The 454,088-nt window shown below is 68.3% G+C and carries 406 protein-coding genes, 14 tRNA genes, 3 rRNA genes, 3 pseudogenes and 1 riboswitch (2 of these 427 running past the window's edge); of the genes and pseudogenes, 122 read left to right on the forward strand and 304 right to left on the reverse strand.

The window, feature by feature from the left end; translation table 11 throughout:
• The 7 genes in view from ACZ5PP_RS06220 to fliR are tightly spaced (at most 34 nt apart) and all read left to right on the forward strand, a layout consistent with a single transcriptional unit that may run on beyond the window.
• Positions 1-451: the 3' portion of a flagellar basal body-associated FliL family protein gene (locus ACZ5PP_RS06220; RefSeq protein WP_004305560.1), read on the forward strand. 122 nt of this gene lie to the left of the window's left edge; 451 of the gene's 573 nt are visible here — the last part of the coding sequence; the start codon falls outside the window, past its left edge; the stop codon is at positions 449-451.
• 12 nt (positions 452-463) lie between these two features.
• The gene (fliM, locus tag ACZ5PP_RS06225; protein WP_004305559.1) at positions 464-1,474 is read left to right on the forward strand and encodes a flagellar motor switch protein FliM; all 1,011 of its coding nucleotides are present in this window, start codon (positions 464-466) and stop codon (positions 1,472-1,474) included.
• Positions 1,467-1,934, forward strand: coding sequence for a flagellar motor switch protein FliN (gene fliN, locus ACZ5PP_RS06230; RefSeq protein WP_004305558.1), 468 nt, complete (start codon positions 1,467-1,469; stop codon positions 1,932-1,934). The genes fliM and fliN overlap by 8 nt, the downstream gene beginning before the upstream one ends.
• Before the next feature lie 8 nt (positions 1,935-1,942).
• Positions 1,943-2,305, forward strand: a complete 363-nt coding sequence (gene fliO, locus ACZ5PP_RS06235) for a flagellar biosynthetic protein FliO (protein WP_004305555.1) — start codon at positions 1,943-1,945, stop codon at positions 2,303-2,305.
• Positions 2,295-3,068, forward strand: coding sequence for a flagellar type III secretion system pore protein FliP (gene fliP / locus ACZ5PP_RS06240; RefSeq protein WP_004305553.1), 774 nt, complete (start codon positions 2,295-2,297; stop codon positions 3,066-3,068). The genes fliO and fliP overlap by 11 nt, the downstream gene beginning before the upstream one ends.
• A 25-nt stretch (positions 3,069-3,093) precedes the next feature.
• On the forward strand, positions 3,094-3,363 hold the full coding sequence (gene fliQ, locus ACZ5PP_RS06245) for a flagellar biosynthesis protein FliQ (RefSeq protein WP_004305551.1): 270 nt from the start codon (positions 3,094-3,096) through the stop codon (positions 3,361-3,363).
• 34 nt (positions 3,364-3,397) lie between these two features.
• Positions 3,398-4,195 carry a flagellar biosynthetic protein FliR gene (gene fliR / locus ACZ5PP_RS06250; protein WP_004305547.1) on the forward strand — a complete coding sequence of 266 codons (798 nt, stop codon included), beginning with the start codon at positions 3,398-3,400 and terminating at the stop codon, positions 4,193-4,195.
• An 11-nt stretch (positions 4,196-4,206) separates the two neighbouring features.
• On the opposite strand, the gene ACZ5PP_RS06255 is transcribed toward fliR, so the two are convergent.
• The 12 genes from ACZ5PP_RS06255 to flgB all read right to left on the reverse strand — a co-directional run bounded on the left by ACZ5PP_RS06255 (position 4,207) and on the right by flgB (position 15,283).
• Entirely contained in the window at positions 4,207-4,683 is a 477-nt protein-coding gene (locus tag ACZ5PP_RS06255) for a hypothetical protein (RefSeq protein ID WP_012585742.1), read from the reverse strand.
• Positions 4,684-4,688: 5 nt separating this feature from the next.
• Positions 4,689-5,597 carry a flagellar hook-associated protein FlgL gene (gene flgL, locus ACZ5PP_RS06260; protein WP_004305545.1) on the reverse strand — a complete coding sequence of 303 codons (909 nt, stop codon included), beginning with the start codon at positions 5,595-5,597 and terminating at the stop codon, positions 4,689-4,691.
• A gap of 14 nt (positions 5,598-5,611) precedes the next feature.
• A complete protein-coding gene (gene flgK / locus ACZ5PP_RS06265; protein WP_004305542.1) occupies positions 5,612-7,594 on the reverse strand; it encodes a flagellar hook-associated protein FlgK in 1,983 nt (660 codons plus the stop codon).
• 81 nt (positions 7,595-7,675) lie between these two features.
• A complete protein-coding gene (gene flgJ, locus ACZ5PP_RS06270) occupies positions 7,676-8,734 on the reverse strand; it encodes a flagellar assembly peptidoglycan hydrolase FlgJ (protein WP_464826898.1) in 1,059 nt (352 codons plus the stop codon).
• 10 nt (positions 8,735-8,744) lie between these two features.
• Positions 8,745-9,869, reverse strand: a complete 1,125-nt coding sequence (locus ACZ5PP_RS06275) for a flagellar basal body P-ring protein FlgI (RefSeq protein WP_004305536.1) — start codon at positions 9,867-9,869, stop codon at positions 8,745-8,747.
• Positions 9,870-9,879: 10 nt separating this feature from the next.
• The gene (locus ACZ5PP_RS06280) at positions 9,880-10,557 is read right to left on the reverse strand and encodes a flagellar basal body L-ring protein FlgH (RefSeq protein WP_043746467.1); all 678 of its coding nucleotides are present in this window, start codon (positions 10,555-10,557) and stop codon (positions 9,880-9,882) included.
• Positions 10,558-10,565: 8 nt separating this feature from the next.
• Entirely contained in the window at positions 10,566-11,348 is a 783-nt protein-coding gene (gene flgG, locus ACZ5PP_RS06285; RefSeq protein WP_464826899.1) for a flagellar basal-body rod protein FlgG, read from the reverse strand.
• 248 nt (positions 11,349-11,596) lie between these two features.
• The gene (gene flgF / locus ACZ5PP_RS06290; RefSeq protein WP_004305532.1) at positions 11,597-12,337 is read right to left on the reverse strand and encodes a flagellar basal-body rod protein FlgF; all 741 of its coding nucleotides are present in this window, start codon (positions 12,335-12,337) and stop codon (positions 11,597-11,599) included.
• Between the two features lie 32 nt (positions 12,338-12,369).
• Positions 12,370-13,722: a flagellar hook protein FlgE gene (flgE, locus tag ACZ5PP_RS06295; protein ID WP_004305529.1), complete on the reverse strand. Its 1,353-nt coding sequence runs from the start codon at positions 13,720-13,722 to the stop codon at positions 12,370-12,372.
• A gap of 15 nt (positions 13,723-13,737) precedes the next feature.
• Positions 13,738-14,412 carry a flagellar hook assembly protein FlgD gene (locus ACZ5PP_RS06300; protein WP_004305526.1) on the reverse strand — a complete coding sequence of 225 codons (675 nt, stop codon included), beginning with the start codon at positions 14,410-14,412 and terminating at the stop codon, positions 13,738-13,740.
• A 50-nt stretch (positions 14,413-14,462) separates the two neighbouring features.
• Complete coding sequence (flgC, locus tag ACZ5PP_RS06305) at positions 14,463-14,867, reverse strand: flagellar basal body rod protein FlgC (protein ID WP_004361025.1); 405 nt, start codon at positions 14,865-14,867, stop codon at positions 14,463-14,465.
• A gap of 11 nt (positions 14,868-14,878) precedes the next feature.
• Positions 14,879-15,283 carry a flagellar basal body rod protein FlgB gene (gene flgB / locus ACZ5PP_RS06310; RefSeq protein ID WP_004305521.1) on the reverse strand — a complete coding sequence of 135 codons (405 nt, stop codon included), beginning with the start codon at positions 15,281-15,283 and terminating at the stop codon, positions 14,879-14,881.
• A 196-nt stretch (positions 15,284-15,479) separates the two neighbouring features.
• On the opposite strand from flgB, the gene flgA reads away from it, so the two are divergent.
• The 7 genes from flgA (at position 15,480) to parC (ending at position 22,429) form a co-directional block, all read left to right on the forward strand.
• Entirely contained in the window at positions 15,480-16,208 is a 729-nt protein-coding gene (flgA, locus tag ACZ5PP_RS06315; RefSeq protein WP_012585746.1) for a flagellar basal body P-ring formation chaperone FlgA, read from the forward strand.
• Positions 16,209-16,340: 132 nt separating this feature from the next.
• The gene (flgM, locus tag ACZ5PP_RS06320) at positions 16,341-16,640 is read left to right on the forward strand and encodes a flagellar biosynthesis anti-sigma factor FlgM (RefSeq protein WP_004305515.1); all 300 of its coding nucleotides are present in this window, start codon (positions 16,341-16,343) and stop codon (positions 16,638-16,640) included.
• A 14-nt stretch (positions 16,641-16,654) separates the two neighbouring features.
• Positions 16,655-17,146, forward strand: a complete 492-nt coding sequence (locus ACZ5PP_RS06325; protein WP_004305513.1) for a flagella synthesis protein FlgN — start codon at positions 16,655-16,657, stop codon at positions 17,144-17,146.
• A 64-nt stretch (positions 17,147-17,210) separates the two neighbouring features.
• Positions 17,211-19,199, forward strand: a complete 1,989-nt coding sequence (locus tag ACZ5PP_RS06330; RefSeq protein WP_004305510.1) for a DNA topoisomerase IV subunit B — start codon at positions 17,211-17,213, stop codon at positions 19,197-19,199.
• Between the two features lie 88 nt (positions 19,200-19,287).
• On the forward strand, positions 19,288-19,539 hold the full coding sequence (locus ACZ5PP_RS06335) for a type II toxin-antitoxin system Phd/YefM family antitoxin (protein ID WP_004305508.1): 252 nt from the start codon (positions 19,288-19,290) through the stop codon (positions 19,537-19,539).
• Positions 19,536-19,988 (forward strand): PIN domain-containing protein, encoded by a 453-nt coding sequence (locus tag ACZ5PP_RS06340; RefSeq protein WP_012585747.1) that lies wholly within the window; start codon positions 19,536-19,538, stop codon positions 19,986-19,988. The genes ACZ5PP_RS06335 and ACZ5PP_RS06340 overlap by 4 nt, the downstream gene beginning before the upstream one ends.
• Positions 19,985-22,429 (forward strand): DNA topoisomerase IV subunit A, encoded by a 2,445-nt coding sequence (gene parC, locus ACZ5PP_RS06345; RefSeq protein WP_464826900.1) that lies wholly within the window; start codon positions 19,985-19,987, stop codon positions 22,427-22,429. Before ACZ5PP_RS06340 ends, parC begins: the two co-directional genes overlap by 4 nt.
• 271 nt (positions 22,430-22,700) lie before the next feature.
• On the opposite strand, the gene motD is transcribed toward parC, so the two are convergent.
• The 23 genes from motD to had form a co-directional block, all read right to left on the reverse strand.
• The gene (gene motD, locus ACZ5PP_RS06350; RefSeq protein WP_004305503.1) at positions 22,701-23,540 is read right to left on the reverse strand and encodes a flagellar motor protein MotD; all 840 of its coding nucleotides are present in this window, start codon (positions 23,538-23,540) and stop codon (positions 22,701-22,703) included.
• Positions 23,541-23,555: 15 nt separating this feature from the next.
• The gene (locus ACZ5PP_RS06355; RefSeq protein ID WP_004305500.1) at positions 23,556-24,296 is read right to left on the reverse strand and encodes a flagellar motor protein; all 741 of its coding nucleotides are present in this window, start codon (positions 24,294-24,296) and stop codon (positions 23,556-23,558) included.
• A gap of 30 nt (positions 24,297-24,326) precedes the next feature.
• Positions 24,327-25,100 carry an RNA polymerase sigma factor FliA gene (locus ACZ5PP_RS06360; protein ID WP_004305488.1) on the reverse strand — a complete coding sequence of 258 codons (774 nt, stop codon included), beginning with the start codon at positions 25,098-25,100 and terminating at the stop codon, positions 24,327-24,329.
• Positions 25,101-25,224: 124 nt separating this feature from the next.
• Positions 25,225-26,010 (reverse strand): MinD/ParA family ATP-binding protein, encoded by a 786-nt coding sequence (locus ACZ5PP_RS06365; protein WP_012585749.1) that lies wholly within the window; start codon positions 26,008-26,010, stop codon positions 25,225-25,227.
• Between the two features lie 2 nt (positions 26,011-26,012).
• Positions 26,013-27,482, reverse strand: a complete 1,470-nt coding sequence (gene flhF / locus ACZ5PP_RS06370; protein WP_464826901.1) for a flagellar biosynthesis protein FlhF — start codon at positions 27,480-27,482, stop codon at positions 26,013-26,015.
• A 405-nt stretch (positions 27,483-27,887) separates the two neighbouring features.
• Positions 27,888-29,990 carry a flagellar biosynthesis protein FlhA gene (gene flhA, locus ACZ5PP_RS06375; RefSeq protein ID WP_004303043.1) on the reverse strand — a complete coding sequence of 701 codons (2,103 nt, stop codon included), beginning with the start codon at positions 29,988-29,990 and terminating at the stop codon, positions 27,888-27,890.
• Between the two features lie 10 nt (positions 29,991-30,000).
• Positions 30,001-31,143, reverse strand: a complete 1,143-nt coding sequence (gene flhB / locus ACZ5PP_RS06380) for a flagellar biosynthesis protein FlhB (protein ID WP_004303041.1) — start codon at positions 31,141-31,143, stop codon at positions 30,001-30,003.
• A 207-nt stretch (positions 31,144-31,350) separates the two neighbouring features.
• Positions 31,351-31,818, reverse strand: coding sequence for a DUF192 domain-containing protein (locus ACZ5PP_RS06385; RefSeq protein ID WP_040828669.1), 468 nt, complete (start codon positions 31,816-31,818; stop codon positions 31,351-31,353).
• Between the two features lie 155 nt (positions 31,819-31,973).
• A complete protein-coding gene (locus tag ACZ5PP_RS06390) occupies positions 31,974-32,741 on the reverse strand; it encodes an ABC transporter ATP-binding protein (protein ID WP_004303038.1) in 768 nt (255 codons plus the stop codon).
• Positions 32,741-34,555 (reverse strand): branched-chain amino acid ABC transporter ATP-binding protein/permease, encoded by a 1,815-nt coding sequence (locus ACZ5PP_RS06395; protein ID WP_004303036.1) that lies wholly within the window; start codon positions 34,553-34,555, stop codon positions 32,741-32,743. Before ACZ5PP_RS06395 ends, ACZ5PP_RS06390 begins: the two co-directional genes overlap by 1 nt.
• Positions 34,552-35,589, reverse strand: a complete 1,038-nt coding sequence (locus ACZ5PP_RS06400; RefSeq protein WP_004303035.1) for a branched-chain amino acid ABC transporter permease — start codon at positions 35,587-35,589, stop codon at positions 34,552-34,554. Before ACZ5PP_RS06400 ends, ACZ5PP_RS06395 begins: the two co-directional genes overlap by 4 nt.
• Positions 35,590-35,703: 114 nt before the next feature.
• Positions 35,704-36,852, reverse strand: coding sequence for an ABC transporter substrate-binding protein (locus ACZ5PP_RS06405; RefSeq protein WP_004303034.1), 1,149 nt, complete (start codon positions 36,850-36,852; stop codon positions 35,704-35,706).
• A gap of 186 nt (positions 36,853-37,038) precedes the next feature.
• Complete coding sequence (gene fabG / locus ACZ5PP_RS06410; protein ID WP_012585753.1) at positions 37,039-37,749, reverse strand: 3-oxoacyl-ACP reductase FabG; 711 nt, start codon at positions 37,747-37,749, stop codon at positions 37,039-37,041.
• Positions 37,750-37,824: 75 nt separating this feature from the next.
• On the reverse strand, positions 37,825-38,370 hold the full coding sequence (locus ACZ5PP_RS06415) for a GNAT family N-acetyltransferase (protein WP_004303032.1): 546 nt from the start codon (positions 38,368-38,370) through the stop codon (positions 37,825-37,827).
• A gap of 35 nt (positions 38,371-38,405) precedes the next feature.
• Positions 38,406-38,870 carry a GNAT family N-acetyltransferase gene (locus tag ACZ5PP_RS06420; RefSeq protein ID WP_004303031.1) on the reverse strand — a complete coding sequence of 155 codons (465 nt, stop codon included), beginning with the start codon at positions 38,868-38,870 and terminating at the stop codon, positions 38,406-38,408.
• Positions 38,871-38,928: 58 nt separating this feature from the next.
• Positions 38,929-39,171 carry a YfhL family 4Fe-4S dicluster ferredoxin gene (locus ACZ5PP_RS06425; protein WP_004303030.1) on the reverse strand — a complete coding sequence of 81 codons (243 nt, stop codon included), beginning with the start codon at positions 39,169-39,171 and terminating at the stop codon, positions 38,929-38,931.
• Between the two features lie 25 nt (positions 39,172-39,196).
• The gene (gene bcrD / locus ACZ5PP_RS06430; protein WP_004303029.1) at positions 39,197-40,045 is read right to left on the reverse strand and encodes a benzoyl-CoA reductase subunit D; all 849 of its coding nucleotides are present in this window, start codon (positions 40,043-40,045) and stop codon (positions 39,197-39,199) included.
• A gap of 2 nt (positions 40,046-40,047) precedes the next feature.
• Positions 40,048-41,364: a benzoyl-CoA reductase subunit A gene (bcrA, locus tag ACZ5PP_RS06435; protein WP_004303028.1), complete on the reverse strand. Its 1,317-nt coding sequence runs from the start codon at positions 41,362-41,364 to the stop codon at positions 40,048-40,050.
• Between the two features lie 10 nt (positions 41,365-41,374).
• Positions 41,375-42,673 (reverse strand): benzoyl-CoA reductase subunit B, encoded by a 1,299-nt coding sequence (gene bcrB, locus ACZ5PP_RS06440; RefSeq protein WP_004303027.1) that lies wholly within the window; start codon positions 42,671-42,673, stop codon positions 41,375-41,377.
• Between the two features lie 2 nt (positions 42,674-42,675).
• Positions 42,676-43,836, reverse strand: coding sequence for a benzoyl-CoA reductase subunit C (gene bcrC, locus ACZ5PP_RS06445; protein WP_004303026.1), 1,161 nt, complete (start codon positions 43,834-43,836; stop codon positions 42,676-42,678).
• 2 nt (positions 43,837-43,838) lie between these two features.
• Entirely contained in the window at positions 43,839-44,615 is a 777-nt protein-coding gene (locus tag ACZ5PP_RS06450; protein WP_004303025.1) for a cyclohexa-1,5-dienecarbonyl-CoA hydratase, read from the reverse strand.
• Positions 44,615-45,748, reverse strand: coding sequence for a 6-oxocyclohex-1-ene-1-carbonyl-CoA hydratase (gene oah / locus ACZ5PP_RS06455; RefSeq protein WP_004303024.1), 1,134 nt, complete (start codon positions 45,746-45,748; stop codon positions 44,615-44,617). Before oah ends, ACZ5PP_RS06450 begins: the two co-directional genes overlap by 1 nt.
• A 52-nt stretch (positions 45,749-45,800) precedes the next feature.
• The gene (gene had, locus ACZ5PP_RS06460; RefSeq protein WP_464826902.1) at positions 45,801-46,868 is read right to left on the reverse strand and encodes a 6-hydroxycyclohex-1-ene-1-carbonyl-CoA dehydrogenase; all 1,068 of its coding nucleotides are present in this window, start codon (positions 46,866-46,868) and stop codon (positions 45,801-45,803) included.
• 318 nt (positions 46,869-47,186) lie between these two features.
• Here had and ACZ5PP_RS06465 point away from each other — a divergent pair, with 318 nt between their 5' ends.
• Genes ACZ5PP_RS06465 through ACZ5PP_RS06475 form a run of 3 tightly spaced genes read left to right on the forward strand, consistent with a single transcriptional unit; the run spans position 47,187 to position 50,283 of the window.
• Positions 47,187-48,905: a 2-oxoacid:acceptor oxidoreductase subunit alpha gene (locus ACZ5PP_RS06465; protein WP_012585756.1), complete on the forward strand. Its 1,719-nt coding sequence runs from the start codon at positions 47,187-47,189 to the stop codon at positions 48,903-48,905.
• Between the two features lie 2 nt (positions 48,906-48,907).
• Entirely contained in the window at positions 48,908-49,747 is an 840-nt protein-coding gene (locus ACZ5PP_RS06470) for a 2-oxoacid:ferredoxin oxidoreductase subunit beta (protein ID WP_004303021.1), read from the forward strand.
• Entirely contained in the window at positions 49,744-50,283 is a 540-nt protein-coding gene (locus ACZ5PP_RS06475; RefSeq protein ID WP_004303020.1) for a ferritin-like domain-containing protein, read from the forward strand. Before ACZ5PP_RS06470 ends, ACZ5PP_RS06475 begins: the two co-directional genes overlap by 4 nt.
• Before the next feature lie 239 nt (positions 50,284-50,522).
• Here ACZ5PP_RS06475 and ACZ5PP_RS06480 read toward each other — a convergent pair whose 3' ends face one another.
• Positions 50,523-51,176 (reverse strand): CBS and ACT domain-containing protein, encoded by a 654-nt coding sequence (locus ACZ5PP_RS06480; RefSeq protein WP_004303019.1) that lies wholly within the window; start codon positions 51,174-51,176, stop codon positions 50,523-50,525.
• Positions 51,177-51,521: 345 nt separating this feature from the next.
• Here ACZ5PP_RS06480 and ACZ5PP_RS06485 point away from each other — a divergent pair, with 345 nt between their 5' ends.
• The 11 genes from ACZ5PP_RS06485 to ACZ5PP_RS06535 all read left to right on the forward strand — a co-directional run bounded on the left by ACZ5PP_RS06485 (position 51,522) and on the right by ACZ5PP_RS06535 (position 64,547).
• Entirely contained in the window at positions 51,522-54,263 is a 2,742-nt protein-coding gene (locus ACZ5PP_RS06485; protein ID WP_004303018.1) for a molybdopterin-dependent oxidoreductase, read from the forward strand.
• Positions 54,260-54,910 (forward strand): 4Fe-4S dicluster domain-containing protein, encoded by a 651-nt coding sequence (locus tag ACZ5PP_RS06490; protein ID WP_004303017.1) that lies wholly within the window; start codon positions 54,260-54,262, stop codon positions 54,908-54,910. Before ACZ5PP_RS06485 ends, ACZ5PP_RS06490 begins: the two co-directional genes overlap by 4 nt.
• Positions 54,907-55,788: a DmsC/YnfH family molybdoenzyme membrane anchor subunit gene (locus tag ACZ5PP_RS06495; protein ID WP_012585758.1), complete on the forward strand. Its 882-nt coding sequence runs from the start codon at positions 54,907-54,909 to the stop codon at positions 55,786-55,788. The genes ACZ5PP_RS06490 and ACZ5PP_RS06495 overlap by 4 nt, the downstream gene beginning before the upstream one ends.
• Before the next feature lie 65 nt (positions 55,789-55,853).
• Positions 55,854-56,426, forward strand: a complete 573-nt coding sequence (gene padE, locus ACZ5PP_RS06500) for an NADH-dependent phenylglyoxylate dehydrogenase subunit gamma (RefSeq protein ID WP_004303015.1) — start codon at positions 55,854-55,856, stop codon at positions 56,424-56,426.
• A complete protein-coding gene (padF, locus tag ACZ5PP_RS06505; RefSeq protein WP_004303014.1) occupies positions 56,423-56,725 on the forward strand; it encodes an NADH-dependent phenylglyoxylate dehydrogenase subunit delta in 303 nt (100 codons plus the stop codon). Before padE ends, padF begins: the two co-directional genes overlap by 4 nt.
• On the forward strand, positions 56,722-57,978 hold the full coding sequence (gene padG / locus ACZ5PP_RS06510; protein ID WP_012585759.1) for an NADH-dependent phenylglyoxylate dehydrogenase subunit alpha: 1,257 nt from the start codon (positions 56,722-56,724) through the stop codon (positions 57,976-57,978). Before padF ends, padG begins: the two co-directional genes overlap by 4 nt.
• Positions 57,979-58,002: 24 nt before the next feature.
• Positions 58,003-59,259: an NADH-dependent phenylglyoxylate dehydrogenase subunit epsilon gene (gene padH / locus ACZ5PP_RS06515; RefSeq protein WP_004303012.1), complete on the forward strand. Its 1,257-nt coding sequence runs from the start codon at positions 58,003-58,005 to the stop codon at positions 59,257-59,259.
• A 10-nt stretch (positions 59,260-59,269) separates the two neighbouring features.
• The gene (gene padI / locus ACZ5PP_RS06520) at positions 59,270-60,625 is read left to right on the forward strand and encodes an NADH-dependent phenylglyoxylate dehydrogenase subunit beta (RefSeq protein ID WP_004303011.1); all 1,356 of its coding nucleotides are present in this window, start codon (positions 59,270-59,272) and stop codon (positions 60,623-60,625) included.
• Positions 60,615-61,934: a phenylacetate--CoA ligase PaaK gene (gene paaK / locus ACZ5PP_RS06525; protein ID WP_004303010.1), complete on the forward strand. Its 1,320-nt coding sequence runs from the start codon at positions 60,615-60,617 to the stop codon at positions 61,932-61,934. The genes padI and paaK overlap by 11 nt, the downstream gene beginning before the upstream one ends.
• Before the next feature lie 50 nt (positions 61,935-61,984).
• Positions 61,985-64,075, forward strand: a complete 2,091-nt coding sequence (locus ACZ5PP_RS06530) for a CoA-binding protein (protein ID WP_012585762.1) — start codon at positions 61,985-61,987, stop codon at positions 64,073-64,075.
• 64 nt (positions 64,076-64,139) lie between these two features.
• The gene (locus tag ACZ5PP_RS06535; protein WP_004303224.1) at positions 64,140-64,547 is read left to right on the forward strand and encodes a thioesterase family protein; all 408 of its coding nucleotides are present in this window, start codon (positions 64,140-64,142) and stop codon (positions 64,545-64,547) included.
• A 211-nt stretch (positions 64,548-64,758) separates the two neighbouring features.
• On the opposite strand, the gene ACZ5PP_RS06540 is transcribed toward ACZ5PP_RS06535, so the two are convergent.
• From ACZ5PP_RS06540 to ACZ5PP_RS06570, 7 genes are all read right to left on the reverse strand, one after another.
• Complete coding sequence (locus ACZ5PP_RS06540) at positions 64,759-65,772, reverse strand: WD40/YVTN/BNR-like repeat-containing protein (protein ID WP_004303219.1); 1,014 nt, start codon at positions 65,770-65,772, stop codon at positions 64,759-64,761.
• A gap of 13 nt (positions 65,773-65,785) precedes the next feature.
• Positions 65,786-68,179 (reverse strand): efflux RND transporter permease subunit, encoded by a 2,394-nt coding sequence (locus ACZ5PP_RS06545; RefSeq protein ID WP_004303217.1) that lies wholly within the window; start codon positions 68,177-68,179, stop codon positions 65,786-65,788.
• Between the two features lie 75 nt (positions 68,180-68,254).
• Positions 68,255-69,982 (reverse strand): DUF1302 domain-containing protein, encoded by a 1,728-nt coding sequence (locus ACZ5PP_RS06550; RefSeq protein WP_004303214.1) that lies wholly within the window; start codon positions 69,980-69,982, stop codon positions 68,255-68,257.
• Between the two features lie 92 nt (positions 69,983-70,074).
• Positions 70,075-71,442, reverse strand: a complete 1,368-nt coding sequence (locus tag ACZ5PP_RS06555) for a DUF1329 domain-containing protein (protein ID WP_004303212.1) — start codon at positions 71,440-71,442, stop codon at positions 70,075-70,077.
• Positions 71,443-71,665: 223 nt separating this feature from the next.
• The gene (locus ACZ5PP_RS06560) at positions 71,666-72,040 is read right to left on the reverse strand and encodes a c-type cytochrome (RefSeq protein WP_157277021.1); all 375 of its coding nucleotides are present in this window, start codon (positions 72,038-72,040) and stop codon (positions 71,666-71,668) included.
• Between the two features lie 14 nt (positions 72,041-72,054).
• The gene (locus ACZ5PP_RS06565; RefSeq protein WP_464826903.1) at positions 72,055-73,497 is read right to left on the reverse strand and encodes a flavin monoamine oxidase family protein; all 1,443 of its coding nucleotides are present in this window, start codon (positions 73,495-73,497) and stop codon (positions 72,055-72,057) included.
• A 165-nt stretch (positions 73,498-73,662) separates the two neighbouring features.
• Positions 73,663-74,700 carry a helix-turn-helix domain-containing protein gene (locus ACZ5PP_RS06570; RefSeq protein WP_012585768.1) on the reverse strand — a complete coding sequence of 346 codons (1,038 nt, stop codon included), beginning with the start codon at positions 74,698-74,700 and terminating at the stop codon, positions 73,663-73,665.
• A 198-nt stretch (positions 74,701-74,898) separates the two neighbouring features.
• On the opposite strand from ACZ5PP_RS06570, the gene ACZ5PP_RS06575 reads away from it, so the two are divergent.
• Complete coding sequence (locus ACZ5PP_RS06575; RefSeq protein WP_004303204.1) at positions 74,899-75,375, forward strand: MarR family winged helix-turn-helix transcriptional regulator; 477 nt, start codon at positions 74,899-74,901, stop codon at positions 75,373-75,375.
• Between the two features lie 23 nt (positions 75,376-75,398).
• Here ACZ5PP_RS06575 and ACZ5PP_RS06580 read toward each other — a convergent pair whose 3' ends face one another.
• The 5 genes from ACZ5PP_RS06580 to peaA all read right to left on the reverse strand — a co-directional run bounded on the left by ACZ5PP_RS06580 (position 75,399) and on the right by peaA (position 81,080).
• Positions 75,399-76,433, reverse strand: a complete 1,035-nt coding sequence (locus ACZ5PP_RS06580) for a M12 family metallopeptidase (RefSeq protein ID WP_004303202.1) — start codon at positions 76,431-76,433, stop codon at positions 75,399-75,401.
• A gap of 135 nt (positions 76,434-76,568) precedes the next feature.
• Positions 76,569-77,699, reverse strand: a complete 1,131-nt coding sequence (gene peaD, locus ACZ5PP_RS06585) for a quinohemoprotein amine dehydrogenase subunit beta (RefSeq protein WP_012585769.1) — start codon at positions 77,697-77,699, stop codon at positions 76,569-76,571.
• Positions 77,700-77,714: 15 nt separating this feature from the next.
• Entirely contained in the window at positions 77,715-78,041 is a 327-nt protein-coding gene (gene qhpC / locus ACZ5PP_RS06590; RefSeq protein WP_004303198.1) for a quinohemoprotein amine dehydrogenase subunit gamma, read from the reverse strand.
• On the reverse strand, positions 78,038-79,471 hold the full coding sequence (gene peaB, locus ACZ5PP_RS06595) for a quinohemoprotein amine dehydrogenase maturation protein (RefSeq protein ID WP_004303196.1): 1,434 nt from the start codon (positions 79,469-79,471) through the stop codon (positions 78,038-78,040). The genes qhpC and peaB overlap by 4 nt, the downstream gene beginning before the upstream one ends.
• A gap of 16 nt (positions 79,472-79,487) precedes the next feature.
• Complete coding sequence (gene peaA, locus ACZ5PP_RS06600) at positions 79,488-81,080, reverse strand: quinohemoprotein amine dehydrogenase subunit alpha (protein ID WP_012585770.1); 1,593 nt, start codon at positions 81,078-81,080, stop codon at positions 79,488-79,490.
• Positions 81,081-81,332: 252 nt separating this feature from the next.
• Between peaA and torR the strand changes: the two genes are divergently transcribed.
• From torR to ACZ5PP_RS06625, 5 genes are all read left to right on the forward strand, one after another.
• Positions 81,333-82,061: a two-component system response regulator TorR gene (torR, locus tag ACZ5PP_RS06605; RefSeq protein ID WP_004303192.1), complete on the forward strand. Its 729-nt coding sequence runs from the start codon at positions 81,333-81,335 to the stop codon at positions 82,059-82,061.
• Positions 82,062-82,080: 19 nt separating this feature from the next.
• Positions 82,081-88,410, forward strand: a complete 6,330-nt coding sequence (locus tag ACZ5PP_RS06610; RefSeq protein ID WP_464826904.1) for an AAA family ATPase — start codon at positions 82,081-82,083, stop codon at positions 88,408-88,410.
• Between the two features lie 168 nt (positions 88,411-88,578).
• On the forward strand, positions 88,579-90,000 hold the full coding sequence (locus ACZ5PP_RS06615; protein ID WP_043746529.1) for an aldehyde dehydrogenase family protein: 1,422 nt from the start codon (positions 88,579-88,581) through the stop codon (positions 89,998-90,000).
• Positions 90,001-90,975 (forward strand): hypothetical protein, encoded by a 975-nt coding sequence (locus tag ACZ5PP_RS06620; protein ID WP_052484473.1) that lies wholly within the window; start codon positions 90,001-90,003, stop codon positions 90,973-90,975.
• A 10-nt stretch (positions 90,976-90,985) separates the two neighbouring features.
• On the forward strand, positions 90,986-92,041 hold the full coding sequence (locus ACZ5PP_RS06625; RefSeq protein ID WP_004303184.1) for a U32 family peptidase: 1,056 nt from the start codon (positions 90,986-90,988) through the stop codon (positions 92,039-92,041).
• Here ACZ5PP_RS06625 and ACZ5PP_RS06630 read toward each other — a convergent pair.
• Complete coding sequence (locus ACZ5PP_RS06630) at positions 92,035-92,643, reverse strand: NifU family protein (RefSeq protein WP_004303183.1); 609 nt, start codon at positions 92,641-92,643, stop codon at positions 92,035-92,037. The genes ACZ5PP_RS06625 and ACZ5PP_RS06630 overlap by 7 nt on opposite strands.
• 186 nt (positions 92,644-92,829) lie before the next feature.
• On the opposite strand from ACZ5PP_RS06630, the gene rsxA (ACZ5PP_RS06635) reads away from it, so the two are divergent.
• The 7 genes from rsxA (ACZ5PP_RS06635) to ACZ5PP_RS06665 are packed head-to-tail and all read left to right on the forward strand — an operon-like array spanning position 92,830 to position 98,217.
• Positions 92,830-93,411 (forward strand): electron transport complex subunit RsxA, encoded by a 582-nt coding sequence (gene rsxA / locus ACZ5PP_RS06635; RefSeq protein ID WP_004303181.1) that lies wholly within the window; start codon positions 92,830-92,832, stop codon positions 93,409-93,411.
• A 32-nt stretch (positions 93,412-93,443) separates the two neighbouring features.
• Positions 93,444-93,983, forward strand: a complete 540-nt coding sequence (locus tag ACZ5PP_RS06640) for an RnfABCDGE type electron transport complex subunit B (protein WP_004303179.1) — start codon at positions 93,444-93,446, stop codon at positions 93,981-93,983.
• Positions 93,984-94,018: 35 nt separating this feature from the next.
• Positions 94,019-95,464, forward strand: coding sequence for an electron transport complex subunit RsxC (gene rsxC / locus ACZ5PP_RS06645; protein ID WP_004303177.1), 1,446 nt, complete (start codon positions 94,019-94,021; stop codon positions 95,462-95,464).
• Complete coding sequence (locus ACZ5PP_RS06650) at positions 95,461-96,534, forward strand: RnfABCDGE type electron transport complex subunit D (RefSeq protein ID WP_012585773.1); 1,074 nt, start codon at positions 95,461-95,463, stop codon at positions 96,532-96,534. The genes rsxC (ACZ5PP_RS06645) and ACZ5PP_RS06650 overlap by 4 nt, the downstream gene beginning before the upstream one ends.
• Positions 96,531-97,187: an RnfABCDGE type electron transport complex subunit G gene (locus ACZ5PP_RS06655; protein WP_464826905.1), complete on the forward strand. Its 657-nt coding sequence runs from the start codon at positions 96,531-96,533 to the stop codon at positions 97,185-97,187. Before ACZ5PP_RS06650 ends, ACZ5PP_RS06655 begins: the two co-directional genes overlap by 4 nt.
• Positions 97,184-97,864, forward strand: a complete 681-nt coding sequence (locus ACZ5PP_RS06660) for an electron transport complex subunit E (protein WP_004314920.1) — start codon at positions 97,184-97,186, stop codon at positions 97,862-97,864. The genes ACZ5PP_RS06655 and ACZ5PP_RS06660 overlap by 4 nt, the downstream gene beginning before the upstream one ends.
• Before the next feature lie 38 nt (positions 97,865-97,902).
• On the forward strand, positions 97,903-98,217 hold the full coding sequence (locus ACZ5PP_RS06665; protein WP_004314921.1) for an RnfH family protein: 315 nt from the start codon (positions 97,903-97,905) through the stop codon (positions 98,215-98,217).
• A 29-nt stretch (positions 98,218-98,246) separates the two neighbouring features.
• Here the strand turns inward: ACZ5PP_RS06665 and ACZ5PP_RS06670 are convergent, their stop codons facing one another.
• Both ACZ5PP_RS06670 and ACZ5PP_RS06675 read right to left on the reverse strand, forming a co-directional pair.
• Positions 98,247-98,705 (reverse strand): MerR family transcriptional regulator, encoded by a 459-nt coding sequence (locus tag ACZ5PP_RS06670; RefSeq protein WP_004314923.1) that lies wholly within the window; start codon positions 98,703-98,705, stop codon positions 98,247-98,249.
• A 212-nt stretch (positions 98,706-98,917) separates the two neighbouring features.
• Positions 98,918-99,559 carry a TetR/AcrR family transcriptional regulator gene (locus ACZ5PP_RS06675; RefSeq protein WP_004314925.1) on the reverse strand — a complete coding sequence of 214 codons (642 nt, stop codon included), beginning with the start codon at positions 99,557-99,559 and terminating at the stop codon, positions 98,918-98,920.
• Between the two features lie 455 nt (positions 99,560-100,014).
• Here ACZ5PP_RS06675 and paaY point away from each other — a divergent pair, with 455 nt between their 5' ends.
• Positions 100,015-100,623: a phenylacetic acid degradation protein PaaY gene (gene paaY, locus ACZ5PP_RS06680; protein WP_004314927.1), complete on the forward strand. Its 609-nt coding sequence runs from the start codon at positions 100,015-100,017 to the stop codon at positions 100,621-100,623.
• Positions 100,624-100,650: 27 nt separating this feature from the next.
• Here paaY and ACZ5PP_RS06685 read toward each other — a convergent pair whose 3' ends face one another.
• Complete coding sequence (locus ACZ5PP_RS06685; protein ID WP_083768703.1) at positions 100,651-101,589, reverse strand: LysR family transcriptional regulator; 939 nt, start codon at positions 101,587-101,589, stop codon at positions 100,651-100,653.
• 210 nt (positions 101,590-101,799) lie between these two features.
• Between ACZ5PP_RS06685 and ACZ5PP_RS06690 the strand changes: the two genes are divergently transcribed.
• The gene (locus ACZ5PP_RS06690) at positions 101,800-103,233 is read left to right on the forward strand and encodes an AMP-binding protein (RefSeq protein WP_464826906.1); all 1,434 of its coding nucleotides are present in this window, start codon (positions 101,800-101,802) and stop codon (positions 103,231-103,233) included.
• A 33-nt stretch (positions 103,234-103,266) separates the two neighbouring features.
• On the opposite strand, the gene ACZ5PP_RS06695 is transcribed toward ACZ5PP_RS06690, so the two are convergent.
• Positions 103,267-103,590 carry an MTH1187 family thiamine-binding protein gene (locus ACZ5PP_RS06695; RefSeq protein ID WP_004314933.1) on the reverse strand — a complete coding sequence of 108 codons (324 nt, stop codon included), beginning with the start codon at positions 103,588-103,590 and terminating at the stop codon, positions 103,267-103,269.
• A gap of 36 nt (positions 103,591-103,626) precedes the next feature.
• Positions 103,627-104,223, reverse strand: coding sequence for a pseudouridine synthase (locus ACZ5PP_RS06700; protein WP_464826907.1), 597 nt, complete (start codon positions 104,221-104,223; stop codon positions 103,627-103,629).
• Positions 104,224-104,431: 208 nt separating this feature from the next.
• Here ACZ5PP_RS06700 and ACZ5PP_RS06705 point away from each other — a divergent pair, with 208 nt between their 5' ends.
• On the forward strand, positions 104,432-104,884 hold the full coding sequence (locus ACZ5PP_RS06705; RefSeq protein WP_464827049.1) for an IS66 family transposase: 453 nt from the start codon (positions 104,432-104,434) through the stop codon (positions 104,882-104,884).
• Positions 104,885-104,963: 79 nt separating this feature from the next.
• Here ACZ5PP_RS06705 and ACZ5PP_RS06710 read toward each other — a convergent pair.
• Both ACZ5PP_RS06710 and rlmD read right to left on the reverse strand, forming a co-directional pair.
• A tRNA-Ser gene (locus ACZ5PP_RS06710) sits at positions 104,964-105,051 on the reverse strand.
• A 117-nt stretch (positions 105,052-105,168) separates the two neighbouring features.
• Entirely contained in the window at positions 105,169-106,494 is a 1,326-nt protein-coding gene (rlmD, locus tag ACZ5PP_RS06715) for a 23S rRNA (uracil(1939)-C(5))-methyltransferase RlmD (protein WP_012585781.1), read from the reverse strand.
• A gap of 243 nt (positions 106,495-106,737) precedes the next feature.
• Between rlmD and ACZ5PP_RS06720 the strand changes: the two genes are divergently transcribed.
• Positions 106,738-107,163 carry a hypothetical protein gene (locus ACZ5PP_RS06720; RefSeq protein WP_004314941.1) on the forward strand — a complete coding sequence of 142 codons (426 nt, stop codon included), beginning with the start codon at positions 106,738-106,740 and terminating at the stop codon, positions 107,161-107,163.
• 134 nt (positions 107,164-107,297) lie between these two features.
• Here the strand turns inward: ACZ5PP_RS06720 and bamC are convergent, their stop codons facing one another.
• The 3 genes and pseudogenes from bamC to ACZ5PP_RS06735 form a co-directional block, all read right to left on the reverse strand.
• Complete coding sequence (bamC, locus tag ACZ5PP_RS06725) at positions 107,298-108,440, reverse strand: outer membrane protein assembly factor BamC (protein ID WP_043746578.1); 1,143 nt, start codon at positions 108,438-108,440, stop codon at positions 107,298-107,300.
• A gap of 26 nt (positions 108,441-108,466) precedes the next feature.
• Positions 108,467-109,345 (reverse strand): 4-hydroxy-tetrahydrodipicolinate synthase, encoded by an 879-nt coding sequence (dapA, locus tag ACZ5PP_RS06730; protein ID WP_043746581.1) that lies wholly within the window; start codon positions 109,343-109,345, stop codon positions 108,467-108,469.
• 142 nt (positions 109,346-109,487) lie between these two features.
• Positions 109,488-110,421: pseudogene (locus ACZ5PP_RS06735) on the reverse strand (histone deacetylase family protein).
• 153 nt (positions 110,422-110,574) lie between these two features.
• Between ACZ5PP_RS06735 and ACZ5PP_RS06740 the strand changes: the two are divergent.
• From ACZ5PP_RS06740 to ACZ5PP_RS06760, 5 genes are read left to right on the forward strand one after another with little or no spacing between them, the layout of a single operon-like run.
• Positions 110,575-111,492 (forward strand): AAA family ATPase, encoded by a 918-nt coding sequence (locus ACZ5PP_RS06740; protein WP_043746961.1) that lies wholly within the window; start codon positions 110,575-110,577, stop codon positions 111,490-111,492.
• Positions 111,492-112,493, forward strand: a complete 1,002-nt coding sequence (locus ACZ5PP_RS06745) for a DUF58 domain-containing protein (protein ID WP_464826908.1) — start codon at positions 111,492-111,494, stop codon at positions 112,491-112,493. Before ACZ5PP_RS06740 ends, ACZ5PP_RS06745 begins: the two co-directional genes overlap by 1 nt.
• Entirely contained in the window at positions 112,490-114,508 is a 2,019-nt protein-coding gene (locus ACZ5PP_RS06750) for a transglutaminase TgpA family protein (RefSeq protein ID WP_464826909.1), read from the forward strand. The genes ACZ5PP_RS06745 and ACZ5PP_RS06750 overlap by 4 nt, the downstream gene beginning before the upstream one ends.
• Positions 114,505-115,587: a lytic murein transglycosylase B gene (gene mltB / locus ACZ5PP_RS06755; RefSeq protein ID WP_273422877.1), complete on the forward strand. Its 1,083-nt coding sequence runs from the start codon at positions 114,505-114,507 to the stop codon at positions 115,585-115,587. Before ACZ5PP_RS06750 ends, mltB begins: the two co-directional genes overlap by 4 nt.
• A gap of 11 nt (positions 115,588-115,598) precedes the next feature.
• Complete coding sequence (locus ACZ5PP_RS06760; protein WP_004299109.1) at positions 115,599-116,384, forward strand: DUF2189 domain-containing protein; 786 nt, start codon at positions 115,599-115,601, stop codon at positions 116,382-116,384.
• Between the two features lie 34 nt (positions 116,385-116,418).
• Here the strand turns inward: ACZ5PP_RS06760 and rpoS are convergent, their stop codons facing one another.
• The 30 genes from rpoS to gyrA form a co-directional block, all read right to left on the reverse strand.
• Entirely contained in the window at positions 116,419-117,357 is a 939-nt protein-coding gene (gene rpoS, locus ACZ5PP_RS06765) for an RNA polymerase sigma factor RpoS (protein WP_043746590.1), read from the reverse strand.
• A gap of 11 nt (positions 117,358-117,368) precedes the next feature.
• Complete coding sequence (locus ACZ5PP_RS06770) at positions 117,369-118,193, reverse strand: peptidoglycan DD-metalloendopeptidase family protein (RefSeq protein ID WP_004299104.1); 825 nt, start codon at positions 118,191-118,193, stop codon at positions 117,369-117,371.
• 16 nt (positions 118,194-118,209) lie between these two features.
• A complete protein-coding gene (locus ACZ5PP_RS06775) occupies positions 118,210-118,863 on the reverse strand; it encodes a protein-L-isoaspartate(D-aspartate) O-methyltransferase (protein ID WP_004299102.1) in 654 nt (217 codons plus the stop codon).
• On the reverse strand, positions 118,860-119,603 hold the full coding sequence (gene surE / locus ACZ5PP_RS06780) for a 5'/3'-nucleotidase SurE (RefSeq protein WP_004299100.1): 744 nt from the start codon (positions 119,601-119,603) through the stop codon (positions 118,860-118,862). Before surE ends, ACZ5PP_RS06775 begins: the two co-directional genes overlap by 4 nt.
• A 151-nt stretch (positions 119,604-119,754) precedes the next feature.
• Positions 119,755-119,831: transfer RNA gene (locus tag ACZ5PP_RS06785), tRNA-Pro, on the reverse strand.
• An 84-nt stretch (positions 119,832-119,915) separates the two neighbouring features.
• The gene (locus ACZ5PP_RS06790; protein WP_004299098.1) at positions 119,916-120,296 is read right to left on the reverse strand and encodes a MerR family transcriptional regulator; all 381 of its coding nucleotides are present in this window, start codon (positions 120,294-120,296) and stop codon (positions 119,916-119,918) included.
• The gene (locus ACZ5PP_RS06795; protein WP_004299096.1) at positions 120,277-120,582 is read right to left on the reverse strand and encodes an integration host factor subunit alpha; all 306 of its coding nucleotides are present in this window, start codon (positions 120,580-120,582) and stop codon (positions 120,277-120,279) included. Before ACZ5PP_RS06795 ends, ACZ5PP_RS06790 begins: the two co-directional genes overlap by 20 nt.
• 1 nt (position 120,583) lies before the next feature.
• Complete coding sequence (gene pheT, locus ACZ5PP_RS06800; protein ID WP_464826910.1) at positions 120,584-122,974, reverse strand: phenylalanine--tRNA ligase subunit beta; 2,391 nt, start codon at positions 122,972-122,974, stop codon at positions 120,584-120,586.
• Positions 122,975-123,023: 49 nt separating this feature from the next.
• Complete coding sequence (gene pheS, locus ACZ5PP_RS06805) at positions 123,024-124,055, reverse strand: phenylalanine--tRNA ligase subunit alpha (protein WP_004299092.1); 1,032 nt, start codon at positions 124,053-124,055, stop codon at positions 123,024-123,026.
• A gap of 155 nt (positions 124,056-124,210) precedes the next feature.
• Positions 124,211-124,570: a 50S ribosomal protein L20 gene (gene rplT / locus ACZ5PP_RS06810; protein WP_004299089.1), complete on the reverse strand. Its 360-nt coding sequence runs from the start codon at positions 124,568-124,570 to the stop codon at positions 124,211-124,213.
• 12 nt (positions 124,571-124,582) lie between these two features.
• Positions 124,583-124,780, reverse strand: a complete 198-nt coding sequence (rpmI, locus tag ACZ5PP_RS06815) for a 50S ribosomal protein L35 (protein WP_004299086.1) — start codon at positions 124,778-124,780, stop codon at positions 124,583-124,585.
• Positions 124,781-124,925: 145 nt separating this feature from the next.
• The gene (gene infC, locus ACZ5PP_RS06820) at positions 124,926-125,447 is read right to left on the reverse strand and encodes a translation initiation factor IF-3 (protein ID WP_082047932.1); all 522 of its coding nucleotides are present in this window, start codon (positions 125,445-125,447) and stop codon (positions 124,926-124,928) included.
• 26 nt (positions 125,448-125,473) lie between these two features.
• Complete coding sequence (gene thrS, locus ACZ5PP_RS06825) at positions 125,474-127,390, reverse strand: threonine--tRNA ligase (RefSeq protein ID WP_464826911.1); 1,917 nt, start codon at positions 127,388-127,390, stop codon at positions 125,474-125,476.
• Between the two features lie 186 nt (positions 127,391-127,576).
• Positions 127,577-127,653 (reverse strand) — tRNA-Val (locus tag ACZ5PP_RS06830).
• 69 nt (positions 127,654-127,722) lie between these two features.
• Positions 127,723-127,965: a GlsB/YeaQ/YmgE family stress response membrane protein gene (locus tag ACZ5PP_RS06835; protein WP_464826912.1), complete on the reverse strand. Its 243-nt coding sequence runs from the start codon at positions 127,963-127,965 to the stop codon at positions 127,723-127,725.
• Positions 127,966-128,011: 46 nt separating this feature from the next.
• Positions 128,012-128,803: a 3'-5' exonuclease gene (locus ACZ5PP_RS06840; protein WP_041589681.1), complete on the reverse strand. Its 792-nt coding sequence runs from the start codon at positions 128,801-128,803 to the stop codon at positions 128,012-128,014.
• A complete protein-coding gene (locus ACZ5PP_RS06845) occupies positions 128,800-129,240 on the reverse strand; it encodes a DUF1318 domain-containing protein (protein WP_004299072.1) in 441 nt (146 codons plus the stop codon). Before ACZ5PP_RS06845 ends, ACZ5PP_RS06840 begins: the two co-directional genes overlap by 4 nt.
• Positions 129,237-129,431, reverse strand: a complete 195-nt coding sequence (locus ACZ5PP_RS06850; RefSeq protein WP_043746603.1) for a hypothetical protein — start codon at positions 129,429-129,431, stop codon at positions 129,237-129,239. Before ACZ5PP_RS06850 ends, ACZ5PP_RS06845 begins: the two co-directional genes overlap by 4 nt.
• Positions 129,432-129,455: 24 nt before the next feature.
• Positions 129,456-131,537: a translocation/assembly module TamB domain-containing protein gene (locus tag ACZ5PP_RS06855; protein WP_464826913.1), complete on the reverse strand. Its 2,082-nt coding sequence runs from the start codon at positions 131,535-131,537 to the stop codon at positions 129,456-129,458.
• Positions 131,538-131,637: 100 nt separating this feature from the next.
• Positions 131,638-132,528, reverse strand: coding sequence for a cysteine synthase CysM (gene cysM, locus ACZ5PP_RS06860; protein WP_004299063.1), 891 nt, complete (start codon positions 132,526-132,528; stop codon positions 131,638-131,640).
• Between the two features lie 80 nt (positions 132,529-132,608).
• Positions 132,609-133,784, reverse strand: a complete 1,176-nt coding sequence (lapB, locus tag ACZ5PP_RS06865; protein ID WP_004299059.1) for a lipopolysaccharide assembly protein LapB — start codon at positions 133,782-133,784, stop codon at positions 132,609-132,611.
• 6 nt (positions 133,785-133,790) lie between these two features.
• On the reverse strand, positions 133,791-134,108 hold the full coding sequence (locus ACZ5PP_RS06870; protein ID WP_004299057.1) for a LapA family protein: 318 nt from the start codon (positions 134,106-134,108) through the stop codon (positions 133,791-133,793).
• A gap of 76 nt (positions 134,109-134,184) precedes the next feature.
• A complete protein-coding gene (locus tag ACZ5PP_RS06875; protein WP_004299053.1) occupies positions 134,185-134,472 on the reverse strand; it encodes an integration host factor subunit beta in 288 nt (95 codons plus the stop codon).
• Positions 134,473-134,483: 11 nt separating this feature from the next.
• Positions 134,484-136,187 carry a 30S ribosomal protein S1 gene (gene rpsA, locus ACZ5PP_RS06880; RefSeq protein ID WP_004299050.1) on the reverse strand — a complete coding sequence of 568 codons (1,704 nt, stop codon included), beginning with the start codon at positions 136,185-136,187 and terminating at the stop codon, positions 134,484-134,486.
• Between the two features lie 90 nt (positions 136,188-136,277).
• Positions 136,278-138,239, reverse strand: coding sequence for a bifunctional 3-phosphoshikimate 1-carboxyvinyltransferase/cytidylate kinase (locus ACZ5PP_RS06885; protein ID WP_273422850.1), 1,962 nt, complete (start codon positions 138,237-138,239; stop codon positions 136,278-136,280).
• A 51-nt stretch (positions 138,240-138,290) separates the two neighbouring features.
• Positions 138,291-139,178: a prephenate dehydrogenase gene (locus ACZ5PP_RS06890; RefSeq protein WP_043746609.1), complete on the reverse strand. Its 888-nt coding sequence runs from the start codon at positions 139,176-139,178 to the stop codon at positions 138,291-138,293.
• 14 nt (positions 139,179-139,192) lie between these two features.
• The gene (hisC, locus tag ACZ5PP_RS06895) at positions 139,193-140,290 is read right to left on the reverse strand and encodes a histidinol-phosphate transaminase (protein ID WP_464826914.1); all 1,098 of its coding nucleotides are present in this window, start codon (positions 140,288-140,290) and stop codon (positions 139,193-139,195) included.
• A 62-nt stretch (positions 140,291-140,352) separates the two neighbouring features.
• Positions 140,353-141,420 carry a prephenate dehydratase gene (gene pheA, locus ACZ5PP_RS06900; protein ID WP_012585794.1) on the reverse strand — a complete coding sequence of 356 codons (1,068 nt, stop codon included), beginning with the start codon at positions 141,418-141,420 and terminating at the stop codon, positions 140,353-140,355.
• 79 nt (positions 141,421-141,499) lie between these two features.
• Positions 141,500-142,597 carry a 3-phosphoserine/phosphohydroxythreonine transaminase gene (gene serC, locus ACZ5PP_RS06905; protein WP_043746612.1) on the reverse strand — a complete coding sequence of 366 codons (1,098 nt, stop codon included), beginning with the start codon at positions 142,595-142,597 and terminating at the stop codon, positions 141,500-141,502.
• A complete protein-coding gene (gyrA, locus tag ACZ5PP_RS06910; RefSeq protein WP_464826915.1) occupies positions 142,597-145,248 on the reverse strand; it encodes a DNA gyrase subunit A in 2,652 nt (883 codons plus the stop codon). Before gyrA ends, serC begins: the two co-directional genes overlap by 1 nt.
• Before the next feature lie 191 nt (positions 145,249-145,439).
• Here gyrA and grpE point away from each other — a divergent pair, with 191 nt between their 5' ends.
• The 3 genes from grpE (at position 145,440) to dnaJ (ending at position 149,335) form a co-directional block, all read left to right on the forward strand.
• Entirely contained in the window at positions 145,440-146,063 is a 624-nt protein-coding gene (grpE, locus tag ACZ5PP_RS06915) for a nucleotide exchange factor GrpE (protein ID WP_004298995.1), read from the forward strand.
• 116 nt (positions 146,064-146,179) lie between these two features.
• The gene (dnaK, locus tag ACZ5PP_RS06920) at positions 146,180-148,114 is read left to right on the forward strand and encodes a molecular chaperone DnaK (RefSeq protein WP_004298992.1); all 1,935 of its coding nucleotides are present in this window, start codon (positions 146,180-146,182) and stop codon (positions 148,112-148,114) included.
• A 96-nt stretch (positions 148,115-148,210) separates the two neighbouring features.
• Positions 148,211-149,335 (forward strand): molecular chaperone DnaJ, encoded by a 1,125-nt coding sequence (gene dnaJ / locus ACZ5PP_RS06925; protein WP_004298989.1) that lies wholly within the window; start codon positions 148,211-148,213, stop codon positions 149,333-149,335.
• A gap of 402 nt (positions 149,336-149,737) precedes the next feature.
• Here dnaJ and ACZ5PP_RS06930 read toward each other — a convergent pair whose 3' ends face one another.
• Together ACZ5PP_RS06930 and cysS are read right to left on the reverse strand one after the other, a co-directional pair.
• Positions 149,738-150,163, reverse strand: coding sequence for a hypothetical protein (locus tag ACZ5PP_RS06930; RefSeq protein WP_004328313.1), 426 nt, complete (start codon positions 150,161-150,163; stop codon positions 149,738-149,740).
• 141 nt (positions 150,164-150,304) lie between these two features.
• Positions 150,305-151,690, reverse strand: a complete 1,386-nt coding sequence (cysS, locus tag ACZ5PP_RS06935) for a cysteine--tRNA ligase (protein WP_012585797.1) — start codon at positions 151,688-151,690, stop codon at positions 150,305-150,307.
• A gap of 292 nt (positions 151,691-151,982) precedes the next feature.
• On the opposite strand from cysS, the gene ACZ5PP_RS06940 reads away from it, so the two are divergent.
• From ACZ5PP_RS06940 to ACZ5PP_RS06960, 5 genes are all read left to right on the forward strand, one after another.
• Complete coding sequence (locus tag ACZ5PP_RS06940; RefSeq protein ID WP_004322221.1) at positions 151,983-152,570, forward strand: peptidylprolyl isomerase; 588 nt, start codon at positions 151,983-151,985, stop codon at positions 152,568-152,570.
• Between the two features lie 80 nt (positions 152,571-152,650).
• Complete coding sequence (locus tag ACZ5PP_RS06945) at positions 152,651-153,145, forward strand: peptidylprolyl isomerase (protein WP_004322220.1); 495 nt, start codon at positions 152,651-152,653, stop codon at positions 153,143-153,145.
• Between the two features lie 68 nt (positions 153,146-153,213).
• Positions 153,214-153,996, forward strand: coding sequence for a UDP-2,3-diacylglucosamine diphosphatase (locus tag ACZ5PP_RS06950; RefSeq protein WP_004322219.1), 783 nt, complete (start codon positions 153,214-153,216; stop codon positions 153,994-153,996).
• A gap of 112 nt (positions 153,997-154,108) precedes the next feature.
• On the forward strand, positions 154,109-155,260 hold the full coding sequence (locus ACZ5PP_RS06955) for a beta propeller repeat protein (protein WP_273422837.1): 1,152 nt from the start codon (positions 154,109-154,111) through the stop codon (positions 155,258-155,260).
• A complete protein-coding gene (locus ACZ5PP_RS06960) occupies positions 155,257-155,514 on the forward strand; it encodes a MoaD/ThiS family protein (protein ID WP_004322216.1) in 258 nt (85 codons plus the stop codon). The genes ACZ5PP_RS06955 and ACZ5PP_RS06960 overlap by 4 nt, the downstream gene beginning before the upstream one ends.
• 25 nt (positions 155,515-155,539) lie before the next feature.
• Here the strand turns inward: ACZ5PP_RS06960 and ACZ5PP_RS06965 are convergent, their stop codons facing one another.
• Together ACZ5PP_RS06965 and ACZ5PP_RS06970 are read right to left on the reverse strand one after the other, a co-directional pair.
• The gene (locus tag ACZ5PP_RS06965) at positions 155,540-156,394 is read right to left on the reverse strand and encodes a hypothetical protein (protein ID WP_004322215.1); all 855 of its coding nucleotides are present in this window, start codon (positions 156,392-156,394) and stop codon (positions 155,540-155,542) included.
• Positions 156,395-156,602: 208 nt separating this feature from the next.
• The gene (locus ACZ5PP_RS06970; protein ID WP_012585798.1) at positions 156,603-157,322 is read right to left on the reverse strand and encodes an aspartate/glutamate racemase family protein; all 720 of its coding nucleotides are present in this window, start codon (positions 157,320-157,322) and stop codon (positions 156,603-156,605) included.
• A 151-nt stretch (positions 157,323-157,473) separates the two neighbouring features.
• On the opposite strand from ACZ5PP_RS06970, the gene ACZ5PP_RS06975 reads away from it, so the two are divergent.
• Complete coding sequence (locus ACZ5PP_RS06975) at positions 157,474-158,043, forward strand: Uma2 family endonuclease (RefSeq protein ID WP_012585799.1); 570 nt, start codon at positions 157,474-157,476, stop codon at positions 158,041-158,043.
• 312 nt (positions 158,044-158,355) lie between these two features.
• Here the strand turns inward: ACZ5PP_RS06975 and ACZ5PP_RS06980 are convergent, their stop codons facing one another.
• The 25 genes from ACZ5PP_RS06980 to fdxA form a co-directional block, all read right to left on the reverse strand.
• Positions 158,356-159,540: an O-succinylhomoserine sulfhydrylase gene (locus tag ACZ5PP_RS06980; RefSeq protein ID WP_012585800.1), complete on the reverse strand. Its 1,185-nt coding sequence runs from the start codon at positions 159,538-159,540 to the stop codon at positions 158,356-158,358.
• A gap of 33 nt (positions 159,541-159,573) precedes the next feature.
• Complete coding sequence (gene purF, locus ACZ5PP_RS06985; protein WP_004322209.1) at positions 159,574-161,109, reverse strand: amidophosphoribosyltransferase; 1,536 nt, start codon at positions 161,107-161,109, stop codon at positions 159,574-159,576.
• Between the two features lie 10 nt (positions 161,110-161,119).
• Entirely contained in the window at positions 161,120-161,611 is a 492-nt protein-coding gene (locus ACZ5PP_RS06990; protein WP_004322207.1) for a CvpA family protein, read from the reverse strand.
• 11 nt (positions 161,612-161,622) lie between these two features.
• Entirely contained in the window at positions 161,623-162,315 is a 693-nt protein-coding gene (locus tag ACZ5PP_RS06995; RefSeq protein ID WP_012585801.1) for an SPOR domain-containing protein, read from the reverse strand.
• A 9-nt stretch (positions 162,316-162,324) separates the two neighbouring features.
• Positions 162,325-163,638 (reverse strand): bifunctional tetrahydrofolate synthase/dihydrofolate synthase, encoded by a 1,314-nt coding sequence (folC, locus tag ACZ5PP_RS07000; RefSeq protein ID WP_004323345.1) that lies wholly within the window; start codon positions 163,636-163,638, stop codon positions 162,325-162,327.
• Positions 163,638-164,513 (reverse strand): acetyl-CoA carboxylase, carboxyltransferase subunit beta, encoded by an 876-nt coding sequence (gene accD, locus ACZ5PP_RS07005; protein WP_004323343.1) that lies wholly within the window; start codon positions 164,511-164,513, stop codon positions 163,638-163,640. Before accD ends, folC begins: the two co-directional genes overlap by 1 nt.
• Positions 164,510-165,331, reverse strand: a complete 822-nt coding sequence (gene trpA, locus ACZ5PP_RS07010) for a tryptophan synthase subunit alpha (protein WP_004323341.1) — start codon at positions 165,329-165,331, stop codon at positions 164,510-164,512. Before trpA ends, accD begins: the two co-directional genes overlap by 4 nt.
• A 55-nt stretch (positions 165,332-165,386) precedes the next feature.
• Entirely contained in the window at positions 165,387-166,598 is a 1,212-nt protein-coding gene (gene trpB, locus ACZ5PP_RS07015) for a tryptophan synthase subunit beta (protein ID WP_004323339.1), read from the reverse strand.
• Entirely contained in the window at positions 166,585-167,208 is a 624-nt protein-coding gene (locus ACZ5PP_RS07020) for a phosphoribosylanthranilate isomerase (RefSeq protein ID WP_004323337.1), read from the reverse strand. The genes trpB and ACZ5PP_RS07020 overlap by 14 nt, the downstream gene beginning before the upstream one ends.
• Positions 167,209-168,006: a tRNA pseudouridine(38-40) synthase TruA gene (gene truA / locus ACZ5PP_RS07025; protein ID WP_004323335.1), complete on the reverse strand. Its 798-nt coding sequence runs from the start codon at positions 168,004-168,006 to the stop codon at positions 167,209-167,211. It abuts the gene before it with no gap.
• Positions 168,003-168,620 carry a CbiQ family ECF transporter T component gene (locus tag ACZ5PP_RS07030; RefSeq protein WP_043746647.1) on the reverse strand — a complete coding sequence of 206 codons (618 nt, stop codon included), beginning with the start codon at positions 168,618-168,620 and terminating at the stop codon, positions 168,003-168,005. The genes truA and ACZ5PP_RS07030 overlap by 4 nt, the downstream gene beginning before the upstream one ends.
• A gap of 59 nt (positions 168,621-168,679) precedes the next feature.
• The gene (locus tag ACZ5PP_RS07035) at positions 168,680-171,751 is read right to left on the reverse strand and encodes a motility hub landmark protein FimV (RefSeq protein WP_464826916.1); all 3,072 of its coding nucleotides are present in this window, start codon (positions 171,749-171,751) and stop codon (positions 168,680-168,682) included.
• A gap of 206 nt (positions 171,752-171,957) precedes the next feature.
• Positions 171,958-173,091: an aspartate-semialdehyde dehydrogenase gene (asd, locus tag ACZ5PP_RS07040; RefSeq protein WP_004265800.1), complete on the reverse strand. Its 1,134-nt coding sequence runs from the start codon at positions 173,089-173,091 to the stop codon at positions 171,958-171,960.
• A 54-nt stretch (positions 173,092-173,145) separates the two neighbouring features.
• Positions 173,146-174,210 (reverse strand): 3-isopropylmalate dehydrogenase, encoded by a 1,065-nt coding sequence (gene leuB, locus ACZ5PP_RS07045; protein WP_004265802.1) that lies wholly within the window; start codon positions 174,208-174,210, stop codon positions 173,146-173,148.
• 36 nt (positions 174,211-174,246) lie between these two features.
• A complete protein-coding gene (leuD, locus tag ACZ5PP_RS07050) occupies positions 174,247-174,885 on the reverse strand; it encodes a 3-isopropylmalate dehydratase small subunit (RefSeq protein ID WP_004265805.1) in 639 nt (212 codons plus the stop codon).
• On the reverse strand, positions 174,885-175,013 hold the full coding sequence (locus ACZ5PP_RS07055) for an entericidin A/B family lipoprotein (RefSeq protein WP_004265808.1): 129 nt from the start codon (positions 175,011-175,013) through the stop codon (positions 174,885-174,887). Before ACZ5PP_RS07055 ends, leuD begins: the two co-directional genes overlap by 1 nt.
• Before the next feature lie 28 nt (positions 175,014-175,041).
• Positions 175,042-176,448: a 3-isopropylmalate dehydratase large subunit gene (gene leuC / locus ACZ5PP_RS07060; protein ID WP_464826917.1), complete on the reverse strand. Its 1,407-nt coding sequence runs from the start codon at positions 176,446-176,448 to the stop codon at positions 175,042-175,044.
• A 76-nt stretch (positions 176,449-176,524) separates the two neighbouring features.
• Positions 176,525-177,340, reverse strand: a complete 816-nt coding sequence (locus tag ACZ5PP_RS07065) for a M48 family metallopeptidase (RefSeq protein WP_004265813.1) — start codon at positions 177,338-177,340, stop codon at positions 176,525-176,527.
• Between the two features lie 7 nt (positions 177,341-177,347).
• The gene (locus tag ACZ5PP_RS07070) at positions 177,348-178,517 is read right to left on the reverse strand and encodes an MFS transporter (RefSeq protein WP_004265815.1); all 1,170 of its coding nucleotides are present in this window, start codon (positions 178,515-178,517) and stop codon (positions 177,348-177,350) included.
• 87 nt (positions 178,518-178,604) lie between these two features.
• A complete protein-coding gene (gene aroC, locus ACZ5PP_RS07075) occupies positions 178,605-179,735 on the reverse strand; it encodes a chorismate synthase (protein WP_004265816.1) in 1,131 nt (376 codons plus the stop codon).
• A 95-nt stretch (positions 179,736-179,830) separates the two neighbouring features.
• Positions 179,831-180,148: an acetolactate synthase small subunit gene (gene ilvN / locus ACZ5PP_RS07080; RefSeq protein ID WP_004265834.1), complete on the reverse strand. Its 318-nt coding sequence runs from the start codon at positions 180,146-180,148 to the stop codon at positions 179,831-179,833.
• Complete coding sequence (gene ilvB, locus ACZ5PP_RS07085; RefSeq protein ID WP_012585806.1) at positions 180,148-181,815, reverse strand: acetolactate synthase large subunit; 1,668 nt, start codon at positions 181,813-181,815, stop codon at positions 180,148-180,150. The genes ilvN and ilvB overlap by 1 nt, the downstream gene beginning before the upstream one ends.
• Before the next feature lie 299 nt (positions 181,816-182,114).
• Entirely contained in the window at positions 182,115-183,776 is a 1,662-nt protein-coding gene (locus ACZ5PP_RS07090; protein WP_273422497.1) for a long-chain-fatty-acid--CoA ligase, read from the reverse strand.
• A gap of 213 nt (positions 183,777-183,989) precedes the next feature.
• On the reverse strand, positions 183,990-184,439 hold the full coding sequence (locus tag ACZ5PP_RS07095; RefSeq protein WP_004265841.1) for a CBS domain-containing protein: 450 nt from the start codon (positions 184,437-184,439) through the stop codon (positions 183,990-183,992).
• A gap of 92 nt (positions 184,440-184,531) precedes the next feature.
• Positions 184,532-184,855 (reverse strand): ferredoxin FdxA, encoded by a 324-nt coding sequence (gene fdxA / locus ACZ5PP_RS07100; protein ID WP_004265844.1) that lies wholly within the window; start codon positions 184,853-184,855, stop codon positions 184,532-184,534.
• A 374-nt stretch (positions 184,856-185,229) separates the two neighbouring features.
• Between fdxA and trxA the strand changes: the two genes are divergently transcribed.
• Together trxA and rho are read left to right on the forward strand one after the other, a co-directional pair.
• Entirely contained in the window at positions 185,230-185,556 is a 327-nt protein-coding gene (trxA, locus tag ACZ5PP_RS07105) for a thioredoxin TrxA (protein WP_004265846.1), read from the forward strand.
• 220 nt (positions 185,557-185,776) lie between these two features.
• On the forward strand, positions 185,777-186,994 hold the full coding sequence (gene rho / locus ACZ5PP_RS07110) for a transcription termination factor Rho (protein WP_049766944.1): 1,218 nt from the start codon (positions 185,777-185,779) through the stop codon (positions 186,992-186,994).
• Between the two features lie 76 nt (positions 186,995-187,070).
• On the opposite strand, the gene ACZ5PP_RS07115 is transcribed toward rho, so the two are convergent.
• The gene (locus ACZ5PP_RS07115; protein WP_004265849.1) at positions 187,071-187,922 is read right to left on the reverse strand and encodes a 3-hydroxybutyryl-CoA dehydrogenase; all 852 of its coding nucleotides are present in this window, start codon (positions 187,920-187,922) and stop codon (positions 187,071-187,073) included.
• 301 nt (positions 187,923-188,223) lie between these two features.
• On the opposite strand from ACZ5PP_RS07115, the gene ACZ5PP_RS07120 reads away from it, so the two are divergent.
• Positions 188,224-188,937, forward strand: a complete 714-nt coding sequence (locus ACZ5PP_RS07120; RefSeq protein ID WP_004265851.1) for a GntR family transcriptional regulator — start codon at positions 188,224-188,226, stop codon at positions 188,935-188,937.
• A gap of 111 nt (positions 188,938-189,048) precedes the next feature.
• Here the strand turns inward: ACZ5PP_RS07120 and ltrA (ACZ5PP_RS07125) are convergent, their stop codons facing one another.
• The 13 genes from ltrA (ACZ5PP_RS07125) to ACZ5PP_RS07185 all read right to left on the reverse strand — a co-directional run bounded on the left by ltrA (ACZ5PP_RS07125) (position 189,049) and on the right by ACZ5PP_RS07185 (position 204,525).
• Positions 189,049-190,305, reverse strand: coding sequence for a group II intron reverse transcriptase/maturase (gene ltrA, locus ACZ5PP_RS07125; RefSeq protein WP_464826108.1), 1,257 nt, complete (start codon positions 190,303-190,305; stop codon positions 189,049-189,051).
• A gap of 721 nt (positions 190,306-191,026) precedes the next feature.
• Positions 191,027-191,602 (reverse strand): hemerythrin domain-containing protein, encoded by a 576-nt coding sequence (locus ACZ5PP_RS07130; protein WP_004265854.1) that lies wholly within the window; start codon positions 191,600-191,602, stop codon positions 191,027-191,029.
• 20 nt (positions 191,603-191,622) lie between these two features.
• Positions 191,623-192,336: an ABC transporter ATP-binding protein gene (locus tag ACZ5PP_RS07135; RefSeq protein WP_004265867.1), complete on the reverse strand. Its 714-nt coding sequence runs from the start codon at positions 192,334-192,336 to the stop codon at positions 191,623-191,625.
• Positions 192,329-193,105, reverse strand: coding sequence for an ABC transporter ATP-binding protein (locus ACZ5PP_RS07140; RefSeq protein ID WP_004265868.1), 777 nt, complete (start codon positions 193,103-193,105; stop codon positions 192,329-192,331). The genes ACZ5PP_RS07135 and ACZ5PP_RS07140 overlap by 8 nt, the downstream gene beginning before the upstream one ends.
• The gene (locus ACZ5PP_RS07145; protein ID WP_004265870.1) at positions 193,102-194,067 is read right to left on the reverse strand and encodes a branched-chain amino acid ABC transporter permease; all 966 of its coding nucleotides are present in this window, start codon (positions 194,065-194,067) and stop codon (positions 193,102-193,104) included. The genes ACZ5PP_RS07140 and ACZ5PP_RS07145 overlap by 4 nt, the downstream gene beginning before the upstream one ends.
• A 4-nt stretch (positions 194,068-194,071) precedes the next feature.
• Complete coding sequence (locus ACZ5PP_RS07150; RefSeq protein WP_004265873.1) at positions 194,072-194,938, reverse strand: branched-chain amino acid ABC transporter permease; 867 nt, start codon at positions 194,936-194,938, stop codon at positions 194,072-194,074.
• A gap of 107 nt (positions 194,939-195,045) precedes the next feature.
• Positions 195,046-196,218: an ABC transporter substrate-binding protein gene (locus tag ACZ5PP_RS07155; protein ID WP_276662022.1), complete on the reverse strand. Its 1,173-nt coding sequence runs from the start codon at positions 196,216-196,218 to the stop codon at positions 195,046-195,048.
• 155 nt (positions 196,219-196,373) lie between these two features.
• Positions 196,374-197,162: a 2-oxo-3-hexenedioate decarboxylase gene (gene dmpH / locus ACZ5PP_RS07160; protein ID WP_004265878.1), complete on the reverse strand. Its 789-nt coding sequence runs from the start codon at positions 197,160-197,162 to the stop codon at positions 196,374-196,376.
• Positions 197,163-197,191: 29 nt separating this feature from the next.
• Positions 197,192-197,974, reverse strand: coding sequence for a 2-oxopent-4-enoate hydratase (gene dmpE, locus ACZ5PP_RS07165; protein ID WP_004265883.1), 783 nt, complete (start codon positions 197,972-197,974; stop codon positions 197,192-197,194).
• Between the two features lie 14 nt (positions 197,975-197,988).
• A complete protein-coding gene (locus tag ACZ5PP_RS07170; protein WP_004265886.1) occupies positions 197,989-199,449 on the reverse strand; it encodes a 2-hydroxymuconic semialdehyde dehydrogenase in 1,461 nt (486 codons plus the stop codon).
• 145 nt (positions 199,450-199,594) lie between these two features.
• Positions 199,595-200,524, reverse strand: a complete 930-nt coding sequence (locus ACZ5PP_RS07175) for a catechol 2,3-dioxygenase (protein ID WP_004265889.1) — start codon at positions 200,522-200,524, stop codon at positions 199,595-199,597.
• 97 nt (positions 200,525-200,621) lie between these two features.
• Positions 200,622-200,981 (reverse strand): 2Fe-2S iron-sulfur cluster-binding protein, encoded by a 360-nt coding sequence (locus ACZ5PP_RS07180; protein ID WP_004265891.1) that lies wholly within the window; start codon positions 200,979-200,981, stop codon positions 200,622-200,624.
• Between the two features lies 1 nt (position 200,982).
• Positions 200,983-204,525: an indolepyruvate ferredoxin oxidoreductase family protein gene (locus tag ACZ5PP_RS07185; protein ID WP_464826918.1), complete on the reverse strand. Its 3,543-nt coding sequence runs from the start codon at positions 204,523-204,525 to the stop codon at positions 200,983-200,985.
• Positions 204,526-204,798: 273 nt separating this feature from the next.
• Here ACZ5PP_RS07185 and benA point away from each other — a divergent pair, with 273 nt between their 5' ends.
• The 6 genes from benA (at position 204,799) to ACZ5PP_RS07215 (ending at position 210,308) form a co-directional block, all read left to right on the forward strand.
• Positions 204,799-206,139, forward strand: coding sequence for a benzoate 1,2-dioxygenase large subunit (gene benA, locus ACZ5PP_RS07190; RefSeq protein ID WP_464826919.1), 1,341 nt, complete (start codon positions 204,799-204,801; stop codon positions 206,137-206,139).
• A gap of 15 nt (positions 206,140-206,154) precedes the next feature.
• The gene (gene benB / locus ACZ5PP_RS07195; RefSeq protein ID WP_324525864.1) at positions 206,155-206,643 is read left to right on the forward strand and encodes a benzoate 1,2-dioxygenase small subunit; all 489 of its coding nucleotides are present in this window, start codon (positions 206,155-206,157) and stop codon (positions 206,641-206,643) included.
• A 68-nt stretch (positions 206,644-206,711) separates the two neighbouring features.
• Positions 206,712-207,722 (forward strand): benzoate 1,2-dioxygenase electron transfer component BenC, encoded by a 1,011-nt coding sequence (gene benC, locus ACZ5PP_RS07200; RefSeq protein ID WP_464826920.1) that lies wholly within the window; start codon positions 206,712-206,714, stop codon positions 207,720-207,722.
• A gap of 27 nt (positions 207,723-207,749) precedes the next feature.
• Positions 207,750-208,526: a 1,6-dihydroxycyclohexa-2,4-diene-1-carboxylate dehydrogenase gene (locus tag ACZ5PP_RS07205; protein WP_464826921.1), complete on the forward strand. Its 777-nt coding sequence runs from the start codon at positions 207,750-207,752 to the stop codon at positions 208,524-208,526.
• A 306-nt stretch (positions 208,527-208,832) separates the two neighbouring features.
• Positions 208,833-209,804 carry an AraC family transcriptional regulator gene (locus tag ACZ5PP_RS07210; protein WP_012585812.1) on the forward strand — a complete coding sequence of 324 codons (972 nt, stop codon included), beginning with the start codon at positions 208,833-208,835 and terminating at the stop codon, positions 209,802-209,804.
• A gap of 105 nt (positions 209,805-209,909) precedes the next feature.
• Positions 209,910-210,308, forward strand: coding sequence for a RidA family protein (locus ACZ5PP_RS07215; protein WP_004265912.1), 399 nt, complete (start codon positions 209,910-209,912; stop codon positions 210,306-210,308).
• A gap of 71 nt (positions 210,309-210,379) precedes the next feature.
• On the opposite strand, the gene ACZ5PP_RS07220 is transcribed toward ACZ5PP_RS07215, so the two are convergent.
• From ACZ5PP_RS07220 to ACZ5PP_RS07245, 6 genes and pseudogenes are all read right to left on the reverse strand, one after another.
• On the reverse strand, positions 210,380-210,946 hold the full coding sequence (locus tag ACZ5PP_RS07220; protein ID WP_004265913.1) for an antibiotic biosynthesis monooxygenase: 567 nt from the start codon (positions 210,944-210,946) through the stop codon (positions 210,380-210,382).
• Between the two features lie 224 nt (positions 210,947-211,170).
• Positions 211,171-212,100 (reverse strand): annotated as a pseudogene (locus ACZ5PP_RS07225) (SphA family protein).
• A gap of 104 nt (positions 212,101-212,204) precedes the next feature.
• A complete protein-coding gene (locus ACZ5PP_RS07230) occupies positions 212,205-212,396 on the reverse strand; it encodes a 2-hydroxymuconate tautomerase (protein WP_004265915.1) in 192 nt (63 codons plus the stop codon).
• 98 nt (positions 212,397-212,494) lie between these two features.
• On the reverse strand, positions 212,495-213,526 hold the full coding sequence (dmpG, locus tag ACZ5PP_RS07235; protein WP_004265916.1) for a 4-hydroxy-2-oxovalerate aldolase: 1,032 nt from the start codon (positions 213,524-213,526) through the stop codon (positions 212,495-212,497).
• Positions 213,527-213,550: 24 nt separating this feature from the next.
• Complete coding sequence (locus ACZ5PP_RS07240; RefSeq protein ID WP_004265933.1) at positions 213,551-214,474, reverse strand: acetaldehyde dehydrogenase (acetylating); 924 nt, start codon at positions 214,472-214,474, stop codon at positions 213,551-213,553.
• Positions 214,475-214,614: 140 nt separating this feature from the next.
• Positions 214,615-215,052, reverse strand: a complete 438-nt coding sequence (locus tag ACZ5PP_RS07245) for a GlcG/HbpS family heme-binding protein (protein ID WP_004265936.1) — start codon at positions 215,050-215,052, stop codon at positions 214,615-214,617.
• A 160-nt stretch (positions 215,053-215,212) separates the two neighbouring features.
• On the opposite strand from ACZ5PP_RS07245, the gene ACZ5PP_RS07250 reads away from it, so the two are divergent.
• Positions 215,213-215,932: an FCD domain-containing protein gene (locus ACZ5PP_RS07250; RefSeq protein ID WP_004265939.1), complete on the forward strand. Its 720-nt coding sequence runs from the start codon at positions 215,213-215,215 to the stop codon at positions 215,930-215,932.
• 87 nt (positions 215,933-216,019) lie between these two features.
• Here the strand turns inward: ACZ5PP_RS07250 and ACZ5PP_RS07255 are convergent, their stop codons facing one another.
• The 8 genes from ACZ5PP_RS07255 to ACZ5PP_RS07290 form a co-directional block, all read right to left on the reverse strand.
• Positions 216,020-216,949, reverse strand: coding sequence for a catechol 2,3-dioxygenase (locus ACZ5PP_RS07255; RefSeq protein WP_464826922.1), 930 nt, complete (start codon positions 216,947-216,949; stop codon positions 216,020-216,022).
• A 127-nt stretch (positions 216,950-217,076) separates the two neighbouring features.
• Positions 217,077-217,991 carry an alpha/beta fold hydrolase gene (locus ACZ5PP_RS07260; RefSeq protein ID WP_004265969.1) on the reverse strand — a complete coding sequence of 305 codons (915 nt, stop codon included), beginning with the start codon at positions 217,989-217,991 and terminating at the stop codon, positions 217,077-217,079.
• 19 nt (positions 217,992-218,010) lie between these two features.
• Positions 218,011-219,066: an NADH:ubiquinone reductase (Na(+)-transporting) subunit F gene (locus ACZ5PP_RS07265; RefSeq protein WP_004265972.1), complete on the reverse strand. Its 1,056-nt coding sequence runs from the start codon at positions 219,064-219,066 to the stop codon at positions 218,011-218,013.
• A 75-nt stretch (positions 219,067-219,141) separates the two neighbouring features.
• A complete protein-coding gene (locus ACZ5PP_RS07270; RefSeq protein ID WP_004265975.1) occupies positions 219,142-219,501 on the reverse strand; it encodes a phenol hydroxylase subunit P4 in 360 nt (119 codons plus the stop codon).
• A 62-nt stretch (positions 219,502-219,563) separates the two neighbouring features.
• Complete coding sequence (locus ACZ5PP_RS07275; RefSeq protein WP_464826923.1) at positions 219,564-221,117, reverse strand: aromatic/alkene/methane monooxygenase hydroxylase/oxygenase subunit alpha; 1,554 nt, start codon at positions 221,115-221,117, stop codon at positions 219,564-219,566.
• A 20-nt stretch (positions 221,118-221,137) separates the two neighbouring features.
• Positions 221,138-221,407 (reverse strand): MmoB/DmpM family protein, encoded by a 270-nt coding sequence (locus ACZ5PP_RS07280; protein ID WP_004265988.1) that lies wholly within the window; start codon positions 221,405-221,407, stop codon positions 221,138-221,140.
• A 12-nt stretch (positions 221,408-221,419) separates the two neighbouring features.
• Entirely contained in the window at positions 221,420-222,415 is a 996-nt protein-coding gene (locus ACZ5PP_RS07285) for an aromatic/alkene monooxygenase hydroxylase subunit beta (protein ID WP_464826924.1), read from the reverse strand.
• Positions 222,416-222,448: 33 nt separating this feature from the next.
• Complete coding sequence (locus ACZ5PP_RS07290) at positions 222,449-222,718, reverse strand: phenol hydroxylase subunit (protein ID WP_273422526.1); 270 nt, start codon at positions 222,716-222,718, stop codon at positions 222,449-222,451.
• 485 nt (positions 222,719-223,203) lie between these two features.
• Between ACZ5PP_RS07290 and ACZ5PP_RS07295 the strand changes: the two genes are divergently transcribed.
• Positions 223,204-224,871, forward strand: a complete 1,668-nt coding sequence (locus tag ACZ5PP_RS07295) for a sigma-54-dependent Fis family transcriptional regulator (protein ID WP_043746713.1) — start codon at positions 223,204-223,206, stop codon at positions 224,869-224,871.
• A 113-nt stretch (positions 224,872-224,984) separates the two neighbouring features.
• Here ACZ5PP_RS07295 and ACZ5PP_RS07300 read toward each other — a convergent pair.
• From ACZ5PP_RS07300 to ACZ5PP_RS07370, 15 genes are all read right to left on the reverse strand, one after another.
• A tRNA-Asp gene (locus ACZ5PP_RS07300) sits at positions 224,985-225,061 on the reverse strand.
• Between the two features lie 59 nt (positions 225,062-225,120).
• Positions 225,121-225,196: transfer RNA gene (locus ACZ5PP_RS07305), tRNA-Glu, on the reverse strand.
• Positions 225,197-225,224: 28 nt separating this feature from the next.
• Positions 225,225-225,300, reverse strand: a tRNA-Ala gene (locus tag ACZ5PP_RS07310).
• 99 nt (positions 225,301-225,399) lie between these two features.
• Positions 225,400-225,476: transfer RNA gene (locus ACZ5PP_RS07315), tRNA-Asp, on the reverse strand.
• A gap of 60 nt (positions 225,477-225,536) precedes the next feature.
• Positions 225,537-225,612 (reverse strand) — tRNA-Glu (locus ACZ5PP_RS07320).
• Between the two features lie 14 nt (positions 225,613-225,626).
• A tRNA-Ala gene (locus tag ACZ5PP_RS07325) sits at positions 225,627-225,702 on the reverse strand.
• A gap of 63 nt (positions 225,703-225,765) precedes the next feature.
• Complete coding sequence (locus ACZ5PP_RS07330; RefSeq protein ID WP_012585818.1) at positions 225,766-227,175, reverse strand: FAD-binding oxidoreductase; 1,410 nt, start codon at positions 227,173-227,175, stop codon at positions 225,766-225,768.
• A 7-nt stretch (positions 227,176-227,182) separates the two neighbouring features.
• Positions 227,183-228,157, reverse strand: a complete 975-nt coding sequence (gene rssA / locus ACZ5PP_RS07335; RefSeq protein WP_004265997.1) for a patatin-like phospholipase RssA — start codon at positions 228,155-228,157, stop codon at positions 227,183-227,185.
• A 30-nt stretch (positions 228,158-228,187) separates the two neighbouring features.
• A complete protein-coding gene (gene rimO / locus ACZ5PP_RS07340) occupies positions 228,188-229,519 on the reverse strand; it encodes a 30S ribosomal protein S12 methylthiotransferase RimO (RefSeq protein ID WP_004265999.1) in 1,332 nt (443 codons plus the stop codon).
• Between the two features lie 54 nt (positions 229,520-229,573).
• Entirely contained in the window at positions 229,574-230,167 is a 594-nt protein-coding gene (gene phaR, locus ACZ5PP_RS07345) for a polyhydroxyalkanoate synthesis repressor PhaR (protein WP_004266001.1), read from the reverse strand.
• Positions 230,168-230,297: 130 nt separating this feature from the next.
• Positions 230,298-231,038 (reverse strand): beta-ketoacyl-ACP reductase, encoded by a 741-nt coding sequence (gene phbB / locus ACZ5PP_RS07350; protein ID WP_004266003.1) that lies wholly within the window; start codon positions 231,036-231,038, stop codon positions 230,298-230,300.
• Between the two features lie 246 nt (positions 231,039-231,284).
• A complete protein-coding gene (ltrA, locus tag ACZ5PP_RS07355) occupies positions 231,285-232,541 on the reverse strand; it encodes a group II intron reverse transcriptase/maturase (protein ID WP_464826108.1) in 1,257 nt (418 codons plus the stop codon).
• Positions 232,542-233,171: 630 nt separating this feature from the next.
• Complete coding sequence (gene ltrA, locus ACZ5PP_RS07360) at positions 233,172-234,428, reverse strand: group II intron reverse transcriptase/maturase (protein WP_464826108.1); 1,257 nt, start codon at positions 234,426-234,428, stop codon at positions 233,172-233,174.
• 622 nt (positions 234,429-235,050) lie between these two features.
• The gene (gene phbB / locus ACZ5PP_RS07365; protein WP_004266007.1) at positions 235,051-235,791 is read right to left on the reverse strand and encodes an acetoacetyl-CoA reductase; all 741 of its coding nucleotides are present in this window, start codon (positions 235,789-235,791) and stop codon (positions 235,051-235,053) included.
• Between the two features lie 115 nt (positions 235,792-235,906).
• Positions 235,907-237,652 carry a PHA/PHB synthase family protein gene (locus ACZ5PP_RS07370; RefSeq protein WP_004266009.1) on the reverse strand — a complete coding sequence of 582 codons (1,746 nt, stop codon included), beginning with the start codon at positions 237,650-237,652 and terminating at the stop codon, positions 235,907-235,909.
• A gap of 106 nt (positions 237,653-237,758) precedes the next feature.
• On the opposite strand from ACZ5PP_RS07370, the gene ACZ5PP_RS07375 reads away from it, so the two are divergent.
• Entirely contained in the window at positions 237,759-237,980 is a 222-nt protein-coding gene (locus ACZ5PP_RS07375) for a hypothetical protein (protein ID WP_004266012.1), read from the forward strand.
• Positions 237,981-238,029: 49 nt separating this feature from the next.
• On the opposite strand, the gene pgeF is transcribed toward ACZ5PP_RS07375, so the two are convergent.
• Together pgeF and rluD are read right to left on the reverse strand one after the other, a co-directional pair.
• Positions 238,030-238,812, reverse strand: coding sequence for a peptidoglycan editing factor PgeF (gene pgeF / locus ACZ5PP_RS07380; protein ID WP_012585819.1), 783 nt, complete (start codon positions 238,810-238,812; stop codon positions 238,030-238,032).
• The gene (gene rluD, locus ACZ5PP_RS07385) at positions 238,809-239,792 is read right to left on the reverse strand and encodes a 23S rRNA pseudouridine(1911/1915/1917) synthase RluD (RefSeq protein ID WP_464826925.1); all 984 of its coding nucleotides are present in this window, start codon (positions 239,790-239,792) and stop codon (positions 238,809-238,811) included. The genes pgeF and rluD overlap by 4 nt, the downstream gene beginning before the upstream one ends.
• A gap of 13 nt (positions 239,793-239,805) precedes the next feature.
• Between rluD and ACZ5PP_RS07390 the strand changes: the two genes are divergently transcribed.
• Complete coding sequence (locus ACZ5PP_RS07390; protein ID WP_012585821.1) at positions 239,806-240,615, forward strand: outer membrane protein assembly factor BamD; 810 nt, start codon at positions 239,806-239,808, stop codon at positions 240,613-240,615.
• A 189-nt stretch (positions 240,616-240,804) separates the two neighbouring features.
• On the opposite strand, the gene ACZ5PP_RS07395 is transcribed toward ACZ5PP_RS07390, so the two are convergent.
• Entirely contained in the window at positions 240,805-242,988 is a 2,184-nt protein-coding gene (locus ACZ5PP_RS07395; protein ID WP_004266022.1) for a malate synthase G, read from the reverse strand.
• A 291-nt stretch (positions 242,989-243,279) separates the two neighbouring features.
• Between ACZ5PP_RS07395 and ACZ5PP_RS07400 the strand changes: the two genes are divergently transcribed.
• A complete protein-coding gene (locus ACZ5PP_RS07400; RefSeq protein WP_012585822.1) occupies positions 243,280-243,675 on the forward strand; it encodes a RidA family protein in 396 nt (131 codons plus the stop codon).
• A 90-nt stretch (positions 243,676-243,765) separates the two neighbouring features.
• On the opposite strand, the gene ACZ5PP_RS07405 is transcribed toward ACZ5PP_RS07400, so the two are convergent.
• From ACZ5PP_RS07405 to ACZ5PP_RS07430, 6 genes are all read right to left on the reverse strand, one after another.
• Positions 243,766-244,479 (reverse strand): ABC transporter ATP-binding protein, encoded by a 714-nt coding sequence (locus ACZ5PP_RS07405; RefSeq protein ID WP_004266027.1) that lies wholly within the window; start codon positions 244,477-244,479, stop codon positions 243,766-243,768.
• Positions 244,472-245,227 carry an ABC transporter ATP-binding protein gene (locus ACZ5PP_RS07410; protein WP_012585823.1) on the reverse strand — a complete coding sequence of 252 codons (756 nt, stop codon included), beginning with the start codon at positions 245,225-245,227 and terminating at the stop codon, positions 244,472-244,474. The genes ACZ5PP_RS07405 and ACZ5PP_RS07410 overlap by 8 nt, the downstream gene beginning before the upstream one ends.
• Complete coding sequence (locus tag ACZ5PP_RS07415; RefSeq protein WP_004266032.1) at positions 245,220-246,188, reverse strand: branched-chain amino acid ABC transporter permease; 969 nt, start codon at positions 246,186-246,188, stop codon at positions 245,220-245,222. The genes ACZ5PP_RS07410 and ACZ5PP_RS07415 overlap by 8 nt, the downstream gene beginning before the upstream one ends.
• A 4-nt stretch (positions 246,189-246,192) precedes the next feature.
• Complete coding sequence (locus tag ACZ5PP_RS07420; RefSeq protein WP_004266034.1) at positions 246,193-247,059, reverse strand: branched-chain amino acid ABC transporter permease; 867 nt, start codon at positions 247,057-247,059, stop codon at positions 246,193-246,195.
• Between the two features lie 113 nt (positions 247,060-247,172).
• Positions 247,173-248,360, reverse strand: a complete 1,188-nt coding sequence (locus ACZ5PP_RS07425) for an ABC transporter substrate-binding protein (protein WP_004266037.1) — start codon at positions 248,358-248,360, stop codon at positions 247,173-247,175.
• Between the two features lie 61 nt (positions 248,361-248,421).
• On the reverse strand, positions 248,422-250,008 hold the full coding sequence (locus ACZ5PP_RS07430) for a benzoate-CoA ligase family protein (RefSeq protein ID WP_004266041.1): 1,587 nt from the start codon (positions 250,006-250,008) through the stop codon (positions 248,422-248,424).
• A 374-nt stretch (positions 250,009-250,382) separates the two neighbouring features.
• On the opposite strand from ACZ5PP_RS07430, the gene ACZ5PP_RS07435 reads away from it, so the two are divergent.
• Positions 250,383-251,315 (forward strand): helix-turn-helix transcriptional regulator, encoded by a 933-nt coding sequence (locus ACZ5PP_RS07435; protein ID WP_004298145.1) that lies wholly within the window; start codon positions 250,383-250,385, stop codon positions 251,313-251,315.
• A gap of 394 nt (positions 251,316-251,709) precedes the next feature.
• Here the strand turns inward: ACZ5PP_RS07435 and ACZ5PP_RS07440 are convergent.
• Both ACZ5PP_RS07440 and ACZ5PP_RS07445 read right to left on the reverse strand, forming a co-directional pair.
• Positions 251,710-251,786 (reverse strand) — tRNA-Met (locus ACZ5PP_RS07440).
• Between the two features lie 77 nt (positions 251,787-251,863).
• Positions 251,864-251,939: transfer RNA gene (locus ACZ5PP_RS07445), tRNA-Thr, on the reverse strand.
• Positions 251,940-252,084: 145 nt separating this feature from the next.
• Here ACZ5PP_RS07445 and ACZ5PP_RS07450 point away from each other — a divergent pair.
• On the forward strand, positions 252,085-252,249 hold the full coding sequence (locus ACZ5PP_RS07450) for a hypothetical protein (protein WP_004298146.1): 165 nt from the start codon (positions 252,085-252,087) through the stop codon (positions 252,247-252,249).
• Between the two features lie 12 nt (positions 252,250-252,261).
• Here the strand turns inward: ACZ5PP_RS07450 and ACZ5PP_RS07455 are convergent, their stop codons facing one another.
• Positions 252,262-252,720 (reverse strand): ProQ/FINO family protein, encoded by a 459-nt coding sequence (locus ACZ5PP_RS07455; protein WP_004298148.1) that lies wholly within the window; start codon positions 252,718-252,720, stop codon positions 252,262-252,264.
• A 234-nt stretch (positions 252,721-252,954) separates the two neighbouring features.
• On the opposite strand from ACZ5PP_RS07455, the gene ACZ5PP_RS07460 reads away from it, so the two are divergent.
• Positions 252,955-253,287: a hypothetical protein gene (locus ACZ5PP_RS07460; protein ID WP_004298149.1), complete on the forward strand. Its 333-nt coding sequence runs from the start codon at positions 252,955-252,957 to the stop codon at positions 253,285-253,287.
• Positions 253,288-253,341: 54 nt separating this feature from the next.
• On the opposite strand, the gene ACZ5PP_RS07465 is transcribed toward ACZ5PP_RS07460, so the two are convergent.
• The gene (locus tag ACZ5PP_RS07465) at positions 253,342-253,998 is read right to left on the reverse strand and encodes a cytochrome b/b6 domain-containing protein (protein WP_004298151.1); all 657 of its coding nucleotides are present in this window, start codon (positions 253,996-253,998) and stop codon (positions 253,342-253,344) included.
• 2 nt (positions 253,999-254,000) lie between these two features.
• Positions 254,001-255,629: a tetrathionate reductase family octaheme c-type cytochrome gene (locus ACZ5PP_RS07470; protein ID WP_082047934.1), complete on the reverse strand. Its 1,629-nt coding sequence runs from the start codon at positions 255,627-255,629 to the stop codon at positions 254,001-254,003.
• Positions 255,630-255,800: 171 nt separating this feature from the next.
• Between ACZ5PP_RS07470 and ACZ5PP_RS07475 the strand changes: the two genes are divergently transcribed.
• Complete coding sequence (locus tag ACZ5PP_RS07475; protein ID WP_083768704.1) at positions 255,801-257,678, forward strand: GGDEF domain-containing protein; 1,878 nt, start codon at positions 255,801-255,803, stop codon at positions 257,676-257,678.
• Positions 257,679-257,756: 78 nt separating this feature from the next.
• On the opposite strand, the gene ACZ5PP_RS07480 is transcribed toward ACZ5PP_RS07475, so the two are convergent.
• The 3 genes from ACZ5PP_RS07480 to ACZ5PP_RS07490 form a co-directional block, all read right to left on the reverse strand.
• Positions 257,757-258,677: a PEP-CTERM sorting domain-containing protein gene (locus ACZ5PP_RS07480; protein ID WP_231570781.1), complete on the reverse strand. Its 921-nt coding sequence runs from the start codon at positions 258,675-258,677 to the stop codon at positions 257,757-257,759.
• A 71-nt stretch (positions 258,678-258,748) separates the two neighbouring features.
• Positions 258,749-259,663 (reverse strand): mechanosensitive ion channel family protein, encoded by a 915-nt coding sequence (locus tag ACZ5PP_RS07485; protein ID WP_004298158.1) that lies wholly within the window; start codon positions 259,661-259,663, stop codon positions 258,749-258,751.
• A gap of 244 nt (positions 259,664-259,907) precedes the next feature.
• Entirely contained in the window at positions 259,908-260,252 is a 345-nt protein-coding gene (locus tag ACZ5PP_RS07490; protein ID WP_144312176.1) for a hypothetical protein, read from the reverse strand.
• A 202-nt stretch (positions 260,253-260,454) separates the two neighbouring features.
• On the opposite strand from ACZ5PP_RS07490, the gene ACZ5PP_RS07495 reads away from it, so the two are divergent.
• The gene (locus ACZ5PP_RS07495; RefSeq protein WP_012585827.1) at positions 260,455-261,360 is read left to right on the forward strand and encodes a pirin family protein; all 906 of its coding nucleotides are present in this window, start codon (positions 260,455-260,457) and stop codon (positions 261,358-261,360) included.
• Between the two features lie 235 nt (positions 261,361-261,595).
• Here ACZ5PP_RS07495 and ACZ5PP_RS07500 read toward each other — a convergent pair whose 3' ends face one another.
• From ACZ5PP_RS07500 to ACZ5PP_RS07575, 16 genes are all read right to left on the reverse strand, one after another.
• Complete coding sequence (locus tag ACZ5PP_RS07500; protein WP_273422550.1) at positions 261,596-262,453, reverse strand: PA4780 family RIO1-like protein kinase; 858 nt, start codon at positions 262,451-262,453, stop codon at positions 261,596-261,598.
• Positions 262,450-262,728, reverse strand: a complete 279-nt coding sequence (locus tag ACZ5PP_RS07505) for a VF530 family protein (RefSeq protein WP_004298167.1) — start codon at positions 262,726-262,728, stop codon at positions 262,450-262,452. Before ACZ5PP_RS07505 ends, ACZ5PP_RS07500 begins: the two co-directional genes overlap by 4 nt.
• Positions 262,729-262,896: 168 nt before the next feature.
• Complete coding sequence (locus ACZ5PP_RS07510) at positions 262,897-265,899, reverse strand: type I restriction endonuclease subunit R (RefSeq protein WP_464826926.1); 3,003 nt, start codon at positions 265,897-265,899, stop codon at positions 262,897-262,899.
• Positions 265,900-267,078: a restriction endonuclease subunit S gene (locus ACZ5PP_RS07515; protein ID WP_464826927.1), complete on the reverse strand. Its 1,179-nt coding sequence runs from the start codon at positions 267,076-267,078 to the stop codon at positions 265,900-265,902.
• Positions 267,071-268,957 carry an ATP-binding protein gene (locus tag ACZ5PP_RS07520; protein ID WP_464826928.1) on the reverse strand — a complete coding sequence of 629 codons (1,887 nt, stop codon included), beginning with the start codon at positions 268,955-268,957 and terminating at the stop codon, positions 267,071-267,073. The genes ACZ5PP_RS07515 and ACZ5PP_RS07520 overlap by 8 nt, the downstream gene beginning before the upstream one ends.
• A complete protein-coding gene (locus tag ACZ5PP_RS07525; RefSeq protein WP_464826929.1) occupies positions 268,899-270,425 on the reverse strand; it encodes a type I restriction-modification system subunit M in 1,527 nt (508 codons plus the stop codon). Before ACZ5PP_RS07525 ends, ACZ5PP_RS07520 begins: the two co-directional genes overlap by 59 nt.
• Complete coding sequence (locus ACZ5PP_RS07530) at positions 270,422-271,918, reverse strand: type I restriction-modification system subunit M (RefSeq protein ID WP_004298176.1); 1,497 nt, start codon at positions 271,916-271,918, stop codon at positions 270,422-270,424. The genes ACZ5PP_RS07525 and ACZ5PP_RS07530 overlap by 4 nt, the downstream gene beginning before the upstream one ends.
• A 64-nt stretch (positions 271,919-271,982) precedes the next feature.
• Positions 271,983-277,091: a RecQ family ATP-dependent DNA helicase gene (locus ACZ5PP_RS07535; RefSeq protein WP_004298177.1), complete on the reverse strand. Its 5,109-nt coding sequence runs from the start codon at positions 277,089-277,091 to the stop codon at positions 271,983-271,985.
• 299 nt (positions 277,092-277,390) lie between these two features.
• A tRNA-Ala gene (locus ACZ5PP_RS07540) sits at positions 277,391-277,466 on the reverse strand.
• A gap of 315 nt (positions 277,467-277,781) precedes the next feature.
• Positions 277,782-278,894, reverse strand: a complete 1,113-nt coding sequence (locus tag ACZ5PP_RS07545; RefSeq protein ID WP_004298179.1) for an L-threonylcarbamoyladenylate synthase — start codon at positions 278,892-278,894, stop codon at positions 277,782-277,784.
• Positions 278,895-278,904: 10 nt separating this feature from the next.
• Positions 278,905-280,071, reverse strand: coding sequence for a 5-(carboxyamino)imidazole ribonucleotide synthase (locus ACZ5PP_RS07550; protein WP_004298181.1), 1,167 nt, complete (start codon positions 280,069-280,071; stop codon positions 278,905-278,907).
• Positions 280,072-280,081: 10 nt separating this feature from the next.
• Positions 280,082-280,573 (reverse strand): 5-(carboxyamino)imidazole ribonucleotide mutase, encoded by a 492-nt coding sequence (gene purE / locus ACZ5PP_RS07555; protein ID WP_004298182.1) that lies wholly within the window; start codon positions 280,571-280,573, stop codon positions 280,082-280,084.
• Between the two features lie 10 nt (positions 280,574-280,583).
• The gene (gene folD, locus ACZ5PP_RS07560; protein WP_464826930.1) at positions 280,584-281,471 is read right to left on the reverse strand and encodes a bifunctional methylenetetrahydrofolate dehydrogenase/methenyltetrahydrofolate cyclohydrolase FolD; all 888 of its coding nucleotides are present in this window, start codon (positions 281,469-281,471) and stop codon (positions 280,584-280,586) included.
• 100 nt (positions 281,472-281,571) lie between these two features.
• Positions 281,572-283,314, reverse strand: a complete 1,743-nt coding sequence (locus ACZ5PP_RS07565) for a potassium/proton antiporter (RefSeq protein ID WP_464826931.1) — start codon at positions 283,312-283,314, stop codon at positions 281,572-281,574.
• 144 nt (positions 283,315-283,458) lie between these two features.
• A complete protein-coding gene (locus ACZ5PP_RS07570) occupies positions 283,459-284,097 on the reverse strand; it encodes a response regulator transcription factor (RefSeq protein WP_012585857.1) in 639 nt (212 codons plus the stop codon).
• Positions 284,072-286,780, reverse strand: a complete 2,709-nt coding sequence (locus ACZ5PP_RS07575) for a PAS domain S-box protein (protein ID WP_012585858.1) — start codon at positions 286,778-286,780, stop codon at positions 284,072-284,074. The genes ACZ5PP_RS07570 and ACZ5PP_RS07575 overlap by 26 nt, the downstream gene beginning before the upstream one ends.
• 189 nt (positions 286,781-286,969) lie before the next feature.
• Between ACZ5PP_RS07575 and ACZ5PP_RS07580 the strand changes: the two genes are divergently transcribed.
• The 4 genes from ACZ5PP_RS07580 (at position 286,970) to lpdA (ending at position 294,715) form a co-directional block, all read left to right on the forward strand.
• Positions 286,970-288,217, forward strand: a complete 1,248-nt coding sequence (locus ACZ5PP_RS07580; RefSeq protein ID WP_004298192.1) for an ABC transporter substrate-binding protein — start codon at positions 286,970-286,972, stop codon at positions 288,215-288,217.
• Positions 288,218-288,400: 183 nt separating this feature from the next.
• Entirely contained in the window at positions 288,401-291,082 is a 2,682-nt protein-coding gene (aceE, locus tag ACZ5PP_RS07585; RefSeq protein WP_464826932.1) for a pyruvate dehydrogenase (acetyl-transferring), homodimeric type, read from the forward strand.
• A gap of 21 nt (positions 291,083-291,103) precedes the next feature.
• The gene (gene aceF, locus ACZ5PP_RS07590; protein WP_464826933.1) at positions 291,104-292,804 is read left to right on the forward strand and encodes a dihydrolipoyllysine-residue acetyltransferase; all 1,701 of its coding nucleotides are present in this window, start codon (positions 291,104-291,106) and stop codon (positions 292,802-292,804) included.
• Between the two features lie 93 nt (positions 292,805-292,897).
• Positions 292,898-294,715 (forward strand): dihydrolipoyl dehydrogenase, encoded by a 1,818-nt coding sequence (gene lpdA, locus ACZ5PP_RS07595; protein WP_464826934.1) that lies wholly within the window; start codon positions 292,898-292,900, stop codon positions 294,713-294,715.
• A gap of 74 nt (positions 294,716-294,789) precedes the next feature.
• Here lpdA and ACZ5PP_RS07600 read toward each other — a convergent pair whose 3' ends face one another.
• The 6 genes from ACZ5PP_RS07600 to purL all read right to left on the reverse strand — a co-directional run bounded on the left by ACZ5PP_RS07600 (position 294,790) and on the right by purL (position 305,114).
• The gene (locus tag ACZ5PP_RS07600) at positions 294,790-297,090 is read right to left on the reverse strand and encodes a TonB-dependent receptor (protein ID WP_273424487.1); all 2,301 of its coding nucleotides are present in this window, start codon (positions 297,088-297,090) and stop codon (positions 294,790-294,792) included.
• Positions 297,091-297,271: 181 nt separating this feature from the next.
• A complete protein-coding gene (locus tag ACZ5PP_RS07605) occupies positions 297,272-297,742 on the reverse strand; it encodes a copper chaperone PCu(A)C (protein ID WP_004317828.1) in 471 nt (156 codons plus the stop codon).
• 192 nt (positions 297,743-297,934) lie between these two features.
• A complete protein-coding gene (locus ACZ5PP_RS07610) occupies positions 297,935-298,351 on the reverse strand; it encodes a DUF2946 domain-containing protein (protein ID WP_004317831.1) in 417 nt (138 codons plus the stop codon).
• 76 nt (positions 298,352-298,427) lie between these two features.
• On the reverse strand, positions 298,428-299,732 hold the full coding sequence (locus ACZ5PP_RS07615; RefSeq protein ID WP_004317833.1) for a GGDEF domain-containing phosphodiesterase: 1,305 nt from the start codon (positions 299,730-299,732) through the stop codon (positions 298,428-298,430).
• A 2-nt stretch (positions 299,733-299,734) separates the two neighbouring features.
• The gene (locus tag ACZ5PP_RS07620; protein ID WP_012585864.1) at positions 299,735-301,060 is read right to left on the reverse strand and encodes an HD-GYP domain-containing protein; all 1,326 of its coding nucleotides are present in this window, start codon (positions 301,058-301,060) and stop codon (positions 299,735-299,737) included.
• Between the two features lie 118 nt (positions 301,061-301,178).
• Positions 301,179-305,114, reverse strand: a complete 3,936-nt coding sequence (gene purL, locus ACZ5PP_RS07625; protein WP_012585865.1) for a phosphoribosylformylglycinamidine synthase — start codon at positions 305,112-305,114, stop codon at positions 301,179-301,181.
• Positions 305,115-305,277: 163 nt separating this feature from the next.
• Here purL and ACZ5PP_RS07630 point away from each other — a divergent pair, with 163 nt between their 5' ends.
• A complete protein-coding gene (locus tag ACZ5PP_RS07630; RefSeq protein ID WP_464826935.1) occupies positions 305,278-305,985 on the forward strand; it encodes a fumarylacetoacetate hydrolase family protein in 708 nt (235 codons plus the stop codon).
• A 221-nt stretch (positions 305,986-306,206) separates the two neighbouring features.
• Here ACZ5PP_RS07630 and rrf read toward each other — a convergent pair.
• The 5 genes from rrf to ACZ5PP_RS07655 all read right to left on the reverse strand — a co-directional run bounded on the left by rrf (position 306,207) and on the right by ACZ5PP_RS07655 (position 311,398).
• A 5S ribosomal RNA gene (gene rrf, locus ACZ5PP_RS07635) occupies positions 306,207-306,320 on the reverse strand.
• Positions 306,321-306,437: 117 nt separating this feature from the next.
• A 23S ribosomal RNA gene (locus tag ACZ5PP_RS07640) occupies positions 306,438-309,324 on the reverse strand.
• Positions 309,325-309,613: 289 nt separating this feature from the next.
• Positions 309,614-309,689, reverse strand: a tRNA-Ala gene (locus ACZ5PP_RS07645).
• Positions 309,690-309,711: 22 nt separating this feature from the next.
• Positions 309,712-309,788: transfer RNA gene (locus ACZ5PP_RS07650), tRNA-Ile, on the reverse strand.
• 71 nt (positions 309,789-309,859) lie between these two features.
• A 16S ribosomal RNA gene (locus ACZ5PP_RS07655) occupies positions 309,860-311,398 on the reverse strand.
• The 16S, 23S and 5S rRNA genes sit together here with 2 tRNA genes alongside, the layout of an rRNA operon.
• Before the next feature lie 719 nt (positions 311,399-312,117).
• Positions 312,118-312,204: riboswitch (glycine riboswitch) on the forward strand.
• 206 nt (positions 312,205-312,410) lie between these two features.
• Here ACZ5PP_RS07655 and gcvT point away from each other — a divergent pair.
• The 4 genes from gcvT (at position 312,411) to ACZ5PP_RS07675 (ending at position 318,678) form a co-directional block, all read left to right on the forward strand.
• On the forward strand, positions 312,411-313,502 hold the full coding sequence (gene gcvT, locus ACZ5PP_RS07660; RefSeq protein ID WP_004312585.1) for a glycine cleavage system aminomethyltransferase GcvT: 1,092 nt from the start codon (positions 312,411-312,413) through the stop codon (positions 313,500-313,502).
• Positions 313,503-313,623: 121 nt separating this feature from the next.
• Complete coding sequence (gene gcvH / locus ACZ5PP_RS07665; RefSeq protein ID WP_004312587.1) at positions 313,624-314,010, forward strand: glycine cleavage system protein GcvH; 387 nt, start codon at positions 313,624-313,626, stop codon at positions 314,008-314,010.
• A 2-nt stretch (positions 314,011-314,012) separates the two neighbouring features.
• Positions 314,013-316,907 (forward strand): aminomethyl-transferring glycine dehydrogenase, encoded by a 2,895-nt coding sequence (gcvP, locus tag ACZ5PP_RS07670; RefSeq protein ID WP_464826936.1) that lies wholly within the window; start codon positions 314,013-314,015, stop codon positions 316,905-316,907.
• 148 nt (positions 316,908-317,055) lie between these two features.
• Positions 317,056-318,678 carry a glycoside hydrolase family 17 protein gene (locus ACZ5PP_RS07675; protein ID WP_464826937.1) on the forward strand — a complete coding sequence of 541 codons (1,623 nt, stop codon included), beginning with the start codon at positions 317,056-317,058 and terminating at the stop codon, positions 318,676-318,678.
• On the opposite strand, the gene ACZ5PP_RS07680 is transcribed toward ACZ5PP_RS07675, so the two are convergent.
• Positions 318,571-319,005: a hypothetical protein gene (locus ACZ5PP_RS07680; RefSeq protein WP_138861269.1), complete on the reverse strand. Its 435-nt coding sequence runs from the start codon at positions 319,003-319,005 to the stop codon at positions 318,571-318,573. The two genes, ACZ5PP_RS07675 and ACZ5PP_RS07680, sit on opposite strands and share 108 nt — an antisense overlap.
• Positions 319,006-319,309: 304 nt before the next feature.
• On the opposite strand from ACZ5PP_RS07680, the gene ACZ5PP_RS07685 reads away from it, so the two are divergent.
• Positions 319,310-321,916 (forward strand): glycosyltransferase family 2 protein, encoded by a 2,607-nt coding sequence (locus tag ACZ5PP_RS07685; protein WP_004312594.1) that lies wholly within the window; start codon positions 319,310-319,312, stop codon positions 321,914-321,916.
• Positions 321,917-322,031: 115 nt separating this feature from the next.
• On the opposite strand, the gene ACZ5PP_RS07690 is transcribed toward ACZ5PP_RS07685, so the two are convergent.
• The 8 genes from ACZ5PP_RS07690 to ACZ5PP_RS07725 form a co-directional block, all read right to left on the reverse strand.
• Positions 322,032-323,360 (reverse strand): SLC13 family permease, encoded by a 1,329-nt coding sequence (locus ACZ5PP_RS07690; RefSeq protein ID WP_004312596.1) that lies wholly within the window; start codon positions 323,358-323,360, stop codon positions 322,032-322,034.
• 80 nt (positions 323,361-323,440) lie between these two features.
• On the reverse strand, positions 323,441-324,694 hold the full coding sequence (locus ACZ5PP_RS07695) for a 6-phosphofructokinase (protein WP_004312599.1): 1,254 nt from the start codon (positions 324,692-324,694) through the stop codon (positions 323,441-323,443).
• 138 nt (positions 324,695-324,832) lie between these two features.
• Positions 324,833-325,486 (reverse strand): adenylate kinase, encoded by a 654-nt coding sequence (adk, locus tag ACZ5PP_RS07700; protein ID WP_004312600.1) that lies wholly within the window; start codon positions 325,484-325,486, stop codon positions 324,833-324,835.
• Positions 325,487-325,573: 87 nt separating this feature from the next.
• On the reverse strand, positions 325,574-326,359 hold the full coding sequence (gene kdsB / locus ACZ5PP_RS07705; RefSeq protein ID WP_004312603.1) for a 3-deoxy-manno-octulosonate cytidylyltransferase: 786 nt from the start codon (positions 326,357-326,359) through the stop codon (positions 325,574-325,576).
• Positions 326,356-326,547: a Trm112 family protein gene (locus ACZ5PP_RS07710; RefSeq protein ID WP_004312605.1), complete on the reverse strand. Its 192-nt coding sequence runs from the start codon at positions 326,545-326,547 to the stop codon at positions 326,356-326,358. The genes kdsB and ACZ5PP_RS07710 overlap by 4 nt, the downstream gene beginning before the upstream one ends.
• Positions 326,528-327,535 carry a tetraacyldisaccharide 4'-kinase gene (gene lpxK / locus ACZ5PP_RS07715; protein ID WP_464826938.1) on the reverse strand — a complete coding sequence of 336 codons (1,008 nt, stop codon included), beginning with the start codon at positions 327,533-327,535 and terminating at the stop codon, positions 326,528-326,530. The genes ACZ5PP_RS07710 and lpxK overlap by 20 nt, the downstream gene beginning before the upstream one ends.
• A gap of 34 nt (positions 327,536-327,569) precedes the next feature.
• Complete coding sequence (locus tag ACZ5PP_RS07720) at positions 327,570-327,995, reverse strand: ExbD/TolR family protein (RefSeq protein ID WP_004312609.1); 426 nt, start codon at positions 327,993-327,995, stop codon at positions 327,570-327,572.
• Between the two features lie 10 nt (positions 327,996-328,005).
• Positions 328,006-328,614 (reverse strand): MotA/TolQ/ExbB proton channel family protein, encoded by a 609-nt coding sequence (locus tag ACZ5PP_RS07725; RefSeq protein WP_004312611.1) that lies wholly within the window; start codon positions 328,612-328,614, stop codon positions 328,006-328,008.
• Positions 328,615-328,976: 362 nt separating this feature from the next.
• Between ACZ5PP_RS07725 and xseA the strand changes: the two genes are divergently transcribed.
• The 4 genes and pseudogenes from xseA to tal all read left to right on the forward strand — a co-directional run bounded on the left by xseA (position 328,977) and on the right by tal (position 333,160).
• Positions 328,977-330,350, forward strand: coding sequence for an exodeoxyribonuclease VII large subunit (gene xseA, locus ACZ5PP_RS07730; RefSeq protein WP_052484482.1), 1,374 nt, complete (start codon positions 328,977-328,979; stop codon positions 330,348-330,350).
• 136 nt (positions 330,351-330,486) lie between these two features.
• A complete protein-coding gene (locus ACZ5PP_RS07735; RefSeq protein WP_004326425.1) occupies positions 330,487-331,071 on the forward strand; it encodes a superoxide dismutase in 585 nt (194 codons plus the stop codon).
• Between the two features lie 142 nt (positions 331,072-331,213).
• Positions 331,214-331,723, forward strand: a pseudogene (locus ACZ5PP_RS07740) (pseudouridine synthase); the annotation flags it as partial.
• 360 nt (positions 331,724-332,083) lie between these two features.
• Positions 332,084-333,160, forward strand: a complete 1,077-nt coding sequence (gene tal / locus ACZ5PP_RS07745) for a transaldolase (RefSeq protein ID WP_043743941.1) — start codon at positions 332,084-332,086, stop codon at positions 333,158-333,160.
• Positions 333,161-333,202: 42 nt separating this feature from the next.
• Here the strand turns inward: tal and ACZ5PP_RS07750 are convergent, their stop codons facing one another.
• From ACZ5PP_RS07750 to ACZ5PP_RS07795, 10 genes are all read right to left on the reverse strand, one after another.
• Positions 333,203-335,110, reverse strand: a complete 1,908-nt coding sequence (locus tag ACZ5PP_RS07750) for a chemotaxis protein CheA (RefSeq protein ID WP_012585868.1) — start codon at positions 335,108-335,110, stop codon at positions 333,203-333,205.
• 75 nt (positions 335,111-335,185) lie between these two features.
• Complete coding sequence (cheZ, locus tag ACZ5PP_RS07755; RefSeq protein ID WP_004309319.1) at positions 335,186-336,040, reverse strand: protein phosphatase CheZ; 855 nt, start codon at positions 336,038-336,040, stop codon at positions 335,186-335,188.
• Positions 336,041-336,071: 31 nt separating this feature from the next.
• Complete coding sequence (gene cheY, locus ACZ5PP_RS07760; RefSeq protein WP_004309318.1) at positions 336,072-336,470, reverse strand: chemotaxis response regulator CheY; 399 nt, start codon at positions 336,468-336,470, stop codon at positions 336,072-336,074.
• Positions 336,471-336,500: 30 nt separating this feature from the next.
• Complete coding sequence (locus tag ACZ5PP_RS07765; RefSeq protein ID WP_004309317.1) at positions 336,501-337,460, reverse strand: chemotaxis protein; 960 nt, start codon at positions 337,458-337,460, stop codon at positions 336,501-336,503.
• 9 nt (positions 337,461-337,469) lie between these two features.
• On the reverse strand, positions 337,470-338,438 hold the full coding sequence (locus tag ACZ5PP_RS07770) for a chemotaxis protein (protein WP_004309316.1): 969 nt from the start codon (positions 338,436-338,438) through the stop codon (positions 337,470-337,472).
• Between the two features lie 16 nt (positions 338,439-338,454).
• Entirely contained in the window at positions 338,455-339,447 is a 993-nt protein-coding gene (motB, locus tag ACZ5PP_RS07775; RefSeq protein WP_004309315.1) for a flagellar motor protein MotB, read from the reverse strand.
• A 76-nt stretch (positions 339,448-339,523) separates the two neighbouring features.
• On the reverse strand, positions 339,524-340,378 hold the full coding sequence (motA, locus tag ACZ5PP_RS07780; protein ID WP_004309314.1) for a flagellar motor stator protein MotA: 855 nt from the start codon (positions 340,376-340,378) through the stop codon (positions 339,524-339,526).
• Between the two features lie 192 nt (positions 340,379-340,570).
• A complete protein-coding gene (flhC, locus tag ACZ5PP_RS07785) occupies positions 340,571-341,158 on the reverse strand; it encodes a flagellar transcriptional regulator FlhC (protein ID WP_004309313.1) in 588 nt (195 codons plus the stop codon).
• 10 nt (positions 341,159-341,168) lie between these two features.
• Entirely contained in the window at positions 341,169-341,486 is a 318-nt protein-coding gene (flhD, locus tag ACZ5PP_RS07790; RefSeq protein ID WP_004309312.1) for a flagellar transcriptional regulator FlhD, read from the reverse strand.
• 156 nt (positions 341,487-341,642) lie between these two features.
• Positions 341,643-343,571: a diguanylate cyclase gene (locus tag ACZ5PP_RS07795; RefSeq protein ID WP_004309311.1), complete on the reverse strand. Its 1,929-nt coding sequence runs from the start codon at positions 343,569-343,571 to the stop codon at positions 341,643-341,645.
• 144 nt (positions 343,572-343,715) lie between these two features.
• Between ACZ5PP_RS07795 and ACZ5PP_RS07800 the strand changes: the two genes are divergently transcribed.
• From ACZ5PP_RS07800 to ACZ5PP_RS07845, 10 genes are all read left to right on the forward strand, one after another.
• Entirely contained in the window at positions 343,716-344,264 is a 549-nt protein-coding gene (locus ACZ5PP_RS07800) for an NUDIX hydrolase (protein ID WP_004309310.1), read from the forward strand.
• A 96-nt stretch (positions 344,265-344,360) separates the two neighbouring features.
• Positions 344,361-344,945: an electron transport complex subunit RsxA gene (rsxA, locus tag ACZ5PP_RS07805; RefSeq protein ID WP_004309308.1), complete on the forward strand. Its 585-nt coding sequence runs from the start codon at positions 344,361-344,363 to the stop codon at positions 344,943-344,945.
• A gap of 13 nt (positions 344,946-344,958) precedes the next feature.
• Positions 344,959-345,510 carry an electron transport complex subunit RsxB gene (rsxB, locus tag ACZ5PP_RS07810; RefSeq protein WP_004309306.1) on the forward strand — a complete coding sequence of 184 codons (552 nt, stop codon included), beginning with the start codon at positions 344,959-344,961 and terminating at the stop codon, positions 345,508-345,510.
• Positions 345,510-347,231, forward strand: a complete 1,722-nt coding sequence (rsxC, locus tag ACZ5PP_RS07815) for an electron transport complex subunit RsxC (protein WP_004309304.1) — start codon at positions 345,510-345,512, stop codon at positions 347,229-347,231. Before rsxB ends, rsxC (ACZ5PP_RS07815) begins: the two co-directional genes overlap by 1 nt.
• 7 nt (positions 347,232-347,238) lie before the next feature.
• Positions 347,239-348,255 (forward strand): RnfABCDGE type electron transport complex subunit D, encoded by a 1,017-nt coding sequence (locus ACZ5PP_RS07820; RefSeq protein ID WP_004309303.1) that lies wholly within the window; start codon positions 347,239-347,241, stop codon positions 348,253-348,255.
• Positions 348,252-348,920, forward strand: coding sequence for an RnfABCDGE type electron transport complex subunit G (locus ACZ5PP_RS07825; protein WP_004309301.1), 669 nt, complete (start codon positions 348,252-348,254; stop codon positions 348,918-348,920). The genes ACZ5PP_RS07820 and ACZ5PP_RS07825 overlap by 4 nt, the downstream gene beginning before the upstream one ends.
• A gap of 2 nt (positions 348,921-348,922) precedes the next feature.
• Positions 348,923-349,642 (forward strand): electron transport complex subunit E, encoded by a 720-nt coding sequence (locus ACZ5PP_RS07830; protein WP_012585872.1) that lies wholly within the window; start codon positions 348,923-348,925, stop codon positions 349,640-349,642.
• A gap of 17 nt (positions 349,643-349,659) precedes the next feature.
• Positions 349,660-350,292, forward strand: a complete 633-nt coding sequence (gene nth / locus ACZ5PP_RS07835) for an endonuclease III (RefSeq protein ID WP_004309297.1) — start codon at positions 349,660-349,662, stop codon at positions 350,290-350,292.
• Positions 350,293-350,389: 97 nt separating this feature from the next.
• A complete protein-coding gene (locus ACZ5PP_RS07840; RefSeq protein WP_004309293.1) occupies positions 350,390-350,824 on the forward strand; it encodes a DUF1841 family protein in 435 nt (144 codons plus the stop codon).
• A gap of 194 nt (positions 350,825-351,018) precedes the next feature.
• On the forward strand, positions 351,019-352,146 hold the full coding sequence (locus ACZ5PP_RS07845) for an aminotransferase class V-fold PLP-dependent enzyme (protein WP_004309292.1): 1,128 nt from the start codon (positions 351,019-351,021) through the stop codon (positions 352,144-352,146).
• 116 nt (positions 352,147-352,262) lie between these two features.
• Here ACZ5PP_RS07845 and hflX read toward each other — a convergent pair whose 3' ends face one another.
• From hflX to ACZ5PP_RS07860, 3 genes are all read right to left on the reverse strand, one after another.
• Positions 352,263-353,606 carry a GTPase HflX gene (hflX, locus tag ACZ5PP_RS07850; protein WP_004309290.1) on the reverse strand — a complete coding sequence of 448 codons (1,344 nt, stop codon included), beginning with the start codon at positions 353,604-353,606 and terminating at the stop codon, positions 352,263-352,265.
• 90 nt (positions 353,607-353,696) lie between these two features.
• A complete protein-coding gene (gene cueR / locus ACZ5PP_RS07855) occupies positions 353,697-354,095 on the reverse strand; it encodes a Cu(I)-responsive transcriptional regulator (RefSeq protein ID WP_004309288.1) in 399 nt (132 codons plus the stop codon).
• Positions 354,096-354,353: 258 nt separating this feature from the next.
• On the reverse strand, positions 354,354-356,948 hold the full coding sequence (locus tag ACZ5PP_RS07860; protein ID WP_043743751.1) for a heavy metal translocating P-type ATPase: 2,595 nt from the start codon (positions 356,946-356,948) through the stop codon (positions 354,354-354,356).
• A gap of 292 nt (positions 356,949-357,240) precedes the next feature.
• On the opposite strand from ACZ5PP_RS07860, the gene ACZ5PP_RS07865 reads away from it, so the two are divergent.
• From ACZ5PP_RS07865 to ACZ5PP_RS07910, 10 genes are all read left to right on the forward strand, one after another.
• Positions 357,241-358,704 (forward strand): lipopolysaccharide biosynthesis protein, encoded by a 1,464-nt coding sequence (locus tag ACZ5PP_RS07865; protein ID WP_004324858.1) that lies wholly within the window; start codon positions 357,241-357,243, stop codon positions 358,702-358,704.
• Between the two features lie 6 nt (positions 358,705-358,710).
• Positions 358,711-360,696, forward strand: coding sequence for a hypothetical protein (locus ACZ5PP_RS07870; protein ID WP_012585875.1), 1,986 nt, complete (start codon positions 358,711-358,713; stop codon positions 360,694-360,696).
• Positions 360,697-360,698: 2 nt separating this feature from the next.
• On the forward strand, positions 360,699-361,775 hold the full coding sequence (locus ACZ5PP_RS07875; protein WP_043743754.1) for a glycosyltransferase WbsX family protein: 1,077 nt from the start codon (positions 360,699-360,701) through the stop codon (positions 361,773-361,775).
• Between the two features lies 1 nt (position 361,776).
• Entirely contained in the window at positions 361,777-363,633 is a 1,857-nt protein-coding gene (asnB, locus tag ACZ5PP_RS07880) for an asparagine synthase (glutamine-hydrolyzing) (RefSeq protein WP_464826939.1), read from the forward strand.
• 38 nt (positions 363,634-363,671) lie between these two features.
• Entirely contained in the window at positions 363,672-364,643 is a 972-nt protein-coding gene (locus ACZ5PP_RS07885) for a glycosyltransferase family 2 protein (RefSeq protein WP_004299576.1), read from the forward strand.
• A gap of 97 nt (positions 364,644-364,740) precedes the next feature.
• On the forward strand, positions 364,741-365,541 hold the full coding sequence (locus tag ACZ5PP_RS07890) for a polysaccharide deacetylase family protein (protein WP_464826940.1): 801 nt from the start codon (positions 364,741-364,743) through the stop codon (positions 365,539-365,541).
• 9 nt (positions 365,542-365,550) lie between these two features.
• A complete protein-coding gene (locus tag ACZ5PP_RS07895; protein ID WP_004299580.1) occupies positions 365,551-366,474 on the forward strand; it encodes a glycosyltransferase family 2 protein in 924 nt (307 codons plus the stop codon).
• A 43-nt stretch (positions 366,475-366,517) separates the two neighbouring features.
• Positions 366,518-367,480 (forward strand): sulfotransferase family protein, encoded by a 963-nt coding sequence (locus ACZ5PP_RS07900; protein WP_004299582.1) that lies wholly within the window; start codon positions 366,518-366,520, stop codon positions 367,478-367,480.
• Positions 367,464-368,366 (forward strand): glycosyltransferase family 2 protein, encoded by a 903-nt coding sequence (locus ACZ5PP_RS07905; RefSeq protein WP_012585878.1) that lies wholly within the window; start codon positions 367,464-367,466, stop codon positions 368,364-368,366. The genes ACZ5PP_RS07900 and ACZ5PP_RS07905 overlap by 17 nt, the downstream gene beginning before the upstream one ends.
• A complete protein-coding gene (locus ACZ5PP_RS07910; RefSeq protein WP_043743761.1) occupies positions 368,363-371,560 on the forward strand; it encodes a sulfatase-like hydrolase/transferase in 3,198 nt (1,065 codons plus the stop codon). The genes ACZ5PP_RS07905 and ACZ5PP_RS07910 overlap by 4 nt, the downstream gene beginning before the upstream one ends.
• Here ACZ5PP_RS07910 and ACZ5PP_RS07915 read toward each other — a convergent pair.
• The 13 genes from ACZ5PP_RS07915 to ACZ5PP_RS07975 all read right to left on the reverse strand — a co-directional run bounded on the left by ACZ5PP_RS07915 (position 371,513) and on the right by ACZ5PP_RS07975 (position 386,628).
• Entirely contained in the window at positions 371,513-373,129 is a 1,617-nt protein-coding gene (locus tag ACZ5PP_RS07915) for an ArnT family glycosyltransferase (protein ID WP_004299587.1), read from the reverse strand. The genes ACZ5PP_RS07910 and ACZ5PP_RS07915 overlap by 48 nt on opposite strands.
• Complete coding sequence (locus tag ACZ5PP_RS07920) at positions 373,126-374,832, reverse strand: hypothetical protein (RefSeq protein ID WP_245537127.1); 1,707 nt, start codon at positions 374,830-374,832, stop codon at positions 373,126-373,128. The genes ACZ5PP_RS07915 and ACZ5PP_RS07920 overlap by 4 nt, the downstream gene beginning before the upstream one ends.
• Before the next feature lie 31 nt (positions 374,833-374,863).
• Entirely contained in the window at positions 374,864-375,988 is a 1,125-nt protein-coding gene (rffA, locus tag ACZ5PP_RS07925; RefSeq protein WP_004299592.1) for a dTDP-4-amino-4,6-dideoxygalactose transaminase, read from the reverse strand.
• On the reverse strand, positions 375,985-376,407 hold the full coding sequence (locus ACZ5PP_RS07930) for a GtrA family protein (RefSeq protein WP_004299595.1): 423 nt from the start codon (positions 376,405-376,407) through the stop codon (positions 375,985-375,987). Before ACZ5PP_RS07930 ends, rffA begins: the two co-directional genes overlap by 4 nt.
• Complete coding sequence (locus tag ACZ5PP_RS07935) at positions 376,404-377,207, reverse strand: GNAT family N-acetyltransferase (protein WP_004299596.1); 804 nt, start codon at positions 377,205-377,207, stop codon at positions 376,404-376,406. Before ACZ5PP_RS07935 ends, ACZ5PP_RS07930 begins: the two co-directional genes overlap by 4 nt.
• On the reverse strand, positions 377,191-378,153 hold the full coding sequence (locus ACZ5PP_RS07940; RefSeq protein ID WP_004299598.1) for a glycosyltransferase family 2 protein: 963 nt from the start codon (positions 378,151-378,153) through the stop codon (positions 377,191-377,193). Before ACZ5PP_RS07940 ends, ACZ5PP_RS07935 begins: the two co-directional genes overlap by 17 nt.
• Positions 378,154-378,172: 19 nt before the next feature.
• Positions 378,173-378,994, reverse strand: coding sequence for a tetratricopeptide repeat protein (locus ACZ5PP_RS07945; protein ID WP_231570688.1), 822 nt, complete (start codon positions 378,992-378,994; stop codon positions 378,173-378,175).
• 9 nt (positions 378,995-379,003) lie between these two features.
• Entirely contained in the window at positions 379,004-380,101 is a 1,098-nt protein-coding gene (locus ACZ5PP_RS07950) for an alginate O-acetyltransferase AlgX-related protein (RefSeq protein ID WP_464826941.1), read from the reverse strand.
• Positions 380,101-381,657, reverse strand: a complete 1,557-nt coding sequence (locus tag ACZ5PP_RS07955) for an MBOAT family O-acyltransferase (protein WP_043743775.1) — start codon at positions 381,655-381,657, stop codon at positions 380,101-380,103. The genes ACZ5PP_RS07950 and ACZ5PP_RS07955 overlap by 1 nt, the downstream gene beginning before the upstream one ends.
• Before the next feature lie 3 nt (positions 381,658-381,660).
• Positions 381,661-382,806 (reverse strand): glycosyltransferase family 4 protein, encoded by a 1,146-nt coding sequence (locus ACZ5PP_RS07960; RefSeq protein WP_004299606.1) that lies wholly within the window; start codon positions 382,804-382,806, stop codon positions 381,661-381,663.
• Positions 382,807-382,840: 34 nt separating this feature from the next.
• Positions 382,841-384,079, reverse strand: coding sequence for a hypothetical protein (locus ACZ5PP_RS07965; protein WP_464826942.1), 1,239 nt, complete (start codon positions 384,077-384,079; stop codon positions 382,841-382,843).
• A 141-nt stretch (positions 384,080-384,220) separates the two neighbouring features.
• On the reverse strand, positions 384,221-385,657 hold the full coding sequence (locus ACZ5PP_RS07970) for an MBOAT family O-acyltransferase (RefSeq protein WP_004299610.1): 1,437 nt from the start codon (positions 385,655-385,657) through the stop codon (positions 384,221-384,223).
• On the reverse strand, positions 385,654-386,628 hold the full coding sequence (locus tag ACZ5PP_RS07975; RefSeq protein ID WP_245537128.1) for a hypothetical protein: 975 nt from the start codon (positions 386,626-386,628) through the stop codon (positions 385,654-385,656). The genes ACZ5PP_RS07970 and ACZ5PP_RS07975 overlap by 4 nt, the downstream gene beginning before the upstream one ends.
• Before the next feature lie 142 nt (positions 386,629-386,770).
• Here ACZ5PP_RS07975 and ACZ5PP_RS07980 point away from each other — a divergent pair, with 142 nt between their 5' ends.
• The gene (locus ACZ5PP_RS07980) at positions 386,771-388,618 is read left to right on the forward strand and encodes an asparagine synthetase B family protein (protein WP_464826943.1); all 1,848 of its coding nucleotides are present in this window, start codon (positions 386,771-386,773) and stop codon (positions 388,616-388,618) included.
• On the opposite strand, the gene ACZ5PP_RS07985 is transcribed toward ACZ5PP_RS07980, so the two are convergent.
• From ACZ5PP_RS07985 to ACZ5PP_RS08060, 16 genes are all read right to left on the reverse strand, one after another.
• Positions 388,558-389,931, reverse strand: a complete 1,374-nt coding sequence (locus ACZ5PP_RS07985) for a putative O-glycosylation ligase, exosortase A system-associated (RefSeq protein ID WP_004299613.1) — start codon at positions 389,929-389,931, stop codon at positions 388,558-388,560. The two genes, ACZ5PP_RS07980 and ACZ5PP_RS07985, sit on opposite strands and share 61 nt — an antisense overlap.
• The gene (locus ACZ5PP_RS07990; RefSeq protein WP_374616878.1) at positions 389,919-391,292 is read right to left on the reverse strand and encodes a phenylacetate--CoA ligase family protein; all 1,374 of its coding nucleotides are present in this window, start codon (positions 391,290-391,292) and stop codon (positions 389,919-389,921) included. The genes ACZ5PP_RS07985 and ACZ5PP_RS07990 overlap by 13 nt, the downstream gene beginning before the upstream one ends.
• A 16-nt stretch (positions 391,293-391,308) precedes the next feature.
• Positions 391,309-392,919, reverse strand: a complete 1,611-nt coding sequence (xrtA, locus tag ACZ5PP_RS07995; RefSeq protein WP_004299615.1) for an exosortase A — start codon at positions 392,917-392,919, stop codon at positions 391,309-391,311.
• A complete protein-coding gene (locus ACZ5PP_RS08000) occupies positions 392,916-394,013 on the reverse strand; it encodes a glycosyltransferase family 4 protein (protein ID WP_004299616.1) in 1,098 nt (365 codons plus the stop codon). The genes xrtA and ACZ5PP_RS08000 overlap by 4 nt, the downstream gene beginning before the upstream one ends.
• Complete coding sequence (locus ACZ5PP_RS08005; RefSeq protein ID WP_004299617.1) at positions 394,010-395,221, reverse strand: TIGR04063 family PEP-CTERM/XrtA system glycosyltransferase; 1,212 nt, start codon at positions 395,219-395,221, stop codon at positions 394,010-394,012. Before ACZ5PP_RS08005 ends, ACZ5PP_RS08000 begins: the two co-directional genes overlap by 4 nt.
• A 21-nt stretch (positions 395,222-395,242) precedes the next feature.
• Positions 395,243-397,171: an XrtA/PEP-CTERM system amidotransferase gene (locus tag ACZ5PP_RS08010; RefSeq protein ID WP_004299619.1), complete on the reverse strand. Its 1,929-nt coding sequence runs from the start codon at positions 397,169-397,171 to the stop codon at positions 395,243-395,245.
• A 15-nt stretch (positions 397,172-397,186) separates the two neighbouring features.
• Complete coding sequence (locus ACZ5PP_RS08015; RefSeq protein ID WP_464826944.1) at positions 397,187-398,353, reverse strand: TIGR03088 family PEP-CTERM/XrtA system glycosyltransferase; 1,167 nt, start codon at positions 398,351-398,353, stop codon at positions 397,187-397,189.
• Entirely contained in the window at positions 398,350-399,639 is a 1,290-nt protein-coding gene (locus ACZ5PP_RS08020; protein WP_464826945.1) for a TIGR03087 family PEP-CTERM/XrtA system glycosyltransferase, read from the reverse strand. Before ACZ5PP_RS08020 ends, ACZ5PP_RS08015 begins: the two co-directional genes overlap by 4 nt.
• A 4-nt stretch (positions 399,640-399,643) precedes the next feature.
• Complete coding sequence (locus ACZ5PP_RS08025; RefSeq protein WP_004299625.1) at positions 399,644-400,693, reverse strand: FemAB family XrtA/PEP-CTERM system-associated protein; 1,050 nt, start codon at positions 400,691-400,693, stop codon at positions 399,644-399,646.
• 25 nt (positions 400,694-400,718) lie between these two features.
• A complete protein-coding gene (locus tag ACZ5PP_RS08030; RefSeq protein ID WP_004299628.1) occupies positions 400,719-401,558 on the reverse strand; it encodes an XrtA system polysaccharide deacetylase in 840 nt (279 codons plus the stop codon).
• 1 nt (position 401,559) lies between these two features.
• A complete protein-coding gene (gene wecB, locus ACZ5PP_RS08035; RefSeq protein ID WP_004299630.1) occupies positions 401,560-402,726 on the reverse strand; it encodes a non-hydrolyzing UDP-N-acetylglucosamine 2-epimerase in 1,167 nt (388 codons plus the stop codon).
• Positions 402,723-403,817: an XrtA/PEP-CTERM system-associated ATPase gene (locus ACZ5PP_RS08040; protein WP_464826946.1), complete on the reverse strand. Its 1,095-nt coding sequence runs from the start codon at positions 403,815-403,817 to the stop codon at positions 402,723-402,725. The genes wecB and ACZ5PP_RS08040 overlap by 4 nt, the downstream gene beginning before the upstream one ends.
• 11 nt (positions 403,818-403,828) lie before the next feature.
• Positions 403,829-405,274 carry a TIGR03016 family PEP-CTERM system-associated outer membrane protein gene (locus ACZ5PP_RS08045; protein WP_276658282.1) on the reverse strand — a complete coding sequence of 482 codons (1,446 nt, stop codon included), beginning with the start codon at positions 405,272-405,274 and terminating at the stop codon, positions 403,829-403,831.
• A gap of 34 nt (positions 405,275-405,308) precedes the next feature.
• Positions 405,309-406,253, reverse strand: coding sequence for an XrtA-associated tyrosine autokinase (locus ACZ5PP_RS08050; RefSeq protein ID WP_004299637.1), 945 nt, complete (start codon positions 406,251-406,253; stop codon positions 405,309-405,311).
• Between the two features lie 13 nt (positions 406,254-406,266).
• The gene (locus ACZ5PP_RS08055) at positions 406,267-407,811 is read right to left on the reverse strand and encodes an XrtA system polysaccharide chain length determinant (RefSeq protein ID WP_012585899.1); all 1,545 of its coding nucleotides are present in this window, start codon (positions 407,809-407,811) and stop codon (positions 406,267-406,269) included.
• A 70-nt stretch (positions 407,812-407,881) separates the two neighbouring features.
• Entirely contained in the window at positions 407,882-408,511 is a 630-nt protein-coding gene (locus tag ACZ5PP_RS08060; protein WP_012585900.1) for an XrtA/PEP-CTERM system exopolysaccharide export protein, read from the reverse strand.
• Between the two features lie 250 nt (positions 408,512-408,761).
• Between ACZ5PP_RS08060 and ACZ5PP_RS08065 the strand changes: the two genes are divergently transcribed.
• Positions 408,762-409,559, forward strand: a complete 798-nt coding sequence (locus ACZ5PP_RS08065) for an N-acyl amino acid synthase FeeM domain-containing protein (protein ID WP_004299642.1) — start codon at positions 408,762-408,764, stop codon at positions 409,557-409,559.
• A gap of 15 nt (positions 409,560-409,574) precedes the next feature.
• Here ACZ5PP_RS08065 and ACZ5PP_RS08070 read toward each other — a convergent pair whose 3' ends face one another.
• Both ACZ5PP_RS08070 and ACZ5PP_RS08075 read right to left on the reverse strand, forming a co-directional pair.
• Positions 409,575-411,002, reverse strand: a complete 1,428-nt coding sequence (locus tag ACZ5PP_RS08070; protein WP_464826947.1) for a DUF1302 family protein — start codon at positions 411,000-411,002, stop codon at positions 409,575-409,577.
• A gap of 11 nt (positions 411,003-411,013) precedes the next feature.
• Positions 411,014-411,763: an ABC transporter ATP-binding protein gene (locus tag ACZ5PP_RS08075; RefSeq protein ID WP_004299645.1), complete on the reverse strand. Its 750-nt coding sequence runs from the start codon at positions 411,761-411,763 to the stop codon at positions 411,014-411,016.
• Positions 411,764-411,806: 43 nt separating this feature from the next.
• Between ACZ5PP_RS08075 and ACZ5PP_RS08080 the strand changes: the two genes are divergently transcribed.
• Positions 411,807-412,610 (forward strand): outer membrane lipoprotein-sorting protein, encoded by an 804-nt coding sequence (locus ACZ5PP_RS08080; protein ID WP_004299647.1) that lies wholly within the window; start codon positions 411,807-411,809, stop codon positions 412,608-412,610.
• A gap of 24 nt (positions 412,611-412,634) precedes the next feature.
• Here ACZ5PP_RS08080 and ACZ5PP_RS08085 read toward each other — a convergent pair whose 3' ends face one another.
• The 4 genes from ACZ5PP_RS08085 to ACZ5PP_RS08100 form a co-directional block, all read right to left on the reverse strand.
• Positions 412,635-414,044 (reverse strand): MBL fold metallo-hydrolase RNA specificity domain-containing protein, encoded by a 1,410-nt coding sequence (locus tag ACZ5PP_RS08085; protein ID WP_004299649.1) that lies wholly within the window; start codon positions 414,042-414,044, stop codon positions 412,635-412,637.
• A gap of 77 nt (positions 414,045-414,121) precedes the next feature.
• A complete protein-coding gene (locus ACZ5PP_RS08090; RefSeq protein WP_004299651.1) occupies positions 414,122-415,513 on the reverse strand; it encodes a sigma-54-dependent transcriptional regulator in 1,392 nt (463 codons plus the stop codon).
• Positions 415,510-417,105 (reverse strand): two-component system sensor histidine kinase NtrB, encoded by a 1,596-nt coding sequence (locus tag ACZ5PP_RS08095; RefSeq protein ID WP_004299653.1) that lies wholly within the window; start codon positions 417,103-417,105, stop codon positions 415,510-415,512. The genes ACZ5PP_RS08090 and ACZ5PP_RS08095 overlap by 4 nt, the downstream gene beginning before the upstream one ends.
• Positions 417,083-417,328, reverse strand: a complete 246-nt coding sequence (locus ACZ5PP_RS08100) for a PP0621 family protein (protein ID WP_004299655.1) — start codon at positions 417,326-417,328, stop codon at positions 417,083-417,085. The genes ACZ5PP_RS08095 and ACZ5PP_RS08100 overlap by 23 nt, the downstream gene beginning before the upstream one ends.
• 137 nt (positions 417,329-417,465) lie before the next feature.
• Here ACZ5PP_RS08100 and ACZ5PP_RS08105 point away from each other — a divergent pair, with 137 nt between their 5' ends.
• From ACZ5PP_RS08105 to ACZ5PP_RS08115, 3 genes are read left to right on the forward strand one after another with little or no spacing between them, the layout of a single operon-like run.
• On the forward strand, positions 417,466-418,623 hold the full coding sequence (locus tag ACZ5PP_RS08105) for a pyridoxal phosphate-dependent aminotransferase (protein WP_464826948.1): 1,158 nt from the start codon (positions 417,466-417,468) through the stop codon (positions 418,621-418,623).
• A 33-nt stretch (positions 418,624-418,656) separates the two neighbouring features.
• Complete coding sequence (gene mtnA / locus ACZ5PP_RS08110) at positions 418,657-419,727, forward strand: S-methyl-5-thioribose-1-phosphate isomerase (protein ID WP_004299659.1); 1,071 nt, start codon at positions 418,657-418,659, stop codon at positions 419,725-419,727.
• Complete coding sequence (locus ACZ5PP_RS08115; RefSeq protein ID WP_004299660.1) at positions 419,724-420,413, forward strand: class II aldolase/adducin family protein; 690 nt, start codon at positions 419,724-419,726, stop codon at positions 420,411-420,413. The genes mtnA and ACZ5PP_RS08115 overlap by 4 nt, the downstream gene beginning before the upstream one ends.
• 465 nt (positions 420,414-420,878) lie before the next feature.
• Here the strand turns inward: ACZ5PP_RS08115 and ACZ5PP_RS08120 are convergent, their stop codons facing one another.
• Both ACZ5PP_RS08120 and ACZ5PP_RS08125 read right to left on the reverse strand, forming a co-directional pair.
• On the reverse strand, positions 420,879-421,739 hold the full coding sequence (locus ACZ5PP_RS08120; RefSeq protein WP_273421700.1) for an NAD(P)-dependent oxidoreductase: 861 nt from the start codon (positions 421,737-421,739) through the stop codon (positions 420,879-420,881).
• Positions 421,740-421,854: 115 nt separating this feature from the next.
• A complete protein-coding gene (locus ACZ5PP_RS08125; protein ID WP_004327210.1) occupies positions 421,855-422,736 on the reverse strand; it encodes an NAD(P)-dependent oxidoreductase in 882 nt (293 codons plus the stop codon).
• Positions 422,737-422,828: 92 nt separating this feature from the next.
• Here ACZ5PP_RS08125 and ybiB point away from each other — a divergent pair, with 92 nt between their 5' ends.
• On the forward strand, positions 422,829-423,743 hold the full coding sequence (gene ybiB, locus ACZ5PP_RS08130) for a DNA-binding protein YbiB (protein WP_004327211.1): 915 nt from the start codon (positions 422,829-422,831) through the stop codon (positions 423,741-423,743).
• A gap of 269 nt (positions 423,744-424,012) precedes the next feature.
• Here the strand turns inward: ybiB and ACZ5PP_RS08135 are convergent, their stop codons facing one another.
• Positions 424,013-424,897: a pirin family protein gene (locus ACZ5PP_RS08135; protein ID WP_004327212.1), complete on the reverse strand. Its 885-nt coding sequence runs from the start codon at positions 424,895-424,897 to the stop codon at positions 424,013-424,015.
• 113 nt (positions 424,898-425,010) lie between these two features.
• Positions 425,011-425,610 (reverse strand): FMN-dependent NADH-azoreductase, encoded by a 600-nt coding sequence (locus ACZ5PP_RS08140; protein WP_004298492.1) that lies wholly within the window; start codon positions 425,608-425,610, stop codon positions 425,011-425,013.
• A 95-nt stretch (positions 425,611-425,705) separates the two neighbouring features.
• Between ACZ5PP_RS08140 and ACZ5PP_RS08145 the strand changes: the two genes are divergently transcribed.
• Positions 425,706-426,614 carry a LysR substrate-binding domain-containing protein gene (locus ACZ5PP_RS08145; RefSeq protein WP_004298490.1) on the forward strand — a complete coding sequence of 303 codons (909 nt, stop codon included), beginning with the start codon at positions 425,706-425,708 and terminating at the stop codon, positions 426,612-426,614.
• Positions 426,615-426,792: 178 nt separating this feature from the next.
• Positions 426,793-427,299 (forward strand): disulfide bond formation protein B, encoded by a 507-nt coding sequence (locus tag ACZ5PP_RS08150; RefSeq protein ID WP_004298488.1) that lies wholly within the window; start codon positions 426,793-426,795, stop codon positions 427,297-427,299.
• Between the two features lie 4 nt (positions 427,300-427,303).
• Here the strand turns inward: ACZ5PP_RS08150 and ACZ5PP_RS08155 are convergent, their stop codons facing one another.
• The 8 genes from ACZ5PP_RS08155 to ACZ5PP_RS08190 all read right to left on the reverse strand — a co-directional run bounded on the left by ACZ5PP_RS08155 (position 427,304) and on the right by ACZ5PP_RS08190 (position 436,103).
• Positions 427,304-427,525, reverse strand: a complete 222-nt coding sequence (locus ACZ5PP_RS08155; protein ID WP_004298486.1) for a YgaP family membrane protein — start codon at positions 427,523-427,525, stop codon at positions 427,304-427,306.
• Positions 427,522-430,812 (reverse strand): efflux RND transporter permease subunit, encoded by a 3,291-nt coding sequence (locus ACZ5PP_RS08160; protein WP_004298484.1) that lies wholly within the window; start codon positions 430,810-430,812, stop codon positions 427,522-427,524. The genes ACZ5PP_RS08155 and ACZ5PP_RS08160 overlap by 4 nt, the downstream gene beginning before the upstream one ends.
• A gap of 14 nt (positions 430,813-430,826) precedes the next feature.
• On the reverse strand, positions 430,827-431,903 hold the full coding sequence (locus ACZ5PP_RS08165) for an efflux RND transporter periplasmic adaptor subunit (protein ID WP_004298482.1): 1,077 nt from the start codon (positions 431,901-431,903) through the stop codon (positions 430,827-430,829).
• Positions 431,904-432,054: 151 nt separating this feature from the next.
• Positions 432,055-432,441 (reverse strand): sirohydrochlorin chelatase, encoded by a 387-nt coding sequence (locus tag ACZ5PP_RS08170; protein WP_004298480.1) that lies wholly within the window; start codon positions 432,439-432,441, stop codon positions 432,055-432,057.
• Positions 432,438-433,262, reverse strand: a complete 825-nt coding sequence (locus tag ACZ5PP_RS08175) for a tRNA threonylcarbamoyladenosine dehydratase (RefSeq protein WP_012585913.1) — start codon at positions 433,260-433,262, stop codon at positions 432,438-432,440. Before ACZ5PP_RS08175 ends, ACZ5PP_RS08170 begins: the two co-directional genes overlap by 4 nt.
• 7 nt (positions 433,263-433,269) lie before the next feature.
• Positions 433,270-434,232 carry an MBL fold metallo-hydrolase gene (locus tag ACZ5PP_RS08180; RefSeq protein ID WP_004298475.1) on the reverse strand — a complete coding sequence of 321 codons (963 nt, stop codon included), beginning with the start codon at positions 434,230-434,232 and terminating at the stop codon, positions 433,270-433,272.
• A gap of 116 nt (positions 434,233-434,348) precedes the next feature.
• Positions 434,349-434,852, reverse strand: a complete 504-nt coding sequence (ssb, locus tag ACZ5PP_RS08185) for a single-stranded DNA-binding protein (protein WP_012585914.1) — start codon at positions 434,850-434,852, stop codon at positions 434,349-434,351.
• A 69-nt stretch (positions 434,853-434,921) separates the two neighbouring features.
• Positions 434,922-436,103, reverse strand: coding sequence for an MFS transporter (locus ACZ5PP_RS08190; RefSeq protein WP_004298472.1), 1,182 nt, complete (start codon positions 436,101-436,103; stop codon positions 434,922-434,924).
• A gap of 149 nt (positions 436,104-436,252) precedes the next feature.
• Here ACZ5PP_RS08190 and uvrA point away from each other — a divergent pair, with 149 nt between their 5' ends.
• Positions 436,253-439,075 carry an excinuclease ABC subunit UvrA gene (uvrA, locus tag ACZ5PP_RS08195; RefSeq protein WP_004298470.1) on the forward strand — a complete coding sequence of 941 codons (2,823 nt, stop codon included), beginning with the start codon at positions 436,253-436,255 and terminating at the stop codon, positions 439,073-439,075.
• Positions 439,076-439,145: 70 nt separating this feature from the next.
• On the opposite strand, the gene galE is transcribed toward uvrA, so the two are convergent.
• From galE to rpsJ, 30 genes are all read right to left on the reverse strand, one after another.
• Positions 439,146-440,168 carry a UDP-glucose 4-epimerase GalE gene (gene galE, locus ACZ5PP_RS08200; RefSeq protein WP_004298467.1) on the reverse strand — a complete coding sequence of 341 codons (1,023 nt, stop codon included), beginning with the start codon at positions 440,166-440,168 and terminating at the stop codon, positions 439,146-439,148.
• 110 nt (positions 440,169-440,278) lie between these two features.
• The gene (rplQ, locus tag ACZ5PP_RS08205) at positions 440,279-440,677 is read right to left on the reverse strand and encodes a 50S ribosomal protein L17 (protein ID WP_004298465.1); all 399 of its coding nucleotides are present in this window, start codon (positions 440,675-440,677) and stop codon (positions 440,279-440,281) included.
• Between the two features lie 25 nt (positions 440,678-440,702).
• Positions 440,703-441,683 carry a DNA-directed RNA polymerase subunit alpha gene (locus tag ACZ5PP_RS08210; protein ID WP_004298464.1) on the reverse strand — a complete coding sequence of 327 codons (981 nt, stop codon included), beginning with the start codon at positions 441,681-441,683 and terminating at the stop codon, positions 440,703-440,705.
• A gap of 39 nt (positions 441,684-441,722) precedes the next feature.
• Positions 441,723-442,352, reverse strand: coding sequence for a 30S ribosomal protein S4 (gene rpsD / locus ACZ5PP_RS08215; RefSeq protein WP_004298462.1), 630 nt, complete (start codon positions 442,350-442,352; stop codon positions 441,723-441,725).
• 14 nt (positions 442,353-442,366) lie between these two features.
• Entirely contained in the window at positions 442,367-442,756 is a 390-nt protein-coding gene (gene rpsK, locus ACZ5PP_RS08220) for a 30S ribosomal protein S11 (RefSeq protein WP_002931621.1), read from the reverse strand.
• Between the two features lie 12 nt (positions 442,757-442,768).
• Complete coding sequence (gene rpsM / locus ACZ5PP_RS08225) at positions 442,769-443,131, reverse strand: 30S ribosomal protein S13 (protein ID WP_004298460.1); 363 nt, start codon at positions 443,129-443,131, stop codon at positions 442,769-442,771.
• A gap of 53 nt (positions 443,132-443,184) precedes the next feature.
• Positions 443,185-443,298 carry a 50S ribosomal protein L36 gene (rpmJ, locus tag ACZ5PP_RS08230; protein WP_002931619.1) on the reverse strand — a complete coding sequence of 38 codons (114 nt, stop codon included), beginning with the start codon at positions 443,296-443,298 and terminating at the stop codon, positions 443,185-443,187.
• 25 nt (positions 443,299-443,323) lie between these two features.
• Entirely contained in the window at positions 443,324-443,542 is a 219-nt protein-coding gene (infA, locus tag ACZ5PP_RS08235; protein WP_004298457.1) for a translation initiation factor IF-1, read from the reverse strand.
• A gap of 4 nt (positions 443,543-443,546) precedes the next feature.
• Positions 443,547-444,872 (reverse strand): preprotein translocase subunit SecY, encoded by a 1,326-nt coding sequence (gene secY, locus ACZ5PP_RS08240; RefSeq protein ID WP_004298456.1) that lies wholly within the window; start codon positions 444,870-444,872, stop codon positions 443,547-443,549.
• A 15-nt stretch (positions 444,873-444,887) separates the two neighbouring features.
• Positions 444,888-445,325 carry a 50S ribosomal protein L15 gene (gene rplO / locus ACZ5PP_RS08245; protein ID WP_004298455.1) on the reverse strand — a complete coding sequence of 146 codons (438 nt, stop codon included), beginning with the start codon at positions 445,323-445,325 and terminating at the stop codon, positions 444,888-444,890.
• Between the two features lies 1 nt (position 445,326).
• Positions 445,327-445,509, reverse strand: a complete 183-nt coding sequence (gene rpmD / locus ACZ5PP_RS08250) for a 50S ribosomal protein L30 (RefSeq protein ID WP_004298452.1) — start codon at positions 445,507-445,509, stop codon at positions 445,327-445,329.
• 3 nt (positions 445,510-445,512) lie between these two features.
• Entirely contained in the window at positions 445,513-446,037 is a 525-nt protein-coding gene (rpsE, locus tag ACZ5PP_RS08255) for a 30S ribosomal protein S5 (RefSeq protein WP_004298449.1), read from the reverse strand.
• A 12-nt stretch (positions 446,038-446,049) separates the two neighbouring features.
• Positions 446,050-446,403, reverse strand: coding sequence for a 50S ribosomal protein L18 (gene rplR / locus ACZ5PP_RS08260; protein WP_004298448.1), 354 nt, complete (start codon positions 446,401-446,403; stop codon positions 446,050-446,052).
• Positions 446,404-446,414: 11 nt separating this feature from the next.
• A complete protein-coding gene (gene rplF, locus ACZ5PP_RS08265; RefSeq protein WP_004298446.1) occupies positions 446,415-446,948 on the reverse strand; it encodes a 50S ribosomal protein L6 in 534 nt (177 codons plus the stop codon).
• Between the two features lie 10 nt (positions 446,949-446,958).
• A complete protein-coding gene (rpsH, locus tag ACZ5PP_RS08270; RefSeq protein ID WP_004298444.1) occupies positions 446,959-447,354 on the reverse strand; it encodes a 30S ribosomal protein S8 in 396 nt (131 codons plus the stop codon).
• Positions 447,355-447,367: 13 nt separating this feature from the next.
• Positions 447,368-447,673 carry a 30S ribosomal protein S14 gene (rpsN, locus tag ACZ5PP_RS08275; protein ID WP_004298442.1) on the reverse strand — a complete coding sequence of 102 codons (306 nt, stop codon included), beginning with the start codon at positions 447,671-447,673 and terminating at the stop codon, positions 447,368-447,370.
• Positions 447,674-447,680: 7 nt separating this feature from the next.
• Positions 447,681-448,220, reverse strand: coding sequence for a 50S ribosomal protein L5 (gene rplE, locus ACZ5PP_RS08280; RefSeq protein ID WP_004298440.1), 540 nt, complete (start codon positions 448,218-448,220; stop codon positions 447,681-447,683).
• Between the two features lie 9 nt (positions 448,221-448,229).
• Entirely contained in the window at positions 448,230-448,547 is a 318-nt protein-coding gene (gene rplX, locus ACZ5PP_RS08285; protein ID WP_464826949.1) for a 50S ribosomal protein L24, read from the reverse strand.
• Positions 448,548-448,558: 11 nt separating this feature from the next.
• On the reverse strand, positions 448,559-448,927 hold the full coding sequence (rplN, locus tag ACZ5PP_RS08290; protein WP_004298438.1) for a 50S ribosomal protein L14: 369 nt from the start codon (positions 448,925-448,927) through the stop codon (positions 448,559-448,561).
• 156 nt (positions 448,928-449,083) lie between these two features.
• A complete protein-coding gene (gene rpsQ, locus ACZ5PP_RS08295; RefSeq protein ID WP_004298435.1) occupies positions 449,084-449,353 on the reverse strand; it encodes a 30S ribosomal protein S17 in 270 nt (89 codons plus the stop codon).
• The gene (rpmC, locus tag ACZ5PP_RS08300) at positions 449,350-449,544 is read right to left on the reverse strand and encodes a 50S ribosomal protein L29 (RefSeq protein ID WP_004298433.1); all 195 of its coding nucleotides are present in this window, start codon (positions 449,542-449,544) and stop codon (positions 449,350-449,352) included. The genes rpsQ and rpmC overlap by 4 nt, the downstream gene beginning before the upstream one ends.
• Positions 449,545-449,546: 2 nt before the next feature.
• The gene (gene rplP / locus ACZ5PP_RS08305; RefSeq protein WP_004298431.1) at positions 449,547-449,963 is read right to left on the reverse strand and encodes a 50S ribosomal protein L16; all 417 of its coding nucleotides are present in this window, start codon (positions 449,961-449,963) and stop codon (positions 449,547-449,549) included.
• The gene (gene rpsC / locus ACZ5PP_RS08310; RefSeq protein ID WP_004298428.1) at positions 449,963-450,733 is read right to left on the reverse strand and encodes a 30S ribosomal protein S3; all 771 of its coding nucleotides are present in this window, start codon (positions 450,731-450,733) and stop codon (positions 449,963-449,965) included. Before rpsC ends, rplP begins: the two co-directional genes overlap by 1 nt.
• 9 nt (positions 450,734-450,742) lie before the next feature.
• Positions 450,743-451,072 (reverse strand): 50S ribosomal protein L22, encoded by a 330-nt coding sequence (gene rplV, locus ACZ5PP_RS08315; protein ID WP_002931589.1) that lies wholly within the window; start codon positions 451,070-451,072, stop codon positions 450,743-450,745.
• A 9-nt stretch (positions 451,073-451,081) separates the two neighbouring features.
• Entirely contained in the window at positions 451,082-451,357 is a 276-nt protein-coding gene (gene rpsS / locus ACZ5PP_RS08320; protein WP_004258198.1) for a 30S ribosomal protein S19, read from the reverse strand.
• Positions 451,358-451,367: 10 nt separating this feature from the next.
• Positions 451,368-452,195 carry a 50S ribosomal protein L2 gene (gene rplB / locus ACZ5PP_RS08325; RefSeq protein WP_004298425.1) on the reverse strand — a complete coding sequence of 276 codons (828 nt, stop codon included), beginning with the start codon at positions 452,193-452,195 and terminating at the stop codon, positions 451,368-451,370.
• 6 nt (positions 452,196-452,201) lie between these two features.
• Entirely contained in the window at positions 452,202-452,507 is a 306-nt protein-coding gene (gene rplW, locus ACZ5PP_RS08330; RefSeq protein WP_004298423.1) for a 50S ribosomal protein L23, read from the reverse strand.
• Positions 452,504-453,124, reverse strand: coding sequence for a 50S ribosomal protein L4 (rplD, locus tag ACZ5PP_RS08335; RefSeq protein ID WP_004298421.1), 621 nt, complete (start codon positions 453,122-453,124; stop codon positions 452,504-452,506). The genes rplW and rplD overlap by 4 nt, the downstream gene beginning before the upstream one ends.
• A gap of 10 nt (positions 453,125-453,134) precedes the next feature.
• Positions 453,135-453,773, reverse strand: coding sequence for a 50S ribosomal protein L3 (rplC, locus tag ACZ5PP_RS08340; RefSeq protein ID WP_004298420.1), 639 nt, complete (start codon positions 453,771-453,773; stop codon positions 453,135-453,137).
• Positions 453,774-453,885: 112 nt separating this feature from the next.
• On the reverse strand, positions 453,886-454,088 hold the 3' portion of the coding sequence (gene rpsJ, locus ACZ5PP_RS08345; protein WP_002931577.1) for a 30S ribosomal protein S10. It continues 109 nt past the right edge of the window; the window shows 203 of its 312 coding nt (coding positions 110-312); its start codon lies off the right edge, out of view; it ends in the stop codon at positions 453,886-453,888.

A 454,088-nucleotide genomic window follows, 5' to 3' on the forward strand; every position in this document is an offset into this window, starting at 1 on the left:
GCTGCTGCTGCTCAAGGGCGGCAAGGACAAGGAGCACGAGGAGCCGGCGGCCCACGCCGCGCCGGCTGCGCAGCAGCTGCACACCACCGGCACGGTGGACCTCACCAAGCCGCCCACCTTCATCCCGCTCGACGCCTTCACGGTCAACCTGCGCCGCGACGAGGGCGACCACTACCTGCAGGTGGTCGCCGTGATGCGCGTGGCCGACGCGACCATGGACCCGACGCTGAAGGCCTTCATGCCGGAGATCCGCCACCGCATCAACCTGCTGCTGTCGAGCAAGCTGCCGTCCGAGGTGGCCACCGTCGAGGGCCGCGAGGCCTTGTCGCTGGCGATCACCGAGAGCGTGAACGAGGCGCTCGGCTTCAAGCCGGTGCGCGACGCCGCCGGCAGGCCGGTGCCCAACGGCCCGGTGCAGGCCGTGCTGTTCACCTCCTTCATCATCCAGTAAGGGATCGCCGCCATGTCCGCGGACTTTCTCTCCCAGGAAGAGGTCGACGCCCTGCTGCGGGGCGTCACCGGCGAGTCGGACGAGCCGGTCGCGGACGAAGCCGGCGTCGAGGGCGTACGCCCCTACAACCTCGCCACCCAGGAACGCATCGTGCGCGGGCGCATGCCCACGCTCGAGCTCATCAACGAGCGCTTCGCGCGCTACCTGCGCATCGGCCTGTTCAACTACATGCACCGCAACGCCGAGGTGTCGGCGGGGCCGATCAAGGTGCAGAAGTACGCCGAGTTCGTGCGCAACCTGGTGGTGCCGACCAATCTCAACCTGATCACCGCCAAGCCGCTGCGCGGCACCGGGCTGGTCGTGTTCGACCCCAACCTGGTCTTCCTGGTGGTGGACAACATGTTCGGCGGCGACGGGCGCTTCCACACCCGCGTGGAGGGCCGCGATTTCACCCCGACCGAGCAGCGCATCATCCGCGGCATGCTCGACGTCGTGTTTGCCGAATACGTGCGCGCCTGGGCACCGGTGTTCAATCTGCAGCCCGAGTTCATCCGCTCGGAGATGAACTCGCAGTTCGCCAACATCGCGACGCCCTCCGAGGTGGTGGTGTCGACCAGCCTCTCGGTCGAGTTCGGCGGCTCGCAGGCGGAGATGCACATCTGCTTCCCGTACTCGATGCTGGAGCCGATCCGCGACCTGCTCTATTCCTCGATGCAGAGCGACCACCTCACCTCGGACCGGCGCTGGATCAAGCTGCTGACACGTCAGTTGCAGACCGCCGAGGTGGAACTCGCATGCTCGTTCGGCACGGCGCGGGTGAGCCTGCGCGACATCGTCGACATGCGCGTCGGCGATGTGATCCCGCTCGCGGTGCAGCCGGTGCTGCAGGCCGAGGTCGACGGCGTGCCGGTGTTCGAATGCCGCCAGGGCACGCGCAACGGGCGCTATGCGCTGCGCGTGGAGCGCTTCATCACCGCCGAGGACAACGAACCCCCCATGATTCCGGGAGCCCAGAATGGCTGACGAGAACCTGATTACCGACGACGACTGGGCAGCCGCGATGCAGGAACAGGCCGCCGCCGAGGAAGGCGGCGACAGCGAAGCCGATCGGGTCGCCGCCGAGCTTGCGGCCGCGGCGATGGGCGACTCGCCCTACCAGGCCCGCCCCGCCAGCCAGCTCTTCGAGGACTTCGGCGCCCCGGCGGGCAAGCCGGGCGCGCTCAACGACTTCGACATGATCCTCGACATCCCGGTGCAGATCACCGTGGAGCTCGGGCGCACCAAGCTGTCGATCCGTAACCTGCTGCAGCTCGCGCACGGCTCGGTGGTCGAGCTCGACGGCCTGGCCGGCGAGCCCATGGATGTGCTGGTGAACGGCACCCTGATCGCCCAGGGCGAGGTCGTGGTGGTCAACGACAAGTTCGGCATCCGCCTCACCGACATCATCACCCCCGCCGAGCGCATGCGGAAGATCCGCAACTGAGCAGCGCGATGCCCGAACTCGGCGCCAGTCTCGTGCAGATGAGCTTCGGCCTGGCGGTGGTGGTCGGCCTGCTGTTCGCCTGCCTGTGGCTGCTACGCCGCCTGTCCGCCCCGCGCGGCGGCGGCGCGGCGATCAAGGTGCTCGGCGCGGCCGCGGTCGGCCCGCGCGAGCGCGTGGTGCTGGTCGAGATCGGTGAAGACGTGCTGGTGCTGGGCGTGGCGCCCGGCAGCGTCGCGCGCCTGCACGAACTCAAGCGCGCCGACCTGCCGCTGCCCGCCGACCTGCCGGCCCAGCCCCTGCCGGGCGGCAAGACCTTCGCCACCTGGCTGCGCCAGGCTGCGCAACGCAGGGAACGCCGCGATGAAGCCTGAGCGCCGCGCCCCGAGCCACCCCGTGGCACTGCTGCGCCTCGCGCTCGCCTGCGCGCTCGCCGGCCTGCCCCTGCTGGCGACGGCGCAGGCCCTGCCCGCGCTCACCACCAGCCCGGCGGCGGGCGGCGGCACGACCTACAGCCTGACCATCCAGACGCTAATGCTGATGACGCTCCTGAGCTTCATCCCGGCGTTGGTGCTGATGACAACCTGCTTCACCCGCATCGTCATCGTGTTCTCGCTGCTGCGCCAGGCCATGGGCACGCAGACCGCGCCGCCCAACCAGGTGCTGCTGGGCCTCGCCCTCTTCCTCACCTTCTTCGTGATGGCGCCGGTCGGCGAGCGCGTATACACGGAGGCCTATCTGCCCATGTCCGAAGGCCGCATCCAGTTCGACGAGGCGCTCGAGCGCGCCTCGGTGCCGGTGAAGGGCTTCATGCTCAAGCAGGTGCGCGAGCCCGACCTCGCGCTCTTCGCCGGGCTGGCCAAGCTGCCGCCGGTGGACAAGGCCGAGGACCTGCCGATGCGGGTGGTGATCCCCGCCTTCGTCACCTCCGAGCTCAAGACCGCCTTCCAGATCGGCTTCATCGTCTTCATCCCCTTCATCATCATCGACATGGTCGTGGCCTCGGTGCTGATGTCCATGGGCATGATGATGATGTCGCCGGTGATCGTGTCGCTGCCTTTCAAGATCATGCTGTTCGTGCTGGTCGACGGCTGGACGCTGCTGATCGGCTCGCTGGTGCAGAGCTTCGCGGTGTGACCGCGCCTGCCCGAGGACAAACGCCATGACCCCCACCACCGTCATCGAGCTCGGCCGCCAGGCCATCGAGGTCACCCTGATGGTGTCGGCGCCGCTCTTCCTCGCCGCGCTCGTCACCGGCCTGATCATCAGCATCTTTCAGGCCGCCACCCAGATCAACGAGATGACGCTCTCCTTCGTGCCCAAGCTGGTGGCGATCTTCGTGACCCTGGTGCTGGCCGGGCCGTGGATGATCACCCTGCTCACCGACTTCATCCGCCGGCTGTTCGAGTCGATCCCGGCGATGATCGGCTGAGCCTCCTCCCCGCCCCTCGCCCTTCCCCGCCACCATGCTCTCCGTCACCGCAGCCCAGCTCGACGCCTGGCTGGCGGCGCTGATGTTCCCGCTCGGGCGCCTGCTCGGGCTGTTCGCGTCGGCGCCGGTGTTCTCCAACCGTGGCGTGTCGGTGCGCATCCGCCTGGCGATCGGGCTGGGCGTGGCGATGGCGGTGCTGCCGGTCCTGCCGCCGATGCCGCAGGTGCCACCCGGCGGCGGACTGGGCCTGGCGATCTTCGCGCAGCAGATCCTGATCGGCATCGCCATCGGCTTCGTGATGCGCATCGTATTCGCTGCGGTGGACATGGCCGGCGCCCTGATCGGGATGCAGATGGGCCTCTCGTTCGCGGTCTTCTTCGACCCCGACGCGGGCGGGCAGACCGCGGTGCTGTCCGACTTCCTCAACCTGCTCGCGACCCTGATCTTCCTCGCCATCGACGGCCACCTGCTGATGATCGACCTCCTGGTGCGCAGCTTCGAGTGGCTGCCGGTGGCGACCGATGCGGTGGATGCCGGCGGCTGGGCCTTCCTCGCGCGCAGCGGCATCACGGTGTTCTCGGCGGGGCTGCTGCTGTCGCTGCCGGTGATCGCGGTCTTGCTGGTGGCCAACATCGCGCTCGGCGTGCTGACCCGCGCGGCGCCGCAGCTCAACCTCTTCGCGGTGGGCTTTCCGATCACGCTGACCGCGGGCTTCATCGGCGTGCTGCTGATCATGAGCAACTTCGCGCCGGTGCTGCAAAGCCTCTTCGAGCGCAGCTACGACACCATCGGCCTGCTGCTCGACGCGCTCGCGCCACGCCCCACACCCTGAGAGGGCCGCGCTCAGAACTCCGGGAAGGTGCGCGAACGCACCAGGCGGATCTCGCCGCTGGCGACGCGGCGGGCGAAAGGCCGGGTGGACTCGATGCCCTCCTCCCAGCTCAGCTCGTCGAAGCCGGCGAAACCGCCCGCACGCACGATCTCGCGCGCGTTGCGCAGGAAGACCCGGCGTGCCTCGCCGTCGCCGCCGGTGGTCATCCGCTTCATGTGCAGGTCCATGCGCACACGGTCTTCGCCGCTGCGGCTGACCTCGATCGACCACGTCGGCGCGAGCGGATCGTAGATGCCGTAGGCCACCAGCATGCCGGCGAGGTATTCCGGCTCGAGGTAGGAAAGCTCGCTCGCCATCCACACCGCGCCCACCGCACCGGCGATCGGCCCTGGGGCCGCGGCGGCGCGGTCGAGCAGGCCGGTGCCCTCGCGCTCGCTGGCGCAGCCGAGGACGGAACAGGCGGCAAGGACGAGGAGCGCGCGGCGCATGGCGGTCAGCTGAGGTAGTTGAACAGCGACAGCCCGGTCGTCTTGAGGAAGGACTGCTGGGCGGCTTCGAGGAAGGTGCGCTGCTGGGTCAGGCGCGAGATCGCCTCGTTGTAGTCGAGGTCCTGCAGGTTGGACAGCGTGGTCTGGTACTGCAGGTCGAGATCGCTGCCGATGAAGCCGAGTTGCTCGACCTCGACCTGCTGCGAGCCGATCTGCGCGCGCACGGTGAGCGTGCGGTCCAGGCTGTCGTCGAGACCGCCCAGCGCCGTGCTCACCGCGCCGCTCACATCGCCTCCGCCTTCGAGGGCGGAGATGAACTCGCCCAGCACCTTGAACACCCCGTCGCCCTCGCTCCCGAACACCGACTCGCCACCAAAGCTGATCGGCATGAAGCGGGAGGACGAAACCTGCATGGTGCGCGAACCCTGATCGCCCTTGTAGTCGCTGCCGAGCGTGCCGGCAGTGACCGTCTTCTCGAACGGCGGCGTGTTCGACCGGTAGCCGGCGAACAGGTAGTCGCCGTTGGCGTCGCGCGTGTTGGCGATCGCCAGCATGGCATCGAACTGGCTGCGCAGGTCGGAGGCGATCGACTGGCGGTCGGACGGCGACAGTGCGGGATTGCCAGCCGCGAGCACGCGCTCGCGCGCGTACTGGATGATCTCGCCGGCTCCGTCGAGTTGGCCGTCGACCAGCTTGAGCGCATCGTCGGCATAGCCCTGGTTGGTGATGAACTGCTGGTTGACGCTCTTCGACTGGCTGACATCGAGCGCGCGCGCGGAGGCCACCGGATCGTCCGAAGGGGTGAGGATCTTGCGGCCGGTGGCGATCTGCTGGCCGGTGTGCAACAGCGCGGCGGACTGCTTTTGCAGGGCGATGACGCCCTGGTCGTAGATCATGTTGGTCGATACGCGCATGGTGTGCTCTCTCCTCAGCGGGCGATCGCCAGTATTTCGTCGAACAGGCGCTGCGCCACGCCCATCACCTTGGCCGCAGCCTGGTAGCTCTGCTGGAAGCGCACCAGGTTGGCCGCCTCCTCGTCCAGGTTCACGCCCGAGACCGCGTCGCGCGAAGCCTTGGCCTGGTCGAGCAGCGAGGTCTGGGTGCGTTCGCCGGCCTGCACCTCGCGCGTCTTGCTGCCGACCTTGGCCACCAGCTGCGCATAGGCGTTGTTGAGCGTGGCGGTGGCCTGGCCGCCGCTGCCGAACAAGAGCTTGTCGGTCTGCAGCGCGCCGAGCAGCGCAGCGTTGCGGTTGTCGGCGACGCCGCCCTTGTTGTCGGCGAGCGCGATGACATCGTTAGCGGCAGGGGTGCCGGAGATCTTGAGCTCGAGCCGGACGCCTCCGGGCCCCTCCAGCGTGAAGGACTCACCCGCGGCGCTGGTCGCCGGGTCGTAGGCCAGGGTCGCAGGCCAGCCGGCCGCCCCCGGCGCAGCCGCGTCGAGTTCGAAGCGCTTGTCCACCGCGTTGAAGGTGTACTTCAGGGCGGGCAGGCCGAGCTCGGTGCCGGCCGCCGCACTGCCGCGGCTGAGCAGCCCGGATTGCTCGATCCGCAGCGAGCTGCCGTCGCCCCTGGTCGGACTGGCCAGCACCGGCGCCGCGGCCGCGACGGCGCGCGGGTCCCGGTTCGCCACCTCGATCGCCCCCGCGGTGTAACGGGTGGGATAGACGAAGGCCGGCTCGGTCAGGGTGCTCCGCGCGCCGGTAAAGACGAGCCCCTGCGCCCGGATGGTGGTCGAACCGTCCGCCTCGGTCACGAGCTGCATCTGCGCGGCGGGCACGGCGTTGCCCGTGGCGAGGTCGGTGAGCTGGAAGGCCGCGCCGTCGTAGCGCAGCGAGTAGTCGCTGCCGGTGAGCGAGGAGACCTGCCCGGGGTCGATCCGGACGCTCAGGCCGCTGTCCGACGGATCGACGCGCACCCCGCCGATCCTGAAGAAATCTCCCCCCAGCCGGCCTTCCAGGTCGAGGCCGAGCGCGTGCTGGCTATTGAACTCGGTCGCCAGCGTGGTCGCCAGCAAGCCGAGGCTGCGCTGCGCCGAGGCCGTGCCCTCGCGGCGCGCCGCCAGCAGGCCGCCGAGCGTGCCACCACCGACGAGGCTCTCGGCGAGCGGCTCCACCACCCCCGAGTTGGCGCGCACCGTGATCATCGAGCGCCCGTTCTCGTCGAGCTGGTCGCCCAGTTCGAGCTGCTTGGCGCGATTGCCCATGACCAGGCTCTGCCCCGAACCGATGAAGACCGACGTCGAACCGTCGCGCTGCTCCACCGTGCTCACCTTGACCAGGCGGTTGAGCTCGGCGATCGCCTGGTCGCGCTGGTCGAGCAGGTCGTTGGCGGCCGAACCGGCGCCGCCGGTGCGCGAGATCACCATGCGCTCGTTGAGCTCGGCGATCGCGGCGGCGTAGCCGTTGATGCTCTCCAGCGTGCTGCGCATCTCGGTCTCGACGCCTTCCGCGATCTCCGAGATACGCCCGTCCAGGGTGCGGAAGCGCGCCGACAGGGTATCGCCGCTGGAGAGCAGCGCCTGGCGCGCGGCCACGTTGGTCGGGTTGGAGGTGACGTTCTGCAGCGCACCGAAAAATTCGTTGAGCGCGGGCGTGAGGCCGGTGTCGGCGTCGGCGAGCACGTTATCGAGCTGGCTGATGAACTGGCTGTAGGCGGCGTATTCCGCACGCCGGCTGTCGGCGCTCAGCACCTGGCCCTCGAGCAGCTGGCTGTAACTGCGCGCCACGCCGGTGACGCCGGTACCGGTGCCGAAGAAGGCGCCGCCGCTGTATTGCGGGTCGCGCGCTTCCTGGGTGACGGTCTGGCGATGGAAGCCCGGCGTCGCCGCGTTGGCGATGTTGTGGCTGGTGGTGTTGAGGTAGGCCTGGGAGGCGCTGAGCCCGGTCAGTCCGATATTGAGCAAGGACGCCATGATGTTTCCCTGATGCGCTGGTTCGAGCCTCTACACGCAAGATCCTTGCCAGCGCTCGATACGCACCTCGACCGCCGGTCCTCAGCCCGCCATTGCCAGTGCACTGCGCAAGGTATTGCCGCCGATGATGCGGGTGAGCTTGTCGGCATACATCGGGTCGGTGGCGTAGCCGGCGTCCTGCAGGCCGCGCGCGAAGGCCGCCGCGTCGGTCTGGCCGAGCACGCCGGCGTAGCGCGGGCTGCGCGTCATCAGCTGGGCATAGTCGCGGAAGGACTCGGCATACGAGCCGTAGGAACGGAAGTGCGCAGCCTCGGTGTAGGCCTGGCCGTCGGCGTACTCGGTGACCTCGCGCGCGACGGTACGCCCCGACCACGCACTGCCGGCCTTGATGTTGAAGAGGTTGTGGCTCGGGCTGCCGTCCTCGTGACGCAACTGCTTCTGTCCCCAGCCGGTCTCGAGCGCCGCCTGGGCGACCATGAATTCGGCCGGGATGCCGGTGCGGCGGCTGGCTTCCTGCGCGTGCGGCCACACCTCGGTGACGAAGTCCTGCGCGGACTTCGACACCTCCCCGCCGGCATCGCGCGCGCTGCGCACCGCGGCGTCGAGGCGGGTCTGCAGCGCAGCGCGCTCGTACACCGACAGCGCGGAGAACTCCCCTGCGGTCGCGGCGGCGCCCAGCGCGGGCACGCGCGCCTCGGCCGGCAAGGCGGCAAGGCGCGGGGCGGCAGCACTTTCCGCATCGCGCGCGAGCACGGCAGGAATTGCCGGGCGGCGACGCACGTCGGCAAGGTCGAAGCCGGTCTTGCCGGCCTCGCCTGCCGCGTCGGGCCGCACCGCAGCCTTGCCGCCGAGCTGGCGGTAGAGCATCTCGGACAGGCCGGTGCCGCCCGACTGCGACATCTCCAGTGCCATCTGCTGGTCGAGCATGCCCTGCCAGGAGCGCGTCTGCTCGCTGTCCATCATGCCGTTCTGGCCGGTGGTCGCACGCATGGACTTCATGACCATCTGCAGGAAGAGCCCCTCGAACTGCCTGGCCGCGGCGCGCAAGGCCGCGTCCGAGCCGCCCTCGCTACGCGCCAGGCGCTTCAGGTCGCCGAGCGAATTGGGATCGAGCGCGTTGAGCTGGACGCCCTTGTTCATGGCAACTTCCTCAGATGACCTCGAGTTCGGCGCGCAGCGCGCCGGCCGCCTTCATGGCCTGCAGGATGCTGACCAGGTCCATCGGCTTGGCGCCCAGGGTGTTGAGCGCCTTCACCACGTCGGCGAGGTTGGCGCCGCCGCGCACGTTGAAGAGCGCACCGCCCTCCTGGGCGACGTCGACCTGGCCGCGCTGGGTGACCACCGTCTGTCCGCCCGAGAGCGGCGGCGGCTGGCTGACCTGGGTCTCGATATTGACCGTGACCGTGAGGTTGCCGTGGGCGACCGCACAGTTCTGCAGCGTCACGCGCTGGTTCATGACCACCGAGCCGGTGCGCGAGTTGACGATGACCTTGGCGGCCTGCTGCACCGGCGTGACCTCGAGGTTCTCGATGTGGCCGAGGAAGGCGACGCGCGCGCTGGAGTCGGTCGGCGCGCGCACCTGGATGCTGCGCCCGTCGAGCGCGCTCGCCGCGCCCGGATAGACCAGGTTGATCGCATCGACGACCCGGCGCGCGGTGCCGAAGTCGGCGTCGTTGAGTTCGAACAGCACCGCGTCGCCCTGGCCGAGTGCGGTCGGGACCGCGCGCTCGACGGTCGCGCCGCCCGGGATGCGTCCGGCCGACAGGTGATTGATGACCAGCGAGGCGCCCCCGCCTTGCGCGCCCGCGCCGCCGACCGCCATGTTGCCCTGGGCAATGGCATAGACCTGGCCGTCGGCACCCTTGAGCGGCGTCATCACCAGAGTGCCGCCGCGCAGGCTCTTGGCGTTGCCGATCGAGGACACGGTGACGTCGATCGCCTGCCCGGGACGGGCGAAGGCCGGCAGGTTGGCGGTGACCATCACCGCGGCCACGTTCTTCAACTGCAGGTTGGTCCCGGGCGGCAGGCTCACGCCGAGGTTGCCGAGCATGTTGACGATGCTCTGCACGGTGAAGGGAGTCTGCGTGGTCTGGTCGCCCGAACCGTCCAGGCCGACGACCAGCCCGTAGCCGACGAGCTGGTTGTCGCGCACGCCGGCCACCGAGGCGAGGTCCTTGATGCGCTCGGCCGCGGCGTACGCCTGCGCCGGATGCAAGATCAGCACGGCGAGGGAGACGACCGCGGCGCGCAGCAGAAGGGAGGCGAGACAGGACATGGCGCGGCCCTCAGAACGGCATGATCGCCACGAAGAAGCGCTGCAGCCAGCCCATGGTGTTGGACTCGTCGATGAAGCCGCTGCCGCGGTACTCGATGCGCGCATCCGCCACCTGGGTCGACTGCACGGTGTTGGCGGTGGTGACGGTGTTCGGGTTGATCACGCCCGAGAAGCGGATGAACTCGTTGCCCTGGTTGATCGCCACCATCTTCTCGCCCGACACCAGCAGGTTGCCGTTGGGGTAGACGTCGATCACGGTGACCGTGATCGTGCCGTTGAAGACGTTGTTGGCCGCGGCCGCGCCCTTGCCGTTGAAGTCGGACTCGGCATCGGCCTCGAGCTCCAGGCCGTTCAGGCCGCTCAAGGGCAGGCGGTTGATGGGGCCGATGCCGGCGCTCATGTTGCCGTTGCGGGTGGCGTTGGCGTTGGCGCTCTTCTCCGCGGTGTTGCGCTCGACCAGGTTGATCGTGATCGTGTCGCCGATGCGGCGCGCGCGCCGATCCTCGAACAAGGGGCGTGCCTGCACGGTCTGGTAGATCGCGCCATTGGCGGGCAGCGCGGTTGCCATCGCCTCGGGGCGCACGCTCATCGGCTGATGCACCGCAGACGGCGGGGTGGTCTGGATCGCGGCGCAGCCCGACAGCAGCGCGAGCAGGCCGACGGCGATCGAATGCCTGGCGAGCTTCATCGTGCGCCTCACAGCTGGGTCAGCCGGCCGAGCATCTGGTCGGAGGTCGAGATCGCGCGCGAGTTGAGCTCGTAGGCGCGCTGGGTCACGATCATGCTCACGAGCTCCTCGGCGACGTTGACGTTGGAGACCTCGACATAGCCCTGGTTGAGCACGCCCGCGCCGTTGGTGCCCGGCTGGGTGGGCGTGGCCACGCCGCTCGAGGCGGTCTCGTAGAACAGGTTCTCGCCCGCGGCCTGCAGGCCGCCCGAGTTGATGAAGGTGGCGAGCTGGATGGCGCCGATTTCCACCGGCGCGGTCTGCCCGGCCTGCAGCACGCTGACCGTGCCGTCCTTGCCGATGGTGATCGAGAGCGCGTCGGCGGGGATGTTGATGTTGTCGGCCAGGGTGTAACCGCTGGCGGTGACGACGTTGCCCTGACTGTCGAGCTGGAAAGCGCCGTCACGGGTGTAGGCGGTGGTGCCATCGGGCATGGCGACCTGGAAAAAGCCGTTGCCCTGCACCGCGACGTCGAGCGAGCCACCGGTCTGCTGCAATGTGCCCTGGGTGAAGATGCGCTCGGTCGCCACCGGCTTGACGCCGGTACCGATCTGCAGGCCGCTGGGGATCTGCGTCTGCTGGGTCGACTGTGCGCCAGGCTGGCGGATGGTCTGGTAGAGCAGGTCCTCGAAGATCGCACGCTGACGCTTGAAGCCGTTCGTGGAGACGTTGGCCAGGTTGTTGGAGATCACGTCCAGCGAGGTTTGCTGGGCATCCAGCCCGGTACGGGCGGTCCACAGGGAGCGGATCATGATGGGTTCCTTTGCCTTGCGTTGCCGGGGCGGCAGGATTTGCCGTGCGGGGTTGGAATACCCAGCTGAAATTGCCGCCGTGCTGCCGCTTTTTCGATGGGATCAGTCTAGGCCGGTGCCGTCACCGACCATCCTGCGATAAGCAACGCAAAAACCGTGCTAATCGAAGCGGCCGGGTGCGCAAAAAAGGCCGGGCGCCCCATGCTACCCGGCCCGCGCAGCCCGGCTCGGCGGGGAGCGCGCCTCGATCAGCCCTGGCCGCCGATGACCCGCGCGGCCGAGCGGTCGTTCTGCTCGGCGGTCGACAGCATGCGGGTCTGCATCTCGAACTGACGGGCAAGCGAGATCATCTGCACCATCTGGTCGACCACGTTGACGTTGCTGCCCTCGAGATAGCCCCCGGCGACGCGCACATTGGGATCGACCGGCGCGGGCGCCCCGCCCTGCAGGCGGAAGAGGCCGTCGTCGCCACGCACCAGCTGCGCCTCGGGCGGATTCACCAGCTTGAGCTGCGCGACCACGTTGACCACACCCGGCTGATCGGGCTGCAAGGCCGAGACCGAACCGTCGGCACCGATGGTGATCTCGTTGTCGGGCGGGATCGTGACCGGCCCGCCGTCGCCCAGCACCGGCCTGCCGTCGCGCGTCTGCAGGACGCCGTTGGCGCTCACCGCGAGGCTGCCGTTGCGGGTGTAGGCCTCGCTGCCGTCCGGCATCTGCACCGCCAGCCAGCCTTTGCCGGCGAGCGCGACGTCGAAGGGCCGGCCGGTGAACTGCAGCGGCCCCTCGGTGAAGTCGTTGGCGACGCTGGCGTCGACCGTGAAGGCGCGCGTGCGCAGCGCCTCGGTCTGCACCTCGACCGCGCGCAGCTTGTGCAACTCTGCGCGGAAACCCGTGGCGTCGACGTTGGCGAGGTTGTGCGCGACCGCCGCCTGCTGGTCCATGGTGCCCTTGGCGCCGGTCATCGCGGTGTAGATCAGGCGGTCCATCGCTGGCCTCTCGTGTCAGGCAGGTTTCAGGATCAGCGCAGGTTCACCAGGGTCTGCAGGACCTGGTCCTGCGCCTTGATGGATTGCGCGTTGGCCTGGTAGTTGCGCTGCTGCACGATCATCTGCACCAGCTCGTTGGTGAGCTCCACGTTGGCGTCCTCGATCATGCCCGCCGAGACCACGCCCGCGACCCCTTCGCCGGCCTTGGACGGCGCAGTGAGGCCGGATTCGGTGGTCGCTTCCCAGAAGTTGTTGCCGATCGACAGCAGCGCGTTCGGATTGCGGAAGGTCTGCAGCGCGAGCTGGGCGAGTTCGCGCGTCTCGCCATTGGTGTAGCGACCGGTCACGATGCCGTCCCGCCCCACGCTGACTCCGGCGAGCTCGCCGCCGGTGTAGCCGTCCTGGGTGAGCTCGGTGATCAGGTAGGAGCCACCGATCTGGCGCATGTCGCTGAAATCGACGTGGAAACGGATGCGGTCCGCACCCGGCGTGTAGGAAGCCGGGATCGCCAGCGGATTCGCAGCCGTCGGCCCGACGATGGGCGTGTTCACCGTACCCTTCTCGTTGAAGGTCAGGCTCCAGATCACGCTCGGGTCCTCGATCGAGCCATCGGTCCCGACCCCCAAGGGATAGCCGCCGTCCACGCTGGTGAAGACCTTCCAGGTGTTCTCGTTCGTGTTGACCGGATCGTTCGGGGTCGGGGTCACCTTGGCGAAGTAGTAGGTGAGCTCGTGCGACTTCCCGAGGCTGTCGTACGCCTTGATCGAGGTCGAGAAATTGTAGGTGCGCGCGTCCTGCCAGTTCTCGCCCGCAGGGAGCGGAAACGTGAAGGTCGAGCCGAACAGCTGTGGGTAGCGCTGGGCTGCGCTCAGGTCGTTCGCATCGAGGTTTCCGCCGATCTCCACCCGGCTGGTCGGCATGGGCTGGGAACCGACGATCGGCACCTGGACGTCCTTGAGGCCGCCGATCGGCGTGGGCAGGGCGCCCGGGGTGACCGGACTCTGGAAGCCCTTGAGCCTTTCGCCGGTGGGGGTGCGGATGAAACCCTCCTTGTCGAGCTCGAACTGGCCGTTGCGGGTATACACGTCCGGGCCGTTCTCGCGGCTGACCACGAAGAAGCCGTCGCCGTTGATCGCCAGGTCGAGCGGGTTGTTGGTGGTGGTGAGGTTGCCCTGGGTGAAGGTCTGCCGCACCGCACCGAGCGTGGCGCCCACACCCACCTGCTTGCCCGAGATCGAGCCGGTCAGCGAGGCCGCAAAGACGTCCGAGAAGATCGCGGAGCCGGTCTTGAAGCCGATCGTGTTGGTGTTGGCGACGTTGTTGGAGATGATGTCCAGGGCCTTGGAGGAAACGCTCAGGCCGCTCAAACCTTGCTGGAAAGACATGATCGAGGCTCCGGATCAGAGAATCTGCTTGATGTCGTCGTACTTGAAGATGCCGAGCGAGCCGACCTGGAAGTCGGTACCCGAGGCGCCGCGGATCACGCTGGTGACCGGGCCGAACTCGAGCGTCCGACCCGTGACCTTCTTGCCCTCGGCGAGCGCGCTCAGCTCGACCGTGTAGGCGCCGTCGACGGCACGCGAACCGTCGCTGGCGGTACCGTCCCAGATGAAGTTCTGGCTGCCCGCCTTGACGTCAGCGAGCTCGATCTTCTTGATCTCGAGGCCGGCGGCGTCCTTGATCGACAGCACCACGCTGTCGGCCGCGGCATCGAGCTCGAAACCGCCTACCGCGCCGGCCTCGGTGAGGGTCAGCTTCTTCCCCTCCACCAGCACGCCGCGCCCGACGAGCGCGGCAGCCTGCATCGAGTCGTAGGCGCTCTGGCCATCGACGAAGCTCTGGAACATCTTGTTCAGGCGCTCGATGCCGTCGACCGTGCTCATCTGTGCGAGCTGCGAGGTGACCTCCGCATTCTCCATCGGGTTGAGCGGATCCTGATTCTTCAGCTGGGTGGTGAGCAGGGTGAGGAAGCGCGAGTTCATGTCGCCGGAGGCCGAAGCCTTCGACTCCTCGCGCGTGTTGATCTTGGCGAGCACGCTCGCCGCGATGTCCTGGTTGTTCGTTACGCTGCTCATTCCTCTCTCCTGCTGTCGGCGTTTTCCGCGTCACGGCGCCTGCGGGGTGCTTACTGGCCGATCTGCAAGGTACGCTGAAGCAAGGTTCGTGCCGTGCTCATCACCTCGGCGTTGTTCTGGTAGGAACGCGAGGCGGAGATCATGTTCACCATTTCCTCGACCACGTTGACGTTGGGCATCTCGACGTAGCCGTCGGGGTTGGCGGCAGGGTTGTTGGGCTCGTAGACCAGCCGCAGGGGCGCGGCGCTCTCGACCACCTGGGTCACCTGCACGCCGACCGCCGCCGGGCCGGCGACCGGGCGCGCGGCGAACACCACCTGCTTGGCGCGGTAGGGCTGGCCGTCCTCGGAGGTGACGCTGTCGGCGTTGGCAAGGTTGGAGGCGGTGGCATTGAGGCGAAGCGACTGCGCATTGAGCGCCGAGCCGGCGATCTGGAAGACGTTCAGCATGCTCATGGCGGCTCTCCTTACTGGCCGGTGATCGCGGTGTTCATCGAGCGCAGCATGCCGTTGATGAAGGTCACGCTGGCCTCGTAGTGCAAGGCGTTCTCGGCGAAGGCGGCGCGCTCGACGTCCATGTTCACCGTGTTGCCGTCCACCGCGGACTGCAGCTCGCTGCGGTAGCCGGTCAGGCTTTCGAGCGCAGGCGCGGGTGCGCTGCCGATGTGGCCCGCCTGCGTGGTCGCCATCTGCACACCCTCCCGCGAGGCATTGAGCGCGCCCTGCAGCGCGGCGCGGAAATCCACGTCGCGCGCCTTGTAGTGCGGCGTGTCGGCGTTGGCGATGTTCGAGGCGATCAGCTGCTGGCGGTGCGCCTGCAGGTTCAGCGCGGTCTGGTGGAACTGGATCTGCCGGTCGAAAAGGGTCTTCATCGCTGTGCTCCCGGGACGGTGCGCCCGGACGTTCCGGACGCAGTTTCCATGCCAGCGATGGTAGGCGCGGGCCGGCAAGACCCTGGCGCCGATAAGGGGGGCAAAGCCCGGCCAATTTCGCCGCCACCCGCCGGCAAGGATTGCCGGCGGACGCTGCCGGTTGCCAGGCCGGCGGGGGTCATGGTGCAATCCCGCCATGACGACTCCCCTCCACCGCAGGCTCGCCGCAGGGCGACTGCGCGGCCCGGCCGCAGCGCTGTGCGCGGCCCTCGTGCTGCTTCCCTCCCCCGCCGCGATCGCCCAGCACGCCGAGGGGGCGGTCGAGGCCCGCGTGCGCCAGTTCCTGCAGCGCCAGGTCGCCGGCCTGCCCGGCGAGGTGTCGATCGAGCTCGCGCCGCTCGATCCCAACAGCCAGTTGCCCGCCTGCGCCGCGCTCGAACCCTTCCTGCCCGCGGGCACGCGCGCGTGGGGACGCTTCAGCGTCGGTGTGCGCTGCGACTCACCGGTGACGTGGACCGCCTACCTGCAGGCGCGCGTCGCCGTGGTCGCCGACTACCTGATCGCCGCCCGCCCGCTGCGCGCCGGCCAGGTGCTCGGCCCCGCCGACCTCGGGCAGCGCAGGGGCGACCTCACCGCGCTCCCCGACAATCTCCTCACCGACCCCACCCAGGCCAGCGGCCACCACACCCGCATCGCGGTCGCCGCCGGCAGCCCCTTGCGCGGCGACATGCTGCGCGTACCCCACGCGGTGCGCCAGGGCCAGACCGTGAGCGTGCTCGGCGTGGGCGCGGGCTTCCGGGTGGCGAGCGAAGGCCGTGCGATGAACAACGCCGCCCCGGGTGAGAAGGTGAGGGTGCGCCTGGCCGACGGCCAGGTCGTCACCGGGACCGCACAGGCGGGCGGCGCAGTGGCGCTGGAGTTCTGAGGCGGCTGCGTGCCGAACGGAGACGGCCGCGAGCGGATGGCCGAGCGTGAAAGATTTCATGCTTTAATCGCTCAAGTTCCACGCCATCGCGCCGAAGAGAACGTCAGAGTCACTCTGTATGGGAACTGCGCCATGAAAATCGAAAGCTCGGGCAAGGCGATTGCCCCCTCCACCGCAGCGGAGGCCCGCCCACGCAGCCCCGCGAGCCCCGGCGCCACGGTCTCCGCCGGCAGCGAAAAGGTCCAGCTCTCCTCGCTGTCGTCCAGCCTCGCCAAGGCCGAGGCGAGCATCGCCCAGACCCCGGTCGTCGACGCGCAGCGCGTCGAGGAGATCAAGCAGGCGATCGCCAACGGCGAATTCAGGATCGACGCCGGACGCATCGCCGACGGGCTGATCGACAGCGTGCGCGAGATGCTCGCAGGCCAGCGCTGAACGCTTCACCGCGCATGAACCGTCCTGCCGTCCCGCCCTCCTCCGCCGACCGCCAGCGCCTCGCGCTGCTGATCGAAGCGGAAGCGATCCAGCTCGGAGAGTTCGTCGAGCTGCTCGCGCGCGAGGAGGCGCTGCTGATCGCCGGGGAGGTCGATGCACTGGTGGTGCTCTGCCAGGACAAGAACGAACGCTACCGCCGCCTGCAACGGCTCTCCGACGACCGCAGCCTGCTGCTCGGCCGCTTCGGCCAGGCGGTCTCCGACACCGTGATCCGCGACTGGCTCGCCGGCTTGCCGCGCGTGCTGGCGCGCTGGGACGAGGTCCTCGGCTTGGCCCGCACGACGCGCGAGCGCAACGCCCTCAACGGCAAGCTCATCACCGAGCGCATGGCGCACAATCAGGCCGCGCTCAGCCTGCTGCTCTCGGCCGCCGACCAGCCGCCGCTCTACGACGCCGAAGGCCATACCCGCGCCATTGGCGGCGGGCGCATGCTCGGCAGCGCCTGAACATACATACAGCCCTTCGCTCTGCTATCCTTGCGCCCTTCGCAAGTTCGAACGGGCAGTCAGCATGGCCGGCACGCAAGGCACTCCAAAGCAGTACGACGAATCCTCCTTCCGCGTCCTGAAAGGGCTCGAGCCGGTGCGCGAACGCCCCGGCATGTACACCCGCACCGACAGCCCGGCGCACATCATCCAGGAGGTGATCGACAACGCCGCCGACGAGGCGCTCGGCGGCTTCGCGAAAAAGATCCACGTCACGCTCCATGTCGACGGCTCGGTCACCGTGGCCGACGATGGCCGCGGCATCCCGGTCGGACTGCACCCCGAGGAAGGCGTCCCGGTGGTGGTGCTGGCCTACACCCGGCTGCACGCCGGCGGCAAGTTCGACAAGCGCGAGGGCAACTCGGCCTATGCCTTCTCGGGCGGCCTGCACGGCGTCGGCGTGTCGGTGACCAACGCGCTGTCGACCCGGATCGAGGTCGAGGTCAGGCGCGAGGGCAAGATCCACCGCATCGACTTCTCCGACGGCGGCGAGACGATCGGCCCGGTGCGCGTCGAGGGCGACTGCGGACGCCAGACCGGCACCCGGGTGCGGGTGTGGCCGGACGGCAAGTACTTCGAATCTCCGCGCGTGCCGATGAACGAGCTCGAGCGCCTGCTGCGCTCGAAAGCGGTGCTGCTGTCGGGGGTCGCGGTGCGGCTCGACATCGAGCAGGCGAACGGCCCGGCGCTGACCAAGACGTGGTCCTACCCCGACGGCCTCGCCGGTTATCTGAAAGAGCTCGCGGGCGATGTCGAGCCGGTGGCGCCGATCTTCACCGCCGAGAAATACGCCGCCAAGGACGATCCGACCTTCGCCGCCGGTGAAGGCGCGGCGTGGGCGCTGGCATGGTTCGAATCCCCGGTGCCGAGCGAGTCCTACGTCAACCTGATCCCGACCGTGAACGGCGGCACCCACGAATCCGGCCTGCGCGCCGGCGTGTTCGAGGCGATGAAGTCCTTCATCGACCACCACACCCTGCTGCCGCGCGGCGTGAAGCTGCAGCAGGAGGACGTGTGCGGGCGCATGAGCTTCGTGCTCTCGGCGCGCCTGCTCGACCCGCAGTTCCAGGGCCAGGTGAAGGAAAAGCTCAACTCGCGCGAGGCGGTCAAGCTCGTCTCCAGCCAGCTGCGCGACCCCTTCGAGATCTGGCTCAACAACCACGTCGAGGCCGGCCGCGCGATCGCCGAGCTTTCCATCAAGCAGGCGCTTGCGCGCCAGAAGAGCGCGCAGAAGGTCGAGAAGAAGAAGACCTCGGGCGTGGCGGTGCTGCCCGGCAAGCTGTCGGACTGCGAGTCCGAGGACCTCGCCGACAACGAGCTCTTCCTGGTCGAGGGCGACTCCGCCGGCGGCTCGGCCAAGATGGCGCGCAACAAGGAGACCCAGGCCATCCTGCCCTTGCGCGGCAAGGTGCAGAACGCCTGGGAGATCGACCCGGATCGCCTCTTCGCCAACGCCGAGATCCACGACATCGCGGTGGCCCTCGGCGTGGACGCGCACACCGCCGACAGCCCGATCGACCTCTCCGGGCTGCGCTACGGCAAGGTCGTCATCATGTCCGACGCCGACGTCGACGGCGCCCACATCCAGACCCTGCTGCTGACGCTGTTCTTCCGCCACTTCCCCAAGCTCATCGAGCGCGGCCACGTGTATGTGGCGCAGCCGCCCCTGTACCGCATCGATGTCCCGGCACAAGGCAAGAAGCGCCCGCCGCGCCGCCTCTACGCGCTCGACGAGGGCGAGCTCGCCGCGATGCGCGAGCGCCTGGAGAAGGAAGGCTTCAAGCCCGACGCGATCGAGATCGGCCGCTTCAAGGGCCTGGGCGAGATGAACCCCGACCAGCTGCGCGAGACCACCATGGACCCGGCCACCCGTCGGGTGCTGCCGGTGAAGGTGCGCAGCGGCGCGCTGCAGGACACGCTGAAGATGTTCACCCTGCTGATGGGCAAGGGCGAAGCCTCGGGGCGGCGTGCGTGGATGGAAGAAAAGGGCGACAGCGTCGAGGCGGATGTCTGAGTCCCCCAAGGCAAATCGAATTGCCCGACGCCATCACCCGGAATAAAGTAGTGATATTCACTACACCGATGCAAGCTACGGACCTGCCATGCACACCATTTCCGCCGCCGAAGCGAATCGACAGTTCTCCAGCCTGCTCCGCCAGGTCAGCCAGGGCGAGACCATCACGGTCCTGTCCCACGGCCGTCCCGTCGCCACGATCAGCCCCGCCACAGAAGCGGGCGAATCCGGTCACGACCGTGCCAACGCACGCGCCCGTCTGCTCGCCCGCCTCAATCGGGAACCTGCCGCAGGCGAACGAAGCTGGAACCGCGACGAACTCTACGACCGCGACCAATGAAGATCGCGCTGGACACCAACATCCTCGCCTACGCAGAGGGCGCCGGAGACGACGCGCGTTGTGCAGCGGCTCGTGCGCTGATCGCGGATCTCGCGGCGAGCGAGGTGCTGATCCCGGCGCAGGCCTTGGGTGAGTTGCACCGGGTCCTCACCGGCAAGCTCAGGCGCGACGCCGAGACAGTGCGCGGCGCCCTGCTCGACTGGTCCGATGCCTACGAGGTGGCCGATTCGACCTGGCCGAGCTTCCAGGCCGCCATCGACCTGGCCTGCGATCACCGCATGCAGATCTGGGATGGCCTGGTCCTTTCGGTGGCTGCGGAAAACCGTTGCCGCCTGCTGCTGAGCGAAGACCTGCAGCACGGCTTCACCTGGCGCGGCGTCACCGTTATCAATCCTTTCGAGCATGTCGCGCACCCGCTACTGCTCGCAGCATGCAATTCGAGCTCATGAGCACAGACACTCCCGACCTCTTCGACGCGCCTGGCGTGCCCGAATCCGTCGCCCCCTCGACCCCGGCCGGCGCAGCCCCGAGTGCTGCCTCGACAACTCGGGGCGCAGCGCCTGCGACCGCCTCCGACGCAGACATCCCCCCGCCCCCTGCCCCGCCCGCCGACCCGGAACCCGAGCCCGAGGACGACGGCACGCTGGCGCTCGACCGCTACGCCGAGCGCGCCTATCTCGCCTACGCGATGAGCGTGGTGAAGTCGCGCGCGCTGCCGCAGGTCGAGGACGGCCTGAAGCCCGTGCAGCGCCGCATCCTGTTCGCGATGAACGAGATGCGGCTGTCGTCCACCTCCAAGCACGTGAAGTCGGCGCGCGTGGTCGGCGACGTGATCGGCAAGTACCACCCGCACGGCGACTCCAGCGTGTACGACGCCATGGTCCGCGTGGCGCAGGACTTCTCGCTGCGCTACCCGCTGGTCGACGGCCAGGGCAACTTCGGCTCGCGCGACGGCGACTCGGCGGCGGCGATGCGCTACACCGAATGCCGCCTGACCCCGATCGCCGAGCTGCTGCTGTCCGAGATCGACCGCGGCACGGTGGACTTCATCCCCAACTACGACGGCGCCTTCGAGGAGCCGCAGCTGCTGCCCGCGCGCCTGCCCTTCGTGCTGTTGAACGGCGCCTCGGGCATCGCGGTGGGCATGGCGACCGAGATCCCGCCGCACAACCTGCGCGAGGTGGCCGAGGCCACCTGCCACCTGATCCGCCACCCCGAGGCCACGCTCGACGACGTGCTGGCCATGCTGCCCGGCCCCGACTTCCCCGGTGGTGGCCAGCTCATCTCCACGCCCCAGACCATCCGCGAGGCCTACGCGACCGGCCGCGGCAGCCTGCGCCTGCGCGCGCGCTGGAAGATCGAGGAGCTCGCCCGCGGCCAGTGGCGCGCCATCGTCGAGGAGCTGCCGCACGGCGTGTCCGCCGCACAGGTGCTGTCCGAGATCGAGACCCTGACCAACCCGCAGCCGCGCGCCGGCAAGAAGGAGGTCTCGCAAGAGCAGAAGAACCTCAGGCAGCTCGTGCTCGGCGCGCTCGACACGGTACGTGACGAGTCCAGCGACAAGGCGCCGGTGCGCATCGTGCTGGAGCCCAAGTCGAGCCGGCAGAACCGCGACGAGTTCATGGCGGTGCTGCTCGCCCACACCAGCCTGGAGACCTCGGCCTCGGTCAACATGACCATGATCGGCCGCGACGGGCGGCCGCAGCAGAAGAACCTGGTGCAGATCCTGCGCGAATGGATCGACTTCCGCTACGTGACCGTCGAGCGCCGCACCCGCCACCGGCTGGACGAGGTCGATCGGCGCATCCACATCCTCGAAGGCCGCATGATCGCCTTCCTGCACATCGAGGAAGTGATCCGCGTGATCCGCGAGTCGGACGAGCCCAAGCCGGCGCTGATCGCGGCCTTCGGGCTGTCCGACGTCCAGGCCGAGGACATCCTCGAGATCCGCCTGCGCCAGCTTGCGCGCCTGGAAGGTTTCAAGATCGAGAAGGAGCTCGCCGAGCTCAAGGACGAGCGCGCCGGACTGCAGCACCTCCTCGACAGCCGCGCGGCGATGACGAAGCTGATCCTGAAGGAGATCCAGGACGACGCCAGGAAGTACGGCGATGACCGCCGCACGCTCGTGGAGGCCGTGGCGGCGGTCGCACCCGCCGAGATCAGCGTGCCGGACGAGCCGGTCACCGTGATCGTGTCGAAAAACGGCTGGGTGCGCTCGCGCCAGGGCCACGGCATCGACCCTGCCGGCATCGCCTACAAGGCTGGCGACTTCGGCTTCGCGGTGCTCGAGACACGCACCACCTGGCCGCTGATCGTCATCGACGGCAACGGCCGCGCCTACACGGTAAAGGTGTCCGAGCTGCCCGGCGGGCGCGGCGACGGCGCGCCGATCACCACGCTGGTGGAGTTCCAGGACGGCGGCAAGCTCGCACAGGTCGTCACCGACACGCCGGATTCGGTGTACTTCTTCGCCAACAGCGGCGGCTATGGTTTCCTGTGCAGCGTCGCCGACGCCAGCAGCCGTCAGCGCGCGGGCAAGGCCTTCATGAGCCTGGAAAAGGGCGAGAAGGTGCTGGCGCCGGCGAAGGTGTTCGGCGACTGGATCGCGGCGGCGTCCGAGAACGGCCGCATCCTGGTCTTCCCCCGCCCCGAGATGAAGACCCAGAGCGGCGGCCGCGGCGTCATCGTGATGGCGCTCGACGAAGGCGAGGCGCTGGCGGCGGTGGCGGTGCCGGCCGACGATGCGGTGCTCGCCGTCGAGGGCAGTGGTCGCGGCGGCAAGGCGTTGACGATCGAGCTCAAGCCCGCCCAGCGCGAACCGCTGCGCCACCGCCGCGCACGCAAGGGCGTGCCGCTGACTCCGAAGCTCAAGCCCGAGCGCATGCGCTGACCGTTGCGCCGATCGCGACTCGCGTCGCTCCTACGGCGCACCGACGCGCCTCGTATCTCGCGTGGGAGCGACGCACCGATGCACCTCGGCGTCTCTCGTGGGAGCGACGTACCGATGCACCTCGGCGTCTCTCGTGGGAGCGACGCAAGTCGCGATCGCAGCGGCGAAAAAGGCACGACGGGAACCGTTGCGCCGATCGCGACTTGCGTCGCTGCTACAAGATCCGCAAGGAACCGGACACGCCGTGGGGTCTCACCCCGACCGGCTGCCATCAACCCTGCGGGGCCTCCGGCAGGATGGAGCGGATGGGGTCGTCGGGCGGGATGGTGGTCGGGCCGGCATTGCCTTCGGGGTCGGCCATGCGCGACTCGATCAGGATGGTGACGCGACGGTTGCGGCCGCGGCCCTCCTCGTCCGCGTTGTCCGCGACCGGGCGCTGGTCGGCATAGCCGGCGGCGGTCAGGCGCGCCGGGGTGACGCCGTTGTCGATGAAGAGCCGCGCCACCGTCGAGGCACGCACCGCCGAGAGCTCCCAGTTCGACGGAAAGCGGAAGGTGCTGATCGGCACGTTGTCGGTGTGGCCCTCGACCGTGATCGGGAACTCCGCCGGCGCCAGCACCCGCGCCACCGCCTGCAGCGCCGACACGGCATTGCTGCCGAGCGCGGCCTCGCCCGGCGCGAAGAGCAGGCTGGCGTTGATCTCGACGCTGACGCCGAAGGCGCCCTCGGTGACCTTCACCTGGCCGGACCCTGTCAGCGGCGAGAGCACGCGGCGGATCTCGTCGGCCACGTTGCGCATGCGCTGCGCGGCCTGCTGGCGACGCTGCTCCACGACAGGATCCACCGCCGGGGGCGCCGGCCGGGTGATCGCCTGCGAAGGCACGACGCTGACCTTGGGCAGCACGATCTGTTCGCCGCTCTCGTTCACATTGACGTTGCGGAAGGCCTGCACGAGCGAGTCGGAGAGCACGCGGTACTTGCCCTCGTTGACCGACGACAGCGAATACATGACCACGAAGAAGGCGAACAGCAGCGTGATGAAGTCGGCATAGGACACCAGCCAGCGTTCGTGGTTGTCGTGTTCCTCGTCGAGCTTGCGCCTGCGCCGCATGATGTCTCCCGGCGCTCAGGCCACGTAGCCCTGCATGCGGCTGGCGATGATGCGCGGGTTGTCGCCGTTGGCGATCCCCACCAGACCATCGACGAACATCTCGCGCTGGGTGGTCAGGGTGACGATGTGCGCGCCCAGCTTCTTGGCGATCGGCAGGAACACCAGGTTGGCGAAGCCCACGCCGTAGATCGTGGCGACGAAGGCGACCGCGATGCCGGCGCCCAGCCGCGAAGGGTCGGAGAGGTTCTCCATCACGTGGATCAGGCCCATCACCGCGCCCAGGATGCCGATCGTCGGCGCATAGCCGCCGGCCGCCTCCCAGATGCGCGCCGACATCTTCATCTGGTTCTCCCACACGCCGATCTCGACCTCGAGCACCTCGCGCAGGCGGTTGGGCTCGATGCCGTCGACCAGCAGCTGCAGGCCCTTGCGCATGAAGGGGTCGGACAGCGCCTCGATCTGGTTCTCCAGGCTCAGCAGGCCCTCCTTGCGCGCGGTCTGGCCCCAGTTCGCGACCTGCTCGATGATCGTATCGAAGGCGGGCGCCGGCGGCACGAAGACCCAGCGCGCCATGCGCATGCCCTGCATGAAGACGCGCAGCGGGCTCTGCAGCATGACCGCGCCGAGCGTGCCGCCGATCACGATCATGAACGCGGTGGGCTGGAACAGCGAGGACAGGTGACCGCCCTCGATCACCTGGCCGACGAGGATGGCGGCGATTCCGAGGGTGAGGCCGACGAGGCTGATCTTGTCCATGGTATCCGGGGGCGGCGCTGGCGGCCCCGATCAGCGGCCCGCGGCCGCGTTCTTGGGTGGGCGCCCGCGCCGGCGCGCGACCGGCATCGCCGTGCCGCCCTCGAAGACGCAGGCGCGCAGGCGAGCCACCGCCTGGCTGTGCAGCTGGCACACGCGCGACTCGGTGACGCCGAGCACCTCGCCGATCTCGCGCAGGTTGAGCTCCTCGTCGTAATACAGCGCCATCACCAGCTGCTCGCGCTCGGGCAGGTGCTCGATCGCCCCGACCAGGCGGCGGCGCAGGTCGGTGTCCTCGAGCAGGGTGAGCGGATCGTTGCCCTCCTGGGCGAGATGACGGTCGAGATAGTCGTCGTCTTCCTCGCGGTTGAAATCCTCGAGATAGACGAGCTGGTGGCCGCGCGCGTCCTGCAGCATGCGCTGGTAATCCTCCAGCGGCAGGTCGAGCGCGGCGGCGAGCTCGCTCTCGGAGGGCGGGCGGCCGTTCTGCTGCTCCAGGCTGTGGATCGCCGCCTCGATGCGGCGCATGTCGCGGCGCAGGCTGCGCGGCAGCCAGTCGTTCTCGCGCAGGCCGTCGAGCATGGCGCCGCGGATGCGCTGCACCGCATAGGTCTCGAACTGGGCGCCGAGGCCCTGCTCGTAGCGGCCGAGGGCATCGAGCAGGCCCATCATGCCGTTCTGGATCAGGTCGTCCACATCCACGCTGGCGGGCAGGCGCGACATCAACTGGTAGGCGATGCGCTTGACCAGCGGGGCGTAGTTCTCGACGAGGCCACCCTTGTCGAGCTTACCGTGTGCGTCGTACATGCATCGGGCCTGTGGGTTCTGGCAGCAGACGGGACCGTCGGCCCCCGCCCGCGTGGATAGGAGTTGTGCATTTTCCCGTAGCATCGCCGCCTTTACCAGCGCGATCTGTCACGTCGGCGGCGCATCAGGCGCGCATGACGCCGGCACGCGCCATGGCGCCGACCCGGCGCAGGAAGGCCGCGCCCGCATCGTGGGTCGAAGCCTGCAGCGGCTGCTGCAGGCCGCCGGCGATCTCGTCGCGTTCGAGTTCGCCCACCCACGCGAGCGGGACGCCCACGTGGCGGCGCACGAGCGCATCGAGACTGCGGAAGAAGGCGGTGGCGTCCGCCCGCCCGCGCGCGCGGCACACGGCCACGTGCACCGAGCCGGCTCCCGCGGCGGCAAGGCCCTTGATGGTGTGGTAGGCGTCGGTGGCGCCGCTCGCGCTCGCCTCGGCGACCACCAGTCGGCGCGGCGCGGCGAGCACGAACGGAGACGGCTCCGCAGCCTGTTCGCCGCTCGCGTGCACCAGAACGAAGCCGGCGTGGCGGTGCAGGATGCGCAGCGCCTCGATCAGGCAGGCACGGCGCGGATCGTCGAGCAGGGGCAGCGCGAGCGCCGCGGCCGCGGCCGGCACGCGGCCCACCAGGCCCGGCACCGGCTGCACGATGTCGGCGAGCGTGCTGCGGCCGTCGAGCAGCTGCAGCAGGTCCACGCCCTCGCCCACGCCGAGCGCGCCGCACAGCCTGGCGCCGCCCTCGGCCTCGTCCAGCACCAGCACACGCTCGCTGCGCCCGGCGATGCGGTGGGCGGCGAGCGCGGCGTTGTCGGCGGCGCGGCGACCGCCCGCATACAGCGCCACCACCTGGGGCGGCGCGCGGCGGAACAGCCTGCGCAGGCCGGCGGCCTGGTCTTCGCGTCCGTCGAGCATGCTCAGGCCCCTCCCGCCGCGAGCAGCATGCCGGCCTCGTCGCCCTGCAGGTGCCAGGGCGAGGCGCTGCCGTGCTCGCGCAGCGCGCGATGCAAGAGGTAGGCACGGTTGGGCAGGTGCAGGTCCTCGGGTACGCGCTGGCCGTTGGTGAGGTAGCGGATGTCGAGCTCGTGGCGCACCGCGACATCGAGCGCCGGCGCGAGCGAGGCGGCCTCGTCCACCTTGGTGAAGATGCAGCCGGCGAGGTCGCCGCCGGCATAGGCGCGCACCACGTCGTCCAGGGTGTCGCCGCGCGCGGTGGCGTTGAGCAGCAGCAGCCGGCGCACGTCGCCGGCGCCGGAGAGCATGGCCGCCTGCTCGGCCACCATGCGGTCGCGCTGGCTCATGCCCATGGTGTCGATGAGCACCATGTGCTTGTTGCGCAGGCCGGCCAGGGTCTGGCGCAGGTCGGCCGCGTCGCGCACCGAGAACACCGGCACGCCGAGGATACGGCCGTAGATGCGCAGCTGCTCCTGGGCGCCGATGCGGTAGCCGTCGGTGGTGATCAGCGCGAGCCGGCCGGCGCCGTGGCGCACCACGCAGCGGGCGGCGAGCTTGGCGGTGGTGGTGGTCTTGCCGACGCCGGTGGGGCCGACCAGGGCATACACGCCGCCACGGTCGAGCAGATCCTCGTCCGAGGCGCAGGCCCGCATCAGGCGATCGAGGGCGGCACCCACGGCCTCGCGCGCCTCGATGCGGTCGGCGTCCTCGTGCACGGCCTCGACGAGCTTGCGCGCGATCGCCGCGGAGAACCCGGCCTCGAGCAGCTCTCCGAGCATGGCCGCGCGCGCCGGCGCCTGGCGGCGCGTCTCGCCCCAGGCGAAGCCGGCGAGCTGACGTTCGATCATGCCGCGGATGCCGGTGAGCTCGGCCATCAGGCGGGCGTTGGTCTCCTGCAGTTCGCGCACGCGCGCGCTGCCGAATTCGTCGGCGTCGGAGCGCGCGGCACGACCGGAGAACACCGCCGGACCGCTCGGCGCCGGGCGGGCGGCGGTCTGGGCCGCGGCCGCCGCGCGCAGCACGCCGTCGCGGCTGCGCAGCGCGTAGTCGGCGGTCTCGATGCGTGGCGGATTGAAGGCGCGCACCACCGTCGCCGGCTCGGCGGCCGGCTGCGCGACGGGGCGGGAAGCGTTGCGCGCGGCGCTGGCCGCCAGCGCGGAAAGGCTCACGCGGAAGTCGGCGTCGTCGGCGCTGCGCGCCGCCGCGGCCGGCATCTCGACCGCTGCCGGCCGGACCTCCCCGCCCGCACGCGCCACCACCGCCGCCCGATTGGCCGCCTGCAGCGCGCCGACCGCCTCGCCCGGCAGCGCGAGGATCTCCACCCCGCCTTCGACGGCGCGGTTGGACAGCACGATCGCATCCGGACCGAGGGCTTCCTTGAGCGCGCGGAGCGCCTCGCGGGCGGTGGGGGCAAAGTAGCGTTTGACGTTCATGGCGAATCTCCCGGTGGCCGTCGTCGACCACTGCTTGATGAGGATTATCGCGAGGCCGGGTCAAGCGCCTGGGGTGGAATAAAGCGGGTTTCCGGGGTCAATTCGGGAGACGGGGAGCGCGCACCGGCGGCAGCGATCGTGGCCCCGCAGCCGTGTCGGGAAGCGCGAGCATTGTCCGCAGGCGCGCCGCGAGTCGCGATCGCGGCGCACGGAATCCGCTCCGACACGGACGAACCGCCTGATCGCGACTTGCGTCGCGCCTGCGGAGGAGACTCCGCACGCAGTGGTTCTTCGTAGGAGCGACGCGAGTCGCGATCGCGGCGCACGGAATCCGCTCCAACACGGACGAACCGCCTGATCGCGACTTGCGTCGCTCCCACGGCGACTCCGCAGGCGCGTGGGTGCTCAGCCCTGCGCGCCCACCATCGCGGTGACGCGGATGGTGCGGTTCTCCGGCACCTCGCTGTTGGAGACGACCTTCAGCGACGGCACGGCGCGGCGCAGGAAGCGCGACAGCAGCAGGCGCAGTTGCGCGGGCACCAGCAACACCGGCGGCAAGCCGACATCCTCCTGGCGCTGGGCGATCTGCGCGGTCTGGCGCAGCAAGGTATCGGCCAGGCCCGGTTCGATCGCCCCGCCCTCGCCGCCCGCAGCCATGGCCTGCATCAGGATGCGCTCCAGCCCGGGCTCGAGCGCCATCACCTGGACCTCGGCATTGCCCGGGAACAGGCCCTGCAGGATGGCGCGACCGAGCGCCTCGCGCACCCGGGTGGTGAGCTGGGCCGGATCCTGCACGCGCGGCGCGTTCTCGGCGAGCACCTCGATGATGCTGCGCATGTCGCGGATGTTGACGCCTTCCTCGAGCAGGTTCTGCAGCACGCGCTGCACGGTGCCGAGCGGCAGCAGCTTGGGCACGAGGTCCTCGACCAGCTTGGGCGATTCCTTGCCGAGGTGGTCGAGCAGGGCCTGGGTCTCCTGGCGGCCGAGCAGCTCGGCGGCGTGGTTGAGGATGACGTGGTTGAGGTGGGTCGCCACCACGGTGCTCGCGTCCACCACGGTGTAGCCGAGCGCGTGCGCCTGCTCGCGCATCGAGGCGTCGATCCACACCGCGGGCAGCCCGAAGGCGGGGTCGGTGGTCTCGCGTCCGGCAAGCGGGCCGGACACGCGCCCCGGGTTGATGGCGAGGAACTGGCCAGGATAGGCATCGCCACTGCCGACCTCGACGCCCTTGAGGGCGAGCCGGTAACCGTTGGGCTTGAGCTCGAGGTTGTCGCGGATGTGCACGGGCGCGGACAGGAAACCGACCTCCTGGGCGAACTTCTTGCGCAGGCCGCGGATGCGCTTGAGCAGCTCGCCGTCCTGGCCCTTGTCGACCATCGGGATCAGCCGGTAGCCGACCTCCAGCCCGAGCACGTCCACCTGCGAGACGTCGTTCCAGCTCGCCTCCAGATTGTCGGCGGCGGGCATCGGAACCTGCGCCGCGGCCTCGGGCGCGGCGGCGGCCGCGGCTTCCTCGGCGATGCGCTTGCGCCGCATCCAGGCCATGCCGCCGAGCGTGGCCGCGAGCAGCAGGAAGACCAGGTTGGGCATGCCCGGAATCAGGCCGAGCACGCCGATGATCGCCGCGGTCAGCACCATGACCTGCGGATTGGAGAACAGCTGGCCGATCACCAGCCCGCCGACATCGCCCTCGTCGCCCACCCGCGACACCACCAGACCGGCCGCGACCGAGACGATCAGCGAGGGGATCTGCGCCACCAGGCCATCGCCGATGGTGAGCAGGGTATAGGTGTGGGCGGCGTCGCCCACCGCCATGTCGTGCTGCATGATGCCGACGAAGAGGCCGCCGATGATGTTGATCGCCAGGATGATGATGCCGGCGACCGCGTCGCCGCGCACGAACTTGGACGCACCGTCCATGGCGCCGTAGAAGTCCGATTCCTGCGCGATCTCCTTGCGCCTGCGCTTGGCCTCCTTCTCGTCGACCAGGCCGGCGTTGAGGTCGGCGTCGATCGCCATCTGCTTGCCCGGCATCGCGTCCAGGGTGAAGCGCGCCGACACCTCGGCGATGCGGCCCGCGCCCTTGGTGATCACCACGAAGTTGATCACGGTGAGGATGATGAACACCACCAGCCCGACCGCGGTGTTGCCGCCAACGAGGAAGTTGCCGAAGGCCTCGATCACCTTGCCGGCGGCATCCGGACCGGCGTGACCCTCTAGCAGCACGATGCGGGTGGAGGCGACGTTGAGCGACAGGCGCAGCAGCGTGGTGACCAGCAGCACGGTGGGAAAAACGGAGAAGTCCAGCGGCCGCGTCGAGTACATCGCCACCAGCATCACCATCACCGAGATCGCGATGTTGAAGGTGAAGAAGACGTCGAGGAGGAAGACCGGCAGCGGCAGCACCATCATCGACAGGATGACGAGGATCAGCAGCGGCGCGGCGAGCGGGCGCAGGTTGGCAGGCGCGAGCAGCTGGCGCAGCTTGAGGGTGTCGTTCAGGGCCATGGTTCAGGCTTCATTCCGCGGGCACGCCGGGATCCATCCCGACGGGCACCGGCAAGGCAGTGGGGGCGGCAGGCGGCAGGCCGCCCTGCTTCATCCAGGCGTCGAGCTGATAGACATAGGCCATCACCTCGGCGACCGCGGTGTACAGCGCGGCCGGGATCGCCTGCTCGAGCTCGCAATGCTTGTATAGCGCGCGCGCAAGCGGCGGCGCCTCGAGCAGCGGGACTTCGCTCTCCTTCGCGATCTCGCGGATCTTGAGGGCGAGCTCTCCCCGCCCCTTGGCGACCACCACCGGCGCGCCCATCTTCGCGGCGTCGTACTTGAGGGCGACGGAGAAATGGGTCGGGTTGGTGACCACCACGTCGGCCTTGGGCACCTCGGCCATCATGCGACGGCGCGCCATCTCGCGCTGCATCGCGCGGATGCGGCCCTTGATCATCGGGTCGCCTTCCTGCTCCTTGCTCTCGCGCTTGACCTCTTCCTTCGTCATGCGCAGCTTCTTGTGGTACTGCCAGAGCTGGAAGGGCACGTCGATCGCGGCGAGCAGGCCGAGGCTGAGCACGATCAGCAGGGTGGCGAAGACGATGGTGGCGGAAAAATCCGCCATGCCGGTCTCGAGGGGCTCGACCATCAGGCTGAACAGGTGCTCGAACTCGTACCACAGCACCAGGGCGGCCACGCCGCCGACCAGTACGGACTTCAGGATGGCCTTGAACATCTCGACCAGCCCGTGCAGCGAGAACATGCGCCCCAGCCCCTGCAGCGGGTCGAGGCGGTCAAACTTGAGCCCGAGCACCTTGGGTGCGAAGACCAGACCGCCGAGCACCATCGGCGCAGCCACTGCGGCGACCATCAGCGCGACGAAGAGCGGCATCAGGGTGAGCAGCGCGCCGCCGAGCATGCGCTCGAGCATGTCGAGCATGACGTTCTCGTCGAAGGCGGCGCGGCGGTCGAAGGCGAAACCGTCGCGGAACAGCCCCATCACCCGCCCCGCCATCCAGCCCCCGAGCAACAGCAAGGTCGCCGCACCGGTCATGGTGACGAGGAAGGTCGACAGCTCCCGCGATTGCGGGACCTGGCCTTCCTCACGCGCCTGTTCCAGCCTGCGTGACGAGGGGTCTTCTGTCTTCTCGAGGTCGCTGTCTTCGGCCACGGCCGGCTCCGTCCGCCGTCGCGCCGCACCGCAGGAATACGGGCGCGCGGCGACGTGTGCGGATTATCGGCCGATGCCGGCAAGGGCCGGACGCAGAAAACGTGGTGGAAAGCGGCGCAATTCGGCGCTTTGTGCGAGCGCCGCCGAGACCGCGCCGATCATCCCGGCCGTGTCCCGGCGCGGGCTTTCGATCCGCCCGGGCGCCCTTCAGCGCGGCGCGGGCAGGCGGTCGATACCGCGCAGCAGCGCACCCGCAGCGATCCCGCGCTCTTCGAACCAGCCGGCGTTCATCTCGAGCGCGAAGCGCGCCGGCGCGGCCGCGCAGTGGTTGACCTCGGTGCGCGGCGCCATGCGCTCGATGTTGAGGATCTTCCCCCTGGCATCGATGAAGGCGACCGAGAGCGGCAGATGCGTGTTGCGCATCCACATGCAGTGCGCCCCCTCCTCCGGAAACACGAACACCATGCCGCGATGCAGCGGCATCGCCACGCGGTGCATCAGCCCGGTCTGGCGTGCCTCTGCGGTATGGGCGACCTCGGCCTCGATGCGGTACATGCCGGCCCCGAGTTCGGCCACCGGCAGGCTGGCGCCCCCCCCCTGCGCCGCGGCGGAGAAGGCGGCCGCGCACAGGACCGAGGCGATCGAGGAACGGAGAACGGAGGAGCGTTTCTTCATCGCGGAACAGGCCCGAAAAAGCATGGAGGCCGCGAGTTTAGCGCGCGCCGAGGAGTAAGGCGCGAGACGTGAGGCGCAAGGAGCGGAACCGCCACAGCCGGGAAGTCCGCGAGCGCCCCCGGACCCACCGCGCCTCGCACCTCACGCCTCACTCCTTACGTCGCCAGCATCTCCTGATGCTTGCCGCCCACGCCGAGGTAGGCATCGATCACGCGCCGGTCGCCGGCGAGCTCGGAGGCGGGGCCCTCCATGGCGATCCCGCCGGTCTCGAGCACGTAGGCGTAGTCGGCCACCTGCAGCGCAGCCCGGGCGTTCTGCTCGACCAGGAGGATGGACACCCCGCGGCTGCGCAGTTGCGTGACGATGCGGAAGATCTCGCGCGTGATCAGCGGCGCCAGCCCCAGGCTGGGCTCGTCGAGCATCAGCAGCTTGGGCTTGGCCATCAGCGCGCGACCGACCGCCAGCATCTGGCGTTCGCCGCCCGAGAGGGTGCCGGCCATCTGCGTGCGACGTTCGCGCAGGCGCGGGAAGAGCGCGAAGATCTCTTCCATGGTCTGCGCGTGGTCGCGCAAGCCCATGCGGTAGCGCTGGAAGGCACCCAGCACGAGATTGTCCTCGACGCTCATCTCGCCGAAAAGCTCGCGCTTCTCCGGGACCAGGTTCATCCCGCTCGCGACCATGGTCTCGACCTCCGGCGCCACCATCGCCACGCTGTCGAACTCGATGCGACCACGCGAGGGCAGCAGCCCCATGATCGCCGACAGCATGGTGGTCTTGCCGGCGCCGTTGGGGCCGATCACGGTGACGATCTGGCCCTCCCCGACCGTGATGCTGGCGTCGGTGAGCGCCTCGACCTTGCCGTAGGAAACGCACAGGCCTTCGACCCGCAGTACCGGGCGATCGCTAAGGTTCTTCGTCGCCATCAGTCTTCTCCTCCGAGATAGGCCGCGAGCACGGCCGGGTCGCGCTGCACGTCCTCCGGCAGGCCCTCGGCGATCTTCTCGCCGAACTCCATCACCACCACGCGATCGACCAGGCCCATCACGAAGTCCATGTCGTGCTCGACCAGCAGCACGCCCATGCCTTCGCCGCGCAGCTTGCGCAGCAGGTCGCCGAGCGCTTCCTTCTCCTTGTAGCGCAAACCGGCGGCAGGCTCGTCGAGCAGCAGCAGGCAGGGGTCGGAGGCGAGCGCACGCGCGATCTCGAGGATGCGCTGCTGGCCGAGCGCGAGGCTGCCGGCCTCGTCGAACATGTGCTCGCCCAGGCCCACGCGCTCGATCTGGCGCGCAGCCTCGGCGAGCAGGCGCGCCTCCTCGGCGCGGTCCATCCGCCACGCCGCCGACAGCACGCCGCTCGTGCCGCGCATGTGGGCGCCGATGGCGACGTTCTCGAGTACGCTCATGGTGGGCAGCAGGCGCACGTGCTGGAAGGTGCGGCTCATGCCCATGCGCGCGATCGCGCGTGAGCCCTTGCCGACCACCGACTCGCCGAGGAAACGGACCTCGCCCGAGGTCGGCGTATCCACGCCCGAAACCTGGTTGAACATCGTGCTCTTGCCCGCGCCGTTGGGACCGATCAGGGCGAGGATCTCGCCCGCCCGCACCTCCAGGCTCATGTTGTTGTTGGCGAGCAGGCCGCCGAAGCGCCGCGTGACCGCCTTGGCCTCGAGCAGCAGGCTGCCGGCGGCCGGCAGCTCGCGCCGCGGTAGCGCCAACGCATCGCGATCGACCGCCCGACGCTGTGCCGCGACCGGGATGAAGCGCTTGAACCCCGACACCAGGATCGGCCACAGCCCGCCGCGTGCCTTGTGCAGCACCAGCACCATCAGCACACCGAAGAAGATCACCTCGAAGTTGCCGCTGGTGCCGAAGAGCTTGGGCAGCAGGTCCTGCAGCCACTGCTTGAGCACGGTGATCACGCCCGCGCCGACGAGCGCGCCCCAGACGTGGGCCGCACCGCCGACGACCGCCATGAACAGATACTCGATGCCGATGTGCAGGCCGAATGGCGTCGGATTCACGAAGCGCTGCATGTGCGCGTACAGCCAGCCCGAGGCGCAAGCGAGCAAGGCGGCGAGGATGAAGATCACCATGCGCGAGCGCGCGGTGTCGACGCCCATCGCCTCGGCCATCACCATGCCGCCCTTGAGTGCGCGAATCGCCCTGCCCTCGCGCGAGTCGAGCAGGTTGCTGGTGGTCAGCACGCCGGCGAGCACGAAGAGCCAGACCAGGTAATACACCTCCTCGCCCTGGCGCAGCTCGTAGCCGAACAGCGAGATCGGCGGGATGCCGGTGAGGCCGGTGTGGCCGCCCAGAAAGCCCATGGTGCCGAACAGGAAGTACAGGCTCAGGCCCCAGGCGATGGTCGCCAGCGGCAGGTAATGCCCGGACAGGCGCAGGGTGAGCTTGCCGATCAGGAAGGCCACCACGACGGTGAGCACCAGCCCGACGAGCAGGGCGAGCCAGGGCGAGCCGCCCGCCCAGGCCAGCCAGCCGGGCAGTTCCGCCGAGGTGGTGAGCAGCGCGGTGGTGTAGGCGCCGAGGCCGACGAAGGCGGCCTGGCCGAAGCTGGTCAGGCCGCCCACACCGGTGAGCAGCACCAGCCCGAGCGCGACCATGGCATACAGGCCGATGTAGTTGAGCAGCGTGACGTAGAAGGCCGACAGCACCAGCGGCGCCACCGCCAGCAGAGCGACGAACGCGGCCATCACCAGGCGCGGAGAGAGCGCGGGTTTCATTCCTCTTCCTCCACGTGGTGGCTGGTCAGGGAGCGCCAGACCAAAACCGGGATGATCAGCGTGAACACCAGGACCTCCTTGTAGGCGCTCGCCCAGAACGAACTGAAGGATTCGAGCAGGCCGACCAGCACCGCGCCGAAGGCTGCGAGCGGATAGCTCGCCAGCCCGCCGATGATCGCGGCGACGAAACCCTTGAGGCCGATCAGGAAGCCGCTGTCGTAGTAGATCGTCGTGATCGGCGAGATCAGCACGCCCGACAGCACGCCGATCAGCGCGGCGAGCAGGAAGGTGAGCTTGCCGGCGAGCGCGGGCGGGATCCCCATCAGGCGGGCGCCGTTGCGGTTGATCGCGGTGGCGCGCAAGGCCTTGCCGTAGATCGTGCGGCCGAAGAACAGCGCGAGCGCGACGATCAGCACGACCGAAGCCGCAATCACCCAGATCGTCTGCCCGCTCACCGTCAGCGGGCCGACCTCGAAGCTCGCATCCGAGAGCGGCGGCGTGCGGTAACCCTCGGCGCCGAAGAACAGCAGGCCCAGGCCCACCATCGCGACGTGGGACGCGACCGAGACGATCAGCAGCACCAGGACCGTGGCCTCGGCGATCGGCTGAAAGACGATGCGGTACATCATCGGTCCGAGCGGCACCACCACCAGCATGGTGAGCAGGATCTGCACCGCGAGGCCGAGTTCGGTTAGCGGCAACAGGCGCAGCAGGGCAAGGACCGCAAGCGGGTAGCCGATATTGACCGCGAAGACGCTCGGCAGCTTGCGCGCCTGCCCGGCACGCAGCGCCCCGAGTCCGTCGAGGGCGGCGACGGCGACCCCGGCACCGAGCAGCAGCCAGGCCGTGGCGGGGAAGACACCGTTACCGATCATCGCAAGCGTGAGCGCGCCGTAGGCGACGAACTCTCCCTGCGGGATGAAGATCACCCGGGTGACAGCGAACACCAGTACCAGCGCGAGCGCTAGCAGCGCATAGATGGCGCCGTTGGTGATGCCGTCCTGACCGAGGATCAGTGCAATCTGAAAATCCATGGACGCGAGCCTCCGCGCGCCCCGGCCGGAAGCCGAAGCGCGATCGAGTGGACCGACTGATGGGAACGGCGCGGCCGCCGGGCCGCAAGCCCGGCGACCGCGCGGGAGCACCGCTTACTGGACGAGCTTCCAGGCGCCCTTCTGGATCTGCACCATCACGCGCGCGCGCTGGTCGAGGCCGAGGTGGTCGTTCGGACCCATCGTGAACACGCCGTGGGCCCCGGGGACCTCCTTCATGTTCTCGAGCGCGTCGCGCAGCGCCGCACGAAACTCGGCGGTGCCGGGCTGGGCCTTCTTGAGCGCCGCGGGAACGGCCGCCTGCAGCATCACGCCGGAATCCCAGGCGTGGGCGCCGAAGGTCGACACGCTGCCCTTGCCGTGCGCCGCCTCGTAGGCCTTGATGTAGGTCATCGCGCTCGCCTTGACCGGGTTGTTGTCGGGCAACTGCTCGGCGACCAGCACCGGACCGGCGGGCAGCAGCGTGCCCTCGCAGTCGGCGCCGCAGACGCGCAGGAAGTCGTTGTTCGCCACACCGTGGGTCTGGTAGACCTTGCCCGACCAGCCGCGCTCCTTGAGCGTCTTCTGCGGCAGCGCCGCCGGCGTGCCCGAGCCCGCGATGAACATGGCGTCGGGCTTGGCCGCCATCATCTTGAGCACCTGCCCGGTAACCGAGGTGTCGGTGCGGGTGAAGCGCTCGTTGGCGACGATCTTGATCCCGCGCGCCTCGGCGACCGACTTGAACTGCTCGTACCAGCCCTCGCCATAGGCGTCGGCGAAACCGATGAAGGCCACGTTCTTGACGTTGTTGCTCGTCATGTGGGAGACGATCGCGGTCGACATGTGGGAGTCGTTCTGCGGCGTCTTGAACACCCAGCGCCGCTTCTCGTCCACCGGCTCGACGATGCGGCTGGAGGCCGCCCACGCGATCATCGGGGTCTGCGATTCGGCGGCGACGTCGATCATGCCGAGCGAGTTGGGCGAGGTGGTCGAACCGAGCACCACGTCGACCTTGTCCTCGGAGACCAGCTTGCGGATGTTCTTGACCGCGCTGGTGGTGTCCGAGGCGTCGTCGAGGACGACGTAGGTGACTTTCTGCCCGGCGATCTCCTTGGGCATCAGCTCGACGGTGTTGCGCTCGGGGATGCCGAGCGAGGCGGCCGGCCCGGTGGCCGAGACGGTGATGCCCACCTTGAGCTGGGCATGGGCGGCGCCCGCCGCAAAGGCAAGACCGAGCGCGACGAACAGCGTCTTCTTCAGTTTCATGGTATCTCCTCCGGTCGTTATGGATTAGGCGACCAGCCTGACCATGACGGGCCGCCCTTCTTGCCACCCGATGAAACCCGATACCTGCAGTTCCACGAAAAGCGCCTCAATGGTAGACGATTCCGGGCCCTGCGGGCGTGATGCATGCTACGCGCAAAGCGGCTTCCCAGGCCGCTTTGCGATGTTTCAGACGTACTGCCCGGCGTCCACCCGGATGACCTCGCCGGTGATCATGCGCGCCATGTCCGAGAGCAGGAAGACGACGGCTGCGGCGATATCGTCCGGGGTGGCGAGCTCGCGCATCACCGACTCCTGCAGCGCGCGCTCGAGCACCTCGGCCGGCAGCGCGCGCGCCATCTCGGTCATCACCATGCCGGGCGCAACCGCGTTGACGGTGATGCCCTTGGGGCCGAGTTCGCGCGCCGCGGTCTTGGTGAGGCCGATCATGCCCGCCTTCGCCGCGGTGTAGTTGGCCTGGCCGAACTTGCCGCGCAGGCCGTTGATCGAGGTGATGTTGACGACCCGGCCGCGGCCGGCCGCGATCATGCCCGGCGCGCAGGCGCGCAGCATGTGGAATGCGCCGCTCAGGTTGACGTCGAGCACCGAGCGCCATTCCTCGTCGCTCATCTTGAGCAGGCTGCGGTCGCGCGTGATGCCGGCGTTGTTGACCAGCAACGTCGCCGGCTCGGGCAGCTGCGCCACCGCGTCGGCCACCGACTGCGCGTCGGCCACATTCACCCGATGCAGCACGCCCGCCGACTCGTTGCTGTCGGTCATGTCGAAGACATGCACGCGCGCGCCGGAGGCGACCAACGCGTCGGTGATCGTGCGTCCGATCCCGCGCGCGCCGCCGGTGACGATCGCCACCTTCCCAGCCAGTTCTCCGCTAAAACCCATGAGCCGCTTCCCCTCTGGATGTGCATATGCCCGGAGCCCGCTTGCGCGGACCCCGGGCCGGTTGATGCCGAGCGCTCAGACGAGCGGGCGCGACAGCGAGAGCTGCTGGCCGGGACGGAAGCCGCAGCGGTCGAGGAAGCGCAGCAGGTCGAAGCGGTTCCACTCGACCTCGGTGCGCACCGACTCGACGTGCAGCGAGGTCAGGTTGGCGAGCAGCTGCGACACCAGCGCACGGCCGACGTGCTTGCCGCTGGCCGCCGCATCGACGCCGATGGTGTCGATCACGGCAGCAGTGGCCGCGCGGCCGAACTCGCCGAAGTCGACCCGCGCCATCAGGAAGCCGGCGACCATGCCGTCCTGCTCGGCGACGACCGAGACGCGGACGCCGGACTCGCCGAGGGCCTCGTCGAACTTGCGCCGGTAGTAGGCGCTGCGGTCGTGGCCTGTGGTGCGGCGGTCGATGCGCACGACGGCGTCGAAGTCGGCCGCGGTCAGCGAGCGCACCGGGATGCGGTCGCGCGACAAGGCTTCGGCGTCATCCTGGCTGGCGTCGCTGTAGTCGGGCTCGGTGTTGAACTGGTCCAGCAGTTGCTTGGTGGTGGGATGCGGACGCGTGGTCATCGCTGATCTCCAGGTTGTCGTTTCCGGACGTGAACTCAGAAGTTCACGTATTCGGTCGGGCGCTCGAGCACCAGCCGCGGCGACAGGCGGAAGCCGGCCGCGGAGAAGAACTCGACCAGACCGGGACGATCCCATTGCGCCTGGGTGCGCATCTCGCTGGCGCCGCGTTCGCGCGCGCTGCGGTCGAACTCGCCGACCAGCTTGCGGGCGAGGCCCTGGCGCTGGGCCGCGGGGTCGATCGCCACGGCGTCGAGCACCGCGACGCGTTCCAGGCCGCCGAATTCGCCGTCGAGCAGGTGGCCCAGCAGGAAACCGGCGACCTCGCCGCCACGCTCGGCCACGCAGGAGAAGAATCCCGTGGGGCTCTGCTGCTCGGCCTGGAGGCGGCGCTCGAAGAAGCCGGCGCGGCTCTCGCCGCCATTGGTCGCGTCGAGGCGGGTGACCGCCGCCAGGTCGCCGGCGGCCAGCGGCCGCAGCTTGATTTCGGTATTCGCAGTCATTGCGTCTCCCTGAGATGACTGGGGCGGAGGGCCGCCATCGGCCCCCTCCGCCGGTGGATCAGTGCAGGCTGTCGTACTTGGCCTGCAGTTCGTCCTGCGATTCGCGGTAGTCCGGGTGATCCTTGATGCAGTCGGCCGGGCAGACGAGCTTGCACTGCGGCTCGTCGAAGGCACCGACGCACTCGGAGCACTTGCCCGGATCGATCACGTAGATCGGGTTGCCGGCGGTGATCGCCTCGTTCGGGCACTCCTCGACACAGGCATCGCACGCGGTGCAGTCGTCATTGATGAGCAGGGCCATGATGGCTTCCTCCTGTAGGCTGGTTTCAGGCCGCGGCGGCGAGCTGCTGCCCGCCCAGGCGCGCGAGTTTCTCGTGGCGGAAGGCACCCCACAGGGCCGCGCCGATCGCACCGGCGAAGGGCGAGTCCGGGTGGTTGAACGCAGTCACGTTCATCTTCTGCTCCTTGACCGACTCGTTGAGGGTGTTGAGCAGGCCCTCGTCGAGCGCCAGGCCGCCGGTGCAGAGCACCACGCCCTCGCGCGCGCCGATCGACTTGAGCAGCTTGGCCAGGCGACCGGCCATCGAGATGTGGATGCCCTTCAGGATGTTGGGCGCCGTGATGCCGCGCGACACCATGTTGATGACGTCGGTCTCGGCCAGCACCGCGCAGATGCTCGACACCACCTCGGGGTTGTCGGCCTGGTTCGACAGCGAGCCGATCTCGTCCTGGGCGATGCCGAGGTAGCGCGCGATGTTCTCGAGGAACTGCCCCGAGCCCGAGGCGCACTGGCTGGTCATCTTGTAGGTCTCGACCTTGCCGCGCTCGTCGTTGCGGATCGCCCGCCCGTGCAACGCGCCGATGTCGAGCACCGCGCGCGCTTCCGGGTTGAGGTAGACCGCGCCACGCGCATGGGTCGTCATGGAGTAGAAGTGGCCGGTGTGGAAGTGGAGGCTCTCGCCCTCGCCGGTGGTGGCGACGTAATCCACGTCGGACGCCTTGAGGCCGGCCTCCTCGAGGAGCGCGTGGTAGGCCTCCTCGGCGAGCTTGAAGGGATCGCGCTGACGGATGCGGTCGTTGCGCTTGCCCAGCCACTCGGTCTTGTCGCCCTCGACGCGGAAGAGGACGGTCTTGACGGCGCCGGTGCCGATGTCGATGCCTGCGGTGATGGTCATTTTCAAGCCTCCACGACGGCGCGACGGGCGAATTCGGAAGCCCCAAGCGCACCGGTATAGATCGAATCGGGGTCGATGTTGATCTTCACCTCCCCGTAGTTTTCCTTGACGAGCTGGCGCAACTCCTTGACTGCGGCCTCGTTCTTGGCCACGCCGCCGGTGAAGGTGAACTCGTCGGTGATGCCGCCCGAGCGCGAGATGATCGACATCGCGCGCAGCATGATGGCGCGGTGCAGGCCGGCGAGGATGTCCTCGCGCTTGTCGCCCAGCGCCAGGCGGTCGCGCAGCTCGGCGCCGGCGAACACGGTGCAGGTCGAGTTGATGCGGATCGACTTGGTCGCCTTCATCGCGAGCGGGCCGAGTTCGTGCAGGCCCATGTTCATCTCGTCGGCGACGTAGCCCAGATAGCGGCCGGTGCCGGCGGCACAGCGGTCGTTCATCTGGAAGTTCACCACGATGCCCTTCTCGTCGATCTGGATGCCCTTGGTGTCCTGGCCGCCGATGTCGAGCACCGTGCGGGTCTTCGGATACATCAGGTGGGCGCCCAGGCCGTGGCAGAGGATCTCGGAGCGGATGTGCTCCTTCGGGAAGGGCAGGCGGACGCGGCCGTAGCCGGTGCCGACCACATAGCGCTCGACCATGTCCACATCGAGCGCCGCATCGATCGGCGCGCCGAGCGCGGCGGTGTCGAGGGCGCTGGACATCTCCCCACGAACCCGCTCCATCGCGGTGCGGAACTTGCGGTTCATGTCACCCGAAGGCGGACGGTTCTCGACCTCGATGATCGACTTGTCGTACATGTGCAGCAGGGTGTCGAAGGGGATCCCGGCATCGCGCGCCACTTCCTCACCGATCTGCATGAAGCGCGAACCGGCCAGATCGCGGAAGAAGTCCGATTTGCGCTGCGCCGTGGGTGCGAACAGCTTGTCGGCTTCTTCCTCGCGCAGGCGGCGGAAGACTTCGGTCAGCGCACCGACGATCACTTTTTCCTTGCCGGCGAAGCGCGGGCCTTCGACGTTGGCGATGCAGGTCTGCTCGAGGTCGCCGAGCTGCTCGACGAACTGCTCGCGGCGGAAGTTGCGCGTCAGGCCGGCGAGGATCTCGTCTACCCGACCGGCGACGGCCGGCACCTTCTCGAGCTCGCGACGGATCAGGCTCAGGCGCGCATCGATGAACGCCTCGAGCTTGGAGACGCGTGCGGCGGTGTCATAGTTCGAGCGCGAGTTGGTGATGCCGCGACCGAGCACCTGCCCCTTGTCGTCCATGACGACCGCCTTGGTCGTGGTGGACCCCAGATCAATTCCGACGAAACATTCCATGGTTCGCTCCTTACGCGGCTGCCAGCGACGCGCCGCTGCGTTTCTGATCGACCATCTGGAAGTAGCTTTCCAGACGGTTCTTGACGTTTGCGTGGGAGAAGTAGCGCGGATCGACGAGGTCGGTCTCGATGAACGCCGCCGGCTTGCCGGTCCGCTTCTCGATCTCGCGCATCATCAGCAGCTGACCCGCCGAGAAGCTGTTGCAGCTCTTGATCGAGTTGATCAGCAGGCCATCGGCCTGGTAGTCGTTCATGTACTTCTCGAGCAGTTCGACGCGCTGCGGCAGGTTGTTGTTGGTGTAGCAACCCAGGCAGTAGTCGGCCAGCGTGCCCAGCGGATCGTTCGGGTCGTGACGGAAGCCCTGGTCGTAGAGGCCGCCCACCTTGGTGTAGGAGCTCGCCACCACCACCGCGCCCTCGTCGTAGAAGAGCTTCCAGAACTCGCGGAAGCTGGTCCAGTTCGGCGGACCCTCGACGACCAGGCGGTACTTCTCTTCCTTCATGTCGCCTTCGGGCGTGATCGGGCCCTTGCCCTCGCGGATGCGCTGCTCGATCTCCTTGCGCACCAGGTCGTAGTACTCGACCGCGTCGGTGGTGCCGCGGAAGGCGGTGAACATCGGGCCGATGTAGTACACGCCGCCGAAGTAGGCATCGATCGGCGAGGGACGGTTCTTCGCGCTCTCCAGCACCCAGACCAGGTTGTCCTCGGCCTTGGCCGAGTTCTTCAGGTATTCGCGCAGGCGGTCGATGTCGAACTTGACGCCCGAGACCTTCTCGAACATCGGGATGACTTCTTCCTTGAGCTGCTTGACCACGAAGTCACGCATGTTCTTGGTGATCTTGCCGTCGCCCTGATACGGGATCTGCAGCATCACCGTCGGACACTTGTACTCGTGGCGCAGCAGCTCGAACCACTTCATGAAGGTGAAGCAGCCGGTGTAGGACAGCAGCAGCATGTCCGGCGCGGGCATCGGCTTGCCGTTGGGCGCGATGTTGCCGCGGCCCATCATGCCGATGTCGGCCTTGACGTAGGTGCACACGTCCTCGGAGTGGCCCGCCTTCTCGGCGTCCATGATCATGCCGCCGGAAACCTTGCGCATGCCGTTCTGGATGGCGTTGGTCTCGGGCAGGTTGTTGACCATGTCGAAGCACATGATCAGCTCGTTCAGGTTGCCCGGGACGAAGGTCGACACGACCTTCTCGCCCGACTCCTTGGTGCCGGTGAGACGATCGTAGTTGCCGGCGATCATCTCCTTCTGCTTCACCATCGAGGGTTCTTTGATGACTTCGGGGGAGGTGGCTGCGCTCATGATTAGCTCCAGAGTTTGATGGAGTCGGCGAAGGTGCCGGCCTGCTCGCGGATCGGCTGCATCTGGCCCGAGTTTTCCGCGTACTTGAACGAGATGTAGGGGACGTTGTGCTCGGAGCAGCGGTCGGCCAGCATCGGCCGCTCGAGCAGGGCCGGGTCGCAGAAGCTGGGCGCGGCGAAGATGACACCCTCCGCGGCGTTGCTGCGAACCTGCTCGAGCAGGTACTTGCCCTTGTCCTCTTCCTTGTCGTCGTACTTCGCGGCGGTGGCGATCGACTCGTGCAGGAAGGCGAGCGACAGGTTCTGCATCGGATCACCGCCGGTCGAGACCGGATTGCGCAGCCAGCGATGCACGATCATGTAGTCGTCATCGACGATGTAGCAGCCGGCGAGCTCGATCGACTTGATCAGGTTGAGCGGCGGCTGCTCGCAGAACGAGCCGTTGATGACCACGCGGCAGTTGTCGCGCTTGGATGCCTTCACATTCTCGGCTGCGGCGAGGTATTCGCTCAGCATCTGGTTGTGCTCTTCCACCGGCAGCACGAGGCCGGCGCGCATCAGCAGATAGACTTCGGACGAGGGCACCTTCCACGGCTCGCGGGAACGCATGCCGTACACCGCCTGCACCAGCCTGCGGTTCTCGTTGTAGACCGCGATCGAGGCACGCAGCGCGTCGTCGGTGATCTTGCGCCCGGAGAGGTGCTCGAGGCCTTCACGCAGTTCGTTCAGCTCGTTGGTGTAGTAGCTGCCACCGACGTCGTCGCGATAGTTCTGCGGCACGTCGAAGTAGCGCACGTACTTGCCCGGGAACAGCAGCTTCCACATGCCGGACAGGTTGCGGATCACGTCGCAGATGCTGGGAAACAGCATGCCGTCGACGAAATCCATGCGCTTGGACAGCCCCAGCTCGATGGTCGAGCGTGGGATGCGACAGATGTAGCTCTGGTAGTAGGCGTCGCCGTGGATCACCTCCAGGCCGTCGCCTCCGCCCATGATGCCGAGCGGGAGCATGCCCGCGGCGTGGATGATCTCGCGCGGCACATACACCGGCATGTAGGCGATTACCTTGCGCGAGGGGTCGGCCTCCTTCCACTTCCTTGCGGCGGTGAAATCGAGGTCTTCGTAGAGCGCTTCACAGCGCGCGATGATGTCTGCCGTACTCATGGTCAACGGTTCTCCCAGTTTGCAGAACGCTTCTCAAGAAAGGCCCGTAGACCTTCCACCGCATCGTGGCTGGCCATCAGCTCCTCGAGATACATGGCCTCCACGGTTTCCAGTTTTTGCTTGATCGCCGGCACCCGGTCGCAGCGTGCGGCCCGAACCGCGAAACGCAGCGAGCTGGCGCTCAGCGCAGCAAGATGTTCGTCGTACCACTTCAGCGCGGCCGCCTCGGGGTCGTCGGCGAGCACGTCGGCCAGCCCGATCCGGTGCGCCTCGGCGCCGTCGATGCTGCGCCCCGAGAACAGCAGCTCCTCGGCACGCGATTGCCCGACGCGCGGCGGCAGCAGGCAGGAGGCCGCAGGCGCGAACACGCCGAGGCGGATCTCCGGCTGCCCCAGGCGCGCATCCGGCGCCACGAAGAGCAGGTTGCCCGCCGCCGCCACCTCGAGCCCGCCGCCGAGGCACTGGCCGCGGATCGCGACCAGGATCGGCACCGGGCTGTCGAGCATCTGCCGCACCAGCGCATGCAGGGTCTTCAGCATCTGCGCGCACTGCTCGGGCATGTGCTCGTCCACACTGGCGCCGAAGCTGAAGTGCGGGCCCTCGGCATCGAGCAGCACCGCGCGCAGCGCGGGCGAACCGAGGTGGGCGCCGAGCGCCTGCTGCAGCGCGCCGATCATCGCGGCATCGACGATGTTCGCCTTGGGCCGCGCCAGGCGCAGGCGGAGCAGGCCGCCGTCGCGCTCCAGCCAGGCCTTGAGCGGGTTGATCGCCTCGCCCATCACTTCGCCCCCGGCATCAGGCTTTCGATCAGCTCGGGCGTCCAGGGCGTGCCGACGGCGAGCGCCTGGCGGAGGTCGGTGAACTCGATCTCGCGGCCGGTCTCCTTGGTACCCTCGTTGAAGGCGCGGAAGCCGGTGCGGGCCTCGTTCATCATGTTGAGCGCGAGCCAGGCGCGGCTGTTCTCCTTGTTGCGGTTCCAGGCATCGAGCTTGGGCTTGCGCAGCTCCTCGAAGCTCTTGGTCAGGCACTCGGGGAAGGTGGAGATCAGCTTGGCACACAGCTTCTCGACCGCCTCGTCGAGCAGGGAAAGGTCGATCTCGCCGCGCTTGAGCAGCTCCTTGCCGGCGGCCAGTTCGTCGCCGGTCTTGAACTCGCCGTGGATGATGCGGCCGAACTCGTCGAGGTAGCGGTCGGTGATGACCAGCGGGTTGGCGACGAACTTGCCATCGATCTTGAGCGCGGGGACGATCTGCGAGGAAATGCCGAGGCGGTAGGCCTTGTGCGCCGAGAACGGCTCGCACAGGGTGCCGGACACCATCGCCTGCTCGCAGCCGATCATCACCGGCAGGAAGTCGGTCGCACCGCCGATCGCGGCCGAGCCGTGCTTGGGGCCGGCCTGGCCGAAGTTGGCCAGGTCCTGGGCGACGGTGAAGTCCGCCGCCATGCCGATCTCCTGGCCGCCACCGATGCGCATGCCATTGACGCGGCACACCACCGGCTTGTCGCAGCCCAGGATCGCCGACACCATGTCGTTGAAAAGACGCATGTACTGGCGGTATTCCTGCGGGTTGCCGGCGTAGTACTCGGCGTATTCCTTGGTGTTGCCGCCGGTGCAGAAGGCCTTGTCGCCGACCGCGGTGAACACCACCGTGGCGACGTCGCGGGCGCAGGACGCGGCACGGAAGGCAAGGATCAGGCCCTTCACCATGTCGGTGGTGTAGGAGTTGTACTGCTTGGGGTTGTCCAGCCAGATCCAGGCGTTGTACAGGCCCGGCACCACCTCGCCCTGGAGATTGCGCGCGGGGCGCTTCTCGTAGATCACGCCCGGCACCACCGTCTCGGGCACCAGGTTATGGTCGACCAAGTGCTTGGGCGCAGTCTGATCGATCACGCGTTGCGTCGTTTCTTTCATCTCGTATGGCTCCTCTGTCTGCTCTCTTGTCGGATTGGTAGGGGGTGCGGGATCAGGGGGTCAGGATCGCGCGGCGGCTGAGCTTGTGCGCGTGAGCCGCCTCGAAGACCTCGTTGATCTGCGCGAGCGGGTGGCGCTCGACGAAATTGGCGAGGTTGATGCGGCCGTCGAGCACCAGGTCGAGCGCGGCCGGGTAGTACTCGGGCAGGCAGCCCCAGTTGCCGAGCGCGCGGGCATGGAAGGCCATCAGGTTGGAGAGGCGAACCTCGACCTTGTCCATCGTGAAGCCGACCACCGCGAGCGTCGCGCCGTGATTGATCAGGCTATAGGCGTTGGCCTGGCCGGCACCGCTGCCCGAGCATTCGAAGATCTTCCAGCGCGTGGTGCGCAGGCCGTTGGCCTTGGCGTGCGCCTCGATCGCCTTCTTGAGGTCGCGTCCGGTCACCTCGCGCGCATTGAGCGTCAGCGCCGCACCGTACTTCGACATCAATTCGAGCTTGGCCGGATCGACGTCGATCGCCACCACGCTCGCACCGAAGGCGTTGGCGATCTGCACCGCGTAGCCGCCGACGCCGCCCACCCCGATCACGATCGCGACGTCGCCAGGCTCGACTCCGGCCTGCGTGACCGCCTGGTAGGGCGTGGTGACCGCGTCGGCCACCACCGACACGTCGGCGAGTTGCAGTCCGGCGGCGGCGAGGCGCTTCTCATCGACCGCGCACAGGCCGCGCGCCGGCACCACGATATGGGAGGCGAAGCCGCCCTGGATGTCGTTCCCGGGCATCACCTGGGCGCGGCAGATGGTGCCGTGTCCCGACGTGCAGAGCTCGCAGGTCCCGCACGGCATCACCGCCGGCACGACCACCGCGCGGCCGACCCACTGCCCCGCCGCGCTGCCCGCGCCCACCACCCGGCCGCTGATCTCGTGGCCGAGCGCGAGCGGCAGCGGCTGGTTGGTGCGCACGCCGTCGTAGTAGTAGCCGAGATCGGTGTGGCAGACGCCGCAGCCGGCGACCTCGACCACCACCTGGTCGGCGGCCAGCTCGCCGATCTCGAACTCGGTGCGGACCATCGGCCGACCCGGCTCCACCATCATCCAGCGATACGGTTTGGTGCTCATCTACCCACTCCTTCCGTTTACGTTCGCGTCAACTTTAATCGATCTGATTGGCGACTGGATCGACTGCTTCCTGCCGCCGCGTTGGATGCAAAGTTAAATCAGGCCGGCAGGAGGGCAGTTGACCAAAGTCAACAGATTGACGTTTGCGTCAACGTAAACTTCGACACATCGGAGGTGAGCGCTGCGAAGGCGGCGCTGCAACCCAACCAGCCTCCGGTCGGCGCCGTGCCCGCTTCACCCGAGGGGGACGCGCGCATGGGCCCTGAACAGGACCGCGCCGGCACCCGCCGGTCGAAGGTCGAACATTGGAGAACGAGGATGACAGCCCGATCGGTATCGATAACATTCGCCGGCAGCGGCGGCGCGGGGGTGATGACCGCAGGCAACATGCTGCTCGACGCCGCCGGCCGTGCCGGCTGGTATGCCTACATGACCCGCTCGTCGGGCGCGCAGATCCGCGGCGGCGAGGCCGCCGCGATGATGCGTCTGTCTACGTCGCCGGTGCAGTCGCACGACGATCAATATGATCTGCTGGTCGCCATCGACTGGGAGAACGTCGGGCGCTTCTCCGCCGAGATCCCGATGACCGCCGATAGCCTGGTCGTCGGCGATCCCGACGGCGGCGAATTCCCCGAGGCCATCCGCGCCAAGGGCACGCGGTCGGCAGACATCCCGTTCAAGAAGATGGCCAAGACGATCGAGGGCGGGCGCCCCAACATGATCGCCCTGGGCGCGGTCGCCGGCCTCGTCGGCCTTCCCGAGGACGCCGTGCTCGGTGTGGTCCGCGACTCGCTCGCCAAGAAGGGAGAGGCCGCGCGCACCGCCAGCGAGGCATCGGTGCGTGCAGGCATGGCCTTCGCGGCCGACCTGCCGCCCTGCCCCCGCCTGGCCACCGCCCAGGGCCAGAGCGAGCGCCTGTGGAGCATCACCGGCAACGAGGCCGCCGGTCTCGGCGCGGTGCGCGGCGGCATCCGCTTCGTCGCCGCCTATCCGATCACCCCGGGCACCGAGGTGCTGGAGTGGCTCGCACCCAACCTCGCCAAGCTCGGCGGCGTGCTGGTGCAGGCCGAGGACGAGCTCGCCTCGATCAACCAGATCATCGGCGCTTCCTACGCCGGCGTGCCCTCGCTGACCGCCACCTCCGGCCCCGGCCTGGCGCTGATGACCGAATCGCTCGGCCTCGCGGTCGCCTCGGAGACCCCGATCACCGTGGTCAACGTGATGCGCGGCGGCCCCTCCACCGGCATCCCGGTGAAATCCGAGCAGAGCGACCTCAACATCGCGCTCTACGGCCTGCACGGCGACGCCCCGCACCTGGTGGTGGCGCCCAACTCGCTCGCCGACTGCGCCTTCGCCACGCAGTGGGCGGTCCATCTCGCCGATACCCTGCAGACCGCCGCGATCGTGCTCTCCGACCAGTCCCTCGGCCAGAGCCGGGCGACGATCTCGCCGCCCGCCGATCCCGGCTTGCGCGCGGTCCGCCTGATGCCCGAGGGCGAGGCGGCCGAACGCTACCGCCGCTACACCAACACCGCGTCGGGCGTCTCGCCGATGGCCGTACCCGGCATGAAGGGCTACCAGTACACCGCCGACGGCCTCGAGCACAACGAGTTCGGCACGCCGTCCAGCGGCGCGGCCGACCACAGCGCCCAGCTCGACAAGCGTCTGCGCAAGCTCGCCCTGCACGACTACGGCACGCACTGGGCCGACATCGAGGGCGACGGCGACATCGCCGTGCTGACCTGGGGGTCCACCACCGGGCCGGTGCGCGAGGCGCTCGAGCGCTTCCGCGCCAGCGGCGGGCGTGCCCGCCTGGTGTCGATCCGCCTGATCTCGCCGGTGCGCCCGGAACAGCTCGCCGCCGCGCTCGCGGGCGTGGCGCGCGTGCTCGTGGTCGAGCAGAGCCATGGCGCCCAGTTCCACCGCTACCTGCGCGCCCACTACGACCTCCCGGGGAGCGTGCGCGCCTTCCACCGGCCCGGCCCGCTGCCGATCCGTCCGAACGAAATCTTCCGCCAACTGGCCGACTGGAGCTGAACATGGAAGCCACATCCACCTGCCCGAGCTACTCCGCGCGCGACTACAAGTCCGAGGTCAAGCCCGTCTGGTGTCCGGGCTGCGGCGATTACTCGGTGCTCGGCTCGATCACCAAGGCGCTCGCCGAGCTGTCGATCCCGCCCGAGCGCGTCGCCCTCGTTTCCGGCATCGGCTGCTCCTCGCGCCTGCCCGCCTACACCAACGTGTTCGGCTTCCACGGCGTGCATGGCCGCGCCCTGCCGATCGCCACCGGCATCAAGGTATCCCGCCCCGAGCTCACCGTGATCGCCTCCGGCGGCGACGGCGACGGCTTCTCGATCGGCGGCAACCACTTCATGCACGCCTGCCGGCGCAACGTCGACATGACCTACATCGTCATGGACAACGAGGTCTACGGCATGACCAAGGGCCAGGCCTCGCCGACCACCGCGCCCGACTGGGAGAAGAGCAAGCTCACCCCGCAGGGCACCGGCATCAACCCCTTCCACCCGCTGGTGATCGCACTCGCCGCGGGCGCGAACTTCATCGCCCGCGGCTTCTCCGGCGACCAGAACGGCACCGCGAAGCTCATCACCGAGGCGATCCGCCATCCCGGCTTCTCCTTCGTGCAGCTGCTCAGCCCCTGCGTCACCTTCCGTCCCGAGCAGCGCGACTGGAAGGACATGGTGCATCCCGCCGCGGTCGACCCGACCGACGACCCCGCGCGCGCCGCGCGCCGCCTGATGTCCGACGATGGCTTCAACGTCGGCGTGCTCTTCCGCGGCAGCCGCAAGCCCTTCCAGCCCGGGCAGCCGGCGAGCGTCGATTCAGTTGCAGATCTCGAGAAGGAGTTCGTGTTATGAGCAAACCCGATCCGCAGGAAACCGGCATCCACTCGGTGGAGCACCTGCTGGCCCATGCGCTGGCGATGGAAGTCGAGGCGGTCGAGCGCTACGAGGCACTCGCCGACCAGATGGAGACCCACAACAACCGCGACGTCGCCGTGCTCTTCCGCAAGCTGGCCGAGATCGAGAAGCTGCACGTCGACAACGTCAACGACATCAGCGAGGGACACACCCTGCCCCACATCGCACCGTGGGAATACTCCTGGGAAGCCCCCGAGAGCCCGGAGGCGCCGTCGGTGTCGGCGGAAGGCCTGCACTACATGATGCATCCCTACCAGGCGATCGCGATGGCGCTCGAGGCCGAGCGCCGCGGGGTGGACTTCTACGACCGCCTGGTCGCCCAGTCCGAGCGCGAGGACATCCGCAAGCTCGCCGCCGAACTGTGCGAGACCGAGCGCGAGCACGTCACCCTGCTCGAAGGCTGGCTCGCCCGCTTCCAGCCCCCGCCCAAGGGCTGGAACGAGGACCCCGATCCGCCCTTGCTGCAGGGTTGAGGAGCAAGGGGTAAGGCGCCAGACATGAGGCGCCAGGAGCGATGCGCGCGCTGGGAGACCAGCGCGCGCATCGGCTTTTGGAGGTCGGGCGAAAGATGCCTGCGGAGAGGATGAAGGGAAATCCCGAGCGAAGGATCTCGAGCCGCGCCCGTCCGCCGTCGACCGACGACACTGCGACCGGATGTGACGAGGCGCCAGGCCGAGAGGTCTTCACCCCCCCAGGCCTGACGCCTCACATCTCACGCCGTCTGATCGACGCTCAGCTCGTAGCCCGCCTCGCGCAGGCCCTGCACGACCGCGCCGGCATCCTTGGCCTCGAAGCGGATGGTCGCGGTGCGCAAGCCCTCGGACTGCGGCGTGCGCGGCGACACCACCGAGACGATGTAGCCGCCCTGCGCATTGACCGAGGCGAGCAGCGCGGCGAGCTGGCCGGCGCGATCCTGCAACTTCACGGTGATCCGCGTCGCACCCTCGACCCAGCAGCCGGTGATGTCGAGGAAGAAATCGAGCAGGTCCACGCTGGTGACGATGCCCACCAGGCGCCCGGCGTCGTCCACCACGACGAGGCAGCCCAGCTTCTTGGGCCGCATCATGCGCGCGGCCTCCTCGATCTGCGTGCGTGGCGAGCAGCTCACCACCGACTTGTGCATGATGTCCGCCGCGGTGATCTTGGACAGCAGGTACTTCACCTCGCCGACGTCGAGCGTCGTGATCATGGACGGCTGGGCGCGCTGCACGTCGCGATGCGAGATGATGCCCAGCACCTTGCGATCCTGGTCGATCACCGGCACGTGGCGCACCTTCTTGAGCCGCATGATCTCGGAGACCTGCGAGAAAGAGGCCTCCGGACCGACGTGCAGCACCTCCCGGGTCATGATGTTTTCGACGAACATGGGTCACTCCAGTTGGAAGAAGAAACAGCGGTAAACAGCGGGTTCGAGACAGCACAAGAGGAATAGCGGGCACGCGACGCGGCCCCGGCCGGACACGGACCAGCGCGCATGCGGTCGCCGGATCTGCGGCTGGAACGCAGTTTATCGGAAACCCACATCCCCAAGCAGCGCCTATAGTTAACGCTAACGTTAACTCTACACAAAAAAATTACGTTCACGTCAACGTTACTGTTTGACAAATATCAACCGACCGGTCAGTCATAAGTTCTAGGATTCATCCCATAAGCCAAGAAGGGGGAGCGGGCGGCCTCAGCCTCGCCCGCACACCACCGGAGGAGACACCTGATGACCGTCAGCAGCCCACAGGGCACAACCAAGGTCGCCACCTACTGTTACCAGTGCGTGGCGGGGCCGGACCTGCTCAAGGTGAAGGTCGAGGACGGCGTGGCGACCGCCGTCGAGCCGAACTTCGACGCCGAGGACGTGCATCCGGCCGCGGGCCGGGTCTGCGTGAAGGCCTTCGGCCTCGTGCAGAAGACCTACAACCCGAACCGCGTCCTGCAGCCGATGAAGCGCACCAACCCGAAGAAGGGGCGCCACGAGGACCCGCGTTTCGTGCCCATCTCCTGGGATGAGGCGCTCGACACCATCGCCGCCAAGCTGCGCGGCATCCGCGAGACCGGCCTGCTCGACGCCTCGGGCTACCCGCGCGTGGCGGCGAGCTTCGGCGGCGGCGGCACGCCCACCGCCTACATGGGCACCTTCCCCGCCCTGCTGGCGGCCTGGGGCCCGGTGGACATGAGCTTCGGCAGCGGCCAGGGCGTCAAGTGCTACCACTCCGAGCACCTCTACGGCGAGCTCTGGCATCGCGCCTTCATCGTCTGTCCGGACACGCCGCGCAGCAAGTACATCCTGTCCTTCGGCAGCAACATCGAGGCCTCGGGCGGCGTATGCGGCGTTTGGCGCCACGCCGCCGCACGCGTCGAGCAGGGCGTCAAGCGCGTGCAGGTCGAGCCGCACCTGTCGGTCACCGGCGGTTGCTCCGCCGAGTGGCTGCCGATCAAGCCCAAGACCGACGCCGCCTGCATGCACGCGATGATCCACGTGATGCTGTTCGAGAACGCACGCTCGCGGCTGGACATCGATTTCCTCAAGCACATGACGGCGTCGCCCTACCTGGTGGCGCCCAATGGCTTCTACCTGCGCGATCCCGACACCCGCAAGCCGCTGGTGTGGGACCTCAAGTCCGGCAAGGCCGTCGTCTTCGACACCCCCGGCATCGATCCCGCGCTCGACGGCGACTTCCTCGCCTCCGGCCTCGAGGTGCTGCCCGACCAGGAACTCGTCACCCATGAGGCCGCGCCGGTGCGCAGTGCCTTCGGCAAGCTGCTCGACCACGAGCGCACCTTCACCCCGGAGTGGGCGCAGGGCATCTGCGACGTACCGGCGGCGACCATCCGCCGCATCGCCAACGAATACCTCGACCATGCCGAGATCGGCGCGACGATCGAGATCGAGGGTCGCACCCTGCCCTATCGCCCGGTGGCGGTCACGCTCGGCAAGACGGTGAATAACGGCTGGGGCGGCTACGACTGCTGCTGGGCGCGCACGCTGATGGCCTGCCTGGTCGGCGCGCTCGACGTGCCCGGCGGCACCATCGGCACCGCGGTGCGCCTGAACCGCCCAGCCAACGACCGCCAGAGCAGCGCCAAGCCGGGCGTCGACGGGTTCATGGACTATCCGTTCAACCCGACCGACAAGGAAAACTGGATCTCGCGCCCGCAGATCCGCAACGCCAACCGCACCCTGGTGCCGCTGGTGGCCAACTCGGCGTGGAGCGCCGCGCTCGGCCCCACCCACCTGGCCTGGATGCAGCAGCGTCACGGCTTCGAGAGCTTCCCCGAGCCCACCCAGCCCGACGTCTGGTTCTTCTACCGCACCAACCCGGTGATCTCGTTCTGGGACACGCCCCAGGTCGCCGAGGCGGTGGCGAAGTTCCCCTTCGTGGTCGCCTTCACCTACACCCGCGACGAGACCAACCACTTCGCCGACATCCTGCTGCCCGACTGCACCGACCTCGAAGGCCTGCAGATGCTGCGCATCGGTGGCACCAAGTACGTCGAGCAGTTCTGGGACCACCAGGGCTTCGCGCTGCGCCAACCGGTCGTGCCGACGCAGGGCGACACCCGCGACTTCACCTGGATCAGCACCGAACTGGCCCGCCGCGCGGGCATCCTCGAGCCGTACAACAAGGCGATCAACCGCGGCGCCGCAGGCGTGCCGCTGAAGGGGCCGAACTACGATTTCTCGCTGCAGCCCGACCACGCCTACGGGGTCGAGGAGATCTGGGACGCGAGCTGCCGCGCGGCCAGCGCCGAGCTCACCGAAGGCGCCGAGGACCACGGGCTGGAGTGGTGGAAGGAGCACGGCTTCCGCACCATCAAGTATCCGCGCCTGCAGTGGTATCTCTATCCCCACCTGGTCGACCAGGGGCTGCGCTTCGAGATGCCCTACCAGGAGCGCATCTACCGCATCGGCGAGGAACTCGGCCGCCGCCTGCACGAATCCGGCATCGACTGGTGGGACCGCCAGCTCACCGAATACCGCCCGCTGCCCGAGTTCCACGACTTCTCCCACCTCATCAAGCACGCGGTGATCTCCAACCTGGGCGGGCGCGACGAGGACTTCCCGTTCTGGCTGCTCACCGCGCGCAGCATGCAGTACTCCTGGGGCGGCAACGTCAGCCTGCAGATGGTGCGCGAGGTGGCCGCCAACGTGAAGGGCCACCGCGGCGTGATCATGAACCCGACGGCCGCACGCAAGCTCGGCATCGAGGACGGCGACCTCGTCGAGGTGCGCTCGCCGCTGCGCGAGACCCGCGGTCGCGTCGTGCTGCGCCAGGGCATCCGCCCCGACACCCTGCTGATGGTGGGTCAGTTCGACCACTGGATCACGCCCTACGCGAAGGACTTCGACGTCCCCAGCATGAACGCCCTGGTGCCGATGCTGATGGACCTGACCGACGCCACCGGTTCGGCCGCCGACATCGTGCCGGTGTCGATCAAGCGCATCGGAGGTGCCCAATGACCCGCTACGCCATGGTGGTCGACCTGCGCCGCTGCGTCGGCTGCCAGACCTGCACCGCCGCCTGCAAGCACACCAACGCCACCCCGCCGGGCGTTCAATGGCGCTGGGTGCTCGACGTCGAGGCGGGCGAATTCCCCGACGTCACCCGCAGCTTCGTCCCGGTGGGATGCCAGCACTGCGACGAGCCGCCGTGCGAGACGGTGTGCCCCACCACCGCCACCAAGAAGCGCGCCGACGGTCTGGTCACCATCGACTACGACCTGTGCATCGGCTGCGCCTACTGTTCGGTCGCCTGTCCGTACAACGCACGCTACAAGGTCACCCGCGACACCCCCGCCTATGGCGAGGGCAAGATGGCCAACGAGGTGAAGCGTACCGACCCGGCGCGCATCGGCGTGGCCACCAAGTGCACCTTCTGCTCCGACCGCATCGACTACGGCCACGCCCACGGCCTCGTGCCCGGCGTCGATCCCGACGCAACCCCGGCCTGCGCCAACGCCTGCATCGCCAGCGCGCTCACCTTCGGCGACATCGACGACCCCGACAGCAAGGCCTCGCGCCTGCTGCGCGAGAACGAGCATTTCCGCATGCACGAGGAGCTCGGCACCGGCCCCGGCTTCTTCTATCTCTGGGAGAAAAAGCAATGAGAGGCGTCGAACCCGAACTGCAGCCCTTCTGGGACGAACGTGCCGCGGGCAACTTCATCGGCGGCGGCACCGGCGCCGGACTGCTGCTGTGGAGCGCGATCGCGGCCAGCGGCCACGGCACCGCGATCGGCTTGCCGCTCTTCCTCGCGCTCGCCTTCATCGGCGTCGGCCTGTTCTGCGTGTGGATGGAGATCGGTCGTCCGCTGCGCGCGCTCAACGTCTTCTTCCACGCGCGCACCTCGTGGATGACCCGCGAGGCGATCGTCGCCGGCCCGCTCTTCCTGTGCGGCCTCATCGCGCTGCTCAGCGGCTGGTTGTTCTTCGCCTGGCTCGCCGCCCTGATCGGCCTCGTCTTCCTGTACTGTCAGGCGCGCATCCTGCAGGCCGCGCGCGGCATCCCGGCCTGGCGCGAGCCGGCGCTGCTGCCGCTGATCGTGGTCACCGGGCTCGCCGAAGGCGCGGGCATGCTCGCGCTGCTCTCGCCGCTGCTCGTCCGCTCGCCCGGCGCCGAGTTCGCCTTCCCGCTGCTGGTGCTGGTCGTGCTGCGCTTCTGGCTGTCGCGGCGCTACGCCGCCCATCTCGCCCGCCCGAACAACGCCCCCCTGAAGACGCTGCGCGCGCTGCGCGAGAACGATCGCCACTTCCTCCTCCTCGGCCACACCCTGCCGGCGGCGGTGCTGCTGATCGCGCTCTTCGCCGGCGGCAGCTTCGGCACCGCACTGCTCGCGCTCGCGGGCATCGCGGTCGCCGCCAGCGGCTGGCTGTTCAAGCTCGCGCTCATCACCCGCATCGCCTACACCCAGGGTTTCGCGCTGCAGCACGTTCCCGCGCGCACCCCCGGCTATTCGCACCCCGGCGTCAAGCCGGGCTGGAACTGAACCCCTCCCTCCACCCCGGGGCGGCGGACCATGCCGGACCGCCGCCGAAATCAGGAGCAAAGCGCATGTACGAGGTCAGGATCCATGGTCGTGGCGGGCAGGGCGCGGTGCTTGCGGCCCAGCTGCTCGCGACCGCACTCGTGTTCGACGGCAAGTACGCCGTCTCCATTCCCGCCTTCGGCTTCGAGCGCCGCGGCGCGCCGGTGGTGTCCTTCATCCGCGCGAGCGAACAGCCGATCCGCCAGCTCACCAACATCTACGCACCCGACTGCATCGTCTGCGTCGATCCCGCGCTCGCCCGCACCGTGAACATCTTCGCCGGCCTCAAGCCCGGCGGCACCCTGGTGCAGGCGACCTCGCGCCCGCTCGCCGAGATCGACGTGCCCGACAGCGTCGGCACCGTCGGCCTGTGCGACGCGGTGCGCATCGCCACCGAGATCTTCGGCCGCCCGATCACCAACACCCTGATGCTCGGCGCCTTCGCGCGCAGCACCGGCCAGGTCTCGCTCGAGGCGCTGAAGAAGGTGATCGAGCAATCCGATTTCCGCGACGCCGGCCTGCGGCAGAACCTCGACGCCCTCGAGCGCGGCTATGCGGAAACGACCGTGCACACCCTCGAACGGAGGATCACAGCATGAGCGAACGCCACCAACACTACCCGGCCTGGCACCTCAAGGAGGCCGGGGTTCCCGACGACCTCTGTCCGGTCGCCACCGAGCAGAGTCCGATGTTGCCGGGCGACTGGCGCAGCTTCCGCCCGGTCGTCGATCGCGACAAGTGCGTCAAGTGCGCGGTGTGCTGGCTCTACTGTCCGGTGCAGTGCGTCGAGGAGCACGCCGCCTGGTTCGACTTCGACATGAAGACCTGCAAGGGCTGCGGCATTTGCGCGCACGAATGCCCGCAGCGGGCGATCACCATGATTCCGGAGGCGCAATGAACACCACCACGCTCGACACCGCTCCCACCACCGAAAAGCGCCCGGCACCGCAGCTGATGCTGTGCGAGGGCAACGAGGCCGCCGCGCTCGGCGTCGCGCTCGCCCGCCCCGACATGGTCGCGGTGTACCCGATCACGCCGCAAACCTCGCTGGTCGAGAAGCTCGCCAAGCTCATCGCCGACGGCAGGATGGACGCCGACATCGTCGATGCCGAGGGCGAGCATTCGGTGCTGTCGGTGCTGCAGGGCGGCGCGCTCGCCGGCGCACGCACCTACACCGCGACCTGCGGCCCCGGCCTCGCCTTCATGTTCGAGCCCTACTTCCGCACCTCGGGCATGCGCCTGCCGCTGGTGATGACCATCGTCACCCGCGACGGCATCACCCCGCAGTCGGTGTGGGGTGGCCACCAGGACGCGATGACGGTGCGCGAGGCGGGCTGGATCCAGATGTACTGCGAGACCGTCCAGGAAGTCCTCGACACCACGGTGATGGCCTTCCGCCTCGCCGAGCATCACGACGTGATGCTGCCGGTGAACGTCTGCCTCGACGGCAACTACCTCTCCTATGGCACCTCGCGCATCGAGATGCCCGATCAGGCCGAGGTGGACGACTTCATGGGACACAAGGACGTCAACTGGCACGTCGCCCTCGACCCGCTGCGTCCGATGGCGGTCGACCCGCTCACCGGCGGCTCGGGCGGCAACGGTCCGGAGACCTTCGTGCGCTACCGGCGCGGCCAGTGCGCCGGCATGAAGAACGCACTGCACGTGATCACCGAGATGCACGAGGACTGGGCGCGCCGCTTCGGCGAAGCCCACCGCTTCGCACCGCTGGTCGAGGAATACCGGCTCGACGACGCCGAGTACGCAATCATGACCCTGGGCAGCATGACCGGCGCCGCCAAGGACGCGGTCGACGAGGCCCGCGCGGCCGGCGAGAAGGTGGGCCTCATCAAGATCAAGACCTTCAGCCCCTTCCCGGTCGAGGCGCTGCAGCACGCGTTGCGCGGCGTGCGTGCGCTCGGCGTGGTCGACCGCTCGGTCAATTTCCGCTGGAACTGCGGCCCGATGTTCCAGGAAACCCTCGGCGTGCTCTACCGCCTCGGCCGCCAGGTGCCGGCGCAAAGCTTCATCGGCGGCCTGGCCGGCGCCGACCTCACCGTCACCACCTTCCGCCGCGTCATCGACGAGACCCGCGCCCTGCTCGAGCGAGCGCCCTCCGACGAGCCGGTGTGGCTCAACGCCAAAGACTGAGCGCCAAGGACCGAGGAAACCGCCATGCACACCACCGACTACCTGATCGCCGGCAGCAGCCACGCCGCGCTCGAGGCCATCAACGCGATCCGCATGCACGACGGCGACGGCAGCATCACCGTCGTCACCCGTGATCCGCACCGCCCCTACTCGCCCACCGTGCTGCCCTACGTGGTCTCGGGGCGCTCGACGCCCGAACGCGTGTTCCTGCGCGACGACGACTTCTTCACCGCGAACAAGGTCGATTACCGCAGCGGCTGCGCGCTCGCCGGCCTCGACCCCGCGGCGCATCAAGCGCGCCTGGCCGACGGCAGCACCATCGGCTACCGCAAGCTGCTCCTCGCCACCGGCGCCAGCCCGATCGTGCCGCCCATCCCCGGCATCGAGCGCGTCGACTACCACGTGCTGCGCACGCTCGACGACGCCACCCGGCTGCGTGCGGCGATGGCCGCGTCGAAGAACGCGGTCGTGCTCGGTGCCGGCCTGGTCGGCATGCACGCCGCCGAAAACCTGGTCAAGGCCGGGGCCAGCGTCACCATCGTCGAGATGAGCAAGCAGCTCACCTCCGGCTACTTCGACGAGGTCGCCGCCGGCATGATCGAGCAGGCCTTCCTCGGCAACGGCGCGAAGATCCGCACCGGCCACCGCGTCGTCGGCCTCGAGCCGAGCGCCGACGGCGCCACCCTGAAGCTCGACAACGGCGACACCATCCCCACCGACCTGCTGCTGGTCGCGGTCGGCGTGCGCCCCGAGCTCGGTTATCTCGACGGCAGCGGCATCGCCACCGAGCGCGGCATCCTGGTCGACGACACCATGCGCACGAGCGCAGAGGACGTCTGGTCCGCCGGCGACTGTGCGCAGGCGCGCGGCTTCTTCACCGGCACGCCGGTGATGAACGCGATCCTGCCCGACGCCACGCTCCAGGGCCGCATCGCCGGCATGGCGATGGCGGAAGATCCCGGGCTCAAGCCCTACGCGGGCGGTCTGCCGCTCAACACCTACCACTTCTTCGGCCGCCACGCGATCTCGGTGGGCAGCGCCGCGGTCCCCGAGGGCGGGCGCGCGCAGGTGCGCTTCGACGCCGCGAGCGGGCGCTACCTGCGCGCGGTGTTCGACCGCGACGAGCGCCTGACCGGCATCTTCGGGGTGAATGAATTCTTCGATGCCGGCGTGATGGCCCAGCTCATCCTGCGCCGCACCGATCTCGGACCGCTGCGCGAACGCTTCTTCGCGCAGCCGCTCGCCACCGGCCGCGAGCTCATGTCGCAGCTCTGGCGCTAAGGGGAAGATCATGGGACAAGCCTACTCCACCATCGCCTTCGACCCCGCCAAGTGCGACGGCTGCGGCAAATGCATGACGGCGTGCGCGAGCGTCAAGTTCGACTCCACCGACACCACGCGCTCGCTGATCCAGATCGTGCGCAGCGGCGGCGCCCGCATCGAGCCGCCCCGCCCGGGCGAGTTCGAGCTCGCGCTGTGCCGCCAGTGCGCCGATCCCAAGTGCGTCACCGTGTGCCCGGCGGGCGCGCTCGGCAAGAACGGCACCACCGGCGTGATCGACTGGGACGCCTCGAAGTGCGTCGACTGCCTGCTGTGCACCATCGGCTGCACCTACGCCGGCATCGCCCTCGACGAGCACAGCGGCCGTGTCAGCAAGTGCGACACCTGCGAGGGCAAGCCGGCCTGCGTGCCCGCCTGCCCCACCGGCGCGCTGCGCCACATCACCACCGCGCGCATCTACAACGAGGTCGGCAGCTGGGAAGACCTGTTCGCACCCGGCCTGGCAGGCTGCCAGGGCTGCAACACCGAGCTGCTGATGCGCCACGCGCTGCGCCGCGTCGGCCCCGACACCGTGCTCGCCACCCCGCCGGGCTGCGTGCCCGGCATGGGCTCGGTGGGCTTCAACGGCACCACCGGCACCAAGGTCCCGGTCTTCCACCCGCTGCTCACCAACACCGCGTCGATGCTCGCCGGGGTCAAGCGCCAGTACGAGCGCGTCGGCCGCAAGGTCACCGCGATGGCGATCGCCGGCGACGGCGGCGCCTCGGACGTCGGCTTCCAGTCGCTCTCGGGCGCGGCCGAGCGCGGCGAGCGCATCCTCTTCATGGTGGTCGACAACGAGGGCTACATGAACACCGGCATGCAGCGCTCGAGCTGCACGCCCTACGGCGCATGGACCTCGACCACCCCGATCGGCGCACATGGCCGCGGCAAGACGCAAGACGCCAAGAACCTGCCGATGATCATGGTGAACCACCGCTGCGAATACGTCGCCACCGCGTCGACCGCGTACATGGAGGACCTCTACGAGAAGCTCGACAAGGCCCTCGCCGCCTCCGAGCGGGGCTTCGCCTACCTGCACGTGTATTCGCCCTGCACCACCGGCTGGCGCTTCCAGAGCGCGCTCAACATCGAGGTCGCGCGCAAGGCGGTGGAGTCGAACTTCGTCACCCTGTGGGAATACACCCCCGAGGCCGGGCTGCACTTCACCCGCCCGGTGGACAAGCCGCTGCCGGTGGCCGACTACCTCAAGGCCATGGGGCGCTTCCGCCACCTCAGCCCGGAGCAGGTCGAGCACATCCAGAACAAGGTGGCCGAGAACCTGCGCTTCGTGCGCAAGATCGCGGAGCAGGCCGATGAGCAATGAGAAGCCGTCCCCCCCGGAGCAGATGAGCCGCGCCGAGCTGCAGGCGCTGCAGCTCGAGCGCATGCGCTGGTCGCTGCAGCACGCCTGGGACAACGTGCCGCACTACCGGCACGCCTTCGAGGCCGCCGGCGTGCGGCCATCCGACCTGCGCGGCCTGGCCGACCTGGCGAGGTTCCCCTTCACCGCCAAGCAGGACCTGCGCGACAACTATCCCTACGGCCTCTTCGCGGTGCCGATGGCCAAGATCGTGCGCGTGCATGCCTCGTCCGGCACCACCGGCCGCCCCACCGTGGTCGGCTACACCAAGGGCGACATCGAGCGCTGGGCCGCGGTCATGGCGCGCTCGCTGCGCGTCGCCGGCGCGAGCTGCGAGGACATCATCCTCAACTCCTACGGCTACGGCCTCTTCACCGGCGGCCTCGGCGCCCACTACGGTGGCGAGGCGCTCGGCGCCACGGTGATCCCGATGGGCGGCGGCAACACCGAGAAGCAGATCCAGCTCATCCAGGAGTTCCGCCCCACGGTGATCATGGCCACGCCGTCCTACATGCTGACACTGGCCGACACGATGCAGCGCATGGGGCTCGACCCCTCGGCGACCACGCTGCGGCTGGGCATGTTCGGCGCCGAGCCGTGGACCAACCAGATGCGCGCCGAGATCGAGCGCGTGCTGGGCATCGACGCGATCGACGTGTATGGCCTGTCCGAAGTGATGGGCCCGGGGGTGGCCTGCGAGTTCGTCGGTCACAAGGACGGCCCGCACATCTGGGAAGACCACTTCTATCCCGAAATCATCGACCCGGTCACCGGCGAGGTGCTGCCCGACGGCGAGCGTGGCGAGCTGGTGTTCACCTCGCTCACCAAGGAAGCGATGCCGGTGATCCGCTACCGCACCCGCGATCTCACCCGCCTGCTGCCCGGCAGCGGCTGCGCGATGCGCCGCATCGACAAGATCACCGGGCGCAGCGACGACATGCTGATCATCCGCGGCGTCAACGTCTTCCCGACCCAGATCGAGGAGGTGCTGCTGCGCCACGACAAGCTGTGCGGCCACTACCAGCTCGTGCTCACCCGCGAGGGTCACCTCGACCAGCTCACCGTCCGCGCCGAGTTGCGCCCCGAGCTCGCCGACGGCATCGGCCAGGGCCTGCGCCGCCAGATCGGCGAGGAGGTCCGGCACGCGATCAAGAGCTTCGTCGGCATCAGCGCCGAGATCGAGATCCTCGACCCCGACAGCATCGAGCGCACCCAGGTCGGCAAGGCAAAGCGCGTGATCGACCGCCGCAACGCCGCAACCAGCACCGCCTGAGGGCGCGTCGGGAACGCATCACCCCACAAGAACAGACACGGAGACACCCGATGACCGAAGTCCGAAGCCATGCCGCCAGCCGCGCAGCAGGGGAGGCCGCGCAGCACTACCGCACGGCCCTCGCAACCGGGCGCGCGACGCTGGACGCCGACGAGCTCGCCCGCCTGCTCGCCGCCGCAGACCTGCACACCACGACCGCGCCAGCGGACGCGATCGAACTGTCGATCCGCGTCCATGCCACGCGCGAGTTCGGCCTGGTGCTCAGCGCCGGCGCCGGCGGCCTCGACGGCGCGCTCGACCCCGCCAACTTCGCGCGCGACCGCGCGGCAGTGCATGCCGCGGTCGAGCTCACCGACGGCGAGGACTTCCTCGAGCGTTTCCGTCGCACGATCGCCTGGCAGCGCATCACCGCCCTCGCCGCCCGTCGCGGCGTGCAGCCCCCGGACGCGGCGCTCGCCCGCCTCTTCGAGGCCGCGCTGCAGCTGGCCGCGGGCGGCCTGCCCGACGCCCCGGGCGCGCAGGCCGCGCTGCAGGAGCTGGCGCTGGACTGCGCCTGCGACGGCGAGGCTGTCCGGGTTGTCGCGGCACGCTGCAGCGTCGGCGCCCCTCCGCCGCTGCGCGTGGCACGACCAATCCACAAGATCGACCGCCTGCTCCACCCCGAGCGCATCGGCATCGTCGGCGCTTCGGCCAGCGGCATGAACTTCGGTCGCATCATCCTGCGCAACCTGCTCGGCAGCGGCTGCGCGCCCGAGCGCCTGTGCGTGATCCGCCCGGGCGGCGGCGAGATCGACGGCGTCGCCTGCATCGAGAACCTCGCCGCGATCGAGGGCAAGCTCGACCTGCTGATCGTCGCGGTCGCCGCCGACGCGGTCTACCCCCTGGTCGACGAGATCATCGCGGCCGGCACCGTCGAGGCCGTCATGCTGATCCCGGGCGGCCTCGGCGAGACCGCGAAGAGCCGCGCGCCCGCCGCCGACCTGGCGGCCCGCATCAACGCCGCGCACGCGTGCGGCGACGGCGGGCCGATCTTCCTCGGTGCCAACTGCCTCGGCGTGGTCTCGCACCCGGGGCGCTACGACTCCTGGTTCATTCCGCTCGAGCGCCTGCCCAAGCCGCAGAAGGCACCCGAACGCCGCGCGGTCATGCTGAGCCAGAGCGGCGCCTTCATGATCACCCGGCTCTCGCACAACCCCTGGCTCGACCCGCGCTACATGATCGCGATGGGCAACCAGACCGACCTCACCCACGGCGACCTGCTGTCCTGGTTCGCCGCGCGCGAGGACGTCGACAGCATCGGCATCTACGTCGAAGGCTTCCGCGACCTCGACGGCCTGGCCTTCGCGCGCGCGGTGCGGCGCGCGGTGCTCGCCGGCAAGCAGGTCGTGGTGTACAAGTCGGGCCGCAGCGAGGCCGGCCAGGCCGGCGTGATGGGCCACACCGCCTCGATCGCGGGCGACCCGGTGCTGTTCGCCTCGGTGCTCGCCCAGGCCGGCGCCACCGTCACCGACGACGTCGAGGTCTTCGACGACCTCTTCTACATGGCCGGCACCCTGCACGCCAAGCGCATCGGCGGCGACCGCCTCGCCGCGGCGAGCGGCGCCGGCTTCGAGGCGGTGAGCGCCGCGGACGCGATCGTCGGCGAGACCTTCTCGATGCGCATGGCCGCGCTGTCCGCCGACACCGTCGGCCGCATCGAGGCGGTGCTGGCCGAGAAGAAGCTCGCCGCCCTGGTCGAGGTGCGCAACCCGCTCGACATGAACCCGGGCGCCGACGACGACGCCCACGTGCGCATCACCGCCGCGATGATCGAGGATCCCGAGGTCGACGCGGTCGTGGTCGGCCTCGACCCCACCGCCCCCATGGTGCGCGCGCTCGAACAGAGCAGGCTGCGCCCCGGCTACGACCTGTCGGACCCCGAGAGCACGGTGCACACCCTGCCGCCGCTGGTGGCGCGCACAGACAAGCCGATCGTCGCGGTCGTCGACGCCGGCCGCCTCTACGACGCCATGGCCGCCGGCCTGATGGATCGCGGCGTATGCGTGTTCCGCAACGTCGCGCGCGGCACCCGCGCGCTGGTGCGCCACGTCGAGGCCCGCCTGGACGCCGAGCGTATCCGCCGCCATTTCGGCCAATCGTGATTCCAGCCCGCAAGCACCCCGCAGCACGAACACACACCCAACCACCCGCAGACGGAGACAGACGATGAGCGACACCCTTCAACCCGGCCTCAGCCTCACCCGCAAGTACGATATCGACGCCGCCCGCACGATCGCCTTCATGGGCGACGAGTGCCGCGTCTATTCCACCCCCGCGCTGCTCTACGACATCGAGGTGTGCTGCCGCGACCTGCTGCTCCAGCACATCGGAGAAGGCAAGGACTCGGTCGGCACCCGCGTCGAGCTCGACCACGTCGGCGCCACCCTGCTCGGCATGTGGATCGAGATCACCGTCAAGCTGGTCCAGGTCGATGGCCCTGCGGTGGTGTTCGAGTTCAGCGCGCGCGACGCCCTCGAGGAGGTCGCCCGCGGCCGCCACAACCGCTTCGTGGTCGGCGTCGACAAGACCCGCCAGCGCCTGCTCGGCAAGCTCGCCAAGGCGCAGGCGGCCTGAGCGGGCCAGCGTTCGCGCCTTGCGGCGCTCCTACAGGGCGTAAGCGGTTCTCCGTAGGAGCGGCGCAAGCCGCGATACGGCGCATGGATCCCGCGTCATCGCTGCTGCAAGCCACCGTTCGCGCCCTGCGGCGCTCCCGCACGGCGGAAGCGGTTCTCCGCAGGAGCGGCGCGAGCCGCGATACGGCGCCTGAATTGCGCGCCCACCCGTTTCAGCGCACCAGGCCAGCGCGCGAAAAATGCAGCACACCACCGGCCGTCGCCACCGCGGCGGTCAGCGACAGGCGATCCGCCCGCCGCTCCACCGCGAAGCTCGCCCCGCCATCGCGGCTGTCGAGGCTGACACCGTCGAGGCCGACCGCATGCACGCGACCGTCGAAGGCGACGAGGTCGGTGACCGAGCTCTGCGAGCCGGTCTCGACGCGCTGCCAGTGTTCGCCGTTGTCGGTGCTGCGATAGACGCTGCCGCGCAGGCCACCGACGATCAGCGTGCCGTCGGCGAGCGCGGTGCCGCTCCAGAACGTGCCGCGATAGCCGGTCGGATGATAGCTCCAGGTCGCGCCGCCATCGAGCGAGCGCAACACCAGGCCGCGCTCCCCGGCGATGAATAGTCGCCCCTCCCCATCGCCGAACACGCTCATCAGGTTGGCGTCGGCGCGCGTGTCGCCCGGCGGCGGCGGCAGCTCCGCCGCCTCCCAGGTCCGGCCGCCGTCGCGGGTGCGCAGCATCAGCGACCACAGCCCGACCGCGACTCCGTTGCGTGCGTCGGTGAACGCCACAGCGAACAGCGGCCTGTCCTCGACAGGGTCGATGCGCTGCACGCTCCAGGTCTCGCCGCCGTCGGCGCTGTGCAGGATCACGCCGAGATGCCCCACCGCCCAGCCCTCGCGCGCGTCGGCGAAGCTCACCGCGGTCAGGGTCGCGTCGACCGGCACCTTGCCCGCCTGGCGCCAGTGCGCGCCGTCGTCGTCGGAGAGCAGCACCACGCCGCGCTCCCCCACCGCGACGAGGCGGGGGCCCGCACGGGTCGCGTCGAGGATCATGCTGCGTTCGGCGAAGGCCGAGCGCACCGCAGGCCGCGGTACGAAGGCGGCGGCAGCGGCGGCCGCGCCGTGCACCGACGTATCGCCGGCAGCGGGCGCCAGGCTCGCGCAGAGCGCCGCGCAGCAGGCCGCGATGCGGGTCGCGAAGAAGCGCACGCGGCGCGGCGTCGAGAAGGCGTTCATGTCCACTCCGCAGTCAGTGCGCCAGGATGCCCGGCGCACGCACCGGCCCCTTGCGCGGGAAAAGGCGTTCCAGCCACACCGCGAAGGCCGGCAGCGCAGTCATCGCCATCACCATGTTCACCATGAACATGAAGGCGAGCAGCTTGCCCATGTCGGCCTGGAACTTGAGCTCCGAGAACATCCAGGTCGCCACCCCCGCCGCGAGCGTGATCGCGGTGAAGATGGTCGCGGTGCCGACCTCGAGGATGGAGTGCTCGAGCGCCTTGACGATGTTCTCGCCGCGGGCGAGGTGAAGCTGCAGGCGGTTGTAGATGTAGTAGGCGTAATCGACGCCGATGCCGACCGCCAGCACCATCACCGGCAGGGTCGCCACCGTGAGGCCGATCTCGAGCTCCTTCATGAACCAGTAGCCGATGAAGGTGCCCACGGTGAGCGGCAGGCAGCACGCCACCACGGCACGGAAGTCGCGGTACATCAGCGCCACCAGCACCATGATCGCCGCGTACACATAGAGCATCATCGGCAGCTCGGACTTGTGCACCTCCTCGTTCACCGCGGCCTGCACGCCGGCGTTGCCGGAGGCCAGCCGGATGGTCAGCCCGGGCTCGCGGTCGCGCTCGCGGAAGTCCTTCACCGCGTCGATCACGCGGTTGATCGTGGTCGCCTTGTGGTCGGACAGGAACAGGTGCACCGCGGTCATGCTGCAGTCCTTGTTCATGAAGCCGCGCACGCGGCCGATCTCGGTGGCGAGCGCGGCGTAGTTGCCGGGGTCGCCCGGTACCACGGACATCTTCGGGTTGCCCTCGTTGTAGCCCTCGTTGTAGGTGCGCAGCTGGCCGGAGAAGGACAGCGCCGACAGCACGCCCGGCACATACTGAATCTCGGCGACGAAGCGGTCCTGATAGCGCCCGACCGCGACGTCGTCGCAGGCGTCGGGCGGCGCCTCGAAGATGACCGTGAGCCAGTCCAGGCCGGTGTCGTAGCTGGAGGCGATCGACACCGCGTCGCGGTTGAAGCGCGCCTCCGCACGCAGCTCCGGGGCGCCCGGCTGCACCGTGCCGATGACGCGGTCGTGGCTCTGCCACACCGCCACCGCGAACACCGCCAGGGTCGCCAGGATCACGATCGCCGCGTTGCGCGGCTCGGCCACGCGCGCCAGCGTGCGCAGCCAGGCCGAGCGCTGCTCGCGCTTGAGCACGGCCTTGTCGGCGTATTCCTTGGTGAAGGTGAACAGCGAGGCCGCCAGCGGCAGCATCACCAGGTTGGTGACGATCTTGTAGCCGACGCCGAGCGAGGCGGTGATCGCCAGCTCGCGCACCATCGGGATCGGGATCAGGATCAGCGTGATGAAGGACACGAAGGCGGTGACCAGCGCCAGCGTGCCCGGGATCAGCAGCCCGGTGAAGCTGGCGCGCGCGGCCTCGTCGCTCGATTTGCCGTGCGAGAGCTCGCGCACGATGAAGTTGATCTGCTGCACGCCGTGCGAGACGCCGATCGCGAACACCAGGAAGGGCACCAGCACCGCGAGCGGGTCGAGCCCGTAGCCGAGCAGCCTGAGGGTGCCGAACTGCCACACCAGCGAGGTCAGCGAGCAGGCGATCGGCAGCAGGGTGAAGCGCACCGAGTGGCAGTACCAGTACACCGCGAGCGCGGTCAGCAGCAGCGCGATCGCGCAGAACTCGAGCACCGCCGAGGCGCCGTCGGCGATGTCGCCGATCTGCTTGGCGAAGCCGATGATCTGGACCTCGAACTGCGCGTCCTCGAATTTCGCGCGCAGCTCCTCGAGGATGCGGTTGTAGGCGACGTAGTCGAGCGCCTTGCCCTCGCGGTCGCGCTCGTGCAGCTCGGCGACGATCATCGCGCTGGTCTGGTCGCGCGCCACCAGGGTGCCGATGAAGCCGCCCTGGCTGGCCGCGCGCTGGATGCCGGCGATGATCTCGGGCGTGAGGTCGCGCGGCATGATGGTGCCCGAGATCAGCGGATCGGCGCGAAAGCCCTCCTCGGTGATCTCGTTGACGAAGGAGTTGGGCGTCCACAGCGACTGCACGCCGAGGCGGTCGACGTTGGGCAGGAAGCTCACCGCCTGGGTGACCTCGTACAGGCGTTCCAGCCCGGCCTGGGTCCAGATGTCGCCGCTGCGCGCCTTCACGACGAAGTTCAGCCGGTTGGCGCCGAGCACGTCCTCGCGATACTTGTCGAAGGTCTGGATGTACTCGTGGCCGATCGGCATCTGCTTCTCGAAGCCGGCGTCCATGCGCAGCTGCAGGGCAAAGTAGCCCATCAGCGCGGTGAACAACATGAGCGCGACCAGGATGGTGCCGCGGAAGCGGAAGCACACCGCCTCGAGCAGGCGCAGGTAGCGGGTCAGGAAGGTGTCGACCTCGCTGACGCTGAAGGGATTGAGCATGGGCGGGTGCTACCGATCGGGATTGGAACGGGACAGCGGGCCGGAGGCGGCGCTCGCCGCCCCCGGGGGTGCTCCTCAGAAGTTGCGCGAGATGAAGCCGCCGACGAAGTCGCGATCCTTGTAGGGCGCGCTGAAGCTGTAGTCGCCGCCCCAGAACCGGGTGTAGTTGATGCCGGCCTGCCAGGTCATCGGGTTGCGGTTGAACAGCACATAGAAGTTGGCCGACTTCGCCCCCTCCATCCAGTTGGCCATGAAGTTGGGCGTGTTGCCATTGACCGCATGCGAGAAGAACACCCCCGGGATCACCTGCCAGCCCGGGATCAGGGTGCTGTCGTAGGTCAGGCTGAAGTCGAACATGTAGCCCCAGGACAGCTTGTCGCCGACGCCGCTGTCGTGCGTCCATGCGCCGGCGGCGGGGAGTTGCTGGTAGGTCACGCCGTTGCGGGTGCGCACGTAGGCCTTGTCCTTGCTCACCCCCGGATAGGCGATCGCCACCGCCTCGCCAAGGAAGGTGCCGGTCTGCGCGCCCATCAGGTCGAGGAACCAGCCGTGGTCGCCGGGCGTCAGGCTGAGGATGCCGGTGAGGTGGAACTGGTAGCGCTCCTCGTCGATCGAGCCGTCGCACTGATCGGGTGACCCGAAGCCGATGTCCTGGCAGGCCCCGAGCGAAACCGCATCCTCCGGCCGATACGACAACTCGGCGCCCACCGCCCAGTTGCCCACCGAGGTGTTGGCGCTGATGCCGTAGAGCTCGCGGTCCTCCAGAAAGTACATGCGAGCCGCACCGTTCGCGTTCCAGTATTGAAGGTTGGGGGTCTTGTCGTGGAAGCGCTGGTAGTAGAGGCCGAGATCGACGTCCATGCCCTCGGGCCGGTACTTCAGCGAGACGCCGAACTGGCCGGAGTCGCCCGGCTCGTCGTCGGCGTCGACCGGGATCGCCGTGAGTTCACTGTTCAGCATTTCTTCCCGAGCCGCGGCGAGGGTCTTGCCGTAAAGCGGATCACCCGGCGTACGAATCCGGCTGGCGGCATCCGGCGTGAAATAGATCAGGCTGTCACGCCCCTTGTCGAAGAAATCGCTCTGCGAGAAATACGTCCCCGCCGGCGGGAAGCTGTACGGCTTCCACTGGAACTGGTAGTAGGCCTCGACGTTCACTCCGCTGCCGAGGTTGGCGGCGACCGACAGCGCCGGCGAGGGCAGGAAGGCCTCCTTCAGCTGCACGCCGGGCGAGGACAGGCGCTGCAGGTCCATCGCCACGTTGGAGTTGATGCCGCCGATCATGAACAGGCTCTCGCCCCAGCTCACCACCTGGTTGCCGAAGCGCACGCGGCCGCGGCGCTCGCCGAGGTCGAATTCCTTGCTCACCCACAGGTCGTAGAGGCGCACGTACTGGCCGACCGCCTGCTTGGCGTCGCCGTCGAGCGGGGTGCGCGCGGTGTCGTCGGCGACGAAGTCGTACAGCCAGCCCACCCGGCCCATGAACTTCCACTCGTCGGGAAAGCTCAGCAGCAGCTCGTGCGAGCCCTTGAGGTGGGTGGTGAACAGGTCGCCCTTGTCGTAGTTGAGATTGCCGTCGTCGCCGTTGCCCCATACCGCGGTGTTGGCATCGGCGCCGCAGGGGGTGGATTGATCGCCGTGGTGGCTGCACTCGCGGCCCTCGACGCGCTTGCCGAAGCCCGCGGTCAGCGTGGAATCGAGCGAACCGCGCACCGAGCCGGCCTCGAACTGGAAGGCGTACGCCGCCGGCGCACAGATGCCGGCCATGGCCAGCCCCAGCACCAGTTTCTTCAGATGTGTCGTCATGATCGTTCTCCGCAGGACGCCCCGCCCGGGCCGCATGACGGCCCGGCGCACGCGCCCGGGTGATGGTCGGGAAGAAAGAGGAGGGAGCGGGCTCAGCGGTCGCTGATCGCGCGCAGGTTGTCCGGGGTGTAGAAGGCGTCCTTGTACTTCGGATCGTCGGCCTCGACCGCCCAGACCATGTCCTTGCCGGCACCCATGCCCGCCTGGTCGAAGAGCACACGGCCGGAGACGAGGTCGTACTGCACGAAGGCCGGGTTGTCGCAGGCGCCCGTTTCGGCGACCGGAATCAGGAAGCTCTCGCGGACCTTCCACAGCTTGCCCTGGGCGTCGTAGTCCTCCGCGCCCATCAGCGCCCAGGAGTCCTCGTCGAAGTAGAAGCGGCGCTTGGGCGCGACGTGGCGCACACCGTCCTTGGCGGTGGCCTCGACCACCCAGACGCGGTGCAGCTCGTAGCGCGTCGCCTTCGGATCCACGCCGTCGGGCGTCACCACCTTGCGGCGGTCGGCAGCGGGGTCGTACATGCCGAAGCTGCCGTAGCCGATGAACATTTCCTTCTTGCCCACCAGCTTCCAGTCGAAGCGGTCGGGCGTGCCGTTGAAGACGCGCGGCTCATCGAGCGTGTACTGGTTCTCGAAGCCGACCTGGGGGGCGTCGTAGGAGTAGCTCGGCATGCGGCGCACGCGGCGCTGGCCGGGGAAGTAGTAGAAGGTGTCGCTGGTCTTGTTCAGGTACGAGGTGATCACCAGCGCCTGGCCGGCCAGTGCGGTGGGCGAGGTGTAGTTGAAGTAGGTGTGGTACTCGACCGGCGGCAGCTCGCTGAGCTTGTTCGAGCCTTTCTTGCCCCAGGGGTAGTAATAGGTCTGCGTGGACCCGGCCTCGATCCAGTCGCTGCCGCCGCTGCGCGGCGACAGCATCACCCACAGCGCCTTCATGTCGAGGGCGACGCCGGCGTACTTCATCTTGGCGTTCCACAGCACCTCGATGCCGCTCTGCGGCAGCGGGAAGGGAATGCCGGGCACGGTGGCCTCGGCCAGGCTCCAGCCGTCGGCGCCGATCTTCGCCATGCCCACGTTGGCCTTGGTGTTGGCCTGCACGAAGTCGGGCGCGGAGCAGTAGCGGCGGCTCGGATAGACCTCGAGCTTGTAGTTCTTGAAGCCCTTGATCACCGCGACCTGGCCCTCGGTGAGCTTGCCGGCGTATTTGTCGACGTTGGCGGCATCGATCGTAAACAGCGGCTTGTCGCCCTTGTGCTTGAAGTAGTCGGCGCGCGGCTTGCCGTAGCTCCAGCCCGGCTCGAGCGCCGAGCCTTCCGTCCAGGCCGGGATGCTGCCGTCGGCGTTGCCCGCGCGTTCGCCGCCGAGCGGGGTCAGCGTGGTGCCCAGGCTCGCCGCGTCGGCGGCCAGGGCGGCGTGGCTGGCCAGCAGGGCGCCGGCGAGCGCAGTCAGCTTGCAGAACCTCATGAGTGTCTCCTCCACGTTTCTGATTTTGTCGGCAGCGGCAGGCGGTCACCGAGGACGCCACCGCTGCGCAGCGGCCGACCGGGCCCGCCTTCCCGCCAGCCTTGCAGGCCTATGGTGTGTCGAGCATAGCGACGCGGTGTAAACCGCATTTCCGCGAAATGTGCCGATTTGTGCGCAGTTGTAGCGGAGGCCACCACGGCCCTGCCCCACCGGCCCGCCTTCCTCAGCGCAGCGTCTTCAGGTACTCGATCACCGCCCGGCGCTGGGCCGGGTCCTTCAGGCCCGCATAGGCCATCTTGGTCCCGGGCGCGTAGGCCTGCGGATCGGCGAGCCAGCGGTCCAGCTCCGCCTCCGTCCACACCCCCTCGCGCTTCCGGAGTGCGCGGGAAAAGACGAAACCCGGGGTGCCCGCGATCGCCTGTCCGAAGCGACCGTGCAGGTTGGGCCCCACGCCGTGGGGCTGCCCTGCAGCGGCGGGATGGCAGGCGGCGCACTGGACGAAGCCGGACTCGCCGATGTCGGCGGCAAGCGCCGGTGCCGGCACGGCGAGCACGCCGAGGATCGCGACCACGGCGCGCAGCGGGACGGATCTGCTCATGATGCCGGCTCCCATCACGCGCGACCGCGCAGCTCGGCCGCGACCGCCTGTCCGACCTGCAGGCCGGACTCGATCGCACCGTCGATGAAGCCGCGCCAGCCGGTGGCGATGTCCGCCCCGGCGAAGAACACCCGGCCTTCGCGGGCACGCAGGTCCTCCAGGTGCTTGCCGAACTGCCCCGGACGCAGCGTGCACCAGGTGCCGCGCGAATACGGATCCAGCCCCCAGTCGTAGCCGAGCACCTGTTCGACCGCAAGGTGGGGCAGGAAGCGGCGCACGAAGGGCTCGACCGCCTTCGGGTCGTTGAGATCGACCCTGCCGTCGACTGGCGGACCGAAGGCGACCAGCACGCCGCCGTCCTCGCCCGGCTGGTCGGTGAACACCATCGTGAACAGCTCGGTCTCGGGCGCGAAGAAGATCAGCGTCTCCAGCCGGCCCTTCACCTTCAGATAGAGCTTGTGCCCCTTGCCCGCGTGGTGCTCCTTCGCCATCGCGGTCTTGCCGGGCAGCAGCGGCGGCGAGAACTCGATCTGGCCGGTCGTGTTCACCGGCACCGCGACGACCGCGAAGCGGGCGGAGATGCGTTCGTCCGCCTCCGTCACCAGGCTCACGCCTGCGGCGTCCTGACTCAGCTCCACCACCGCGGTCGACAGGCGCACGTCGAAGCCGCCGTCCTCGGCCATGCGCTCGATCAGCGTCGAGGTCCCGTCCTTGAGCTTGTAGCGCGCGCAGCTGTAGAGCAGCCGCGCCGCATCGCCATCGACCAGCGACCACCAGCGCAGCATCTCGGTGTAGGCGCCGCTCGCGATCGGGCCGTGACAGTTGGTGGCCATCATCGCGTTCATGAGGTCGCGCTGCGCCGGACTCATCTCGATTGCCGCCATGCGGTCGGCGATCGACAGGTGATCGAGCTTGCGCCCGGCGGCCGACAGGCCCGCCATGAACGGTCGTTCGAAGACCTCGCCCGCCTCGGCATGGAAGCGCTTGAGCGCGTCCTCGAGCAGCGCCCAGTTCTCCATCACCGGGATCTCCAGCACCTTGCCCTCGGACATCCACAGCACGCGGTCGGGATGGGCGACGCCCGGCGTCTCGGCGATCTCCATGCCGTAGCGCATGACCTCGGCCCACACGTGGGGCTGGGTGTAGTGGATCCAGGTGCCGCCCAGTTCCACCTTGCGCTCGCCGAAGTTCGCATGGAAGGAGCGCCCGCCGAGACGATTGCGCGCCTCGAGCAGCAGCACCCTCGCGCCACGGTGGGCGAGTTCGCGCGCGGCGGTGACGCCGGCGAAGCCGCCGCCCACCACCACCACGTCGTAGCCGGGCTGCGCGGGCGCCGCCGCGCCGACGCCCACCGGCAACACCGAAGCGGCCGCAGCCGTCGATGCCAGCTTCAGGAACCGTCGCCGCGCACTGTCGTCGGCGCCCGCGGCCGACGCCGCAGAGGTCTTGTATTCCATGATCTCCGATCTCCTCCGTCGCCGCTGTCCATGCTCTGGAATGAGCGTCCGCGGCGTGTTGCGCTCGCACCAGCTGGCCGAGTCGTGATGTGGAGATTAGGAGGACCGATGCATGGGACGGTATCCGCAATCGGCATGGAAATGCCGACGCAGTGCAGCAAACGCTCAACCGGGACCGTGCGGCGTGCTGCCACCCTCTCGCCGACGCGTCTCCGAGGGCAGCTCTCCGAACAGGGCCCGGTAGTACGCCGCGAACCGCGGCATGTGCCAGAAGCCCCAGCGCGCCGCGATCGCGGCGATCGGTTCATCGGGGCTGCCGGTCGCAACACGGAGCTCGCGCCGCACGGCGTTCAGGCGCACGTTGCGCAGGAACTCCACCGCCCCCATCCCGACGAGGTCCTCGAACGCGTACTGCAGCGAGCGCCGCGACACCGCGAGGCTGCGGCAGATGTCGGCGATCTGGAGGGGCTCGCTCGGGCGCTCGAGCGCCAGCTCGCGCACCTTGCGCACGATCCAGGCCTTCACGCTCGGACGCAGGTCCGCCGTCGGACGCTCCGAGGCCCGATCCAGCGTATCGAGCATCAGCGACAGGACGCAGTCGCGCATCGCCGCCCTGCTCGCCGGAATCTCCAGCAGGCCGGGCTGGCGGCGGGCCACGACGACGATCTCGATCAGCGCGCGGCGCAACATCCCGGCACGCCTCGGCTGCTGCTGGAGAAACGGGCGCTGCAGCGATGCCTCCGCGGTCCGCGGCGAGTCGCTGGCGGCAAATCCGCACAGCAGGGATTCGGACACCGTCGCCGAGACGATATCCATGCGCTCGCGGGAGAAGATCTCGAAATCTCCGCCGCCCGGAAGCCACGACACCGCCCCGTCCTGGATCGGAACGCCGCAATACATGCCGGCGCCGCCGCCTGCCACCGGAATGCCGAGCGACACCATGCCCGCCCGATTGCTGCCTGCGGTCCACACCGAGCGGTTGCCCGTCTCCCACAGGACCTCGAGGCCGTCGTCGATCCACAACTCCTCCGCGCCGCCCTCGAAGCAGCCCGGTGCGAGCTGCTCGTAGGTCGCATTCCAGGCAAGCAGCCCCCTGCCGAAATCGCTCACGTCGCCCACCTGGACAGGCCCGGGCAGGCCCGCCGATACCGGGGCCGCATCGGGTGCCGCGGGCGGCAAGGGCGAGCAAGCGGGTGTGGGCATCGGCGCTCACCAGGCGGTGGGGCGAACAGACGGTGGCGGGGCGGGATGAGGTGCGCCGGCGGGCCGCGTCCCCACGCCTGCCGCGCATCGGCAAGCGATCCGCGCGCCCTCGTCCTGGCGCGGGCCGCCAGGTTTGCCCGCGCCGCGCGCTCCGCCTGTTAGAATTTCACGCTTGTTCAACCCCGAGTCGAGCGACCGATGGGCCGTGGCAACGACGAAACGAGCGCGCAGACCCCGCCGGAGGGCATCCGCTTCGGGATGCTCCCCGAGCTGATCGGCTACCGCCTGCGCATCGCGCAAATCGGCATCTTCCGCGACTTCTGCACGAGCATGGACGAAGCCGAGATCACCCCCACCCTGTTCGGCGTGCTGGTGTTGATCGATGCCAATCCGGGCATGAAGCAAACCCAGCTCGCCGACGCGATCCAGCTCGACCGCTCCAGCGTGGTGTCGGTGCTCGACAAGCTCGAGGCACGCGGCCTGGTCGAGCGCGTGCGCGCACCGGACAACCGGCGCGCCAACGCCCTGCATCTCACCGCTACCGGCCGGCACTTGCTGCAGCGCCTGATTCCGCAGGTCCGGACCCACGAGGAACGCGTGCTCCAGGATCTCGATCCTGCCGAACGCGTGCAGTTGCGCAAGCTGCTCGGCCGCCTGCTGCTCGCGGCCGGCTGAAACGGCCGGCCGCGCATGCGGACTCAGTTCGCCGTGCGCACCGCCACGGTGTAATCCCCGACGCCGCTGGCGCGATTCCAGTGACGCACCTGCACGAAATACTCGCCTTCGACCAGATCCGTCGCGATGCGCGCGTTGCTGCCCAGGCCGGAGTCGTCGTCCTCCGCGATCAGCGCGGTCGGTGAATCGGGGCCGAAGAGTTTCATGTACACGTCGGTCGGACCGCGCGTGTCGACCACGTAGCGCCCGGGCTGCGTCACGCGGAAGCGGAACACGTCCTCCTCGCCGAACTTGCCGATGCTGGCGGCGGTGCGCCGGCGTGCGTTGACCTTCAGCTCGGTCACCTCGCCCGTTACGCCGGGCTTGGCGCGCGGATACATCTTCGCGCCGGCGATGAACTGCTTGTCGAGCTCCGACAGCACCTCGTTGCGCGAGGTCGCCACGCCGTTGAGGGTCCACTCCGCAGGGAAGAAGTACAGCATCACCGACTTGGGGTCGAAGTCGGTGCCGTTGACCTGGTTTGCGGCGTACTTGCGCAGGATGTTGTGCCGGGTCTGGGTCTCGCTCCAGTGATTGGGCGGCCCCGCCATGGCGCGGATCACCGCCTGCTCGTTCCACTGGATGCCGCCGGCGGGGTTCTGGTGCTCGTGCGCGAGCCCGATCGCATGGCCGAACTCGTGCGCCGCCGTACCGCCGTCGAGGAAGCCGAGGTTCATCGTCGGCTCGTTGACCGGTATGCTCTTCGCGTCGGTGCCGATGTAGCTCCAGGCTCCGTCGTTCTCGTCGAAGGTGATGCGGATCTCGGCCGCGGGGGCGTCGTCGAACACGAACTGCAGGTTGGCGTGCGCCGTCCACCACGCGGCCTGCTCCTGCACCTTCTTCTTGTGCTGCGCGCTTCCACCCATGAAACGCACATGCAGGGTGGAGCCGTTGATCCAGGTCTTGCCGATCGGCGATAGTCCGCGCACCTGGCCCGGCCGGTCGGGCATGGTGGTCTGGAAGCGCATCAGGTCCCGGGGCAGCACCCGGTCGAAGCACACCTTGGGCGTTCGGGTCATGGCGGATCCCTCCCTGACGTGGCCGCGACTCGCCGCAGCAAGCGGCGTTCGCCGAATCCGGTCGCGGCAGCGGCCGGCTCCTGCTGAACATATAGTACGGGCCCCCGTCAGGCGCCAGGGAAACACGCACCGCGACTACGGGCGCCGCCAGGCCACGCGCACGTCGGCGGTCGACATGTCGCCCGGGAGCTGGATCGTGCCGATCTTCTCCAGCGTGCCGCTGTCGTGGATGCTGATCGTGCTGCCCGCCCCGCCGACGTAAACACGCGAGGCGTCGCGCGACAGTTGCAGGCTGTAGTAGGTGTGGTCGAGCTCCACCACCTTCAGCGTCTCGCGCTTTTCGATGTCGTGCCTGGAGAGCGTATTGAAGGCGCCGTAGAGGATGTTGCGATCGCGCGGATCGGCGACAAGCGAGAAGATCACGAACTCGAAGGGGAAGATCTCGCGCGCCTCGGCCTTGCCGGTCGCGAGGTCCACCCGGCTCATGCCCCACCACCATTCGGCGCTCGCCATGTCCTGGCGGTCGTCGGCGAACTTCGCGGTCACGTAGGGCATCACGTACTCGTTCAGATGCTCGCCCTGCGAGTGCATCGCGAACGCGTCCGGCGTCAGCCAGCGCGGACCGCGGTCCCAGCTCGCCAGCGCCGACACGGTGCGCACCGCGCCGCTGCGCACGTCGATCGCCTCCACGTCGGCACCGCCGAGGATCACCTCGCCGCCGGCGGTGGCGGCGATCTTGGTGATGCGGCGCTTGACCGGGAAGCTGCGCACCGGCTTGGCGTCCAGCCCGTCGGCGATGCGATATACCGCGAGGCGCGGCGGCAGCACCTCGAAGCGGTCGGCACCGCGGCGCACCGGGTTCTGCACGGTGTACAGCTCGCTGCCGTCCGCGCTCACCGCGAGCGACTGCACCGTCTTGACGGTGACGTCGCCTTCCGACTGGCGGGCGGAGAACACCAGCTTGCAGGTCTCGAGCTCGAAGCCGTACACGTCCTCCCACAGGTTGCCGAGCACGAAGGCGTGACGGCCGTCGCGCGTCGGCACCAGCGCGCCCGAGCCGAACTTGCCGGGCAGCTCGCAGCTGCGCGCGATGCGGTCGGTCTTCATGTCGATGACGTGGAGCAGGCCGGGCCGGGTGACGGTGAGCAGGTACTCCGCGTCGCTCGTCGCGGATTTCTGCGCCGGGGTCGCGCACGCGGTCGCGAGCGCCGCGGCGGCGATCGCGCCGGCTGCCCGCAGCGCACGCAGGTCGGGGATGAGGCTCATGAGGATCGCTCCCATTCAGATCTTGTCCTCGAAGATGCCGTCCAGCTTGCGCCAGTCCCTGGTCGCATCGGCCTTGCCGTCGCCCCAGTCCGGGTAATGGCTCATGGTGTCGGGCACCTGCGCCGGCCACCAGCACGAGTCGGCGCAACCGTAGAGGTCGGCCTCCATCGGCTGGCACAGCGAGGCGGCGCCGCCGAAGGCGTCGATCTCCCAGCCCGGGTCGGTGGTCGCGGTGCAGCCGACCACCGTCTGCATGGCGACGACCTCCTCGATCGCCTCGGGCTTGCCCTCCGCGGCGTCCAGGCGCTGCGCCTTCTTGTTGAGCGACTTCAGGTGCTTCATGCGGTCCTCCGCGGGGAAACGTGTGCGGCGAAAAAGCCGGGGTTCTCGGTGACGATGCGCGCGTAGGTCTCGATGCCGAAGTCGATCCAGTCGCGCAGCAGTTCGCAGTAGTGATAGGAAGGCGCGGCGGCATCGCCGTACTTGGCGTAGCTCTCGTGGTAGCAGCCGCCGGAACAGAGGTTGCGGATGCGGCAGGTCGCGCAGCCGGTGCCGTTGCGGTCCAGGCGGCGGCCGATGAAGGCGCCCAGGCGGGCGCGGTCGATGCCGGCATCGACGTCGCCGAAGGTGGGCAGCGCGGAGCCGGTGAAGCGATGGCAAAGGTTGAGCCCGCCCTTGCCATCGACCGCGAGCAGCCCGACCCCGGCGCCGCAGGGCAGCCGCTTCTTGTTGCCCTCGTGGAGGTCGGTCATGAGCTGGTGCAGATTGCCGAAGCCGAGGCTGCGGTTGCGCAGCGCCGCGTCGAGATAGCGCCGACCGAGCGCCTTGAGGCCGTGGAACACCTCGGCGAGCTCCTCGGCGGTGAGGTTGAAGGCCTGGATGTCGCCCGAGGTCACCGGGCCGAAGCCGACCTCGGCGAAGCCGACCTCGTGGTGCAGGTGCTCGAAGATCGGCACCACCCCGGTGATGCCGCGGGTGAGCGTGACCCGGCAGCCGACCGGGCGCGCACGGTAGCGCGCGAGCAGCAGGTCGACCTTGCGCCGCACCACGTCGTAGGTACCCTCGCCGCCGAAGCTGCGCCTGTTGCGGTCATGCACCGCGGGCGGCCCGTCCATCGACACGGTGACCCCCACGCGGTGGGCGTCCAGCCAGTCGATGATCTCGGCGGTGAGCAGGGTGGCGTTGGTGGTGAGGGTGAAATCCACGCGCGCGCCGACCTCGGCGAAGCGGCGCTCGGCGAAGTCGACCACCGCGCGGATCAGGCCCATGTTCGACAGGGGCTCGCCGCCGAAGAAGACGAGGGTGTATTTCGGCTTGCCGGGCGACTCGACGAGCATCATCTCGATCGCCTTCGTCGCCGTCTCCAGGCTCATGCGCAGGCCCTTGGCCGGCGCGCTGAGGTCTTCCTTGTAGCAATAGGTGCAGCTCAGGTTGCAGCCCGTATTGACGTTGAGCACCAGGGTGTCGAGGGGAAAGCGCGTCGGCGGGTCCGGCGGCGGCTCGATCGGGCCGTCCTCGCCGTGCTCGGCGAGCACGTGGAGCTGGCGCAGCTCGTCCACCGTCTCGCGCAGGGCGAGCGCATCGTGGCGGCCACCGAGGCGATCGGCCAGGGTCGCGGTCTCGAGCGTGGCCTGCTCGTCGAACAGCGCCAGCACGTCGCGCGCGGCGCCATCGAGCTCGAACAGGCTGCTGCTCGGCACATGGAACAGCAGCTGCCGGCCCGCGCTGTCGACGCGGTGCAGGTTGGGCCGGATCAGGGTCAGGGTCGTCATCGGATCCGCCCCGCGCTCAATCGAGCGCACGCTGAACGAAGTCGGGCACCGCGACGTCGAGCTTGCCGCGCCCCTCGACCGTCGCGCCCGCGGCCTCGACCGTGGCGACCACATTCACCCGGCCGGTGTTGCCGAGCGACTTCGGCCGCGCCGGGTTCGGTCCCGCATCGCCCGGGACGAACACGCCGTCGGCACCGATATGGCCGACGAAGTCCGCATCGTGTGCCTTCTCGGCCTCCTCGTCGGCGGCCTCGATCGACCAGCGTGCAGGCAGGTAACCGAGGCGCAGGTCGTCGGCGGTACCCGCCTTGCCGTCGCGCCCCGCCGCCCAGCCGATGGCGCGGTAGGCGACGCCCACCTTCTGCATCTGCGCATCGCCCGGCCCGCCCACGCGCGCGATCGCGTTGGCCGGCTCGACCTCGACGCGCGCCACCCGCCCATAAACTGCGAGCAGCCCCTTGCCGCGCGCGCTGCCCACCGCCACGTCGTTCAGCCCGTCACGGCCCTCGGCACGCGCACGCACCACCACGCGGTCGGGGCTGCGCGAGACCACCTCGAGCACGCGCACGCCCTTGCCGAGCGACACCGCCCCCGCCAGCCCGCTGCCGACCACGGTCAGCTCGGCGGTCTCGCCGCGGCGCAGCTGCGCGGGCATCACCGCCATCACCATCGGCGCGGCACCCTCGCGCAGCGCGCTCAGCGCCCCGCCCATGCGGCGCGAATCGGCAAAGTGCTGGCGCCCATGCATGCGCTCGCCGCGCGCATCGGCCGCCATCACCTGGCGCAGCGCGACGCCGTCGATGTCGACGCTGCCCCGCCACTCGTAGCCGGTGTACACCGTGGCCACGCCACGCCCCGAGAGCAGGGCCCCGTCGGCGTAGCGGCCCTCGATCGCCAGTTCGTAGCGGTCCTCGCCGGCCGCGCTCGCGCGCATCCGTCCCTCGAACGCGCCCTTGCCGGGCAGGAAGCCGGCGATCCGCCAGCTGCCGTCCAGCGCCGTGCGCGGCGCGGCCTGCCACGCCTTCCATGCGCGCGCATCGAGCGCGAAGTCGCGCGCCAGCGCGGGGGCGACCTCGTTCACCGCGAGCGGGAACCACTGCCGGTCGCGTGCCAGCGAGTGGAACTCGAGCGTCGGGTTGAGGCCGATGTGCGTGTGCATCAGCAGCTTCCACTCGTCCTCGCTGCGCCGCTGCAGCGCGAAGCGGGCGCCGGAGTGGCAGCGCGCGCACATGTCGCGGTAGCGCCCGTCGATGGTCTCGACGCGGTTGTTGTCGTGCTCGAGCAGATAGCGCCAGCCCGCCGTCTCGGCCGGGGCCAGCCCGCGCGTGTCGGCCAGGTACTTGATCAGGCGGCGCTTGTCCTCGGCCGAGACCTTCGCGCCGTGCTGTTCCTGCATCCGGGTGATCGTCATCTGCCAGCCTTCAGGGGTCTTGCGCTGGCCCTCGACGCGGGAAATGCTGCCGCCCTGCGCGCTGTGGCAGGACAGGCAGTTCGCGGCCAGCAGCGCCGCGCCGTCCGCCGCCAGCGCCCGCTCCGGCGCGCCGACCACGGCCGCCAGGGCGAGCAGCCCCGCCGCGATCATCGACGTGATGTTCCTTTCCTTTTCCAAGGCCTTCGCTCCTCGCTCCGTTGCGCATGCGGCCCGGGCGGGTGCCGTGGCGGCCCGCCGGACTTCCGATGACGGACACGATAAGGCCGTCCGGTAAACGAACTTGGCGGCCGATGTGCCGAGTTGTGCGCGAATGTAAACGCCGCGCAACATCCCACGCACGCCCTCTCGCGACGGATTGCCGGTGACGGGGATTCGGGGGATCATCCGCGCACGACAAGCGAACGTTCGACCCCAAACGAAGGAGGATCGATGTCGAAGGAGACACCCGCGATGCCGCACATCATGGTGGTCGAGGACGACCCCGTCTCGCGCGCATTGCTCGTCGGCTATTTCGAGAAGGAAGGCTATCGCGTCTCCGCGAGCGACAATGCCGACGACCTGCTGCAGCGCGTCGAGCAGGAGCGCATCGCGCTCGTGCTGCTCGACATCCGCCTGCCCGGCAAGGACGGGCTCACGCTCACCCGCGAGCTGCGCGCCGCCTCGCGCGTCGGCATCATCCTGGTGACCGCGCGCGACGACGAGATCGACCGCATCGTCGGGCTCGAGCTCGGCGCCGACGACTACGTCACCAAGCCCTTCAACCCGCGCGAGCTGCTGGTGCGCGCGCGCAACCTGCTGTGGCGGGTGGCGCAATGCGCCGGCAGCGAGACGCGCGAGGCCGAGCAAGGCTGCTTCCGCTTCGAAGGCTGGACGCTGAACCCGCACAAGCGCCAGCTGGTCTCCCCGGACGGCCGCATCGAGCGCCTTCCCCAGGGCGAGTTCAAGCTGCTGATGGCCTTGCTGAGCCACGCCGGCCAGGTGCTGTCGCGCGACCAGCTGATGGATGCGATCCACGACCGCGAGTGGACGCCCAACGACCGCACGGTCGACGTGCTGGTCGGGCGCGTGCGCCGCAAGCTCGACGACAACCCCGCCGACCCGCGCCTGATCCTGACCGCGCACGGCGCGGGCTACCTCTTCGCCGGCGAGCTCGACTGAACCCGCGCCGGCCGCCGCGATGAACGCGCCCCCGCTGCAATACCGCCTGCTCAAGCGCCTCTACCAGGGGCGCTGCAGCACGGTGAGCCGCGTGCTGCTGCCGGGACGCGACGCGCCGGTGATCGTCAAGCAGCTCGATCGCGGACGCTGCGCGCCCGGGGCGCCCGCACGCCTGCAGCACGAGTTCGAGCTGCTCGGCACGCTCGAGCTGGAAGGCATTCCGCAGGCGCTCGAGCAGCTCGAGTTCGAGCGCGGCCCGGCGCTGGTGTTCGCCGACCGCGAGGCGCATTCGCTGCGCCAGGCGATGCGGCCCGGCAGCCGCGAATGGCACGACTGGCTGGCGCTGATGATCCGGGTGTGCGAGCTGCTCGGCAGGCTGCACGAGGCCCGCGTCATCCACAAGCAGATCAATCCGGACCACATCCTGGTGACCCCGTCCGGCGCGCCCCTGCTGGTCGATTTCGGCATGGCGACGCGCTTCCTGCGCGAGCAGGCGGACTGGAACACGCCGCAGCTGGCGGGACATCGCCTGCCCTACCTCGCCCCCGAGCAGAGCGGGCGGATCAACCGCGAGATCGACTACCGCACCGACTACTACAGCTTCGGCGCCACCCTGTACGAGCTGCTCACCGGCCAGCCGCCCTTCGCGGGTCGCGAAGGGCTCGAACTGGTGCATTGCCACATCGCCCGCAAGCCGCGCCCGCCGCACCACATCAACCGCCTGCTCCCCGAGGCGGTCTCCGCCGTGGTCCTGAAGCTGCTCGCCAAGGACGCCTCCGAGCGCTACCAGTCGGCGCACGGCATCGTGCACGACCTGCGCGAGTGCCTGCAGCGGCGGGAACAGCCGGCGGCGCACGACTTCGTGCTCGCCAGCCGCGACGTCTCCGCGCGCTTCCAGGTGCCCAGGCGGCTCTACGGCCGCACGGCCCAGCTCGCCGAACTCGAGGGTCGGGTCGAGGCGTGCGCCGCCGGGGGGCGCGCGATCGTGCTGATCAGCGGCTACACCGGGGTCGGCAAGTCCAGCCTGGTGCACGAGTTGCGCCGTGCCGTCCTCGAGCGCCACGGCCACTTCGCCAGCGGCAAGTTCGACCAGTACCGCCGCAACCCACCCCACTCCGCGCTGCTGCAGGCGCTGCGCGAGCTCGTCCGTCAGCATCTCACCGAGCCGGGCGAACGCCTCGCGGCCCTCGGCAGCCGTCTGCGCGAGCAGCTCGGCGGCTACCTCGGCACGCTGGTGCGCCTGCTGCCCGAACTCGGCCTCGTCGTGCCCGACGCCGGCACGTCGCCGGCCGGCCAGCACCGCTTCGACGAGCAGGGCCGCCTGCATCTGTTCTCGCGCCTGATCGACGCGCTCACCGAGCCCGGACAGGCGCTCACGCTTTTCCTCGACGACCTGCAATGGGCCGACCCGGCCTCGCTCGGACTCATCGAGTCGCTCGCGACCCACGCCGGGCTGCCGCGCCTGCTGCTCGTCGGCAGCTACCGGCACAACGAGATCGGGCCGGGCCATGCGCTCGCCGGGTTCATCGAGCACCTGCGCAGGAGCGCGCTGCCGCCGGTGGAACTGCGCCTGCAGCCGCTCGACCTCGCGCAGGTCCGCCAGCTGCTCGCCGACACCTTGCGCTGCAGCCCGATCGAATGCGCGCGCCTGGCCGAAGCCTGCCACGAGAAGACGCAGGGCAATCCGTTCTTCCTCAACCAGCTCCTCGACGCGGTGCACGAGGAAGGCCTGATCCGCTTCCACGGCCAACGCTGGGAATGGGACGAAGCGGCGATCCGCGCGCGCGCGCTCAGCACCGACGTGGTCGAGCTCATGGTCGAGCGCCTGCGCCGCCTGCCCGAACGCACGCGCGCGGTGCTGCCGCTGGCGGCCTGCATCGGCGGCACCTTCGACCTCAAGACCCTGTCCATCGTCGCCGAGGGGCGCGCGCGCCAGCTCGCGCACGACCTCGTGCCGGCGCTCGGCGAGGGCCTCGTGGTGCCGCTCGACGACGGCGACCGCCCCGAGCGCGACCGTCTCGGGCGCGCGCGCTATCGCTTCGCGCACGACCGCGTGCAGCAGACGGCCTACTCGCTGCTCGCGGACGACGCGCGCGAGCAGCTCCATCTGCGCGTCGGCCGCCTGCTGCGCCAGAACCTCGACACGGGCGCGCTCGACCGCCGGGTCTTCGAGATCGCCGGCCACCTCAACCTCGCGCGCAGCGCCATCGACGACCCCGACGAACGCATCGCGCTCGCCACCCTCAACCTGTGCGCCGGGCTGCGCGCGCGCGAATCCGCCGCCTTCGAGTCGGCCCTCGACTATCTCGACAGCGGCCTCCACGCGCTGCCCGCGGACGCCTGGCGCACGCAGCACCGGCTGTGCCTCGACCTGCACCTCGCCGCCGCGGATGCGGCCAACAGCCGCGGCGACGGCGAGCGCATGCAGGCCCTGCTCGATGCCGCCCAGGAGCACGCGCACGCTCCGCTCGACCGCGTACGCTGCGAGCAGATCCGCATCCAGGCGCACGTCGCGCACAACCGCTTCGGCGCCGGGCTGGAGATCGCGCGCGACACCCTCGCGCGTCTGGGCGTACATCTTCCCGCGGCGCCCGGCCGCCTGCGCATCGCGGCAGAACTGCTGCGCACCCGCCTGCTGATCCGCCACACCGCGCCGGAGGAACTGCTGCACATGCCCGCAGCGACCGAGCCACGCGTGCTCGCCGCGCAGGCGCTGCTCGGAGGCATGTTCGGCATCGTCAAGTTCTCCAGCTCCGCCCTGCGCCCGCTGGTGATGGCGCGCCAGGTCGAGCTCGCGCTGCGCCACGGCCACACCGACGCCAGCGCCCAGGCCCTCGCCGGCTTCGGCGGCGTGCTCTGCGGCGTGCTCGGCGCGATCGACGAGGGCTACCGCGCCGGCACGCTGGCACTCGCACTGGAGGCGGCGCGCCCTTCGCGCCAGGGGCGCCAGCGCACCTTGTCGCTGTTCAACTGCTACGTGCGCCACTACCGCGAACCGCTGCAGTGCGCCCTCGACGGCCTGCGCGAGGCACACGCCGAGGCGCTCGCCTGCGGCGATCTCGAGTACGCCGCGTACAGCCTCGCCGCCGCGATCCAGTACGCGGTGCCGCTCGCCGACGATCTCGAGGCCCTCGCCCGGCGCATGCGGGGGCAGTTGGTGCAGCTCGAACAGACCGGGCAGCAGCAGTCCCTGCAATACAGCTACATGGCGCTTCAGGCGGTCACCCGGCTGTGCGAGCCGTCGGCCTCGCCCACCGCGCTCGACGGCGAGCATTACCGCGAGGCGGCGATGCTCGAGGCGCATCGGCGCGGGAACCACCTCACCGCGGTCTGCCTGCACCACTTCTACAAGGCCTTGCTCGCGCTGGTGCATGCGGACTATCCCGCCGCACTCGCCGAATGCACCCTGGGCGAAGCCCACCTGCCCTACGTCGGCGGCACCTATACCGCGACCTGGTTCCGCAGCCTGCATGCGCTCGCGCTGCTGCGCACCCTGCCGCCACCGGGCAAGGCGCGCCGGCGCGCGCTGCACACGCTGCGACGCCTGGTGCGCCACGTGCGCATGCAGGCGAGGCATGCGCCCGCCAACCACGCCCACCGCGTGGCGCTGATCGAGGCCGAACGCCTGCGCGTGCGCGCCCGCCCCGGGGCAGCGGCGGCCTACGATCGCGCCATCGCGCTCGCGGAGCAGGGCGGCTTCTGGCTCGACGCCGCGCTCGCCTGCGAGTTCGCCGCGCGCTTCCACCTCGATGCCGGCGAACGCGCGGTGGCGCGCAGCTGCTTCGACGACGCCTGCCGACGCTACCAGCGCCTCGGCGCCCACTCCCCCGTCGTCCATCTGCACGAGCAGCTCGAGGAATACGGCCTGTGGCCCCGACCGCCGGGGCTCGCGGGCGCGGGCGAAATGCAGGGCGGCCTCGACGAGACCAACCATTCCTTCGACCTCTCCTCGGTCATCGAGGCCTCGCAAGCGATTTCGGACGAGATCGTGCTCGAGCGCCTGATCGAGCGCCTGCTGCAGCTCGCGCTGACGAGCGCGGGCGCCCAGCGCGGCGCGCTCGCCTTGAGCCGCGACCGGCATCTGCGCGTCGAGGCGATCGCCGGGCTGGAAGAGGGCTCGACGCTGATGTGCAGCCTCGCCCTCGAAGCCGCGACGAGCCGCGTGCCGGTCAGCGTGCTCAACTACGTCGCCCGCACCGGCGAGGCGCTGGTGCTGGGCGACGCCCCGCGCCAGCAGATGTTCGCGCACGACCCCTACATCCGCAGCCAGGCGCCGCGCTCCTTGCTGTGCATGCCCATCCTCTACCACGGCGAGCTCACCGCCCTGCTCTACCTCGAGCACCGCCTCGGCCGCGACATCTTCGACCAGCAACGCCTGAAGACGCTGCGCATCCTCGCCGCGCAGGCGGCAATCTCGATCGAGAACGCCAAGCTCTACCTCGGCCTGCAGCAATCCGAGCAGGCCTACCGCTCGCTGTACGAGAACGCGATCGAGGGCATCTTCCGGGTCGATCCCGACGGGCGCTTCCTGTCCGCCAACCCCGCGCTGGTCCGCCTCCTCGGCCACGACAGCGCGGCGGGGTTCCTCACCGGCATCACCGACGTCAGCACGCAGTGCTTCGCCCGCGCCGAGGACCAGCGCCGCTTCCTCGGCCGCCTCAACATGGAGGAGAAGGTGGTCGGCTTCGAGACGCGCTGGCGCCGGCGCGACGGCAGCGAGGTCGAGGTCTCCATCTCGGCCCGCCGCGTGCTCGACGACGGCGGGCGGCTGCGCTGCTACGAGGGCTCGCTCACCGACATCGGCGAACGCAAGGCCAAGGAGCGCGCCGAACTCGCACGCGAGCGCGCCGAGGCCGCCAGCCGCGCCAAGAGCGACTTCCTCGCCGCGATGAGCCACGAGATCCGCACGCCGATGAACGGCATCCTCGGCATGGCGCAGCTGCTCGCGCGCTCCGGGCTGGCGCCGGGCCAGGCCGAATGGGTGGACGCGATCCGGGCCTCGGGCAGCACGCTGCTCGGGATCCTGGACGACGTGCTCGACTTCAGCAAGATCGAGGCCGGGCAGCTCACGCTCGAGTCCGCGCCCTTCTCGCCGGCCGAGGCGCTCGCCGCCCTGCGTCCGATGCTGGCGACGATGAGCGCACAGAAAGGGCTAGTGCTGCGCCTGGAGATCGATCCGGCGCTCCCCGGAGGGGTGCTCGGCGACCGTCGCGCACTGCACCAGATCGTGCTCAACCTGGCCGGCAACGCGGTGAAGTTCACCGCGCGCGGCTTCGTCGCGGTGCGCGCGCGGTGCCTGCCGGCGCGCGCGGGGCGCTGCCGCCTGGGCCTGGAGGTCGAGGACAGCGGCATCGGCATCGCCGAGGAGGCGCAGCGCCGCATCTTCACCGAATTCACCCAGGCCGACGGTTCGATCACCCGCCGCTTCGGCGGCACCGGCCTGGGGCTGGCGATCTGTCGGCGCCTCGTCGACCTGCAGGGTGGAAGCCTGGGCGTGCGCAGCCGCCCGGGAGAGGGCAGCACCTTCTCCTGCGAACTGGAATACCCCCTCGCAACCCCGGCGCCACGGGCATCGCCGCGTCCGCACGCTGCCATCGGCGAGGCGCGCCTGCACGTGCTGGTGGTCGAGGACGTGGAACTGAACCGCTGCATCGCCGGCACGCTGCTCGAGGACGAGGGCCACACCGTGCGCTTCGCGGCCGACGGCTACGGCGCGCTCGAGCTGCACGAGCGCGAGGATTTCGACACGATCCTGCTCGACATCCACCTTCCCGACCTCGACGGCATGGAGGTCGCACGCCGCATCCGCCGCCACCCCGACGCGCGCAAGGCGCGCGCGCGCATCGTCGCGCTCACCGCTTCGATCACCACCGACGAGGTGGCGCGTTACCGCGCGGCCGGCGTGGACGCGGTCGTCGGCAAGCCCTTCGACTTCGACGAGCTGATCCGCAGCCTGCGCGAGCCCCCCATACCGCCCGCCGCGGCACCGGGGAGCGCCCTGATGGACACGCGCCTGCTCGCCACCCATTTCGCCCGCCTCGGCGACGAGCGCGTGCGGCCGATGATGGACATGCTCGCCACCCAGGGCCGCGCCGGGCTCGCCGAGTTCGCCGCGAGCGCCGACCCCGCGACCCAACGCGAGCGCCTGCACCGGCTCGTCGGCATGGCCGCGAACCTGGGCCTCGCCGCCTTCGCCACGCGTTGCCGGGAGCTCGAGGCGACGCCCCTCCCGGCCGACCTGCGCGCACAGGCCGGCGCGCTGCGGACGCTGTTCGAGGACAGCATCGCGGCGCTGCACGCGTTCGACCCCCGGGACGCGCAAGCTGCGCTCGAAGCCGCGGCGCGCTGAGGCCGCCCGCCTCGCGCCGCGCACGCTACAACTGCGCACAATTCCGCACAAATCGTGAAAAGCTGGTTTACAGCGCCGGGCTAGTCTTCCCATCGACGCAGGCAGGGCCGCGGCAGCCGACCCGCGAGCCCGTCACCACGCCTTCCAACTCCTGCCAGGATCCGATCCATGAACAAGACGCCCTCCCTCGTCATCGGCGGCCGCAAGGTCGCCGGCGACCGCGGCACCCTGCCGGTCATCGACCCCGCGCTCGGCGAGGCCTTCGCCGAGTGCCCGAACGCCTCCCCCGCGCAGCTCGACGAGGCGGTGGCGGCGGCCGCGCGCGCGTTCGAGCAGTGGCAGCACAGCTCCTGCGCGGAACGCCGCGCCCTGCTCGAAGCGATCGCCGCGCGCATCGAACAGAACGCGCCCGAGCTCGCCGAGATCATCGTCCGCGAGCAGGGCAAGCCGCTCGCGCTCGCGCACATTGAGGTCGGCGGCGCGGTCGCATGGACGCGCGCCACCGCCGCGCTCGAGCTGCCGGTCGAGGTGATCGAGGACCGCCCGGGCAAGCGCATCGAGCTGCACCGCAGGCCGCTCGGCGTGGTGGGATCGATCACGCCGTGGAACTGGCCGCTGATGATCGCGGTGTGGCACATCATGCCCGCGCTGCGCGCCGGCAACGCGGTGGTGATCAAGCCCTCGGAGCTGACCCCGCTCAACACCCTGCGCCTGGTCGAGCTGATCGACGAGGTGGCGCCGCCCGGGCTGGTGAATGCGGTGGCCGGCGGCGCAGCGCTCGGGCGCGGGATCTCGGGCCACCCCGGCATCCACAAGATCGTGTTCACCGGCTCGACGCGCACCGGCCAGGACATCATGCGCAACGCCGCCGACACGCTGAAGCGGCTCACCCTGGAACTGGGCGGCAATGACGCCGGCATCGTGCTGCCGGGCACCGACATCGGCGCGATCGCCGAGGGGGTGTTCGGCAGCGCCTTCCTCAACATGGGACAGACCTGCGCCGCGCTCAAGCGCCTCTATGTGCACGAGTCCCAGTACGAGGACATGTGCCGGCACCTGGTCGCCATCGCCGCGCGGCAGAAGCTCGGCAGCGGCCTGGACGAGGGCACGAGCTTCGGGCCGATCCAGAACCGCGACCAGTTCGAGCGCGTATGCGAGCTCGTCGAGGATGCACGCGCCGCCGGCGCCCGCATCCTGTGCGGCGGCGAGCCGCTGCCCGGCAAGGGCTACTTCTACCCGCCGACCATCGTCGCCGACATCGCCGACGGCACCCGGCTGGTCGACGAGGAGCAGTTCGGCCCGGTGCTGCCGGTGATCCGCTACCGCGACGTGGACGAGGCGCTGCGGCTCGCCAACGCCAGCACCAACGGTCTCGGCGGCTCGGTGTGGTCGGGCGACCTGGAGGCCGCGCGCGCGCTGGCGAACCGCCTCGAGTGCGGCACGGTGTGGATCAACGGCCATGCCGAGGTATTGCCGCACTGCCCCTTTGGCGGCTGCAAGATGTCGGGCTTCGGCGTCGAGTTCGGCCTCGAGGGGCTGCTCGAATACACCCGCCCGCAGCTCTTCAACATCAACCTCCCCGCCGCCTGAATGTCCGCACCGCTCGGCTTCCTGCGCCGCCCGTCCGCGCCGGCAAGCGCGAGCGTTGCTGCGAGCACGGCGTCGCCTCCGTCCCTGGCTGCGCTGCCGGCGACCGGGGTGGCGATCGCGGTGGCGATGGTGCGACCGCGCGCACTGGAGCGCCTGGGTGCGGACACGCCCGCACGCGCGGCATTCTGGTCCGCCACCCTGTACGACGAGGCGCTCGCGGCCTGGCTGGCACCGCTGCGCCCGACGCGGCTGCGCGTCGGCAGCGAATTCTGCGAGCGCCTGCTGCCCGAGCCCGCGCAGCTCGCGCGCACGCTCGCCGAGGCGTCCGTGGCCGGGCTGGAGGTCTGCCTGCTCACGCCGGTGGCCTCGCCCGAGGTCCTGCGCGCCCTCGATGCGCTCTTCGCCCTGCTGCCGCCGGGCGCGGAGGTGGTGGTCAACGACTGGGGGGTGGCGCTGCGCCTGCGCGAGCGCCATCCGCTGCTGCAGGCCGTCGCCGGCCGCATCCTGTGCCGCATGCTCAAGGACCCGCGCCTCGGCAACCCGCAGTACGCACCGCCCGCCGCGCACGGCTTCGCCTCGCCCTGGACCCGGCGCCTGCTCGCCCGCCTGGGGATCGCACGCGTCGAGATCGACCTGCCGCTCTTCGCGTCCGCCGACAGCTTCGCGGGCGTGCCGCTGCCGCTCGGGGTGCACCTGCCCTTCGCCTTCGTCGCCAAGGGACGCATGTGCCGCACCGCAGGTCTCGCGCGCGAGGGCCCGGAGCGGTTCGCGGCGCGGCCCTTCTGCCGCCACGAATGCCTCGGACTCGCCGCCCGCACCGAGCGCACACGCGACGGTACACACGACGCCTGGGAGACCCTGCACGTGGGCAACACCGTGTTCTGCCGCCACTCCGCCGCCAACCTCGCCACGCTCGCCAGCGCGGTCGCGGCGGGCCGGGTGGCGCGCCTGATCGTGCCCGGCGAGACCTTGTGAGGAAACGCGCATGAAGATCGTCGCCCCCATCCGGCAACTCGACGAGATCGCCGCGCTGGCGCGCGCCGGGGCGGACGAACTCTATTGCGGGGTGACGCCGCGCGAGTGGGCCGAGCGCTTCGGTGGCGCCAGCGCCAACCGCCGTCCCGGAGGCAACCTCCCCTCGCTGGCCGCGCTCGCCGAGGCGGTGGCGCTCGCCCACCGCAATGGCGTACAGCTCTCCCTGGTGCTCAACGCACAGCAGTATTCGGTCGAACAGATCGAGTTCGCGCTCGCGATCGCGCACCGCTACGTCGACATGGGGGGCGATGCGGTGATCGCGAGCGACCCCGGCCTGCTCCTGGCGCTGGCCGAAGCCGAGCCGGAGCTGCGCATCCACGTCAGCTCGGTGGCCACCTGCCGCAATGCCGACGGCGCCCGCCTCTACCGCGAGCTCGGCGCGCGCCGGCTGATCCTGCCGCGCGACATCACCCTCGACGAGGCCGCGGAGATCGCCGCCGCAGTGCCCGACCTGGAGATCGAGGCCTTCGTGCTCAACGACGGCTGCGTCTACGAGGAAGGCAGCTGCAACACCCTGCACCTCCCGGGCGCGCTCGGCGGGCCGATCTGCCTGGACCGCTACGCCTACGCGCACCGCCACCGCGACGGCCGGCCGCTCTCGGCCGCGCTCGCGGCCCGCCTGCAGGAGAACGACGAGGCCTATCGGCGCTGGCTGTGGTACCGCTTCTCCTGCGGCTTCACCACCACCGCCGACGGCCTGCCCTTCGGCCCCTGCGGCCTGTGCGCGATCCCGGCGTTCGGGCGCGGCGGCATCCACGCGCTCAAGATCGCCGGCCGCGAGGGTCCGCCCGAGCGCAAGCTCGCCAGCGTGCGCATGGTCCGGCGGATCCTCGACGCCCACGACAACGGCGAAGCCCCCGCGGCGGTGATGGCCCGTGCGCGCAACCTGCGGCCTGCGCACGAACACTGCGCGACCGGCTTCATGTGCTACTACCCGGAGGTCGTCTCCCGCGCATCCGAAGCGGCGCAGCCGCTGTGCGACGGTCGCGCAGCAGGTGCTCAGTAGATCGGCTCCACGAGCAGGCGGTCGTCCACATAGTTCTGCAGCAGGTTGTTGATCGCGAACAGCGTCCCGGTCGAGGACGACGGACAACCTCCGCAGGCGCCCTTGTAGCGCACCGTCAGGGTGAATTCCTTGAGCTTGACCACGTCGAGGCCGCCGCCGTCCTGGTCGAGGAAGGGCCGGATGTGCTCGTCGAGGATCTGGTTGATGCGCATCAGCAGTTCGGCATCGTCGGCCTCGACCTCCACCGGCTCCTCGGCCACGGCCTCGCCTGCGCCGATCGCGGCGCCCGCCGCCCCACCCGGTCCTGCCGGGTTGGCGATGCCGATGACGCGGCGCGCCTTGTGCCCCTCGATCAGCTCCGTGACCGCGGGCTCGATCGCCGACCAGGGCGTGCCCGGGTCGCGGGTGATGGTGATGAAGCCACCGGTGCAATAGATGTCGACGACGCCGGGCACCGCCAGCAGGCTCTCGCCCAGGGTGTCGCCGACGACCGCGACACCAGCGCTGAAATGACGCGGCGCGCCCGTATACAGCGGCGCATCGAGCATGAACTTGTTCGCCAGCGGGTTGGGCGTGGACATGACGGCGGTGACATTGGGCATGGCGGACTCCTCCGGCTTGGTAGGGCTGTGCTGCGACTGGGGGAAGCGATCCGTGAGCACCGGGACAAGGCGGAGTGCGGGACGGATTGCGACACTGCGGAACGAATTCTACTTGTCGTTAACGTCAACGTCAATTAAGATGAACTTGCATGCCACTCGAACCGCTTGCAGGAACCTGATCCCGACATGAAGGAATATCTGCTGCTACTGCTCGGCACGGCCCTGGTGAACAACGTGATCCTGGTCCGCTTCCTCGGCCTGTGCCCCTTCCTCGGGGTCTCGGGAAAGCTCGAGACCGCGCTCGGCATGGGGCTCGCCACCACCTTCGTGCTCACCCTCACCTCGGGCGCGGCGTGGGTGGTCGAGCACGCCCTGCTGCAGCCGCTCGACATGCTGCACCTGCGCATCCTGACCTACATCCTGGTGATCGCCGCGGTGGTGCAGTTCACCGAGATGGCGATCCAGAAGGCCAGTCCGGTGCTGCACCACACCCTGGGCATCTACCTGCCGCTGATCACCACCAACTGCGCGGTGCTCGGCACGGCGCTGCTCAACACCCAGCAGGGCAACGGCCTGGTCGCAAGCATGCTCTATGGCGCCGGCTCGGCGCTCGGCTTCACGCTGGTGATCCTCCTCTTCGCCGGCCTGCGCGAGCGCATCGCGCTCGCGAACGTGCCCGCCGCCTTCGCCGGCGCGCCGATCGCGCTGATCACCGCCGGCCTGCTGTCGCTGGCCTTCATGGGTTTCGCCGGCCTGCCGGTGCGCTGAAACCTCCCCACGAACGCGCAAGGAGCACGACGATGACGATGATTCTCTCGGTAGTGGCGGTCGCCGCCCTGGGCCTCGCCCTGGGCTGGCTGCTCGGTCTCGCCTCGCAGTGGCTGGGAGCGACCACCGACCCGGTGGTGGAGCGCATCGCCGAGGCCCTCCCCGGTTCGCAGTGCGGCCAGTGCGGCTTCGCCGGCTGCGCACAGGCGGCCGCCGCGGTGGCCGCGGGCGACGCGCCGGTCACGCTGTGCCCCCCGGGCGGGCGTGCGGTCGCCGAGAAGCTGGCGCAGATCCTCGGCGCCACCTTCGACCCGGGCAACCTGCCCGACCGCGGCCCGCTGCTGGCGCGCGTGCGCACCGACGCCTGCATCGGCTGCTCGCGCTGCATCAAGTCCTGCCCGACCGACGCCATCCTGGGTGCGACCAAGCAGCTCCACGTGGTCCTCGAAGAGGCCTGCATCGGCTGTGGCGCCTGCGCCGAGGTCTGCCCCACCGGCGGCATCGATCTCGAGGGCATCCCGGTCACCCTGCGCAACTGGCGCTGGCACAAGCCGGGCGTGGGACACGCCTGAACGCCCGCCGCAAGCACACCGGAACCCCACGCACCATGAAGATCTTCCGCTTCCGCGGCGGCATCCATCCCGAAGGGAACAAGGACCCCACCGCCTGCCATCCGATCGCCCGCCTGCCGCTGCCGCAGCGCCTGTACATCCCGCTGCAGCAGCACATCGGCGAACCGGCCGCACCCGAGGTCGAGGTCGGCGACCACGTCCTCAAGGGCCAGCGCCTCGCCCGCCACCAGGGTTCGGTTTCGGCGCCGGTGCATGCGCCCACGTCGGGCAGGGTGATCGCGATCGGCGACCACATGGCGCCGCACCCCTCCGGCCTGCCGGTGCAGACGATCACGCTCGAGCCCGATGGCGAGGAGCGCTGGATCGAGACCGAGCCGGCGGTCGACCCCTTCGCGCTCACCCGTGCCGAGGTCTCCGCGCGCGTGCGCGACGCGGGCATCGTGGGCCTGGGCGGCGCGGCCTTCCCGGCCGCGGTCAAGCTGGACGCCGGCAACCGCCACCCGATCGACACGCTGATCCTCAACGGCGGCGAGTGCGAGCCCTATCTGACCTGCGACGACCGCCTGATGCGCGAGGGCGCCGGCTACGTGGTCGAGGGTGTGCGCCTGATCGCCAACGGCCTGGGCGCGAAACGCACCGTGATCGCGATCGAGGACAACAAGCCCGAGGCGCTCGAGGCGATGCGCGCGGCCGCCGCGGCCCATCCCGGCATCCACGTGCTGCGCGTGCCCTCGCGCTACCCGATGGGCTCCGAGAAGCAGCTCGTCACCACCGTGACGGGGCGCGAGATCCCCGCCGGCAAGCTCTCCGCCGAGATCGGCGTCAGCGTGCACAACGTCGGCACCGCGCTCGCGGTGTGCCGCGCGGTGCGCTTCGGCAAGCCGCTGGTGTCGCGCGTGGTCACCGTGGGCGGCGGCGCGATCCGCAACCCGCGCAACGTGGTGGTGCCGATCGGCACGCCGGCCGGGGACCTCATCGACTTCTGCGGCGGCTTCACCGAGCCCCCCACCCGCGTGCTGATGGGCGGGCCGATGATGGGCCAGGTCCTGCCCGGTCTGGAGGCGCCGGTGGTCAAGGGCACCAGCGGCATCATCGCGCTCACCGCCGCCGAGGCGCATGCGGCGAGCGAACGTGCCTGCCTGCATTGCGGGCGCTGCGTGGATGTCTGCCCGGTCGGCCTGGTGCCGCTCGAGCTCGCCGCGCGCGTGCGTGCCGGGCGTATCGACGACGCCGCCGAGCTCGGCATGGGCGACTGCCTGTCCTGCGGCTGCTGTGCCTACGTGTGCCCGGCCCACCTGCCGCTGGCCCACCTGTTCAACTATGCCAAGGGCGAGATCGCCGCCCGCCGCGAAGCCCAGCGCAAGGCCGAGGAGACACGCAAGCTGGCCGAGGCGCGCCGGCTGCGGCTGGCCGCCGAAGCCGCCGCCAAGGCCGCGCGCCGGCCCGCCCGTCCGGCCGAGACGGTGGAGACCGAATCATGACGAGCTGGACCCCGAACCGCTCCCCGGTGGCGGCGCCCCACGTGCATGGGCGCAGCAATATTCCGCAGGTCATGCGCACGGTCCTGCTCGCCCTGCTGCCGGCGACCGCGACCGGCGTGTTCCTGTTCGGCTGGCCGGCGCTCGCCACCGTGCTGCTGGCGATAGCCGGCTGCGTGGCGGCCGAGGCGGCGGCCCTGGCGATCGGCAAGCGCCCGCTGCGCCACACGCTCGCCGACGGTTCGGCCGTGGTGACCGGGCTGATCCTCGCGCTCTGCCTGCCGCCGTGGGCACCGTGGTGGCTGCCCCTGCTGGGCGGCGCGTTCGCGATCGTGGTCGGCAAGCAGGTGTTCGGCGGCCTCGGCCAGAACGTGCTCAACCCGGCGATGCTGGCGCGGGTCGCGCTGCTGGTGTCCTTCCCGCTCGAGATGACCGCCTGGGTGGCGCCGCAGCCGCTGTTCTCGCCCACGGCGCCCGGCCTGCTGGACGGCCTCGCGATCACCTTCGGCGGTGGCGCGGTGCCGGACGCCATGAGCGCGGCGACCGCGCTCGCCCCGCTCAAGCACGGCGGCGACTTCGCCGCCGGCGAGGCGCTGCTCGCGCTCGCGCTCGGCACGGTGCCGGGCAGCCTGGGCGAGACCTCCGCGCTCGCGCTGCTCGCTGGCGGCGCCCTGCTGGTGGCGCGCCGCATCGTGCCCTGGCAGATCCCCGCGGCCTTGCTCGGCACGCTCGCGCTGCTCGCGGCATTGTTCAACCAGATCGACCCCGCGCACTACCCGCCGCCGCTGCTCCACCTGCTCGGCGGCAGCGCGGTCATGTGCGCGTTCTTCATCGCCACCGATCCGGTGGGCGCCCCGGTCACCCCGCTCGGGCGGGCGATCTTCGGCGCGGGCATCGGCGCGCTGATCTACGTGATCCGTACCTGGGGCGGCTATCCCGAGGGGGTCGCCTTCGCGGTCCTGCTGATGAACGCGGCGACGCCGCTGATCGATCGCCTGGTGCGTCCGCGCCGCTACGGCCGCCTGCGCACGGGCAACCCGATCCCCCTGGCCCCGAAGGAGGATGGCCGATGAGCTCGATCGCTGCCGGCGGCCTGCGCCAGCGCCCGGGGCTGCTGCTCGGGGCATTCGCCCTCGGCTGCAGTGCCATGCTGGGCATGGGCGACCTCGCCACCCACGAGGAGATCCGCTTGCGCCAGGCCGAAGACCTGCGCAACGCCCTCGACCAGACCCTCTCCGCCGTGCCCCACGACAACAATCCGGCCGCGGACACGGTCGCGGTCGAGGACGAGGGCCGCGCGGTCACGGTGTATCGCGCGCGCCTGGCGGGCGAGGTGCGCGGTGTGGCCTTCAACTGGGTGAGCGAAGCCGGCTACGGCGGACCGATCACGCTCACCGTCGGCATCGGCCGCGACGGGCGCATCGCCAGCGTGCGCGTGCTCTCGCACAGCGAGACGCCGGGCCTGGGCGACAAGATCGACGTGCGCAAGTCGGACTGGATCCGCGGCTTCGACGGCCGCGGCCTGGACACCGGCACACGCTGGGCGGTGCGCAAGGACGGCGGCGAATTCGACCAGTTCGCCGGCGCCACCATCACCCCGCGCGCGGTGGTGGGGGCCGTCCATGCCAGCCTGAAATTCTTCGCCGGAAACCGCGCGCGCCTGCTCGCCGTGCCGGCCGGCCCCGGTGGCGACGCCGCGGCAACTCGATCGGAGATCCCGTCATGAGCGAAGTGCGCAGGGTCGTCCGCGACGGCCTGTGGGACAACAACGTGGTGTTCGCGCAGATGCTGGGCATGTGCCCGACCCTGGCCACTACCGGCAGCGCCACCAACGGGCTCGGCATGGGCCTGGCCACCACCGTGGTGCTGGTGAGCTCCGGTGTGCTCGTCTCGCTGTTCCGCAACGTCATCGCGCGCGAGGTGCGGATCGCGATCTACGTGCTCCTGATGTCCACCGTGGTCACCCTGGTCGACATGGCGATGAACGCCTGGCTGCACGAGCTGCACAAGGTGCTCGGCCTGTTCATCCCGCTGATCGTGGTCAACTGCGCGATCATGGGGCGCGCCGAAGCCTTCGCCTCCAAGCGCGCGCCCGGGATGGCAGCGCTCGACGGCCTCATGATGGGGATCGGCTTCACCCTCGCGCTGATGGTGCTGGGCGGGGTGCGCGAGGCGATCGGCCAGGGCACCTTGTTCGCCGATGCCTCGATGCTGCTCGGCCAGCACTTCGCCTTTCTCGAACTGCGCCTCGAGGGCTACCGCGGCGTGCTGCTGATGATCCTGCCCCCGGGTGGCTTCCTCGCCCTCGGCTTTCTGGTCGCGGCACGCCAGCGCATGCTCGCCCGCGCCCGCGCGCGCAGCCTCGGCGCCAGCGCAGGTGCCGGGATCACCGCAGGCACCTGATCGAAGCGCAATCGCACACTGCACTGCAGGAGGGAAGGATGAAGATCAGCGTCAGCTACGCGCACCCCGAGAAACCGGCGTGGATGCGCCTCGATGTGGACGAAGGCTGCACGCTGCGTGCGGCGATCGAGCGCTCGGGCATCCTCGCGCGTTACGAGGACATCGACCTGGAGCGCAACAAGGTGGGGATCTTCGGCAAGATCAAGCCGCTCGAGACCGTGCTCGCCGAAGGCGACCGGGTGGAGATCTACCAGCCGATCGTGATCGACCCCAAGACCGCGCCGCGCCGCAAGCGCACGGGCGCGGACGGCGGCGACGGGACCGAGGGGGCCGAGCGGCCTGAAGGGGACTGATCGGGCGGCCCGGATGCGGGCGCGCGCAGTTAGGCGCTCGGGCTCGTCGCCGCCTTCGGATGCGGTGCCCGTGCGGCGATCGAGCGCAGCGCCTCCTTCTCGGCCGCGCCGATCTCGTCGAGGATGGCGCGGATGTCTTCCATCTGGCGTTCGAGCATCGCCCTGCGCGCACCGAGCAGTTCCATGAAGTGCGACATCTGTGCCTGCTCGCCGGGCGCGTTGTCGTAGAGGTCGAAGAGTTCGCGCGTCTCCTGCAGCGAGAAACCCAGCCGCTTGCCGCGCAGGATCAGGCTCAGGCGCACGCGGTCGCGGCGGCTGTAGATGCGCCGGCTGCCGCGACGGGCCGGGCTGATCAGGCCCTGGTCCTCGTAATAGCGGATCGCGCGCGTGGTGATGTCGAACTCCTTGGCGAGATCGGATATCGTATACGTCGTTGCATTCGCCGATTCGCGCACCCGGCCAGCCCTTCCGGCGATCTCTTGATTCATTTCATTCTCCGTTCTGCGATGTCCGCCCATGCCCCATTCTCACGCCGCTCGCACGACGGGGCTCGCACCGGGCTCGCATGCAATCGATCCGACCTGGATGATTGCACAGAAGTTCCGCTGACGTAAACGTCAACGAACATCCGCGCAAGGACCTGCGCAGCCGTGTGATCCGGGCGCCACCGGGAAGTCGTTGTCCGCGGCGACCCGGGCCTTCAAGGCAGGGCGATCTCGACCGCCGCGGCGGACGGATGGCCCGCCTGCGCGGCGAAGCCCGCGACGCCCTGCAGGAAGATCCGCGCCACCACCCGGGCCATGTCCTCGTAGGACAGCGGACCATCCGGGCGCAGCCAGGTGAAGGTCCAGTTCATCATCCCGAACAGCGCCATCGTGACCGCCTTGTCGAGCGCCACGACGCGCAGGCCGGGCTCGACCGCCTCGATCGCGAGCGCGAAGGCGTGCACCACCCGGCGTTCCTGTTCGTGGATGCGCGCGCGCTGCTCGGGGCTGAGGAACTTGACGTCCTGGATCAGCACGACGTGCTGCCGCCGCCCGCCCTCATATGCCTGCATGAAGCGCAGGATCAGGCGCTCGAGACGCTCGCGCGGCGACTCTGCCGCGGCCTCGACATCCGCCACGATCGCCAGCAGATCCTCGACGTGGCCCGCGGCGATGTCGTAGAGGATGTGTTCCTTGTCGCGGTAGTAGTGATAGAGCAGCGCCTTGGAAACCCCGCACGCGCGCGCGATCTCCGCCATCGAGGCGTTATGGAAGCCTTCGGCCGCGAAGAGGCCCGCGGCGGCGTCGAGGATCGTCGCGCGCTGCAACTGGAAGGTCGGCGCCCTGCCTCTGGCCATCGGGGTCTCGCTCCTGTGCTGCGGCCGCTCCGTGGTGCGCAGGCGCACGCACACCGACCGGGTTGTCCGGGGCACACCGAGGGGGCACGCCGCACGCCCTCGGCGCCTGTCGTCGCCGATCGAGAGGATCGTCCGCATCGCCTCGCCCCTGCATCCTTGCGGGTCGCGGGCTGGTGCTTGCGCTCGATCGCCGTTAACAGGATTGTGCCCGGCAACAGATCCGACCAACCAGTCGATCAATAACAATGTTGCGCTACATCAAGACACGAGTGGTTTTCTTGCACCCCGGCTTGCGTGCCGCGCCCTTCCCATGCACTCACGCGCGCCCTGCACCGCAGCCGGGACCGGGGCCCGTCCTCGATCCGCAGGCCGCGCATCGACGCGAGGGGCGACGCGCCCCGCGCACCGGCATGCTACTGTCGGCCGCACGAGTCCCATCCCATCGGAGCCCAGCCATGCCCTGCTACGAAATCGACGGCGTCCGCCCGGTCGTCCATCCCACCGCCTACGTGCATCCCGACGCCGTGCTGATCGGCGACGTGTTCGTCGGCGCCGGCTGCTACGTCGCCCCGCTCGCCTCGCTGCGCGGCGACTTCGGCCGCATCGTGCTCGAGGAGGGCAGCAATGTGCAGGACGCTTGCGTGCTGCACAGCTTTCCCGGCATCGACACCGTGGTCGAGGTCAACGGCCATGTCGGCCATGCCGCGGTGCTGCACGCCTGTCGGATCGGGCGCAACGCGCTGGTCGGCATGAACGCGGTGGTGATGGACCATGCGGAGGTGGGCGAAGGCAGCATCATCGCCGCCGCCGCCTTCGTGAAGGCGGAAATGAAGATCCCGCCCGGCGTGCTGGTGGCGGGTGTGCCGGCCAAGGTGCTGCGCGAGCTCACCGAGCAGGAGCGCAAGTGGAAGGTGATCGGCACCGACTGCTACCAGAACCTCGCCCGCCGCAGCCTCGCCAGCCTGAAGCCCTGCGAACCGCTGCGCGAGGGCGACCGCGAGCGCGCGCGCTTCGAGATGCCCGACGTCATGCCGCTGAGCGACGCGCGCCGGCGTGCCGGCTGAACGCTCGACGCGGCTGCGCCGGACCGCTCACGCGAAGGGATAGGGCCACTCGTCCTGTCCGTCGGAGAACAGCCCCGCGACCAGCGTGCGCAGCCAGCGGTTGCGCGGGTCGTGGTGGAAGCCCCGGTGCCAGTGCTGGTACAGCTCGATATGCGGGATCGCCAGCGGCGGCTCGGCCATGCGCACCTTCTCGCCCACGCGCGTGAAGTAATGACCGATCGCATGCGGCAGCGTCACCACCAGGTCCGAGCGCCCGATGATGCCGGGCAGGCTCATGAAGTGCGGGGTGCGCAGCACGATGCGGCGCTGGATGCGCAGACGCTCGAGGTATTTCTCGAAGATCTCCTGGCTGCGCCCCTTGGCACGGACCGCGGCGTGCTCGAGCGAGAGGAAGCGCTCGAGCGACAGCTGACGGTCCTGCACCGGATGATCGGCACGCAACAGGCACACGAAGCGGTGGTCGAGCAGCTTCTCGCGGTAGAAGCCGGCGGCGTCGAGGTCGGGGTAATAGCCGATCGCCAGATCGACCTCTCCATCCTCCATCGCGCGCATCAGCTCTCCCGGCGCGAGCGTCACCGAATCGAGCATGGCCAGCGGCGCGAGGCGGCGCACGCTGTCGAGGATGCGCGGCAGGAAGACCAGCTCGCCCACGTCCGAGAGGGCGACGGTGAGGTTGCCCTCGTATTTCGCCGGGTCGAAGCGGTCGGCGACGAAGAAATCGGTTTCCAGCCGCGCCAGCATCGCCCGCGCGCTGCTCGCCAGCGCATGCGTGCGCGCGGTGGGCGTGACACCCGACGCTGTCTTGATGAACAGCGGCTCGCCGAGCGCGCGGCGCAGGCGGCCGAGCGCACTGCTCACGGTCGGCTGGCTCAGGCCGAGGTGCTCCGCGGCACGACTCACGCTGCCGGCCTCATAGACCGCGAGCAGGACACGCAGCAGGTTCAGGTCGAAGTCGCGCAGACTCATGCTGGCCCGAGTGTTATCGATAGGGTCAATAAAGGTAATCCGTTCATTGGTATTGTGCAGCATCGCCCGGGGGAATTTAATGGTCCGGACAAACAGATGACGTCCCCGCCCGCGAGGGGAGTCCTGCCGAGGAGACACACCGATCATGTCCACCCATCCCATTTCGGGCCACGCGCCCGCGCTGCGAACCACCGTCTGCGGAGCGACATCATGAACGCCGCCGAATGGCTGCTCGCCGGCGATCCCGCGCGGATCGCGCTGATCGAGGGCGATGTCCGCATCGACTACGCCGGCCTGCGTGCCGATTCCATCCGCAGCGCCGCGGCCCTGCTCGACGCCGGGCTGCGCCCCGGCGACGCCTGCGTGCTCGCGCTGCCCGACGGCATCGAATGGGCCGCCGCCTTCATCGGCATGCTGTGGGCGGGGGTGCGGCCGATCGCGATCAACCCGCGCACCGCCACCACGCAACTCGCCGACCTGATGCTGGACTCGGGCGCCGCCGCGGCGCTGCTCGAGGACGAAGCCGCGCGTGCGCTCGGCGACAAGCGCGCGATCGACCTCGGCGAATGGCGCCGCCGGGTGGAGCGCGCCACCGCGACGCCCGCAGCCGCGCAGGCAGCCGACGACGATCCGGCGTTCCTGCTGTACTCCTCCGGCACCACCGGCCGTCCCAAGGGCATCCTCCATGCCCACCGCGCGATCCGTGATGCCCACGTGTTCGCCCGCGACCTTCTCGGTGCGCGCCCGGAGCACCGCTTCTATTCCAGCTCCAAGCTGTTCTTCGCCTACCCGCTCGCCAACGCCTTCTTCGCCGGCCTGCGCCTGGGCGCCACCGTCGTGCTCGACCCCGAATGGCCCGACCCGGCGCGCGTCGCGGCGATGGTCGAGCGCCACGAGCCGCACATCTTCTTCAGCGTGCCCACCCTCTACCGCCGCCTGATCGATGCCGGCGTGCGTTTCCGCGGCGTGCACGCCGCGGTCTCCGCCGGTGAGGCCTGTCCGCCCGCGCTTGCGCGCGACTGGCAGGCGATGACCGGAGTGCCGCTGGTCAATGGCTACGGCACCACCGAGACGCTGTCGCTGGTGCTCTACCGCACGCCGGAGATGGACGCCGCGTACCCCACTCCGCTCACCGAGATCCACCCGGAGCAGCTCACCAGCGGCGAGCTCGAGACCTGGCGGCTGTGGTTCTCCCACCCCGCAGTCGCGCTCGGTTATACGCGCGTGGTCACCCACGACAGCGCGCGCTTCGCCGACGGCCGCTTCGCCCCCGGCGACGTGTTCCGCCGTGCCCCCGACGGGGAAGGCTGGCTGTTCGCCGGCCGCAGCGACCAGCTCGTCAAGGTGTTCGGCCGCTGGGTGGACGTGGTCGCGGTCGAGCAGGCCGTGCAGGAACGCATGCGCGGCAAGGCCGAGGAGGTGTGCGTGATCCCGGCGCAGGGCGAGGACGCGGACATGATACGCCTGCACCTCTTCGCCATTCCCGGAGACCTGCCGCCACCGCAGGTGCTGGCCGCCGCGCAGGCCGCGATCGAGAGCCTGCCGCCCTACCAGCGCCCCGAGAAGATCCACCTCGTGGACCACTTCCCGCGCACCGACACCGGCAAGCTGCGCCGCAACGAGCTCGCGCGCAGCACCGGCTGAAGCGCGTCCTTGCCGAGCGCGGCCCCGGACCTGTCAGGCACCGGGGCCGCTCGCCGCCCGGTCGAGCGCCCGCTCGACGCTGTCGATCTTGTCCTGCATCGTCTGCTCGCGGTCGGTGCGCGTGCCCAGGCGGATCGAGGTGGTGATGCGCGGCGCGCCCATCGCATGGACGACCTCGTGGCAGCGCTTGACCGCGGCCATCACCTCGTCCCACTCGCCCTCGATATTGGTACCGTAGGCATGGAGCTGCGATACGAGGCCCGCCTCGCGGATCACCCGCTCGCAAGCCGCCACATAGGATGAAACCGACAGCCCCACGCCGAGCGGAACCACGCACAGATCGAGAATGACTTTCACGGACGCCTCCACCAGCGCTCTTCGAAACGCCCGATTCTAGCGCCGCAACCGGCCCCTGCGCGCCGCCGCCGGAGCACCAGCGGGCAGGGCCTGCGCAATTTCCGCGCCCGCCAGCTCGCGCCACTCGCCCACGCCCAGCCCGGCCAAGGTCCACGGCCCGATTGCGACCCGAACCAGCCGCAACGTGGGATGGCCGACCTTGGCCGTCATCCGGCGTACCTGGCGGTTCTTGCCCTCGCACAGCACGATCTCGATCCAACTCGTCGGCACCGACTTGCGAAAGCGCACGGGGGGATCGCGCGGCCACAGCCAGTCGGGCGCCGGCATGCGGCGCGCGGCGCACGGCAAGCTGCGGAAGTCCCCCAGATCCACCCCCGCACGCAGGATCGCCAGCGCGGCCTCGTCGATCTCCCCCTCCACCTGCACCAGATAGGTCTTGGCCAGCTTGTGGCGCGGATCGGCAATGCGGTGCTGCAGGGCACCGTCGCCGGTGAGCAGCACCAGGCCCTCGCTGTCGGCATCGAGGCGGCCCGCGGCATAGACACCGGGCACCTCCACGTAGTCCTTCAGCGTGCGGCGACCGGCTTCGTCGGTGAACTGGCACAGCACGCCGAACGGCTTGTTGAGCAGCAAGAGGCGTGTCTCAGCTCGTCCTTCGGCAGGAGTGTCGGATTTTTTTACACCCGATGCAGGCTCGCGCTTGGGCACTCGTTTCGGCAAATCCATGAAATTCCTGTGCTTCCTCATTCCAGGGGCTTCTTAGGCATGTCGGCAAGAATTCCATAACCATGAATTTGGCCGGGAGCACGCGCGATGCCGTTTCGTCGATGTCAGCAAGGGGCTGCCCGCCGGCAAGCACCGCCGCGCCCACGAAGTGCTGGTCCTGATCGGCAAGCTCTACGCCATCGAGAAGAACACGCGCAAACTCAAGGCCACCGAGTGGCTCGCGCTACGCCAGGGCCGAAGCCGCGCTGTCATCAATGAACGGCGCTGCTGTCGTGACCAAGTGCTCCCTACCGTGCCACCGTCCTCGGTGCTCGGAGGTGCGCTGGGCGACTTGCATCGGCAGTGGCCGCGTCCGACGCGCTACCTCGAGCGCGGCGATCTGCCGATCGACAACAACCCGGCCGAAAACGCCAAGGCCAACGGCGTCGAGCCGTACCTGTGGCTGCGCCAAGTGCTGCGCGCCTTGCCCACCACGACCACCGTCGAACACTTCGAGGCCCTCCTGCCTTGGAATCTCGAGGCGGAGCAGTTGATCACATACGGAGTGAGAATTCTCCACAAACAATAAAGCCCCGGCTAGCGGGGCTTTTTGTCGCCATCTTCAAGCTGCTGCGCGCTCAATGGAATGCGCTGAATGCCTTCATCATTGGCGGAAGCTCAGGGATTCGAACCCTGGAACCCTTGCGGGTTGCCGGTTTTCAAGACCGGTGCAATCGACCACTCTGCCAAGCTTCCTGCGTACTACCTAAAACAAATTTCAAGACCGTTGCATTCGACCGCTCTGCCACGCTTCCGCAAGACTGCAAAGTATACCACCGCGACGCACCCGCATCGGAGGGCGAGCGCCCCCGCTCAGCCCGGCCCGACTTCAGTCCCCGGGGTGCGCTCGAAGAGCGCCACGGACTCGACGTGCGAGGTCTGCGGGAACATGTTGGCGATCCCCGCCGCGGCGAGCCGATAGCCCTTCTCGTGCACCAGCACCGCGGCGTCGCGCGCCAGGGTCGCCGGGTTGCACGACACATACACGATCCGCGATGGCCCGCGTGACGGGTCGATCGCCTTCACCACCGCGATCGCGCCCTCGCGCGGCGGATCGATCAACAGCTTGTCCAGCCGGCCGAGCGCGGCCAGGCTGTCCTCGGTGGTCTCGAACAGATTCGCGGCGTGGAACTCACAGCGCGCCGCGAGCCCATTGCGCGCCGCGTTGGCATGGGCGCGCTCGACCAGGGCCTCGCTGCCCTCCACACCCACCACCTCGGCGCCGAGGCGCGCGATCGGCAGGCTGAAGTTTCCCAGCCCGCAGAACAGGTCTGCGATACGCTCGCCCGGGCGCGGGTCGAGCAGTTGCATCGAACGCCGGATCAGCAGTCGATTGATGTCTGCGTTCACCTGGGTGAAGTCGGTAGGGCGGAAATCCAGCCGCAGGCCGAACTCGGGCAAGGTGTAGAACGGTAGCTGCGCGTTCGCCGGGTGCAGAGGCCGCGCCGAATCGGGGCCCGCGGGCTGGACCCAGGCCTGGATGCCCTCGGCATCGGCGAAGGCGGCGAGCTGCTTCTCGTCCGCCGCGGAGAACGGCAGCAGGTTGCGAAACACGAACACGGTGCTGTCCTCGCCCACCGCGATCTCGACCTGAGGCAGGCGATCCGCGATCGACAGCCCGGCCAGCATCGTGCGCAGGCGCGGCAGCAGCGCCGAGATCGCCGGCGGCAGCACCGGGCAGGTGCGCATGTCGACGATGTAGCTCGAGCGGCGCTCGTGAAAACCCACGCGCAGCCCACCCTTGCTCGGCACCAGGCGCACGCCCAGGCGCGCGCGGTAGCGGTAGCCCCAGGCGGGACCGTGGATCGCCGGCAGGATGCGGTCGGCGTGCAGCTTGCCGATGTGGCGCAGCGCGTCCTCGAGGAGGCGCTGCTTCACCGCGGCCTGCGCATCCGCATCCAAATGTTGCATGGAGCAGCCACCACACACGCCGTAATGCGGGCAGCGCGGCGCCACGCGCTGCGCGCTCGGGCGCAGCACGCGCACCACCTCACCCTGCTCGTAACTCGGTTTGGCACGCCGCACGACGTATTCGACGCGCTCGCCCGGCAGGGCGCCCTCGACGAATACCGCCTTGCCCTCGACGCGGGTCACGCCACGGCCTTCGTGGTCCAGGGAATCGATCTTGGCTGTCGGCATGGTCGTGCGAGAGGGTTCGGGAAGCGCGCGATTCTACCGCGCCACGCCTGCGCGGATGTCCGCTTCAGGCAATGTCTCCTTACCTTTGGGTCCCACTTGCGCGCCGCCACCTCATCCGGACGACATGATCCCCCATGCTAGAATCTTTGTGCATTGCGGCATCCAGCGCGGAAGACGGGGTCTCCCGGCGTCCGCCGAAACAAGCCGTACGCACCCCGACCCCCAGAACAAGGAAGACAGACCATGAAGCATTCCATCCTCGCCGCCGCCCTCGTCGCCCTCGCCGTGTCTGCCTGCGGCAAGAAGGAAGAGCCGGTCGCGGTTCAGCCGGCACCCTCGGCCCAGGAACAGATGAAGGAATCGGCCGCCCAGGCGGTGGAAGCGGCCAAGGAGAGCGCGAAGGCCGCCGGCGACGCTGCCGCGGCCGGCGCGCAGGCCGTCAAGCAAGAGGCCGCCGCGGCGGTCGAGGCGACCAAGGAAGCCGCCGCTACCGCGGCCGCCAAGGCGGACGCTGCTGCCGACGCGGCTGCGAAGAAGGCCGACGCCGCGGTCGAGGCGGTCAAGGACGCCGCCGCCGAAGCCAAAGCCGACACCGTCGATGCCGCGGCCCAAGCCAAGGCGGCCGCCGAAGCTGCCGTCGGCGCCGCCAAGGAATCGGCCGCGAAGTAAGAAGCCCCCGCTCCACGGCTCGAATGAAAAAAGCCGGCTGCATGCCGGCTTTTTTCATGCTGTCGCCACCTCGGGGAAGACCGCCTCCGCAGCCATGAGACGCGACCTGCGGCGGTGCCATCCCGTCCTGACGCTCAGCGCAGCTGTTCCCGCAGCAGGCCCAGCATGCGGCGCGCGGTGTCGGAGTTGTCGAGCCCGCCCTCGCGGGTGAGCACGCTGACCCGCGAGGCCTCGCCCTGCCCCTGCACGCGCAGGCGGTATTCGCTGCCACCGGCGGCCGGTTTGGCGTCGCTGCGCCAGAAGGCCAGCCGCGACAGGAAGCCTTTCTCGGTGCTGCGGTTGTCCGCGTCGGGATCGACGTACCGCACGAAGTACAAGCCCTGCGCACGGTCGCGGTCCTCGACGGTGAAGCCGATACGGTCGAGCGCGAGGCCGACGCGACGCCAGGCACGATCGAATGCCTCGTCCATCACCAGCATCACCTGGCCGTCGGGCGCGGAGGCGATGCGCGCCCGCTCCGCCTGCTGCGGCGTGGCGATCGCGACCTCGGCACGCGCCTCCTCGGCACCGAGGCGGACCATCAGGCGACGCAGCATCTCGGCCTCGAGCTCGGGGTCGGCGGGACGCGGCTGCCAGATCGTCGAGTCCTTGGCCTCGGTGGGGTAGATTTCCATCATGCCGCGGTGCGAGATGTAGACCTCCACCGTTCCCGTTTCCTTGCCCTGTTCGAGGCGGGTGCGGAACTTGTCGCGCTCGGGGGTCGAGAACAGGCCGTCGAGCACCTTGCCGATGCTGGAGCGGAGGAAATCCTGCGGGATCTTGGCGCGATCCTCGGCCCAGTCGGTCTCCATGACGCCGATTTCCGGGCTGTCGATGTTGAGGATGAAGCCGAGCTCAAGCCAGAAATCCTTGATCTGCGGCCATAGTTCCTCGGGGGTGCCGCCCACCACCAGCCAGCGCTGGCTGCCCGCACGCTCGATGCGCATGGTGTCGGATTTGGCGAGCACCAGGGGACCGCTGGTGGCCTGCGCCGGCTGGCCGGCGCGATCGGCCGTGTAGGCGGAGTAGGTGGCGACGCCGCGCGGGGCGACATCGGGCACGGCGAAGCGGTCGTCGCGCTGCGGTGCGGTGAGATCGGGCGGGATCTCGAGGGGGCGCTCGATCTGTTTCGCGCTCTTGTAGTCGATGCGCTTGGATTCGAGCAGCGATCCCGAACAACCGCCGAGCGCGATCGAGAGCGCGAGCAGGGACAGGGAGGTGCGCTTGGAGCGGATCATGGAAGTCCTGGGCAGAGAGATTCGGATCAGGCCTGGATGCCGGCCTTGCGCATCGCCGCGCGCACGCGCTCGTGATGGGCTGCGGACAGCGGGGTGAGGGGCAGGCGGAGGCCGTCGCCGATCAGCCCCATGCGCGCCACCGCCCACTTCACCGGGATCGGGTTGGCCTCGCAGAACAGGTCGCGATGCAGGCCGGTGAGCCCGGCATTGGTTGCGCGCAAGGTGCGCATGTCGCCCGCGGCCGCGGCCGCGCACAGCGCGTGCATCGCGCGCGGCGCGACGTTGGCGGTCACCGAGATGACGCCATGGCCGCCGAGCATCAGAAAGGCGGCCGAAGTCATGTCGTCGCCGCTGTACAGCGCGAACTCCGCCGGCGCGCGCTCGACAAGGTCGCAGGCGCGGTCGAGGTTGCCGGTGGCGTCCTTGAGACCGACGATGTTGGGCACCTCGGCAAGGCGCAGCACGGTGTCGTTGGCGAGGTCGGCGACGGTACGGCCGGGAACGTTGTAGAGGATCAGCGGCAGTTCGACCGCCTCGGCGATGGTACGGAAGTGGCGATAGAGGCCTTCCTGGGTGGGCCGGTTGTAGTAAGGCACCACCGAAAGATGCGCGTTCGCGCCGGCCTGTGCGGCGAAGCGCGCGAGTTCCACCGCTTCGGCGGTGGAGTTTGCACCGGTGCCGGCGATCACCGGCACGCGCCCCGCGCAGTGCTCGACGGCCACGCGGATCAGCTCGCAATGTTCGTCCACGGTGACCGTGGGCGACTCGCCGGTCGTGCCGACGATCACGATGCCGTCGGTACCTTCGGCGATGTGCCAGTCGATGAGGCTGCGCAGGCGGGGGAAGTCCAGGCTGCCGTCGTCGTGCATGGGCGTGACGATGGCGACAAGCGATCCGGTAATCATGGCGTCCGACAGTGAATTAAAGCTGGGATTCTAACCGATCGCCGCGCACGGTCGAGCCCGCCTCTGTTACAGGACGCGGCCGGCGTGCCCCGTATGCGGGCGCGCCGGCCGGCGGCAACGCAGGCGGCCCGGCGAGCGGGACTCAGAGATCGGCCAGCGTCTTGATGTGGGCCACTACCGAGCGCGCCAGCGAGGACAGCGAATAGCCGCCTTCGAGTATCGAGACGATGCGCTTGTGGCCGCAGGACTCGGCGACTCCCTTGATCTGCTGGGTCGCCCAGATGTAATCGGCCTCGAGCAGCCCGAGCGAGCCCATGTCGTCCTCGTAGTGCGCGTCGAATCCGGCGGAGATGAAGATCATCTGCGGACTATGGCTGCGCAGCGCGGGCACGACGATGTCGCCGAAGACCTGGCGGAAGGCATCGCCCCGCGTACCCGCCGGCAGCGGCACGTTGCACATGTGCGCCGGGGGGTTCTCGGTACCGCAATACGGGTAGAAGGGATGTTGGAAGATCCCCGCCATCATGACCCGCGGGTCGTTGCGGAAGATGTCCTCGGTGCCGTTGCCGTGGTGCACGTCGAAGTCGACCACTGCGACGCGCTCCAGCCCGTGGGCTTCGAGCGCATGGCGGGCGGCGATGGCGACGTTGTTCATGAAGCAGAACCCCATCGCCTTGGCGCGTTCGGCGTGGTGGCCCGGCGGACGCACGGCACAGAAGGCGTTCTCGATCTCCCCCTTCATCACGAGGTCGGTGGCGTAGACCCCCGCACCGGCGGAACGCAGCGCCGCCTTCATCGTGCCCGGACTCATCGCGGTGTCGGGGTCGAGGTGGCGGATGCCGTGCTCCGGCACGCTCTCGATCAGGTTGTCGAGATGCTCGGCCGGATGCACGCGCAGGATGTGCTCGCGCTCGGCCAAAGGCGCATCGAAAAAGGACACATACATATCGAGCCCCGAGGCGATCAGGCGATCGTTGATCGCCGACAGCCGGTCGGGACACTCGGGATGCGGGATGCATCGCACCCATGTCGTGCAGCCAGCAGTCACGGTGAGTAATGAATGCTGTCGTGGTCATGCTCCTCCCTTTCGCCTCGCGGACGACGGACACGGGGCACCAGACACCCCCTTCCGACTCTGGCGGCCGCCGACCGTGTTGCGTCCGATCGTCGGGCCGCTTGCCTTTGTCGTCTATTATCACCGCTTCCAGGCCAATTTCACAGTGCGCACGATGACCCTGCACCATGCGAATCGTCTGCTCGAAGCCGCCTCGCGCATCATCCTCGGCAAGGAGCGCGAGCTGCGCCTCGCGCTCGCCTGCCTGATCGCGCGCGGCCACCTGCTGATCGAGGACGTGCCCGGCGTCGGCAAGACCACGCTCGCACACGCGCTCGCCCGCCTGATGGGGCTGCAGTTCCAGCGCATCCAGTTCACCAGCGACCTGCTGCCCGCGGACATCCTCGGGGTCTCCATCTTCGACCGCAACACCGCCGCCTTCCGCTTCCACCCCGGGCCGGTGTTCGCCCAACTCATCCTCGCCGACGAGATCAACCGCGCCACGCCGAAGACGCAGAGCGCGCTGCTGGAAGCCATGGAGGAGCGCCAGGTCACCGCCGACGGCCAGACCTGCGCGTTGCCCGAACCCTTCTTCGTGATTGCCACGCAGAACCCCGCCCACCAGATCGGCACCTTTCCGCTGCCCGAGAGCCAGCTGGACCGCTTCCTGCTGCGCATCCGCCTCGGCTACCCGGACCCGCAGGCCGAGCGCGCGCTGCTGATGGGCGAGGACCGGCGCGGGCTGCTCGAGCGCCAGCCGGCCGTCATCGGCCCGGGCGAACTGCTCGACATGCAGCTGGCGGCGCAAGGCCTGCATGTCGCCGAGGCCCTCGTCGCCTACGTCCAGACCCTGCTCGCCGCCACCCGCAACAGTGCGGAACTCGCCGGCGGACTGAGTCCGCGTGCCGGTCTCGGGCTGCTCGCCGTGGCGCGTGCATGGGCACTGCTCGACGGCCGCGACCACGTGCTGCCGGAGGACGTGCAGACCCTCTTCCCGCACGTCGCCGCGCACCGCCTGCACCTCGCCGGCGACGGCCGCCCGGCGCCGGCGGCGACGCTGGTGCGGCTGCTGCAGACCGTCGCCGTGGGCTGATGGCGCGCACCGCCGCATCGCTCGCCACGCGGCTGCGCCACGCCGGCGAGCGCTGGCTGTTCCGCATCGGCGCCCCGGAGCCTGCTCCGATCCGCCTCGGCCAGCGCCGCATCTACGTGCTGCCGAGCGCGGCAGGTGTCGGCTTCGGCCTCGCCCTGCTGGTGATGCTGCTCGCGGCGATCAACTACAACCTGAGCCTCGGCTACGCGCTCGTGTTCACCCTCGGCGGCAGCGCGGCGGCGAGCATACTGCACGCCTTCCGCAACCTGTACGGTCTGTCGATCCGCCCGGGGCGCTGCGCGCCGGTGTTCGCGGGCGAGACCGCCGTGTTCTCCCTCCTCATCGACAACCCGGCCAGCCGACGGCGCCCCGCCTTACGCCTGGGCGCGCAGGGACAATGGAGCGCGTTCGAGCTCCCCGCCGCGGAAGAGACCGCCGTCGCCCTGGCCTGCCCCGCGCTCCGGCGCGGCCGGCTCGCGCTCGGGCGCAGCGTGCTCGAGACGCGCTGGCCGCTCGGCCTCATCCGGGCGTGGAGCGTGTTCGTCCCCAAGGCCGACTGCCTGGTGCTGCCCACGCCGGAAGCCGATCCGCCGCCCCTGCCCCCCGCAGGTGGCGACGCGACCGGCGCCAGCCGCGACGCGCGCACGGGTGACGAGGACTTCGCCGGCTTGCGCGCGCACCGTAGCGCGGACTCGCCCCGCCACGTCGCATGGAAGGCCGTGGCGCGCGGCGGCCCGATGCTGACCAAGGAGTTCGCCGCAGGAGAGGGGCGCGAGCTGCTGCTCGACTGGGACCGCCTGCCCGCCGGACTCGACGCCGAGCGCCGACTGTCGCGGCTCACCGCCTGGGTACTCGCCGCCGAGCGTGAAGGACGCCGCTACGCGCTCGCCCTGCCCGGCATCCGCATCGCGGCGGCAACTGGCCGCGCCCATCGCGAGCGCTGCCTGCGCCTGCTCGCGCTCCATGGCCTTCCCGATCCGACAGCGGAGGATGGCGCATGAGCGTGGCTCGCGCACGGCGGCTGATCGGCCTCCGCCGCCGCGGCGGCCCGCTGGGTGGCACACGCACCGGCCCCCTGGCGCCTGCGCTGCGGCGCGACCAGGGCGCCTGGCTGCTCGCCGCCGCCGCGATGGCGATCGCACCTCATGCGGGCTGGCTGCCGGGGTGGATCGGGGCGCTCGGCCTCGGCCTGCTCGGGTGGCGTGCGCTGCTGCTGTGGCGCGGCAGCCGGCCGCCGCCGGGCACCCTGCTGTTCGCGCTCGCGCTCGCAGTCGCCGCAGGGGTACGTCTGGAGTTCGGCCACTTCTTCGGCCGCGAGCCGGGCGTCGCGGTGCTGGTCCTGCTGCTCGGCCTCAAGCTCCTCGAGACGCGCGCGGCGCGCGACATCCGCGCCGGGGTGCTGCTGTGCCTGTTCCTGCAGTTGGCGCTCTTCTTCGAGGATCAGTCCCTGCCCGTGGCCGCGCTCGTGCTCGCCGGCACCCTGCCCGCACTCGGCGCCCTGGTGGCGCTCGCCGACCCGGACGGGGGCGAGCGCGAACGCCTGCTCACCGCGGCTACCCTGCTCGCTCAGGGCCTGCCCTTCATGCTCGCACTGTTCGTGCTCTTCCCGCGCATCCAGGGCCCGCTGTGGGGCCTGCCGGCGGATGCGTTCTCGGCGCGCACCGGGCTGTCGGACACGATGCGCCCGGGCTCGATCAGCGCACTCGGCGAATCCGACGAGATCGCCCTGCGCGCCGCCTTCTCCGGTCCGCCGCCTCCACCGGCGCAGCGCTACTGGCGCGGCCCGGTGCTCACCCGCTTCGATGGTCGCGAATGGCACGCCGAGCCGGCCGCCGAATCCGCCTCGCCCCGCTACACGCCGCAGGGCGAGCGCATCGACTACCTGCTTACCATCGAGCCGCACCAGCGGCGCTGGCTGATCGCGCTCGAACATCCAGGGCCGGCGCGGCCGCCGATCCGCTATACCGGCGACCTGCGCGCGCTCGCCGCCGAACCCCTGCGGGCACGGGCGCGCTTCGCCCTCGGCGCGTATCCGCACACGCCAGTCGGCGTGGCCGAATCGCCCGCGGTGCTTGCCTCGGCCACCACCCTGCCCGCCGACAGCAACCCGCGCAGCCGCCGCCTCGCCGCCGAACTCGCCGCTGGCGCGCGCGACCACGCCGAGATCCTCGAGCGCGTGCTCGCCCGACTGCGCGCCCTGCGCCTGGCCTACACGCTGCGCCCGCCGCTGCTCGGCCGCCACGCGGCAGACGAGTTCCTCTTCGACGCCCGGCGCGGCTTCTGCGAGCACTTCGCCTCCGCCTTCGCCGTGCTGATGCGCGCCGCAGGCGTGCCGACCCGGATCGTGACCGGCTATCAGGGCGGCGAGATCAACCCGATCGACGGTCAGCTGGTGGTGCGCCAGTCCGACGCCCACGCCTGGACCGAGGTCTGGCTGCAGGGACGCGGCTGGCTGCGCGTGGACCCGACCGCGCTCGCTGCACCCGAGCGCATCGACGGCGGGCTGGCCGCGGCGCTGGCCGACGCGGGCGAGTTGCCGCTGATGTTGCGCGCCGACATGGCCTGGCTGCGCGGCCTGCGCCACCGCTGGGAAGCTGTCGCGAACCTGTGGAACCAGCATGTCCTTGGCTACAATCCCGAGCGCCAGCGCGAACTCCTCGCGCGCATCGGCCTCGGCGCGGACAGACTGGCGCAGACCCTGGGCGTGCTCGCCGGCGCAGCGGTACTGCTGTTCGCCGCCCTCTATGCCTGGAGCCTGCGCGCCACGCGCGTGCGCGACCCGCTCGCGCGCACCTGGGAGCGCTTCTGCGCGAAGATGGCCGCCGCTGGCGCGGCCCGCCCAGCCTGGCAGGGGCCGCAGGACTATGCCGAAGAACTGGCCACGCACTTCCCGGCGCATGCCATGGAACTACGCGGCATCTGCATGCTCTACGCCCGCCTGCGCTATGGACCGCCCGCCCCGGAGCAGCAACTCCGGATTCTGCACAACCGCATCGCCTCACTGCGCCTGAAATGATCCCGACCCCGTCCCTCCCCGCCCGCCCTTCCTCGCCCACGCAGCGGCCGCCGTACCGGCAGCGCAAGCTCGGCGGGATCCTCGCCGCCTTCGCGATCGCGCTGTGCACGCCCGCGCTCGCGCATGCGTCCTACGCCGAGCGCGAGGACGCGCGCGCCTTCGCCGCGGAAATCGCCAGCCGCCATGCACTCGACGCCGGCGAGATCGAGCGCGCGCTCGCCGGCGCCCGCCACGATCCGGAGGTGATCCGCCTGATCACGCCCCCCTCGCGCAAGGGCGTGCGTTCCTGGCGGTCCTATCGCGCGCGTTTCCTCGACCGCACCCGCATCGACGGCGGGATGCGTTTCTGGCATGAGCACGCCGATACCCTGGAACGCGCCGAGCGCGAGACCGGCGTCCCCGCCGAGGTCATCGTCGCGATCATCGGGGTGGAGACGATCTACGGGCGCAACACCGGCAACTTCGAGACCCTCTCCACGCTCGCCACGCTGGCCTTCGACTACCCGCCGCGCGCCGAACTCTTCCGCCGCGAACTCGAGGCCCTGTTCCTGCTCGCGCGCGAACAGGGACGCGACCCGGCGAGCTATTACGGCTCCTTCGCCGGCGCGCTCGGCTACCCGCAGTTCCTGCCGAGCAGCATGCGCGCCTATGCGGTGGACTTCGACCGCAACGGCGCCATCGACTTCGACGGTGACCCGGTGGACGCGATCGGCAGCGTGGCCAACTACCTGCGCGCGCATGGCTGGCAGGCAGGCGCACCGGTCGCAGAGCGCGCTCGCCTGTCGCCCGCGACCGATGCTGCCGGCCTGGTGGCGGCCGGCATCGAGCCGACGCTCGCGCCCGCGCTGCTCGCCGACAACGGCATCACCACCGCCGACGGCCGCCCTGTCGCCGCCGCGGCGACCCTGGTGGACCTGGAGACGCCGGGCGCCGACACCGAGTACTGGCTCGGCTACCGGAACTTCTACGTCATCACGCGCTACAATCGAAGCAGTTTCTACGCGATGTCGGTGTTCGAGCTCGCCGAGGCGCTGCGCCTGGGCCGGCTGGTGGAGGAAATCCGCGCCGAACGCCGCTGAAGGATCCGCCCATGCCCGCAAGCGCCCCGCCGTCGTCCTCCGACCCCTCCTCCCTCCGTCCGGCGCCGCTCGGCCTCGCCGACCTCGGCGGCGCGCTGCGTTTCGGCATCACGCAGTTCCGGGCCATTCCGCTCCTGAGCATGGCCTTCGCACTACTCTTCGTGGTGATCGGAGCCCTGCTCTTCGGCATTCTCGAGTTCGGCGCGATCGCGCCGATGAGCCTGTCGCTAGCCGGGGGCTTCATGCTCGTGGGTCCGGTACTGCTGGCCGGCTTCTTCGGTGTCTCCGACAAGCTGCGCAAGGGCCGCCAGCCGAGCTTCGGCGACATCTGGAGCGGTTTTCGGCAGATGCCGCGCGGCGGCTGGGTGGTGTCCTTCGTTTGCGGGCTGCTGTTCCTGATCTGGATCACCGACGCCGGCATCCTCTACGGCTTCATGGTGGGCCGCGAGCCGATCGGCTTCGTGCGCCTGCTGCGAATCGAGCAGGTCGTGATGGACTACGCCGGTTACAGCGCGATCATGGGTGGAGTGCTGGCCTTCATCCTGTTCGCCGTGTCGGCGTTCTCGATCCCGCTGATCTACGATGGCCGCGCGACGCTGGTGTCGGGCGTGGTGGCGAGCGTGCGTGCGGTGTTCGGTCGCTTCGGCGTGATGATGTGCTGGGCCTTCCTGCTCGCCGCGGTGATCATGGGCAGCGTCATGGCCCTGCCGCTGCTGCTGGTCAGCCTGCCGGTGATGGCCTACGCGAGCCGGGAACTCTACTTCCGCACCTTTCCCCCTGCCGCGCCCGCGACATGACGGGACTCCTGCGCGCACCCGCCGTTGTGCTTGCCTAGAGCAGCGCGTCGCGCGAGATTCCGCGCCGGCGCAGGATCCGGCGCAGTTGGCCCAGCGCCTCGAGCTGGATCTGGCGCACGCGCTCGCGGGTGAGTTCGAGGCGTTCGGCGAGTTCTTCGAGCGTGAGCAACTCGCACTCGTCGATGCCATAGCGGTGACGAATCACCATGCGCTGCTTGTCGTTGAGGATCGCGAGCCATTCGCGCACGAGTTGCTCGACTTCCGAGCACTGTATGCGAAGGTCGGCGGAGATCTGCTGCTCGTCCGCGAGCGACTCGCCGATCGACAAGGAGGGGTCGATATCGAGCGGCGCGTCTAGCGAGGCGGTGTGCTCGCCGAGCGCGAGGATGCTGCGCACCTCCTCGATCGTCTTGCCTAGCCGATTGGCGATCTGCTCGAGCGAGGACTCGCCGTTGCAATCGGCCTCGATGTGGCGCTGCGCGCGCAGGACCTGATTGAGTTCCTTCACCACGTGGACGGGCAGGCGGATCGTGCGCGACTGGTTCATGATCGCACGCTCGATGTTCTGCCGAATCCACCACGTCGCGTAAGTCGAGAAGCGGAAGCCGCGCTCGGGGTCGAACTTCTCGAGCGCGTGCATGAGGCCGAGGTTGCCCTCCTCGACCAGATCGAGCAAGGGAATCCCGCGATTGAGGTAGTGCTTGGCGATATTGACGACCAGGCGCAGGTTGCGCTCGATCATCGTCTGCCGGGCATCGAAGTCGCCCATCCGCACGCGGCGGGCGATCACCAGCTCCTCCTCGGCGGTCAGCAGCGGATTGGCACCGATCTCGTTGAGGTAGAGCTGGGTGACGTCGCTGAAGAACTCGTTCTCGACAACCGGCGGCGCCTGGAACGAGAACACCTCCACCTCAGGGGGAAGATCCGGTTCCTGCTGACTTTCCAGTTCATCAAGATTGACCGGTTCTTCCATCCTCGCCCTCCTCAGCGCGCAGGCAGATACCCGGTCGGATCGACCGCCTTGCCCTGCTTGCGGATCTCGAAATGAAGCTTGGGCCGATCGGCTTCCGAACTGCCGAGCTCGGCGATCTTCTGGCCCTGTGCGACCTGGTCGTCTTCCTTGACCAGGAGCTTGTCGTTATGAGCATACACGGAGTTGTACTCCTGATTATGCTTGATCACGATCAATTTGCCATAACCCCGCAGGCCGCTGCCTGCGTAGACCACCTTGCCGGCCGCTGCCGCATACACCGGCTCGCCGACCGCGCCACCGATGTCGAGCCCCTTGTTGGAAGCCTCGTTGAAGCCGGCGATCACGCTGCCGGAGGCCGGCCAGCGCCATTGGCCGCTCATCGTCGAAGGCGGCGCCTCCGCCGCGGCGGGCGGCGGACTCTCGACCGCAGCGGGCTCGGTCACCGGCGCACGGCCGCCGACCGGCTCCCGCACGGTCGGGACCGTAGCGGAGCCGGTCGAAGGGATCGGCGTCGCGATGGCCCCCCCAGCCCCCGCGATCGCGCCCGTCGAGGCCGACGGCGACACGCGCAGGCTCTGGCCGACGTGGATCTGGTCGGGGTCGGTGATCCGGTTCCACGACACCAGATCGGGCAGGGTGACGCCATATTGGCGTGCGATGCCGAGCAGGGTGTCGCCCGGACGGACGGTGTGATAACCCGAGGCCGGCGCGACCGCAGCGGCCGGTGCGGGCGAAACCCCGCTACCGTCGCGCACCGGCGCCGTCCCCTGCGAGGCGCAGCCGGCAAGCAGCGCGGCGGCGACGAGGGCGATGAGATGAGAAGTGTTCTTGTGCATCCGAAAATACCGTGATTCAGTCAGTACCCGCGATCAGGGGAACGAAGCGCACCGCCTCGCACCAGGTCTCGCGGAAGGTATTGCCCTGGCGCTCGATCAGCAACAGGCGCTGCTCCGCTCCACCGACCGGAATGATCAGCCGCCCGCCCGAGGCGAGCTGCTCCTTCAATGCCGGCGGCAGCCCGACCGCCGCCGCGGCGACGACGATGCTGTCGAAGGGAGCGGCCTCGGGGAGACCAAGACTACCGTCGGCAAGTTTCAGCCGCACGTTGGGCAGGCGCAAGGGGCGCAGGTTCGCGCGCGCGCGATCGAGCAGGCCGCGGATGCGCTCTACGGCATAGACCTCGGTGGCGAGCAGCGACAGCACCGCCGCCTGATAACCGCAGCCCGCGCCGACCTCGAGCGTGCGCCCGAGCTCGCGCCCGTTGCGCAGCAGTTCGAGCATGCGCGCCACCACGAAGGGCTGCGAGATGGTCTGCTGGAAGCCGATCGGCAGCGGCGTGTCGTCGTAGGCGCTGAATGCCAGCCCCTCGTCCACGAAGGCGTGGCGAGGCACCGCCTGCATCGCCGCGAGCACGCGCTCGTCGCGGATGCCTTGGGCGCGCAGCCGCTCGACCATGCGCGCGCGTGCGCGCGAGGCCTGCCCCGGGTCGGATGCGCGCACGCTCACCGCTGCAACCAGTCGAAGACCGGAGCGATCAGGCCGGTATGGGTGAGGTCGATCTGCAGCGGCGTGACCGACACGAAGCCGTTGGCCACCGCATGGAAGTCGGTGCCTTCTCCCGCGTCGGCGGCACCGCCCGCGGCACCGACCCAATAGACCGTCTCGCCGCGCGGCGTCTCGCTGCGCACCACCGGCTCGGCCTTGTGGCGCTTGCCCAGGCGGGTGACGCGGATGCCTTGCAGGCGCTCGTAGGCGACATCGGGCACGTTGACGTTGAGCAGCACCGGACGCGGAAAGGGGTTGCGCATGAAGCGCTCGGCGAGGTCGCGAGCGACGCGTGCGGCGGCGGTGAAATCGGTGGCCGACTTGCTCACCAGTGAGACCGCGATCGAGGGCACGCCAAGCAGAAAGCCCTCGGTGGCGGCCGCGACCGTGCCCGAATACACCGTGTCGTCCCCCATGTTGGCGCCGTGATTGACACCGGAGACAACCATGTCGGGAAGGTGGTCGAGCATCCCGGTGACCGCGAGATGGACGCAGTCGGTGGGGGTGCCATTGACGTGATAGAAGCCGTTGGAGGTCTGGCGAAGCGAGAGCGGACGGTCGAGCGTCAGCGAGTTGCTCGCGCCGCTGCGGTCGCGCTCGGGAGCGACCACGGTCACCTGGCCGATCGTGCCGAGCGCCTCGGCGAGCGCCGCGATGCCGGGGGCGAAGTAACCGTCGTCGTTGCTGACCAGGATGCGCATCTTGATTCCGTGCGGGTGGCTGCGAGGGATTGCAAGGGCCTGCAAGGGGCGCCGCGAACCGGCGGGAGCGGAGATATTAGCATGGCGTACCAGGCCGCACGCCTGGCGAACGGCACAAACAAAAAAACCGGCCTGGGCCGGTTAGTTTGATTGGTCGGGGCGGCGGGATTCGAACTCGCGACCCCTTGCACCCCATGCAAGTGCGCTACCAGGCTGCGCTACGCCCCGACACAAGCCGCCATTATAGCAGCGGTTTTCAGAAATACCAGTACTTTTGCTGCGCGATGATCAGCCCGCGAATCGTGCCGCGGATCAGGCGCGCAGTTCCTGCAGCGTGGCCGCAATCTCGGCGCGCAGTTGCCGCAGCGTGGACCTGCATTGCTCGAGTTCCACGCCGTTCTCCTGCTCCTGGATCGCCGACTCCCCAAGGCGGTTGCGCGCACCGGAGATGGTGAACCCCTCCTGATACAGCAGCTGGCGGATGCGCCGGATCAGCATGACCTCGTGGTGCTGGTAATAGCGCCGGTTGCCACCGCGCTTGACCGGTTTCAGCTGGGTGAACTCCTGCTCCCAGTAGCGCAGCACGTGCGGCTTCACGCAGCACAGCTCGCTCACCTCGCCGATCGTGAAATAGCGCTTCGCAGGAATCGGCGGCAGTTGCTCGCCACCGGTTTCAGGGCTGCTTGCTTGCATCGCTGAGTTGCTCCACCGCGGCCTTCAGTTTCTGGCTGGCATGGAAGGTGACCACGCGCCGGGCGGTGATCGGGATTTCCTCGCCGGTCTTGGGGTTGCGACCCGGACGCTGCGGCTTGTCGCGCAACTGGAAGTTGCCGAAGCCGGAGAGCTTGACGCTGTCGCCGCGCTCCAGCGCCGTCCGGATCTCCTCGAAGAAGCCCTCCACCATGTCCTTGGCTTCACGCTTGTTGAGCCCGACCTGCTCGAAGAGGAGGTCGGCGAGCTCGGCCTTGGTGAGGGTCATGTCAGCCTCCCGCGCCTCGCAGGCGCGCGCCGAGCACCGTTTCGGCATGCGTCACGAGCAGCGCGACCGCCGCGTCGACTTCGGCATCTTCGAGGGTGCGACGAGTATCTTGCATCGATACCTTGAAGGCAAGGCTCTTCTTGTCGGAGTCGATGCCCTTGCCCTGGTAAAGGTCGAACAGCGCGATCTCGCGTACGAGCGCGGGCGCGGCCTCGCGCAGCACCTCGAGCACGCGCTCGACCGGAACCTCGTTGCCCACCACCAGCGCGAGATCGCGGCGCACCGCCTGCATGCGCGAGATCTCGGCATAGGCCGGCACGCGGGCGGCGAGCGCAGCATCGAGCGCAACCTCGAACACCACCGGCGCGGTGCCGAGGTCGTAGCGCTGCACCCACACCGGATGCAGTTCACCGAGCACGCCGATCATGTGCCCGTCCAGGCGCACCGCGGCCGCGCGCCCCGGATGCAGGGCGGGATGCGAGAGCGGGGCGAACTGCAGCTCGCGCGGCGCGAACAGCGCCTCGAGATCGCCCTTCACGTCGTAAAAGTCGACGCTGCGCGCGCGCTCGCCCCACTGCTCGGGCACCACCTGGCCGGCCGCCAGCGCGGCGATGTTCATCACCTGATGGAAGCCGCGCACCGGATCGCCATCGGCCTTGCGCTCGAACACGCGTGCCACCTCGAAAACGCGCACGCGGTCGATCTGGCGCTTGCGATTGGCGGCGAGCGTGCCGACCAGGCCCGGAATCAGGCTGGAGCGCATCACGCTGAGGTGGCTGGCGATCGGGTTGGCCAGGCGGATCGGGTTCTCGTTGGCGCAGAAGTCGCGCTCCCAGGCCTCCTCGACGAAGGCGAAGTTGACCACCTCCTGGTAGCCGCGCGCGGCGAGCAGGTGACGCAGCGCCCACACCGGGCGTCCGTTCTCGCTGCTCGGCAGCATCATCAGGCTGCCCTGCGGGGCGATCGCCGGGATGTTGTCGTAGCCGTGCAGGCGGGCGATCTCCTCGATCAGGTCTTCCTCGATCTCGATGTCGAAGCGCCACGACGGCGGCGTGACGAGGATGTCGTCACCTGTGCGCTCGACCTGCAGGTGGACGCGACGCAGCAGCGCGAGCATGTCCGCGTCGGCAAGCACGATGCCGAGCACGCGGCGCGCACGCGCCGGACGCAAACGCACCGGCGCGCGCGCGGGCAGCGCGTCGGTGGCGACGGCCTCGACCACCGGACCGGCCTCGCCGCCGCACAGCTCGATCACCAGACGGGTGGCACGCTCGAGGGCGCCGCGCGCAAGCTCCGGATCGACACCACGCTCGAAGCGGTGCGAGGCATCCGAGCCGAAACCGTAGGCGCGCGCGCGGCCCGCGATCGCATCGGGCGCGAAAAAGGCGCTCTCGAGGAAGACTTCGGTGGTGTCGAGGGTGATCCCGCTGTCCTCGCCGCCCATGATGCCCGCGAGCGCGAGCGCGCGCGCCTCGTCGGCGATCAGCAAGGTGTCCGCAGCCGGGGTCACCGTCTGCTCGTTGAGCAGCAGCACCTGCTCGCCCGCACGCGGCAGGCGCACATGGATGGCGCCCTGCAGCTTGGCGTTGTCGAAGGCATGCAGGGGCTGGCCGAGCTCGAGCATGACGTAGTTGGTGATGTCGACCAGCGCGCTGATCGAGCGGATGCCGCTGCGCACCAGGCGGCGCACCATCCAGTCGGGCGTCGCGGCGCGCGCGTCCACGCCGCGCAGGATGCGGCCGCAGTAACGCGGACAGGCTTGCGGCGCATCGAGCACGATGTCGCGGCGGGCCTCGATCGCGGGCGCGACCGGGTCGATCGCGAGCGGACGGAACTCGCCGCCGGTGATCGCCGCGACCTCGCGCGCCACGCCGGTCAGGCTCAGGCAGTCGGCGCGGTTGGGGGTCAGCTTGATGGTGAACAAGGTGTCGTCCAGGCCGAGGTAGGCGCGGACGTCGGTGCCCACCGGGGCATCCTCGGGCAGCGCGTAGAGGCCGGAGTGATCCTCGGAGAACCCGAGCTCGCGCGCAGAGCACAGCATGCCGAAGGACTCGACGCCGCGCAGCTTGGCCTTCTTGATCTCGAACTCGCCGGGCAGGACCGCACCGACCACCGCGCATGGCACCTTCATGCCGGCGGCAGCGTTGGGCGCGCCGCAGACGATCTGCAGCAATTCGCCGGTGCCGGCGTCGACCTTGCACAGCTTGAGCTTGTCGGCGTTGGGGTGCTTCTCGGCCTCGACGATCTTCGCCACCACGACACCGCGGAAGGCGGGCGCGGCAGGTTCGGCCTCCTCGACCTCGAGGCCGGCCATGGTCAGCAGATGGCCGAGTCCGGCGCTGTCCAGTTGCGGATCGACGAAGGTCCGCAGCCACTGTTCTGAGAATTGCATGATTCGATTACCCGGATTGCGTGGTAGGGCGCAGCTTGTGCGAAGCCGCTCAGCGGAACTGGCCGAGGAAGCGCAGGTCGCCCTCGAAGAACAGGCGCAGGTCGTTCACGCCGTAGCGCAGCATGGTGAGGCGGTCCGGCCCCATGCCGAAGGCGAAGCCGGTGTAGCGCTCGGGGTCGATGCCGCCGAAGCGCAGCACGTTGGGGTGCACAACGCCGCAGCCGGCGATCTCCAGCCAGCGCCCCTCGAGCGCGCCGCTCATGAAGGCGACGTCGATCTCGGCCGAAGGCTCGGTGAAGGGGAAGAAGGACGGGCGGAAGCGCACCTGCAGGTCGTCGGTCTCGAAGAAGCGGCGCAGGAAGTCGGCGATCACGCCCTTGAGGTCGGCGAAGCTCACCGTCTCGCCCACCCACAGGCCCTCGACCTGGTGGAACATCGGCGAGTGGGTGGCATCGGAGTCCACGCGGAAGACACGGCCGGGCGCGATGATGCGCAGGTCGGGCATGGCATCGGCGTCACGGTGGCGCGCGACGTGGGCCTGCATGGCGCGGATCTGCACCGGGCTGGTGTGGGTGCGCAGCAGCACGTCGTCGTGGCCCTCGAGATAGAAGGTGTCGTGCATCGAGCGCGCCGGGTGGTTCTCGGGCGTGTTGAGCGCGGTGAAGTTGTGCCAGTCGGTCTCGATCTCGGGACCGTCGGCGACCACGAAGCCGATCGAGCCGAACAAGCGCTCGACGCGCTCGAGGGTGCGGCTCACCGGATGCAGTCCGCCCTGCACGCCACCGCGCCCGGGCAGGGTGACGTCGAGCGCCTCGGCGGCGAGCTGGGCGAGCAGCGCGGCTTCGCGCAGCGCGTTGCGGCGGCCTTCGAGCGCGGCCTCGATCGCGGTCTTGGCGGCGTTGATCGCGGCGCCCGCCTCGCGGCGCGCCTCGGGCTCGAGCTTGCCGAGCGCCTTCAGGCGCTCGGTGAGCGCGCCGGACTTGCCGAGGTAGCGCGCCTTGGCCTGTTCGAGCTGCGCGCCGTCGACCGCGGCGGCGAATTCGGCGGCGGCCTGTTGTACCAGTTGATCGAGCTGTTCCATGTCCCTGCCCTGGCGGAATGCAGTGTTGCGGGATGAGCGCTGCGGAGCGCACCGCTCATCGGGAATTCGGGGGAGTCCGGTCGCGGCGCCCGCCGGGCGCCGGGAATCCAGAAAAAAAAAGGAGGCCAGGCCTCCTTTTTTTTGGCTGCGCGCGATTACGCAGCGAGTTTGGCCCGGGCCTGCTCGGCAATCGCGGCGAACGCCGGCTTGTCGAACACGGCCAGATCGGCCAGCACCTTGCGGTCGATCTCGATCGCGGCCTTCTTGAGACCGTTCATGAACACGCTGTAGGTCAGGCCCAGCTCGCGCGCGGCGGCGTTGATACGCGCGATCCACAGGGTGCGGAACTGACGCTTGCGCTGACGACGGTCGCGGTAGGCGTACTGACCCGCCTTCATCACCGCCTGCTTGGCGATGCGATAGACGTTCTTGCGACGGCCACGGTAACCCTTGGCCTGGGAGAGGACTTTCTTGTGACGGGCGCGGGCGGTTACACCACGTTTGACTCGGGGCATTGCGGTCTCCTATCAGGCGTACGGAAGCATGGCGCGGATCAGCTTTTCATCTGCCGCATGCACTTCGGTCATGCCGCGCAGGTGACGCTTCACCTTCGTCGTCTTCTTGGTCAGGATGTGGCGCTTGAACGCCTGGGACCGCTTGATCCCGCCGCTGGAGCGGACCTTGAAGCGCTTCTTCGCTCCGCTCTTGGTCTTCATCTTGGGCATTGCTGAGACTCCATGTTTTTGGATGACACCAGGTAGCACCGAAAAGCCCGGCGCGTTTTGTTACCCGGCACCACTTGTTTTCCGCCGGAGGGAAATTCCTTCCCGCGGTCTCGCCCCTCGCGAGGCGATTTCTTCGGGAAGAAGCTCAGTGCTTCTTCTTCGGCGCGATGATCATGATCATCTGGCGCCCTTCCATCTTGGGCATCTGCTCGACCTGGCCGAGTTCCTCGAGGTCCGCCTTCACGCGCTCGAGCTGGCGCAGGCCGAACTCCTGGTGCGCCATCTCGCGGCCGCGGAAGCGCAAGGTCACCTTGCACTTGTCGCCTTCTTCCAGGAAGCGCTTGAGGTTGCGCAGCTTGATCTGGTAGTCGTTCTCGTCGGTGCCGGGGCGGAGCTTGACCTCCTTGACCTGCACCTGCTTCTGCTTGAGTCGGGCTTCGTGGGCCTTCTTCTGTTCCTGATACTTGAACTTGCCGAAATCCATCAGCTTGCACACGGGCGGCACGGCCATCGGTGCGATTTCGACCAGATCCAGCCCGGCCTCTTCGGCCATGCTGAGGGATGCGTTCAGGGAGACGATACCGAGCTGCTCGCCCTCCTCGCCGACCAGCCGGACCTCAGGCGCAGTGATCTCCCGATTTACGCGCTGCTTTTTTTCTTGTGCGATGGTTCAACTCTCCACGAAAACCAATATCAGACCGATCCGGCTTTCGCTTCAACTTCGCGAAGCCAGCGTTCGATCAGCGAATCGAGGGACATTTGGCCAAGATCCTGGCCACCCCGGGCACGTACGGCCACCAGGCCTGCCGCCTTCTCCTTCTCGCCGATGACGATCTGGTACGGCAGCTTCTGCACGCTATGTTCGCGAATTTTATAGTTAATCTTCTCGTTGCGCAAATCCGCCTCGACGCGGAAGCCGGCCTTCTTCAGCCTCGCCACCGCCTCTTCGGCATATTCGGCCTGGCCCTCGGAGATGTTCATCACCACCGCCTGCACCGGGGCGAGCCACAGCGGCATGGCGCCGGCGTGATGCTCGATCAGGATGCCGATGAAGCGCTCCAGCGAACCGAGGATGGCACGGTGCAGCATCACCGGAATCTTCTTGGTGTTGTCCTCGTCGACATACTCGGCACCGAGGCGCACCGGCAGATTGAAGTCGAGCTGCAGCGTGCCGCACTGCCACACGCGGCCCAGGCAATCTTTCAGCGAGAACTCGATCTTGGGTCCGTAGAAGGCGCCCTCGCCCGGCTGCAGCTCGTACTGCAGACCCTGCGCGTCGAGCGCGGCGGCAAGCGCGGCCTCGGCGGCATCCCACTGCTCGTCGGTACCGACGCGCTTCTCGGGGCGGGTCGACAACTTGACCTGCACGTCGGTGAAGCCGAAGTCCTGGTACACCTGCTGCAACAGGCGGATGAACTCGGCCGACTCGGCCTGCACCTGGCTCTCGGCGCAGAAGATGTGCGCGTCGTCCTGCACGAAGTTGCGCACGCGCATGATGCCGTGCAGCGAACCCGAGGGCTCGTTGCGATGGCAGGAGCCGAACTCGGCCATGCGCAGCGGAAGGTCGCGGTAGCTCTTCAGGCCCTGATTGAAGATCTGGATGTGGCACGGGCAGTTCATCGGCTTGACCGCGTAGTCGCGCTTCTCTGACTGCGTAGTGAACATCAGATCGGAGTACATGCCCCAGTGGCCGGACTTCTCCCACAGCGAGCGGTCAACGATCTGCGGCGTCTTCACTTCCTGGTAGCCGTGCTCGCCGATCGTGCGGCGCAGGTACTGCTCGACCTGCTGCCACAGCGTCCACCCCTTGGCGTGCCAGAACACCATGCCCGGCGCCTCGTCCTGGATATGGAAGAGATCAAGCAGGCGACCGAGCTTGCGGTGGTCGCGCTTCTCGGCCTCCTCGATCATGTGCAGATAGGCGTCGAGCTCGTCCTTCTTCGTCCACGCCGTGCCATAAACGCGCTGCAGCATCTCGTTCTTCGAGTCGCCGCGCCAGTAGGCACCAGCCAGCTTCATCAGCTTGAAGACCTTGAGCTTGCCGGTCGACGGCACGTGCGGGCCGCGACACAGGTCGATGAAGTCGCCCTGGCGGTACAGCGAGACGTCCTCACCGGCCGGGATCGAGGCGATGATCTCGGCCTTGTAGTGCTCGCCGATGCCCTTGAAGAAGTCCACCGCCTTGTCGCGCGGCCACACCTCGCGATGCACGGGGATCTCGCGCTTGGCGATCTCGGCCATGCGCTGCTCGATGGCCTGCAGGTCCTCGGGGGTGAAGGGACGCTTGTACGAGAAGTCGTAGTAGAAGCCGTTGTCGATCACCGGCCCGATCGTCACCTGGGCGTCGGGGAAGAGCTCCTTCACCGCGTGCGCGAGCAGGTGGGCCGTGGAGTGGCGGATGATCTCGAGGCCTTCGGCGTTCTTGTCGGTCACGATGGCCAGATCGGCGTCGGCCTCGAAGCGGTGCGAGAGATCGACCAGCTTCCCGTCGGTGCGACCGGCGATCGCCGCCTTGGCGAGACCGGCACCGATCGAAGCCGCAACCTCGGCGACGGTCACCGGGTGATCGAAGCTGCGCACGGAACCGTCGGGAAGCGTGATGTTGGGCATGGCTGTAGCCTCGGGCTGTTGTCGCCCCGCGAGGCGCAGGACGTACAGGGGAAATCGGGAAAAACGTGGACGAAAAAAAAGCGCGGTTTGGGCGCGCTTTTTTCTCTTAGCAGACAAGCGGAGCCGACCTGTTCAGTTTCCGGCCTGAGCGGTAGTTCGGAACATGACTTTTCGACTCCAGAATCCTGGTAGGCGCGATTGGACTCGAACCAACGACCCCCACCATGTCAAGGTGGTGCTCTAACCAACTGAGCTACGCGCCTGCTGAAGTCCCGCATTATAGACACTGCGAAGAACTTGTCAAAGTTTTTTTGCAGTGTCGCGGAACGGGATCATTTCTTGAGGCGGGTCACCACGAAAAGGATCACCACCGCGCCGATGACCGCACCGAGGAAACCCGCGCCCTCGCCGGCGTGATAGATGCCGAGCGCCTGGCCGCCGTAGGTGGCGACCAGCGAGCCGGCGATGCCGAGCAGCGAGGTCATGATGATCCCGAGGCCGTCCTTGCCGGGGTGCAGCAGGCGCGCGACGAAGCCGACGAGCAGGCCGATGAGGATGGTTCCGATGATGCCCATGATGCTCTCCGTAAGAGGATGGGGGATGGAGCCGGCGCCGCGCCGCTCAGCCTTGCGGCCAGGCGGCGAGGAACTGCTTCCAGTGCGGTGCGTCGATGCGGCCGAGCGCCTCGCGCACCGTCTCCACCTCCGCCGCCCACGCGGCGGCGTCGAGATGCCCGCGCATGCGCTCGAAGCGCAGGTAGACGAGGTAGGTGTTGACGACGTCGGTCTCGCAGTAGTCGCGGATCTCGGCGATCCGGCCCTCCTGCCAGGCCTGCCAGACCGCCGAACCGTCCATGCCGAGCTTGCCGGGATAGCCCATGAGCTTGGCGAGGTCGTCGAGCGGCGCGCTCGCGCGCGGCTGGTAGAGCGCCAGCAAGTCCATCAGATCCAGATGACGACTATGGTAGCGGCTGATGTAGTTGTTCCACTTGAAGTCGCGCGAGTCGTGGTAGTCGCCCTCGCCCTGGTCCCAGTAGCGCGGTGCCGCAACGCCGTGCAGCATGCCGCGGTAGTGCAGCACCGGCAGGTCGAAGCCGCCGCCGTTCCACGACACGATCTGCGGCGAGTAGCGCTCGATGCCGTCGAAGAAGCGCTGGATGATCTCGCCCTCGCCGCTCTCGGGCTCGGAGAGCGAGAACACCCGGAAATGCTGCGCGTCGCGCAGCACGCAGGAGATCGCCACCACGCGCTGCAGATGGTGCGGCAGGAAGTCGTTGCCGTGGCTGGCGCGGCGCTGCTGGAACGCCCACTCCGCGACCTCGTAGTCGGACAGGCCCGCGGGCAGGTTCTCGATCGCGCGGATGCCGGCGACGTCGGGAATGGTTTCGATGTCGAAGACGAGGACCGGCATCATTTCCTCGACCACGCAGCGCCCTGCTGCACCCACCAGCCCGGCTGCGCGCGCTCGAGCCAACGCTGCGCGAAGGTGCGGCGCACCTCGGCCTCCCACTCGGGGTGACCGTTGGCGCGCGCGATCTCGCGGTAGAGCGCGGCACGGTCGGCATTTTCGGCGGCAACCGCGGCGTTGGCCTGGGCGCGCTGCGCGAGCGGCACCGCCGCGGCGTCGCGCAGGCTCACGGTACCGTCTGCGGCGATGCCCACCGCACCCGACGCATACAGCGGCGCGAGCTGCGCGTGGCGCTGCTGCATCGTCTTGCGCAGCGCGGAGATCGCCGGGGTGTCGATCTCGAGGTTGCCCTGCGCATGCACCGGGAAGGCGAGCGCGAGGCCGACGAACAGGGCCGCCAGGCGGCCCGCCCAGGAGCCGGACGGCATCGAAGCGGATTTCATTTCGCGTCTCCCGCGGCCGGCGGCGTGACAGGCGCGCTGCCCGCACCCTCGCGCAGCTGCCAGACCTCGTCGATGATCCGGTCGGCGGCCTTCTCGGCCGCCGCGGCCGGGAAATAGATGTTGATCGTGACGCAGGCCGCGGTGCTCGCAACCAGCGCAGCCGCGAACAGCCAGCGCGCAACAGGGTTCATGCCGTCCTCGCGGGATATGCAGATTCAATCGATCGTGGGAGAGACGCCCTCGGCCACCACGCGCTGCAGGCGGGCCACCAGTTCGTTCCAATCGACGCGCCGATTGTAGCCGATGACGTCGAGCGCCGGGACGCCTCCGCCGCGCACGATGGTGAAGCCGCCATCGGCGCGCGCGGCGCCGTCCGGCGCCGCATCCAGCCCGTCCATCTCGCATACGCCCTTGGCAAGCCGGCAGCGCAGGCCGAGCTCGCGATAGCCGAAAGTCTCGAACAGGCGCAGCACGCTGCGCTGCACCGCCGCGAGCGCGCCCCCGCCGCCGAGCGCGCCGAGGTTCTGCACCGCGCGCTGGCTGATGCGGCGGCGCTCGTCGCCGGCGATGCTGGCGATGCGGGCGTCGAAGGCCGTGGGCCGCCAGCTCGACAGCTCCAGGCCGCGCACATCGGCGTCGATATGACCGGTGATGCTGCCGAAGCTGAAGGCCTCGGTAAGCTGGGCGAGATCGATGTGGCGCGCCTCGATCTCGCCCGTCAGGTGCGAAGCGACGCCGAAGGGTTCGTGCACGCGCAGTCCGCTCGCCTGCACCCACCCGCCAAAGACGGACACCGCGAGCGTGCCGTCGAGCACGAGCTCGCCCGGACGCAGGTGCAAGCCCGGCAGCGCGGCCGACATCACCCCCGCCATGCGCGGCAGACCGAGCGCCTCGGTGAGCAAGGGCATCGACACCGGCTCGAGGACCGCGCCAGCGCTCCCCTCCCAGCCTGCGACGGACCAGCCGAGGGCGAGATCCCGGAGCACCAGCGCACCGTCGACCAAGGGGATGCGCGCGCCCGGCAGGCGCAGCCCGGCGGGCCCGAGCACCGCGTCGAGCGCGAAGGCCCCGAGCGCGAGCTTCTCCCAGCGCCCTCCGCCAACCTGCAGGGCGGCCTCGCCCCGGCCGCGCGAGGACCAGCGCACGCGCCCATCCACGGGGCCGAAGGCGAGCACCTCGGCGCGCGCCTCCTCCGCTACGCCGCCTGCGGCGATTCCCTCGCCCTGCGGCGACGCGAGACCGAAGCCCGCCCCATGCAGTTCCACGTCGACCGTCTCCAGCCGATCCCGGCGCAATTCGGCACGCAGGTCCGCCCGCCCCTCGAGGCGCAACCGCTGCGCACTCGCCGGCGCCAGCAGCGGCGCCAGCCAGCGCGGGCCGATGCGGACGAGATCGACATCGGTGAGCTCGACCGCGAGGGTGTCCAGCGTGCCGGCGAAGGTGTCGAACACGCCGCGCGCGGAGGCGGCTGCAACCCCATCGAGCGCCAGCTCGCCGCGCTCGAGCACGATCCGGCGGCCGTCGAAGCGCCCGTGCGCGCGCAGCCGCGGGCCGGCCTCGAAGAGCAGCGGATGCACATAGGCCGCGCCCGCGTCCCAGTCGAGCTGCGCCGCCCAGGACCACGCCGCGCCCGTCCCACGTGCATCGAGCGTGAAACCGGCCTCCACGCCCTCGGCTGCACGCAGACCGTCGCCACTCCCGAAGCCGCCGCCCGCGAGCCGGCCGCGCAGGGTTGCGGATGCGTCGCCCACACCCGCGGGCCGGTAATCGAGCTCGGCATCGAGCACGCCGGCGGCCTCGAGCTCGCGCAGGCGCGCGGCGAGCTCGGCGAGCCAGGGCTCCAGCAGGGCCGCGGTCGCCGCAGGGCGGATCCGGTGCAGACGGGCGCGCAAGCTGCCATCCGCTTGAATGGCAGCCTCGATGCGGCCGCCTTCGGCCAGGCGCAGCACGATCCGCGCCGGCCCGGGGCCGAGCGTCGCCTCGATGTCGGCCTCGAAGGGCAATCTCCGCCCGCGCAGCTCCAACCGTGCCGCGCTGCACCCGAGCACGCCGTCGTCGAGATGCAGGCTACCGCAACGCAGCGAGAGCGCGCGCCACTCGCGCGCACCGACCCGCAGGCGGCCGACCGCGATCTCCCCGCTTTGCGCATGCGCGTCGAAGCGCACGCTCAGCTCCTCCGCAGCAAGGCCGGGACGGGTGATCTCGGCGATCTGGAGGGCGAGCACCCGAAACACCGTTGCGCCCGCAAGCGGAACGGCGGTCGCCAGCATCAGCAGCAAGAGGGCGCAGGACGCCACGCGCAAGCCGCGACCGCGGCGGGACGACTCCCGTTCGGCACCTGCAGCCTCCACGCGACGCGATCGCCGCGTCACCCGCGGCCCGGCCAGCCGAAGGCGCTCAGGCCGGGAACACACCCGTCGACAGGTAACGGTCGCCGCGGTCGCAGACGATGGAGACGATCACCGCGTTCTCGACCTGAGCGGCGATGCGCAGCGCGACATGCATCGCGCCACCCGAGGAGATGCCCGCGAAGATGCCCTCCTCGCGCGCGAGCCGGCGGGTCATCTCCTCGGCGTCAGCCTGGCTGACGCGCTCGAAGCGATCGACCCGCGGGCGCTCGAAAATCTTCGGCAAGTACGCTTCGGGCCACTTGCGGATGCCGGGGATGGACGAGCCCTCCTCCGGCTCGCAGCCGACGATGCAGATGTCGGGATTGCGCTCCTTGAGGAAGCGCGAGGTGCCCATGATGGTGCCGGTGGTGCCCATCGAGCTGACAAAGTGGGTGATGCGGCCGCCAGTCTGCTCCCACAGCTCGGGGCCGGTACCCTCGTAGTGCGCCACCGGGTTGTCCGGGTTGGCGAACTGGTCGAGGATGATGCCGCGGCCCTCGTCGCGCATCTTCTCGGCGATGTCGCGCGCCATCTCCATGCCGCCCGAACTCGGCACCAACACGAGCTCGGCGCCGAACGCGCGCATGGTCTGACGGCGCTCGACGCTCTGGTTCTCCGGCATCACCAGGATCATGCGGTAGCCGCGGATCGCCGCGGCCATCGCGAGCGCGATCCCGGTGTTGCCGCTGGTGGCCTCGATCAGGGTGTCGCCCGGCTTGATCTGGCCGCGCGCCTCGGCGCGCATCACCATCGACAGCGCCGGGCGATCCTTGACCGAGCCGGCCGGGTTGTTGCCCTCGAGCTTGGCGAGGATCACGTTGTTGCGGCCGGCGTCGATGCGCTTGAGGCGCACCAGCGGCGTGCGGCCGACGTAGTCTTCCAGCGTCCTGAATTCCATTTCTACCCTGTGGAGTGGGGTTCTTCGGGAGGGTTCGTCGGGAGGTGGACTCCCGACCGGCCCGCCGGGTTCGCCGCGCTTCAGGGCGTCAGGTCGAACTCTTCGGTGCGCCGCGGTGGATAGGTCTCCCAGCCGCCGCAGGCCGGGCAGCGCCAGTGGAACTGGCGCGCCTTGAAGCCGCAGGTGTTGCAGCGATAGCGTGCGACGCGTCGGGTGTGACCGTGGATGAGCTGCTTGATGAGGTCGATGTCGGCGCGCTGCTCGGCCGGCGCGTTGAGCGCCGCCGCCTCGAGCAGCTTGTCGAGCCCGAGCAGCGTGGGGTTGCGGCGCAGCTCCTCGCGCACCATCTCGTAGGCCGCCTTGGGCCCCTCGCGCTCGAGCTCCCAGTGGAAGAGCTCGTCGAGCAGGTCGAGCGAGGCGTGCCCGGCGAGCCAGGCGCGCAACAGCTGGTGCCCCTGAGCCACGCGACCGAGGCGCCCGCAGGCGTCCATGACGCGCTCGGCGACGAGGGCGAGGTAATTGGGGTCCTGGTTTTCGATGCGCTGCCAGGCTTCCAGCGCTTCCTCGTCACGGCCCTGGGCGGCATGCAGGTCGCCGAGCAGCAGGCTCGCGCGCACGCAGCGGCGATTGACCTCGAAGGCACGATCGAGATGGCCCCGCGCCTCGTCGTGGCGCGAGTTCGCGAGCGCCGTGGCAGCGAGCTCGCAATGGAAGTTGGCGACCTCGGTGTGCCACATCACGCCTTCATGGCCAGGCAGCGCCTCGGCGACCTCGATCGCCTTGGCCCAGTCCTTCTCCTGCTGGTAGATCTCGAGCAGATAGCGCAGCGCGACATCGTTGGCGCGCGTGCCGCGCAGGCGCAGAAAGGCAGCCTCCGCGCGGTCCAGCAGGCCGGCCTTGAGAAAATCCTGGCCAAGCTCGCCGAGCGCCTGCAGGCGATGCTCGTCACTGATGTCCTCGCGGTCGACGAGCAGCTGGTGGATGCGGATCGCGCGGTCGGTCTCGCCGCGACGGCGAAAAAGGCTGCCGAGCGCGAAGTGCAGCTCGACGGTCTGCGGGTCGATGCGCACCGCCTCGACGAAGGCGTCGATCGCCTTGTCGGGCTGCTCGTTGAGCAGGAAATTGAGCCCGCTCAGGTAGGAGCGCGGAAGCGCGCGCGACTCCTGCACCACCTGGCGGATGTCGATGCGCGCGGCCAGCCAGCCGAGCGCAAAGAACAGCGGCAGCGCGAGCAGCCACCAGTATTCGATTTCCATCGGGGATCAGGGCATCGGCAAGCGGGACTCTGCCGCGGCGAGCGCGGTCTCGGTCGAGGCCTTCTCGCGCTCGACGAGCTCGACCTGGCGGCGCAGGCGCGAGATCTCGCGGCGCTGGCGCATCATCGAGGCAAGCGTCGCGGTGACGCCGATCAGGGCACCGGCGGCGAAGGTGACCAGGATCACGAACACCAGCGGAAGTTGCCACTGGATGCCGAAAAAGAAGTTCAGCGTGACCAGATGGTCGTTCTTGATCGCGAAGCCGAACAAGAGGAAGAACAGCAGCAGGCGGATGATCCAGATGATTGCACGCATGACCGGCATGATTCCCGAACGATGAACAAAAAGAAGGCGACCGCAGTCGCCCTCCATTATTGCCTGTAAACCGATCGCCGCGCGGTCAACTTCCGCCGAGATCCACCCTTTCGCGCAATTCCTTGCCCGCCTTGAAATGCGGGACGTATTTTTCCGGCACCAGCACCTTCTCGCCGGACTTGGGATTGCGCCCGGTACGGGGCGGACGGTAGTTCAGCGCAAAGCTGCCAAACCCGCGGATCTCGATGCGATCACCGCGCGCGAGCGCGTCGGTCATCGCATCGAGAATCATCTTGACCGCGTAATCGGCGTCCTTTGCGACCAGCTGGGGAAAACGCTCCGCCAGCTGGGCGATCAGCTCCGATTTGGTCATGATCGGACAGATTACTGCTTCTGCTCGTTCAGCTTGGCCTTGAGCAGGGCACCCAGGTTGGTGGTACCGGCGGAAGCGGAGCTCTCGGAAGCCAGCTTGCTCATGGCTTCGGACTGCTCGACCTGGTCCTTGGCACGAATCGACAGGCTGATCGAGCGGGTCTTGCGATCCACGTTGATCACCAGCGCCTCGACCTCATCCCCTTCCTTGAACATGGTGGTGAGGTCGTCGACACGGTGCGGAGCGGCCTCGGACGCGCGCAGGTAGCCTTCGACGTCGTCACCCAGCGAGATCACCGCGCCACGGGCCTCGACCGACTTCACGGTGCCGCGCACGAGGCTGTTCTTCTCGTGGGTGGCGATGAAGTTGGTGTAGGGGTCGCCCTCGAGCTGCTTGATGCCGAGCGAGATGCGCTCGCGCTCGACGTCGATCGCCAGCACCACGGCCTCGACCTCGTCGCCCTTCTTGAAGCGGCGCACGGCATCCTCGCCCGACTCGCTCCACGACAGGTCGGACAGGTGCACCAGGCCGTCGATGCCGCCTTCCAGGCCGATGAACACGCCGAAGTCGGTGATCGACTTGATCTGGCCACGGACCTTGTCGCCCTTCTTGTGGTTGATGGCGAAATCGTCCCACGGGTTGGACATGCACTGCTTCATGCCCAGCGAGATGCGGCGACGGTCTTCGTCGATCTCGAGGATCATGACCTCGACCTCGTCGCCCAGCTGCACGACCTTGGTCGGGTGGATGTTCTTGTTGGTCCAGTCCATCTCGGACACGTGGACCAGGCCCTCGATGCCCTGCTCGACCTCGACGAAGGCGCCGTAGTCGGTGATGTTGGTGACCTTGCCGAACAGGCGGGTGCCCTGCGGGTAGCGGCGCGAGATGCCCACCCACGGGTCTTCGCCGAGCTGCTTGAGGCCGAGCGAGACGCGGTTCTTTTCCTGGTCGAACTTGAGCACCTTGGCTTCGATCTCGTCGCCGACCGACAGCACTTCGGACGGGTGACGGACGCGACGCCAGGCCAGGTCGGTGATGTGCAGCAGGCCGTCGATGCCGCCGAGGTCCACGAACGCACCGTAGTCGGTGATGTTCTTGACCACGCCCTTGATGACGGTGCCTTCCTTGAGGTTGGCGAGCAGCTTCTCGCGCTCTTCGCCCATCGACTCTTCCAGCACGGCGCGACGCGAGACCACGACGTTGTTGCGCTTGCGGTCGAGCTTGATGACCTTGAACTCGTATTCCTTGCCTTCGTACGGCGTGGTGTCCTTGACCGGACGCATGTCGACCAGCGAGCCCGGCAGGAAGGCGCGGATGCTGTTGGTCATGACGGTCAGGCCACCCTTGACGCGGCCGGTGATGACGCCCTTGACCAGGGTGCCTTCGTTGAGCGCCTTCTCGAGGTCGTTCCAGGCGGCGATGCGCTTGGCCTTGTCGCGCGACAGGCGGGTCTCGCCGTAGCCGTCTTCGAGGGCGTCGATGGCGACGTGGACGAAGTCGCCGATGTTGGCTTCGAGTTCGCCGCGGTCGTTGCGGAACTCCTCGATGGGCACGTAGCTTTCGGACTTCAGGCCGGCGTTGACGACGACGAAGTTCTGGTCGATGCGCACGACTTCGGCGGTGATGACTTCACCGGCGCGCATTTCCTGGAGGGCGAGGCTTTCCTCGAAGAGGGCGGCAAAGCTTTCTTCGAAGGCAGGGGTGGCGTTGGACATAAAAGGTGGATTCCGGCACCGCCGTGGGACGGCAAACATGGCTGGTTCAAGAAAAAACGCGCCGGAGCCCACGCTCCCGCGCGATTGCGTTCAACCGGACGACTTGCCCCCCCGCCCGACGAGATCGAGAACGAAGGCGACGGCCTCGTCGACGTCCCGTTGAGTGGTGTCGAGCAGGGCCGCATCCGGCAGCTTCACGAGTGGCGCCACAGGCCGGGCGGCATCGCGCGCATCCCGTTCCTGAAGGTCTTTCAGAAGACTTTCCATGTTAGCAGCCAAACCCTTTTCGATCAACTGCTTATGGCGGCGTTCGGCGCGCGCCTCGGCCGAGGCGGTGAGGAAGACCTTGAGCCCTGCATCGGGGAAGATCACCGAGCCCATGTCGCGGCCTTCGGCCACCAGGCCGGGGGCCGCGCGGTAGTCGCGCTGGCGGTCGAGCAGGGCCGCACGCACCGCCGGCAGCACGGCGACCTTCGAGGCGCCGACCGAGCAGGCCTCGGAGCGGATCTCGTCGGTGACGTCGCGGTCCGCGCCCTCTCCCAACAGCACCCGCCCGCCCTCGAAGCGCGCCGGCAGACCCGCGGCGAGCGCGGCCACACCGGCCTCGTCGTCGAAGGCCACTCCCGCGCGCATCGCGGCCAGCGCCACCAGGCGGTAGAGCGAGCCGCTGTCGAGGTAGTGCCAGCCCAGCGCCTCGGCGACGCGTGCCGCCACCGTGCCCTTGCCCGAGGCCGAGGGACCATCGATGGCCAGCACCGGCACCGGCCGCGCCACCTGCGCAAAGGCCTCGAAATAGCCGGGGAAGGTCTTGTTCACGCACTTCGGGTCGTTGATGCGCACGCGGCAGCCCCCCAGGCTCGCGAGCGAGAAGCACATCGCCATGCGGTGGTCGTCGTAGGTGTCGATCGCCGCCGGCTGCAGGCGCGGCGGGCGCTGCACCACCAGGTAGTCGGCGCCCTCCTCCACCTCGGCGCCGAGCTTGCGCAGTTCGGTCGCCATCGCGGCGATGCGGTCGGTCTCCTTGACCCGCCAGCTCGCGATGTTGCGCAGCCGGCACGGCCCGTCGGCGAACAGCGCCGCCACCGCCAGCGTCATCGCCGCGTCGGGGATGTGGTTGAGGTCGAGGTCGAAGGCCTTCAGCACGCCGCCGGCGGGCGCCGCGGCCTCGATCCAGTTGTCGCCCAGGGTGATGCGCGCGCCAAGTTGCTCCAGCGCCTCGGCGAAGCGCACGTCGCCCTGGATGCTGGTCCGCCCCACACCTTCCACCCGCACCGGCCCACCACCGATCGCCCCGGCGGCGAGGAAATAGGATGCCGACGAGGCGTCGCCCTCGACGAACACCGTGCCCGGGCTGCGGTAGCGCGCGCCGCCCGGCACCACGAAGCGCTCCCAGCCCTGCTGCCCGACCTGCACGCCGAAGCGCGCCATCAGCTCGAGGGTGATGCGGATGTAGGGCTTGGAGATGAGCTCGCCCACCACCTCGATCGTGGTCTCCACTCCGGTCAGCGGCAGCGCCATCAGCAGCGCGGTGAGGAACTGGCTGGAGACGTCGCCACGCACGCGCACCACGCCACCGGGACGGATCGTGGCGGGCTTGAGATGCAGCGGAGGGTAGCCCTCGTTGGCGGTGCAGGTGATGTCGGTGCCGAGCTGGCGCAGCGCGTCGACGAGGTCGCCGATCGGGCGCTCGTGCATGCGCGGTACGCCCGACAGGCGGTACTCGCCGCCCGACAGCGCGAGCGCCGCGGTGAGCGGCCGGAAGGCGGTGCCGGCGTTGCCGAGGAAGAGATCGCCGGTCTTGACCGGGAAGGGGCCGCCGACGCCGCATACACGGTAATCCAGGCTGTCGCCCTCGCGCCGCCAATCGACGCCGAGCGCGCGCAGGGCCTCGAGCATGCGTTCGACGTCGTCCGACAGCAGCAGGTCGCGGATGTCGGTCTCGCCCTCGGCGAGCGCGGCCAGCAGCAGCACGCGGTTGGAGATGCTCTTCGAGCCGGGCAGGCGGACGCTGCCGGCGGCGCCCAGCATCGGGGGCAGATCGAGAAATTCCATCATGACCTCAGAAAACGGGGCCGTCCCCGCGAAACAGGAAAAAGCGCAGGCTCACTCGGCGGTACGGATCGGCAGCCCCTCGGCCCAGGCGTTGCGCGCGCGCCGGGCGCGCTCGAACACCGCCTCCAGGCCGTCGCCATCGCCCTCGACCAGCATCATGCGCAGGCGCGCGAGTTCGCCGAGGTAGGCATCGAGTTCCTCGAGCAGCGCGACCCGGTTGGCGACGCAGATGTCGCGCCACATCTCGGGATGACTGCCGGCGATGCGGGTGAAGTCGCGGAAACCGCTCGCCGCATGCGAGAACAGCAGCGGCGCGTTGCTGCGCCCGGCGAGGTCGTCGACCAGGCCGAAGGCGAGCAGGTGCGGCAGGTGGCTCACCGCGGCGAAGACGCGGTCGTGCTCCTGCGGTGTCATGCCGACCACGTTGGCACCGCAGGCCTCCCACGCGTCGCGCACCTTCTGGACGGCCTCGGGGCGACTCTCGGGCAGCGGCGTCAGCACCACCTTGCGGCCCATGTAGAGCTCGGCGAAGGCGGCCTCGACCCCGCTCTTCTCGGCGCCGGCGATCGGGTGCGCCGGCACCACGTCGGCGAGCGCGCCACCCAGATGAGTGCGCAACGCGGCGACCACGTCGCGTTTGGTGCTGCCGGCGTCGGTGACGATGGTGCCCGGGCGCAGGTGCGGCGCCATCGCGGCGAGGATCGCGTCGGTCTGCCCCACCGGCGCGGCGAGCAGCACCAGGTCGGCGCCGTCGAGCGCATCCGCCCAGCCCTCGGCGATCTCGTCGATCACGCCGAGCGCGCACGCGCGCTCGAGCACTTCGCGCCGGCGGCCGATGCCGACGATGCGCTCGACCGCGCCCGCGCGCCGCAGCGCGAGCGCGAAGGAGCCGCCGATCAGACCGACCCCGCAGACGACCAGCTTGCCGATGTGCGCCATCCTCCGCCCCTCGATCAGGCGAGCGCCTGGCGCAGCGCCTCGATGAAGCGCGTGTTTTCCTCGGGCAGGCCGATCGACACGCGCAGCCAGTGCGGCATGCCGTAGGCGGCGATCGGGCGCACGATCACGCCCTGGCGCAGCAGCGCCTGGTTGACCCCGATCGCGTCGCCCACCTTGAAGGTAACGAAGTTGCCGGCCGAGGGAATCCACTCCAGGCCGAGCTCGCGGAAGGCGGCGACGAGCTGGGCCATGCCGCGGCGGTTGACCTCGGCGCTGCGGGCGAGGAACTCGTCGTCGTCGAGCGCCGCCTCGGCCGCGGCGAGCGCCACCGAGGACACGTTGAAGGGCTGGCGCACGCGGTTCATCAGGTCGGCCACCTCGGGGTGGGCGATGGCGTAGCCCACGCGCAGGCCGGCCAGGCCGTAGGCCTTGGAGAAGGTGCGCGACACCAGCAGATTGGGGAAGCGCGCCAGCCAGGCGATCGAGTCGTAGCGCTGCTCGGGGGAAAGGTATTCGGTGTAGGCCTCGTCGAGCACCACCAGCACGTGGCGCGGCACCTTGGCGAGGAAGGCCTCGAGCTCGGCGCCGGGGACGAAGGTGCCGGTGGGGTTGTTCGGATTGGCGATGAACACCACGCGGGTCTGCGGCTCGATCGCCGCCGCCATGGCGTCGAGATCGTGGCCGAAGTTCTTCGCCGCCACCTCGATGCCGCGCGCGCCGCGCGCGTTGGTGGCGAGCGGGTAGACCGCGAAGGCGTGGCGCGAATACACCGCCGACAGCCCGGGCGCGAGGAAGGCCTGCGAGGCGAGCTCGAGGATGTCGTTCGAGCCGTTGCCGATGACGAGCTGCGCGGGCTCCACGCCGAAGCGCGCGCACAAGGCCTTCTTGAGCGCGAACGCGCCGCCGTCCGGATAGCGCGAGACCTCGCCGATCGCGGCGATCGCGGCATCGCGCGCGCGCGCGCTCATGCCGAGCGGGTTCTCGTTGGAGGCGAGCTTGACGATGCTCTCCTCGGGGATTCCCATCTCGCGGGCGAGCTCCGAGATCGGCTTGCCCGGCTGGTAGGCCATGATCGCGCGGATGTAGTCGGGGGCAAGGCTGGCAATGCTCATGGGTCGTCTCCTGCTGCGGCCCGCACTCCCCGCGCGGGCCTGGTGTGCAATCGGGGCCGCGCTCAGATCGCCGCGACCGGATAGGAACCGATGATCTTCACGAAGGCGGCGCGCTCGTCGAGCTCGCGCAGCGCGGCCGCCACCTCGGGGTCTTCGCGGTGGCCGTTGATGTCGGCGTAGAACACGTACTCCCACAGCCCGGAGCGCGCCGGGCGCGACTGCAGCTTGGTCATGTCCACGCCGTGGCGGGCCATCGGCTCGAGCAGGCTGTGGATCGCCCCCGGCCGGTTGGGCGCGGAGAACACCAGCGAGGTGCGGTCCTTGCCCGAGGGCCCGGCGTCGTGGTCGGCGATGACCAGGAAGCGCGTCGTGTTGTTGGGATCGTCCTCGATGTTGGGCGCGAGGATGTTGAGCCCGTAGAGCTGCGCCGCGGCGTCGCCGGCGATGGCGCAGGACTCGGGATCCTCGGAGGCCATGCGCGCGGCCTCGGCGTTGCTCGCCACCGGGATGCGCGGCAGGTGCGGGAGGTTGCGGTTGAGCCACTCGTGGCACTGCGCCAGCGACTGCGCGTGCGAGTAGATGCGGCGGGCGGCGCCGATGCCCTCGGCGCGCGACATCAGCTGCTGGTGGATGCGCAGGCGCACCTCGCCGCAGACCTTGAGCGGGTTGGCCAGCAGCAGATCGAGCGTGCCGCCGACCGCGCCCTCGGTGGAGTTCTCCACCGGCACCACGCCGTAGTCGGCATTGCCGGCTTCCACCGCGCGGAAGACGTCGTCGATCGCCGCCATCGCCAGGAAGTTGGGCGCGGAACCGAAGTGCTTGCGGCTGGCGCTCTCGGAGAAGGTGCCGGCGGGGCCGAGGTAGGCCACGCGCAGCGGCTGCTCCAGCCCGAGGCAGGCCGACATCACCTCGCGGAAGATGGTCTTCACCGCATCGGAAGACAGCGGGCCGGGGTTGAGCTCGGCCAGCCGGCGCAGCACCTGCGCCTCGCGCTCGGGGCGGTAATACATCACCCCGCGCTTGATCTCGCCCACGCGCTGCGCGCAGCGCGCGCGCTCGGCGAGGCGGGCGAGGATTTCCTCGTCGATGCGGTCGATCTCGTTGCGCAGTTTCAGCAGTTCGTCGCTCATGCTCGGCCCGTGGCCCCTCCGGCTTGCGTCCTGATGTTGTCCCGTGTTTCCGTCCCGCCTTGCCCTGCCCCGCGCGGCCTCAGCCGCGGCGGGCGGCGAAGTCGCGCATGAAGTCGACCAGCGCCTGCACGCCCGCGAGCGGCATCGCGTTGTAGATCGACGCGCGCATGCCGCCGACCGACTTGTGACCCTTCAGCTGCACCAGCCCGGCGGCCTTGGCCTCGGCGAGGAAGGCGTCGTTCAAGGTCTCGTCCTTGAGGAAGAAGGGCACGTTCATGCGCGAACGGCAGGCCGGGTCGATGCGATTCTCGTAGAAATCGCTGGCGTCGAGGAAGTCGTACAGCAGCTTCGCCTTGGCGACGTTCTGCGCCTCGATCGCCGCCACCCCGCCCTGGCGCTTGAGCCACTGGAAGACCAGCCCGGCGATGTAGATGCCGTAGGTGGGCGGCGTGTTGTACATCGAGCCGTTGTCGGCCACGGTCTTGAAGTCGAAGGCGGTGGGGCAGTGCGGCATCGCGCGCCCGAGCAGGTCCTCGCGCACGATCACGATGGTGAGACCCGCCGGGCCGATGTTCTTCTGCGCGCCGCCGAAGATGAGGCCGTACTTCGAGACGTCGATCACACGCGACAGGATGTGCGAGGACATGTCGGCCACCACCGGCACCTCGCCGCGGCCGATCTGCGCGAGGTCGGGCTCGAAGGGGTACTCGAGGCCGCCGATGGTCTCGTTGGTGCAGGTGAACACGTAGGCCGGGTCGGCCGACAGCCTCCAGTCCGCCATCGCCGGCACGGTGGTGAAGCCGCCCGCCTCGGACGAGGCGGCGATGTTCACCTCGGCGTACTTGCGCGCTTCCTTCTGCGACTTCTGCGACCACGAACCGGTGACCACGTAGTCGGCCACACGCCTGTCGCCCATCAGGTTCATCGGGATGATCGCGTTCTCGGCGATGGCCCCGCCCTGCATGAAGAGGACGCGGTAGCCGGCCGGCACCGCGAGCAGCTCGCGCAGGTCGGCCTCGGCCTGGGCGGCGATCGCGGTGAATTCCTTGCCGCGATGGCTCATCTCCATGACGCCCATGCCGCTGCCGTGCCAGTCGAGCATCTCGTCGGCGGCCTGGCGCAGCACCTCTTCGGGCAGCACCGCGGGACCGGCGCTGAAGTTCCACACGCGACTCATCAGGCCTCTCCTTCCTCGTCCGCAGCGGGGGCCTCGCCCTCGCCCGGCGCGGCTTGTGCGCCGCCTTCGGCCTCGCCGCCCTCGGCGCCCTCGCCGCTGGCACGCATGCTCTCGTCCGACTCGGACTCGGCCACCTTCTCGATGCTGGCGAGGAAGGTGCCCTCGTCCAGGTTGATCAGGGTCACGCCCTGGGTCGAGCGGCCCATCTCGCGGATGCTCTCGACGCTGGTGCGGATCAGCACGCCGCCGGTGGAGATCAGCATCACCTCGTCGCTCGGCTCGACCAGCACCGCGCCCACCAGCCTGCCGTTGCGGTCGCTGGTCTGGATCGCGATCATGCCCTTGGTGCCGCGGCCGTGGCGGGTGTATTCCGCCACCGGGGTGCGCTTGCCGTAGCCGTTCTCGGTCGCGGTCAGCACCGACTGCGACTCGTCCTTGGCCACCAGCATCGCGATCACCGCCTGACCGTCCTCCAGCGTCATGCCGCGCACGCCGCGCGCGTCGCGCCCCATCGGGCGCACGTCGGTCTCGGCGAAGCGCACCGCCTTGCCGGCGTCGGAGAACAGCATCACGTCGCACTGGCCGTCGGTGATCGCCACCCCGATCAGGTGGTCGCCGTCGTCCAGGTTGACCGCGATGATGCCGGCCTTGCGCGGATTGGAGAACGCGGTGAGCGCGGTCTTCTTGACCGTGCCTTCCGAGGTCGCCATGAACACGAAGTGCTCCTCGTCGAACTCCTTGATCGGCAGCACCGCGGTGATCTTCTCGCCTTCCACCAGCGGGAAGAGGTTCACGATCGGCTTGCCGCGCGAGTTGCGCGTGCCCTCGGGGACCTCGTACACCTTGAGCCAGTAGCAGCGCCCGCGGTTGGAGAAGCACAGCACCGTGTCGTGAGTGTTGGCGACGAAGAGGTGGTCGATGAAGTCCTCGTCCTTCATCGAGGTCGCCTGCTTGCCGCGGCCACCGCGGCGCTGGGCGCGGTAGTCGGCGAGCGGCTGGCGCTTGAAGTAGCCGGTGTGCGACAGGGTCACGACCATGTCTTCCGGCGTGATCAGGTCCTCGATGTTGATCTCGGCGGTGTTCATCACCAGCTCGGAGCGGCGCGGATCGCCGAACTGGTTGCGGATCGCGCCGAGCTCCTCGACGATGATCGCGGTGATGCGCTCGGGGCGGGCGAGGATGTCGAGCAGGTCGGTGATGACGTCCATGACCTCGCGGTATTCGCCGACGATCTTGTCCTGCTCCAGCCCGGTCAGACGCTGCAGGCGCAATTCGAGGATGGCCTGGGCCTGGGCTTCGGACAGCCGGTAACCCTGCGCCTGCAGCCCGTACTGCGGATCCAGCCCTTCCGGCCGGTAGCTGTCGGCCAGTGCGCGCGCCAGCATCTCCTCGACCAGCGCCGAGCGCCACTCGCGCGCCATCAGCTCGCGCTTGGCATCGGCCGGCGTGGGCGCGGCCTTGATCAGCGCGATGATCTCGTCGACGTTGGACAGCGCCACCGCCAGGCCTTCGAGGATGTGGCCACGATCGCGCGCCTTGCGCAGCTCGAAGATGGTGCGGCGGGTGACGACCTCGCGGCGGTGCTCGAGGAAGCACACCAGCATCTGCTTGAGGTTGAGCAGGCGCGGCTTGCCGTCGACCAGCGCCACCATGTTCATGCCGAAGCTGTCCTGCAGCTGGGTGTGCTTGAACAGCTTGTTCAACACCACCTCGGGCATCTCGCCGCGCTTGAGCTCGATCACCAGGCGCATGCCCGACTTGTCCGACTCGTCGCGGATCTCGCTGATGCCCTCGATCTTCTTCTCGTTGACCAGCTCGGCCATGCGCTCCTGCAGGGTGCGCTTGTTCACCTGGTAGGGCAGCTCGTCGACGATGATGGCCTGGCGATCGGTCTTGCCGATCGGCTCGAAGTGCGTGCGCGCGCGCATGATCACGCGGCCGCGGCCGGTGCGGTAGCCCTCGCGCACCCCGGCGAGGCCATAGATGAGGGCCGCGGTGGGGAAGTCGGGCGCCTGCACGATGTCGATCAGGGCCTCGATGTCGGTGTCGGGCTCGGCGAGCAGCTTCAGGCAGGCGTCGACGATCTCGCCCAGGTTGTGCGGCGGGATGTTGGTCGCCATGCCCACCGCGATGCCGGCCGAGCCGTTGATCAGCAGGTTGGGGATGCGCGCGGGCAGGACCAGCGGCTCCTTCTCCGAGCCGTCGTAGTTCGGCCCGAAGTCCACCGTCTCCTTGTCGATGTCGGCCAGCAGCTCATGGCCGATGCGCGCCATGCGGATCTCGGTGTATCGCATTGCCGCCGCGTTGTCGCCGTCGACCGAGCCGAAGTTGCCCTGGCCATCGACCAGCATGTAGCGCAGCGAGAAGTCCTGCGCCATGCGCACGATGGTGTCGTACACCGCGGTGTCGCCGTGCGGGTGGTACTTGCCGATGACGTCGCCGACGATACGCGCCGACTTCTTGTAGGCGCGGTTCCAGTCGTTGGACAGTTCGTGCATCGCGAACAGCACGCGCCGATGCACCGGCTTGAGGCCGTCGCGCGCATCGGGGAGCGCCCGCCCCACGATCACGCTCATCGCGTAATCGAGGTAGGAGTGGCGCATCTCCTCTTCGAGGCTGATCGGCAGGGTTTCCTTGGCGAACTGGGTCATGCTTCAAGGCGGGCGAGCCGCGAAAACCAAAACATGTGATCTTACCATGCCACCATCGCCGGCCTTCGTTCGCGGGCGCATGCCGCGGACGATGCTAGCCCGTCGGACATTTTTCCGCCGCGCCTCTTGAACTCGCGCAGACCGTCCCCAAGTACCCGGCTGTTTCGCATTCCAACACGGAGCCAACCGACATGCAGGACCCGAACCAGGCCAGCCAGAACCCCACCGACCAGCCGGCGGAACAGGCCGCGCAGGGCGGCGCGCAGCAGCCCGCGCAGCGAGGCCCGGAGCTCGACCTCCAGGCCGCCGCTGCGGCGGCGGACACCGCGCCGGAGAACGGCATCGACAGCATGCCGAGCCTCGAGGAGGCGCTGCGCCAGGCCGAGCTGAAGGCCGCCGAGCACCACGACGCCTGGCTGCGCGCCAAGGCCGAGACCGAAAACCTGCGCCGACGCGCGCAGGACGACATCGCCAAGGCCTCCAAATTCGCCGCCGAGAAGTTCGCCACCGCGATGCTGCCGGTCAAGGACAGCCTGGAGGCCGCGCTCGCCACCGAGAACCAGACCGTCGAGAAGATGCGCGAGGGCGTGGAGCTCACCCTCCGGCAGCTGATCTCCGCGTTCGAGGGCGCCAAGCTCGCCGAGGAGAACCCGCTCGGGCAGAAGTTCGACCCCAACAAGCACCAGGCGATCAGCATGGTCGAGGCCGATGCCGAGCCCAACACCGTCGTCACCGTGCTGCAGAAGGGCTACCTGCTCAGCGAGCGCGTCATCCGCCCGGCGATGGTGATGGTCTCCAAGGGCAAGGCCCAGTAACCCCCGCAGGCAAATTCGCGCGGCGCGCTTGAAAGCGCGTCCGCCCGCCCCATATTCGAACCAGACCGGCGCGCCACAGGCCGCGCCACCCGAATCCAGACGAAAAAGGAACTCTCATGGGCAAGATCATCGGTATCGACCTCGGCACCACCAACAGCTGCGTCTCCGTGATGGAAGGCGGCAAGCCGAAGGTCATCGAGAACTCCGAAGGCGCGCGCACCACCCCCTCGGTGGTCGCCTACGCCGAAGACGGCGAGATCCTGGTCGGCGCGCCGGCCAAGCGCCAGGCGGTCACCAACGCCAAGAACACCCTGTTCGCGATCAAGCGCCTGATCGGCCGTCGCTTCCAGGAGAAGGAAGTGCAGAAGGACATCGACCTGATGCCCTTCACCATCACCAAGGCCGACAACGGCGACGCCTGGGTGGAAGTGCGCGGCAAGAAGATCGCGCCGCCGCAGGTCTCCGCCGAGATCCTGCGCAAGATGAAGAAGACCGCCGAGGACTACCTCGGCGAGGAAGTCACCGAAGCGGTCATCACCGTGCCGGCCTACTTCAACGACAGCCAGCGTCAGGCCACCAAGGACGCCGGCCGCATCGCCGGCCTGGAAGTCAAGCGCATCATCAACGAGCCCACCGCGGCCGCGCTCGCCTTCGGCATGGACAAGAAGCCGGGCGACTCCAAGATCGCGGTGTATGACCTCGGCGGCGGCACCTTCGACATCTCGATCATCGAGATCGCCGACCTCGACGGCGAGCACCAGTTCGAGGTGCTGGCGACCAACGGCGACACCTTCCTGGGTGGCGAGGACTTCGACCAGCGCATCATCGACTACATCGTCACCGAGTTCAAAAAGGAACAGGGCGTCGATCTCAAGAACGACGTGCTCGCACTGCAGCGCCTGAAGGAAGCCGCCGAGAAGGCCAAGATCGAGCTGTCCTCCGGCCAGCAGACCGAGATCAACCTGCCCTACATCACCGCCGACGCCTCGGGCCCAAAGCACCTCGCGATCAAGATCACCCGCGCCAAGTTCGAGTCGCTGGTGGAAGACCTGATCGAGCGCTCGATCGAGCCCTGCCGCATCGCGCTGAAGGACGCCGGCCTCAAGGTCTCGGACATCGACGACGTGATCCTGGTCGGCGGCCAGACCCGCATGCCCAAGGTCATCGACCGCGTGAAGGAGTTCTTCGCCAAGGAGCCGCGCCGTGACGTCAACCCTGATGAGGCCGTGGCGGTGGGCGCCTCCATCCAGGGCGGCGTGCTGCAGGGCGAGGTCAAGGACGTGCTGCTGCTCGACGTCACCCCGCTGTCGCTGGGCATCGAGACCCTGGGCGGCGTGATGACCAAGCTGATCCAGAAGAACACCACGATCCCGACCAAGGCCAGCCAGGTCTTCTCGACCGCCGACGACAACCAGTCGGCCGTGACCATCCACGTCCTGCAGGGCGAGCGCGAGATGGCCTCGGGCAACAAGAGCCTGGGCCAGTTCAACCTCTCCGACATCCCGCCGGCGCCGCGCGGCATGCCGCAGATCGAGGTCACCTTCGACATCGACGCCAACGGCATCCTGCACGTGTCGGCCAAGGACAAGGCGACCGGCAAGGAGAACAAGATCAAGATCCAGGCCAACTCCGGCCTGTCGGACGAGGAAGTCCAGCGCATGGTGCGCGACGCCGAGGCGCACGCCGAGGAAGACAAGAAGGCCCACGAGCTGGTCGACGCGCGCAACCAGTGTGACGCACTGATCCACTCGACCAAGAAGGCGCTGACCGAGTACGGCGACAAGCTCTCCGACGACGAGAAGTCCAAGATCGAAGCCGCGATGAAGGAGGCCGAAGAGTCGATCAAGAGCGGCGACAAGGACAGCATCGAAGCCAAGAGCCAGGCCCTGGCGATGGCCGCGCAGAAGCTCGGCGAGCACATGTACGCCCAGGCCCAGGCCGAAGGCGGCGCCCAGCCAGGTGCGGGAGCGGGCGGCCAGCAGGCCGGCGGCAAGGCCGACGACGCCGACGTGGTGGATGCCGAATTCACCGAAGTGAAGGACAAGAAGTAATCGTCGTTCTGGCGAATCCTTCGCGGCCGAGCCCCGCCGGAGCCCTGCTCCGGTGCCGGCTCGGCCTTTGCTTGAGACCAGACTGAGCGCAGCACCATGTCCAAACGCGATTACTACGAAGTCCTGGGCGTCAACCGCGACGCCGGCGACGACGAGATCAAGAAGGCCTACCGCAAGCTGGCCATGAAGTTTCATCCGGACCGCAATCCGGACAACAAGGAAGCCGAGGAGAAGTTCAAGGAGGCCAAGGAGGCCTACGAGATGCTCTCCGACCCGCAGAAGAAGGCTGCCTACGACCGCTACGGCCACGCCGGCGTCGATCCGTCGATGGGCGCGGGCCCCGGCGCGCAGGGCTTCGACGGCTTCGCCGACGCCTTCGGCGACATCTTCGGCGACCTCTTCGGGGGCGGCGGACGCGGCGGGCGCTCGAACGTCTATCGCGGCGCCGACCTGCGCTACAACCTCGAGATCACCCTGGAAGAGGCCGCGCGCGGCGCCGAGAAGACGATCCGCATCCCCACCGTCGAGGAGTGCGGCACCTGCCACGGCAGTGGCGCCAAGCCCGGCACCCATCCCAAGCCCTGCCCCACCTGCCAGGGCCACGGCCAGGTGCGCGTGCAGCAAGGTTTCTTCTCGATCCAGCAGACCTGCCCGAAGTGCCACGGCAGCGGCAAGATCATCCCCGACCCCTGCCGCGACTGCGGCGGCGCCGGCCGCACCAAGAAGCAGAAGACGCTCGAGGTGAAGATCCCCGCCGGCATCGACGACGGCATGCGCCTGCGTCACGCCGGCCACGGCGAGCCCGGCCTCAACGGCGGCCCGCCGGGCGACCTCTACGTCGAGATCCACATCCGCAAGCACGCGGTGTTCGAGCGCGACCACGACGACCTGCACTGCGAGATGCCGATCAGCATCACCACCGCGGCGCTCGGCGGCGAGATCGAGATCCCGACGCTGGAAGGCATGGCGCGGCTGAAGATCCCCGCGGAGACGCAGAGCGGCAAGGTCTTCCGGCTGCGCGGCAAGGGCATCAAGAACGTGCGCAGCCACGTGCACGGCGACCTGATGTGCCACGTGGTGGTCGAGACCCCGGTGAACCTGACCGAGCGTCAGAAGGAGTTGCTGCGCGAGTTCGAGGAGAGCGCCAGCGGCAACGCCACGCGCCACAACCCCAAGGCGCAGGGCTGGATGGACAAGGTGCGGGACTTCTTCGGCGGCTGACGCCTGTTCGCGGGCGCGGGGCGGGCCCGGTTTCAGCCGCCTCGCGCCCGCCGCCGCGCGTCGCGGCTCGCGACGTCGATCGCGACTTGCGTCGCTCCCACGGAAACCGTCACGCCCGCCGCCGCGCGTCGCGGCTCGTAACGTCGATCGCGACTTGCGTCGCTCCCACGGAAACCGTCACGCCCGCCGCCGCGCGTCGCGGCTCGCAACGTCGATCGCGACTTGCGTCGCTTCCACGGAAACCGTCACGCCCGCCGCCGCGCGTCGCGGCTCGCGACGTCGATCGCGACTTGCGTCGCTCCCACGGAAACCGTCACGCCGGCCAACGCCCGATGCGTCCCCCGTAGGAGCGACGCAAGTCGCGATTTCAGCCGCCCAACGACCGCCGCGCGACTGAGAGGCTCAGGCCAGCCCTTCGGCCTGGTCGGGCAGCCAGACCTGCTCGCCGTTCGGGCGGTAGGCCAGCAGGTGGGCGACGATGCCGCCCTGGATCGACATGATCATGGTCTCGAGCGCCTTCTGCACCGTATCGTCGCTCGGCTCGCGCCCGCCCTGCCCGCTCAGGCAACCGACGAACATCATGTCCCAGCTCTGCCCGGTGTGGCGCGACTCCTCGACCAGTTCCTCGAAGCTCTGCAGCTCGTCGGGCTTCTTGTCCACATACATCACCGGAACCAGCGCCCCGCCCTCGCCCTGCTCGAACTTGGCGCGCTGCTCGGCGGTGGCCTTCTCCGGCAGCTCGGCGCGGGTGAAGACGAGCAGCAGGCGCTGCGGTTCGGGTTGCTGGCGCGCGGCGTCGAGCAGGCTCTGGAAGCCGGTGATGATCATGTGCGGGGTTCCTTGTACGGGTTCGGATCGTTTGGATTCAACTCGGCCAGCCACGGCAGCGCCTGGCGATACCGCGGTGACCTGCGCCACAGCACAGCGCTGATGCCGACCAGCGCAGTCGCCCCGCTGGCCGCTGCAGGCTCAGGCGCGGCGCCAGGTGGTGCCGCCGGGGCCGTCCTCGAGGATCACGCCGGCCTCGGTCAGCTCTGCGCGGATGCGGTCGGCCTCGGCGAAGTTCTTCGCCTTCTTGGCGGCCGCGCGCTCGGCGATCTTCGCCTCGATCGCGTCGGCGTCCAGCCCGTCCGCGTCGGGCGCACCCGCCTGCAGGAAGGCCTGCGGTTCGCGTCCCAACAGGCCGAGCACGCCGCCGAGCGCCTTCAGTTGCGCGGCGAGCGCCGGCGCGGCGCTGCGGTTGACCTCGTTGGCGAGCTCGAACAGTACCGCCACCGCTTCGGCGGTGTTGAAGTCGTCGTCCATCGCCGCGCGCAGGCGCTGCGCGAAGGGCTCGCTCCAGTCGACCACCGGCTCACCGGCCACCGGCACGTTCTTGAGCGCGGTGTACAGGCGGGTGAGCGCGTTGCGGGCGTCCTCGAGGTGGGCGTCGGAGTAGTTGAGCGCGCTGCGGTAGTGCGCGCGCAGGATGAAGAAGCGCACCACCTCCGGATCGTACTTCTGCAGCACCTCGCGGATGGTGAAGAAGTTGCCGAGCGACTTCGACATCTTCTCGTCGTCGACGCGCACGAAGCCGTTGTGCATCCAATAGTTGACGAAGGCATGGCCGTGCGCGCCTTCGGACTGGGCGATCTCGTTCTCGTGGTGCGGAAACTGCAGGTCCATGCCGCCGCCGTGGATGTCGAAGTGGTCGCCGAGCAGGTCCGAGCTCATCGCCGAGCATTCGATGTGCCAGCCCGGCCGGCCCTCGCCCCAGGGCGAGGCCCACTTCACCTCGCCCGGCTCCTCGACCTTGGCGTGCTTCCACAACACGAAGTCGAGCGGGTCGTTCTTGTCCTGCGCTACATCCACACGCTCGCCGGCGCGCAACTCGTCGAGCGACTTGCCCGACAGCTTGCCGTAGCCGTCGAACTTGCGCACCGCGTAGCACACGTCGCGGTTGCCGGCCACGTAGGCCAGGCCCTTCTGCTCCAGGCGCGAGATCAGCGACTGCATCTGCGCGACGTAGTCGGTGGCGCGCGGCTCGTGGTCGGGGCGCAGCACGCCGAGCGCGTCGGCGTCCTCGTGCATCGCGGCGATGAAGCGGTCGGTGAGCTGGCGGATGCTCTCGCCGTTCTCCTGCGCGCGGCGGATGATCTTGTCGTCGATGTCGGTGATGTTGCGCACGTAGGTCACGTCCAGCCCGCTCGCGCGCAGCCAGCGCGCCACCATGTCGAACACCACCATCACGCGCGCATGGCCGAGGTGGCAGAAGTCGTACACCGTCATGCCGCAGACGTACATGCGGACCTTGCCGGGTTCGATGGGCGTGAAGGCTTCCTTGCTGCGCGACAGGGTGTTGTAGATGGAGAGCATCGGTGCGGGCGGGTCGTTGCTGGAGGCCGGCCGCAGGCGGAACGCGGGCGGCGGCTCGATTGTGAGGGGGGGGGGCTTGTTGCTAGAATCCGGCGCTCGAGGCGGACTTCGGCAGGCCCACGCAAGCGCGCGAGTATAGCACGCCGCCTCCGCCCCCTTCCCCGGGCCCGGCCGCCCGGCGTGCATCGGGAGCGCATGCGGCACGCGCATCGGGCTTGCCCGGAGCGCCCGCGTCCTGCCAGCTCTCCAGCCATCCCGGCGGCCATCCTTCCGCCCCATTCCAGGAGTCCCCATGAAACGACACCTGCTTGCCTTCGCCACCGCGGCCAGCCTAGCCTTCCCGGTGCTCGCCGCCAACCCGACGGTCGAGCTCAAGACCAGCCAGGGCGATATCGTCGTCGAGGTCTTCGCCGACAAGGCGCCCAAGTCCGCCGAGAACTTCGTGCAGTATGTGAAGGACGGCTTCTACGACGGCACCGTGTTCCACCGCGTGATCGACGGCTTCATGGTGCAGGGCGGCGGCTTCGACGCAAGCATGAACCAGAAGGCCACGCGCGCCCCGATCGAGAACGAGGCCAAAAACGGCCTCAAGAACGAGCGCGGCACCCTGGCGATGGCGCGCACCTCCGACCCGCACTCGGCGAGCGCGCAGTTCTTCATCAACCTCGTCCCCAACACCTTCCTCGACTACCCGTCGCGCGACGGCTGGGGCTACGCGGTGTTCGGCAAGGTCGTCAAGGGCATGGAGGTCGTCGACAAGATCGCCAAGCTGCCCACCGCCAACCGCGGCTTCCACCAGAACGTCCCGGTCGAGGCGATCGTCGTCGAGAGCGCGCGCGTGGTCGGCACCGCCGCGCCGGCGAAGAAGCCTGCGAAGTAAGCCCGCGAAGCGAACCCACACCCCCCTGCCCGGCGACCACGCTGCCGGGCCCACACCGGACCCACCCCAGGAGAACCCCCATGGCAGTCAAGCTGCACACCAACCACGGCGTCATCACCCTCGAACTCGACGCCGAGAAGGCCCCCGTCACCGTGGCCAACTTCCTCGCCTACGTCGAGGCCGGCCACTACGACAACACCGTCTTCCACCGCGTCATCGACGGCTTCATGATCCAGGGCGGCGGCTTCGAGCCCGGCATGAAGCAGAAGGCCACTGGCGAGCAGATCAAGAACGAGGCCGACAACGGCCTCAAGAACGACCGCGGCACCATCGCCATGGCGCGCACCCAGGCCCCGCACTCGGCCACCGCGCAGTTCTTCATCAACGTCGCCGACAACGCCTTCCTCAACCACACCTCGCCCGACCTGCAGGGCTGGGGCTACTGTGTGTTCGGCAAGGTCAGCGAGGGCATGGACGTGGTCGACAGCATCCGCAAGGTCAAGACCGGCTCCAGCGGCTTCCACCAGGACGTGCCGAAGGAAGACGTGATCATCGAGCGCGCCGAAGTCGTCTGATCGTGCCCGCGCGCGACCCTTCGCAAGTCGCCTCCGCCCCGGCCCGGCCGGGCGGGGCCGCCGCCACGATGCCGGAAGCCGCCCGCGCGGCGCTTCCGGCATTGTTCATTTCCGACCTCCACCTGACCGAGGACGAGCCCGCCAACGCCGCCGCCTTCCTCGACTTCCTGCACGGCCCGGCGCGCGCGGCCGCGAGCCTCTTCATCCTCGGCGACCTGTTCGAATACTGGGCCGGCGACGACGACCTCGAGACCCCCTTCAACGCCCGCATCGCCGCGGCGATCCGTCAGCTCGCCGACGCCGGCACCGCGGTCTTCTTCATGACCGGCAACCGCGACCTGCTCGCCGGCCCGGCCTTCGCCGCGGCGATCGGCGCGACCCTGCTCGAGGACCCGGCGCGCGTGCGCTGCGGCGATCGCGACGACGCAGACGCTACCGACGCCCCCGTCCTGCTGCTCGCCCACGGCGACGCGCTATGCACCGACGACCTCGCCTACCAGGCCTTCCGCCGCCAGGTGCGCGACCCCGCCTGGCAGGCCGGCTTCCTCGCCCAGCCGCTGGCCGCGCGCAAGGCCTTCATCGCCGGCCTGCGCCAGAAGAGCGAGGCCGCCAAGGCCGAAAAAGCCATGGAGATCATGGACGTCAACGCCGACGCGGTCGCCGCGCTGCTGCGCGAACACGGCTACCCCACGCTGGTGCACGGCCACACCCACCGCCCCGACACCCACTGCATCCGGGTGGACGGCCACGACTGCATCCGCCGCGTGCTGCCCGACTGGCGCGGCCACGCGGCCTGGCTCGCCTTCGACGGCGCGAATTTCACGCGCATGGACGCCGCTTCCGGACGCTGATCGATCCGCCGCGGCGCGCTCCTGCATCCGGCAAGCCGCAGCATCCTGGTCTATAGAACAGGAAAGGCGCGGCCCGGGGGCTTCCGGGTCCGCCCCTGCGCGGAGCTCAGTCATGAACGGATCCGAGGGCACGATCATGGTGCTGGTGGCGACCCGCAAGGGCGCCTGGTTCTTCCACAGCGACACCGCGCGCCGGACCTGGCGGGTGGAGGGGCCCCAACTGCTCGGCCAGATCGTCAGCCACGCGGTGCTCGACCCGCGCGACGGCCGTACGCTGCTCGCCGCCGCCAGGACCGGCCATCTTGGCCCCACCTTGTTCCGCTCCACCGACCTCGGCCGGCACTGGTCGGAGGCCGTCCAGCCGCCCGCCTTCGCGCGTGCCCCCCAAGGCACTACAGGGCGCACGGTGGACCACACTTTCTGGCTCACCCCCGCCCCCGCCGGCGAACCCGGCTGCTGGTATGCAGGCACCTCGCCGCAGGGCCTGTTCCGCTCCACCGACGGCGGCGTGCACTGGACGCCGTTCTCCTGCCTCAACGACGACGCGCAGTACATCCGGTGGATGGGCACCGTGCAGGACGGTACGCCGGACGGGCCCAAGCTGCATTCGATCATCATCGACCCGCGCGACCCCGCGCATCTGTACATCGGCATGTCGGGCGGCGGCGTGCACGAGTCCCGCGACGCCGGGCGCAGCTTCGCGCCACTCCTGAACGGGCTCGAGGTGGTCGAGGGCTTCGACCGCGCCGACCCCAGCTTCCACGACCCGCACTGCATCCGGATGTGCCCGAGCGCACCGGACCGGCTCTACCAGCAGAATCACTGCGGCGTGTACCGGCTCGACCGCCCGGGCGACGAGTGGGTGCGGATCGGTCGCAACATGCCTGCGGAGGTCGGCGACATCGGCTTTCCGCTCGTGGTGCATCCGCGCGACGCCGAGCGCGCGTGGATCTTCCCGATGGACGGCACCGACGTCTGGCCGCGCACGAGCCCGGGCGGCCGCCCGGCGGTGTATGGCACCCGCGACGGCGGGGCGAGCTGGCAGCGCCTGGACCGCGGCCTCCCGCCGCAGCAGGCGTGGTGGACGGTCAAGCGCCAGTCGATGTGCGCCGATGGGCTGGACCCGCTGGGGCTCTACTTCGGCACCACCAGCGGCGAGCTGTGGACGAGCGCCGACGAGGGTGAGCACTGGCAGTGCATCGCACGGCACCTGCCGGAGATCCTCGCGGTCGAGACCGGCCATCCGAGCGCCGCCGCGACATGAAGGTGCTGATTCCCACGCCGCTGCTGTCCTACACCGGCGTGCGAGAGGTCGATGCCGAGGGCGCCACCCTGGATGCGGTGCTGACCGACCTCGATCGTCGCTATCCGGGCATCCGCTTCCGCGTCATCGACGAGCAAGGCCGGCTGCGGCGCCACGTCCGCTTCTTCGCCGACGGCGGACAGATCTTCGATCCTGCCCATCCGCTGCGCGCGGACGACACGCTCGTCCTCGTGCAGGCGCTCAGTGGCGGCTGAAGCATCCGCGCGCCCCTTCGGTCGATCAGCCGATGCGCACCATACGGTCCAGGACACCGATGCAGGCCGAAACGGCGCGTACGTGCACGAGGATCTCGCGCGGCTCCTGGGCGGACACCTGCAAGCGCCTCCACGTGTACCGCTTTCCCCTACCGCCGACGGCAGCCGATTCGGTCGCGTAGTGGCGTTGCAGCTTGATGGCGCCCGACCCGATGTTGATGTAGAGCGCCCTCACCCCTCCGAACTTCAGCCCGCATCGGTGCGTGATCTCGATAATCGCGTCGATGTACCAGCTTCCACCTTCGCGATAGACGCGCTCGTGGATGATGCTCGCCACCGGCTCGCGCTGGCGCGCGCTGAGGCCTCGGCAACAGCCATCGTGCTCGTCATCCCAGAGCTGCACGGGTGGTAGCGGCTCTGGCTCACCTTCCGGCGGATCGAATGGTCCCGGGATCAGTCCTCCCGGAATCTCTTCCCTCTCGCCGTCGCCAGCCGCTTCACGCGATTCATCGAACTGCTCCAGCAACCAGCGGAAGCGGAGCCATTCGCAGATCTTCGCATCGAAGGTGACGAGGTCGTTGGCCTCCTGGTGGTCGAGTCCGGCCCGGCGTGCCTCGCGGTAACGCTTCCACAGCACGGCGAGAATCGCATCGATGGCGTTTCGGAATGCCTCCGCATAAGCCTTGACGAAGTCGCCCACCGGGCCGGGAAGCCGGTCAGCACCCAGCTCGAGCAAATCAGCCAGCAAGCGGGCAATGACGATATCAGTCGGTTCCCCCCCCTCGAGGGCCTCCAGCAGCCTTTCGAGGCGTTTACGAAGATCGTCGGCCATTTGGACCGTGTCGAGGATCTTCCTCAAGCGCTTGATGAGTTCTTTCATGGCTCACCCTTCCACATGCAGCCGGGGCCACGCTCCGCGGCCACTGCCGACCGACACGGACACCCGTCATCCCCTTGCTTCAGCATAGACGAGCGCCATCGACCTTTACGCGAGATGTAAGGGCAGCGCGCAAAAGCCTTCGGGCCTATCCCCGCGGACGCGGCCGTACGCATTGCCCGCACGTCCCACCGCCCGGGGTTCGCCGGCGCTACAACACGGCGCCCCCCTCCTGCCCCTCCCCGAGCGCCAGCTCCACCGCCGCCGCCGCATGGATCGCGGTGGTGTCGAACAGCGGCACGTTCGCGTCCTGCGCGGACACCAGCATCGAGATCTCGGTGCAGCCGAGGATGATGCCTTGCGCGCCGCGTTCGACCAGGCGGCGCATCACCGCGCGGTAGGCGGCACGCGAGGCGTCTTCGACGCGGCCGAGACAGAGCTCCTCGTAGATCACGCGATGCACGCGCTCGCGGTCGTCCGCTGCGGGGACGAGCACCGCGATGCCGTGGCGCTCCTCCAGCCGGCCGCGGTAGAAGGCCTGCTCCATGGTGAAGCGCGTGCCGAGCAGGCCGACGCGGGACAGGCTGGCGTGGCGGATGGCCGCGGCGGTCGGGTCGGCGATGTGGAGCAGCGGGATGTTCGTCGCGGCCTCGATGGCGGGGGCCACCTTGTGCATGGTGTTGGTGCACAGCACGATGAAGTCGGCACCGGCGCGCTCCAGCGCCTGCGCGGCCGCGGCGAGCACGGCGCCGGCGGCGTCCCAGTCACCGGCGTGCTGCAGGCGCTCGATCTCGGCGAAGTCGACGCTGTACAGCACGATCCTGGCCGAGTGCAGGCCGCCAAGGCGGGCCTTCACCGCTTCGTTGATCTGGCGGTAGTAGGGCACGGTGGATTCCCAGCTCATGCCGCCAAGGAGGCCGATGGTCTTCATGGGGTGCGGGTCCGGGACGATGTGGGGCAGACATGATGCCATGGGGATCGGGGGCGACCGGCGGCCGGAGATCCACGGCCTTGCACGCGTGCGGCGTTGAACCCGCCGCCCTCCTCGCCCACAATGGCGGGACATCGACGGGAGCTTCGCAATGGGACACGCACAGGAAGCCGCGACACTGAATCGGCAGGCCTACCTCGACTGGGAGGCCGCGCAGCCGGACAAGCACGAGTATCTGGCCGGCGAAGTGTTCGCGATGGTGGGGGTGAGGCGAGGGCATGCGCTGGCCGCGGGCGCCATCTACGCCAAGCTGCGCGCGCACCTCAAGGGCTCACGCTGCGACACCTTCGTCTCCGACATGAAGCTCTTCGTCGCCGATGCCGACGCCTATTTCTACCCGGACGTGATGGTCACCTGCGACGAGCGCGACCGCCGCGCCGAGCTCGCGATCGAGCATCCGCGGCTGGTGGTCGAGGTGTTGTCGGACTCCACCGCCGCCTACGACCGCGGGATCAAGTTCGCCGCTTATCGAAAACTGGCGGATCTGCAGGAATACCTGCTGGTCGACGTCGATCAGCGCCGCCTCGAGCTGTACCGCCGCGACGCCGGGCACTGGATCCTGCTCGAGAGCGAAGGCGACGGGCCCGCCCTGCGCCTGGAGAGCGTGGACATGACGCTGTCGCCGGCGGAGGCGTTCGAGGATCTGGACGGCGAGGCCTGAAGGCGACGCAGGCTTGGTCGCGAGTGCGGCAGGCCAGGGATGGTTCCGGTGGCGTTTTCCGGCGCGATGTCTTGCTTGGATGCGCGCTGGATCGCGACTTGCGTCGCTCCTACATACAGGCCCGGGCTGTGGCGGGTTTTCCGTGGGAGCGACGCAAGTCGCGATCGGGCGCTGAAATGACGGCGATCCGCATCGGCGCCGCGCATCGCGACTTGCGTCGCTCCTACAGGAACCCATACGACTTGCGTCGCGCCTGCAGGAGGCTCGAACGCTTCGGGCAGAGGCCGGTGTGATATCTGCGACGGACGCGCGTCAGCCCGCCAGGCCGCGGGCGAGGTCGGCCTTGAGGTCGTCGACGTCTTCCAGACCGACGGCGATGCGCAGCAGGCCGTCGCCGATGCCGGCGGTGGCGCGCGCCTCGGCGCTGATGCGGCCGTGGGTGGTGGTCGCGGGGTGGGTGATGGTGCTCTTGGTGTCGCCAAGATTGGCGGTGATCGAGATCAGGCGGGTGGCGTCGACCACCTTCCACGCCGCCTCGCGGCCGCCCTTCACGTCGAAGCTGACGATGGCGCCGCCGCTCTTTTGCTGGCGCATGGCCAGCGCGTGCTGGGGGTGGGATTCCAGCCCGGGGTAGTACACCCGCGCCACGCCCGGCTGGGCCTCGAGCCAGCGCGCCAGCTCGAGCGCACTCGCCGACTGCGCCTCCATGCGGATGCGCAGCGTCTCCAGGCCCTTGAGGATCACCCAGGCGTTGAACGGCGACAGGGTCGGCCCGGCGGTGCGCAGGAACTTGAACACTTCGTCGGTGATCGCCTTGCTGCCGACCACCGCGCCGCCGAGCACCCTGCCCTGGCCGTCGAGATACTTGGTGGCCGAATGCACGACGACGTCGGCGCCGAGCTCCAGCGGGCGCTGCAGCGCCGGCGTGCAGAAGCAGTTGTCGACCGCGAAGATCACCCCCGCCGCGCGCGCGATCGCCGCCACGCCGGCAATGTCGATCACCTCGGTGAGCGGGTTGGAGGGCGTCTCGGTGAAGAAGAGCCTGGTGCGCGGCGTGATCGCGGCGCGCCAGGCGTCGAGCTCGGTGGCCGGCACGAAGCTGGTGGCGATGCCGAACTTCGACAGGATGCCGCCGAAGAGCTGCTGGGTGGCGCCGAACAGCCCGTTGGAGGCCACCACGTGGTCGCCCGCCTGCATGGTCGCCATCGCCAGCGACAGGATCGCGGACATGCCGGACGCGGTGGCGATGCAGGCCTCGCCGCCTTCGAGCGCGGCGAGCCGGTTCTGCATCGCGGTCACGGTGGGGTTGGAGAAGCGCGCGTAGACGTAGCCCTCCTCCTCGCCCGAGAAGCAGGCGGCGGCCTGCGCGGCGCTGTCGAAGACGAAGCTCGAGGTGAGGTACATCGCCTCGCCGTGCTCGCGGAACTGCGTGCGCTCGGTGCCGGCGCGCACGGCCAGGGTGTCGGGGTGAAGCTCGGGCGGAAGGGGGCGGTTCATCGTGGTCGTGCTTGGTTTCGTCTTGGGGGCGACTCAGTGCTCGGCGTCGGAGGCGAGGTTCAGGTCGAGCTGGCCATCGTCCCCGTCATCCTGGTCGTTCTTGCCCGGCTTGGCTTCACTGCGCTGGTTCTCGACGCCGTTGAGGTACTCGACGGTGATGTCGCCGGTGATGTAGTGGCCGTCGAAACACGAGGTCTCGAAGAACTGCAGCGAGGGATTGAGCGCACGCACCGAGGCCTTGAGGTCGTCGAGGTCCTGGTAGATGAGGCCGTCGGCGCCGATCTCGCGGCAGATCTCCTCTTCACTGCGGTCGGAGGCGATCAGCTCGCCGCGCGTGGGCATGTCGATGCCGTAGACGTTGGCGTAGCGCACCGGCGGCGCGGCCGAGGCGAGATAGACCTTGGTGGCCCCCGCCTCGCGCGCCATGTTGACGATCTCCTTGCTGGTCGTGCCGCGCACGATGGAGTCGTCGACCAGCAGCACGCTCTTGCCCTTGAACTCCTGATGGATGGTGTTGAGCTTCTGGCGTACCGACTTCCGGCGCGTGGCCTGGCCGGGCATGATGAAGGTGCGGCCGATGTAGCGGTTCTTGACGAAGCCCTCGCGGAAGGGCAGGTCGAGCCGGTCGGCCATCTGCATCGCCGAGGGGCGGCTGGAGTCGGGGATCGGGATCACCACGTCGATGTGCACGTTGGGCATGGTGCGGCGCATCTTGTCGGCGAGGAACTCGCCCATCTTCATGCGCGACTCGTACACCGACACGCCATCGATGATCGAATCCGGCCGTGCCAGGTAGACGAACTCGAACATGCACGGCGCATGCACCGTGCGCGCGGCGCACTGGCGGCTGTGGAAGCGGCCGGCGGTATCGACCAGCACCGCCTCGCCCGGCGCGACGTCGCGCAGCAGGCGGAAGCCGAGCACGTCCACCGCCACCGACTCCGAGGCCACCAGCCACTCGGTGCCGGCCTCGCAGTCGTTGCGGCCGATCACCAGGGGGCGGATGCCGTAAGGGTCGCGGAAGGCGAGCAGACCGTAGCCGGCGATCATCACCACCACCGCGTAGGCGCCGCGGCAGCGCCGATGCACGCCGGCGACCGCGGTGAAGATGGCCTCCTCGTCGATCTTGAGCCCCTTGCAGGCAGCCTGCAGCTCGTGTGCGAAGACGTTGAGCAGCACCTCGGAGTCGCTGCTGGTGTTGATGTGGCGCAGGTCGGACAGGAACATCTCGCGCTTGAGCGCTTCCGAGTTGGTCAGGTTGCCGTTGTGCGCCAGCAACAGGCCGAAGGGCGAGTTGACGTAGAAGGGCTGCGCCTCGGCGGCGTTGTAGGCCGAGCCCGCGGTCGGGTAGCGCACATGGCCGATACCCCAGTTGCCCTGGAGATTGCGCATGTTGCGCGTGCGGAACACGTCGCGCACGAGGCCGGAGCCCTTGTGCATGTGGAAACGCCCGCCCTCCGAGGTGGCGATGCCCGCCGCGTCCTGGCCGCGGTGCTGCAACACCTGGAGGCCGTCATAGAGCAGTTGGTTGACCGGGGAGGTGGCGACGACACCGAGAATTCCGCACATGGATTGAGGCCTATCTGAATCGAATCTTGTCGGCTACCTCTGCAGGCAGCCAGGGTTTGGCGGCGATCACCGCCGACTCCAGCGGCGCCGCGAACAGCGCGTCGCGCCACCACGGCTCCTTGGAAACGCCGGCGAGCCCGCCGATCAGCACCACCACGAAGGCGACCGCCAGCCCGCGCGCGATGCCGAAGAGCGCGCCGAAGAAGCGGTCGGTGGCGCCCAGCCCGGCGGCGCGCAGCAACTCGCGCAACAGGTAACGCAGCAACGCGGCGAGGATCAGCACCCCGACCACGACCAGCGCACCACCCGCGACCTGGCGCCACATCGGCTCGACGATCATGCCGGTGAAGACCCCGGCCGCTTCTTCGTTATAGCGCCACGCGGCGAAGAGCGCTGCCGCCCACGCGAGCACCGCCATGACCTCGCTGACCAGGCCGCGCCACATGCCGATGAGCGCGGAGAAGGCGAGCAGGCCGAGAAAGACGTAGTCGAAGACGGTCATGATCCGGGAAGTCAGCGCGGCTGCAGGACCGCCGGGTGTCCGGCGGCCTTGAGGCGGGCCGCGGTGGCGTCCGCCTCGGCGCGACCGGCCACCGGACCGACACGCACCCGCATCACGTTGCCGGCGCGCTCGGTGTAGGCCGGGAAGCCGCGCGCGCGCAGATCATCGACCAGCCTGGCGGCCTTGACGGCGTCGCTGAAGGCACCGATCTGCAGCACGTAGCTGTCTCCACGCGCGGGCGAGGCCTTGCCCTCGATGAGCGCGCGCAGGCGGGCCTCTTCGTCGGCGGAGGGGCGGCGCGGCTCGGGGGTCGCCACCGGCGCAGGCGGGCGCTGCGGCATCGCCGCGGCGGGCTGCGTGGGTGGCGTGGCGGGCTTTGCGGGCGCGGAGGAAGCGGCAGGAGCGGGCTTGTCCCCCGCCGCCGGTGTCTTCTCGGTCGCAGGCTTCTCGGCCGCGACCACCTCGTCGTCCTCCGGCACCGCGACGGCGACCGGCGCGCTCGCATTCTCGGGCGCGCCGCCGCGGCGCGGACTGGCCGCCTTGTCGCGATCGGGGATCGAGACCCGGATGTCCTCGATCGAGGGGTTCGGCTCCTCTTCCATCATCATCGGCAGCACGATCGCGGCCAGCAGGGCAAGCGCGATCGCGCCGACCAGCCGACGGCGCGCGCGCTTCTTGATCTCGAGGGAATCTGCCTCAGTCACCGCCAAACCTCATCCGCGCCGTGCCGCCTTGATCGCGGCGAGCACATCCGAAACCGTCAGGAAAGAACCGAAAACGACGATTCTATCATCCTCGGCGACCAATTTTTGCGCCGCAGCATAGGCCTCGGCCGGCGTGGCGAAGCAGCGGATGTCGGCGCCCTCCTTCACCGCACGCACCTGCGCGGCGAGCGCTTCGGCGGAAAGGCCACGCGGCCCGGGGAGGTCGGCGAGCAGCCAGTGGTCGACGCGGCCGGCCATGAGCCCCACCACGCCCGCCACGTCCTTGTCGGCGAGCATGCCCAGCACCGCCCAGGTCTCGGGGTAGAAGCCCATGTTGCCGAGGTTGTCGGCGAGCACGCCGGCGGCCTGCGGGTTGTGCGCGACGTCGAGCACCACCGAGGGGCGCCCCGGCTGCACCTGGAAGCGGCCAGGCAGCTCGACCAGCATGAGGCCCTGGCGCACGTGCTGCATCGACACCGGGATGCGCTCGCGCAGGCACTCGAGCACGGTGATCACCGCCGCGGCGTTGAGCAGCTGGTTGGCGCCGCGCAGCGCCGGATAGGCGAGCCCGCCACGGCGCACCAGCGCACCCTCGCGCGCAGGCTGGGCGTAGCGCCAGTAGCCCCACTGCTGACGGTCGCCGCCAAAGCCGAAGTCGCGCCCGCTGATCCACAGCTGCGCGCCGATCGCCGCGGCGTGCTCGACCAGGGTCGCGGGCGGCTGCGGATCGCCGCACACGGCCGGACGGCCGGCGCGGAAAATGCCCGCCTTCTCGAAGCCGATCGCCTCGCGCGTGTCGCCGAGGTAGTCCATGTGGTCCATGGCCACGCTGGTCACCAGCGCGCAGTCGGGCTCGAACACGTTGACCGCGTCGAGCCGGCCGCCGAGGCCGACCTCGAGGATGATCACGTCCAGCCCTGCCGCGGCGAAGACCTGCCAGGCCGCCAGGGTGCCGTGCTCGAAATAGGTCAGCGCGGTGTCGCCGCGGGCGGCCTCGACGGCGGCGAATCCGGCCACCAGGGCCGCGTCGTCGGCGTCCCTGCCGTCGATGCGCACGCGCTCGTTGTAGCGCAGCAGGTGGGGCGAGGTGTAGCAGCCCACGCGGTAGCCCGAGGCGAGCAGGATGCCTTCGAGCATGGCGCAGCACGAGCCCTTGCCGTTGGTGCCGCCGACGGTGATCACCACGGCGTCCGACTCGGCCTGCATGCGCGCACGCACCGCGGCGACGCGCTCGAGCCCGAGCTCGACGCGCTGGCCGTGGCGCTGCTCCAGCAGGGCGAGCCAGCCGTCCAGGCTGGCGGGCGATGCGGCTTGCTCCGCCATCACCCGACGACCACGTCCGCGGGCTGGCGGTTGAGCATGGCGAGCAGCACCGCGAGACGGTCGCGCAGCTCGCGACGGTCGACGATCAGGTCGATCGCGCCCTTCTCGAGCAGGAACTCGGCGCGCTGGAAGCCTTCGGGCAGCTTCTCGCGCACGGTCTGCTCGATCACGCGCGGGCCGGCGAAGCCGATCAGCGCGTTAGGCTCGGCGACGACCACGTCGCCCATGAATGCAAAGCTCGCCGACACGCCGCCCATGGTGGGGTCGGTCAGCAAGGTGATGAAGGGCAGGCGGCGCTCGGCCAGGCGGGTGATCGAGGCGGTGGTCTTGGCCATCTGCATCAGCGAGAGCAGGCCTTCCTGCATGCGCGCGCCGCCCGAGGCGGTGATGCAGATGAAGGGCAGGCGCTCCTCGAAGGCCGCACGCGCACCGCGCACGAAGCGCTCGCCGACCACCGAACCCATCGAGCCGCCGAGGAATTCGAACTCGAAGCAGGCGACCACCACCGGGACGGTCTTGATCGCGCCGCGCATCACCACCATCGCGTCGGCCTCGCCGGTGTCGGCAGCGGCCGCGGACAGGCGATCGGGATACTTGCGCGAGTCCTTGAACTTGAGCGCATCGACCGGCGTGACCTCGGCGCCGATCTCGACGCGGCCCTCGGGGTCGAGCAGCTGGTCGAGGCGACGGCGAGCGCGCAGGCGATGGTGATGGCCGCACTTCGGGCACACGCCGAGGTTGCTGTCGAGGTCGGAGCGGTAGAGCACCGACTCGCAACCCTCGCACTTGCTCCACAGCCCTTCCGGGATCGACTTGCTGCGCGACGAGTCGCCGCGCTTGATGCGCGGCGGGATCAGTTTCTCGAACCAGCTCATGCCTGTACCCCCCTGCCCGTCGCCAGCGCGTCCAGCGCGGCGCGGATCGGGCGCATGAAGTCGCGCACACGCGCCACCTCGTCACCCGGGTTGTTCTCGATCTCCTCGATGATCCGGCTGCCGATCACGACCGCGTCGGCCACCGCGCCGATGCGCTGCGCGCTCTCGGCGTCGCGGATGCCGAAGCCCACGCCCACCGGCATGCCGACCGCGGCGCGGATCTCGGGAATGCGGCGGGCGACCTCGTCGACGTCGAGCTTGGCGCTGCCGGTCACGCCCTTGAGCGAGACGTAGTAGATATAGCCGCTGCCGGCGCGCGCGACATCGGCGAAGCGCTGCTCGCCCGAGGTGGGCGCGAGCAGGAAGATGGGATCGAGGCCGCCGGCCTTGGCGGTAGCGGCGAAGCTCACGCACTCCTCTGGCGGGTAATCGACCACCAGCACGCCATCGACTCCGGCTTCATGCGCGGCAGCGACGAAGCGCTCCTGGCCCATGGCCTCGATCGGGTTGGCGTAGCCCATCAGCACCACCGGGGTATCGGCATTGGCGGCGCGGAAGGCGCGCACGGTCTCGAGCACCTTGCGCAGGCTCATGCCCTGCGCGAGCGCGCGCTCGGAGGCGCGCTGGATGGTGGGGCCGTCGGCCATCGGGTCGGAGAAGGGCACGCCGAGCTCGAGGATGTCGGCGCCGCCCTCGACCAGCGCGTTCATCAGCGGCAGGGTGAGCGCGGGCGCCGGGAAGCCGGCGGTGACGAAGGGAATCAGCGCCTTGCGGCCATCGGCCTGGAGGCGCTGGAAAACGGTCTGGATTCTCGACATGTCTCGATCACACTGCGGGCCGCATCAGCGGCCCGCTTCAGGTTCGGATTCAGGTTCAGAACTGGATGCCGGAGCGCTCGGCGACGGTGTGCATGTCCTTGTCGCCGCGCCCGGAGAGGTTGACCAGCAGGATCTTGTCCTTGGGCAGGGAGGGCGCCAGCTTGGCGGCGTAGGCGAGCGCGTGCGAGGACTCGAGCGCCGGAATGATGCCCTCCAGCCGGCACAGCTTGTGGAAGGCCTCGAGCGCCTCGGCGTCGGTGATGCCGACATACTCGGCGCGTGCGGTGTCCTTCAGCCAGGCGTGCTCGGGACCGACGCCCGGGTAGTCGAGTCCGGCGGAGACCGAGTGCGTCTCGATGATCTGCCCGTCCTCGTCCTGCAGCAGGTAGGTGCGGTTGCCGTGCAGCACACCGGGGCGGCCGGCGGTCAGCGAGGCCGAGTGGCGCCCCGTGTCCAGGCCGTCGCCGGCGGCTTCGACGCCGACAAGCCTGACGCCCGGCACGCCGATGTAGGGATGGAAGATGCCCATCGCGTTGGAGCCGCCGCCCACGCAGGCGATCACGTAGTCGGGCTGGCGGCCCACCATGTCGGGCATCTGCACCAGGCATTCCTTGCCAATCACCGACTGGAAGTCGCGCACCATCATCGGATACGGGTGCGGGCCGGCGACGGTGCCGATGATGTAGAAGGTATCGGCGACGTTGGTCACCCAGTCGCGCATGGCTTCGTTGAGCGCATCCTTGAGCGTCTTCGAGCCGGACTCGACCGGCACCACGGTGGCGCCGAGCAGCTTCATGCGGTAGACGTTGGCGGCCTGGCGCTTGACGTCTTCCGAACCCATGTAGACCACGCACTCCATGCCGTAGCGTGCGGCCACGGTGGCGGTGGCCACACCGTGCTGGCCGGCACCGGTCTCGGCGATCACGCGCGGCTTGCCCATGCGGCGGGCGACCATGGCCTGGCCGATGCAGTTGTTCACCTTGTGCGCGCCGGTGTGGTTGAGATCCTCGCGCTTGAGGTAGATCTGCGCGCCGCCAAGGAGCTCCGACCAGCGCTTGGCATGGTAGATCGGGCTCGGGCGGCCGACGTAGTGCTTGAGCTCGTACTCGAACTCGGCGACGAACGCCGGATCGTTCTGGCAGGCCGCGTAGGCCTCGCGCAGCTCGGCGAGCGCCGGCATCAGGGTTTCGGCGACGAAGATGCCGCCGTAGGGCCCGAAATGCCCGCTCGCGTCGGGAAACTGGTAAGGCGTGTCAGCCATCTGCATGTCGAACTCCGGCGATGAACGCGGCGATCATGTCCGCGTCCTTGATTCCCTTGGCACTCTCGACCCCGCTCGACACATCCACCGCCCACGGGCGGATGCGGCGCACGGCGTCGCCCACGTTGTCCGCGTCGAGTCCGCCCGAAAGCACGAGCGGACGCTTGAAGCCTGCGGGGATCAGCGTCCAGTCGAAGGTCCTGCCCCCGCCGCCATAGCCGTCGACGAAGGCGTCGACCAGGATGCCGCTCGCGCGCGGGTACGAAGCCGCGAATTCTAGCAGATCGACCCCGGGCCGCATTCGCGCCGCCTTGATCCACGCGCGCCCGTGACGGGCACAGTCGGACTCGCTTTCGTCACCGTGGAACTGCAGAAGTTGCAGCGGAACGCGCGCGAGTACCGCCTCGACCTCGCCGGGAGCGGGATTGACGAAGAGGCCGACCGAGACGACGAAGGGGGGCAGCAGCGCGACGAGCTCGGCAGCCTGCTCTATGGAGACCGCACGCGGGCTGGGCGGGTAGAACACGAAGCCGATCGCGTCGGCACCGCTATCGACAGCCGCGCGCACGTCCTGCGGCCGGGTCAGGCCGCAGATCTTGATTCGGGTACGGAACATTCAGACGAGGGGTAGCTGGGGCAGCGCGATGATACGCCCATCACCCGGCAGCGACCAGCGCGGCGGGTAGGCCACGCCGCACAGGTAGAGCCCGTCCGGGGAGAAGGTCGGCGCCGCGCGCGCGCGGTCGCGGGCCTCGAGCAGCTCGCGCATCCACGCCACCGGATAGCGCCCCTTGCCGACGTACACCAGCGCGCCGACCAGGTTGCGGATCATGTGGTGGAGGAAGCCGTTGGCGCGGAAATCGAACAGCAGGTACTCGCCCTGGCGGACCACGCGGGCCTCGTGCATCACCCGCACCGGCGTCTTCGCCTGACAGCCGGCAGCGCGAAAACTTGAGAAGTCGTGGGTGCCGACCAGGCACTGCGCGGCGGCGGCCATGCGCTCGACGTCGAGCGCCGGGTGGTACCAGCCCACCCGCCCGGCCAGCATCGCCGGCCGCGTCGGCGCATTGTGCAGGATGTAGCGGTACTGCCGCTCGCAGGCCAGGAAGCGGGCGTGGAAGTCGTCGCCCACCTCGGTCGACCAGCGCACCACCACGGCCGGCGGCAGCAGCGCGTTGACACCGCGCACCCAGGCCGAGGCCGGGCGCACGGCGCGGGTGTCGAAATGCGCCACCTGCGCGCTCGCATGCACGCCGGTGTCGGTGCGTCCGGCGCAGTGGGTGCGCACCGGCTCGCCCGCGATCTGCGCGAGCGCGCGCTCGAGCACGTCCTGCACGGTGCGGCCATGGGCCTGGCTCTGCCAGCCGCAGAAGGCGTCGCCGGCGTATTCGAGGCCGAGCACGATGCGCCTCATGCCAGGCTCCACCACAGCAGCGCGCCGAAGAGCGCACCCGCCAGCAGCCCCTCGCCCAGTCCGAGGCGCTCGCGCGCCAGCACCACCGGCGCCGCTTCGGCGGCCGCGTCGGACGGAGACTCGTCTGCCAGCCAGTGTCGCCAGTCGGCCGGCCCCTGCCCGCGCGGCGAGGCCTCGACGTAGCGCAGCACCAGCAAGAGGCGCAGGGCGAGGCGTTCGGGCGCCACGCCGACCAGGCGCAGCGGGCGCGACAGCGCGTACAGGCCACCGACCAGGCGCGCGAGCGGCAGGCGCTCGAGCAGGATGCCGACCGCGCACACCACGGCGAGCAGCCGCCCGGCATGCAGCGCCGCGAGCGCAAGCCCCTCGCGTGTCGGCCCCAGGCGCGGCCAGTCGAGCAGCACCGCCTCGCCCGGGGTGAACCAGGCGAAGAGGATGGCGATCGCGATCAGCAGCACGCGGATCCGCCGCACGAGGCGCCAGGTGCGCGCGCGCGCGAAGACGGCGGCCGCGAGCGCACAGGCCGCGACCGCGACGCCGAGCGCAGCGGAGGGCAGGAGCTGGACGGCGGCGACCGCCGCGAGCCAGAGGAGCAGGACAAGGCCGGAGTGCATCGGTAAACGGAAAAGGCCGCCGCGAGCCCGCGCTCGTGGCGGCCTGCCGGCGGGGGCGTTCAGCCCAGGCGCGCGATCATATCGCGGGCCGTGGTCTGCTGTCGCGGCGTCCCCTCGGCGACCACTTCCTCGAGCAATTCGAGCGCACCTTCCTTGTCGCCCATCTCCTCGTAGGCGCGGGCCAGTTCGAGCTTGGTCTCGGCCTCCTCGTTCATCGACCCCGGCGCTTCCGCGCCGCCTGCGGCCGGCTGGTCGAACTGGGTGTCGGCCACCGAGAACGGCACCGCATCGAACGCGGCACCGGCTTCGGCGGGCAGCGCCTCGAGGTCGAGATCGATCGAGGTCAGGTCGAGCCCGGCCGGCACCGCGGCCTGGGTCGGGGTCGCCGGTGCGTCGAGCTCGAAGTCGAAGTCGAGCAGGCTGGAGTCGAAGGCGGTCTTCTCGAGGTCGACCACGGCCTCGTCGGCCGTGCCCGCAGGGGCCGCCGGCGGCGGCGCGAGCTCGTCGTCGAGCGTGCCGGTGGCGCTGACCACGGTCGCATCGAGATCGAAGGCCTCGCCGCCCGGAGCCTCCATGCCGGGGAGCTCGAAGTCGAGGTTGCTGATCGTGCCGGAGTCTTCCACCGAGATCGTCGGCGCGGAGGCGAACGCCTCGGGTGCGGATGCGGCTTCGATCGCGGCGGGGCTGGCCGGCTGCGGCTCGCGCGCCGCGGCCTCGAAGGGCTCGTCGGGCTCGCCGAGATCGAGGTCGAAGGTCAGACCGCCATCAGCGGCCGGCTCGGAAACGGGAATGAAAGCTGGGGCCGGGGGAGGCGGCTCCTCGTCCGCGGCTTCCAGGGTGAGATCGAACTCGCGACCGAGGCCGGGCGTGGTCGCCGACAGGTCGGGCATCGCGGTGGGCGTGTCATCCGCGAGGTCGAGCTCGAAGTCGAGCGCACCGGTGTCGAAGGGGATCTCGTCGGCCAGGGGCGCAGCCGGCGCCCCCTCTCCGGCTGGCTCGCCTGCCGGACCCTCACGCTCGCCCGAGGCGAACTTGTTCAGCTCTCCCGGCAATGTCCACGTGTCGCGCATCTGCGAGTGGCTGGGCTGCGCAGCGGCCGCCGCGGTGAAATCGAGCGAGGCCAGCTCCGGCCCGGTCGGTGCGGCCTCGGCTGCGGTCGCGACGGCGCCTGCGACAGCGACGCCCGCTGCCGCAGCGACCGTCGGCGCCACCGCGGGCTCGCCCTGCGGCGCGCGCTGCACACCCGTGTCGCCACGCTCCGCAGCGTAGAGCGGATTCTCCGGATCGAGCCGGCGCCCCAGCGCAGCAGCCTTCTCCCAGTCGCGCCCCTGGCCGCCGGAGCGTGCGAAAAGCTCGCTCGCCACGGTCTCGAACTGGCGCGTGCTGCGGCGCTGGGCATAGATCTCGAGCAGCTTGAGATGGATCGCGGCCCGGCCCGGATCGGCCTTGAGGGCATCCTGCAGGATTTCCTCTGCCTGCGCGTCACGGCCGTAGGCCATGTAGACGTCCGCCTCGGCCACCGGGTCCACGCCCTCGTCGGTATCGATCGAGGACAGCCCGGAATGGCTGAAGTCGGTGTGCATGATGCTGGTGGCACCGGTATCGACGCTCTGGCCGCCGGTGCCCGCGAACACGCTCTGGCCGCTGCTGCCCACCGAGGCGGCACCGAGGGCGGCCTCGGCAGCACGGATCTCTTCTTCCTTGCGGCGCTGGCGCGCCTTCAGGCCTGCGTAGGCGAGCAACAGCGCGAGGATGCCACCACCGCCGTAGAGCAGGGTCGGATCCTCCATCAGGGTATCGACGAAGCCGGGTGCGGCTGCGGGCTCGACTGCCGCGGCCGGCGCGGCGGGCGGCTTGGGCGCGGGCGCCGGAGCCGGCGCAGGCGCCGACACCGGAGGCGCGGCCGGCGCAGGCGCCGGGGCGGATTCGGCCACAGGGCCCGGCACGGCCGCAGGGGCCGGTGGTGCCTTGGCCGCCTCGACTGGCGGGGTCACGACGGGTGCTTCGGCCGCCGCCACGCTCTGGGCGGGCGCGCCGGACGAGGCCTGCAACTGGCCCATGGTGCCGCTCTGCACCTCGAGCAGGCGCTGCAGGTCGCGAATGCTGCGCTCGAGCCGGACAAGACGCTCGTTGGCCTCCTCGAGCGCCTTCGAACGCGTGGTGAGTTCTTCTTCCAGCACCTGCAGGCGCGCCTCTCCGCCCGCGTCCGCACCGGTGTCGCTGCGCGAGACCGTCACCTTGTCGCCCGCCTCGGTCGCCGCGGCGGGCTCCTGGACGCGCGGCACGATACGTCCGCCGCTCTCCTGTACAGCGGCGGGTTCGGGCGCGCGTGCCGCGACCGAAGTCGCGAGGCCGCGCCGGTAGGCGTCGAAGTCGGCGGCCTGGGCGCGGATCTCGCGGCGCGCCTCGCCGGCGTCGATGGCGCGCACGGCATCGGCGCCGGGGACATTGAGGACCGTTCCGGCGCGTAAACGGTTGATGTTGCCGCCGTCGAAGGCCTGGGGGTTCGCGCGCAGCAGCGCGATCAGCATCTGGTCGAGCGTGGTGCCGGGGTGCGCATTCGCGCTCGCGATGCGGTGCATGGTGTCGCCGCGCCGCACCGTCCAGGTGTCGGCGGGCGCGGGTGCGACGGGCGCGGCACGCATCGGCGCGGGCGCCGCCACGGCGGCGCGTGGCGCGCCGCGCACGGGCCGCGCCGCTGGAGTCTCGATCGCCGCCGCAAGCGGTCGCGGGGCGGAGAGCTCGACCGGATCGAGCAGGAAGGTGTATTCGCGCACCAGATTGCCGCCCGCCCAGTCGAGCTCGACGAGCAGGTCGACGAAGGGATCGTTGATCGGCCGGTCGCTGGTGAGACGGACGACGGGACGCGCGGCGCGCGTATCCACGCTGACGCGGATCGTGCTCACCGCGGAGCCGTAGCTCAGGTTCGCACGCCGGAACGCGTCTGCCGAGGCGATGCGGGCGCTCAGCGACTGCAGTTCCTGCGCGCTGGCGGAGATCTGGATCTCGGCGCGCAGCGGCTGACCCAATCCGCTGAGGACGTTGATCTGACCGAGCCCGGCCGCCTGCACGGACAGCGGAAGCGCGGCGATGGAGAGGGCGAGCAGGGAAGCCCGGACCGATTTTGTCATTTTGGATCTCAAAACTCGTTCCCCCGCAACGGAGCATCACGGTCGATTTCACCGCGTCTGGCCTAGGAATCTAGCATTTCCCGGCTTGCATCGCATTAGCCGGGCCTGATTCGTACCCGTCCGGTGTGAAGAAATACCGCCTTTCGACACGAGTTCGCAACAAAAAGGGGGGCTTTCGCCCCCCTTGCCAGACTGCCGCGAAACGCTCAGCGCTCGAGCAGGATGCGCAGCATGCGGCGCAGCGGCTCGGCCGCCCCCCACAGCAGCTGGTCGCCGACGGTGAAGGCGCCGAGGTACTCGGGACCCATCGCCATCTTGTGCAGGCGGCCGACCGGGACGGTGAGCGTGCCGGTGACGGCGGTCGGCGTGAGCTCGCGCTCGGTGATCTCGCGGTCGTTGGGCACCACCTTCACCCACGGGTTGGCACCGGCGATGATCTCGGTGATCTCGTCGAGCGGTACGTCCTTCTTGAGCTTGATGGTGAGCGCCTGCGAGTGGCAGCGCATCGCCCCGATGCGCACGCACAGGCCGTCGATCGGGATCGAGCCCGGGGTGCGGAAGGCCGGGTTGCCGAGGATCTTGTTGCACTCGGCGCCGCCCTTCCATTCTTCCTTGCTCTGGCCGTGCTCGACCGGGACGTCGATCCACGGGATGAGGCTGCCGGCGAGCGGGGTGTTGCGGAAGTTCTTCTTCGGGAAGGCGTCCGAGCGCATGGTTTCGGCAACCTTGCGGTCGATCTCGAGGATGGCCGAGGCCGGGTCGGCGAGCAGGTCCTTGACCGAGTCGTGGATGGTGCCCATCTGGCTGATGAGTTCGCGCATGTTCTGCGCGCCGGCGCCCGAGGCCGCCTGGTAGGTCATCGCCGAGATCCACTCCACCAGGCCGTGCCTGAACAGGCCGCCCAGGCCCATCAGCATCAGCGACACGGTGCAGTTGCCGCCGATCCAGTTGCGCCCGCCCTTGGCGAGCGCGGCATCGATGACGTTGCGGTTGACCGGGTCGAGGATGATCACCGCGTCGTCGTTCATGCGCAGCGCCGAGGCGGCGTCGATCCAGTGGCCGTTCCAGCCGGTGGCGCGCAGCTTGGGGAAGACTTCCTTGGTGTAGTCGCCGCCTTGGCAGGTGATCACGATATCGCAGGACTTCAGCGCGTCGATGTTGCTGGCGTCCTGCAGCGGCGCGGCCGCTTCCTTGCCGCCGAAGGACGGCGCCTTGCCGCCGGCGTTCGAGGTGGAAAAATAAACCGGCTCGATGAAGGCAAAGTCGCCCTCCTCCACCATCCGCTGCATCAGCACGGAACCGACCATGCCACGCCAGCCAACCAGACCGACTCGATTCATGTTCATCACTCTCAACAAAAACGTTCTTCGAAAAAGCCTTGCCAGCGCGCGAGCTTACAGCGCTGCGAGCACGGCGTCGCCCATCTCGCGGGTGCCGACGCGCTTCGTGCCCGGCTCGTAGATGTCGCCGGTACGATAGCCCTGGGCCAGCACCTTCTTGACCGCGCGCTCGATGCGCTGGGCAGCGGCCTCCTGATTGAAGGTATAGCGCAGCATCATCGCCGCCGACAGGATGGTGGCGAGCGGGTTGGCGAGATCCTTGCCGGCGATGTCGGGCGCGGAGCCGTGCGAGGGCTCGTACATGCCCTTGTTGTCGGCGTTGAGCGAGGCCGAAGGCAGCATGCCGATCGAGCCGGTGAGCATCGAGGCCTCGTCGGACAGGATGTCGCCGAACATGTTGCCGGTGACCATCACGTCGAACTGCTTGGGGTTGCGCACCAACTGCATCGCGGCGTTGTCGACCAGCATGTGGGTGAGCTCGACCTCGGGGAACTCCTTGCTCACCTCGATCGCGATGTCGCGCCACAGCTGGGTGGTCTCGAGCACGTTCATCTTGTCGACCGAGCACAGGCGCTTGCCGCGCTTCATCGCGGCCTCGAAGGCCACGCGCAGGATGCGGCGGATCTCGTACTCGGCATAGATCATGGTGTTCCAGCCGACGCGCTGCGATTCGCCATTGACCTCGCGCAGCTCGATGCCGCGCGGCTGGCCGAAGTAGATGTCGCCGGTCAGTTCGCGCACGATCAGGATGTCCAGGCCGGCGACGATCTCGGGCTTGAGCGTCGAGGCGTTGGCCAGTTCCGGATACAGGATCGCGGGGCGCAGGTTGGCGAACAGGGCCAGCTCCTTGCGGATGCCGAGCAGACCGAGCTCGGGGCGCTGGTTGCGCGGGTGGCTGTCCCACTTCGGGCCGCCGACCGCGCCGAGCAGGATGGCGTCGGCTGCGCGCGCCAGTTGGAGGGTGGCCTCGGGCAGCGGATTGCCGGTGGCATCCACAGCGCAGCCGCCCACCAGGGCCTCTTCCATCTCGAACTGGAGATCGAGCGCGTTCAGCACGCGCACGGCCTGCGCCATGATCTCGGGGCCGATGCCGTCACCCGGCAGCACGCAAATCTTCATCGGATCGTTTTCCTCGGTTCGGTGAGCCAGGCCGGCTCAGGCAAAGTAATAAGGGTGTTGGGCGCGGCGCTGCTCTTCAAAGGCGCGGATCTTGTCGGCGTGGCGCAGCGTGAGGCCGATGTCGTCCCAGCCGTTGAGCAGGCATTCCTTGCGGAAGGGGTCGATGTCGAAGGCGATCGACTTGCCGTCCGGGCGGGTGATCGTCTGCGCGGCGAGGTCGACCTTCAGGCGGTAGCCCTCGCTGGCCTCGCACTGGCGGAACAGCTCGTCGACCTCTGCGGCATCCAGCTTGATCGGCAGCAGGCCGTTCTTGAAGCTGTTGTTGAAGAAGATGTCGGCGAAGCTCGGCCCGATCAGCACGCGAAAGCCGTAGTCCTCGAGCGCCCACGGCGCGTGCTCGCGCGAGCTGCCGCAACCGAAGTTGTCGCGGGTGAGGAGGATCTGCGCGCCCTGGTAGCGCGCCTGGTTGAGCACGAAGTCGGGGTTGAGCGGACGCTTGCTGTTGTCCGCGCCGGGCTGGCCGACGTCGAGGTAGCGCCACTCGTCGAAGGCGTTGGGGCCGAAGCCGCTGCGCTTGATCGACTTGAGGAACTGCTTGGGGATGATCGCGTCGGTATCGACGTTGGCGCGGTCGAGCGGCGCGACCAGCCCGTCGAGCTGGGTAAACGGCTTCATTATTTGACTGCCCTCTGGATGGCCTCGCCACCCCTTTCGATGTCCTTGCCGACGCCCTGCACCGTGTTGCAAGCCATGGAGACGAAGCCGGCGACGAGCGCCGCGGCGATCAGTGCGAGTTTCTTCATTGCCTTCTCCTCTGTCCGGAACGCCCGCTCAGAGCGCGCGCACGTCGGTGAAGCGGCCGGTGACCGCGGCGGCCGCGGCCATCGCCGGGCTGACCAGGTGGGTGCGCCCGCCCGCGCCCTGGCGGCCCTCGAAGTTGCGGTTCGAGGTCGAGGCGCAGCGCTCGCCTGGCTCGAGGCGGTCGGCGTTCATCGCCAGGCACATCGAACAGCCCGGCTCGCGCCACTCGAAGCCGGCGGCGAGGAAGATCTCGTGCAGGCCCTCCGCCTCGGCCTGGCGCTTGACCAGGCCGGAGCCCGGCACCACCAGCACGCGCTTGACGCTGGCGGCCTTGCTGCGGCCCTTGGCCACCGCGGCAGCCTCACGCAAATCCTCGATGCGCGAGTTGGTGCACGAGCCGATGAAGACCTGGTCGACCGGGATGTCGGTGATCGGGGTGTTGGCCGTGAGGCCCATGTACTTGAGCGCGCGCTCGATGCCCTCGCGGCGCACCGGGTCGGTGACGGCGGCGGGATCGGGCACACGGCCGTCGACCGTGGTGACCATCTCGGGCGAGGTGCCCCAGGTGACCTGCGGCAGGATGTCTTCGGCCTTGAGTTCGATGATCTTGTCGAACTCGGCGCCCTCGTCGCTGTGCAGGCTGCGCCAGTAGTCGACCGCCTGCTCCCACTGCGCGCCCTTGGGCGAGAAGGGGCGATCCTTCAGGTATTCGATGGTGGTCTCGTCCACGCCGACCAGCCCGGCGCGCGCGCCCGCCTCGATCGCCATGTTGCAGATCGTCATGCGGCCTTCCATCGACAGCGCGCGGATGGCGCTGCCGCCGAACTCCATCGCGTAGCCGGTGCCGCCGGCGGTGCCGATCCTGCCGATGATGGCGAGCACCACGTCCTTGGCGGTGACGCCGCGGCCGAGCCGGCCGTCGACGCGGATGAGCAGGGTCCTGGACTTCTTCTGCAGCAGGCATTGGGTGGCGAGCACGTGCTCGACCTCGGAGGTGCCGATGCCGTGCGCAAGGCAGCCGAAGGCGCCGTGCGTGGAGGTGTGGGAGTCGCCGCAGACGACGGTCATGCCGGGCAGCGTGGCGCCGTTCTCCGGGCCGATGACATGCACGATGCCCTGGCGCGCGTCCTTGAACGGGAAATAGGCGAGCGAGCCGACCTCGCGGATGTTGGCGTCCAGCGTCTCGACCTGCTGGCGCGACACCGGGTCCTGGATGCCCAGATCCCAGTGGTCGGTGGGCGTGTTGTGGTCGGCGGTGGCGACGATGGAGCCGATGCGCCAGGGCTTGCGCCCGGCGAGCTTGAGGCCTTCGAAGGCCTGCGGGCTGGTCACTTCGTGCACCAGGTGGCGATCGATGTAGATCAGCGCCGTGCCGTCGGCCTCCTCGTGGACCACGTGGCTGGACCAGAGCTTTTCATACAGCGTTTGAGCTTTCATCCCGGAGTGTTCCGCGTCTGAAAAAGGAATCGATTATTTCACAAAGCCTGCAAAACTGTGTAGGCACGCCCCGCCCTCAGCGCCGCGCGCCCTCGTAGAGCGGGATCACGCGTGCGGCGTACTCTGCCAGGTCGCGCTGCCGCGTCGCATGCGAGGGGTGGGTGGACAGCCACTGCGGCGGCGCGCCGGCCGACTGTCCGGCCATCTTGTTCCACAGCGTCACCGCGGCACGCGGATCGTAGCCGGCGCGTGCGGCGAGTTCCACGCCCATGCGGTCCGCCTCGGTCTCGTGCTCGCGCGAGTTGGGCAGCTCGAAGGTCACCTTGGCAACCTGGCCCATGAGGTCCTGGCCGAGCTGGCCGACGCCGAGCAGGGCGCCCGCGACCGAGATGCCCAGCCCGGTCGCCATCGACTTCGACACCCGCTCGCGCGCGTGCTCACGCAGCGCATGCGCGATCTCGTGGCCCATCACCGCGGCGATCTCGTCGTCGGTGAGCGCGAGGCGCTCGATCAGCCCCGTGTAGATCGCCATCTTGCCGCCGGCCATGCACCAGGCGTTGAGCTCGCTCGAGCTGAACACATGCACCTCCCAGGACCACGACGGGGCATCGGTGCGGAAGGCGCCGGTCTGCGCGGCGAGCCGCGAGACGATGCGGCGCACGCGCTGCACGGTGGCGGGGTCGCGATCGAGCGCGTTCTTGCTCCGCGCCTCGGCGACCATCTGCTGGTACTGCTGGTTCGAGGCCTGTTCGACCTCCTGCGCCGAGACCATCATCAGCTGCGAGCGCTGCACGCCGACCGCGCCGCCGTGCGTGGTCTGCACGGTCTGGCAGGCGGTGGCGATGGTGCCGGCGAGCAGCACCGGCAGGGCGATCTTGAAGATGGATTGCATGGGTCGATTACCTCCTCGGTTCGTGGAGTGCGTGCGCGGGGCGGGGTTCCCCTTTCCAGCCCAGCAGCAACCAGAGCAGGCCGGCGAGCGCGAAGCCGGAGCCGATCGTATACGTCCACGCCGGCCCGATGCCCTCCCAGGTGTAACCGCTCAGCAAGCCGCCCAGCATGCCGCCGGCACCGAAGGAGATGCTGCCGTAGAGCGCCTGGCCGCGCGACTGCAGGCGGCCCGGAAACCACTCGTTGACCACCGCGATCGCCGCGGCGTGGTAGGCGCCGAAGGTGGCGCCGTGCAGAACCTGGGCGAGCAGCAGCAGCGCCAGGCTGTGCGCGCCCCAGCCGATCATCAGGAAGCGCGCCACCGCGCAGGCGAAGGAGAACAGCAGGATCGCACGCAGCGAAAAGCGCACCGAGATGCGCGGCATCCACATGAAGACCCCGATCTCGGCGAGCACCCCCAGCGTCCACATCCAGCCCACCACGCCCTTGTCGTAACCCATGCCGACCAGGTGGATCGAATAGAACACGTAGAGCGCGCCGTGTGCCGCCGACATCAGGAAGCAGGCGCCGAGCAGGGCACGCACCTCGGGACGGCGCAGGGTGTCGCCAAAGCTCGCGGCGTCGCGCTGCAGCGGCGGGCGCGGCGCCTCGGGGACGATGAAGCTGCACAGCACGATGCCGACGAGGATGGACATGGTGATCCACAGCACCGCCTCGATCGGCAGGCGGTCGAGCGAATGCCCGAGCGCGAGCACGGCGACGATGAAGCCGACCGAGCCCCACACGCGGATGCGGCCATAGCGGTGCGAAGCCTCGCCGAGGTGGGCGAAGGCGAGACCCTCGATCAGCGGCAGCACCGCGCTCCAGAAGAAGGCCATCAGCGCCATCGCGGCGAACAGCCCGGCGAACTCGGTGGTCAGGAAGAACACCGAGAAGCCCGCCAGGCTGGCGAGCGCCGACAGACGCACGATCGCGATGCGCATCCCCAGGCGTTCCGCCAGCCAGCCCCACAGGTTGGGAGCCAGCACGCGCATCAGCTGCATCAGCGACATCAGCAGCGCGATGTCGGTGGCCGACAGCGCGATCGACTGCAGGTAGAGCGTGAAGTAGGGCGAGAACGCGCCGACGAAGGCGAAGTAGAAGAAGTAGTACGCCGACAGGCGCCAGTAGGGAATCATCGCGCCCACTCCGGGTACGCGCGCTCACCCCCTCCAGCCCCTGCGTCCGGGCGGCGCCCCGCACCGCCCCGCCCTGCCCGCATCGCCTCAGCGCGGCGAAGGCAGGCGCTGGCTCCCTGCGGGCGCGAGCGCCGGGATGCGCGGGGTGTCGGTGCGCACGTCGCCGCACTGCGCGCGATGGCGCAGCGCGTGGTCGATCAGCACCAGTGCGAGCATGGATTCGGCGATCGGCGTCGCGCGGATGCCCACGCAGGGGTCGTGGCGACCCTCGGTGGCGACCATGACGGGATTGCCTGCGCGGTCGATCGAGCGACGCTCGAGGCGGATGCTCGAGGTCGGCTTGATCGCGATGCTGGCGAGAATGTCCTGTCCGGTGGAGATGCCACCGAGCACGCCGCCCGCATGATTGGACAGGAAGCCCGCGGGCGTCATCTCGTCGCCGTGCTCGGTGCCGCGCTGCGCGACCGACTTGAACCCGGCGCCGATCTCCACGCCCTTGACCGCGTTGATGCCCATCATCGCGTAGGCGATGTCGGCATCGAGCCGCCCGTACACCGGCTCGCCCCAGCCGACCGGGACGCCGCTGGCGACCACGTCGATGCGCGCGCCGATCGAGTCGCCCGACTTGCGCAGCGCGTCCATGAAGGCCTCGAGCTCGGGCACGATCGCGGCGTTGGGCGCGAAGAAGGGGTTGCCGTCGACCTCGTCCCAGGACACGAAGGGAATCTCGATCGGGCCGAGCGCACCCATGCAGGCGCGGATGACGATGCCGTGGCGCTCCTTCAGCCACTTCTTCGCGATCGCACCGGCCGCCACCCGCACCGCGGTCTCGCGCGCCGACGAGCGCCCGCCGCCACGATGGTCGCGCAGGCCGTACTTCTGCAGGTAGGCGTAGTCGGCGTGGCCGGGGCGGAAGGTGTCGGCGATGTTGCCGTAGTCCTTGCTGCGCTGGTCCTGGTTGCGGATCAGCAGCGAGATTGGGGTGCCGGTGGTGACGCCCTCGAACACGCCGGAGAGGATCTCGACGGTGTCGGGCTCGCGGCGCTGGGTGACGTGGCGCGAGGTGCCCGGCTTGCGGCGGTCGAGCTCGGCCTGGATGTCTGCCTCGCAGATCGCCAGTCCCGGCGGGCAGCCATCGACGATGCAGCCGATCGCCGGGCCGTGGGATTCCCCGAAGGAGGTGACGGTGAAGAGCGTGCCGAGGGTGTTGCCGGACATGGATTTCCTGCCTGATCGCGATGACGGAACGGGGACGGGTCGCGAGTCTAGCACGCGTGCCGTCCCCTTCTGCTTGGGCGCCGGAGCGCCGCCCCTCAGTGGAAGAAGCCCTCCAGGCGCTCGAAGACCTCGTGCTCGGCGCCATGCCGGCGCACATTGAGCACGTCCTCGAGCTTCTCGAGCTGGCGCACCATCTGCTCGAGGCGCTGGTCCTCGAACACCAGCAGCCAGATGCGCGAGCGCTTGCCGTCGGACACCGGCATGCACAGGATGCCCTCGACGTTGAACGCGCGACGCGCGAAGAGGTTGCAGATGTGGCTCATCACCCCGGGGTGGTTGTTCACATCCAGTTCCAGAACGACCTTGGCATAGCCGGCTTGCGGCAGCGGGTCGGAAACCTGTTCGATCATCATCAGCCTCCGATCATCTCGGTGTTGGCGGCACCCGGCGGCACCATGGGGTAGACGAATTGTTCGCGGTCGATCGTCGCGTGGATCAGGCACGGACCGGGGCGGTGCAGCGCCTCGGCGAGCGCGGCGCGCGGATTGTCGGCGAGATCGAGATCCACCGCCGGCACGCCGAAGCCCTCGGCGATCTTCACGAAGTCGGGCTCGGTGCGGTACTTCGAAGCGAACAGGCGCTGACCGTAGAACAGCGTCTGCTGCTGGTACACCAGGCCGAGCGCGTTGTTGTTCATCAGCACGATCTTGACGTTCAGACCCTCCTCGGCCAGCGTCGCAAGCTCCTGGATGTTCATCTTGAAACTGCCGTCGCCGGTGAAGCAGACCACGGTGCGCCCGGGCTCGGCGAGCGCGGCGCCGAGCGCGCTCGGCAGGCCGAAGCCCATCGTGCCCAGGCCGCCCGAGGTCAGCCACTGGCGCGGCCGGCGGAAGGGATAGGCCTGCGCCACCCACATCTGATGCTGGCCGACGTCGGTGGCGACGATGGCGCGGTCGTCGAGCGCGGCGGCGACCGCCTGGATGAGGCCGTAGTGGGTGCGCGGGTCGTCCTGGCCGGGGAACTGCATCGGGAAGCGCGTCTTCAGGCTGTCGACATGCGACAGCCAGCGCTTGCGCAGCGTCGCCTGCACGCGCGGCAGCAGCGCCTCGAGCGCGCACTTGACGTTGGCGTGGATGGCGACGTGGGCGTTCTTGATCTTGTGCAGCTCGGAGCGGTCGATGTCGATGTGGACGATCTTCGCGTTCGGGCAGAACTGCGCGGCGCGGCCGATCGCGCGGTCGTCGAAGCGTGCGCCCACGCACACCAGCACATCGGCCTCCTCGAGCACGAAGTTGGTGTAGCGCGCGCCGTGCATGCCGAGCATGCCGATCGACAGCGGGTGGTCCATCGGCATCGCACCGAGCGCCATCAGCGTCATCGTGGTGGGCAGGCCGGCCTGCTCGGCCAGCTGCACCGCCAGCGGCGCGGCGCCGGAGGCGACCACCCCGCCGCCGAGGTAGAGCACCGGCTGCTCGGCCTCGTTGATCATCTTCGCCGCCAGCTCCACCGCCGCCAGGTCGAGCTGCGGGGCCGGATCGGCGACCGCCGGGGCGGGAAACTCCGCGACGGCGACGAGCTGATTCTGCACGTCCTTGGGCACGTCGATCAGCACCGGGCCGGGACGGCCGGACATGGCGATGCGGAAGGCGTCCGGAATGACCTCGAGCAGCTCCTGCGCCGAGCGCACGAGGAAGTTGTGCTTGGTGATCGGCACCGTGATGCCATAGATGTCGACCTCCTGGAAGGCGTCGGTGCCGATCATCGCCTGCGGCACCTGCCCGGTGATGACGACCATCGGGATGGAATCCAGGCAGGCGTCGGCGATCGCGGTGACCAGGTTGGTCGCGCCCGGACCGCTCGAGGCGATGCACACCTGCGGCACGCCCGAGACGCGCGCCATGCCCTGGGCGATGAAGCCCGCGCCCTGCTCGTGGCGGGCGAGCACGTGGTGGATGTGCTCGCTGCCCGAGAGCGCATCGTAGAAGGGCAGGATCGCGCCGCCGGGAATGCCGGCGACGGTGCGCACGCCCTGGCGCTCGAGAAGGCGCACCATCAGTTGCGCGCCGGTCATTTGCATCATGTTGCTCTCCTTGGCTTCGGGTTCGACGGCCGGACCGGCGGGCACAAAAGCAAGACCCCCGCCGGGCTTGCGCGCCGACGGGGGTCTGGTATTCCTGATTCTCGAGTGTCCGGTCCCGTTACGTCGCGCGCATGCCTACGCCTACTACGCGTACTACAACGACCAGCGACAGGAGCGAGGGACGGCCGGAAACGGACATTGGAACGGATCTGCAAGAAAGCGTAAACAACGTGACGGCGAGTTTAATCACGAAAAGCTGCACTGCACAAGAAAATTTTCGCGTGCCGGACCGCGCGCGCTCACTTCGGCCGCAGCTCGCGGCGCAGGATCTTGCCGACGTTGCTCTTGGGCAGTTCGTCGCGGAACTCGACGTGGTGCGGCACCTTGTAGCCGGTGAGGTTCTCGCGGCAGAAGGCGATCAGGGCCTCGGCCGTCAGCTTCGGATCCTTGCGCACCACGAAGACCTTCACCGCCTCGCCGCTGCGCTCGTCGGGTACGCCGATCGCGGCGACCTCGAGCACGCCCGGATGAGCGGCGACCACGTCCTCGACCTCGTTCGGGTACACGTTGAAGCCGGACACCAGGATCATGTCCTTCTTGCGATCGACCAGGCGCACGAAGCCGCGCTCGTCGACGGTGGCGATGTCGCCCGTGCGCAGGAAACCGTCGTGCGTGAAGATGCGCGCGGTCTCCTCGGGGCGCTGCCAGTAGCCCGGCGTGACCTGCGGACCGCGCACGCAGAGCTCGCCGCGCTGGCCGAGCGGCACCTCATGCCCGGCATCGTCGCGGATGCTGATCTCGGTGGAGGACACCGGCAGGCCGATCGAATGGTTGAACTCGGCGAGATCGAGCGGGTTGATCGTCACCGCCGGCGAGGTCTCGGTGAGGCCGTAGGCCTCGACCAGAGACACTCCGGTGACCTTCTTCCACTTCTCGGCGACCACCTGCTGCACCGCCATGCCGCCGCCCAGGCTCACCCGCAGCGTGGAGAAGTCCAGCTTGGCGAACTCGGGGTTGTTGAGCAGTGCGTTGAACAGCGTGTTGACCCCGGTGATCGCGGTGAAGCGGTGCTGACCGAGCTCCTTGATGAAGCCCGGGATGTCGCGCGGGTTGGGGATCAGCACGTTCTTGGCGCCGATCTTCAGGAAGGTGAGGCAGTTCGCGGTGAGCGAGAAGATGTGGTAGAGCGGCAGCGCGGTGATGATGATTTCCTTGCCCTCGCCCACGTAGGGGGCGATCCACGCATGCGCCTGCTGCAGGTTGGCGATGACGTTGCGATGAGTGAGCATGGCCCCCTTGGCCACTCCGGTCGTGCCGCCGGTGTATTGCAGGAAGGCGACGTCCTCATGGCCCACCTGCGCCGGCTGCAGCTCGTGGGCAGCGCCGCGCTGCAAGGCCGTGGAAAAGCGCACGTGGCCGTCGAGCCGCCACGGCGGCACCAGCTTGCGCACCTTGCGCACGACGAAGTTCACGATCGCGCCCTTGACCAGGCCGAGCATCTCGCCCAGGCTGGTGACCACGATGTGGCGTATCGGCACCTGCGCCCGCACATGCTCGAGCGTGTGGGCGAAGTTCTCCAGGATCACGATGACCTCGGCGCCGGAGTCCTTCAACTGGTGCTCGAGCTCGCGCGCGGTGTAGAGCGGATTGACGTTGACCACCGTGTAGCCCGCGCGCAGCGTGCCGAAGAGCGCGATCGGGTACTGCAGCACGTTGGGCATCATCAGCGCGACGCGCGCACCGCGGGGCAGCTCCAGCGCGCCCTGCAGCCAGGCGCCGAAGCGCGCACTGAGCGCGTCGAGCTCCGCGTAGGTGATCGACTTGCCCATGCAGTGATAGGCGGTCTTGTCCGCATAGCGCGCCACGCTGCGCTCGAACAGGTCACCCAGGGAACGGAATTCGTCGACGTCGATTTCCGCCGGAATGCCCGGGGGGTAGCTCTTCAGCCAGATTTTTTCCATGGTCTCCTCCTTTTGCTGGAAATACCGCCGGAGCGCCGCGATGGCGCCCCGGCTCCGCCCTCCCAAGGCGTCGGACGGGCAAGCGGCCCTTCCGTTCATTCCAACCATGCCGCACCCGATCTTGGTGTGGGTGTCGACCGAACGGGCGCAGCCCGTTCCTGGAGGTGCGGCGGTTCGACCGCCGCTGCCGGGCGCGGGGCCCGGCGATGCTGCTTATTCCTCGCCCTCGCCCGCGGGCCAGTTGCGGATGTAGTTCTTGAGCATGCGGTTCTCGAAGCTCTGCTCCTCGAGCACCGCCTTGGCGACGTCGTGGAAACTCACCACACCGAGCAGCGTGTTGCCGTCCATCACCGGCAGGTAGCGCTGGTGGTGCTCGACCATCAGCCGGCGCAGCTCGTCCATCTCCATGTCGGGCGCGGCCACGCGCGGCTCGCGCAGCATGACCGCCTCGACCTGCAGCGACTGCCAGTCCGCCCCGCCCTGCTGCACCGCCTGCAACACCTGCCGGAAGGTGAGCATGCCGACCATCTCGCCACGCGAGAACACGACCAGCGAGCCGACGTCCTGCTCGTTCATGATCTCGACCGCCTCGGCGATGGGTCGGTTGGGGCCGATGGTGAATAACACCTTGCCCTTGATCGCGAGAATCTCGCTCACCAGCATGTCGGTCTCCGTGCCGTTGCACTTACAGGTTTGATGACGCTCACCATCTTAGTGCATCGCCGCGTGCGCGCAAAGCCAGCCGCGGCGTGCCTTCAGCGCTTCAGCTCGCCGAGCTTGCCCTTGATGCGGGCCCAGTGGTCGGCATCCGGCAGAGGATCCTTGCGCTCGACGATCGGCTTCCATTGCTTGGCCAGTTCGGCGTTGAGCGCGATGTAACCCTTCTGGTCGTCCGGCACGTCGTCCTCGGAATAGATCGCCTCGACCGGACACTCGGCCACGCACAAGGTGCAGTCGATGCACTCCTCCGGATCGATGACAAGGAAGTTGGGCCCCTCGCGGAAACAGTCGACCGGACAGACGTCCACGCAGTCGGTGTATTTGCAGCGTATGCAGCGCTCGGTAACGACGTAGGTCATCTCGACTCTCCAGGCAGGATCGGCCGCCACCCGCTGCGGCTGGCCGAAGGGGGGACAATATAGACCAGCCCTTGGCTTTTTTGCCACGGCAAGCAGGCGCTTGCCCGTCCGCCAGCAGCGATTTCCTTGACGGCGCCCCCGGCATCGCATAAGTTTCGGAAAAATTTCTTTACGGAAGGCCTCTCCTTCCGCTGGATCGTCGTGCATCGCAGCAGCGCCTCCCGCTCGCGGCGAGATCGCAGGGGGTCCGCCCCTTCCCGCACGCAGCATCCGTTCGCATTACCCCGCAACACCCCATACCCCGCAGCACCCGTTACCCGGCAACGAGGGCTTCCGCCTTCGTCACCACCCCCTGCCAGCCTTAGTGAGGAATCATGAGCGAGCACATCCACCATGTGACCGACGGCAACTTCGACGATGAAGTGCTGCAGTCCCAGACCCCTGTCCTGGTCGATTACTGGGCCGAGTGGTGCGGCCCCTGCAAGATGATCGCGCCGATCCTGGACGACGTCGCCAAGGACTACGCGGGCAAGCTCAAGGTCGCCAAGCTCAACATCGACGACAACCAGGAGACGCCCGCGAAGTACGGCATCCGCGGCATCCCGACGCTGATGCTGTTCAAGGGCGGCAATGTCGAGGCGACCAAAGTGGGCGCCCTTTCCAAATCTCAACTGACCGCCTTCATTGACAGCAACATCTAAGCCGGACCAGGCTCCGGCCCGTTCCCGCGGTTCCTCGCGCGCCCGTCGCCGCGGCGCGCGCAACCGGGACGGCAATTCCCCCCAGAATCCGCAGACCGAAGACGATCTGTTCGACGTCGAGAACGGCGGCGAGGAAGGTTCTTCCACGCCGCGCGACCCCGACGCGCCCGCGCTCCACCTGTCCGAACTCAAGGCCCTGCACGTCAGCCAGCTGCTGCAGATGGCGATGGACGCCGGTGTCGAGGGCGCGAACAGGCTGCGCAAGCAGGAACTCGTCTTCGCGCTGCTGCGCAACCGTGCCCGCAGGGGCGAACCGATCTGTGGCGACGGCGCACTCGAAGTGCTGCCTGACGGCTTCGGCTTCCTGCGCTCTCCCGACACCTCGTATCTCGCGGGGACGGACGACATCTACGTGTCGCCCTCGCAGATCCGGCGCTTCAACCTGCGCACCGGCGACACCATCGAGGGCGAGATCCGCACGCCCAAGGACGGCGAGCGCTACTTCGCGTTGACCAAGCTCGACAAGATCAACGGGCGGCCGCCGGAAGAGTGCAAGACCAAGATCCTCTTCGAGAACCTCACGCCCCTGCATCCGCAGGAGTGCCTGAAGCTCGAGCGCGAGGTCCGTGGCGAGGAGAACGTCACCAGCCGCATCATCGACATGATCGCGCCGATCGGCAAGGGCCAGCGCGGCCTGCTCGTCGCCCCGCCCAAGAGCGGCAAGACGGTCATGCTGCAGCACATCGCGCACGCGATCACGGCCAACCATCCCGACGTCAAGCTGATCGTGCTGCTGATCGACGAGCGCCCGGAGGAAGTGACCGAGATGCTGCGTTCGGTGAAGGGCGAGGTCGTGGCCTCCACCTTCGACGAGCCCGCCACCCGTCACGTGCAGGTCGCCGAGATGGTGATCGAGAAGGCCAAGCGCCTGACCGAGCACAAGTACGACGTGGTGATCCTGCTCGACTCGCTGACCCGTCTGGCGCGCGCCTACAACACCGTGGTGCCGGCCTCCGGCAAGGTGCTCACCGGTGGTGTCGACGCCAACGCGCTGCAGAAGCCCAAGCGCTTCTTCGGTGCGGCGCGCAACATCGAGGAAGGCGGCTCGCTGACCATCATCGCCACCACGCTGGTCGACACCGGCAGCCGCATGGACGACGTGATCTACGAGGAATTCAAGGGCACCGGCAACATGGAGCTCCACCTCGACCGCCGCATGGCGGAGAAGCGCGTGTATCCGGCGATCAACGTCAACCGCTCCGGCACCCGCCGCGAGGAGCTCCTGCTCAAGGCCGACGTGCTGCAGAAGGTGTGGATCCTGCGCAAGCTGCTGTACGGCATGGACGACATCGACGCGATGGAATTCCTCCTCGACAAGGTCAAGGCCACCAAGAGCAACGCCGAGTTCTTCGACGCGATGCGCACCGGCCGCGGCTGATTACGCGCTCGACAGCAAAACGCCACCTTGGAGGTGGCGTTTTTTCTTGTCCGGCCGCGCCGTGCGCGGCCGACGCTCACTTGTAGTCGTAGAAGCCCTTGCCGCTCTTGCGACCGAGGTAGCCCGCCTCGAGCATCTCGACCAGCAGCGGCGCCGGGCGGTACTTGGGGTCCTTGGTGCCTTCATAGAGGACCTGCATGACCGCGAGCTCGACGTCCAGGCCGATGAGGTCGCACAGCGCGAGCGGGCCGATGGGGTGGTTGCAGCCGAGCTTCATCGCCTCGTCGATCTCGGCTGCGGTCGCCAGGCCCTCGCCGAGCGCGAACACCGCCTCGTTGATCATCGGGCACAGCATGCGGTTGACCACGAAGCCCGGACTGTTCTTGACCTTGATCGGCGTCTTGCCGATCGCCTTCGCGACGTCCTCGACCGCGGAGTAGGTCGCCGCCGAGGTCTGCAGGCCGTTGATCAGCTCGACGAGCGCCATCACCGGCACCGGGTTGAAGAAGTGCATGCCGATCACCTGGCCGGGACGCTGGGTGCCGGCGGCCAGGCGGGTGATGGAGATCGACGAGGTGTTGCTGGCGAGAATCGCCTCCGGCTTCACGATACGGTCGAGGTCGGCGAAGATGCGCAGCTTGAGATCGACATTCTCGGTCGCCGCCTCGATCACCAGGTCGCAGTCGGCGAGCGCATCGAGCGAGCTCACGGTGGTGATGCAGGCCATCGCGGCGTCCTTCTGCGGCGCGCTCATCCTGTCCTTCTTGATGAGGCGGTCGAGGCTGGCCGAGATGGTCGCGAGCCCGCGCTGCACCTGCGCCTCGGCGACGTCCATCATCACCACCTTGCGCCCCGCGACCGCGAACGCCTGGGTGATGCCGTTACCCATCGTGCCCGCACCCACCACTCCGATCTTGCCGATACTCATCGCCTTCGTTCTCCGCACAGGATTTTGGTCGACGCAACGGCCGCCGGACGACGGTCTCCATACCGCTGCGTATGCGCGGGGACTTTAGCGGATTCCGCGGGCGGGTGCCAGCGTCGCGCGGCCGCACAGCGGGAGGATCGAAAGGCGCTCCACCCAAGCGTTTCTCGATGCTCGGCAGCTCGGGCGAAGCGCTGCAAGCAAGCCGGCTTTTCGATCATTTCTCGATATTTTTCTTGTGAGTCCCCCGGGGCAGCGGCTACATTAGAGAGGCCTCCATCCGTCCCCCTTCCTCTCCAAGATCATGCTCCACACCTCGCCTCCCTACGCCGTCCGCCAAGAAACCGAGGTCGCCGAACCGAAGACGCTGGTCGAGGCGGCCTATCGCAGCCTGCGCCGCAACATCATCGAGGGCCGCCTGTCGCCGGGCGAGAAGCTGCGCATCGAGCACATCAAGAACGACTACGGCGTGGGGGGCGCGACGCTGCGCGAGGCCCTCTCGCTGCTCACCTCGGATGCGCTCGTGGTGTCGCAGGGCCAGCGCGGCTTCCGCGTCGCCCCGGTCTCGCTCGAGGACCTCGCCGATATCACCGAGACGCGGGTGATGCTCGAGTGCAGCGCGTTGCGCCAGTCGATCACGCTCGGCGACGAGGCCTGGGAGGCCGAGCTCACCGCCGCCTTCCACCGCCTCACGCGCGCGGAGGAGAAGCTCGCCGAAGGCAACAATCGCGAGCAGTGGGAAGAGCGCAACCGCATCTTCCACGAGGTGCTGATCGCCGCCTGCCCCTCGCGCTGGACCAAGCACTTCCTGTCCATCCTCTATCACCAGGCCGAGCGCTACCGCCACCTCTCGCTGCGTCGCAGCGACGGTACGCGCCGGCTGCACGACGAGCACGCCGCCCTGTTCGAGGCCGCGATGGGGCGTGACGCCGAGACTGCCACCCGCCTGCTCGGCGAACACATCCGCCTGACGCTGCAGTCGGTCAGCCTCGACAAGGCCGCCACCGCCAGCCACTGAGCCGGCCACCCGGGCTTGCCGCCGCACAGCGGCGAACAGTATCGAGTAGGGGACGGGGTCACCCCCGTCGCCCTCTCACACCACCGTACGTGCGGTTCCGCATACGGCGGTTCATGAAAGACACTGGAGTCGTCGCGTCGTATCGAGCAGCGACACCAGCCCCAAACGATCAAAGAAGACTTTCGGGAAGGCCGCGTTCATGTGGCTAGCGCCACTGTTCCACCACGGCCCGCGTTGGTTGAACGCGGAGCGAAACGCCCGCTCCTCCTTCAGCCCCGCCTTCATCAGGTTTCTGGCGCGAGTATAAGGGCGCTTCCACTGCCGCCACAGGATGCAGCGCAGCTTGCGCCGGAGCCAACCGTCGATCTCTTCCAGCGCCCGCTTGGTCTCGGTCAGCTTGAAGTACGCTGCCCAACCCCGTAGCACCGGATTCAGTTCTTCGATCGTGCGCCGCACACTACGCCCCCTCGCACCTTTGAGCACCTCGCGAATCTTGTCCTCCAGCCGTTTCAGGCTAGTCGGCGCAATCCGCAGCTTCGGGGCCTTGTGCCAAGTCAGGCTGTAGCCCAGAAACTTCCGCTCCCACGGTCGTGCGACCGCGCTCTTGGCCTCGTTGACCGTGAGCTTGAGCCGCTCGGACAGAAACTGGGTAATACCGCCCAGGACACGCTCGCCTGCCGCCTGACTTCTGACGTAGATGTTGCAGTCGTCCGCATAGCGACAGAACGCGTGGCCCCGGCGCTCCAGCTCCCGATCCAATTCTGTCAGCAGAATGTTCGACAGCAGCGGACTCAAGGGGCCGCCTTGCGGCGTACCCTGCGTCCGCGGGCTGACGACGCCCTCTGCCATCATCCCCGCTTCCAGATACCGTCGGATCAGCTTCAGTACCCGCCCGTCCCCGATCTTCTTCGCCAACTTCGCCATCAGAATGTCGTGATTGACCCGGTCGAAGAACTTCTCCAGATCCATATCCACCACGACGCGACGACCTTGAGCCACATACCGCTGCGCCGCCTTGACCGCCTGATGGGCAGATCGCCCCGGTCGGAAGCCGTAGCTCGACTCGGAGAACGCCACCTCGAAGATCGGTGAGAGCACCTGATGCAACGCTTGCTGGATCAGTCGATCCGTCAGCGTCGGTATGCCGAGCGTCCTCATCCCGCCTTGGGGCTTCGGAATATCCACCCGGCGCACCGCTTGCGGGATGTACGTCCCCGCCAGCAGCTTGGCCTTGATCGTCGGCCAGTGTTGCTGCAGATGAGCCTTGAACTCGGATACCCCGATGCCATCGACACCGGCTGCACCCTTGTTGCGGATCACCCGCTCGTACGCAAGCCACAGGTTGCCGCGCTCACACACGGCTTCCATCAGCCCGCTTGCCCGCTCCAACTCCGCTTTCGTCCGCTCAACGTCCGCCGACTCCACCTCGACACGCAGCCCAGCCCCCTCCGGATACCGTCCGGAATCCGCTGCCTGCGCCCCATCTGGCCGATGGGCTTCTGTCTTCCTCGGCTTCATCGAGAAACGTTCGCCTACTCGCGTTCTTCCATGTTCAGCCCTTCGCCCCATCCCGGCGGCTACTATGGCCTCTGCTGACTTCCTCACGCGCATCCCAACGCCTCACGACGTCAGTAGCACAACGGCACCCGTGAGGATCTCCCCGGGTATGACGCACCCACCTTCACGCTTATACCTGTCGGATATACGTCACAGCGTTCCGTGCAAGTTTCGGGCTTTGACAATATTGGCCGCCTCACCCCGCTGCAGCGCCTCCTATCCGCTTCCTGTTCGTCAGGCCAGCGCTTTGCCTTCGGCTTCCTCCAGATTCGCAGTTACCCGCGACACCCTTGCCGTTCAGCTAACTCTTCCCCTTGCCGGGCGAGTAGAGGACTTTCACCTCCAAGTGAGTGCGCCCTGCCGGGCGCACCAAAAAAATGGCCCGCCGAAGCGGGCCAAACCCGAAATCACCTCTGCGCGGGCGCGCAGAAGGCAACCACGACGAACTGCTCGATTTCGGGGAGGGAGAGCCTGGGATGGAGAGGGCCGCGGGGCGCGCGAAGCCTGCGGCCATCTCCGCCGGAGCGTGTGCTCAACCGCCGCCCAGCCCGACCGGCGCCGGGGCGGTGTTGACGATGCGGGTGAACAGCGCCGCGTACTTGCCCGCCGGTCCCTGCCAGGGGTTGTCGTTGGCGAGGAAGGCGGCGTCGATGTGCGCCCAGTCCTCCGCGCTCAGGTGCTTCCGGGCGAGCGGGAAGATCAGGTGCTCCTCGGTGTTCATGTGCTGCCACTCGTGCTCGATGTAGGTCTTGAGCGCGCCCTGGAAGCCCGCCAGGCCGGATTCGCCTTCGCGCCGGTAGGCCTCGAGCGCCGCACGCAAGGTGGCCATGCGCGCATCGCCCTCGCGGTGCTCGGCCTCCAGGCGCTCGATGATCGGCAGCGCCTCCGCGCTGCGCTCGCGCAGGCGGGCGAAGAGGTAGCTGTCCTCCTTGGGGTGGTGCACCTTCTCCGGGACCATCTCGATGTACTCGATCATCGACGCCATCAGCTCGAAATCGGGCTTCAGCCGCCCCGCCTCGATCGAGGCGACGAGCCCGCGCAACCCGCTCAGCATCGCGGCGAGGGCGCGGTGCTCGTCATGGATGATGTCCAGCGACTTGTTGCTCATGCTTGGTTTCCTCCTTGCTCTCAGACGCCGAGATGCTTCTGGATCAGCTCCGGCTGGGCGCGGATCTCGTCGCTGGTGCCGTCGAATACGACCTGCCCCTTGACCAGGATCATCGCGCGGTCGCAGATGCTGGTGACCGCGCCGTGGTTCTTGTCCACGATCACGGTGGCGATGCCGGTCTTGCGGATCTCCTTGACGATGCGCCAGATCTCCATCGCGATCAGCGGCGCGAGGCCCTCGGTGGCCTCGTCGAGGATCAGCAGATCGGGGTTGGTCATCAGCGCACGGCCAATGGTGAGCATCTGCTGCTCGCCGCCCGAGAGCTGCCAGCCGCCGTTGTTGATGCGTTCGCCCAGGCGCGGGAAGGTCTCCATCACGCGGTCGAAGGTCCACTCGCGGCGACCATCGACGCCGGCGCGCGCCGACATCAGCAGGTTCTCGCGCACGCTCAGGCTCTTGAAGATGCCGCGCCCTTCCGGCACGTAGGCGATGCCCTGCTGCGCGGTCTGGAACGTGCGCGCCCTGGTGTAGTCGTCGCCGCGCACGAGCACCCGACCGTGCCTGGGGCGGACGATCCCGAGCATGCTCTTGATCAGCGTGGACTTGCCCATGCCGTTACGGCCCATGAGGGCGATGCCCTCGCCTTCGCGGATGTTGAAGTCGATGCCGTGCAGGATGTGACTCGCACCGTAGTAGGTGTGGATCTCCTTGGCTTCGAGCAGCATGTTAGACATGGAAGCTGTCCTCCGTACCCAGATAGGCCTGCTGGACGGCCACGCTGGCCTTGATCTGCGCGGGCGGCCCGCACTCCAGCAGCTGGCCGTTGACCATCACCGTGATCATGTCGGCGACCGCGAACACCGCATCCATGTCGTGCTCCACGAGCAGGATGCCGCGCGTCTGGCGCAGGCGCTTGAGCACCTCGACCATGCTCGCCGACTCCTCCGAACCCATGCCGGCGAGCGGCTCGTCGAGCAGCAGCACCTGCGCGTCGGTGGCCAGCACCATGGCGATCTCGAGCTGGCGCTGCTCGCCATGGCTGAGCACGCCCGACACCCAGTCGACGCGCTTGCCCAGGCCGGCCTCCTCGATGCAGGCGCGCGCCTTCTCCAGCGCCCACTTCTGCTCCATCGCCTTGCTGAAGAGGCGCCACGGTTGCTGGCGGCGCGACTGTGCGGCCAGGCGCACGTTCTCGAGCACGGTGAACTGCGGGAAGATGTTGGTGCGCTGGTAGCTGCGCCCGATCCCCACCTGCGAGCGCTGCGCCGCGGTAAGCGCCGTGATGTCCCTGCCGAGGTAGTGGATGCGCCCCTCGGACGGCGGCAGGTCGCCCGAAAGCATGTTGATGCAGGTCGACTTGCCGGCACCATTGGGGCCGAGCAGCACATGGATCATCTGCCGCTCGAGCGTCACGCTGATGTCCTGGTTCGCCACCAGACCGCCGAAGCGGCGGGTCAGCTTGTCCGCCTGCAGCAGGACTTCGTTCTTCGTCGTCACGCTCATTTGGCGTCTCCTCCCTGCAGGGCGCGCTTGATACGGCCCGGAACGCCGGCCAGGCCACCCGGCAGGAACAGCACGACCGCGACGATCACGCCACCCATCAGCAGCTGCCAGTACTTGGTGATGTCGGCGAAGATCTCGCGCATCGCCTCGAAGGCGAAGGCCCCCGCGATCGCGCCGGCGAGATTGCCCATGCCGCCCAGGATCACCATCAGCAGCACGTTGCCCGACTCGTGCCAGGACAGCAGCTCCGGGGTCACGAAGCCGGACAGCACGGCGTACAGAAAGCCCGCCAGCCCGCCGAGCGCGCCGGCCAGCGTGAAGGCGCCGAGCTTGTAGCGGAAGGTGTAGTAGCCGAGCGACTGCATGCGGTGCTCGTTGCTCTTGATGCCCACCAGCACGCGGCCGAAGGGCGACTGCAGCACGCGCGCCAGGAACAGATACACCAGCACCAGCACCGCGAGCACGAAATAGAACATGTGCACTTCGTTGGTGAGGTCGAACGGCTCCCAGCCGAAGATGGACGCAGAGGGCTTGTTGTTGAGGTACTTGCCGTCCGAACCGCCGCCGAGCGGGGTGTCGTGGAAGATGAAGTAGGCCATCTGCGCGAAGGCCAGCGTCACCATGATGAAATAGATGCCCTTGGTGCGCAGCACGAAGAGCCCGATCACGAAGGCGGCGAGCGCGGACAGGCCGACCGAGGCGGGCAGCACGTACCACAGGCTGGCCGCCTCGTACTCGGGGCTCAGGATCGCCACCGCGTAGGCGGCGATGCCGAAGTAGGCCGCATGGCCGAAGCTGACCAGGCCGGTGAAGCCCACCAGCAGGTCCAGGCTCATGGCGAAGATCGCCATCACCAGCACCTTGCCGACCATCTCGATGTAGAAGGACTCGCCCGACAGCGGCACGCAGGCCACGATCGCGAGCGCGACCAGCTTGGGAATCAGGGAAGCATTTGCGTTCATGGTCTCAGCCCTTCTTCAGGATGCCTTCGGGGCGCCACAGCAGGACCACCGCCATGACCACATACACCACGATGCCGGAGAGCTCGGGGACCAGGACCTTGCCGAAGGTGTCGGCGAAGCCCACGATCAGCGCGGCGACGAGCGCGCCCCACACCGAGCCGATGCCGCCGATGACCACGATCACGAAGGAGATGATGAGCACGTGGCTGCCCATGTTCGGGAACACCGACGAGATCGGCGCGGCCAGCATGCCGGCGAGCGCGGCGAGCGCGACGCCGAGCGCGAACACGACCCGGTAGATCATGTTGATGTTGATGCCGAGCGCCTCGACCATGCCGCGGTCGTCGTTGCCGGCGCGGATCATCATGCCCAGGCGGGTGCGCTGGATCAGGTAGTAGAGCGCGACCGCGAGCACGATGCAGATCGCCGAGATGGCCAGCCGGTATACCGGATAGCTCATGACCTCGGTGAGCTGGATCGAGGCGTCGAGGAAGGCGGGAATCGCCACCCCGTGCACATCGTCGCCCACGAGCAGGCTGCGCAGCTGCTCGAAGATGAGAATGAGGCCGTAGGTGAGCAGCACCTGCTCGAGGTGGTCGCGCTTGTACAGGTGGGAGAACAGCGCCCACTCCAGGAAGGCGCCGAAGGCCAGCGCCAGCGGGATGCCGAGCACCACCGCCAGCACCAGGCTGCCGGTCGCGCTGGTGAGCACGAAGGCCAGGTAGGCGCCGATCATGTAGAAACTGCCGTGCGCCAGGTTGATGATGCCCATGATGCCGAACACCAGCGTCAGTCCGCTTGCCACCAGAAAAAGCAGCAATCCGTACTGCAGCGAGTTCAGCGTCTGGATCAGGAAGCTTGCGAAATCCATGACACTCCCCCTCCCGGCAGGCATGCGCCTGTCAGGATCGATCAGGGTTCAAGAAGGAACGGGATTGGGGGGGCGGCCCGAGCGGCCGCCCCTGCGAGGCTGAAGGCTTACATCTTGCAGCCGCGGGCGGGATCCTCGAGGCCCTTGGAGACGATCTCGAGCATCACGTTCTGATCACCCTTGACCTGGCGCATGTAGATGTCCTGCACCGGGTTGTGCGCCTTGGACAGCGTGAAGGCGCCGCGCGGGCTGTCGATCTTGGCGGACTCCATGCCCTTGATGATCTCTTCCTGCTTCTCCGGATCGCCGCCGGCGGCCTTCAGGCCGGCCTCGTACATCTGCGCGGCGTCGTAGCCCTGCACCGCATAGACGTCGGGCTGGAGCTTGTAGGTCGTGGCGTACTTGGTGCGGAAGGCCGCATCCTTGGCGTGGGTCAGGCCGTCGGCGTAGTGCAGCGTGGTGAGCAGGCCCTCGCCCGCTCCGCCCATCGCACCGAGGTTGCCGTCGGTGAGGAAGCCCGGGCCGTACAGCGGGATGCTGTTCTTGAGACCGGCCGCGGCATAATCGGCGACGAACTTGGCGGCGCCGGCGCCGGCGAAGAAGACGAACACCGCATCGGGCTTGGCCGCGGCAATCTCGGTCAGGAAGGGCTGGAACTCGACGTTGGGGAACGGCAAGGTCATTTCCTTGACGAGCTTGCCGCCCCCCTTCTCGAAGGCTTCCTTGAAGCCGGCGACCGACTCCTCGCCGAAGGAGTACTTCCAGGTCACCGTGGCGACGTTCTTGATGCCCTTCTTCGCAAGCGCCTCGCCCATCGCGTAGGACGGCTGCCAGGCCGAGAAGGACGAGCGGAAGATGTAGGGCGAGCACAGCGGGCCGGTCAGCTCGTTGGCGCCGGCGTTGGGGACGATCATCAGGGTCTTGGTGTCGCGGGCCACCTTGGCCATGGCGAGCGCGACCCCGGAGTGGACGGTACCGACCAGCACGTCGACCTTGTCGCGCGAGACCAGCTTCTTGGCGTTCTCGGTCGCCTTGGCCGGGTTGGACTCGTCGTCGACGGTGAAGTATTCGACCTCGCGGCCGCCGAGCTTGCCGCCGTTCTCGTCGACGAACTGCTTGAAGCCGTTGGTGATCGCGGTGCCGAGCGCGGCGTAGGTGCCGGTGTAGGGCAGCATCAGGCCGACCTTGACCTTGTCGGCCGCGTTCGCGGCGCCGATGCCGGCAGCGGCCAGCGCGAGGGTCAGGGCGAGGTTGCCGGCGAGTTTGAACGTGCTCTTCATGATGTCTCTTCCTTGCAGGTGGGTTGGATTCGTGCGTCTTCTGGACGACGCATCGTCTTGCGGATTCGGTCGGCCCCGTCGCGGCACGGGCTGTGCCGCGACCGGGCTGGAAACGCGGCCGCCGAGGCGGCCGCGCGCCGACGAGGGCGGAGGCCTCAGATGAAACGGGTGCTGACGCTACCGAGCGACTGGATGCGCAGGTTGACGCTGTCGCCGGCCTGCACCGAGACCGCCTCGGTGACGCCGCCCGACAGGATCATGGTGCCCGCGGGGATCTCCTCGCCGCGCGCGCCGAGGTGGTTGGCCAGGGCCGCGATCGCCGCCGCCGGGTGACCGAGCACCGCGGCGCCGGCACCGACCGCCACCGGCTCGCCGTTCTTCTCGAGGACCACACCCAGGGTGCGCAGATCCAGGCCGGCGACCGGCGCCGCCTGGCCGCCGAGCACGAAGCGGGTCGACGAGCAGTTGTCGGCGATCACGCTCTTGAGGTCGAACTTGAAGTCCTTGTAGCGCGAATCGATGATCTCGATGCCGGGCATGACGAAGTCGGTCGCCGCGAGCACCGCGCCGATGTGGCAGCCGGGGCCCTTGAGCGCGCGCTTGGTGACGAACACGATCTCGGGCTCGACCTTCGGGTGGATCAGCTCGCTGGTCTTGATCTCGCCACCGTCCGGCACGCTGAAGTAGTCGACGAGCCAGCCGAACACCGGGGTGTCGACGCCCATCTGCTTCATCTTGCCGCGCGAGGTCAGGCCGGCCTTGAGGCCGACCACGCGGTTGCCGCGCGCCAGCTTGCGGCGCAGGATCTCGGCCTGGATCGCGTAGGCGTCGTCCCAGTCCATGTCGGGATGGGCCTCGGTGATCTTCACCACTTCGAAGGCCTGCAGTTCGGCGTTCTCGAGGTGTTCGGCCAGTTGTTCGATGGTTTGCTGATTCAGTTTCATTGGAAGTTTCCTGTTGGATTGGGGGCGGGTCAGACGAAGCGCACCGAGCAGCCGCCGATGCCGCCGATCGTCATGCGCAGGTTGTCGCCGCGCGCCACCGGGACCATGGCGCCCATGGCACCCGAGAGCACGATGTCGCCGGCCTTGAGCGCGATGCCGAGCGAGCCGAGCATGTTGGCCAGCCACACCATGGCGTTGACCGGATGGGCCATGGTGGCCGCGCCGGCGCCGGTGACGACGATCTCGCCGTTCTTCTCCAGCACCATGCCGGCGAGCGCGAGGTCGAGGTCGGCGATGTCGACCAGCTGGTCGCCGAGCACGAACACGCCGCACGAGGCGTTGTCGGCCACGGTGTCCTGGATCTTGATCTTCCAGTCCTGGATGCGCGAATCGACGATCTCGAAGCAGGCCATCACGCCTTCGGTCGCAGCGAGCACGTCGGCTGCGGTGACGCCCGGACCCTGCAGGTCCTTCTTGAGCAGGAAGGCGATCTCGCCCTCGGCCTTGGGCTGGATGAGCGTGTCCATGTCGACCGACTCGCCCTCGTTGAAGACCATGCTGTCGAGCAGGTAGCCGAAGTCGGGCTGATGCACGCCCAGCATGTTCATCACCGCCTTGCTGGTGACGCCGATCTTCTTGCCGATGACGCGGTCGCCCTTCTCGAGGCGGCGCGCGATCATGCGCTGCTGCACGTGGTAGGCGTCCTCGATCGTCATGTCGGGATGCGCGGCGCTCAGCGGCGCGATCGGCGTGCGCGCGACGAGCGCGTCGTAGAGCGAATCGCCCAGGGCTTCGATGGTTTTCTGGTCCATGTACGATCTTCCTATTACAGCTTGATGCAGACGTTCTTGAGGTCGGTGTAGAACTCGAGCGAGTGCACGCCGCCTTCACGGCCGATGCCCGACTGCTTGGAGCCACCGAAGGGGGTGCGCAGGTCGCGCAGGAACCAGCTGTTCACCCACGAGATGCCCACTTCCATCTTCTGCGCGACGCGGTGGGCGCGCGAGACGTCCTGCGTCCAGATCGCGCAGGCCAGGCCGTACTTGTTGTCGTTGGCCTTCTCCAGCACTTCCTCCTCGGTGTCGAAGGGGGCGATGTGGCAGCACGGCCCGAAGATCTCTTCCTTGATCACGCGGGCGGTTTCCGGCAGGCCGGTCCAGATGGTCGGCTGCACCCAGCAGCCATCGGCGAGTTCGCCCGGCATCTGGGGCACGCCGCCACCGGTCACCACGGTCGCACCTTCTTCCACGGCGACCTTGTAGTAGGACAGCACCTTCTCCTGATGCTTCTTGCTGACCAGCGGGCCGAAGTTGGCGGCCGGATCGTCCGGCACGCCGATCTTCATGCCTTCGGCGCCGGCCTTCAGGGCGGCGACGAACTTGTCGAAGATCGGGCGCTCGACATAGACGCGCTCGGTGCCCAGGCAGACCTGGCCGCAGTTCAGGAAGACGGAGCGCAGGGTGCCTTCGATGGCCTTGTCGAAGTCGCAGTCGGCGAACACGATCGCGGCGTTCTTGCCGCCCATTTCCAGCGACACCGGGCGCGAGCCGTTGGCCGCCGCCTTCATGATGACCTCGCCGGTGCGGGTCTCGCCGGTGAAGGTGAGCGCGTCGACGTCCGGGTGGGCGGTCAGGAAGGCGCCGGCGGAGTTGGCGCCGAAGCCGTTGACCACGTTGTAGACCCCCTTGGGGATGCCGACCTTGTTCATCACCTCGCCGAGCAGCGCGGCGGTGCGCGGGGTGTCTTCCGAGGGCTTGACGACCACGGTGTTGCCGCAGGCCAGCGCCGGGCCGACCTTCCAGGTCATCAGCAGCAGCGGCAGGTTCCACGGGCAGATCACGCCGACCACGCCGACCGGACGGCGATAGCCGTAGTTGATCGCCTTGCCGCCGTCGGGCGTCGTCATCTCGAAGAACTCGGTCGGAACGTTCTTGACCATGTCCGCGAAGACCTTGAAGTTGGCCGCACCGCGCGGGATGTCCACATGCGAGGCCATGCTCTTGGGCTTGCCGGTGTCGGCGCACTCGGCCTCGAGGAAGTCGTCGAAGCGGTTGTTGATCTCGACCACCAGGGCCTCGAGCAACTCGATGCGCTTCTGCAGCGACATCGAACCCCAGGGGCCCTTCAGCGCGGCCTTGGCGGCCTTGACGGCGGCGTCGACTTCCTTCTCGCCGGCTTCGGCGACCATGCCGATCACCTTGTTGTTGATCGGGTTGCGGTTCTCGTACCACTTGTCGGTGGCGACGTATTCGCCGTCGATGAAGTTGAGGATCTTGTCAGCGATCATGATTTCTCCCGTTACGTTTTCGAACGTTGCTGGATTGTGTTGCCGCTTTTCGTCGTGGCCTCGTCGGGCGGGCGGCGTCGGGGATGGGGTCGGGGGGTGCGTCCTGGCGCATGCCCGGCGCGATGCGCCGGGCATGCGGACCAGGTCAGGTCACGACGGTCAGGAAGCGCTCGTTGAGCTTGCGGTCGTGGTAGAAGATGCCGGCGCCGACCTCGTCGAAGGTCCAGGTGATCGGCGCGTGGTCGGGATAGGTCTCGTAGCCGCCGCAGAAGGTCTCGAAGCGGTTGCCCGAGGGGTCGAAGGCGTAGATCGTCGAGCCGCGGGTGATGCCGTGGCGGGTCGGGCCGATGTCGATCGACACCCGGTTCATCGACATGATGTCGGCCGCGCGCAGCACCTTCTCCCAGCTGTCGAGCAGGAAGGACAGGTGGTGCAGCTTGCCCGGCTCGGGGTGGGCGACGAAGGCCAGGTCGTGCGCCTTGTGCGAGCAGGAAATGAAGGTGGCGAGCAGGGACTTGCCGTCTTCGAGCAGCACGCGCTCGACGAGGTGGAAGCCGAGCACCTCGGTGAACAGCTTGAGGTTCTCCTCGAGGTTCGGGCCGTAGAGCAGGCAATGGTCGAAGCGGTGCGGAGCGATGCCGTGCTCGGAGGCGGCGATCCACGGATCCGGGTTGGTGTAGGGCTGGCCGTTGCCGACGTCGGTCTTTTCGGCATACAGCTCCATGACGTGGCCGGTCGGGATGGTGAAGCGCACGCGCTCGCCGGTCTCGAGCAGTTCGCCGGCCGGGATGCGCTCGGTGGCGACGCCGTAGGCCTGCAGGTCCTTGTCGAGTTGCTCGAGCGTCGCCTTGTCCTTGACCTTGAAGCCGATCAGGTCCACGCCGGCACGGTCGGCCTGGCGCAGGATCACGCTATTGTGGTCGCGCTCGTCCCAGGCCTTGAAATACACACGGCCGGCTGCATCGCGGCCGGTCTCGACGAGCCCGAGCACGTCCTTGTAAAAGGCCACGCTTTCATCCAGATCCAGCACGCGCAGCTGGATGTGGCCAGGACGCATCACTCCGGTAGTTGCCATCTTGCATCTCCTCTCAGGGGTCACGGACGGGGTTGCGGGCGCCTCGTGCGACCCGCGCTCCCCGGGTTCTCATGCGGCGGGTCGCGCCCGCCTGTTTCTACGACTGCCTTGCGTCCGCGGCCGCCGCTGACGGCGTCGCGCACACGTTCTTCTTCATCTTGCCGAGCACCGCCAGGCGGAGGTCCGACAGCGGCTTCACGCGGCAGGCGAGGACGATGCCGGCGGCCTCCTCCTCGGCACTGACGTAGGCCCGGCTCATCACGCGCTTGCTGTACTCGCCGGCCTCGACCTGCACCTTGCACACGCCGCAACCGCCGCCGCGACAGCCCACCGGGATGCCGCGCTTGCCAAGCCGCTCCATGCCCGCGAGCAGGGTCTCGTCCTCACGGCAGCGGTAAACCTCGCCGGTCTCGACGATGGTCACCTGGTGGAAGACCTTCGGCGCGGGGGCGTTCATGTCAGGCCACCTGCCGTTCCTGCTGCGCCTCGTTGAAGGCCTTCAGGCGTGCAGCCTGCAGTTCGCGGGCCGCGGCGAGGTTCTTCTCCTTGACGTGGCCGAAGCCGCGGATCTCGTCGGGCACGCTCGCCAGCGCCACCGCCGCAGCGTGATTCACCGGGTTGAGCCTGGCGAGGATCTGGTCGAGCAGCTGGATGTAGTCCTCGATCAGCTTGCGCTCGGTCTGGCGCTCTTCGGTCTTGCCGAAGACATCGAGCGCGCTGCCGCGGAAGCGCTTCAGGCCGGCCAGACGCTTGAAGGCCTTGAACATCCACTCGCCATACTGCTTCTTCTGCGGGTGGCCGGTCACCGGGTCGGTCTTGGAGAGCAGCGGGGGCGCGAGGTTGTACTTGACCGAGTAGCCATTCGGGAACTGCGCGTCGAGTTCGGCGAGGAAGGCCGGATCGGTGTGCAGGCGGGCGACCTCGAACTCGTCCTTGTAGGCCATCAGCTTGTACAGGTAGCGGGCGGCCGCCTCGGCGAGCGCGGAGGAGGAAACCGCCTTCTGCTCGCCCGCAACCACGCGCTTGATCACCTCGGCGTAGCGCCTGGCGTAGGCCTCGTCCTGGAAGGCGATGAGCTCGGGCACGCGGATCTCGACCAGGCGCTTGACCTCGCCGCTGGCGCCGATCGAATCGACGATCGCACGCGCAGCCGGCGACAGCTGCGGCGCCTTGTTCAGCACGACCACCTGGCCACCGGTCTTCTGGCGCGCGACCTCGGCCTCGACGAAGGCGCGATCGACCACCGCCATGCGGCCCCAGCGGAAGGCGGCCAGACTCATGTCCACCGCGACGCCGGACTGGCGGATGGCGTCCTCGATCGACTCGGCCCGGAGCGGGATCGTGCCGGCCTGGAAGGCCACGCCGACCATGAAGTTGTTGGTCGCCATCGCATCGCCGAACAGGCCCGCCGCCAGCGCCTCACCGTCGAGGAACACGTTGTGCTCCTTGCGGGTGACGCGGTCGATGCCGCCGGTGAGGCCGCTGGTGGCCGGGAACAGCGCCTTGCGGTTGGTCACCATCTGACCGGTCGGGGTCTGGGTGGTGGACACGATCGCGATGGTGCGCTCCGGATTGCACTTGTCGAGGTTCTTCGGGTCGGTGGCGTTGAGGATGTCGAAGCCCAGATACAGGTCGGCACGGCCGTCGGAGATCTTGTTCGAACCCTTGAACGGGGCGTGGGTGATCTTGATGTCGGAGATCACCGCGCCGCCCTTCTGCGCCAGACCGGTCTGGTCGAGGCCGATCACGTGCTTGCCTTCGAGGCGGGCGGCACGCGCCAGCGTCGCCACGACGGTCACCGAGCCGGTGCCGCCGATGCCCATGACGTGGATGCCGAAGCCCAGGCTGTCATCGACCTTCTTGACCGGCGGCGGCAGCTCGCGCTCGAGCGCCGGGATGCGACCCTTTTTCTTCTTGGGCGCGCCATCGGCGGCCGGGGCCGGATGCGGGGTGATGGTCAGGAAGGACGGGCAGAAGCCCTTCACGCAGCTGAAGTCCTTGTTGCACGAGGACTGGTGGATGCGGGTCTTGCGACCGAACTCGGTCTGCACCGGCTCGACCGACATGCAGTTCGACTTCTCGCCGCAGTCGCCGCAGCCTTCGCAGACGCGCTCGTTGATGACGGTGACCTCGACCGGCTCGTCGGCCTTGCCGCGGCTGCGCGCACGGCGCAGCTCGGCGGCACACTCCTGGTCGTGCAGCAGCACGGTGCAGCCCGGGGTGGCGGCAAGCTCGCGCTGCGCCTCCTCGATGCGGTCGCGGTGCCAGACCTCGGTGCCACCGGGCAGCTGCACGCCGTTGAAGCGCGAGGGGTCGTCGGTGGTGACGATGATCTTCTTGACGCCGTTGGCGAGGAGGTCGGAGACCATGTTGGTCACCGGGACCTCGCCCTGGATGGCCTGGCCGCCGGTCATCGAGGTGTGCGCGTTGCGCAGCAGCTTGAAGGTGATGTTCACCCCGGTCGAAGCCGCATAGCGGATCGCCAGGCTGCCCGAGTGCGCGTAGGTGCCGTCGCCCATGTTCTGGAAGATGTGCTGCGCCTCGGTGAAGGGCGCCATGCCGATCCACTGCGTGCCCTCGGCGCCCATGTGGGTGCCCATGACCACGTTGCGGCCCATCCACATCGCCATGGTGTGGCAGCCGATGCCGGCCGACACGATGCTGCCGTCGGGGGCCTGGGTCGAGGAGTTGTGCGGACAGCCCGAGCAGAACCAGGCGGTGCGCACCGCGGTCGGCAGCTTGTTGCGCGAGTGGATCTCGTCCAGGCGCTTGAGCCAGTTCTCGGCCGACTCGATGCGGGTCTTGCGCGACAGGCGCTTCAGCAGCGCGCGCACGATGACGTCGGACTCGAACTCGCCGTAGTGCGGCAGCAGCTCCTTCTCTTCCTCGTCGAACTTGCCGACGATGCGCGGCGCGTTGGCCATGCCGTAGAGCACCTGCTTGGCGAACATCTCCAGGAAGGGACGCTTTTCCTCGATGACGAAGATCTCTTCCAGTCCCTGCGCGAACTCGCGCACGATGCTCGGCTCCATCGGGAACAGCATGCCCATCTTGAGGATGCGGATGCCGTAGCGGCGCAGCGCGGCATCGTCCAGGCCCATCTCGAGGAAGGCCTGGTTGAGGTCGTTGTAGGTCTTGCCCGCGGTGAGGATGCCGATCCAGGCGTCGGGGTTGGGGAAGACGACGTTGTTGAGGTTGTTGGCGCGGGCGTAGCGCTTCACCACCTCGAGGCGGCGGGTGTACAGCGACTGCTCCATCTCCAGCGCCTCGACGCGCACGTTCATGCCCAGGTTCATGTTGGGCGTGAACAGCTTGCCATCGAACTCGAGGTCGGGGGTGACGAAGTTCAGGCGCTCGGGCGACACGTTGGCGGTGCCGGTGCCGTCGGCGACGTTGGTGACGATCTTCATGCCCATCCACACGCCCGCCAGACGCGACATCTGGTAGCCGTGCAGGCCGTAGTCGAGGATCTCCTGCACGTTGCCCGGGTACAGCGAGGGGATGCCGACGTGGAACAGCATGGGCTCGGACTGCGAGCACAGCGAGGAGCTCTTGCAGCTCGGGTCGTCGCCCGCGATCGCGAGCACGCCGCCGTTCTTGGCGATGCCGGTGTAGTTGGCGTGCTTGAGCGCGTCGCCCGAGCGGTCCACGCCCGGCGCCTTGCCGTACCACATGCCGGTGACGCCGTCGAACTTCTGCTTGCCGACGGTGTGCAGCATCTGCGTGCCCCACACCGCGGTGGCGGCGAGATCCTCGTTGATGCCGTCCACGAAGTGGATGTGGTTCTGCACCAGCAGCTTCTGCTGCTTGATCAGCGCGGCGTCGAGCATGCCGACGGGAGAGCCGCGGTAGCCGGAGACGAACATGCCCGTCTTGAGCCCGCGACGGGCGTCGGTGCGCACCTGATCGAGGGTCAGACGGACGATCGCGTCGATGCCGCCGAGGTGGATGTCTCCTTCTTCCTGGGTGAACGTGTTGGAGATTTGCTTGCCGGATGACATGAGTGTCCTTCCCCTTTTATCAGCCCGTCTCCGGGCGTTTTGTCCGTCTCGTCCCCCACGCGCCGGGCGGCATGGCGGAACGATCTGGGGCGCAGATTAGGGGGAGCGGCCATACGGCAATATCCACTTCGTGCACAACCGCTATCCGCTTTGTGCAGCCGGGACCACCCTGCAGAGAGTGGATACTGATGTTGCAAGAACTGGATATTTCGCGCCTTTTGACCTCCCTACGATGCGAACTCCGCGCATCAGACAACACAGGAGACTCTGGCGATGATCACCACGGAATATCTGGACTCACTGATTGAGAAGGACAAGGAAAAGGGCCTGTTCCGCTGCAAGCGTGAGATGTTCACCAGCAAGGAACTGTTCGATCTCGAGATGGAGCACATCTTCGAAGGCAACTGGATCTACCTCGCCCACGAGAGCCAGTTGCCCAAGATCAACGACTACTACACGACCAAGATCGGTCGTCAGCCGGTGTTCATCACCCGCAACAAGGACAACCAGCTCAACTGTTTCATCAACGCCTGCGCCCACCGCGGCGCCACGCTGGCGCGCTTCAAGCACGGCAACAAGGCCACCTACACCTGCCCGTTCCACGGCTGGACCTTCAACAACTCGGGCAAGCTGCTGAAGATCAAGGACCCGTCCGAGACCGGCTACCCCGAGAGCTTCAACTGCGAGGGCTCGCACGATCTCAAGAAGATTGCGCGCTTCGAGTCCTACCGCGGCTTCCTCTTCGGCAGCCTGAAGGCCGACGTCCAGCCGCTCGAGGACTTCCTCGGCGAGTCGACGAAGATCATCGACATGATCGTCGACCAGTCGCCCGAGGGCCTGGAAGTGCTGCGCGGCTCCTCGACCTATGTCTACGAGGGCAACTGGAAGCTGCAGGCCGAGAACGGCGCCGACGGCTACCACGTGACCGCCACGCACTGGAACTACGCCGCGACCCAGGCGCAGCGCAAGAGCCGCGACGCCGGTGACGACATCAAGGCGATGAGCGCCGGCGGCTGGGCCAAGAAGGGCGGCGGCTCCTACTCCTTCGAGAACGGCCACCTGCTGCTGTGGACGCGCTGGGACAACCCCGAAGACCGTCCGCTGATGGAACAGCGCGACCGCCTGGTCAATGAGTTCGGCGAAGCCAAGGCCGACTGGATGATCGGCAACTCGCGCAACCTGTGCCTGTACCCGAACGTGTACCTGATGGATCAGTTCAGCTCGCAGATTCGCGTGTTCCGCCCGCTCGACGTCAACCGTACCGAAGTCACCATCTACTGCATCGCGCCCAAGGGCGAGTCGGCCGAGGCCCGCGCCCGCCGCATCCGCCAGTACGAGGACTTCTTCAACGCCTCGGGCATGGCCACGCCGGACGACCTCGAGGAGTTCCGCGCCTGCCAGGAAGGTTTCATGGGCCGTGCGCTGGAGTGGAACGACATGTCGCGCGGCGCCACGCACTGGGTCGAAGGCCCGGACGACGAGGCCGACAAGATCGACCTCAAGCCCATCCTGTCCGGCGTCAAGACCGAAGACGAGGGCCTGTACGTCGCCCAGCACACCTACTGGCTCGAGCAGGTCCGCGAGGCGCTCGAATCCAAAGCCAAGAACGCATAATCGGAGACCCACGAGATGAGCATTTCCTACGAGAACCTGTGCGCCTTCCTGTACCGCGAGGCCCGTCACCTCGACGACCGCGAGTGGGACGAATGGCTGGCGATGTACGACGAGAACTGCACCTTCTGGATGCCGGCCTGGGACGATGACGGCGAGCTGACCGAAGACCCGCAGACCGAGATCTCGCTGATCTGGTACGGCCGCCGCGCCGGCCTGGAAGACCGCGTGTTCCGCATCCGCACCGAGCGCTCGAGCGCGACCATCCCCGACACCCGCACCAACCACCACATCAGCAACGTCGAGGTGGTCGAGCAGAGCGGCACGACGGTCAAGCTGCGCTTCAACTGGCACACCATGAGCGTGCGCTACAACCACACCGACCACTTCTGCGGCACCAGCTTCTACACCCTGGACGTGTCCGGTGCGAGCCCGCTGATCAAGGAGAAGAAGGTCGTCCTGAAGACCGACTACATCCGCCACGTCATCGACGTTTACCACGTCTGACAACGAGGGCGGGGCACCGCGCGCCGGCAACGGCGCAGGCGACCCCGCCCCAACCGGGAGAGACAACCATGACATTCAAGATCGCGCTGAACTTCGAGGACGGCGTCACCCGCTTCATCGACTGCAACGCCACCGAGACCGTGGCCGATGCGGCCTACCGCCAGGGCGTGAACGTCCCCATCGACTGCCGCGACGGCGCCTGCGGCGCCTGCAAGTGCAAGGCCGAATCGGGCAGGTACGAGCTCGGCTTCTACATCGACGACGCCATGAGCGAGGAAGAGGCCAAGCTCGGATACGTCCTCACCTGCCAGATGCACCCCAAGAGCGACTGCGTGGTGAACGTGCCCGCCTCGTCCGAGGTGTGCAAGATCAAGCACGCCACCCTCACCGCCACCGTGGCCGAGGTGCGCCAGCTCTCGCCGAGCACGCTCTCCCTGGTGCTGCAGGGCGAAGGCATCGGCAAGCTCGCCTTCCTGCCCGGCCAGTACGCCAACCTCACCGTGCCCGGCACCGAGCAGACGCGCGCCTACTCGTTCAGCTCGATGCCCGCCGAGAACAGGGTGAGCTTCCTCATCCGCAACGTGCCCAACGGCCTGATGAGCGGCTACCTCACCGGCGCCGCCAAACCCGGCGACACCATCAAGCTCGCCGGCCCGATCGGCAGCTTCTACCTGCGCGACGTCGCCCGCCCGGTGCTGATGCTCGCCGGCGGCACCGGCCTCGCGCCCTTCCTCGCCATGCTCGACAAGCTCGTCGCCGCCGGCGGCAGCGCGCACCCGGTGCACCTGATCTACGGCGTGAACACCGATGCCGACGTGGTCGAGCTCCAGCGCCTGGACGCCTTCAAGGCCGCACTGCCCAACTTCACCTACGACGTCTGCGTGGTGGCCGACGACAGCAGCTGGCCGAAGAAGGGCTATGTCACCGCCCACATCGAGCCCGCCCACCTCAACGAAGGCAACGTGGACATCTACCTGTGCGGCCCCCCGCCCATGGTCGAGGCCGTCGCCCACGACCTGCGCGAGCGCAAGGTCGAACCGAACAGCTTCCATTACGAGAAGTTCGCCGCCAGCGTCTGAGCGCTGCCCATCCCGTCAGGAGCGACAATGGCAAACCGTTTCAAGAAGAAAGTGGCCGTCATCACCGGCGCCGCGCAGGGCATCGGCAAGCGCGTCGCCGAGAAGATGGCCAAGGAGAAGGGCACCCTGGTGCTGGTCGACCGCTCCGAGCTCGTGCATGAGGTGGCCAGGGAGCTGTCCGGCAAGGTCGAAGTCCTCAGCCTCACCGCCGACCTGGAGAAGTTCGCCGACTGCAAGCGGGTCATGGAGGCCGCGGTCGAGAAGTTCGGCCGCATCGACATCCTGATCAACAACGTCGGCGGCACGATCTGGACCAAGCCCTTCGAGCACTACGAGGAGGACGAGATCGAGGCCGAGGTGCGGCGCTCGCTCTTCCCCACGCTGTGGTGCTGCCGCGCCGCCCTGCCCTACATGCAGGAACAGGGCAAGGGTGCGATCGTGAACGTGTCCTCGATCGCCACCCGCGGCGTCAACCGCGTGCCCTACGGCGCGGCCAAGGGCGGCGTCAATGCGCTCACCGCCTGCCTGGCGTTCGAGAACGCCGAGCGCGGCATCCGCGTCAATGCCACCGCGCCCGGCGCCACCGAGGCCCCGCCGCGTCTGATCCCGCGCAACACCAAGGAACAGAGCGAGCAGGAGAAGCTCTGGTACAAGCAGATCTACACCCAGTCGATCGACAGCAGCCTGATGAAGCGCTACGGCACGCTCGACGAGCAGGCCGACCCGATCCTGTTCCTCGCCTCCGACGACGCCGCCTACATCACCGGCACCATCGTGCCGGTGGGCGGTGGCGACCTGGGCTGATTTTCCCGCGTCCTCTCCCTCCCCTCGGACGCCTCGGCCGCGCTGCAGCGATGCAGCGCGGCTTTTTTTCGTCCCCCTGTCTTGCGGCCTCAGAATTAAAAAACTTTATCCATAGAACCATAGACAGCGCTTTTGCTTCCCAATAAAATCGAGATTCTTAAGTTTCTCGAAGAATGGCCGATCAAGAAGCCGACTTCGTCCGACAGAGAGCGAGACAGCCTGCACGCCAGGCGGAGAGGAGAAGCGCATGAGCAAGGAACGCCGGTTTCAGACGCACGTGAGCAAACCCGAATGGAGGACCGCGTGATGCCCATCCGCTTCCTCAACGGCCAGAGCAATGTCTTCGCCGCCGCCAACCCCTTCGAGGTCTCCGAGTACGTGCGCGCCAACGTGGGTTCGCACAGCCTGCGCCTGCCGCGCGCCAGCGACGCCAGCGCCTCGCTCAGCCACCGCCGCGCCGGCACGCTGGATCTTTGCCGTCTCAGCTACGGCGCGCAGGCCCGCGTGCTGTCCGAGAGCCTCGGCGACATCTACCACGCCCAGTTCATCCTGCAAGGCTATTGCAGCTACACGCTCGCCAACCGCACGCTCGACCTGCCCGCCGGCCACGTGCTGGTGCTCAACCCGGACGAGCCGGTGGACCTCACCTACTCGGACAACTGCGAGAAGTTCATCGTCCGCATCCCCTCGGCGATGCTCGACGACGCCTGCACCGAGCACCGCTGGTTCAAGCCCAACGAGCGCATCAAGTTCAGCCCCGAGCCGCAGCGTTTCGAGGACATCGACAGCCTGCTGCTGCTGTTGCGCCTGCTCTGCGAGGAGGCCGAATCCGAGCTGGCGACGCCGCAGATGCTGCAGCACTACTGTCGCGTGGTCACCACCAAGCTGATGGTGATGCTCAAGCACAACGTCAGCATGGTCGCCCCCACCCGGCACGCGCCCAGCTTCGAGCGCCTGGTGAACTACATCGAGCGCAACATCAAGCTCGATCTCAGCGCCGAGGATCTCGCCCACTACGCCGGGCTGAGCCTGCGCTCGCTCTACCTGCTGTTCGAGAAGAACGTGAAGACGACGCCGAAGAACTTCGTGCGCCAGAAGAAGCTCGAGAAGGTGCATTCGATCCTGAGCGACCCGGGCCAGGCCTGTCCGAACGTCACCGCGGTCGCGCTCGAGTACGGCTTCTCGCACCTGGGCCGCTTCTCCGAACTTTACAAATCCACCTACGGCGTGCTGCCCTCGCAGTCGATCCGCTGCCGCCAGCCCCAGGCCGGGCGCTGAACAGCGACCGGCGCCCGCAGCCGGGCGCCGCATCTTCCGTACCCCACCCTGCCCCGCCCTCCTCCGGGCGGGGCAGGGTCACGACCCCACCTGGAGAAATGCGCCATGGAACGCATCGCGATCAATCCCCCCGAGCTCTTCAGCGGCAAGGCCTTCAGCCAGACCTTCTCGATCAGCACGCCGCAACGGCTGATCTTCGTGTCCGGCCAGGTCGACTGCGACCGCGAGGGCAAGGTGCGCAACCCCGACGACCTCGAGGCGCAACTGAAAGGCACGCTCGACAACCTCGAGATCGCACTGCGCGCGCAAGGCGCGAGCATGCGCGACCTGGTGCAGGTGACGATCTACGTCGTCGGGCTGCGCCCCGAGGACACCACGCGCATCCGCGAGATCCGCTCCGCCTACTTCGACGCCGAGCGCCCGCCGGCGGTCACCCTGCTCGGCATCGAGCGCCTCGCCTTCCCCGGGCTGCGCGTCGAGATCGACATCATCGCGGCGCAGTGACGCAAAGGCCCGGCGCGCCGCGCTCCGGCGCCGCCGGGCAGGCAGGGCACGCGCGTGCCGTCGGCGCGCGATCAGCCCTTGCGCGGCGGATTCAGGAAGCCGCGCATCAGGCGGGTGAGGCGCGGCATCACCACCCAGGTCATCGTCACCACGATCAGCGCAGTGAGCACCGCGGTGCGCGGCAGGAAGGGCAGCGGCTGGATCCACGGCAGCACGAACCACAGGAAGAAGGACACGGTGGGGAAGATCCCCAGCCAGGTCACCACCGCCATGCGCACGCGCGGCGGATGCATCGTCGCGGGCACCACCGCGGGCTCGAACCAGGCTTCGAGCCCGCTCAGCTTGCGGAATTCAGGCTCGCCCTCGGCCACCGCCTTCATGCGCTCGAGCAGCTCGTGTCGTGCCTCGCTCATGTCCCAGGCCTGCAACTCGGCCTCCGAGGCGAAGCGGATCACGAGCTGATACTCCTCGCCCGCCGCCTCGGGCGGAATCAGATCGCCGCCCAGAAAACCCTTGTGCTCGCGCATCTTGGCGAGCATTTCACGCAGCATCACTTCGTACTCGGCCTCATGCCCCGGGCGCGCGCGGCGGCGGGCGATGCGGGTGATGCGGGCGGGAGCGGCGGCAGGTGCATTCATCGAGGACTCTCCTGTTCTGACGGGGCGGTGAAGCCGGATTGCGCATCACCGCGGGTAGAGCTCTACTCTAACGCATAATTCTCGAGATTTTTATAAATAATCGTGATTAATATTTTGCATGGTCACGATCGGCCGCTCCGCGCACACGGCAGACGAAAAACCCCGGCCACCAGGACGGTGTGCCGGGGTTGTGCGCGCAGCTCCGGGAAAGGCCCCGCCGCCTCTTACAGCGGCATGATCAGCTTGAGGATGAACTTGTCGCCCTCGAAGCGGTTCTCCGCGCCCGTTTCACGGTTCCACTGGCCAGTGAAATGCACGCCGCCCTTGGTCGTGTAGCTGACGGTGGGGCCGATGGCGAAGACCTCACCCTTGCGTCCGTCCGACCACGGTCCAAGCGCGGACGAGATCGTCTGTCCATTGAGCTTGTCATTGCCCGTCTGCTTCAGGTAGTAACCGGACAGCCCCACGCCCCACGGCCCGAATCGCTTGCCGACGAGATAGTCGAAGTGGAACTCGTCACCCGACTCATACTTCATCTTGGGCGCGCCGAGGGCGGGACGGAAATCACTGTTCGACGTCTTGATGTTGTACATGATCTTGGACGACACCTCCCAGCCGGTGTCTCCCATGTAGCTGAACGCGAACAGCGGCTCGAAGCTCCAGTAGTTGGCGCCGATGCTCTGGCGCGGCTCACCCGATTTGTAGGCTCCCACCGGCAGATTGATGTCGAGCCCGATCGCCCAGTGCCAGTTCTTGGAATGCCAGGAGACGATGAAGGGGTCGATGGTGATGTCGCCAAGACCGAACTTGGACTCCGAGCCCGCACCCAGCGCCACGTCCTGATGCACCAGCGGCACGATCACGTGCCAACCCCAGTTGCCACCCAGGATCTTGTACTCGCTGGTGTGCACGAAGCGGAAGGCGTTGAACCAGGCATCGACGCCGGCGCCCGCGACCTTGTTGCCGCCACCGTCGACCAGATCCCCGCTGTAATAGCCGAAGTAGTTGATGAATTAGTTCCCCGGCGGCGGCACCGCGCCGGCCAGCCAGGTCTCGGCCCCGTTCGGATACTGGTCACCGCCTTCCTTGGCGTGGGCGCCGCCGATCGCGAGCGCACCGAGCGCGACCGCAGCCGCAATCTTGCTGATGTTCATCCCTTGAATTCCTCCTTGATTGGTCTTGCGACGAGTGTGCTGCTCCTGGACCGGCGCCCTCTGCGGAGCGCTCGGTGAATCTCATTCTCGCGGGTGCACGACCGTCAGCGCCCGAGGTCCTTCGCCGACACCCCGCCGATGCCCCAGTTGGTCTTGGGCACCTCGCGGATGACGACGCGCACGCTCTCGATCGGAGCGCCGACGGCCTCGACGATCGCCTGGGTCACCTTCTGGATCACTGCGCGCTTCTGGTCTTCGGTACGGCCTTCCATCATGGTGATTTCTGCCAGCGGCATGGTCTCTTCCTCCGGTTGTCGAACTATTGCGAGCCGGCGCCCCCGGCGTCCGGCCCGCGGAAAACGACCGGTGCGGCCCGCGCCGCACCGGCGGCGACTCACACCGCCAGGCCGCGCGCCTTGGCGAGGTTGAGCGCGGTGTCCTCGATCATGTCTTCCTGGCCGCCGACCATGCCGCGCTTGCCCATCTCGACCAGGATCTCGCGCGCCGGCACGCCGTACTTCTTCTCGGCGCGCTTGGCGAACAGCAGGAAGGAGCCGTACACCCCGGCGTAGCCGAGCGTGAGCGCATCGCGGTCGATGCGGATCGGGAAGTCCATGATCGGCACCACCAGGTCTTCGGCCACGTCCTGGATCTTGAACACATCCACGCCGGTCTCGATGCCCATCAGGTCGCACACCGCGATGAAGACCTCCAGCGGGGTGTTGCCCGCGCCGGCACCCAGGCCCGCGGCGGCCGCGTCGATGCGGGTGGCACCCACTTCCAGCGCGGCCAGGCTGTTGGCCACGCCCATGGCGAGGTTGTGGTGGCCGTGGAAGCCGAGTTCGGTCTCGGGCTTGAGCGCGTCACGCACCGCGGACAGGCGTGCCTTCACCGTGTCGGGCAGCAGGTGGCCGGCCGAGTCGGTGACGTAGATGCAGTTGGCGCCGTAGCTCTCCATCAGCCTGGCCTGCGTGACCAGGCCTTCGGGGCTGTTCATGTGCGCCATCATCAGGAAGCCGACGGTGTCCATGCCCAGCTTGCGCGCCATGCCGATGTGCTGCTCGGAGACGTCGGCCTCGGTGCAGTGGGTGGCGACGCGGATGGTGGACACGCCGAGCTCGTGCGCCATCTTGAGGTGATCGACGGTGCCGATGCCCGGCAGCAGCAGCGCCGAGACCTTGGCCTGCTTCATCAGCGGGATCACGGTGCCGAGGTATTCCTCGTCGCTGTGCGCCGGGAAGCCGTAATTGACCGAGCTGCCACCGAGGCCGTCGCCGTGGGTGACCTCGATCAGCGGTACGCCCGCCGCATCGAGCCCGGTGGCGATCGATTTCATCTGCTCGAGCGTCATCAGGTGGCGCTTGGGGTGCATGCCGTCCCGCAGGGTCATGTCGTGGACGGTGATCTTCTTGCCGCGAAGTTCCATGTTCATCTCCTTGTGCCGGGGCGCTCAGGCCACCATCGTGGCGCGGTTGGATTCGAGCTGCAGACGCCCGGCGAGGATCTCCTCGGCGAACATCTCGGCGGTGCGCGCGCCGGCCGCAGTCATGATGTCGAGGTTGCCGGCGTACTTGGGCAGGTAGTCGCCCAGGCCTTCGACTTCCAGGAAGACGGAGACGCGGTTGCCGTCGAACACCGGGCCATTGACCAGGCGGTAGCCGGGCACGTACTTCTGCACTTCCTGGATCATGGCGTGGATCGAGGCGGTGATCTTCTCGCGGTCGGGTTCGGTTTCGGTGAGGCAATGCACCGTGTCGCGCATGATCAGCGGCGGTTCGGCCGGATTCAGGATGATGATGGCCTTGCCCTTCCTGGCGCCGCCCACCTTCTCGACCGCGCCGGCAGTGGTGCGGGTGAATTCGTCGATGTTCTTGCGCGTGCCGGGCCCGGCACTCTTGGAGGACACGGTGGCGACGATCTCGCCGTAGGCCACCGGCTGCACGCGCGACACCGCCGCGACCATCGGGATCGTGGCCTGGCCGCCGCAGGTGACCATGTTCACGTTCATCTCACCCTTGCCGACGTGCTCGACGAGGTTCACCGGCGGCACGCAGAAGGGGCCGATCGCGGCCGGGGTGAGGTCGATCATCAGCACGCCGAGCTCGTTGAGCTTGCGGCTGTTCTCGGCATGCACATAGGCCGAGGTGGCGTCGAAGGCGATCTGCACGCCGTCGGCCTTCACATGCGGCAGCAGCCCGTCGACGCCGTCGGCGGTGGTCTTGAGGCCGAGCTCGCGCGCGCGCGCGAGGCCTTCGGAGGTGGCGTCGATGCCCACCATCCACACCGGCTCGAGCACCGGGCTACGCTTCAACTTGTAGAGCAGGTCGGTGCCGATGTTGCCCGGTCCGATCAGCGCACACTTGATCTTGTTCATGCCTGTCTTCCTTTGGGGTTGAGTCGTTTCCAGGAATGCAGGCCGCGCGACGGTCCGGGGAGAGGGGAGAGAGAGACGGACCGCCGCACGACTGCAACCGGGAGATGCCCGCAGTGCGGACGAAAAAAAGAACTCGCCGCTCAGGGCTCGACGTCGTCGGCGCCGATCGCGAGCAGCCCTGCGCGTGCGCAGATGCCATCCTGGTCCTCGGAGGCACCCGAAACGCCGATGCCGCCGACCAGCTCGCCGCCGACGCGGATCGGCAGGCCGCCGCCGAACACGACCAGCCGCGGCTGTGCCGAGAAGCCCAGCTTCATGCCCTCGTTGCCGGCGCACACGTCCATCCACTTCCCGGTCGGGAAGCCGAAGCCGCCGGCGGTGTAGGCCTTGTCGATGGCGATCGCGATCGACTGCGGGAAGGCGCCGGGCATGCGCAGGAAAGCGACGAGGTTGCCGGAGGCGTCGGCAACACCGACGTTGATCCGCACCCCGAGCGCCTCGGCCTTCTCGACCGCGGCGGCGACGGCGGCATGTGCCGCCTCCCAGCTGATGGTGGCCTGAGGAACAGCGACTTTCATCGGGTGAGCTCCTGTGGTTCAGGTTTGATTTGTAATGTTTTTGAAGATAGGCCAGGGCAATGTCGACGTCAAGGATTTTTCTCGAGATTTATAGAAGAAGCTAATTCCATCCCGCTCGGATAGAATCGGGAACCGGGGTGTTTCCAACATTTTCGCAATCATGAACGAAGCCGTTCCGCAAAGAACACCGGAGGCCGTCGAGCCCAAGACCCTCGTCGAGGGGGCCTACCAGCGCCTGCGCCGGGACATCATCGAGGGCGTTCACCCGCCCGGCGAGAAACTTCGCGTCGAACATCTCAAGGACCGCTACGAGGTCGGCGCCGGCACCCTGCGCGAGGCCCTCCTCCTGCTCGTCACCGACGCCCTGGTGGTCGCCCAGGGACAACGCGGCTTCCGCGTCTCGCCGATTTCCATCGAGGACTTCGAGGACATCACCCGCACCCGCCTGCTGCTCGAGACCGAAGCCCTGCGCCAGTCGCTGCAGCTCGGCGGCGAGGACTGGGAGGCCTCCGTGGTCGCGGCTTTCCACCGCCTCTCTCGCGCCGAGCAAAAGCTCGGCGACCACGACTCGCTGGCCGCCGAGGAGTGGGAGCGGCGCAACCGCGCCTTCCACGAGGCACTGATCGCCGCGTCGCCCTCGCGCTGGATCCGTCATTTCCAGCACATCCTCTACCAGCAGTCCGAGCGCTACCGGCGCCTGAGCCTGTTCAGCCATCCGATCCCGCGCGACATCCACGCCGAGCACCAGGCCTTGTTCAACGCCAGCCTGGCACGCGACACCACGCGCGCGACCTCCATCCTCACCGAGCACGTGCTGCGCACGCTCGACGCGGTGAAGCTGCTTCCGGCGGAGTTCTTCGCCGGCAAGCACAAGTCCTGAGTTCGCCGGACGCACGCCCCGTTCAACCTGCCTGCGCGCCCACCGGCGCCCCTGCCCGATCGGCAGGGAGCGCCGGCGCGGCCGCGGTCAGGACACCACGCTCAGGAAGCGCTCGTTGAGCTTGCGGTCGTGATAGAAGATCCCGGCGCCCACCTCGTCCCAGGTCCACGTGATGGTCTTGTAGTCGGGGTAGGTGTCGTAGCCGCCGCAGAAGGTCTCGAAGCGGTTGCCCGAGGGGTCGAAGGCATAGATCGTGGTGCCGCGGGTGACGCCGTGGCGGGTCGGGCCGATGTCGATCGAGATGCGGTTCATCGACATGATGTCGGCCGCGCGCAGCACCTTCTCCCAGCTGTCGAGCTTGAACGAGATGTGGTGCAGCTTGCCCGGCTCGGGGTGGCGCACGAAGGCGATGTCGTGGGCCTTGGTCGAGCACGACAGCCAGATCGCCAGGTCGGTCTTGCCGTCTTCCATCACCACGTGCTCGACGAGGTAGAAGCCGAGCACCTTCTCGAAGATCTCCTGCACCTTCTCGATGTCCGGCCCGTACAGCAGGCAGTGGTCCATGCGCGAGGGCGCGATGCCACGCTCGGCATCCGGGATCCACGGGTCCGGGTTCACATAGGACTGGCCGTTGCCGATGTCGGTCTTCTCGGCATAGAGCTCGATCAGGTGGCCCGACGGCACCTCGAAGCGCACGCGCTCGCCGGTCTCGAGCATCTCGCCGGCGGGGATGCGCTCGGTCTTCAGGCCGAAGGCCTGCAGGTCGGCGTCGAGCTTGTCGAGCGTCGCCTTGTCGGCGACCTTGAAGGCGAAGAAGTCCACGCCGGCGCTCTCGGCCTCGCGGATCAGTACGCTGTTGTGCTCGCGCTCGTCCCAGGCCTTGAAGTAGACGCGGCCCTGGCCGTCGCGGCCGGTTTCGACCAGGCCGAGGGTGTTCTTGTAGAAGTTGATGCCTTCCTCGAGGTCGAGGACACGCAGGGAGATGTGTCCCGGACGAAGTACGCCTGTCATTGCCATGTTGTCTGCTCCTCTCTTGATATGCCCGGGACGGCACGCCCGCCCGGGTCGGTTTGCTCGATCTTCATCCGTCGTTCGACGGATCCTGCCGTGGCCCGTGCCGCCCTGCGGGCGCGCCACGAAGCCTTCAAGTACCGCCTTCAGCCCGCCCTGCCGCCGGCCAGGCTCGGCGCTCGCCCTCCTCGCAGAGGAAGTCGCCGACCAGACGCACGAAGCGCGTGGAGTGCTCGATCTGCGTCCAGTGCCCGCAGCGGCCGAACACGTGAAGTTGTGCGCGCTCGATCCAGCGTAGCAGGGTCTCCGAGGTCTGCAGCGGAATCACCTGGTCGTCGCGGCCATGGATGATCAGGGTCTCGTGCGGCAGCGCGCGGATGTCCTCCTCGCGACTGGCGAGCGCATCGACCCAGCGCTGGCGCGGCGCGGGGAACATGCTCGCGAAGGACTCCTGGAAGCCCGGGCGGACGCTGGCGCGGTAGCGCAGTTCGGCGAGCTCGTCGTTCACCAGGCTGCGGTCCCAGGCGAAGCAGTCCATGATCCGGCGCATGTTCTCGAACGAGGGTGTGTAGCCCCACACCGCGTCCAGCCCCGGCGTGATCGGAAAGTGCACGCCCACGCTGCCCATCAGCACCAGCCGGCGCACGCGCTGCGGGTGGCGGATCGCCAGCGCCAACGCGAGCGCGCCGCCGAAGGAGTTGCCCACCACGTCTGCCCGCTCCAGCCCGAGCGCATCCATCAGCCCGAGCGCCTGCGCGACCCAGGTGTCGATGTCGTAGCGCAGGTCGGCACGCCGCTCGGTGAAGCCGAAGCCCGCCATGTCGGGCGCGATCACCCGCATGCGCTGCGCGAGCGGCGCCAGCACCAGGCGCCAGTTGGCCCAGGCGGAGACGCCGGGACCCGAGCCGTGGATGAAGAGCGCGGGAAAGCCCTCGCCGAGGTCGTGGTAGTTGGTCAGGATGCCGGCCGCGTGGATGCTGCGGCCGATCTCCGGATCGTCCGCAGCGGTCGCTGGCGCCGCCGGTTGCGCGCTGGACATGATGCTCATCCGTCCGTCCTCGCCCGTCTCAGATCTTCTTGAACAGCGGGCTGCGTACCTGCTGCACGTCCGCCGCGGAGAAGAACTTCTCCATGTAGATGTCGCGCTCGAACAGGCGTCCCTGCATCAGCGCGGTGATGCAGGCGTCGATCATCAGCGGCGGGCCGCACAGGTAGGCCTTGTGGCCGCGGAAGTCGTTGTCGAAGTGTGCCGTCGCCGCCTCGTGCACATAGCCGCGGAAGCCTTCCCAGCCCGAATCCGCGGGCTCGTCGGACAGCGCCGGCACGTAGGTGAAGTTGGAGTGCTTCGCCGCGAGGGCGAGGAATTCGTCGTGGTAGTAGAGCTCGGCGCGGTTGCGCTGGCCGTACACCAGGGTCATCTGCCGTGTGTCGCCGGCCTCGAGCAGGTCGAGGATCATCGAGCGCGGGCTCGACAGACCCGAGCCCCCGGCCATGAACAGCAGCGCCTCGGGCGCCGACTTGCGCACGAAGAAGCGTCCGTAGGGACCGGACAGGCGCACGCGCTCACCGACCTGAAGCTGCTCGTGGACCCAGGTCGTGCCGCGGCCGCCGGGCACGATGCGGATGTTGAGCTCGACCTCGCGGCCGGTGGACGGCGGGTTGGCGAGCGAGAAGGCGCGGCTGTATTCCCCGCCCTCGAGGAAGAAGTTGATGTACTGGCCGGCCTGGAAATGCATCGGCTCGTCGGTCTCGATGAAGACCGCCTTGATCGTCGGCGTCAGCGCCTCGATCCGCGTCACGGTGCCGGGGAAGTCGCGCACCGGGATCGACTCGGCGTCGGGATCTTCTTCGATCTCGGCCTCGATGGTCACGTCGGACTCGAGGCGGGCGCAACAGGCCAGCGTCTTGCCCTCGTCGCGCTCGAAGTCCATCAGCGCGAAGCTGGAGGCCTCGCCGTGGTCGATCTCGCCGTCGAGCACCTGCACCTTGCAGGTGGCGCACAGGCCGTGGCAGCAGGCGTGGGGCAGCCAGATCCCCGCGCGCAGGGCGGCGTCGAGGATGGTCTGGCCCTCCTCCACCTCGATCGTCTGGCCGATCGGTTCAATCGTCAGTTCGTAGCTCATGGTGCGCTTCCGTTCTTGTGCGTTCTCTGGCGGGGTGCGCGGGGTGCGGCGCGCGCCGCACCCCGTGGGGGGCGATCAGCTGCAGGAGCCCTTGATGCCGGTGAGGCCGGGCGTGCGGAAGCGGATCACGTCCTTGTGCCTGAGCCCGTTCTCGGCCAGCGACTTGTCGAAGTCGGGCGCGAACGGCTTGCCCGACTTGAACCACTCGGCCTTCGCCCAGTCGATCTGTGCGTAGTCGGGGTGGTAGCCGAAGGCGGCCTGCATCGGCCCGGCGACGACGTCGCCGAAGCGCATGGTCGGCGGGAAGGGGAAGGCGAAGGGCGCGCAGAACAGCAGGTGGTCTTCCCAGCCGATGTACAGCAGCTGGGCGCCGTGGAACTTGTCCTGGGTGTCGGCGGCGGGGAAATCGTAGGCCTTGAGGGCGGCAACGCTCATGTCTTGTCTCCTGGTGTCTTGTCGAAGGCCGCGGGCCGGAGCCGGCCCGCGGCACCGCTGGCTCAGATGTTCTTCGTGGCCTGGCCGCGCCACTCGGCGAAGTTCTTCTTGTCCTCGGACACGTCGAAGTCGAGGTTGTCGCGACCGTGCTCGAGCTTGTAGTACTCCAGCACCGCGGCGAGCGGATCGAAGCCCTCCACCGTCGGGTCGGTGCCCTCGGGGAAGCAGTTGCCCTGGTAGATCTGGTGCACCGGCAGCCAGGCCTGGACGTACTTCTCCGGCTCGTGCTCGAAGATCTCCTTGCAGTGGTCGGAGCAGAAGTGGTACTTGTCGCCCTTGTAATCGACCTCGCGGTAGCAGATCTTGGTCGCGTCGCCCGGCTCGGTGAACAGCATCGGGATCTGGCAGGTCTGGCACAGCATGGGCAGCGTCTTGTTGTAGAAGCGGTTGCCCTTGGCGGCCTGCTCGCGCCAGAACTCGTAGCGCGGCCGGTAGTGCTTGTCGAAGCTCTCCGGGTACTTGCTCGACAGCCACGCCATCTCGTCCTCGTCCGGCATCCAGGTGTGGAAGTTGGCGGCGACGGCGTAGTTGTAGAAGGTGCTCCAGGCCTGGTGCGACAGGTGGTCCTTCTCGAGCGCGATCTGCTCGGCGCACTTGGGCATGGTGATGCCGTAGCGCGCGAGGTCCTTGAACAGCGCACCGCCGTTCTCCTCGAAGTACACCTCCCAGGCCTCCTTCCAGCTCATCGTGCGCTTGGGCAGCATGTAGTCCATCATCATCGCCACCAGCGTCAGCACGCGGTAGCCGCGCCAGGTCCACTTGTCGATCCAGCGCTGCACGATCGGAACGTTGGCCGGGTCTTGCTCGAGGATGAACTTGATCACCTCCAGGCCCAGCGTCATGTCGCGCGCCTCGTCGGACTGCGCCGAGAAGCCGAAGGTCATCGTGCCCATGTCGCCGTTGTAGGCCGCGCCCGAGACGAAGGGCACGAACAGCAGGTTGGTGAGCACGTACTCGAACGAGAAGCCGATCGAGACCATGAACTCGAAGGGGCCGGCGGTGATCGCGTCGTCGAAGAAGCTCTTGGGCACCGACAGGAACCACACGCGGCCGTGCGCGTGGTGGAAGTCGTGCATGCCGTTGTAGTACTTGTTGTAGTTCGAGATCGAGTGCACCTGCGTCTGCGCATGGCGGATCTCGTCGAGCGACTGCATCAGGCAGGCGACGCGCGGCCCCGGGCCCGGGAAGGCGCGGCCGGCGTGGGCGAAGCCGCGGTGGGCGACGTACTCGAGCGGGCTGATGCCGCTGATGAAGAGCTTGATGGTGTTGATGTAGCGCGCGTCGGTGACGTTGAGGTGGCCGTTGTTCTGATTGAAGGCGTCGATGATCGCGTACAGCTTGCGCTCCTTCTCGGCCTGGTACTTCCAGTACGCGTCCATGGTCAGGCGGAAGGGGTCTTCCCACTTGTCCCAGTCGTGGATCTTGATCCCCTCGTAGGCGATGTAGGGGTAGATGTCTTCCATCTTCTGGTAGGACGGGGTCCAGTCCAGGCCCCGCGTCATCACGGCATAGCGCTCTTTCAGGCCGAGCTTCTTCTTGGCGACTTGCATGTCCATTTTCGTGTCTCCTCGGGGTCTCAGGATTTCCAGAACAGGGTGATTTCGTCGTCGGTCTGATCGAGGTTGCCCGACATGGTGATCATGTTGACCTGCAGCTCCTGCAGGTCGTAGTCGCGGCCGATGAGCTCCTCGATGGTCTCGCGACGCACGACGAGGCGGCCGTCGGCGTTGATCTTCACCATCGCCGGCTGCTCATCCACGACGGCGCCGGGGTTGTCCTGCAGGATCGCCTCGATGATCGGGCGGGTGTCTTCGTTGGTCTGCAATGCGAGAAATACGGTCGACATTGAATGCTCCGCTCAGAGGGCGACGCCGGCCTTGGCCATGCGCGCGTTGAATTGCTGGACGACTTCGCCGAGGACTTCGTCCGAGCGGTCGCCGAGGGCGATGCGCGCGACCGGCAGCAGCGCTGCGGCCGCGCGATCACGCCACTGGCTCAGCCAGCGCGCCATGACTTCCTTGTTCTCGGGCGACTCGGCCGCGGCGATCTTCACCGTGGCGTCGACCCACTTCCGGGTTTCGGTGAACCAGTCGGTCATGAACTGGGTGAGCATCGCCACCGGCGTGCCCCCCTGGGACGACAGCACGTCGTCGATGATGGTTTCGTACACCAGCGGGTAGAGCAGGCCGTCGAGCGCGACGTTCTGCGCCACGAAGAGCTCCACCGGGTCCTTGATCACGAAGGAATCCTCGACGTAGCGGCGCAGGCCCTGCCAGGCGTCATCGTCCATCCAGGCGCGCTTGGCCTCGTCCAGCGACTCGACGTCGCCGAGCAGCAGGCCGACGCGGGTGAGGTACTGGGCGATACCGAGCTGGTCCATCGCCTGGTAGATGTGCGGCTGCGAGAAGCCCGTGCCGTAGCTGTAGGCACAGACGCTCGCGTTGTTCATGTTCGAGCCCCAGGCCACGTGGCGCAGCGGCAGCAGCAGCTCGAGCACGGTCTTGCGCACCGACTCGGGCAGGGTTGCGGCCAGGCCGCGGTTCTCTACGAAGTCGAAGTTGGCCTCGGCGGTGTCCTGCTGCTTGGCGCGCGCCAGGGTGTAGGCGCCGTAGTAGAACTGACGCGGATCCTTGAAGGCGTACCAGTCGGCCATCTTGATCGCGGTGCGCGAGGCATCGTAGATGTCGTGCTCGGGATCCCAGGTCGGGCGGTAATGGAAGTTCGCCGTCTGCTGCATGTCCAGGGTGCCTTCCTGGTAGCGCGACGCGGGCTTGTCCGCGCCGATGCGGCGGGCGATGTTGTCGAACGTCTGCCGCAGCGGCTTGATGGTGACGGTGCGCAAATCGATCTGCATGGAATCTCCTCCTGTGTACTCGTCTGTCGGCGCTCAGCGGAAGCGCTGGTGGGTGGCTTGATGCAGGTTCCAGTTCCAGTCCCCGGACTCGTCCTCGCCCTTCGACTCCTCCACGCGGGGCTCCAGGAAGACGACGTGGTTCGACTGGCAAAAGGATTCATAGGCCTCGGACGGCAGCAACATCTCCGCGAACAGCTCGGGATCGCCGATGGCGAACTCGAATTCCACGAAACCGTCCGGACGACGCTCGATCAGGCGGACGAACTTCCGGTTCAGGTCCACCGCCGGTTCGCTGTTCTTCATGGCCCACACTCCTTCGGATTGATCAACACGGGCTGGCCGCAGGGGACTACCTAACAAGTTCCGTGCCAATTTCAGAAAAATCCGGCTTATGGCCGGATTTAGCCCCTTTCTCGATATTCGCCCTACCGAAGCAAGGATTTCCGGCTTCATCAAATGATCAAACCCAGTGTCTGGTTGATTATTTGATTCAGTCTATTTATTGCTGCGCAGCATTCGCCCTCGCTTGCGCATCCTCCCGCCCCGGGCGGTGATGGACGCCGGACCCGACGCGCGTGGATGAGCGACAAGATCGGCTGGATGATGAAAGGTCCGCTTGATTCCCGCAGCCCATTCCTTTTTCTCGAGATTTTCCACATAATCGTTGGAATTCCTCGCCACCCGAAGCGCAGCCGCGTGAGGTAACCTGCGCGCTTCGCCCGGCCACCACGACGATCCCGGACACCAACCGCCGCAGAGCGGGAGCGAAACCAGCCTGGAGGAGACCCTTGGCCAGCATCCAATACCCGGAGAACGCCGACCTGCGCAGCCTGCTGCGCTTCGCCGCGGAGGACGGCCTCATCTGGCTCGGCGAGCACCGCATGCTGCTGCTGCACGCCGGCGCGATGGCCGAGCTGCGCAAGGAGCTGATCGAATCGGTCGGCCGCGAGCAGGCGCGCCGCATCCTCACCCGCATGGGCTTCGCCTCGGGCATGCGCGACGCCGAACTCGCACGCAAGACGCGCAGCGCAAGCGGCCTGGCCGACGCTTTCGTGATGGGACCGCAGCTGCACATGCTCGAGGGCTGTGCCCGCGTCGAGCCCGTACGGCTGGAGTTCGGCGGTGCGGACAACGGCTTCTACGCCGAATTCCTGTGGGAGAACGCCTGGGAGGCAGAAGCGCACGTGCAGGCCTTCGGCGAGTCCGCCGAGCCGGTGTGCTGGATGATGATCAGCTACGCTTCCGGCTACACCAGCGCCTTCACCGGACGCTTCATCCTCTTCCGCGAGACCGAATGCGCCGCGACCGGGCACGAGCACTGCCGCATCGTCGGCCGGCCGGCCGAGGACTGGCCGGACGCGGACACCCTCCTGCCCTACTTCCAGGCCGACTCGATCGTCGGCCGCCTGCTCGAGCTGCGTGAGGAGATCGAGGCCATGCGCCGCACGATCTCCTGTCCGCGCCGCACCCCCGACCTCATCGGCAGCTCCGCCGCCTTCCTGCACGCCTACGACCTCATCGGTCGCGCCGCGTCCACGAACGTGTCGGTGTTGCTGCTCGGCGAGACCGGCGTCGGCAAGGAGCGCTTCGCCCGTACCCTGCACGAGATGAGCGCGCGCAAGGACGAGGCCTTCGTCGCGGTCAACTGCGCCGCGCTGCCCGACGAGCTGATCGAATCCGAGCTCTTCGGCGTCGAACGCGGCGCCTTCACCGGCGCGCACACCTCGCGCGCGGGCAAGTTCGAACGCGCGCATGGCGGCACCCTCTTCCTCGACGAGGTCGGCGAGCTGCCGCTGCCCGCGCAGGCCAAATTGCTGCGCGCGCTGCAGGAAGGCGAGATCGAGCGCCTCGGCGACGAGCGCACGCGCAAGGTCAACGTCCGCCTCGTCGCCGCGACCAACGTCGACCTGCAGAAGGCGGTCAATGCCGGCACTTTCCGGCGCGACCTGTACTACCGCCTCAACGTCTATCCGGTCACCATCCCGCCGCTGCGCGAGCGCACCGGCGACATTCCCGCACTGGTCGAGGCCATGGTGCGCCGCTTCGAAACCCTGCACGGCAAGCGCATCGCCGGCCTCAGCGACAAGGCGATGCACGCACTCAAGCTGCACGCCTGGCCGGGCAACGTGCGCGAGCTCGAGAACGTGCTCGAGCGCGGCGTGATCCTCGCGCCCCAGAACGGCCAGATCGAGGTCGAGCACCTCTTCATCGGCACGCTCGACGAGCACGCCCGCGAGCACTCGCTCAGCGCCCAGGGCGGGCTCGAAACCGCGCGACGCGCGCAGCAGGATCTCGCCGCGGCGGTACTCGACTCGGGGATGTCGCTCGACGCCTTCGAGCAGCGCCTGCTGCAGCACGCGGTCGAGCGCGCCAACGGCAACCTGTCGGCGGCGGCGCGACTGCTGGGCATGACGCGGCCGCAGCTGAACTACCGCATCAAGAAGCAGGGGGCGTAAGGCGCGAGGAGGGGCGCATGCGGGCCCCTCCCCTAGGACCAACGGAAGCATGCCCGTTGCGGCCGCAGACGGAAAAAAGCCACCGCACGGAAACCGTACGGTGGCTTTTTTGGTGGCGGAGTGGACGGGACTCGAACCCGCGACCCCCGGCGTGACAGGCCGGTATTCTAACCGACTGAACTACCACTCCGCGCTGACCTGCTCCGGCTTTCGCCGGTTGCGACCCGAGCAACATCGGACCGCCTTTTCTGGCGTCCCCACGGGGATTCGAACCCCGGTTATCGCCGTGAAAGGGCGGTGTCCTAGGCCTCTAGACGATGGGGACTGCAAGCCTATCTACTGCAAAAAACCTTTGGTGGAGGTAAGCGGGATCGAACCGCTGACCTCTTGCATGCCATGCAAGCGCTCTCCCAGCTGAGCTATACCCCCACAACGAGTCGGCGATTATAGCTTCTGAAAAAGCCCACCGCAACTGCCCCGGAGCGTCACTTCCGAAACATCGCAAGGCCGAAGCCCTGCTCTTGAAACTGGCGGAGTGGACGGGACTCGAACCCGCGACCCCCGGCGTGACAGGCCGGTATTCTAACCGACTGAACTACCACTCCGCGCTGACCTGCCCGGCTTTCACCGGCTTGCTTTCCAGCCATTGGCCGGACCGCCTTGTATGGCGTCCCCACGGGGATTCGAACCCCGGTTATCGCCGTGAAAGGGCGGTGTCCTAGGCCTCTAGACGATGGGGACTGCATTCTTCAGTTTGGTGGAGGTAAGCGGGATCGAACCGCTGACCTCTTGCATGCCATGCAAGCGCTCTCCCAGCTGAGCTATACCCCCGGCACCAAAGAGCGCGCATTATAGGTCGCTCCCCGGGACCTGTAAACCCCCTCTCCGAACTTTCTACAGCACCTTGCCCGGATTCATCAAACCGGCCGGATCGAAGGCCTGCTTCACCCGCCGCATCAGCTCCATCTCGAGCGCCGGCTTGTAGCGCAGCACCTCCTCGCGCTTGAGCTGGCCGAGACCGTGCTCGGCAGAGATCGAGCCACCGAGTTCGCAAACCAGGTCGTGCACGATGCCATTGACCTCTGCGGTGCGTGCAATGAAGGTGGCGTTGTCGTCGGCCACCGCCTTGGACAGGTTGTAGTGCAGGTTGCCGTCGCCGATGTGCCCGAAGGCCACCACGCGAATGTCCGGCCAGCGCGCGGCAAGCGCCGCGCCGGCGCGTTCGAGGAACTCGGGGATGCGGCTGACCGGCACCGAGACGTCGTGCTTGATGCTGACGCCCTCGATGCGCTGCGCCTCGGAGATGTCCTCGCGCAGCGCCCACAAGGCCCGCGCCTGCGCCACGCTCGCCGCCACCACGGCGTCGCTGGCCAGGCCCTGCGCGACGGCCTCGCCCAGCACCGCCTCGAGTTGGGCCTCGAGCGGCGCATCGACGGCCGGATCGGAGAGCTCGACCAGCACCGTCCACGCCGGCGCACCGGCGAGCGGATCGCGCGCGCCCGGGATGTGCCGGAGCACGAGCCCGAGCGCCGTGCGGCCGACAATCTCGAACGCGCTCACGCGGTCGCCGCAGGCTGCCCGCAAGAGCCCGAGCAGGCGCACCGCCGCGCGCGGGTCGGCCACCGCCACCCAGGCCGTGGCGCGAGTGCGGATGGCCGGGAAGAGCTTCAGCACCGCGGCGGTGACGATGCCCAGGGTGCCCTCGGCGCCGATGAAGAGCTGCTTGAGGTCGTAGCCGGTGTTGTCCTTGCGCAGAGCACGCAGCCCGTCCCAGACCCGGCCGTCGGGCAGCACCGCCTCGAGCCCGAGCACCAGGTCGCGCGTGTTGCCGTAGCGCAGCACCTGCACGCCGCCGGCGTTGGTCGACAGGTTGCCACCGATCAGGCAGCTGCCCTCCGAGGCGAGCGAGAGCGGGAACAGGCGCCCGGCGGCCTGCGCCGCCTCCTGTACCGCGGCGAGCGTGCAACCGGCCTCGACGGTGAGCGTGTCGTTGTCGGGGTCGAGCGCACGAACACGGTCCAGGCGCGCGAGACTGATCACCACCGCCGCGCCATCGGCGAGCGGGGTCGCGCCGCCGCACAGGCCGGTGTTGCCGCCCTGCGGCACCATCGCCACGCCCGCCTGCGCGCAGGCGGCGACCACCGCGGCCACCTCGGCGGTATCGCGCGGACGCACCACCGCGCGCGCGCGGCCGTGGTAGCGCCCGCGCCAGTCGCTCAGGAAGGGTGCCATGTCGGTTTCGCCGTCGAGCACGTTGGCCGCGCCGACGATCGCGCGCAGGCGCGCATTCAGTTCATCGCTCATCCGATCCTCACTCGTTGGCGCCGCCGAGCAGTTCGCGCAACAACGGGCGCACCCGCGCCACCGCCGCGACGCCCTCGGCGATCGCCTCGTCGGCGCGGTGATAGTCCATCAAGCCGAGCTGGCTCACCCGCGGCGACACCAGCAGGTCCGCGGGCTCGCCGGCGAGGCGGCTGCGCGCGATGCGCACCTGCATGATGTTGATGCTGGAGCTGATCACCGAGACCAGCGAGGGAAGGCTGTCGGCCGCAGCCAGGGGCCGCGAGGGCATGCCGGACTCGGCTTCGGCGGCGAAGCCGAAGCGCGCGAGCAGGCGCTCGGTCCACCCCGCCTCGGTCTCCTCGACCGGCGCAGGCTCGACCGCCGAGCGCCGGAAGGCGCGCCCCACCATGTCCGAGCCGAGATCCACCGCGATCACGACGTCGGCCCCCATCGCGCGGCACAGCGACACCGGCACCGGATTGACCAGGCCGCCATCGACCAACATGCGGCCCTGGTGCAGCACCGGCGTCATCAGCCCGGGGAGCGCGATCGACGCACGCACCGCGGCCGACACGCTGCCCTCGTGCAGCCAGATCTCGCGTCCGGTGGAGAGTTCGGTGGCAACGCAGGCGAAGCGCTGGTCGAGCTCGGTGAAGTCGCGGTCGACGAAGTTGCGCTCGAAGAAGTCGATCAGCTTCTGGCCCTTGATGAGCCCCCCGCGCAGCGACACGTCGAGCAGCGACACCACGTCCTGCCACTTGAGGGTCTCGGCCCAGCGCACCAGCTTGTCGAGGTCACCCGAGGCCGCGGCGGCGCCCACGAAGGCACCGATCGAGCAGCCGGTGATGATCTGCGGCACCACGCCTTCACGCGCAAGTTCGAGCAACACGCCCAAGTGCGCCCAGCCGCGCGCGGCACCGCTGCCGAGCGCCAGGCCGATCACCGGCCCGCCACCCGAGGGCTCGGCGCAGGCCAGCCCGACAGAGCCCGCCCCGCTCAGCACGGCGAGGGCTCCGGCACGGAAATGCCGGCCTTACTCGATGCGCTCGGCGTAGAGGTCGTGCACATCGCAGTCGGTGATGCGCACCCGCACGAAGTCGCCCGGCGCGAGGCCGTCGCCCTCGGGGATGACGACCAGGCCGTCGATCTCGGGCGCGTCGCCCGGCGAGCGCGCGAGCGCGCCCTCCTCGTCGACCTCGTCGACCAGCACGGTCATCTCGCGGTCGATCTTGGCCTCGAGGCGCTGCGTGGAGATGTCCTCCTGGAAGTCCATCAGGCGCGCGCGGCGTTCCTCGCGCACCTCGTCCGGCACCGCGCCGGGCAGCTCGTTGGCGGTCGCGCCCTCGACCGGCGAATAGGCGAAGGCGCCGACGCGGTCGAGCTGGGCCTCTTCGAGGAAGTTCAGCAGCATCTCGAAGTCTTCCTCCGTCTCGCCGGGGAAGCCGGTGATGAAGGTCGAGCGGATGGTCAGCTCGGGGCAGATGCTGCGCCACTTGCGCACGCGCTCGAGCACGTTCTCGGCATTGGCCGGGCGCTTCATGGCCTTGAGGATACGCGGGCTGGCGTGCTGGAAGGGCACGTCGAGGTAGGGCAGGATCTTGCCTTCGGCCATCAGCGGGATGAGATCATCCACGCTCGGATACGGATACACGTAATGCAGCCGGATCCAGATGCCGAGTTCGCCGAGCGCCTTCGCCAGGTCGAGCAGGCGCGTCTTCACCGGGCGCCCGCCCCAGAAGCCGGTGCGGTACTTGACGTCCACGCCATAGGCCGAGGTGTCCTGCGAGATCACCAGCAGTTCCTTGACGCCCGCGTCGGCGAGCGCCTCGGCCTCGCGCATGACCTCGTGGATCGGACGGCTGACGAGGTCGCCGCGCATCGACGGGATGATGCAGAAGCTGCAGCGGTGGTTGCAGCCCTCGGAGATCTTGAGATAGGCGTAATGCTGCGGTGTCAGGCGGATGCCTTGCGGCGGCACGAGGTCGGTGAACGGGTCGTGCGGCTTGGGCAGGTGGCGATGCACCGCGTGCATGACCTCCTCGGTGGCGTGCGGGCCGGTGACCGCGAGCACCTGCGGATGCGCGGCGAGGATCACATCGTCCTTGGCGCCGAGGCAGCCGGTGACGATGACCTTGCCGTTCTCGGCGAGCGCCTCGCCGATCGCGTCGAGCGATTCCTCGACCGCGGCATCGATGAAGCCGCAGGTATTGACGACGACCAGGTCGGCGTCGTCGTAACTGCCCGAGATCGCATAGCCCTCTGCACGCAGCCGGGTAAGGATGTGCTCGGAGTCGACCGTCGCCTTGGGGCAGCCGAGGGAAACGAAGCCGACGCGCGGCAGGTCGGAAGTCTTGAAGGTGGTCATGCAAAGAACCTGTCGGGTCGGGGCGGCGGCGGCCTCAGCGGCGCGCGGCGCCGCTCACTTCTTGCCGTCGCCCTTGAGCGCGGCGGGCGCGGCGGATTCGGCGTCCTCGGGACGGACGTAGCCCGGGAACTGGAAGCCGGTGAACATGTTGCGCGTCTGGCTCTCGAGCTGCGTCTGCATCTGCTCGAACATCTTCTTCGACTGGTCGACGTAGGCGCCCATCATGCTCTGCAGCGCGGGCCCCTGGAAGTTGAGGAACTGCGCCCACAGGTCCTGGCCCACCGGGCTGTTCTCGCCATAGATCGCGCGCGCCTGGTCCTGGAGCTTGACCTGCATCTCGGTGAAGGCCTTGATGTTGCTCTCGAGGTACTTGCCCATCATGCCCTGCATGGCATTGCCGTAGAAGCGGATCATGTGCGCGAGCAGGTCGCTGGTGAACATCGGCGCGCCCCCCGCCTCTTCCTCGAGGATGATCTGGAGCAGGATGCTGCGCGTCAGGTCCTCGCCGGTCTTCGCATCGACCACCTGGAAGTGCTCGTGACCGAGCACCAAGTCCTTGACGTCGGCCAGGGTGATGTAGGAACTGGTCCGCGTGTCGTACAGACGGCGGTTCGGGTACTTCTTGATCAGTCGCTGCTGTTCCGGCATTTCTCCGTCTCCTCGGCGGCGGTGTCTTCGCTCTGTGCGAAAAAATTATATCGCGCTGCGACATCGAAACCACGAAAAAACCCCGTCTTTCGACGGGGTTGCGTGATTTCGCGCATGACACGGCGCAACATCAGCACATGTGCAGGCCACCGTTGATGTTGATGGTCGCCCCGGTGATGTAGGCAGCCTTGTCGGAGGCGAGGTAGGCGCACAGGTCGCCGATCTCGTCCGGACGGCCGAGGCGCTTCATCGGCACGGTGTCGATGATGCCCTGGCGGATGTCTTCGCGGATCGCCATCACCATGTCGGTACCGATGTAGCCCGGGGCGATCGCGTTGACCGTCACACCCTTGGTCGCCAGCTCGGCGGCGAGCGCCTTGGTGAAGCCCAGCACGCCGGCCTTGGCGGTCGAGTAGTTGGTCTGGCCCGCCTGACCCTTGACGCCATTGACCGAAGAGATGTTGATGATGCGACCCCAGCCGCGCTCGGCCATCTTCGCGGAGACGTGGTGGGTGACGTTGAACAGGCTGTTCAGGTTGGTGTTGATCACCGCATCCCACTGGCCCTTCTCCATCTTGGGGAAGAACTTGTCGCGGGTGATGCCGGCGTTGTTCACCAGCACATCGATCGGACCGACGTCGGCTTCGATCTTGGCAACCATCGCCGCGCACGACTCGTAGTTCGACACGTCGCCTTCGGCGGCGGCGAAGTCGAAGCCGAGGTCGCGCTGAGCGGACAGCCAGGCGTCCTTTAGCTCGAAGTTCGGCAGGCAGTTGGCCACGACCTTGAAGCCGTCCTTGGCGAGCGACTGGCAGATCGCCGTACCGAGACCACCCATGGCGCCGGTGACAAGAGCGATTTTCTTGGACATCTTGAAATCCTTCAGGAGCATTTGTAGAAACCGAGGCCGCCTGCGGGCCAGTACAGCCGGCACGCGCTTCGGTCGTGGATGCGGCAGCGCATCAGCCACCTCACGCGCGGATTATAGCCCCTGTTTCACAACTCATGTTGCGATGCAATAGCCCCATTCCCGCGCCCCGCGAGCAATCGAGTAGGGGACGGGGTCACCCCCGTCGCCCTCTCACACCACCGTACGTGCGGTTCCGCATACGGCGGTTCATGAAAGACACTGGAGTCGTCGCGTCGTATCGAGCAGCGACACCAGCCCCAAACGATCAAAGAAGACTTTCGGGAAGGCCGCGTTCATGTGGCTAGCGCCACTGTTCCACCACGGCCCGCGTTGGTTGAACGCGGAGCGAAACGCCCGCTCCTCCTTCAGCCCCGCCTTCATCAGGTTTCTGGCGCGAGTATAAGGGCGCTTCCACTGCCGCCACAGGATGCAGCGCAGCTTGCGCCGGAGCCAACCGTCGATCTCTTCCAGCGCCCGCTTGGTCTCGGTCAGCTTGAAGTACGCTGCCCAACCCCGTAGCACCGGATTCAGTTCTTCGATCGTGCGCCGCACACTACGCCCCCTCGCACCTTTGAGCACCTCGCGAATCTTGTCCTCCAGCCGTTTCAGGCTAGTCGGCGCAATCCGCAGCTTCGGGGCCTTGTGCCAAGTCAGGCTGTAGCCCAGAAACTTCCGCTCCCACGGTCGTGCGACCGCGCTCTTGGCCTCGTTGACCGTGAGCTTGAGCCGCTCGGACAGAAACTGGGTAATACCGCCCAGGACACGCTCGCCTGCCGCCTGACTTCTGACGTAGATGTTGCAGTCGTCCGCATAGCGACAGAACGCGTGGCCCCGGCGCTCCAGCTCCCGATCCAATTCTGTCAGCAGAATGTTCGACAGCAGCGGACTCAAGGGGCCGCCTTGCGGCGTACCCTGCGTCCGCGGGCTGACGACGCCCTCTGCCATCATCCCCGCTTCCAGATACCGTCGGATCAGCTTCAGTACCCGCCCGTCCCCGATCTTCTTCGCCAACTTCGCCATCAGAATGTCGTGATTGACCCGGTCGAAGAACTTCTCCAGATCCATATCCACCACGACGCGACGACCTTGAGCCACATACCGCTGCGCCGCCTTGACCGCCTGATGGGCAGATCGCCCCGGTCGGAAGCCGTAGCTCGACTCGGAGAACGCCACCTCGAAGATCGGTGAGAGCACCTGATGCAACGCTTGCTGGATCAGTCGATCCGTCAGCGTCGGTATGCCGAGCGTCCTCATCCCGCCTTGGGGCTTCGGAATATCCACCCGGCGCACCGCTTGCGGGATGTACGTCCCCGCCAGCAGCTTGGCCTTGATCGTCGGCCAGTGTTGCTGCAGATGAGCCTTGAACTCGGATACCCCGATGCCATCGACACCGGCTGCACCCTTGTTGCGGATCACCCGCTCGTACGCAAGCCACAGGTTGCCGCGCTCACACACGGCTTCCATCAGCCCGCTTGCCCGCTCCAACTCCGCTTTCGTCCGCTCAACGTCCGCCGACTCCACCTCGACACGCAGCCCAGCCCCCTCCGGATACCGTCCGGAATCCGCTGCCTGCGCCCCATCTGGCCGATGGGCTTCTGTCTTCCTCGGCTTCATCGAGAAACGTTCGCCTACTCGCGTTCTTCCATGTTCAGCCCTTCGCCCCATCCCGGCGGCTACTATGGCCTCTGCTGACTTCCTCACGCGCATCCCAACGCCTCACGACGTCAGTAGCACAACGGCACCCGTGAGGATCTCCCCGGGTATGACGCACCCACCTTCACGCTTATACCTGTCGGATATACGTCACAGCGTTCCGTGCAAGTTTCGGGCTTTGACAATATTGGCCGCCTCACCCCGCTGCAGCGCCTCCTATCCGCTTCCTGTTCGTCAGGCCAGCGCTTTGCCTTCGGCTTCCTCCAGATTCGCAGTTACCCGCGACACCCTTGCCGTTCAGCTAACTCTTCCCCTTGCCGGGCGAGTAGAGGACTTTCACCTCCAAGTGAGTGCGCCCTGCCGGGCGCACATCGAGTAGGGGACGGGGTCACCCCCGTCGCCCTCTCACACCACCGTACGTGCGGTTCCGCATACGGCGGTTCATGAAAGACACTGGAGTCGTCGCGTCGTATCGAGCAGCGACACCAGCCCCAAACGATCAAAGAAGACTTTCGGGAAGGCCGCGTTCATGTGGCTAGCGCCACTGTTCCACCACGGCCCGCGTTGGTTGAACGCGGAGCGAAACGCCCGCTCCTCCTTCAGCCCCGCCTTCATCAGGTTTCTGGCGCGAGTATAAGGGCGCTTCCACTGCCGCCACAGGATGCAGCGCAGCTTGCGCCGGAGCCAACCGTCGATCTCTTCCAGCGCCCGCTTGGTCTCGGTCAGCTTGAAGTACGCTGCCCAACCCCGTAGCACCGGATTCAGTTCTTCGATCGTGCGCCGCACACTACGCCCCCTCGCACCTTTGAGCACCTCGCGAATCTTGTCCTCCAGCCGTTTCAGGCTAGTCGGCGCAATCCGCAGCTTCGGGGCCTTGTGCCAAGTCAGGCTGTAGCCCAGAAACTTCCGCTCCCACGGTCGTGCGACCGCGCTCTTGGCCTCGTTGACCGTGAGCTTGAGCCGCTCGGACAGAAACTGGGTAATACCGCCCAGGACACGCTCGCCTGCCGCCTGACTTCTGACGTAGATGTTGCAGTCGTCCGCATAGCGACAGAACGCGTGGCCCCGGCGCTCCAGCTCCCGATCCAATTCTGTCAGCAGAATGTTCGACAGCAGCGGACTCAAGGGGCCGCCTTGCGGCGTACCCTGCGTCCGCGGGCTGACGACGCCCTCTGCCATCATCCCCGCTTCCAGATACCGTCGGATCAGCTTCAGTACCCGCCCGTCCCCGATCTTCTTCGCCAACTTCGCCATCAGAATGTCGTGATTGACCCGGTCGAAGAACTTCTCCAGATCCATATCCACCACGACGCGACGACCTTGAGCCACATACCGCTGCGCCGCCTTGACCGCCTGATGGGCAGATCGCCCCGGTCGGAAGCCGTAGCTCGACTCGGAGAACGCCACCTCGAAGATCGGTGAGAGCACCTGATGCAACGCTTGCTGGATCAGTCGATCCGTCAGCGTCGGTATGCCGAGCGTCCTCATCCCGCCTTGGGGCTTCGGAATATCCACCCGGCGCACCGCTTGCGGGATGTACGTCCCCGCCAGCAGCTTGGCCTTGATCGTCGGCCAGTGTTGCTGCAGATGAGCCTTGAACTCGGATACCCCGATGCCATCGACACCGGCTGCACCCTTGTTGCGGATCACCCGCTCGTACGCAAGCCACAGGTTGCCGCGCTCACACACGGCTTCCATCAGCCCGCTTGCCCGCTCCAACTCCGCTTTCGTCCGCTCAACGTCCGCCGACTCCACCTCGACACGCAGCCCAGCCCCCTCCGGATACCGTCCGGAATCCGCTGCCTGCGCCCCATCTGGCCGATGGGCTTCTGTCTTCCTCGGCTTCATCGAGAAACGTTCGCCTACTCGCGTTCTTCCATGTTCAGCCCTTCGCCCCATCCCGGCGGCTACTATGGCCTCTGCTGACTTCCTCACGCGCATCCCAACGCCTCACGACGTCAGTAGCACAACGGCACCCGTGAGGATCTCCCCGGGTATGACGCACCCACCTTCACGCTTATACCTGTCGGATATACGTCACAGCGTTCCGTGCAAGTTTCGGGCTTTGACAATATTGGCCGCCTCACCCCGCTGCAGCGCCTCCTATCCGCTTCCTGTTCGTCAGGCCAGCGCTTTGCCTTCGGCTTCCTCCAGATTCGCAGTTACCCGCGACACCCTTGCCGTTCAGCTAACTCTTCCCCTTGCCGGGCGAGTAGAGGACTTTCACCTCCAAGTGAGTGCGCCCTGCCGGGCGCACCAAAAAAAAGCGCGCTCCACCGGAGCGCGCCACGTTGCGGAGCCGGAACCGGCCGCCGACGGGTCAGAACATGTGCTGGCCGCCGTTGATCGAGATGTTGGCACCGGTCACGAAGGCCGCCTCGTCGGAGGACAGGTAGGCCACCAGGCCGGCGATCTCTTCCGGCTTGCCCAGGCGAGACACCGGGATCTGCGGCAGGATCTTGGAGTCGAGGATCTCCTGCGGGATCGCCATCACCATCTTGGTGCCGATGTAGCCCGGCGAGATGGTGTTGACGGTGACGCCGTTACGCGCCACTTCCAGCGCCAGCGCCTTGGTGAAACCGTGCATGCCGGCCTTGGCCGCGGCGTAGTTGGTCTGGCCGAAGGCGCCCTTCTGGCCGTTGACCGAGGACACGTTGATCACGCGGCCCCACTTGCGCTCGACCATGCCGTCCATGACCTGCTTGGTCATGTTGAAGGCGGAGTCGAGGTTGGTGCTGATGACCGCATCCCAGTCGGCCTTGGTCATCTTCTTGAAGGTCATGTCGCGGGTGATGCCGGCGTTGTTGACCAGCACGTCGACCGGACCGACCTCCTTGACCACTTGCTCGACGCAGGCCTTGCACGAGTCGAAATCCGCCACGTCGCAGGGAACGGCCTTGAAGCCGTAGCCCATGTTGTTCATGGTCTGCAGCCACTCCTGGGCCTTGGTGTTGCCCGGGGAATGGGTCGTCACCACCTTGTAGCCGAGCGCGGCCAGCTTGATGCAGATCGCCTCGCCGAGACCGCCCATGCCGCCGGTTACCAGTGCAACTCTTGCCATCTTCTTCTCCTCTCCCTATGCGGGGTACTTTCGTAGTGCTGGACGGACCTTGAACACGACGGCAGCGACCGCCCGATCCGCTGCCGTCGAACACTGAAAACCTCCTCGTTCCGGGTCAGGAACGCTCCTTGACGTAGCGCCCCGGCGCCGGCTCGATCGGCTCGTACTTCGTGCTGCCCAGGCGTCCGCGCGCGGCCACCTCCTTGCCGCCATGGCCGCGCAGCCACTCGGCCCAGTGCAGCCACCAGCTGCCCTTGTGCTCGGCCGCGCTCTCGAACCATTCGTCGGGGTCGGCCGGGCGCACATCGGCGGTCCAGTAGCTGCGGCGATTCTTCGACGCCGGGTTGATCGCGCCGGCGATGTGGCCGCTTGCGCCGAGCACGAAGGTGGTGTCGCCGCCCAGCACGTTGCGCGCCAGGTAGGCGCTCTTCCACGGCACGATGTGGTCCTCGCGCGCCGCCATCAGGTAGGCCGGCACGTCGACCTTGCCGAGGTCGACCTTGTGCCCGAGCATCCTGAGCTTGCCCGGCACGCGCAGGTTGTTCTCGAGGTACATGTTGCGCAGGTACCAGGTGAGGAAGGGCCCCGGCAGGTTGGTCGAATCGGAGTTCCAGTACAGCAGGTCGAAGGCGACCGGCTTGTTGCCCTTGAGGTAGTTGCCGACCACGTATTGCCACACCAGGTCGTTGGCGCGCAGGAAGGAAAACACGTTGGCGAGTTCCTGCCCCTTGAGCACCCCGCCCTTGCCGATCGCGGCCTCGCGCGCGGTGACGCTCGCCTCGTCGACCAGGCAGCCGAGCTCGCCGGCGTCGGAGAAATCCAGCAGCGTGGTCATCAAGGTGAGGCTCGCCACCGGCTCCTCGCCGCGCGCGCGCGCCACCGCGAGCGCCGAGGTGAGGATGGTGCCGCCGACACAGAAGCCGAGCACGTTGGGCTTCTTGACGCGGGTGATCGAGCGCACCACCTCGAGCGCCGCGAGCGGTCCCTTGTCGAGGTAGTCGTCCCAGGTGTAATGGCCGCCGGTGTCGGGACGGGGGTTCTTCCACGACACCAGGAAGACCGTGAAGCCCTGCTCGACGACGAAGCGCACGAGCGAGTTCTCGGGCTGCAGGTCCATGATGTAGAACTTGTTGATGCACGGCGGCACGATCAACAGCGGCGTCTGCGCGACCTTCTCGGTCAGCGGCGCGTACTGGATCAGCTGCATCAGCTCGTTCTCGTAGACCACCGAACCCGGGGTCAGCGCGAGGTTACGGCCGATCTCGAAGGCCGCGTCGTCGGTCATCGAGATGCGCCCCTTCTCGAGGTCGCCGAGCAGGTTCTGGATGCCGCGCGCGATGCTCTCGCCCTTGGTCTCGACCGCGGTCTTGATGAACTCGGGGTTGGTCGCCGCGAAGTTACTCGGCGACAGCGCATCGATGTACTGGCGGGTGAGGAACTGCATGCGCGCCTTGGCGCGGCCGTCGGCGATCGGCATCGCGTCCGCCATCTGGCGCAGGAAGCCGGCGTTGAGCAGGTAGGCTTGGCGCATGTAGTCGAACACCGGGCTCTCGGACCACTCCGGCGCCGCGAAGCGCTTGTCGCCCGGCTCGGGCTGCACCACCGCGGGGCCTGCCGCCCCCGGCGTGCGCGCAAGCATGGACGACCACAGTTCGGCGTGCTTCTCGGCGAAGACCTTCTGCAGCGAGGCCATCACCTCGGTCTCGGGCATCGGCAGCTTCTGCGCCGCCACCCCCGAGGAATCCTGCATCGCCACATGCTGGCGTGCGAGCGCATCGAAGAAACCCTGCGCCATCGCCTGTCCCGCGGCGAGGATCGCCTGCATTCCCGGCGGCACCTGCTTGCCCGTCGTATCCGACATCCCTTTCTCCTGAGGCCGCGTCCGCCCGCTCCGGGCCGGGGCCGCGGTTTCCTGCCCTGTCCGTGATCCTCCGGCGCCGGCTCGCGGCGCGCGCTAGAATCCACCCATGTATCTGATCCCGATCGCCTGGCTCTACGTCGTCGTCCTCGTCGCCGCGGCGGAGGATTCGATCGTTGCCGCCGTCCTGACCTTCGTGTTCTGGGGGCTCGCGCCCCTGGCCTTGTTTCTTTGGCTGTTCGGCACCCCGGCCCGCCGACGTCGCCGCCTGCAGCAGGAGCGAGAAGCACTCGAACGCAACGATAGAGCCGAAACTGACGCCGATCAATAGCCGCAATCCCTAAGACGGTCATGCGAGACGGATCGCGGCAACGCCGCGCTCACGCGATCGCGCCGGGCCGCCCCTCCTCCAGCCAGATCAGCGCGGCGAAACGCCCGGTCGTCCCATCACGCCGGTAAGAATAGAAATGCGCCGGATCGGCCACGGTGCACACACTGCCGCCGTCGATCCGCCCCACGCCCGCAAGCGTGAGCCGTCGACGCGCGAGCGCGCAGAGATCGGCCAGCCACTTCCCCGGCACGCCACCCGCGACGAAGGCTGCGGTCGCGCCCGGGTCCGCACCGACGAAGGCCGCGCGCACGTCGTCCCCGACCTCGAAGGCCGTCGGCCCGATCGCGGGCCCGAGCCACGCGCGCACGCGCCCCGGCGTCACGCCCATGCGCTCCACGGTGCGCTCCAGCACCCCGGCGGCCAGGCCGCGCCAGCCCGCGTGGGCGGCGGCGACCACGGTGGCGTCGTCGTCGCAGAAAAGCACTGGCAGGCAGTCGGCGACCATGACCGCACACGCCCGCCCGCGCATGCGCGCCACGGCCGCATCGGCCTCGGGCACTCCGGCCGCGCGATCGGCGTCCGCCACCGCGCAGCCATGCACCTGCTCGAGCCACACCGGCTCGGCGCCGATCGCCGCACCCAGGCGTGCGCGGTTGGCCGCCACCGCGCGCGCATCATCGCCAACATGGCTGCCGAGGTTGAAGCTCGCCCATGGCGGCAAGCTTGCGCCGCCCTCGCGGGTGCTCACCACGGCCCGTACCCCGGGCGGCAGGCTCCACTGCGGGCACAGCAGGCCAGGGGCGAAAAAGCGGTAGCCGGGCGGCAGGCTCATCGCGGCGCTCCATGCAGCTCGTCCAGCAGCGCGGCGAAATCCGCCGCCAGCGGCACCTCCCAACGCATCGCCTCGCCGCTGCGCGGATGCGCGAGCCCCAGCCGGAAGGCATGCAGGGCCTGGCGCGGGAACGCATCGAGGCGCACATCGCCGCAGCGGCGCGCCCCATAAAGCGGATCGCCGACCAGCGCATGGCCGATGTGCGCCATGTGGACGCGGATCTGGTGGGTACGCCCGGTCTCCAGACGACATTCGACCAGGGTCGCACGCGGGAAACGCTCGGTGACGCGGTAATGCGTGACCGCCGGACGGCCGTTGCCGACGACTGCCATGCGCGTGCGCTGCGTAGGGTGACGCCCGATCGGCGCATCGACCGTGCCGCCGGCCGTCAGCGCGCCCTGCACCAGCGCGCGGTAGTGGCGCCCGACCGTGCGCGCCTGGAGCTGACGCACGAGCTCGGTCTGCGCGGCCAGCGTCTTCGCCACCACCATCAGCCCGCTGGTGTCCTTGTCGAGCCGGTGCACGATACCGGCCCGCGGCACCCCGGCGAGCGCGGGGTTGCGGTGCAGCAAGGCGTTGAGCAGGGTCCCGCTCCAGTTGCCGCTGCCGGGATGCACGACGAGGCCGACGGGCTTGTCGATCACCAGCAGGTCCTCGTCCTCGTAGACCACCGCGAGCGGGATGTCCTCGGGCAGCGCGGCGGTGACCTCGGGCGGCGGCGGCGCGTCGATCTCGACGCACTCCCCGCCGCACACCTTGCGGCGCGCATCGGGGCTCGCGCCATCGACGCGGATCCAGCCCTCCTTGAGCCAGCCCTGCAGGCGGCTGCGCGAATGTTGGGGGAGAAGCCGTGCCAGGGCCTGATCGAGGCGCAGCCCACCCAGTTCGACGGGAATCGTCAGCGCCTCCCACGCATCGGCGTCGTCGGCGGGAAGATCGGCTGGGAGGGCGGCTGGGATATAATCGGCGTGTTCATTCACGCGAGTGTCTTCGATGGCCAGGTTCACCCCCGGAAGTTTAACGGCAAAAGCCGCGCTGATTGGCGCCTTGCTGCTCGGCGGCTGCGGCCTCCTGCCCGAGCAGGTCGACGAGACCGCCGGCTGGAACGCACAAAAGCTGTATTCCGAGGCCAAGGCCTCGATGAGCGAGGGCGGCTACGATCGCGCGGTGACGCTATTCGAGAAGCTCGAGGCACGCTATCCCTACGGCCGCTTCGCCCAGCAGGCCCAGCTTGAGGTGGCCTACGCGTACTACAAGCAGGGCGAGCAGGCGCTCGCGCTCGCCGCGGCCGACCGCTTCATCAAGCTCCATCCCAATCACCCGAACGTCGACTACGCCTACTACCTCAAGGGCCTGGTCAACTTCAACGAAGACCTCGGCCTGCTCGCCGGCCTGTCGCGCCAGGATCTCTCCGAGCGCGACCCCAAGGGCGCACGCGAGGCCTTCGACAGCTTCCGCGAACTGGTCGAGCGCTTCCCCGAGAGCCGCTACGCCGACGACTCGCGGGCGCGCATGCAGTACCTGATCAACTCGCTCGCCTCGCACGAGGTGCATGTCTCGCGCTACTACTACAACCGCGGCGCCTACGTCGCGGCGATCAACCGCGCGCAGACCGCGGTGAATAACTTCCCGCAGGCACCGGCGATCGAGGAGGCGCTGTTCCTGATGGTCATGAGCTACGACAAGCTCGGCATGGCGCAGCTGCGCGACGACGCCGACCGCGTCATGCGCAAGAACTTCCCCGACAGCGTGTATTTCCGCGGTGGCCCGGAAGACACGCGGCCGTGGTGGCAGCTGTGGTGAGGGTCTGATCCCCCGATCATGCAGATCGGGCGGAGCAAGATGTAAAAAGGCGCCCTGCGAGGCGCCTTTTTACATTTCCAGTGCCGTCGCCGCGATGCACGCGTGCAGCTCTCCATCGCCGGATCGCGAGTCGCGTCGCTCCTGCAGGAGCACAGGAGCGACGCGACTCGCGCCGAGCGTGGACGACGCTCAGGCGCCGACCTTGGCCTTGAACTGCTGGCGATAGCGGTGCAGCAGCGGCTCGGTGTAGCCGCTCGGCTGGGCGCAGCCCTCGAAGATCAGCGCGCGCGCGGCCTGGTAGGCCACCGAGTCGTCGAAGTTCGGCGCCATCGGGCGGTACAGCGGGTCGCCCGCGTTCTGGCCATCGACCACCGCGGCCATGCGCTCGAGCGTGGCCTCGACCTGCTCGGCGGGCACCACGCCATGGCGCAGCCAGTTGGCGATGTGCTGGCTGGAGATGCGCAGCGTGGCGCGGTCTTCCATCAGGCCGATGTCGTTGATGTCGGGCACCTTCGAGCAGCCCACGCCCTGCTCCACCCAGCGCACCACGTAGCCGAGGATGCCCTGGCAGTTGTTGTCGAGTTCCTGCTGGCGCTCGGTCTCGCTCCACTCGGCCTTGGCCACCACCGGGATGGTGAGCAGGTCGTCGAGCAGCGCCTCGGCTTCCTTGTCGAGGTCGAGCTTCTCGATGTCCTGCTGCACCGCGGCCACGCTGACCTGGTGGTAATGCAGCGCATGCAGGGTGGCGGCGGTCGGCGACGGCACCCAGGCGGTGTTGGCGCCCGCCTTGGGATGGCCGATCTTCTGCTCGAGCATCGCGGCCATCAGGTCGGGCATGGCCCACATGCCCTTGCCGATCTGGGCGCGGCCGCGCAGGCCGGCGGCCAGACCGATGAGCACGTTGCGGCGCTCGTAGGCGGCGATCCACTTGCTGTTCTTGATGTCGCCCTTGCGCATCATCGCGCCGGCCTCCATCGAGGTGTGCATCTCGTCGCCGGTGCGATCGAGGAAGCCGGTATTGATGAAGGCCACGCGCGCCGGCGCGGCGGCGATGCAGGCACGCAGGTTGACGCTGGTGCGGCGCTCCTCGTCCATGATGCCGAGCTTGACGGTGTTGGCCGGCAGCCCGAGCAGCTGCTCGACGCGGGTGAACAGCTCGTCGGCGAAGCCGATCTCCGCCGGGCCGTGCATCTTGGGCTTGACGATGTAGATGCTGCCCTTGCGCGAGTTGCCACGGCGCTCGAGGTCGCGCTTGGCGATCAGCGTGGTGACCACCGCATCCATGATGCCTTCGGGGATTTCCTTGCCCTCGCCCCAAAGGATGGCCGGGTTGGTCATCAGGTGGCCGACGTTGCGCACGAAGAGCAGCGCGCGACCGTGCAGCTTTACCGGCTTGCCGTCGGCACCGGTGTACTCGCGGTCGGCGTTCAGACGCCGCGTCATCGGCTTGCCGCCCTTGTCGAAGGTGTCTTCCAGCGTACCGTCCATCAAGCCGAGCCAGTTGCGGTACACCACGACCTTGTCGTCGGCATCCACCGCGGCGACCGAGTCCTCGCAGTCCATGATGGTCGACAGCGCGGCTTCCATCAGCAGGTCGTTCACGCCCGCGGCATCGGACTTGCCGATGGCGCCGCTGCGGTCGATCTGGATCTCGATGTGCAAGCCGTTGTTCTTCAGCAGCACGGCGCGCGGCGCGGCGGCCTCGCCCTGGAAGCCGACGAACTTCTCGGCCTGCTGCAGGCCGGTGCTGGCACCGCTCTGCAGCTTCACCACCAGGCGGCCGGCCTCGACCGCGTAGCCCGCGGCGTCGGCATGCGAGGCACCGGCGAGCGGCGCGGCCTGGTCGAGCACCTGGCGGCCGAAGGCGATGACCTTCGCGCCGCGCACCGGGTTGTAGCCCTTGGTGAGCTCGGCGCCGTCCTTCTGCGGGATGGCGTCGGTACCGTAGAGCGCGTCGTAGAGCGAGCCCCAGCGCGCGTTGGCGGCGTTGAGCGCGTAGCGCGCGTTCATCACCGGCACCACGAGCTGCGGGCCGGCCTGCACGGCGAGCTCGTCATCGACGTTGGTGGTGGTGGCCTTGGCACCGGCGGGCACCGGCAGCAGGTAGCCGATCGAGGACAGGAAGGCCTTGTACGCGGCCATGTCGGCGATCGGCCCCGGGTGGGCGCGATGCCAGGCGTCGATCTCGGCCTGGATGCGATCGCGTTCGGCGAGCAGAGCGGCGTTCTTCGGTGCGAGATCGTGTACCAGCGCATCGAACCCGGACCAGAAGGCGGCAGCGTCGACACCGCTGCCCGGCAGGGCTTCTTCTTCAATGAAACGCTTCAGGTTCGCTGCGACCTGCAGACGCTGGACACTCACTCGTTCGGTCATCTTTCGCACTCACTGGCTCGGTTGTTGAGGAACACGCCCGCATGAAGGGGCGCATAACCTTTGAAGAATGCTTTCGATCGCGGCGTGGGTCAAGGGTGCGAAGCAAAAGTCCTCTATAAGACTTGCGCTATGGCTCGGCACGCCGCCAAAGCGGACACCATCGCATCGTCAGCCGCCCAAGTTCTGCATTTTATTGCAGAATACGCCCGCGAACTGCACTATTTGACATGCTGCCCGGTCGCGCATCAAGCGCGTACGCGCAGCGCCAGAAACGCACTCGAGGAGACAGACATGCAGATTCTTCAACCCGCGGGCTGGAAACGGCCGAAGGGCTACGCCAATGGAGTGGCCGCGAGCGGACGGATGCTGTTCGTCGCCGGCCAGGTGGGCTGGGACGCGGACGAGGTCTTCCGCAGCGAGGACCTCGTCGAGCAGATCCGCCAGGCGCTGCGCAACGTGCTCGCCATCCTGGACGCCGGCGGCGCGCGTTCGACCGACATCGTGCGCATGACCTGGTTCCTGGGCAGCGCCGCCGAGTACAACGCCCGCCTCGAGGAGATCGGCACGGTCTATCGCGACCTGATCGGCCACCACTACCCGGCGATGAGCGCCGTGCAGGTGGCTGGCTTCGTCGAGGCCGGCGCGAAGGTGGAGATCGAGGTCACGGCGGTGCTGCCGGACGATTGAGGAGGACGGACCGGGACGGGCGCAGCGCCGCCGCGGGCGGCGCACAACGCGCGGACGGGGCCTGCCGGGCCGCGCCCGCGTATCGAAGCATCACACCCCGAGGTGCTTGCGGATCAAGGCCGGCTCCTGGCGCACCTGTTCGCTCGGACCGTCGAACACCACCTCGCCCTTGACCAGGATCACCGAGCGGTTGGTCAGCGCAGTCACCGCCGAGTGGTTCTTGTCCACCACCACCGTGGCGATGCCGGTGTCGCGGATGGTGCGGATGACCTTCCAGATCTCCTTGACCATCAGCGGCGCGAGGCCCTCGGTGGCCTCGTCGAGGATCAGCAGGTCGGGGTTGGTCATCAGCGCGCGTCCGATCGTGAGCATCTGCTGCTCGCCGCCCGAGAGCTGGCCGCCGCCGTTGTCGATACGCTCGCCCAGGCGCGGGAAGGTCTCCATGACGCGCTCGAAGGTCCATTCGCGCCGCCCGTCCACGCCCGCGCGCGCCGCCATGACGAGATTCTCGCGCACGCTCAGGTTGGGAAAGATGCCGCGCCCCTCGGGTACGTAGGCCACCCCGGCGAGCGCGATGCGGTGCGGTTTGGCGCGCGTCATGTCGTCGCCGTTCACGCGCACCGTGCCGTGGCGCGGCCGCACCAGGCCGAGCATGCTGCGGATCAGCGTGGTCTTGCCCATGCCGTTGCGCCCCATCAGGCCGAGCGCCTCACCCTTGCGGATCGAGAAGCTCACCCCGTGCAGGATGTGGCTCGAGCCGTAGTAGGTGTGGAGGTCGCGCGCTTCGAGCAGCATCTCAGCCATGTTCATCCTCCCCGAGATAGGCCGCCTGGACGTCCTCGCTGTTACGGATCTGCTCGGGCGGTCCGGATTCGAGCACCGAGCCCTCGACCATCACGGTGATCGTGTCGGCCACCGCGAACACCGCATCCATGTCGTGCTCCACGAGCAGGATCGCGCGGTTCTGCTTGAGTTTGCGCAACAGCTCGACCATCTGCGCCGACTCTTCCGAGCCCATGCCGGCGAGCGGCTCGTCGAGCAGCAGGACACGCGCGTCGGTGGCCAGCACCATCGCGATCTCGAGCTGGCGTTGCTCGCCGTGCGAGAGCAGGCCGGCCTTGCGCAGCTCGCGCCCGCCCAGGCCCGCCTCGACGATCGCCGCCTGCGCGCGCTCGACGGTGTCGCGCGTCTTCATCGCGTCGGTGAAGATCCGCCACGGCCGCGGCCTGCGCGACTGCGCGGCAAGCCGGCAGTTCTCCAGCACGGTGAATTGCGGAAAGATGTTGGTGCGCTGGTAGCTGCGGCCGATGCCGCGGTGCGAGCGTGCCGCCGAATCCAGCCCGGTCACGTCCTGCCCTTCGAGCAGGATGCGCCCCGCGGAAGGCGGCAGGTCGCCCGAGAGCATGTTGATGCAGGTCGACTTGCCCGCACCGTTGGGGCCGAGCAGCGCATGCAGCTTGCCGCGCTCGAGCGTGATGCACACCTCGAGGTTGGCGGTCAGCCCGCCGAAATGGCGGGTCAGGCGGTCCGCCACCAGCATCGCCTCACTCATCGTCTTCTCCCCAATTGACCGTGCGGAAGATGCGTCGCGGCAGTCCGGCCAGTCCACTCGGCATGAACAGCACCGCGGCGACGATCACCAGGCCCATCAGCAGTTGCCAGTGCTTGGTCCAGTCCGAGAACATCTCCTGCAGGCCGATGAAGGCGAACGCGCCCGCGACCGCCCCCGCCAGGCTGCCGAGGCCGCCGAGGATGACCATCAGCAACACGTTGCCCGACTGATGCCACGACAGGTAATCGGGGGTCACGAAGCCGAACAGCACCGCGTACAGGAAGCCCGCCACCCCGGCCAGCGCACCGGCCAGGGTGAAGGCCGCAAGCTTGTAGCGCTGCGTGGCGTAGCCGAGCGACTTCATGCGGTGCTCGTTGCTGTGGATGCCGGCGAGCACGCGACCGAAGGGCGAGCGCAGCACGAAGGCCAGCAGCACGAACACCGCCACCATCGCGGCGAGGATGAAGTAGTACAGGTGCAGCGGCTCGTCGAGGTTGAACGGCATCCAGCCGAAGAGGCTGGCATCCGGCTTGACGTTGAGATAGATGCCGTCCGAGCTGCGCCCGAGTGCGGTGTCGTGGAAGATGTAGTAGGCCATCTGCGCGAAGGCCAGCGTCACCATGATGAAATAGATGCCCTTGGTGCGCAGCACGAACAGCCCGATGAAGAACGCCGCGGCGCCTGCCGCCAGCACCGAGGCCGCGAGCACGAACCACAGGTTGGCCGCCTCGTATTCGGGCGCGATCAGCGCGACCGTGTAGGCGGCGATGCCGAAATATGCGGCATGGCCGAGGCTCACCAGGCCGGTGAAGCCGACCAGCAGCGCCAGGCTCATCGCGAAGATCGACATCACGAGGATTTTCGCCACCAACTCGACATAGAAGCTGGATCCGATCGCCGGAAACAGCACCAGCCCTGCCAGCACGGCGAGCTTGAAAGACAGCACGACTCGCGGGTTCATCGCCTCACCCCTTCCTGAAGATGCCTTCGGGGCGCCAGAGCAGCACGACCGCCATCAGCAGATAGACCGCCAGTCCGGCGAGCTCGGGGAGCAGGATCGTGCCGAACGTGTCCGCGAACCCCACCAGCAGCGCCGCCACCAGCGCGCCCCACACCGAGCCGATGCCGCCGATCACCACGACCACGAAGGAGATGATCAGCACATTGCCGCCCATGCCCGGGTACACCGAGGAGATCGGCGCCGCGAGCATGCCGGCCAGCGCGGCCAGCGCCACGCCGAGCGCGAACACGGTGCGGTAAAGCAGGTCGATGTTCACCCCGAGCGACTGCACCATCTCGCGGTTGAACGAGCCGGCGCGGATCATCATCCCCAGTCGGGTGCGCTGCATCAGCCACCACAAGCCGACAGCGAGCGCGATGCACACCACCGAGATCACCAGCCGGTACACCGGATAGGAGAGGTTGTCGGAGAGCGCGATCGAAGCCGAGAACAGGTCGGGGATGGCCACGCCGTGGACGTCGTCGCCGACCGTGAGGCTGCGCAGCTCCTCGAAGATCAGGATGAGCCCGTAGGTCAGCAGCACCTGCTGCAGGTGGTCACGCTTGTACAGATGCACGAAGAGCAGCTTCTCGAGCAGCGCGCCGAAGCCGAAGGCGAGCGGGATGCCGAGCACGATCGCGAGCATCAGGTTGCCGGTCAGGCTGGTGAGCGCGAAGGCCAGGTAGGCGCCGATCATGTAGAAGCTGCCATGCGCCAGGTTGATGATGCCCATGATGCCGAACACCAGGGTCAGCCCGCTCGCCACCAGGAAAAGCAGCAGGCCGTACTGGAGCGCGTTCAGGATCTGGATCAGGAACGAGGTGAAATCCATGATTGAACCCTTCCCTCCCAGACATGCGGAACACGCCGGGATGCGATGGACAGACGGGTGGAAGCGGGCTGCGACGCGGAGGCGGAGGGCCCGCCACCGCCTCCGCGACGGAATCAGTTCATGAGCTTGCAGCCGCGCGCCGGGTCGGCGAGCTTGGGTGCGGCGACGCCGATCACCTTGTTCTGCCCGCCCTCGACCTTGCGCAGGTAGATGTCCTGCACCGGGTTGTTGGCCTTGGACAGGGTGAAGCTACCGCGCGGACTGTCGATGGTGGCGGCGCTCATCGCCTTCATGACCGCCTCCTTGTCGAAGGCTCCGGCCGGCGCGCCCGAGAGCCCCGCGGCGAGCAGCTGCGCACTGTCGTAGCCCTGCACCGCGAAGACGTCGGGTTGCGCCTTGTAGGCCGCGACATAGCCGCTGCGGAAGGACTTCTCCCTGGCGTTGTCGAGGCCGTCGGCGTAGTGCAGCGTGGTCAGCACGCCCTCGCCGGCGCCGCCCATGGCCTCCAGCGTGCCGTCGGTGAGGAAGCCCGGGGCGTAGAGCGGGAGGCCCGCCTTCAGGCCTGCCGCCTCGTAGTCCTTGACGAACTTCGCCGCCCCGGCGCCGGAGAAGAATACGAACACCGCATCCGGCCTGAGGTTGGCGATCTCGGTCAGGAAGGGCTGGAACTCCACGTTCGGGAAGGGCAGGTAGAGCTCCTTGACCACCTTGCCGCCGGCCTGCTCGAAGGACTCCTTGAAGCCGGCGACCGACTGTTCGCCGAAGGAGTACTTCCAGGCCAGGGTGACCACGTTCTTGTGGCCGCGTTCGGCGACCACCTTGCCCATCGCATTCGCCGGCTGCCAGGCCGAGAACGAGGTGCGGAACACATTCGGCGCGCACAGCGGACCGGTAAGCTCGTCCGCGCCCGCGTTCGGGATGATCATCAGGGTCTTGGAGTCACGCGCGACCTTGGCCATCGCCAGCGCCACGCCCGAATGCACGGTGCCGACCAGCACGTCGACGTTGTCGCGTTTGACCAGCTTGTTGGCATTCTCGGTCGCCTTGGCCGGATCGGACTCGTCATCGACGACGAAATACTCGACCTCGCGACCGCCGAGCTTGCCGCCCTGCTCCGCCACGTACTGCTTGAAGCCGTTGGTGATCGCGTTGCCGAGCGAGGCGTAGGTGCCCGTGTAGGGCAGCATCAGCCCCACCTTGACCTTGTCCGCCGCCTCCGCCGCGCCCTGCGCCAGCAACATGCCCAGGCCGAGCCCGAGCGCGCTCACTGCGAGGCGCAGCTTCCTGTCCTTTCCGACCATGTCCGTCTCCTCTCTTTTGATGGTGTGAACACGGGCGGCGCCCCCGAGCGCCGCCAAAGCACTAGATGCCGCGCAGCTTGAAACGCTGGATCTTGCCGGTGGCGGTCTTGGGCAGATCCTCGACGAATTCGATCCAGCGCGGATACTTGTAGGGCGCGAGCATGCCCTTGACGTGCGCCTGCAGCTCCTGCCGCATCGCCTCGCCGGGTCCGTAGCCGGGCTTGAGCACGACGAAAGCCTTGGGCTTGATCAGGCGTTCCTCGTCCTCGATGCCGACCACCGCCGCCTCGAGCACCGCCTCGTGGGCGATCAGCGCCGACTCGACCTCGATCGGCGACACGTAGATGCCGCTCACCTTGAGCATGTCGTCGCTGCGCCCGGAGTAGACGTAGTAGCCGTCGCGGTTGCGGTAATACTTGTCGCCGCTGCGCGTCCAGCCCTCGAGGAAGGTGGCACGGCTCTTCTCCGGCTGGTTCCAGTACTGCACCGCCGAGCTCGGCCCGGAGATCTGCAGTTCGCCCGGCTCCTCGGCCGCGGTGATCTCGTCGCCGCCCTCGTCGATCAGGCGCACGCGGTAGCCCGGCACCGGCGTGCCGCTGGTGCCGTACTGCACGTCGCCGGCGCGGTTGGACAGGAAGATGTGCAGCATCTCGGTGGAGCCGATGCCGTCGAGGATGTCGACCCCGATGCGCTCCTTCCAGCGCCGCCCCACGCCCTCGGGCAGCGCCTCGCCCGCAGAGGTGCAGGCGCGCAGCCGCTTCATCTCGCCCGCGGTCGGGCAGCCGGTGTGCGCGAGCATGCCGGCGTAGAGCGTGGGCACGCCGTAGAAGATGTCGGGCTGGTGCTCGCGCAGGCGCTTGAACACCGCATCCGGCGTGGGCCGCTCGGCCATCAGGATGGCGGTGGCGCCCACCGAAAGCGGAAAGGTGAGGCCGTTGCCGAGGCCGTAGGCGAAGAAGAGCTTCGCGGCCGAGAACACCACGTCCTGTTCGCGGATGCCCAGGACCTCCTGTCCGTACAGCTCGGCGGTATGGATGAGGTTGGAGTGAATGTGCACCGTGCCCTTCGGCGCACCGGTGGAACCGGAGGAGTAGAGCCAGAAACAGGGGTCGGTCGCACGCGTCGGCGCGGCATCGAGCTGCTCGGACTGCGCGGCGAGCAGCGCCTCGAGACCGTCGTCGTCGTCACCACCGGCGACGACCAGGCGCTCGAGCGTCGGCACGCGCCCGGGCAGCGCGGCGAAATTGGCCAACAGCGCCTGCGATACCACCGCCACACGCGCACCGCTGTCGGAGAGCATGTACTCGTAGTCGCGTTCGGTGAGCAGCGTATTGACTGCGATCGGCACCACCCCGGCCTTGATCGCGCCGAGGAACATCGCGGGGAAATCGATGCAGTCGAGCACGCACATCAGGACGCGGTCGCCGCGTGCCAGCCCGAGGGTGCCGAGCAACGCATTGCCACAGCGGCTGGCACGCGCCGCGAGCTGGTCGTAGGTGTAGCTGCCGGCATCGTCGATGTAGGCGACCTTGCTGCCGCGCCCGGCGACGAGGTTGCGCCCGAGCAGGTCGTCGGCGGCGTTGTAGGGATCCGGAATCACGATCCGGGGCGGCGTGCAGCCGTGATCTGCGGTGCTGAGGGTGTGCATCGTCCTGTCTCCATCCTGATCCCGGACCGTACCGACCGGCATGCACACGGAACGGTACGACGCGAGAGAACCTTGGCACGATCGCCGAGCGGACTGGCTGGGGTACCGCACAAGCCATCCAAAAAAGTGCACTAAAGTGCATCTTTCGGCGAGACATGCAAAAGAATACCCCCAATCCGGATGCTGTCAACCCTGCATCGCACCAAAAACAAGGAAATTCAATTATTTAGATAAAGTCTAAGGTGCAATATACTGCACTTGCCGCTATGCTTGAATGCACTCCCCGCACACCGGCCGGGAGCCTCCGATGTCACGCCGTTGACAGCGCATCGCCAGCGGCACCATAAACACGAATCTCCGACCTCCGCTCCGTAATGAACGACCAGAATCCGACCCTCGCAGCCTCCGACGCGCCTGTACCGGTCGCGCACCCGGCGGTGCGACCCGATCCGCGCAGCGACGGGGAGTTCCTGCTCGCGCTCGGCCGGCGCGTGCGCGAGACGCGCGACCGGCGTGGCCTGACTCGCAAGCAGCTGGCTCGCGACGCGGGGGTGTCGGAGCGGCATCTCGCCCATCTTGAGGCCGGCGAGGGCAACGTCTCGATCGTGCTGCTACGCCATATCGCCAGCGCATTGGGGCTGTCGCTGCCGGAGATGTTGAACCTGGGCGCCGAGGAGTCGGTCGAGCAGCGCCTGGTGCGGCGCATCCTCGAACAACTGCCGCGCCACCGGCTGGAGGACGTGGTCTTCCGGTTGATGCGCGACTACGGCCAGGAAGAGGCCGCGCGGCGCAACCGGATCGCCCTCATCGGCCTGCGCGGCGCCGGCAAGACCACACTGGGCCGCAGGCTGGCGGCCGAACTCGGCTTCCGTTTCGTCGAGCTCGATGCCGAGATCGAACGCGAGACCGGCATGCCCATGGGCGAGATCTTCGCCCTCTACGGCCAGTCGGGATATCGCCGCATCGAACAGCGTTGCCTGCGGCGCGCACTCGACAGCGGTGAACGCACGGTGCTCGCCACGGGCGGCGGAATCGTCTCGCAGACCGAGACCTACGACCTGCTGCTGTCGCGCTGTCTGACGATCTGGCTCCGCACCTCGCCCGAGGAGCACATGCAGCGCGTCAGCGCGCAGGGCGACCTGCGTCCGATGGCCGGTAGCGCGGAAGCGATGGAAGACCTGCGCCGCATCCTCGCCGCGCGTGAACCGCAGTACCTGCGCGCCGACCATGTGGTCGATACCTCGGGCCAGGGCGAGGACGAGAGCTTCCGCGCGCTGCGCGCCGCCGTGGAGGACCGCGGCCGCTGAGCGAAGGCGTCGCGCGTGATCGGCTTGATCGGCAAGACGTCGAGCCCGCCGGTCGCAAGCCTGTCGAGGGCATCCGCACCACCCGCACTCTCCTCGGACTCTCAACCCCGGCGCGCCAGCCACGCGATCGGCAACGAGTGCCGATCCGCACGCCGTGCCCAGGCCTCGCCCGTCGCCGCCAGCTGCCTGCGAACCGACCTGCTCGATCGGAGAACTGGGGAGTGAAAAGCTCCACGCGGGCAACACCCTGACTTGACAGGAAAACATGGCGGCACGTGACACAAAGAGCCATGAATGTCGGCGCTCAGGACGCTAAGACCCGATCGGCGTGGGCACGACACTCCAGACGCAAAAAAGCCAATCACCGCTAAGTGATTGGCTTTAATGACTTTTTTGGTTGCGGGGGCAGGATTTGAACCTGCGACCTTCGGGTTATGAGCCCGACGAGCTGCCAGACTGCTCCACCCCGCGTCGGAGAAACAGAACTATAAACGGTGAACTACGAGAAGGCAAGAACTTTTTGCGCCGCACAAGCACCGGAGGAATTCTGGTGCCGGCAATAGGAATCGAACCCACGACCTTCTGATTACAAATCAGCTGCTCTACCAACTGAGCTATGCCGGCAAGGCGGTGCGGATTATAGCGCAAGACGCCACTCAGCCATCGCGTCGGAGGAAACGCACGGGCAGCCCCTGCATGCACACGAACTTGCACGGATAACTGTTTATATATACAGTTGTTGCACAGTCGAAAAGCTCAGGAGACCACCATGCAAACCATCACTTCCAGGGTGCTGCTCGCACTCGGCCTGCTCGCCGGCCTGATGATCGGAACCGGCCATCCTGGCGGGGCGCTCGTGGTGGCGGTCGCGGCCGGGGCAGGGATCTGGATGGCGCGGGCCGACTCGGTACGGCGCGATCTGCGCCGAGCGTAGGCCCGCCCGGGTTCAGCGGCCGAACTTGCTCACCAGTTGCTGGAGCTTCTCGGTGCGGCGGCGTTCGGCCTCCTCGGCCTCGCGCTTCTCGCGCTGCTGCTTGGCCACCGCGGCGAAGCGTTCCTTCAGCGTGGTGGCCGCGTGCTGGCGTTGCTCTTCGGTAACCTCTCCGGAGGCGTTGCCGTCGAGGTCGAAGCGCTCGCCGCCACGCTCGACCGCCTTGAGGTACTTGGTCGAGGCGGTGTACATGCGCAGGGCGATGCGCAGGTTCTTGCGGTCGAAATCGGGAAAGCGGGCCAGGATGCTCGTGTCGATCTTCAGCGCCAACGGCTTGCTGTCGCGAAATGCCGGCGATTCGGCCTGCAGGCGTTTGAGGATGGCACGCGGTTCGATGCGCGGCTGCTTGGCCTGGTCCTGCGCGTTGGTGCTGAGGGGCGCGGGGGCGGCGGTTTCGGCTTGCTGAAGGGTCATTTCGGGGAGAACTCTGGTACGCGGATCGGTGTCTGAACAGCAGTCCGGAAACCTCGCGTCCGGAGCGGTGCCGCGAACTGTGCGAGTCGAGTGCTGTTCCGGCATTCTACCCCCGGTCCGCCGGGCTTCTGCCGGACGTGGTGATTTTTGCCACGGATCGCATCGGTCTGGCACCCAGGCATCGGATCGAACGGAACCGGCTTGCTGCCGCACCACACACCTCGGGGAAACATCATGGAAAAGCGCTGGCGCCGCCTGCCCGGCTCGCGCACCGAACCGGCAGGATTCGAACGCAAGGTGCTGGCGCGCCTGCCCATGGTCGCGCTCGTCGGCACCGCGGCCTGCGTGGCCGTGTCCCTGCTCGCCCGGCTGCACTGGTGGGGCGACGAGAGCATCGAGGCGGTGCGCGCGCTGCAGATGGTCGACATCTGGGTGCTGGCAGCGGTGATCCTGCATTGGACGGTGGTGTTCACCGTGGCGATCGGTGCCTTCATCGTGTTCGTGATGAAGGGCCCGGCCTACATCGCCGACCGCTACGAACTCCCGGACGCAGACGCCCCGCGCTGAATCCGCCGCGGGGCGTCTGCGTCCCTTGGTGGTGCCGCGATACGGCGCAAGCACTCAAGCCGCGCCGGGTGTGCGCCCGCCCTGCTCGGCCGCGGCGGGCGGGTGGTCGTCATCGACCTCTTCCCAGCCGGTGATCATCGCCTTGATGTGCGCGAAGATCGTGTGCCCCGTGGTCGTCAGATACACGTGGATGAAGAAGAACGCGGTGATCATGAACGCACCTGCGGTATGCACGAGCGCCACGCCCTCGAGCGAGAACATCTCGTCGATGCCGAGCTGCGCCCAGTTGCCATAGAACAGGTAAAGCAGGCCCGAGCCCCAGATCAGCGGCGAGATGAACGCAAGCAGCGCGAGATAGGCCAGGCGCTGCAGCGGGTTGTGCTTCTGCACCGTCGTCTTGCGGAAGGGATGCGGCATCTCCTTGAAGATCCCCACCGTGTAGTAGAGGACCATCGCCGACACGTTCTTCATCGACGGGACGTACTGCCGCCACTCGCCCGTGGTGAATTGCCAGAAGATCGTGAAGGCCCAGATCACCAGCAGCGTCCATGCCGCGATCGTGTGCGCATCCACGGCCTTCCTGAAGCCCAAAAGAGTATAGCTGCCGTGGATCTCGAAGCCGGTGATCATCATGACGATGATCAGCAGCGCCTGCGACCAGTGCCAGAAGCGTTCATAGCGCTTGTAGATGTAGATGCGGTTCGCGCTCATTTTCAGTGCCCCTTGCGACGGGTGAGGATGCGGGCGATGCCGTGGATCGAGCCGGCGCCGATCGCGCCGATGATCGCCAGCCCACCGAGGAGATCGACCCAGCCGTTGCGGTCGCGACCGGGCAGGTAGAGGTCGGTGATCCCGGCGAGGCGGCCGTCTTCCGAGCGGGTGTGGCAGTCCCTGCACTTGAGCGCGTCTTCCTTGGGCGCCACCATGTGGGTGATGAACCAGTTCATGCGCGTCTCGATGAAGCCGAACTGGCCGCTGTAGGGCAGGCCGGCGTAGTCCATGCCGGCCTTGATCGACTTGGCGTAGTCGAAGTTTCCCCAGAACGCGGTGTCGTCCTGGCCGTATACGTGGTTCACCACCAGAGTCTTGTTCACCGGGTCGTAGGGCTGCTTGCCGACCATCACCTTGAAGGGCCAGATGCGCGCGTTCGGGTCGCTCGCCGAGCCTTCGACGCGGTTCAGCTCGAGGATCTTGCTGTCGTCGATCTTGTCGGTGAGCGCGATCTGATGGACCACGCCGTTGTACCACTTGTAGGTCGGGCGCACGTTCTCGCCGTACTTGAAGTCGCCCTTTTCCGCCGAGTAGATCAGGTGGCCGTGGTCGTCCTGGATGAACAGCGGCTTGCCGTCCGGACCGCGCTTGCCGCCGGTCGACCAGTCCCACAGCACCTTGGTGGCGATGCCGCCGCGCGCGAACTCGGGGATGTGGCAAGTCTGGCAAGCCACTCGCCTGGCGTGGTTGTCGAGGCGCTCGTTCTTGTGCGGGCGAAGGTCGTGGCAGGACTCGCAGGTCGCGCGCTTGTGGTCCTCATGCTTCATGTCCAGGCCCTTGGTGTCCTTGGCGGTAGCCGCGTAGCGGCTGCCGGAGGGCTGGTGGGCGTTGAAGGTGTGGCAGTCCGCACAGCTCATGTTCTCGCCATCGGGCGACATGTGCACATCGACGTGTTTCGGCGGCTTGACCAGCGAGGAGTCGAGGTCGCCATGCTTGACCGCGTCGCCGCCACCGCCGTTGAAGTGGCACGCGCCGCAGTTGTGCCGCCCCGGCTTGCCCACCGCCTGCGCGATCCTGGCCAGGTCGGGCGGCTGCACGATCCTGCCGCTGCCCTTGGGCAGCTCGCGCGGCGCGTAGAGCGGATGGCCGGCATCGGTGGCGATCTTCTTGTAGGTCGTCGTCGTGTCGTGGCAGGCCAGGCAATCCACGTTGTTCTGGTTGGTGAAATCGTAGTTCTTGTCCGTCCACCCGTAGCCGGCGTGGCAGCTCGTGCAGCGCGGCTCGTTGGAAAGGATGGAGCCGCAGAAGTTGTTGGCCGCGTGCTGTTTGCCCAGCTTCTTGCCGGTGGTCGGGCTGATCGCCTCCCAGGTCCAGTGCACGCTCTTCATCACCTGGTGCCCGGCCTCGTTGTGACAGGCGAGACAGGCCTTGGTGACCTCCGGCCCGCTCTCGAACGGGCCCTGCAGTTCCTTGAACCTGCTGTGGTCCGCCGTGCTCGCCGCCTTGCCGCCGGCCGCAGCCACCGGAAGATCCCCCCCTGCGGGCGTGCTTGCCGCACCCGCCATGATGCTCGTCGCGAGGATCAAGGCCCCGCCGATCCAGCGCCGCCAGTCGAATGTCCGCCTGCCCATTTTCCGTTCCTCCGCCGAGACGACCTGCTTTTCCAGTCTAGGCCAGCCAGAAATATAAGCATTTGATTAATATCTACGGATCGGCAGATCACCGGGGCTCGACTCCCTCCGTGCCCGCCCTCGGAACTTCCTCACCGAAAGCACGGGAAGTCCTGTCAGAATGCCGGAAACATGCGCCAGACCCAGGAATTTCCACCGCTCAACATGTCCACGCCCAGCAATCCCTCCGAGATCGCCCGCGAAACCCTGCGCCAGCTCGCGCTGCGCCGGATTGCCCCCACGCCGGACAACTACCGCAAGCTCTATCACGAGATCGCCGGCACCCGGCCCGACGACGACGCCCTGCCCGAAGCCTTCGTGCGCAAACTCGCCCGCCGCCTGCCGCGCGACAGCGCCGAGCGCCAGCGCCACGGCCACCAGCTCGACCAAGCGCTCGCCGACGGTCGCGACAAGGCCGCCGAGGCCGCACTCGAGCGCTACCTCGACAGCCTCAAGCTGGGCGAACCGCAGGCCTGGAACGAGCTCATCGGCAACCTGCTGCGCCAGTGGGAGGCGCGTCAGACCGGCTGGACCCCGGCGCGCAAGCGCGAGGCCCTCGACCGCGTGCTGGGCGCAGCCGACCCGGCGGCGCTGTACACCCGCCTGCAGGGCCTGCTCAAGAGCTGGACGCAGGCCATGACCGATGCCGATGCGCTCGCCGTCGAGGTGCCCGACGCGGCAGACGAACCCGACGCCAGCGCTTCGCCCCGTGCCGACGCAAGCACCGCAAGGCCCGCCACGCCCGCGCGCACCGCCGCTGCCGCGCACCCCCCTGCCTCCACTCCAGGCGTCGACTCCGCCACCATCGACGCCCTGCGCGAGCTCGTCACCATCAGCCTGGGCGAGGCCCTGCCGCCGCTGCTGGAGGAACAACCGCCGCTGCGCGAGACCGCCGCCACGCTGTGCGCCGAAGCTGCCAGTCGCAGCGAGGCCGCTGGCCTGCGCGAGGTCGGCACGCGCCTGCGCGCCTTCGCACACGAGCTCGAGCTGGCCGCCGCCGACGAGGCCGAAATCCGCGCCGGCATGCTCGAGCTGCTGCGCATGCTGCTTCGCAACATCGACGAGCTGGTGCTCGACGATCGCTGGCTCGCCGGCCAGATCGAGATGCTGCGCGAGATCGTCGACAGCCGTCCCGACCCGCGCAAGATCGACGACGCCGGCCGCCGCCTCAAGGAACTCATCCACAAGCAGGGCCAGCTCAAGCACACCCTGGCCCAGTCCCAGCGCCACCTGCGCGACATGCTCGCCGGCTTCGTCGACCAGCTCGCGCGCTTCTCCGAATCGACCGGCGCCTACCACGACCGCATCGGCCAGTGCGCCCAGCGTATCGCCCAGGCCAACGACATCACCGAGATCGGCCCCCTGCTCGACGAGGTCATGACCGAGACTCGCAGCATCCAGGACGAGGCACGCCGCTCGCGCGACGAGCTCATCGTCGCCCGCGGCGAGGCCACGGCGGCGCAGGAGCGCGTCGTCACGCTGCAGAACGAGCTCGAGGAAGCCAGCCGCCTGATGCGCCACGACCAGCTCACCGGCGCGCTCAACCGCCGTGGCCTCGACGAGATGTTCCAGACCGAATCCGCGCGCGCCCAGCGTCGCGGCACGCGGCTCGCCGTCGCGCTGCTCGACATCGACCACTTCAAGAAGCTCAACGACAGCCTCGGCCACAAAGGTGGCGACGACGCCCTGGTACACCTCGCCAAGGTCGTGCGCCAGCACCTGCGCCCCCAGGACGTGCTCGCCCGCTATGGTGGCGAGGAGTTCGTCATCCTGCTGCCCGAGACCGGCGACACCGACGCCCAACAGGCGCTCGTGCGCCTGCAGCGCGAGCTCACCCGCGAATTCTTCATGGCCGAAATGCAGAAGATCGTGATCACCTTCAGCGCCGGCGTCACCCGCCTGGCCGAGGGCGAAAGCCTGGAGAGCGCGCTGAAGCGCGCCGACGGCGCGATGTATCAAGCCAAGCAGGCCGGCCGCAACCGCGTGATGGTCGCGCCGCTACACGACTGAAAGCGCTCCGGAGCACACGAAACCCGCCGGCTTCGCCAAGGGCGCCGAGCCCGTGGCGAAGCCGGCGCGGCGGCGTGCTCAGCCCGGCACCTTGCTCCCTTGAGGAGTGCGCAGGCGCGCGGCGGCAAGGCCGACGAGGCCCAGCCCGAGGAGCGCGAGCACGCCCGGCTCCGGCACGGTGGGCACCTCGTTGACGCCGATGCGGACGCGGTAGGCGCCATCGTTGTCGTCGTAGGCACCGGGCACGCCATCGAAGCCGAAGCCGTCCGGGATCCCCAGGAACAGCCTCGTGGCGCCGCTCGGCGCGATGAACTCCTGGAAAATCGAGGACGTGGTCACGCCGTTGCCGATATAGAAGATCTGCCCGAGCCCGGGGCTCAGTGTCGTGAAGTTGCGGCCCAGGCCGGTCGTGCTGAAGTCGAGGCGCGCGGGTGCGCCAGCGCTGGGGATGCTGTTGTCCAGGAAGACGCCGACGAGTGCCCCCTCGGGACCGAAGTAGCCACTGATGCCGCCGAAGGACGAGAGATCGCTGCAGCTCGACCCCGCGCAATCGGCGTTGTTGCCCTCGGGGCCATAGAACGGCGCACCGACCCCGTTGAAGTAGCTGATGCCGCCGATCGAGGGATCCGCGAGGCGGATGACGTCGCCCGCAGCCACGCCGAGGTATGGCGGGAAGGTCTCCTGGATCTCCTCGGGCGTCGCCCCCCCGTGGCGTTGCATGCCGGTGGGAGAGCTCCAAGGCGCAGACGCCAGCGGAATCGTGATGTCCGTTCTCCCCGCCAGGAAGATCGCGTCGCTGCCGCGAACCGTGACATCGAGCACGGCCGCCTCTGCCGTGCCGGAACCGAGCGCCGTGACCAGCGCCGCAGTTGCAAGGATCGATGCGCAAGCCTGCCTCATGATTCGCTCCTCCCCGGTATCCAACACTCCCCGAAAAGACTCAAGCAAGAACCGAACCAAACCGTAAGCCGCTGATTTATCGACGACTTCCGTCGACACCCGTCTCCGAGTGTAAAAAAGACCGACAGCGCCACACCCCGCCCCGACGAGCCGCGCAGGCAAGCCTGTTCCTAGGACGCGGCTTCCGCATGTTGGCACGCGGACACCGCCAGCGGCTGCGCCAGCACGACCCCGCGCGCACGCAGCGCCGCATCGACGAGCCCGAGCACCTCGTCGCGGCAGACCGGCTCGCGGTCGTGCTGCGGCACCCAGTACTTCACCCGATAGGTGATGCCCCCAGGGCCATAGGACACCAGCTGCACCTCGGGCGGCTTGTCCTCGGCGATGCTCGCCGCATGCGTCAGCGCCGCGCGCATCAGCTCCCGCGCCTCGGCCACCGGCAGCGCGACCGGCAGGGTGAGCTCGGCATGGTCGCGATATTCCTTCTTCGGCGCGCTGAAATTGGTGATCCGCTGCCGCGAGATCTGGCTGTTGGGCAGGATCACGTAGGTGCTGTCCCCGGTCACCAGCCGCGTCGTGCGCCAGCCGATCTCCTGCACCCGCCCCTGGGCCAGGTTTTCGATGCGCACCCAGTCGCCGATGCGGAACGGCGCCTCGATCCCGAGCGCGATCCCCGACAGCGTGTCGGCCACCACGTTGCGGATCGCGAAGCCCAGCACCGCCAGCACCAGGCCCGAGCCGGTCAGGATCCCCGACAGGTCCTGGCGGAACAGCAGCGACAGCCCGCCCAGCGCCGCCAGCGCGAACAGGAACACCCGCAGCAGGTCCAGCAGCACCTTGGGCACCGGCTTGCGCCCCTTGCGCCGCTGCGACAGCCGCGCCGACGCGAGCGCGTGCAGCAGATGCGCGCCGGTGAACAGGGCGAGCGCGAGCGCCGCATTGCGCACCGGATCGAGCCAGGCCTGCACGGCATGATCGGCCGGCAGCAACCCGAACGCCCGCTCGGCATACAGGAAGAACAACACCAGGAGGAGGAGACCGACGCCGGCATGCGAGCCGGCGCGGGAGTACAGCGCGCGAACCATGGCAGGACCTTCGAGACGAGAGGAAAAGACACTCCACCGACCCCGGCCTGCCGATCCGCGCCGGCAAGGCGCTATCGAGGCCGGGGCCAGGCATGTGCCTGGTCGATGCACAAGGCGAATCTCGCGCGGCCGCAGCAGCCCATCACATGGTCTCCGGAAGTTCCTGGGGGTGGGTGGCCAGGATGGCCAATCGTTTCTATATGGGGATCGATTCCGCGTTTTCAAACGCAGGGCCCCGCCTGCCTCACCCCTGCGCTTGCGACTTGTTCTGTCGCTCCTCACGCGCAGCTTTCTCTCGGGCGGCCTCGCGCTCCTCGTCCAGCTTCTTCTTGCCGTAAGCGATCGCCATCTTCATGGCCACGACCATCACCCCACCGATCAGCACGATATACAGCAACGAAGCTCGATTGCCGGGGTCCGCCTCCGTCACTGCCGTCTTCGCGCCTTCCTTCTTCTCCTGCTGCGCGGGCACCTGCACGCTCGCCATCCCCCCTTCCTGTCCGGCGCCCGCGGCCATGGCCGTGCCACTCGAAAGGAGGACACAGAAACCGATCGACACTGCCATGATCCAATTCATCGAAATCCTCATTCGTCGATCTCGTCACGCGCTGTCCACTTTTCCAGCGAGCGGCGCCTCGACACATCGATCTGTCGAGCCTCTGGTCATTGTACTGAAGAACCCCGCCGGGACTCGGCACCCGAACAGCCCACCGCGGTCGACGCGCCGCAAGAATCTCTCCACGGGGAATCCCCACGACGCCCAAGGCAGCAGCCCCACGAGGACACCGACCATGAACCCGCTCGTCCGCATCCAGCCCCGCAGCGCCGACCTCGGCGACGGCATGCTCGTCCGCCGCACCCTCCCCAATCGCCGGCAGCGCATGGTCGGGGCGTGGTGCTTCCTCGACCACGCAGGGCCGGTGCAGTTCGAGCCCGGCAAGGGCCTGCACGTCGGCGCGCATCCGCACATCGGCCTGCAGACCTTCACCTGGCTGATCGAGGGCGAGGTGCTGCACCGCGACAGCCTGGGCAACGAGCAGCTCATCCGCCCGGGACAGGTCAACCTGATGACCGCAGGCCACGGCATCGCCCATACCGAGGATTCGCTGCACGACGGCGTGCGGCTGCACGCCGCGCAGCTGTGGATCGCCCTGCCGCCGGAGCACCAGGATTGCGCCCCGGCCTTCGACCACTACCCCACGCTGCCGCAATGGCGCGAAGGCGGCGCCGAACTCACCCTGCTCGCCGGCCGCTACGGCCAACGGACCGCGCCGGCGCGCATCCACTCCGCGCTGGTCGGCATCGACATCGCCTGCGACGAGGCGAGCGCGCTCACGCTCGCGCTCGACCCCGGTTTCGAGTACGGGCTGATGGCGCTCGTGGGCGATCTGAAGATCGACGGCGAGACGATCCGTACAGACGAGCTCGCCTACCTCGGCAAAGGACGCGGCGAGCTGCACCTGGCCCTGCCCGCAGGCGCGCGGGTGCTGTTCCTGGGTGGCGAGCCGTTCGACGAACCGGTGCAGATGTGGTGGAACTTCGTCGGCTTCAGCAGAGCCGACATCGCGCAGGCGCAGGCCGCGTGGGAGCGCGGCGACGAGCGCTTCGGCGCGGTCGGTGACGGCCGGGCGCGACGCCTCGTGGCGCCGCCTCTGCCATGGCGGGGGCCGGGCGACACGCGCCTCCCCCACACCTGAGCGCAGTCGAGGTCGAAACCCGGACTCCGGTCCGAGCGGTCGGCAAGCACCGCCCCCAGCCAGCCCTCGAGCCGGGCAGCCTGCGCGCGGTCCGCGCGCGTACGAATGCTGTCGAGTCTGCGACGCACGTCACCGACGATCCGGACCGACCAATGGAACATCGGATCGGCCGATCGCACTCGACCCCGTCGGGCGAGACGCCCGGGCAAGCGCGCATCGGAGTCCGCCTCGCCGCTCAGCGCTGGCCGGCGGCCTCTGCCCGGCCCGCCTGGCGCGCGGCCTCCTCACGACGCGCCGCCTCGATCACCTGCATCACCTCATCGACATCGGCGTGCCCGGCCTCCACCTCGAAGACCCCGGTGAGCGCGCTCTCGGGCTGCAGCTTGCCCGACTCGTACAAGGCCCAGATCTCCTTGCCATACGCGGTGTCGAGCAGGTCGGGGGCGAACTGCCCGAAGTAGGCGGCGAGGTTGCCGACATCGCGCTCGAGCATGGCGCGGGCGTTGTTGTTGGCCGCCGCATCCACCGCCTGCGGCAGGTCGATGATCACCGGCCCGTCGCGATCGACCAGCACGTTGTATTCCGACAGATCCCCATGGACGATGCCGGCGCACAGCATGCGCACGACCTGGCGCACCAGATCGGCATGGAAGCGCCGCGCATCCGCCTCGTCGAGCACCACATCGTTGAGCCGCGGCGCCGGCTCGCCGTCCTCGTCGGCCACCAGCTCCATCAGCAGCACGCCCTCGTGGAAGTCGTAGGGCACGGGCACGCGCACCCCGGCCGCGGCGAGCCGCCGCAGCGCGTCGACCTCGGCGTGCTGCCACGCCGCCTCCTGCTCCTGGCGGCCGTAGCGCGAGCCCTTGGCCATCGCGCGCGCCTGACGGCTGTTCTTGACCTTGCGCCCCTCGGTGTAGTCGGCCGCCTTGTGGAAGCCGCGCTTGTTGGCCTCCTTGTACACCTTGGCGCAGCGCAGCTCGTCGCCGCACTGCACGACATAGACCATGGCCTCCTTGCCGCTCATGAGCTGGCGCAGGACGTGGTCGACGAGGCCGTCGGCCACCAGCGGTTCAATTCTGCTCGGGGTCTTCACGTGTTCGGGGTGCTCCGCGGGGTGTCGGGGTCCGTTGCCGCGCCCGGCCGGGCGGCCGCACGCAGGGTATCGAGATACAGCGCCTCCACCTGCTCGCGCGCCCACGGCGTGCGACGCAGGAACTTGAGGCTCGAGGCGATGCTCGGTTCGTGGTTGAAGCAGCGGATGTCGATCCGCCGCCCCAGGCCCGCCCAGCCGAAGCAGGCGACCAGGTCGGTCACGATCCGTTCGAGCGTCAGGCCATGGAGCGGATTCTTGGGTTGTGCTGCGGTCATCGGGTCTTCTCGCGTCGAGACTGACGGTTGTGCGGATCGCTTGCTGCAGGGGGAGTGACTGATACTCCGCGCTGGCGCGCGTTGTCAATCCGGGGTGTAACGGGCGGCAGAAGGCTGAAATGGGTCTGCGTGGTCATGTGTCGTTTTGCCCGTTGATGCTCGGGTCGCTCAGTAATACTGCCGGATATAACTGAACGCCTTCTCGAACAGCTCCTCGTCCGCGTGCAGCTTGTACTTGAACAAGGCCTTCCGCAGCGCCTTCTTCACCTCCCGTTCCCCCGCCTGCGTCCCCTGCCATCCCGGGAAGCGCACCAGGCGCACGATCTCGTCGATGTCCGTCACCACGCGCTCGACGATGATCGGCGTCTCGGGGGTCTTCACCTCGTTGAATAGCGCGGTCAGCGCGGCCTTGCCGCGGTCCTCGTCTTCCTCGGGAGGGGTCTCCCTTTCAGCCTGCAGGGTTTCCTTGGCGATCTGCAGCAGCTGCTTGAGGAAGTCGACGCTGTTGATCTGGCCGGACTCGAAGCGCTCCTTGAGCGCATCCAGCCGCTCGGATAGATCCTTGAACTTCGGATTGCCCTGGTGCTTGCGCAGCCGGCGGTTGAGCTTGATCTCGAGTTCCTTCGCCTTCTTCGGGTCAGGGTTCGACAGCACGGCCTCGAGCAGGTCGGCGTCGAGCACCAAGGTGTCGAGGTCGTCGCGGATGGCGTCGACATGCACGTTCTGGTGGATCAGCTCGATGGTCTTGGCGCCGAGCGAATGCCAGATCAGCTTGCCGTGGCCGCTCGACGGCTGCACCGACTGGTAGATCTGCGACAGCCACTTGTAGTCGGTCTCGTACTGTCCAAGCAGCGGGTCGGGCGACAGTGCTTCCCAGATGCGCGCGAGCACGCTGTATTCCGCGGCGAAGGCGTCGCGGGTGTCGTTGTTCGGCAGGCACTGCTGGGCGGCGATCAAGCCTTCGTAGCCTTGCTGGCTGCGGTCGACGCCGGGGAAAAAGGCGAGGCATTTCTGCATTGCCTCGGGCAGCTTGTCCTTCAGCTCCTGGATGTTGCTGATGACCTGCTTCACGCTCTGGTCGTCGAACTCCAGGGCGGCAGCCACGTCGTCGAAGATGCCCAGGTAATCGACGACGAGGCCGTGCGTCTTCTGCTCGGAATAGGTACGGTTCACCCGGCAGATCGCCTGCAGCAGCGTGTGGTCGCGCAGCGGCTTGTCGAGGTAAATCGCCTGCAGGATGGGGGCGTCGAAGCCGGTGAGCAGCTTGGCGGTGACGATGATCAGCTTGAGCGGGTCGGCCGGGTCGCGGAAGCGGTCGAGCAGGCGCTCTTCCTCGTCGCGGCTGCGGTCGTAGCGGGCGTATTCGGGACGCTCCTTGCGGTCGCCCGGCTGCACCGACATGACGATGTCGGTCGCCTCGGCCGGCAGCAGCTTGTCGAGCTCGGCCTTGAACAGCAGGCAGGACTCGCGATCGAAGGTGACGACCTGGCCCTTGAAGCCGTTGGGCTCGACCTTGCTCTGGTAGTGCTGGACGATGTCCTCGCAGATGCGGCGGATGCGCTCGGGCGTCTTCACCAGCACCGCCATCTTGGCGGCGGTCTTGGCGAGGTTGTCGCGGTCGAGGTCGGACAGGCCGCCGGTCAGGTCCTTGTAGGCCTCGTCGATCGCGGCCTTGTCGATGTGCAGGTCCACCAGCCGCGGCTCGAAGTGCAGCCGCAGCGTGGCGCCGTCGCGGATCGACTCCTCGAAGCCGTAGCGGCTCAGGTAGCCCTTCTCGTCCTCGTCGGCACCGAAGGCGTAGAAGGTGTTGCGGTCGGCGCGGTTGATCGGCGTGCCGGTGAGGCCGAACAGGAAGGCGTTGGGCAGCGCCTCGCGCATCTTGCGGCCGAGGTCGCCTTCCTGGGTGCGGTGCGCCTCGTCGACCAGGGCGATGATGTTGCTGCGCTCGTTCAGCGCCCCGGCTTTCCCGTTTGGCGTCTCGCCGAACTTGAAGATCGTCGTGATGATGATCTTGCGCACGTCCTGCGCCAGCAGTTGCTGCAGCTTCTCGCGCGAGTCGGCCTTTTCCAGGTTGGGGATGTCGGCGCCGGTGAAGGTGCCGGTGATCTGGGTATCAAGGTCGATGCGGTCCACCACGATCAGCACCGTGGGGTTCTTCAGCCGCGGGTGCATGCGCAGCTTCTGCGCCGCGAACACCATCAGCAGGGACTTGCCCGAACCCTGGAAGTGCCAGATCAGGCCCTTCTTCGGCTGGCCCGCCAGCACGCGCTCGACGATCTTGTTGGCCGCCTCGTATTGCTGGTAGCGGCAGATGATCTTGATGCGGCGCTTCTTCTTGTCGGTGGCGAACAGCGTGAAGCTGGCGAGGATGTCGAGCACCACCTGCGGACGCAGCATGCTCTCCACCGACTGTCGCAGCGACTTCAGCGGATGCGTCTGGCCGCGTGTATCGTCCGCTCCGCCATCGAGGTTCCACGGCCCCCAGTCCTTCACCGGCAGGCCGATCGAGCCGTAGCGGAACTCCTTGCCCTCGGTCGCCACCGAGAACACGTTGCAGACGAACAGCTCGGGGACGAACTTCTCGTAGTCCTCATGCACCTGCAGCGCGCCGTCGACCCAGCTGATGCACTTCTTCACTGGCGTCTTGGCCTCGATCAGCACCAGCGGCAGGCCATTGACCAGCAGCACCAGGTCGGCGCGGCGCTCGGCGGGGCCAGCGCGGAAGGTGAATTGACGGGTGAGGACGAAGTCGTTGCGCGCCGGGTCGTCGAAGTCGATCAGCCGCACCGGCACATGCGCGTTGTTCGGCCCGAAGGGCATCGACCGCTCGCCCCGCATCCAGGCGGCCATTTCCTCGTTGGCGCGGATCAGCCCGTCGGAACGCACCGACAGCACGATGGCACGCAGCTTGTAGAGGACTTCGTCGGCGAGGTCCGGCTGGGCGGCGATTTCGGGGTTGAGGCGGATGAGGGCGTCGCGCAGCCAGGGTTCGACGAGGAGCTCATGCGGCTGGCGGGGGATGTCGGCGGGGGCTGCGAAGTGCCAACCAGTGCGCCTTGGCTTGCGGAGGTAGTTGGGAGAGGGCTCTTCGGCCTTATTAGCGAGGGGGTTGCCTAAGTCCGCCAGGAGGTCGGACAGGTAGGCCTCGACGGTGTTGGATTCAGTGAACATCTAACCTCCATCCAGCGCCGTTGCCGCAGCTTTTCTCGCAAAACTACGCGCCGTCTCGAGTCGTTCCAACTGCGCATTCATAGCTTTCCTGAGCGTACCCAGAGTTGCCAGAAACACTCGCTGGTCCTCAAGCGGTGGCACCCTCAGTGGCATATTGAGCAGATTGGCGCGATTTATCTTCTTCATGCTCGCGCTCGTTCCTGCAGCAATCCTCATGAGATATTCCCGTGCGGGAGTCGCTTGCATCAATGCTTCGAGGTAGCGAGGATCGATCAGGAAAGGGTTCGGCTTCAACCGCATCATTGTGTCGGGGAAAGAAACGTCATTTCGTTCGTCAGTGAAGATCCCCACGTATCCGACACGATCTGCTGTATTCGATCGAGATATCAGGAGGTCGCCGACAGCAAGCCTCGCAGCGAGCATTCTGCTGGTCGGCTCAACTGATTTGAAGTCTCCCGACACGTATCCGGTGCGGGACAATGATGCCAAGCCCAACACAAAGTGGCCGGTAACTGCGTCCCGCGGTGGCGCACTGCATCCACTCTCTGGAGACTGAAGCAACAGGCCGCTCAATAGGCAACTCTCTGACTTGCCGGGCCCTGCTCTGCCAACCAGAGTGTCTTTGTACGCTTGGAGGACATGCCTTGCGGCGTTAAGTGCATCTTCCGAACGCCGGGTACTTTCCGCGCACGCGTTGAGTAATTCAACTATTGCACCCTGAGCATCAAGTGGTGGTAGAGCAAAGTCCTGTACCGCTAAAGTCCTCCAGTTGATCGTCGGCGACAGCGACCCAACCGAGATCTCCACCGCCCGATTCATGAACACGTCGCTCTGCATGAAAAACGGCAGGAACTCCGGCAACACGACCTCTGGCTTCGCCCGCAGCACCATGGCATGCGCCGAACAGATACCGTCGAACTCCGCTACCCCGAGCTTGCGCTGATACGCCCGGCGGCGTCCGAAAATGATGTCGCCCTTGCGGAAGACGAGCTTGGTCGCCTCGACGTCGTCCGGACTGCCCCAGCGCCGGATCTTCAGCGAATCGGAATCGAGGTGCTCGAGGCCGACGTAATGCTCCATGCCGGATTCGGAAGGGTTGTCGACCCGCTCGTTGACGTTGGTGGCGATCTGGTCAAAGCGCCACACCTTCCAGCCGGGCTTCAGTTGCTTCTCAGCCATTGTTCCTGTCCTCCGCGCCGGCGGCGACATAGGCCTGGTGCGGGTGTTTAGCGCTTTCGGGGTAGCGAAAGCGCAGCTGCCCCTCTCGCACCATTGGAATCAGGTGCTTGTTGCGCAAGTAGTGCCGGTCTTTGTTCAGAAAACTTGCAAGCTGGTCCACGCCCAAAGCCTGCCATGCGCACAGGCGCACAATGCCTCCACGCAAGGCTTCCGTGCTGACGCGGCCCTGTAGGGTTGCAAGCAAGGTTGCAAGCTCGAGAGGCAAGGTTGCATGCTTTGGGTTGCAAGCCTCCCCTGCTGGCGCACTTGAGCTTGGGGGGATTGCAAGCGGCGTGGGGATTGTTGGGCTGGCCAGTTCGTAATACGTGTGGCTGCCGCCTCCATGTTTTTCCAGCAAACCCTTGTCTCGCAGGCGGCGCAGCACGCGGCTGGCGGTCAGCGTGTCCAGCCCGCTGAAGTCGCGGCACGCCGTGTTGTCCACCGCACCGGTGGCGCGAGCGTAAATCAGCACCTTGGTTTCGTCGGCATCCAGCGGCTCGCTGCTCAGCGAGCGCAGCCAGGCATGGTCGTCCTCGGTGAGCAGGTTGTGCAGGAAGAGCGTGACGCGGAACTCGTCCGACTCGCGGCTGGAGTGAAACTCGGGCAGCGTGAGCCCGGCCTCGGCAGCCAGGCGGCGCATGCTGCGGATGCCGGTGCCTTTGGCTTCGGCCAGGTTCAGGTCGTGGAGCACGGCAGCCAGGGTGGGGTTGCGCAGCCGTGAGCCTGGAATGCCCAGCTCGGCCACGGGCTTGAGCGAATGACCGACGTTGCGGATCTCGATGCGGTTGCTGTAGCGGATGATCTGGATCGGGCTGTGCTGCGTGTAGCTGCGGTGCATCACCGCATTGGCCAGCGCCTCGCGGATCACCTTACGCGGGACAATCGGCTCCTGGACGCTGTGCAGTTCGCCCTCGGGCAGGTGGAAACCCTTGGGCAGCTCGTCGATGATGCTGGCTTCGGCCAGGGGCAGCGCCAGCAGCAGCGGCTTGCGGATCTCGATGGACTGGAAGCGCTCGTGCGGGTCTTCCATCCACTCGATGCCAGGCACGCGGATGTAGTCGATCTTGACCATCGGCAGCATGCGGCGCAGCGCCATCGGTTTGCCGAACAGCAGAATGCCGGCCAACGTGGGGCGCGGCTCGCCATCGACGCGACGCACCGCGCCGAGCGCCTTGAGCAGATCGTCGTCGCTGTAACCGAGCTCCTCAGCGCTGGCGTTCAAGCGGCTGCGCACGCGGCGGTATTCGGCCAGCGCGGCGGGGTCGAAATCGTCCAGGCGTGCATCGGTAAGAATGCTCTGGTCCGGCCCCTTCTGCGGCCGGGTGTCGCCGCGCAGCACCCAAAGATCCTCGTCCGTGCAGCGCTGGTCGGTCGAGCCGATGCGGCGGAAGGCTCCGCGCGGCAGGCCAGTGGCCTTGAGATAGACCGGCTTGTGCCCGCTATCCACCTCGGCCACATACACCACGACCAGGGTCTTGCCGTCGATGCGTTCGACGCTGATCTCCGGACGCAATGGAAAACTGAGCATGCTCGCGCATTGCGAAGCCAGGTCCTGCTGCAGCTTGTCGGGGTCGGGCACGCCCTCGGGGCGATAAACGGTGTCGCCCTTGTCGTTGATCGACCAATCGACGCCGAGCAGCAAGTGGCCGCCGTCCATGCCGGGCTCGTTGGCAAAGGCGATCACGGTCTCCAGCACCGACTTGCCGACCTCCCGCGCACGCTTGGCCTCGATGCGCGGCGACTCGTCGCTGGCGTTGAGCTCGTCGAGCAGTTCCTGTGCGCTACGCATCGCTTGCCTCCTTCGCCACGCCGAGCCCGTCCAGCGTCTCGACCAGCGCATCCATCTGCTGCCAGAACGCCCGCCCGCTCTCCTGCCAGGCGTCCCAGGCCTCGGCGAGGCTGGCCGGCTGGTCGCCGCCGGCCGCCGCGGCGGCGGCACTGGCCGACGGGCGCTTCACGTACAGCGGAATCGACAGATTGCCGGCGTTCTTGTGCAGTTCGGCGAGCGTCGCCACCCGGGCAAAGCCGGGCGCGTCGGCGAAGGCCTTGAAGGCACCGAGGATGCGCTGCTGGTGCTCGGGCTTGAGGAAGCTCTGCGCGCGCTCGCGCGTGACCTCGCCCACCGCGTCGATGAACAGCACCCTGCCCTGGCGTTCGGCCGGCTTGCGCCGGTTGCAGATCAGGATGCAGGACTCCATGGGGGAGTTGTAGAACAGGTTGGGACCGAGGCCGACGACCGCCTCCACCCAGTCCTGCTCGATCATCTTGCTGCGCATGGCCTGTTCCTCGTTGCGGAACAGCACGCCGTGCGGCCACAGGATGGCGCAGCGACCGCGGTCGGACAGGCTGCCGAGGATGTGCTGCTGGAAGGCGTAGTCCGCCCGCCCCTGCGGCGGGGTGCCGAGGAAGTTGCGGCCCCACTTGTCCTGCGTCCACGCCTCGCGGTCCCACTGTTTGACGGAGTACGGCGGGTTGGCGAGGATGACGTCGAAGCGGCGCAGCCGGTCACCTTCGATGTGGCGCGGCTCGGCGAGGGTGTCGCCGCGGATGATCTGAAAGTCCTCGACGCCGTGCAGGAAGAGGTTCATGCGCGCGATCGACGAGGTGATGAGATTGCGTTCCTGACCGTAGAGCTTGAGCGTGCGGTATTCGCCGCCCGAGCGCTTCACCTCGTCCAGCGCGGAGATCAGCATGCCGCCGGTGCCGCAGGTGGGGTCGTAGATGGACTCGCCCGCCTGCGGGGCGAGAAGCTGCGTCATCAGGTGGACGACGGTGCGGTTGGTGTAGAACTCGGCCGCGGTGTGGCCGGAGTCGTCGGCGAACTTCTTGATGAGGTATTCGTAGGCGTTGCCGAGCTCGTCCTCGGGCACGTTGGCGACCGAGAGCGTCTGCGTGGAGAAGTGCTCGATAAGGTTCTTGAGCGTTTCGTCGGGCAGGCGCTCGCGATTGGTCCACGGCGCGTCGCCGAAAATGCCGTCGAGCAGGTCCGGGTTGGCAGACTCGATCGCCCGCATCGCCTGCTGGATGGCGGCGCCGACGTTGCGCGGCGTCTGGCGCACGTCGTTCCAGTGCGCGCCCGCGGGGATCTGGAAGCGATGGTTCTCGGCGAATTTGGCATAGGACAGGTCGCCATCGGACTCGGCCAGCGCGACCTCGTACTCCTCGTCCCAGACGTCGGAGACCCGCTTGAAGAACAGCAGCGGGAAGATGAACTGCTTGTAGTCGCCGGCGTCGATCAGCCCGCGCAGCAACACGGCCGCGCCCCAGAGGTAGCTTTCGAGTTCTTGCTGGGTGATGCGCCTGCTCATTTCAGCCAGCCCCCTTCCGCCATGACCTGGGCGAGGCGCTCTTCGGCCTCGCGGCAGCGCTGGAGCGCGTCCTTGAAGGCGGCGATCGCCTCGGGCAGCGGCGGGATGTCTTCCTGCAGCGGCGGCAGCACGTAGCGCGAGATGTTGAGTGTCCAGTCCTCGGCCTCGATCTCGTCGAGCGCGACGACCCTCACCGCGTCCTGCACGTCCTGGAAGTCGCGATACCAGCCGAGGATCTGCGCGGCGTGCTCGGCCTCTAGATAGTTCTGCGCCCTACCCCGCCGGAAGAGGCGAGAGGCGTCGGCGACCAACACCTTGCGCCGGCGCGCGGCCGGCTTCTTCTTGCGCAGCACCAGGATGCACGCGGCCAGACCGGTTCCATAGAACAGGTTGGGCGCCAGGCCGATCACCGCTTCGATGAGGTCGAGCTCGAGCAGCTTCTGGCGGATGCCGCCCTCGGCGCCTTTGCGGAACAGCGCACCTTGCGGCAGCACGACCGCCATGCGGCCGGTGCCGTCGGCCATGGACTTGACCATGTGCTGCACCCAGGCGAAGTCGCCGCTCGACGAGGGCGGCAGGCCGGCGAAGTTGCGGCCGAAGGGGTCGTTGAGCCACAGATCCTCGCCCCATTTCTCCAACGAGAACGGCGGGTTGGCAATGACGCAGTCGAAGGCGGACAGGCGGTCGCCGTCGAAGAAGGCCGGGTTGCGCAGCGTGTCGCCGCGAACGATCTTGAAGTCCTCGATGCCGTGCAGGAAGAGGTTCATCCGCGCGATGGACGAGGTGGTGAGGTTTTTCTCCTGCCCGTAGAGCTTGCCCCACAGGCGCTTCACGTCGCCGTGCATCTCCTGCACGTGCTGCACCGCGGCCAGCAGCATGCCGCCGGTGCCGCAGGCGGGGTCGTAGATGGTCTCGCCTTCGCGCGGGTCGAGCATGTCGATCATCAGCCGCACCACGCTGCGCGGCGTATAGAACTCGCCGGCCTTCTTGTTGGTGGCGTCGGCGAACTTCTTGATCAGGTATTCGTATGCGTCGCCGAGCAGGTCGGACGTGACGTTGCCGTTGCCGAGCGGCAGCTTCGAGAAGTGCTCGATGAGATCCTTGAGCAGCGCATCGGACAGGCGCTCCTTGTTCGACCACTGGGCATCGCCGAACACGCCATAGAGCGTGTCGGGGTTGGCCTTCTCGATCTCGCGCATCGCGTGCTGCAGCGCCGCGCCGACGTTGGCAGCCTTGGCGCGGACGTCGTTCCAGTGGCAATCGTCGGGGATCTGGAAGCGGTGCGACTCGGGGAACCACGCGAGCTGCTCGTCGCCGGTCTCGTCGACGATCTCCTGGTATTCCTCGTCCCAGACGTCGCAGATGCGCTTGAAGAAGAGCAGCGGAAAGATGTAGGTCTTGAAATCGGCCGCGTCGACCGGCCCGCGGAGGATGTTGGCCGACTCCCAGAGGTGCGATTCGAGCTGGGCGAGCGTGATGCTGGGTTGATGCAAGGCGCGTACTCGCAGGTGGAAAACTGGGCTGGATTATCGCAGATGAGACGCGCACAGCAGGGGGTCAGGCCTTCTGGCTGCCGCGCAACCGCGGAACGACGACCTCCCACTGCTCGCACCTGACCGCATCCATGTACGCGGGCTCGGTTTCCTCCTTGTATCGCACGACGATGCCGGCGACCTCGCACCTCTCGGGCTCGAGCGCCAGCTTGAAGGCCTTTGCAGTGCGTCCGACCATGTTGCCGCGAAGGTCGAGGAGCACGTAGCGATCACCGTCGGCGCGCAACGCCAGCGGATCGCCGGGCTCGAGCCGGCTGATCGCCTCATGCACCGATGCACCGGGACGCTGCCGGCCGGCAAAGCCGATGTCGACATCGCCGAGGCTCAGCAACTGATACTGCACGTCCAGCGCTGGGTCATGATCGCCTTCAAAACGGCGGTGCTGCGTAGCGGCGCTGAGCGTCGTGACGAATGCGTTGCCGGGCTCGAAGTCGCACAGCGTCAACGTTTCCTCCGCCCGTGTCATGCCTACGTAGTAGAGCCTGCGGGCCTCTTCCATCTGCTCGGCCGACGCCTCCCAGTTTCCATCCAGCACGGCGACGTGGCGGAACTCGAGCCCCTTTGCCGAGTGCACCGTGCCGAGGAACAGCCCCGGGCGCGGCTGCTGCCGAATCTCGCGGGCGTAGTCGTAGAGCCAGTCGACCATCGTTCCCGGCGCAAGAAGGCAATCGCCATACTCGCTGCCGAGTTGCTCAAGCGCGGTCGCGAAGAAATCCCGCCAGACCGGATCCGCGGTCAGCTCGCTGGCGTGCTGCGCTAGCGCCGCAGCAGCGAGCGAAGGCACGGCAAGGGCACGCAGATGCGCGACCAGGCGGACGAAGGGACGCTGCCGGGTGAGCGGCAAGCCGTTCTGCTTGTCCGCCGCAAGGAAATACGGAATGCCTTTGCGCTCGCACAAGGCCTGCACCGGCCACAGGTAGCGGTGACTGCGCGCCAGCACTGCCACACCCTGCCAGTGATCCCGCACCTCCAGTGCCCGGAGCCGGTCCAACTCTGCGATTACAGCCTGGGCCTGGAGGTTGCCGCAGTTGCGGTCCGCCCCCGGAATGCGAAGCCGGAGCACGCTGCCGCGCCGCTCGGGATCGAGCGCTTCCCACGCGCCGCCCGCCGGCCCGGTCGCACGCGCCGGATCGATACGGATGGGATGCTGCACCTTGAGCCGCGAGGCATTCTGGCCAATCAGGTGATTTGCGGCGCCGATGATGGCCCGGCTGGAACGGTAGTTCTCGACCAGATAGCTGATCTGCGCGTCGTATTCTTCGCAGAAACGTGCGATGTGGCGGTTGCTGCCGCCCCGCCATTGATAGATGTTCTGGTCGTCGTCACCGACGGCGAGGATGCACAGGTCACCCTCCTGTTCGTCGTGCCGCCCGGCGAGCGCGCTGACGAGCCGGTACTGGCGGTCGTCGATGTCCTGGTATTCGTCCACCAGAATGTAGCGATAGCCCTGCAACAGACGCTCGCGCAGATCGTCCTCGCCTTCGACCGATGCACGGCCTTCCAGCAGTTCCGCAGCGCGGTCGAGGACGGCATCCAGCTCGCCCTCTTCCACCTTGTCGCGGCGATCGAAACTGGTGCCGGTCAGCCGCATGGCCATGGCGTGATAGGTGAGCACAGTGATCCCGATCGCATCGTTGCCGACCAAGGCAAACAGGCGCTTGCGGATCTCGTTGGCCGCATGCCGGTTGAAGGTGAGCGCGATGATCGCCGCGGCCGGCACGCGCCGCACACGCAACAGGTAAGCGATGCGATGCACTACGACCCGCGTCTTGCCTGAACCCGGGCCGGCGAGCACGAGCCGGTTCTGGTCCCGGTGGTCCGTGACGATGGCCTTCTGCGTGGCGTTCAGCGCGTCGATGATCGCCTTCCACGAGCCCTCGCTGGTGGCAAGCTGCAGGATCTCTTCCTTGCCCGGAAAGTAGTGGCGCAGGAAATCGTCCTTGCTGCGGGTGAAGTAATGCATGACCAGCCGCAAGGCGTCGGCCATCTCCCTGAGCGCGATCTCGGCGTATTCGCGCATCACATGCACCTGGATGCGGCGCTCCCGGTAGTGCTCGTCCAGGCGCTGGAAGTCGTCCTTCACATAGCGCTGGCCCTGCTTGTCCGGGTTGATGTCGATCGTCATCGCCCGCCGCATCACGGTCATGCCGTGGTTGAGAGTCAGCACCTCCTGGTGGTGCAGGTAGAGCAGCACGTGCTCCAGCGCCTTGAGACGCTGTTCCGGCTTGATCGTGGTGGACAGTTCCAGGTCCGCTGCGAGGAGATGCTGAAGCTCGCCAAAGGTGGTCTGCACCAGCAAGTCCTTGCCGCGCTGCCCGGGTGGCAACTTGCCGAACAGGAAGGGCAGCACCGCCGCGGCGATGCGCCGCCGCTTGTCGCCCAGCCCCTCGACCTGCGACCAGCTGTATCCGCCGCGGATGCGCAGCTTGAGATGGTCGCGGTTGACCTGCCGGAGCTCGAAGCTGCTGCGCTGCTGGCTGTCGCCGTCGCGATCGAGCGCGAGACTGTGAAGCAGGCGGGAGACATGCAGGGGCAGCAGCTCGGCCTGGCCACAGCGCTCGCGCAGGGCGGCCGTCAGCGGCGGCAGGTTGACGTCCTGCCACGACCCGTCGTCCGCGTCCGGCGCGAGCTCGCGCAAGACCTTGAACAGCGCCGCCTCCAGCGCCAGGCAGCGCTGCAGGCGCTCGCTCGACGCCCCGGCAATCCCGTGACGCAGGTAAAGCGTAAGCTGAGAATCGTTCTCCAGCAGGCCAAGCGCCTCGAGCTGCCTGAGCGCAGCGCTGACCTCCTCGTTCGTCTGCCCGGTCAGCAACATCAACTGGTCGGTATTGATGCGCTCGTCTGCGTCGGCTGAATACAGGTAGCGCAGGATCGCGCGGAATTCCTCGAGACGCCGGTGAGGCAGGCGGGCGTTGTCGAGCCGCTTTGCCGCCTCTTCCTCAGTCAGGCACAGCTTGGCGGGAAAAACCTTCGTGTGGTTCTCTTGTCGCCGTAGAAACTGCCCACGCTCCAGCCAGGCGATGGCGGTAACGACTTTGGTTTCCGCATCCCGGTCATCCGACTCGAAGCTGGTTTGGACGGTCTCGTCCTGCAAAATTTCGCCCGCGGTGATCACCACCTGTCCGCCCTTGCGCTTGGCGGCTTCGAATCGGAGCTTCTTCAGGATCTGCTGGATGTCCTTATAGCTCAGCCGTGAACGCTCGCTGAGCCCAAACTGGGTTTCGATGTCCTGCGGGTCGTAAAGCAAGACGCAACGGGCATCGTCCTGGTCCCGCCCGGCACGGCCTGCTTCCTGAAGGTAGTTTTCCAAGGAGCCGGGGATATCAGCGTGGACGACCAGGCGCACATCCGGCTTGTCCACGCCCATACCGAAGGCGTTGGTGGCGACGATCACGCGCAGCTCGCCACGAATGAAAGCGTCCTGGATGTCCTTCTTCTCGTGTGGCTGCAGTCCAGCGTGAAAATGCCTGCAGGTCCAGTTCTGCCCGATGAGGAAATCGGCCAACTCTTCCGCCTTCTTGCGGCTGGCGACGAACACCACGGCACCGCCCTCACGCCCCTCGAGTTCGTCGCGGAGCAAGTCGTGGGTGCGCGCAAACTTCTCGCCGGCCGCTACCGGAAAGACCTCGAAATGCAGGTTCGGGCGCTCGGGCGTGCCGATGAAGGACTTGAAGCGAACGCCCAACTCATCGAGGAAATGCTTGCGGATATCGTCCAGCACATCCTGCTTGGCGGTGGCGGTGAAGCACCCGATCGGGGCGAGCTCACCCTCGCCGGTGAACTCACGGATGAAACGCGCCGCGTAAAGGTAGTCCGGTCGGAAATCGTTGCCCCACTTCGACAGGCAGTGCGCCTCATCGAAGATCCAGGCACCGATCTGCCGATTGGCGATCGCTTTGCGAAAAGCGTTGTTTCGGAACTGCTCGGGCGACACCAGCAGCATGCCCACATCGCCCAACTGGATCTTCTCCAGCACGTCGGCCCGCTCGGGCATGGTCAACAAGCCGTTCAATGCGGCCGCACACTGGACGTTGCGCGCGAGCAGGCCGTCCACCTGATCTTTCATCAGCGACTGCAGCGGCGAGATGATCACTGTGAGGCTGCCGTTGCGGTGATAGCGATTCAGCGCCGGCAGTTGATAGCAGATCGACTTGCCGCCACCGGTGGCAAGCACGGCCAACACCGGCTCGCTTCGCATGCCGGCCAGGACGATGTCGTGCTGCATGCTGCGGCCTTCCGCCTCGTAGCGAAAATCGTCGAAGCCAAAGTAGCGCTTGAGTTCCCGCCGGGGGTCGTGCGTCGTGCGGCAGTAGGTGCAGCCGGGGTCGTCGCAAGGCCGATCGCGCAACTCGGCGATCAGCTGCCCCACCGCCGGGAACTGGTGGCGCACCCAAGGGGCGAGCACCGAATTACCACCCGACACCCGCAGCCATGCCAGCACGTAGGCGATCGGCCAATGCAGTTCGGGCCGTCGCAGATCGTCCTCTAGCAGACCTGTCAGCCGGGTGCGGCAGACCTTGAGTTCGCGCTCGAGCGCGGGGTCGGTCTCCGCCAGCAAGGCCGGCAGGCGACAGGCGACCTCCGCCAGCGACAAGGGAGCGCGCCGCGTGAGCGCAAACAGGAAATTACCCAGCCCCGCTCCGGTGCGCGGCGCGATCAAGGCCTGGTAGCACAGCAACTCCTCGGGATTCGCCTCGAACAGCTTGTCGAAACCGTTCTGCTGGTCGGCGAACAGCGTCAGTGTCGAGCGGCAGTCGGACAGCGGCGAGTTCAGGCTGTCGCGGATCAGCTTGTAGTCCTTGATCAGCCGGTGGTAGGGGTTCTGCGGAAAGGCGAGCGGCGACAGGTGCAGTGTGTCGATCACCGGAAGCTGCAGCAGCGCAGAGTTGGGCGCAACCTCGCGCAACACGGGCAAGTCATGAGCCAACACATTGTGCCCGAGCACGAAGCTCGCCCCCGCGGACATCGCATCGAGGCGGACGAGCGCCGCACGAAGCCCCGCGCCGGTATTCAGCTCGAGCGTTTCACCGGTATCCGGTCGCAATGCTCCGATCTTGATGATCTGCTGCCGGCCACCGTCTGCTTGCGGAACAGTCTCAAGATCGAAGATCAAGCACTTTGGCTGGAGGGTTTGCGGTGTCTGCGCCATCCGGAAATCTGTCGCTTGCTGCGTTTGGCCAACGCGACCTGAATGAGGTCGTCAAGCACGCAGCAGACGACAAACCGACTGCAGGAAGGGACGGAAGACCACTGCGGCGTAGTCCGCATGATAGCGGCACGGCTTTGCTATGCACTTGGCAATGGCACTACCCGGCACAACTTTGCCACACTGACTCAGCAAAAACCTGCCATACAAAGCAAAACAGCGCATCACACTGCAAAGTGTAATGCGCTGTTTTTGCTAGGAATTCTTGGTGGACCGAAGGAGGATCGAACTCCCGACCTCTGCATTGCGAACGCAGCGCTCTCCCAGCTGAGCTATCGGCCCTGAAAGAGCGCGCATTATAGTGAGACCCCGCGCGAAAGGGAAGTGCCTTGCGCACATTTGCGCCGTTCGAGGCTACGTGTGCCCTTTGCAGGAGCGACGCGAGTCGCGATCCGGCGGTGGGGCGGTGATGAGGCGTCGGTGAAGGCTCGGAGGCCGTCATCGCGACTTGCGTCGCTCCTACGTGTGCCCTTTGCAGGAGCGACGCGAGTCGCGATCCGGCGGTGGGGCGGTGATGAGGCGTCGGCGAAGGCTCGGAGGCCGTCATCGCGACTTGCGTCGCTCCTGCGGGGCAGGTAGCGCGAGGGCGCGGCAGGGCTAGTCAGTTGCGCCGGAGCCGACGGCGGCGCGGCCGAGGCGGTCGGCGACGGCGCGCCAGCCGGGGCCGCCGGGGAGCGCTTCGATCAGGATTAAGTCGGCGCCGACGCCGTCGAGGGCGCGCAGGCTGGCGTACAGGCCCTGGGCGTAGGCGGCGGGATCGGCCGGCAGGCTGCGCCAGCTCAGGCGGGCGTCACGCGGATCGGAGGTTGAGTGGGCGAGCACTGCGACGCGGCTGCCCTCGCCCGCCAGCGCGGCGGCCTCGTCGGCGAGCAGCGCGGGCTCGACCAGGCGCAGCGGGGTGCGCGGGGCGTAATGGGCGGCGAGTGCGCCGGAGACGCGCGGAGCGGGCTGCGCTGCATCGGCTGCGGCGTTGGGGGCGGCGGCTTCCGCGAGTCCGGACGCGTCGCCGCACTGCCCTGCCCGCGCGGAAGCGGTTTCCGCGACCGACTCGCCCGGCACCCGCGGCCGGCGGCCGATGACGCGCGCGATGTCCTCGGGCGTGATCGCGCCCGGGCGCAGGATCTCCGGCACGTCGCGCGAGAAGTCGAGGATGGTGGATTCGATGCCGACCGCGCAGGCACCGCCGTCGAGGATCATCGCCACGCGCTCGCCGAGTTCTTCATGCACATGCGCGGCGGTGGTGGGGCTGATACGGCCGAAGCGGTTGGCGCTGGGCGCGGCCAGCCCGCCGTCGAAGGCCCGCAGCAGGGCGAGCGCGACCGGGTGCGCGGGCACGCGCACGCCGACCGTGTCCTGCCCGCCGGTGACTTCGTCGGGTACGTCGGGTGTGCGCTTCAGGATCAGCGTCAGCGGGCCGGGCCAGAAGGCGCGCGCGAGCGCGAGCGCGTCCTTGGGGATGGCGGCGGCCCACTGCGGCAGGTGCTCGACCGAGGGCAGGTGCACGATCAGCGGGTGGTCGGCGGGACGGCCCTTGGCGGCGAAGATTTTCTTCACCGCCTCGGGGTCGAGCGCGTCGGCGGCCAGCCCGTAGACCGTCTCGGTCGGCATGCCGACGAGTTCGCCCGCACGCAGCAGGGCAGCAGCCTCGGCGATCGCGGCGGGCGTGGAGGATTCGATGCGGCCGCGCCGTCCGGCCCCGGGGGTACTCATCGGCCGGCGCTCACTCGTCGCGGATGCCGATCGCGGCACGCGCGGCGAGCGCGCGCTCGAGCACCACGGCGGCATCGTCGCCGATCACCACGAAATGGCCCATCTTGCGCCCCGGGCGGGCGTGGTGCTTGCCGTAGAGATGCAGGCGCAGGCCGGGCACCGCGTGCAGCACCGACCAGTCGGGCTCGCGGTAGGCACCATGGCCCTTGCCATCCTCGTACCACAGCTCGCCAAGCAGATTCACCATCACCGCCGCCGAATGCTGGCGCGGAGTGGCCAGCGGCAGGCCGCACAGCGCCCTCACCTGCTGCTCGTACTGGCTGGCGTCGCAGGCGTCGATGGTGTGGTGGCCGCTGTTGTGCGGGCGCGGGGCCATCTCGTTCACCACCAGCTCGCCGCGGCAGACGAAGAACTCCACCCCCAGCGTGCCGACGTAGCCGAGCTTGCCGGCGATGCGCTCGGCGATCTCCTGCGCGCTCAGTTGCGTACCCTCACTGGGGAAGGCCGACGCGCGCGCCGGCGCGATGGTCACGTCGAGGATGCCGTTGCGGTGGCGGTTCTCGCCGGTCGGGAAGGCGCGCACATTGCCCGCCTCGTCGCGCGCCAGCACCACCGACACCTCGTAGTCCAGCGCCAGCATCTTCTCCAGCACGCAGGGCTCGCCCTTGAAGTGCTGGAAGGCGGCGAGCGCCTCGTCGCGGTCGGCGACGCGGGACTGGCCCTTGCCGTCGTAGCCGAAGCGGGCCACCTTGAGGATGGCGGGGAACAGCCCGGCATTGGCTGCGCGCACGTCGTCCTCGCTGCGGACGACCGCGAAGGGGCCGTGCGGCAGGCCGTTGTCGGCGAGGAAGGTCTTTTCGGCGATGCGGTTCTGGCACACCGCGACCGCGCTCGCCGCCGGGTGTACCGGGATGAACTTGGTCAGGTAGTCGAGCGTGTCGGCGGGGACGTTCTCGAACTCGGTGGTCACCGCAGCGCATTCGTTGCCCAGGCTGTCGAGGGCGACGTAGTCGTCGTAGGCGGCGACCAGGTGGCGGTCGGCGACGAGGCCGGCGGGGCTGTGCGGATCGGGGTCGAGCACCCAGACCTTGTAGCCCATCTCGTGCGCGGCCGAAACGAAAAAGCGGCCGAGCTGGCCGCCGCCGAGCATGCCCAGGGTGGCAGGCGGGAGGATCATGATGCGACGCTCAATCCAGGGTCATGTCGAGCACCGCCTGGGTCTGGCGGGCACGGAAGTCGGCGAGCTTGTGCGCCAGCACGGCATCCTCGACCGCGAGCAGCGCCACCGCGAAGAGGCCCGCGTTGGCCGCGCCCGCCTCGCCGATGGCGAAGGTGGCGACCGGGATGCCCTTGGGCATCTGCACGATGGAGAGCAACGAGTCCTGCCCCGACAGCGCCTTCGACTGCACCGGCACACCGAGCACCGGCAGCGTGGTCTTGGCCGCGACCATGCCCGGCAGGTGGGCCGCACCGCCGGCGCCCGCGATGATCGCCTTGAGCCCGCGGCTGCGCGCGGCCTCGGCGTACTCGAACATCAGGTCGGGGGTGCGGTGGGCGGAGACGACCTTGGCCTCGAAGGGCACGCCGAAGTCTTCCAGCATCTTCGCGGCCGCCTTCATCGTGGGCCAGTCGGAGTTGGAGCCCATGATGATGCCGACGACGGGTTGGGTTTCGTTCATCTCGCAGTCCTCACTTGCCGGCCGCGAGCTTGCGATCGCTCGCGGCGCGTTCGGCGGAAATCACGGTGTTTTCCAGCAGCATGGTGATGGTCATCGGCCCCACGCCGCCCGGCACCGGGGTGATCGCGCCAGCGACTTCCCTGGCCGACTCGAAATCCACGTCGCCACACAGCTTGCCGGCGTCGGGGCCGTCCTGGAGGCGATTGATGCCGACGTCGATCACGGTGGCGCCCGGCTTGATCATGTCGCCGGTGACGAAGCGCGGCTTGCCGATCGCCGCCACCAGGATGTCGGCGCGGCGGGTGTGGAAGGCGAGGTCCTTCGTCCTGGAGTGGCACACGGTGACGGTGGCGCCGGCGTTGGTCAGCAGCGTGGCCATCGGCTTGCCGACGATGTTCGAGCGCCCGATCACCACCGCCTCGGCCCCCTGCACCGGCGTGCCGCTGGACTCGAGCATCTTCATGACACCGTGCGGCGTGCACGGGATGAAGGCCTCGCGGCACTGCGACAGGCGGCCGACGTTCTCGGCATGGAAACCGTCGACATCCTTCTTGAGGTCGATCGCCTCGAGCACCGCGGTCTCGTCGAGGTGCTTCGGCAGCGGCAGCTGCACCAGGATGCCATGCACCGCGGGGTCTGCGTTGAGCTCGGCGAGCTTGGCCATGACCTCGGCCTGGGTGGCGGTCTCGGGGTAGTCGAAGCGCAGCGAGCGGATGCCGGCCTTCTCGCAGCCGGCGACCTTGTTGCGCACGTAGACCGCCGAGGCCGGGTCGGCGCCCACCAGCATCACCGCCAGGCAGGGTTGCACGCCACGCGCCGTGAGCGCGGCCGCACGTTCGGCGATTTCGCCGCGCACGCGCGCGGACAGCGCGTTGCCGTCGATGATGCGAGCGGTCATCCTTCAAGCCCCCGAAAAAAACCGCGATTTTACAGCATCGCGGCGGCGGCGGCCCGTACGGCGGATTCGGGTCGGCATCGTGCGGCCAATGCGGCCCGCCTCAACGCCCTCCGCCGAACGGCGGGCACTTGAGGCCGATGGCGGTGATGCGGCCCTTGTCGCCCATCTCGCGCACCGTGAGCGCGAAGGCACCGATGTCGACGCGGTCGCCGACCACTGGCGGGCGGCCGAGGCGGACGGCGAGCAACTCGCCCATCGCCAACTCGCGCTCGGCCTCCGCGATGCGCAGGCCGTAGGCGTCGGCGAGGTCGCTCGCACGGCTGTCGGGGTCGACCACGAACTCGCCGAAGAAGCTGGCGTTGGCGGTGAGTTCGCCGCGACTGCCGGCGAAAGTGCGCGCGAGCTGTTCGGAGATTTCGTCGGGCGCGATCATCCACACCGAGTCGCCAGGACGCAGGCGGGTGTCGGGGGTCAGGCGGTGCAGGCTGCCCTCGCGCACCAAGGCCACGCAGCGCACGTCGTGGCCGGGATGGTCGGTGCCGAGCTCGTCGGGATGGCGCCCGTCGGCCTTGGCGCCGGCCGCGACGCAGAACTCCAGCATGTCCACCGCCGCCGCCTCGCCCACCCACACCTCGCGCTTGTCACGCGGCTCGTCGCGCGGCGGCACCTCGACACCCAGCCAGCGCGCCGCCAGCGGCACGGTCGCGCCCTGAACCAGCAAGGACAGCAGCACCACCGCGAAGGCGACGTTGAACAGCAGTTGCGAATCGGGCACGCCCATCACCACCGGCACGATCGCGAGCACCACCGGCACCGCGCCGCGCAGGCCCACCCAGCTCACGTAGAGGAGCTCGTTGCGCGGATAGCGGAAGGGCAGCAGCCCGATCGCCACCGCCAGCGGCCGCGCCACCAGCATCAGGAACACCGCCATCGCCAGCGCCTCGGCGGCATGATCGATCATCTTCGACGGTGTCACCAGCAGCCCCAGCACGACGAACATGCCCGCCTGGGCGAGCCAGGCCAGGCCGTCCATCACCCGCAGGACGTGCTCGGTGGCATGGCTGCGGCGGTTGCCGACGACGATGCCTGCCAGGTACACGGCGAGAAAGCCGCTGCCGTTCAGCAGGTTGGTCGCCGCGAAAACCAAGGTGCCGCCGGACAGGATCAGCAACGCATACAGCCCGTCGGGCAGCGCCAGCCGCATCATCAGCCGCGACAGCACCCAGCCCCCGGCAAGGCCGAGGATGGCGCCGAGTCCGAGCTGGCTCGCCAGCATCCAGACGAAACTGCCGAGCGTGGCGGTCTCGGGCTGCAGCAGCGTGCCGACCATGGCGGTAACGAGCAGGATCGCCATCGGATCGTTGGCACCGGACTCGATCTCCAGCGTGGCCTGGACGCGCTCGTTGAGGCGGACGCCGCTGTTGCGCAGGAGCGCGAACACCGCGGCCGCATCGGTCGAGCCGACGATCGCCGCGAGCAGCATGCCCAGCCGCCAGTCGACATCGAGGAGCCAGGTGGCGAACACGCCGAGCAGGGCCGCCGTACCGATCACGCCCCAGCTGGCCAGCACCGCGGCCGGCCTCAGCGCCACCCGGAAGCTGCTCACCCGCGTGCGCAGGCCGCCGTCGAGCAGGATCACCGAGAGCGCCGCCTGCGCGATCAGCGAGGCGATGAAGAAGTCCTCGAAGACGATGCCGCCCGGCCCGTCCTCGCCGGCGAGCATGCCGACGCCGAGAAAGAGCAGCAGCAGCGGCAAGCCGAGCCGGGCGGAGATGGTGCTGGCGAGCACGCTGATGAACAGCAGCAGGCCGGTGAGCAGGAAGAGCGCGTTGATTCCGGTCATGCGGCGGCGGGGTCCAGCCGGTTGGAAGGGGCTTTCGGCAAAACGGGGCGATCGCACACGGCACACCCCACAGCGGAGCCGCCCGGGTGGAAGAAAGTTCCTGCGCATGCGGGCGCGGAGATCGCCCGTCGGCACGCGCCGGGGTCAGCGCGGAACGGCGCCGGGTTCGAGTACCACCACGTGCTGGACGAGTTCGGCGAGCGAATGCGCGCCCATCTTCTCCATCACGCGCGCGCGATGCACCTCGACGGTCTTGATGCTGATGCCGAGCACGTCGGCGATCTGCTTGTTCAGCTTGCCGACGATGATCAGCTCGAGCACCTCGCGCTCGCGCTGGGTGAGCAGCCCGAGCCGGCGCGCGGTGTCGGCCTCCTGCAGGCGGCGGTCGCGGGTCTCGCGCTCGAGGCGCAGGCACTGCTCGACCACGCGCAGCATCTCGCGCTCGCCGAAGGGTTTCTCGACGAAATCCACCGCGCCCTGCTTGAGCGCGGACACCGCCATCGGCACGTCGCCGTGGCCGGTGATGAACACCACCGGCAGCCCGCAGCGCCGCCGCCCGAGCTCCTCGAACACCTCCAGCCCGCTCATGCCCGGCATGCGCACGTCGAGCAGCACGCAGCCGGTCATCTCCGGCGTGCAGGCGGCGAGGAAGGCCTCGCCCGACTCGTGCACCGCGACCGCGTGGCCGTTGGCCTCCAGCATCCAGGCGAGCGAGTCGCGCAGGGCTTCGTCGTCGTCGACGACATGTACGATCTGGTCAGGCGCTGCGGGCACTGCGCTCAATTGCGGACTCCGTCGGCAGGGTAAACGTGAATATGGTACCGCCTTCGGGGTTGGCGTCGACCAGCAATCTGCCGTTGTGGAACTCGACGATCGAGCGGCAGATGTTGAGCCCCATGCCCATGCCCTCGGCCTTGGTGGTGTAGAAGGGCGTGAACAGCTGCGCCCTGCCCTCCTCGCTGATGCCGTGGCCGCGGTCGATCACCGCGACCTCGACCGCGTCCGCGCCGACGGTGCGCACCCGCACCGTCAGCACGCGCGCCTCGGGCAAGGCGTCGGCCATGGCGTCGAGGCCGTTGCGGATCAGGTTGAGCAGCACCTGCTCGATCATGATGCGGTCGGCGTACACCGGCGGCAGCCCGGGCTCGAGCTCCGTGTGGATGCGGATGCGGGTGCGGTGGGCGTCGATGTCGGCGAAGCCGATCGCGTCCTCCAGCACCTCGACGAGGTCGACCGCGCAGCGCTGCGGCTCGCTCTTCTTCACGAACTCGCGCACGCGGCGGATGATCTTGCCGGCGCGCTCGGCCTGGAAGCTCGCCTTCTGCATCGCCGCGAGCACGTCCTCGGTCCTCGCCTTGCCCGACTGCAGCCGCGTCACCGAACCGGCGCAGTAGTTCGCGATCGCCGCCAGCGGCTGGTTGAGCTCGTGCGCCAGCGTCGAGGCCATCTCGCCCATGGTGATCAGGCGCGAAGTGCGCTGCAGGCGCTCCTCCTGCTCGCGCGCCACCGCGGCGGTCTGCTTGCGGTCGGTGATGTCGGTGGCGATCCCCATGCGCACCACGCGCCCGTCCACCCAGCGTGTGGCCTGCTCGCGCACGTGGTACCACCGCCCCGACTGCGGGTGCAGCAATTCGCCGTCGAAGAGCTCGCGCGGCACGTCGGCGGGCGACAGGTTGCGCGGATCGACGCGGTAGTCGCCGCGCTCGGGCTGCGGCACCGCCACCCCGCGCACGGTGCGCCCGACCGCGTCGAAACCATGGATGCGCTTGAAGGCGAGGTTGGCGAAGAGGATCTCGTCGGTGCGCGCGTCGGCCACGAACACCGCGGCGTCGAGGCCGTCGAGCACCGCCTCGAAGCGCTCGTGCGCCGACTCGAGCGCGGCGCGCACGCGCTTGGGCTCGGTGATGTCGGTGATCGAGGCCATCCAGCCGGTCTGCCGGCCGGTGAGGTCGATCAGCGGGGAAAGGTAGAAGCGCGCATCGAAGCGCTCGCCGTTCTTGCGCAGGATGCGCATCTCGAAGCCGCTGCGCGGCGCGCGCCCCGACAGGGTCATCGACAGGTTGCGCTCGCATTCGGCGAGCTGCTCGGGTGGCCAATAGGGAAAGGGCGGCCCGGCGCCGACGAGCTCGTCCTCGTCGAAGCCGATCATGCGGCAGAAGGCGGTGTTCACATAGATGATGCGTCCCGACAGGTCGATCGCGCGCAGGCCGGTGACGACCGAGTCCTCCATCGCCTTGCGGAAGGCGGACTCGGCGCGCAGCGCGTCCTCGGTGGCCTTGCGTCCGGTGACGTCGTGCGCCACGGCGTAGACCAGACGCTCCTCGCGTACCGGGTTGATGCTCCACATCAGCCATTTGTAGCTGCCGTCGGCACAGCGGCAGCGCGTCTCGAAGCGCACCGGTTCGCCGCCGGCGAGGCGGCGCAACATCGCCAGCGTCTCGGAAACGTCCTCGGGATGCACGAAGTCGATCAGCGAGCACCCGGGCAGGCTCCGGGGGTCGTGCCCGAGCACGCGCTCGAAGGCCGGGTTGCAGCGCCCGAAACGACCATCGAGATCGATGACGCACAAGAGGTCGAGCGAAAGGTCGAAGAGCTGGTCGCGCTCCTTCTCCACCCGCACCCGGCGCTGCACGTGGCGGCGCAGCGTCCACAGGCTCCACAGCACCAGCAGCGACAGCCCCACGATGAGCACCGCCGGCAGGTAGCGCAGCACCGCCCCACCGGGCCGGAAGGCCATCGCCTGCAGCGCGAGGCCGTTGCCCGGCGGATCGAGCGCGAGGGTAAGCGAGAGCGCCTCCTGCGCGGGCGGCAGGGCCGAGCTGAGGGTCAGCACGCCGCCATCGCGGTCGAGCACCGCAAGCCGGTATTTTTCGGCAAAGCGCGCCGGCACCAGCCGGCTCAGCATGCGCTCGATCGAATACACGGCGACGATCGCACCGAGCGAATCGCCGCGCCGCAGCACGGGCGCGTACACCTCGATCACCGCGCTGCCGCGCGCGTCGATGTAGGGCCGGCCGTAGGTCAGGCGGGCGGACAGGGCGCTGTTCTGGAAGGCCTCCACCTGGTCATCCACGAGGATCTCGCCGGCGAGCAGGTCACGGGTGTCGAAGGGCGCCGACCAGGCGATCACGTGCTCGCGGTCCACCCAGGCGAGGTTGGCGAGCGCGGGGTTGATCGCCAGATGCTCGTTGGCGCGCAGCTGGAAGTCGTCGTGGTCGAGCGTGCCCGCCGACAGGTCGCGCGCGAGCTGGACGAGAAACTCCTCGGTGGTGAGCATGGCGCGCCGGATCGACTGCTCGGTCCACTGCAGGTCGCGCGCGAGCGCGTCGCGCTCGACCGCGGTCTCGCGCGCCTGCAGCAGCCAGACGACCGCGAGCATCGACAGCGCGAGCACGGTCACCGCGAGATAGGGCATGGCCCAGTACCAGCGCGACAGGGTCGCCCGGGCGGCGGCGGAGGCTTGCATGGAGGATGGCCGGACGAGCGGCGCGGGGAGGCGGATCGGGAGCAGGATTGTTGTCGAGCGCGACCGCCCGCGTCATCCGGTGTAACCCTGATCGGGGGACGCATACCCGGTGTGGATGCGGCAGCGCAGCAGACGGCGATGGGGTTTCCGCCAATTTGTGCGCTTGTTCACGCTGCCTACAGTGCAAGGATGAAACCCTTCCTCGCGCTGCTCGGGCGCGCCTTCGTGACGCTTCTGCTCCTGGCGCCGCAGTTGTCGGCACAGGCCGTCCCGGCAGAGGCCGTGGGCGCGGGCGCACGCCCGAGCGGCGGCGAGCGGGCACCGATCCGGGTGGGCGTGTCGGGGCCCTTCTCCGGTCCGTCGGCGCCGATGGGGCTGTCGATGCGCGAGGGCATCCGCATCGCCGCCGAGGAGCTCAACGCCGGCGGCGGCCTGCTCGGTCGGCGCATCGAGCTCGTCGAGCGCGACGACGAGGCGAGCAACGAGCTTGGTGCGCAGATCGTGCGCGACTTCATCCATCGCGAACGTGTCACCGCCGGACTGGGCATCGTCAATACCGGTGTCGCGCTCGCCAGCCAGCGCCATTACCAGATGGCGCGCATCCCGGTGATCACCTCGGTCGCCACCGGCTCGCTGATCACCAAGCAGTTCCAGCCCCCCGATTTCACCGAGAACTACGTGTTCCGCGTCTCCGCCAGCGACACCTTGCAGGCCGCGGTGATCGTCGAGGAGGCTGTCGGCCGGCGCGGCCTGACCCGGCTCGCGATCCTGCATGACGCCACCAACTACGGGGTGCTGGGAAGCCAGGATCTCATCGCAGCCCTGGGCACGCGCGGGCGGACCGCGGTGGTGGTCGAGCGCTTCCAGTTGCGCGAGACCGACATGCGACCGCAGCTCGAACGCGCACGCGCCGCCGGTGCGCAAGCCGTGCTCACCTATGGCATCGGCCCCGAGCTCGCCCACATCGCCAACTCGATGGCCCGCCTCGGATGGCAGGTGCCGATCATCGGCAGCTGGACGCTGGCCATGTCGAGCTTCATCGAACTCGCCGGCCGCAACGCCGAGGGCGCACGCATGCCACAGACCTTCATCGCCGAGGCACGCAGCCCGGCGCAGGCGGCCTTCCTCGCGGCGTGGGAGCGCGCCACCGGCAGCGTGCGTATCCCGGTGCCACCGGCGGCCGCACAGGGCTACGACTCGATGCAGCTGCTCGCCGCGGCGATCCGCCAGGCCGGCAGCCTCGACGGTCCGCGCATCCGCGAGGCGCTCGAAAACCTGGATGCGGAGGTCGATGGCGTGATCATGCGCTATCGCCGCCCCTTCTCCCGCGACAACCACGAAACCCTGCGCAGCGCGCGCCAGATCCACCTCGGCGAGATCCGCGACGGCGCCGTGGTGTTCGCCCACGAGGCGGCGCCGGAGAGGCCGGGACCATGAGCGCGAGCGATCAGGGAGCCGATTTCGTGTTCACCAGGTGAAAACATATTGCACATTGCGAAAAGACGTTTTATATTTTGAAACGCTGACCGTGCGGCAGCCGGCATGGTCGTGCCCGTAACCAACAACCCGCCTGTCCCGCCAGACAGGAATCGCCAACTGAACGTCATGAGGAGACAAACCATGACCGGAATCAGCACCGTTCTCCCGCAAACCGACACGGATGCGCAGGAAACGAAGGAATGGCTGGACGCGCTCGCCGCCGTCGTCGAACACGAAGGCCCCGAGCGCGCCCACTACCTGATCGAGACCCTGATCGCCACGGCGCGCCAGGAGGGGGTGAACATCCCCTACTCGGCCACGACCGAGTACATCAACACGATTCCGGCCGAGCGCCAGCCGCCCTACCCGGGCGATCCGGATCTGGAGATCAAGATCCACTCCTACATCCGCTGGAACGCGATGGCGATGGTGGTGCGGGCGAACAAGGACACCAACGTGGGCGGTCACATCGCCTCCTTCGCCTCGGCGGCGGCGCTCTACGACGTGGGCTTCTCGCACTTCTGGCACGCGCCCTCCGAGGCGCACGACGGCGACCTGATCTACTTCCAGGGCCACTCGGTGCCGGGCGTGTATGCGCGCGCGTTCATGCTGGGCCGTCTGACCGAAGAACAGATGGACAGCTTCCGCCAGGAAGTGGGCGGCAAGGGCATCTCGTCCTACCCGCACCCCTGGCTGATGCCCGACTTCTGGCAGTTCCCCACCGTGTCGATGGGCCTGGGTCCGCTGTGCGCGATCTACTCGGCGCGCTTCATGAAATACCTGGCCAGCCGCGGCCTGATCGATCCGGCACGCGCGCAGCAGCGCAAGGTGTGGGCCTTCCTGGGCGACGGCGAGACCGACGAGGTCGAATCGCTGGGCGCGATCGGCATGGCCGGCCGCGAGGGCCTGGACAACCTCGTCTTCGTGATCAACTGCAACCTGCAGCGCCTGGACGGCCCGGTGCGCGGCAACGGCAAGATCATCCAGGAGCTCGAGTCCGAGTTCCGCGGCGCGGGCTGGAACGTCATCAAGGTCATCTGGGGTACGGCCTGGGATGCGCTCTTCGCGCGCGACAAGAAGGGTCTCCTCAAGCAGCGCATGATGGAACTCTGCGACGGCGAGTACCAGACCTTCAAGGCCAAGGACGGCGCCTACGTGCGCGAGCACTTCTTCAACACCCCCGAGCTGCGCGCGCTGGTGGCCGACTGGACCGACGAGCAGGTGTGGAACCTGAACCGCGGCGGCCACGACCTGTTCAAGATCTATACCGCCTACAAGGCCGCCTCCGAGCACAAGGGCCAGCCCACGCTGATCCTCGCCAAGACCATCAAGGGCTTCGGCATGGGCCAGGCCGGCGAGGCGATGAACATCAGCCACCAGCAGAAGAAGATGGACGTCGAGGCGATCCGTCGCTTCCGCGACCGCTTCGGCCTGCCGGTGCCCGACGACAAGCTCGAGGAGTTGCCCTACCTGAGGTTCGCCGAGGACTCGCCCGAGCACAAGTACCTGCTCAAGCACCGCATGGACCTCGGCGGCTTCCTGCCGCAGCGCCGGCGCAAGGCCGCTGCGCTGGAGATCCCCGGCCTGGACGCCTTCGCCGCGCTGCTCAAGGCCTCGGGCGAGGGGCGCGAGCTGTCGACCACCATGGCGGTGGTGCGCATCATGAACACGCTCCTGAAGGACAAGCAGATCGGCCGCCACGTCGTGCCGATCGTCCCGGACGAGAGCCGCACCTTCGGCATGGAGGGCATGTTCCGCCAGTACGGCATCTGGAACCAGCAGGGCCAGAACTACGTGCCGGAAGACCATGACCAGCTCATGTTCTACAAGGAGAGCCAGACCGGCCAGGTGCTGCAGGAAGGCATCAACGAGGCCGGCGCGATGGCCGACTGGATCGCTGCGGGCACCGCCTACAGCGTGCACAACGTGCAGATGATCCCGTTCTACATCTTCTATTCGATGTTCGGCCTGCAGCGCACCATGGACCTGTGCTGGGCGGCGGCCGACCAGCGCACGCGCGGCTTCCTGATCGGCGGCACCGCCGGTCGCACCACGCTGAACGGCGAAGGCCTGCAGCACGAGGACGGCCACAGCCTGATCATGGCCAACATGATCCCCAACTGCATCAGCTACGACCCGACCTTCCAGTACGAGGTCGCGGTGATCGTGCAGGACGGCCTGCGCCGCATGTTCGCCGAGCAGGAGGACGTCTATTACTACATCACGGTGATGAACGAGAACTACGAACATCCCGAGATGCCCGCCGGCGCCGAAGCCGACATCCTCAAGGGCCTTTACCTGTTCCGCAAGGGCGGCGAGGCCGCGGCGCCGCGCGTGCAGCTGATGGGCTCGGGCACGATCTTCCGCGAGGTGATCGCCGCCGCCGAGCTGCTCAAGGCCGACTGGGGCGTGGAGTCCGACATCTGGGGCGCGCCCAGCTTCAACGAGCTGGCCCGCAACGGCCACGACGTCGAGCGCTGGAACCTGCTGCACCCGATGGAGGAGCCAAAGAAGACCCACGTGCAGCAGAAGCTCGCCGGCTTCGCAGGCCCGGTCGTCGCCGCCACCGACTACATCCGCATGTTCCCGGAGCAGATCCGCTCGCAGCTCGACCGCAGCTTCGTCACGCTGGGCACCGACGGCTTCGGCCGCTCGGACACCCGCGAGCAGCTGCGCCACTTCTTCGAGGTGGATCGCCACTGGGTGACGCTGGCGGCGCTGAAGGCGCTGGCCGACGCGGGCACGATCGGCCGCGACAAGGTCGCCGCCGCGATGGTCAAGTACCAGCTCGACCCGTCCAAGCCGAACCCGATGTCGGTCTGAGCGCGCAAGGAGACTGAGAACATGAGCCAACTCATTGAAGTGAAAGTGCCCGACATCGGCGATTTCGACGCGGTGCCGGTGATCGAGCTGTTCGTGAAGGTGGGCGACACCATCAAGGTCGACGACGCGATCGCGACGCTCGAATCCGACAAGGCCACCATGGACGTGCCGTCCTCGGCCGCCGGCGTGGTCAAGGAAGTGCTGGTCGCGATCGGCGACAAGGTGTCCGAGGGCACGGTGCTGATCAAGCTCGAGGCGGCGGGCGCCGCAGCGGCGGCCCCGGCGCCGGCTGCGGCCGCCGCACCCGCGTCCGCTGCAGCCCCCGCTGCCGCACCTGCAGCGGCGCCCGCTCCGGCAGCCCCCGCGGCGGCCGGTGGCGGCGTGGTCGAGGTGGTGGTGCCCGACATCGGCGACTTCGACGCCGTGCCCATCATCGAGCTGTTCGTGAAGGTGGGCGATACCATCAAGGTGGACGACGCGATCGCCACGCTCGAATCGGACAAGGCGACGATGGACGTGCCGTCGTCGGCCGCCGGCGTGGTCAAGGAAGTGCTGGTCGCCCTCGGCGACAAGGTCGGCCAGGGCAAGGTGCTGATCAAGGTCGAGACGGCCGCTGCGGGAGCAGCGGCAGGCGCGAATGCAGCGCCTGCGCCCGCTCCGCTCGCGGCAAGCGCCGCTCCTGCGGGCGCACCCGGCGCCGCCCCGCTCGCCGACGGCGGCCCGAGCGCGAGCGCCCCGACCTCGATGCCGGTCGCCTCGCCCGCCGCCCCGTCTGCGGTCACGCTCGGTGGCAAGGTGCATGCCAGCCCCTCGGTACGCGCGTTTGCGCGCGAGCTCGGCGTCGATCTCGGCCAGGTCAAGGCCACCGGTCCCAAGGGTCGTATCCTCAAGGAAGACGTCGCCGGCTTCATAAAGGCGGCGATGACGAGCGGCGTGGTCCCGGGCAAGACCCCGGCCGCCGCCGCGGCGGGCGTGAGCCTGGGTGGCGGGCTGGATCTGCTGCCGTGGCCCAAGGTCGACTTCGCCAAGTTCGGCGAGATCGAGGTCAAGCCGCTCTCGCGCATCAAGAAGATCTCCGGCCAGAACCTCGCCCGCAACTGGGTGATGATCCCGGCGGTGACCTACCACGAGGACGCCGACATCACCGACCTGGAAGCCTTCCGGGTGCAGATGAACAAGGAGTACGAGAAGTCGGGCAAGAAGCTCACCATGCTCGCCTTCATCATCAAGGCCTCGGTACGCGCGCTGCAGGAGTTCCCCGAGTTCAACACCTCGCTCGATGGCGACAACCTGGTCTACAAGAAGTACTTCAACATCGCCTTCGCGGCCGACACCCCCAACGGCCTGGTCGTGCCGGTGGTGAAGGATGCCGACAAGAAGAGCGTGTTCGACATCGCCGCCGAGACCGGCGCGCTCGCCAAGAAGGCCCGTGACGGCAAGCTCGGCCCGGCCGACATGTCGGGCGCGTGCTTCACGATCAGCTCGCTCGGCGGCATCGGCGGCACCTACTTCGCACCCATCGTCAATGCGCCCGAAGTGGCCATCCTCGGGGTGAACAAGTCGGTGATGAAGCCGGTGTGGGACGGCAAGGCTTTCGTGCCGCGCCTGACGCTGCCGATGTCGCTGACCGCGGACCACCGCGTCATCGACGGTGCGCTGGCCACCCGCTTCAACGTGTACCTCGCGCAACTGCTGGCGGACTTCCGCCGGGTGATGCTCTGACACGGTGAGGAGTGAGGCGTGAGGGGTCGGGGGGCGAAAAGCTCCTCCCCCCGACGCCTTCCTCTTCCGGAAACTCCTCACGAGGTGATGAAGATGAGTCAAATGATTGAAGTGAAGGTGCCCGACATCGGCGATTTCGATGCGGTGCCGGTGATCGAGCTGTTCGTGAAGGTCGGCGACAGCATCGCGGTGGACGATGCGATCTGCACGCTGGAATCCGACAAGGCCACGATGGACGTGCCGTCCTCCGCCGCGGGCGTGGTCAGGGAAGTGCTGGTCAACCTGGGCGACAAGGTCGGCGAGGGCGCGGTGCTGATCCGGCTCGAAGCCGCCAGTGCCGCTGCAGGAGCGGCGCAAGCCGCGAACACGGCGCCTGCCTCCCCGCCGGCCTCCGCACCTGCACCCTCCGCGGCTTCCGCCGCTCCTGCGGCCACGCCGAGCGCCGCCCCGGCGGCGGCGAGCCACGCCGGCGGCGCCGACGCCGAATACGACATGATCGTGCTCGGCGCCGGCCCGGGCGGCTACTCGGCGGCCTTCCGCGCCGCCGACCTCGGCCTCAAGACCGCGATCATCGAGCGCTATTCGACGCTCGGCGGCGTGTGCCTGAACGTGGGCTGCATCCCGTCCAAGGCGCTGCTGCACGTCGCGGCGGTGATCGAGGAGGCCGAGCACGTGCATACCGCCGGCATCCAGTTCGCCAAGCCCTCGGTCGACGTCGACGCGCTGCGCAAGCACAAGGACGGCGTGATCGGCAAGCTCACCGGCGGGCTCGCCGGCATGGCCAAGGCACGCAAGGTCGACATCCTGCGCGGCTACGGCAGCTTCCTCGACCCCAACCACCTCGAGATCGAGGAGACCACCGGCGCGAGCCAGGACAAGACCGGCGCGAAGAAGGTGGTGAAGTTCCGCAACTGCATCATCGCCGCCGGCTCGGCCGCGGTGCACCTGCCCTTCCTGCCGCGCGACCCGCGCATCGTCGACTCCACCGGTGCGCTCGAGCTGCGTCAGGTGCCGGGCAAGATGCTGGTGATCGGCGGCGGCATCATCGGCCTGGAGATGGCCACGGTGTACTCGACCCTGGGCGCACGCATCGACGTGGTCGAGATGCTCGACCGCCTGATGCAGGGTCCGGACGCCGACGCCGTGAAGGTATGGGAGAAGCAGAACGCCCACCGCTTCGACAACATCATGCTCAAGACGAAGACCGTGGCGGTCGAGGCCAGGGACGACGGCCTGTGGGTGAAGTTCGAGGGCGAGAAAGCCCCCGCCGAGCCGGTGCGCTACGACATGATCCTGCAATCGGCAGGCCGTTCGCCCAACGGCAACAAGATCGGCGCCGAGAAGGCGGGCGTGATCGTCGGCGAGCGCGGCTTCATCCCGGTGGATGCGCAGATGCGCACCAATGTGCCGCACATCTTCGCGATCGGCGACATCGTCGGCCAGCCCATGCTCGCCCACAAGGCAGTGCATGAGGGGCACGTCGCCGCGGAAGTGGCAGCCGGCCATAAGGCGGCCTTCGACGCCACCGTGATCCCGGGCGTGGCCTACACCCATCCGGAAGTGGCCTGGGTCGGCTACACCGAGGCGCAGGCCAAGGCCGAGGGCAAGAAGGTCGATACCGCCAAGTTCCCGTGGGCGGCCAGCGGGCGCGCCATCGCCAACGGCGCCGACTACGGCTTCACCAAGCTGATCTTCGACGCCGAGACTCACCGCGTGATCGGCGGCACCATCGTCGGGCCGTCGGCCGGCGACATGATCGGCGAGGTGTGCCTGGCCATCGAGATGGGGGCCGACGCCACCGACATCGGCAAGACCATCCACCCGCATCCGACCCTGGGTGAGACGGTGGGCATGGCCGCCGAAGTGGCCCACGGCAGCTGCACCGACCTGCCACCGATGCGCAAGAAGTAAGCATTCGCGGGCAGCAGAAAAAACCCCGGTGCCGCTGTTGCGGGACCGGGGTTTTTTATCGTCTGAAGAATGACTCAGAACTTGTAGTTGATGCCCGCGTAGATCGAACGGCCCGCACCCGGGACCGGCGTGCCCCACAGCGGAACCGCGCCGACCGGGTTGCTGGTCATCGTCGTTCCCTGGCCGACATAGGCGCCGCCGAGCGGCAGGTAGTAGAACTTGTCGAACACGTTCTCCACGCCGAAGTCGACGCGCACCTGCTTCCAAGAATAGCTCGTCCGCAGGTTCACCAGGTTGTAGCCCGAGGTCTCCTGCTCGTTGCGCACCGCCGAGATGTCGTCCTTGGACTGTGCGGCGAACCACTCGAGCGCGTTGTCCCAGCCACCATGCTGGTGCGTCAGCGTGAGCTTCACGTTGAGCGGCATGATGTTGTAGAGGTTGTCGCCGGTCTCGCGGTTCTTGCCGTCGGTGTAGTTGAGCACCCCACGCAGCCCGAATTCGCCATAGGGCGTGCTCGCCAGCGGCATGCGGCCCGAGAGGTCGATGCCGTACAGGCGAGCCGACTGGTTGGCGAGCTGCAGGAAGACGAAGCTGTTGGTCGCGGAGAGATTGGCGGCCGAGCATGACCCGCCGAGACTCGTCGGACAGCGTACTGCATCGATGTAGTCGGTGACCCGCGAGTAGAACGGCGTCGCCTTCAGCTCCCATTTGCGGTCGATCGAGTGCCAGTCGAAGGTCGCCGATACGGTGCGCGCCTTCTCGGGCTCGAGGTTGATGTCGCCGATGTAACCGTTGCCGTCGCCGAACCAGTTCACCATCAGCATTTCCATGCCGCGGCTGTACCAGCTATAGCGCTCGTAGAGGCTGGGCGAGCGCACCTTGCGCGCGAAACCCACCTCCACGTCGAGCGTGGGATCGACGGTGTATTTGGCCAGCAGCGTCACATCCCAGTTGTTGTCCGTGCGTTCGCGATCAGCGCTGTTGAAAGCGGGCACGAGCATCGTGGCAGGGGCCACAGCGTTGTTATATGCCTGCACGGGACCGGTATCGGTCTTCACGCGCTCGTAGCGCACGCCCGCCAGGGTGGTCCATTGCGCACTCGGCTGCGCCTCCCACTCCGCGAAGACCGCGTTGCGATCGCGCTCGCCGTCGTTGATGTTCCAGAAGGTGTTCGGCCACATCCCGCCGCCCGATGCCGGCCACCAGTCGTCGAGACGATAACGCTGGATCTCGGCGCCCACGCGCAGAAGGTCGGTCGCCGAAAGATCCACGTCGCCCTTGAGCGCGAAGCCCGTGTTCTTGCTCTCGGTGTTCATCGGCATGCCCGCTGCGCAGGACGGGCTGAGCGGCGAACACGGCGTACCGTTGAGAACTGTCGGGCCTCCGGAGCCGATGATGACGTCGTTCGCTACGCTTCCCCCATACCAGTAGCGTTTGTCCGCACCGAAATCCATGAAGTGCTCGACCTTCTCGTGGTAGGCGCGCGCCTCGAGCTTGCCCCAGTCGTACTTGCCCTGATAGCGCAGGTTCACACGCTTCTGGTCGTTCTCGAGCATGTCCATGCGCTGGTTCGGCCACAGCTCATAGGGGATGTCCTGCAGGCCGACCTTGGCCTCGAACAGGTGGTCGCCGCCCTTGAAGGCGAAGCCGAGTTCGTGGTTGCGGCTCTTGTAGGCGGTGGAGCCCACTTCGTCGAGCGCCAAGGTATGCCCCACCCGGCCCGTCGCCGTCCGCGTCTTGAACGCCCGCGCGGCCTCGTAGTTGTCGCTCTCGGCCGTCGAACCTGCATAGCTGACGCTCAGCGAATCACTTGCGAAAGTGGCGCCGAGATTACCGCCGCGTGCATTGCCGTTGCTGCGGTAAAACGCCCCGACCTCACCCGTCATCAGCGTCTTGCCGTCCTCGGCAAACACCGGCGCCTTGGATTCGGCAACGATGGTGCCGGCGATGCTGTCGCCGCCGACGCTCACCGGCGAGATGCCCGGATAGACCTCGAGCAGGCCGACATTGGAGGGGTCGAGGTAGGACAGTGCCGGGTTCATGTGGTTGGGACAGGCCGCGATCAGGTCCATGCCGTCGACCTTGATGCGGATGCGATCGTCGGCCAGACCGCGAATCGACGGCAGGCTGGAAACCCCGCCCGAGCCGTAGAGACTCACGCCCGGCACATCGCGAAGAAGCGACGCAGCATCACTGGTGGCGGGCTTCAGAGACTGCAGTGCAGGGGCGTTGACCACGGTTCCACTGTTAGTGGCCGCGGCCTCGGGCGCTGTGACGATGACGCGCCCGAGCGTCGTCTCCTGGGCAAGGGCGAGCGCCGGCAGCGCAAGGGAAATCGCCACGGCGAGTGGCAGACGTCGAAAGTTCTTCTTCATGATGAGTGTTCTCGTTGATCGGGCCTTCCGCCGGACCCACACGGATCGCAGGCATGAGAACGCCCTGCCGATCGCCCGCGGGCGATCGGACATCGATTCGATTGTCGAAAAGCAAACTCGCGGGCCGCGGCGGTCAGGGCGGCCCGAATGCACGTCGGTGGATCGCTGTGATCCCCGAGGCTCAGTGCTTGCCGTGCTGCATCTTCATCGGCGCATTGAGCGGACGTGCCGGCGCGGTGAGCTCGATGGTCTGGCGGCTGCCATCCTTGTTCTCGACGGTCAGCGTCACCGGCACCTGGTCACCCTCCTTCACCTGAGCCTTCAAATCCATCAGCATCACGTGGTAACCGCCAGGCTCGAGTTCGACGTCCTTGCCGGCAGGGAGGTCGAGCCCGGGGATGCGGTTCATCTTCATGACGTCCTTGTCCATGAGCATCTCGTGGATCTCGACCACGCCAGCGACCGGCGAGGCGGCGGACACGAGGCGGGCGTCGGTGTCGGACTTCACGCGCATGAAGGCCCCGGTGGCCTTCTGCGCGGGCACGGTGGCGCGCACCCAAGGCTCGGCGACGGTGACTTCGGCGTGAGCGACGGCGCTGCCGAAAAGGGCGAGGGCGGCCAGCAGCGGTGCGGCCAGGAACGACTTCTGCATCGTGGATCTCCGATCGTTGGAGGATTGCGGTCCGCACGCGACGTGCCGGCGCGCTCCGGCAAAGACAGCGAAGAACGCGGGTTTGCGTGCGAAGGGCTCGCACGACCGGCAGGCCGGCGGGCGAGGAAGGGACTTCGGGCGGGGGAAAGGACCGCTACGGGGAACACGCGCGGCGTTCGCGCGTGCGCAGGGTCAGGCGCGCGCGGGCGGCGCGCGCGGATGCGCGGACGACCACGCGAAGAGCGGTCGCGGGGCGACGAGGAAAAGCGTGGGGAGTGGCGTCCCGCCGGCGACGGCGAAGGAAGGCGAGAGGTCGGCCGCGGGCGCCAGCACGTTGCCGAACTGCGCGAGACAGTAAGGACACTCCTCGAGCGGGAGGGAGGACGGGTGCGAATCGGAGTCGGCGTTCATCGCACCGACGTCACCATGGAAGGCGGCCTCGTCGACACTCAGTTCCACCCACTCCATCCCGACGGCAGAGCAAATCTGCACGAGGTAGCGGCCGTTGTCGTCGGGCCCCATCGCGCGGCTCGCTGCCGGCGCCAGCGCACTCAACGCCATCGCGAAGATCGCGATCCAGACGTGAAGACGATGACGAAAGCGCTGCATGGGGGGATCGGATCCGTGGAAGCCACAACAACACGGCGGATTCTACCGGATCGGTCCGTGCTTGAATTGATCGTGGTCAGGTTTGCACCGGCTGCCGGCCGATGCATTCGCGAGCGCGCACCCAGGCGACGAAATCCGTCAGCGGCAGGGCCGGGGCATGCAGGAAACCCTGGATGTAGTCGCAGCCCATGCCGGCGAGCAGTTCGGCGGTGCGACCGTCCTCCACGCCCTCGGCAGTGACCTCGATGCCGAGACGGTGCGAGAGGTCGATGATCGCGGCGGCGATCTCGCGGTCGCGCGCCGAGGCGAGCAGGTCGATGACGAAGCTGCGATCGATCTTGACCTCCTGCACGGCGAGCCGCTTGAGCCGGCTCATGCCCGAGAAGCCGGTGCCGAAGTCGTCGATCGACAGGGCGACACCGAGCTGGCGCAAGCGTTGGAGCACCTCCGAGACGCTGCTGCCCGAGCGCTCGTCCATCATGCTGGTCTCGGTGATCTCCAGACACAGCCGGCCCGCCTCGAGGTTCCAGGTCGACAGGGCCTGGCCGATCAGGTCGGGCACCTCGGCGTCGTAGAGGTCCGTCGCCGAGAGATTGATCGAGATGTCGATCTCCAGGCCTTCCATGCGCAACTCGTGCAGGACCTGCGCCGCCTGCTGGAACAGCCAGCGATTGAAACGGTGACGCAGGCCGAAGCGGTCGATCAGGCCGATCACGACCGGGGGCGGCACGAATTCGCCCGCGCTGTTGCGCCAGCGCAGCAAGGCCTCGGCGCTGCGGCACTCCGTGCTGGCGAGGTGGACCTTGGGCTGCAGCCAGAGCTCGAGCTCCGGCCCCCCGGAAAACGCGGTACGCAGGTCGCGCTCGAGCAGGGCGACGTTGGGCGCGCTGCGCTCCATCGAGGCTTCGAAGAGCAGGCTGCCGCCGTCCGCACGCCCGGCGACCAGACCGGCGATGCGTGCCGACTGCAGCAGGTGGAAGCCGTCCTTGCCGTGGTCGGGCGACATCGCCGCGCCGCACACCACGCGTACCGGCAGGTCGAGGCCGTCGACCACCAGCAGGCCATCGTTGAAGGTCTGCTCGAAGCGCAGCATGCCGAGTGTGAGGACCGCACTGCTGGCCACGCTCGGCAGCACGATCAGCCATTCCTTGCCATCGACCGCGAACAGGCGGTCGCGACTGCGCAGCTGGGCGCGGATCTGACGCTCCATGGCGCGCTCGAAGCGGCGCAGGTGCTCGAGCGGGAGGCGATAGAGCGCCGCATCGGGCTGGGCATAGAGCGAGATGACCCCCACTCCCCGGCCCTCGGTCGCGATCTCGGCCATCCGCGCCGAGACCTCGGTGAGCGCGGAGAGAAAGCCGTTGGGGATCAGCGAATCCATGTTCAGGCGAGGAAGAAGTCGTTGGGATCGATGCCGAAGGCGTTGGGCGGCAGCGCCTGCAAGATGCGATAGGGCTCGCCGTCGGCGGTGTCGGGCTGCATCAGCAGGTCGAGGGTGCGCGGGAAGCGCTCCACACTCTTGTCGGGGGCGAGCAGCACGAGCACACGCGGCTGCAATCGGCGCACCTGGTTCTGTTGGATCACCACGCCGACCTCGCCGCTGTTGAGTTCGACCAGGGTGCCGATCGGATAGAGGCCGATGCACTGCAGGAACTGGTCGACCAAGGTGTCGCGGAACTGCGTGTTGCGCAGCTGGTTCAGCGTCTCCATGGCGCGCTGGCTGGAGACGGCCTCGCGATAGACGCGGTCGCGGGTCATCGCGCAGTAGGCGTCGGTGATGCCGGCCATCTCCGCCGGCAGCGGGATGCTCATGCCTTCGAGCCCGCGCGGGTAGCCGGTGCCGTCGAAGCGCTCGTGGTGCGCAGCGATGGTCGCCAGCACCTCGGCGTCGAAGTCCCGGTGCGCCTGCAGCAGGCGCACCGTGTGGGTGACATGGGCCTTGACGTGCTCGAACTCACGCTCGTCGAGCGGCCCGGGCTTGCTGAGCAGACCGTAGTCGATCTGCACCTTGCCGATATCCTGCAGCAGGCCGGCGAGGCCGAGCTGATGCACCTGCTTGCCGCTCAGGCCCAAGAAGCGCGCGAACACCATCGCATGCACGGAGACGTTCACCGCGTGGTCGTAGGCGTACTGGTCGGTGCGCTTGAGGCGGGTGAGCCAGAGCAGTGCGTCGGGGTTGCGCTGCACGCCGGCGGCCATCTCGCCGACCAGGCCGCTGATCTGGGGGACGTCGATGGCGACATTGCTGTCGATCGCGAGCTGGGTCTCGCGCAAGGCCCGGAACACGTCATCGACGATCGGTGCCGAGTAGAGCAGCTCGGACTCGAGCCGGCTGCGCCCGTCCTCGATGCGGATGCGCGGGACGTGCGGCTGACGGAGGGTGTGGATCTTGCCTTTGAAGCCGCGCGCGACCTTGATGAAGCGCTGCGCCCCGACACGCGATTCGGTGACGTCGGGGTGCTTGCGCACGAACCCGTCCGCGCCACGCAGGGGCGCGTCCTTGTCGAAGACCTTGGCGCTGTACTGGTCGCCGATCGAGCGTGTGCGATCGATCGTGACCGAACGGCAGTAGTGCTGCAGGGCCCGGAGCTGGTCGACATTCTCCAGCAGGAAGCCCTGCATCATGAATGGTGTCTCGGTCCATGGACGATCGATAGCGACGACGAACATGCCGATCTTCAATTCGCGCGTCGAAATCGTCTGGTTCAATCCATTCCCCCGCAATGCTGTCCGCCACCGTGACCAGCCGGAACCTCTTAACGGCTGACGCTTCGGCGGCTTGAGCGGAAACTCACATCGCGTTACCCGGATCGCGTGGTCCCTGCAATCAGCCGAGCCACAAGCGGGCATTGCGGAACATGCGCAGCCAGGGCGAGGCGTCGGGACTGTCCGTGACCAGCCACTGCGGCGCCCACGACATCTGCAGGGTCCGCGCGGTGCGCTCGGGGTGCGGCATCATGATCGTGAAGCGCCCGTCGGCAGTGGTGAAGCCCGTCACACCCTCCGGCGAGCCGTTGGGGTTGGCCGGATAGGTCTGTGCCGGATTGCCGTGGTTGTCCACGTAGCGCAGCGCCAGGAGGGCGCGCTCGCGGTCGGCCTCGCTGTGGAACACCGCCCTGCCCTCGCCATGGCTGACCACGATCGGCATGCGGCTGCCGGCCATGCCCTGGAGCAGGATGGAGGGGCTGTCTGCGACCTCCACCATCACGAAGCGGGCCTCGAACTGTTCACTGCGGTTGCGGTGGAAGGTGGGCCAGGCTTCGGCGCCGGGGATGATCGGCGCGAGGTGGGCCATCATCTGACAGCCGTTGCACACCCCGAGGGCGAAGGTGTCGCTGCGCCCGAAGAAAGCCGCGAACTCGTCGCGCAGGCGGGGGTTGAACAGGATGGACTTGGCCCAGCCCTGCCCGGCGCCGAGCACGTCGCCATAGGAGAAGCCGCCGCAAGCTGCGAGGCCATGGAAGTCGGCCAGGTCGATGCGACCGGCCTGCAGGTCCGACATATGCACGTCGACCGGGGTGAAGCCGGCACGCTCGAAGGCTGCCGCCATCTCGAACTGGGAGTTGACACCCTGCTCGCGCAGCACGACGACCTTGGGACGCGCAGTGCTGGCGATGAAGGGCGCCGCCACGTCCTCCTTGACGTCGAAGGACAGCGCCACCGACAGGCCGGGGTTGCCGGCGTCGGCGAGCGCGTCGAATTCCTGCTGCACCGACTCGGGATCGTCGCGCAGCTTGGCGACGCGATAGCTGGTCTCCGACCACGCCTGCAGCAGCTCGACCCGGCTGGCGGCAAACACGAGTTTGGCGTTGCGGCGGAAGCGGATCTCATCCTTGTCGTTGGGCTCGCCGATGAAGTGGTAAGCGAGCCTGGCCGCGCGCAGCACCTCGGTGATGCGGGAGCGGTCGTCGCGGCGGATCTGGATCACCGCGCCGAGTTCCTCGGCGAAGAGACCGGCGAAGAGGCGGTCGTCGAAACGGCCCTTGAGCGTGTCCGGCTTCTTCTCCAGACCATCGACGTCCATCATGTAGGGGTCGTAGCAGACGGTATCGAGGATCAGCGACAGGCCGCACTTCGCGGCGAAGGCCATCTCGCACACGGTGGCGAAGAGGCCGCCATCGGAGCGGTCGTGATAGGCCAGCAGCAGGCCGTCGCGGCGCAGTCGCTGCACGGTTTCGAAGAACGCTGCGAGCTGGGCGGGATCGACATCCGGCGCATGCTCGCCGACCGACTCGTAAGCCTGGGCGAAGGCCGAGCCGCCGAGGCGGTTCTTGCCGTTGCCGAGGTCGATCAGCAGCAGCTCGGTCTCCACGCCTTCATGCAGCTGCAGTTGCGGCGTGAGCGTGCTGCGGATGTCCTGCACGGGGGCGAAGGCGGTGGCGATCAGCGACAGCGGAGCGACGACCTGCTTGTCCTCTTCGCCATCGCGCCAGGCAGTGCGCATCGACAGCGAGTCCTTGCCGACCGGGATCGACAGGCCGGCGCTGACGCAGAACTCGGACACGGCCTTTACGGTGTCGTAAAGACGCGCGTCCTCGCCGCGGTGGCCGGCGGCAGCCATCCAGTTGGCGGAGAGCTTGACGTCGCCGAGCTTCTCGATGTCGGCGGCGGCGATGTTGGTGATTGCCTCACCGATCGCCATGCGGCCCGATGCCGGCGCATCGACGCAGGCCAGCGGCGTGCGCTCGCCCATCGCGAAGGCTTCTCCGCGGTAGCCCTGGAAGCTCATCGCGGTGACCGCGACGTCGGCCACCGGCACCTGCCAAGGCCCGACGAACTGGTCGCGCGCGGTGAGGCCGCCGACCGAGCGATCGCCGATGGTGATCAGGAAGCTCTTGCTGGCCACCGCGGGCACGCGCAGCACGCGCATCCCAGCCTCCTGGAGATCGAAGCCGGTGGTGTCGAAAGGCGGCAGATGCACCGCGCGCCGCGAGACGTTGCGCGTCATCTTCGGCGGCTTGCCGAGCAGCACCTTCATGTCCATGTCCACCGGCTTGTTGCCGAAGTGGCGATCGGACACGGTGAGGTGGCCATCGGCGGTGGCGGTGCCAAGCACCGCGAAGGGGCAGCGCTCGCGCTCGCAGAAGGCCTGGAACATCGGCAGGCTCTCGGGCGCGATCGCGAGCACGTAGCGCTCCTGCGATTCGTTCGACCAGATCTCGCGCGGACTCATGCCCGGCTCTTCGATGTGCACCTCGCGCAGCTCGAAGTGGGCGCCGAGGCCGGCGTGATCGGCGAGCTCGGGCATCGCGTTCGACAGGCCGCCGGCACCGACGTCGTGGATGGCGATGATCGGATTGTTCTCGCCCTGCTGCCAGCACGCGTCGATGACCTCCTGGCAGCGGCGCTGGATCTCGGGGTTGCCGCGCTGCACCGAGGCGAAGTCGAGGTCGGCGGTGTTGGTGCCGGTCGCCATCGACGAGGCCGCGCCGCCACCCAGGCCGATGAGCATGCCCGGGCCGCCAAGCTGGATCAGCAGCGTGCCCGGCGGGAAGGTGGGTTTCTCGGCCTGCCGAGCCTGGATGCTACCCAAGCCGCCGGCGATCATGATCGGCTTGTGGTAGCCGCGCACCTCACCCTGCACTGCCTGCTCGAAGGTGCGGAAGTAGCCGGCGAGGTTGGGGCGGCCGAACTCGTTGTTGAAGGCGGCGGCGCCGATCGGGCCCTCGATCATGATGTCGAGCGCGGAGGCAATGCGCTCGGGCTTGCCGTAGGGCTTCTCCCAGGGCTGGCCAAAGTCGGGGATGTTGAGGTTGGAAACCGTGAAGCCGGCCAGGCCGGCCTTGGGACGAGAGCCGCGGCCGGTCGCACCCTCGTCGCGGATCTCGCCGCCGGCGCCGGTGGCCGCGCCCGGGAAGGGCGAGATCGCGGTCGGGTGGTTGTGGGTCTCGACCTTCGCGAGGATGTGGGTGTCCTCGTCGTGGTAGCGGAACGCGCCGTCCGAGTCCGGGTACAGGCGGGCGATGCGCGCGCCCTCGATCACCGAGGCGTTGTCCGAGTAGGCCACCACCGTGCCCTCGGGGTGGGCCTTGTGCGTGTCCTTGATCATGCCGAACAGCGACTTCTCCATCGGCCGCGCGTCGATCACCCAGTCGGCGTTGAAGATCTTGTGCCGGCAGTGCTCGGAGTTGGCCTGGGCGAACATCATCAGCTCGACGTCGGTGGGGTTGCGCCCCATGCGGCTGAAGTTCTCCACCAGGTAGTCGATCTCGTCTTCGGACAGCGCGAGGCCGAGCTCGCCGTTGGCACGCTCGAGCGCGGCGCGACCACCGGCGAGGATGTCCACGGTCGTGAGCGGCTGCGGCTGGTAGTGGTGGAAGAGCGCCTCGGCCGCCTGCATGCTGTCGAGCACCGACTCGGTCATGCGGTCGTGCAGCAACGCCGCCAGCGCGGTGTTGCCGTCCACCCCGCGCGCGTCGATCGAATAGGCGATGCCGCGCTCGATGCGCACGATCTTATCGAAACCGCACTGGTGCGCGATGTCGGTGGCCTTGGACGACCACGGCGAGATCGTGCCCAGGCGCGGCACCACCAGGCGCAGCGTGCCGGTGGGGGCTGCCGTGCTTGCCGGCCCGGCGTCGAGCAGATCCACCAGACGCGCACGCTCCGCCTCGTCCAGCGCAGCCGAGACCTCGACGAAGTACCAGTGCTCCGCGGCCAGTCCGGCCAGCTTGGGCAACACCTCGCCGACGGCGCGGGAAAGACGTTCCAGACGAGAGGAGGACAGCGCCGGGGCGCCACGCAGCTTGAGGATCGAAGTCATGTTCTCGAGAACCGGGTCGGATACGGGCAGTGCGGAACAGGCGCCAGTACAGGCCACCGTGATCCCCGATGGGGTGTCCGCGGGCAGGCCCGCATTATAACCGAGCCCCTTCGGCCGCCCCGGTCGTTGTAGACTCCGCGGCTCGATGGTCAAGAGGCCCGAAATGCCCGAAATCAACTACCTGTGGACGCCCCCGGCGCCCGTGTCCCTGCCCGTCCGCGGTACCGGCGCCCGCTTCCCGGTCAATCGCCTGTTCTTCGTCGGCCGCAACTACCAGGCCCACGCGATCGAGATGGGCAGCTCGGTCGACAAGGCCAGCATGCGCCCGGTGTACTTCACCAAGTCCTCCGCCAACCTCGCCCTCTCGGGCGGTACGGCGCCTTACCCACCCGAAACCCGCGACTACCATCACGAGATGGAACTCGTGGTTGCAATCGGCGAGCCCGGTTTCCGCGTCAGCGAATCCTCCGCCCGGCGCATGATCTACGGCTATGCCTGCGGCCTCGACATGACCCGGCGCGACCTGCAGGCCACGGCCAAGGCCAGGGGCAATCCCTGGGATCTCGCCAAGAACGTGGAGAGTGGGGCCGTGTGCGGCGAAATCCAGCCCGCCGCCGGCCAGGTCCTGCGCAACGGGGAGATCGTGCTAAGGGTCAATGGTGAAGTCCGCCAGCGTGCCGATCTATCCGACATGATCTGGAGCATCCCGGAGATCATCGCCGATCTGTCGTCCTACTACCACCTGCAGCCTGGCGATCTGATCTACACCGGCACACCGGAAGGCGTCGGCGCCGTCCGACCGGGAGATCGCCTGGAAGGCTCGGTGCAAGGGGCAGGCAAAATAGAGTTCGAGATCGGCCAGGCCGAATAAGCCAAGGAGGAAGTCCGCCGTCACCTCGGCGTAGTCGTCATGCCGTCACGGCCGCATTCTTGCCTTGCGGCGGTCCTGCACCGTAACGTTTGCAGGCCGGCTTCGTTCGCAGCCCGGGTCGGCGCCCGGCGCTGGCGTCGCGGGCTGCCGTTGCGTTCTGCGTAGACGGCACGACGCCCCAGGCACGGATGTGTGCGTGGGGCGTTGTGTTGGTGTGGTTAGTCTGACGATGACCTACTTTCACGAGGGCGGACCTCACTATCATCGGCGCATGTGCGTTTCACGGTCCTGTTCGGGAAGGGAAGGGGTGGTTCCACACAGCTATGGTCGTCAGACTTTGACTTGTTGCCTGCGTGGTTTGCAGGCCAAAGTTAGGAAGAAGTGTTGTGTGATTGTCTGGTTGCGTTGTTTTGGCAACCAGGGGGTTGAGTTCGTTTTGTTTTGAAGGTTATAGGATCAAGCCACACGGGCAATTAGTACCGGTTAGCTGAACGTGTTGCCACGCTTACACACCCGGCCTATCAACGTTGTGGTCTTCAACGACCCTTCAGGGGGCTCGAGGCCCCGGGGAAGTCTCATCTTGAGGCGAGTTTCCCGCTTAGATGCTTTCAGCGGTTATCTCTTCCGCACATAGCTACCCGGCGATGCGACTGGCGTCACAACCGGTACACCAGGGGTGCGTCCACTCCGGTCCTCTCGTACTAGGAGCAGGCCCTCTCAAACTTCCAGCGCCCACGGCAGATAGGGACCAAACTGTCTCACGACGTTTTAAACCCAGCTCACGTACCACTTTAAATGGCGAACAGCCATACCCTTGGGACCGGCTACAGCCCCAGGATGTGATGAGCCGACATCGAGGTGCCAAACTCCGCCGTCGATGTGAACTCTTGGGCGGAATCAGCCTGTTATCCCCAGAGTACCTTTTATCCGTTGAGCGATGGCCCTTCCATACAGAACCACCGGATCACTATGACCTGCTTTCGCACCTGCTCGACTTGTGGGTCTCGCAGTCAAGCCACCTTTTGCCATTGCACTATCAGTACGATGTCCGACCGTACCTAGGTGACCTTCGTACTCCTCCGTTACCTTTTGGGAGGAGACCGCCCCAGTCAAACTGCCCACCATGCACGGTCCCCGACCTGGATTCACAGGCCTGGGTTAGAACCTCGACGACACCAGGGTGGTATTTCAAGGTTGGCTCCACCGGAACTGGCGTCCCGGTTTCAAAGCCTCCCACCTATCCTACACAAGTCCCGTCAAAGTCCAATGCAAAGCTACAGTAAAGGTTCATGGGGTCTTTCCGTCTAGCCGCGGGGAGATTGCATCTTCACAAACATTTCAACTTCGCTGAGTCTCAGGAGGAGACAGTGTGGCCATCGTTACGCCATTCGTGCAGGTCGGAACTTACCCGACAAGGAATTTCGCTACCTTAGGACCGTTATAGTTACGGCCGCCGTTTACCGGGGCTTCGATCAAGAGCTTGCACCCCATCACTTAACCTTCCGGCACCGGGCAGGCGTCACACCCTATACGTCCACTTTCGTGTTTGCAGAGTGCTGTGTTTTTAATAAACAGTCGCAGCCACCGATTCTCTGCGACCCCGTTCCGCTCCGGCCGCGAGGGCCTTCACGTACCAGGGGCATACCTTCTCCCGAAGTTACGGTATCAATTTGCCGAGTTCCTTCTCCTGAGTTCTCTCAAGCGCCTTGGTATTCTCTACCAGCCCACCTGTGTCGGTTTGCGGTACGGTCACTCTTAGACTGAAGCTTAGAGGCTTTTCCTGGAAGCTGGGTATCACTCGCTTCGGATCCGAGGATCCTCGTCATCACGCCTCATCTAAGCCACGCGGATTTGCCTACGCGGCACGACTACACGCTTAAACCACCTATTCCAACAGATGGCCGAGCTAACCTTCTCCGTCCCCCCATCGCATCTAAGAGCGGTACAGGAATATTGACCTGTTTCCCATCGACTACGCATTTCTGCCTCGCCTTAGGGGCCGACTCACCCTGCGCCGATGAACGTTGCGCAGGAAACCTTGGGCTTACGGCGAGGGTGCTTTTCACACCCTTTATCGCTACTCATGTCAGCATTCGCACTTCCGATACCTCCAGCATCCCTTACGAGACACCTTCGCAGGCTTACGGAACGCTCCCCTACCACGTGTCAAAGACACATCCGCAGCTTCGGTTCATGGCTTGAGCCCCGTTACATCTTCCGCGCAGGACGACTCGACTAGTGAGCTATTACGCTTTCTTTAAAGGATGGCTGCTTCTAAGCCAACCTCCTAGCTGTCTATGCCTTCCCACCTCGTTTGCCACTTAGCCATGCATTTGGGACCTTAGCTGGCGGTCTGGGTTGTTTCCCTCTTGACACCGGACGTTAGCACCCGATGTCTGTCTGCCGTATATCACTTTGCGGTATTCGGAGTTTGCTATCGCGGGGTAGATCGCAATGACCCCCCCAACGATTACAGTGCTCTACCCCCGCAAGTGTCCGTACGACGCACTACCTAAATAGTTTTCGGGGAGAACCAGCTATTTCCGGATTTGTTTAGCCTTTCACCCCTATCCACAGCTCATCCCCTAACTTTTCAACGTTAGTGGGTTCGGACCTCCAGTACCTGTTACGGCACCTTCATCCTGGCCATGGATAGATCATCCGGTTTCGGGTCTACGCCCAGCTACTCTGACGCCCTTATCAGACTCGCTTTCGCTACGCCTCCCCTATTCGGTTAAGCTCGCAACTGAACGTAAGTCGCTGACCCATTATACAAAAGGTACGCAGTCACCCCTTTCGAGGCTCCCACTGTTTGTATGCATGCGGTTTCAGGATCTATTTCACTCCCCTCCCGGGGTTCTTTTCGCCTTTCCCTCACGGTACTGGTTCACTATCGGTCGATCACGAGTATTTAGCCTTGGAGGATGGTCCCCCCATCTTCAGACAGGATTTCTCGTGTCCCGCCCTACTTGTCGCACGCTCAGACCCGCCACCGGCTTTTCGCATACGGGACTATCACCCTGTATCGTCGGACTTTCCAGACCGTTTTGCTAAGCTGATGGTTTAGTCGTGCAGGCTCTTCCGTGTTCGCTCGCCACTACTTACGGAATCTCGGTTGATTTCTTTTCCTCGAGCTACTTAGATGTTTCAGTTCGCTCGGTTCGCCTCTACACACCTATGTATTCAGTGTGAGATGACCCTTGCGGGCCGGGTTTCCCCATTCGGACATCGTGGGATCAATGCTCTATTGCCAGCTCCCCCACGCTTTTCGCAGGCTTACACGTCCTTCATCGCCTGTGATCGCCAAGGCATCCACCACATGCACTTAGTCGCTTGATCCTATAACCTTGGACCCTCTTCGATGTTGCCATCCCGAAGGCCCGCGTACAGGAACGAACTCGTTTGTGCGATCCAGCCTGCGCTGACAAGCTCAGCCTGGATCGATGCAATCACACAACTTGCAGTACGCACCGGCTCGGTACGTACTACACTTCTTCCACTTTGTTAAAGAGCAAACCTCTACGCGCGACAGCCGAAGCTGCCGACCAAGAAGTAAGAGATGACGACGCCACGATCTTCGAGCGCCATCGACATCTCTTACTTCTCGAACCTGTTGCTTGGACAGTCCTGGTGGAGCTGGTCGGGATCGAACCGACGACCTACGGCTTGCAAAGCCGCCGCTCTCCCAGCTGAGCTACAGCCCCCCTGTCTCGAGCAACCCTTGATTGGTGGGTCTGGTTGGGTTCGAACCAACGACCCCCGCCTTATCAAGACGGTGCTCTAACCAGCTGAGCTACAGACCCTCATCCGAGGCTCTTCTCGCCTGAACAACCGATAAGTTGTGGATACTTGGCCATCATGGCCTGATCTCTTGAAAGGAGGTGATCCAGCCGCACCTTCCGATACGGCTACCTTGTTACGACTTCACCCCAGTCATGAATCTCACCGTGGTAAGCGCCCTCCCGAAGGTTAAGCTACCTACTTCTGGTGAAACCCACTCCCATGGTGTGACGGGCGGTGTGTACAAGACCCGGGAACGTATTCACCGCAGCATGCTGATCTGCGATTACTAGCGATTCCGACTTCACGTAGTCGAGTTGCAGACTACGATCCGGACTACGATCGGCTTTAAGGGATTGGCTCCACCTCGCGGCTTGGCAACCCTCTGTACCGACCATTGTATGACGTGTGAAGCCCTACCCATAAGGGCCATGAGGACTTGACGTCATCCCCACCTTCCTCCGGTTTGTCACCGGCAGTCTCACTAGAGTGCCCAACCAAATGATGGCAACTAGTGACAAGGGTTGCGCTCGTTGCGGGACTTAACCCAACATCTCACGACACGAGCTGACGACAGCCATGCAGCACCTGTGTTCTGGCTCCCGAAGGCACCCTCGCCTCTCAGCAAGGTTCCAGACATGTCAAGGGTAGGTAAGGTTTTTCGCGTTGCATCGAATTAATCCACATCATCCACCGCTTGTGCGGGTCCCCGTCAATTCCTTTGAGTTTTAACCTTGCGGCCGTACTCCCCAGGCGGTCGACTTCACGCGTTAGCTGCGTCACTCAGTGCATTGCTGCTCCGAACGACTAGTCGACATCGTTTAGGGCGTGGACTACCAGGGTATCTAATCCTGTTTGCTCCCCACGCTTTCGTGCATGAGCGTCAGTACAGGCCCAGGGGGCTGCCTTCGCCATCGGTGTTCCTCCTGATCTCTACGCATTTCACTGCTACACCAGGAATTCCACCCCCCTCTGCCGTACTCTAGCCTTGCAGTCACAAACGCAGTTCCCAGGTTAAGCCCGGGGATTTCACATCTGTCTTACAAAACCGCCTGCGCACGCTTTACGCCCAGTAATTCCGATTAACGCTCGCACCCTACGTATTACCGCGGCTGCTGGCACGTAGTTAGCCGGTGCTTCTTAGTCCGGTACCGTCATCCATGGCCTATGTTAGAGACCACGATTTCTTCCCGGCCGAAAGAGCTTTACAACCCGAAGGCCTTCTTCACTCACGCGGCATGGCTGGATCAGGCTTGCGCCCATTGTCCAAAATTCCCCACTGCTGCCTCCCGTAGGAGTCTGGGCCGTGTCTCAGTCCCAGTGTGGCGGATCATCCTCTCAGACCCGCTACGGATCGTCGCCTAGGTGAGCCTTTACCTCACCTACTAGCTAATCCGACATCGGCCGCTCCAATCGCGCGAGATTCCGAAGAATCCCCCGCTTTCCCCCTCAGGGCGTATGCGGTATTAGCGTAGCTTTCGCTACGTTATCCCCCACGACATGGGCACGTTCCGATGCATTACTCACCCGTTCGCCACTCGCCGGCAGGCCGAAGCCCCCGCTGCCGTTCGACTTGCATGTGTAAAGCATGCCGCCAGCGTTCAATCTGAGCCAGGATCAAACTCTTAAGTTCAATCCAGCAAAGTACTCAAAATACTGACTTACATCAGCATGAGCACCAATCATTGTGATACCTATGCGACCAAAGTCGCCGACCACAACAACCAAGCACCCACACTTATCGGTTGTCCAAGTTTTTAAAGAATCGCTGCGCTGCCGCAGCGAAGAAGCGAGATTATGTAGAACCTACATCACCCTGTCAAGCATCTCGCGAATCTTTTTTGCGCCGCCCCGCCAAAAACACGGAACAACAAGACCCGCAACACCCGACTGCCTCTCCCTTCCCGCCCCGCTGCGCCTGCACTCAAGCACCGCTGCGCTGGAAGAGGTGCGCATTATAGACAACCAAATCCTGACGTCAAGAAAAAAACAACAAAAAACCTCTCCGACCAATCCAGGAGCACCCGCACCAGCACACCAGCCGCAAGCACCACGCCGCGCAAAACCACAGGCCATCCACGCCAAGCACACTCGACCTGCGTCGCCCTCGCACGACGCCAACCAAAGAAATCCCCGCCCCCCCTTGCATCCGACAACCGCGAACGGCCGATCGGATCGGCACCGCGCTCCAATGGCAATTGCGCTCCGATGCGCCACTTGCGTCGTACCTGCATCGCGAGAGTTGCTTTGCAGCCCCCGGAGGTCGATGCCAGGCGCTCTAAGCTTCGCGACGATGGCGCGCGCGGACGCATCCGTCGCGGTTGCGGCACCGTGGGGCAAGTGATATCGTCCGCGCGACACGCGGGAGAGAACTCCTCGATGGAGTCGCCGAAGGCGCAACCCCCGGAACCGCTCAGGCAAAAGGACCGCGTGCGCAGCAAAAGTCTGGAGAGCGGTACGGGCGCAAGGCGCCGGCGTATCCACCGAAGGGGCACACCGTCGTCAGCCGTAACATCGCATACATATATGTCTGCAGATGCCACGCGATCACGGGAAAATCTCTCAGGTAAAAGGACAGATGGGGCGTGCTCGGTGACAAACCGTACCCGCCCCTTTCTCGTTCACCCTGACGGAGCGCCTTCGCGATGACTATCGCTGCCAAACAGACCCCCCTCCACGCCGCCCACGTCGCCGCCGGCGCACGCATGGTCGACTTCGCCGGCTGGGACATGCCGGTGAACTACGGTTCGCAGATCGAGGAGCATCACGCCGTGCGCCGCGACGCCGGCATGTTCGACGTCTCGCACATGCTCGCCCTCGACCTCGCCGGCCCCGACGCAACCACCTGGCTGCGCGGTCTGCTCGCCAACGACGTCGCCAAGCTCAAGGATAACGGCAAGGCGCTCTACTCCTGCATGCTCAACGAGCGCGGCGGCGTGATCGACGACCTGATCGTCTACCGCTTCAGCGATGCCGACTACCGCATCGTCGTAAACGCCGGCACCGCCGACAAGGACGTCGCCTGGATGCGCCAGCGCATCGCCGCGACCGGTGCCAACGTGACCCTGCAGGCGCGCCGCGACCTGGCGATGATTGCCGTCCAGGGTCCGCGCGCGATCGAGCGCGCCACCTTGGCCCTGCCGGAGCTCTCCACCGCCAACGGCGTGCCCGCCCCCTTCTTTGGCGCTCGCGTGGGCGACCTGCTGATCGCACGTACCGGCTACACCGGCGAGGACGGACTGGAGATCGCCGTCCCCGCGAGCCGCGCCGAGGCGATGTGGAATGCGCTCGCCGCCGCCGGCGTGCGTCCCTGCGGCCTGGGCGCGCGCGACACCCTACGCCTGGAAGCCGGCATGAACCTCTACGGCCAGGACATGGACGACCATGTTTCCCCCCTGAACGCCGGCCTGTCGTGGACGGTGGACATGAAGGACGAGGCGCGCGACTTCCTCGGTCGCGCCGCGCTGCAGGCCAACCCTGCCAGCCAGCGCCTGCTTGGCCTCATCCTCGAGGACAAGGGCGTGCTGCGCTCGCACATGAAGGTCTTCACCTCCGGCGGCGAAGGCGAGACCACCAGCGGAAGCTTCTCGCCCACGCTGGAAAAGTCGATCGCCTTCGCACGCGTCCCGCTCGCGACGCAGCCGGGCGAAGCCGTCGAGGTGGACATTCGCGGCAAGCGCCTGAAGGCACGCACCGTCAAGCTGCCCTTCGTACGTAACGGCAAGGCCCTCGTCTGACCCGATGTCCGAGGGCGGCCATCGAGCCGCCCTTCATGTCGCAGCCGCACATCACCGACGAGCCGGACGCAACACTGCATTTCTTCACCCGCACACCCCATCTTCCCGACCGGAGAGCACCATGAGCAACGTTCCCAGCACCCTCAAGTACACCAAGTCCCACGAATGGATCCGCGTCGAGGACGACGGCACCCTGACCATCGGCGTCACCGACCACGCCCAGGAGGCCCTCGGCGACATCGTCTTCCTCGAACTGCCGGAAGCCGGCCGCGCGCTGTCCGCCGGCGAAGCCTGCGCGGTGATCGAATCGGTCAAGGCTGCCTCCGACATCTACGCCCCCGTGGCAGGTGAAGTGATCGCCAACAATCAGGACGCGATCGACGCCCCCGAGAGCGTCAACGCCGACGCGTACTCCGCCTGGCTGTTCAAGCTCGCGCCGGCCAACGCCGCCGACGTCGCCGCGCTGATGGACGCCGCAGCCTACGAAGCGGAAATCGCCCAGGCCTGACCATGACCGACACCCTGCTCTCCGCCCCGCTCGCCCGCCTCGAGCAGCGCGACGCCTTCGTCCACCGCCACCTCGGCCCCGATGCGGGCGAGATCGGGCGCATGTGCGCGAGCATCGGCGTCGCCGACGTCGACGCCCTGATCGCGCAGACCGTGCCTGCCGGCATCCGCCTCGCGTCGCCGCTGCCGCTCGCCGGCGCGATGCCCGAGCACGAGGCGCTTGCCCGCCTGAAGGCCATCGCCGGCCACAACGTGGTGAAGAAGTCCCTGATCGGTCAGGGCTACTACGGCACCCACGTCCCCGCGGTCGTGCTGCGCAACGTGCTCGAGAACCCGGGCTGGTACACCGCCTACACGCCCTACCAGGCCGAGATCTCCCAAGGCCGCCTCGAAGCCCTGCTGAACTACCAGCAGATGGTGATCGACCTCACCGGCCTGGAGCTCGCCAACGCCTCGCTGCTCGACGAGGCCACCGCCGCCGCCGAGGCGATGACGATGGCCCGGCGCGTATCGAAGTCGAAGTCGAACGTGTTCTTCATCGACGAGGCCTGCTTCGCGCAGACCATCGACGTGGTGCGCACCCGTGCGCACTACTTCGGCTACGAGCTGGTCTACGGCAAGGCTGCCGAGGCTGGCAGCCACGACTGCTTCGGCGCGCTGCTGCAGTACCCGAACGCACGCGGCGAGGTCGTCGACCTCACGGCCCCGATCGCAGAACTCAAGGCCAAGGGCGCCGTGGTCGCGGTCGCCAGCGATCTGATGGCCCTGGTGCTGCTCAAGAGCCCCGGCGCCATGGGCGCCGACATCGCGCTCGGTTCGGCGCAGCGCTTCGGCGTGCCGATGGGCTTCGGCGGCCCGCATGCCGCCTTCTTCGCGACCCGCGAAAGCTACGTGCGCTCAATGCCCGGCCGTATCATCGGCGTCTCCAAGGACGCGCGTGGCAAGACCGCGCTGCGCATGACGCTGCAGACCCGTGAGCAGCACATCCGCCGCGAAAAGGCGAACTCCAACATCTGCACCTCGCAGGTGCTGCTGGCCAACCTCTCCGGCTTCTACGCCGTCTATCACGGCCCGCAGGGCCTGCGCACCATCGCCGCGCGCATCCACCGCCTCGCCGCGGTGCTCGCCGCCGGCCTGCGCGAGGCCGGCTTCGGCCTGCACGACCGTGCCTTCTTCGACACCGTCGAGGTCGAGGTTGGCGCGCGCGCGCCCACCATCCTGCGCGCGGCCGAGGAAGCCGGCTTCAACCTGCGCAGCGTCTCCGGCACCACGCTCGGTCTGTCGGTGGATGAGACCACCACCCGCGAGGACATCGCCACGATCCTCGGCTGCTTCGGCGCCTCCACCGACGTCAGCGCGATCGACGCCCGCGTCGCGGCCGCAGGCGGCGCCCTGCCGGCGGAACTGCTGCGCAGCGACGCCGTGCTCGCGCACCCGGTGTTCAACACGCACCACACCGAGCACGAGATGCTGCGCTACCTCAAGAAGCTGCAGAACCGCGACCTCGCGCTCGACCACTCGATGATCTCGCTCGGCTCGTGCACGATGAAGCTGAACGCCACCAGCGAGATGATCCCGATCACCTGGCCGGAGTTCGCCAACCTGCACCCGTTCGCGCCGCGCGAGCAGGCCGCCGGCTACCTCGAGATGATCGAGGGCCTGGCCGACTACCTGCGCGCGGTCACCGGCTTCCCGGCGATCAGCATGCAGCCGAACTCGGGTGCGCAGGGCGAGTACGCCGGCCTGGTGGCGATCGCGCGCTACCACGCCAGCCGCGGCGAGGCCAACCGCAAGATCTGCCTGATCCCGAAGTCCGCCCACGGCACCAACCCGGCGACCGCTCAGATGTGCGGCATGCAGGTGGTGGTGGTCGAGTGCGACGACAACGGCAACGTCGACGTCGCCGACCTCAAGGCCAAGGCGGAGAAGCACGCCGCCGACCTGGCCGCACTGATGATCACCTACCCGTCCACCCACGGCGTGTTCGAGGAGTCGATCCGCGAGATCTGCACCATCGTCCACCAGTACGGAGGTCAGGTGTACATGGACGGCGCCAACCTCAACGCGCAGGTTGGCCTGACCTCGCCGGCGACGATCGGCGCCGACGTGTCGCACATGAACCTGCACAAGACCTTCTGCATCCCGCACGGCGGCGGCGGTCCGGGCATGGGGCCGATCGGCCTGGCGGCGCACCTCGCGCCCTTCATGGCCGACCACGTGATCCAGCCCACCGGCGGCGCCGGCCGGCCCAACCTGGGCCAGGGCGCAGTCTCGGCCGCGCCCTTCGGCTCAGCGAGCATCCTGCCGATCTCGTGGATGTACATCACGATGATGGGCGGCGAAGGCCTCAAGCAGGCGACCGAGGTGGCGATCCTCAACGCCAACTACCTGGCCGCACGCCTGAAGGATCACTACCCGGTGCTCTACACCGGCAGCAAGGGCCGGGTCGCGCACGAGTGCATCCTCGACATCCGTCCGATCAAGGCGACCACCGGCATCTCCGAGGTCGACATCGCCAAGCGCCTGATGGACTACGGCTTCCACGCGCCGACCATGTCGTTCCCGGTGGCAGGCACGATCATGGTCGAGCCGACCGAGTCGGAAGACCTCGGCGAGCTCGAGCGCTTCGTCGCCGCGATGATCGCGATCCGCGACGAGATCCGCCAGATCGAAGCCGGCAACTGGCCGGCCGAGGACAACCCGCTCAAGCACGCGCCGCACACCCAGGCCGACTTCCTCGGCGACTGGAAGCGGCCCTACTCGCGCGAGCAGGCGGTGTTCCCGTTGCCCTGGGTGGCCGAGAACAAGTTCTGGCCCAGCGTCAATCGCATCGACGACGTCTATGGCGACCGCAACCTGTTCTGCGCCTGCGTGCCGATGAGCGACTACGCCGAGTGAGCGCCGCCCGCAGCGGCGAACCACGCCCCGAGCGCTGGTAGAATCCGCCAGCCTCGGCAGCAGGAGCCACGCCCGCGGGTGTGGCTCTTTTTTTGCCGCCAGCCCTCCCCACCACCTACCCCCCCGAACCTGGAAGGAACCGGACACGGTGATCTTCGCTCCGCGCACCAACCGCAGCCAGCTCTGGCTCGCCCTGCTCATCGCCAGCACCACCATGCTCCTGCTGCTCGCCGCCATGCTGTGGCTGCAGACGCGCCCGGTGCGCATGCACGACCTGCACCTCGCCGAGGGCGAGAAGCTGCGCTGCGTGTCCTACGCCCCCTATCATCGCCCGGGGCAGACCCCGCTCCTCGAAGACACCCGCATCGAGCGCGAGCAGATCGCCGCCGACCTCGCCGCGCTGGCGAAGATCACCGACTGCGTGCGCCTGTACTCGATCGACCAGGGCCTCGAGCACGTCCCCGAGCTCGCCCGTCCGCTCGGTCTGAAAGTGCTGCTCGGCGCCTGGATCGGCTACGAGAAGACGAAGAACGCCCGCGAACTCGAGCGCGCGATCGCGCTCGCCAACGCCAACGCCGACGTCGTGCGTGCGCTCATCGTCGGCAACGAGGTCCTGCTGCGCCGCGAGCGCACCGAGGACGAGATGCGCGAACTCATCCGTCACGCCAAGGCGCATGCGAAGGTGCCGGTCACCTACGCCGACGTGTGGGAGTTCTGGACCCGCCACGACAGTCTCGCCAACGAGGTCGACTTCGTCACCGTGCACATCCTGCCCTTCTGGGAGGACGAACCGGTCGACATCGAGCTCGCGCTCCAGCACGTGGCCGAAACGCGGCGCCACGTCGGTGAGCACTTCGCCGGCAAGAAGATCCTCATCGGCGAGACCGGCTGGCCGAGCGCGGGCCGCCAGCGCGAGGAATCGAAGCCCTCCCGGGTCAACCAGGCGCGCTACATCCGCGAGTTCGTCCATCGCGCGCATGCCGAAGGCTGGGACTACAACCTCATCGAGGCCATCGACCAGCCCTGGAAGCGCCGCCTCGAAGGCACGGTGGGCGGCTTCTGGGGCATGCTCGACGCCGACAGCCTGGAGCCCAAGTTCCCGCTCGCCGGTGCGGTGGCCGAGCGCGAAGGCGTGGCCGGTCCGGTCGGCGGCGCTGCGGTCGGCGGCGTGCTCGCCTTCCTGCTCGCGACCACCGGCCGACGCACGCGCTGCCTGCGCGCAAGCGCGATCGCCGCCGCAGGCACACTCGCCGGGATGATCACGGTGCTGCACTGGGAACACGCCCACCTGGCCTACCGCGATGCGCTGGAGTGGAGCCTGCTCGGCGGTGTCGCCGCGCTCGGCGCCCTGCTGCCGCTCACGCTCGCGCGCTGGCATGGCGAGCCCGTGCCCGCCACCGGCCGCGCCGCGCGCATCCTGCGGCATGGCGAGCGCCTGCGCGCCAAGGCCGGCGCGCTCGGCCTGCTGCGCGGCCTGCTGCTCTTCGCAGCCGCGGTGGCCGCGCTGCTGCTGTGGGTCGATCCGCGCTACCGCGACTTCCCCACCCTGCTCTACCTGGTGCCGGCGGTGGTGCTCGGTGTCGTCGGCTGGTGGCGCGCCGACACCACGCGCAGCGAGATCACCCTCGCGCTGGTCATCCTCATCGGCGTGGTCGCGCGCTGGTCAAGCGAGCCGGCCAACCCCCAGGCGGTCGCCTGGCTGCTCACCGGGCTCGCGCTGGCCCTGCCCGTGCTGCTGGTGCGCTCGCACCAGCACGAGCAGCGCGAGTAGGGCGCCGACCGCGGCCGGGTCGTAGCTGTACAGCACCAGGCCGGCCACTCCACACAGCCAGCCCGCCCAGGCCAGGCCGCGACTGGCACGCACAAAGGCGAGCACGCCCGCGACGAGGCTCACCCAGCCGATGCGCTGGTCGAGGAAGCTGTGCACGAAGGCCTGCTTGAACAGGCAGGCCAGCGCGGGCGCATCGGCGGCCGTGCAGTCGCGCGGCAGCACCCCGGCCTCGAGCACGCCGTGGCGCAACCAGAGCGCGAGTGCGGCGAGCGCGAGTCCGGCGAGGAGCGGACGGGCGACGCCATATTTGAGCAAATTAGTTGGCATTGGGATACGCTTTCCCTTCAAAATCAGCACACGCCGACAAGACGTGCAAAGTGTTGCAAATTGCCACCCCGAGCGGCTCGTAAGGGGCTGAAATGGCGAATAAAATGCGCGCCGTCGGTGTGAAGGGCGGACGCCCTGCCGGGCGCGCGCATTTTGTCACAGTGCGGCCGGGTCGGCGATCGCGGCGGCGCAGCGCCTTCAAGGCCTGCCCGCCGCAGCCGCCCGGTGTCACCCCGACACGCGGCCCACGAGGCCCTCGCAATACATCCGCGCCGTACCTGCAGGACGGCGCCCAGGAACCACGATGAAGAACGCCGCCTCCTTCGCAATCCGCATCCTCACCGCAATCGCCATCGCCGCGGTGGTCGCCTTCGCGCAATACTGGATCTGGCAGCAGCTCAACCGCAGCACCGAGTTCATCGGCACCAACCAGAGCATCAAGGGCTTCGCCTACAACGGCTTCCAGCGCGACCAGAGCCCGCTCAAGGGGACCTACCCCACGCGCGCCGAACTCGCCTCCGACCTCGACCTGCTCGGACGCTACTCCGACGGCCTGCGCACCTACGGCGTCAACGACATGCCCGAGCTGCTCGATCTCGCCGGCGAGCGCGACATGCTGGTCACGGCCGGCGCCTGGATCGACGCCCGCCCCGAGTCCAACGCGCGCGAAGTCGCAGCCCTGATCGAGGCGGCACGCAAGATGCGCCACATCGAGCGCGTCATGGTCGGCAACGAGGCCATCCTGCGCGGCGACGTCACGGTCGACGAGCTCATCGTCTATCTCGACGAGGTGCGCAAGGCGATCCGCAAGCCGGTCTCGACCGCCGAGCCCTGGCACGTCTGGCTGCGCTATCCGGAACTCGCCAAGCACGTCGACTACATCACCGTGCACCTCCTGCCGTACCACGAGGGCCTGCCGGTGGACAAGGCGGTGGAGTACGCCTTCCAGCGCTACGACGAGGTCGCGCGCGCACACCCGCGCAAGAAGATCGTGGTCGGCGAAGTGGGCTGGCCGAGCCGCGGTCCGACCATCGACGCCGCCATCCCCTCGCTCGACAACCAGGCGCGCTTCGTGCGCGAGTTCCTCGCCCATCCGCGCACCGCACGCATCGACTACTTCCTGATGGAGGCGATCGACCAGCCGTGGAAGGTGGACGTCGAAGGCTGGGCCGGGCCCTACTGGGGCATGTTCAACGCCGACCGCGAGCCCAAGTACCAGCTCGAGGGCGTGGTCGAGCGCGACCCGCACTGGTCGCACAAGGCCAGCAACGCCGCCGCGCTCGCCTTCATCCCGATGATGCTCGCCGCCTTCTTCCTGCCCGGCTGGAGCATCGGCGGCCGCCTCTTCCTCGCCGCGCTGATCCAGGCCTGCATCTCGACGCTGATCATCGGCATCAACGTGCCGGTCGAGTACTACCTCACCCAGCGCGACCTCATCGGTCTGGTGCTGCTGATCGGTGCCACCTGCATGACCGCGGCGGTGCTGCTGTCGCACGGCTTCGAGTTCGGCGAGGTGCTCTTCAAGAAGAAATGGGCGCGCCGCTTCACCCCGCTGCCGCCGCACCCGCCCGAGCAGCAGCCCTTCGTGTCCATCCACCTGGCCTGCTACAACGAGCCGCCCGAGATGGTGATCGCCACCATCGACAGCCTGGCGCAGATGAATTACCAGAACTTCGAGGTCCTGATCCTCGACAACAACACCCGCGACGAGGCCCTGTGGAAGCCGCTCGAGCGCCGCTGCGCCGAGCTCGGTCCGCGCTTCCGCTTCTTCCACCTCGCCAACTGGCCCGGCTTCAAGGCCGGCGCGCTCAACTACGGCCTCAAGGTCACCGACCCGCGCGCCGAGGTGGTGGGTGTCGTCGACGCCGACTACGTGGTCGATCCCGACTGGCTGGCCTGCCTGGTGCCGCACTTCGACCAGCCCGAGGTCGCCGTCGTGCAGGCCCCGCAGGCCCACCGCGACTGGGAGGGCCAGCCCTTCAAGCGCATGTGCAACTGGGAGTTCGACGGCTTCTTCCGCATCGGCATGCACCACCGCAACGAGCGCAACGCGCTGATCCAGCACGGCACCATGACCATGGTGCGCCGGCGCGCACTCGAGGAGGTCGGCGGCTGGTCCGAGTGGTGCATCTGCGAGGACACCGAGCTCGGCCTGCGCCTGATCGAGAAGGGCTACGACACGCGTTACATCGACCATATCCTCGGCCGCGGCCTCACCCCCTCGGGCTTCGCCGCGATCAAGAGCCAGCGCTTCCGCTGGGCCTTCGGCGCGATGCAGATCCTCAAGGCCCACCTGCCCCACATGATCGGGCGCAGCACCCTCAACCTCGCCCAGCGCTACCACTTCCTCACCGGCTGGTTCGCCTGGCTGGGCGACGCGCTGCAGCTGGTGTTCGCCTTCGGCAGCCTGCTGTGGACCCTGGGCATCCTGCTCTTCCCCAAGGCCTTCGGCCTGCCGGTGGTGTCGCTCGCGCTGCCGATCTTCGGCTTCATGATCTTCAAGGCAGCGCTCGGCCCCATCCTCTATCGGCGCACGATGGACTGCCCGTGGAAGGACATCCTCGGCGCCTCAATCCTGTCGGTGGGCCTCGCCCACGCGATCGCGCGCGGCGTGTTCGCCGGCCTGGTGAAAAAGAAAGGCGTGTTCGTGGTGACGCCCAAGGGCTGGCGCGGCGGTGGCGCGCTGGCCTTCTTCAACCCCATCCGCGAGGAGATCGGCATGCTGGTCGCGCTGCTGATGGGCGCCGTCACCCTGGTCGCGCAGCGCGGCGCCAACAACCTCGAGACCCAGCTGTGGGTCGGCATCCTGTGCCTGCAGTGCATCCCCTACGTGGCCGCGATCCTGTGCCAGGTGGCGGCCTACATGCCGGAGCGTGGGGCCGCGGCCGGGGAAACGGCCGCGGCAGCGTGAGGAGTCGGGCGCCCGGTGTCGGGTGCAAAGTCGAAACCTCCCGCCGCTCGATCCTCGCCGGGCGGCGGGAAGGTCGGACGCCGTCCGGCCTTCTCCGCTCCAGACGCCTCACTCCTCACGCCACCGCAATCAACGCCGCCAGCACCAGCGCCGGATAGACCAGCACCGTCACCCCGGTTCCGCCCAGGATCATCACCCGCTGCGGCACGTGGCCGGTGCCGAAGACGATCGCGTTGGGCGGAGTGGCAACGGGGAGCATGAAGGCACACGAGGTGCCGACCGCGACCAGCACGGCGAGCGGCGCGCGCTCGACATGCGGGGCGAGACCGAGGAAGAGCGGGATCAGCAGGGCTGCACTCGCGGTGTTGCTGGTGACCTCGGTGAGCAGCAACGCGAACAGCACCATCAGCGCGATGCAGCCCCAGGCCGGCAGTGCGGCGAGCGGTCCACCGAGCTGGGTGGCGAGCCAGGCCGCCGCGCCGCTGGCCGCGAGCGCCTTGCTCAGCGTGAGCCCGCCGCCGAAGAGCAACAGCACGCCCCACTCGGTGCTGCGCTCCACGTCCTGCCAGCCCGCCAGCCGCAAGCCGTGCAGCAGCACGAGCGCGAACAGCGCCACCGCGGCGTCGTAGCCCTGGGCAAAGCCGAGCGCGGCGCCGAGGGGCGCGCCGAACACCCACAGCAGCACGGTGAAGCCGAAGAGTGCGAGCATCTTGCGCTGCGCCGGAGTCCATCCTCCGGGAGGCGGTGGCGGCGTCACCGCCACGTCGAGCCGCGGTCGCAGCACCAGGCGCAGACCGATCTCCATCAGCGGCATCATCACCAGCACCAGCGGCAGACCCCAGCTCATCCATTCGGCGAAATCCATGCCCACCGCTGCCGCGGCGATCGCGTTGGGCGGGCTGCCGACCAGGGTGCCGATGCCGCCGATGTTGGCGGAGAAGGCCACGCCGAGCAGCACGTACATCCAGGTGCGGCGATGTTCGTCGAGCGGCAGCGGGGCGAGCAGGCCAAGCGCCAGCGGCAGCATCATCGCCGCGGTCGCGGTGTTGCTGATCCACATCGACAGGAAGGCGGTCAACCAGAACAGCCAGCGCACCGCGCGCCCGAAGCTGGCCCCCGCGCGGCGCAGGACCTGGCCCGCCATCCAGCGGTCCAGCCCCTGGCGCTGCAGGCCGGCGGCGAGCGCGAAGCCGCCGAGGAAGAGGAAGACTACCGGGTCGGCGAATTGCAGCAAGGCCTCGGGAAAATCCAGCACTCCGCTCGCGGCGGCGAGCAGGGGCACCAGCAGCGCGGTCACGCTCACGTGCAGGGCTTCGGTCAGCCACAGCCAGGCGATCGTGGCGAGCAAAGCAAGCCCGGCTCCGGCGCGGTCCGGCAAACCCTCCAAGCCCCAGAGCAGGCCGAGGAAGAGTACGCCCGCGACGACTAGATTGAGGTTCCGCATCAATTGATCCACCCCTGCGCAGTGGCGCTATCGGCTCGAGCACACACCCGTACGTACGCGGCGTTGCACGCCGATCCGCGTCAGGCCTGCCACGCCGCCAGCCGGCGCGCCACCGGGGCCCAGTCCCAGCGCCCGTAGTCGGGCAGGCCGCCCGCCACCGGCGGCGGAATCTCGCCCTCGATCAGCGGACGCATGTAGTCGCAGGCCGCCGTGGTCACGTGCAGCCCGTCGGCGCGCACGAAACCGTCCGGCAGGCTGCGCTCGAGGTTGGCCACCGCGGCGGTGTCCACCGCGACCACATCCCAGCGGTAGGGCGCATCCTGCAGGCGGCGGATCGCGGGCATGGTCCCGCCCTGGCCGGCGAGCGCGTACTCCACCGCCACCCTTCCGACCGCTTCGGCCTGCGCGCGGTCGGTCGCCGACAGCCAGTGTCCGGCCGAGCGCTGCAGGTAGTCGGGGATCGCCCAGTGGAACTTGTAGCCGAGGCGCTCGTTGATCCGCCGCGCCACTGCCAGACCCGCGCCGCCGAGCTGGACGTAGCCGCGCGCATCGCGCGACTTCTCCATCAGCAGGCTGCCATCCGGTCGGCGGATGCCCTCCGCCACCGTCACCGCACAATAGCCCAGCCGTTCGACGATCTCGCGCACGCGGGCGAGGAAGGCCGCTTCGTCGAAGCGCGCCTCCGGTACCAGCACGATATGCGGGGCGCGGTCCGGGTCGCCCTGCGCGGCGAGCGCGGTGGCCGCGGCCAGCCAGCCGGTGTTGCGCCCCATCACCTCCATGACGAAGACGCTGCCCTTGCTGCCCACCATCGACGCGGTGTCCAGCCCCGCCTCCAGCATCGAAGTGGCGAGGTAGCGCGCGGCCGAGCCGAAGCCGGGACAGCAGTCGGTACCGACGATGTCGTTGTCCACCGTCTTGGGCACGCCCACGCACACCAGCGCATGGCCGCGCCGCGCGGCCTCGGCCTGGATGCGCGCGACCGCGTCCATCGAGCCGTTGCCGCCGTTGTAGAGCAGCCAGCCGATGTCGTGCGCGTCGAAAACCGCGAACAGCCGATCCATCGCCGCGCCGCCGTCGTCGTGCGGCAGATCGAAGCGGCAGGAGCCGAAGGCCCCGCCCGGGGTGCGCGCCAGGCGGACGAGCGCCGCCTCGTCCAGGCCGGCGGTATCGATCAGGGCCTCCTCGAGCACGCCGACGATGCCGCGCCACGCGGCGAACACCTTGCCGACCCGACCCGAGGCGCGCGCGGCCGCGACGACCGCCGCGGCGCTGGCGTTGATGACGGCGGTTACGCCACCGGAATGGGCATACAGGAGGTTCTGCTGGCGCATCGGCCGGGCCTCGTTCGAGCGTTGCCGCGCGCCGCGCCGGGCGGAGATTGCGGCGAGTTCAAAAGCACGCGCGGCCGTCGCCCCGTGGGGGGCGCGGCCGCGCCGGATGAGGCCGGGCATGCCCGGCCGGGGTGCTGCCTACTTCAGCGCCGCGAAGGCGTTCGCGGTGATCGCATCCACCGCGCCGAGGCCGGAGATCTTGCGCACCTTGGGCGCCTTGGCGTCGCCCGAGGCCGCCCACTTGCTGTAGTACTCGACCAGCGGCTTGGTCTGCGAGTGGTAGACGTCGAGGCGCTTCTTGACGGTTTCTTCCTTGTCGTCGTCGCGCTGCACCAGGTCTTCGCCGGTGACGTCGTCCTTGCCCGCGACCTTGGGCGGGTTGTACTTGACGTGGTAGGTGCGGCCCGAAGCCAGATGGGCGCGGCGCCCGCTCATGCGTTCGACGATTTCGGCGTCCGGCACGTCGATCTCGAGCACGAAGTCGATCGGCACGCCGGCGTCCTTCATCGCGTCGGCCTGCGGGATGGTGCGCGGGAAGCCGTCGAACATGTAGCCGGACTTGCAGTCTTCCTGCTGCAGGCGGTCCTTCACCAGGCCGATGATGATGTCGTCGGACACGAGGCCGCCGGCATCCATGACCTTCTTCGCCTCCAGGCCCAGCGGGGTGCCCGCCTTCACCGCGGCGCGCAGCATGTCGCCGGTGGAGATTTGCGGAATGCCGAACTTCTCCTTGATGAAGTTGGCTTGCGTACCCTTGCCGGCTCCCGGCGGTCCCAACAGAATCAGACGCATACTCCCTCCCGTGAATGGCCGGCCATCGAAAATGGCCGTTTCCTTATCGAATAAGCAGCCGAAACTTAACCGACGCGCGCCGGGTGGTCAAACCCCTCCGGCGGCGAAGATCGCGCGCACCCGCTCCAGGTCCTCCTGCGTGTCGACCCCGGCCGCCGGTGCCTGGGCGAGTTCGAGCACGCGGATGCGATAGCCGTGCCAGAGCGCGCGCAACTGCTCGAGCGCCTCCCAGTGCTCCAGCGGCGAGGGCGCGAGCGCCGCATAGCGGCGCAGGAAGCCGACGCGGTAGGCGTACAGGCCGACATGGCGCAGCACCGGCAGCCCTGCGGGCAGGTCGCGCGCACCGTCACCCCAGGCGTCGCGGGCCCAGGGGATGGGCGCGCGCGAGAAGTACAGCGCGCGCCCGGCGGCATCGCACACCACCTTGACCACGTTGGGGTTGAAGACCTCGACGGGATCGTGGATGGCGTGCGCGGCGGTGGCGATGGCAGCCTCGCCGTCGGCGGCGAGCGCGCGCGCCACCGCAGCGACGATCTCCGGGTCGATCAGCGGCTCGTCGCCCTGCACATTCACCACGATATCCTCGTCGGCCCAGCCGCGCGCGAGCGCGACCTCGGCGAGGCGGTCGGTGCCGCTCGGATGGTCCGGGCGCGTCATCACCACGGCACCGCCCGCAGCCTGCACGACCTCGCGCACGCCCTCGTGGTCGGTGGCGACCCAAGTCTCGCTGGCGCCGGCATGCCGCACGCGCTCGAGCACACGCACGATCATCGGCTTGCCGCCGATGTCGGCGAGCGGCTTGGCGGGCAGCCGGGTCGAGGCGTAGCGCGCAGGGACGACGATGCGGAAGTCGGTGGACATGCCGCCGCTCATTTGCGCAGGGCGTCGACTTCCTCGGCGCTCATGGCGCGCGCCTCCTCGTCCAGCATCACCGGGATGCCGTCGCGGATCGGATAGGCGAGGCGGTCGGCCTTGCACACCAGTTCCTGCTTGTCCTTCAGATAGTCGAGCGGCCCCTTGCACAGCGGGCAGACGAGGATTTCAAGCAGACGTGCGTCCATCTTCGAGTTTCTCCAGGATGCGTTCGGCGGCGCCGGAACCGATCTGCGCCCGCACCGGGTATTCCCAGCAGTCGGCAGGCGCGAAAGCCCGACATTTTACCGCATCCTTCGCGGTCATCAGGATCGGCGACGCGTCGCCGAAGACGAGATCGGCGGCGACGAAGCGATGATGATCGGGGAAGGCGTGGGCGACCACCTCCAGGCCGGCGGCGGCGAGCTGGTCGAAGAAGCGCTGCGGCCGGCCGATCCCGGCCACCGCGTGCACCCGGCGACCACGCAGCGCCGCGAGCGGGAGGCGACACGCAGGGTCGGCGAGCGCGACCACCTCTTCGCCGAAGAGCCGCATCGGAAACACCGGCACGCCGCCGATCGCCGCGCGCAGCTCGGCATCCAGCTCGCCGTGGGCCAGCACCAGATCGACTTCGGCGAGGCGCGCGAGCGGCTCGCGCAGCGGCCCGGCGGGCAGCAGCAGGCGGTTGCCCAGCGTGGCCGCGTCCACCACGGCGATCTCCAGGTCTCTTGCGAGATGGTAGTGCTGCATGCCGTCGTCGGCGATGAGCACGTCGCACTCGGGATGCAGGCGCAGCAGCGCGCGCGCAGCGGCGGGACGGTCCTGCCCCACCACCAGCGGGCAACCGGTAAGACGGGCGAGCAGCACCGGCTCGTCGCCATAGCGGCCGGGGTCGCCGTCTGCGGGCACAAGGGCGAGCCCGCCCTGCGCACTCGCCGTACCGCCATGGCCGCGGCTGACGATGCCGGGGTGGTGGCCAGCGACACGCAGCACCCCGGCCAGCCAGTCGACCACCGGCGTCTTGCCACTGCCGCCGACCGCGACGTTGCCGACCACGATCACCGGCACCGGCAGGCGCTGCGGCTGCGCGCGCGCGCGGCGGCGGCGGGCGAGGAAACCGAACAGCAGGGAGAGCGGACGCAAGGCCTGCGCGAGCAGGCCGCGACGCTGCCAGAACGCTGGGGCCTGCGCGGCCACGTTCAGTCTCCGGGGCGGCGCGGGCCGGAGGACCTCACTGCGCCGACGACTGGGTGGCGAAGGTGATGTGCGGCAGCCCCGCGCGCTGCGCGGCCTGCATCACGTCCACCACGCTCTGGTGCGGGGTGCGCGCGTCGGCGTTGATCACCACCACCGGCGGCGTGTCGCCGTCGGCCGGGGCCGACTTGCCGAGCGCGGCGGCGATCGCCTCGACGCTGCGCTCACCCACTGCCTGGCGATTCACCAGGACCTCGCCGGCGGCGGTCACCGCGACCACGATCTCGCGCGCCTCGGTCTCGCTGCCCTCGGCCTCGGCGGTGGGCAGCTTGATCTCCAGCCCGGAGACCTTGGAGAAGGTGGTGGTCAGCATCAGGAAGATGATGATCACCAACACCACGTCGATGAGCGGGATCAGGTTGATCTCGGGCTCGCCGTTGCGGCTGCCGCGACGGAAGTTCATCGCCCCTCCCTTACGCCCGGCGCTCGCCGTGGGAGACCTCGACGAGCTTGATCGCCTGCTGCTCCATGTCGATCACGAAGCTGTCGATCAGCGCGCGGAAGTGGCGCCAGAAAATCATCGCCGGAATGGCGATGATGAGGCCCAGCCCGGTCGTATACAGCGCGATCGAGATGCCCTGGGCGAGCTGGGCCGGGTTGGCGCCGCTCACGCCCTGCGAGGCGAAGATGTCGATCATGCCGATGATGGTGCCGAGCAGGCCCATCAGCGGGCTGATGGAGGCGATGGTGCCGAGCGTGGTGAGGAAGCGCTCGAGGTCGTGCACCACCGCGCGCCCGGTCTCCTCGATCGACTCCTTCATCACCTCGCGCGGGCTGTGCACGTTGCGCAGGCCGGCGGCGAGCACGCGGCCGAGCGGCGAGTGCGCCGCGACGCGCTCGGCCATCTCGGCCGAGGGCCCGATCTGGCGCAGATCGTCGAGGACCTTGTCGAGCAGCCCCGGTGGCACGATGCGCGAACGGCGCAGGGTGATCGAGCGCTCGATGATGAGCGCCACCGCGATGACCGACGCCAGAATCAGGGGCCAGATCGGCCAGCCAACGGCCTGGATGATCGCGAACACGCGGGCTCACCTCTCGATTGGAAAGGCGAGACTCTAGCGCCGCGCCCCCCGCCCGGCAAGCCGCATGCATCACGCTGCGCACGCGGGCACCGGGCATCCGCGGGCACGGGCATGGCCTGCGCACGAGGAGATCGGGAGCGCACGCGGCAATCCACAGAAGCTGTGGATAAGTTTGTGGACGATTTCGGAATCCTGCCCGCAAAGCCCGCAACGGCAGGCTTTCCCTCACTCCGATGCAAAATTGTGCAAGCCATCGAACCTTTACGAATCAATAACTTGCAGAATCACCCCTTATCGATCAAGGACTTGCAAACACACCCTTGACAAGGTCGAAAGCCTGTGGATTCCGCTACAATCCGGCCATGCCCGCGAACCCCCTCTTGCCTGCAAACGGCGCCGCGACGCCCGCCGCGCAGGTCCTCAGCGTCTCCGAACTCAACCGTATGGCGCGCGAGCTGCTCGAATCCGCGCTGCCCCTGATGTGGGTGGGCGGCGAGATCTCCAACCTCGTCCGCGCCGCCTCCGGCCATGTCTACTTCACCCTCAAGGACGCCTCCGCCCAGGTGCGCTGTGCGATGTGGCGCAACCGCGCGCAGCTGCTCGCCTTCCGCCCCGAGAATGGCATGCGCGTCGAGGCGCGCGCGCTCGTCACCCTGTACGAGGCGCGCGGCGACTACCAACTGAGCGTCGAGGCGCTGCGCCCGGCCGGCATCGGCAGCCTGTTCGAGGCCTTCAACCGGCTCAAGGCCAAGCTCGCCGCCGAAGGCCTCTTCGACGAGGCCGGCCGGCGCGCGCTGCCGCGCTACCCGCGCGCGCTCGGTATCGTCACCTCGCCGCAGGCCGCCGCGCTGCGCGACGTGCTGGTGACGCTGCGCCGGCGCGCGCCGCATCTGCCGGTGGTGCTCTACCCCGCGCCGGTGCAGGGCGCCGACGCTCCCGCGCGCCTGCTCGAGGCGGTCCGCTGCGCCGGCCGGCGCGCCGCCGAAGATGGCGTCGATGTGCTGCTGCTGGTGCGTGGCGGCGGCAGCATCGAGGACCTGTGGGCATTCAACGACGAAGCCCTGGCGCGTACCCTGCGCGCCTGCCCGCTGCCGGTGGTGTGCGGCGTGGGCCACGAGACCGACTTCACCATCGCCGACTTCGCCGCCGACCTGCGCGCACCCACGCCGAGCGGCGCCGCCGAGCTCGCCAGCGCCGGCTGGTACGCTGCGCGCGCCGAACTCGCAGTGCTCGAACCGCGCCTGCGCCGCGCCGTCGAGCGCCGCTTCGGCGAGCTCGCGCAGCGCCTGGACCGCGCCGCGCTGCGCCTGGTGCATCCACGCGAACGCCTGCGTCGCGAGCGCGACACGCTGGCGCGCCTGGGCGAGCGCCTGCACCACGCCGCCGCGCGTCGGCTCGAGGCCGCCGACCTGCGCGCCACCCGCGCCGGGCTTCGCCTGCGTGCCGCAGCGCCGCGTCCGCAAGCGCTCGCCGCGCGCGTCGACATGCTCGGTGGGCGCCTCGCGCGCGCAGCCACCCGCCTGCTGGAAGCCCGCAGCCAGCGCCTCGACGCCCTCGCCGCCCACCTTCAGCATCTCGCGCCACAGGCGGTACTGGCGCGCGGCTATGCCATCGCCCGTGACAAGCAAGGCCGCGTCCTGCGCAGCGCCGCCGGCATCCCCGAGGGCGCCGCGGTGAGCGTGCAGCTCGCGGACGGCCGCCTCGACACCCGGGTCATCGGCCACGGGAAGGCCTGAGCGCACGGGTTCCGCAAATCCCCCGCATGGGCTTACCATGCGGGAAGCAAGCTTGTTCGGGGTCTAAATCCAGACTAAAATAGTCCGGCTTCTACCCCCGACCCGAACACAGACAGACCAACAACGGAGATCACGCATGGAACACACCCTGCCCGCCCTGCCCTATGCCAAGGACGCCCTCGCCCCGCACATCTCGGCCGAGACCCTGGAGTTCCACTACGGCAAGCACCACCAGGCCTACGTCACCAACCTGAACAACCTGATCAAGGGCACCGAGTACGAGAACCTCGACCTCGAAGCCATCGTCAAGAAGGCCCCCGCCGGCGGCGTGTATAACAACTCCGCGCAGGTGTGGAACCACACCTTCTTCTGGAACAGCATGAAGCCCAACGGCGGCGGCGAGCCCAGCGGCGCGCTGGCCGACGCGATCAAGGCCAAGTGGGGCTCCTTCGACGACTTCAAGAAGGCCTTCCAGGCCTCCGCAGTCGGCAACTTCGGTTCCGCCTGGACCTGGCTGGTCAAGAAGGCCGACGGCTCGGTCGACATCGTCAACATGGGCGCCGCCGGCACCCCCCTGACCACCGGCGACAAGGCCCTGCTCTGTATCGACGTGTGGGAACACGCCTACTACATCGATTACCGCAACCGTCGTCCGGACTTCGTCGCCACCTTCCTCGACAAGCTGGCCAACTGGGACTTCGCGGCGAAGAACTTCGCCTGATTCCCGGAGCCGGCCCGCGGCCGGCCGAGCTGGATGCGAAAGCGACCCGCGTGGTCGCTTTCGTGCTTTATGGCCGGTACGAGCGTCGGCGCGCGCGCGCAGCCCCCTGCGCGTCGGCGAGGCACCACCGACGAGACACGAGATGCTCGAGATCCTCTACCGCGACGACTGGCTGGTTGCGATCCACAAGCCCTCCGGCCTGCTCGTGCACCGCAGCCCGATTGCCGCGCACGAGGAACGCTTCGCGGTGCAGCTGCTGCGCGACCAGCTCGGCCGCCGCGTGTATCCCGCCCACCGGCTGGATCGCGGCACCTCGGGCGTGCTGCTGTTCGCGCTCGATCGCGAGGTGGCGCGCACGCTCGCGCAGCGTTTCGAGGCGCAGGCGGTCGACAAGCGCTACCTGGCGGTCGTGCGCGGGCATCCGCCCGAGCACGGCGTGATCGAGCACGCGCTGGTACGCCGACTCGATGCGGTCGAAGTGCGCAGCGGCAAGGGCGCCGGGGCCCGCGACGCGCTGCCCGAGGATGTCGACGACAGTGATTCGCCAGAGGCTGCCGAGCCGGTCGCCCAGCCCGCGCGCACCCGCTTCCGCCGCCTCGCCACGGTCGAGCTGCCGCACGCGGTGGACCGCTACCCCAGCAGCCGCTACGCGCTCGTCGAGCTCCTCCCCGAGACCGGCCGCCGCCATCAGCTGCGCCGCCACCTCAAGCACATCGCCCACCCGATCATCGGCGACGCCACCTACGGCAAGGGCCGCCATAACCGCCTGTTCCAGGCGCTCTTCGGCAGCCACCGCCTGCTGCTCGCGTGCACGCGGCTGGCGCTGGCGCATCCGGTGACGGAGCGCCCGCTGGAGATCGTGGCGCCGGTGGCGGAGGATTTTGCCGCAGTGCTCGCGGCGCTCGGCTGGCAGACGGCACAGCGCAGCACTTTCGAGGCAGAATCCAGGCTTTCCGCCGCCCGCGGGCCCGCGCCCGAGCGGCCCCGTTCCCACGACACTCCAGGTAGAACGATGAACCCGCTGCTCCAGGTACGCCAGCACGGCCAGCAGATCTGGCTTGACAACCTCTCCCGCACCCTGCTCGAGGAAGGCCACCTCGCCCGCTTCGTCGCCGACGACGGCGTCGCCGGCGTGACCACCAACCCGGCGATCTTCCACAAGGCGATTTCCGGCGGGCGTTATTACGAGGACGATCTCGCCGCGCTCAAGCAGCAGCCGCTGAGCGCCGAGGCGCGCTACGAGGCCCTGGTGATCCCCGACGTGCAGCGCGCCTGCGACCTGCTCGCACCCCTGCATCGGGACAGCGGCGGCAGCGCCGGCTACGTCAGCCTGGAAGTCTCGCCCGCGCTCGCCCACGACGCCGACGGTACCGTGGCCGCCGGCCTGCGCCTGAAGGCCGCGGTCGACCGCCCCAACCTGCTGATCAAGGTGCCCGCCACGCCGGCGGGCCTGGTCGCCATCGAGCGCCTGATCGGCGAGGGCGTCAGCGTCAACGTCACGCTGATGTTCTCGCTCGCGCACTGCGAGGGGGTGGCCGAGGCCTACCTGCGCGGGCTCGCGCGTCTGCGCGCGGCGGGCGGAGACGTCGCGGGCGTGATGTCGGTGGCGAGCCTGTTCCTGTCGCGGGTCGACACCCTGGTGGACAAGCTGCTGGAAGAGCGCGGCGGCGACCTGCCGGCGCTGCGCGGCCGCACCGCGGTGGCGATGGCACGGCTGGCCTACGAGGCCTACCAGGAGCGCTTCCACGGCGCCGGCTTCGAGGACCTGGCCGCGGCGGGCGCACGTCCGCAGTACATGTTGTGGGCAAGCACCGGCACCAAGAACCCGGCCTACAGCGACCTGCTCTACGTCGAGCCGCTGATCGGTGCCGAGACCATCAACACCCTGCCCGACGCCACGCTCGACGCCCTGCGCGACCACGGCCGCGTGGCCTCGACGCTGGAACAGGATGTCGAGCAGGCCGCCGCCCACTTCACCGCGCTCGCGGCCGCCGGCATCGACCTCGTGGCCGTGGGCGAGCGCCTGCAGCAGGAAGGCGTGGCGCAGTTCGAGCAGGCCTTCGCAGGGCTGCTCGAACTCACCGCCTGAGTTGCCACCTCGCTCGCCAGCCGAGCACGACCGGGGCGGCGGCTACGCCGCCTCGAACAGCGTCGAGCGCGACACGCTGCGCCGATCGCCGGCCGACTCGAGCAGCTCCTTCATGTCGAGGATCAGCACGATCTGGCCGTTGGCGAGCGTGGTCACCCCGGCCACGCCCTTCGGTCGGAAGACCTCGAGCGACTTGATCACCGCGTCCTCGCGCCCGGCGAAGCTGTCGATCGCGAGAATGAACACCGCGGCGCCCGACTGCATCACCACGCCATACTGCGGCACCGCCTCGCGCGGCCAGCCGAGCAGCGCGGACAGCGGCACGATCGGCAGCACCTCGCCGCGCACCACCATGGTGGCCTTGCCACCGACGTCCTGGATGCCGCCCGGCTCGATCGGCAGGATCTCGCGCACCATCGACAGCGGCACGGCGAAGGGCTGATCGCCGAGGCGCACCAGCAGCACCGGCAGGATCGCCAGGGTCAGCGGCAGGTGGATCAGCAGCGTGGTGCCCTTGCCGAGCTGGGACTGGATCTCGATGCTGCCGTTGAGTTTCTGGATGTTGGTGCGCACCACGTCCATGCCGACGCCGCGGCCGGACACGTCCGACACCTTCTCGGCGGTGGAAAACCCGGGCAGGAAGATGAGGTCGTAGCTCTGGCGCTCATCGAGCGTGCTCGCCTCCTCGGCGGTGATCACGCCTTGCGCGAGCGCCTTCGCGCGCAGCCTCTCGGGATCCATGCCGCGGCCGTCGTCGGCCACGGTGATCACGATGTGGTCGCCCTCCTGGCGTGCCTCCAGGCGCAGCACCGACTTGGCCGGCTTGCCGGCGGCGGCGCGCCGGGCGGGATCCTCGATGCCGTGATCCACCGCGTTGCGGATGAGGTGGATGATCGGGTCGGAGAGATCCTCGACCATGGTCTTGTCGATCTCGGTGTCCTCACCGACCAACGCCAGCTCGACCTCCTTGCCGAGGTTGCGCGCGAGATCGCGGGCGATGCGCGGGTACTTGTGGAAGAGCCGGCCAATCGGCTGCATGCGCGTCTTCATCACCGCGTTCTGCAGATCGGAGACGAGCAGGTCGAGCTGGCTCACCGCCAGGTCGAGCGCCTGCAGGGTCTCGGTGTCGGTGCGGCCGGCAAGGATGTCGCTGCGCAGCGCGTTGAGCCGGTTCTTGGTGAGGCCGATCTCGCCCGAGAGGTTGAGCACCTGATCGAGGCGGGCGGTGTCCACCCGGATCGAGTTGTCGCGCTGACGCTCGCCCTCGCGCCGACCGACCGGCGCGCCGGCACCGGGCACGTCGCTGGCGCGGCGGCCGAAGGCGGCGGCGACCACCGGGTCGGCAGCCGCCGCGGCGGCGGCGGGCACGAGCGCGGGAAGCGGCGCGGGCCGCGGGATCGCGGGCGCCGCGACGGGCGCTCCGGCCGGCGCGGTCGCGCCGGTGACCGCAGCATACAAGGCATCCCAGTCGGGCCCGCCCGGCCGCGGCAGGACCACCCCGGCGGGCCGCACCTCGGCGGCGGGCGCGACGGGTGCCCCCGCGGCGGCTGCCGCCGGTCGCCCGGCGCACGCGGCGCGCAGCGCCTCGAGCAGGTCGGGCGCAGCCGGCCCCGGACGGTTGCCGCGGCCGAGATCGACAAACATGTCGCGCACCGCGCCGGTCGCCGACAGGATCACGTCCATGCGCTCGGGGGTGACCTCGAGCTCGTGCTTGCGCAGGCGATCGAATAGGCTCTCGGTGAGGTGGCACAGGGTCACCAGCTCGGCCGCCCCGAGGAAGCCCGCGCCGCCCTTGATGGTGTGGAAGCCACGGAAGATGTCGTTGAGCAGGCCGGGGTCATCCGGGCTGTGCTCGAGTTCGACGAGCTTGTTGTCGACGTCGGACAGCAGGTCGCCGGCTTCGACGAGGAAGTCCTGCAGCAGATCCTCCATCCCGGCAAAATCACTCACGGCTTGCTCCTGGTTGCGGTGCGACCCCACGCGGGACGATCACCGGTTCGCGCGGGGTCCGGCCCCGCGGCTTGGTCAGAATCCGAGACGCTCGAGCAGCTCGTCGACCTGGGCCTGGTCCTGCACCACGTCGCTGCGCCCGGCCGGGTCGATCACCGGTCCGTTGAGCAGCCCGGCCGCCTGCTCGGGCTCGAGCACCTGCGCCGGCGCGGCCTCGATCAGCACCTGCAGCAGCTGGGTCTCGAGCGTGCGGGTGAGCTCGACCAGGCGCTTGATCACCTGTCCGGTGAGGTCTTGGAAGTCCTGCGCCATCATGATCTCGTGCAGCTGCGCGCCGGTGCTGCGCGCGCCGTCGCCCACCGTGCCGAGGAAGGCGCGCGTGTCGGCGGAGAGTTCGCGGAAGGCCTCGGGACTCAGGCGGCCGGCGTAGAGTTCGTCCCAGCGCGCGCACAGCGCATCGGCCCCGTTCGCGAGTTCCGTCTGGATCGGCCCTGCCACGTCGGTGGCGTTGAGCACCCGGCTGGCCGCCTGCTCGGTGGTGCGGGCGACGTAGGTGAGGCGCTGGCGCGCGTCGGGCACGGCCTCGGCCGCCCGGTGCAGCGTGGTGTCGAGGCCGAGCTCGCGCAGCGCGTCATGGACCTGGCGGGCGAGCTGGCCGAGACGGTTGTACACCACGCCCTCGCCAGCCGCCGCGCCGGCATTCTCGACCGTGCCGCCCGCAACCGGCGCCGCGGCGCCAGCCTGCTCGGCGACGGCGTCGAAGAGCGCCTGCAACTCGTCGTTATCCCCGGACTCGTCGACCGGCAGGATCGATGCCGCCGGCTCCGCACCCGCACCCGCCGCGGCGAAGGGGTCGGCGGCAATGCTGTCGAAGAGCGCCTGCAATTCGTCTGAATCGCCCATCGAGTCCACCTTGGACTTCTTGCTCATATCCATGCTCCGTCTGCGCTGCGGACGAGGTTCATGCCCGGCCGCGGCCCATCTTCTCGAAAATCTTCTCCAGCTTCTCGGCCAGCGTCGCCGCGGTGAAGGGCTTGACCACGTAGCCGCTGGCACCGGCCTGCGCGGCGGCGATGATGTTTTCCTTCTTGGCCTCGGCGGTGATCATCAGCACCGGCAGGTGCTTGAGCTCGGGCGTGCGGCGGATGCTCTGCAGCAGGGTCAGGCCGTCCATGTTGGGCATGTTCCAGTCGGTGACGACGAAGTCGTAGGGGCTGGACTTGAGCTTCTGCAGCGCCACCGCGCCGTCCTCGGCCTCGTCGACGTTGGCGAAGCCGAGCTCCTTCAACAGGTTGCGCACGATGCGGCGCATGGTCGAGAAATCGTCGACGACGAGGAAGCGGGTCTTGGGATCGGACATCAGATGTCTCCGGGTTCTTTGCCTGTTCGGTCAGGAAGTCCGACGCGCCCGTTGCAGCATCGGGCGGATGGTGTCGGCCAACACTTCGGCGTCGAATTTTGCCACGTAGGCGTCCACCCCGACCCGCGTGCCCATGGCGCGGTTGGCCTCGGACGACAGCGAGGAGTGCATGACCACCGGGATGCCGGCGAAGCGCGTGTCGCTCTTGATGCGGCGGGTGAGCACGTAGCCGTCCATCTCGGGCATCTCGGCGTCGAGCATGATGAGGTCGATCTCGTCGATCAGCCGGTGCCCGGTGTTCTCGGCGTGGGCGGCCAGGCTGTCGAGCCGCTTCCACGCCTCCATGCCGTTGGTCGCGTGCTTGTGGCGCACACCGAGGCGGTCGAGCACCTCGGTGATCTTGCGGCGCGCGACCATGGAGTCGTCGACGAAGAACACATTCACCTCGTGGCCGTTGCCGATCGGCGCGATGTCGCCGACCACCGCCTCGCCGAAGGTGTCGGCGAGGATGGACTCGACATCGAGGATCGACACCAGGCGGCCGTCGTCGAGCTCGGTGATCGCGGTGATGAAGCCCTGCGTGCCGGTCGACACGTTCTCGGGCGCACGCACGCGCTCCCAGTCCACGCGCACGATGCGGTCGACCGAATCGACCAGGAAACCGAGCGTGCGCTTGCTGTATTCGGTGACCATCATCGCCTCGCCGAGCGGCGCCCCCGCAGAGGTCAGCCCGAGGATGACGCCGAGCGAGAGCACCGGGATAACGTTTCCGCGCAGCGAGATCAGGCCCTCGACACCGCGCGGCATGTTGGGTGTGCGGGTGATGAAGGGCGTGCGCGAGACCTCGCGCACCTTGAAGACGTTGATGCCGAAATGCTCGCCGGTACCGAGCGAGAACAGCAGGATCTCCATGCGGTTCGAGCCGGCCAGCGTGGCGCGGCCATCGACCGCGTCGAACAGGGCGGATTCTTCGTGACGGTTGTGTTCCATGGCTCTTCCTCAGCGTCCGCTCGCGGCCTCGGCCATGCCGAGCAGCCGGGTCAGCACCTGGGACAGGCGCTGCGGTTCGAACTTGGACACGTATTCATCCACCCCGACAGAGAGGCCGAGCTGGTGGTTCGAGCTGCCCGACAGCGACGAGTGCATGATCACCGGGATGCCGGCGAAGCGGCGATCGGCCTTGATCTGGCGGGTGAGCATGAAGCCATCCATCTCGGGCATCTCGACGTCGGTCAGCACCAGGCTGACGAAATCGGCGACCTTGCGACCATTGGCCTCGGCGCGCGCCGCGACCCGGGAGAGTTCCTCCCAGGCCTGGCGGCCGTTGACCGCGCCGACGTGGCGCAGGCCCATGGCATCCAGGGTCTGGGAGATCTGCTTGCGCGCCACCGAGGAGTCGTCGGCGAAATACACCACGTGGGCATCGGCACCCGGCAGCGGCGCGATGTCGCGGAACAGGAAGGCGTCGTCGTAGCGCGAGGTCTCGGAGAGCACGCGCTCGACGTCGAGCATCATCACCAGGCGGCCGTCGGCGAGCGAAGTCACCGCGGTCACCAGCCCGCCCAGGCGCGCGGTGAGCATCTCGGGCGGCACCCGCATCTGCGACCAGTCCAGGCGCAGGATGGTGTCGACACCCTCGACCAGGAAGCCCTGGGTGTGGCCGTTGTACTCGGTGACGATCATGATCTCGCGCGCAGCATCGTCACCGACCCCGACGTAGCGGCCGAGATCGACCACCGGGACGAGCGCGCCGCGCAGGCTCACCATGCCCTGCACCGCGTCGGGCATGTCGGGCGCGGCGGTGATGGTCGGCCGGCGCATCACCTCGCGCACCTTGAAGACGTTGATGCCGTAAGTCTCGCGGCAGCCGCTGCGCGCGTCCACGCCGAGCGTGAACAGCAGGATCTCGAGCTTGTTGGTGCCGGCGAGCCGGGTGCGGGCGTCGATGTTCTTCAGCAGTTCGGACATGGCTGCAGCCTTGGATTCAATTGGGCGCCGGGACAATCCCCGGGCTTCCCCTCATATCGGCCGGATTGCGCCCGACTTGAGCACCGCCCGGCGGCGGCGTGGCGCCGGGCGCCTGCTGGCTGCGCATCGCCTCCTCGGCCGCACGGTTGAGCACCACGATGCTGATGCGTCGGTTCGCGGGGTCGAGCGGATCGCCCGGATTCAGGTGCGCGGTGTCGGCAAGGCCAACCACGCGCAGCATCTTGCCCGCCTCCAGCCCGCCCGCCACGAGCTCGCGGCGCGCGGCGTTGGCGCGGTTGGAGGACAGCTCCCAGTTCGAGAAGCCGCGCTCGCCGCCTGCGTATTGGGCCGAGTCCGTGTGGCCGGACATGCTGACACGGTTGTCGACATCGTTGAGCGCAGCGGCGATCTCGCGCAGCAGCTCGCGCGTATAGGGGCGCAACTCGGCGCTCGCCGAGGTGAACATCGGCCGGTTCTGCGCGTCGACCAGCTGTATCCGCAAGCCCTCGCTGACGATGTCGATGAGGAGCTGGTTCTTGAACTGGCGCAGCGAGGGGTTGGCCTCGATGACCGCCTCGAGCTTGCCCTTGAGGTCGATCAGGCGCGCGCGTTCACGGCGCTCGGCGATCGCCTGCGCGGTGGCCTCGGCCTCGCTCTTGACGCGCGCGGGCGCGGCGTCGAGATTGATCGCGCGCGTGCTGGGGGTGTCGCCCCTGCGCACCTGGCCGACCTTGCGCGAGAGGTCCTCGCCACCGCCCTTGATGATGCTCGAGCTGTCGCCGGTGCCTTCGCCGCCCTGCATGGCGAGCTTGAGCGGGTTCTGGAAGTAGTCGGCGATGCCCTCGAGGTCGCCCTGCGCGGTCGAGCCGAGCAGCCACATCAGCAGGAAGAAGGCCATCATCGCGGTGACGAAGTCCGCGTAGGCGATCTTCCATGCACCGCCGTGGTGGCCGCCACCGCCCTTCTTGATGCGCTTGACGACGATCGGTTGCTGGGTATCGTCGCTCATCGCGCAACTCCGCACGCCGGCGCAGGGCGCGGCGCCTGGGGACGACGGGAGTCAGGGACGCGGGGGCTCATCGCGTTCAGCCCTTGCGGTTCTTGATTTCCTGCTCGAGCTCGGCGAAGCCCGGGCGGTCGGTCGAGTACAGCACCTTGCGGCCGAACTCCACCGCGACCTGCGGCGCATAGCCGTTCATGCTCGCCAGCAGCACCACCTTGATGACCTGGTAGATCTTGCCGCTCTCCTCGACCTTCTGCTCGAGCTGGCTGGCGATCGGCGCGACGAAACCATACGAGACCAGGATGCCGAGGAAGGTGCCGACCAGCGCGCCGCCGATCATCTTGCCCAGCACCGCGGGCGGCTGACCCACCGAGCCCATCACGTTCACCACGCCCATCACCGCCACCACGATGCCGAAGGCGGGCACCGCATCGGCGACCTTGGAGACCACGTGCGGCGCCTGGTGCGCCTCCTGGTGGTGGGTCTCGATCTCCATGTCCATCAGGTTCTCGATCTCGAAGGCGTTGAGGTTGCCGCCCACCATCATGCGCAGGTAGTCGGTCATGAACTCGACCGCGTGATGGTCGGCGGCGACGCTCGGGTACTTGGAGAAGATCGGGCTGGAGTCGGGGTTCTCGATGTCGTTCTCGATCGACATCAGGCCTTCCTTGCGCACCTTGGCGAGGATCTCGAACAGCAGCGCGAGCAGGTCGACATAGAGCGCCTTGTTGTACTTCGAGCCCTTCACCGCCAGCGACAGCGAGCCGAGCGTGCCCTTGATCGCCTTCGGGCCGTTGCCGGCGACGAAGCCACCGATCATCAGGCCGATGATCGCGAGGTACTCCATGGGCACCCACAGCGCGGCCAGGCTGCCATGCACCGCGTAGGTGCCCAGCGAGGCGGCGAGGATGATGACGTAGCCGATGATCAGGAACACGGGGAAACTCCGAAGCGTTTCGCTGCGCCGCGCACGGACCGGCACGGCTCTCGCAGGGGATAACGGCGGCGGCGGGAGGAACTTGAACGCGCCGGGGCGCGACGCCACGCCGTGCGCGGACGTGACATGGGCCGCCTGTTTCCAGCGCGGCCCATGTAGGAACCTGCATGCGGGCCGGAGGGCCCGCCGGGGTCAGGCGACGACCGCCTTGCGGCTGGCGGCCGTCGTCTTGTGCGTGGGCGCGACCGCCTTGCGGGTGGTGGTCTTGCGGCGCGCGGAGCCGGCGCGCGAGGGCATGTTGCACAGGCCGCACACGTAGTCGTGCACCGGATCGTGGGCGTGGGCGACGAACTCGCCGCCGCAGCGGGTACACGCGGCCATCTGCAGCAGGTCGGCGTCGAAGAAGCGCACCAGGGTCCACGCGCGCGTGAGGCTCAGCGCGGGCTCGATCACGCCGGTCTCGATGTGGTCGAGATAGAGGTGATAGGACTTGAGGATCGCGTCCAGGCCGTGCACGCCGGCCGGGCCGGTGAAGTAGCGGTACAGGTTCATGAACAGCGAGGAATGCACGTTCGGTTGCCAGGTCATGAACCAGTCGGTGGAGAACGGCAGCATGCCCTTGGGGGGCGAGGCACCGCGGACTTCCTTGTAGATCCTGAGCAGCTTCTCGCGGCTCAGCCTGGTCTCGACCTCGAGCATCTGCATGCGCGCACCGAGTTGCACCATCTCGACCGCACGACGCACGTCGTCGGCCTCTTCGATCACACTCTTGTTCTTCATTCGGCACTCCTCAGCGCGCATCGGCCGCCGCCTTGCCGGCGGCGAGGATCGCCGCGTGCAGGCCCGCGCTGGCGGCATCCCGCCCTTCGCCCGCCATGAGCCGGGCCAACTGGGCATCGTCGAAGCGGAAGCAGGGCAGCAGCGTCGGACTGGACGCCATCCTGACCAGCTTGGCCGCCGACATCGACTCGATCAGGTCCGCGAAGGCCTCGCCGATCCCGAGCCGGAACAGCGCGGTCGCGCGGTCGTCGCGCAGCATCTGCTGTGCCAGCATCAGGTAGGCGAGGTTGAGTTCGCGGATTTCTTCCTGGAAGTCGGGGCGATCCATGGTTTTCCATCCCGCACGGGGATCAACGTCTGCAAGTTAAAGTAGTTTCTCAGGAGCGGCAAGCCGCTCCCCCCGGCTCCGTGCCGCATTTCACGCACAAGGTGTCGCCCCCGAACAACACCTGCCGGCGGGGCGGCCGCGCCTTCCCGCCGGCATTCAGCCCGCGCCGGACTGGAGCTGGAGTGCGGCGATGCAGTTGCGGCCACGCTGCTTGGCACGATACACGCTGTCGTCGGCACACTTGATCAGTGCATCGACGCTGCCCATGGCGGGCACGCGCATGGCCACGCCGACGCTGGCAGTGAGGAAGATCTGCGGGCCGCCGGTCTCGACCGGACTGGCCTGCACGGCCACGCGCAGGCGCTCCGCGACCAGCATCGCCGCCTTCAGGTCGGTATCGGGGCACAGCACCAGGAACTCGTCGCCACCGGTACGGCAGATCAGGTCCTGGGCGCGCAGCGCGCCACGCAGGGTCGCCGCGGCCTGGCGCAGGGCCATGTCGCCGACGTCGTGCCCATGGGTGTCGTTGATGGTCTTGAAGCCGTCGAGGTCGACGATCATGACCGAGAAGGCGCGACCGTGACGCGTCGCCGTGGCCCACTCGGCCTCCATCGCCTCGATCGCCCGACGGCGGTTGGGCAGACCGGTGAGCGGGTCGGTCAGCGCGGCCTCCTGCAGGCGGCGGTTCGAGATCGACAGCTCGGCGGCGAAATTGCGCAGTTCCTCGCGCTCGTGCTCGAGTTCCTGCTGCAGCACCAAGGTGCGCACGCAGGCACGCAGGCGCACGGTCAGCGCCGCACGTCGCAGCGGACGGACGAGGAAGTCGTCAACCCCGGCGCCGGAGGCGGCCAGCAGGCGCGCCTCGTCGTCGCTGCCGAGCATGCAGATCACGTACACGCCGCGTCCGAGGCGCATGTCGCGCAGGCCGCGCACCACCCGTTCCCCCTCCTCCGACCAGTCCGCGACCAGCAGTTGCGGCTGGACGTCGAGCGCGGCCTCGAGCGCGGCGTCCGCGCCCGCAGCAGTGAACGGGACGATCCCCGCGGCTTCGAGCTCGCCGCGCAACAGCTCGCGGTCCTCGCGCGCGCCGGCCACGACCAACGCACGCATCGGCTGCGGACCAGCGGCCTCGGCGGCCACCTTGGGCGCCTCGCCAACCGCATCCACCGCCGCGCTGCCCACCTCGGCGAAGCGGGGCGCGTCCTCGGTGCGGATCTGCAGCAGCTTGCCCCACTCCGCCCAGTCGCGCCCGACGCGCTCGCACAGCGAGACGAACTCGCCGCGCCCGAGGCCGAGGCGGCCCGCCAGGCGCAGCATCGGCGCCATCAGACGCACGTGCTCGGAATCGGGCGCGAGGCACAGCTGCGCCACCGCGCGCGCCAGCACGAGGCACTGCACGATCCCGGCCTCGCGCGAATCCTCCGCGTAGCCGGCCAGCTCGGGCTCTTCGTGGAAGCGCACCGGTTGCACCAGCGCGTCCGGCACCCCCCAGTCGGCAAGCATGGCGGCACCGAGCTCGCGGTGGTTCATCGCGAAGGCCTGGTCCTCGAGCACCACCTGCTGCAGGGCGGGATCGCGCTTGAGTTCCGCGAGCAGGCGGGAGAAGGCCTCGGGATAGAGGGTCGCGAGCGAGAGCTCGCCCACGCGAGCGAGCAGGCCGAGGCTGAACGCCTCGTCGGGTGCGACCACGCGCACGCGCTGGGTGAGCGCCTGCATCGAGATCGCCATCAGCAGCGCGGAGGACCAGAAACGCGGGTAGTCGAAGCCCTGGCAGGTACCCTTGCGGTAGGTCGACAGCAGCGAGAAGCCCAGCGCCAGCGTGCGCACGGCGGGCAGGCCGAGCACCATCAGCGCTTCCTGCACCGACACGATCGCGCGCCGGTTCTCCGCGATGAGGCCATTGGCCGCCTTGATCAGGCGCCCGACGAAGGCGGGATCGCCCTTGATCACGCGGCCGAGCTCGGCCAGCGAGACGTCGGGCGCCTGCGTGAGCCGGATGATCGCGAGCGCCACGCCGCGCGGCGAAGGCAGGTCTCCCGCCGCCTTGAGCTGCGCATATCGCTTCATGTCGATCGGTTGCGGCATCCCTTTACACTCCCTCGCTCGCTGTCGCCGGCCGATTCTGGCACAGAGCCCGCTTCATCGGCCGACTGGCGTCATTCTTTAGGCCGTGCTGCCGGCAGACGGGTCAAAGCAAGCTAGAATCGCCGAAAACCATTGTCCGCGACCATGAAATACTGCTCGAATTGCGGCGCCACCGTCGCCTTCCGCATCCCGCCCGGGGACACCCTTCCCCGCCACGTCTGCGAGCAGTGCGGCACCATCCACTACCAGAACCCCAAGTTGGTGGTGGGCGCGCTGGCCGAGTGGGAAGACCGCGTGCTGCTGTGCCGGCGTGCGATCGAGCCGCGCCACGGCATGTGGACGCTGCCGGCCGGCTTCATGGAGAACGAGGAAACCACCGCCCAGGCCGCCGCCCGCGAGACCCTGGAGGAGGCCTGCGCGCGCATCGAGGTGGGCGAGCTGTACACGCTGATCGACGTGCCGCACATCAGCCAGGTCCACATCATCTACCGCGCCCGCCTGCTCGACCTCGACTTCCGCCCCGGCGAGGAGTCGCTCGAGGTCGCGCTGCTGCGCGAGGACGAGATCCCCTGGGAGCGGATCGCCTTCCGTTCGATCGCGATCAGCCTGCGCCACTTCTTCGACGACCGTCGCAGCGGCCGCTGGCAGCTGCACACCGCCAGCCTCGCCCCGCCGCCACCGGATTGGCGCTGAGGCCCGGAGGCCCGGCCGATACATGCTCCCGCATCAGGGTTGATGCGGGACTCGGGCGCGGAGGATAATCCTGCAATTCCCTTCCGCGCGCGGATCATGACCAGCTACATCTTCGTCGTCATCGGCGCCGTCCTGGTGAACAACGTCGTACTCGTCCGCATCCTCGGGCTGTGCCCGTTCATGGGCGTGTCGAAAAAGCTCGAGACCGCCATCGGCATGGGCGCGGCCACGACCTTCGTGCTCACCGTCGGCGCCGGCACCAGTTACCTGATCGACCACTACCTGCTCCAGCCCTTCGATCTCGGCTACCTGCGCACGCTGGCCTTCATCGTCGTGATCGCGGCGATCGTCCAACTCACCGAGCTGATCATCCAGAAGACCAGCCCGCTGCTGCACCAGGTGCTGGGGATCTACCTGCCGCTGATCACCACCAACTGCGCCGTGCTCGGCGTGCCCCTGCTCAACGTCGGCTTGAAGCACGACCTGCTCGAATCCCTGTTGTTCGGCTTCGGCTCCTCGCTCGGTTTCACCCTCGCGCTCGTGCTGTTCGCCGGCATCCGCGAGCGCCTGGACGGCGCCGACGTGCCGATCGCCTTCAAGGGCACCGCGATCGCGATGATCACCGCCGGTTTCATGAGCCTCGCGTTCATGGGCTTCGCCGGCCTCGACCGCTTCCACTGAGGCCCGCTCCACCATGATCACCGCGATTCTCGTGATGGCCGGCATCGCCATCGTGCTCGGCCTCACCCTGGGCTACGCCGCGATCCGCTTCAAGGTCGAGGGCGACCCGCTGGTCGAGAAGATCGACGCCATCCTGCCGCAGACCCAGTGCGGCCAGTGCGGCTTCCCCGGCTGCAAGCCCTACGCCGAGGCGATCGCCAACGGCGAGGCCGACATCAACCAGTGTCCGCCCGGCGGCGAGGAGGGCGTGCGCAAGCTCGCCGACCTGCTCGGACGCGAGTTCAAGCCGCTCTCCGAAGAGCACGGTGTCGAGAAGCCGAAGTCGGTCGCGGTCATCGACGAGCAGGTCTGCATCGGCTGCACGCTGTGCATCCAGGCCTGTCCGGTGGATGCGATCGTGGGCGCGGCCAAGCAGATGCACACCGTGGTCGAGCCGCTGTGCACCGGCTGCGAGCTGTGCGTGGCGCCCTGCCCGGTCGATTGCATCGCGATGGTGCCGCTGGCCGAGACCGTGCACACATGGAAATGGAAATACCCGGTGGTCGAGATGCGGAGGGTCGCCTGATGCTGCGTGAGCTTTTTCGCTTCCATGGCGGCGTGAAGCCCGCAACCAACAAGAGCGCCTCGACGACCTCGCCGATCGCTAAGGCCCCCATCCCCGCGCGGCTGGTCGTCCCCCTGCACCAGAGCCTGGGCAGCCCCGCCATCGCCCTGGTCGAGCCCGGCCAGCGCGTGCTCAAGGGGGAACGCATCGGCGCGGCGGGCGGACGCCTGTCCGCCGCGATCCACGCACCCACCTCCGGCGTGGTGCGTGCGGTCGAGCCGGCGCTGGTCCCGCACGCCTCGGGCCTGCGCGAACCCGCGGTGATCATCGAGAGCGACGGCGAGGACCGCTGGGCCGAGCCCGAACACATCAACTACCGCATCACCCCGCCCGACGAGGTGCGCGACTTCGTGCGCGATGCCGGCGTGGTCGGCCTCGGCGGCGCGGTGTTCCCCACCCACCAGAAGATGCGCCCCGGCAGCGGCGGCAAGACCCGCACGCTGGTGCTCAACGGCGCCGAGTGCGAGCCCTTCATCACCTGCGACGACATGCTGATGCGCGAGCGCGCCGACGGCATCGTCTCCGGGGCCGCGATCCTGCGCCACATGCTGCAGGCCGAGGAAGTCCTGATCGGCATCGAGGACAACAAGCCCGAGGCGATCGCGGCGATGCGGCAGGCGGTCGCGGCGGCGGGCGAGCACATGGAAGTGGTCGCCGTCCCCACCCGCTATCCCGCCGGGGGCGCCAAGCAGCTGATCCGCGTGCTCACCGGCATCGAGGTGCCGCACGGCGAGCGCTCCACCGACTACGGGGTGCAGTGCTTCAACGTCGGCACCGCCTACAGCGTCCACGAGGCGCTCGAGCTCGGCCGCCCGCTGGTGTCGCGCATCGTCACGGTCGCGGGCAACGTCGAGCGCCCGGGCAACTACGAGGTCCTCATCGGCACGCCGATGGACGAGCTGGTGCGCCTGTGCGGCCCGCGCGCGGACACCCGCTTCCTCGTCATGGGCGGACCGATGATGGGCGTGCGCATGCCCGCCTTCGACGTGCCGGTGGTGAAGGCGACGAACTGCGTGCTCGCGGCCGACGACAAGCTTTTCCCGCCGGCTCCGCCCGAGCAACCCTGCATCCGCTGCACCGAGTGCGCCAAGGCCTGCCCGGTCGAGTTGCAGCCCTTCGAGCTGTACTGGTTCAGCCGCTCGAAGAATTTCGGCAAGGCACAGGAATACCACCTCTTCGACTGCATCGAGTGCGGCTGCTGCGCCTACGTGTGCCCCTCGCACATCCCGCTGGTCGACTACTACCGCTTCTCCAAGGGCGAGATCTGGGCGCGCGAGCGCGAGAAGGCGGCCGCGGACCAGGCACGCGAGCGCTTCGAGTTCCGCAACTTCCGCCAGGAGCGCGAGAAGGCCGAGAAGGCCGCCAAGCTCGCCGCCAAGGCGGCCGAGACGCGCGCCAAGCTGGCCGAGGCCGGCACGGCCGAAGCGCCGGCGGCGGCCGAGGCCCCCGCCGCGGAAGATCCCAAGAAGGCCCTGATCGCCGCCGCGCTCGCCCGTGCCAAGGCCCAGAAGGCCGAGATCCAGCCGCAGAACACCGACAACCTCAGCCCGCAGACGCAAGCCGAGATCGCCGACATCGAGACCCGCCGCAAGGCGCTCGAGGCGGCCGCAGTCCCGGCTTCGACCGCACCCGCGCCGCAAGCCGCCGACGCGGCGGACCTCCCCGACGAGCCTCGCCCCTGAGCCCCGCATGATCCACTCTCCCTACGTCCGCAAGGCGGTCAGCGTGCAGCGCACGATGGGCCTCGTGCTCCTCGCGCTGATCCCCGGAATCGTCGCCCACGCACTGCTCATCGGCCCCGGCGTGCTGGTGAACCTGGCGATCTCCACGATCACGGCGGTGGGCGCAGAGGCGCTGATGCTGCATCTGCGCAAGCGCCCGGTGGCGATCGCGGTGGGCGACCTCTCGGCCGTCGTCACCGCCTGGCTGGTCACCTTGTGCTTCCCGCCGATCGTGCCGTGGTGGCTCACGGTGTGCGGCGCCCTGGTGGCGATCGTGGCCGTCAAGCACCTCTATGGCGGCCTCGGCCAGAACCCGTTCAACCCGGCGATGATCGCCTACTGCTCGATGATCGTCGCCTTCCCGGCGCTGATGTCGCAGTGGCCGCCGGCCGGCCAGCTGTCCTTCGACACCCAGCTTGCGCTGATTCTCGGCGGAGCGCGCGACATCGACGGCATCACCGGCGCCACCGCGCTCGACGCCCTGCGCACCGGGCTGCGCTCGGGAACCCAGACCGTCGATGCGGTGCTGCAGGGCTCGGCCTTCGGCGCGCTCGGCGGGCGCGGCTGGGAGTGGATCTCGGTCGGCTATGTCGCCGGCGGCCTCTTCCTGCTCGCCAAGCGCATCATCACCTGGCACATGCCGCTCGCCTTCATCGGCGTGCTCGCCGGCATCTCGACCCTGTTCTGGCTGCTCGATCCGGGCCGCTTCGCCTCGCCGCTGTTCCATCTCGCCAGCGGCGGCGCGATGCTGGCGGCCTTCTTCATCGTCACCGACCCGGTCTCGGGTGCGACCACCCCGCGCGGCAAGCTGCTCTTCGCCGGCGGCATCGCGTTGATCGCCTGGCTGATCCGCAACTTCGGCGCCTACCCGGAGGGCATCGCCTTCGGGGTGCTGCTGATGAACATGTGCGTACCCCTGCTCGACATGAAGACCCAGCCGCCCGTCTTCGGTCACCACAAGGACGCGAAGGGAGGCGGCAAATGAGCGCGCGCTATTCCGCGACCCGCACCGCCCTGCGCACCGGGGCGATCATGGTGGTGTTCACGCTGGTGTTCACCGCCTTGATGGCCGCCACCCACCGTGTCACCCAGCCCGCGATCGAGGCCTCGGCACAGGATGCCCAGCGCCGCCTGATCGACGAGGTGCTGCCGCCCGGCAGCTACGACAACGACCTGCTCGCCGACGTGGTGCGCTTCGGTCCGGCGCCGCAGATCGGCATGGACGAAGGCGGGCGGGTGTGGCGCGCGCGCAAGGGTGGCGAGCCGGTGGCGCTGATCGCCGAGGGCGCGGCCACCGACGGCTACTCCGGACGCATCGCGCTGCTGGTGGCGGTCAATACCAACGGCCTGCTGTCGGGCGTGCGCGTCACCCAGCACAAGGAAACCCCGGGCCTGGGCGACTACATCGACCCGAAGAAGGACCGCCGCAAGGACATGCCCTGGATCGGCCAGTTCGCGATCGCCACCTGGAAGGACGTGAACACCGCCGCATGGACCGTGCGCAAGGACGGCGGCACCTTCGGCTACCGCACCGGCGCCACCATCAGCGCCCGCGCCGTGGTGCGCGCGGCCGGACGCAGCACGGCGTTCGTGGTCGAACGCATGGACGCGCTCTTCGCCGCCCCCTCCGGCGGCGTGCTGGGAGAATGAGCATGAGCCCGCAACAATTCCGCGAGATCGCCTGGAACGGCCTGTGGAAGCAGAACACCGGCCTGGCGCAGCTGCTCGGCCTGTGCCCGATCCTCGCGATCAGCACCAGCATGGTCAATGCGGTCAGCCTCGGGCTGGCCACCATCCTCGTGATGGCGATGTCCAACCTCGCCGTGTCGGCGCTGCGCAACTTCATCCCCTACGAGATCCGCATCCCGGTCTTCGTCCTGATCATCGCCGCGCTGGTCACCGTGGTGGATCTCTCCTTCAACGCCTTCTTCCACGACCTCTACCTGGTGCTCGGCATCTTCATCCCGCTGATCGTCACCAACTGCATCGTGCTCGCGCGCGTCGAGGCCTATGCGGCCAAGAACGACCCGCTCACCTCGACGGTGGACGGCATCATGATGGGCATCGGCCTGGTGTGGGTGCTCGCGGTGCTCGGCGGCATGCGCGAGCTGCTCGGCGCCGGCACGCTGTTCTCGGGCATCGAGATGATCCTCCCCGGCGCCTCGGCGTGGAACGTGTTCGGCGACGGCTACCCCGGTTTCCTGATCGCCATCCTGCCGCCCGGCGCATTCTTCGCGCTCGGCGTGCTGATCGCCGCATTCAACGCCATCAACGTGCGCCTGGCGGCGCGCGCGCGGCGCAATCCGCCACCCGCGCCGACACAGACAGCCGAGCCGAAAGAAGACGCTGCCGAGCCGGCCGCCGCGGGCTGAGGACGCGCATGGCAGCGATGAAGCGCGAGGCGATCCGCGAGTTTTTCCGCCGCCTGCACGAGGCCGAACCGCACCCGCAGACCGAACTCGAGTACGCGTCGCCCTATCAGTTGCTGGTCGCGGTGGTGCTGTCCGCCCAGGCCACCGATCGCAGCGTCAATCTGGCCACGCGCAAGCTGTTCGCGCTCGCCCCCACGCCCGAGGCCATGGTCTCGCTCGGCGAGGAAGGCATCGCCGAGTGCATCAAGAGCATCGGCCTGTTCCGCAACAAGGCGAAGAACACCCTCGCGCTGTCGCGCCTGCTGCTCGAACGCCACGGCGGCGAGGTGCCGGCGGTGCGCGAGGCGCTCGAAGCCCTGCCCGGCGTCGGCCGCAAGACCGCCAACGTGGTGCTCAACACCGTCTTCCGCCAGCCGGCGATGGCGGTCGACACCCACATCTTTCGCCTCGCCAACCGCACCGGGCTGGCCCCGGGCAAGGATGTGCTGGAGGTCGAGAAGGCGCTGCTGCGGCGCGTGCCGAAGGACTACCTGCTCGACGCCCACCACTGGCTGATCCTGCATGGCCGCTACGTGTGCACCGCGCGCAAGCCCAAGTGCGGCGAGTGCGGCGTGCGCGACCTGTGCCTGTGCCGCGACAAGACCGACTGAAACCCGACGCGGACGCCCGCCGGCGCGCGCTGCGCCCGCACCGCACCCGCGCCCGAACACCCCGCGCCCGAGTGCGCAAGAGAACCGAGGACCCGACATGTTCAACCCCAGCCGCGACCAGGTGCGCAGCTTCTTCATCGACACCTGGCGCAAGGCGCGCGCCAAGGAAGTGCTGACGCCGATGGAGACCATCGCCGCCGACATCATCGCGCTCCACCCCGAGTACCACGCCGTGGTCGAGGACCCGGAGGCGGTGCACCGCGACTTTCCGCCCGAGGCCGGGCAGATCAACCCCTTCCTGCACCTGTCGCTGCACCTGGCCATCGAGGAGCAGCTTTCGATCGACCAGCCGCCCGGCATCCGCGCCGCCTTCGAGGCCGCCTGCCAGCACCGCGGCGACCGTCACGACGCCATGCACGACGCGCTCGAGTGCCTCGGCGAGATGCTCTTCGACGCCCAGCGCAAGGGCACCCCGCCCGACGGCGCGGCCTACGTCGGCGCGCTGCGCAAGCGCGCCGGGCTGGCGCTCTGAACGCAGCCCGATCGGACGCCGTTCGCCCTCCGCGCCTCGCCCTGCACGCGGGCGAGGCGCTAGAATGATCGCTTTCGGACGAATGGATCGGGCCCGCCTCGACGAGGCCCGGGGCCGATCCCGGCCCACGCCCCGCCCACCTCATTCCCGCCCCCCTTCTTCCTCGAAGAATCCCCGCTCCCCAGGAGGTCTCCATGCCCGGTCTGCTCACCCACGTCGATCCCGATGGCCTGCTCGAATACTCGGTGGTCTATACCGACCGCTCGCTCAACCACATGTCGCAGGCCTTCCAGGGCGTCATGCGCGAGCTCTCGGCGACGCTGAAGAAGGTCTACCACGCCCACGCCGTCGCCATCGTCCCCGGCAGCGGCACCTTCGGCATGGAAGCGGTCGCGCGCCAGTTCGCCACCGGCCGGAAGACCCTGGTGATCCGCAACGGCTGGTTCAGCTACCGGTGGACGCAGATCTTCGAGATGGGCGACATCCCCGCCGAATCCGTGGTGCTCAAGGCCCGCCAGGTGCGCGACGAGGCGCAGGCGCCCTTCGTCCCGGCGCCGATCGACGAGGTCGTTGCGGCGATCCGCCAGCACCGCCCCGACGTGGTGTTCGCCCCGCACGTCGAGACCTCGGCCGGCATGATGCTTCCCGACGACTACCTGCGCGCGGTGGCCGACGCCACCCACGCGGTCGGCGGCCTCTTCGTGCTCGACTGCATCGCCTCGGGCACGATCTGGGTGGACATGGACGCCACCGGCGTCGACGTGCTGGTGAGCGCGCCGCAGAAGGGCTGGAGCGCCTCGCCGTGCTGCGCGATGGTCATGCTGAGCGCCGCCGCGCGCGAGCGCATCGAGGGCACCACCAGCACCAGCTTCGCCTGCGACCTCAAGAAGTGGCTGCAGATCATGGAAGCCTACGAGGGCGGCGCCCACGCCTACCACGCCACCATGCCCACCGACGGCCTGGTCACGCTGCGCAACGTGATGCGCGAGACCGAGGCCTACGGCTTCGACAAGGTCAAGGCCGAGCAGGTGGAACTCGGCGCTGGCGTGCGTGCGCTGCTCGAGGCGCGCGGCTTCCCGAGCGTGGCCGCCGCGGGCTTCCAGGCCCCGGGCGTGGTGGTGAGCTTCACCACCGACGACGGCATCAAGACCGGCGCCAAGTTCGCCGCCGCCGGCCTGCAGGTCGCCGCCGGCGTGCCGCTCGCCTGCGACGAGCGTCCCGACTACAAGAGCTTCCGCGTCGGCCTGTTCGGGCTCGACAAGCTGCACAACGTCGCGCGCACCGTCGCCACGCTGGAGAAGGCGCTCGATCAGGTCGGCTGATCGGGCTCGCCCCACCCGACCGGGGGGCCACTCGCCCGAGACCCGACGCCGCATGCGCGCCAGTCCGGGCGCATCAGCTCACCGGCAAACGCCACCCTTGCGGTGGCGTTTGCGCGTCAGCGTGTCAGGGCACATTGCGCGCGCAGTCGTTCGACGGTGTCGGGCTCGCCGCGCAGCCTGAAGACCGCCCCTTCATCCTCCGCCCTTTCCTCCAGCACCTCGCAGTTGGCGTAGATCTCCTTGCGCAGCTGCTGCGCCGACCACGGCAAGAGCAGCTCCGCCTCGACCAGATCCTGCTGGAAGAACGCCACGATCGTCTGCCGCAGCCTGGCCACCTCATCCGGCCGGCGCGCGCTCATGACGATGCAGCCGGGGTATTTCGCGCGCAGCGCGGCCTCGCATTCGGCCTGCGCCGCAGCGTCGCCGACATGGTCGATCTTGTTGAAGACACGGATGCGCGGCAGCTCGTCGGCGCCGATTTCCTGCAGGACGCTGTCGGTGACCTCGAGCTGGCGCTCGAAGCCGGGATCGCTGGCGTCGATGACGTGCAGCAGCAGGCCGGCGTCCAGCGCTTCGTCCAGGGTGGACTTGAACGAGGCCACCAGGCCGTGCGGCAGGTTCTTGATGAAGCCGACGGTGTCGCTGACCAGCACGCGCGGCACGCTCTCGGGGTAGAGCGTGCGCACGGTGGTGTCGAGCGTGGCGAAGAGCTTGTTGGCGACCAGCACCTCGCTGCCCGTGAGCGCGCGCATCAGCGTGGATTTGCCCGCATTGGTGTAGCCGACCAGCGCCACGCTGGCCGGGCTCTGGCGACCCTGGCGGCGCGCGCGCTGGGTCTTGCGCTCGGCCTCCATCGCGACGATCTCCAGTTGCAGCTCGGCGATGCGGTCGCGAATCTTGCGGCGATCGAGCTCGGTATGCGACTCGCCCGCACCGCGACCGCCCACGCCGCTGCGCTGCCGTCCCTGCGGCCCGGCGAGCTTGGCGGCTTCGCGCAGGCGCGGCGCCATGTAGCCCAGGCGGGCGATCTCCACCTGCGCCTTGGCCGCGCGCGAGCGCGCGTTGCGGTGGAAGATCTCGAGGATGACCATGGTCCGGTCCATCACCTCGCAGCCGGTCTCGAGCTCGAGGTTGCGCGCCTGCGAGGGCGAGATCTCGTGGTCGACCAGCAGGGCCTCGATCGCGCCGGTGCGCGGCACGGTGTCCGTCGGCGCCGCGTCGAAGCCGGCCTGCGCGGCCACGAACTCGCGGACCTCCTGACGCTTGCCGACCCCCAGATAGCCGGTGGTGTCGAAACCCGCACGCTTCTGGGTGAAGGTGTGGACCACCCGGTAGCCGAGGGTTTTCGCCAGTTCGCGCAACTCGGCGAGCGAAGCTTCGAACTCGGCATCGCTGACGTTGGGGCGTTGCACCGAGGCGACGATGGCCTTCCGGGGTTCGTCGGCGAGGTCTGTTTGCATTCAGGGCGCTTCTATCGAGGGATGAGGGGTGCGATGGTAACCCGCCGCGCCACTGCCCTGCGACGATCGCCGCCCCATCCCCGCCGCCGCTCAGCGCCCGCCGCCCGCATCCAGGTCGGTGAGGATGGGGCAATCCGGGCGTGCGTCACCATGGCAATGCGCCGCAAGGGTGCGCAGCGTATCCACCATCCCCTGCAGCTCGGCGATCTTGCGTTCGAGCGCGGCGACGTGCCCGAGCGCGATGCGCTTGACGTCCGCGCTCGCCCGCCCCTGGTCGCGCCACAGCGCGAGCAGGTCGCCGATATCCGCCAGCGAGAAGCCCAGGTCGCGCGCGCGGCGGATGAAGCGCAGCACGTGAACGTCCTCGCCGGTGTAAGCGCGGTAGCCCACGTCGGTCCGCCGCGCCGCCGCCACCAGGCCGATCGACTCGTAGTAGCGGATCATCTTCGCCGACACGCCGGAGGCGGCGGCCGCCTTGCCGATATTCATGCTGTTCTCCATGTGCCGCTCGCGCCTCCCAGTCGCCGGCATCCAAGCGGAGTGCCCGGCCATGCGATGCACCGACGCCCTGCGCATGCCGCGTAGGAGCGACGCAAGTCGCGATTGCAGCGGCGGAAACACCGCGGCGCGGAGAGGAGCGCCGGATCGCGACTCGCGTCGCTCCTACACAAACCACCGTGCATCCAAAGCACTGCGACTTCCCGCACGCAGCTTGATGCGCGGCTCGCCGCGGCCCGTGGCCTGCACTCACCCGGCCGTCTGCGGCGCGTCGGCGGCGAAGCGGCGCAGGCGCAGGGCGTTGCCGAGCACGAACACGCTCGACATCGACATCGCCGCCGCGGCGAACACCGGCGACAGCAGCGCGCCGAAGGCCGGGTAGAACACCCCCGCGGCGAGCGGGATCAGCGCGCTGTTGTAGGCGAAGGCCCAGAACAGGTTCTGGCCGATGTTGCGCATGGTCGCGCGCGACAGCGCGATCGCGCGCGGCACGCCCGTCAGGTCGCCCGACATCAGCACCACGTCGGCGCTCTCGATCGCCACGTCGGTGCCGGTGCCGATCGCGATGCCGACGTCGGCCTCGGCGAGCGCGGGCGCGTCGTTGATGCCGTCGCCGACGAAGGCGACGCGGCGCCGGGCGCCCACCTCCGTCGAACCGCCAGCGCCGGACATCGGCTCGACCGGGCCTGCGCCCGCCGCTGCGGTCGAGGCTTCACCGCGGCCGTCTCCCTCCGCCAGCCTGCGCAGCGCAGCCACCTTGCCGTCGGGCAGCACCTCCGCGACAACCTCGTCGATCCCCGCCTGGCGGGCGATCGCGCGCGCAGTGCGCGCGTTGTCGCCGGTGATCATCGCGACCTTCAGCCCCATGACGTGGAGCGCCCTCACCGCCGCGACCGAGCTCGGCTTGAGCGGGTCGGCCACTGCAAGGATGGCGGCGAGGCGGCCGTCGATCGCGGCATAGAGCGGCGACTTGCCCTCGTCGGCGAGGCGAGCCGCGGTGGCGGCGAACACGTCCGGCTCCAGCCCCAGCCGGCGCATCAGGCGGTCGGCGCCGACCTCGACGCGCTGCCCGCCCACCCGTGCGCGCACACCGTAGCCGGGCTCGGCCCCGAAGCCCTCCGCGGCGGCGATATCCAGCCCTTCCGCACGCGCCGCGACGACGATGGCCTCGGCGATCGGATGCTCCGAGGCACGCTCGACCGCCGCCACGCATGCGAGCACGTCGGCACGCGCAAAGCCCTCGGCAACCACCAGGTCGGTGAGCTGCGGCTTGCCGACGGTGAGCGTGCCAGTCTTGTCCAGCGCCACCACGGCCGCGTCTCGCAGCAGCTGCAGCGCGTCGCCCTTGCGGAACAGCACGCCCATCTGCGCCGCGCGCCCGGTGGCGACCATGATCGAGGTCGGCGTCGCCAGCCCCATCGCGCACGGGCAGGCGACGATCAGCACCGCCACCGCATTCACCAGCGCGAAGGTGAGCACCGGCACATCCGCCGGAAGCCAGGCGGCCCCGAACAACAGCCAGGCGAGGAAGGTGAGCGCCGCCACCCCCATCACCACCGGCACGAACACCATCGTCACCTTGTCGACCAGGGCCTGGATCGGCAACTTGGCGCCCTGCGCCGCCTCGACCATGCGGATGATCTGCGCGAGCACGGTGTCCGCCCCCACCCGGGTGGCGCGGAAGGCGAAGGCGCCGCGGGTGTTGAGCGTGCCGCCGACCACGGTCGCACCGGCGCCCTTCTCCACCGGCACCGGCTCGCCGGTGATCATCGACTCGTCCACGAAGGACGCACCCTCGACCACCTCGCCATCGACCGCCACCTTCTCGCCCGGGCGCACCTCCACCACGTCGCCCACCGCGACCTCGGCGATCGGCAGCTCCACCACCCCGGCGTCGCGCCGCACGCGCGCGGTGCGCGGCTGGATGCGCATCAGGCGGCGGATCGCGTCGCTGGTGCGGCCGCGCGCGCGCGCCTCGAGCAGGCGCCCGAGCAGGATCAGGGTGATGATCACCGCCGCGGCCTCGAAATACACATTGACCGTACCCGCCGGCAGCAGCGCGGGCGCGAACAAGGCCACCACCGAGTAGCCCCAGGCCGCCGAGGTGCCCACCGCCACCAGCGCGTTCATGTCCGGCGCGCCGCGCAGCAGCGCGGGCACGCCCTTGCGGAAGAAGCGCAGCCCGGGCCCGAACATCACCGCGCTGGTCAGTACGAACTGCAGCAGCCAGCTCTCGCGGTGGCCGATCGTGGCCATGACCCAGTCGTGCATGCCGGGGATCAGGTGCGCGCCCATCTCGAGCACGAACACCGGCAGGGTGAGCGCGAGCGCGATCCACACCGCACGTCGCAGCGCCGCCTCCTCGGCCGCGGCGTCGGCCTCGCGCACCCCCTCGCCCACCTCCGCCGCCGGACGCGCGCCGAAGCCCGCCTTCTGCACTGCCTCCACCAGGGCCGCGGTCGGCACGCCGCCGGCGAGCTCGACGTGGGCGCGGCGCGCGGCCAGGTTCACATTGGCCGTCACCACCCCGGGCACGCGCTGCAGCACCTTCTCGACGCGGCCCACGCAGGCCGCGCAGCTCATGCCCTCGATGTCGAGCTCGAGGGTGTCGCGCCGCACCTCGTAGCCGGCCTTATCGACCGCGGCGATCAGCGCCGACAGCGGCACCGCCGCCGGAGCCGTCACGGTGGCGGTCTCGGTGGCCAGGTTGACGCTGGCGGCCTGCACGCCCTCGACCTTCAGCAAGGCCTTCTCGACGTGGGCGACACAGGAGGCGCAGTTCATGCCGGCGATGGCGAGGGTGCGCACCGCAGCGGCGGGCGAGACAGTCCGGGGGGTGTTCATGGTGTCCATCCAGTACGGAACCGGGATAGTCCGCACTGTAGACCTTGCCAACGTGGGAAGGTCAACCCGACCTCCGCGGTCGCCACGCCAAGCGGGCTCGTGCCCGTGAAAGCCTGCGCCACCTCGGCCGGCGCCGCAGGTGCGGAGCCCGAGCGAAGTCGCAATCGACCCCGCGCACCCCGCTTCGCATGCGTCCCGGCGCGTGTAGAGGCCATAATTCACGGCTTGTTCACGCCTTCCCGGGCACAATGCGGGGCAACATTCCGCCCGCTTAGGCCTCGTTCCCATCCAGATGAGTACATCGAACTCGATTCGCAGCGGCATCAAGTGGCTCGTCACCGGCAGCCTCGGCGGTCAGGTGCTTCAGTTCGCCTTCGGCATCGTGCTCGCGCGCCTGCTCGTCCCGGAGGATTTCGGCTTCATCGTCACCATCCAGATCTTCACGGGTTTCGTCGGCCTGATCAGCGGCGGCGGCATGGGGCAGGCGCTGGTGCAGTCCAAAGACGCGCAAGCGCGCGATTTCGACGTGGTGTTCACGGCGCAGTTGCTGATCGGCCTCCTGATCTTCGCCGGCTTCTACGTCGCTGCGCCCTGGTTCGCGCACACCTTCGGCGATGCGCTCTACGCCGACCTCGTCCGCGTCTCGGCGATCAGCTTCCTCCTGCGCCCCTTCGTGAACACGCGTGCGAGTGCGCTGCACCGCGACATGCGCTTCAAGGAGCGCTCCGTGATCGGGCTCGCCGTAGCGGTCCTCACCGGCCTCGCCAGCATCGCGCTCGCGGTGGTGGGCGCCGGCCCGTGGAGCCTGATCCTGTCGGGCATCCTGGGCAGCCTGATCACCCTCGCCATGCTCGACCGCGTGAGCGACCGCCGCCCGCAGCTGTGCCTGGACCTCGAGGTGGCACGACGCTTCGGCGCCTACGGGGTCAAGGTTTCGCTCAACGACCTCGCCGCCTATTTCACCAAGCAGGCCAGCAACGCAATCATCAGCCGGGTTGCGGGGCCCTCGGCGGTCGGTCTCTTCAACAAGGGCGAGAGCCTTGCCTGGCTGCCCTTCTCGACCGTGAGCGCTGCGGTCTACGACGCGGTCTTCCGCGCGATGGCGAAGGCGCAGGACCGCCCCGACGAGGTCAAGTATCTCTTCTATCGCATGATCGGCCTGATGGTCGTCTACACGCTGCCGATCTATATCGGCCTGGCGTGGATGGCGGAGCCCTTCATGCTCTTCGTCTATGGCGCGAAATGGGTTCCGTCCGCCGATCCGCTGCGCATCGTCTCGCTCGCCGGCCTGCTGATCTGCATCGGCCACCCCTGCGGCGCGGTACTCGCGGCGATGAACCGCCTCGGCCGCGAAGTGTGGATTCACATCGCGCAGGGCGTGCTGGTATCCGTCGCGTGCTACTACGGCCTGAAGCACTCGGGCATCAGCGGAGCCGCATGGGGCGTCTTCGCCGGCATCGCCTTCTCCACCCCGGTGATGTACTACCTCGCGACGCGCTGCTTCCCGAGCCGTCTCGGCGACCTGTGGCGCGCGCTCGCGCCCGGCCTCGGCCTCAACCTCATCCTGCTGGCGGTGCTGGCACTCGCCGATGCGGCACTCCCGGCGGACTGGCGTGAAATCCGTCCCGCCCTGTACATGCTGGTCACGGGCGGGTGCGCCGCGATCGCCTACGCCGCCGCCTTCCTTTTCCTTCCGCTCGCCACACTCGCGGACGAGAGCCTGCGCTGGCGCCGTACGCTCCGGCTCGCCCGCTGACGAACCATGAAGCACCTCGACCTCCTGGAGCACTTTTCGGCCGCCGACGGCGGCATCGCCATGCAGTTGCGGGGCGCGCAGCGGCGCCTCGGGTCGCATGACGGCGTCGACATCGTGCGCGACGATTTCGCCGACGAGGCCGCGAGCGCGCTCTTCCTGCGCGTCCAGCGGACCGCCACCGCGGAATCGGTCCGCCTGCGGCTCGCCGGCAACCACTTGTTGAAACGCTGCGCCATCGGCGGCTGGATGTTCGAGCCGACGACACCTGGCGAGGCCGTCTTCTGGGTGCCGCGCCTGCCGGTATGCCGGACCCTGGATGCCGTCGGCCGCATCCGCGCGGAATCACCGGCAACGCTGGCGAACATGGAGATCGGCGGCGGCGAGGTGGCGGCCACGTTCGAGCTCGCACCCGACCAGGTGCTCGATTGTGTCGTCTGGCGGCTGGAGTCCGAGGCGTCGGGCACGGACGGGAGCCGCGCCGCAGACGAGCTGATGACGGCAAGCGCACTCGAGTCCCAAGCTTTCTTCGCATACGCCTCCCATACCGCGACGCGATGCGCGGCGGATTTCTACACGCACATCGTGCACGGCCAGGTCTACGGCGCCTGCTGGGCCTGGCCCAAGAAGCTGAAGATCTGCGACGAGCTCGACGCGCTCGCCCTGCACATGGTCGCCAGCGCCCTCGGCCACAGCACCGGCAAGCGCGTCTACCGCCTGTTGCGCCGCCAGATCGTGCTGGCCGTCCTCTGCCGCCAGGACGCCGACGGCGGTTTCCGGCACGGCGAATGGACCGACGAGTACGAGAGCCACAACCGCCTCATCAATGGCGCGATGCAGTTGCTGGCCACCGAGTTCGCCGCCGCGCCCGAGCCGGCCCTGGAGGGCGCGCTTCGCCGGATCGCGCGCTATCTCGCCGAGCAGGTCGACCACACCGATGCCGGGGCCTGGTTCCTGCACGATTCGCTGGAGCGCTCCGAGGAAGGCATGCGCCACTACCCGCTGGCGTGGGAACGCGGACGCTGGCTGGGCAAGTCGCCGACGAACCTCCTCATCCTCAACACCCACCTCGACTGCATGCTGGCACTCGCCCGCGAGCGCGCGGTGTGCGGCGACGACACCCACGACGGACTGCTGCGCTCCGCCGAGGCCTGCCTGCGCACGGTGATGTCCGCGCGTCCGGCCGACTGGCTGTTCCGCCCGCTGCTCGCGGTGATCGCCCTCTCCTTGCTGCCGAAGGCGGAGCAGGAACAACTGCCGTTCGCGCGCCGCGCCTTGAAGCGGCTCGGCTGGAAATACCTGATTCCGCGCTGGCACCTGATCCGCCGACGCTTTCCACGCCTGCTGATGCCCGCCGGCTACATCGAACGCAGCCTCGGCCAAGCCGATTTCGTGCACCGCTACCACGGGGTGCACCTGATGGATTTCGAACGCCTGCTCGCGTGCGGCGCCGTCGACCCGAAAGACCCTCGGTGGACGTCCATCAGCGACGGCCTGGTCGACTTCGGCGTAAATAGCCGCGTCACCCGACTCTGGAAGGAGACCGCGGCCAGCCGGGACTCGCTCGCATTCTGGGCCGAGGGCTTGTACCGCCGCTGCCTGCGCACGCGCGCGCAGCGCGACCGCGAGCTGCTGGCGACCGCGGTGCTCGACCTGCACGATGCCGGTCTCGGCCTGCCGCCCTCGCTGCTCGGCGCCAACGGCGAGATCGTGCCCGCACAATCGGCCGCGCCCACGCCGTCTGCCGCGGATGCACGCCTCAGGGTGATCAACCTGGGCGCGCGCAAGACCCCCTGCCTCCTCGTGGTCAACACCGCCACGACGGACCTGCCGCTTGCCTTCGAGCCGCCGCTCACAGCCGCCCACCCCGGGTGGATGGACGCTACGCGGAGCGTGCCGGCGCGCGGCTGGATCCTGTTGCAGCCCGGCCCGTCCGACGCAGAGCCCGGCCCGGCCTCCTCCTCTCACGCATTCCTGCCTGCACGGCCCCGGTAACGATGAGCAACGCCCGCGCGATCGCCTTCCACCTGCCCCAATACCACCCCACCCCCGAGAACGACGAGTGGTGGGGCAAGGGCTTCACCGAGTGGACCAACACCACCCGGGCGAAGCCCCTCTACCCGGGCCACTATCAGCCGCACCTGCCGGCCGACCTGGGTTACTACGACCTGCGCCTGCCCGAGGCCCGCCACGCGCAGGCCGAGCTCGCCCGCGCATACGGCATCGAGGGCTTCTGCTACTACCACTACTGGTTCGGCGGACGGCGCATCCTCGAGCGCCCGGTCAACGAGATCCTCGCCAGCGGCGAGCCCGACCTGCCGTTCTGCCTGTGCTGGGCCAACCACAGCTGGAGCAACATCTGGCAGGGCGTGGCCGATCGCATGCTGATCGAGCAGACCTACCCGGGCATGGACGACCACCGCCGCCACCTCGAATGGCTGCTCGCCGCATTCCACGATCCGCGCTACATCCGCGTCGACGGCAAGCCGATGTTCCTGATCTACAACCCGCCCGACATTCCCGACGTGGCGCGGGTGATGGACTACTGGCGCGAGCTCGCTGCGCAGGCGGGGCTGCCGGGGCTGCACCTGGTCGCGGTGAATTACCTCGGCGCTGCGGTCGATCCGGCCGACTTCGGCATGGACGCCGCCACCTGGCAGCCGCTGCCGCCCAAGAGCGGCCACATCCCGTGGCGCTACCCGGCCTTGAAGGCGCGCATGCGCATGGCGAAGGGAAAATACAAGCTGACCGTGCTGGACTACGCCCGCATCATGAGCGGTCTGACCCGCGCCAGCCCGCCGCAATTCACCGAGTACCCCACGGTGCTCCCGAACTGGGACAACACCCCGCGCTCGGGTCTCAACGGACTGGTGCTGCACGGCTCGACCCCGGAGCTCTTCAAGACCGTGCTGCGCCGCGGCGTCGACCTGGTGCAGGGCTACCCGGCCGAGCAGCGCATCGTCTTCATCAAGGCCTGGAACGAGTGGGCCGAGGGCAACTACCTCGAACCCGACCAGCGCTTCGGCCACGGCTACCTGCGCGCGGTGCGCGAGGTCCTGCAGGAGACGCGCTGAAGTGTGCGGCATCAACGGGATCTTCGCCTACGCCCCCGCTGCTAACGCAGTGGACCGCGCCGAACTGCTGCGGGTGCGCGACACCATGATCGAGCGCGGCCCCGACGGTGCCGGCGTGTGGACCGGCGACGACGGGCGGATCGGCCTCGGCCACCGGCGCCTCGCCATCCTCGATCTCAGCGCGGCGGGCGCCCAGCCGATGCACTCGGCGGACGGCACGCTGGTGGTCAGCTTCAACGGCGAGATCTACAACTACCCCGAGCTGCGCGGCGATCTCGAGCGCGCCGGCGTCGAGTTCCGCTCCCATTCCGACACCGAGGTGCTGCTGCACCTGTATCGCCGTCACGGTCCCGCGATGGTGGGCCGCCTGCGCGGCATGTTCGCCTTCGCGCTGTGGGACGCGCGGGCGCGCAGCCTGCTGCTCGCGCGCGACCCCCACGGCATCAAGCCGCTGTATTACGCGGACGACGGCAGGACCCTGCGCTTCGCCTCCCAGGTCTCCGCCCTGCTGGCCGGCGAAGGCGTCGACACGCGCCCCGAACCCGCGGGAGCGGTCGGATTCCTGCTGTGGGGCTCGGTTCCGGAACCGTTCACGCTCTACCGCGGCATCCGCCTGCTGCCGGCAGGCTCGACCCTGCTGGTGAACGAAGCGGCCGGCGCCGGCGCGGCGGTACGCTACTGGAGCCTGTCCGCCGCCCTGCAGCGCTCGGTGCAGGCCGCGGCGGCCGTCCCGGCCGGCGGGGAGGCCGCCTTCATGCGCGAACGCCTGCTCGAGAGCGTGCGCGCCCACCTGCTCTCCGACGTTCCGGTCGGTGCGTTCCTGTCCGCAGGGCTGGATTCGTCCACCCTGGTCGGCCTCGCCCGCGAAGCCTCGCCCGCCCGCCTGCGCACGCTCACCCTGACGTTCGACGACCTGCAGGGCACGGCGCACGACGAATGTCCGGCCGCGAGCCTGATCGCCCGCCATCTGGACGTCGACCACACCTGCATCGTGCTCTCTGCGGGCGAACAGGAAGACGAGCTCGATCGCTTCTTCGCCGCGATGGACCAACCGACCATCGACGGCATCAACACCTGGTTCGTGAGCCGCGCAGCACAACAGGCCGGCCTCAAGGTCGCACTCTCGGGCCTGGGAGGGGACGAATTGCTCGGCGGCTACGCCACCTTCGCAGAGCATCCGCGGCTGCGCGCGCGCGCCCACGCCAGCCCCTGGCGGCACGCACCCCGGCTCTACCGCGGCGCCCACCGCCTGCTCGGCGCCCGCCTCGGCTGGCCGCCCAACGCGGCCGGGATCCCGGCTTGCGGCGCCGATCCGGAGGGCGCGTACCACCTGCTCAAGGGCGTGTTCATGCCCTGGGAACTGGACGGCGTGGTCGATGCCGACGTCCTCTGCGAAGGCCTGCAAGCCCTCGCCGAACACGATGCGGCTCACACCGAGGCGCTTGCGGGGCTGAACGACTTCGGCCAGGTCGCCTGCCTGGAGTCGGTGCGCTACATGCGCAACCAGCTGCTGCGCGACACCGACTGGGTCAGCATGTCGCACTCGCTGGAGATCCGGGTGCCGCTGGTGGACCACCTGCTCAGCGAGGCCCTGCTCGGTCTCGCCGCGAGCGGACGCCTCGGCCCGGGCAAGAGCATGCTGCCGCGGACGCTGGCACGCGGCCTGCCCGACGAGATCCTGAACCGCCCCAAGAGTGGTTTCGTCGTTCCCACCTGGCGCTGGCTGCGCCACCATCCGGGGCTCGATGCGTGGAAGTCCTTGCCCGCGCTGCGCCACCCGCGCATGTCCGATGGCCGGCGCTGGGCCTACACGCTGCTGAGCCGCCACCCGGCAGGCAAGGCCCTGATCCGCAACTGAACCAGCTCCGCCCGACCCCGCCCTTCATCGTCCGCCCCATGGAAACCAAGCCCGATCCGATCCCGCCCGCCACCAGCGCACGCATCAGCGTGGTGATGCCCTGCTACAACGCCGCGCCTTTCGTGCGCGAGGCGGTGGAATGCGTGATGGGGCAGACCCGTGGCGACGTCGAGCTCATCGTGGTCGACGACGGCTCGACCGACGCGAGCCGCGACCTCCTGCACGCGCTGGCGGCGGCGCACGGGCCGCGCATGCGGGTGCTGCACCAGGACCGCAAGGGCCCTTACCCCGCGCGCAACCTCGGCCTGCGCCACGCGAGCGGCGGCCTGGTCGCCTTTCTCGACGCCGACGACTACCTGAGCCCCGACTGCCTGGACAAGCTGGCCAACGCCCTCGAACGCACGGATGCGGACATCGCCTACTGCGGCTGGCAGAACGTCGGCGAGGGTGCGCCCGGCACCACGCCCTATGTGCCGCCCGACTATGCGGCGCTCGACACCGCGGCCGAGTTCCTGCGCGCCTGCCCCTGGCCGATCCACGCCGCCCTCGTGCGTCGCGCTGCGATCGACGCCGTCGGCGGCTTCTCGGAGCGCTGCTTCTCGGCGATGGACTACGATCTGTGGCTGCGCCTCTACGCCCACACGCAGAAGATCGTGCGCGTGCCCGAGGTGATGGCCTTCTACCGCTGGCACGGCGGCGGGCAGATCTCGAAGACGCGCTGGAAGCAGGTCCTCGACGCCCTGCGCGTGCGGCGCGACTTCGTCGCCGCGCACCCGGAGCGCATCGCCCACCTGCCCGCCGCCCGCCTGGCCGAGCTGACCGACGGCTACCTGCTGCGCGAGGCCTACCGCGCGTACTGGCGGCGCGAGCTCGACGACGCCCAGGTGCTGCTGCGCGCGGCCCTGCGCGAGGGCGCCTGGGGGGTGCGCGACCTCAAGTACATCCTGCCGGCCCTGCTGCCCGCCCCGCTCTTCCGCCGCCTCGTCGGACTCGCCGGGAGCACCGGATGAGGGCGGCGGCCCAGCCAGCCCGCCAGCATGGGGTCTACCGCAACACCCGCACACCCGCTACCCTGCCGCCCGAATCGCTCCTCTCCGCTCGAACACGATGACGACCTCCCCCGCCCAACGCGTCCCGGTCCTGATGTACCACCGCATCGGCGCTGCACACAACGACTGGGAACGCAAGTACTGCGTGAGCCCGGAAGCCTTTGCGGCACACATGGACACGCTCGCGCGCGCCGGCTGGAAGGCGGTGTCCATCGACGCCTTCTTCGCCTGGCTGGACGGCGGAGCGTCCCTGCCGGAGGGCGCCTTCCTGCTCACCTTCGACGACGGCTTCCGCGGCGTGCACGACCACGCCGGTCCGGTGCTGCGCAGGCTCGGCTGGCCGGCGACGGTCTTCCTGGTCAGCGCGCTCGTCGGCGAGCGCGACGCCTGGTGCGAGAAGCACAATCCGGACGGCCACACCTACCCGCTGATGGATCGCGCACAGATCCTCACGCTGCGCGCCCAGGGCTTCGCCTTCCACTCCCACACGCGCGACCATGCCGACCTGCCGACGCTCGACGACGCGGCGCTCCAGGCCCAGCTCGCCGGTGCGCGCGACGACCTCGAGGCCCTGCTCGGTGCGCCGGTCGACTACCTCGCCTACCCGTACGGGCGCTACGACGAACGCGTCCTGCACCAGGCGCGGCAGGCCGGCTACCGCGCCGCGTTCTCGGTGCAGCCCGGGTTCAACCGTCCCGAGGTCGACCGCTTCCGCCTGCGCCGGCTCGACGTGTTCGGCACCGACACCCCGGCGATGCTGCGCCGCAAGATCACCCTGGGCAGCAACGACGGCCGCCTGACGGCCGCGCTGCGCTACAACGCCGGCCGGGTCCTCGCCCGGCTCGGCATTCGTCACTGAGGCGGGATCATGGACGGCTCCACGCCCTTCATCACGGTCGCACTGTGCACCCACAACCACGCCGACCGCCTCGCACGCACGCTCGAGACGCTCGCCGACCTGCATCCTCCCGGACGGCCGTGGGAGCTGCTCGTGATCGACAACGGCTGCACGGACGCCACGCCCACGCTGCTCGCGCGCACCGCATGGCACCCCGCGGGGGTTGCGGTGCGGGTGGTGCGGGAAGAACGCCTCGGCTTGTCGAACGCGCGCAACCGCGCGCTGCGCGAGGCACGCGGCGAGTACCTGCTGTTCATGGACGACGACGAGACGCCAGACCCCGAGTGGCTGCGCGCCTATGAACAGGCGATGGAAGCGTTCGAGCCCGACGCGCTGGGCGGCCGCATCGAGGTCTTCTTCGAGGATGGCGTCCGGCCGCGCTGGCTGCAGGACGAGCTGCTCGGCTTCCTCGGCAAGCTCGACCACGGCGAGGCACGCTGGCTGGATGCGCCGGGGACGCCGATCTTCGGCGGCAACTTCGCCTTCCGCCGCGGCGTCTTCGACACCATCGGCGATTTCGACGCCCGCCTCGGACGCATGGGCAAGGCCAACATCGGCGGCGAGGACACCGAGATCTACCGTCGCCTGCTGGCGCACGGCTGCCGGGTGCGCTGGGTTCCGCAGGCGATCATCCACCACCGCATCCAGACCCCGAAGCTGCGCCGCGGCTATTTCCTCGACCTGCACTTCCGCCAGGGACGCACCGAAGGGTCGGCGAAGCGCGGCAGCGGCCGACGCATCCCGCCCCCCTACCTGATCGCGCAATGGCTGCGCGCCCTCGGCCGCGCCGCCGGACTCAGGCTACGCACAGGCGCCGACCATTCGCTGCGGATGGAGATGAACGCGGCCTACTTCTGCGGTTTCCTGCTCGGCTGGATGCGCGACCGCGGCTAAGCCGCCGCAGCGCCCCCCTGTCTCTCTGATTGGACCTGCCCCGATGTCATCGTTCCGGCTGTCGCACCTGCACAAGCTGCTCGACCCCGAGATCCGCGCCAAGAACCTCCAGTGGCTGCGCTGGCGGGCCCGGGAGCTCTACTGGTCGGCCGCCCATCCGGCCATGCCCGACCCGGTCTTCGTGATCGGCTGCTCGCGCTCGGGCACCACCGTCACCTTCGAGACGCTCGCCGCGTCCGGGCAGTACCTGCATTTCGACTACGAGCTGCCGCAGCTCTGGGACGGGCTGTACGGGCCGCTGAACAACGGCTGGGCATCGGAAGCCGCAGGCCCGGAACATGCCGACCACGCGCACCGCGAACGCGCGCTCGCCTACTTCTATGCGCGCCTCGGCGCCGGCCCGGTGCTCGACAAGACCTGCATCAACACGCTGCGCGTGGCCTACCTGCACAAGCTGTTCCCGCGCGCGAAGTTCGTCTTCATCCACCGCGATGGACGCGACAACATCAGCTCGATGATAGACGGCTGGCGGCTGGGCCGTACCGATGGCGGCTTCGGCCTGGAGAAATTCTTCGGCCCGTCGCCGGTGCCGGTGGAGATCAACGGCGGCGAGTTCCGCGAATGGCACTTCTTCCTGCCGCCGGGGTGGCGCGACTACAACCGGGCCAGCCTGGAAGAGGTATGCGCGTTCCAGTGGATCAGCGCCAACCGGCTCGCCCTCGACGCGGCGCGCGACGTGCCGGCGGCGCAGTGGATCCAGGTGCGCTACGAAGACATCTTCGAGCGCCCGGTGGAGATGTTCCGCACCGTGTTCGAACGCCTCGGCCTGCCCTTCGACGCGCGCATGGAGGCCCACTGCGCAGGACTCTCGGGGCGCCCGACCAGCATCGTCAAGGGCACGCCGAAGAAGCAGAAATGGAAGGAGAGCAACCCCGAGGCGATCGCGCGCATCCTGCCGGCGATCGCTCCGCTGATGCGCGAGCTGGGCTATGCGCTCGACGACTGAGCCGACGGTCAGCGTCGTCATCCCGGCCTTCAACGCCGCCTGGTGCATCCGGCGCGCGGTCGACAGCGTGCTGGCGCAGGACTTCACCGATTTCGAGCTGATCGTCGTGGACGACGGCAGCACCGACGACACCGCGGAGGTCCTGCGCGGCTACGGCGACGTGCTGCGCCTCGTCTCCCAGCCCAACGGCGGCATGAGCCGGGCGCGCAACGCCGGCATCCGCCTCGCACGCGGGCGCTACATCGCCTTCCTCGACGCCGACGACCGCTGGCTCCCCGCCAAGCTCGGGCGCCAGGTCGCACTGCTCGATCAGCGCCCGGAGCTGGCCTTCTGCGCCGCGACGGCGAGCCTCGAGGACCCGGACGGCAAGCCAGTCGGCATCTGGGCCTGCCAGGGCGACGGCACCGCCTCGGTGGCCGAGGTATTCGCCGCCCATGCGCTGATCGCGGGGGGCGCCTCGTCGGTGCTCGCGCGACGCGAGCCGGTGCAGGCGCTCGGCGGTTTCGACGAGGCCCTGTTCGGCGCGGAAGATACCGACCTGTGGATCCGTCTGGCCGCATGCGGCGGCTTCGCATGCATCCCCGAGGCGCTGGTGGTGGTACTCAAGCGCCCCGGCAGCGTGAGCCGGAACCGCGCGCGGATGCGCGCCGGCGCGCTGGCGATGACGCGCAAGAACCGTCACCTGCTGCCCGCCGACAAGCAGGGCGCCTACTGGCGCGCACTGTACGCGGGCACGCTGTGCGACTACGCCAAGTGGGCCTGCCGCGAGGGCGATCGCGGCGCTGCGCTCGCCGATCTCGCGCGCGCCTTCGCGTGCGCGCCCATCGGGCGGGGACGACTGATCGCCTCGATCGCGCTCGCCGTGCTCGCCGGAGGACGGCTATGAACGTCGCCACCGCCGCCCGCAGCCTCACCATCCTGATCTGCACGCACAACCGCGCGGACCTGCTCGCACGCGTCATCGATTCGCTCGAGTCCGCCCGCCAGCCTGCCGGCTGGAGTGTCCGCCTGTTCGTCGTGGCCAACGCCTGCACCGACGGCACGCACGAGTTCCTGGCCGGGCGCAGCGACCGCGCGGATCGGCTGGCGCTGTCGTGGATCGCGGAGCCCACGCCGGGAAAGTCGCATGCGCTCAACCGCGCCCTGCCCTTGCTGGAGGACGAGCTGGTCGCCTTCGTCGACGACGACCACCGCGTGGACGCCGACTACCTGCTCGGGGTCACCGCCGCCGCGGAGCGCTGGCCCGAGGCCGATCTCTTCTGCGGGCGGATCGTGCCCGACTGGGACGGCAGCGAGCCGGCCTGGGTGCACGACGAAGGCCCCTATCGCATCTACCCGCTGCCGGTCCCGCGCTACGACCAGGGCATGGAGGACTTCCCGATCGACCTCGAGGGGCCGATCCCGGGAGGCGGCAATCTCGTCGCCCGCCTGCCGGTGATCGGTGCGACGGGACCGTTCGCGATCGAACTCGGGCCGACCGGACACGATCTCGGCGGATCGGAGGACGCCGACTGGATCCTGCGCGCCTTGCGCAAGGGGGCCCGCCTGCATTACGCACCGCAGATCCTCCAGTACCACTATGTCGATAGCGAACGCCTGACCTTGTCCTACGTCGCACGCAAGGGGTACCAGCGCTCGCAATCGGTCACGCGGGTGCGCGCGGAGTTCGACCGGGTGCCGCGCTACATGTGGCGCAAGGCCGCGGGCTACGCCCTCGGGCTGGCGTTCTCGTGGCGGCTGCAGGCACGGCGCTTCTATCTGGTCCGCCTGGCTTCCTCGATGGGCGAGATCTCCGGCATCCGCGACCGCCACCGGCGCAAGCGCAGGCGTGCGGCACTGCCGATGCTCGGGGCGGAAGCGGGATCGGCGGCCTTGCTGGTGGCCGCCGCGCTCACGCTCGCGCTGGCGGCGGTGCTCGCGCGCCACTGGCTGGGCGAAGCCCTGCTCGGCGCCGGCGTGGTGGGCGCGCTGACGAGCGCGGTGCTGGTAGCCAAGTCGGTGCGGGATTTCTCGCGCACCGGACCGGGCCTGCGCGAAGAGATCCTCGCGCGCTATCGCGGCTACGTCGTCTTCGCCATCGCCCGCCTGGGGCTCGCGGCCCTCGGCCTCGCCGCGTTCTGGGCCTTCCCGGGCACCGCGCTGTGGATCACTGCGGCGGAAGCGCTCGGTCGGGAACCGCCGCTGTGGACGACTGCCGCGGGCGGCGCCCTCACCCTCGCGCTCGCGACGGTGTATGCCGGCTGCCGAGCACTTTCGCAAAACCCGGGCCTGGTGATCGCGTCCTGGCAATATCGCACCGTCCGCATCCATCGCCTGTGGCGCGCGCTGTCGCAGCGCGGTCTCGACCTCATCGCGCGCATCGTGCTGGCGACCGGAATCGGCCTGGTCGGGGCGATCGCGTTGCTGCGCTACCACCAGGGCGGCAGCGCGGACGCGGGGGCCATGCTGCTCGTCACCTGCGGCTACATCGCGCTGCTCGCCTGGGCGATCTGGGAGCCCGACGGCACACACGCCCCCACCCCGCGACGGCGCGCGCGGCGCAACGTGTTGATGATCGGCAGCGATACGCTCCGGGCCGACCGCATCGGCGCGCAACGCGAAGGCGCGTCGATCACCCCGAACATCGACGCGCTGGCCGCACGAGGCACCCGCTTCGGCGCCTGCTACGTCCCCTGCGCGCGCACCGCGCCGAGCCTGATCTCGCTGTTCACCGCGACCTGGCCGCACCACCACGGGGTGCGCGACAACTACGTGGCCGGCGCCGAGACGCGGCTCGAAGACAAGACCCTGCCGAACATCCTGCGCGCACTGGGCTATCGCACCGCGGCGGTTTCCGACTGGTGCGGCGCCGATCTGGGCAAGTTCGATTTCGGCTTCGACATCACCGATCTGCCCGAGGATCAGTGGAACCTGAAGTACCTCATCCGCCAGGGCCCGAAGGACATCCGCCTGTTCCTGTCGCTGTTCCTGCACAATCGTCTCGGCCGTCACCTTCTTCCCGAGATTCACTACCTCGGCGGCGTGCCCCAGACCGGCATGCTCGGACGCCGCGCGCGACGCACGCTGTCGCGTTTGGCTGCGGGCGACGAACCCTTCCTGCTCAACCTCTTCTATTCGACCACGCATCCGCCTTTCGCATCGGAGCACCCCTACTACACCCGGTTCTCCGATCCTGCCTATTCCGGCGCGTCCAAGTTCGCCATGGCCCGGCTGACCGAGCCGTTCGAGATCATCCGCCGCCAGGGCGAGCCGCGCGAGGAATTCGACCTCGACCAGATCCTCGATCTCTACGATGGCTGCGTGGCCCAGTTCGACGACGAGGTCGGGCGCCTGCTGCGCCAGCTCGACGACAGCGGCCTCGCGGAGGACACCATCGTGGTGCTCTACAGCGACCACGGCATGGAGTTCTTCGAGCACGGCACCTGGGGCCAGGGCAACTCCGCCCTGGGCGACTTCAGCGCGCGCGTGCCGCTGATCGTCGTCGACCCGGCCCGACCGGGCGGCCAGCGCGTCGACCAGGTGGTGCGCAGCGTGGACATCATGCCGACCCTGCTCGATCTGCTCGGTGCGCCCTCGGTCGGCTGCGACGGGGTGTCGCTGCGCCCGGCGATCGCCGATCCGACGACGGACCTGCACCTGCGCGCGTTCAACGAGACCGGGATCTGGATCGCACCGGTCCCCGGTCTGCCCGAAGGACACCTGAGCTATCCCAACCTGCTGGAACTGCTCGACGTTCCGGACATCGCGGCGGGCAGCCTGTCGCTGCGCGAGCGCTACCGCCAGACGGTACTGGTCGCCAAGGACCGCATGGTGCGGGACGGGCGCTGGAAGCTCGTCTACCAGCCGCTCGAGCACGGCAGGCTTCTCAGCCTGTACGACGTCGAGAGCGACCCCGGGTGCACCGCGGACGTCGCGTCCCGGCATCCCGCAGAGGTCGAGCGCCTGTGGGCGCAGCTGCGCGCCTGGATGGCGAACGACCCGGCGCTGCGCGGGGATCCCCGCCTGGATCTGCCGCCGACGCCCGCGGCGACCTCAGCCGCCAGCACGCCGGAAGCGGATCTCGCGCCCGAGATGCGGTAGCGGGATCACGATCTCCGCATCGGCTGCGGGAACATGATCGCGGTAGCGATGGAGGACGATCCGCTCCGGCGCCTCGGCCCCGCCGGCGGCATGCACGGGAAACTCGGCGACGCGTTCGAAATCGGCTTGCGCGAGCAGCTCGGCAAGCATCTCGAACTCGGGAACGCCGACGATGTCCGGGCGCTCGATCACCACGTATTCGATTCCGTAGCGTCGAATCAAGGCGCGGATGTCGTCCATGCCGGAGACGTGCGAGCTCATGCCGAAGTACTTGTGTACCGCGAGCGAGACCAGGACCTTGTCCGCGCGCAACACCACGGCCTCGCGCGCATGGTCGAGCTGCCGCAGATGGAAGATGAAGCTGCCGTCATGCTTGCCGGCAAACAGCACGGGAGCGCCTGTCCGCCGCTCGTGGACCGCCTGCGCCACCTCGCGATAGCCGTCGATCCGCGGGACCGGCTGCGTCAGCGTTCGCCAGCCCTGGAAAGCGAGCATGACCACGAGCAGGACGAGGAAGCCGTCGTGCGATCGCCGCCCCCGCAGCAGGAACAGCGGACGGGCGGCCAGCACGGCGAGCGCAGGCAGGGCATATAGCGTGTAGCGCGGCGCATTGCCCGCACCGCCGAGCACCAGCGTCATCACCACGTACCAGCACAGCAGCCAGGCGTGGATCAGGGCCAGCCGGCCCTCGCCCTGGCGGGCCGGAAGCAGCGCCCCCGCGAGCGACAGCAGCGCCAGCGGCCAGCCCCAGACCTCGATCAGGGCCCGCGGATAGGTCAGCCAGCGTTCGAGCGAGAGGCGGGCCGCACTTTGTCCGACTTCGACCCGGCTGTCCCCGACGGTGGCCGCGAGGCCGAGATTGCCGAACTTGAGCGCATGCAGCGCGACCAGGGCGATCGCCAGCGCCGCGATCAGATAGGCGGGCACGGCCTGCACGCGCCACAGGGCGGCACGCCGCGACGAGATCAGGCCGTACGCCAGCAGCGCCGGCAGCAGGAGCGCGACGGTCTGCTTGACCGCCAGTGCGGCGGCGATCGCCAACCCGGCCGCGATGGCCCGCGACCATGCCGGGCGGTCGAGATAGCGCTCGAAGGTCCACACCACGAGGACGAGCAAGGCGATCGCCGGCGCCTCGAGCATGACGCTGCGCGCCCAATGGTTCCACTCCGGGACCGCGATGAACAGTGCCGTCGCCATGAAGGCCATCAGGGGGTTCCAGCCCGTGCGCACCCAGTCGAACCACAGCCCGGCGGCGAGCAGGACGAAGGCGAACACGGTCCAGTGCGCAACCGTCTCGCTGACCCCGAAGAGCGCGAAGAAACCGGCCTCGACGAAATAGAAGCCGGGCAGGTACCAGTTGAGCGCGAGCGCAGGATACTGCGCGAAATAGCGCAGGGCGTAGCCCATCGGGTCGTCGAGCGGCAGGTCGCGCAGCAGGTCGAGGATGAACACCCCGCCCATCGCATGCCGCGTCTCGTCGGTCCACCAGAATCCGCTCCCACCCAGCGCGGGCGCGAGAAAGAGCGCGGAGAGGGCGAAGAGGAGCGCACAGGGAAGCCAGGATCTCATGGCGGGGAGCCCTCGGGAGATGGATCGGGAACGGGCAGCGGCCCGAGTTGCTCGAGCACGAAGCCGGTGGTCTGCAGCAGCGGCGCGGCACCGGCCAGGGGCGGATCGCCGACCCGCCGCAGATGGAGCACGCGATGCCCGACCAGGCTGGTGCGCAAGGCCGCGGCATCTCCGAAGCCGGTGCAGAAGCGTACCGGCTCGTGGGCGCGGTCGCGGCGAAGCTCGCAGCGCCCGGGGTTGGTGGGGTCGCCCGCCAGTGCCATGTGCGCATCGGCCGGATAGGCCGGCCCGTAGAAGCGCACCAGGTTGAGGTATTCCTGTTTGACGGACGGGGCTGCGATCAGGATTCCCGGCCGCCCCTCTCCGCCGAACACCTGCGCGCTGATCGCCGCCATCTCCCGGGGGACGTAATCGACGCGCTCGTAGCGCGGCACGAACATCGCCGCACCGAGGCGCTGGATCCGCCAGAGACCCGGTTGCTCGACGAACCAGCCATAGATCGGGGGTCTCGACATCAGGACGAAAACCACCGCCAGGCCGAGGGCCGCGCACCTCTGCCGCGCCCCCAGCACAAAGGTCCAGCCCGCCGCCGACAGCAGGATCAGGGGAGGGACGAGGCCGATCAGCATGCGGGTCTGGACGGCGGAGTCGGAGGCGATCAGCGCCCATGAGGGCAGGCCCGCGAGCAGCAGCCACAGGACGCCGAAACGCACCACCCGCGAGCCGCGGAACCGCGGCAGCGCGAACACGGCCCCGAGCCAGAGCATGCCGCCGGCGACGAACACCAGGTTTCCCGCATGCACCCCCTCGCGCGCGCGCTGTGCAAGGCTTGCGGCGAAGGCCAGATAGCTGCGCGGGTCCGCCAGCGGGTGGAAGACGAACGCATAGGTGGCGTAGCCGAGCAGGGCCGTCCCCCCTGCGAGGACGAAGCGGCGCAGCGTCCGTGCGCGTGCCTCCGCGGCGCCGGCAAAAGGCAGATAGGCGAGCATGAACGCCAGCCAGATCCACACGCTCTCCACCCGCACGGTGTAGCCGAGGAAGGCCAACCCTCCGGAGACCGCCGCCAGCCAGCCCGCGGCCGTGGCGGTCGACGCCAGCAAGGCCCACACCGCCGCAGCGCCGAGCCCGAAGCTGAGCACCTCGCTCACCAGGTTGCCGCTCAGGTAACCATGGACATCGGACAGCACGAACAGAAGGGCACTCGACGCCAGCCCACCGGCCCCGACCGCACCCGGCTCGAGTGCTCGTCCGGCGAGATGGCTCACCCGGCACCAGGCCAGCAGGCCGAGCGGCATGGCGAGGACGAACATCCAGTGGGCGGCCGTGATCGCCGCATCCGTGCTTCCGAACGCGGCGACCGGCGCGCCGAGCAGCGCGATGTGGCCGAGACGGCTCGATCGCCAGAAAGCCTCCGAGTAGCTCTCGTCCTCGGGCCAGGCACCGGCGAGCTGGGCGACGATCTCCTGCGCATTGCGTGCGACATCGACGAGGTAGGCGGTCTCGGCGAAGCGCTTGGCCTGATAGAGGTAGATCGGCGCGTCCCAGTGCACGTCCGCGAGCGGTGCGCGCGACAGCGCGACGAGCAGCATCGCGAGCCCGACCGCTAGCCAGAGTACGCGGGTCCTGCCCGCCACCCGGCCGCGCCCCCCACCCGACGCGCAGCCCCCGCCCGCGCCCGGCAGGCAAGCTCGATGGTGACTCATGCGGATGCGTCGTGCGGGTGGCAGGCGGCGCTCAGAGCGCGGCGAGCACTTGCTGGATGATCTCGGCCTGCGCGTCCTCCATGCCCAGCCACAGGGGCAGCCGCACCAGACGGTCGGCGATGTTCTCGGTGACGCTCAGTTCGCCGTGGGCACGACCGAAGCGGCGGCCCGCCGGCGCATCGTGCAGCGGGATGTAGTGGAACACGCAGTGGATCCCGAGGCCGCGCAGGCGCTCGATGAAGGCCGTGCGTTGCTCCAGCCCCGGCAGCAGCAGGTAGTACATGTGGGCGTTGTGCCCGCAATGTGCGGGGATCACCGGGCGCCGCAGCCTGCCCTGGCGCTCGGCCTCGGCAAACCACTGGTGGTAGGTGTTCCAGATGCCCAGGCGGCGACGGGTGATGCTGTCGGCCTCCTCCATCTGCGCCCACAGGAAGGCGGCGATGAGTTCTCCGGGCAGGTAGGACGAGCCGATGTCCACCCAGGTGTATTTGTCCACCTGGCCACGGAAGAACTGGGAGCGGTTCGTGCCCTTCTCGCGGATGATCTCCGCGCGCTCGGCGCGCCCCGGAGCATTGACCAGCAGGGCGCCACCCTCGCCCGAGATGATGTTCTTGGTCTCGTGGAAGGAGAGCGCCCCCATGTGCCCGATCGCGCCGAGCGGCCGGCCCTTGTAGCTCGCCATCACCGCCTGCGCGGCATCCTCGACGACGAGCAGGTCGTGGCGGCGGGCGATGTCCATGATCGTGTCCATCTCGCAAGCGACGCCCGCGTAGTGCACCGGCACGATCGCGCGCGTGCGCGCGGTGATCGCCGCCTCGATCAGACGCTCGTCGATGTTGAGCGTGTCCGGGCGGACGTCGACGAACACCGGCACCGCGCCCCGCAACACGAAGGCATTCGCGGTGGACACGAAGGTGTAGGCCGGCATGATGACCTCGTCGCCCGGCTCCAGGTCGGCGAGGATCGCCGCCATCTCGAGCGCGGCGGTGCACGAATGGGTCAGCAAGGCCTTGGAGGCACCGGTACGCGCCTCGAGCCAGCGCGAGCACTGGCGGGTGAAGTTCCCGTCGCCCGCAAGGTGGCCGTTGGCGTGGGCCTGGGCGATGTACCAGAGTTCCTTGCCCGTCATGTGGGGCTTGTTGAAGGGGATGTTCATGGCTGCGGCCCGGTCGAGTGCGAGTGAGGAACGGAATTCGGACGGAAGACCCAAAACTTCTGCAGAAGAAACAGCAGGATCGCGAGCACGACGATCGACACGCCCTGGACGAGCTGATGGGGATGGCCCATGCGGTCGACCAGCACCATCAGCGCGACCAGGTTGAGCAGGTAACCCGCTGCGTAGGAGAGACAGTAGCGCACGAACGCCGGCCCGTGCATCCCGCCGTGTCGGAAGGACCAGCGCTTGTTGAAGACGAAGGTCTGCACCACCCCGAGCAGATAGAGCACGCTCATGGCGAGCTTGGCCCCGACGCCTGTCGCCGTCAGCGCGAGATAAGCCAGGTAGAGCACCACGTTCGATGCCAGCCCCACCGTCGCGTAGCGGACGAACTGGCCCAGGGTGGCTTGCGCGCTCATGCAAGCCGAACCCTGTGGAAAGTCATCGAGGGCGCCGGGAAGCTGAAGCCGAGACGCGCATAGAGGTTGAGCACCCGATGGTTGCGCGCCACGATGCTGGTACGCACCCGGGTCGCCCCTTCGAGGCGCGCCTGGTTCATCATCGCGCGCCAGGCGCGCAAGCCGTAGCCCCTGCCCTGCCGCTGCGGCACGACCGCGTTGAGATGCCAGTAGCAGGTGCCGTCGGCAAGCTGCTCGGTGACGAAGAAGGCGACCAGTTCGGCCCCTTCGCGCACGGCATGGAGGCGTTGCGAGGGATGCTCGAGGCTGCTGCGCACCCAGTTCTGGTAGCGCAGGTCGCCAAGCCGCGATGGCAGCCGCGGGTCGACGTGGAAACGTTCGTTCCGGAAGGCGCCTCCCGCCACCTCGACGATTTCCTCCAGATCTTCAGGTCGCGCTCGTTCGACCACCAGTCCCTGTGCATCGCGCGGCCCGGCCGACTGCAGGTCGCCGAACTCGGGCTGGAAGACCATCTCGATGAAACGAAAGCCGACCTCCTCGAGCAGCATCGATTCGCGCAGCCGATCATGGGGGAGCCGGCAGCTCGCCAGCCCCACGCCCCCGACCTCGCATGCGGCGACGAAGGGCGCCAGATCCGCCGCGCTGGCGCCCGTGCGGGCTTCGATGCGCGACACCTGCACCACCGGATGGCCGAATACCGCCGTGTCCCAGGGGGCCTCCGCCCATTCGAGGCGGAGCTCAGCCATGTCGATGCGGCCGTGCAGGGGGTGGGAGGGGGCGGCTTCAGCAGCACTGGTCATGGACAGTCTCCGTGTCGCACTGCGCAGCGGTGGAGGATCGCAGCGCATAGGGCGGACGCTCCATCGAGCGGAAATGCATCCTCGCCAGGTACTCCCCGAAGATCCCCAGCGCGAACAGCTGGACGCCCGAGAAGATCGCGATGATCGAGGCCAGGAAGGGGAATCCGGGCACCGCGCTTCCGTCGACGAGATAGCGCAGGAGCACGTACAGGAGCACCAGGAAGCCCATCGACCCGAAAGCCAGCCCGAGCACGCTGGCGACCTGCAGCGGCAGCACCGAGAAGCCGGTCATCATGTTGATCGCATGATTGATGAGCTTGCGCAGGGTGTAGCCGGAATCGCCGACGGCACGCTCGTCCTGGCGAACGAGAACGGAGCCGAAACGCGTCGTGCCCCAGGTGAGCAGCACGTCGATATTGACCGACGGGCTGCGGTAGGCCGAGAAGGCCTCGCGCAGGCGGGCGCGGAAGACGCGGAACGCGCTCACCTTGCTCGCCGACTCCACGCCCATCGCCCCCTGCAGCGCGAGCTTGGTGATCCTCGAGGCCTGGTCGCGCAGGAAGCCGTGCGTCTCGGCCTGTGGCGAACCATAGACGACGTCGTAGCCTTCATCCAGTCTGGCCAGCAGGCGATGGATCTCTTCCGGCGGATTCTGCAGGTCGTCGTCCAGCGTCACGACGAGCTCGCCGCGCGCGGCCCGAATGCCGCACAGCAGGGCGTTGTGCTGGCCGTAGTTGCGCGCCAGGCGCAGGCCGAGCACGCGGGGATCGGCCGCAGCCAGCTGCTCGATGACGCTCCAGGAGTCGTCGCCGCCGCAGTCTTCCACGAGGATGATCTCGAACGGCCGGCCGATCTGCTCGAGCGCGCCGACGAGCCGTCGATGCAGTTCGGGCAGCATGGCCTGCGAGCGATAGACCGGAACGATGGCGGAAATATCGATGGACATGGTCGTCTTCAGGGGGCGGTCAGGGTTTCTGCGGCTCGCCGAACGACTCGCGCCAGCGCTTCTGGATCTCGGCCGGCGGACAGAACCGGCAGCCTTGGGAAGCGCCCTCGGCGGTGCCGGCATCCTGGTCGACCTGCGCCGCCGAACGCGCCGCGGTCGCCGCCTCCTGCGTCACTGTCGCCTCGGAGGTGGCCGGAGCGGCGTCTGCAGGCTCCGCCTGCGACGGCTCGTCGGGCGCTGCCGGCTTCGGTGCAGGCGGGCGCACCAGCGGCGGCAGCTCGACGCCGAACTCCTCGCCCATCTTGCGCAGCCGAAAGTCGTTCGGCGAAAGCTTCAGGGCCGTGCGCACGACCTCGGCCGCCTTGGCGCGCCGATCGGTCGCCCGGTACAGGGTGGCCAGCTGCGCGGCCGCCCGTGCATGGCGGGGGTCCAGTTGCAGGGCATTGAGCAGGGCGGACTCCGCCTCGATGTGCTGCTTGCCGTAGTACTGGGCCCAGCCGCGCAGGAAATAGACCTCCGGCATGAGGAAGTGCGACCGTGCCGCATGGCTGATGATGTAGCTGGTCTCGTTGACGATCGAACCGACGTAGCGCTCGCGCTCCTTCTGCGAGGCGGAGCCGACCACCTTGTTCTCCCACTGCATCCCGAAGCAGAAGTGATGGAAGTGGAAGTATTTCTGCGGATTGTTGGCCGCCTGCCAGGCGGCATTGTTCTGGTTCTGCAGGCGCTGCACGCACCAGGCGCGCAGCGCCTGGTAGTCAGCCTCCGTTCCGGCGCTCGCGCCCGTCATCGCGATCGACCCGGCAAGCAACACGGCTGCTCGCAGCACTTTAACCATCATCGTCTCCTGTCATTTCGGCGCTTCGGGTCCTTGCGCCCGCGCACCGCCCCTGGCGACATCCGCCTGCGCACGCAAGCGCGACAGGCGCTCGAATATCACCTGCGCCGCAAGCGCATGCCCTGCTCCGCTCCAGTGCGTATCGTCCGGCATATAGACGTCGATAACACCGCGCTCCACGGCGTCGCGAATGGCGAGGTCGAGCCGGGCGTCGGGCACATCGAGTCCGTCGAAGAGCTCGCCCAGCCGCTCGGCTGGCAGTCGGGCGGGATCGCGCGCCCAGGGACGATACGCGCTCGACTTGTCCGGCGCCAGCGCGGTCATGAACACCGTCCGTCCGTCGGCCTGGAAGCGCGTCGCCAGGTCTGCGAGGGCGCAGCGGATCCGGCGCAGGTGTTCCGCACTCCAGGCGGCCTTGTTGAAATCGTCGCCGTACACCAGCAGGCGGGCGGATGCGCGCGACGAGAAGAGGTCTGCACGCACGAGTTCGACCTCCACCGTGTTGCCGGCCTGCACACCGAAGAGACCACGCATGGCACCGCGGTAGAGCCAGCTGCGCGCGAACCCGGGGTTGGCCTCCGCCAGCGCATGCGGCCGCGGCACCGCGCGGGCATGCGCCACGACCGCCATCGGCGGCGGCAGCGCGAGCGGCGGCGCGGGGCGCGAGCTCGGACACAGCCCCTCCACCTTCGCGTGATCCGCAGCCAGGCCGCGCTCGACCACGTTCCAGATCACCACCTTCGGCGGATGTTCCACGAACAGGGGCGACGCGCGCAAGGCGTCCACGTCTACGCGATGGACGTCGAGCGTATGCACGCTCCAGCCGGTCATTGCGGCAAGGTGGTTCTGCCATTGCTGGGCCGGTCGCAGGTTCGCGAACGAATCGCCGACCACCAGGATGTCCACCGGCCGCGTCCATTCGCCGAACGAGGTCGGAAGCGGATCGAATTCGAGCACCGGCTCGTTCCAGCCATGCGTGCGCTCGGCGTACCCGCCGAGGCGGGTCAGGTCGCCATAGACCGGCTGCAACCACCACGCCAGCATCCACGCGGCCGCGACCAGGACCAGGGTGAGTCCGACGACGAAGAGGGAAAAGGCGCGCGGCTGCATCAGAACTGGAAGTACAGGAACTCGGAAATCGCATCGCCCCGCGTCAGCGCCGTGGCGAGCAGCAGCACGGTCGCGACCAGCCAGGGGGTGCCGATGCGGAAACGCAGCAGCCCCGCTTCATCGACTCCGCCGCGGAAATCGAGCGCGGGCCGGTAGCGGGACATGATCTGCTGCGTGTTGGGGGCGAAGAAGGCGATCGCCGCCAGGATGGCGAGGTCCCGCCAGACCCAGGCATCGGCGAACTGCCCGGCCAGCAGTCCCGCGCCCACCCCCATCTCGCCGGCGAGGCGGTTCAGCCGCCAGTGCAGCGCGTTGAGCCAGTCGGGCGGCACGGCCACGCCATTCGCGCCTGTCATCGCGCCGAGCATGGCGAGCGCGGCATCGAAGGAGTTCGCGCGGAAGAACGCCCACGCGACGACCACCGCCACGAAGGTGAGCGCCCAGCCGAGCACCCGCCACGCCCGGCCGCCGCGCAGGCCGAGGCGGCCCACCAGCCAGCGCCAGGCATGATTCACCATCAGGTAGAACCCGTGCAGCGCCCCCCAGACCACGAAGGTCCAGCCCGCGCCGTGCCAGAGCCCGCCCAGCACCATCGTTACGAACAGGTTGGCGTGGCGCCGCAACGGCCCCTTGCGGTTGCCGCCCAGCGCGATGTACAGGTAGTCGCGCAGGAAACGGGACAAGGTCATATGCCAGCGCCGCCAGAACTCGGAGATGCTGCCCGCCTTGTAGGGCGAATCGAAATTGAGCGGCAGCTTGACGCCGAACATGCGGGACAGGCCGATCGCCATGTCGGAATAGCCGGAGAAATCGAAGTAGAGCTGGAAGGTGTAGGCCAGCGCGCCGCCCCAGGCGTCGAGCAGGCTGAGCGCCTGCCCGGCCTCGGCGGCCTGGAACACGGCGTTGGCATGCGGCGCGATGCCGTCGGCGAGGACCACCTTCTTGAAGATGCCGAGCCCGAAGATCGCCAGCCCGACCGCGATGTTCTCCCAGTCGAGCCGGTAGGTGGATGCGTGCGCGAACTGCGGCATCATCTCGCGGTGATGCAGCACCGGCCCGGCGATCAGGTGGGGGAAGTAGGTCACGAACAAGGTGTAGTGGACGAAGTTGAACTCCCTCGCCTCGCCTCGCCAGGCATCGACCAGGAAGGCGATCTGGGTGAAGGTGAAGAAGGAGATCCCCAGCGGCAGCACGATGGCGTCGAAATGCCAGTGCCCGTCGAAGACGACGCGGGCGCTTTCGGCGAAGAAGTTGAAGTACTTGAAGTAGCCGAGCAGGAGCAGGTTGGCGCCCACCGCGAAGACGAGGAGCGCACGCCGACGCTGGCCGGCCGGACGTGCGGACTCGCGCGCCAGGCGGACGCCCATGCCGTAGTTGAAGACGATCGACGCGCCGAGCAGGCCGAGGTAGATGGGGTTCCACCAGGCGTAGAAGAAGCACGACGCCGCCGCCAGCCATGCCGCGGCGAGGCGCTGGCTCGTGGCGGCGAGCCAGAAGAAGCCGACCAGCACGATCGGCAGGTACAGGTAGATGAACTGCGGCGAATTGAACAGCATCGCTCAGGCGCGCAGGCAGTTGCGGGTGCGCTCGGCCACCGCCTGCCAGCTCAGCGACTGGCGCACGCGCGCGAGCCCCGCCTGTCCCATCGACTCGAGCAGCGGGGGGTCGTCCAGCAGGCGCGCGAGGGCGTCCACCAGTTCGGCCCCCGTGCTCGCGTCGACGCGCAGGCCGGTCACGCCGTCGAGCACCGCCGAGCCGGTGCCGCCGGCACGTCCGGCGATCGCCGCCTTGCCGCAGGCCGCCGCCTCGAGGAACACCATGCCGAAGCCTTCAGTGTCGCCGCCGATCTCGCGATTGGCCAGCACGAACACATCGCAGGCGTTGTACCAGCGCGGAAGGTCCTCCATCGGCACGTGGCCGAGCCGATGCACCCGCTCCGCGACCCCCGCCTCCCGCGCCACGCCGTCGAGGTAGTCGGCGTCCTCGCCGATGCCGACGATCGCCAGATGCACGTCGACGCCGCGCGCGCGCAGCGCCGGCAGGCTGCGGATCAGGGTGTCGAAACCCTTGCGCCGGCTCAAGCGTCCGACGGACAGGATCAGCCGTGCCGAATCGCCCAGCCCGAGGCGCGCGCGCAGGTCGCCCGCGGGCAGCCCGGGGCGGAAGCGCTCGTTGTCGACACCCGGATGGATGAGCACGATGCGCTCGGGCCGGACCCCCATCCCGATCAGGGTGTCGCGGGTGAAATCGCTGTTGGCGATGACCCGGTCCGCGTGGCGCAAGGCGAAGCACATCGCCTTGTACTTGTTGCCGCGGCCCCAGCCGGTGAGCTCTTCGCCATGGGCGTAGATCACGACCGGGCGCAAGGTCAGGCGGGCGACGAGCCAAGCCACCAGCCCCTCGGGCAGGGCACGCCCGGCGTGGATCGCATCGAATCGCCGCGTGAGCGCGAGCCGCAGCGCGCAGACGAGGAATCTGAGGTACATGCCGAGCGACTCCGGCCGCAGCCAGCCGACGCGCTGCAGGTTCAGGCGGTGCACGCTGTTGGGGTGATCGCGGTCGTACTCGGCTGCGCCCGGAACCTGCGCCGTCAGGATGTGGATCTCCTTCCCGCCGAGTCGGCGATAGACCTCGTCGAACCAGACGGCGGTGCCACCCTTGGTGGGCAGGAAAAGCTCGGTGAGGACCAGGTAGCGGTTCCGCATGGGAGATCTCGGGATCGAAGCGCGCCAGATCGTATCACCGTGCCCGCGCGGCGCAGCGGCCATGCATCACGCCCGCCATCAGGAAGACCGGCGCGAGCGCGAACCGCAGGCCGCTGTATTTCAGGAAGCGCCGCAGCGCGGGCTCGTGCTCGACCCGGGCCAAGAAGACGGCCACCCTGTGCGGCAAGGAACGGGTGACGAGCCCCGTGGCCGCAGCGGCCAGTTCGTCGGCGAGCTCGGCGGTGGACAGGAAGCGCACGTCCGGATGGCGTTCGAGCACCCCGCGCAAGGCCCGCTCCAGCTCGTCGTTCGCCGCGCGCGCGACCGCTGCGGCGCCCACGAAGCTCTCGCGATGGGTCTCGAGCAGGACCGGGCGGCCGAGGCGCCGCTTCGCCGCCACGGCCCGCCAGACCTGTTCCGCCCGATGGCCGCGGATCGGTTCGAAATAGTCGTCGCGCACCAACTGCATCAGTCCGTCGGCGGTGCGCTCTCCATTGCGGATGACGCGCGTCGGCGGCATCAGTGCCCCCTGGCCGTCACGCCCCTCGATGCGACGCCCCGGGGTGACGATGCAGCGCACGCTGCTCCCCGCCCACGCACGCTCGACCGCGTCGTCCCAGACGAAGGTGTTCGGCACCGCCACCACCGGCGCCGCACCGAACAGGCGCTCGAGCAGCCGCGCCTCCTCATCGACGGCACATTGCACCGCCGCGGGATCCAGGGGCCGGCTGGGCAGCACCGAGGCGTCGATCCAGCGGCTCTGCAAATGCGACGGCAGCCCTTCGCTGCGCGCCTGCGGATCGGCCAGCCAGTCGCGCAGCGAGGCATCGACGCGGGCTCGCGCAAGCAGCGCATCGGGCCAGAAATGTTCCATGCCGTGTCGCTGGAGGGCGAAGACCCCCGCGCCGCAGCCGGCACGCATCGCCTCGACCATCGGCGCGAACTCGGGCGCATCGAGCGCCCTGCGGCGGTAGCGCGCAAGGCCGTCGGCCAGCATGGCGGCCCCGTCCGGCAGGCTGCACACGACACCGAGGGTCATCACCGCCGGCCTCCCGCGCTGGTCGCGCACCGCGGCGAGCCGGGAAGCGAGCCCTGCAAGCGCGTCGGCGTCTGCCACCGGCCCGGGGCCCCAGTCGTCGCTCTCGACGATCAGCACGGGCTGTGCGAGCACGGGTTCGTTCCACAGGGCTCGCAGAGCGGCACGGTGCACAACGACCACCGACACGGTGGCGCCGATCCACCACGACACGAAAAGGGCCAACACGAACGACATTGACTCAACGACTCCTAAGAAGCGCTTCAATCACGACGGTCAGCCCCTACCCCAGCATAACCACGTGTACGGTGGCGAGCAGCCAGTGCGTCCCCCCGCACGCCCGAATGATCTGCAGGCCCGCGGAGCACCTTTAATCCGCTAGAAATCGAAGTAGATGAACTTCTGCGTCGGACCACCAAACATCACCAGCATCAGCACGAATACCGCGTAGGCCGTGCCCCTTATCGGGAAGGGCACACGCCACCACCAGACGACGCCGGCGCGTCGGAACACGTCAACGATACGCGGCTCGACCAGCACGAGCCCCACCGTGAGCAATACCCCGGCGACTTCGTACATCCGCAACGGTGCGAGCACGGCCGGCTGCGCCATCCCGAGCATCGCCGCACAAATCTGCCAAGCTTGGTCGAAGCCGGACGCGCGGAAGAACACCCAGGTGAAATGCACCGCGATAAACATCGTCGGCCAGCCGAGCAAGGAGATCACACGATCGATCCGGCAGCCCTGGCGCACGTCCAGCAGTCGCAGTGCGCCATTCAGCAGACGATGGAGAACCAGCAAGGCTCCGTGCAGGAAACCCCAGAACACGAAGGTCCAGTTCGCACCGTGCCACAAGCCGCCAAGCAACATCGTCAGCATCAAGTTGCGGTAGGTGTTGAAGCGACCTTCCCGATTGCCCCCCAATGACACATAGAGATAGTCCCGCAGCCAGCGCGAGAGCGTGATATGCCACCGACGCCAAAACTCGGACGGGTTGCGGCTGATGTAGGGAAACTGAAAGTTTAGCGGCATGACCACGCCGAACATGCGTGCAAGCCCCAGCGCCATTTCACTGTAGCCGGAGAAGTCGAGGTAGATCTCCATGCCGAAAGCTACGGTCGCCAGCCAGGCACGCATGAGATCGAGGCGCTCGGGGTGGGCATAGAGATCGTCGACCACCGGCGCGAGGTTGTCGGCGAACAAGGCCTTCTTGATCAGGCCGCCGACGAAGATAAACGCTCCGATGCGCAGGTTCTCCCACGCGATCGGCTTGAGCGTCTGAAGCTGGTCGACAAGCTCGTGGACATGGAGGATCGGTCCGGCGATCAGTTGCGGAAAGAAGGTCACGTAAAGGAACCAGTCGCGATAACCGATCTCCTTGGTGCATGAGCCGCGATACACGTCGATCATCGCGCTGAGCATCTGGAAGGTGTAAAAGCTGATGCCCAAGGGCAGTGCCCAGTCAATCCAGCCCGGGCGGGCGACCGCGACCTCCCCGCCCACTGCGCTCGCCACCCACAGCGCAGACTCGATCAGCAGTCCAAGATACTTGAACGCGGCCAGGACCCCCAGATTCGCCGCGATGACCACGATCATCAACGCGCGCGAACGGGTTGCGAGCATGCCCCGATAGGCGTACCAGTTCGCTGTGATCGAAAAACCGATCAGCAGGAGGTATACCGGTTTCCAACTGGCATAGAAAAGGATGCTTGCCGCTAGCAGCACGCCCGCCCGCTGGCCATGCGTGCGCGCACCTGCATACACGGCCAGGACAGCGATGAAGAAGACGATGAAGCTGGCGCTGCTGAAGATCATTGTATGGGTACTCGCTGGATTTCGCTGGTCGACGACCCCGCGAGAGCGGCACCTAGCTCGGCGCTGAACCGCTGTGCGCCACGATCGTTCAGATGGCCGGCGTTGACGAACTCGCCAGGCGCCATGCGGTGCCCCCGATCGAGAGCGAACAAGGGAACCCCCCGTTGCTCGAGCGCCCGGCGCACGCTCAGGTAGGGTCCGGCTGCGGGGTGCTCGAGCTCGAGATAGAGCACGTTCCGGTTCGACAGTGGGGGAAAAATCACCGCAACTTCAACGCCTCTTGTCCGCAGCAGGTCAACCAGCCTGAACAGATTCGCCACCTCCGCGGCGCTCGGCGGAGCGGTGGAGCCGGCCTCCTGACGCGCCACCTGTCCGGCGTCCTGCTGCCCACCGAAACCGGGCCGATAACCTTGGCGCTCCGCAGCACCGCCTCCGGCTGGTTCGATCTCGACCTGAAGCGACTGGAGAAACTGCAGGAACCTGGCCGGTTCGCGCAACTGCTTGAGGTTGTCGGCGTAGCCCCACAGCCTGATGCGGGTGCGCAGGAAGGCGTGCAAGCCGTCATCCCGCAGTACGGGCGCGACGAAGAAGACCTCGTAGCCGAGCGCATCGCCTCCCTGCAACAAGGACTCGTCCAGCCCGATCAGGACGTTGCCGATGCGTTCTGGCCCAAGCAGGCCTCCTTCATCGAGACGCCGAGCGATGCCGAGCAGGGTCGTAGCGCCGGCTCCGGGCAGGCCCAGATTGAAGACGCTCGGCCCTGTCGGCATTGCGCGTGCCAAGGTGCGAGGATCGATGCCGTTATCGACCCGGCTGTTGCCGAGGACGAGCCACCGCGGAGTGTCGCGCTCGACGTGCAGCACCTTCTCGAACGCCCGACCGACCGCGAACACCGCGCGTAGGCGATACATGAAAGAGTCGGAGTGCAACAGCGCTTCGACACCAACGAGCATGACCACGGCGATGACCATCCCGAGCCCTGGTAGGCCGATGCTTCGCCAGACTTCCATCCTGCGTCCCATAACCCCATCCCGACGTGATCCGCATTGCACTTGCTTTCGTTCACCTCGGCTACCATTAGGGCATTCCGACGAGCCAGAGCATTCTAGAGCGATGACGAAACGACGAGTACTGTGCGGCTGGGTGAATTTCGACGAGCGGGTCACATCGCACGACCCGCTACGCGCGATGCTGGCTGCCGAAGGGCTGGGGCTGACCGACGTCCAGATCCAGGCGAGCGAGATCGGCATGATCGCGTGCACCTATCCCGCCTGCTCCACCGCGACCGACCTCGGGGCAGGCTGCGTGGCTGCGGTCCTTGGCCGTCCGCGCTGGCCCGACGCGGATCTGCGCGAGCGGGCAGAAACCGAAGGTCACGCTGCCGCCGCGCTCGTCGCCTGGCGCAAATCCGGCAACGACATGCTGCAGGCCATGCGCGGCAATTTCGCCCTCGTCCTGATCGACACCCGCCAGCGCTGCGCACTGCTCGCAATCGACCGCACCGGGATCGAGCGGCTGTGCTTCGCGCGAGTCGGTGGCGCGCTGGTATTCTCGACCAGCGCCCGCGCAGTCGCCCGCCACCCCCTGACCGCAGCAGCGGTGAACCCGCAGGCTCTCTACGAATATCTCTACTGCCATATGGTGCCCAGTCCGGATACCGCGTTCTCTGGCGTCGAGAAACTGCTGCCCGCCGAATGCGCGACCTTCACCGGTAGCACGCCGGCAAAGCGCTCCTTCTACTGGCAACTGGCTTACGATGCGGGTGGGGGCGCCAACGACGCTATGCTGCGCCAGCGCTTCCTGGATCTGACCGAACAAGCTGTGGCACGCCAGTACGACGCCCGACAACCCACAGGGGCCTTCCTGTCCGGTGGCACGGACAGTTCGACCGTAAGCGGCATGCTAGGCAAGGTCGCCGGCGTTCCGGCCAAGACATTCTCGATCGGATTCGAGGCCGAAGGCTTCGACGAGCTCGAATACGCGCGCCTCACCGCCCGCCATTTCGGAACCGAAACGAACGAGTACTACGTGACTGCGGACGATCTGATCGAGGCGATGCCCTTGATCGCCGCCGCCTACGACGAACCCTTCGGCAACGCGTCGGCCGCACCCACCTACTTCTGCGCAAAGATGGCGCGCGAGCGGGGTATCGAGGTGGTGCTCGCCGGGGACGGCGGAGACGAATTCTTCGGCGGCAATGAGCGCTACGCCAAACAGGGTGTTTTCGAGCACTACCACCGTGTGCCGTTACCGCTGCGCAGACTGCTCGAGCCGATGGTGATGAATTTTCCGCTCGGCCAGTCGATTCTGCCGGTACGAAAGGCGCAGAGCTATGTCAGGCAGGCCCGCATTCCGCTGCCCGACCGCATGGAAACCTACAACTTCCTGCATCGCAACCCACTGCAGGAGATCTTCGAACCGGAATTTCTCGTCTCGGTCGATACCGGACGCCCACTTCAACTGGCGCGCGAAGCCTACTTCCGTTGCGCCTCGCCGGAGATGGTCGAGCGCATGATGCACCTCGACCACAAGATCACGCTCGCCGACAACGATCTGCGCAAGGTTACGCGGATGTGCGAGGCGGCAGGCGTGGAGGTTCGTTTCCCGCTCCTTGATGACGACCTCGTCGAGTTCTCCGGACATCTGACGCCGCGTCAGAAGGTGGACAAGGGACGCCTGCGCGTGCTCTTCAAAGATGCATTGCGCGGCTTCCTGCCCGATGCGACGATCACCAAGAGCAAGCACGGCTTCGGCCTGCCGTTCGGGATCTGGCTTGAGGACCATGCGCCGCTCAAGGCGCTGACGGACGACGCAATCGACAGTCTGGGGAGACGCGGCATTGTCAAGCCCGACTATCTCGCACTGCTGCGCCGCGAGCACGCCAGCGGCCACGCGAGCTACTACGGTGTGATGATCTGGGTGCTCGTCGAACTCGAGCTCTGGCTGCGCGCCAACTCCTGACTGCGCAGACCGGTTGAGGCCGGCGGGGTGGTCGTCCCCAAGCTTCGAGCCGTCATGGGGGGAGTCTTCCGATGCCCCAGCGTCGACGGAGCGGCGGTGGGGAACTGCCCCGCGAGCTCCTTTTCCAGCATCGCACGCACCGCCACGATGATCACGATCAGGTGGTAAAACAGGTCGAAATACTGCAGGCCCAGGAAAGAGCCGGCCGACATGTAGCCGATCAGGCTGACCTGGATCATCGCGGCGAGGTCCCGCGCCCAGGTCAGTTCCTTGTGCGGCTTCACCATGCGGATGATCTGTGTCGCCGACCGCCAGGTGAAGATGTGCAGCAGCACGAACATGACGAGACCGGGCCAGCCCTGCTCGCCGAGCGTACCGAACCAGTTGCTGTGCGAATCGGTGCCTCCGAAGCCCGTGACCGCGCGGAAACCCCCGCCGAGCAGGCTGGAGTTGGCGATGTAGACGGCATTCCCCCAGGCGTAGATGCGCCCTTGTGCCGAGCCGTCCTCATCATAGGTCTGGATCGTGTGCATGCGCTCGAACCACTCCGGCGGCATCACGTAGAACACGACCAGCACCACCGGGATGATCCCGATCAGGACCCCGAGCCGGTTGCGCGCCTTGAGCAGGAAGAACACCCCCATGGCGCCGAGCCCGACCAGCGCACCGCGCGAATGCGTGCCGATCACGGCGATCAGGGTGAGGACGGACATGGCGAGCAGCCCCAGGCGCTGCCAAGCCACCTTGAGCTGCAGGCGGATGTACCAGAGCAGCGGGACCGTCATCAGCAGGGCGAGGCCGATCGAGTTGCGGTCCTCGATGAAGGAGCCGCCGGGGCCGCGCACGTTGTTTCCGCTGCCCCCGGTCAGGACGAAGATGCCGCCCTTCACCCCGTAGAAGGCCAGCGAGAAGGCGATCACGACCACCAGCCAGTGAACGCGGTCGCGGTCGCGGATCAGCATCAGGGTGACGTAGGTCATCAACATGATCCGCCACACCTTGTCCCACTGCGGCCAGGCCAGGCCCGGATACCACGAGAAAGCCGTGGTCAGGAACATCCATCCGGTGAACACCAGCATCAGCCAGGTCTCGCGCGACCACACGATCTCCTTCTTCTCGCGCGAGAACAGGATGCCGACGAAAGTGGCGAGCGCGACCATGAATGCGAAGGGCATCGAGGTCGAGAAGCCCCAGGCCATCCGGTGCGGATTCATGTAGCTCAGCCACGACCACGCGAGGATGCCGATCCACGGGTATCTGAGGATGAAGGGCAGCGTGCCGAACACCGCGAGGGTGACGATCAGGTCGCGCATGACACCTCCGAGGCGTCGACCTTGCTGACGACGTAGCGATACTTTCCGGACTTCTCCGGCGCAATCTCGGCAACCTGCTCCACGTCGATCCGCACCCCCTCGCCGAGCCGGGCCGCCAGACCGTGCTCGATCCGACCGACAGTGTCGGCGTCGAACCCGGCGCCCGGCACCACCTGCACCCGAGTGTGCTCCAGCGACTCCTGCACGATGCGGAAGCCCGCCACCTGGGGCAGGTCGCGCAGCACGTAGATCAGCGCCAGCCCGTGCATCACGGTGCCGTCGCGGGCGACGACGAAGTCGGTCGCGCGTCCCTGGATCTCCCTCAGCATCGGCAGGCCGCGCCCGCAGGCGCAGGTCGCGGTGTCCATCACCGCCACGTCCCCGGTGCGGTAGCGGATGAAGGGGAAGTCGCCGGTGGCGAGATGGGTGACGACGATCTCGCCCGCCTGCCCGGGCGGCAGCACCCTGCCCTCGCCATCGACGATCTCGACAATGAGGTCCTCGGCAGTGAGGTGCATGCCGCCTTGCGGGCACTGGTGGGCGATGAAGCCGGCGTCGCGCGAGCCGTAGCCGTTGGCGACCGGGCAGCCGAAGACACGCTCGATGGCCTCGCGCTGGTGGTCGTAGAGGCGCTCGGAGGTGCAGAACGCCACCTCGATGCCGAGGTCGTCCATGCGAATCCCGCGCCTTTCGGCGTGCAGGCCGATATGGGACAGCGCCGAAGGGTAGCCGAAGACCATCTTCGGGCGGCGCGCGCGGATGCGGGCGACGAAGCCGTCCAGCTTCGTGGCGGACATCTCGAAGGCGGGCAGCAGCTCGGTACGGAACAGCCGATCCCGCAGTGCGCGCACCCGGTCCTGCGCGCCGAGCTCGATCGGCGAGCCCCACACGACAATCTCGGGATCGCCGATGTCGACGCCCCACCAGCGCGTCGCGCGCCACTTGGCGGCGACGTCGTGGCTCACACGCCGGTCGCCGATGAAGAAGATGAGCGGCTCGCCGCTCGAGCCGCCGGTGTTGAAGCGAGCCAGTCCGACCGCGTCGTCGGCCTTCAAGGCTTCGGTATTGGCGCGGATCTCCGCCTTGCCCAGGAAGGGCAGGCGCTGCAGCTCGGCCAGGCTGGCGATCGCCGCGGGGTCGAAGCCGATGCGCGCGAAGCCTTCGCGGTAATAGGGCACGTGGTCGCGCGCATGCACCAGCAGCGCACGCAGGCGCTCGAGCTGCAGGGCCTCGATGCGCTCGCGCGGCCACCACTGGCTATCCTCCAGGCCGCGCCGCAGGGCGACGCTGTCGTGTTGCTTGAGGCGCTCGTGGAGCGGGAAAAGCAGGCCCGAGACCAGGCGGGTGTAGAGGCCGGACATTTCGTTTTCCTCCGCCTCAAGGGTTCGCGGTGCGATCCAGCATGGCCTGCAGGGGCCCGCCCATCTCGCGTGCGAAGTCTTCAAGCGCGGCGATCGTGCCGGCGTGCCCGCCCTGACCCTGCGGCGCATGCAGCATGACCACCGCCGAATCGTCCCCTTCGCCGCGCAGGCGGCTCAGCGCCAGATAGACCTTGGCAAGATGATCGCTGGTGGTCCACCGGCCGCCGATCCAGTACGCGTACCAGACGACCATGCGTGCATGCTCGCTCGCCATCTCCAGCGTGCGCCACGCCTGCGCCTGGTCGCCGAGTTGCACCCGGACCGGACCCGCGGCGGTCATGCGCCACACCGGGTCCTTGCTGATCAGCACGCGGTTCTCGGAATTGATCAACTCCCTGCCCGGTCCCTGGTCGCGGTAATAGCCGATGTACACCCCCACCGGAACGCTCCCCGCGCGCCAGGTCGAACGGAAGGTGTCGCGCATGCCGGAATAGCTCGGCGACCACGGCGGCAATTCGCCCGCTTCCGTCCGCTGCCACGCGCCCTGCCCCTCCAGCGCGGCGAAGCGCACCGGCCCCTGCTCGCCCTGGCGCTCGAGGTGGCCGAGGACCGGCACCCACAGCCCCACCGCGACCACCGCCACGGCCAGCCAGCCCAGGCCACCGGTGCGTACGCCCGACGATCGCGCGGAGCCGACGGGCATGGCCGGGGCCTCTTCCTCGTCCTCCTGCCAGCGCGAACCGATCCAGAACAGCGCGAGGATGATGATGCCGAAGAAGACCCAGCCGTAGATCAGGTGGTCGGCCCCGGCAGCGAGGCGGTTGTCGGTGAGGTGGCCGAGCATCACGATGCCGTAGGCGCGCAGCCAGTTGGCGAATACCGGCAGGACGATCGAGGCGGCGACGAAAAGCAGGCGCTTCTGCGTGCTGCGGTAGTTCAGGTAAGCGTACAGGCTGCCGACGACGATCGAGGCCATCAGGTAGCGCACGCCGCTGCAACCCTCCACCACCTGCCAGCGCCCGGAAGGAATCACCAGCAGGAAGCCTTCGGCGTACACCGGCACGCCGGAGGCGCGCACCGCCCAGATGATGAAGTCGGCGGTCCACTGCATCATGGTGGGGAAGAGGAACTCGCCGAACGGCACCATGAAGAACAGGAAGCCGATCGGGAAGGCGTAGGTGCGCACCACCGCGCTGCCCATCACCGCCCAGACGAAGCCCACCAGCATGCCCACGAAGGCGAACTGCGACACCGCATCGACGCTGGCGAGCTCGCCGAGCAACCAGGCCGCGCCGGCGACGAGTCCGGCGCAGATGCCGAGCAGCGAGGGCGCGATCGGTACATGGTCGATGAAGTGCCGGCGCCGCCATACCAGCCAGGCCGAGATCGGCGCGATCACGAAGCCGTGGGCGAAGGTGTCCGAGCGGTCCCAGATGCCCACCATGGCCAGGAAGGTGTCGCGATACCAGAACAGCAGCCACAGCAGTCCCAGCGCAAGCACCGCCAGGTGAAGCCTGCGCGTGCGCGGATCACCGAGCGTCGCAGGGCGGGCGTCGGTCGCCTGCAGGTGGGTCGGCATCGCGCCCGGCCGCACGGATTGAAGCATCGCGGTTCCTTTCATGTTCATGTGGCCCTCTTCGCGGCAATCGCATCCGCGTAGGCGGACAGCAGTTGTGCGCGCACCGAGCTCCAGCGGTAGCGCTGCACCTCGGCGCGCCCGGCGGCGACCAGCGCGGCGCGCAGGCCGGTGTCGGCAAGCACCTTGTGCGCGGCGTCGGCCATCGCCTGCGGATCGTCGGGTGGAACCAGCATGGCCGTGTGGCCTTGCGTGACGATGAAGGGAATGCCGCCGACGTCGGTGGTGACCACCGGCAGGCCGCTCGCCAGCGCCTCGAGGATGGCATTGGGCATGTTATCCACCCGACTCGGGTTGAGCATGAGATCTGCGTCACGGTAGAGCGCAGCCATCTGCTCGCGGTCCAGGCGACCGGTGAAGCGGACCCGCTCGGCGATGCCGAGTTCCTGTGCGAGCGCGGCCAGCGCCGCGGCCTCCGGCCCGCTGCCGGCGATCGAGAGGCGCGCCGCCGGCCAGGCCGCGCACAGCCGCGCGAAGGCGCGCAGCGCGGTGTCGTTGCCGTAGAGGGCTTCGAGGTTGCGGGCGACGACCAGATGCGGGCCCTCGCCGGCCGCGCGCGGCGCCGTCGCGGGATGGAAACGCTCGAGGTCGACGATGTTGGAGACGATGCGCCCGGCCATGCCGTGGCGCGCGAAGACTTCGAGCAGGAAGCCGGACGGCAGCACCAGGCTGGACGCGCGGCGCAGGGTGGCACGCACGACCGCCGCCGAGCGGGCAAGGAAGCCGGCCGCCTCGCCACCGCGGTAATTGACCACCACCGGCACGCCGCGCAGCCAGCCGATCCACACCGCCGGCGCGGCGAAGAGATGCCAGGACCAGCCGGAGTTGGCCATCACGTGCATGAGGTTCGCCCGCCCTGCGGCCTGCCACAGCCGCAGCAGGTAGGGCAGGAGCCGGAACAGCGCGCGCACGCCCTTCAGCCTTTCGACCCAAGCCGGACGATACGGCGCATTGACCTGCACGACCTCGACCGACGCGCCCTCGCCGCGCAGCAGCTCGGCGAGCTGGCGGGTCTGGTTGGCCATGCCGCCGGCAGGCGGCGGCAGCGGCCCGACGAGCAGGACGCGCAGCGCGGAGAAATTCATGCCGCGGCGCGAGGCTTCGCGACCAGTCTGCGATACACCGGCGTGTAGTTCGCCACGCTGTTCGTCCAGTTGCGCACGTCCTCGACGAACTGCCGCCCCGCCGCGCGCATCGCCGGCCAGCGCTCGCGGTGCGCGAGCAGGTCGTCGATGGCGGCGGCGAGCGCCTCGGCGCTGCCGGCCTTGAACAGCCTGCCGGTCTCGCCGTCGCGGATCAGCTCCTTGTGGCCGCCGACGTCGGAGGCGACGAAGAGCCGACCCTGCGCCATGGCCTCGAGCGGCTTGAGCGGGGTGACCAGCTCGGTGAGTCGCATGGAGTGGCGCGGATAGGCGAGCAGGTCGATCTGGTCGTAGTAGCGGCTGACGTCCTTGTGCGGCACGCGGCCGGTGAAGACGACCTTGTCGGCCACGCCGAGGCGCAGGGCCTGAGCCTTGAGGTTTTCGTCCTGCGGCCCGCCGCCGACGAGCAGCAGGCGCAGCTCGGGGCGCTTCTGCAGCAGCGCGGGGAAGGCCTCGAGCAGCAGATCGAGGCCCTCGTAGGCGTAGAAGGAGCCGACGAAGCCCACCACGGTGGTGCCGGCGAGGCCGAGCTGCTCCCGCAAGGCAGGGTCGGCGTCGCCCGAGAGCTGGAAGGACTCGATGTCGACCGCGTTGGGGATGACCGTGACCTTGGCCGCCGGAATGCCGCGGCCGACGATGTCGGCGCGCAGGCCTTCGCAGATGGTGAACACATGGTCGGCGCGCTTGATCGCCCAGGTCTCCAGCCCCTTGGTGGCGCGGTAGCGCAGGCTGCCCTCGGTGGTGGTGCCATGATCGACCGCGGCGTCTTCCCAGAAGGCGCGGATCTCGTAGACGACCGGAATGCCGAGCTTGCGCCCGGCGCGGATGGCCGGAATGGCGTTGAGCACCGGCGAGTGGGCGTGGAGGATGTCGGGGCGCAGTTCGGCCGCGAGCTGCTCGATGCGCGCCTGCACCGCACGGATCTGGCGCAGCTCGGCGATGCCGCTGCTCGCCGGCGTCGGCACGGCGGTACGGTGGAAACGCAAGCCCTCGATCTCCTCCACCATGGCCGTCGTCTCGCCCTGCTTGGGCGAGGTCAGGTGGAAGGTCTCCCAGCCGAGCGCGCGCTGCTCGCGCAGGATCGCCGCGGTGCGGAAGGTGTAGCCGCTGTGCAGCGGGATCGAGTGATCGAGGATGTGCAGGATGCGCATGGAGTATTCGGAACGTCGCGTTCAGACCGCCTCGGCGAGCGCGACCGGCAGGGTGGCGCCGGCTGCGGTGTTGCGGACGAAAGCCTCGAACATCAGCAGCGTCCACAGCGGGGCGCTGTAGTCGCGCGCGCCGGACTGGTGGGCGTCGACCAGATGCTCGAGGTAGCTGCGCTCGAAGATACCCGTAGCGGCCAGGGTCTCGCCCAGCACTGCGTCACGCACGCGCTGCTTTAGCGGGCCGCGGAACCAGCGCGCGAGCGGCACCGCGAAGCCCATCTTCGGGCGGTAGAGCACGTCGTCGGGCAGCAGCGGCTCCATCGCCTTCTTGAACAGGTACTTGCCCTCGTTGCCCTGGATCTTGAGGCCGGAGGGCAGCGTCGCCAGCCACTCGACCAGCTTGTGGTCCATCAGCGGCTCGCGCACCTCGAGCGAGTGCGCCATGCTCGCGCGGTCGACCTTGGTGTTGATGTCGCCGACCAGGTAGGTCTTGAGGTCGAGGTACTGGATCAGCGCGAGCGCATCGTCGGTGCCGGCGGCTGCGGCATGGCGGCGGAAGACCTCGAGCGCGTCGTAACCGCCGAGCCTGTTGCGGAATTCGGCGCTGAACAGCTTGCGCCGCATGTCGCCGCGCAGGATGGAGACGCTGTGGAAGTAGGCCTCGGTGGCGTCGCGCGCCATCGCCTGGAAGGTGGTCTTGGCGCGGAACACGCGCGGCGCCCAGTCGGCCTTGGGATAGACGCGGCCGAGCAGGCCGAAGAGCGGTCGGCGCACGCCCATCGGCAGCGCGGCGCGCATCTTCTCTTCCATCAGGTGCATGCGGTAGCGGCGATAGCCGCCGAAGCTCTCGTCGCCGCCGTCGCCCGACAGCGCCACGGTGACATGCTTGCGCGCGAGCTGGCACACGCGGTAAGTGGGGATGGCCGAGCTGTCGGCGTAGGGCTCGTCGTAGAGCGCGGCCAGGGTGTCGATGAGGTCGAAGTCGTCGGACTTGACGGTCTCGACGAAGTGGCGGGTGCGGTAGCGGTCGGCGACCATCTGCGCGAACGCCGACTCGTTGTACTTGGGATCGTCGAAGGCGATCGAGCAGGTGTTGACCGGATCGTCCGAGAGCCCCGCCATGGTCGCCACCACCGCGCTCGAATCGACCCCTCCGGAGAGGAAGGCACCCAGCGGCACCTCGGCGATCATGCGCAGCCGCACCGATTCGCGCAGGCGCTCGGTCAGCTCGCCGGTGGCGTCGGCGAGGCCGATGTCGTTGTCGAGGGTGAAGCGCACGTCCCAGTACTGCTTCGGCGCGGGGATCGGCTGGCCGCGGCGGATGCACAGCGATTCGCCGGGGCCGAGCTTCCTGGCGCCGAGGAAGATGGTGCGCGGCTCGGCGACGTAGCCGAGGGCGAAGTACTCCTCGACCGCGAGCGGGTCGATGCGGCGGTCGAGCGCCGGGTGCTGCATCAGCACCTTGAGTTCGGAGCCGAAGGCGAGCGTGCCGTCGGGCAGCAGCGCGTAGAACATCGGCTTGACCGCGAGGCGGTCGCGCGCCATGAAGAAGGTGTCGCGGTTGCGGTCGTGCAGCGCGAACGCGAACATGCCGCGGAAGCGCTGCACGCAGTCCTCGCCCCAGGCCTCCCAGGCGTGCACGATGACCTCCGTGTCGCTGCGGGTGTGGAAGACGTGACCGAGCGCCTCGAGCTCGGGTACGAGCTCCTGGAAGTTGTAGATCTCGCCGTTGAACACCACCGCCACCGAGCCGTCCTCGTTGAACAGCGGTTGCTGGCCGGTGGCAAGGTCGATGATGGACAGGCGGCGGTGGGCGAGCGCGACGCCCGGCTCGAAGTGATAGCCGCCTTCATCGGGACCGCGGTGATGCTGGACGTCGTTCATGCGCTGCATCAAGGCGCGCTCGAAGTCGCGTTTGCCACGGGTGTCGAAGAGGCCGGCAATGCCGCACATGATCGCGTGTCCTCGTCAGGCCGCGCCCTGCGGGCGCAGAAGGGATTCGTAGAGCTCGGCGTAGCGCGTCACCATGCGCTCGATGCTGAACTCCGCCTCGACGCGCCGGCGCGCAGCCAGGCCCTGTTCTTGCCGCAATGCAGCATCCGCAGCGTAGCACAGCAACGCCTCCGCCATGCCGCGCGGGTCTTCGGCCGCCACGAGCGCGCCGGTCTCGCCGGGCACGACCAGTTCCGCATTGCCGCCGACCGCGGTGGCGACGACCGGCAGCCCGCTCGCCATCGCCTCGAGGACGGTGTTGGAGATGCCCTCGGCGCGCGACGGCAGCGCGAACACGTCGAGCGCGCGCATCACCGCGGGCACGTCGGCACGCTCGCCGGCCAGCCAGACGGCGTCTTCCAGCCCGCTGCTGCGGATCTCGGCCTCGAGCGTGGCGCGCAGCGGCCCGTCGCCCGCGAGCAGCAGGCGCAGCCTGCCCCCGACCCCGCCGTGTGTGCGCGCGAGCGCGAAGGCGCGCACCAGGGCGAGCGGATCCTTGACCGCCTGCTGCCGCCCGACCGTGCCGACGATGACCGTGCCGGGGGTGGCGAAGCCTTCCGGCAGACCGGCGAGGCTGCGCGCCTGCGCCGACAGGCGGGGGTGGAAGCGCCGCGCGTCCACGCCGTTGCAGATGCGCGCGACCCGCGCGGGGGAAATGCCCACGCGCTCGACGAGATAGGACTCGATGTGGCCCGAGAGCGCCACGTAGCGGTTCACGAAGGGGCTGTAGGCGCGCCGCAGCCACTGGAACTTGCGCCGCGTGCCGCCGGGGTCGGAGACGTCCCAGCCGTGCTCGCCATGCACCGTCGCCGGCACGCCGGCGAGCCGCGCCGGCACGACGGCCTCGAGCGCGGCGAGGTTGCGCGTATGCACGATCGCCGGACGCAGCGCGCGGAACAGCCGGTACAGGCGCGGATAGAGCTTGAGGCCGTGGCCGGGCGGCTTGTGCAGCGACACGAAGCGCACGTCCGCGCGCTCGATGCGGCGCGAGAAGCCTTCGGTGCATTCGGTGAGCGCCACCACCGCATGACGGAAGCGCTCGGCAGGGAGGTGGTTGATCAGGTTCACCACCCCGTTCTCCAGGCCGCCGACGTCGAAGCGGTACACGAGGTGCAGCACCAGCGGCCGGGCGACGTCCTTCATGGTGTCCGCACGAGCGCCGGCGCGTTCGGCGCGGTGCCCTCGCGGGCCTGCACCGCCTGCGCGAGGCCTGCGTCCGTGCCCTGCGCATCGAGCAGCCAGTCCAGGGTGCGCAGGTGCGCCGACCAGCTGTAGGCGCGCAGCACGCAGTCCCGCGCCGCCGCGCCGATCGCGGCGCGACGCGACGGATCCCCAAGCAGCTCGACCACGCGCCGGCACAGCTCGTCGCCATCGTCGGCGATGCTGCACTCCACCCCGTCGCGCGCCGCCAGACCCACGGCGGGCGCGGCCGAGAGCACCACCGGGCGCGCCATCGCCATCGCTTCCAGCACCTTGTTCTGGATGCCGCGCGCGATGCGCAGGGGCGCCACCACGAGGTCGGCGTGGGCGATGTAGGGGCGCACGTCGGGCACGGTACCGGTGACCACGACATCCTCGCCGGCGAGCGCCTGCACGGCCGGCGCCGGGTTCATGCCCACGATCCAGAAGCGCACGCCGGGCATGGCGCGACGGATCGCCGGCAGGAGCTCGGTGGCGAACCAGCACACCGCGTCGACGTTGGGCCAGTAGTCCATCGCACCGCTGAAGGCGATCACCGGAGCGCCCGCCGGATAGGGCGAAGCCCCCGCGTTGGCAGGCGCGAAGTACTCGGCGTCGACCCCGTTCTGCATGACGCCGACGCGGTCGCCGACTTCGGGCGCCGCGCGCCGGAAGACCTCGGCCTCGGCCTCGGTGACGAAGAGGCTCGCCTCCACGCCGGCTGCGGCGCGGCGCTCGAAGTCGAGCAGGCGCTCGCCCTCGCGCCGGTACAGCCAGGACATCGGCCAGCGCCGGTCGGCGGCGTACTGCGTCCACTTGGCCGAATCGACGTCGCAGAAGTCGACCACGCGGCGGCTCAGCCCGGGCACGTCGAGGTACTGCGCCATCGGCCCCGAGAAGGCCACCGCCGAACGGATGCCGTTCTCCGCCACCACCTGATCCACCCAGCGCGCCAGGCGCGGGCTGCGGTAATAGGGCAGGCTCAGCGCCTCTCCGCGCAGCAGGCCGCGCAGGCTCGCGAGGCGGCGGATGCCCGGCTCGATCGGGATCACGCAGGTCTGCTCGCACCACTGGCGCAGCGCCGGGATGTGGCGGCGGTCGTCCGCATGGTCGACGAAGCTGCCCAGCCACACCCGGTGCGTGCGGGCGAGCTGGCGCAGGATGTTGAACGACCGCAGCTTGTCGCCCTTGTTGGGCGGGTAGGGGATGCGGTGCGTGAGGTAGAGGAGCGGCGGCCGGCTGTCCTGCACCGCCCTACCCCAGGTTGCGCACGATGTGCGGCCCGAGCCGGTTCGCCACGCCGATCGGCAGGCGCTTCCAGAGGGCGATGAAGGCCCGGTACTTGGGGTTCATCGGGTTGTTCTGCGGGATGCTGTCGCGCTTGTACAGGCAGAACTCGTACGACAGCGGCTGCGGCTCGAAGCCCCAGTTCTTCTTGAACGCATAGGGGCCGGTGCCGACCTTGCTGCGACCGTAGTCGAAGACCGTGCAGCCGCGCTCGCAGGCGCGCCGCATCAGCTCCCAGTACTTGAAGTCGTTGGCGGCGAGCTCGCGCGCTGCAAGGTCGTCGCCCGCGTAGTAGGGCAGCACCTCGTCGCGGAAGTAGAAGCTGAGCACGCTCGACAGCGGCTTGCCCTCGGGCGAGGTCACCGTGAGCACTTCGCAGGCCTCACCGAAGCGCTTCTTGAGCTGCTCGAAGAACTTCCTCGGCAGCGCCGGCGTGCCGTGACGAAGCACGTTGTCGGCGTAGAGCGCGAAGAAGCGCTCGACACCCGCGTCCACCTCGCCGACCAGGCCGTTCTTGATGCCCTTGCGCACCATGGCGCGCTGCTTGCGCGGGATGGCGAGCAGGTTGGCCTCGACCTCGGGCAGGATCTCCTTGCGGAAGGTGACGTAGAGTTCCTGGCGCGGCCAGTCCTCGTGGCGCGGCTTCAGGTTGCGGAATTCGAGGTGCTGCACGCCGAGCGCCTGCGCCAGCGTCTCGGCCTTGGATTCGAGCGCGTACAGCGTCTCCGGGCCTGCATCCTCGGCCGCCGCGATGCCGCCGTAGACGCAGAAGGGTAGCGACACCAGCGCATGACCGAACAGGCGGCTGCGCACCTCGGCGAGCGGCAGCACGCCGACGATGTCGCCGGCGCGCTCGGCATACAGATAGAAGGTGCGGTGATCGAACACCTCTTCCATGAGCTCGCGCCAGGCGGACAGGTGGAAGAAGGTGGCCTGCGGGCAGCGGCGCACGAATTCGTCCCAGCGCAGGGCGTCCTCGGCCTTGAGCAGGTTCACGACGATCGGCAATCGGTCCATGGCGCGCATCCGGATCCAGTCGGGTTCAGGCGGCGTCGCGGAAGACTTCGTCGGCGCGCCCCCAGGAGAAATCGGAGAGAAGCCGGTCGAGCCGGGCTTCCGTGTGCTGCAGGTTAATGTAGTGCCTGAAGCGGGTCTTTGCCGTGGCAGCGGTCACACGCGGCTGCTCGGGATCGATTTCCCAGGGGTGGAAGTAGAAGATCGCCGGGCGGCGGTCGGCGGCATTGACGCGCGCGATCTGCCAGCGCGACAGCGCATAGGGCAACAGGCGGAAGAAACCGCCGCCACCCGCGGGCCAGTTGCGTCCAAGCATGTGCACGGTGGTGATCGGCACCTCGACCAGGCCGTTGGGCAGGCGCCACGGGAAGCGCGGCGCGTCGGGGATGCCGTAGTGGTCGTGGCGGACCGGATACACGCTCGAGCTGTAGCGGTAGCCCGCCTCGGCGATGCAGTCGTGCGCCCACAGGTTGGCCTCGCCGATCGAGAAGCTGGGCGCGCGGTAGCCGGTCACCGCACTACCGGTGATGTCCTCGAGGATCACCTTGGCCAGGCGGATGTCGGCCGTGAAGGCTTGGGGCGTGAGGTCGCTCGCGCGCTGGTGCGCGTAGCCGTGGCTCGCCACCTCGTGGCCCGCGGCGGCGATGCGGCGCACCAGGCCGGGATAGCGCTCGGCGAGCCAGCCCAGGGTGAAGAAGGTGCCGCGCGCGCCGTGGCCGTCGAGCAGCGCGAGGATGCGATCGACGTTGCGCTCGACGCGGCAGGGCACGCTGTCCCACTGCTCGCGCGGAAAATGCGGCGCGAGCGCGGAGACCTGGAAGTAGTCCTCGACGTCGCAGGTGAAGGCGTTGGTGATGCGTGCGGCCACCTCAACCCCCCGGCGCGGCGTGGACCGTCTCGTGCTCGACGAGCCAGTCGTGCAGATGGGCAGCGATGCGCTCGGCGCAGCGTCCATCCCAGTATTCGGGCACCCGCCCGGCCTTGCCACCGGTGGCGAGGATCTCGCGCGCCGCGGCGACGATCGCCTCGGGGCGGATGCCGACCAGGGTGTTGGTGCCCTGCTCCACCGTGATCGGGCGCTCGGTGTTCTCGCGGATGGTCACGCAGGGCACGCCGAGCGCGGTGGTCTCTTCCTGGATGCCGCCGGAGTCGGTCAGCACCATGCGCGCACCCGACATCAGGCCGAGCATCTCGAGGTAGCCCTGCGGCGGCAGGATCAGGAAGCCGGAGCCGGCGAGGCGATCGAGCATGCCGAAGCGCTCGAGGTTGTTGCGTGTGCGCGGATGCAGCGCGACAACCAGCGGCAACGCCTCGCTCACCGTGCGCAGGGCGTCGATGATCGGGCCGAGAGTGTCGGCGCTGTCGACGTTGGACGGACGGTGCAGGGTGACGACGCCGTAGCCGCCGGCGATCCGGCTCGCGTCCAGGCCGGCCGCGGCGAGCAGCACGTCGGCCGGCACCGCGCGCGGCAGGCTCGCGCGCAGGCTGTCGATCATGACGTTGCCGACGAAAACCGCACGCTCGGCGGGGATGCCTTCGCGGACGAGGTTGTCGTGGGCGGATCGCTCGGTGGTGTAGAGCACGTCGGAGATCTGGTCGGTGAGGATGCGGTTGATCTCTTCGGGCATGCGGCGGTCGTTGCTGCGCAGGCCGGACTCCACATGGACCACCGGGATGTGGCGCTTGCTCGCCACCAGCGCGCAGGCGAGCGTCGAGTTGACGTCGCCCACCACCAGCACCGCGCGCGCGCCATGCTCGTCGATGACCGGCTCGAAGCGCTTCATCACCTCGGCGGTCTGCACCGCGTGCGAGCCGGAGCCGACCGCGAGGTTGACGTCGGGCTCGGGCAGGTCGAGATCGGCGAACAGGCGGTCCTTCATCGCCGGATCGTAATGCTGCCCGGTGTGCACCAGCAGCGTGGGGATCGGCGGCTGGTGGGCGGCGAAGGCGCGGATGATCGGCGCCACCTTCATGTAGTTGGGACGTGCGCCGACGATGCAGATCACCGGCGCGGCCGAGAGGCGATGCGCGCTCATCGACCTTCCTCCTCGGTCGCGGCATCGCGGCGCACCGCCTGCAGCAACTGGTTGAGCACTGCGAGCGTGGCCGACACTGACTGTTCCAGGCCGGCCAGGCGTGCCTCGATGCGCTGCAGGTCGTAGCTGCCGGCCATGCCGGCGACCTGGTCGGCAAGCTCGGGCGAGACGCGCAGGCGCTCGACCGCCAGCGCCTCGACCGGCGGTAGCGCCGCGGCGGGCTCGGCGTCCCTCAGCACCGCGCGTCCCATGCCGGCCACCGGGCGCGCACGCGGCGGCGCGAACTCTTCCTTGAGCTCGGCGATCACCTCGCGCACCTGCGCCTCGGTGACCACATGGCTCTCGCCGAGATAGGCGGCGAGGAGCAGACGGTCGCACAAGGTGTTGATGGTGCGGGGGATGCCGCCGGTGTGGCCGTAGATCGCGTTGAAGGACCCGGGCTCGAAGCGCGGGTCCTCGTTCCAGCCGACGTGGCGCAGGCGGTGCTCGATGTAGCCGCGCGTCTCCTGCAGGTCGAGCGGGCCGAGGTGATAGGAGGCGATCACGCGCTGGCGCAGTTGCTGCATCTCGGCGCGCTGCATCATCTCGCGGAACTCGGGCTGACCGACGAGGAAACTCTGCAGCAGCGCATGATCCTCGAGCTGGAAGTTCGACAGCATGCGCAGTTCCTCGACCGCGGCTGCGGAGAGGTTCTGCGCCTCGTCGATGATCAGCAGCGCGCGCTTGTCGGCGGCGGCGAGCGACACGAGGTAGGTCTCGATCGCGAGCAGCAGGCCGGCCTTGTCGAGGTTGCGGCTGGGTACGCCGAAGGCGCCGGCGACCATGCGCAGCATGTCGGAGGCGTCGATCTGGGTGCTGACGATGGTGGCGGCGACGACCTTGGCCGGATCGAGCTGCTCGAGCAGGCTGCGCACGATGGTGGTCTTGCCCGCACCCACCTCGCCGGTGATGACGATGAAGCCCTCGCTCTGGTGCAGGCCGTATTCGAGATAGGCCATCGCGCGCCGGTGCCCCCGACTGCCGTAGAAGAAGGCCGGGTCGGGGTTGAGCTGGAAAGGCTTGCCGCTGAGTTTGAAGAAGGTTTCGTACATCGGGTGTCCGTTCAGAACCGCATGCCGAGGATGGCGGTGACGGAATTCGTCGTGTAGTCGCTCTCGCCCTCGGTCTTTTCATATCGGTAGCGCAGCCCCGCGCGCGTCCTGGGGCCGAGCGTACGATCGACGCCCACCGTGCCGGTCAGGCGACGCAGTGCGAGGTCGGCGTCGGCCGCACTCTCGGAATCCGAGCGCGCGAGCGTGGCATACAGCGAACTCGTGCCGCTGAGCGTGTGGCTCCAGGCGAGCGTGGTGGTGGTGATGCGCACCCGCTCGGTGTCGCGCAGGTCGTCTTCCGGAAGCAGGCCGGTGGTCGAACCGATGCGGCTGCGATCGCTGCGACTGGCGGACAAGCTCAAGGTGTTGCGCACCCCGAGCAGCGAGACGCCGCCACGGAACGCGCGCTCGACGTAGGCGGCATTGGAGCGCAGCACGCCGAAGGTGAGACATTCGTTGAGGGCCTGCTCGCGCTCGATCGGATCGGCGATGTCGCGTACGCGCATGAAGCAGTCCCGATCCGCGAGCACCACCGTGCCCAGCGTCTGTGCGAGCGAGGAGACGTCGCGCGTCGCACCGAGGAAGAAGACCGCGCGGCGCATGCGGTGGTTGAGGGCGAGATCGTAGCCGCGCCCGAACACCCGATCCTCGACCGTCGCGGCGAGCGAGGTGCGGTCGGTCGGGTACCAGTCCACCCCGGCGCCGACGATCCCGCTGCTGTCCTTCCTGCCGTCCGCGTAGTCGTTGGACTCGTGCCCGACGATGCCGCGCAGGCGCAGCTGCGGGGAGACGTTGGCGTACAGCGTGCCACGCACCGACTCCTCGCCACGCTGGCCGGTGGCGGCGGTGCCGCCATCACTTTCGGTGCGGGCATAGGCCAGGCCCCAGCCGAAAAACCGCAAGCCGCCCGGATCGGCGAGGCTGGCCTCCACGGTGTCCGCGCTCTGGTCGCCGAGACCGCTGCTGTTGGATCGCACGCCGCTGGACGAATAGCTCACCGAACCGCGTGCAGCCTCGCCGAAGCGCAGGTCGGACTCGAGCCGCGGGGTGATCGACCAATAGCGGACTTCGTTGTCCTTGTCGAAACCGAACGGGTCGCCGGGCGCCCGCCCGCTGAAGGCGGAATAGTTGTTGCGGGTGATTCCCCCGCTGAAATCGAGGAACAGCAGATCCTCCAGCGCCTCGTAGGCGCCCCTGCCGTCGAAGGAGAGGTAAGTGGAGTCGTCCTCGCTCGCAGAGGAATGGACGAGGTTGCGCAGGCGCGCGCTCAGGCTGCCGTTGAGACGCCCTGCGCTGCGGCTCACCGACACGCCGGGCGAGACCTCGAGCAGCCAGTCCCGACCGCCCTCGCGATCGAGGCCGGCGTTGTCGGTCCAGGTGAGTTCAGTGTCGAACGTGGGCGTGACCCGGGTCGACTGCGCGACCGCTCCGGTGGCCGGGCACAGGAGCGCGAGCACGCACGCACCGGCGACGAGGCCGGTACGCCGGGGCTCAGGCCGCCTCGGAACTGGCTTCGGGCGCTTTCCCATATCCGTATCCGTATCCATAGCCGTAGTAGCCCCCCACCGAGCGATCACGCGACTTGTTGAGCACCATCATGCGGATCGGGCAGGGCTCGATCGCTGCGAGCGCCTGGCGAACGTGGGCGTGGGTGGTGCGCTCGGCCTCCACCACGAGGACCACCTGTCCCATGTGGGTGGCAAGCACGCGCGATTCGGTCGTGACCAGCAGCGGCGGCGAGTCGAACACGATGATCCGGTCCGCGTAACGATGCGCCATCTGCTCGAGCAACTGCGTCATGCCGTCCGAGGCGAGCAGTTCGGTCGCGCGCTGGTGCGGCATGCCCGCCGGCAGGATGGAAAGCTTGTCGATGTTGGTCTTGAGCAGGACCTCGGAGAGGTCCTCGACCTCGCCGGCGAGCACGTCCATCAGTCCCGGCTGCGGCGGCAGATCGAACTCGCGCAGCACCGAGGGACGCGACACGTCGGCGTCCACCAGCAGCACCGTGTAGTCGAGCTCCATCGCCATGCTGATCGCGAGATTGATCGCGTTGAAGGTCTTGCCCTCGCCAGGAAGCGCGCTGGAAATCATGATCAGGTTGCCGTTATCGACCGCCGCCGGCCCCTCGAGGACGGCATTGGCCAGCAAGGGACGCTTGATCAGGCGGAACTCCTCGGCAATGGCCGAGCGCGGCTGGTCGGGCGTGACCAAGCCGCGAGCGGCCAGGCGCGCGAGATCGATATGGACGCTCTTGGGCTGGGCGCGCACCGGCGCGGGGGTCGCGACCACCGGCGCATTCGACTCCACCTTGGGCGCAAGCGGCTTGTCCTCGGGCAGGACGAGCGCCTCCGGCACCGGAGCGGATTCGACGGCGCCCTCGCCCGCCGCACTCTTGAGTTGGTCGAGGCGCTTGACTGCTTTTTCGATAATGCTCATCCGGGCACCCCGTTCAACTCTGCAGGAACACGATCGCGACCGTAACCGCGGCGAACACCCCGGCGTACGCCACCAGACCGCTGCCGAAGGCGAACAGCCCGTTGCGGCGACGACGACGACGCTCCGAAGTGGTCAGCATGGAGACGGTGCCGAGCACCGGCAGGCCGGTGATCTCGCGCAGCTGGCGTGCATCGCTGAACGCCGGTCGCAGCTGGCTGATCAGGAAGGTGAGCGCGAACCCCGCCCCCAGACCCACCAGCGCGGCGAGCGGCAGCAGCAGCAGCCGGTTGGGAGCCGAGGGCTTGGTGGGCAGGGTGGGCGGATCGATGATGCGGAAGTCGGCGATGCCCGACTGGGTGCTCATCTCGGCGGCGATGTTCGCCGACTCCCGACGCGATACCAGCTGGTCGTAGTTGCTCTTGTGGACGCTGTAATCGCGGTTGAGCTGCGCCATCTCGGTCTCGAGCTCGGGGATCCGCTTGGCGTCCTCCGAGAGGCTCGCCAGGCGGCTCTCGAACTCGGCCACCCGCGCACGCAGCGACGCGACCCGGGCCTCGGCCTGCGCCACCGCGAGCCGGGTCTGCTCGACCCCCGCACTCATGGCGCCGGGAGCACCGAAGGTACTGCCCGCCATGCTCGCGCTCAGCTCGGCCAGCTGCGCCTTCTTCTGCTTCTCTAGATCCTCGATGACGCGGCGTGCACCGACCACGTCCGGGTGCATCTCGGTGTAGCGCTGCAACATCTCGTCGAGGTTTCTCTTGAGCAGGTCGATGCGGGCGTCGATCTCGGGCGTCGCCACCATCGGCGGCGGCGCGATGCCCGCATCGGACGGCGCTGCGGAGAGTTGCTGGCGGAGCGCGTCGCGCGAGTTCTCGGCCTCGCGCAGTTCCAGGCGTGCTTCGCGCAATTGCTCGTTGGTCTCGGCGATCTGGGTGACGTAATCGCGCGCGCCGGTACCCAGCAGCGCCATGTTGCGCAGGCGGAAGTCCTTGAGCCGGTTCTCGGCGTCGGTCAGCTTCTGCTCGTAGCTGCGGATCTGGTCCTCGATGAAGCGCCGTGCCGCATCGGTATCCTGACGCTTGCCGCCGAGACCGGATTCGACGAACAGGGACAGCAGCGACTGCACGACGCGCTGCGCACGATGCGGCTCGACGTCTTCGTACGAGAGCGTGAACAGGTTGTCGCCGCGGCCGGACTGGATGCGCAGCCGGCTGGTCACCGAGGTGATCAGGGCCTCGCGCTGCTGTGCGTTCTGCACCGTGAGGTCGAGGTCGGCCATGGTGATCAGCTTCTCGACGTTGGGCCGGCTGATCAGCGTGCGGCTGAGCAAGTCGATCTGCTGGCTGATGTTGGGCTGGACGGCGAGCCCGGACATCAGCGGGCGCAGCACCGACTGGGTATCCACGTGGATGCGTGCGGACGACTCGTAGTGGTCCGGCATGAAGTAGATCGCCAGGCTACCGGCGATACCTGCGACCCACGCGAGCGCAAGCCCCCACCAGCGGAACCGCCACATGCCGCGCAGGTAGCCGATGATCTGTGTTACGAGTTCTTCCATGGGTCACGGTCGTGCTGAGCGCCCGCCACCGACCTTCTGCGATCGGCTTGCGGGCGTGTATGGATGGAGGTCAGAACCAGCTCTGCGGGATGATCAACACGTCGCCAGGGCGCATCTCGACGTTCGCCGAGACGTCGCCGCGCTTGACGAGGTCACGGATGCGCACGCTGTATTGCTTGTTGCCCTCGGCGGTGCGCAGGATGCTCGCGCCGTTACCGTCGGCGAAGTCCGTGAGCCCGCCGACTGCGATCATCACGTCGAGCAGAGTCATCTTCTGCTTGTACGCCAGCGTCTGCGGATTGGCCGCCTCGCCGATCACGCGGATCTGTTCGCTGTAAGGACCGACGAAGCCACCGACGATCACCGTCACGACCGGATCGCGGATGAACTTCGCAAGCTGCTTCTCGATGTCGCGGGCCAGCGTGCTCGAATCCTTGCCCATCGCGGGCAGGTCTTCGACCAGCGGTGCCGTGATCTTCCCGTCCGGCCGGACCGGGACGGAGGTGGACAGCTCGGGGTTGCGCCAGACCACGATATTGACGCTATCCCCGGGCCCGATCACGTAGTTGTAGTCCGCATCGGCCGCGGACGCGGGGGCAGGCGGGAAGGAAGAGGCACAACCACCGAGCAGTCCCGCCGCCACAGCGAGAACGAGGAAATGCAACACCGCGGATGATGCGCTTTTGACGCTTCTGAACATGACAAGCCCCTTCGTAAGTCCCGGACGGCGAATGATATACGACGACGCGAATGCGATGGCCATCGTACGGGCACCGCCCGCCGCGACGCCAGGCAGGATTGCACACAAGCGCCTACATTTCAGGAGACATGAAGTCGGCTAGATTCACGGCTCGCCCGTTCCGGATTATCATTGATCCGATGGGAGTCGTCCGCGCTCGCCGCGCGCGCACTCCAGACCACCCAGAACGTAAACGAATTGGGCCACTCCAATGCGCCAGATCCACTCTTCGCGGGGCACGAACTGCCCCCCGCCCGTACGCGACCTCGCTTACCTAGCGTTGTCTGGCGCCGGATTCCAATCGCCGGAGACGTCGCCGCATCAGTGGTTCGACGAGAACACCGCCGCACTGCGCGGCCTTTCGTTCGAACGCAGCGGCTTCCAGGTCTGCATCGCCAACGGCAGTGAAGCGCTCAAGCGCCAGACGGCCAAGCTGATCGAGCGCATGTACTCGGCGCGCGGCCTTTTTCCCTACGGGATGCACGCCAACATCGACCCGCGCGACATCACCGTGGTCGCTCTCCTCGACGGGGAAGCGGTCGCGACGGCGACGATCCGCGTCGATCACGGTGGTGGATTGCTCGCGGACACTTTGTACAGCAAAGAGATCGACCACGTGCGCGCGACCGGGGGTCGAGTGTGCGAAATTACACAGTTGGCGATCGATCCCGAGCGCGGATCGCACGAAGCGCTGGCTGGCGTGATGCAGGCCGTGTTCGTGATCACCCAGGCGACGCGGCGCGTCACCGACATTTTCGCCGAGGTCAATCCGCGCCATGCGGGATTCCATCAGCGCGTATTCGGCTTTCGTCGCGTGGGCGTGGAGAAGATCTGCCCCAGGGTCAACGCTCCGGCCGTGCTCCTCCATCTGCCCCTGTCCGAGTTCGAGGAGCGCGTCGCCCGCCACGAACGCCTGATGCACATGAACGGCGATCGGGTTCATCGCCTGCTGCCGGATCCCGTCCAGTCCAGGCAGTTGATCCAGGCGATGACCGGTAAGGCGGCCTGAGCCCGCCCGGGGCACTCAGAACATGTGGCGCAGTTCGAGATAGACACGATCGTTCCGATCGTAACGGCTGAAAAACCCCCTTCCATTCCCGCCGAAGACGTCGACGCCACCGACGAGCCTCCATGCCGGGGCGAATTTCCAGGTCAGTTTCGGTCGAATCAGGTGATCCGAGCGGTTAATGCTGGACAGCGCGAGGACTTCCGCCTCCAGGTTCGTGCCCGCGCCATGAACGACCTGCAAGGTGACGCCCTGCTCGTGCCGATCGGCCATCAAGGCCGGAACATGCTCCTCCAGCCAGCGCCCGTAGTACTGCACGTTGAAGCGCCAGTCGCCCGCGGGCACATCGACCCCGAGCGCATAGTCGACCATGTCGGTCGGCAGCAGCCCGATGGAGAGGCCCGGACCGCTCGAGAACGTATTCAGGCTGCGACCGTGCGTATGGACCGCCTCGCCCTTCAGCACGAAGCTGCCGAGATCCTTGCTGAAAGTGCCGCCAAGCTGCCCGATCCGGTCGTGTCGCAGGCGGGCCACACCCTGGTTCAGGGCGTATAGCGTCGGCGAGACATCGTAGCTGCGGTAATAGAAGGCGCTGAGATCCCACCCATCGACGAGTCGCGAGACGCGCGCACCCCAGTTCGAGCCATCCAGATCCTTCCCCGGACGATCCTCGTCCAGCACCGTACCTGCAGGCAACCACGGGAAGACGAAGAAATCGTCGCCGGGCTCGCCGATCTCGTCGAACGAGGGCCTCGGCACCCACAGGAACTCTAGGTGCGTTTCGGCACCGAAATGCTCGGCGCGCAGCGCCCACTGCCCGATCCGCATGCCCTCGAGTTCCGGCTGCAGGAAATCCCGCATGTCGCGTGCGGACACGACGTCGGCGAAAAAGAAGCCGACCATCTCGCCCCATACGATCTGCTGCCGCCCGGCACGGAATTCCCAGTCGCCATGGCCCAGATCGACATAAGCCTCGCGCAACACGAAATCCGTGCGGCGGTCGCGCCGCACGGCGGCCGGATAATGTTCGTCCTCGAGGTCGAAAGCACCGTCGGCCTCGGCGCGCGCGCTCAGCTTCCATCGCGCCCGCGGCGCCAGCTGCCCGGCGACACCGAGTTCCCCACGCGCGCGCAGGCGCGACCAGCGCTCCGGATCCCGGTATGTGTATGCCGCCCCGAGTTCGGTGTAACCGTTCCACTTGAGGCCGTCCGCGCCCTCTGCACCGGACGCCGGCGCTCCGACGTCGAGCAGCGCGTCGAGTTCGGCGTCGGCCTCACCCGCGTCCGCGTCCGTCACGGGTTCTTCGGCAGCGGGCTCCCCTTCTTCCACCTCCACCGACACCGGTTTTGGCGCGAGCTGCGGCCCCGCCGCAGTCGCCGGCACGGAGAGGGCCCCCAGGACAAGGGCAAGAACGGTCAGACAAGGCAGCTTCTTCGACAGTGGCATTGCACTCGTTCCTAGATTTCGCGGATATCCTCGTCGCGCGGCGTCCGCCCATCGACGAACACCCAGCGGTCGTCGGCCTTCATGCCGAGCGCGATGATCTGGCCGTCGGCGATGCGCACCAGCCGGTCGGCCATGTTCATGACCTTGCGGTCGTGGGTGGAAAAGACGAAAGTCGTCCCCGACTGGCGGTTGATGTCGCGCATCAGCTTGAGGATGCTGGTGCCGGTCTTGCTGTCGAGGTTGGCGGTGGGCTCGTCGGCAAGGACGATCTTGGAGTGCGTGGCCAGCGCGCGCGCGATCGCCACGCGCTGGCGCTGGCCGCCGGAGAGCTGGTTCGGCCGATGCTCGGCGTATTTCTTCAGGCCGACTACCCCGAGATAATGGCGCACCCGTTCCGCGCGCTCCTTCTTCGTGAGCTCGGGCATCTGCAGCAGGGGATACTCGACGTTCTCCGCGGCCGACAGGACAGGGAGCAGATTAAAGGTCTGAAAGATGAAGCCGATGGTACGGGCACGCAGGTCGGCCAGTTCGTCGGGCGTACGGTTCGACACGTCGTGACCGTCCACGACCACCCGCCCCGAACTCGGCGTGTCGATGCAGCCGATGATGTTCAGCAAGGTCGACTTGCCACTGCCCGAAGGCCCTGCGATCGCCAGGAACACCCCTGGCTCGATCTCGAGCGAGACGTCGTCCAGCGCCAGCACCATCTGCTCGCCGAGACGAAAACTCTTGCTCACGTGTTCGATCTGGACGATGGCCATCAGGACGATCGAGAATGAAGATAACTTCGAAAGGATAGCACCCATGACGCCAAGCTTACGATCCCGCCGCCGATTCGTCGCCTGCCTCGCCGGCAGCCTGCTGCTGCCGACGCTGGCGCATGCGACCGACGCCCCCGCGCCTGCCGAGCCCGCACCCCCCGAGCCGGTCGACGCGGTGGCGATCGATCTGGTCCAGCGCGCCGACGCCATCCGCTTCCCGCGCGAGAGCTTCCAGACCGAGGTCGTCGTGCGCAACTATACCGACGGTGCAGAAGGCGACTCGCGCACCTACCGCATCCTCTCGCGCGGGAACGAAAACACCATCGTGCTGACGATGGAGCCGGCCACCGAGCGTGGCCAGGCCTTGCTGATGCGCGCCCGCGACCTGTGGATCTTCATGCCGAGCGTGTCGCAGCCGGTGCGCCTGTCGCTGGCCCAGCGCCTGACCGGGCAGGTGGCCAACGGCGACCTCGCACGGGCCAACCTGGCTGGCGACTACACGCCGACCATCGCCGGCCGCGAAACGATCGACGGCCAGCCCGTGGTGGTGCTCGACCTCAAGGCGGTCGATCGCGGCGTCACCTATGCACGCGTGCGCTACTGGGTGGGCGAGCGCGACCAGCGCCCGCTCAAGGCCGAGTTCTACGCACTCTCCGGTCGTCTGCTCAAGACCGCACGCTACGAAGAATTCCGCCAGATGGCCGGCGCGATCCGCCCCACCCGGCTGGTCATGGAGGACGCGCTCAAGAAGGGCGAGATCTCGGTGCTGACCTACGAGAACATGAACGTGCGCGACCTCCCCGAGCGCATGTTCACCCGCGAGTACCTGCGCCGCCTGCAGCAGTAGGGTGTGCGCCGAGCCGGCAGGTCTTCACACCACCACGCGCACGTGCCCGCCGGTCGCCTCCTGCAGGTGGCGGGCAAATTCCGCACGCACCCCATCTTCGCCATGCACCAGGCGCACCTCGCCCGGGAGATGGCGCATGCGGGTGACAAAGCGGGTCAGATCGTCGCGGTCGGCATGCGCCGAGTAGCCCGACAGCGTATGGATGCCGGCGCGGATGTCCACGCGTTCGCCGTCCAGCTCCACGTAGCCGCCGCGCGGCCCGTAGGCCTGGATGGCGTGGCCGGGCGTGCCGCGCGCCTGATAGCCGACGAAAAGCACGTCGTGGCGCGGGTCGCCGAGCATCTCGCGGAGGTAATTCACCACCCGGCCGCCCGCGCACATGCCGCTCGCGGCGATCACCACCGCAGGCTCGCGGCTGCGTGCGAGCCTGCGCACGTTGGCGAGATGGTCCTCGTGACTGTCGATCGCCACCAGCTGATCATAGGACAGCGGCTGGCGCCCGGCGCGCACGCGCGCGCGCGCCTCGGCGTCCCAGAACGGCTGCAACTCGCGGTAGAGCGCGGTGAAGCGCTGCGCCAGCGGCGAGTCGAGGAAGATCCGCAGCCCGCCCCAGGCTGCGGCATGCGGCCCGGGCCGCAAGCGCTGGCGATGCAGGATGTCCTCGAACTCGTAGAGCAGCTCCTGCGTGCGCCCGATGCTGAAGGCGGGCACGATCACCGTGCCGCCGTCCTCGAGCGCATGCTCGACGACCGCCTGCAGACGCGCACGCCGGTCGCGGCGATTCTCGTGGACGCGGTCGCCGTAGGTGGTCTCCAACACCAGCACGTCCGCCCGCCAGGGCGGACGCGGCGCCGGCAGCAGCGGCGCGTGCGGCGCCCCGAGATCGCCCGAGAACACCACCCGGAGCGGCTGCGGCCACGCCGCGCCCGAGAGCTCGCATTCGACGTAGGCCGAGCCGAGGATGTGGCCGGCGCGCTGCAGGCGGATCCTGCAGCTCGCGTCCGGGCTGCGATACACCAGGTGCCACTTGCCGTAGGGCAGCGCGCGGATGCGCGCCTCCACCTTGCCGAGGTAGCGCTCGATCAGGGCGCGGTCGCGGCTCACGCCCACCGCGAAGGCGTCGGCGAGCACGGTGGGCAGCAGGCGTGCCGAGGGCTCGCTGCACAGGATCGGCCCCTTGAAGCCAGCGGCGAGCAGCCACGGCAGGCGGCCGCAATGGTCGATGTGGACGTGGGTCAGCACCAGCGCGCCAACACCCTCGAGCGGGAAATCGATCTCCAGCCGGTCGGCGGCCGAGCGCCCGTCGGGCGCGGTCTCCGCGCCCTGGAACAGGCCGCAGTCGACCAGCAGGCTGTTGCGCCCCTCGACGAAGAGCTGGTGACAGGAACCGGTGACGCCGTCGCGCGCGCCGTGGTGCAGGATGGTCGGGTTCATGACGTCATTCTAGACGCCCATGCGCCGGCGTCCACCCGCGGCGGCCCCGCCGCACCAGCGTCCGCGGCCTGCGCCCGCTAGTCCATTCCCCACTTCTGCAAACGGTAGCGCAGCTGACGCAAGGTCATGCCGAGGTTGCGCGCGGCCGCCGACCGGTTCCAGCGCGTCTGCTCGAGCGCGCGGATGATGCGCAGGCGCTCGACCTCATCCCGGCCCTCGCCGGCCACTTCGGCCTCGGTCGCCGGCGATGCACCATTCTCGCCCCCCCCCGGCGCCGCGAGCGCGCCGCAATCGTCCTCCACCCCGAGGTCGCCGGCACCGATCTCCTCACCCTCGCACAGCGCACAGGCGCGCTCGAGCAGGTTCTCCAGCTCGCGCACGTTGCCGGGGAAAGCGTAGGCCTGCAGCGCCTCGAGCGCCGCCGCGGAAAGCCGGCGCGGCGCCCCACCCTCGCGCACGGCGAGGCGGGCGAGGATGTGGGCGGCCAGGTCGGGGATGTCCTCGCGGCGCTCGCGCAACGGCGGCACGCGCAAGGTGATCACGTTGATGCGGAAGAACAGGTCCTGGCGGAAGCGCCCCTCGGCCACCAGGCGGCCGAGATCCTGGTGCGACGCGGAGAGGATGCGCACATCCACCGGCTCCTCGGCATGCGCACCCACCGGGCGCACCGCGCGCTCCTGGATCGCGCGCAGCAGCTTGACCTGCATCGCCAACGGCAGTTCGCCGATCTCGTCGAGGAACAGGGTGCCGCCGCCCGCGGCCTGAAACAGCCCGCTCTTGTCCGCGGTGGCGCCAGTGAAGCTGCCCTTGCGATGACCGAAGAACTCGCTCTCCATCAGCTCGGGCGAGATCGCCCCGCAGTTGACCGGCACGAAGGGGCCGGCGGCGCGCGCACCGAGCGCGTGGATGTAGCGCGCAATCACCTCCTTGCCGGTCCCGGACTCACCATGGATGAACACCGGCGCCTGGTTGCGCGCAAGCTTCCCGGCCTGGGCGCGCAGCTGCACGAAGGCCGCCGAGTGGCCGATCAGGCTGCGCTCCGCCGACGCCGCACCATGCTCGACCGGCTCCACCGCGTGCAGCTTGAGCGCGTGCTGCACGAGTTCGCGCAAGGCCTTGAGCTCGACCGGCTTGGTGACGAAGTCGAAGGCACCCAGCTTGAGCGCGCGGATCGCGGTCTCGATGCTGCCGAAGGCGGTGATCACCGCCACCGGCAGGCCCGGCCGCAGCGTCTGGATGTACTCGACCAGCTCGAGCCCGTCGCCGTCGGGCAGGCGCATGTCGGTCAGGCACAGCCGGTAGCTGCGCTCGGCCAGCAGCGCACGCGCCGCGCCCACCGAGCCCGCCGTGTCGCAGGCCAGTCCCATGCGCATCAGCGAGAGCTCGAGCAGTTCCCGGATGTCGTCCTCGTCATCGACGACGAGGACGTCGGCGGCACGGGGCCGGTTGCGGCGGTCGACCTGGGTCATGGCTGCTGGCTCGCGGTGAGGATGAAGTCGGCACCGGGGGTACTCGGGGCGAGCGCCAGGGTGGCGTCGTTGGCCTCGGCCAGCTCGCGCGCGATGTACAGTCCGAGGCCGGTACCCTTGGGATGGGTGGTGAAGAAAGGTTCGAACAGGTGCGCCCGCATCGCCTCGTCGAAGCCCGGACCGTCGTCCTGCACGTGCAGCACGACCTTGGCGTGCGGCAGGGCCTCCGCCCACAGGCGCACCGCGCCGGGCGCGCCCGAGGCATGGCGGGCCGCGTTCGACAGCAGGTTGTCGAGGATCTGGTGCAGGTGGGCGCGGTCCATCGCCAGGGTCAGCGCAGGGTCGATCGCAAGCTCGTACAGCTGCGCCTCGGCGGGCTCGCGGAACACGCGCGCATCGAGGATCTCGCGCACGAAGGCGGCCAGCGGCAGGGCCTCGGGCATGGTCTGCTCGCGCCGGCCGAGGGCGAGCACGTCGCGGATCATGCGCTCGATGCGGCGCGCATTATCGTTGATGATGCGCACCAGGCGCGCCTGCATGTCGGCGCGTTTTTCCTCGCCGAGCAGCTCGGCGGCCTGGGTCACCGCCGACAGCGGGTTGCGGATCTCGTGCGCCATGCTTGCGGTGAGGCGGCCGAGCGCGGCGAGCTTGATCTGCTGCAGCTGGCGCTGGATCTCCTCGTAGTCGGTGAGATACAGCAGGGTGTCGCCCTCGGCCGCGCTCCCCCGGTCGCCCTGCACGCGGCGGCAGCGCAGCAGGCGGCCGGCCGCGCCCACCCGCATCAGACGCCCGTCCTCGCCCACCGCCGGCTGCAGCATGTCCTCCAGCCCGGCGTCGAGATCGGCGAGCGCGAGTCCGTCGAGCGCCCCGTCGCCGGCACGGGTCAGGCCGAGCATCTCGAGCGCCTGCGCGTTGGCGTGGAGGACGCGGCCGCGCGCGCCGACCACGATCACGCCGTCCTGCATGTCGCGCAGGATGTGGGCGCTCACCGCCTGCTGCTTGGCGAGCGCCACGCCGCGCTCGGCCGCTAGCGCGGCGTTGGCCTGGGCGCGCAGCGCGAGCAGGCGCGCGATCGCCGCGATGCCGAAAAAGCCGGCGCAAAAGATGCCGACCTGCAGGAACTCGACCGACTGCCCCCCACCGAAAAGCCGCGAGGCGTTCTCGACCAGCACTGCCAGGGTGGCGAGCGCGGCCGAGAACATCACCATGCGCCCTTCGCCGATCAGGCCTGCACCGGCGAGCATCACCATCATCAGCACCGGCATGCCGCTACGGTAGCCGCCGCTCACCCACATGATCGCCGCGAGCGCGACGATGTCGGCGAGCGCGAGCAGGGTCACGACGCGTTCGAAGCCGAGCCGTCGCACCGCGTCGGGGAAACCGAGACTGAGCACCGCGGCGAGGTAGCCGACCACCGCCACGAGGTAGAGGCGCGGGCTCTCGCTGCCGAGGCCGAGCGCCTCGCCGGCGACGAGGAAGAGACCGCCCAGGATCAGCCGGAAGACGTTGAGGTAACGCAGCGCACGCCGGCGCGCGCGGTCGGCCGCATCGACCGCGAAGGCGGCCGCTTCAATCGGGTCGCGGGCCGGCACGGCGATGTTCGTCGCAGCAATAGAAGGTTTCGCCGGCGCGCACGCCCTCGGACTCGGGCACGATCAGCCCGCAGTGTCGGCACTCGAGCATGACCTCGGGCTTGCCCAGGCGCCCGTCCTCGGCCTTGCGCCCGAGTCCGCCACGCGCCTTGAGGCGGCGCACCGCGCCGCGCGCCCACCAGATGCCGAACACGACAAGGATCAGGATGAGCAGGTTGCGCACGTTGGGGGCCGGATGGAAGTCGAGAACACCCGGATTCTAACATGCGCCCCCCGGCGCCCTCGGCCGCGCACGCCGTGCCTACCGCGCACCCGGCCGGTTTGCGACAATGCCGGTCCGCACCGCACCGAGCCGCCGCCATGCCGAACTTCCCCGCGCCGATCGAGTCCCGCCTGCCGCACGTCGGCACGACGATCTTCACCGTGATGTCCCGCCTCGCCCAGGAATGCGGCGCGATCAACCTCTCGCAGGGCTTCCCCGACTTCAACGCCGACGACCTGCTGTTCGAGCGCGTCGCGCACGGGATGCGTGCCGGCCACAACCAGTACGCGCCCATGGCCGGCACCGCGGCGCTGCGCGCGGCGATCGCCGCCAAGGTCGAGACGCTCTACGGCACGGCCTACGACGTCGAGCGCGAGATCACCGTCACCGCCGGCGCCACCCAGGCGCTGTTCACCGCGGTGACCGCCTGCGTGCGCGCGGGCGACGAGGTCATCGTGTTCGAGCCGGTGTACGACTCCTACGTCCCCGCCATCGAGCTCGCCGGCGGCAAGGTCGTGCGCATGCGCCTGGCTGCCCCCGACTACCGCCCCGACTGGGACGCGGTGGCGGCGGCGATCGGGCCGCGCACGCGCATGATCATGATCAACACCCCGCACAATCCCACCGCCACGGTATGGACGCGGGACGATCTCGACCGCCTCGCGGCGCTGGTGCGCGGCACCGGCATCGTCGTGGTGGCCGACGAGGTCTACGAGCACATCGTCTTCGACGGCGCGGCGCACGCCTCCTGCGCCGCGCACCCCGAGCTCGCGCAACGCAGCTTCGTGGTGTCGAGCTTCGGCAAGACCTACCACATCACCGGCTGGAAGGTGGGCTACGTGCTCGCCCCGCGCGAGCTCATGGCCGAATTCCGCAAGGTGCATCAGTTCAACGTGTTCACCGTGAACACTCCGGTACAGCTCGCGCTCGCCGACTACATGGCCGACGCCTCGCGCCACCTCGGCCTGGCCGCGTTCTACCAGGCCAAGCGCGACTTCTTCCGCGCCGCGCTGGCCGCCTCGCGCTTCGAGCTGCTGCCCTCGCACGGCACCTACTTCCAGCTCGCGCGCTATGCGGCGATCTCCGACCTGGGCGACGCCGCCTTCTGCGAGCACCTGACCCGCAATGTCGGCGTCGCCGCGATCCCGGTGTCGGCCTTCTTCGCCGACGGCCGCGACGAACACGTGATCCGCTTCTGCTTCGCCAAGAACGAGGCCACGCTCGCCGCCGCCTGCGCCAAACTGGTGGCGCTCTAAGTCGCCCCGCCCCCCCTCCACGAGAGCGCCCCGATGTTCGAACAACCCATCCCCACCTTGCGCCGCGACGGCGAGGTCGTCCATGTCCTCGACCAGACCTTGCTGCCCTTCCGCACCGAGACCGTCGCGCTGCGCACCCTTGCCGAGGCCGCGCACGCGATCCGCAGCATGCAGGTGCGCGGCGCGCCGCTGATCGGCGCCACCGCGGCCTTCGGGGTGGCGCTCGCGCTCGCCGACGAGGGCGCCGACGACGCCACGCTCGCGCACGCGCTCGCCACCCTGGGTGCCACCCGGCCCACCGCGGTGAACCTGCACTGGGCGCTCGAGCGCATGCGCCTCGCGCTGCAGCCCTTGCCGCCCCCTGCGCGCGTCGAGGCGGCCTGGGCCGAGGCCGAGGCGATCCGCGCCGACGACACCGCGACCTGCGACGCCATCGGCCGCCACGGCGTGCGCCTGATCCGCGAGATCGCCGCCCGCCGTCCCGGCCCGGTGCGGCTGATGACGCACTGCAACGCCGGCTGGCTCGCCACCTGCGGCGCCGGCACCGCACTCGCGCCGGTGTATGCGGCGCAGGCCGAGGGCATCGCGGTCGAGGTCGTGGTGAGCGAGACGCGGCCGCGCAACCAGGGTCTGCTCACCGCCTGGGAGCTGCGCGCTGCCGGCGTGCCGCACATCCTCATCGCCGACAACGCCGCCGGCCTGCTGCTGATGCGCCACGAGGTCGACCTCGTCATCACCGGCGCCGACCGCATCGCCGCCAACGGCGACACCGCCAACAAGGTCGGCACCTACCTCAAGGCGCTCGCCGCCCGCGTCGCCGAGGTGCCCTTCCACATCGCCGCACCGCACTCCACGCTCGACTTCGCCAGCGCCGATGGTGCCGCCATCCCGATCGAGGACCGCGGCGCCGACGAGGTCCTGCATGTACGTGGCGAGGCCGCCGACGGCGCCACCGCCGAGCTCGCGCTCGCCCCCGCGGGCACGCGCGCCGCCAACCCCGCCTTCGACCTCACCCCGGCTGCGCTCATCACCGGCATCGTCACCGAGCGCGGCATCGCCCGCCCGGGCGAGCTCGCCCGCCTCTACCCGGAGCAGGCACGGTGAGCGCCGGCACGCCCGGCTGCATCCACGAGGAAGCCGGCTGGCGCGGCGCGGACGACGCGCGCGCCAGCCTGCTCCACACCCTGCGCGCGATGGGCGCGGCGCGGCTCAACGTCGGCACCTCGGGCAACGCCAGCCAGCGCCTCGAGGGCGGGCGCATGCTGATCAGCCCGAGCGGGATCCCCGCCGAGCGCTGCCGCACCGAGGACATGGTGGTCGTGGAGGCCGACGGCCGCTACGCCGGCGCGCGCGCGCCCTCGTCCGAATGGCCGCTGCACCACGACGTCTATACCGCCTTCCCGGCGGCCGGCGCGGTGCTGCACGCGCATGCGCCCTTCGCGACCGCACTCGCCTGCCAGCGCCTCGACATCCCTCCCTTCCACTACATGATCGCGCGCTTCGGCGGCACCACGGTGCGCTGTGCGCGCTACGCCACTTTCGGCACCCAGGCGCTGTCCGACGCCACCGTGGCGGCGCTGCAAGAGCGCAGCGCCTGCCTGCTCGCCAACCACGGCATGGTCGTCCTCGGCCGCGACCTCGAGCACGCGCTGGCGATGGCGATCGAGTTCGAGACCCTCTGCGAGCAGTACTGGCGCACCCTGCAGCTGGGCGAGCCGGTGCTGCTGTCGGAAGAGGAGATGGCCGAGGTGATCGAGCGCTTCAAGTGGTACGGCAAGCCACGCGCGTGACCCGACGACAAGACGCATCGCGACTCGCATCGCTCCCACAAGACCGCCCAGCCGCCAGCAGCAACGATGAGCACGACGGTTTTCGTAGGAGCGACGCAAGTCGCGATTCAGCCGCCGACGAAAGCGATGCGCGCCACCGAGCGCGTAAGCGCCGCGATCGCGACTTGCGTCGCTCCCACAAGACCGCCCAGCCGCCAGCGGCAACGATGAGCACGACGGTTTTCGTAGGAGCGACGCAAGTCGCGATTCAGCCGCCGACGAAAGCGATGCGCGCCACCGAGCGCGTAAGCGCCGCGATCGCGACTTGCGTCGCTCCCACAAGACCGCCCAGCCGCCAGCGGCGACGATGAGTACGACGGTTTTCGTAGGAGCGACGCAAGTCGCGATTCAGCCGCCGACGAAAGCGATGTCCGTTGGCGCAGGCGGGCGACGAGACCCGCGCGCCAGAGGCAAACAGGCCCTCCGCTACCCCTCCAGCACCCGCAGCAGGCTCGCGGTGTCGTCCCGACCCCAGCCTGCGCCCATCAGCGCGTCGAGCTGCTGCCAAACCTGCGCCGCCACCGGCAGCGGCGCGCCGAGGCGGGCGGCCTCTTCCATCAGGATGGCGAAATCCTTGTGGTGCAGGCGGGCCTCGACGCCGGCGGCGAAGTCGCGCGCCACCATCTTCGCGCCCATCACCTCCAGCACCCGCGAGCCCGCCGACCCGCCAGCGAGCGCGCACAGCACCGCGGCCTGGTCCACCCCATGGGCGCCGGCGAGGCGGAAGGCTTCGGCGCAGGCCTGGATCGCCGACACCATGATCATCTGGTTGCAGGCCTTGGCCACCTGCCCGGCGCCCGGCGGGCCGATGTGCACGATGCGCTTGCCGAGCGCCTCGAGCAGCGGACGCACGCGCGCCAGCGTGGCGGCCTCGGCACCGGCCATGATCGCCAACGTGGCCGCGCGCGCGCCCTGTCCGCCGCCCGACACCGGCGCGTCCACCCAGCCGACGCCGCGCGTGGCGTAGCGCTCCGCGAGCGCGCGCGCCGACGCCGGGGCGATCGTGCTCATGTCCACATGGACGGCCCCGGGCGCGAAGCCCTCGGCCAGCCCTTGCACACCGAAGGCGAGCGCTTCGACGTCAGCGCTCGCGGTGACGATGGTGATCACCACCTCGCTGCGCGCAGCCAGATCAGAAGGCGTCGCGCACAGCGCCACGCCCTCGGCGACCAGCGCCGCCGCCGACTCCGGCCGCCGCGCCCACACCGCGAGCTCGTGGCCCGCGGCGCGCAGGTGGTGCGCCATCGGCTCGCCCATCACGCCCAGCCCGATGAAACCGACCCTCATCGCCCCGCCCTCCGCCCTGCCTTCCGCCACGCTCACCGGACCACCCTCCTGTCACTGCGCGACCTCCTCCCCGGGAGAGGGCAGCGCTTCCCTTCGGCCGGCTGTGCGGGCGCGCTCATTCGCCTACCCCGCCGCTCATGCGCTCCAGCAGCTTGAGCATCGCCACCGAATCGTCCTCACCCATCCCGCAGCCGATCATGCCGTTGAAGAGCTGCGCCGCGGCCGCCGCTGCGGGCAGCGCCACGCCGAGCCGGTGCGCCTCGCCCATGACGATGCGCAGATCCTTCTGGTGCATCCAGGCCTTGAAGCCGGGCCGGAAGTTGCGCTCGAGCATGCGCTGCCCATGGTTCTCCAGGATGCGCGAATACGCGAAGCCGCCGAGCAGCGCCTCGCGCACCTTCGTGCCGTCCGCGCCGCTCTTGGCCGCGAAATTGAGCGCCTCGGCCACCGCCGCCACGCCCACCCCGGTGACGATCTGATTGCAGGCCTTGGCGACCTGGCCAGCACCGGCCTCGCCGATGCGGGTGATCGACTTGCCCATGGCTTCGAAGAGCGGCTGCACGTGCACGCAGGCCGCCGCGTCGCCGCCCACCATGATGGTGAGCGTGCCCGCAATCGCGCCCGGCTCGCCGCCCGAAACCGGCGCATCGAGCGCGATCACCCCGCGCGCCCCCAGGCGCTCGGCGATGGACTGCGCCACAGCGGGCGCGATCGTGCTCATGTCGATGTGGATGTGGCCGGGTGCGGCACCGTCGGCCACGCCCTCGGCACCCAGCGTCACCTGCTCGACGTCGGGCGCGTCCGGCACCATGCTGATCGTCACCGCCGCGCGCCGCGCCACCTCGGCCGCACTCGCGCAGTCGCCCGCGCCGGCCTCCAGCAGCGGCCGCATCGACTCGCGCCGCCGGCTCCACACCTGCACGCGATGGCCCGCTTTCAGCAAATTGAGCGCCATGGGCCGGCCCATGAGGCCAAGCCCGATGAATCCGACATCCATTCGTCGAGTCTCCACGGGATTGCTTGTTCTGCGGCGGGTGCGGCGCGTGGACACGCTGGTCGCGCGGCGCGAAGCTCGCCATAATCGCCGCCATGAAATACGGTCCAATCATCAAGGAAATCGGGCGGGGCGCCAAGGGCGCCCGCGACCTCGACACGGCCGCGGCGGCGGCGCTCTTCGGCGACATCCTCGACGGCGTGGTGCCCGAGCTCGAGCTCGGCGCCATCCTGCTCGCCTTCCGCATCAAGAGCGAGGCGCTGCCCGAGCTGCTCGGCTTCAAGCAGGCGATGGACGCACGCACCGTGCAGGTGGCGGTGCCCGAGGGTCCGCGCTGCGTGGTACTGCCGACCTACAACGGCGCGCGCCGCCAGGCCAACCTGATGCCGCTGGTGGCGCTGTTGCTCGCGCGCGAGGGCGTGCCGGTTCTGATCCAGGGCCGCCACGACTTCGAGACGCGGGTGAGCCCCTTCGAGCTGCTCGCCGCGCTCGACCTGCATCCGGCCGTCGACGCCGTCGAGGCTTCCGCGCAACTCGCGCGGCGGCACATCGCCTGCATCGGTGTGGACAAGCTGCTGCCCGGGCTGGATCCGCTGCTCGCGCTGCGCCTGCGCATGGGCGTGCGCGCAAGCGGCCACACCATGGCCAAGCTGATCGACCCCTGCCGCGGACGCAGCGTACGCGTGGTGGCGGTGACCCACCCCGAGTACCTCGAGCGCATGGACGCCTTCCTGCGCGCCGACGGCGGCCGCGCGATGCTGATGCGCGGCACCGAGGGCGAGATCTACGCCAACCCGCGACGTTGTCCGGAAATGAAGGTCTACGTGGATGGCGAGGCCAGAGTCGCTGTCCCCGCAGAGGAAGGCGGCGCCCCCCCGCTCGCCGGGCTGCCGGATGCGCCCTCGGTGGCGGACAACGCTGCGTTGATCCGCGCCATGCTCGCGGGCGAGGTTCCCGTGCCGGCGCCGATCCGCGCCCAGGTCGCCGCCCTCGCATCCGTGGCCGCCTGAGCGCATCCGACCCGACTTCCCATCGTTCCCGAGCCGCTCCGCAAGTCGCGATACGGCCGGGAGCCGGAGCAGCACGCGACGGCGCGGCCTGAAGCACCGTAATCGCGACTTGCGTCGCTCCTACAGCACTGCTTCGGAAGCGCGGCGGTTCCCGTAGGAGCGACGCAAGTCGCGATCGCAGCGGGGCAAAGGAAGCGCGGCGGTTTTCGGGGCGACCGCGGCGCCTCTCCCGCGATCGCCGCCAGCGCGGACGAACCGCAGGTCTCTCTTCAGGCGGCCAGGCGGCCGGCGCGATAGTCGGCTACGGCTTGGTAGATCTCCTGCTCGCTGTTCATCACGAACGGGCCGTATTGCGCGATCGGCTCGCCGAGCGGGCGGCCGGCGATCAGCAGCACGCGGGCGTCCTCGGTCGCCTCAATGCGCACGCCGTCGCGATCCGCGGCGTTGGCGAGGATCGCCATGTTGCGCACCGGCACCGCCACCTCACCAAGCTTCACCTGCCCGCGGTACACGTAAACGAAGACGTTGTGGTCGGCCGCCAGGGGTTGCGCGAAGCTCGAACCGGCGGGCAGGTGCAGGTCGAGGTAGAGCGGCGCGGTGACCGTGCGGGTGACGGCGCCGGTCACGCCATGGCTCTCGCCGGCGATCACGGTGGCCTCGACGCCGGCGGAGGTGGTGAAGCGCGGCAGCTCCCCCGCGGCGAAGTCGCGATACCAGGGCGCGCTCATCTTGTCCTGTGCTGGCAGGTTCAACCAGAGCTGGAAGCCTTCCATCACGCCCTCTTCCTGCTGCGGGATCTCGGAGTGGATCACGCCGCGGCCGGCGGTCATCCACTGCACGCCGCCGTTCTCCAGCAGGCCCTCGTGGCCGGCGCTGTCGCGATGCAGCATGCGGCCGGCGATCATGTAGGTCACGGTCTCGAAGCCGCGGTGGGGATGGTCGGGGAAGCCGGCGATGTAGTCGTCGGCCTGGTCGCTGCCGAAGGCGTCGAGCATCAGGAAGGGATCGAGCCGGCGCTGCAGCGGCTGGGTGAGCACGCGGGTGAGCTTGACACCGGCACCGTCCGAAGTCGGATGGCCGGTCACGAGCCGCTCCACCGTGCGCGCACGCTGCACGGTCGCGGAGGGGATGCGGGGCTTGGGGGTCGTGCTCATCTGCGTGCTCCTCTGTCCGGGGTCGGGGGGGTGTGGGGCGGGTGGGCCCGCCCTCGTCGTTCAGGCGGGCCTCGCGACGCCGGCGGCGGTCGCGAGGCTCGTGCCGCAAGGGCTCAGGCGAGCGCGGCGGCGATGTCCGCCGCGGCCTCGGCGAAGCCCTGCTTCGTGGCCTCTTCACCCATGTTCAGGCCTTCGGCGTAGATGAAATGCACGTCGGTGATGCCGAGAAAACCGAGCAGGGTCTTCAGGTAAGGCGTCTGGGTGTCGGCCGCGGTGCCGCGGTAGCGCCCACCGCGCGCAAAGGTGACATAAGCCTTCTTGCCCTTGAGCAGGCCCTCGGGACCGTTCTCGGTGTAGCGGAAGGTGACGCCGGCGCGAGCGATCGCGTCGATCCAGTTCTTGAGCTGGGTGGAGATGCCGAAGTTGTACATCGGCACGCCCAGCACAAGCACGTCGGCCGCCTGTACCTCGGCGACCAGCGCGTCGCTCTGCGCCACGCGCACCGCCTGCTCGGGGCTGCGCTGCTCGGCCGGGGTGAACAGGGCGCCGAGCGCGGCCTCGTCGATCGCCGGCGCAGGGTCGCGGGCGAGGTCGCGCACCACCACACGGGCGGCCGGCTCAGCGGCGACCAGGCGGGCGACAACTTCGCTGGCGAGGCGGGTGGAGTTACCGGCTTGGGAACGGGCGCTACCGTTGATCTGCAGGATGTTCATGTGCTTGTCCTCTGGCTTGGGGATGGGATGGATTGCAGTGTATTGGATGCCGGGGATTGCATTAAGCCCGTTCGACGCACATGATTGTTCCCTATATGGAACAAATCGACCCTAACGACCTGCTCGTCTTCGCCCGCGTGGTGGCCGAGGGCAGCCTGACCGCCGCGGCCGACAAGCTCGGCCTGCCCAAGTCCACCGTCTCGCGTCGGCTGTCGCGGCTGGAGGAGCAGCTCGGCGAGCGCCTGCTGCTGCGCACCACCCGTCGTCTCAACATCACCGAGTTCGGCGCCGCCCTGCTCGACCACGCACGCCAGCTCGAGAGCGAGGTCGAGGCGGTCGCGGCGCTCGCCGAGAGCCGCCAGGCGCGCCCGAGCGGGCGGCTGCGGGTGTCGATGCCGAGCGACTTCGCCAACCTGCTGCTCACCGACATGCTCGCCGCCTTCGCCGCGCTGCATCCCGCGGTGACGCTGGAGCTCGACCTGTCGCCACGCCGGGTGGACCTGCTCGGCGAGAACTTCGACCTCGCGATCCGCCTCGGCGACCTGCCGGACGACGCGCTGCTCGCCGCGCGCCGGCTGGCGGTGTTTCCGTGGGGGCTGTATGCCGCACCCGCCTATCTCGCCGAGCACGGCGAGCCGCAGGCGCCGGACGACCTCCACCGCCATCGCGCGCTGCGCCTGCTCGCGCGCACCGGCGACGCGATCCGCTGGACCCTGCTGTGCGGCGATCAGCGCTGGGAAGGCGTGCCGCCGGGCTCGATCACGGCGAACTCCCCCGAGCTGCTGATCCGCTTCGCCTGCGCGGCTGCGGGCATCACCACCGTGCCCGAGTATTTCGCCGCGCCCCACGTGCAGCGCGGCGAGCTGCGCCGGGTGCTGCCCGACTGGCGCCCGCCCTCGATCGCCGCCTGGGCGGTGTTCCCGGGCCGGCGGCTGATGCCGGCGAAGACGCGGGCTTTCCTGGACATGCTGCAGGCGGCGCTGGGCGGCGATCAGCGCGGGTGAGAGGGCCCCGGGCTTGCACAGCCTCGCGAAGCGGGCTTGCCTCGCTCCCACGGAATGCACGGCGGCCCCCGACCTCCGCCGCCCACGGGGAACACCGCAAGCATGCACGGGTCCGAGAGCGCGGACGCCGCTCGCCTGCTCGCCTACAATGGCGCCCTTTCCCGGAAGATCGAATACGATGACCCTGCTACACCGCATCCTGAACCTGCCTGCGCGGGTGCTCTACCTCGCCCTGTTCCTGGTCGCCACCGGGCTGCTCGGCTTCGGCCTCTACCTGCAGCACGGCCTGGGCCTGGAGCCCTGCCCGATGTGCATCATGCAGCGCTACGCCTTCGCGACCGCCGCGCTGATCGCGCTGATCGCCGGTCTGCATGCACCTGGACGCGGCGGTGAGCGCATCTACGCGGTGCTGATCGGAGCGGCCGCGCTCACCGGTGGCATGATCGCTGCGCGTCAGAGCTGGATGCAGCTCAACCCGCCGCTGATCCCGGAGTGCGGCCCGGGGCTGGAGTTCATGCTCGAGAGCTTCCCGCTCGCGCAGGCCCTGCCGATGATCTTCCGCGGCGCGGGAGACTGCACCGTGATCGAATGGACTTTCCTCGGTCTCTCGATCGCGAACTGGTCGCTGGTGAGCTTCACCGCGACCGTGCTGTTCGCCGGCTGGATGCTGCTGCGGCGTAGCTGAACACTCAGTTGCAGCTCGCGGGGCCGTCCTTCACGCCCAGTTTGTGCAGGATGTTGACCAGCGGACAGATGCCGGTGAAGGCGCTCTGGAAGAGGTTGAGGCCGACGAAGCCGGTCACCCACAGGAAGTGCTTGCTGACGAAGAGCGGCGAGGCCTCGACGCCGAAGGCCAGCGAGGCCAGGACGAAGGCGCCGGCGAAGGCGCGCACGTATTCATTGGTGGTCATGCGGGATTCTCCTCGGGGTTCTCGAAGCTTGCGATGCGGCCACGCATGGCCGCGTAGTAGAGCACCGGGATCACCACCAGGGTGAGCGCGGTGGACACGAAGATGCCGAAGATCAGGCTGATCGCCAGCCCGTTGAAGATCGGGTCGTCGAGGATGAACACCGCGCCGATCATCGCCGCCAGCGCGGTGAGTCCGATCGGCTTGGCGCGCACCGCGGCGGCGCGGATCAGCGCCTCGCCGAATTCCATCCCCGGCTTGCCATCCACCCCTCGCACCTGCTGATTGACGAAATCCACCAGCAGGATCGAGTTGCGCACGATGATGCCGGCGAGCGCGATCATGCCGATCATCGATGTGGCGGTGAATTGCGCGCCGAGCAGCGCATGACCGGGCATCACGCCGACGATGGTGAGCGGGATCGGCGCCATGATGATCAGCGGCACCAGGTAGCTGCGGAACTGCGCCACCACCAGCAGGTAGATCAGCACCAGGCCCACGGCGTAGGCCGCGCCCATGTCGCGGAAGGTCTCGTAGGTGATCTGCCACTCGCCGTCCCACTTCAACTGATAGCCGGCGTAGGGGTCGACGGGCTGGCGAATGAACCACTCGCCGAGCGTGCCGGCAAGCCCCCGGGTACCTTCGAGCGCCATGCCGTTCACGCGCGAGCGGATGTCGAACATGCCGTACAGCGGCGAATCCAGCTTGCCACCCATGTCGCCGGTCACGTACACCACCGGCAGCAGGTCCTTGCGGTAGAGGATCTGCTCGCGGCGCGTCTCGGCCACCTGCACCAGCTCGGAGATCTTCACCCGCTGGCCGGCGTTGTCGCCGCCGCGCGCGCGCACCTGCATGGCGAGCAGGTCGGCGAGGTCGGACTGGCGCACCGCCGGCAGCTGGATGCGCACCGGGATCTCGTACTTGTTGTCGCCGCCATGCACCGGGGTGACGTTCTCGCCGGAGAGGCCGAGGCGTACGACCTCGACGATGTCGGCCTGCGCCACGCCCATGCGCGCGGCCTTGGCCTGGTCGACGCGCAGCACGAGCTTGGGCGCGTCCTCGTCCACCGTGTCGTCCACGCCGACGATGTCGGGGGTGTCTTCGAAGGCGGCACGAACCCGCTTCGCAACCGCCACCTGGCCGTCGTAATCCGGACCGTAGATCTCGGCCACGATCGGCGACAGCACCGGCGGCCCGGGCGGCACCTCCACCACCTTGGCGTTGCCGCCGTTGCGGAGGGCGATCGCGGTGACGGCGTCGCGCACCGACACCGCGATCTCGTGGCTCTGGCGCTCGCGCGCGGTCTTGTCGACCAGGTTCACCTGGATGTCGCCCTGTTCGGGGGCGCTCCTCAGGTAGTACTGGCGCACAAGGCCGTTGAAGTTGATCGGCGCCGCGCTGCCGGCGTAGGACTGCCAGTCGGTGACCTCGGGCACGGTGGCCAGATGTGCGCCGATCTCGTTCAACACGCGCGCCGTGTCCTCGACCGGCGTGCCGGCCGGCATGTCGAGCACGACCTGGAACTCGCTCTTGTTGTCGAAGGGCAGCATCTTCATGACCACGAGCTGCACCACCGGCAGCGCCACCGAGGCGCCGATGAGCGCGAACACGGCCAGCCACAGCATCAGGCGGTTGCGAGCGCCGCGGCGGGGGTCGAACATCGGCGTCATCACGCGACGGAAGAGGCCGTCGAGCCGCTTCGTCATCCGGTCTTCGCCACCGTGCTGATGGGCGTCGACGTTCTTCAGCATCTTCTGCGCCAGCCAGGGCGTGACCACGAAGGCCACCACCAGCGAGATGAACATGCCCATCGAGGCGTTGATCGGGATGGGGCTCATGTAGGGACCCATCAGCCCGGTCACGAAGGCCATCGGCAGCAGCGCCGCAATCACGGTGAAGGTGGCGAGGATGGTAGGGCCGCCGACCTCGTCGACCGCCCTGGGGATCAGTTTCCACAGCGCCGTGTCGGGCTCGAGGGTGTGCCAGCGGTGGATGTTCTCCACCACGACGATGGCGTCGTCGACCAGGATGCCGATCGAGAAGATGAGCGCGAACAGCGACACCCGGTTGAGCGTGAAGCCCCAGGCCCAGGAGGCGAACAGCGTCGCCGCGAGCGTGAGCGACACCGCGATGCCGACGATGATCGCCTCGCGCCGGCCGAGCGCGAAGAACACCAGCGCCACCACCGCGGCGGTGGCGAAGGCGAGCTTGCCGATGAGCTGCTTGGCCTTGTCGTTGGCGGTCTTGCCGTAATCGCGCGTGACGGTGAGCTCCACGCCTTCCGGGATGAGGCTGCCACGCAGGTTCTCCAGGCGCTGCATCGCCGCCTGGGCGACGTCGGCGGCGTTGGCGCCGGGCTTCTTCGACAGCGCCAGGGTGACCGCCGGGAAGAGGCCGTGCTGATCGATGCCGCGCTCCGCGGCGGCGGCGCCGGTGCCGAACCAGACGTACTGCGCGGGCTGGTCGGGGCCGTCGACGACCTCGGCGACGTCGCGCAGGAAGACCGGTCGGCGCTCGGAGACGCCCACGACCAGGTTGCGCACGTCCTCGGCGGACTCGAGGTAGGTGCCGGTCTGCACCAGCACTTCCTTGTTGCCCGCGACCAGGCTGCCCGCCGGCTGCGAGGCGTTGGCGAGCTGCAGCGCGCCGCGCAGGTCCTGCGCGGTGACGCCGTGCGCGTTCATGCGCTCGATGTCCATGTCCACCCGGATCACGTGGCCCGGGCCGCCGATGGTGGCGACGTCGCGGGTGCCGGGGATGCGCTTGAGCTCGGTCTCGATCGCACGCGAGACCTGCTGCAGCGAGAAGGCGGCACGTTCGGGATCGGCGGTCCACAGCGTGAAGCTGACGATGGGCACGTCGTCGATGCCCTTGGGCTTGATCAGCGGCTGGCCGACCCCGAGCTGCGGCGACAGCCAGTCGGCATGCGAGTCCACCGTGTCGTAGAGCCGCACCAGTGCCGTCTGGTTGGGCACGCCGACCTCGAACTGCACGGTGATCACCGCCATGCCGGGGCGCGACACGGTGTAGACATGCTCGACGCCCGCCATGCGCGACAACACCTGCTCGGCCGGCCGTGCCACCAAAGCCTCGACGTCGCGTGCCGAGGCCCCCGGGAAGGGCACCAGCACGTTGGCCATGGTGACGTCGATCTGCGGCTCTTCTTCCTTGGGTGTGATCAGCGTGGCGAAGATGCCGGCCAGCAGCAGCACCAGCGCCAGCAGCGGGGTGATCGCGTTGCGCTGGAAACCGGCCGCGATACGGCCGGAGATGCCGAGGGACTTTTCCATGGTCGCCTTCCGGCTCAGCGCGCGGCCGCGCGGGCCTGGATGCCGGCCTGCACCGGGTCGAGGGCGAGGGTCTCGTCCCCGCCGAGACCGGAGAGCACCTCGACCCACTCGCCGCCGGGGAGCGCGCGGCCGAGACGGATCTGGCGCAGCGTGAAGCCGCCCTGCCCGTCGGCGGCGTAGACGGCGGTGAGCTCGCCGCGACGCAGCACGGCGGCAGCCGGGATCACGGTCGGCCCGGCGGTGCTTGCAGCGGCGGCCGTGCCCTGGAAATGCACGCGCGCGAAGCTGCCGGGGAGCACATCCTCGATGCCGGCCGGCAGGTCCACGCGCACGCGCACGGTGTGGGTGCGCGCGTCGGCGGCGGGCAGCACCGTGACCGCGGCCGCCTCGACGATGCGCCTGCTGGCGGGCAGTTCGACCCTGGCGCGCAGCGGGCCGGCACCCAGCTCGGCGAGACGCTGCGGGGCGAGATCGGCCACGGCGCGCATCTGCGCGGGGTCATACACGGTGAGCAGGTTACGCCCGGGCTGTGCCATCTCGCCGGGCTCGATGTGGCGCGCGGCGACGAGGCCGTCGAGCGGCGACACCACGCTGGTGTAGCCCTTCACGGTGGCGGCCTGCTCGCGCTGGGCGCGCGCGGCGCGCACCTGGGCCTCGGCGGCCTGGAACTGCGCGCGCGCGTTGTCGAGCGCCGACTGGCTGAGGAACTTGCGCTCGACCAGGCTGCGCGCGCGCTGGTATTCGGCGCGCGCGTTGGCGAGCGCGCTCTCGGCCTGGGCAATGCCGGCATCGGCCGCGGCGACGGCGGCGGCAACCTCGGCCGGGTCGATGCGCGCCAGCACCGCGCCCCTGCGCACGCGATCGCCGGCGTCCACGGAGAGCTCGAGGATGCGACCGGGCATCTGCGCGGCCAGGGTGGACTGGCGCACGGCCTCGATGGTGGCCTCGGCGACGATCGCGGGGACGACCGCGCGTGCCTCGACGCGGACGGTGGGAAGCTCCGCACGCACCCCGCCGGAAGTGGCGGCCAACAGGCTCAGGACAAGGACAGCCAGGAGACGGGCAGGAACGGGGAGCATGATCGGCTTCATAAGAATAAGTATATTCTTATATTGAAGACCGTCAAGGAATACCCCTCGAGAACCGCGAGAGACGTCACTACTGCAGGCAGGAGCGACGCGGCTCACCATCCCGCCGACACCGCGGCAGCGCCGCGGATTGCGCGCGCCGTCGGGTCGGGCCTCAGCCCAGGCAGCCGAGCGCGTAGTCGGCCATCGCGGCGACCACCGGGTCGGCCTCGCCCGCGGCGGTCGCGAGGGTGATCTCGCAGCCGGGGTGGGCGGCGCGCGCCTCCTCCAGCAACACCGGCAGATCGCGCTTGAGGTGGCCGCCCTGGGCAAGGAAGATCGGCACCACGGCCACTTTGTGCGCGCCCTCGGCGGCGAGCGCGGCGATCGCCTCGGGCAGGGTCGGGGACATGAACTCGAGGAAGGCGAGTTCGACGCGCGGCGCCCCCGGGCGGGCGAGCGCCGCATCGCGGATGCGCCGCATCGGCCCGGCCCACTCGGGGTCGCGGGCGCCGTGGCCGAAGAGGACGATGGCGGAAGCGGACGGATTGGCTGCGTTCATGCAGAAGGCTCCGGGGTAGCGTCGCGCGCAGGCGCATCGGCCTGACGCAGCAGGTGTTCGAGTGCGCGCGCCGCACACAGCAGGCCGACGCTGGCGGTCACCGCCATGCTCGAGCCGTAGCCGGCGCACGCCAGCCCCTGGGGGGCGGACGCGGCGCCGGGATGGGCCGCGTCGCAGGCATCGACCGCGGGAAAGTGCAAGGGTTCGGTGGAGAACACCGCCTCGATGCCGAATTTCTTCTTCGGGTCGCGTGGGAAGCCGTGCTCCTTGCGCAGGCGAGCGCGCACCTTGGCGAGAAGCGGATCCTGCAGCGTACGCGCGAGGTCGTCCATGCCGATGCGCGCAGGGTCGCGCTTGCCGCCGGCCCCACCCGCCATCACCAAGGGGATGCGGCGCTCCCTGCAGGTCACCGCGATCGCGACCTTGGCGCGCACGTTGTCGATCGCATCGATCACCAGATCGAAGCCGTGCAGCAACTCGGCGGCGTTCTCCGGGGTGAGGAAATCCTCGATCGTGTCCACCCGGCAGGCCGGGTCGATACCTGCGATGCGCGTCGCCATGGCGCTCACCTTGGCCATGCCGAGGGTGTCCTCGAGCGCATGGGCCTGGCGGTTGATGTTGGATTCGGCGACATGGTCGAGGTCGATCAGGGTCAGCCGCCCCACCCCGCTGCGCGCGAGCGCCTCGGCGGCCCACGAGCCGACGCCGCCGATGCCGATCACGCAGGCGTGCGCGCCCGCGAGGCGCGCGGCCGCGCCCTCGCCGTAAAGACGGTCGATGCCGCCGAACCGGCGCGCACGGTCGGTCGTGGCCGAAGTCATGGCAGGCTCAGGCACCGGTGGCGCCAGTCTGGCGGCTGTCCAGCCACACCCCCAGGCCCTGGGCGTTGAGCTCGAGGTCCATGCGCAGCAGCTCGAGCGTCTCCTCCTCGCCGAGCGCCCAGTTCTGGCGCGCGGCCTCCTCGCGGAAGATCTGCTCCAGCCCGGCGACGATCTCGACGTGACGGGCGACGCCGTCGCCGCGCGCGGCCTCAGCCACCGCGAGCATGGTGTCGATCAGGCGGTGCAGGTCGGCACCGAGGCGATCGACCTCACCGACGCGGCTGTAGTGCGTCAGGTACATCGCCTGCGGCCGCATCGCCAGCATGCGATCGATCGAGGCGTGCATGCCCTCGGGGTCGAACTGCGTCGGCGTGGTGGTCGGCACCACGAAGGCGCGGCCATCCACGTCGAGTTCGCGGTAAGACAGGCCGAAGGTGTCGCCGGTGAAGAAGGCACGCGCGACCGAGTCCCAGATGCAGATGTGGTGGCGGGCGTGGCCCGGGGTGTCGAACACCCGCAGCATGCGGCTGCCTACATGGATTTCGAGGCCGTCGGTGGCCGGCACGATGCGCTCGGCCGGCACCGGCACGAGCTGGCCATACAGGTCGAAGGCGCGCTCCGGGCCATACACCGCGCAGGTGGCCTCCCACAGCTTGCCCGGGTCGATCATGTGGCGCAGACCGCGCGGATGCACCAGCAGCCTCGCCTGCGGCAGCGCGCACATCAGGCTGCCGGCACCGCCGGCGTGGTCGAGGTGGATGTGGGTCAGCAGCACCCAGTCCACCGCCTCGGGGGCGATGTCGAGCGCGGCGAGCGCACCGAGGATGCGCGGCACCGAGGCGTTGCTCGCGCTATCGACGATGGCGGCGCGCCCGTCCTGCACGATCACGTGGATGGCGGCGAGCTGCGGCCGGCCGTAGCCGGAGTCGATCGCATGCACGCCGTCGCCGTAGTGGATCAGGTCCTTCATTGTTCCTCCCGAATGGCCGGTTCGCTGCCGCGCCTGTCGATGTGAAACGGGCGAGCGTACGCGTCGCGTCGCCCGCCCGGCAGTCGGCGGAGCGCAGGACGCGCTCCAGGCATCCGTCAGAACGGAATGTCGTCGTCGAAGTCGCCGAAGCCGCCCGACTGCTGCGGCGGCGCCGACTGCGGCTGCGTGCGCTGCGCGGGGGCTGCGGGCTGGCGGGCCGGCGCGGATTGGGCGCCGGCATCCCAGCCACCGCCCTCGCCGCCGCGCATCGGCGCATCGCCGCCTTCGCGGCGGCCGAGCATCTTCATCTCGTCGGCGCGGATCTCGGTGGTGTAGCGGTCCTGGCCGCTCTGGTCCTGCCACTTGCGCGTGCGCAGGCTGCCCTCGATGTACACCTGGCTGCCCTTGCGCAGGTACTGGCCGGCGATCTCGGCGAGCTTGCCGAAGAAGGCGACGCGGTGCCATTCGGTGGCCTCGCGGCGCTCGCCGGTGTTCTTGTCCCGCCAGGTCTCGGTGGTGGCCAGGCGGATGTTGCAGATCGCGTCGCCGGAGGGGGCGAAGCGGCTTTCCGGATCGGCGCCGAGGTTGCCGATCAGGATCACTTTATTGACGGATGCCATCCGGATCTCCTTTGCATGCGTTTGCCGGCCGCGTCGGGCGTGCCGGCGGTGAGTATGGTGAAGCCGGGCTCAGCGCGGCGCGCCGGCCGGAGCCGCGCGCAGCGGCGGGGGATTCATCGTGCTCGCCAGTGCGAGCCAGAGCAGCGCGAGCGCCGCGCACGACAGGCTCACCGCGGCCGGGCCGAAGGTCTGCCCCAGCCAGCCGCCGAGCACGCCGCCGAGGAACAGGCCGATCGACTGCAGGGTGTTGTAGACGCCCAGCGCCGTGCCCTTGGAGCCGGGCGGCGCGATACGCGAGATCCACGACGGTTGGGTGGCCTCGAGCACGTTGAAGGAGATAAAGAAGAGCGTCAGCAACAATGCCAATGGTATCAATCCGTCACCGAAAAGCCACAGCCCGATCTGCACGACGGCGAGCAGGACGATGGCGGCATTGAACACCGGCTTGAGCTTGTCGTGGCGCTCGGCGACGATCACCGCCGGCACCATGACCACGAAGGACAGCAGCACCGCCGGCAGGTAGACCTTCCAGTGCTCGGGCACCGGCAGGCCGCCGCCGGAGACCAGGGCCGAGGGCACCATCACCCACATCGTGGTCTGGATGAGGTGGAGCGCGAACACGCCGAAGTTGAGCCGCATGAGCTGGCCGTCGCGCAGCACGTCGATGAGCCGGCCGGTGGCGCGCGGCACCGGCGGAGCGACCGGCACCGCCCACAGCAGAACCCCGATCGCACCCGCGGCAAGCACGGCGGTGAGCCAGAAGATGCCATCCATGCCGACGGCGGCGTAGAGCAGCGGTGCCGCCACCATCGAGAGCGCGAACACCAGGCCGATCGAGGAGCCGATCATCGCCATGACCTTGGTGCGGTGCTGGTCGCGGGTGAGGTCGGCGGCGAGCGCGGTGACCGCGGCGGAGATCGCCCCCGCACCCTGCAGCACGCGGCCGACGATGATCATGTGGATGCCGTCGGCGAGCGCCGCGACCACGCTGCCGAGCACGAACAGCACCAGGCCGAAGACGATCACCGGCTTGCGGCCGAAGCGGTCGGAGGCGGCGCCGTAGGCGATCTGCAGGCAGGCCTGGGTGAGGCCGTAGGCGCCGATCGCCAGGCCCACCAAGGTGAGGTCGCCGCCCCCGGGGATGGTGGCGGCGTGCACCGCGAACACCGGCAGGATCAGGAACAGGCCGAGCATGCGCAGCGCGAAGATCGCCGCCAGGCCCATGCCGGCGCGGCGTTCTTCGCGCGTCATGGGGTCGCGTGCGGGAACGGACATACGGAGGAACCGGCTTCGAGAAAGACCGCGATTCTACCATCCCGCCCCGCGCTGCGCGGACCGCCTTGGCCTTGCGGCGGCTTCCCGGCGTATATTGGGCAGCTCGCCTTTCCCTGCTCGCAGCCATGGACCAGATCCGCATCCGCGGTGCCCGCACCCACAACCTCAGGAACGTCAGCCTCGACCTGCCGCGCAACCGGCTGACCGTGATCACCGGCCTGTCGGGCTCGGGCAAGTCCTCGCTCGCCTTCGACACCCTCTACGCCGAGGGCCAGCGCCGCTACGTCGAGTCGCTGTCGGCCTACGCCCGCCAGTTCCTGCAGCTGATGGAAAAGCCCGACGTCGATCTGATCGAGGGCTTGTCGCCGGCGATCGCGATCGAGCAGAAGGCGACCAGCCACAACCCGCGCTCCACCGTCGGCACGGTCACCGAGATCCACGATTACCTGCGCCTGCTCTACGCGCGTGCCGGCACGCCGCACTGCCCCGACCATCCGCAGCACGCGCTCGAGGCGCAGAGCGTGGCGCAGATGGTGGACCACGTGCTGGCACTGCCCGAGGACACGAAGCTGATGATCCTCGCCCCGGTGGTGGCCGGGCGCAAGGGCGAGCAGGGCGACCTGTTCGCCGATCTGCGCGCGCAGGGTTTCGTGCGCGTGCGCGTCGACGGCGAGGTGATGGAGCTCGACGCCCTGCCCCCGCTCGAGAAGGGGCGCCGCCACGACGTCGAGGTCGTGATCGACCGCGTCAAGGTGCGCACCGATCTGCGCGGCCGCCTCGCGGAGTCCTTCGAGACCGCGCTGACCCACGCCGACGGGCGCGCGCTCGCGGTGGAGATGGACTCGGGTCGCGCACACCTGTTCTCCGCGCGCTTCGCCTGCCCGGTGTGCGCCTTCGCGCTCGCCGAGCTCGAGCCGCGCCTGTTCTCCTTCAACAACCCGGCGGGCGCCTGCCCGAAGTGCGACGGGCTGGGCGAGGTCGAGTTCTTCGATCCCGCACGCGTCGTGGTCCATCCCGAGCTGTCGCTGGCCTCGGGCGCGATCCGCGGCTGGGACCGGCGCAACCAGTTCTATTTCCAGATGCTGGCGAGCCTCGCGGCGCACTACGCCTTCGACATCGAGACGCCCTGGCAGGATCTGCCGGCGCGCGTGCGCGAGATCGTGCTCGATGGATCGGGGCGGACGAAGATCGCCTTTCGCTACATGGCCGACAACGGCCGCATGGTGCTCAAGGAGCATCCCTTCGAGGGCATCCTCCCCAACCTGGAGCGCCGCCTGCGCGAGACCGACGCGGTCGCGGTGCGAGAGGAGCTGTCGAAGTACCGCGCCACCCGCCCCTGCCCCGCTTGCCACGGCACCCGCCTGCGCAGCGAGGCGCGCCACGTGCTCGTCGGCGGGCGGGCGCTGCACGAGGTCGGCCACATGCCGCTCGGCGAGTGCCGCACTTTCTTCGCCACGCTGCAACTCGCCGGCGCGCGCGCCCAGGTGGCCGAGCGCATCGTGCGCGAGATCGCCGACCGCCTCGGCTTCCTGATCGACGTGGGCCTCGACTACCTCTCGCTCGACCGCTCCGCCGACACCCTCTCGGGCGGCGAAGCGCAGCGCATCCGCCTGGCGAGCCAGATCGGCTCGGGTCTGACCGGGGTGATGTACGTGCTCGACGAGCCTTCGATCGGCCTGCACCAGCGCGACAACGACCGCCTGCTGGCCACGCTCGCGCGCCTGCGCGACCTCGGCAACACGGTGATCGTGGTCGAACACGACGAGGACGCCATGCGCAGCGCCGACTATCTGGTGGACATGGGCCCGGGCGCGGGCGAGCACGGTGGCGAGGTGGTGGCGCACGGCACGCCGGACGAGGTCATCGCCTCACCGCGTTCGGTCACGGGCGACTACCTCTCCGGCCGGCGCAGCATTGCAATCCCGGCGCAGCGCACGCGCCCCGACCCGGAGCGCCAGCTGCGCATCGTCGGCGCGCGCGGCAACAACCTGAAGACGGTGGAGGTGTCGCTGCCGGTGGGGCTCCTCACCTGCATCACCGGGGTGTCGGGCTCGGGAAAGTCGACGCTGATCAACGACACCCTGGCACGCGTCGCGGCCCACCGGCTCAACGGTGCCGCCACCGAGCCCGCGCCACACGATGCGATCGAGGGCCTGCAGCACTTCGACAAGCTGATCGACGTCGATCAGTCGCCGATCGGGCGCACCCCACGCTCCAACCCGGCGACCTACACCGGCCTGCTGACCCCGATCCGCGAGCTCTTCGCCGGCGTGCCCGAGGCCCGCGCGCGCGGCTACAGTCCGGGGCGCTTCTCGTTCAACGTGCGCGGCGGGCGTTGCGAGGCCTGCCAGGGCGACGGCCTGGTCAGGGTGGAGATGCACTTCCTGCCCGACATGTACGTGCCCTGCGACGTCTGCCACGGTCGCCGCTACAACCGCGAGACCCTCGAGATCCGCTACAAGGGGCGGACGATCGACGAGGTGCTGGGGATGACCGTCGAGCAGGCCCTGGGTTTCTTCTCCGCGGTGCCGAACGTGGCGCGCAAACTGGAGACGCTGATGGACGTCGGCCTGGGCTACATCCGCCTCGGCCAGAGCGCCACCACCCTGTCGGGCGGCGAGGCGCAGCGCGTCAAGCTCGCGCTCGAGCTGTCGCGCCGCGATACCGGGCGCACCCTGTACATCCTCGACGAGCCGACCACCGGCCTGCATTTCCAGGATATCGAGATGCTGATCGCAGTGCTGCAGCGCTTGCGCGCGCACGGCAACACGATCATCGTGATCGAGCACAATCTCGACGTGATCAAGACCGCCGACTGGCTGATCGACATGGGCCCGGAGGGCGGCGGCGGTGGCGGCATGGTGGTGTGCTGCGGCACGCCCGAAGAGGTCGCCGCGCATCCGGCGAGTCATACCGGCCTGCACCTGCGCAGGGTGCTCGGGGGCTGAGCCCCGGCCGATCCACCCCACCGGGCTTCCGCGCCCCTTTGCGGCGCCCGAGCGGTGCGCCGCGAGTTACTCAACCGGCTTCGTAGCCCTGCGGGTTGCCGCTCTGCCAGCGCCACGCATCCACGCACATCGCCTGCAGGTCTCGTTGCGCCTTCCAGCCGAGCACCTGCTCGGCGCGCGCAGGGTCCGCCCAGCACGCGGCGATATCGCCCGGACGGCGCGCGACGATGTCGTAGGGGACCGGTCGCCCGCTCGCCGCCTCGAAGGCGCGCACCATCTCCAGCACGCTGTAGCCGCGCCCGGTGCCGAGGTTGAGCGTCGTCACGCCGGGGAGTTCGTCGATGCGCTCGAGCGCGCGCAAATGGCCGAGCGCCAGGTCGACCACGTGGATGTAGTCGCGCACCCCGGTTCCGTCCGGCGTCGCGTAGTCGTCGCCGAAAACGCGCAAGCGCGGCAGGCGGCCGACCGCGACCTGACTGACGAAAGGCATCAGGTTGTTGGGCAGGCCGTCGGGATCCTCGCCGATCCGACCGCTCGCGTGTGCCCCGACAGGGTTGAAGTAACGCAGCAGCACCACGTTCCAGCGTGGATCCGAGGCGGCGAGATCACGCAGGATCTGCTCGCCCATGAGCTTGGTCCAGCCGTAAGGATTGGTCGCCGTAGTCGGGAAATCCTCGCGGATCGGCACCGAGGCCGGGTCGCCATACACCGTCGCCGACGAACTGAACACCATGCGCCGGCATCCCGCTGCGTCCATGGCCTGCAGCACCGACAGCAGTCCATGCAGGTTGTTGTCGTAATAGGCCAGCGGTTGGGACACCGACTCGCCCACGGCCTTCTTGGCGGCAAAGTGGATCACCGCCGCCACCTCGTGCTCGCCGAAGACCCGCGCGAGCACGCCATGGTCCCGCACGTCGCCCTCCACGAAGCCGGTCAGCGGCTTGCCTCCGAGCTCTTCGATCCGCCGCACCGCCTCGAAGGACGCGTTGGAGAGGTCGTCCACCACCACCACGTCCTGCCCGGCGCCGAGCAACTCGACGCAGGTATGCGAGCCGATGTAGCCCGCACCGCCGGTCACCAAGGTCACTGCCATCGTTCCATCCTCCTGTCCTGTCCGCCCGCGGGCGCGCTGCGCTCGACCCTAGCACGCACAGGCGAAAAAAAACCGGGCCTGAGCCCGGTTCTTCGTACGAGTCGCGCGTTTCACGCGGCCTCGGCTTCCTCGACTTCCACCGCTTCCACGTCCGGACGGTCGAGCAACTCGACGTAGGCCATCGGGGCGTTGTCGCCATCGCGGAAACCACACTTCAGGATGCGCAGGTAGCCGCCGTTGCGGGTGGCGTAGCGCGGACCCAGCTCGTCGAAGAGCTTGACGACCATGTCGCGATCGCGCAGGCGGTTGAAGGCCAGGCGGCGGTTGGAGAGGCTGGGCTTCTTGCCCAGGGTGATCATCGGCTCGACCACGCGGCGAAGTTCCTTCGCCTTCGGAAGGGTCGTCTTGATCAGCTCATGACGCAGCAGCGAGTTGGCCATGTTGCGGAACATCGCCTGGCGGTGGCTGCTGGTACGGTTCAGCTTGCGAAGACCATTACGGTGACGCATTTCAATTCCTCACTTGCCCGGCGACTCAACCGAGCTTTTCAAGCCCGGCCGGCGGCCAGTTTTCCAGTTTCATGCCAAGCGTCAGCCCGCGGGAGGCCAACACTTCCTTGATCTCGTTGAGCGACTTGCGGCCCAGGTTCGGGGTCTTCAGCAGCTCGGTCTCGGTACGCTGGATCAGGTCGCCGATGTAGTAGATGTTCTCGGCCTTCAGGCAGTTGGCCGAGCGCACCGTGAGCTCCAGATCGTCGACCGGGCGCAGCAGCACCGGGTCGATGGTCGGCGAAGCCGCCTCGACGCGCTCCGGTGCCGTCCCCTCGAGGTCGGCGAACACGGAAAGCTGGTCCATGAGAACCCGGGCGGCGTAGCGAATCGCCTCTTCCGGGTCGACCGCACCGTTGGTCTCGATGTCGATGATCAGGCGATCCAGGTCGGTACGCTGCTCGACGCGAGCGCTCTCGACAAGGTAGCTGACGCGACGCACGGGACCGAAGGAGGCATCGAGCACGACGCGACCGATGGACTTGCTCTCCGCGTTCTCGGGACGCGAATTGCCCGGCACGTAGCCGCGGCCTTCCTCGACCTTGATCTGCATGTCGAGCTTGCCGCCCGGCGCGAGGTGGGCGATCACGTGGTCGGGATTGATGATCTCGACGTCGTGACCGACCTCGATGTCGGCCGCAGTCACCACACCCTCGCCTGCCTTGGCGAGACGGACGGTGACCTCGCTGCGCCCGTTGAGCTTGAACACCACGCCCTTCAGGTTGAGCAGCAGATCGACGATGTCCTCGCGGACGCCGTCGAGCGTGGAGTACTCGTGAAGCACCCCTTCGATCGTCACTTCGGTCGGCGCATGGCCGGGAAGCGACGACAGGAGGATGCGCCGAAGCGCATTCCCCAGCGTGTGACCGAAACCGCGCTCGAACGGCTCCATCGTCACCCGCGCCTGAACGGGCGAGGTGCTCTGGACGTCGATGATGCGCGGTTTCAGCAGTGCATTGCTTTGCATCAGCATTTCCTCGGAACTAGAAGAGGATCAGCCCCCCGCTCAGCGGGAGTACAGTTCCACGACCAGGCCTTCGTTGATCGTCGGGGGCAGTTCGCTGCGCACCGGATAGGCCTTGAACGTGCCCTTGCCGGCCTTCGCGTCCACCTCGAGCCACTCGGGGAAGCCACGCGACTCGGCGGCCTCGAGGGCGGCCTTGACGCGCAGATGACCACGCGCACGCTCAGTCAGCTCCACCACGTCGCCCGGACGAACCACATACGACGGAATGTTGACGCGCTTGCCATTGACCAGCACGCCGTTGTGACGCACCACCTGGCGCGCCTCTGCACGCGAGGCACCGAAGCCCATGCGATACGCGACGGCATCCAGGCGACCTTCGAGCAGCTGCAGAAGATTCTCGCCGGTCTGGCCGCGGCGGCGGTCGGCTTCGGCATACACCTTGCGGAACTGGCGCTCGAGCACGCCGTAGATGCGGCGGATCTTCTGCTTCTCACGCAGCTGGACGCCGTAGCCCGACAGGCGCTGGCCGGAGCGCTGGCCATGCTGGCCGGGCGCGTAGGCGCGACGCTCGATGGAGCACTTGTCGGTAAAGCACTTTTCGCCCTTCAGAAACAGCTTTTCGCCTTCGCGACGGCACTGACGGCACTTGGGATCGAGATTACGAGCCACTTATCAACTCCTTGTCAGATACGGCGCTTTTTCGGCGGACGGCAGCCGTTGTGCGGAATGGGGGTGATGTCCGTGATGCTGGAAATCTTGATCCCCAGCGCATTGAGCGCACGAACCGAGGATTCGCGGCCCGGGCCGGGGCCCTTGATGCGAACCTCGAGATTCTTGATGCCACATTCCTGCGCCACCTTGCCCGCAGCTTCGGCCGCAACCTGCGCGGCAAACGGCGTGCTCTTGCGCGAACCCTTGAAGCCGGCGCCACCCGAAGTCGCCCACGACAGGGCGTTGCCCTGGCGGTCGGTGATGGTGATGATGGTGTTGTTGAAGCTCGCGTGAACGTGCGCGATACCTTCGGCGACGTTCTTCTTGACCTTCTTGCGAACCTTGGTTCCAGTCTTAGCCATTATCGGATCCTATTACTTCTTGCCGGCGATCGGCTTGCGCGGACCCTTGCGGGTACGGGCATTGGTGCGGGTGCGCTGACCGCGAAGCGGCAGGCCACGACGGTGACGGACGCCGCGGTAGCAGCCCAGGTCCATCAGTCGCTTGATGTTCATCGTGACTTCACGACGCAGGTCGCCTTCGACCACGAAGCGCGCGACTTCATCACGCAGCTTCTCCATGTCGGACTCGGTGAGATCCTTGATCTTCACCGAGCGAACGATGCCGGCAGCGTCGCAAATCTTCTGAGCACGCGAACGGCCGATCCCATAGATGGCGGTCAGCGCGATCTCGGCATGCTTGTGATTGGGAATGTTTACCCCAGCAATACGGGCCATCCGTATACCCCGAAACGAAAAACGTTAAATTCTAATGCCTGCGGTCGAGTAGATCAACCCTGGCGTTGCTTGTGCCGCGGATCGCTGCAAATGACGCGAACCACACCCTTGCGGCGGATGATCTTGCAGTTGCGGCAGAGCCGCTTGACTGAGGCCTGGACTCTCATGGTCTTGCTCCTGTTTCTTTAAGCTTCACTTGGTCCGGAAAACGATCCGGCCCTTGGTCAGGTCATAGGGGGTGAGCTGCACGGTCACCTTGTCCCCGGGGAGGATCCGGATGTAGTGCATCCGCATCTTTCCGGAGATGTGTCCAAGGACCATGTGACCGTTTTCGAGCCTGACGCGGAACGTTGCATTGGGAAGGTTCTCAGTGACCTCACCTTGCATCTCGATGACATCTTCCTTCGTCATGCGCTCACCTGCCGGGCAGACCCGCCCCCTTGAAATTCGCCTTTTTCAGCAGACTCTCGTATTGGTGCGACATCACGAACGCCTGGACCTGGGCCATGAAGTCCATCGTGACCACCACGAGGATCAGCAGCGAGGTGCCGCCGAAATAGAACGGTACGTTCCACTTCAGGATCAGGAACTCCGGCAGCAGGCAGACGAGGGTGATGTAGATCGCCCCGGCCAGCGTCAGCCGCATGAGAATCTTGTCGATATAGCGCGCGGTTTGGTCGCCGGGACGGATCCCGGGCACAAAGGCCCCGCTCTTCTTCAGGTTGTCCGCCGTTTCGCGGGCATTGAACACCAGCGCCGTGTAGAAGAAGCAGAAGAACACAATCGCCACCGCATACAACATCACATAGATCGGCTGACCGGGAGACAGTGTGGATGCGATGTCGCGCAACCAGTACATGCCCTCCGAGGAACCGAACCACTGCCCCAGCGTCGCCGGAAACAGGATGATGCTCGATGCAAAGATCGGCGGGATCACGCCCGACATGTTCAACTTCAACGGCAGATGCGAGCTTTGCCCCCCATACACCTTGTTCCCGACTTGCCGCTTCGCGTAGTTCACCAGGATCTTGCGTTGGCCACGCTCGACGAACACGACGAAAGCCGTCACCAGCACCACGAGGATGCAGATGAAGAGCGCGGTGAAGGGATGCATGGCACCGGTCCGCACCAGTTCGAACAAGCCACCGATCGCAGCCGGCAAGCCGGCAATGATGCCTGCGAAGATGATCATCGAGATGCCGTTGCCGATGCCTCGCTCGGTGATCTGCTCACCCAGCCACATCAGGAACATTGTCCCGGTCACCAAGGTCGCCACCGTCACGAAGCGGAACATCAGTCCCGGCTCGAGCACCAGGCCAGCCTGTCCTTCCAGCGCGATCGCGATCCCCAGCGCCTGCGCAAGCGCGAGCACAAGGGTTCCATAGCGTGTGTATTGCGTGATCTTGCGTCGCCCCGCCTCGCCTTCCTTCTTTAGCGCCTCCAGCGAAGGCACCGCCACGGTCATCAACTGCATGATGATGGACGCAGAGATGTAGGGCATGATGCCCAGCGCAAAGATGGTGAAGCGCGACAGCGCACCGCCCGAGAACAGGTTGAACACGCCCAGGATGCCACCCTGCTGGGACTGGAACAGCTCGGCCAGCCCCTGCGGGTCGATTCCCGGAACCGGGATATGCGCACCAATCCGATAAACGATCAGCGCGCCCACCAGGAACAGCAGGCGTCGCTTGAGATCACCGAACCGTCCGGGGCTTCCCAGCGTGGCAGCAGGATTCGCCACAACCGTTTCCTTTTGTTACTCGGCCGCCACGGAGCCGCCAGCGGCTTCGATCGCCGCCTTCGCACCCTGGGTGGCGCCGACGCCGCGCAGAACCACCTTGCGGCTGATCGAACCGGACAGCACGACCTTCGCCGACAGCGCGTCGGCGGCGATCACCCCGGCCTGTTTCAGCGTCAGCAGATCGACTTCATCGACCGGCAGCTTGTCGAGCTCGGACAGGCGTACCTCGACGTTGCGGGCTCGCGTCAGCGACACGAATCCACGCTTCGGCAGACGGCGCTGCAGCGGCATCTGACCGCCCTCGAAGCCGACCTTGTGAAAGCCACCGGCGCGGGACTTCTGACCCTTGTGGCCGCGGCCGCAGGTCTTGCCCAGGCCGCTGCCGATGCCACGGCCGACTCGGCGCGCTTCCTTCTTCGAACCCTCACCGGGCTTGATGCTATTCAGGCGCATTTCAACCCTCGCACTTGACCAGGTAGGACACCTTGTTGATCATCCCGCGCACCTCGGGGGTATCCGCCAGCTCGACCGAATGGTTGAGCCGACGCAGACCGAGGCCGCGCACGGTGGCGCGGTGGGACTGCTTGGTGCCGATCACGCTCTTGACGAGCGTCACCTTGATTTTCTTGTCCGACATCTCTTACCCCAGGATCTCTTCGACGGACTTGCCGCGTTTCGCAGCGATTTCCGCCGGGGTGTTGATCGCCATCAGGCCGTTGATCGTGGCACGGACGACGTTGTACGGATTGGCCGAACCGATGCACTTGCAGATCACGTCGGTAACGCCCATGACTTCGAACACGGCGCGCATCGGACCGCCGGCGATGATGCCGGTACCGGCCGGAGCGGGTTGCATGAGCACCGAAGCGGCGCCATGCTTGCCCATCACGGTATGCTGAAGGGTGCCGTTCTTGAGCGAGACCTTGCGCATCTTGCGACGCGCTTCATCCATCGCCTTCTGCACCGCCACCGGCACTTCGCGGGACTTGCCCTTGCCCATGCCGATCGCACCGTCGCCGTCACCGACCACGGTCAGCGCGGCGAAGCCGAGGATACGACCGCCCTTGACGACCTTGGTCACGCGATTGATCGCGACCATCTTTTCCTTCAGGCCGTCATCGCGCTCGTCGGAGGCTTGCGCACGTTTGGTTTGCTGCTTGGCCATACGATTCCTCGCTTAGAACTTGAGACCGCCTTCGCGGGCGGCCTCGGCCAGCGCCTTCACGCGGCCGTGATACAGGAAGCCCGAGCGGTCGAAGGACACCTGCTCGACGCCGGCAGCCTTGGCGCGTTCGGCAATCAGCTTGCCGACCGCTTCGGCCGCGGCCTTGTTGCCGCCGTTGGCGACCTGGGCACGGACGTCCGGCTCCACGGTGGAAGCCGCCGCGAGCACGCGGGAACCGCAACCGGAGATGATCTGGGCGTAGATGTGGCAGTTGGACCGGAACACCGTCAGGCGAACCGCCTTGAGCTCCGCAATCTTGGCGCGAGTTTTGCGCGCACGGCGAAGACGAGTTTCTTTCTTGTTCATGACGAACCGCCTTACTTCTTCTTGGTTTCCTTGAGCACCACCACCTCGTCCGAGTAACGGACGCCCTTGCCCTTATAGGGCTCGGGAGCGCGGTAGGCACGCACCTCGGCAGCGACCTGGCCGACCTTCTGCTTGTCGGAACCCCTGATCACGATCTCGGTCTGGGTCGGCGTCTCGACCTTCACGCCTTCCGGCATCTGGTGAACCACCGGGTGAGAGAAACCGAGCGACAGGTTGAGCTTGTCGCCCTGAGCCTGCGCGCGATAACCCACGCCGACCAGGGTGAGCTTGCGCTCGAAGCCCTTGGTCACGCCCGTCACCATGTTATTCACCAGAGCGCGCACGGTGCCGGACATGGCACGGGCGTTCTCGGCGCCCTCACGCGCCTTGCACACCACCGCGTCACCTTCGCGGACCACGCTGACCTCGCCGCTCAGCGGCTGGCGCAGGGTACCCAGAGGCCCCTTCACTGCGATCTCGGCGTCGGAAATCATCACTTCCACGCCCTGCGGGATCGCCACCGGATTCTTGGCTACACGAGACATCGTATCCCCCTTAGGCGACGAGGCAGATGACTTCGCCACCGACGCGGTTCGCACGCGCCGAGCGGTCGGTCATCACGCCACGCGGCGTGGAAACGATAGCCACGCCGAGGCCGTTCATCACGCGCGGCAGATCGTCGCTACCCTTGTAGATGCGCAGGCCGGGACGGCTCACGCGCTCCAGGCGCTCGATGACCGGACGACCGGCGTAATACTTGAGGGTGACGTCGAGCGAAGCCTTGCCAGCCTCGTCACGGACGGCGAAGCCGTCGATGTAACCCTCGTCCTGCAACACCTTGGCGATCGCAACCTTCAGCTTGGACGAAGGCATCGACACCGAAGCCTTCTGGGCCTGCTGGCCGTTGCGGATGCGCGTCAGCATGTCGGCGATCGGATCGGACATACTCATCTTCGAATTCTCCTTACCAGCTCGCCTTGGTCATGCCAGGCACTTCGCCGCGGAAAGCGATCTCGCGCAGCTTGTTGCGGCACAGACCGAACTTGCGGAAGACACCACGCGGGCGACCGGTCAGCGCGCAGCGGTTGCGCTGGCGAGTCGGGTTAGCATTGCGCGGCAGTTGCTGCAGGGCCAGGCGGGCAGCCATGCGTTCTTCTTCGGACAGACTGGTGTCCTTGACCTTCGCGATCAGAGCCGCGCGCTTGGAGGCATACTTCTCCACCAGCATCGCACGCTTCGCTTCGCGGTTGATCAGAGCGAGTTTCGCCATATCACCCTCAATTCTTGAACGGGAACTTGAACGCACCGAGGAGAGCACGGGCTTCCTCGTCGGTCTTGGCCGTCGTCGTGATGCTGATGTTCATCCCGCGCAGCGCGTCGATCTTGTCGTACTCGATCTCGGGGAAGATGATCTGCTCTTTCACGCCGAGGTTGTAGTTGCCACGACCGTCGAAACCCTTGGCAGCGATACCGCGGAAGTCGCGAACGCGCGGCAGCGCGATCGTGATGAGGCGATCGAGGAATTCGAACATGCGCGGACCACGCAGGGTCACCATGCAGCCGATCGGATAGCCGTCACGGATCTTGAAACCCGCGATCGACTTGCGCGCCTTGGTCGAAACCGGCTTCTGACCCGCGATCTTGGTCATGTCGCCAATGGCGTGCTCGAGAATCTTCTTGTCGCCGACAGCCTCACCGACACCCATGTTGAGGGTGATCTTGGTGATGCGCGGCACTTCCATGACGGACTTGTAGCCGAACTGCTGCTGCAGCGCCGGCGCAACTTCGTCCTTGTAAACCTGTTGCAAGCGAGCCATCGTCACTCCTTAGGCGTTCACCAGCTCGCCGTTCGACTTGAAGAAACGGACCTTGCGGCCGTCTTCAAGCGTCTTGATCCCGACACGATCACCCTTCTGGGTGGCGGGATTGAACAGCGCGACGTTCGACACATGGATCGGCATCTCCTTCTCGACGATGCCACCCACTTCACCCTTCAGCGGATTCGGGCGCACGTGCTTCTTAACCCGTTTCACGCCTTCGACCACGACGCGCTCGTCATCGACGCGGCGCAGCACGGTGCCGCGACGACCACGATCCTTGCCCGTCAGCACCAAAACTTCGTCACCCTTGCGGATCTTGTTCATCTCTGGACTCCTCAGAGCACTTCGGGCGCCAGCGAGACGATCTTCATGAACCGCTCGGTGCGCAGCTCTCGCGTGACCGGCCCGAAGATACGGGTGCCGATCGGCTCGAGCTTGTTGTTCAGAAGCACGGCCGCATTGCTGTCGAACTTGATCAGCGAACCGTCGGGACGACGAACGCCCTTGGCGGTGCGAACGACGACCGCGTTGTAGACGTCGCCTTTCTTGGCACGACCACGCGGAGCGGCATCCTTCACGGTCACCTTGATGATGTCGCCAACGCCGGCATAGCGACGCTTAGAACCACCCAGGACCTTGATGCACATCACCGAGCGCGCGCCGGAGTTATCGGCCACGTCCAGCTTGGACTGCATTTGAATCATGAAAGTATCTCCAACTTATCCCGCATTTGCGGACAGTCTTGGAACCCGTCAGGGTAGGATGCCCCGAGCGAGCCCCGGAGCAAAGAGGCAAAATTATAACAGCCTGGCACCTGGGTGCCAAGCTGTTTGTTTACTGCTCGCTGCTTCCAACTCCGATCAGATGATCGTCGCCTTCTCGAGCACCTTGGCCACACGCCAGGTCTTGGTGCGCGAGATCGGACGGCACTCCTCGATCTCGACCAGGTCGCCCTGGGCCGCGACGCCGTCCTCGACGTGCGCGTGGTACTTCGCCGAACGGGTGATGATCTTGCCGTAGAGCGGGTGCTTGACCCGGCGCTCGACCAGAACGGTCACCGTCTTCTGCATTTTGTCACTCACCACACGCCCAACCAGCGCGCGGCGAACCTTCTCGACGTTCTCGCTCATTGCTGACCCGCCTTCTCACGCAGGATGGTGCGCACGCGCGCGATGTCGCGGCGGACCTTCCCGATCTGACTCGTGTTGCCGAGTTGCTGCGTGGCGTGCTGCATGCGCAGCGAAAACTGGGCCTTCAGCAGCTCGATCAGTTCCTTGTTCAACTCGTCGGCGCTCTTGGCGCGGAGTTCCGTTGCCTTCATGTTCAACCCCCAATCAGTCGGGTGACGAACACGGTCTCGATCGGCAGCTTGGCAGCCGCAAGGCGGAACGCCTCGCGCGCCAGGGCCTCGTCAACCCCGTCCATCTCGTACAGCACCTTGCCCGGCTGGATCTCGGCAACCCAATATTCCGGGTTGCCCTTGCCGTTACCCATGCGGACCTCGGCCGGCTTCTTCGAAATCGGCTTGTCCGGGAAAATCCGGATCCAGATGCGGCCGCCACGCTTGATATGACGGGTCATCGCACGACGGGCGGACTCGATCTGGCGGGCAGTCAGCCGACCGCGACCAATGGCCTTCAGACCATACTCGCCGAACGACACCTTGGCGCCGCGCGTGGCGACGCCGGTGTTGCGGCCCTTCTGCTCCTTCCGATACTTCCTTCTAGTCGGCTGCAGCATCATTCGCTCCTGCTTTCTTCTTGCCGGCCTTCGCCACGACGGGCGGGACGACGACCCGGACGGCCCTCGCCGTCACGCGGGGCGCCACGACGACCGCGACGGTTGTCGGCTTCGGGCTCCGCAGCCACGGGCTGCTCGTTGCGCCCCAGCATCTCGCCCTTGAACACCCAGACCTTGATCCCGATGACACCATAGGTCGTCTTGGCCTCGGAGACACCGTAGTCGATGTTGGCGCGCAGGGTATGCAGCGGCACACGCCCTTCGCGATACCACTCGGTGCGGGCGATCTCTGCGCCGTTGAGGCGGCCGGAGCTCATGATCTTGATGCCCTGGGCACCGAGACGCATGGCGTTCTGCATCGCACGCTTCATGGCGCGACGGAACATGATGCGCTTCTCGAGCTGCTGGGCGATCGAGTCGGCGATCAGCTTGGCATCGAGTTCGGGCTTGCGCACTTCCTCGATATTGACGTGGACCGGAACGCCAACGATCTTCTGCAGATCACGCTTGAGCGCCTCGATGTCCTCGCCCTTCTTGCCAATGACGACGCCCGGGCGGGCGCTGTACAGGGTTACGCGGGCGTTCTTGGCGGGACGCTCGATGACCACGCGACCCACCGAAGCGTGCGCGAGGCGCTTCTTCAGGTAATCGCGGACCTTGAGGTCCTCGTGCAGCATGCCGGCGTAGTCCTTGCTGTTGGCGAACCAGCGCGAGCCCCAGTCACGCGTGACGGCGAGGCGGAACCCGGTAGGATGGATTTTCTGACCCATGTTTACTCCTTACTCGCCAACGGTCAGGTAGACGTGGCAGGTGGGCTTCAGGATGCGGTTGCCACGACCCTTCGCACGCGCGGTGAAGCGCTTGAGCGTCATACCCTCTTCCACGTGAATGGTCTTGACCTTCAGCGCGTCGATATCGGCACCGTCGTTGTGCTCGGCGTTGGCGATCGCCGACTCGAGCACCTTGCGGATGATCTTCGCGCCCTTCTTGGGAGAGAAGGCCAGGGTGTCGAGCGCGCGGCCGACGGGCATGCCGCGGACCAGGTCGGCCACCAGACGGCCCTTCTGGGCCGACAGCCGAACGCCACGGAGAATAGCTTTGGTTTCCATGTCGTCCCCTTAACGCTTGGCCTTCTTGCTGGCGGCGTGACCCTTGAAGGTCCGCGTCAGCGCGAATTCGCCCAGCTTGTGCCCGACCATGTTCTCGGTCACGAATACAGGAATGTGCTGCTTGCCGTTATGCACCGCGATCGTCAGGCCGATGAAATCGGGGAGGATCGTGGAGCGGCGCGACCAGGTCTTGATCGGGCGCTTGTCGTTGCTCGTCCGAGCCGCGTCGACCTTCTTGAGCAGGTGCGCGTCGATGAACGGGCCTTTCTTGATAGAACGTGCCATCTCTTACCCCTTAACGCTTGTGACGACGCTGCACGATCATGCCGTCGGTGCGCTTGTTCGAACGCGTCCGATAGCCCTTGGCCGGCGTGCCCCACGGACTGACCGGTTCGCGCGCCTCGCCGGTGCGGCCTTCGCCACCACCATGCGGGTGATCCACCGGGTTCATCGCCACACCGCGAACGGTCGGACGGATACCGCGCCAGCGGTTCGCGCCAGCCTTGCCGATCTTGCGCAGGCCATGCTCGCCGTTACCGACTTCACCGATGGTGGCGCGGCACTCGACGTGCACACGGCGGATCTCGCCGGAGCGCAGGCGGAGCTGGGCGTACGAGCCTTCGCGGGCGAGCAGCTGCACCGAAGTGCCGGCGGCGCGCGCGAGTTGCGCACCCTTGCCGGGAACCATCTCGATGCAGTGGATCGTCGAGCCGACCGGGATGTTGCGGATCGGCAGGGCGTTGCCCGCCTTTATCGGCGCTTCCGCGCCACTGATCAGTTGCTGGCCGACCTCTACGCCGCGCGGCGCGATGATGTAGCGGCGCTCGCCATCGGCATAGCACAGCAGCGCGATGTGCGCGGAGCGGTTCGGGTCGTACTCGATGCGCTCGACCTTGGCCGGAATGCCGTCCTTGTTGCGACGGAAATCCACCAGGCGGTAGTGCTGCTTATGGCCGCCACCCTGGTGGCGCATCGTCACGCGACCGTAGTTGTTACGGCCGGCGTTCTTGGTCTGCTTCTCGATCAGCGCATCGACCGGACGACCCTTGTACAGATCGGGGTTGACCACCTTGACTTGGGCACGGCGGCCGGCAGACGTAGGCTTCAGTTTAACGATTGCCATGATCTATCACTCCCCGGCCGCAAAGTTGATTTCCTGGCCGGGCTTCAGGCACACGAAGGCCTTCTTCCAGTCCTTGCGGCGACCCATGGTCTTGCCAAAGCGCTTGGACTTGCCCTTCACGTTCAGGATCTGCACCGACTTCACCTCGACCTTGAAGAGCGACTCGACCGCCGCCTTCACTTCGGGTTTGGTCGCATCGGACGCAACCTTGAACACCACTTGCTCGTTCTTGTCGGCGACGAAAGTCGCCTTTTCGGAGATCTGCGGGGCGAGCAGCACCTGCAGCAGACGTTCCTGACTGATCGCGCTCATTGCCACGCTTCCTCCATCTTCGCCAGCGCGCCCTTGGTGACCAGCACCTTGGGGAAACGCACGAGCGACACCGGATCCGCCTCGCTCACTTCCAGCACCAGGACCTGGTGAAGGTTGCGCGAGGACAGGAACAGGTTCTCGTCGATTTCGTCGGTGATGACCAGGACCGAATCCAGGCCCATCCCCTTGAGCTTCTGCGACAGCAGGCGGGTCTTCGGCGCTTCGACGCTGAAGTTCTCGACCACCGCAAGACGGTCCTCGCGAGCGAGCTGCGACAGGATCGCGGCCACACCGGCGCGGTACATCTTGCGGTTGACCTTCTGGCTGAAGTTCTCGTCGGGAGAGCTCGGGAAGATCTTGCCGCCACCACGCCACAGCGGGCTCGACGCCATGCCTGCACGGGCGTTGCCCGTGCCCTTCTGACGGAACGGCTTGCGGGTCGACTTGGCGATCTCGGAGCGACCCTTCTGCTTGCGGTTGCCGGAACGGGCGTTCGCAAGGTAGGCGGTCACGACCTGGTGCACCAGGGCTTCGTTGTAGTCACGGCCGAACAGCACGTCCGACGCTTCGAGCGTCGACGCAGCCTGACCCTGATCATTCAAGAGTTTCAATTCCATTGCGCGCTCCTCAGGCCTTGACCGCCGGACGGACGACGACGTCGCCACCCTTGGCACCCGGCACCGCACCCTTCACGAGAAGGAGCTGGCGCTCGACGTCCACACGAACGATCTCCAGCCCCTGCGTGGTGCGCTGGACGTTGCCGTACTGGCCCGCCATGCGCTTGCCGGGGAACACACGACCCGGATCCTGGGCCATGCCGATGGAGCCGGGGGAGTTGTGCGAGATCGAGTTACCGTGCGAGGCGCGGTTCGACGAGAAGTTGTGACGCTTGATCGGACCCGAGAAGCCCTTGCCGATCGTCACACCCGTAACGTCAACCTTTTGACCGACCTGAAAGAGATCCGCACCGACCGCATCGCCGGCATTCATGCTGCCGGCCTGCTCGGCCTCGACGCGGAATTCCTTGATGCCGCGGCAGGGCTCGACGCCCGCCTTTGCAAGATGACCCGCGACCGGCTTGGTGATCCGGCTGGCGCGGCGCTTGCCATACGCAATCTGCACCGCGGCGTAGCCGTCGGTGTCGATCGTCTTGATCTGGGACACACGATTATCCGACACGTCAAGCACCGTCACCGGGATGGTCTTGCCATCCTCGGCGAAGATGCGAGTCATGCCGACCTTGCGTCCAACAAGGCCTAGACTCATTTTCTTCTCCTGAATCCCGGTTGCGATTGACCGGGGGTCACAATTAATGCGCCAGACGGCACAAAGGCCGGATTATACCGGCCTGTTCCAAACTTCCGCAAGCAGGGCTTGCTTACTGGAGCTTGATCTCGACATCCACGCCCGCGGGCAGATCCAGCTTCATCAGCGCGTCGACCGTCTTGTCGGTCGGATCGATGATGTCCATCAGACGCTGGTGAGTGCGGATCTCCATCTGGTCGCGCGACGCCTTGTTGACGTGCGGCGAACGCAACAGGTCGAAACGCTCGATGCGGGTCGGCAGCGGCACGGGACCAC

This window comes from Thauera sp. DNT-1 (genome assembly GCF_055393985.1).

Coding starts and splice junctions, on each gene's coding strand:
- fliM (WP_004305559.1), top strand. CDS start 464: ATGTCCGCGGACTTTCTCTCCCAGGAAGAGGTCGACGCCCTGCTGCGG.
- fliN (WP_004305558.1), top strand. CDS start 1,467: ATGGCTGACGAGAACCTGATTACCGACGACGACTGGGCAGCCGCGATG.
- fliO (WP_004305555.1), top strand. CDS start 1,943: ATGCCCGAACTCGGCGCCAGTCTCGTGCAGATGAGCTTCGGCCTGGCG.
- fliP (WP_004305553.1), top strand. CDS start 2,295: ATGAAGCCTGAGCGCCGCGCCCCGAGCCACCCCGTGGCACTGCTGCGC.
- fliQ (WP_004305551.1), top strand. CDS start 3,094: ATGACCCCCACCACCGTCATCGAGCTCGGCCGCCAGGCCATCGAGGTC.
- fliR (WP_004305547.1), top strand. CDS start 3,398: ATGCTCTCCGTCACCGCAGCCCAGCTCGACGCCTGGCTGGCGGCGCTG.
- ACZ5PP_RS06255 (WP_012585742.1), bottom strand. CDS start 4,683: ATGCGCCGCGCGCTCCTCGTCCTTGCCGCCTGTTCCGTCCTCGGCTGC.
- flgL (WP_004305545.1), bottom strand. CDS start 5,597: ATGCGCGTATCGACCAACATGATCTACGACCAGGGCGTCATCGCCCTG.
- flgK (WP_004305542.1), bottom strand. CDS start 7,594: ATGGCGTCCTTGCTCAATATCGGACTGACCGGGCTCAGCGCCTCCCAG.
- flgJ (WP_464826898.1), bottom strand. CDS start 8,734: ATGAACAAGGGCGTCCAGCTCAACGCGCTCGATCCCAATTCGCTCGGC.
- ACZ5PP_RS06275 (WP_004305536.1), bottom strand. CDS start 9,869: ATGTCCTGTCTCGCCTCCCTTCTGCTGCGCGCCGCGGTCGTCTCCCTC.
- ACZ5PP_RS06280 (WP_043746467.1), bottom strand. CDS start 10,557: ATGAAGCTCGCCAGGCATTCGATCGCCGTCGGCCTGCTCGCGCTGCTG.
- flgG (WP_464826899.1), bottom strand. CDS start 11,348: ATGATCCGCTCCCTGTGGACCGCCCGTACCGGGCTGGATGCCCAGCAA.
- flgF (WP_004305532.1), bottom strand. CDS start 12,337: ATGGACCGCCTGATCTACACCGCGATGACCGGCGCCAAGGGCACCATG.
- flgE (WP_004305529.1), bottom strand. CDS start 13,722: ATGTCTTTCCAGCAAGGTTTGAGCGGCCTGAGCGTTTCCTCCAAGGCC.
- ACZ5PP_RS06300 (WP_004305526.1), bottom strand. CDS start 14,412: ATGAGCAGCGTAACGAACAACCAGGACATCGCGGCGAGCGTGCTCGCC.
- flgC (WP_004361025.1), bottom strand. CDS start 14,867: ATGAGCATGCTGAACGTCTTCCAGATCGCCGGCTCGGCGCTCAATGCG.
- flgB (WP_004305521.1), bottom strand. CDS start 15,283: ATGAAGACCCTTTTCGACCGGCAGATCCAGTTCCACCAGACCGCGCTG.
- flgA (WP_012585746.1), top strand. CDS start 15,480: ATGACGACTCCCCTCCACCGCAGGCTCGCCGCAGGGCGACTGCGCGGC.
- flgM (WP_004305515.1), top strand. CDS start 16,341: ATGAAAATCGAAAGCTCGGGCAAGGCGATTGCCCCCTCCACCGCAGCG.
- ACZ5PP_RS06325 (WP_004305513.1), top strand. CDS start 16,655: ATGAACCGTCCTGCCGTCCCGCCCTCCTCCGCCGACCGCCAGCGCCTC.
- ACZ5PP_RS06330 (WP_004305510.1), top strand. CDS start 17,211: ATGGCCGGCACGCAAGGCACTCCAAAGCAGTACGACGAATCCTCCTTC.
- ACZ5PP_RS06335 (WP_004305508.1), top strand. CDS start 19,288: ATGCACACCATTTCCGCCGCCGAAGCGAATCGACAGTTCTCCAGCCTG.
- ACZ5PP_RS06340 (WP_012585747.1), top strand. CDS start 19,536: ATGAAGATCGCGCTGGACACCAACATCCTCGCCTACGCAGAGGGCGCC.
- parC (WP_464826900.1), top strand. CDS start 19,985: ATGAGCACAGACACTCCCGACCTCTTCGACGCGCCTGGCGTGCCCGAA.
- motD (WP_004305503.1), bottom strand. CDS start 23,540: ATGCGGCGCAGGCGCAAGCTCGACGAGGAACACGACAACCACGAACGC.
- ACZ5PP_RS06355 (WP_004305500.1), bottom strand. CDS start 24,296: ATGGACAAGATCAGCCTCGTCGGCCTCACCCTCGGAATCGCCGCCATC.
- ACZ5PP_RS06360 (WP_004305488.1), bottom strand. CDS start 25,100: ATGTACGACGCACACGGTAAGCTCGACAAGGGTGGCCTCGTCGAGAAC.
- ACZ5PP_RS06365 (WP_012585749.1), bottom strand. CDS start 26,010: ATGCTCGACGGACGCGAAGACCAGGCCGCCGGCCTGCGCAGGCTGTTC.
- flhF (WP_464826901.1), bottom strand. CDS start 27,482: ATGAACGTCAAACGCTACTTTGCCCCCACCGCCCGCGAGGCGCTCCGC.
- flhA (WP_004303043.1), bottom strand. CDS start 29,990: ATGGCCCTGAACGACACCCTCAAGCTGCGCCAGCTGCTCGCGCCTGCC.
- ACZ5PP_RS06385 (WP_040828669.1), bottom strand. CDS start 31,818: ATGAAGAAACGCTCCTCCGTTCTCCGTTCCTCGATCGCCTCGGTCCTG.
- ACZ5PP_RS06390 (WP_004303038.1), bottom strand. CDS start 32,741: ATGGCGACGAAGAACCTTAGCGATCGCCCGGTACTGCGGGTCGAAGGC.
- ACZ5PP_RS06395 (WP_004303036.1), bottom strand. CDS start 34,555: ATGAAACCCGCGCTCTCTCCGCGCCTGGTGATGGCCGCGTTCGTCGCT.
- ACZ5PP_RS06400 (WP_004303035.1), bottom strand. CDS start 35,589: ATGGATTTTCAGATTGCACTGATCCTCGGTCAGGACGGCATCACCAAC.
- ACZ5PP_RS06405 (WP_004303034.1), bottom strand. CDS start 36,852: ATGAAACTGAAGAAGACGCTGTTCGTCGCGCTCGGTCTTGCCTTTGCG.
- fabG (WP_012585753.1), bottom strand. CDS start 37,749: ATGGGTTTTAGCGGAGAACTGGCTGGGAAGGTGGCGATCGTCACCGGC.
- ACZ5PP_RS06415 (WP_004303032.1), bottom strand. CDS start 38,370: ATGACCACGCGTCCGCATCCCACCACCAAGCAACTGCTGGACCAGTTC.
- ACZ5PP_RS06420 (WP_004303031.1), bottom strand. CDS start 38,870: ATGACTGCGAATACCGAAATCAAGCTGCGGCCGCTGGCCGCCGGCGAC.
- ACZ5PP_RS06425 (WP_004303030.1), bottom strand. CDS start 39,171: ATGGCCCTGCTCATCAATGACGACTGCACCGCGTGCGATGCCTGTGTC.
- bcrD (WP_004303029.1), bottom strand. CDS start 40,045: ATGACCATCACCGCAGGCATCGACATCGGCACCGGCGCCGTCAAGACC.
- bcrA (WP_004303028.1), bottom strand. CDS start 41,364: ATGGAATGTTTCGTCGGAATTGATCTGGGGTCCACCACGACCAAGGCG.
- bcrB (WP_004303027.1), bottom strand. CDS start 42,673: ATGAGCGCAGCCACCTCCCCCGAAGTCATCAAAGAACCCTCGATGGTG.
- bcrC (WP_004303026.1), bottom strand. CDS start 43,836: ATGAGTACGGCAGACATCATCGCGCGCTGTGAAGCGCTCTACGAAGAC.
- ACZ5PP_RS06450 (WP_004303025.1), bottom strand. CDS start 44,615: ATGGGCGAGGCGATCAACCCGCTCAAGGCCTGGCTGGAGCGCGACGGC.
- oah (WP_004303024.1), bottom strand. CDS start 45,748: ATGAAAGAAACGACGCAACGCGTGATCGATCAGACTGCGCCCAAGCAC.
- had (WP_464826902.1), bottom strand. CDS start 46,868: ATGAGCACCAAACCGTATCGCTGGATGATGGTGGAGCCGGGTCGGCCG.
- ACZ5PP_RS06465 (WP_012585756.1), top strand. CDS start 47,187: ATGACAGCCCGATCGGTATCGATAACATTCGCCGGCAGCGGCGGCGCG.
- ACZ5PP_RS06470 (WP_004303021.1), top strand. CDS start 48,908: ATGGAAGCCACATCCACCTGCCCGAGCTACTCCGCGCGCGACTACAAG.
- ACZ5PP_RS06475 (WP_004303020.1), top strand. CDS start 49,744: ATGAGCAAACCCGATCCGCAGGAAACCGGCATCCACTCGGTGGAGCAC.
- ACZ5PP_RS06480 (WP_004303019.1), bottom strand. CDS start 51,176: ATGTTCGTCGAAAACATCATGACCCGGGAGGTGCTGCACGTCGGTCCG.
- ACZ5PP_RS06485 (WP_004303018.1), top strand. CDS start 51,522: ATGACCGTCAGCAGCCCACAGGGCACAACCAAGGTCGCCACCTACTGT.
- ACZ5PP_RS06490 (WP_004303017.1), top strand. CDS start 54,260: ATGACCCGCTACGCCATGGTGGTCGACCTGCGCCGCTGCGTCGGCTGC.
- ACZ5PP_RS06495 (WP_012585758.1), top strand. CDS start 54,907: ATGAGAGGCGTCGAACCCGAACTGCAGCCCTTCTGGGACGAACGTGCC.
- padE (WP_004303015.1), top strand. CDS start 55,854: ATGTACGAGGTCAGGATCCATGGTCGTGGCGGGCAGGGCGCGGTGCTT.
- padF (WP_004303014.1), top strand. CDS start 56,423: ATGAGCGAACGCCACCAACACTACCCGGCCTGGCACCTCAAGGAGGCC.
- padG (WP_012585759.1), top strand. CDS start 56,722: ATGAACACCACCACGCTCGACACCGCTCCCACCACCGAAAAGCGCCCG.
- padH (WP_004303012.1), top strand. CDS start 58,003: ATGCACACCACCGACTACCTGATCGCCGGCAGCAGCCACGCCGCGCTC.
- padI (WP_004303011.1), top strand. CDS start 59,270: ATGGGACAAGCCTACTCCACCATCGCCTTCGACCCCGCCAAGTGCGAC.
- paaK (WP_004303010.1), top strand. CDS start 60,615: ATGAGCAATGAGAAGCCGTCCCCCCCGGAGCAGATGAGCCGCGCCGAG.
- ACZ5PP_RS06530 (WP_012585762.1), top strand. CDS start 61,985: ATGACCGAAGTCCGAAGCCATGCCGCCAGCCGCGCAGCAGGGGAGGCC.
- ACZ5PP_RS06535 (WP_004303224.1), top strand. CDS start 64,140: ATGAGCGACACCCTTCAACCCGGCCTCAGCCTCACCCGCAAGTACGAT.
- ACZ5PP_RS06540 (WP_004303219.1), bottom strand. CDS start 65,772: ATGAACGCCTTCTCGACGCCGCGCCGCGTGCGCTTCTTCGCGACCCGC.
- ACZ5PP_RS06545 (WP_004303217.1), bottom strand. CDS start 68,179: ATGCTCAATCCCTTCAGCGTCAGCGAGGTCGACACCTTCCTGACCCGC.
- ACZ5PP_RS06550 (WP_004303214.1), bottom strand. CDS start 69,982: ATGACGACACATCTGAAGAAACTGGTGCTGGGGCTGGCCATGGCCGGC.
- ACZ5PP_RS06555 (WP_004303212.1), bottom strand. CDS start 71,442: ATGAGGTTCTGCAAGCTGACTGCGCTCGCCGGCGCCCTGCTGGCCAGC.
- ACZ5PP_RS06560 (WP_157277021.1), bottom strand. CDS start 72,040: ATGAGCAGATCCGTCCCGCTGCGCGCCGTGGTCGCGATCCTCGGCGTG.
- ACZ5PP_RS06565 (WP_464826903.1), bottom strand. CDS start 73,497: ATGGAATACAAGACCTCTGCGGCGTCGGCCGCGGGCGCCGACGACAGT.
- ACZ5PP_RS06570 (WP_012585768.1), bottom strand. CDS start 74,700: ATGCCCACACCCGCTTGCTCGCCCTTGCCGCCCGCGGCACCCGATGCG.
- ACZ5PP_RS06575 (WP_004303204.1), top strand. CDS start 74,899: ATGGGCCGTGGCAACGACGAAACGAGCGCGCAGACCCCGCCGGAGGGC.
- ACZ5PP_RS06580 (WP_004303202.1), bottom strand. CDS start 76,433: ATGACCCGAACGCCCAAGGTGTGCTTCGACCGGGTGCTGCCCCGGGAC.
- peaD (WP_012585769.1), bottom strand. CDS start 77,699: ATGAGCCTCATCCCCGACCTGCGTGCGCTGCGGGCAGCCGGCGCGATC.
- qhpC (WP_004303198.1), bottom strand. CDS start 78,041: ATGAAGCACCTGAAGTCGCTCAACAAGAAGGCGCAGCGCCTGGACGCC.
- peaB (WP_004303196.1), bottom strand. CDS start 79,471: ATGACGACCCTGACCCTGATCCGGCCCAACCTGCACCGCGTCGACAGC.
- torR (WP_004303192.1), top strand. CDS start 81,333: ATGTCGAAGGAGACACCCGCGATGCCGCACATCATGGTGGTCGAGGAC.
- ACZ5PP_RS06610 (WP_464826904.1), top strand. CDS start 82,081: ATGAACGCGCCCCCGCTGCAATACCGCCTGCTCAAGCGCCTCTACCAG.
- ACZ5PP_RS06615 (WP_043746529.1), top strand. CDS start 88,579: ATGAACAAGACGCCCTCCCTCGTCATCGGCGGCCGCAAGGTCGCCGGC.
- ACZ5PP_RS06620 (WP_052484473.1), top strand. CDS start 90,001: ATGTCCGCACCGCTCGGCTTCCTGCGCCGCCCGTCCGCGCCGGCAAGC.
- ACZ5PP_RS06625 (WP_004303184.1), top strand. CDS start 90,986: ATGAAGATCGTCGCCCCCATCCGGCAACTCGACGAGATCGCCGCGCTG.
- ACZ5PP_RS06630 (WP_004303183.1), bottom strand. CDS start 92,643: ATGCCCAATGTCACCGCCGTCATGTCCACGCCCAACCCGCTGGCGAAC.
- rsxA (WP_004303181.1), top strand. CDS start 92,830: ATGAAGGAATATCTGCTGCTACTGCTCGGCACGGCCCTGGTGAACAAC.
- ACZ5PP_RS06640 (WP_004303179.1), top strand. CDS start 93,444: ATGACGATGATTCTCTCGGTAGTGGCGGTCGCCGCCCTGGGCCTCGCC.
- rsxC (WP_004303177.1), top strand. CDS start 94,019: ATGAAGATCTTCCGCTTCCGCGGCGGCATCCATCCCGAAGGGAACAAG.
- ACZ5PP_RS06650 (WP_012585773.1), top strand. CDS start 95,461: ATGACGAGCTGGACCCCGAACCGCTCCCCGGTGGCGGCGCCCCACGTG.
- ACZ5PP_RS06655 (WP_464826905.1), top strand. CDS start 96,531: ATGAGCTCGATCGCTGCCGGCGGCCTGCGCCAGCGCCCGGGGCTGCTG.
- ACZ5PP_RS06660 (WP_004314920.1), top strand. CDS start 97,184: ATGAGCGAAGTGCGCAGGGTCGTCCGCGACGGCCTGTGGGACAACAAC.
- ACZ5PP_RS06665 (WP_004314921.1), top strand. CDS start 97,903: ATGAAGATCAGCGTCAGCTACGCGCACCCCGAGAAACCGGCGTGGATG.
- ACZ5PP_RS06670 (WP_004314923.1), bottom strand. CDS start 98,705: ATGAATCAAGAGATCGCCGGAAGGGCTGGCCGGGTGCGCGAATCGGCG.
- ACZ5PP_RS06675 (WP_004314925.1), bottom strand. CDS start 99,559: ATGGCCAGAGGCAGGGCGCCGACCTTCCAGTTGCAGCGCGCGACGATC.
- paaY (WP_004314927.1), top strand. CDS start 100,015: ATGCCCTGCTACGAAATCGACGGCGTCCGCCCGGTCGTCCATCCCACC.
- ACZ5PP_RS06685 (WP_083768703.1), bottom strand. CDS start 101,589: ATGAGTCTGCGCGACTTCGACCTGAACCTGCTGCGTGTCCTGCTCGCG.
- ACZ5PP_RS06690 (WP_464826906.1), top strand. CDS start 101,800: ATGAACGCCGCCGAATGGCTGCTCGCCGGCGATCCCGCGCGGATCGCG.
- rlmD (WP_012585781.1), bottom strand. CDS start 106,494: ATGCCGACAGCCAAGATCGATTCCCTGGACCACGAAGGCCGTGGCGTG.
- ACZ5PP_RS06720 (WP_004314941.1), top strand. CDS start 106,738: ATGAAGCATTCCATCCTCGCCGCCGCCCTCGTCGCCCTCGCCGTGTCT.
- bamC (WP_043746578.1), bottom strand. CDS start 108,440: ATGATCCGCTCCAAGCGCACCTCCCTGTCCCTGCTCGCGCTCTCGATC.
- dapA (WP_043746581.1), bottom strand. CDS start 109,345: ATGATTACCGGATCGCTTGTCGCCATCGTCACGCCCATGCACGACGAC.
- ACZ5PP_RS06740 (WP_043746961.1), top strand. CDS start 110,575: ATGACCCTGCACCATGCGAATCGTCTGCTCGAAGCCGCCTCGCGCATC.
- ACZ5PP_RS06745 (WP_464826908.1), top strand. CDS start 111,492: ATGGCGCGCACCGCCGCATCGCTCGCCACGCGGCTGCGCCACGCCGGC.
- ACZ5PP_RS06750 (WP_464826909.1), top strand. CDS start 112,490: ATGAGCGTGGCTCGCGCACGGCGGCTGATCGGCCTCCGCCGCCGCGGC.
- mltB (WP_273422877.1), top strand. CDS start 114,505: ATGATCCCGACCCCGTCCCTCCCCGCCCGCCCTTCCTCGCCCACGCAG.
- ACZ5PP_RS06760 (WP_004299109.1), top strand. CDS start 115,599: ATGCCCGCAAGCGCCCCGCCGTCGTCCTCCGACCCCTCCTCCCTCCGT.
- rpoS (WP_043746590.1), bottom strand. CDS start 117,357: ATGGAAGAACCGGTCAATCTTGATGAACTGGAAAGTCAGCAGGAACCG.
- ACZ5PP_RS06770 (WP_004299104.1), bottom strand. CDS start 118,193: ATGCACAAGAACACTTCTCATCTCATCGCCCTCGTCGCCGCCGCGCTG.
- surE (WP_004299100.1), bottom strand. CDS start 119,603: ATGCGCATCCTGGTCAGCAACGACGACGGTTACTTCGCCCCCGGCATC.
- ACZ5PP_RS06790 (WP_004299098.1), bottom strand. CDS start 120,296: ATGCAAGCAAGCAGCCCTGAAACCGGTGGCGAGCAACTGCCGCCGATT.
- ACZ5PP_RS06795 (WP_004299096.1), bottom strand. CDS start 120,582: ATGACCCTCACCAAGGCCGAGCTCGCCGACCTCCTCTTCGAGCAGGTC.
- pheT (WP_464826910.1), bottom strand. CDS start 122,974: ATGCAATTCTCAGAACAGTGGCTGCGGACCTTCGTCGATCCGCAACTG.
- pheS (WP_004299092.1), bottom strand. CDS start 124,055: ATGGAACAGCTCGATCAACTGGTACAACAGGCCGCCGCCGAATTCGCC.
- rplT (WP_004299089.1), bottom strand. CDS start 124,570: ATGCCCCGAGTCAAACGTGGTGTAACCGCCCGCGCCCGTCACAAGAAA.
- rpmI (WP_004299086.1), bottom strand. CDS start 124,780: ATGCCCAAGATGAAGACCAAGAGCGGAGCGAAGAAGCGCTTCAAGGTC.
- thrS (WP_464826911.1), bottom strand. CDS start 127,390: ATGCCCAACATCACGCTTCCCGACGGTTCCGTGCGCAGCTTCGATCAC.
- ACZ5PP_RS06835 (WP_464826912.1), bottom strand. CDS start 127,965: ATGGGCATCATCGGAACCATCCTCATCGGCCTGCTCGTCGGCTTCGTC.
- ACZ5PP_RS06840 (WP_041589681.1), bottom strand. CDS start 128,803: ATGATGCCGGTCCTCGTCTTCGACATCGAAACCATTCCCGACGTCGCC.
- ACZ5PP_RS06845 (WP_004299072.1), bottom strand. CDS start 129,240: ATGAAATCCGCTTCGATGCCGTCCGGCTCCTGGGCGGGCCGCCTGGCG.
- ACZ5PP_RS06850 (WP_043746603.1), bottom strand. CDS start 129,431: ATGAACCCTGTTGCGCGCTGGCTGTTCGCGGCTGCGCTGGTTGCGAGC.
- cysM (WP_004299063.1), bottom strand. CDS start 132,528: ATGGAATTCAGGACGCTGGAAGACTACGTCGGCCGCACGCCGCTGGTG.
- lapB (WP_004299059.1), bottom strand. CDS start 133,784: ATGGAAATCGAATACTGGTGGCTGCTCGCGCTGCCGCTGTTCTTTGCG.
- ACZ5PP_RS06870 (WP_004299057.1), bottom strand. CDS start 134,108: ATGCCGGTCATGCGTGCAATCATCTGGATCATCCGCCTGCTGCTGTTC.
- ACZ5PP_RS06875 (WP_004299053.1), bottom strand. CDS start 134,472: ATGACCAAATCGGAGCTGATCGCCCAGCTGGCGGAGCGTTTTCCCCAG.
- rpsA (WP_004299050.1), bottom strand. CDS start 136,187: ATGTCCAACGCCACCCCTGCCTTCGAAGAAAGCTTTGCCGCCCTCTTC.
- ACZ5PP_RS06885 (WP_273422850.1), bottom strand. CDS start 138,239: ATGGAATTTCTCGATCTGCCCCCGATGCTGGGCGCCGCCGGCAGCGTC.
- ACZ5PP_RS06890 (WP_043746609.1), bottom strand. CDS start 139,178: ATGGCGCACATCGGCAAGCTGGTCGTCTGCGGGGTCGGTCTGATCGGC.
- hisC (WP_464826914.1), bottom strand. CDS start 140,290: ATGAGCATTGCCAGCCTTGCCCCCGACTACATCCGCGCGATCATGGCC.
- pheA (WP_012585794.1), bottom strand. CDS start 141,420: ATGAGCGACGAACTGCTGAAACTGCGCAACGAGATCGACCGCATCGAC.
- serC (WP_043746612.1), bottom strand. CDS start 142,597: ATGAGTCGCGTGTGGAACTTCAGCGCCGGTCCCGCGGTGCTGCCCGAA.
- gyrA (WP_464826915.1), bottom strand. CDS start 145,248: ATGACCCAGTTCGCCAAGGAAACCCTGCCGATCAGCCTCGAAGAGGAG.
- grpE (WP_004298995.1), top strand. CDS start 145,440: ATGCAGGACCCGAACCAGGCCAGCCAGAACCCCACCGACCAGCCGGCG.
- dnaK (WP_004298992.1), top strand. CDS start 146,180: ATGGGCAAGATCATCGGTATCGACCTCGGCACCACCAACAGCTGCGTC.
- dnaJ (WP_004298989.1), top strand. CDS start 148,211: ATGTCCAAACGCGATTACTACGAAGTCCTGGGCGTCAACCGCGACGCC.
- ACZ5PP_RS06930 (WP_004328313.1), bottom strand. CDS start 150,163: ATGATCATCACCGGCTTCCAGAGCCTGCTCGACGCCGCGCGCCAGCAA.
- cysS (WP_012585797.1), bottom strand. CDS start 151,690: ATGCTCTCCATCTACAACACCCTGTCGCGCAGCAAGGAAGCCTTCACG.
- ACZ5PP_RS06940 (WP_004322221.1), top strand. CDS start 151,983: ATGAAACGACACCTGCTTGCCTTCGCCACCGCGGCCAGCCTAGCCTTC.
- ACZ5PP_RS06945 (WP_004322220.1), top strand. CDS start 152,651: ATGGCAGTCAAGCTGCACACCAACCACGGCGTCATCACCCTCGAACTC.
- ACZ5PP_RS06950 (WP_004322219.1), top strand. CDS start 153,214: ATGCCGGAAGCCGCCCGCGCGGCGCTTCCGGCATTGTTCATTTCCGAC.
- ACZ5PP_RS06955 (WP_273422837.1), top strand. CDS start 154,109: ATGAACGGATCCGAGGGCACGATCATGGTGCTGGTGGCGACCCGCAAG.
- ACZ5PP_RS06960 (WP_004322216.1), top strand. CDS start 155,257: ATGAAGGTGCTGATTCCCACGCCGCTGCTGTCCTACACCGGCGTGCGA.
- ACZ5PP_RS06965 (WP_004322215.1), bottom strand. CDS start 156,394: ATGAAAGAACTCATCAAGCGCTTGAGGAAGATCCTCGACACGGTCCAA.
- ACZ5PP_RS06970 (WP_012585798.1), bottom strand. CDS start 157,322: ATGAAGACCATCGGCCTCCTTGGCGGCATGAGCTGGGAATCCACCGTG.
- ACZ5PP_RS06975 (WP_012585799.1), top strand. CDS start 157,474: ATGGGACACGCACAGGAAGCCGCGACACTGAATCGGCAGGCCTACCTC.
- ACZ5PP_RS06980 (WP_012585800.1), bottom strand. CDS start 159,540: ATGAACCGCCCCCTTCCGCCCGAGCTTCACCCCGACACCCTGGCCGTG.
- purF (WP_004322209.1), bottom strand. CDS start 161,109: ATGTGCGGAATTCTCGGTGTCGTCGCCACCTCCCCGGTCAACCAACTG.
- ACZ5PP_RS06990 (WP_004322207.1), bottom strand. CDS start 161,611: ATGACCGTCTTCGACTACGTCTTTCTCGGCCTGCTCGCCTTCTCCGCG.
- folC (WP_004323345.1), bottom strand. CDS start 163,638: ATGGCGGAGCAAGCCGCATCGCCCGCCAGCCTGGACGGCTGGCTCGCC.
- accD (WP_004323343.1), bottom strand. CDS start 164,513: ATGAGCTGGTTCGAGAAACTGATCCCGCCGCGCATCAAGCGCGGCGAC.
- trpA (WP_004323341.1), bottom strand. CDS start 165,331: ATGTCGAGAATCCAGACCGTTTTCCAGCGCCTCCAGGCCGATGGCCGC.
- trpB (WP_004323339.1), bottom strand. CDS start 166,598: ATGCAGATGGCTGACACGCCTTACCAGTTTCCCGACGCGAGCGGGCAT.
- ACZ5PP_RS07020 (WP_004323337.1), bottom strand. CDS start 167,208: ATGTTCCGTACCCGAATCAAGATCTGCGGCCTGACCCGGCCGCAGGAC.
- truA (WP_004323335.1), bottom strand. CDS start 168,006: ATGAGGCGCATCGTGCTCGGCCTCGAATACGCCGGCGACGCCTTCTGC.
- ACZ5PP_RS07030 (WP_043746647.1), bottom strand. CDS start 168,620: ATGCACTCCGGCCTTGTCCTGCTCCTCTGGCTCGCGGCGGTCGCCGCC.
- ACZ5PP_RS07035 (WP_464826916.1), bottom strand. CDS start 171,751: ATGACAAAATCGGTCCGGGCTTCCCTGCTCGCCCTCTCCATCGCCGCG.
- asd (WP_004265800.1), bottom strand. CDS start 173,091: ATGAATCGAGTCGGTCTGGTTGGCTGGCGTGGCATGGTCGGTTCCGTG.
- leuB (WP_004265802.1), bottom strand. CDS start 174,210: ATGAAGATTTGCGTGCTGCCGGGTGACGGCATCGGCCCCGAGATCATG.
- leuD (WP_004265805.1), bottom strand. CDS start 174,885: ATGAAGCCGTTTACCCAGCTCGACGGGCTGGTCGCGCCGCTCGACCGC.
- ACZ5PP_RS07055 (WP_004265808.1), bottom strand. CDS start 175,013: ATGAAGAAACTCGCACTGATCGCCGCGGCGCTCGTCGCCGGCTTCGTC.
- leuC (WP_464826917.1), bottom strand. CDS start 176,448: ATGAAAGCTCAAACGCTGTATGAAAAGCTCTGGTCCAGCCACGTGGTC.
- ACZ5PP_RS07065 (WP_004265813.1), bottom strand. CDS start 177,340: ATGCAATCCATCTTCAAGATCGCCCTGCCGGTGCTGCTCGCCGGCACC.
- ACZ5PP_RS07070 (WP_004265815.1), bottom strand. CDS start 178,517: ATGATTCCCTACTGGCGCCTGTCGGCGTACTACTTCTTCTACTTCGCC.
- aroC (WP_004265816.1), bottom strand. CDS start 179,735: ATGTCCGGCAACACCCTCGGCACGCTCTTCACCGTCACCTCCTTCGGG.
- ilvN (WP_004265834.1), bottom strand. CDS start 180,148: ATGATGATCGAACAGGTTTCCGACCCGCTGCCGCAAGCCGGCTATGCC.
- ilvB (WP_012585806.1), bottom strand. CDS start 181,815: ATGATGCAAATGACCGGCGCGCAACTGATGGTGCGCCTTCTCGAGCGC.
- ACZ5PP_RS07090 (WP_273422497.1), bottom strand. CDS start 183,776: ATGGAAAAAATCTGGCTGAAGAGCTACCCCCCGGGCATTCCGGCGGAA.
- ACZ5PP_RS07095 (WP_004265841.1), bottom strand. CDS start 184,439: ATGCTGGTGAGCGAGATTCTCGCGATCAAGGGCAAGGTGTTATTCACC.
- fdxA (WP_004265844.1), bottom strand. CDS start 184,855: ATGACCTACGTCGTTACCGAGCGCTGCATACGCTGCAAATACACCGAC.
- trxA (WP_004265846.1), top strand. CDS start 185,230: ATGAGCGAGCACATCCACCATGTGACCGACGGCAACTTCGACGATGAA.
- rho (WP_049766944.1), top strand. CDS start 185,777: ATGGCGATGGACGCCGGTGTCGAGGGCGCGAACAGGCTGCGCAAGCAG.
- ACZ5PP_RS07115 (WP_004265849.1), bottom strand. CDS start 187,922: ATGAGTATCGGCAAGATCGGAGTGGTGGGTGCGGGCACGATGGGTAAC.
- ACZ5PP_RS07120 (WP_004265851.1), top strand. CDS start 188,224: ATGCTCCACACCTCGCCTCCCTACGCCGTCCGCCAAGAAACCGAGGTC.
- ltrA (WP_464826108.1), bottom strand. CDS start 190,305: ATGGAAGCCGTGTGTGAGCGCGGCAACCTGTGGCTTGCGTACGAGCGG.
- ACZ5PP_RS07130 (WP_004265854.1), bottom strand. CDS start 191,602: ATGAGCAACAAGTCGCTGGACATCATCCATGACGAGCACCGCGCCCTC.
- ACZ5PP_RS07135 (WP_004265867.1), bottom strand. CDS start 192,336: ATGTCTAACATGCTGCTCGAAGCCAAGGAGATCCACACCTACTACGGT.
- ACZ5PP_RS07140 (WP_004265868.1), bottom strand. CDS start 193,105: ATGAGCGTGACGACGAAGAACGAAGTCCTGCTGCAGGCGGACAAGCTG.
- ACZ5PP_RS07145 (WP_004265870.1), bottom strand. CDS start 194,067: ATGAACGCAAATGCTTCCCTGATTCCCAAGCTGGTCGCGCTCGCGATC.
- ACZ5PP_RS07150 (WP_004265873.1), bottom strand. CDS start 194,938: ATGGATTTCGCAAGCTTCCTGATCCAGACGCTGAACTCGCTGCAGTAC.
- ACZ5PP_RS07155 (WP_276662022.1), bottom strand. CDS start 196,218: ATGAAGAGCACGTTCAAACTCGCCGGCAACCTCGCCCTGACCCTCGCG.
- dmpH (WP_004265878.1), bottom strand. CDS start 197,162: ATGAAACTGAATCAGCAAACCATCGAACAACTGGCCGAACACCTCGAG.
- dmpE (WP_004265883.1), bottom strand. CDS start 197,974: ATGGACCAGAAAACCATCGAAGCCCTGGGCGATTCGCTCTACGACGCG.
- ACZ5PP_RS07170 (WP_004265886.1), bottom strand. CDS start 199,449: ATGATCGCTGACAAGATCCTCAACTTCATCGACGGCGAATACGTCGCC.
- ACZ5PP_RS07175 (WP_004265889.1), bottom strand. CDS start 200,524: ATGGCAACTACCGGAGTGATGCGTCCTGGCCACATCCAGCTGCGCGTG.
- ACZ5PP_RS07180 (WP_004265891.1), bottom strand. CDS start 200,981: ATGAACGCCCCCGCGCCGAAGGTCTTCCACCAGGTGACCATCGTCGAG.
- ACZ5PP_RS07185 (WP_464826918.1), bottom strand. CDS start 204,525: ATGTCATCCGGCAAGCAAATCTCCAACACGTTCACCCAGGAAGAAGGA.
- benA (WP_464826919.1), top strand. CDS start 204,799: ATGATCACCACGGAATATCTGGACTCACTGATTGAGAAGGACAAGGAA.
- benB (WP_324525864.1), top strand. CDS start 206,155: ATGAGCATTTCCTACGAGAACCTGTGCGCCTTCCTGTACCGCGAGGCC.
- benC (WP_464826920.1), top strand. CDS start 206,712: ATGACATTCAAGATCGCGCTGAACTTCGAGGACGGCGTCACCCGCTTC.
- ACZ5PP_RS07205 (WP_464826921.1), top strand. CDS start 207,750: ATGGCAAACCGTTTCAAGAAGAAAGTGGCCGTCATCACCGGCGCCGCG.
- ACZ5PP_RS07210 (WP_012585812.1), top strand. CDS start 208,833: ATGCCCATCCGCTTCCTCAACGGCCAGAGCAATGTCTTCGCCGCCGCC.
- ACZ5PP_RS07215 (WP_004265912.1), top strand. CDS start 209,910: ATGGAACGCATCGCGATCAATCCCCCCGAGCTCTTCAGCGGCAAGGCC.
- ACZ5PP_RS07220 (WP_004265913.1), bottom strand. CDS start 210,946: ATGAATGCACCTGCCGCCGCTCCCGCCCGCATCACCCGCATCGCCCGC.
- ACZ5PP_RS07230 (WP_004265915.1), bottom strand. CDS start 212,396: ATGCCGCTGGCAGAAATCACCATGATGGAAGGCCGTACCGAAGACCAG.
- dmpG (WP_004265916.1), bottom strand. CDS start 213,526: ATGGAACTTCGCGGCAAGAAGATCACCGTCCACGACATGACCCTGCGG.
- ACZ5PP_RS07240 (WP_004265933.1), bottom strand. CDS start 214,474: ATGAACAAGATCAAGTGTGCGCTGATCGGACCGGGCAACATCGGCACC.
- ACZ5PP_RS07245 (WP_004265936.1), bottom strand. CDS start 215,052: ATGAAAGTCGCTGTTCCTCAGGCCACCATCAGCTGGGAGGCGGCACAT.
- ACZ5PP_RS07250 (WP_004265939.1), top strand. CDS start 215,213: ATGAACGAAGCCGTTCCGCAAAGAACACCGGAGGCCGTCGAGCCCAAG.
- ACZ5PP_RS07255 (WP_464826922.1), bottom strand. CDS start 216,949: ATGGCAATGACAGGCGTACTTCGTCCGGGACACATCTCCCTGCGTGTC.
- ACZ5PP_RS07260 (WP_004265969.1), bottom strand. CDS start 217,991: ATGAGCATCATGTCCAGCGCGCAACCGGCGGCGCCAGCGACCGCTGCG.
- ACZ5PP_RS07265 (WP_004265972.1), bottom strand. CDS start 219,066: ATGAGCTACGAACTGACGATTGAACCGATCGGCCAGACGATCGAGGTG.
- ACZ5PP_RS07270 (WP_004265975.1), bottom strand. CDS start 219,501: ATGAGCGTTGCCGCCCTCAAGGCCTACGATTTCCCCGCCGCCGACACC.
- ACZ5PP_RS07275 (WP_464826923.1), bottom strand. CDS start 221,117: ATGGACATGCAAGTCGCCAAGAAGAAGCTCGGCCTGAAAGAGCGCTAT.
- ACZ5PP_RS07280 (WP_004265988.1), bottom strand. CDS start 221,407: ATGTCGACCGTATTTCTCGCATTGCAGACCAACGAAGACACCCGCCCG.
- ACZ5PP_RS07285 (WP_464826924.1), bottom strand. CDS start 222,415: ATGCAGATCGATTTGCGCACCGTCACCATCAAGCCGCTGCGGCAGACG.
- ACZ5PP_RS07290 (WP_273422526.1), bottom strand. CDS start 222,718: ATGAAGAACAGCGAACCGGCGGTGGACCTGAACCGGAAGTTCGTCCGC.
- ACZ5PP_RS07330 (WP_012585818.1), bottom strand. CDS start 227,175: ATGAGCGATGAACTGAATGCGCGCCTGCGCGCGATCGTCGGCGCGGCC.
- rimO (WP_004265999.1), bottom strand. CDS start 229,519: ATGACCACCTTCAAGACTTCCGACCTGCCGCGCGTCGGCTTCGTTTCC.
- phaR (WP_004266001.1), bottom strand. CDS start 230,167: ATGCCGGAACAGCAGCGACTGATCAAGAAGTACCCGAACCGCCGTCTG.
- phbB (WP_004266003.1), bottom strand. CDS start 231,038: ATGTCCAAGAAAATCGCTCTTGTCACCGGCGCCATGGGTGGTCTCGGT.
- ltrA (WP_464826108.1), bottom strand. CDS start 232,541: ATGGAAGCCGTGTGTGAGCGCGGCAACCTGTGGCTTGCGTACGAGCGG.
- ltrA (WP_464826108.1), bottom strand. CDS start 234,428: ATGGAAGCCGTGTGTGAGCGCGGCAACCTGTGGCTTGCGTACGAGCGG.
- phbB (WP_004266007.1), bottom strand. CDS start 235,791: ATGGCAAGAGTTGCACTGGTAACCGGCGGCATGGGCGGTCTCGGCGAG.
- ACZ5PP_RS07370 (WP_004266009.1), bottom strand. CDS start 237,652: ATGTCGGATACGACGGGCAAGCAGGTGCCGCCGGGAATGCAGGCGATC.
- ACZ5PP_RS07375 (WP_004266012.1), top strand. CDS start 237,759: ATGTATCTGATCCCGATCGCCTGGCTCTACGTCGTCGTCCTCGTCGCC.
- pgeF (WP_012585819.1), bottom strand. CDS start 238,812: ATGAGCCTGCCGCCCGGCTACCGCTTTTTCGCCCCTGGCCTGCTGTGC.
- ACZ5PP_RS07390 (WP_012585821.1), top strand. CDS start 239,806: ATGGCCAGGTTCACCCCCGGAAGTTTAACGGCAAAAGCCGCGCTGATT.
- ACZ5PP_RS07395 (WP_004266022.1), bottom strand. CDS start 242,988: ATGACCGAACGAGTGAGTGTCCAGCGTCTGCAGGTCGCAGCGAACCTG.
- ACZ5PP_RS07400 (WP_012585822.1), top strand. CDS start 243,280: ATGCAGATTCTTCAACCCGCGGGCTGGAAACGGCCGAAGGGCTACGCC.
- ACZ5PP_RS07405 (WP_004266027.1), bottom strand. CDS start 244,479: ATGGCTGAGATGCTGCTCGAAGCGCGCGACCTCCACACCTACTACGGC.
- ACZ5PP_RS07410 (WP_012585823.1), bottom strand. CDS start 245,227: ATGAGTGAGGCGATGCTGGTGGCGGACCGCCTGACCCGCCATTTCGGC.
- ACZ5PP_RS07415 (WP_004266032.1), bottom strand. CDS start 246,188: ATGAACCCGCGAGTCGTGCTGTCTTTCAAGCTCGCCGTGCTGGCAGGG.
- ACZ5PP_RS07420 (WP_004266034.1), bottom strand. CDS start 247,059: ATGGATTTCACCTCGTTCCTGATCCAGATCCTGAACGCGCTCCAGTAC.
- ACZ5PP_RS07425 (WP_004266037.1), bottom strand. CDS start 248,360: ATGGTCGGAAAGGACAGGAAGCTGCGCCTCGCAGTGAGCGCGCTCGGG.
- ACZ5PP_RS07430 (WP_004266041.1), bottom strand. CDS start 250,008: ATGCACACCCTCAGCACCGCAGATCACGGCTGCACGCCGCCCCGGATC.
- ACZ5PP_RS07435 (WP_004298145.1), top strand. CDS start 250,383: ATGAACGACCAGAATCCGACCCTCGCAGCCTCCGACGCGCCTGTACCG.
- ACZ5PP_RS07450 (WP_004298146.1), top strand. CDS start 252,085: ATGCAAACCATCACTTCCAGGGTGCTGCTCGCACTCGGCCTGCTCGCC.
- ACZ5PP_RS07455 (WP_004298148.1), bottom strand. CDS start 252,720: ATGACCCTTCAGCAAGCCGAAACCGCCGCCCCCGCGCCCCTCAGCACC.
- ACZ5PP_RS07460 (WP_004298149.1), top strand. CDS start 252,955: ATGGAAAAGCGCTGGCGCCGCCTGCCCGGCTCGCGCACCGAACCGGCA.
- ACZ5PP_RS07465 (WP_004298151.1), bottom strand. CDS start 253,998: ATGAGCGCGAACCGCATCTACATCTACAAGCGCTATGAACGCTTCTGG.
- ACZ5PP_RS07470 (WP_082047934.1), bottom strand. CDS start 255,629: ATGGGCAGGCGGACATTCGACTGGCGGCGCTGGATCGGCGGGGCCTTG.
- ACZ5PP_RS07475 (WP_083768704.1), top strand. CDS start 255,801: ATGCGCCAGACCCAGGAATTTCCACCGCTCAACATGTCCACGCCCAGC.
- ACZ5PP_RS07485 (WP_004298158.1), bottom strand. CDS start 259,663: ATGGTTCGCGCGCTGTACTCCCGCGCCGGCTCGCATGCCGGCGTCGGT.
- ACZ5PP_RS07490 (WP_144312176.1), bottom strand. CDS start 260,252: ATGAGGATTTCGATGAATTGGATCATGGCAGTGTCGATCGGTTTCTGT.
- ACZ5PP_RS07495 (WP_012585827.1), top strand. CDS start 260,455: ATGAACCCGCTCGTCCGCATCCAGCCCCGCAGCGCCGACCTCGGCGAC.
- ACZ5PP_RS07505 (WP_004298167.1), bottom strand. CDS start 262,728: ATGACCGCAGCACAACCCAAGAATCCGCTCCATGGCCTGACGCTCGAA.
- ACZ5PP_RS07510 (WP_464826926.1), bottom strand. CDS start 265,899: ATGTTCACTGAATCCAACACCGTCGAGGCCTACCTGTCCGACCTCCTG.
- ACZ5PP_RS07515 (WP_464826927.1), bottom strand. CDS start 267,078: ATGGCTGAGAAGCAACTGAAGCCCGGCTGGAAGGTGTGGCGCTTTGAC.
- ACZ5PP_RS07520 (WP_464826928.1), bottom strand. CDS start 268,957: ATGCGCTGGTCGAGACGCTGGACGGGCTCGGCGTGGCGAAGGAGGCAA.
- ACZ5PP_RS07525 (WP_464826929.1), bottom strand. CDS start 270,425: ATGAGCAGGCGCATCACCCAGCAAGAACTCGAAAGCTACCTCTGGGGC.
- ACZ5PP_RS07545 (WP_004298179.1), bottom strand. CDS start 278,894: ATGAGTACCCCCGGGGCCGGACGGCGCGGCCGCATCGAATCCTCCACG.
- ACZ5PP_RS07550 (WP_004298181.1), bottom strand. CDS start 280,071: ATGATCCTCCCGCCTGCCACCCTGGGCATGCTCGGCGGCGGCCAGCTC.
- purE (WP_004298182.1), bottom strand. CDS start 280,573: ATGAACGAAACCCAACCCGTCGTCGGCATCATCATGGGCTCCAACTCC.
- folD (WP_464826930.1), bottom strand. CDS start 281,471: ATGACCGCTCGCATCATCGACGGCAACGCGCTGTCCGCGCGCGTGCGC.
- ACZ5PP_RS07565 (WP_464826931.1), bottom strand. CDS start 283,314: ATGACCGGAATCAACGCGCTCTTCCTGCTCACCGGCCTGCTGCTGTTC.
- ACZ5PP_RS07575 (WP_012585858.1), bottom strand. CDS start 286,780: ATGCAAGCCTCCGCCGCCGCCCGGGCGACCCTGTCGCGCTGGTACTGG.
- ACZ5PP_RS07580 (WP_004298192.1), top strand. CDS start 286,970: ATGAAACCCTTCCTCGCGCTGCTCGGGCGCGCCTTCGTGACGCTTCTG.
- aceE (WP_464826932.1), top strand. CDS start 288,401: ATGACCGGAATCAGCACCGTTCTCCCGCAAACCGACACGGATGCGCAG.
- aceF (WP_464826933.1), top strand. CDS start 291,104: ATGAGCCAACTCATTGAAGTGAAAGTGCCCGACATCGGCGATTTCGAC.
- lpdA (WP_464826934.1), top strand. CDS start 292,898: ATGAGTCAAATGATTGAAGTGAAGGTGCCCGACATCGGCGATTTCGAT.
- ACZ5PP_RS07600 (WP_273424487.1), bottom strand. CDS start 297,090: ATGAAGAAGAACTTTCGACGTCTGCCACTCGCCGTGGCGATTTCCCTT.
- ACZ5PP_RS07605 (WP_004317828.1), bottom strand. CDS start 297,742: ATGCAGAAGTCGTTCCTGGCCGCACCGCTGCTGGCCGCCCTCGCCCTT.
- ACZ5PP_RS07610 (WP_004317831.1), bottom strand. CDS start 298,351: ATGCAGCGCTTTCGTCATCGTCTTCACGTCTGGATCGCGATCTTCGCG.
- ACZ5PP_RS07615 (WP_004317833.1), bottom strand. CDS start 299,732: ATGGATTCGCTGATCCCCAACGGCTTTCTCTCCGCGCTCACCGAGGTC.
- purL (WP_012585865.1), bottom strand. CDS start 305,114: ATGACTTCGATCCTCAAGCTGCGTGGCGCCCCGGCGCTGTCCTCCTCT.
- ACZ5PP_RS07630 (WP_464826935.1), top strand. CDS start 305,278: ATGCCCGAAATCAACTACCTGTGGACGCCCCCGGCGCCCGTGTCCCTG.
- gcvT (WP_004312585.1), top strand. CDS start 312,411: ATGACTATCGCTGCCAAACAGACCCCCCTCCACGCCGCCCACGTCGCC.
- gcvH (WP_004312587.1), top strand. CDS start 313,624: ATGAGCAACGTTCCCAGCACCCTCAAGTACACCAAGTCCCACGAATGG.
- gcvP (WP_464826936.1), top strand. CDS start 314,013: ATGACCGACACCCTGCTCTCCGCCCCGCTCGCCCGCCTCGAGCAGCGC.
- ACZ5PP_RS07680 (WP_138861269.1), bottom strand. CDS start 319,005: ATGCCAACTAATTTGCTCAAATATGGCGTCGCCCGTCCGCTCCTCGCC.
- ACZ5PP_RS07685 (WP_004312594.1), top strand. CDS start 319,310: ATGAAGAACGCCGCCTCCTTCGCAATCCGCATCCTCACCGCAATCGCC.
- ACZ5PP_RS07690 (WP_004312596.1), bottom strand. CDS start 323,360: ATGCGGAACCTCAATCTAGTCGTCGCGGGCGTACTCTTCCTCGGCCTG.
- ACZ5PP_RS07695 (WP_004312599.1), bottom strand. CDS start 324,694: ATGCGCCAGCAGAACCTCCTGTATGCCCATTCCGGTGGCGTAACCGCC.
- adk (WP_004312600.1), bottom strand. CDS start 325,486: ATGCGTCTGATTCTGTTGGGACCGCCGGGAGCCGGCAAGGGTACGCAA.
- kdsB (WP_004312603.1), bottom strand. CDS start 326,359: ATGAGCGGCGGCATGTCCACCGACTTCCGCATCGTCGTCCCTGCGCGC.
- ACZ5PP_RS07710 (WP_004312605.1), bottom strand. CDS start 326,547: ATGGACGCACGTCTGCTTGAAATCCTCGTCTGCCCGCTGTGCAAGGGG.
- ACZ5PP_RS07720 (WP_004312609.1), bottom strand. CDS start 327,995: ATGAACTTCCGTCGCGGCAGCCGCAACGGCGAGCCCGAGATCAACCTG.
- xseA (WP_052484482.1), top strand. CDS start 328,977: ATGCCCGCGAACCCCCTCTTGCCTGCAAACGGCGCCGCGACGCCCGCC.
- ACZ5PP_RS07735 (WP_004326425.1), top strand. CDS start 330,487: ATGGAACACACCCTGCCCGCCCTGCCCTATGCCAAGGACGCCCTCGCC.
- tal (WP_043743941.1), top strand. CDS start 332,084: ATGAACCCGCTGCTCCAGGTACGCCAGCACGGCCAGCAGATCTGGCTT.
- cheZ (WP_004309319.1), bottom strand. CDS start 336,040: ATGAGCAAGAAGTCCAAGGTGGACTCGATGGGCGATTCAGACGAATTG.
- cheY (WP_004309318.1), bottom strand. CDS start 336,470: ATGTCCGATCCCAAGACCCGCTTCCTCGTCGTCGACGATTTCTCGACC.
- ACZ5PP_RS07765 (WP_004309317.1), bottom strand. CDS start 337,460: ATGGAACACAACCGTCACGAAGAATCCGCCCTGTTCGACGCGGTCGAT.
- ACZ5PP_RS07770 (WP_004309316.1), bottom strand. CDS start 338,438: ATGTCCGAACTGCTGAAGAACATCGACGCCCGCACCCGGCTCGCCGGC.
- motB (WP_004309315.1), bottom strand. CDS start 339,447: ATGAGCGACGATACCCAGCAACCGATCGTCGTCAAGCGCATCAAGAAG.
- flhC (WP_004309313.1), bottom strand. CDS start 341,158: ATGAAGAACAAGAGTGTGATCGAAGAGGCCGACGACGTGCGTCGTGCG.
- flhD (WP_004309312.1), bottom strand. CDS start 341,486: ATGGATCGCCCCGACTTCCAGGAAGAAATCCGCGAACTCAACCTCGCC.
- ACZ5PP_RS07795 (WP_004309311.1), bottom strand. CDS start 343,571: ATGCCGCAACCGATCGACATGAAGCGATATGCGCAGCTCAAGGCGGCG.
- ACZ5PP_RS07800 (WP_004309310.1), top strand. CDS start 343,716: ATGAAATACTGCTCGAATTGCGGCGCCACCGTCGCCTTCCGCATCCCG.
- rsxA (WP_004309308.1), top strand. CDS start 344,361: ATGACCAGCTACATCTTCGTCGTCATCGGCGCCGTCCTGGTGAACAAC.
- rsxB (WP_004309306.1), top strand. CDS start 344,959: ATGATCACCGCGATTCTCGTGATGGCCGGCATCGCCATCGTGCTCGGC.
- rsxC (WP_004309304.1), top strand. CDS start 345,510: ATGCTGCGTGAGCTTTTTCGCTTCCATGGCGGCGTGAAGCCCGCAACC.
- ACZ5PP_RS07820 (WP_004309303.1), top strand. CDS start 347,239: ATGATCCACTCTCCCTACGTCCGCAAGGCGGTCAGCGTGCAGCGCACG.
- ACZ5PP_RS07825 (WP_004309301.1), top strand. CDS start 348,252: ATGAGCGCGCGCTATTCCGCGACCCGCACCGCCCTGCGCACCGGGGCG.
- ACZ5PP_RS07830 (WP_012585872.1), top strand. CDS start 348,923: ATGAGCCCGCAACAATTCCGCGAGATCGCCTGGAACGGCCTGTGGAAG.
- nth (WP_004309297.1), top strand. CDS start 349,660: ATGAAGCGCGAGGCGATCCGCGAGTTTTTCCGCCGCCTGCACGAGGCC.
- ACZ5PP_RS07840 (WP_004309293.1), top strand. CDS start 350,390: ATGTTCAACCCCAGCCGCGACCAGGTGCGCAGCTTCTTCATCGACACC.
- ACZ5PP_RS07845 (WP_004309292.1), top strand. CDS start 351,019: ATGCCCGGTCTGCTCACCCACGTCGATCCCGATGGCCTGCTCGAATAC.
- hflX (WP_004309290.1), bottom strand. CDS start 353,606: ATGCAAACAGACCTCGCCGACGAACCCCGGAAGGCCATCGTCGCCTCG.
- cueR (WP_004309288.1), bottom strand. CDS start 354,095: ATGAATATCGGCAAGGCGGCCGCCGCCTCCGGCGTGTCGGCGAAGATG.
- ACZ5PP_RS07860 (WP_043743751.1), bottom strand. CDS start 356,948: ATGAACACCCCCCGGACTGTCTCGCCCGCCGCTGCGGTGCGCACCCTC.
- ACZ5PP_RS07865 (WP_004324858.1), top strand. CDS start 357,241: ATGAGTACATCGAACTCGATTCGCAGCGGCATCAAGTGGCTCGTCACC.
- ACZ5PP_RS07870 (WP_012585875.1), top strand. CDS start 358,711: ATGAAGCACCTCGACCTCCTGGAGCACTTTTCGGCCGCCGACGGCGGC.
- ACZ5PP_RS07875 (WP_043743754.1), top strand. CDS start 360,699: ATGAGCAACGCCCGCGCGATCGCCTTCCACCTGCCCCAATACCACCCC.
- ACZ5PP_RS07885 (WP_004299576.1), top strand. CDS start 363,672: ATGGAAACCAAGCCCGATCCGATCCCGCCCGCCACCAGCGCACGCATC.
- ACZ5PP_RS07890 (WP_464826940.1), top strand. CDS start 364,741: ATGACGACCTCCCCCGCCCAACGCGTCCCGGTCCTGATGTACCACCGC.
- ACZ5PP_RS07895 (WP_004299580.1), top strand. CDS start 365,551: ATGGACGGCTCCACGCCCTTCATCACGGTCGCACTGTGCACCCACAAC.
- ACZ5PP_RS07900 (WP_004299582.1), top strand. CDS start 366,518: ATGTCATCGTTCCGGCTGTCGCACCTGCACAAGCTGCTCGACCCCGAG.
- ACZ5PP_RS07905 (WP_012585878.1), top strand. CDS start 367,464: ATGCGCTCGACGACTGAGCCGACGGTCAGCGTCGTCATCCCGGCCTTC.
- ACZ5PP_RS07910 (WP_043743761.1), top strand. CDS start 368,363: ATGAACGTCGCCACCGCCGCCCGCAGCCTCACCATCCTGATCTGCACG.
- ACZ5PP_RS07915 (WP_004299587.1), bottom strand. CDS start 373,129: ATGAGATCCTGGCTTCCCTGTGCGCTCCTCTTCGCCCTCTCCGCGCTC.
- ACZ5PP_RS07920 (WP_245537127.1), bottom strand. CDS start 374,832: ATGAGTCACCATCGAGCTTGCCTGCCGGGCGCGGGCGGGGGCTGCGCG.
- rffA (WP_004299592.1), bottom strand. CDS start 375,988: ATGAACATCCCCTTCAACAAGCCCCACATGACGGGCAAGGAACTCTGG.
- ACZ5PP_RS07930 (WP_004299595.1), bottom strand. CDS start 376,407: ATGAGCGCGCAAGCCACCCTGGGCCAGTTCGTCCGCTACGCGACGGTG.
- ACZ5PP_RS07935 (WP_004299596.1), bottom strand. CDS start 377,207: ATGACCAGTGCTGCTGAAGCCGCCCCCTCCCACCCCCTGCACGGCCGC.
- ACZ5PP_RS07940 (WP_004299598.1), bottom strand. CDS start 378,153: ATGTCCATCGATATTTCCGCCATCGTTCCGGTCTATCGCTCGCAGGCC.
- ACZ5PP_RS07945 (WP_231570688.1), bottom strand. CDS start 378,994: ATGATGGTTAAAGTGCTGCGAGCAGCCGTGTTGCTTGCCGGGTCGATC.
- ACZ5PP_RS07950 (WP_464826941.1), bottom strand. CDS start 380,101: ATGCAGCCGCGCGCCTTTTCCCTCTTCGTCGTCGGACTCACCCTGGTC.
- ACZ5PP_RS07955 (WP_043743775.1), bottom strand. CDS start 381,657: ATGCTGTTCAATTCGCCGCAGTTCATCTACCTGTACCTGCCGATCGTG.
- ACZ5PP_RS07960 (WP_004299606.1), bottom strand. CDS start 382,806: ATGCGGAACCGCTACCTGGTCCTCACCGAGCTTTTCCTGCCCACCAAG.
- ACZ5PP_RS07965 (WP_464826942.1), bottom strand. CDS start 384,079: ATGTCGTTCGTGTTGGCCCTTTTCGTGTCGTGGTGGATCGGCGCCACC.
- ACZ5PP_RS07970 (WP_004299610.1), bottom strand. CDS start 385,657: ATGATCTTCAGCAGCGCCAGCTTCATCGTCTTCTTCATCGCTGTCCTG.
- ACZ5PP_RS07975 (WP_245537128.1), bottom strand. CDS start 386,628: ATGGTCATCGCCGTGGTCATGCTCGTTGGTGTCGAAGCGCTGTTGCAC.
- ACZ5PP_RS07980 (WP_464826943.1), top strand. CDS start 386,771: ATGACGAAACGACGAGTACTGTGCGGCTGGGTGAATTTCGACGAGCGG.
- ACZ5PP_RS07985 (WP_004299613.1), bottom strand. CDS start 389,931: ATGCGCGACCTGATCGTCACCCTCGCGGTGTTCGGCACGCTGCCCTTC.
- ACZ5PP_RS07990 (WP_374616878.1), bottom strand. CDS start 391,292: ATGTCCGGCCTCTACACCCGCCTGGTCTCGGGCCTGCTTTTCCCGCTC.
- xrtA (WP_004299615.1), bottom strand. CDS start 392,919: ATGAACATGAAAGGAACCGCGATGCTTCAATCCGTGCGGCCGGGCGCG.
- ACZ5PP_RS08000 (WP_004299616.1), bottom strand. CDS start 394,013: ATGAATTTCTCCGCGCTGCGCGTCCTGCTCGTCGGGCCGCTGCCGCCG.
- ACZ5PP_RS08005 (WP_004299617.1), bottom strand. CDS start 395,221: ATGCGCATCCTGCACATCCTCGATCACTCGATCCCGCTGCACAGCGGC.
- ACZ5PP_RS08010 (WP_004299619.1), bottom strand. CDS start 397,171: ATGTGCGGCATTGCCGGCCTCTTCGACACCCGTGGCAAACGCGACTTC.
- ACZ5PP_RS08015 (WP_464826944.1), bottom strand. CDS start 398,353: ATGAAGGACGTCGCCCGGCCGCTGGTGCTGCACCTCGTGTACCGCTTC.
- ACZ5PP_RS08025 (WP_004299625.1), bottom strand. CDS start 400,693: ATGGACCGATTGCCGATCGTCGTGAACCTGCTCAAGGCCGAGGACGCC.
- wecB (WP_004299630.1), bottom strand. CDS start 402,726: ATGAGCGCGCATCGCCTCTCGGCCGCGCCGGTGATCTGCATCGTCGGC.
- ACZ5PP_RS08040 (WP_464826946.1), bottom strand. CDS start 403,817: ATGTACGAAACCTTCTTCAAACTCAGCGGCAAGCCTTTCCAGCTCAAC.
- ACZ5PP_RS08050 (WP_004299637.1), bottom strand. CDS start 406,253: ATGAGCATTATCGAAAAAGCAGTCAAGCGCCTCGACCAACTCAAGAGT.
- ACZ5PP_RS08055 (WP_012585899.1), bottom strand. CDS start 407,811: ATGGAAGAACTCGTAACACAGATCATCGGCTACCTGCGCGGCATGTGG.
- ACZ5PP_RS08060 (WP_012585900.1), bottom strand. CDS start 408,511: ATGTTCAGAAGCGTCAAAAGCGCATCATCCGCGGTGTTGCATTTCCTC.
- ACZ5PP_RS08065 (WP_004299642.1), top strand. CDS start 408,762: ATGCGCCAGATCCACTCTTCGCGGGGCACGAACTGCCCCCCGCCCGTA.
- ACZ5PP_RS08070 (WP_464826947.1), bottom strand. CDS start 411,002: ATGCCACTGTCGAAGAAGCTGCCTTGTCTGACCGTTCTTGCCCTTGTC.
- ACZ5PP_RS08075 (WP_004299645.1), bottom strand. CDS start 411,763: ATGGCCATCGTCCAGATCGAACACGTGAGCAAGAGTTTTCGTCTCGGC.
- ACZ5PP_RS08080 (WP_004299647.1), top strand. CDS start 411,807: ATGACGCCAAGCTTACGATCCCGCCGCCGATTCGTCGCCTGCCTCGCC.
- ACZ5PP_RS08085 (WP_004299649.1), bottom strand. CDS start 414,044: ATGAACCCGACCATCCTGCACCACGGCGCGCGCGACGGCGTCACCGGT.
- ACZ5PP_RS08090 (WP_004299651.1), bottom strand. CDS start 415,513: ATGACCCAGGTCGACCGCCGCAACCGGCCCCGTGCCGCCGACGTCCTC.
- ACZ5PP_RS08105 (WP_464826948.1), top strand. CDS start 417,466: ATGCCGAACTTCCCCGCGCCGATCGAGTCCCGCCTGCCGCACGTCGGC.
- mtnA (WP_004299659.1), top strand. CDS start 418,657: ATGTTCGAACAACCCATCCCCACCTTGCGCCGCGACGGCGAGGTCGTC.
- ACZ5PP_RS08120 (WP_273421700.1), bottom strand. CDS start 421,739: ATGAGGGTCGGTTTCATCGGGCTGGGCGTGATGGGCGAGCCGATGGCG.
- ACZ5PP_RS08125 (WP_004327210.1), bottom strand. CDS start 422,736: ATGGATGTCGGATTCATCGGGCTTGGCCTCATGGGCCGGCCCATGGCG.
- ybiB (WP_004327211.1), top strand. CDS start 422,829: ATGAAATACGGTCCAATCATCAAGGAAATCGGGCGGGGCGCCAAGGGC.
- ACZ5PP_RS08135 (WP_004327212.1), bottom strand. CDS start 424,897: ATGAGCACGACCCCCAAGCCCCGCATCCCCTCCGCGACCGTGCAGCGT.
- ACZ5PP_RS08140 (WP_004298492.1), bottom strand. CDS start 425,610: ATGAACATCCTGCAGATCAACGGTAGCGCCCGTTCCCAAGCCGGTAAC.
- ACZ5PP_RS08145 (WP_004298490.1), top strand. CDS start 425,706: ATGGAACAAATCGACCCTAACGACCTGCTCGTCTTCGCCCGCGTGGTG.
- ACZ5PP_RS08150 (WP_004298488.1), top strand. CDS start 426,793: ATGACCCTGCTACACCGCATCCTGAACCTGCCTGCGCGGGTGCTCTAC.
- ACZ5PP_RS08155 (WP_004298486.1), bottom strand. CDS start 427,525: ATGACCACCAATGAATACGTGCGCGCCTTCGCCGGCGCCTTCGTCCTG.
- ACZ5PP_RS08160 (WP_004298484.1), bottom strand. CDS start 430,812: ATGGAAAAGTCCCTCGGCATCTCCGGCCGTATCGCGGCCGGTTTCCAG.
- ACZ5PP_RS08165 (WP_004298482.1), bottom strand. CDS start 431,903: ATGAAGCCGATCATGCTCCCCGTTCCTGCCCGTCTCCTGGCTGTCCTT.
- ACZ5PP_RS08170 (WP_004298480.1), bottom strand. CDS start 432,441: ATGAACGCAGCCAATCCGTCCGCTTCCGCCATCGTCCTCTTCGGCCAC.
- ACZ5PP_RS08175 (WP_012585913.1), bottom strand. CDS start 433,262: ATGACTTCGGCCACGACCGACCGTGCGCGCCGGTTCGGCGGCATCGAC.
- ACZ5PP_RS08180 (WP_004298475.1), bottom strand. CDS start 434,232: ATGAAGGACCTGATCCACTACGGCGACGGCGTGCATGCGATCGACTCC.
- ssb (WP_012585914.1), bottom strand. CDS start 434,852: ATGGCATCCGTCAATAAAGTGATCCTGATCGGCAACCTCGGCGCCGAT.
- ACZ5PP_RS08190 (WP_004298472.1), bottom strand. CDS start 436,103: ATGACGCGCGAAGAACGCCGCGCCGGCATGGGCCTGGCGGCGATCTTC.
- uvrA (WP_004298470.1), top strand. CDS start 436,253: ATGGACCAGATCCGCATCCGCGGTGCCCGCACCCACAACCTCAGGAAC.
- galE (WP_004298467.1), bottom strand. CDS start 440,168: ATGGCAGTGACCTTGGTGACCGGCGGTGCGGGCTACATCGGCTCGCAT.
- rplQ (WP_004298465.1), bottom strand. CDS start 440,677: ATGCGTCACCGTAATGGTCTTCGCAAGCTGAACCGTACCAGCAGCCAC.
- ACZ5PP_RS08210 (WP_004298464.1), bottom strand. CDS start 441,683: ATGCAAAGCAATGCACTGCTGAAACCGCGCATCATCGACGTCCAGAGC.
- rpsK (WP_002931621.1), bottom strand. CDS start 442,756: ATGGCTAAGACTGGAACCAAGGTTCGCAAGAAGGTCAAGAAGAACGTC.
- rpsM (WP_004298460.1), bottom strand. CDS start 443,131: ATGGCCCGTATTGCTGGGGTAAACATTCCCAATCACAAGCATGCCGAG.
- rpmJ (WP_002931619.1), bottom strand. CDS start 443,298: ATGAGAGTCCAGGCCTCAGTCAAGCGGCTCTGCCGCAACTGCAAGATC.
- infA (WP_004298457.1), bottom strand. CDS start 443,542: ATGACGAAGGAAGATGTCATCGAGATGCAAGGTGAGGTCACTGAGAAC.
- rplO (WP_004298455.1), bottom strand. CDS start 445,325: ATGCGCCTGAATAGCATCAAGCCCGGTGAGGGTTCGAAGAAGGAAGCG.
- rpmD (WP_004298452.1), bottom strand. CDS start 445,509: ATGTCGGACAAGAAAATCAAGGTGACGCTCGTCAAGAGCGTGATCGGC.
- rpsE (WP_004298449.1), bottom strand. CDS start 446,037: ATGGCCAAGCAGCAAACCAAACGTGCGCAAGCCTCCGACGAGCGCGAT.
- rplR (WP_004298448.1), bottom strand. CDS start 446,403: ATGAACAAGAAAGAAACTCGTCTTCGCCGTGCGCGCAAAACTCGCGCC.
- rplF (WP_004298446.1), bottom strand. CDS start 446,948: ATGTCTCGTGTAGCCAAGAATCCGGTGGCGATCCCGCAGGGCGTGGAA.
- rpsH (WP_004298444.1), bottom strand. CDS start 447,354: ATGAGTATGTCCGATCCGATCGCCGACATGCTGACGCGCATCCGCAAC.
- rpsN (WP_004298442.1), bottom strand. CDS start 447,673: ATGGCGAAACTCGCTCTGATCAACCGCGAAGCGAAGCGTGCGATGCTG.
- rplE (WP_004298440.1), bottom strand. CDS start 448,220: ATGGCTCGCTTGCAACAGGTTTACAAGGACGAAGTTGCGCCGGCGCTG.
- rplX (WP_464826949.1), bottom strand. CDS start 448,547: ATGAACAAGATCCGCAAGGGTGACGAAGTTTTGGTGCTGACGGGCAAG.
- rplN (WP_004298438.1), bottom strand. CDS start 448,927: ATGATTCAAATGCAGTCCAAGCTGGACGTGGCCGATAACTCCGGCGCG.
- rpsQ (WP_004298435.1), bottom strand. CDS start 449,353: ATGAGCGAGAACGTCGAGAAGGTTCGCCGCGCGCTGGTTGGGCGTGTG.
- rpmC (WP_004298433.1), bottom strand. CDS start 449,544: ATGAAGGCAACGGAACTCCGCGCCAAGAGCGCCGACGAGTTGAACAAG.
- rplP (WP_004298431.1), bottom strand. CDS start 449,963: ATGCTGCAGCCGACTAGAAGGAAGTATCGGAAGGAGCAGAAGGGCCGC.
- rpsC (WP_004298428.1), bottom strand. CDS start 450,733: ATGGGTCAGAAAATCCATCCTACCGGGTTCCGCCTCGCCGTCACGCGT.
- rplV (WP_002931589.1), bottom strand. CDS start 451,072: ATGGAAACCAAAGCTATTCTCCGTGGCGTTCGGCTGTCGGCCCAGAAG.
- rpsS (WP_004258198.1), bottom strand. CDS start 451,357: ATGGCACGTTCTATCAAGAAAGGCCCGTTCATCGACGCGCACCTGCTC.
- rplB (WP_004298425.1), bottom strand. CDS start 452,195: ATGGCAATCGTTAAACTGAAGCCTACGTCTGCCGGCCGCCGTGCCCAA.
- rplW (WP_004298423.1), bottom strand. CDS start 452,507: ATGAGCGCGATCAGTCAGGAACGTCTGCTGCAGGTGCTGCTCGCCCCG.
- rplD (WP_004298421.1), bottom strand. CDS start 453,124: ATGGAATTGAAACTCTTGAATGATCAGGGTCAGGCTGCGTCGACGCTC.
- rplC (WP_004298420.1), bottom strand. CDS start 453,773: ATGAGTCTAGGCCTTGTTGGACGCAAGGTCGGCATGACTCGCATCTTC.